This is a genomic window from Methyloversatilis sp., assembly GCF_051861465.1.
Lineage (GTDB): Bacteria > Pseudomonadota > Gammaproteobacteria > Burkholderiales > Rhodocyclaceae > Methyloversatilis.
In genome coordinates, this window is record NZ_JBHYCQ010000001.1 from 1 (window position 1) to 456,592 (window position 456,592).

The 456,592-nt window shown below is 65.3% G+C and carries 417 protein-coding genes, 2 tRNA genes and 1 pseudogene (1 of these 420 cut by a window edge); 263 read left to right on the forward strand and 157 right to left on the reverse strand.

Translation table 11 applies throughout. The features are described 5' to 3' along the window. The 30 genes and pseudogenes from ACTIFF_RS00005 to rplQ form a co-directional block, all read left to right on the forward strand. A pseudogene (locus tag ACTIFF_RS00005) lies at positions 1-143 on the forward strand (elongation factor Tu); the annotation flags it as partial. Positions 144-209: 66 nt separating this feature from the next. Further along, positions 210-521, forward strand: a complete 312-nt coding sequence (gene rpsJ, locus ACTIFF_RS00010) for a 30S ribosomal protein S10 (RefSeq protein WP_069039299.1) — start codon at positions 210-212, stop codon at positions 519-521. A gap of 112 nt (positions 522-633) precedes the next feature. After that, positions 634-1,275 (forward strand): 50S ribosomal protein L3, encoded by a 642-nt coding sequence (rplC, locus tag ACTIFF_RS00015; protein ID WP_305614793.1) that lies wholly within the window; start codon positions 634-636, stop codon positions 1,273-1,275. A 10-nt stretch (positions 1,276-1,285) separates the two neighbouring features. Further along, positions 1,286-1,909, forward strand: a complete 624-nt coding sequence (rplD, locus tag ACTIFF_RS00020; RefSeq protein ID WP_439534987.1) for a 50S ribosomal protein L4 — start codon at positions 1,286-1,288, stop codon at positions 1,907-1,909. After that, positions 1,906-2,232, forward strand: coding sequence for a 50S ribosomal protein L23 (rplW, locus tag ACTIFF_RS00025; protein WP_257098473.1), 327 nt, complete (start codon positions 1,906-1,908; stop codon positions 2,230-2,232). Before rplD ends, rplW begins: the two co-directional genes overlap by 4 nt. Continuing rightward, positions 2,232-3,059: a 50S ribosomal protein L2 gene (gene rplB / locus ACTIFF_RS00030; protein ID WP_439534988.1), complete on the forward strand. Its 828-nt coding sequence runs from the start codon at positions 2,232-2,234 to the stop codon at positions 3,057-3,059. The genes rplW and rplB overlap by 1 nt, the downstream gene beginning before the upstream one ends. A gap of 10 nt (positions 3,060-3,069) precedes the next feature. Beyond that, positions 3,070-3,345 carry a 30S ribosomal protein S19 gene (gene rpsS / locus ACTIFF_RS00035; RefSeq protein ID WP_069039304.1) on the forward strand — a complete coding sequence of 92 codons (276 nt, stop codon included), beginning with the start codon at positions 3,070-3,072 and terminating at the stop codon, positions 3,343-3,345. A 12-nt stretch (positions 3,346-3,357) separates the two neighbouring features. Continuing rightward, positions 3,358-3,687 (forward strand): 50S ribosomal protein L22, encoded by a 330-nt coding sequence (rplV, locus tag ACTIFF_RS00040; RefSeq protein WP_069039305.1) that lies wholly within the window; start codon positions 3,358-3,360, stop codon positions 3,685-3,687. A gap of 5 nt (positions 3,688-3,692) precedes the next feature. Continuing rightward, complete coding sequence (rpsC, locus tag ACTIFF_RS00045) at positions 3,693-4,550, forward strand: 30S ribosomal protein S3 (protein WP_305614790.1); 858 nt, start codon at positions 3,693-3,695, stop codon at positions 4,548-4,550. Then, the gene (gene rplP, locus ACTIFF_RS00050) at positions 4,519-4,932 is read left to right on the forward strand and encodes a 50S ribosomal protein L16 (protein WP_069039307.1); all 414 of its coding nucleotides are present in this window, start codon (positions 4,519-4,521) and stop codon (positions 4,930-4,932) included. Before rpsC ends, rplP begins: the two co-directional genes overlap by 32 nt. 3 nt (positions 4,933-4,935) lie before the next feature. Continuing rightward, a complete protein-coding gene (gene rpmC / locus ACTIFF_RS00055; protein ID WP_257082271.1) occupies positions 4,936-5,130 on the forward strand; it encodes a 50S ribosomal protein L29 in 195 nt (64 codons plus the stop codon). Next, the gene (gene rpsQ, locus ACTIFF_RS00060; protein WP_439534989.1) at positions 5,127-5,396 is read left to right on the forward strand and encodes a 30S ribosomal protein S17; all 270 of its coding nucleotides are present in this window, start codon (positions 5,127-5,129) and stop codon (positions 5,394-5,396) included. The genes rpmC and rpsQ overlap by 4 nt, the downstream gene beginning before the upstream one ends. A 149-nt stretch (positions 5,397-5,545) precedes the next feature. Next, on the forward strand, positions 5,546-5,914 hold the full coding sequence (gene rplN, locus ACTIFF_RS00065) for a 50S ribosomal protein L14 (RefSeq protein WP_069039310.1): 369 nt from the start codon (positions 5,546-5,548) through the stop codon (positions 5,912-5,914). Between the two features lie 19 nt (positions 5,915-5,933). Next, the gene (rplX, locus tag ACTIFF_RS00070) at positions 5,934-6,251 is read left to right on the forward strand and encodes a 50S ribosomal protein L24 (RefSeq protein WP_439534990.1); all 318 of its coding nucleotides are present in this window, start codon (positions 5,934-5,936) and stop codon (positions 6,249-6,251) included. 37 nt (positions 6,252-6,288) lie between these two features. After that, on the forward strand, positions 6,289-6,828 hold the full coding sequence (gene rplE, locus ACTIFF_RS00075) for a 50S ribosomal protein L5 (RefSeq protein ID WP_257082184.1): 540 nt from the start codon (positions 6,289-6,291) through the stop codon (positions 6,826-6,828). Between the two features lie 7 nt (positions 6,829-6,835). Continuing rightward, on the forward strand, positions 6,836-7,141 hold the full coding sequence (rpsN, locus tag ACTIFF_RS00080; protein WP_257082185.1) for a 30S ribosomal protein S14: 306 nt from the start codon (positions 6,836-6,838) through the stop codon (positions 7,139-7,141). A gap of 12 nt (positions 7,142-7,153) precedes the next feature. Then, positions 7,154-7,549: a 30S ribosomal protein S8 gene (gene rpsH, locus ACTIFF_RS00085; RefSeq protein WP_069039314.1), complete on the forward strand. Its 396-nt coding sequence runs from the start codon at positions 7,154-7,156 to the stop codon at positions 7,547-7,549. Between the two features lie 10 nt (positions 7,550-7,559). Further along, entirely contained in the window at positions 7,560-8,093 is a 534-nt protein-coding gene (gene rplF, locus ACTIFF_RS00090; RefSeq protein WP_439534991.1) for a 50S ribosomal protein L6, read from the forward strand. An 11-nt stretch (positions 8,094-8,104) separates the two neighbouring features. Further along, entirely contained in the window at positions 8,105-8,458 is a 354-nt protein-coding gene (gene rplR, locus ACTIFF_RS00095; protein ID WP_439534992.1) for a 50S ribosomal protein L18, read from the forward strand. Positions 8,459-8,478: 20 nt separating this feature from the next. Continuing rightward, on the forward strand, positions 8,479-9,003 hold the full coding sequence (rpsE, locus tag ACTIFF_RS00100) for a 30S ribosomal protein S5 (protein WP_257098478.1): 525 nt from the start codon (positions 8,479-8,481) through the stop codon (positions 9,001-9,003). A gap of 8 nt (positions 9,004-9,011) precedes the next feature. After that, complete coding sequence (gene rpmD, locus ACTIFF_RS00105; RefSeq protein WP_069039317.1) at positions 9,012-9,194, forward strand: 50S ribosomal protein L30; 183 nt, start codon at positions 9,012-9,014, stop codon at positions 9,192-9,194. Further along, on the forward strand, positions 9,195-9,629 hold the full coding sequence (gene rplO, locus ACTIFF_RS00110; protein WP_257098479.1) for a 50S ribosomal protein L15: 435 nt from the start codon (positions 9,195-9,197) through the stop codon (positions 9,627-9,629). Positions 9,630-9,632: 3 nt separating this feature from the next. Then, positions 9,633-10,958 (forward strand): preprotein translocase subunit SecY, encoded by a 1,326-nt coding sequence (gene secY / locus ACTIFF_RS00115; protein ID WP_306475569.1) that lies wholly within the window; start codon positions 9,633-9,635, stop codon positions 10,956-10,958. A gap of 6 nt (positions 10,959-10,964) precedes the next feature. Beyond that, on the forward strand, positions 10,965-11,183 hold the full coding sequence (gene infA / locus ACTIFF_RS00120; RefSeq protein ID WP_018413356.1) for a translation initiation factor IF-1: 219 nt from the start codon (positions 10,965-10,967) through the stop codon (positions 11,181-11,183). A gap of 30 nt (positions 11,184-11,213) precedes the next feature. Then, positions 11,214-11,327 carry a 50S ribosomal protein L36 gene (gene rpmJ / locus ACTIFF_RS00125; RefSeq protein WP_083224033.1) on the forward strand — a complete coding sequence of 38 codons (114 nt, stop codon included), beginning with the start codon at positions 11,214-11,216 and terminating at the stop codon, positions 11,325-11,327. A gap of 54 nt (positions 11,328-11,381) precedes the next feature. Next, on the forward strand, positions 11,382-11,747 hold the full coding sequence (rpsM, locus tag ACTIFF_RS00130; protein ID WP_069039320.1) for a 30S ribosomal protein S13: 366 nt from the start codon (positions 11,382-11,384) through the stop codon (positions 11,745-11,747). 23 nt (positions 11,748-11,770) lie between these two features. Continuing rightward, entirely contained in the window at positions 11,771-12,160 is a 390-nt protein-coding gene (rpsK, locus tag ACTIFF_RS00135; protein WP_008061749.1) for a 30S ribosomal protein S11, read from the forward strand. Between the two features lie 13 nt (positions 12,161-12,173). After that, the gene (gene rpsD / locus ACTIFF_RS00140) at positions 12,174-12,803 is read left to right on the forward strand and encodes a 30S ribosomal protein S4 (RefSeq protein ID WP_257082194.1); all 630 of its coding nucleotides are present in this window, start codon (positions 12,174-12,176) and stop codon (positions 12,801-12,803) included. A gap of 42 nt (positions 12,804-12,845) precedes the next feature. Then, entirely contained in the window at positions 12,846-13,823 is a 978-nt protein-coding gene (locus ACTIFF_RS00145) for a DNA-directed RNA polymerase subunit alpha (RefSeq protein ID WP_069039322.1), read from the forward strand. A gap of 82 nt (positions 13,824-13,905) precedes the next feature. Further along, the gene (rplQ, locus tag ACTIFF_RS00150; RefSeq protein ID WP_439534993.1) at positions 13,906-14,298 is read left to right on the forward strand and encodes a 50S ribosomal protein L17; all 393 of its coding nucleotides are present in this window, start codon (positions 13,906-13,908) and stop codon (positions 14,296-14,298) included. A gap of 79 nt (positions 14,299-14,377) precedes the next feature. Here the strand turns inward: rplQ and cobA are convergent, their stop codons facing one another. From cobA to ACTIFF_RS00175, 5 genes are read right to left on the reverse strand one after another with little or no spacing between them, the layout of a single operon-like run. Next, complete coding sequence (cobA, locus tag ACTIFF_RS00155; RefSeq protein WP_439534994.1) at positions 14,378-15,196, reverse strand: uroporphyrinogen-III C-methyltransferase; 819 nt, start codon at positions 15,194-15,196, stop codon at positions 14,378-14,380. Next, a complete protein-coding gene (locus ACTIFF_RS00160; protein WP_439534995.1) occupies positions 15,180-15,908 on the reverse strand; it encodes a phosphoadenylyl-sulfate reductase in 729 nt (242 codons plus the stop codon). Before ACTIFF_RS00160 ends, cobA begins: the two co-directional genes overlap by 17 nt. Then, complete coding sequence (locus ACTIFF_RS00165; RefSeq protein WP_439534996.1) at positions 15,905-16,519, reverse strand: DUF934 domain-containing protein; 615 nt, start codon at positions 16,517-16,519, stop codon at positions 15,905-15,907. The genes ACTIFF_RS00160 and ACTIFF_RS00165 overlap by 4 nt, the downstream gene beginning before the upstream one ends. After that, complete coding sequence (locus tag ACTIFF_RS00170) at positions 16,512-18,194, reverse strand: nitrite/sulfite reductase (RefSeq protein ID WP_439534997.1); 1,683 nt, start codon at positions 18,192-18,194, stop codon at positions 16,512-16,514. The genes ACTIFF_RS00165 and ACTIFF_RS00170 overlap by 8 nt, the downstream gene beginning before the upstream one ends. A gap of 58 nt (positions 18,195-18,252) precedes the next feature. Beyond that, positions 18,253-19,038: a sulfite exporter TauE/SafE family protein gene (locus tag ACTIFF_RS00175; RefSeq protein WP_439534998.1), complete on the reverse strand. Its 786-nt coding sequence runs from the start codon at positions 19,036-19,038 to the stop codon at positions 18,253-18,255. Between the two features lie 111 nt (positions 19,039-19,149). Between ACTIFF_RS00175 and ACTIFF_RS00180 the strand changes: the two genes are divergently transcribed. From ACTIFF_RS00180 to xdp1, 4 genes are all read left to right on the forward strand, one after another. Further along, entirely contained in the window at positions 19,150-20,073 is a 924-nt protein-coding gene (locus tag ACTIFF_RS00180; protein WP_439534999.1) for a CysB family HTH-type transcriptional regulator, read from the forward strand. A 66-nt stretch (positions 20,074-20,139) separates the two neighbouring features. Then, positions 20,140-20,727, forward strand: a complete 588-nt coding sequence (locus tag ACTIFF_RS00185) for an alkaline phosphatase PhoX (RefSeq protein ID WP_439535000.1) — start codon at positions 20,140-20,142, stop codon at positions 20,725-20,727. Positions 20,728-20,830: 103 nt separating this feature from the next. Then, positions 20,831-23,629, forward strand: coding sequence for an XrtA/PEP-CTERM system TPR-repeat protein PrsT (prsT, locus tag ACTIFF_RS00190; RefSeq protein WP_439535001.1), 2,799 nt, complete (start codon positions 20,831-20,833; stop codon positions 23,627-23,629). 137 nt (positions 23,630-23,766) lie between these two features. Beyond that, entirely contained in the window at positions 23,767-24,543 is a 777-nt protein-coding gene (gene xdp1 / locus ACTIFF_RS00195; protein WP_439535002.1) for an exosortase-dependent surface protein XDP1, read from the forward strand. A gap of 79 nt (positions 24,544-24,622) precedes the next feature. On the opposite strand, the gene ACTIFF_RS00200 is transcribed toward xdp1, so the two are convergent. The 5 genes from ACTIFF_RS00200 to ACTIFF_RS00220 all read right to left on the reverse strand — a co-directional run bounded on the left by ACTIFF_RS00200 (position 24,623) and on the right by ACTIFF_RS00220 (position 29,700). Next, positions 24,623-26,461 (reverse strand): ABCB family ABC transporter ATP-binding protein/permease, encoded by a 1,839-nt coding sequence (locus ACTIFF_RS00200; RefSeq protein WP_439535003.1) that lies wholly within the window; start codon positions 26,459-26,461, stop codon positions 24,623-24,625. Between the two features lie 65 nt (positions 26,462-26,526). After that, positions 26,527-27,720, reverse strand: a complete 1,194-nt coding sequence (locus ACTIFF_RS00205) for a serine/threonine-protein kinase (RefSeq protein WP_439535004.1) — start codon at positions 27,718-27,720, stop codon at positions 26,527-26,529. 10 nt (positions 27,721-27,730) lie between these two features. Next, a complete protein-coding gene (locus ACTIFF_RS00210) occupies positions 27,731-28,279 on the reverse strand; it encodes a TssQ family T6SS-associated lipoprotein (RefSeq protein WP_439535005.1) in 549 nt (182 codons plus the stop codon). Continuing rightward, entirely contained in the window at positions 28,263-29,282 is a 1,020-nt protein-coding gene (locus ACTIFF_RS00215) for a PEGA domain-containing protein (protein WP_439535006.1), read from the reverse strand. The genes ACTIFF_RS00210 and ACTIFF_RS00215 overlap by 17 nt, the downstream gene beginning before the upstream one ends. A 211-nt stretch (positions 29,283-29,493) precedes the next feature. Further along, complete coding sequence (locus tag ACTIFF_RS00220; RefSeq protein ID WP_439535007.1) at positions 29,494-29,700, reverse strand: heavy-metal-associated domain-containing protein; 207 nt, start codon at positions 29,698-29,700, stop codon at positions 29,494-29,496. 288 nt (positions 29,701-29,988) lie between these two features. Between ACTIFF_RS00220 and ACTIFF_RS00225 the strand changes: the two genes are divergently transcribed. Next, positions 29,989-30,720, forward strand: a complete 732-nt coding sequence (locus ACTIFF_RS00225; RefSeq protein WP_439535008.1) for a PEP-CTERM sorting domain-containing protein — start codon at positions 29,989-29,991, stop codon at positions 30,718-30,720. A 145-nt stretch (positions 30,721-30,865) separates the two neighbouring features. Here ACTIFF_RS00225 and ACTIFF_RS00230 read toward each other — a convergent pair whose 3' ends face one another. From ACTIFF_RS00230 to ACTIFF_RS00275, 10 genes are read right to left on the reverse strand one after another with little or no spacing between them, the layout of a single operon-like run. Further along, positions 30,866-32,257, reverse strand: a complete 1,392-nt coding sequence (locus ACTIFF_RS00230) for a PLP-dependent aminotransferase family protein (RefSeq protein WP_439535009.1) — start codon at positions 32,255-32,257, stop codon at positions 30,866-30,868. Beyond that, positions 32,257-33,117 (reverse strand): Pnap_2097 family protein, encoded by an 861-nt coding sequence (locus tag ACTIFF_RS00235; protein ID WP_439535010.1) that lies wholly within the window; start codon positions 33,115-33,117, stop codon positions 32,257-32,259. The genes ACTIFF_RS00230 and ACTIFF_RS00235 overlap by 1 nt, the downstream gene beginning before the upstream one ends. After that, positions 33,111-34,385, reverse strand: coding sequence for an MSMEG_0569 family flavin-dependent oxidoreductase (locus ACTIFF_RS00240; RefSeq protein ID WP_439535011.1), 1,275 nt, complete (start codon positions 34,383-34,385; stop codon positions 33,111-33,113). The genes ACTIFF_RS00235 and ACTIFF_RS00240 overlap by 7 nt, the downstream gene beginning before the upstream one ends. A gap of 17 nt (positions 34,386-34,402) precedes the next feature. Further along, complete coding sequence (locus ACTIFF_RS00245; protein ID WP_306475549.1) at positions 34,403-34,690, reverse strand: MSMEG_0570 family nitrogen starvation response protein; 288 nt, start codon at positions 34,688-34,690, stop codon at positions 34,403-34,405. A gap of 13 nt (positions 34,691-34,703) precedes the next feature. Next, positions 34,704-35,912: an MSMEG_0565 family glycosyltransferase gene (locus ACTIFF_RS00250; RefSeq protein WP_439535012.1), complete on the reverse strand. Its 1,209-nt coding sequence runs from the start codon at positions 35,910-35,912 to the stop codon at positions 34,704-34,706. Next, on the reverse strand, positions 35,905-36,918 hold the full coding sequence (locus tag ACTIFF_RS00255; RefSeq protein ID WP_439535013.1) for a sll0787 family AIR synthase-like protein: 1,014 nt from the start codon (positions 36,916-36,918) through the stop codon (positions 35,905-35,907). The genes ACTIFF_RS00250 and ACTIFF_RS00255 overlap by 8 nt, the downstream gene beginning before the upstream one ends. After that, entirely contained in the window at positions 36,915-37,505 is a 591-nt protein-coding gene (locus ACTIFF_RS00260; protein ID WP_439535014.1) for an MSMEG_0567/Sll0786 family nitrogen starvation N-acetyltransferase, read from the reverse strand. The genes ACTIFF_RS00255 and ACTIFF_RS00260 overlap by 4 nt, the downstream gene beginning before the upstream one ends. Continuing rightward, positions 37,492-38,586 (reverse strand): MSMEG_0568 family radical SAM protein, encoded by a 1,095-nt coding sequence (locus tag ACTIFF_RS00265; RefSeq protein ID WP_439535015.1) that lies wholly within the window; start codon positions 38,584-38,586, stop codon positions 37,492-37,494. Before ACTIFF_RS00265 ends, ACTIFF_RS00260 begins: the two co-directional genes overlap by 14 nt. Next, a complete protein-coding gene (locus ACTIFF_RS00270) occupies positions 38,549-39,628 on the reverse strand; it encodes a Nit6803 family nitrilase (protein ID WP_439535016.1) in 1,080 nt (359 codons plus the stop codon). The genes ACTIFF_RS00265 and ACTIFF_RS00270 overlap by 38 nt, the downstream gene beginning before the upstream one ends. Next, entirely contained in the window at positions 39,628-40,110 is a 483-nt protein-coding gene (locus ACTIFF_RS00275) for an MSMEG_0572/Sll0783 family nitrogen starvation response protein (RefSeq protein WP_069039341.1), read from the reverse strand. Before ACTIFF_RS00275 ends, ACTIFF_RS00270 begins: the two co-directional genes overlap by 1 nt. 301 nt (positions 40,111-40,411) lie before the next feature. Between ACTIFF_RS00275 and ACTIFF_RS00280 the strand changes: the two genes are divergently transcribed. The 9 genes from ACTIFF_RS00280 (at position 40,412) to ACTIFF_RS00320 (ending at position 53,763) form a co-directional block, all read left to right on the forward strand. Then, complete coding sequence (locus tag ACTIFF_RS00280) at positions 40,412-41,662, forward strand: MgtC/SapB family protein (RefSeq protein ID WP_439535017.1); 1,251 nt, start codon at positions 40,412-40,414, stop codon at positions 41,660-41,662. A 91-nt stretch (positions 41,663-41,753) separates the two neighbouring features. After that, on the forward strand, positions 41,754-42,437 hold the full coding sequence (locus ACTIFF_RS00285; RefSeq protein ID WP_439535018.1) for a TetR/AcrR family transcriptional regulator: 684 nt from the start codon (positions 41,754-41,756) through the stop codon (positions 42,435-42,437). A gap of 66 nt (positions 42,438-42,503) precedes the next feature. Beyond that, positions 42,504-44,984: an acyl-CoA dehydrogenase gene (locus ACTIFF_RS00290; protein ID WP_439535019.1), complete on the forward strand. Its 2,481-nt coding sequence runs from the start codon at positions 42,504-42,506 to the stop codon at positions 44,982-44,984. Continuing rightward, a complete protein-coding gene (locus tag ACTIFF_RS00295; RefSeq protein WP_439535020.1) occupies positions 44,984-46,267 on the forward strand; it encodes an acetyl-CoA C-acetyltransferase in 1,284 nt (427 codons plus the stop codon). The genes ACTIFF_RS00290 and ACTIFF_RS00295 overlap by 1 nt, the downstream gene beginning before the upstream one ends. Next, the gene (locus ACTIFF_RS00300) at positions 46,264-48,216 is read left to right on the forward strand and encodes a 3-hydroxyacyl-CoA dehydrogenase NAD-binding domain-containing protein (protein ID WP_439535021.1); all 1,953 of its coding nucleotides are present in this window, start codon (positions 46,264-46,266) and stop codon (positions 48,214-48,216) included. Before ACTIFF_RS00295 ends, ACTIFF_RS00300 begins: the two co-directional genes overlap by 4 nt. A gap of 31 nt (positions 48,217-48,247) precedes the next feature. Then, on the forward strand, positions 48,248-48,643 hold the full coding sequence (locus ACTIFF_RS00305) for an acyl-CoA thioesterase (protein ID WP_257095452.1): 396 nt from the start codon (positions 48,248-48,250) through the stop codon (positions 48,641-48,643). 85 nt (positions 48,644-48,728) lie between these two features. Next, positions 48,729-50,036: an OmpP1/FadL family transporter gene (locus tag ACTIFF_RS00310; RefSeq protein WP_439535022.1), complete on the forward strand. Its 1,308-nt coding sequence runs from the start codon at positions 48,729-48,731 to the stop codon at positions 50,034-50,036. A 117-nt stretch (positions 50,037-50,153) separates the two neighbouring features. Next, positions 50,154-52,553, forward strand: coding sequence for a 3-hydroxyacyl-CoA dehydrogenase/enoyl-CoA hydratase family protein (locus ACTIFF_RS00315; RefSeq protein WP_439535023.1), 2,400 nt, complete (start codon positions 50,154-50,156; stop codon positions 52,551-52,553). Between the two features lie 10 nt (positions 52,554-52,563). Continuing rightward, the gene (locus ACTIFF_RS00320) at positions 52,564-53,763 is read left to right on the forward strand and encodes an acetyl-CoA C-acyltransferase (protein ID WP_439535024.1); all 1,200 of its coding nucleotides are present in this window, start codon (positions 52,564-52,566) and stop codon (positions 53,761-53,763) included. Positions 53,764-53,827: 64 nt separating this feature from the next. Here ACTIFF_RS00320 and ACTIFF_RS00325 read toward each other — a convergent pair whose 3' ends face one another. Together ACTIFF_RS00325 and ACTIFF_RS00330 are read right to left on the reverse strand one after the other, a co-directional pair. Next, complete coding sequence (locus ACTIFF_RS00325; RefSeq protein WP_439535025.1) at positions 53,828-54,547, reverse strand: DsbC family protein; 720 nt, start codon at positions 54,545-54,547, stop codon at positions 53,828-53,830. A gap of 75 nt (positions 54,548-54,622) precedes the next feature. Beyond that, positions 54,623-55,789, reverse strand: a complete 1,167-nt coding sequence (locus ACTIFF_RS00330; protein WP_439535026.1) for a UbiH/UbiF family hydroxylase — start codon at positions 55,787-55,789, stop codon at positions 54,623-54,625. A gap of 101 nt (positions 55,790-55,890) precedes the next feature. Here ACTIFF_RS00330 and ACTIFF_RS00335 point away from each other — a divergent pair. Next, positions 55,891-55,967: transfer RNA gene (locus ACTIFF_RS00335), tRNA-Met, on the forward strand. Positions 55,968-56,081: 114 nt separating this feature from the next. Here ACTIFF_RS00335 and ACTIFF_RS00340 read toward each other — a convergent pair. After that, entirely contained in the window at positions 56,082-56,654 is a 573-nt protein-coding gene (locus tag ACTIFF_RS00340; RefSeq protein ID WP_439535027.1) for an SOUL family heme-binding protein, read from the reverse strand. 444 nt (positions 56,655-57,098) lie between these two features. Between ACTIFF_RS00340 and ACTIFF_RS00345 the strand changes: the two genes are divergently transcribed. The 9 genes from ACTIFF_RS00345 to ACTIFF_RS00385 all read left to right on the forward strand — a co-directional run bounded on the left by ACTIFF_RS00345 (position 57,099) and on the right by ACTIFF_RS00385 (position 67,967). After that, positions 57,099-58,325, forward strand: a complete 1,227-nt coding sequence (locus tag ACTIFF_RS00345; protein ID WP_439535028.1) for a PEP-CTERM sorting domain-containing protein — start codon at positions 57,099-57,101, stop codon at positions 58,323-58,325. A gap of 43 nt (positions 58,326-58,368) precedes the next feature. Further along, the gene (locus tag ACTIFF_RS00350; RefSeq protein WP_439535029.1) at positions 58,369-59,550 is read left to right on the forward strand and encodes a PEP-CTERM sorting domain-containing protein; all 1,182 of its coding nucleotides are present in this window, start codon (positions 58,369-58,371) and stop codon (positions 59,548-59,550) included. Positions 59,551-60,068: 518 nt separating this feature from the next. Next, a complete protein-coding gene (locus ACTIFF_RS00355; RefSeq protein ID WP_439535030.1) occupies positions 60,069-60,914 on the forward strand; it encodes a c-type cytochrome in 846 nt (281 codons plus the stop codon). Positions 60,915-60,940: 26 nt separating this feature from the next. Beyond that, entirely contained in the window at positions 60,941-62,326 is a 1,386-nt protein-coding gene (locus ACTIFF_RS00360; protein WP_439535031.1) for a cbb3-type cytochrome c oxidase subunit I, read from the forward strand. Then, positions 62,323-63,120 (forward strand): CbbQ/NirQ/NorQ/GpvN family protein, encoded by a 798-nt coding sequence (locus tag ACTIFF_RS00365; protein WP_439535032.1) that lies wholly within the window; start codon positions 62,323-62,325, stop codon positions 63,118-63,120. The genes ACTIFF_RS00360 and ACTIFF_RS00365 overlap by 4 nt, the downstream gene beginning before the upstream one ends. A gap of 10 nt (positions 63,121-63,130) precedes the next feature. After that, entirely contained in the window at positions 63,131-65,182 is a 2,052-nt protein-coding gene (locus ACTIFF_RS00370) for a nitric oxide reductase activation protein NorD (RefSeq protein WP_439535033.1), read from the forward strand. 126 nt (positions 65,183-65,308) lie between these two features. Further along, entirely contained in the window at positions 65,309-65,458 is a 150-nt protein-coding gene (locus ACTIFF_RS00375; protein ID WP_439535034.1) for a hypothetical protein, read from the forward strand. 99 nt (positions 65,459-65,557) lie between these two features. Next, positions 65,558-66,919: a DUF2254 domain-containing protein gene (locus tag ACTIFF_RS00380; RefSeq protein WP_439535035.1), complete on the forward strand. Its 1,362-nt coding sequence runs from the start codon at positions 65,558-65,560 to the stop codon at positions 66,917-66,919. A gap of 136 nt (positions 66,920-67,055) precedes the next feature. Continuing rightward, the gene (locus tag ACTIFF_RS00385; RefSeq protein ID WP_439535036.1) at positions 67,056-67,967 is read left to right on the forward strand and encodes an alpha/beta fold hydrolase; all 912 of its coding nucleotides are present in this window, start codon (positions 67,056-67,058) and stop codon (positions 67,965-67,967) included. Positions 67,968-68,163: 196 nt separating this feature from the next. Here the strand turns inward: ACTIFF_RS00385 and ACTIFF_RS00390 are convergent, their stop codons facing one another. The 3 genes from ACTIFF_RS00390 to ACTIFF_RS00400 form a co-directional block, all read right to left on the reverse strand. Beyond that, on the reverse strand, positions 68,164-69,666 hold the full coding sequence (locus tag ACTIFF_RS00390) for a phytoene desaturase (RefSeq protein ID WP_439535037.1): 1,503 nt from the start codon (positions 69,664-69,666) through the stop codon (positions 68,164-68,166). Positions 69,667-69,827: 161 nt separating this feature from the next. After that, the gene (crtD, locus tag ACTIFF_RS00395) at positions 69,828-71,336 is read right to left on the reverse strand and encodes a 1-hydroxycarotenoid 3,4-desaturase CrtD (RefSeq protein WP_439535038.1); all 1,509 of its coding nucleotides are present in this window, start codon (positions 71,334-71,336) and stop codon (positions 69,828-69,830) included. Positions 71,337-71,345: 9 nt separating this feature from the next. Continuing rightward, positions 71,346-72,095, reverse strand: a complete 750-nt coding sequence (locus ACTIFF_RS00400; protein ID WP_439535039.1) for a hypothetical protein — start codon at positions 72,093-72,095, stop codon at positions 71,346-71,348. 280 nt (positions 72,096-72,375) lie between these two features. Here ACTIFF_RS00400 and ACTIFF_RS00405 point away from each other — a divergent pair, with 280 nt between their 5' ends. The 5 genes from ACTIFF_RS00405 (at position 72,376) to ACTIFF_RS00425 (ending at position 79,299) form a co-directional block, all read left to right on the forward strand. Next, positions 72,376-73,788 (forward strand): cytochrome P450, encoded by a 1,413-nt coding sequence (locus ACTIFF_RS00405; RefSeq protein ID WP_439535040.1) that lies wholly within the window; start codon positions 72,376-72,378, stop codon positions 73,786-73,788. Continuing rightward, positions 73,785-75,053: an ATP-grasp domain-containing protein gene (locus ACTIFF_RS00410; protein ID WP_439535041.1), complete on the forward strand. Its 1,269-nt coding sequence runs from the start codon at positions 73,785-73,787 to the stop codon at positions 75,051-75,053. Before ACTIFF_RS00405 ends, ACTIFF_RS00410 begins: the two co-directional genes overlap by 4 nt. 107 nt (positions 75,054-75,160) lie before the next feature. After that, positions 75,161-76,180, forward strand: coding sequence for a magnesium chelatase ATPase subunit I (gene bchI, locus ACTIFF_RS00415; RefSeq protein WP_439535042.1), 1,020 nt, complete (start codon positions 75,161-75,163; stop codon positions 76,178-76,180). Further along, a complete protein-coding gene (locus tag ACTIFF_RS00420) occupies positions 76,170-77,993 on the forward strand; it encodes a magnesium chelatase subunit D (RefSeq protein WP_439535043.1) in 1,824 nt (607 codons plus the stop codon). The genes bchI and ACTIFF_RS00420 overlap by 11 nt, the downstream gene beginning before the upstream one ends. 250 nt (positions 77,994-78,243) lie before the next feature. Further along, positions 78,244-79,299, forward strand: a complete 1,056-nt coding sequence (locus tag ACTIFF_RS00425) for a phytoene/squalene synthase family protein (RefSeq protein ID WP_439535044.1) — start codon at positions 78,244-78,246, stop codon at positions 79,297-79,299. 111 nt (positions 79,300-79,410) lie between these two features. On the opposite strand, the gene bchO is transcribed toward ACTIFF_RS00425, so the two are convergent. Next, on the reverse strand, positions 79,411-80,298 hold the full coding sequence (gene bchO / locus ACTIFF_RS00430; RefSeq protein ID WP_439535045.1) for an alpha/beta fold hydrolase BchO: 888 nt from the start codon (positions 80,296-80,298) through the stop codon (positions 79,411-79,413). An 89-nt stretch (positions 80,299-80,387) separates the two neighbouring features. Here bchO and ACTIFF_RS00435 point away from each other — a divergent pair, with 89 nt between their 5' ends. Further along, on the forward strand, positions 80,388-80,543 hold the full coding sequence (locus ACTIFF_RS00435) for a hypothetical protein (RefSeq protein ID WP_439535046.1): 156 nt from the start codon (positions 80,388-80,390) through the stop codon (positions 80,541-80,543). A 2-nt stretch (positions 80,544-80,545) separates the two neighbouring features. Here the strand turns inward: ACTIFF_RS00435 and ACTIFF_RS00440 are convergent, their stop codons facing one another. Beyond that, the gene (locus tag ACTIFF_RS00440; RefSeq protein WP_439535047.1) at positions 80,546-81,544 is read right to left on the reverse strand and encodes a carotenoid 1,2-hydratase; all 999 of its coding nucleotides are present in this window, start codon (positions 81,542-81,544) and stop codon (positions 80,546-80,548) included. 162 nt (positions 81,545-81,706) lie between these two features. Here ACTIFF_RS00440 and ACTIFF_RS00445 point away from each other — a divergent pair, with 162 nt between their 5' ends. The 12 genes from ACTIFF_RS00445 (at position 81,707) to ACTIFF_RS00500 (ending at position 93,755) form a co-directional block, all read left to right on the forward strand. Continuing rightward, positions 81,707-82,600, forward strand: coding sequence for a polyprenyl synthetase family protein (locus ACTIFF_RS00445; RefSeq protein WP_069039362.1), 894 nt, complete (start codon positions 81,707-81,709; stop codon positions 82,598-82,600). Positions 82,601-82,638: 38 nt separating this feature from the next. Continuing rightward, on the forward strand, positions 82,639-83,814 hold the full coding sequence (locus ACTIFF_RS00450) for a methyltransferase (protein WP_306475518.1): 1,176 nt from the start codon (positions 82,639-82,641) through the stop codon (positions 83,812-83,814). 103 nt (positions 83,815-83,917) lie between these two features. Next, positions 83,918-84,853 (forward strand): chlorophyll synthesis pathway protein BchC, encoded by a 936-nt coding sequence (bchC, locus tag ACTIFF_RS00455; RefSeq protein WP_439535048.1) that lies wholly within the window; start codon positions 83,918-83,920, stop codon positions 84,851-84,853. After that, the gene (locus ACTIFF_RS00460) at positions 84,850-85,872 is read left to right on the forward strand and encodes a chlorophyllide a reductase iron protein subunit X (protein WP_190295015.1); all 1,023 of its coding nucleotides are present in this window, start codon (positions 84,850-84,852) and stop codon (positions 85,870-85,872) included. Before bchC ends, ACTIFF_RS00460 begins: the two co-directional genes overlap by 4 nt. 10 nt (positions 85,873-85,882) lie before the next feature. Then, the gene (gene bchY / locus ACTIFF_RS00465) at positions 85,883-87,409 is read left to right on the forward strand and encodes a chlorophyllide a reductase subunit Y (RefSeq protein WP_439535049.1); all 1,527 of its coding nucleotides are present in this window, start codon (positions 85,883-85,885) and stop codon (positions 87,407-87,409) included. A 73-nt stretch (positions 87,410-87,482) separates the two neighbouring features. Beyond that, entirely contained in the window at positions 87,483-88,931 is a 1,449-nt protein-coding gene (bchZ, locus tag ACTIFF_RS00470; protein ID WP_439535050.1) for a chlorophyllide a reductase subunit Z, read from the forward strand. Positions 88,932-89,088: 157 nt separating this feature from the next. Continuing rightward, positions 89,089-89,319, forward strand: coding sequence for a light-harvesting antenna LH1, beta subunit (gene pufB, locus ACTIFF_RS00475; RefSeq protein WP_083224038.1), 231 nt, complete (start codon positions 89,089-89,091; stop codon positions 89,317-89,319). 10 nt (positions 89,320-89,329) lie between these two features. Then, complete coding sequence (gene pufA, locus ACTIFF_RS00480) at positions 89,330-89,530, forward strand: light-harvesting antenna LH1, alpha subunit (protein ID WP_305632331.1); 201 nt, start codon at positions 89,330-89,332, stop codon at positions 89,528-89,530. Between the two features lie 105 nt (positions 89,531-89,635). Next, positions 89,636-90,460, forward strand: coding sequence for a photosynthetic reaction center subunit L (gene pufL, locus ACTIFF_RS00485; RefSeq protein ID WP_439535051.1), 825 nt, complete (start codon positions 89,636-89,638; stop codon positions 90,458-90,460). A gap of 23 nt (positions 90,461-90,483) precedes the next feature. Beyond that, positions 90,484-91,461 carry a photosynthetic reaction center subunit M gene (gene pufM / locus ACTIFF_RS00490; RefSeq protein ID WP_439535052.1) on the forward strand — a complete coding sequence of 326 codons (978 nt, stop codon included), beginning with the start codon at positions 90,484-90,486 and terminating at the stop codon, positions 91,459-91,461. Beyond that, complete coding sequence (gene pufC / locus ACTIFF_RS00495; protein ID WP_439535053.1) at positions 91,458-92,567, forward strand: photosynthetic reaction center cytochrome PufC; 1,110 nt, start codon at positions 91,458-91,460, stop codon at positions 92,565-92,567. The genes pufM and pufC overlap by 4 nt, the downstream gene beginning before the upstream one ends. 375 nt (positions 92,568-92,942) lie before the next feature. After that, positions 92,943-93,755, forward strand: coding sequence for a peptidylprolyl isomerase (locus tag ACTIFF_RS00500; protein ID WP_439535054.1), 813 nt, complete (start codon positions 92,943-92,945; stop codon positions 93,753-93,755). Positions 93,756-93,806: 51 nt separating this feature from the next. Here ACTIFF_RS00500 and puhE read toward each other — a convergent pair whose 3' ends face one another. The 12 genes from puhE to bchF all read right to left on the reverse strand — a co-directional run bounded on the left by puhE (position 93,807) and on the right by bchF (position 108,191). Beyond that, positions 93,807-94,658, reverse strand: coding sequence for a putative photosynthetic complex assembly protein PuhE (gene puhE, locus ACTIFF_RS00505; protein WP_439535055.1), 852 nt, complete (start codon positions 94,656-94,658; stop codon positions 93,807-93,809). A gap of 5 nt (positions 94,659-94,663) precedes the next feature. After that, positions 94,664-95,740 (reverse strand): magnesium-protoporphyrin IX monomethyl ester (oxidative) cyclase, encoded by a 1,077-nt coding sequence (gene acsF / locus ACTIFF_RS00510; protein WP_439535056.1) that lies wholly within the window; start codon positions 95,738-95,740, stop codon positions 94,664-94,666. After that, positions 95,737-96,216, reverse strand: a complete 480-nt coding sequence (gene puhC / locus ACTIFF_RS00515) for a photosynthetic complex assembly protein PuhC (RefSeq protein WP_439535057.1) — start codon at positions 96,214-96,216, stop codon at positions 95,737-95,739. The genes acsF and puhC overlap by 4 nt, the downstream gene beginning before the upstream one ends. Before the next feature lie 10 nt (positions 96,217-96,226). Next, positions 96,227-96,937, reverse strand: coding sequence for a photosynthetic complex putative assembly protein PuhB (gene puhB / locus ACTIFF_RS00520; protein ID WP_439535058.1), 711 nt, complete (start codon positions 96,935-96,937; stop codon positions 96,227-96,229). Next, positions 96,934-97,704 carry a photosynthetic reaction center subunit H gene (puhA, locus tag ACTIFF_RS00525; protein ID WP_439535059.1) on the reverse strand — a complete coding sequence of 257 codons (771 nt, stop codon included), beginning with the start codon at positions 97,702-97,704 and terminating at the stop codon, positions 96,934-96,936. The genes puhB and puhA overlap by 4 nt, the downstream gene beginning before the upstream one ends. Positions 97,705-97,729: 25 nt before the next feature. Further along, the gene (locus ACTIFF_RS00530) at positions 97,730-99,178 is read right to left on the reverse strand and encodes a BCD family MFS transporter (RefSeq protein WP_306475505.1); all 1,449 of its coding nucleotides are present in this window, start codon (positions 99,176-99,178) and stop codon (positions 97,730-97,732) included. Beyond that, entirely contained in the window at positions 99,175-99,873 is a 699-nt protein-coding gene (bchM, locus tag ACTIFF_RS00535) for a magnesium protoporphyrin IX methyltransferase (protein WP_439535060.1), read from the reverse strand. The genes ACTIFF_RS00530 and bchM overlap by 4 nt, the downstream gene beginning before the upstream one ends. A 25-nt stretch (positions 99,874-99,898) precedes the next feature. Beyond that, positions 99,899-100,828 carry a ferredoxin:protochlorophyllide reductase (ATP-dependent) iron-sulfur ATP-binding protein gene (gene bchL, locus ACTIFF_RS00540; RefSeq protein WP_305613305.1) on the reverse strand — a complete coding sequence of 310 codons (930 nt, stop codon included), beginning with the start codon at positions 100,826-100,828 and terminating at the stop codon, positions 99,899-99,901. 49 nt (positions 100,829-100,877) lie between these two features. Then, positions 100,878-104,669: a magnesium chelatase subunit H gene (locus ACTIFF_RS00545; RefSeq protein WP_439535061.1), complete on the reverse strand. Its 3,792-nt coding sequence runs from the start codon at positions 104,667-104,669 to the stop codon at positions 100,878-100,880. 78 nt (positions 104,670-104,747) lie between these two features. Next, the gene (bchB, locus tag ACTIFF_RS00550; protein WP_439535062.1) at positions 104,748-106,385 is read right to left on the reverse strand and encodes a ferredoxin:protochlorophyllide reductase (ATP-dependent) subunit B; all 1,638 of its coding nucleotides are present in this window, start codon (positions 106,383-106,385) and stop codon (positions 104,748-104,750) included. Positions 106,386-106,395: 10 nt separating this feature from the next. Beyond that, positions 106,396-107,679, reverse strand: coding sequence for a ferredoxin:protochlorophyllide reductase (ATP-dependent) subunit N (locus tag ACTIFF_RS00555; RefSeq protein WP_439535063.1), 1,284 nt, complete (start codon positions 107,677-107,679; stop codon positions 106,396-106,398). Then, complete coding sequence (gene bchF, locus ACTIFF_RS00560; RefSeq protein WP_439535064.1) at positions 107,676-108,191, reverse strand: 2-vinyl bacteriochlorophyllide hydratase; 516 nt, start codon at positions 108,189-108,191, stop codon at positions 107,676-107,678. Before bchF ends, ACTIFF_RS00555 begins: the two co-directional genes overlap by 4 nt. Before the next feature lie 367 nt (positions 108,192-108,558). On the opposite strand from bchF, the gene ACTIFF_RS00565 reads away from it, so the two are divergent. The 8 genes from ACTIFF_RS00565 to ACTIFF_RS00600 all read left to right on the forward strand — a co-directional run bounded on the left by ACTIFF_RS00565 (position 108,559) and on the right by ACTIFF_RS00600 (position 118,888). Further along, complete coding sequence (locus ACTIFF_RS00565; RefSeq protein WP_439535065.1) at positions 108,559-109,473, forward strand: cobalamin B12-binding domain-containing protein; 915 nt, start codon at positions 108,559-108,561, stop codon at positions 109,471-109,473. A gap of 85 nt (positions 109,474-109,558) precedes the next feature. Further along, entirely contained in the window at positions 109,559-110,983 is a 1,425-nt protein-coding gene (gene ppsR / locus ACTIFF_RS00570) for a transcriptional regulator PpsR (RefSeq protein WP_439535066.1), read from the forward strand. A gap of 240 nt (positions 110,984-111,223) precedes the next feature. After that, positions 111,224-112,105, forward strand: coding sequence for a chlorophyll synthase ChlG (gene chlG / locus ACTIFF_RS00575; protein ID WP_439535067.1), 882 nt, complete (start codon positions 111,224-111,226; stop codon positions 112,103-112,105). Position 112,106: 1 nt separating this feature from the next. Further along, on the forward strand, positions 112,107-113,477 hold the full coding sequence (locus tag ACTIFF_RS00580) for a BCD family MFS transporter (RefSeq protein WP_439535068.1): 1,371 nt from the start codon (positions 112,107-112,109) through the stop codon (positions 113,475-113,477). A gap of 2 nt (positions 113,478-113,479) precedes the next feature. Beyond that, positions 113,480-114,664, forward strand: a complete 1,185-nt coding sequence (locus ACTIFF_RS00585; protein ID WP_439535069.1) for a geranylgeranyl diphosphate reductase — start codon at positions 113,480-113,482, stop codon at positions 114,662-114,664. Beyond that, complete coding sequence (locus ACTIFF_RS00590; RefSeq protein ID WP_439535070.1) at positions 114,661-115,158, forward strand: TspO/MBR family protein; 498 nt, start codon at positions 114,661-114,663, stop codon at positions 115,156-115,158. The genes ACTIFF_RS00585 and ACTIFF_RS00590 overlap by 4 nt, the downstream gene beginning before the upstream one ends. A 315-nt stretch (positions 115,159-115,473) precedes the next feature. Next, the gene (gene ppsR, locus ACTIFF_RS00595) at positions 115,474-116,664 is read left to right on the forward strand and encodes a transcriptional regulator PpsR (RefSeq protein ID WP_439535071.1); all 1,191 of its coding nucleotides are present in this window, start codon (positions 115,474-115,476) and stop codon (positions 116,662-116,664) included. 34 nt (positions 116,665-116,698) lie between these two features. Then, positions 116,699-118,888: a GAF domain-containing protein gene (locus ACTIFF_RS00600; protein WP_439535072.1), complete on the forward strand. Its 2,190-nt coding sequence runs from the start codon at positions 116,699-116,701 to the stop codon at positions 118,886-118,888. 20 nt (positions 118,889-118,908) lie between these two features. On the opposite strand, the gene ACTIFF_RS00605 is transcribed toward ACTIFF_RS00600, so the two are convergent. Then, positions 118,909-119,676, reverse strand: coding sequence for a heme oxygenase (biliverdin-producing) (locus tag ACTIFF_RS00605; RefSeq protein WP_439535073.1), 768 nt, complete (start codon positions 119,674-119,676; stop codon positions 118,909-118,911). On the opposite strand from ACTIFF_RS00605, the gene ACTIFF_RS00610 reads away from it, so the two are divergent. Beyond that, entirely contained in the window at positions 119,604-119,879 is a 276-nt protein-coding gene (locus ACTIFF_RS00610) for a hypothetical protein (protein WP_439535074.1), read from the forward strand. The two genes, ACTIFF_RS00605 and ACTIFF_RS00610, sit on opposite strands and share 73 nt — an antisense overlap. A 58-nt stretch (positions 119,880-119,937) precedes the next feature. Here ACTIFF_RS00610 and ACTIFF_RS00615 read toward each other — a convergent pair whose 3' ends face one another. Continuing rightward, the gene (locus ACTIFF_RS00615) at positions 119,938-120,447 is read right to left on the reverse strand and encodes a PepSY domain-containing protein (RefSeq protein WP_439535075.1); all 510 of its coding nucleotides are present in this window, start codon (positions 120,445-120,447) and stop codon (positions 119,938-119,940) included. Between the two features lie 186 nt (positions 120,448-120,633). After that, a complete protein-coding gene (locus ACTIFF_RS00620) occupies positions 120,634-121,101 on the reverse strand; it encodes a hypothetical protein (RefSeq protein WP_439535076.1) in 468 nt (155 codons plus the stop codon). Positions 121,102-121,429: 328 nt separating this feature from the next. On the opposite strand from ACTIFF_RS00620, the gene ACTIFF_RS00625 reads away from it, so the two are divergent. After that, positions 121,430-122,140 (forward strand): PEP-CTERM sorting domain-containing protein, encoded by a 711-nt coding sequence (locus tag ACTIFF_RS00625; RefSeq protein ID WP_439535077.1) that lies wholly within the window; start codon positions 121,430-121,432, stop codon positions 122,138-122,140. Here ACTIFF_RS00625 and uvrA read toward each other — a convergent pair. After that, complete coding sequence (gene uvrA / locus ACTIFF_RS00630; RefSeq protein ID WP_439535078.1) at positions 122,124-127,697, reverse strand: excinuclease ABC subunit UvrA; 5,574 nt, start codon at positions 127,695-127,697, stop codon at positions 122,124-122,126. The genes ACTIFF_RS00625 and uvrA overlap by 17 nt on opposite strands. An 86-nt stretch (positions 127,698-127,783) precedes the next feature. Continuing rightward, positions 127,784-128,437 (reverse strand): S1 family peptidase, encoded by a 654-nt coding sequence (locus tag ACTIFF_RS00635; RefSeq protein ID WP_439535079.1) that lies wholly within the window; start codon positions 128,435-128,437, stop codon positions 127,784-127,786. Between the two features lie 122 nt (positions 128,438-128,559). On the opposite strand from ACTIFF_RS00635, the gene ACTIFF_RS00640 reads away from it, so the two are divergent. Both ACTIFF_RS00640 and ACTIFF_RS00645 read left to right on the forward strand, forming a co-directional pair. After that, the gene (locus ACTIFF_RS00640) at positions 128,560-129,840 is read left to right on the forward strand and encodes a dicarboxylate/amino acid:cation symporter (RefSeq protein WP_439535080.1); all 1,281 of its coding nucleotides are present in this window, start codon (positions 128,560-128,562) and stop codon (positions 129,838-129,840) included. 444 nt (positions 129,841-130,284) lie between these two features. After that, positions 130,285-130,644: a ZIP family metal transporter gene (locus tag ACTIFF_RS00645; protein ID WP_439535081.1), complete on the forward strand. Its 360-nt coding sequence runs from the start codon at positions 130,285-130,287 to the stop codon at positions 130,642-130,644. A 12-nt stretch (positions 130,645-130,656) separates the two neighbouring features. On the opposite strand, the gene ACTIFF_RS00650 is transcribed toward ACTIFF_RS00645, so the two are convergent. From ACTIFF_RS00650 to aceE, 11 genes are all read right to left on the reverse strand, one after another. Further along, complete coding sequence (locus ACTIFF_RS00650) at positions 130,657-131,439, reverse strand: FecR family protein (protein ID WP_439535082.1); 783 nt, start codon at positions 131,437-131,439, stop codon at positions 130,657-130,659. Between the two features lie 11 nt (positions 131,440-131,450). After that, positions 131,451-150,503, reverse strand: coding sequence for a filamentous hemagglutinin N-terminal domain-containing protein (locus tag ACTIFF_RS00655; RefSeq protein WP_439535083.1), 19,053 nt, complete (start codon positions 150,501-150,503; stop codon positions 131,451-131,453). A 164-nt stretch (positions 150,504-150,667) separates the two neighbouring features. Further along, positions 150,668-152,254, reverse strand: a complete 1,587-nt coding sequence (locus ACTIFF_RS00660; RefSeq protein WP_439535084.1) for a ShlB/FhaC/HecB family hemolysin secretion/activation protein — start codon at positions 152,252-152,254, stop codon at positions 150,668-150,670. Positions 152,255-152,438: 184 nt separating this feature from the next. Continuing rightward, positions 152,439-153,140 carry a phosphate signaling complex protein PhoU gene (gene phoU / locus ACTIFF_RS00665; RefSeq protein ID WP_306477037.1) on the reverse strand — a complete coding sequence of 234 codons (702 nt, stop codon included), beginning with the start codon at positions 153,138-153,140 and terminating at the stop codon, positions 152,439-152,441. Between the two features lie 54 nt (positions 153,141-153,194). Next, positions 153,195-153,866, reverse strand: coding sequence for a ribose-5-phosphate isomerase RpiA (gene rpiA / locus ACTIFF_RS00670; protein WP_439535085.1), 672 nt, complete (start codon positions 153,864-153,866; stop codon positions 153,195-153,197). A gap of 3 nt (positions 153,867-153,869) precedes the next feature. Beyond that, on the reverse strand, positions 153,870-154,985 hold the full coding sequence (locus ACTIFF_RS00675; protein ID WP_439535086.1) for a nucleotidyltransferase domain-containing protein: 1,116 nt from the start codon (positions 154,983-154,985) through the stop codon (positions 153,870-153,872). Continuing rightward, complete coding sequence (locus ACTIFF_RS00680; RefSeq protein WP_439535087.1) at positions 154,982-155,812, reverse strand: HprK-related kinase A; 831 nt, start codon at positions 155,810-155,812, stop codon at positions 154,982-154,984. The genes ACTIFF_RS00675 and ACTIFF_RS00680 overlap by 4 nt, the downstream gene beginning before the upstream one ends. A 244-nt stretch (positions 155,813-156,056) precedes the next feature. Then, the gene (locus ACTIFF_RS00685; RefSeq protein ID WP_439535088.1) at positions 156,057-156,833 is read right to left on the reverse strand and encodes a hypothetical protein; all 777 of its coding nucleotides are present in this window, start codon (positions 156,831-156,833) and stop codon (positions 156,057-156,059) included. Between the two features lie 231 nt (positions 156,834-157,064). Further along, on the reverse strand, positions 157,065-158,870 hold the full coding sequence (lpdA, locus tag ACTIFF_RS00690; protein ID WP_439535089.1) for a dihydrolipoyl dehydrogenase: 1,806 nt from the start codon (positions 158,868-158,870) through the stop codon (positions 157,065-157,067). A 10-nt stretch (positions 158,871-158,880) separates the two neighbouring features. Then, positions 158,881-160,209: a dihydrolipoyllysine-residue acetyltransferase gene (aceF, locus tag ACTIFF_RS00695; RefSeq protein WP_439535090.1), complete on the reverse strand. Its 1,329-nt coding sequence runs from the start codon at positions 160,207-160,209 to the stop codon at positions 158,881-158,883. 96 nt (positions 160,210-160,305) lie between these two features. Then, a complete protein-coding gene (gene aceE, locus ACTIFF_RS00700) occupies positions 160,306-162,981 on the reverse strand; it encodes a pyruvate dehydrogenase (acetyl-transferring), homodimeric type (protein WP_439535091.1) in 2,676 nt (891 codons plus the stop codon). Positions 162,982-163,378: 397 nt separating this feature from the next. Here aceE and ACTIFF_RS00705 point away from each other — a divergent pair, with 397 nt between their 5' ends. The 3 genes from ACTIFF_RS00705 (at position 163,379) to ribD (ending at position 165,918) form a co-directional block, all read left to right on the forward strand. Next, the gene (locus ACTIFF_RS00705) at positions 163,379-164,275 is read left to right on the forward strand and encodes a flagellar brake protein (RefSeq protein ID WP_439535092.1); all 897 of its coding nucleotides are present in this window, start codon (positions 163,379-163,381) and stop codon (positions 164,273-164,275) included. 68 nt (positions 164,276-164,343) lie between these two features. Then, entirely contained in the window at positions 164,344-164,823 is a 480-nt protein-coding gene (gene nrdR, locus ACTIFF_RS00710; protein ID WP_306477029.1) for a transcriptional regulator NrdR, read from the forward strand. Next, entirely contained in the window at positions 164,824-165,918 is a 1,095-nt protein-coding gene (ribD, locus tag ACTIFF_RS00715) for a bifunctional diaminohydroxyphosphoribosylaminopyrimidine deaminase/5-amino-6-(5-phosphoribosylamino)uracil reductase RibD (RefSeq protein WP_439535093.1), read from the forward strand. A 69-nt stretch (positions 165,919-165,987) separates the two neighbouring features. On the opposite strand, the gene ACTIFF_RS00720 is transcribed toward ribD, so the two are convergent. Next, positions 165,988-167,499 carry a DegQ family serine endoprotease gene (locus ACTIFF_RS00720; protein WP_439535094.1) on the reverse strand — a complete coding sequence of 504 codons (1,512 nt, stop codon included), beginning with the start codon at positions 167,497-167,499 and terminating at the stop codon, positions 165,988-165,990. Positions 167,500-167,797: 298 nt separating this feature from the next. Between ACTIFF_RS00720 and folE the strand changes: the two genes are divergently transcribed. After that, positions 167,798-168,403, forward strand: a complete 606-nt coding sequence (folE, locus tag ACTIFF_RS00725; RefSeq protein ID WP_257080557.1) for a GTP cyclohydrolase I FolE — start codon at positions 167,798-167,800, stop codon at positions 168,401-168,403. Positions 168,404-169,026: 623 nt separating this feature from the next. Then, entirely contained in the window at positions 169,027-170,160 is a 1,134-nt protein-coding gene (locus tag ACTIFF_RS00730) for a porin (RefSeq protein ID WP_439535095.1), read from the forward strand. Between the two features lie 234 nt (positions 170,161-170,394). Here ACTIFF_RS00730 and ACTIFF_RS00735 read toward each other — a convergent pair whose 3' ends face one another. From ACTIFF_RS00735 to ACTIFF_RS00790, 12 genes are all read right to left on the reverse strand, one after another. Then, a complete protein-coding gene (locus ACTIFF_RS00735) occupies positions 170,395-171,729 on the reverse strand; it encodes an adenylate/guanylate cyclase domain-containing protein (protein WP_439535096.1) in 1,335 nt (444 codons plus the stop codon). A 109-nt stretch (positions 171,730-171,838) separates the two neighbouring features. Beyond that, positions 171,839-172,564 (reverse strand): type II secretion system protein, encoded by a 726-nt coding sequence (locus tag ACTIFF_RS00740; RefSeq protein WP_439535097.1) that lies wholly within the window; start codon positions 172,562-172,564, stop codon positions 171,839-171,841. Further along, positions 172,561-173,478, reverse strand: coding sequence for a hypothetical protein (locus ACTIFF_RS00745; protein ID WP_439535098.1), 918 nt, complete (start codon positions 173,476-173,478; stop codon positions 172,561-172,563). Before ACTIFF_RS00745 ends, ACTIFF_RS00740 begins: the two co-directional genes overlap by 4 nt. Continuing rightward, on the reverse strand, positions 173,475-173,879 hold the full coding sequence (locus tag ACTIFF_RS00750; RefSeq protein WP_439535099.1) for a hypothetical protein: 405 nt from the start codon (positions 173,877-173,879) through the stop codon (positions 173,475-173,477). The genes ACTIFF_RS00745 and ACTIFF_RS00750 overlap by 4 nt, the downstream gene beginning before the upstream one ends. Continuing rightward, entirely contained in the window at positions 173,876-174,478 is a 603-nt protein-coding gene (locus tag ACTIFF_RS00755) for a hypothetical protein (protein WP_439535100.1), read from the reverse strand. The genes ACTIFF_RS00750 and ACTIFF_RS00755 overlap by 4 nt, the downstream gene beginning before the upstream one ends. After that, a complete protein-coding gene (locus ACTIFF_RS00760) occupies positions 174,475-175,998 on the reverse strand; it encodes a hypothetical protein (protein ID WP_439535101.1) in 1,524 nt (507 codons plus the stop codon). Before ACTIFF_RS00760 ends, ACTIFF_RS00755 begins: the two co-directional genes overlap by 4 nt. Beyond that, positions 175,998-177,200, reverse strand: coding sequence for a type II secretion system F family protein (locus ACTIFF_RS00765; RefSeq protein WP_439535102.1), 1,203 nt, complete (start codon positions 177,198-177,200; stop codon positions 175,998-176,000). Before ACTIFF_RS00765 ends, ACTIFF_RS00760 begins: the two co-directional genes overlap by 1 nt. 2 nt (positions 177,201-177,202) lie before the next feature. Continuing rightward, positions 177,203-178,942, reverse strand: coding sequence for a GspE/PulE family protein (locus ACTIFF_RS00770; protein WP_439535103.1), 1,740 nt, complete (start codon positions 178,940-178,942; stop codon positions 177,203-177,205). 4 nt (positions 178,943-178,946) lie between these two features. Beyond that, positions 178,947-180,197 carry a tetratricopeptide repeat protein gene (locus ACTIFF_RS00775; RefSeq protein WP_439535104.1) on the reverse strand — a complete coding sequence of 417 codons (1,251 nt, stop codon included), beginning with the start codon at positions 180,195-180,197 and terminating at the stop codon, positions 178,947-178,949. Then, entirely contained in the window at positions 180,194-181,858 is a 1,665-nt protein-coding gene (locus ACTIFF_RS00780) for a secretin N-terminal domain-containing protein (RefSeq protein WP_439535105.1), read from the reverse strand. The genes ACTIFF_RS00775 and ACTIFF_RS00780 overlap by 4 nt, the downstream gene beginning before the upstream one ends. Before the next feature lie 199 nt (positions 181,859-182,057). Next, positions 182,058-183,518, reverse strand: a complete 1,461-nt coding sequence (locus ACTIFF_RS00785) for an AAA family ATPase (protein WP_439535106.1) — start codon at positions 183,516-183,518, stop codon at positions 182,058-182,060. Between the two features lies 1 nt (position 183,519). Beyond that, positions 183,520-184,971, reverse strand: a complete 1,452-nt coding sequence (locus ACTIFF_RS00790) for a sigma-54-dependent transcriptional regulator (protein WP_439535107.1) — start codon at positions 184,969-184,971, stop codon at positions 183,520-183,522. A 104-nt stretch (positions 184,972-185,075) separates the two neighbouring features. Here ACTIFF_RS00790 and ACTIFF_RS00795 point away from each other — a divergent pair, with 104 nt between their 5' ends. The 13 genes from ACTIFF_RS00795 (at position 185,076) to ACTIFF_RS00855 (ending at position 195,195) form a co-directional block, all read left to right on the forward strand. Next, positions 185,076-185,897: an ABC transporter ATP-binding protein gene (locus ACTIFF_RS00795; RefSeq protein WP_306477012.1), complete on the forward strand. Its 822-nt coding sequence runs from the start codon at positions 185,076-185,078 to the stop codon at positions 185,895-185,897. After that, the gene (gene mlaE, locus ACTIFF_RS00800) at positions 185,894-186,682 is read left to right on the forward strand and encodes a lipid asymmetry maintenance ABC transporter permease subunit MlaE (protein ID WP_069039422.1); all 789 of its coding nucleotides are present in this window, start codon (positions 185,894-185,896) and stop codon (positions 186,680-186,682) included. Before ACTIFF_RS00795 ends, mlaE begins: the two co-directional genes overlap by 4 nt. Beyond that, positions 186,679-187,155, forward strand: a complete 477-nt coding sequence (gene mlaD / locus ACTIFF_RS00805; protein WP_439535108.1) for an outer membrane lipid asymmetry maintenance protein MlaD — start codon at positions 186,679-186,681, stop codon at positions 187,153-187,155. Before mlaE ends, mlaD begins: the two co-directional genes overlap by 4 nt. A 32-nt stretch (positions 187,156-187,187) precedes the next feature. After that, positions 187,188-188,051, forward strand: a complete 864-nt coding sequence (locus ACTIFF_RS00810) for an MlaA family lipoprotein (RefSeq protein ID WP_439535109.1) — start codon at positions 187,188-187,190, stop codon at positions 188,049-188,051. 89 nt (positions 188,052-188,140) lie between these two features. Then, a complete protein-coding gene (locus tag ACTIFF_RS00815) occupies positions 188,141-188,761 on the forward strand; it encodes an MlaC/ttg2D family ABC transporter substrate-binding protein (protein ID WP_439535110.1) in 621 nt (206 codons plus the stop codon). Further along, a complete protein-coding gene (locus ACTIFF_RS00820; protein ID WP_439535111.1) occupies positions 188,758-189,054 on the forward strand; it encodes an STAS domain-containing protein in 297 nt (98 codons plus the stop codon). The genes ACTIFF_RS00815 and ACTIFF_RS00820 overlap by 4 nt, the downstream gene beginning before the upstream one ends. Before the next feature lie 48 nt (positions 189,055-189,102). Next, positions 189,103-190,017 (forward strand): ABC transporter ATP-binding protein, encoded by a 915-nt coding sequence (locus tag ACTIFF_RS00825; RefSeq protein ID WP_439535112.1) that lies wholly within the window; start codon positions 189,103-189,105, stop codon positions 190,015-190,017. Next, a complete protein-coding gene (locus ACTIFF_RS00830) occupies positions 190,014-190,772 on the forward strand; it encodes an ABC transporter permease (RefSeq protein ID WP_439535113.1) in 759 nt (252 codons plus the stop codon). Before ACTIFF_RS00825 ends, ACTIFF_RS00830 begins: the two co-directional genes overlap by 4 nt. Before the next feature lies 1 nt (position 190,773). Then, the gene (locus ACTIFF_RS00835; protein WP_257080517.1) at positions 190,774-191,007 is read left to right on the forward strand and encodes a BolA family protein; all 234 of its coding nucleotides are present in this window, start codon (positions 190,774-190,776) and stop codon (positions 191,005-191,007) included. A 7-nt stretch (positions 191,008-191,014) separates the two neighbouring features. After that, positions 191,015-192,277 carry a UDP-N-acetylglucosamine 1-carboxyvinyltransferase gene (gene murA / locus ACTIFF_RS00840; RefSeq protein WP_439535114.1) on the forward strand — a complete coding sequence of 421 codons (1,263 nt, stop codon included), beginning with the start codon at positions 191,015-191,017 and terminating at the stop codon, positions 192,275-192,277. A gap of 64 nt (positions 192,278-192,341) precedes the next feature. Further along, positions 192,342-192,983: an ATP phosphoribosyltransferase gene (gene hisG / locus ACTIFF_RS00845; RefSeq protein WP_439535115.1), complete on the forward strand. Its 642-nt coding sequence runs from the start codon at positions 192,342-192,344 to the stop codon at positions 192,981-192,983. After that, a complete protein-coding gene (gene hisD / locus ACTIFF_RS00850; RefSeq protein WP_439535116.1) occupies positions 192,980-194,284 on the forward strand; it encodes a histidinol dehydrogenase in 1,305 nt (434 codons plus the stop codon). Before hisG ends, hisD begins: the two co-directional genes overlap by 4 nt. A gap of 101 nt (positions 194,285-194,385) precedes the next feature. Further along, positions 194,386-195,195 carry a DUF2189 domain-containing protein gene (locus ACTIFF_RS00855; RefSeq protein ID WP_439535117.1) on the forward strand — a complete coding sequence of 270 codons (810 nt, stop codon included), beginning with the start codon at positions 194,386-194,388 and terminating at the stop codon, positions 195,193-195,195. Positions 195,196-195,221: 26 nt separating this feature from the next. On the opposite strand, the gene ACTIFF_RS00860 is transcribed toward ACTIFF_RS00855, so the two are convergent. The 3 genes from ACTIFF_RS00860 to ACTIFF_RS00870 all read right to left on the reverse strand — a co-directional run bounded on the left by ACTIFF_RS00860 (position 195,222) and on the right by ACTIFF_RS00870 (position 197,893). After that, positions 195,222-195,950, reverse strand: a complete 729-nt coding sequence (locus ACTIFF_RS00860) for a hypothetical protein (RefSeq protein WP_439535118.1) — start codon at positions 195,948-195,950, stop codon at positions 195,222-195,224. A gap of 180 nt (positions 195,951-196,130) precedes the next feature. Beyond that, positions 196,131-196,748 (reverse strand): hypothetical protein, encoded by a 618-nt coding sequence (locus ACTIFF_RS00865; protein ID WP_439535119.1) that lies wholly within the window; start codon positions 196,746-196,748, stop codon positions 196,131-196,133. A gap of 68 nt (positions 196,749-196,816) precedes the next feature. After that, positions 196,817-197,893 carry a pyridoxal phosphate-dependent aminotransferase gene (locus tag ACTIFF_RS00870; protein ID WP_439535120.1) on the reverse strand — a complete coding sequence of 359 codons (1,077 nt, stop codon included), beginning with the start codon at positions 197,891-197,893 and terminating at the stop codon, positions 196,817-196,819. A gap of 151 nt (positions 197,894-198,044) precedes the next feature. Between ACTIFF_RS00870 and hisB the strand changes: the two genes are divergently transcribed. From hisB to tatC, 10 genes are all read left to right on the forward strand, one after another. Next, positions 198,045-198,632, forward strand: a complete 588-nt coding sequence (gene hisB, locus ACTIFF_RS00875) for an imidazoleglycerol-phosphate dehydratase HisB (protein ID WP_069039436.1) — start codon at positions 198,045-198,047, stop codon at positions 198,630-198,632. Between the two features lie 57 nt (positions 198,633-198,689). Then, entirely contained in the window at positions 198,690-199,325 is a 636-nt protein-coding gene (gene hisH, locus ACTIFF_RS00880) for an imidazole glycerol phosphate synthase subunit HisH (RefSeq protein ID WP_439535121.1), read from the forward strand. Positions 199,326-199,401: 76 nt separating this feature from the next. Beyond that, on the forward strand, positions 199,402-200,148 hold the full coding sequence (gene hisA / locus ACTIFF_RS00885) for a 1-(5-phosphoribosyl)-5-[(5-phosphoribosylamino)methylideneamino]imidazole-4-carboxamide isomerase (RefSeq protein WP_069039438.1): 747 nt from the start codon (positions 199,402-199,404) through the stop codon (positions 200,146-200,148). Positions 200,149-200,183: 35 nt separating this feature from the next. Further along, positions 200,184-200,954 (forward strand): imidazole glycerol phosphate synthase subunit HisF, encoded by a 771-nt coding sequence (hisF, locus tag ACTIFF_RS00890; protein ID WP_439535122.1) that lies wholly within the window; start codon positions 200,184-200,186, stop codon positions 200,952-200,954. Further along, positions 200,951-201,340, forward strand: a complete 390-nt coding sequence (gene hisI, locus ACTIFF_RS00895; RefSeq protein ID WP_439535123.1) for a phosphoribosyl-AMP cyclohydrolase — start codon at positions 200,951-200,953, stop codon at positions 201,338-201,340. The genes hisF and hisI overlap by 4 nt, the downstream gene beginning before the upstream one ends. Next, positions 201,337-201,660, forward strand: a complete 324-nt coding sequence (locus ACTIFF_RS00900; protein WP_439535124.1) for a phosphoribosyl-ATP diphosphatase — start codon at positions 201,337-201,339, stop codon at positions 201,658-201,660. The genes hisI and ACTIFF_RS00900 overlap by 4 nt, the downstream gene beginning before the upstream one ends. 72 nt (positions 201,661-201,732) lie before the next feature. Further along, entirely contained in the window at positions 201,733-202,092 is a 360-nt protein-coding gene (locus ACTIFF_RS00905) for a histidine triad nucleotide-binding protein (RefSeq protein WP_439535125.1), read from the forward strand. Positions 202,093-202,094: 2 nt separating this feature from the next. Beyond that, complete coding sequence (gene tatA, locus ACTIFF_RS00910) at positions 202,095-202,322, forward strand: Sec-independent protein translocase subunit TatA (protein ID WP_305634322.1); 228 nt, start codon at positions 202,095-202,097, stop codon at positions 202,320-202,322. 81 nt (positions 202,323-202,403) lie between these two features. Next, positions 202,404-202,859: a Sec-independent protein translocase protein TatB gene (tatB, locus tag ACTIFF_RS00915; RefSeq protein ID WP_439535126.1), complete on the forward strand. Its 456-nt coding sequence runs from the start codon at positions 202,404-202,406 to the stop codon at positions 202,857-202,859. 10 nt (positions 202,860-202,869) lie between these two features. Continuing rightward, on the forward strand, positions 202,870-203,616 hold the full coding sequence (gene tatC / locus ACTIFF_RS00920) for a twin-arginine translocase subunit TatC (RefSeq protein WP_439535127.1): 747 nt from the start codon (positions 202,870-202,872) through the stop codon (positions 203,614-203,616). Here the strand turns inward: tatC and ACTIFF_RS00925 are convergent, their stop codons facing one another. Then, the gene (locus ACTIFF_RS00925) at positions 203,617-204,819 is read right to left on the reverse strand and encodes a Do family serine endopeptidase (protein WP_439535128.1); all 1,203 of its coding nucleotides are present in this window, start codon (positions 204,817-204,819) and stop codon (positions 203,617-203,619) included. Positions 204,820-204,846: 27 nt separating this feature from the next. On the opposite strand from ACTIFF_RS00925, the gene ACTIFF_RS00930 reads away from it, so the two are divergent. Then, complete coding sequence (locus ACTIFF_RS00930; RefSeq protein WP_439535129.1) at positions 204,847-205,593, forward strand: Nif3-like dinuclear metal center hexameric protein; 747 nt, start codon at positions 204,847-204,849, stop codon at positions 205,591-205,593. 15 nt (positions 205,594-205,608) lie between these two features. On the opposite strand, the gene ACTIFF_RS00935 is transcribed toward ACTIFF_RS00930, so the two are convergent. Beyond that, the gene (locus ACTIFF_RS00935; RefSeq protein ID WP_439535130.1) at positions 205,609-207,780 is read right to left on the reverse strand and encodes a type IV pilus assembly protein FimV; all 2,172 of its coding nucleotides are present in this window, start codon (positions 207,778-207,780) and stop codon (positions 205,609-205,611) included. Positions 207,781-207,991: 211 nt separating this feature from the next. On the opposite strand from ACTIFF_RS00935, the gene ACTIFF_RS00940 reads away from it, so the two are divergent. The 14 genes from ACTIFF_RS00940 (at position 207,992) to ACTIFF_RS01005 (ending at position 226,738) form a co-directional block, all read left to right on the forward strand. After that, positions 207,992-208,690 (forward strand): fumarylacetoacetate hydrolase family protein, encoded by a 699-nt coding sequence (locus tag ACTIFF_RS00940; RefSeq protein ID WP_439535131.1) that lies wholly within the window; start codon positions 207,992-207,994, stop codon positions 208,688-208,690. 190 nt (positions 208,691-208,880) lie between these two features. Next, positions 208,881-210,047 carry an ADP-forming succinate--CoA ligase subunit beta gene (gene sucC, locus ACTIFF_RS00945; RefSeq protein ID WP_439535132.1) on the forward strand — a complete coding sequence of 389 codons (1,167 nt, stop codon included), beginning with the start codon at positions 208,881-208,883 and terminating at the stop codon, positions 210,045-210,047. 14 nt (positions 210,048-210,061) lie between these two features. Continuing rightward, positions 210,062-210,955 (forward strand): succinate--CoA ligase subunit alpha, encoded by an 894-nt coding sequence (gene sucD / locus ACTIFF_RS00950; RefSeq protein WP_069039450.1) that lies wholly within the window; start codon positions 210,062-210,064, stop codon positions 210,953-210,955. Between the two features lie 127 nt (positions 210,956-211,082). Beyond that, positions 211,083-211,826: a TerC family protein gene (locus ACTIFF_RS00955; RefSeq protein ID WP_439535133.1), complete on the forward strand. Its 744-nt coding sequence runs from the start codon at positions 211,083-211,085 to the stop codon at positions 211,824-211,826. A 6-nt stretch (positions 211,827-211,832) separates the two neighbouring features. Next, positions 211,833-212,786: an ornithine cyclodeaminase family protein gene (locus ACTIFF_RS00960; RefSeq protein WP_439535134.1), complete on the forward strand. Its 954-nt coding sequence runs from the start codon at positions 211,833-211,835 to the stop codon at positions 212,784-212,786. A gap of 221 nt (positions 212,787-213,007) precedes the next feature. Next, the gene (locus ACTIFF_RS00965) at positions 213,008-215,614 is read left to right on the forward strand and encodes a CHASE2 domain-containing serine/threonine-protein kinase (RefSeq protein ID WP_439535135.1); all 2,607 of its coding nucleotides are present in this window, start codon (positions 213,008-213,010) and stop codon (positions 215,612-215,614) included. 113 nt (positions 215,615-215,727) lie between these two features. After that, positions 215,728-216,501 carry a Stp1/IreP family PP2C-type Ser/Thr phosphatase gene (locus ACTIFF_RS00970; protein ID WP_439535360.1) on the forward strand — a complete coding sequence of 258 codons (774 nt, stop codon included), beginning with the start codon at positions 215,728-215,730 and terminating at the stop codon, positions 216,499-216,501. 12 nt (positions 216,502-216,513) lie between these two features. Beyond that, positions 216,514-217,305: an FHA domain-containing protein gene (locus ACTIFF_RS00975; RefSeq protein WP_439535136.1), complete on the forward strand. Its 792-nt coding sequence runs from the start codon at positions 216,514-216,516 to the stop codon at positions 217,303-217,305. 117 nt (positions 217,306-217,422) lie between these two features. After that, positions 217,423-219,660 (forward strand): CHASE2 domain-containing protein, encoded by a 2,238-nt coding sequence (locus ACTIFF_RS00980; RefSeq protein ID WP_439535137.1) that lies wholly within the window; start codon positions 217,423-217,425, stop codon positions 219,658-219,660. Between the two features lie 21 nt (positions 219,661-219,681). Next, positions 219,682-220,449 carry an MBL fold metallo-hydrolase gene (locus ACTIFF_RS00985; RefSeq protein WP_439535138.1) on the forward strand — a complete coding sequence of 256 codons (768 nt, stop codon included), beginning with the start codon at positions 219,682-219,684 and terminating at the stop codon, positions 220,447-220,449. Positions 220,450-220,518: 69 nt separating this feature from the next. Beyond that, positions 220,519-222,894, forward strand: coding sequence for an ATPase, T2SS/T4P/T4SS family (locus ACTIFF_RS00990; protein WP_439535139.1), 2,376 nt, complete (start codon positions 220,519-220,521; stop codon positions 222,892-222,894). A 28-nt stretch (positions 222,895-222,922) separates the two neighbouring features. After that, the gene (locus ACTIFF_RS00995) at positions 222,923-224,554 is read left to right on the forward strand and encodes an HD domain-containing phosphohydrolase (RefSeq protein ID WP_439535140.1); all 1,632 of its coding nucleotides are present in this window, start codon (positions 222,923-222,925) and stop codon (positions 224,552-224,554) included. A gap of 194 nt (positions 224,555-224,748) precedes the next feature. After that, positions 224,749-225,210: a pilin gene (locus tag ACTIFF_RS01000; RefSeq protein WP_439535141.1), complete on the forward strand. Its 462-nt coding sequence runs from the start codon at positions 224,749-224,751 to the stop codon at positions 225,208-225,210. Positions 225,211-225,289: 79 nt separating this feature from the next. Then, positions 225,290-226,738, forward strand: a complete 1,449-nt coding sequence (locus tag ACTIFF_RS01005) for an O-antigen ligase family protein (RefSeq protein WP_439535142.1) — start codon at positions 225,290-225,292, stop codon at positions 226,736-226,738. A 6-nt stretch (positions 226,739-226,744) separates the two neighbouring features. On the opposite strand, the gene ACTIFF_RS01010 is transcribed toward ACTIFF_RS01005, so the two are convergent. The 4 genes from ACTIFF_RS01010 to ACTIFF_RS01025 form a co-directional block, all read right to left on the reverse strand. Further along, a complete protein-coding gene (locus ACTIFF_RS01010) occupies positions 226,745-227,203 on the reverse strand; it encodes a SixA phosphatase family protein (protein WP_439535143.1) in 459 nt (152 codons plus the stop codon). 78 nt (positions 227,204-227,281) lie between these two features. After that, a complete protein-coding gene (locus ACTIFF_RS01015) occupies positions 227,282-228,769 on the reverse strand; it encodes a CYTH and CHAD domain-containing protein (RefSeq protein ID WP_439535144.1) in 1,488 nt (495 codons plus the stop codon). Between the two features lie 94 nt (positions 228,770-228,863). After that, on the reverse strand, positions 228,864-229,379 hold the full coding sequence (moaC, locus tag ACTIFF_RS01020) for a cyclic pyranopterin monophosphate synthase MoaC (protein WP_439535145.1): 516 nt from the start codon (positions 229,377-229,379) through the stop codon (positions 228,864-228,866). 11 nt (positions 229,380-229,390) lie between these two features. Beyond that, positions 229,391-229,861 carry a response regulator gene (locus ACTIFF_RS01025; protein WP_069039464.1) on the reverse strand — a complete coding sequence of 157 codons (471 nt, stop codon included), beginning with the start codon at positions 229,859-229,861 and terminating at the stop codon, positions 229,391-229,393. A 190-nt stretch (positions 229,862-230,051) separates the two neighbouring features. On the opposite strand from ACTIFF_RS01025, the gene ACTIFF_RS01030 reads away from it, so the two are divergent. Both ACTIFF_RS01030 and ACTIFF_RS01035 read left to right on the forward strand, forming a co-directional pair. Further along, a complete protein-coding gene (locus tag ACTIFF_RS01030; RefSeq protein WP_439535146.1) occupies positions 230,052-231,503 on the forward strand; it encodes a M48 family metalloprotease in 1,452 nt (483 codons plus the stop codon). A 69-nt stretch (positions 231,504-231,572) separates the two neighbouring features. After that, positions 231,573-231,800 carry a sulfurtransferase TusA family protein gene (locus ACTIFF_RS01035; RefSeq protein WP_069039466.1) on the forward strand — a complete coding sequence of 76 codons (228 nt, stop codon included), beginning with the start codon at positions 231,573-231,575 and terminating at the stop codon, positions 231,798-231,800. Between the two features lie 386 nt (positions 231,801-232,186). Here ACTIFF_RS01035 and ACTIFF_RS01040 read toward each other — a convergent pair whose 3' ends face one another. The 4 genes from ACTIFF_RS01040 to ACTIFF_RS01055 are packed head-to-tail and all read right to left on the reverse strand — an operon-like array spanning position 232,187 to position 237,828. Beyond that, positions 232,187-235,129 carry a valine--tRNA ligase gene (locus ACTIFF_RS01040; RefSeq protein WP_439535147.1) on the reverse strand — a complete coding sequence of 981 codons (2,943 nt, stop codon included), beginning with the start codon at positions 235,127-235,129 and terminating at the stop codon, positions 232,187-232,189. A 29-nt stretch (positions 235,130-235,158) separates the two neighbouring features. Beyond that, positions 235,159-235,905, reverse strand: coding sequence for a hypothetical protein (locus ACTIFF_RS01045; protein WP_439535148.1), 747 nt, complete (start codon positions 235,903-235,905; stop codon positions 235,159-235,161). Further along, positions 235,902-236,330: a DNA polymerase III subunit chi gene (locus tag ACTIFF_RS01050; RefSeq protein WP_439535149.1), complete on the reverse strand. Its 429-nt coding sequence runs from the start codon at positions 236,328-236,330 to the stop codon at positions 235,902-235,904. The genes ACTIFF_RS01045 and ACTIFF_RS01050 overlap by 4 nt, the downstream gene beginning before the upstream one ends. A gap of 4 nt (positions 236,331-236,334) precedes the next feature. After that, on the reverse strand, positions 236,335-237,828 hold the full coding sequence (locus tag ACTIFF_RS01055) for a leucyl aminopeptidase (protein ID WP_439535150.1): 1,494 nt from the start codon (positions 237,826-237,828) through the stop codon (positions 236,335-236,337). A gap of 127 nt (positions 237,829-237,955) precedes the next feature. Here ACTIFF_RS01055 and lptF point away from each other — a divergent pair, with 127 nt between their 5' ends. Both lptF and lptG read left to right on the forward strand, forming a co-directional pair. Continuing rightward, a complete protein-coding gene (lptF, locus tag ACTIFF_RS01060) occupies positions 237,956-239,038 on the forward strand; it encodes an LPS export ABC transporter permease LptF (protein ID WP_439535151.1) in 1,083 nt (360 codons plus the stop codon). Positions 239,039-239,040: 2 nt separating this feature from the next. After that, positions 239,041-240,114 (forward strand): LPS export ABC transporter permease LptG, encoded by a 1,074-nt coding sequence (gene lptG / locus ACTIFF_RS01065; RefSeq protein WP_305632554.1) that lies wholly within the window; start codon positions 239,041-239,043, stop codon positions 240,112-240,114. 30 nt (positions 240,115-240,144) lie between these two features. On the opposite strand, the gene ACTIFF_RS01070 is transcribed toward lptG, so the two are convergent. The 4 genes from ACTIFF_RS01070 to ACTIFF_RS01085 all read right to left on the reverse strand — a co-directional run bounded on the left by ACTIFF_RS01070 (position 240,145) and on the right by ACTIFF_RS01085 (position 242,100). After that, positions 240,145-240,576: an RDD family protein gene (locus tag ACTIFF_RS01070; RefSeq protein ID WP_439535152.1), complete on the reverse strand. Its 432-nt coding sequence runs from the start codon at positions 240,574-240,576 to the stop codon at positions 240,145-240,147. Between the two features lie 86 nt (positions 240,577-240,662). Beyond that, positions 240,663-241,115 (reverse strand): DUF3106 domain-containing protein, encoded by a 453-nt coding sequence (locus ACTIFF_RS01075; protein WP_439535153.1) that lies wholly within the window; start codon positions 241,113-241,115, stop codon positions 240,663-240,665. Beyond that, the gene (locus tag ACTIFF_RS01080; RefSeq protein WP_439535154.1) at positions 241,115-241,537 is read right to left on the reverse strand and encodes a DUF3619 family protein; all 423 of its coding nucleotides are present in this window, start codon (positions 241,535-241,537) and stop codon (positions 241,115-241,117) included. Before ACTIFF_RS01080 ends, ACTIFF_RS01075 begins: the two co-directional genes overlap by 1 nt. Further along, positions 241,534-242,100, reverse strand: coding sequence for an RNA polymerase sigma factor (locus ACTIFF_RS01085; RefSeq protein WP_439535361.1), 567 nt, complete (start codon positions 242,098-242,100; stop codon positions 241,534-241,536). Before ACTIFF_RS01085 ends, ACTIFF_RS01080 begins: the two co-directional genes overlap by 4 nt. Before the next feature lie 196 nt (positions 242,101-242,296). Between ACTIFF_RS01085 and ACTIFF_RS01090 the strand changes: the two genes are divergently transcribed. The 5 genes from ACTIFF_RS01090 (at position 242,297) to ACTIFF_RS01110 (ending at position 248,474) form a co-directional block, all read left to right on the forward strand. Further along, positions 242,297-244,006, forward strand: a complete 1,710-nt coding sequence (locus ACTIFF_RS01090; RefSeq protein WP_257095174.1) for an acetolactate synthase 3 catalytic subunit — start codon at positions 242,297-242,299, stop codon at positions 244,004-244,006. Positions 244,007-244,157: 151 nt separating this feature from the next. Continuing rightward, positions 244,158-244,649 (forward strand): acetolactate synthase small subunit, encoded by a 492-nt coding sequence (gene ilvN / locus ACTIFF_RS01095; RefSeq protein ID WP_257080453.1) that lies wholly within the window; start codon positions 244,158-244,160, stop codon positions 244,647-244,649. 71 nt (positions 244,650-244,720) lie between these two features. Next, positions 244,721-245,737 carry a ketol-acid reductoisomerase gene (gene ilvC, locus ACTIFF_RS01100; RefSeq protein ID WP_305626031.1) on the forward strand — a complete coding sequence of 339 codons (1,017 nt, stop codon included), beginning with the start codon at positions 244,721-244,723 and terminating at the stop codon, positions 245,735-245,737. A 187-nt stretch (positions 245,738-245,924) separates the two neighbouring features. Next, positions 245,925-246,692: a CDP-diacylglycerol--serine O-phosphatidyltransferase gene (gene pssA / locus ACTIFF_RS01105; RefSeq protein WP_439535155.1), complete on the forward strand. Its 768-nt coding sequence runs from the start codon at positions 245,925-245,927 to the stop codon at positions 246,690-246,692. A gap of 237 nt (positions 246,693-246,929) precedes the next feature. Beyond that, positions 246,930-248,474, forward strand: coding sequence for a 2-isopropylmalate synthase (locus ACTIFF_RS01110; protein ID WP_439535156.1), 1,545 nt, complete (start codon positions 246,930-246,932; stop codon positions 248,472-248,474). Positions 248,475-248,507: 33 nt separating this feature from the next. Here ACTIFF_RS01110 and ACTIFF_RS01115 read toward each other — a convergent pair whose 3' ends face one another. Further along, a complete protein-coding gene (locus ACTIFF_RS01115) occupies positions 248,508-248,867 on the reverse strand; it encodes a DUF2069 domain-containing protein (RefSeq protein ID WP_439535157.1) in 360 nt (119 codons plus the stop codon). A 1-nt stretch (position 248,868) separates the two neighbouring features. Then, entirely contained in the window at positions 248,869-249,462 is a 594-nt protein-coding gene (gene wrbA, locus ACTIFF_RS01120; protein WP_439535158.1) for an NAD(P)H:quinone oxidoreductase, read from the reverse strand. Positions 249,463-249,561: 99 nt separating this feature from the next. Here wrbA and ACTIFF_RS01125 point away from each other — a divergent pair, with 99 nt between their 5' ends. Continuing rightward, positions 249,562-250,392, forward strand: coding sequence for a YihY/virulence factor BrkB family protein (locus ACTIFF_RS01125; protein WP_439535159.1), 831 nt, complete (start codon positions 249,562-249,564; stop codon positions 250,390-250,392). On the opposite strand, the gene ACTIFF_RS01130 is transcribed toward ACTIFF_RS01125, so the two are convergent. Further along, positions 250,389-251,840, reverse strand: coding sequence for a hypothetical protein (locus ACTIFF_RS01130; RefSeq protein ID WP_439535160.1), 1,452 nt, complete (start codon positions 251,838-251,840; stop codon positions 250,389-250,391). The genes ACTIFF_RS01125 and ACTIFF_RS01130 overlap by 4 nt on opposite strands. A gap of 163 nt (positions 251,841-252,003) precedes the next feature. On the opposite strand from ACTIFF_RS01130, the gene pyrF reads away from it, so the two are divergent. From pyrF to rplS, 7 genes are all read left to right on the forward strand, one after another. Further along, entirely contained in the window at positions 252,004-252,744 is a 741-nt protein-coding gene (gene pyrF / locus ACTIFF_RS01135; RefSeq protein ID WP_439535161.1) for an orotidine-5'-phosphate decarboxylase, read from the forward strand. 142 nt (positions 252,745-252,886) lie between these two features. Next, positions 252,887-253,807, forward strand: a complete 921-nt coding sequence (locus ACTIFF_RS01140) for an ABC transporter substrate-binding protein (RefSeq protein WP_439535162.1) — start codon at positions 252,887-252,889, stop codon at positions 253,805-253,807. Further along, positions 253,804-255,729, forward strand: a complete 1,926-nt coding sequence (locus ACTIFF_RS01145; protein WP_439535163.1) for an ATP-binding protein — start codon at positions 253,804-253,806, stop codon at positions 255,727-255,729. The genes ACTIFF_RS01140 and ACTIFF_RS01145 overlap by 4 nt, the downstream gene beginning before the upstream one ends. A gap of 88 nt (positions 255,730-255,817) precedes the next feature. Continuing rightward, positions 255,818-256,054: a 30S ribosomal protein S16 gene (gene rpsP / locus ACTIFF_RS01150; protein WP_069039486.1), complete on the forward strand. Its 237-nt coding sequence runs from the start codon at positions 255,818-255,820 to the stop codon at positions 256,052-256,054. Positions 256,055-256,092: 38 nt separating this feature from the next. Next, positions 256,093-256,596: a ribosome maturation factor RimM gene (gene rimM, locus ACTIFF_RS01155; RefSeq protein ID WP_439535362.1), complete on the forward strand. Its 504-nt coding sequence runs from the start codon at positions 256,093-256,095 to the stop codon at positions 256,594-256,596. Further along, positions 256,578-257,309 carry a tRNA (guanosine(37)-N1)-methyltransferase TrmD gene (trmD, locus tag ACTIFF_RS01160; protein ID WP_439535164.1) on the forward strand — a complete coding sequence of 244 codons (732 nt, stop codon included), beginning with the start codon at positions 256,578-256,580 and terminating at the stop codon, positions 257,307-257,309. Before rimM ends, trmD begins: the two co-directional genes overlap by 19 nt. A 123-nt stretch (positions 257,310-257,432) precedes the next feature. Continuing rightward, complete coding sequence (gene rplS, locus ACTIFF_RS01165) at positions 257,433-257,816, forward strand: 50S ribosomal protein L19 (RefSeq protein WP_069039488.1); 384 nt, start codon at positions 257,433-257,435, stop codon at positions 257,814-257,816. Between the two features lie 95 nt (positions 257,817-257,911). On the opposite strand, the gene dxs is transcribed toward rplS, so the two are convergent. The 3 genes from dxs to ACTIFF_RS01180 are packed head-to-tail and all read right to left on the reverse strand — an operon-like array spanning position 257,912 to position 260,947. Next, positions 257,912-259,801 carry a 1-deoxy-D-xylulose-5-phosphate synthase gene (gene dxs, locus ACTIFF_RS01170; RefSeq protein WP_439535165.1) on the reverse strand — a complete coding sequence of 630 codons (1,890 nt, stop codon included), beginning with the start codon at positions 259,799-259,801 and terminating at the stop codon, positions 257,912-257,914. Positions 259,802-259,803: 2 nt separating this feature from the next. Further along, complete coding sequence (locus tag ACTIFF_RS01175) at positions 259,804-260,700, reverse strand: polyprenyl synthetase family protein (RefSeq protein ID WP_439535166.1); 897 nt, start codon at positions 260,698-260,700, stop codon at positions 259,804-259,806. Beyond that, entirely contained in the window at positions 260,693-260,947 is a 255-nt protein-coding gene (locus tag ACTIFF_RS01180) for an exodeoxyribonuclease VII small subunit (RefSeq protein ID WP_439535167.1), read from the reverse strand. Before ACTIFF_RS01180 ends, ACTIFF_RS01175 begins: the two co-directional genes overlap by 8 nt. 193 nt (positions 260,948-261,140) lie before the next feature. On the opposite strand from ACTIFF_RS01180, the gene ACTIFF_RS01185 reads away from it, so the two are divergent. The 5 genes from ACTIFF_RS01185 to ACTIFF_RS01205 all read left to right on the forward strand — a co-directional run bounded on the left by ACTIFF_RS01185 (position 261,141) and on the right by ACTIFF_RS01205 (position 264,666). Beyond that, positions 261,141-262,244 (forward strand): aromatic ring-hydroxylating oxygenase subunit alpha, encoded by a 1,104-nt coding sequence (locus ACTIFF_RS01185; protein ID WP_439535168.1) that lies wholly within the window; start codon positions 261,141-261,143, stop codon positions 262,242-262,244. Between the two features lie 89 nt (positions 262,245-262,333). Further along, entirely contained in the window at positions 262,334-263,182 is an 849-nt protein-coding gene (locus tag ACTIFF_RS01190) for a DMT family transporter (protein WP_439535169.1), read from the forward strand. A gap of 19 nt (positions 263,183-263,201) precedes the next feature. Further along, the gene (locus ACTIFF_RS01195) at positions 263,202-263,552 is read left to right on the forward strand and encodes an STAS/SEC14 domain-containing protein (RefSeq protein WP_069039493.1); all 351 of its coding nucleotides are present in this window, start codon (positions 263,202-263,204) and stop codon (positions 263,550-263,552) included. 5 nt (positions 263,553-263,557) lie between these two features. Then, a complete protein-coding gene (locus ACTIFF_RS01200; RefSeq protein WP_439535170.1) occupies positions 263,558-264,391 on the forward strand; it encodes a sulfurtransferase in 834 nt (277 codons plus the stop codon). Beyond that, the gene (locus ACTIFF_RS01205) at positions 264,355-264,666 is read left to right on the forward strand and encodes a DUF3253 domain-containing protein (RefSeq protein WP_439535171.1); all 312 of its coding nucleotides are present in this window, start codon (positions 264,355-264,357) and stop codon (positions 264,664-264,666) included. Before ACTIFF_RS01200 ends, ACTIFF_RS01205 begins: the two co-directional genes overlap by 37 nt. Here the strand turns inward: ACTIFF_RS01205 and ACTIFF_RS01210 are convergent. Further along, a complete protein-coding gene (locus tag ACTIFF_RS01210) occupies positions 264,633-265,559 on the reverse strand; it encodes a LysR family transcriptional regulator (protein WP_439535172.1) in 927 nt (308 codons plus the stop codon). The genes ACTIFF_RS01205 and ACTIFF_RS01210 overlap by 34 nt on opposite strands. A 103-nt stretch (positions 265,560-265,662) precedes the next feature. Here ACTIFF_RS01210 and ACTIFF_RS01215 point away from each other — a divergent pair, with 103 nt between their 5' ends. Next, positions 265,663-266,667, forward strand: coding sequence for a zinc-binding alcohol dehydrogenase family protein (locus ACTIFF_RS01215; RefSeq protein ID WP_439535173.1), 1,005 nt, complete (start codon positions 265,663-265,665; stop codon positions 266,665-266,667). Between the two features lie 104 nt (positions 266,668-266,771). Next, the gene (locus tag ACTIFF_RS01220; protein WP_439535174.1) at positions 266,772-267,866 is read left to right on the forward strand and encodes an alkene reductase; all 1,095 of its coding nucleotides are present in this window, start codon (positions 266,772-266,774) and stop codon (positions 267,864-267,866) included. Positions 267,867-267,870: 4 nt separating this feature from the next. On the opposite strand, the gene ACTIFF_RS01225 is transcribed toward ACTIFF_RS01220, so the two are convergent. The 3 genes from ACTIFF_RS01225 to norR form a co-directional block, all read right to left on the reverse strand. After that, positions 267,871-268,248, reverse strand: coding sequence for a YbaN family protein (locus ACTIFF_RS01225; protein ID WP_439535175.1), 378 nt, complete (start codon positions 268,246-268,248; stop codon positions 267,871-267,873). 325 nt (positions 268,249-268,573) lie between these two features. Further along, complete coding sequence (locus tag ACTIFF_RS01230; RefSeq protein ID WP_439535176.1) at positions 268,574-271,951, reverse strand: DUF2126 domain-containing protein; 3,378 nt, start codon at positions 271,949-271,951, stop codon at positions 268,574-268,576. Between the two features lie 176 nt (positions 271,952-272,127). Next, complete coding sequence (gene norR, locus ACTIFF_RS01235) at positions 272,128-273,654, reverse strand: nitric oxide reductase transcriptional regulator NorR (protein ID WP_439535363.1); 1,527 nt, start codon at positions 273,652-273,654, stop codon at positions 272,128-272,130. Between the two features lie 154 nt (positions 273,655-273,808). Here norR and ytfE point away from each other — a divergent pair, with 154 nt between their 5' ends. The 3 genes from ytfE (at position 273,809) to ACTIFF_RS01250 (ending at position 277,264) form a co-directional block, all read left to right on the forward strand. Next, positions 273,809-274,501: an iron-sulfur cluster repair protein YtfE gene (ytfE, locus tag ACTIFF_RS01240; protein WP_439535177.1), complete on the forward strand. Its 693-nt coding sequence runs from the start codon at positions 273,809-273,811 to the stop codon at positions 274,499-274,501. Continuing rightward, entirely contained in the window at positions 274,494-276,779 is a 2,286-nt protein-coding gene (locus ACTIFF_RS01245; RefSeq protein ID WP_439535178.1) for a nitric-oxide reductase large subunit, read from the forward strand. The genes ytfE and ACTIFF_RS01245 overlap by 8 nt, the downstream gene beginning before the upstream one ends. A gap of 152 nt (positions 276,780-276,931) precedes the next feature. Continuing rightward, positions 276,932-277,264: a YegP family protein gene (locus tag ACTIFF_RS01250; protein WP_439535179.1), complete on the forward strand. Its 333-nt coding sequence runs from the start codon at positions 276,932-276,934 to the stop codon at positions 277,262-277,264. Positions 277,265-277,381: 117 nt separating this feature from the next. Here ACTIFF_RS01250 and ACTIFF_RS01255 read toward each other — a convergent pair whose 3' ends face one another. Continuing rightward, on the reverse strand, positions 277,382-277,843 hold the full coding sequence (locus ACTIFF_RS01255) for a MarR family winged helix-turn-helix transcriptional regulator (protein ID WP_439535180.1): 462 nt from the start codon (positions 277,841-277,843) through the stop codon (positions 277,382-277,384). Positions 277,844-278,109: 266 nt separating this feature from the next. Here ACTIFF_RS01255 and ACTIFF_RS01260 point away from each other — a divergent pair, with 266 nt between their 5' ends. Beyond that, positions 278,110-278,517: a winged helix-turn-helix domain-containing protein gene (locus ACTIFF_RS01260; RefSeq protein ID WP_439535181.1), complete on the forward strand. Its 408-nt coding sequence runs from the start codon at positions 278,110-278,112 to the stop codon at positions 278,515-278,517. Here the strand turns inward: ACTIFF_RS01260 and modC are convergent. The 9 genes from modC to ACTIFF_RS01305 all read right to left on the reverse strand — a co-directional run bounded on the left by modC (position 278,483) and on the right by ACTIFF_RS01305 (position 287,818). Next, complete coding sequence (gene modC, locus ACTIFF_RS01265; protein ID WP_439535182.1) at positions 278,483-279,598, reverse strand: molybdenum ABC transporter ATP-binding protein; 1,116 nt, start codon at positions 279,596-279,598, stop codon at positions 278,483-278,485. The genes ACTIFF_RS01260 and modC overlap by 35 nt on opposite strands. Beyond that, positions 279,595-280,284: a molybdate ABC transporter permease subunit gene (gene modB, locus ACTIFF_RS01270; RefSeq protein ID WP_439535183.1), complete on the reverse strand. Its 690-nt coding sequence runs from the start codon at positions 280,282-280,284 to the stop codon at positions 279,595-279,597. The genes modC and modB overlap by 4 nt, the downstream gene beginning before the upstream one ends. Positions 280,285-280,292: 8 nt before the next feature. Beyond that, complete coding sequence (gene modA, locus ACTIFF_RS01275) at positions 280,293-281,048, reverse strand: molybdate ABC transporter substrate-binding protein (RefSeq protein WP_439535184.1); 756 nt, start codon at positions 281,046-281,048, stop codon at positions 280,293-280,295. Positions 281,049-281,169: 121 nt separating this feature from the next. After that, positions 281,170-281,769: a cysteine hydrolase family protein gene (locus tag ACTIFF_RS01280; protein ID WP_439535185.1), complete on the reverse strand. Its 600-nt coding sequence runs from the start codon at positions 281,767-281,769 to the stop codon at positions 281,170-281,172. Positions 281,770-281,784: 15 nt separating this feature from the next. Next, positions 281,785-282,018: a formate dehydrogenase subunit delta gene (locus tag ACTIFF_RS01285; RefSeq protein ID WP_439535186.1), complete on the reverse strand. Its 234-nt coding sequence runs from the start codon at positions 282,016-282,018 to the stop codon at positions 281,785-281,787. A 3-nt stretch (positions 282,019-282,021) separates the two neighbouring features. Next, positions 282,022-282,894 (reverse strand): formate dehydrogenase accessory sulfurtransferase FdhD, encoded by an 873-nt coding sequence (gene fdhD / locus ACTIFF_RS01290; protein ID WP_439535187.1) that lies wholly within the window; start codon positions 282,892-282,894, stop codon positions 282,022-282,024. A 3-nt stretch (positions 282,895-282,897) separates the two neighbouring features. Continuing rightward, the gene (gene fdhF / locus ACTIFF_RS01295; RefSeq protein WP_439535188.1) at positions 282,898-285,762 is read right to left on the reverse strand and encodes a formate dehydrogenase subunit alpha; all 2,865 of its coding nucleotides are present in this window, start codon (positions 285,760-285,762) and stop codon (positions 282,898-282,900) included. Positions 285,763-285,785: 23 nt separating this feature from the next. Next, on the reverse strand, positions 285,786-287,336 hold the full coding sequence (locus ACTIFF_RS01300) for a formate dehydrogenase beta subunit (RefSeq protein ID WP_439535189.1): 1,551 nt from the start codon (positions 287,334-287,336) through the stop codon (positions 285,786-285,788). Further along, the gene (locus ACTIFF_RS01305; RefSeq protein WP_439535190.1) at positions 287,333-287,818 is read right to left on the reverse strand and encodes a formate dehydrogenase subunit gamma; all 486 of its coding nucleotides are present in this window, start codon (positions 287,816-287,818) and stop codon (positions 287,333-287,335) included. Before ACTIFF_RS01305 ends, ACTIFF_RS01300 begins: the two co-directional genes overlap by 4 nt. A gap of 141 nt (positions 287,819-287,959) precedes the next feature. Here ACTIFF_RS01305 and ACTIFF_RS01310 point away from each other — a divergent pair, with 141 nt between their 5' ends. Then, positions 287,960-289,033, forward strand: coding sequence for a substrate-binding domain-containing protein (locus ACTIFF_RS01310; protein ID WP_439535191.1), 1,074 nt, complete (start codon positions 287,960-287,962; stop codon positions 289,031-289,033). Positions 289,034-289,489: 456 nt separating this feature from the next. Here the strand turns inward: ACTIFF_RS01310 and rho are convergent, their stop codons facing one another. Together rho and trxA (ACTIFF_RS01320) are read right to left on the reverse strand one after the other, a co-directional pair. Continuing rightward, positions 289,490-290,749 (reverse strand): transcription termination factor Rho, encoded by a 1,260-nt coding sequence (gene rho, locus ACTIFF_RS01315; protein WP_069039506.1) that lies wholly within the window; start codon positions 290,747-290,749, stop codon positions 289,490-289,492. Between the two features lie 100 nt (positions 290,750-290,849). Further along, the gene (trxA, locus tag ACTIFF_RS01320; protein ID WP_069039507.1) at positions 290,850-291,176 is read right to left on the reverse strand and encodes a thioredoxin TrxA; all 327 of its coding nucleotides are present in this window, start codon (positions 291,174-291,176) and stop codon (positions 290,850-290,852) included. A gap of 506 nt (positions 291,177-291,682) precedes the next feature. On the opposite strand from trxA (ACTIFF_RS01320), the gene fdxA reads away from it, so the two are divergent. The 5 genes from fdxA to ACTIFF_RS01345 all read left to right on the forward strand — a co-directional run bounded on the left by fdxA (position 291,683) and on the right by ACTIFF_RS01345 (position 300,322). Further along, complete coding sequence (fdxA, locus tag ACTIFF_RS01325; protein WP_069040667.1) at positions 291,683-292,006, forward strand: ferredoxin FdxA; 324 nt, start codon at positions 291,683-291,685, stop codon at positions 292,004-292,006. 43 nt (positions 292,007-292,049) lie between these two features. Continuing rightward, positions 292,050-294,743: a PD-(D/E)XK nuclease family protein gene (locus ACTIFF_RS01330; RefSeq protein WP_439535364.1), complete on the forward strand. Its 2,694-nt coding sequence runs from the start codon at positions 292,050-292,052 to the stop codon at positions 294,741-294,743. Continuing rightward, positions 294,740-298,021, forward strand: coding sequence for a UvrD-helicase domain-containing protein (locus tag ACTIFF_RS01335; RefSeq protein ID WP_439535192.1), 3,282 nt, complete (start codon positions 294,740-294,742; stop codon positions 298,019-298,021). The genes ACTIFF_RS01330 and ACTIFF_RS01335 overlap by 4 nt, the downstream gene beginning before the upstream one ends. A 101-nt stretch (positions 298,022-298,122) precedes the next feature. Next, positions 298,123-298,572: a CBS domain-containing protein gene (locus ACTIFF_RS01340; RefSeq protein WP_439535193.1), complete on the forward strand. Its 450-nt coding sequence runs from the start codon at positions 298,123-298,125 to the stop codon at positions 298,570-298,572. A 73-nt stretch (positions 298,573-298,645) separates the two neighbouring features. Continuing rightward, a complete protein-coding gene (locus ACTIFF_RS01345; protein ID WP_439535194.1) occupies positions 298,646-300,322 on the forward strand; it encodes a long-chain-fatty-acid--CoA ligase in 1,677 nt (558 codons plus the stop codon). Positions 300,323-300,398: 76 nt separating this feature from the next. On the opposite strand, the gene ACTIFF_RS01350 is transcribed toward ACTIFF_RS01345, so the two are convergent. Then, entirely contained in the window at positions 300,399-300,785 is a 387-nt protein-coding gene (locus ACTIFF_RS01350; RefSeq protein ID WP_439535195.1) for an H-NS histone family protein, read from the reverse strand. Positions 300,786-301,091: 306 nt separating this feature from the next. Here ACTIFF_RS01350 and ccoN point away from each other — a divergent pair, with 306 nt between their 5' ends. The 7 genes from ccoN to ACTIFF_RS01385 are packed head-to-tail and all read left to right on the forward strand — an operon-like array spanning position 301,092 to position 306,513. Further along, a complete protein-coding gene (ccoN, locus tag ACTIFF_RS01355; protein ID WP_439535365.1) occupies positions 301,092-302,519 on the forward strand; it encodes a cytochrome-c oxidase, cbb3-type subunit I in 1,428 nt (475 codons plus the stop codon). A gap of 16 nt (positions 302,520-302,535) precedes the next feature. After that, positions 302,536-303,150, forward strand: a complete 615-nt coding sequence (gene ccoO / locus ACTIFF_RS01360; protein WP_257080415.1) for a cytochrome-c oxidase, cbb3-type subunit II — start codon at positions 302,536-302,538, stop codon at positions 303,148-303,150. Between the two features lie 11 nt (positions 303,151-303,161). Beyond that, positions 303,162-303,338: a cbb3-type cytochrome oxidase subunit 3 gene (locus tag ACTIFF_RS01365; RefSeq protein ID WP_257095118.1), complete on the forward strand. Its 177-nt coding sequence runs from the start codon at positions 303,162-303,164 to the stop codon at positions 303,336-303,338. After that, positions 303,335-304,270, forward strand: coding sequence for a cytochrome-c oxidase, cbb3-type subunit III (gene ccoP, locus ACTIFF_RS01370; protein WP_439535196.1), 936 nt, complete (start codon positions 303,335-303,337; stop codon positions 304,268-304,270). Before ACTIFF_RS01365 ends, ccoP begins: the two co-directional genes overlap by 4 nt. Before the next feature lie 38 nt (positions 304,271-304,308). Beyond that, positions 304,309-305,718, forward strand: a complete 1,410-nt coding sequence (gene ccoG, locus ACTIFF_RS01375) for a cytochrome c oxidase accessory protein CcoG (RefSeq protein ID WP_439535366.1) — start codon at positions 304,309-304,311, stop codon at positions 305,716-305,718. Positions 305,719-305,720: 2 nt separating this feature from the next. After that, positions 305,721-306,236, forward strand: a complete 516-nt coding sequence (locus tag ACTIFF_RS01380; protein ID WP_439535197.1) for a FixH family protein — start codon at positions 305,721-305,723, stop codon at positions 306,234-306,236. Further along, positions 306,229-306,513: a hypothetical protein gene (locus tag ACTIFF_RS01385; protein WP_257095112.1), complete on the forward strand. Its 285-nt coding sequence runs from the start codon at positions 306,229-306,231 to the stop codon at positions 306,511-306,513. The genes ACTIFF_RS01380 and ACTIFF_RS01385 overlap by 8 nt, the downstream gene beginning before the upstream one ends. A 45-nt stretch (positions 306,514-306,558) precedes the next feature. Here the strand turns inward: ACTIFF_RS01385 and ACTIFF_RS01390 are convergent, their stop codons facing one another. The 8 genes from ACTIFF_RS01390 to ACTIFF_RS01425 all read right to left on the reverse strand — a co-directional run bounded on the left by ACTIFF_RS01390 (position 306,559) and on the right by ACTIFF_RS01425 (position 314,198). Then, the gene (locus tag ACTIFF_RS01390; RefSeq protein ID WP_257080411.1) at positions 306,559-307,011 is read right to left on the reverse strand and encodes a universal stress protein; all 453 of its coding nucleotides are present in this window, start codon (positions 307,009-307,011) and stop codon (positions 306,559-306,561) included. A gap of 187 nt (positions 307,012-307,198) precedes the next feature. Continuing rightward, positions 307,199-308,374 (reverse strand): DesA family fatty acid desaturase, encoded by a 1,176-nt coding sequence (locus tag ACTIFF_RS01395; protein WP_439535198.1) that lies wholly within the window; start codon positions 308,372-308,374, stop codon positions 307,199-307,201. A 76-nt stretch (positions 308,375-308,450) separates the two neighbouring features. Then, the gene (locus ACTIFF_RS01400) at positions 308,451-309,767 is read right to left on the reverse strand and encodes a mechanosensitive ion channel family protein (protein WP_439535199.1); all 1,317 of its coding nucleotides are present in this window, start codon (positions 309,765-309,767) and stop codon (positions 308,451-308,453) included. Positions 309,768-309,772: 5 nt separating this feature from the next. Continuing rightward, positions 309,773-310,378, reverse strand: a complete 606-nt coding sequence (locus tag ACTIFF_RS01405) for a phospholipase D family protein (protein ID WP_439535200.1) — start codon at positions 310,376-310,378, stop codon at positions 309,773-309,775. Next, entirely contained in the window at positions 310,368-311,669 is a 1,302-nt protein-coding gene (locus tag ACTIFF_RS01410) for an RsmB/NOP family class I SAM-dependent RNA methyltransferase (RefSeq protein WP_439535201.1), read from the reverse strand. The genes ACTIFF_RS01405 and ACTIFF_RS01410 overlap by 11 nt, the downstream gene beginning before the upstream one ends. Then, complete coding sequence (locus ACTIFF_RS01415) at positions 311,666-312,874, reverse strand: DUF3108 domain-containing protein (protein ID WP_439535202.1); 1,209 nt, start codon at positions 312,872-312,874, stop codon at positions 311,666-311,668. The genes ACTIFF_RS01410 and ACTIFF_RS01415 overlap by 4 nt, the downstream gene beginning before the upstream one ends. Further along, complete coding sequence (purN, locus tag ACTIFF_RS01420) at positions 312,867-313,508, reverse strand: phosphoribosylglycinamide formyltransferase (RefSeq protein WP_439535203.1); 642 nt, start codon at positions 313,506-313,508, stop codon at positions 312,867-312,869. Before purN ends, ACTIFF_RS01415 begins: the two co-directional genes overlap by 8 nt. A 60-nt stretch (positions 313,509-313,568) precedes the next feature. Beyond that, entirely contained in the window at positions 313,569-314,198 is a 630-nt protein-coding gene (locus ACTIFF_RS01425; protein WP_439535204.1) for a hypothetical protein, read from the reverse strand. Between the two features lie 199 nt (positions 314,199-314,397). Here ACTIFF_RS01425 and ACTIFF_RS01430 point away from each other — a divergent pair, with 199 nt between their 5' ends. Beyond that, on the forward strand, positions 314,398-314,925 hold the full coding sequence (locus tag ACTIFF_RS01430; protein WP_439535205.1) for a hypothetical protein: 528 nt from the start codon (positions 314,398-314,400) through the stop codon (positions 314,923-314,925). Here the strand turns inward: ACTIFF_RS01430 and ACTIFF_RS01435 are convergent. Continuing rightward, on the reverse strand, positions 314,846-315,502 hold the full coding sequence (locus ACTIFF_RS01435; protein WP_439535206.1) for a DedA family protein: 657 nt from the start codon (positions 315,500-315,502) through the stop codon (positions 314,846-314,848). The genes ACTIFF_RS01430 and ACTIFF_RS01435 overlap by 80 nt on opposite strands. Before the next feature lie 89 nt (positions 315,503-315,591). On the opposite strand from ACTIFF_RS01435, the gene mutL reads away from it, so the two are divergent. Both mutL and miaA read left to right on the forward strand, forming a co-directional pair. Further along, on the forward strand, positions 315,592-317,349 hold the full coding sequence (gene mutL, locus ACTIFF_RS01440; RefSeq protein ID WP_439535207.1) for a DNA mismatch repair endonuclease MutL: 1,758 nt from the start codon (positions 315,592-315,594) through the stop codon (positions 317,347-317,349). 2 nt (positions 317,350-317,351) lie between these two features. Beyond that, positions 317,352-318,293: a tRNA (adenosine(37)-N6)-dimethylallyltransferase MiaA gene (gene miaA / locus ACTIFF_RS01445; protein ID WP_439535208.1), complete on the forward strand. Its 942-nt coding sequence runs from the start codon at positions 317,352-317,354 to the stop codon at positions 318,291-318,293. A gap of 147 nt (positions 318,294-318,440) precedes the next feature. On the opposite strand, the gene fnr is transcribed toward miaA, so the two are convergent. Then, positions 318,441-319,175, reverse strand: coding sequence for a fumarate/nitrate reduction transcriptional regulator Fnr (fnr, locus tag ACTIFF_RS01450; protein WP_306478482.1), 735 nt, complete (start codon positions 319,173-319,175; stop codon positions 318,441-318,443). Positions 319,176-319,248: 73 nt separating this feature from the next. Here fnr and hemN point away from each other — a divergent pair, with 73 nt between their 5' ends. From hemN to ACTIFF_RS01470, 4 genes are all read left to right on the forward strand, one after another. Continuing rightward, positions 319,249-320,634: an oxygen-independent coproporphyrinogen III oxidase gene (hemN, locus tag ACTIFF_RS01455; protein ID WP_439535209.1), complete on the forward strand. Its 1,386-nt coding sequence runs from the start codon at positions 319,249-319,251 to the stop codon at positions 320,632-320,634. 162 nt (positions 320,635-320,796) lie between these two features. After that, positions 320,797-321,522 carry a sulfite exporter TauE/SafE family protein gene (locus ACTIFF_RS01460; RefSeq protein WP_439535210.1) on the forward strand — a complete coding sequence of 242 codons (726 nt, stop codon included), beginning with the start codon at positions 320,797-320,799 and terminating at the stop codon, positions 321,520-321,522. A gap of 28 nt (positions 321,523-321,550) precedes the next feature. Continuing rightward, a complete protein-coding gene (locus ACTIFF_RS01465) occupies positions 321,551-321,976 on the forward strand; it encodes a universal stress protein (protein ID WP_439535211.1) in 426 nt (141 codons plus the stop codon). Between the two features lie 121 nt (positions 321,977-322,097). After that, positions 322,098-323,546, forward strand: a complete 1,449-nt coding sequence (locus tag ACTIFF_RS01470) for an HDOD domain-containing protein (protein WP_439535212.1) — start codon at positions 322,098-322,100, stop codon at positions 323,544-323,546. A 48-nt stretch (positions 323,547-323,594) separates the two neighbouring features. On the opposite strand, the gene ACTIFF_RS01475 is transcribed toward ACTIFF_RS01470, so the two are convergent. The 5 genes from ACTIFF_RS01475 to ACTIFF_RS01495 form a co-directional block, all read right to left on the reverse strand. Then, the gene (locus ACTIFF_RS01475) at positions 323,595-324,989 is read right to left on the reverse strand and encodes an endonuclease/exonuclease/phosphatase family protein (protein ID WP_439535213.1); all 1,395 of its coding nucleotides are present in this window, start codon (positions 324,987-324,989) and stop codon (positions 323,595-323,597) included. Positions 324,990-325,016: 27 nt separating this feature from the next. Further along, positions 325,017-326,192 carry an esterase-like activity of phytase family protein gene (locus tag ACTIFF_RS01480; protein ID WP_439535214.1) on the reverse strand — a complete coding sequence of 392 codons (1,176 nt, stop codon included), beginning with the start codon at positions 326,190-326,192 and terminating at the stop codon, positions 325,017-325,019. 18 nt (positions 326,193-326,210) lie between these two features. Beyond that, positions 326,211-327,428, reverse strand: coding sequence for a glycerophosphodiester phosphodiesterase family protein (locus ACTIFF_RS01485; RefSeq protein WP_439535215.1), 1,218 nt, complete (start codon positions 327,426-327,428; stop codon positions 326,211-326,213). 67 nt (positions 327,429-327,495) lie between these two features. Further along, the gene (locus tag ACTIFF_RS01490) at positions 327,496-328,770 is read right to left on the reverse strand and encodes a glycerophosphodiester phosphodiesterase family protein (RefSeq protein WP_439535216.1); all 1,275 of its coding nucleotides are present in this window, start codon (positions 328,768-328,770) and stop codon (positions 327,496-327,498) included. 99 nt (positions 328,771-328,869) lie between these two features. Next, the gene (locus tag ACTIFF_RS01495) at positions 328,870-330,219 is read right to left on the reverse strand and encodes an esterase-like activity of phytase family protein (RefSeq protein ID WP_439535217.1); all 1,350 of its coding nucleotides are present in this window, start codon (positions 330,217-330,219) and stop codon (positions 328,870-328,872) included. Between the two features lie 336 nt (positions 330,220-330,555). On the opposite strand from ACTIFF_RS01495, the gene argJ reads away from it, so the two are divergent. From argJ to ACTIFF_RS01515, 4 genes are all read left to right on the forward strand, one after another. Further along, positions 330,556-331,797 carry a bifunctional glutamate N-acetyltransferase/amino-acid acetyltransferase ArgJ gene (argJ, locus tag ACTIFF_RS01500; RefSeq protein WP_439535218.1) on the forward strand — a complete coding sequence of 414 codons (1,242 nt, stop codon included), beginning with the start codon at positions 330,556-330,558 and terminating at the stop codon, positions 331,795-331,797. Between the two features lie 5 nt (positions 331,798-331,802). Continuing rightward, a complete protein-coding gene (locus tag ACTIFF_RS01505; protein ID WP_439535219.1) occupies positions 331,803-332,525 on the forward strand; it encodes a UPF0149 family protein in 723 nt (240 codons plus the stop codon). 135 nt (positions 332,526-332,660) lie between these two features. Next, positions 332,661-334,307, forward strand: coding sequence for a PhoX family protein (locus tag ACTIFF_RS01510; RefSeq protein WP_439535220.1), 1,647 nt, complete (start codon positions 332,661-332,663; stop codon positions 334,305-334,307). Between the two features lie 22 nt (positions 334,308-334,329). Continuing rightward, positions 334,330-334,899, forward strand: coding sequence for a PEPxxWA-CTERM sorting domain-containing protein (locus tag ACTIFF_RS01515; RefSeq protein ID WP_439535221.1), 570 nt, complete (start codon positions 334,330-334,332; stop codon positions 334,897-334,899). 80 nt (positions 334,900-334,979) lie between these two features. Here the strand turns inward: ACTIFF_RS01515 and ACTIFF_RS01520 are convergent, their stop codons facing one another. Further along, entirely contained in the window at positions 334,980-335,357 is a 378-nt protein-coding gene (locus ACTIFF_RS01520) for a UPF0175 family protein (RefSeq protein ID WP_439535222.1), read from the reverse strand. Between the two features lie 734 nt (positions 335,358-336,091). Between ACTIFF_RS01520 and ACTIFF_RS01525 the strand changes: the two genes are divergently transcribed. From ACTIFF_RS01525 to ACTIFF_RS01535, 3 genes are all read left to right on the forward strand, one after another. Further along, positions 336,092-336,874: a flavin-containing monooxygenase gene (locus ACTIFF_RS01525; RefSeq protein ID WP_439535223.1), complete on the forward strand. Its 783-nt coding sequence runs from the start codon at positions 336,092-336,094 to the stop codon at positions 336,872-336,874. A gap of 51 nt (positions 336,875-336,925) precedes the next feature. Further along, entirely contained in the window at positions 336,926-337,738 is an 813-nt protein-coding gene (locus ACTIFF_RS01530) for a flavin-containing monooxygenase (RefSeq protein ID WP_439535224.1), read from the forward strand. Positions 337,739-338,553: 815 nt separating this feature from the next. Then, on the forward strand, positions 338,554-339,693 hold the full coding sequence (locus tag ACTIFF_RS01535) for a methyltransferase (protein ID WP_439535225.1): 1,140 nt from the start codon (positions 338,554-338,556) through the stop codon (positions 339,691-339,693). Between the two features lie 289 nt (positions 339,694-339,982). On the opposite strand, the gene ACTIFF_RS01540 is transcribed toward ACTIFF_RS01535, so the two are convergent. Continuing rightward, positions 339,983-340,189 carry a DUF2970 domain-containing protein gene (locus ACTIFF_RS01540; RefSeq protein WP_257098274.1) on the reverse strand — a complete coding sequence of 69 codons (207 nt, stop codon included), beginning with the start codon at positions 340,187-340,189 and terminating at the stop codon, positions 339,983-339,985. Between the two features lie 74 nt (positions 340,190-340,263). Here ACTIFF_RS01540 and ACTIFF_RS01545 point away from each other — a divergent pair, with 74 nt between their 5' ends. From ACTIFF_RS01545 to ACTIFF_RS01565, 5 genes are all read left to right on the forward strand, one after another. After that, complete coding sequence (locus ACTIFF_RS01545; RefSeq protein ID WP_439535226.1) at positions 340,264-341,349, forward strand: DUF2157 domain-containing protein; 1,086 nt, start codon at positions 340,264-340,266, stop codon at positions 341,347-341,349. Further along, complete coding sequence (locus tag ACTIFF_RS01550; RefSeq protein ID WP_439535227.1) at positions 341,346-342,179, forward strand: DUF4824 family protein; 834 nt, start codon at positions 341,346-341,348, stop codon at positions 342,177-342,179. The genes ACTIFF_RS01545 and ACTIFF_RS01550 overlap by 4 nt, the downstream gene beginning before the upstream one ends. Beyond that, positions 342,176-342,406 (forward strand): DUF3565 domain-containing protein, encoded by a 231-nt coding sequence (locus tag ACTIFF_RS01555; RefSeq protein WP_439535228.1) that lies wholly within the window; start codon positions 342,176-342,178, stop codon positions 342,404-342,406. The genes ACTIFF_RS01550 and ACTIFF_RS01555 overlap by 4 nt, the downstream gene beginning before the upstream one ends. Positions 342,407-342,446: 40 nt before the next feature. Beyond that, positions 342,447-343,082, forward strand: coding sequence for a DUF1294 domain-containing protein (locus tag ACTIFF_RS01560; RefSeq protein WP_439535229.1), 636 nt, complete (start codon positions 342,447-342,449; stop codon positions 343,080-343,082). A 423-nt stretch (positions 343,083-343,505) separates the two neighbouring features. Further along, the gene (locus tag ACTIFF_RS01565; protein ID WP_439535230.1) at positions 343,506-344,084 is read left to right on the forward strand and encodes an NAD(P)H-dependent oxidoreductase; all 579 of its coding nucleotides are present in this window, start codon (positions 343,506-343,508) and stop codon (positions 344,082-344,084) included. Positions 344,085-344,293: 209 nt separating this feature from the next. Here ACTIFF_RS01565 and ACTIFF_RS01570 read toward each other — a convergent pair whose 3' ends face one another. Continuing rightward, positions 344,294-344,884 (reverse strand): class I SAM-dependent methyltransferase, encoded by a 591-nt coding sequence (locus ACTIFF_RS01570; protein WP_439535231.1) that lies wholly within the window; start codon positions 344,882-344,884, stop codon positions 344,294-344,296. 16 nt (positions 344,885-344,900) lie between these two features. Beyond that, positions 344,901-345,284 (reverse strand): Co2+/Mg2+ efflux protein ApaG, encoded by a 384-nt coding sequence (apaG, locus tag ACTIFF_RS01575; RefSeq protein ID WP_439535232.1) that lies wholly within the window; start codon positions 345,282-345,284, stop codon positions 344,901-344,903. 133 nt (positions 345,285-345,417) lie between these two features. On the opposite strand from apaG, the gene rpe reads away from it, so the two are divergent. The 6 genes from rpe (at position 345,418) to trpC (ending at position 351,076) form a co-directional block, all read left to right on the forward strand. Next, positions 345,418-346,149, forward strand: coding sequence for a ribulose-phosphate 3-epimerase (gene rpe, locus ACTIFF_RS01580; RefSeq protein WP_306478430.1), 732 nt, complete (start codon positions 345,418-345,420; stop codon positions 346,147-346,149). Beyond that, the gene (locus ACTIFF_RS01585; protein ID WP_439535233.1) at positions 346,146-346,826 is read left to right on the forward strand and encodes a phosphoglycolate phosphatase; all 681 of its coding nucleotides are present in this window, start codon (positions 346,146-346,148) and stop codon (positions 346,824-346,826) included. The genes rpe and ACTIFF_RS01585 overlap by 4 nt, the downstream gene beginning before the upstream one ends. Positions 346,827-347,009: 183 nt before the next feature. Next, positions 347,010-348,500 (forward strand): anthranilate synthase component I, encoded by a 1,491-nt coding sequence (trpE, locus tag ACTIFF_RS01590; RefSeq protein ID WP_439535234.1) that lies wholly within the window; start codon positions 347,010-347,012, stop codon positions 348,498-348,500. 1 nt (position 348,501) lies between these two features. Then, positions 348,502-349,080 carry an anthranilate synthase component II gene (locus ACTIFF_RS01595; RefSeq protein WP_257080375.1) on the forward strand — a complete coding sequence of 193 codons (579 nt, stop codon included), beginning with the start codon at positions 348,502-348,504 and terminating at the stop codon, positions 349,078-349,080. After that, positions 349,077-350,108, forward strand: coding sequence for an anthranilate phosphoribosyltransferase (gene trpD / locus ACTIFF_RS01600; protein ID WP_439535235.1), 1,032 nt, complete (start codon positions 349,077-349,079; stop codon positions 350,106-350,108). Before ACTIFF_RS01595 ends, trpD begins: the two co-directional genes overlap by 4 nt. 125 nt (positions 350,109-350,233) lie before the next feature. Beyond that, the gene (gene trpC, locus ACTIFF_RS01605) at positions 350,234-351,076 is read left to right on the forward strand and encodes an indole-3-glycerol phosphate synthase TrpC (protein WP_439535236.1); all 843 of its coding nucleotides are present in this window, start codon (positions 350,234-350,236) and stop codon (positions 351,074-351,076) included. A gap of 18 nt (positions 351,077-351,094) precedes the next feature. Here trpC and ACTIFF_RS01610 read toward each other — a convergent pair whose 3' ends face one another. Next, positions 351,095-351,706: a Spy/CpxP family protein refolding chaperone gene (locus tag ACTIFF_RS01610; RefSeq protein WP_439535237.1), complete on the reverse strand. Its 612-nt coding sequence runs from the start codon at positions 351,704-351,706 to the stop codon at positions 351,095-351,097. Between the two features lie 326 nt (positions 351,707-352,032). Here ACTIFF_RS01610 and ACTIFF_RS01615 point away from each other — a divergent pair, with 326 nt between their 5' ends. Next, positions 352,033-354,192 (forward strand): HDOD domain-containing protein, encoded by a 2,160-nt coding sequence (locus ACTIFF_RS01615; protein WP_439535238.1) that lies wholly within the window; start codon positions 352,033-352,035, stop codon positions 354,190-354,192. Between the two features lie 3 nt (positions 354,193-354,195). On the opposite strand, the gene ACTIFF_RS01620 is transcribed toward ACTIFF_RS01615, so the two are convergent. Next, the gene (locus ACTIFF_RS01620) at positions 354,196-354,843 is read right to left on the reverse strand and encodes an HNH endonuclease (protein WP_439535239.1); all 648 of its coding nucleotides are present in this window, start codon (positions 354,841-354,843) and stop codon (positions 354,196-354,198) included. A 582-nt stretch (positions 354,844-355,425) separates the two neighbouring features. On the opposite strand from ACTIFF_RS01620, the gene ACTIFF_RS01625 reads away from it, so the two are divergent. After that, entirely contained in the window at positions 355,426-355,896 is a 471-nt protein-coding gene (locus ACTIFF_RS01625; RefSeq protein WP_439535240.1) for a hypothetical protein, read from the forward strand. 16 nt (positions 355,897-355,912) lie between these two features. Here the strand turns inward: ACTIFF_RS01625 and ACTIFF_RS01630 are convergent, their stop codons facing one another. Continuing rightward, positions 355,913-356,611: a hypothetical protein gene (locus tag ACTIFF_RS01630; RefSeq protein WP_439535241.1), complete on the reverse strand. Its 699-nt coding sequence runs from the start codon at positions 356,609-356,611 to the stop codon at positions 355,913-355,915. Positions 356,612-356,697: 86 nt separating this feature from the next. On the opposite strand from ACTIFF_RS01630, the gene ACTIFF_RS01635 reads away from it, so the two are divergent. Then, the gene (locus ACTIFF_RS01635; RefSeq protein WP_439535242.1) at positions 356,698-359,196 is read left to right on the forward strand and encodes an MASE1 domain-containing protein; all 2,499 of its coding nucleotides are present in this window, start codon (positions 356,698-356,700) and stop codon (positions 359,194-359,196) included. Here the strand turns inward: ACTIFF_RS01635 and ACTIFF_RS01640 are convergent. Further along, positions 359,168-359,710, reverse strand: coding sequence for an NUDIX hydrolase (locus ACTIFF_RS01640; protein WP_439535243.1), 543 nt, complete (start codon positions 359,708-359,710; stop codon positions 359,168-359,170). The genes ACTIFF_RS01635 and ACTIFF_RS01640 overlap by 29 nt on opposite strands. Positions 359,711-359,876: 166 nt before the next feature. Here ACTIFF_RS01640 and ACTIFF_RS01645 point away from each other — a divergent pair, with 166 nt between their 5' ends. From ACTIFF_RS01645 to ACTIFF_RS01765, 25 genes are all read left to right on the forward strand, one after another. After that, positions 359,877-361,805, forward strand: coding sequence for a diguanylate cyclase (locus ACTIFF_RS01645; RefSeq protein ID WP_439535244.1), 1,929 nt, complete (start codon positions 359,877-359,879; stop codon positions 361,803-361,805). Positions 361,806-361,930: 125 nt separating this feature from the next. Continuing rightward, complete coding sequence (locus tag ACTIFF_RS01650; protein WP_439535245.1) at positions 361,931-363,676, forward strand: putative bifunctional diguanylate cyclase/phosphodiesterase; 1,746 nt, start codon at positions 361,931-361,933, stop codon at positions 363,674-363,676. Positions 363,677-363,880: 204 nt separating this feature from the next. Further along, the gene (flhD, locus tag ACTIFF_RS01655; RefSeq protein WP_257080626.1) at positions 363,881-364,198 is read left to right on the forward strand and encodes a flagellar transcriptional regulator FlhD; all 318 of its coding nucleotides are present in this window, start codon (positions 363,881-363,883) and stop codon (positions 364,196-364,198) included. An 18-nt stretch (positions 364,199-364,216) separates the two neighbouring features. Continuing rightward, positions 364,217-364,756 carry a flagellar transcriptional regulator FlhC gene (gene flhC / locus ACTIFF_RS01660; RefSeq protein ID WP_257080363.1) on the forward strand — a complete coding sequence of 180 codons (540 nt, stop codon included), beginning with the start codon at positions 364,217-364,219 and terminating at the stop codon, positions 364,754-364,756. A gap of 226 nt (positions 364,757-364,982) precedes the next feature. Further along, the gene (motA, locus tag ACTIFF_RS01665; RefSeq protein ID WP_439535246.1) at positions 364,983-365,840 is read left to right on the forward strand and encodes a flagellar motor stator protein MotA; all 858 of its coding nucleotides are present in this window, start codon (positions 364,983-364,985) and stop codon (positions 365,838-365,840) included. A gap of 80 nt (positions 365,841-365,920) precedes the next feature. After that, positions 365,921-366,862 carry a flagellar motor protein MotB gene (motB, locus tag ACTIFF_RS01670; protein ID WP_439535247.1) on the forward strand — a complete coding sequence of 314 codons (942 nt, stop codon included), beginning with the start codon at positions 365,921-365,923 and terminating at the stop codon, positions 366,860-366,862. Between the two features lie 96 nt (positions 366,863-366,958). Further along, entirely contained in the window at positions 366,959-368,137 is a 1,179-nt protein-coding gene (locus ACTIFF_RS01675) for a methyl-accepting chemotaxis protein (RefSeq protein WP_439535248.1), read from the forward strand. Positions 368,138-368,149: 12 nt separating this feature from the next. Further along, positions 368,150-368,515 (forward strand): response regulator, encoded by a 366-nt coding sequence (locus ACTIFF_RS01680; RefSeq protein ID WP_069039563.1) that lies wholly within the window; start codon positions 368,150-368,152, stop codon positions 368,513-368,515. Between the two features lie 43 nt (positions 368,516-368,558). Further along, positions 368,559-370,799 (forward strand): chemotaxis protein CheW, encoded by a 2,241-nt coding sequence (locus tag ACTIFF_RS01685; RefSeq protein ID WP_439535249.1) that lies wholly within the window; start codon positions 368,559-368,561, stop codon positions 370,797-370,799. A 223-nt stretch (positions 370,800-371,022) separates the two neighbouring features. Next, a complete protein-coding gene (locus tag ACTIFF_RS01690) occupies positions 371,023-371,532 on the forward strand; it encodes a chemotaxis protein CheW (protein WP_439535250.1) in 510 nt (169 codons plus the stop codon). A gap of 11 nt (positions 371,533-371,543) precedes the next feature. Next, on the forward strand, positions 371,544-373,952 hold the full coding sequence (locus ACTIFF_RS01695; protein WP_439535251.1) for a methyl-accepting chemotaxis protein: 2,409 nt from the start codon (positions 371,544-371,546) through the stop codon (positions 373,950-373,952). 67 nt (positions 373,953-374,019) lie between these two features. After that, positions 374,020-376,872 (forward strand): methyl-accepting chemotaxis protein, encoded by a 2,853-nt coding sequence (locus tag ACTIFF_RS01700; RefSeq protein WP_439535252.1) that lies wholly within the window; start codon positions 374,020-374,022, stop codon positions 376,870-376,872. A gap of 106 nt (positions 376,873-376,978) precedes the next feature. Then, positions 376,979-377,827 (forward strand): CheR family methyltransferase, encoded by an 849-nt coding sequence (locus tag ACTIFF_RS01705; RefSeq protein WP_439535367.1) that lies wholly within the window; start codon positions 376,979-376,981, stop codon positions 377,825-377,827. After that, positions 377,802-378,431 (forward strand): chemoreceptor glutamine deamidase CheD, encoded by a 630-nt coding sequence (cheD, locus tag ACTIFF_RS01710; protein ID WP_439535253.1) that lies wholly within the window; start codon positions 377,802-377,804, stop codon positions 378,429-378,431. Before ACTIFF_RS01705 ends, cheD begins: the two co-directional genes overlap by 26 nt. A gap of 13 nt (positions 378,432-378,444) precedes the next feature. Beyond that, positions 378,445-379,524: a protein-glutamate methylesterase/protein-glutamine glutaminase gene (locus ACTIFF_RS01715; RefSeq protein WP_439535254.1), complete on the forward strand. Its 1,080-nt coding sequence runs from the start codon at positions 378,445-378,447 to the stop codon at positions 379,522-379,524. Between the two features lie 47 nt (positions 379,525-379,571). Further along, positions 379,572-379,877 carry an STAS domain-containing protein gene (locus ACTIFF_RS01720; protein WP_439535255.1) on the forward strand — a complete coding sequence of 102 codons (306 nt, stop codon included), beginning with the start codon at positions 379,572-379,574 and terminating at the stop codon, positions 379,875-379,877. A gap of 111 nt (positions 379,878-379,988) precedes the next feature. Further along, the gene (locus ACTIFF_RS01725; RefSeq protein ID WP_439535256.1) at positions 379,989-381,695 is read left to right on the forward strand and encodes a methyl-accepting chemotaxis protein; all 1,707 of its coding nucleotides are present in this window, start codon (positions 379,989-379,991) and stop codon (positions 381,693-381,695) included. Between the two features lie 169 nt (positions 381,696-381,864). Further along, positions 381,865-383,886, forward strand: a complete 2,022-nt coding sequence (locus ACTIFF_RS01730) for a methyl-accepting chemotaxis protein (protein WP_439535257.1) — start codon at positions 381,865-381,867, stop codon at positions 383,884-383,886. Between the two features lie 147 nt (positions 383,887-384,033). Further along, positions 384,034-385,005, forward strand: a complete 972-nt coding sequence (locus ACTIFF_RS01735; RefSeq protein ID WP_439535258.1) for a chemotaxis protein — start codon at positions 384,034-384,036, stop codon at positions 385,003-385,005. 20 nt (positions 385,006-385,025) lie between these two features. Further along, the gene (locus ACTIFF_RS01740; RefSeq protein ID WP_439535259.1) at positions 385,026-385,970 is read left to right on the forward strand and encodes a chemotaxis protein; all 945 of its coding nucleotides are present in this window, start codon (positions 385,026-385,028) and stop codon (positions 385,968-385,970) included. Positions 385,971-385,982: 12 nt separating this feature from the next. Beyond that, positions 385,983-386,381 carry a chemotaxis response regulator CheY gene (cheY, locus tag ACTIFF_RS01745; RefSeq protein WP_257095971.1) on the forward strand — a complete coding sequence of 133 codons (399 nt, stop codon included), beginning with the start codon at positions 385,983-385,985 and terminating at the stop codon, positions 386,379-386,381. A 22-nt stretch (positions 386,382-386,403) separates the two neighbouring features. Continuing rightward, positions 386,404-387,234, forward strand: a complete 831-nt coding sequence (gene cheZ / locus ACTIFF_RS01750; protein WP_439535260.1) for a protein phosphatase CheZ — start codon at positions 386,404-386,406, stop codon at positions 387,232-387,234. A 171-nt stretch (positions 387,235-387,405) separates the two neighbouring features. Next, positions 387,406-389,268 carry a chemotaxis protein CheA gene (locus ACTIFF_RS01755; RefSeq protein ID WP_439535368.1) on the forward strand — a complete coding sequence of 621 codons (1,863 nt, stop codon included), beginning with the start codon at positions 387,406-387,408 and terminating at the stop codon, positions 389,266-389,268. Positions 389,269-389,457: 189 nt separating this feature from the next. After that, positions 389,458-389,808 (forward strand): hypothetical protein, encoded by a 351-nt coding sequence (locus ACTIFF_RS01760; RefSeq protein ID WP_069039577.1) that lies wholly within the window; start codon positions 389,458-389,460, stop codon positions 389,806-389,808. A gap of 82 nt (positions 389,809-389,890) precedes the next feature. After that, the gene (locus tag ACTIFF_RS01765) at positions 389,891-390,214 is read left to right on the forward strand and encodes a DUF3135 domain-containing protein (protein WP_439535261.1); all 324 of its coding nucleotides are present in this window, start codon (positions 389,891-389,893) and stop codon (positions 390,212-390,214) included. A gap of 142 nt (positions 390,215-390,356) precedes the next feature. On the opposite strand, the gene dacB is transcribed toward ACTIFF_RS01765, so the two are convergent. From dacB to ftsY, 4 genes are read right to left on the reverse strand one after another with little or no spacing between them, the layout of a single operon-like run. Further along, positions 390,357-391,787, reverse strand: a complete 1,431-nt coding sequence (gene dacB, locus ACTIFF_RS01770; RefSeq protein ID WP_439535262.1) for a D-alanyl-D-alanine carboxypeptidase/D-alanyl-D-alanine endopeptidase — start codon at positions 391,785-391,787, stop codon at positions 390,357-390,359. 10 nt (positions 391,788-391,797) lie between these two features. Beyond that, positions 391,798-392,697: a permease-like cell division protein FtsX gene (gene ftsX / locus ACTIFF_RS01775; protein WP_439535263.1), complete on the reverse strand. Its 900-nt coding sequence runs from the start codon at positions 392,695-392,697 to the stop codon at positions 391,798-391,800. A 10-nt stretch (positions 392,698-392,707) separates the two neighbouring features. Then, entirely contained in the window at positions 392,708-393,358 is a 651-nt protein-coding gene (locus ACTIFF_RS01780; RefSeq protein WP_439535264.1) for a cell division ATP-binding protein FtsE, read from the reverse strand. A 22-nt stretch (positions 393,359-393,380) separates the two neighbouring features. Continuing rightward, complete coding sequence (gene ftsY / locus ACTIFF_RS01785; protein WP_257096014.1) at positions 393,381-394,430, reverse strand: signal recognition particle-docking protein FtsY; 1,050 nt, start codon at positions 394,428-394,430, stop codon at positions 393,381-393,383. Between the two features lie 106 nt (positions 394,431-394,536). Between ftsY and ACTIFF_RS01790 the strand changes: the two genes are divergently transcribed. From ACTIFF_RS01790 to ACTIFF_RS01810, 5 genes are all read left to right on the forward strand, one after another. After that, positions 394,537-395,922 (forward strand): M16 family metallopeptidase, encoded by a 1,386-nt coding sequence (locus ACTIFF_RS01790; RefSeq protein ID WP_439535265.1) that lies wholly within the window; start codon positions 394,537-394,539, stop codon positions 395,920-395,922. A 32-nt stretch (positions 395,923-395,954) separates the two neighbouring features. Beyond that, positions 395,955-397,268: a M16 family metallopeptidase gene (locus ACTIFF_RS01795; RefSeq protein ID WP_439535266.1), complete on the forward strand. Its 1,314-nt coding sequence runs from the start codon at positions 395,955-395,957 to the stop codon at positions 397,266-397,268. A gap of 103 nt (positions 397,269-397,371) precedes the next feature. Then, on the forward strand, positions 397,372-397,905 hold the full coding sequence (rsmD, locus tag ACTIFF_RS01800) for a 16S rRNA (guanine(966)-N(2))-methyltransferase RsmD (protein ID WP_439535267.1): 534 nt from the start codon (positions 397,372-397,374) through the stop codon (positions 397,903-397,905). Beyond that, positions 397,902-398,402: a pantetheine-phosphate adenylyltransferase gene (gene coaD / locus ACTIFF_RS01805; protein ID WP_439535268.1), complete on the forward strand. Its 501-nt coding sequence runs from the start codon at positions 397,902-397,904 to the stop codon at positions 398,400-398,402. Before rsmD ends, coaD begins: the two co-directional genes overlap by 4 nt. A gap of 1 nt (position 398,403) precedes the next feature. After that, positions 398,404-398,658 (forward strand): YfhL family 4Fe-4S dicluster ferredoxin, encoded by a 255-nt coding sequence (locus tag ACTIFF_RS01810; protein ID WP_439535269.1) that lies wholly within the window; start codon positions 398,404-398,406, stop codon positions 398,656-398,658. Between the two features lie 37 nt (positions 398,659-398,695). Here the strand turns inward: ACTIFF_RS01810 and ACTIFF_RS01815 are convergent, their stop codons facing one another. Together ACTIFF_RS01815 and mutM are read right to left on the reverse strand one after the other, a co-directional pair. Continuing rightward, positions 398,696-400,648, reverse strand: coding sequence for a dynamin family protein (locus ACTIFF_RS01815; protein WP_439535270.1), 1,953 nt, complete (start codon positions 400,646-400,648; stop codon positions 398,696-398,698). A 47-nt stretch (positions 400,649-400,695) separates the two neighbouring features. Continuing rightward, positions 400,696-401,508, reverse strand: coding sequence for a bifunctional DNA-formamidopyrimidine glycosylase/DNA-(apurinic or apyrimidinic site) lyase (mutM, locus tag ACTIFF_RS01820; protein ID WP_439535271.1), 813 nt, complete (start codon positions 401,506-401,508; stop codon positions 400,696-400,698). A gap of 139 nt (positions 401,509-401,647) precedes the next feature. Here mutM and ACTIFF_RS01825 point away from each other — a divergent pair, with 139 nt between their 5' ends. From ACTIFF_RS01825 to ACTIFF_RS01865, 9 genes are all read left to right on the forward strand, one after another. Next, positions 401,648-403,378 (forward strand): tetratricopeptide repeat protein, encoded by a 1,731-nt coding sequence (locus tag ACTIFF_RS01825; protein WP_439535272.1) that lies wholly within the window; start codon positions 401,648-401,650, stop codon positions 403,376-403,378. After that, entirely contained in the window at positions 403,375-403,968 is a 594-nt protein-coding gene (gene lolB / locus ACTIFF_RS01830; RefSeq protein ID WP_439535273.1) for a lipoprotein insertase outer membrane protein LolB, read from the forward strand. The genes ACTIFF_RS01825 and lolB overlap by 4 nt, the downstream gene beginning before the upstream one ends. Positions 403,969-403,978: 10 nt before the next feature. Further along, positions 403,979-404,884: a 4-(cytidine 5'-diphospho)-2-C-methyl-D-erythritol kinase gene (ispE, locus tag ACTIFF_RS01835; protein WP_439535274.1), complete on the forward strand. Its 906-nt coding sequence runs from the start codon at positions 403,979-403,981 to the stop codon at positions 404,882-404,884. Between the two features lie 51 nt (positions 404,885-404,935). After that, positions 404,936-405,012 (forward strand) — tRNA-Gln (locus ACTIFF_RS01840). Between the two features lie 133 nt (positions 405,013-405,145). Beyond that, the gene (locus ACTIFF_RS01845; protein WP_306477536.1) at positions 405,146-406,096 is read left to right on the forward strand and encodes a ribose-phosphate pyrophosphokinase; all 951 of its coding nucleotides are present in this window, start codon (positions 405,146-405,148) and stop codon (positions 406,094-406,096) included. A 68-nt stretch (positions 406,097-406,164) separates the two neighbouring features. After that, positions 406,165-406,776, forward strand: a complete 612-nt coding sequence (locus ACTIFF_RS01850) for a 50S ribosomal protein L25/general stress protein Ctc (RefSeq protein WP_306477537.1) — start codon at positions 406,165-406,167, stop codon at positions 406,774-406,776. Between the two features lie 9 nt (positions 406,777-406,785). After that, positions 406,786-407,406 carry an aminoacyl-tRNA hydrolase gene (gene pth / locus ACTIFF_RS01855; RefSeq protein WP_439535275.1) on the forward strand — a complete coding sequence of 207 codons (621 nt, stop codon included), beginning with the start codon at positions 406,786-406,788 and terminating at the stop codon, positions 407,404-407,406. Then, the gene (ychF, locus tag ACTIFF_RS01860) at positions 407,403-408,494 is read left to right on the forward strand and encodes a redox-regulated ATPase YchF (protein WP_439535276.1); all 1,092 of its coding nucleotides are present in this window, start codon (positions 407,403-407,405) and stop codon (positions 408,492-408,494) included. Before pth ends, ychF begins: the two co-directional genes overlap by 4 nt. 181 nt (positions 408,495-408,675) lie before the next feature. Next, positions 408,676-409,611 carry a hypothetical protein gene (locus tag ACTIFF_RS01865; protein WP_439535277.1) on the forward strand — a complete coding sequence of 312 codons (936 nt, stop codon included), beginning with the start codon at positions 408,676-408,678 and terminating at the stop codon, positions 409,609-409,611. An 84-nt stretch (positions 409,612-409,695) separates the two neighbouring features. Here ACTIFF_RS01865 and trxA (ACTIFF_RS01870) read toward each other — a convergent pair whose 3' ends face one another. Further along, positions 409,696-410,073 (reverse strand): thioredoxin, encoded by a 378-nt coding sequence (trxA, locus tag ACTIFF_RS01870; RefSeq protein ID WP_439535278.1) that lies wholly within the window; start codon positions 410,071-410,073, stop codon positions 409,696-409,698. Between the two features lie 46 nt (positions 410,074-410,119). Between trxA (ACTIFF_RS01870) and gluQRS the strand changes: the two genes are divergently transcribed. Beyond that, the gene (gluQRS, locus tag ACTIFF_RS01875) at positions 410,120-411,052 is read left to right on the forward strand and encodes a tRNA glutamyl-Q(34) synthetase GluQRS (protein WP_439535279.1); all 933 of its coding nucleotides are present in this window, start codon (positions 410,120-410,122) and stop codon (positions 411,050-411,052) included. 266 nt (positions 411,053-411,318) lie between these two features. Here gluQRS and ACTIFF_RS01880 read toward each other — a convergent pair whose 3' ends face one another. Together ACTIFF_RS01880 and queG are read right to left on the reverse strand one after the other, a co-directional pair. Then, positions 411,319-411,552, reverse strand: coding sequence for a SlyX family protein (locus ACTIFF_RS01880; RefSeq protein ID WP_439535280.1), 234 nt, complete (start codon positions 411,550-411,552; stop codon positions 411,319-411,321). Then, on the reverse strand, positions 411,545-412,651 hold the full coding sequence (gene queG, locus ACTIFF_RS01885) for a tRNA epoxyqueuosine(34) reductase QueG (protein WP_439535281.1): 1,107 nt from the start codon (positions 412,649-412,651) through the stop codon (positions 411,545-411,547). The genes ACTIFF_RS01880 and queG overlap by 8 nt, the downstream gene beginning before the upstream one ends. Before the next feature lie 117 nt (positions 412,652-412,768). Here queG and tsaE point away from each other — a divergent pair, with 117 nt between their 5' ends. Continuing rightward, positions 412,769-413,263, forward strand: a complete 495-nt coding sequence (tsaE, locus tag ACTIFF_RS01890; RefSeq protein ID WP_439535282.1) for a tRNA (adenosine(37)-N6)-threonylcarbamoyltransferase complex ATPase subunit type 1 TsaE — start codon at positions 412,769-412,771, stop codon at positions 413,261-413,263. Further along, a complete protein-coding gene (locus tag ACTIFF_RS01895; RefSeq protein ID WP_439535283.1) occupies positions 413,227-414,588 on the forward strand; it encodes an N-acetylmuramoyl-L-alanine amidase in 1,362 nt (453 codons plus the stop codon). The genes tsaE and ACTIFF_RS01895 overlap by 37 nt, the downstream gene beginning before the upstream one ends. Before the next feature lie 51 nt (positions 414,589-414,639). On the opposite strand, the gene ACTIFF_RS01900 is transcribed toward ACTIFF_RS01895, so the two are convergent. The 3 genes from ACTIFF_RS01900 to ACTIFF_RS01910 all read right to left on the reverse strand — a co-directional run bounded on the left by ACTIFF_RS01900 (position 414,640) and on the right by ACTIFF_RS01910 (position 416,470). Beyond that, complete coding sequence (locus ACTIFF_RS01900; protein WP_439535284.1) at positions 414,640-415,128, reverse strand: hemerythrin domain-containing protein; 489 nt, start codon at positions 415,126-415,128, stop codon at positions 414,640-414,642. A 143-nt stretch (positions 415,129-415,271) separates the two neighbouring features. After that, on the reverse strand, positions 415,272-416,252 hold the full coding sequence (locus tag ACTIFF_RS01905; protein WP_439535285.1) for a hypothetical protein: 981 nt from the start codon (positions 416,250-416,252) through the stop codon (positions 415,272-415,274). Continuing rightward, positions 416,249-416,470: a hypothetical protein gene (locus tag ACTIFF_RS01910; RefSeq protein WP_439535286.1), complete on the reverse strand. Its 222-nt coding sequence runs from the start codon at positions 416,468-416,470 to the stop codon at positions 416,249-416,251. The genes ACTIFF_RS01905 and ACTIFF_RS01910 overlap by 4 nt, the downstream gene beginning before the upstream one ends. A 35-nt stretch (positions 416,471-416,505) precedes the next feature. On the opposite strand from ACTIFF_RS01910, the gene ACTIFF_RS01915 reads away from it, so the two are divergent. From ACTIFF_RS01915 to ubiA, 5 genes are all read left to right on the forward strand, one after another. Further along, the gene (locus tag ACTIFF_RS01915) at positions 416,506-418,983 is read left to right on the forward strand and encodes a heavy metal translocating P-type ATPase (RefSeq protein ID WP_439535287.1); all 2,478 of its coding nucleotides are present in this window, start codon (positions 416,506-416,508) and stop codon (positions 418,981-418,983) included. A gap of 13 nt (positions 418,984-418,996) precedes the next feature. Continuing rightward, positions 418,997-419,179 carry a cbb3-type cytochrome oxidase assembly protein CcoS gene (gene ccoS / locus ACTIFF_RS01920; RefSeq protein ID WP_439535288.1) on the forward strand — a complete coding sequence of 61 codons (183 nt, stop codon included), beginning with the start codon at positions 418,997-418,999 and terminating at the stop codon, positions 419,177-419,179. 97 nt (positions 419,180-419,276) lie between these two features. Beyond that, positions 419,277-419,624, forward strand: a complete 348-nt coding sequence (locus tag ACTIFF_RS01925) for a hypothetical protein (RefSeq protein WP_069039604.1) — start codon at positions 419,277-419,279, stop codon at positions 419,622-419,624. Between the two features lie 59 nt (positions 419,625-419,683). Further along, the gene (locus tag ACTIFF_RS01930) at positions 419,684-420,229 is read left to right on the forward strand and encodes a chorismate--pyruvate lyase family protein (RefSeq protein ID WP_439535289.1); all 546 of its coding nucleotides are present in this window, start codon (positions 419,684-419,686) and stop codon (positions 420,227-420,229) included. Beyond that, positions 420,226-421,089, forward strand: a complete 864-nt coding sequence (gene ubiA, locus ACTIFF_RS01935; protein WP_439535290.1) for a 4-hydroxybenzoate octaprenyltransferase — start codon at positions 420,226-420,228, stop codon at positions 421,087-421,089. Before ACTIFF_RS01930 ends, ubiA begins: the two co-directional genes overlap by 4 nt. A 122-nt stretch (positions 421,090-421,211) precedes the next feature. Here ubiA and ACTIFF_RS01940 read toward each other — a convergent pair whose 3' ends face one another. The 4 genes from ACTIFF_RS01940 to ACTIFF_RS01955 all read right to left on the reverse strand — a co-directional run bounded on the left by ACTIFF_RS01940 (position 421,212) and on the right by ACTIFF_RS01955 (position 425,737). Further along, complete coding sequence (locus ACTIFF_RS01940) at positions 421,212-421,940, reverse strand: DNRLRE domain-containing protein (RefSeq protein ID WP_439535291.1); 729 nt, start codon at positions 421,938-421,940, stop codon at positions 421,212-421,214. 91 nt (positions 421,941-422,031) lie between these two features. Next, complete coding sequence (locus tag ACTIFF_RS01945; protein WP_439535292.1) at positions 422,032-423,525, reverse strand: PhoX family protein; 1,494 nt, start codon at positions 423,523-423,525, stop codon at positions 422,032-422,034. A gap of 36 nt (positions 423,526-423,561) precedes the next feature. Beyond that, a complete protein-coding gene (locus ACTIFF_RS01950; RefSeq protein ID WP_439535293.1) occupies positions 423,562-424,149 on the reverse strand; it encodes a PEP-CTERM sorting domain-containing protein in 588 nt (195 codons plus the stop codon). 139 nt (positions 424,150-424,288) lie between these two features. Then, the gene (locus ACTIFF_RS01955) at positions 424,289-425,737 is read right to left on the reverse strand and encodes a PLP-dependent aminotransferase family protein (protein ID WP_439535294.1); all 1,449 of its coding nucleotides are present in this window, start codon (positions 425,735-425,737) and stop codon (positions 424,289-424,291) included. Positions 425,738-425,939: 202 nt separating this feature from the next. Between ACTIFF_RS01955 and ACTIFF_RS01960 the strand changes: the two genes are divergently transcribed. Both ACTIFF_RS01960 and ACTIFF_RS01965 read left to right on the forward strand, forming a co-directional pair. Beyond that, positions 425,940-426,335, forward strand: a complete 396-nt coding sequence (locus ACTIFF_RS01960; RefSeq protein WP_439535295.1) for a tautomerase family protein — start codon at positions 425,940-425,942, stop codon at positions 426,333-426,335. Further along, positions 426,310-426,507, forward strand: a complete 198-nt coding sequence (locus ACTIFF_RS01965; RefSeq protein ID WP_439535296.1) for a DUF1127 domain-containing protein — start codon at positions 426,310-426,312, stop codon at positions 426,505-426,507. Before ACTIFF_RS01960 ends, ACTIFF_RS01965 begins: the two co-directional genes overlap by 26 nt. Before the next feature lie 95 nt (positions 426,508-426,602). Here the strand turns inward: ACTIFF_RS01965 and ACTIFF_RS01970 are convergent, their stop codons facing one another. Both ACTIFF_RS01970 and ACTIFF_RS01975 read right to left on the reverse strand, forming a co-directional pair. Beyond that, the gene (locus ACTIFF_RS01970; protein WP_439535297.1) at positions 426,603-426,845 is read right to left on the reverse strand and encodes a hypothetical protein; all 243 of its coding nucleotides are present in this window, start codon (positions 426,843-426,845) and stop codon (positions 426,603-426,605) included. A 55-nt stretch (positions 426,846-426,900) separates the two neighbouring features. Continuing rightward, the gene (locus ACTIFF_RS01975) at positions 426,901-427,140 is read right to left on the reverse strand and encodes a hypothetical protein (RefSeq protein ID WP_439535298.1); all 240 of its coding nucleotides are present in this window, start codon (positions 427,138-427,140) and stop codon (positions 426,901-426,903) included. Positions 427,141-427,652: 512 nt separating this feature from the next. On the opposite strand from ACTIFF_RS01975, the gene ACTIFF_RS01980 reads away from it, so the two are divergent. The 3 genes from ACTIFF_RS01980 to ACTIFF_RS01990 all read left to right on the forward strand — a co-directional run bounded on the left by ACTIFF_RS01980 (position 427,653) and on the right by ACTIFF_RS01990 (position 430,849). Further along, a complete protein-coding gene (locus ACTIFF_RS01980) occupies positions 427,653-428,696 on the forward strand; it encodes a methyltransferase (protein ID WP_439535299.1) in 1,044 nt (347 codons plus the stop codon). A gap of 29 nt (positions 428,697-428,725) precedes the next feature. Further along, positions 428,726-429,583 (forward strand): iron-containing redox enzyme family protein, encoded by an 858-nt coding sequence (locus tag ACTIFF_RS01985; protein WP_439535300.1) that lies wholly within the window; start codon positions 428,726-428,728, stop codon positions 429,581-429,583. A gap of 126 nt (positions 429,584-429,709) precedes the next feature. Further along, positions 429,710-430,849 (forward strand): glutathione-independent formaldehyde dehydrogenase, encoded by a 1,140-nt coding sequence (locus ACTIFF_RS01990; RefSeq protein ID WP_439535301.1) that lies wholly within the window; start codon positions 429,710-429,712, stop codon positions 430,847-430,849. A 57-nt stretch (positions 430,850-430,906) separates the two neighbouring features. On the opposite strand, the gene ACTIFF_RS01995 is transcribed toward ACTIFF_RS01990, so the two are convergent. After that, positions 430,907-431,800, reverse strand: coding sequence for a histone deacetylase family protein (locus ACTIFF_RS01995; RefSeq protein WP_439535302.1), 894 nt, complete (start codon positions 431,798-431,800; stop codon positions 430,907-430,909). Positions 431,801-431,998: 198 nt separating this feature from the next. Here ACTIFF_RS01995 and ubiD point away from each other — a divergent pair, with 198 nt between their 5' ends. Together ubiD and ACTIFF_RS02005 are read left to right on the forward strand one after the other, a co-directional pair. Further along, positions 431,999-433,492, forward strand: a complete 1,494-nt coding sequence (ubiD, locus tag ACTIFF_RS02000; RefSeq protein ID WP_439535303.1) for a 4-hydroxy-3-polyprenylbenzoate decarboxylase — start codon at positions 431,999-432,001, stop codon at positions 433,490-433,492. Between the two features lie 37 nt (positions 433,493-433,529). After that, positions 433,530-434,285: a competence/damage-inducible protein A gene (locus ACTIFF_RS02005; RefSeq protein WP_439535304.1), complete on the forward strand. Its 756-nt coding sequence runs from the start codon at positions 433,530-433,532 to the stop codon at positions 434,283-434,285. A 461-nt stretch (positions 434,286-434,746) separates the two neighbouring features. On the opposite strand, the gene ACTIFF_RS02010 is transcribed toward ACTIFF_RS02005, so the two are convergent. The 5 genes from ACTIFF_RS02010 to argH all read right to left on the reverse strand — a co-directional run bounded on the left by ACTIFF_RS02010 (position 434,747) and on the right by argH (position 440,569). Next, positions 434,747-435,310 carry a phasin family protein gene (locus ACTIFF_RS02010; protein ID WP_439535305.1) on the reverse strand — a complete coding sequence of 188 codons (564 nt, stop codon included), beginning with the start codon at positions 435,308-435,310 and terminating at the stop codon, positions 434,747-434,749. Between the two features lie 291 nt (positions 435,311-435,601). Further along, complete coding sequence (locus ACTIFF_RS02015) at positions 435,602-436,480, reverse strand: fructosamine kinase family protein (protein ID WP_439535306.1); 879 nt, start codon at positions 436,478-436,480, stop codon at positions 435,602-435,604. Beyond that, the gene (locus tag ACTIFF_RS02020; RefSeq protein ID WP_439535307.1) at positions 436,477-437,799 is read right to left on the reverse strand and encodes a protein kinase domain-containing protein; all 1,323 of its coding nucleotides are present in this window, start codon (positions 437,797-437,799) and stop codon (positions 436,477-436,479) included. The genes ACTIFF_RS02015 and ACTIFF_RS02020 overlap by 4 nt, the downstream gene beginning before the upstream one ends. Positions 437,800-437,802: 3 nt before the next feature. After that, a complete protein-coding gene (locus tag ACTIFF_RS02025) occupies positions 437,803-439,113 on the reverse strand; it encodes a protein kinase domain-containing protein (protein ID WP_439535308.1) in 1,311 nt (436 codons plus the stop codon). 52 nt (positions 439,114-439,165) lie between these two features. Further along, complete coding sequence (gene argH, locus ACTIFF_RS02030) at positions 439,166-440,569, reverse strand: argininosuccinate lyase (protein WP_439535309.1); 1,404 nt, start codon at positions 440,567-440,569, stop codon at positions 439,166-439,168. Positions 440,570-440,662: 93 nt separating this feature from the next. Here argH and ACTIFF_RS02035 point away from each other — a divergent pair, with 93 nt between their 5' ends. The 10 genes from ACTIFF_RS02035 (at position 440,663) to kdpE (ending at position 451,053) form a co-directional block, all read left to right on the forward strand. Further along, a complete protein-coding gene (locus tag ACTIFF_RS02035; protein ID WP_439535310.1) occupies positions 440,663-441,412 on the forward strand; it encodes a sensor histidine kinase in 750 nt (249 codons plus the stop codon). A 3-nt stretch (positions 441,413-441,415) separates the two neighbouring features. Continuing rightward, on the forward strand, positions 441,416-441,664 hold the full coding sequence (locus ACTIFF_RS02040) for a sensor histidine kinase (RefSeq protein WP_439535311.1): 249 nt from the start codon (positions 441,416-441,418) through the stop codon (positions 441,662-441,664). Continuing rightward, positions 441,661-442,446, forward strand: coding sequence for a LytR/AlgR family response regulator transcription factor (locus ACTIFF_RS02045; protein ID WP_439535312.1), 786 nt, complete (start codon positions 441,661-441,663; stop codon positions 442,444-442,446). Before ACTIFF_RS02040 ends, ACTIFF_RS02045 begins: the two co-directional genes overlap by 4 nt. Positions 442,447-442,784: 338 nt before the next feature. Beyond that, on the forward strand, positions 442,785-442,874 hold the full coding sequence (kdpF, locus tag ACTIFF_RS02050; protein ID WP_306477567.1) for a K(+)-transporting ATPase subunit F: 90 nt from the start codon (positions 442,785-442,787) through the stop codon (positions 442,872-442,874). Next, positions 442,874-444,646, forward strand: coding sequence for a potassium-transporting ATPase subunit KdpA (gene kdpA, locus ACTIFF_RS02055; RefSeq protein ID WP_439535313.1), 1,773 nt, complete (start codon positions 442,874-442,876; stop codon positions 444,644-444,646). The genes kdpF and kdpA overlap by 1 nt, the downstream gene beginning before the upstream one ends. Beyond that, positions 444,643-446,727, forward strand: a complete 2,085-nt coding sequence (gene kdpB, locus ACTIFF_RS02060) for a potassium-transporting ATPase subunit KdpB (RefSeq protein WP_439535314.1) — start codon at positions 444,643-444,645, stop codon at positions 446,725-446,727. The genes kdpA and kdpB overlap by 4 nt, the downstream gene beginning before the upstream one ends. Positions 446,728-446,740: 13 nt before the next feature. Beyond that, on the forward strand, positions 446,741-447,349 hold the full coding sequence (gene kdpC, locus ACTIFF_RS02065) for a potassium-transporting ATPase subunit KdpC (protein ID WP_439535315.1): 609 nt from the start codon (positions 446,741-446,743) through the stop codon (positions 447,347-447,349). A 3-nt stretch (positions 447,350-447,352) separates the two neighbouring features. Further along, complete coding sequence (locus ACTIFF_RS02070; RefSeq protein ID WP_439535316.1) at positions 447,353-447,499, forward strand: hypothetical protein; 147 nt, start codon at positions 447,353-447,355, stop codon at positions 447,497-447,499. A 9-nt stretch (positions 447,500-447,508) separates the two neighbouring features. Further along, positions 447,509-450,325 carry a two-component system sensor histidine kinase KdpD gene (kdpD, locus tag ACTIFF_RS02075; RefSeq protein WP_439535317.1) on the forward strand — a complete coding sequence of 939 codons (2,817 nt, stop codon included), beginning with the start codon at positions 447,509-447,511 and terminating at the stop codon, positions 450,323-450,325. Then, complete coding sequence (gene kdpE / locus ACTIFF_RS02080; protein WP_439535318.1) at positions 450,322-451,053, forward strand: two-component system response regulator KdpE; 732 nt, start codon at positions 450,322-450,324, stop codon at positions 451,051-451,053. Before kdpD ends, kdpE begins: the two co-directional genes overlap by 4 nt. Before the next feature lie 78 nt (positions 451,054-451,131). Here the strand turns inward: kdpE and ppc are convergent, their stop codons facing one another. Beyond that, on the reverse strand, positions 451,132-453,915 hold the full coding sequence (gene ppc, locus ACTIFF_RS02085) for a phosphoenolpyruvate carboxylase (protein WP_439535369.1): 2,784 nt from the start codon (positions 453,913-453,915) through the stop codon (positions 451,132-451,134). Between the two features lie 182 nt (positions 453,916-454,097). Here ppc and hemC point away from each other — a divergent pair, with 182 nt between their 5' ends. The 3 genes in view from hemC to ACTIFF_RS02100 are tightly spaced (at most 29 nt apart) and all read left to right on the forward strand, a layout consistent with a single transcriptional unit that may run on beyond the window. Further along, on the forward strand, positions 454,098-455,105 hold the full coding sequence (hemC, locus tag ACTIFF_RS02090; RefSeq protein ID WP_439535370.1) for a hydroxymethylbilane synthase: 1,008 nt from the start codon (positions 454,098-454,100) through the stop codon (positions 455,103-455,105). After that, a complete protein-coding gene (locus ACTIFF_RS02095) occupies positions 455,102-455,905 on the forward strand; it encodes a uroporphyrinogen-III synthase (protein WP_439535319.1) in 804 nt (267 codons plus the stop codon). Before hemC ends, ACTIFF_RS02095 begins: the two co-directional genes overlap by 4 nt. Before the next feature lie 29 nt (positions 455,906-455,934). Next, a protein-coding gene (locus ACTIFF_RS02100; protein ID WP_439535320.1) for a uroporphyrinogen-III C-methyltransferase crosses the window boundary here: on the forward strand, positions 455,935-456,592 show its 5' portion. Its footprint extends 407 nt past the window's final position; only the first 658 of its 1,065 coding nucleotides appear in the window; the start codon lies at positions 455,935-455,937; its stop codon lies beyond the right edge, outside the window.

The following is a 456,592-nucleotide window of genomic DNA, read 5'->3' on the forward strand; positions in this document are numbered from 1 at the left end:
CGGAGATGGTGATGCCGGGCGACAACGTATCGATCACGGTGAAGCTGATTGCGCCGATCGCGATGGAAGAAGGCCTGCGCTTTGCGATTCGCGAAGGCGGTCGGACGGTGGGCGCGGGCGTGGTTGCCAAGATCATCGCTTAAGCAGGTTGATGTGCCCCGGGCTGCGCGAGCAGGCCGGGGCAGCTCTTTCGCTCTTTAGGAAATAAAATGGCAAGCCAGAAAATCCGCATTCGTCTCAAAGCGTTCGACTACCGTTTGATCGATCAGTCGGCTCTTGAAATCGTGGATACCGCAAAGCGTACCGGTGCAGTTGTTCGTGGCCCGGTTCCGTTGCCCACGCGCATTGAGCGTTTCAACATCCTGCGCTCGCCGCACGTCAACAAGACGTCGCGTGACCAGTTCGAAATTCGTACCCACGTCCGCCTGATGGACATCATCGATCCGACCGACAAGACTGTCGACGCATTGATGAAGCTTGATCTGCCGGCTGGCGTCGATGTGGAAATCAAGCTTCAGTAGAGATTAGAGCAGTCTTTTTCCGGCGTTTTTTTTGCCGGGCAAGGGTCACCGGAGGTTCCGGTGGCAGTTGAAACGAATCCCGGTCAATCGCAACCGGGATGAGGAGAAAAACATGACTTTAGGCCTTGTGGGTCGCAAGGTCGGCATGACGCGCATTTTCACCGATGACGGACAGACCGTTCCGGTGACAGTGGTCGATGTGTCGAACAATCGCGTCACCCAGATCAAGACAGCAGAAACCGACGGCTACTCGTCGGTGCAGGTCGCTTTCGGCAAGCGTCGCGCTACTCGCGTGAACAAGGCTGCGGCGGGACATTTCGCCAAGGCAGGCGTCGAGGCAGGGCAAGTGTTGCGCGAGTTCCGCGTCGATGCCGCTCAACTCGAACAGTTCAAGGCGGGTGACACCATCAGTCCGGCTTCAGTGTTCGCTGTTGGCCAGAAGGTGGACGTGACGGGTACGACGATTGGCAAGGGTTATGCCGGTGCCATCAAGCGTCACCACTTTTCGTCCAATCGCGCATCGCACGGCAATTCAGTCTCGCACAACTCTGCCGGCTCTATCGGCATGGCGCAAGATCCGGGTCGCGTGTTCCCAGGCAAACGCATGGCTGGCCATCTGGGTGACGTTAAACGCACCCAGCAGGGCCTGGAGGTCGTGCGTATCGACGAAGCCCGTCAGTTGCTGCTCATCAAGGGCGCAGTTCCGGGTTCCAAGGGCGGCGACGTGATCGTCCTGCCCGCGGTCAAGGGCTGAGGAGAGCGCGATGGCTGAATTGAAAGTTTTGAATGATGCAGGTCAGCAGTCGTCGACGGTGCATGCGCCGGATACGCTGTTTGCCCGCGAATACAACGAAGCGCTCGTGCATCAGGTGGTCGTGGCCTATCAGGCCAATGCACGCCAAGGTACGCGCGCCCAAAAAGACCGCACGCTGGTCAAGCACACGACCCGCAAGCCGTGGCGTCAGAAAGGCACCGGTCGGGCTCGCGCCGGTATGTCTTCGAGTCCGCTGTGGCGCGGTGGTGGCCGCATTTTCCCGAATTCGCCCGACGAGAATTTCTCGCAAAAGGTGAATCGCAAGATGTATCGCGCAGGTATCGCGGCGATCCTCTCCCAGTTGGCACGCGAAGATCGCGTAGCCGTGGTCGAGAGCTTCAGCATCGATGCGCCCAAGACCAAGCTGCTCTCGAGCAAGCTCAAGGACATGGGGCTTGATTCGGTTCTGGTGATCACGGACGAGCTGGATGAGAACCTGTTCCTGTCGTCGCGCAACCTGCACAACGTGCTCGTGCTTGAAGCGCATGAGGCAGACCCGGTGTCGCTCATCCGCTTCGGCAAGGTGCTGATCACGCGCAGCGCGATGAGCAAATTCGAGGAGATGTGGGCATGAGCAACTTTTCGCAGGAAAGGCTGATGCAGGTTCTGCTCGCGCCGCAGATTTCCGAGAAGGCAACTTTCATTGCCGACCGTAACAATCAGGTGGTGTTCAAGGTGGCATCCGATGCCACCAAGCCGGAAATCAAGGCGGCCGTTGAACTGCTGTTCAGCAAGGGCGACAACAAGATCGAAGTTTTGTCGGTCCAGGTCCTGAACGTCAAGGGCAAGGTAAAGCGATTCGGTCGCAGTTTCGGCCGTCGCAGTGACTGGAAGAAGGCATTCGTGTGCATCAAGCGCGGCCAGGACATCCAGTTTGCTGAAGGAGGGGCTGTCTGATGGCACTCGTCAAAGTCAAGCCGACGTCGGCCGGTCGCCGTGCCGTCGTCAAGGTCGTCAATTCGAGCCTGTACAAGGGCCGCCCGCTGGATTCGCTGACCGAAAGTCAGAGCAAGACGGCTGGTCGCAACAATCACGGACACATCACGACCCGTCACAAAGGTGGCGGTCATCGTCAGCAGTATCGCGTGATTGACTTCCGTCGCAACAAGGATGGCATTCCGGCCAAGGTCGAACGTATCGAATACGACCCGAACCGCTCTGCGCACATCGCGCTGCTCTGTTATGCCGATGGCGAACGCCGTTACATCATCGCGCCGAAGGGTCTCGTGGTTGGGCAACAGTTGCTCAGCGGCTCCGAGGCGCCGATCAAGTCGGGCAACACGTTGCCATTGCGTAACATCCCGGTTGGCTCCACGGTGCATTGCATCGAGTTGATGCCGGGGAAGGGGGCACAGATCGCACGTGCCGCGGGCACCTCGGTTCAGTTGCTTGCGCGGGAAGGCAGTTATGCCCAGTTGCGCCTGCGCTCCGGCGAAATCCGTCGCGTGCATGTGGAATGCCGCGCAACGGTTGGCGAGGTCGGAAACGAGGAAAACAACCTTCGCAAGCTCGGCAAGGCTGGTGCGACCCGCTGGCGCGGTGTGCGTCCGACGGTACGTGGTACTGCGATGAATCCGATCGACCACCCGCACGGTGGTGGTGAAGGCCGAACCGGCGAAGGCCGTGTGCCGGTCAGTCCGTGGGGGCAGCCGACCAAGGGCTACCGTACCCGCAGCAACAAGCGCACGAGCAACATGATCGTGCAGCGCCGTTACAAGCGATAAGAGGTAGGCAATGGCACGTTCAATCAAGAAGGGCCCGTTCGTCGATGCCCACCTGCTGGCCAAGGTGGATACGGCACGCTCCTCCAACGACAAGCGCCCGATCAAGACTTGGTCGCGTCGTTCGACGGTGTTGCCAGATTTCATCGGCCTGACCATCGCGGTACACAACGGTCGTCAGCACATCCCGGTCTATGTTTCGGAAAACATGGTGGGTCACAAGCTTGGCGAATTCGCGCTGACCCGGACGTTCAAGGGTCACACCGCCGGCAAGAAAGCCAAGAAGTAAGGAGCGATGACTATGGAAACCCGTGCAAATCTTCGCGGAGTGCGCCTGTCGGCGCAAAAAGGTCGGTTGGTTGCCGACCTCGTCCGCGGCAAACCGGTCGGTCAGGCTCTTAATATTCTGGCTTTCAGCCCGAAAAAGGGCGCCAAGATCATCAAGAAGGTCGTCGAGTCTGCAATTGCCAACGCCGAGCATAACGACGGCGCAGACATCGACAGCCTCAAGGTGAAGACCATCTACGTGGAAAAGGGCGCGGTGCTGAAGCGTTTCACCGCTCGTGCAAAGGGTCGCGGCAATCAGATCGTGAAGCAGACCTGCCACGTGTTCGTCACGGTTGGAGACTGAAGGTTATGGGACAGAAGATTCATCCGACCGGCTTCCGTTTGGCGGTCACGCACAACTGGACGTCACGCTGGTTCGCATCGAGCAAGGACTTCAGTCGCATGCTGAACCAGGACCTCGAAGTTCGCGCGTTCCTCAAGAAAAAGCTCGCGCACGCATCGGTGGGCCGCGTGATCATCGAGCGTCCGGCAAAGAACGCCCGCATCACCGTTTTTTCGGCTCGGCCTGGTGTCGTAATCGGAAAGAAGGGTGAAGAGATCGAGCTGATCAAGGCACAACTCGCAAAGATGATGGGTGTGCCGGTACATGTGAACATCGAGGAAATCCGCAAGCCGGAAATCGATGCGCAGCTGATCGCGGACTCAATCGCCCAACAGCTTGAAAAGCGGATCATGTTCCGTCGTGCAATGAAGCGCGCGATGCAGAATGCGATGCGTTTGGGAGCGCAAGGCATCAAGATCATGTCGTCGGGTCGTCTTAACGGCATCGAGATCGCACGCCGCGAGTGGTATCGCGAAGGCCGCGTACCTCTGCACACTCTGCGAGCGGACATTGATTACGGTACGTCCGAAGCGAAGACGACCTACGGTGTCATCGGTATCAAGGTCTGGGTATTCAAGGGTGAGATGCTTGCCCGCGGTGAAGCCCCGGCAGTTGCCGAAGAAAACGACAATGCACGCCGACCGCGTCGCGATGGTCGCCGTCCGGAAGGCGATAACCGCCCGCCGGCGGGCCGCCGCCCGGCCCGCGATGCCAAGCCCGAAGGTGCTGCAGCGCCGGCAGATGCCGACGTGAAGGGCACTTCGAAACGAGTCAGAAAGTCAGGAGCTAATAATGCTGCAGCCGGCGAGAAGGAAGTATCGTAAGGAGCAAAAGGGCCGCAACAAGGGCCTCGCCACCCGCGGCACCAAGGTTTCGTTTGGCGAGTATGGTCTCAAGGCAACTGCGCGTGGCCGCTTGACGGCCCGCCAGATCGAGGCGGCACGTCGCGCGATGACCCGCCATATCAAGCGGGGCGGTCGCATCTGGATCCGGATTTTCCCGGACAAGCCGATCTCGCAGAAGCCTGCCGAGGTTCGCATGGGTAACGGCAAGGGCAACCCGGAGTATTGGGTGGCCGAAATCCAGCCGGGCAAAGTGCTTTACGAGATGGATGGCGTCGACGAAGCACTGGCGCGCGAGGCGTTCCGCCTCGCTGCGGCCAAGCTTCCGCTTGAAACCACCTTTGTCATACGACAACTGGGGTAAGTGATGAAAGCTAAGGATCTGCGGGTCAAAGACACCGCCGAATTGAATACGGAGCTGATCGAGCTTCTGAAGGCGCAGTTTTCCATGCGCATGCAGAAGGCCACCCAGCAGTTGACCAATACCAACCAGCTGAAGAACGTTCGCCGCGATATCGCTCGCGTGCGTACGCTGCTGCAGGAAAAGGCGAACGCGAAATGAGCGAGACCAATCAAAAGGTCAATCGCACGCTGGTCGGGCGTGTGGTCAGTGACAAAATGGACAAGACCGTGACGGTCCTGGTCGAGCGCCGCGTCAAGCATCCGCTCTACGGCAAGGTCATCATGCGTTCGAAGAAGTATCACGCGCATGTTGAAGGCCTCGAGCCGCACGAAGGCGATCTGGTTCAGATCGTCGAGTGTCGTCCGATCAGCCGCACCAAGGCGTGGAAGGTGACGCAGGTTATGGAAGTGGCACGAATCATCTGATTGGGCACGGGAGGGGCTTGCTCGCCTTCTCCCGGCATGCTATTGTTGCGTGCTGTGCTTTAACGAGCCTTGAATCTGTTGGGCTCGTCCTAAACCCTGACGGGTCCAAGACTGACCGCTCTTAGAGCGGGATAAGTTGGAGAAATTAAATGATCCAGATGCAATCCATCCTGAACGTGGCCGACAACACGGGCGCGCGGTCGGTGATGTGTATCAAGGTGCTTGGTGGTTCGAAGCGCCGTTATGCGGGCATCGGCGACGTGATCAAGGTCACGATCAAGGACGCAGCGCCCCGTGGTCGCGTGAAAAAGGGCGAGGTTTACAACGCTGTTGTCGTGCGCACCGCCAAGGGTGTCCGTCGCCCGGACGGTTCGCTTGTCAAGTTCGACAACAATGCTGCTGTGTTGTTGAACAATAAGCTGGAGCCGATCGGCACGCGCATTTTTGGGCCCGTCACGCGTGAGTTGCGTGGCGAGCGGTTCATGAAGATCGTGTCGCTGGCGCCAGAAGTCCTCTGAAGCCCGCGGGAGAATATTGATGGAAAAGATTCGCAAGGGCGACGAAGTTGTTGTGCTGGCCGGCAAGGATCGCGGTCGTCGCGGAACTGTGTTGCGCCGCGTCGATGAGCGTGCGGTGCTGGTCGAAGGCATCAATCGCGTCAAGAAGCATCAGCGTCCGAACCCGATGAAGGGCCAGCAAGGTGGCATCGTCGAGAAGGAAATGCCCATCGACATTTCCAATGTGGCGCTGTTCAACCCGGCCACCAGCAAAGGTGATCGGGTTGGTATCAAAACTCTTGAAGACGGTACGAAAGTGCGCGTCTTCAAGTCGAACGGCGAGTTGGTGAAGGCTTGAAGGCCTCTCCTCCGGCAGTCTGGGATAAGGAATGACGATGGCGCGCTTGCAGCAGTATTACAAAGAAGCCGTGGTGAGCGAGTTGACGACCCGCTTTGGCTACAAGTCGGTGATGGAAGTGCCGCGCATCACCAAGATCACGCTCAATATGGGCGTCGGTGAGGCGATTGGTGACAAGAAGGTGCTTGAGCATGCAGTGGGCGATATGGTGAAGATCGCCGGGCAAAAGCCGGTCATCACCAAGGCCCGCAAGGCGATCGCCGGTTTCAAGATTCGCCAGGGCTACCCGATCGGTTGCATGGTGACGCTGCGCGGTCCGCGCATGTTTGAGTTCCTTGACCGGCTGATAACGGTGGCGATGCCGCGTGTTCGTGACTTCCGTGGTGTGTCCGGCAAGGGTTTTGATGGTCGCGGCAACTACAACGTGGGCGTCAAGGAACAGATAATTTTCCCTGAGATCGAGTACGACAAGATCGACGTGCTCCGTGGGATGAATATCAGCATTACGACCACCGCCAAGACCGACGAAGAAGCCAAGGCTCTTCTCGCCGCATTCAAATTCCCGTTCAAGAATTGAGGTTGCCATGGCCAAGTTGTCATTGATTAACCGCGAGAAAAAGCGTGAAAAGCTGGTAGCCAAGTTTGCCGCAAAGCGCGCTGCACTCGAAGCAACCATTGCCGACATGTCGGCGAGCGATTCGGACCACGCTTCCGCGCGCCTCAAGCTGCAGGCGCTTCCGCGCAATGCGAATCCGACCCGTCTGCGCAACCGTTGCGAACAGACCGGTCGTCCGCGCGGAGTGTTTCGCAAGTTTGGTCTGTGTCGCATGAAGTTGCGTGAAGCGGCCTTCCGGGGTGAAGTGCCCGGGATGGTCAAGGCTAGTTGGTAACAGGGGTACAAGATGAGCATGAGTGATCCGATTGCGGACATGCTGACCCGCATCCGCAATGCACAAATGGCGCAGAAAGGCTCTGTTGTCATGCCTTCCTCGAAGATCAAGGTTGCGATCGCAGGGGTGCTGCAGTCCGAAGGCTACATTGAAGGCTTTTCCGTCCGTGCAAACGGACAGAAGGCTGATCTTGAGTTGGTGCTCAAATATTACTCGGGGCGTCCGGTCATCGAACGCATCGAACGAATTAGCCGCCCGGGTCTTCGCGTCTATCGCGGCTCGGACGATCTCCCGCGTGTCATGAATGGACTCGGTGTCGCCATCGTATCGACGCCGCGCGGTGTCATGACGGATCGCAAGGCACGTGCCGAGAAAGTCGGCGGCGAAGTGCTCTGCATCGTGGCTTGAGGAATCAGACATGTCACGTATAGCTAAAAATCCGGTTGTCGTCCCCAAAGGCGTGACTGTAGCGCTGAGCAATGGCGAGCTTTCGGTCAAGGGGCCGCTAGGGGAGATCAGTCGAGTCATCAATCCGGCTGTCGCGGTTTCAGTTGATGCTTCTGAAGTCCGCTTTGCGCAGATTGAAGGCAAGGAAAACACGAAGGCGTTGTCGGGAACCATGCGCGCACTGGTTGCAAACATGGTCCAGGGCGTGACACAGGGCTTCGAGCGCAAGCTCATGCTGGTCGGTGTCGGCTACAAGGCACAGGCTCAAGGCGACAAACTCAATCTGTCTCTTGGCTTCTCGCATCCTGTTGTGCATGAGATGCCGGCCGGGATCAAGGTAGAGACGCCGGTGCAGACGGAAATACGCATCAAGGGTATCGACAAGCAACTCGTGGGTCAGGTTGCAGCCGAAATCAGGGCTTACCGCCAGCCTGAGCCTTACAAGGGCAAGGGTGTCCGTTATTCGGATGAGGTGGTAGTGATCAAAGAGACGAAGAAGAAGTAGGGGTGACGAACATGGACAAGAATCAATCCCGTTTGCGTCGTTCCCGTCAGACTCGCGCGCGGATAGCGCAACTGAAGGCAGTTCGGCTGTCGGTGCATCGCAGCAACAGTCATATTTACGCCCAGGTCTATTCGGGCTGCGGTACGCGAGTCATTGCAGCGGCATCGACTGTGGAAGTTTCGGTGCGCGGCGAGCTGAGCAATGGCGGGAACGTGCAGGCAGCTACGCTGGTGGGAAAGCTCATCGCCGAGCGCGCACGCGCTCAGGGCGTCGAGCAGGTCGCCTTCGACCGTGGTGGATTCAAGTACCACGGCCGTATCAAGGCGCTCGCTGAGGCGGCCCGCGAAGGCGGTCTCAAGTTCTAACTGTTCAGGCGACTTAAGCGATGGCTAAACCACAACGCAAGCAACACCAGGCCCAGGAAGAACGCGATGATGGCCTGCGTGAAAAAATGGTATCGATCAACCGTGTCACGAAGGTCGTGAAGGGTGGTCGTATTCTCGGTTTTGCCGCTCTGACCGTGGTTGGCGACGGTGACGGCGGCATCGGCATGGGCAAGGGCAAGGCGCGTGAAGTGCCGGTTGCTGTCCAGAAGGCAATGGAAGAGGCGCGTCGCAAGATGTCGCGCGTCAGTCTTCGCAACGGAAGCTTTCACCATCAGATCATCGGGCACCATGGTGCCTCGACCGTGCTGATCCAGCCTGCTGCGCCCGGTACCGGCATCATTGCAGGCGGCCCGATGCGCGCTGTGTTTGAAGTCATGGGCGTCACGGACGTCGTGGCCAAGTCGCTCGGTTCGTCCAATCCTTACAACCTTGTGCGTGCGACGCTGAACGGCCTTTCGCGCATGAGCACTCCGTCCGAAATTGCCGCCAAGCGCGGCAAGACCGTTGCGGAAATTCTCGGCTGAGGTCGCACATGGCTGAAAAAACACTGAAGGTCACGCTCATCAAGAGCCTGATCGGTCGCAAGCAGGATCACCGCGCAACCGTTCGTGGCTTGGGCCTGCGTCGTATCAACCACACCGTCGTCCTTGAAGATACGCCGGCTGTTCGCGGCATGATCAACAAGGTGGTTTACCTGTTGAAGCTCGAGGCGTAAATGGAACTCAACGATATCAAGCCCGCTGAGGGCTCCAAGCATGCCCGTCGCCGTGTCGGTCGCGGCATTGGCAGCGGGTTGGGCAAGACGTGCGGACGTGGTCACAAGGGCCAGAAGTCACGCTCGGGCGGCTGGAAGAGCGTCGGGTTCGAAGGTGGCCAGATGCCGCTGCAGCGCCGCCTCCCGAAACGCGGGTTCAAGTCTTTGACCCGGTCACGTAATGCCGAAGTGAATCTGTCTTCACTGTCACGCTTGCCGGTAGAAGAGATCGATCTGCTCGTGCTCAAGCAATTCAACCTCGTGCCGCGCGATGCGCTGGCGGCGAAGGTTGTGCTGTCCGGTGAGATCACTCGGAAAGTTGCACTGCGTGGAATTGGTGCAACGAAGGGCGCGCGGGCTGCTATCGAAGCGGCCGGCGGCCAGATCGGGGAGTAAGTTTTGGTCACTGCTGCCCAGCAGCCTGGTCGTAGCGCGAAGTTCGGAGATCTTTGGCGCCGTCTGTGGTTTCTCGCAGGCGCGCTGATTGTCTACAGACTGGGTGCACACATTCCCGTTCCAGGGATTGACCCTGCGCGTCTCGCGGAGCTGTTCCAGGGACAGCAGGGCGGCATTCTGGGCGTGTTCAATCTTTTTTCCGGCGGCGCGCTGTCGAGATTTACGATCTTTGCACTGGGGATCATGCCGTACATTTCGGCTTCGATCATCATGCAGCTGCTGACGGTTGCGGTTCCCTCGCTTGAAGCGCTCAAGAAGGAAGGCGAAGCTGGACGCAGAAAGATCACTCAGTACACCCGTTATGGGACGCTGGTGCTCGCGCTGTTTCAAGCAGTAGGAATATCGGTTGCGCTCGAATCTCAACCTGGGTTGGTGCTCGACCCGGGCATGATGTTCAGGTTTGTGACGATCTCGACGCTCGTTACCGGCACAATGTTTCTGATGTGGTTGGGTGAGCAGATTACCGAACGTGGCGTCGGAAACGGCATCTCGATCATCATTTTCGCGGGTATTGCCGCGGGGCTGCCGGGTGCGATCGGCGGTCTGCTTGAATTGGTGAACACCGGCGCGATGCATGAATTGACGGCACTGTTCATCGTGGCGCTCGTCATTGCGGTCACGGCTGTCGTGGTTTTTGTCGAACGTGGTCAGCGAAAGATTCTGGTCAATTACGCGAAGCGCCAGGTGGGCAACAAGGTGTATGGCGGTCAGAGTTCGCACCTGCCGCTGAAGCTCAATATGGCGGGGGTCATCCCTCCGATTTTTGCTTCTTCTATCATTCTGTTTCCTGCAACCCTGGCTGGCTGGTTCGCCACGACGGAAAGTACGCGCTGGCTGAAGGACATCGCGGCAACGTTGTCCCCGGGGCAACCGGTTTATGTCTTGTTGTATGCAGCTGCGATCGTTTTCTTCTGCTTCTTCTACACCGCGCTTGTGTTCAACGCGAAGGAAACTGCGGATAACCTGAAGAAGAGCGGAGCGTTTGTGCCGGGCATTCGGCCGGGCGAACAGACCGCGCGCTATATAGACAAGATACTGACGCGCCTGACGCTGGTGGGCGCCGTCTACATCACGCTGGTTTGTCTGCTGCCGGAGTTTCTGATTCTGAAATGGAATGTTCCGTTCTATTTCGGAGGTACATCGTTGCTGATCATCGTTGTAGTGACGATGGACTTCATGTCCCAGGTTCAGGCCTATGTCATGTCGCATCAGTACGAAAGTTTGTTGAAGAAAGCAAATTTCCGCGGGACTGGATTCCCGACGCGCTAGGTACTTATGTCCAAGGAAGATGTCATTGAAATGCAGGGGGAGGTTGTTGAAACCCTGCCTAATGCGACGTTTCGCGTGAAGCTCGAAAATGGACACGTGGTTCTCGGGCATATTTCCGGAAAGATGAGGATGCATTACATCCGGATTCTTCCCGGAGACAAGGTAACGGTGCAGCTCACGCCTTATGACCTCACAAAAGGTCGCATCGTGTTTCGCGCCAAGTAAGTCGGCGTTTGGTTCAGCTGGAGAGATAGGATGAAAGTCCAAGCTTCTGTAAAGCGCGTTTGCCGCAAGTGCAAGGTGATTCGTCGCCACGGGGTTGTGCGTGTCATTTGCGCGGATCCACGTCACAAGCAGCGTCAAGGTTGACGCTGGCTAGTGGTTTTTGATAAAATTTAAGGTTTCGCTTTTCGGGGTGACTGCATGGCCCGTATTGCCGGCGTAAACATTCCTAACCACCAACATACCGAGATCGCCCTTACAGCGATTTTCGGAGTCGGTCGGTCCCGCTCACAAAAGATCTGTGACGCTGCCGGGGTAACCCGCACTGCCAAGATCAAAGACCTCTCGGAGGCCGAAATGGATCGGCTGCGGGAAGAGGTCGGCAAGTTCACGATTGAAGGTGACTTGCGTCGCGAAGTGACGATGAACATCAAGCGCCTGATGGACCTCGGGTGCTATCGCGGTGTTCGTCATCGTCGCGGCCTGCCGCTTCGTGGTCAGCGTACCCGCACGAATGCACGTACCCGCAAGGGACCGCGCAAGTCGATCTCCGGCGGCAAGAAGTAAGCGCCCGCTAACAGGACACGATCATGGTCAAGAGTGCTGCAAAAGTAAGGAAGAAAGTCAAGAAGAACGTCGCGGAAGGCATCGCGCACATTCACGCTTCTTTCAATAACACGATCATCACGATCACCGACCGCCAGGGTAATGCCCTGTCGTGGGCGACTTCGGGTGGCGCTGGTTTCAAGGGCTCACGCAAGAGCACGCCTTTCGCTGCGCAGGTCGCTGCTGAAGCTGCCGGCAAGGTGGCGGTCGAGTGTGGCGTGAAGAACCTGGAAGTGCGCATCAAGGGCCCTGGTCCCGGCCGGGAGTCGGCTGTGCGTGCGCTCAATGCGCTCGGTATCAAGATTTCGTCGATCACCGATATCACGCCGATCCCGCACAACGGCTGCCGTCCGCCCAAGCGCCGGCGCATCTGAGAGGAAGTAGAGAATGGCTCGTAATCTCGACCCGAAATGTCGTCAGTGCCGTCGTGAAGGCGAAAAGCTCTTCCTGAAGGGCGAAAAGTGCTTCACCGACAAGTGCGCGATTGAACGTCGGTCCTATGCGCCTGGTCAGCATGGACAGAAATCCGGCCAGCGTCTGTCCGGTTTCGGTCAGCAACTGCGCGAAAAGCAAAAGATCCGCCGTATCTACGGTGTTCTTGAGCGCCAGTTCCGTCGCGTGTATGCAGAAGCCGTGCGTCGCAAGGGGCAGACTGGCGAAAACATGCTGCAGCTGTTGGAAAGCCGTCTGGACACCGTCGCTTATCGCATGGGTTTCGGTGCGTCGCGCGCCGAATCGCGTCAGGTGGTCCGTCACAACGGTGTTCTGGTCAACGGCAAGCGCGTGAATATTCCGTCTTACGAAGTGCGTCCTGGCGACGTGGTCGAGCTGACCGAACGTGCCAAGGCCCATCTGCGTTCGAAGGGTGCGCTCGAAGCGCAGGCCTCGCGTGGTTTCCCGGACTGGATCGACGTCGATTCCAAGGCGGCTCGCGGCGTATTCAAAGCTCTGCCGGCCCGCACCGACCTCCCGTCGACGATCAACGAAAGTTTGGTTGTCGAACTGTATTCCCGCTGATCGCGTGTGCGATCAGCTCGCTGACGTCACTGAGGACTGCAGATGCAAAGCAATGCTCTCTTGAAACCGCGCATCATTGACGTACAAAATCTTTCACCGGCTCACGCACGTGTTGTGATGGAGCCGTTCGAGCGCGGATTCGGGCACACGCTGGGCAACGCGCTCCGCCGCATTCTCCTGTCGTCCATGCCCGGCTTCGCGCCGACTGAAGTGCAGATCGAAGGCGTACTGCACGAGTACTCGACGCTCGATGGCGTTCGCGAGGATGTTGTCGACATCCTGTTGAACCTGAAGGGTGTCGTGCTCAAGCTGCACAATCGCTCCGAAGCGTACCTTCGCCTGTCGAAAACGGGTGAGGGTGTCGTGACGGCGGGCGATATCGAAGTTACGCATGACGTCGAGATCGTTAATCCGGAACATGTCATCGCCCACGTTGCACCGGGTGGCAAGCTTGAGCTCCAGTTCAAGATTGAACAGGGCCGGGGCTATGTTCCGGGCACGCTGCGTCAGCACACGTCGGAAAGCAAGGCGATTGGCCACATCCTGCTGGACGCAAGCTTCAGCCCGGTTCGCCGAGTGAGTTATTCGGTTGAATCGGCGCGTGTCGAACAGCGTACGGACCTTGATCGTCTGGTGATGGACGTCGAGACCAACGGTGCGGTGGAGCCTGAAGAAGCGGTTCGTTACGCGGCCCGCGTGCTGGTGGATCAGTTGTCGATCTTTGCCGAGCTTGAAGGTACGGCGCCCGCTGTCGAAGCGCGCCGCCCGGCACAGATCGATCCGATCCTGCTGCGTCCGGTAGATGATCTCGAATTGACGGTTCGCTCTGCCAACTGTCTGAAGGCCGAGAACATCTATTACATCGGCGATTTGATCCAGCGTACCGAGAATGAGTTGCTGAAAACCCCGAACTTGGGCCGCAAGTCGCTCAACGAAATCAAGGAAGTGCTCGCTTCGCGTGGCCTGACGCTGGGCATGAAGCTCGAGAACTGGCCGCCGGCTGGTCTCGATCGGGGTTGAGCCCCAGCCGGGTTCGCCCGGTCACAATATGAACCGGCCACTTGCCTGACCCGCGGTGGCCGCATAATTTTACGGAGTCATCATGCGTCATCGTAACGGTCTCAGAAAACTCAACCGCACCAGCTCGCATCGTGAAGCGATGTTTCGCAATATGGCGGTGTCGCTGCTTCGTCACGAAGCGATCAAGACTACCGTACCGAAAGCCAAGGAACTGCGTCGCGTCGTTGAGCCGCTGATCAATCTTGGCAAGACGCCCAATCTGTCGAACCGGCGCCTCGCTTTTTCGCGCCTGCGTGATCGTGAAGTCGTGTGCAAGATTTTTGACGTGTTCGGTCCGCGTTATGCAACCCGCAACGGTGGCTACCTCAGCATACTTAAGATGGGGTTCCGCCAGGGCGACAACGCGCCGATGGCGTTCGTGCAATTGATGGATCGCCCGGAGGTCAGCGACGAGGTGGTTGAAGTCGCCGAGTAAGTTGCTTCTGCTGCAATAAAAAAGCCTCGCTGTGCGAGGCTTTTTTATTTTGGTTGCGCACCCACCGTTGTAATGCGAATCAAGCGGAGACTGCGTTCGGGGCGTTCCGCGAAAGCGGTGCAGGCTGATCGATCCGTTGCTCCAGGGCTTCTCGGAACACTTCGCCCAGCATGACCAGTACCGCGCCGTCCGGGGCGCCGTTCGTCCCGAGTAGTTCCGACACCGGTCGCGCCGCAAGGCTGGACAAGGTGGTCAAGCATTCACGTGACGACTGAAGACTGGCGTTCTCGATGATGGCCACAGGCGTGTCTGAAGCTCGCCCACAAGACAGCAGTTCATGCGCAATGGCCATGGAGTCGTGCGATGCCATGTAGAGCGCCAGCGTCGGCACCTCGGCATTCGCCCGCACAGCCTGCGAGGGACTTTCGCCTGCGCCAGCGCGCGGAGTCAGCAAGGCGACGGCGCGTGACAGGCCTCGCCGCGTCATGGAAACCCGCAACTGGGCGCAGGCGGCACTCGCTGCAGTGATGCCGGGCACCACTTCGTAGTCGATGCCGGCTTCCGCGAGGGCATCCATCTCTTCCTGTGCGCGGCCGAACAGCATCGGATCGCCGCCCTTCAGGCGAACCACTACGGCATGCGTGCGAGCGGCATGTATCAGTTGCTGGTTGATGAATCGCTGTGCGGTCGAATGCCGTCCGCAGCGTTTTCCAACTGAAATACGTTTTGCCCGGCTTGCGAGCGCCAGCACATCCTCACCGATGAGCGCGTCGTGCAGAACGACATCCGCCTCGGCAAGCAGCGTTGCGGCACGCAGCGTCAGCAGATCCACCGCACCGGGGCCTGCACCGACCAGCCACACCTTGCCGGCCCGTCGTGAGTCAGTCGCCTTTGACATGCAGACCGCACTCCTTGCTTTCCGGGTTCTCCCACCACCAGCGACCCGCGCGGATGTCCTCGCCGGGCGAAATCGCACGCGTACAGGGTTGGCAGCCAATGCTGGGGAAGAACTGTTCGTGCAGCGCGTTGTACGGGACGCCCTCGGTCTGGATGTATACCCACACCTCGCGCTCGCTCCAGTCGGAAAGCGGATTGAATTTCTCGATACCGTGCGCCTCGTCAAATTCGCGCAGCGGAAGGTCGGTGCGCGTGGTCGACTGCTGCGCCCGCATGCCGGTAATCCACGCACGCTTGCCGGCCAACGCACGCTTCAGTGGCTCGACCTTGCGCATGCCGCAACAGGCTTTGCGCAGTTCGACCGAGTCGTAGAAGGCATTGATGCCGTGCTTGCGTACGTACTCCTCCACCGCGTCATGGCGTGGAAACCAGGTGACCGGGTGCGCGCCATAGTGCTTCTCGGCCCTCGCCATCAGGTCGTAGGTTTCGGCAGGCAGCCGGCCCGTATCGAGTGTAAAGATTTCAATGTTGATGTCGTGCCTCTGAATGAGGTCGGTCAGCAGCATGTCTTCGGCGCCCATGCTGCTCGCGAAGCCGATCGGCTGAAACTCGGCGGCGGCACGCCGCAGCCGGTCAATCGCTGCCGTTGTCTTTTCGGCCACCTTCACGCGCAGCGCATCGGTCACGTTCGGGTGGATCATCGGATTACTCATGCGCCAGCTCCCGGTGCTGCACGCCGTCGAAATACCGGTGGCTGGCCGTCGGTCGAGGTCTGGTACGGCGTCGTGAAGTCCTTCAGTGCGCCGATGCAGCGCTCCGCCTTCTGATCGGCGCGCAACAGGTAGGCGTCAAAGCCGCATCGATGGAAGAAAAACATCTGGTCGCGCAGCACGTCGCCGAGCGCCCGCAACTCGTTCCGGTAGCCAAATCGGGTGCGCAGGATGAAGGCGATCGAGTAACCGCGGCCGTCAATGAACTTCGGGAAGTTCACGCCAATCAACGGCAGTCTGTTCAAGTTCCCGCCCAGACTTTCTGCCAGCTCGGCAGGTTCTTCGTGGCTGTCCAGCCAGACGCCGATCTCGCCGTTGTCGGCGCGTGTGGCCAGTTCGTCGCGGCGGCGGAGCCACACCGACAGCGGCAGCAGTACCTCTCCCGCCGGAATATCGCAGGCGGAAATCACGTCGTCCGACGCCGCCGGCTCACCGGTGAGCTTGAACAGCACCACCTTGCCGGCCGACTTGCGCACGGGTTCATGCGATTCAGGCAGCCGCACCCAGGTCCAGTCGTCGGCCACCACTTCGGTGCCGCGGATCAGTTCAGCCATGAGTCACCTCGGTCTTCTTCGTGGATTCGCCATAGACGCGTGCCTTGAATGGCGCCATGCCTATTCGCCGTACGGTATCGATGAAGCGTTCTTCCGGGGTGCGGTGTTCGACGTAGGTGTCGACCAGCTTCGTGACGACGCCCGGCACTTCTTCGGCCGCGAACGACGGGCCGATGACGTCGCCGAGCGAGGTCTGGTTGCCTTGCGAGCCGCCGATCGAAACCTGATACCACTCGGACCCGGTCTTGTCGACGCCGAGTATGCCGATGTGACCGACATGGTGATGGCCGCAGGAATTCATGCAGCCGGAAATGTTCAATTCCAGATCGCCGACGTCGTACAGGTAGTCGAGATTCTCGAACGCCTCCTGGATCGCCTGCGCGATCGGGATCGACTTCGCGTTGGCCAGCGAGCAGAAGTCGCCGCCCGGGCAGCAGATGATGTCCGTCAGCAGCCCGATGTTCGGCGTCGCGAGTCCGTGCGCGCGGGCGCCCAGCCACAGTTCGTGCAGGTCAGCCAGCGCGACGTCGGCCAGCACCACATTCTGTTCGTGCGATACGCGCAGCTCGCCGAAGCTGTAGCGGTCCGCCAGATCGGCCAGTGCGTCCATCTGCTCACAGGAGATGTCACCCGGCGCGACACCGGTCGGTTTCAGCGACAGCGTCACCGCGCGGTAGCCCGGTCGCTTGTGGCCGCGTACGCAGCGGGACACCCAGCGGGCGAAAGCGGGATCGGACGCGCGCTTCGCATCGAAGCCTGCGTCGGTTGCCGGGCGAACCGGTGCGTCAGGATCGGTGAATGCGGCGCGCGCGCGGTCGAGTTCGGCCTGCGTTACGGTGGCGATGCCGTCACGTTCCAACTGCCACTCCTCCTCGACCTGTCGGGCGAATGTCTCGGCGCCGATGGCCTTCACCAGGATCTTGATGCGCGCCTTGTAGGCGTTGTCGCGACGACCATAGCGGTTGTACACGCGCAGCACGGCGTCGAGATAGGTCGGCAGGTGTTGCCAGGGCAGCGCGTCATGGATGACGCTGCCCAGTATCGGCGTGCGACCCATGCCACCACCTACGATGACGCGGGTCAGCACCTCGCCCTTTTCGTCGCGGTACAGCTGCAGACCAACGTCGTGCGCGTAAGTCACGGCTCGGTCTTCCAGTGTGCCGCTGACCGCGATCTTGAACTTGCGCGGCAGGAAGGCGAACTCCGGGTGGAAGGTCGACCACTGGCGCAGCACCTCGCAGTATGGACGCGGGTCGACGATCTCATCCTGCGCAACGCCTGCGAACGGGTCGGTCGTGATGTTGCGGATGCAGTTGCCCGAGGTCTGGATGGCGTGCATCTCCACCGTGGCGAGTTCTGCGAGGATGTCGCCGGTGTCTTCCAGCTTCGGCCAGTTGAACTGCATGTTCTGGCGGGTCGAGAAGTGGCCGTAGCCCCGGTCGTAGCGGCGACCGATGTCCGACAGTTTGCGCAACTGGGTACTCGACAGCATGCCGTACGGAATGGCGACGCGCAGCATCGGCGCGTGCCGCTGGATGTACAGGCCATTCTGCAGGCGAAGTGGCCGGAACTCGTCGTCCGACAGTTCGCCGGCGAGGTTGCGTTGCAACTGGTCCCGGTACTGCGCGACACGCTCGAGCACCAGCGTATGGTCGTATTCGTCGTAGCGATACATGGATGCGATCTTCCGTCCGTCGGCGCCCGCCGGCAGGCCGGGTCACCATGTCAATGATTCAGCCTAGAAGGTTCAGGCTCAGCTTGCCGCCAATGCCGAACAGCATGGTCGCCAGCAGCGGTCGAAGAAAACGCTCCGGCAGGCGCGCCGCGACCTGGCTGCCGATCGCGATGCCGGGTAGCGAACCGATGAGCAGCGCGCCCAGCAGCGCCCAATCGACGTTACCGAGCCACCAGTGGCCGAGACCGGCCACCAGCGTGAGCGGCACGGCGTGGGCGATATCGCTGCCGACAATGCGCACCGCCGACAGTCGCGGGTAGAGGAACACCAGCGCTGCCGTCCCCAATGCGCCGGCACCGACCGAAGAGATCGTGACGAGTACGCCGAGTATGGCCCCCGTCCCCACTGTCAGCGGGCGCAGATTGCGCTCACGCCATTCGCGGATGCCCGGCCGTTCGGCCACCGCCTGCAGCCGCTTGCGGAACAGCAACGCGCAGGCGGTCAACACCAGCGCAATCCCTAGCGTACCGCTGATGATCGACGCACTGCCATACGCTGACCGGGAATGCGTCGATAACCACCACAGTGTCAATGCCGCTGCCGGCACGCTGCCAGCACCCAGACCGGTCACGATGCGCCAGTCGAGGGTCTGGTTGCGTCCATGTACCAACGCACCTCCGGCCTTGGTCAGCGCCGCATACAGCAGGTCGGTACCGACGGCTACCGCAGGGTGGATGCCGAACAGCAACACCAGTAGCGGCGTCATCAGCGATCCGCCGCCCACACCGGTAAGTCCGACGACGGCGCCGACGAAGAAACCGGCGATGGGATAGCCGAACTCCATACTTATATATGGTTAGAAGCACGCGGAAAGCACGCAGCTTAGAGGGACGACAAGATAATCGGAAATGCTTTGAAGTAAGATTCAAATCACTTCCAGTGCTAAAGGCCTGCCATGAACCTGCAACAGCTGCGTTATGTCGCCGAAGTGGCCCAGCGCAACCTGAATGTGTCTGAGGCAGCGCGGGCGCTGCACACCTCGCAGTCCGGCGTGTCGCGGCAGATCAGCCTGCTGGAATCCGAACTGGGCGTCGATGTGTTCATCCGGCAGGGCAAGCGACTGGTTGCCATGACGCGCCCGGGCGAAGAAGTGGTGGCGATCGCGCGGCGCATGCTGCGCGACATGGGGGCGCTCAGGCAGGTGGGCGAAGAGTACGCAGTCGGCGAACGCGGCCGGCTGACCATCGCCATGACCCACACCCAGGCCCGCTACGTGCTGCCGCGCATCCTGCCCGAGTTCATGCGTGCCCATCCTGAGGTGAAGGTTGCGCTGCATCAGGGCAATCCGACGCAGTGCTGCGAATATGTGCTGTCCGGCGAGGCGGATCTGGCGATTGCAACCGAAGCGATCGACGAATACGACCAGCTGGTCAGCCTGCCCTGCTACCAATGGAACCGCTGCCTGATCACACCGCCAGGCCATCCGCTGCTCGATGAAACGCCGCTGACGCTGGCGGCCATCGCCGAGTGGCCACTGATCACCTACGACTTCGCCTTCACCGGTGGTTCGACGGTCAATCGCGCCTTCGCGGCGCAGTCGCTGTCGCCCAACATCACGCTGAGCGCCATCGATGCTGACATCATCAAGACCTATGTATCGCTCGGTCTGGGCGTCGGCATTGTTGCGCAGATGGCGTTCGACCCGGAGCAGGACCGCACCTTGCGTGCAATCGACTGTGCCCATCTGTTCGAGCCGAGCACCACGCGCATCGGCCTGCACCGCAATGCATGGCTGCGCGGCTACACCTACGACTTCATCGAGCAGTTTGCGTCCGCGCTGAGCCGTGAAGTGGTCGATCAGGCGCTCGGCCGCGGCTGAGCACCTTCACGAGGCGGTAACCTCGGGCGGCGACAGTGCAGGCAACGACTTTCCGGGCTTGCCGCCATGACCGAACTTCACGCAGATCCACTTCATCCGCTGGTGCTCGATGCCGACACCGGCGTTGCCGAACTTGCAGGGGTGCGTTATCTCGCCAGCCAGCCGGTACGGGCCAAGGACGGCCGCACCGTGCTCTACCTGACCGAAGCATCGCGGCCGATGCATTTGTTCAAGTTTGTCGGTCCGGCCGCCTCCAGCGGCGCGCTGCCCCACGGCACGCTGTATGTCGCCAGTCTGGGCGCCGACGGCGCATGCGAAGGTCACGGCAGATGGCTTCCTCTGGTGCTGGCGCGCCACGGTCTGTCGGTGCGCGACGGCTACGACAGCCTGCAGGCCATCCTGGCCGACCCGGCCGATGCGGCCTGCCGTGCCGGTGCGTCGAGTATCGAAGGACTGTTTGCACCCCAGGCGCGCAGCGAGGGTGGTGCGCTGCTGTTGTGTGACCGCGCGACACCGGCGCTCACTTGGCGCGAGGCGCTGGGCGATGCAGCAAGCCTGAGCTTCGGCTGGCACGGCACGGCGGCAGCGGAAAGTGTCGATACAAATCTTCACCTTCAACGCTTTGGCAGTGCCGCCGCGCGCTTGCGCGGTTAGGGCCGTTGCAGGCGGCGGCTCACCGCAGCCGCCGTGACATGGTCACGGTATCGCCAGCCGGACGACTTCTATAATCCGGAGTCGTTCCGCATTTTCGCATTCCATGACACGTCCCCTCTGGTCACTGATCGCACCCATCCTGCTTGCAGGCGTGCTGGCGTCTTCGATGGCCGTTGCGGCCGATGAAGCGAGCCGCTATTACGAAGACGCACTGGTGCGCTACGAGCGGAAGGATGACGCCGGCGCGATCATCCAGCTCAAGAATGCGCTGAAGGCGGACCCCGGCATGCTCGCAGCCCATCTGCTCATGGGGCGGGCGGGCTTGCGCAAGGGCGATTTCGCCGCCGCCGAGGTGGCGTTGCGCGAGGCGCAGCGCCGGGGCGCGTCGCGTGCCGAATACATCGTTCCGCTGGCCAATGTGTTGTTGGCGATCGGTCAGCAGAAGGAACTGCTGGAAACGCTGCAGCCGACCGACTTGCCCGTCGGCATCCGATATGAGCTGATGTTGCTGCGGGCCCGCGCCCATCAGGAGTCGAGCCAGTACGCCCAGGCGATTGTGGTCATCAATGAGGCGCGTGCGCTCAATCCGAACGCGCCGTCCGCGCTGGCACTCCATTCGCGCTTCGCGCTCGGTGCCGGACGCGCCGAAGAAGCGGCGACGCTGGCCGAGCAGGCGACCAGCCTCGGCCCCGCAGATACCGATGCCTGGACCGCGCGTGCGGCGGTTGCCTACGCGTCAGGCAAGCTGCCGGTGGCGCTTGAGAATTATGATCAGGCGCTGAAATTCGCCGCTGACAACGGCGAAGCCCTGCTCGGCAGAAGCTCGGTATTGATGGATCTCGGCCGCATGGCAGAGGCGAAGGTGTCCCTGCTGCAACTGGCGAAGGTGGACAAGACCGAACCGCGCACGGCCTACCTGCGTGCCGTGATTGCCGACCTCGAAGGTGATCGCGACGGTGCCAAGAAGCTGCTCGGCGAAGTCGTCAATCTGATCGATCCGCTGCCACGCGGTGCCCTGACCAGTCGCTCGCATCTCGCCCTGATTGCAGGTCTGGCGCACCTGAGCCTTGGCGGTCCCGCCAAGGCGAAAGAATATTTCGAACTGCACGTGCGGTTCTTCCCGTCGCAGCCAGCCGCACGAAAGCCCCTTGCCTCGCTGCAGATTGCGGGCGGCGATCCGGCGTCGGGCATCGTCACGCTCGAGCCGTTGATGCGCAGCGGCACCCGTGATCCCGAAGTGCTGTCGCTGATGGCCACCGCGTACGGCAAGCTCAAGCGGCATGAGCGCGCCAGCGAGTTGCTCGAGCACGCGGCCAAGTTGGGCAAATCGCCGGAGATACAGACTTCGCTCGGCCTCAGCCTGCTCGGGTCAAAGCAGACACAGGAGGGCCTGGCGCAGTTGCGCGAGGTGGTCAAGCAGGACCCCGGTCAGGGTCGGGCCAGCATGGCACTTGCACTCACCGCATTGCGCGAGCAGCAACCGCGTCGCGCAGCGGAACTGATGGAAGAGGTGATCAAGCGCGAACCGGACAATCTTCCAGCGCTCAATGTGCTGGGCGTCGCGCGTGCCGCAGCGGGCGATTTCGCGGCCGCACGCAAGGCCTACGACAAGGCGCTGTCGAAGGACAGGAATTTCGACAGCGTCAAGCTCAATCTGGTCAAGCTGGACCTCGCGGAAGGCAAGCCGTCCGAGGCGCGAAACCGGCTCCAAGCGCTGCTCAAGGACAAGCCGGATCAGCCCTCGGCGCTTTTCGAACTTGCGCAGCTCGATCTGCGCGAGAAGCGGATTGCCGAGGCGCTGCGCGGACTGGAAACCCTGCGCGACAAGCATCGCAGGCACGTCGACGGACAGATTGCGCTGATCGACCTTTACCTGCAGACCGGCGCGCTGGACAAGGCGCTTGAAGTGGCCAAGGACAGCAGTCCGAGTCAACCGGGTTACCTCGCCGTGCAGGCGGCGCTCGTCCGGGTTCAGCTCGCGCGCAGCGATGCAGCCGGCGCCCGCGCGACGCTGACGTCGATGACGCGTGCGGCCGATTTCGATGCCGTGGCGCAATACCGGATCGCACGGCTGCAAATGCAGGCAGGCAATCCTTCCGGCGCCGCCTACAGCCTTGAAAAGGCATTGCAGGGCGCGCCGGACTTCGTGCCGGCCAAGGTCATGCAAGGTGAACTTCTGCTTGGGGAAGGCGCAGTGGACAAGGCCGATGTGCTGGCACAACAGCTGCTCAGAAGCGCCGCGCCGCCTCCGGAAGCATTCAAGCTGGCGGGAGATGTCGCATTCGGACGCAGCAATTGGTCGGAAGCGATCGGCCACTACAGCGTCGCGCTGTCACGCGGCGCCGGGGTGGATGTCGCCGGGCGTCTTTACGAAACGCACAAGCGGGCGGGCAACGCGGCGCAGGCAAAGGCGTCAGTCGAAGCGCTGGTCAAATCGCGACCCCGCGACGTGGCGATGAAGCTTCTGCTGTCGCAGGCACAAACGGAAGCGGGTCAGTTGCGCGAAGCCAAGGCGACGCTCGAAGCCGTTCTGAAAGCCGGAGAGTCGGCGCCGGTGTTGAACAATCTCGCCAACCTGCAGTGGCAGCTCAAGGACCCGGCCGCGCAGCAGACCGCCGAGCGGGCCTTCAAGCTGGCGCCGGGCGACGCCTTGATCCTGGATACCCTCGGTTGGATCCTGGTGCAGAAGTCGCAACTCGATGCGGGATTGCGTCATCTACGCGAGGCGCGGCTGCGTGACCCGGCCAATCCGGAAATCCGCTACCACCTCGCCTGGGCCCTGGCCAAATCGGGACGAAAGGGTGAAGCGCTTCAGGAACTGGAGGCTGCGCTGCAATCGGGCAGATCGTTTCCGGGCATCGACAGCGCGCGTGCGCTCAGGGCCGAACTGGGCACCTCCTGAGCCTTGTCGGATATCTTTACAACACACATTTTTGCAGTTATCAAGTAATTGATTTTGTTTGATATTTAAAACTGGCCTTAATTTTGCTAAGAAGTTGCTGACAGTCAGTCTAGTCAATGACTTCCAAGGATCAAATGATGAAAAAGAAAAGCCTGAAAATCCTGAGTGCCGCTCTGCTGATCGGTTTGAGCGGTGCCGCATCGGCTGCGTCGACGAGCTGGTCATTCACTTCCAATGCAACGTCGTCGACCAGCGCAGCTGGCTTTGCTTCGCAGGTCGCCGAGTTTTCGTCGATGACCTACACCAACGGTGCGGGCAATTCGGTCACGATGAATGCGTTCGCGAACACCGCGACCAACGCGAAGATCGAAGCTGCTTACCTGAACTATCAAGGTTCGAGCGGTCTGGGTGTGACAAGTCGTGACAGCAGCACGAACGACGAGGTGGTGAACGGCTATCTGAACAACCCTCAGCACTCGTTCGACAATCAGGGTGCAGTTGAATCCATCCTGTTCTCCTTCTCGTCTGCGTTCACGATGGAACAGCTCGATTTCGGATGGACGACCAACGATTCCGATATTCAGCTCTACGCCTACACCAGTCAGAATGCATTCACCACCGGCACGATCCTGACGAAGGACTATTCGACGCTGACCGGCTGGACCAAGATCGGTGATTTCACCGGCCCGACCGATCCGCGCCTGACGACCAACAGCACCTACTCGCGCTACTGGCTCGTCACGCCGGGGCCGGCATCGGACAAGCTCGACTACGTGAAGCTTGCCGGCATCACTGGCTCGTACAAGCCGACGACTCCGCCGCCGTCGACCGGCGTGCCTGAGCCGGAATCGCTCGCGCTGGTGGGCGTGGCACTCGCCGGCATGCTCCTGACCCGTCGCCGCAAACAGACGTGATCGGTTGAGGCAACAAAAAAAACCGCGCAACGCGCGGTTTTTTTTCGTCCATCGCCGGCGCCAGCGGAGGGCGATGTTGTCAGGTTCCTTCTTCTTCCTGCGCCTGCAACGCCCACATTTGCGCATAGGCGCCGTCAAGTGCCAGCAGTTCCGCGTGCGAGCCGCGCTCCACGATTCGGCCGGCGTCCATCACCAGGATCTGGTCGGCATCCATGATCGTGGACAGCCGGTGCGCGATGATCAATGTGGTGTGACCCCGCGCGACCTGCTCGAGCTGTGACTGGATGGCCTGTTCGGTTTTCGAGTCGAGGGCCGACGTGGCTTCGTCGAAGATCAGTACCGGCGGATCTTTCAGCAGCGCGCGCGCGATGGCGACGCGTTGCTTCTCGCCACCGGACAACTTGAGGCCGCGCTCGCCCACCTTCGTGTCGTAGCCGTCGGGCAGACGGGTGACGAAGTCATGCAGTTGCGCGGCGCGGCTGGCGGATTCGACGTCTTCGGCCGAGGCGGTGACCCGGCCGTACTGGATGTTGTAGTGAATGCTGTCGTTGAACAGCACGGTGTCCTGCGGCACGATGCCGATCGCAGTGCGCAGGCTGTCCTGCGTGAGCTTGCGGATGTCGGTGCCATTGATCGTGATGCGCCCGCCGCCGCTGTCCACGTCATAGAAGCGGTACAGCAGCCGGGCCAGGGTCGATTTGCCGGAGCCTGACTGGCCGACCACCGCCACCCGGCCGCCGGCCGGTATCGTGAAGTCGACGTCGTGCAGGATCTGGCGCGCCGGTTCGTAGCTGAAATTCACCTGCTGGAAGCGCACTTCGCAGGGACCCGGCGGCAGGGCTTTCGCGTCCGGGTCGTCGGCGATTTCACGATGGGTGTCCATCAGGCCGAACATGCGTTCGATATCGGTCAGCGATTGCCGGATTTCGCGGTACAGCACGCCGAGGAAATTCAGCGGGATGTAGAGCTGGATCATGAAGGCATTCACCAGCACGATGTCGCCCAGCGTCATGCGCCCTTCGGCCACGCCGACCGTGGCGCGCCACATCATCAGCGTGACGCCGATGGCGATGATGAAGGCCTGGCCGATGTTCAGGTAGGACAGCGAAATCTGGCTGCGTTCCTGTGCGCGCTGCCAGCGCGCCATCTGTTCATCGTAGCGGCGCGCTTCGAAGCCTTCGTTGTTGAAATACTTCACCGTTTCATAGTTCAGCAGGCTGTCGATGGCACGTGTGTTGGCCGCCGAATCCAGTTCGTTCACTTCGCGCCGCAGCTTGGTGCGCCAATTGGTCACGACCACGGTGAACGTGATGTAGATCGCCAGCGTGATCGCGGTGATCAATGCGAACGCCGCTTCGTACTTCACCGCGAGGATGCTCAGCACGAGGCCCATCTCCACCAGCGTCGGCAGGATGGAATACAACGTGTAGCTGATCAGCGAGCCAATGGCGCGGGTGCCGCGCTCGATGTCGCGCGTCAGCCCGCCAGTCTGGCGTTCGAGGTGAAAGCGCAACGAAAGGGCATGCAGATGCTGGAATACCTGCATCGAAATGCGCCGCACCGCCTGTTGCGTCACGCGTGAAAACACGATTTCGCGCAGTTCGGTCAGCAGCGAAGTGGAAAAGCGCAGTGCGCCGTAGGCGGCCAGCAGACCGAGCGGCACCAGCAGCGGCGCGGCTTCGAGTGCGCTCTTCTGCATCGCGGCGGCCGGCGTCAGCGCGTCGATCAGCTGCTTGAATATCAGCGGCACCGTCACGTTCGCGCCTTTGGCGCCGATCAGGAAGGTGAGCGCGATCAGTACGCGCCACTTGTAGGCCCAGAGGTAGGGAAAAAGACTTTTCAGGGTATCCAGATCCCGGCGGCGGGTGCCGGGTGGGGCTTCGGGCGCGGGCAGGGGCGCGGCAGCGGAATGTCTCATCGCGCAATTGTAAGGTACGGAGCAGGCGCCATCCGGGCTGTCGGCACCGGATTCGCGGGCATGGCCTAAACGTAGAGCAGCAGCGCCGACATGCCGATTGCAACCAGTACCGCACTCCACAGGCGCCGCCGATCAACTGCCGACCACTTTGCAGCCGGTTCGTTTTCCGGTTCAGGCGCCAGACGCCGTGTGGCAGCCTTCAACGCCGCCTCCACCACCTCGCGCGACACGCCGACCGTGGCGGCGAGCCGATCCGGATCATCGATGGCAGCGGATCGTGCCGCCAGGCGGATGGTGGCTTCGGTGGAGTCGAAATCCCGTGCCAGTCCGCGCGAGACCGTCGCGGCTCCAGGCGCGGTCGAGGCACCGGTGACGGCACCGCTCGTACCGGGCACCGACCGGACCCGCGCCGGCAGATTGAAATCGTCGTTGGACGCAGATTGCAGGCGGCAGGCGCGCAGGTCGGCCGCCATTTCGGCGGCATTCTGGTAACGCGCATCCGGTGACTTGGCGAGTGCCCTCGCCACGATGAGATCGACCAGCGCAGGCAGCGCCGGATTCAGCAAGCCCGGTGGCGCCGGCGTGTGGTGAATGACCTGATACATCACGGACTGCACATCGCTGCCGCTGAAGGGGGAGCGACCGGTCATCATTTCGTACAGGATGACGCCGAGGGCGAACAGGTCGACCCGCGCATCTGCTGCGCGGCCCAGTACCTGTTCCGGCGACAGGTAGCGCGGCGACCCGAGCAGCAGGCCGGTCTGGGTGCGTGCATCGGTGCCGTGCAGACGCGCGATGCCGAAATCGGTGATCTTCACGCGCCCGTCAGCCATCACCATGATGTTGCCCGGCTTCACGTCGCGGTGAATGACGCCACGCTCATGCGCATAGGCAAGCCCGTCGGCGATCTGTGCCGTCAACTCGAGTGCGCGAGCGAAGCCCAGTTCGCCACGATTGATCAGATCCTTCAGTTCGCGGCCGTCGAGGTATTCCATGGCCATGTAGGCCAGCTCGCCGCAGCGACCGATGTCGTGAATGGTCACGATGTTGGAGTGATTCAGCCCGCCGGCCGCGCGCGCTTCGATCATGAAGCGCCGTTCGTAGAAGTCGATATCGTCCGGATCGAGCGCCATATTGATGGTCTTGATCGCCACCGTACGGTCGAGCAGGGGATCGAAGGCACGATAGACCACGCCCATCGCGCCACGCCCGATCTCGGCGAGCACGTCATAGCGTCCGATATTCACGGGAAGACTCATGGCAGCCGGATCAGCGCGCGTCGGCAACGCTGCGATAGACCGGACCCCACTGCGGATGTCCCGCTTCAGCCGGTGTCAATGCAAACGCCGGGTCGGCGGCAAAGGCGCGGCCGAATGACTGCCGGCAGGCGGCTTCACGCTCGCTGATGCAGTGGATGAAGGCCAGATACTTGTGTGCCCTCGCCTGACTGGTTCGGCTGCGCAGTCCCGCACCCAGACTGGACTTCAGCAGTTCGGTCGCTTCCGTGTAGCGCGCATCCTCATACTGCTTCACGCCGGCGGCCAGCAGTTCGTCTGCCGACGTTGCGCGCGCCGGAGCGGTGGCCGAAGCGGCGGCCGGGTGGGACGCTGGTTTCGGCGATGTTTTTGCCGCATCGCCCGACGGCGCCTTCGGCTGCGGTGGCTGACCGCCCGACTTCGCGACCGGCTTCGCCGCGTCCTGATCGAATACGGACACGATGCCGTCAACACCCTTCTGCACCGTGGAACAGGCGGTCAGCATCGACATCACGGCGACGAGCGCCCAGTACCGCGGCGCACGCTTACTGACGAAAATCATGTCTGATCCTGGTTTCCTTGCCGGCCCTGACTTCAACCTGCTGTTTGTGCGGCGCAAACGCCGGGTTGCGGATTTCGAGCACGTGCAGCCCGGGTGCGAGCATGATTTCACGCTCAGGCGGTGCCGCGCCGTGTTCGGCGCCGCCCAGGCTGACTTCTCCCCAGGGCAATACATTCACCCGCAGGGTGCCGCGCTGCACTGCATCTGCCGGCTCGTCGCCTTCGACATCCCGGCTGGGGCGCGGCGGTGCCGCCATCGGCGGTTGTACCACGCCTGCATGCCCGTCGTTCGCAGCCGTGTCGTCCTGCAAGGATGACGTTGCACGGATGACCACCGCGACCAGCAGGATCGCTGCCACCGTCAGCGCCGTCGCCAGTGGTGGGTGCGAAAGCCAGCCCGCCCGCGGTGGTATCGACGGCTCACCAGAGGCGAAGCCACCGTCCGGCGGGCTGTTCGGGCGGTCCGGCAGCGGCCCGTCGGGCAGGATGAACACCTCGTGTTCGCGCAGCTGCGCATCGGTGCGCACACCCGCCGGTTCGAACAACTGCCTGTACGCATTGTGCCGATTCGCCAGTGCATCGACGAAGGCACGCGATGCAAACACCCTGCCACCGCCGGCAAAGCCGGCGACGCGTTGTGCCACGCCGAGGCCGTCGCCGACCAGGTTGGGCGGCATCCCCGGTTCGCCGATCAGCATGACTGGTCCGCAATGGATACCGCTGCGCAGCGCCAGCACGGCAGTCCCCGCCGTCACGACCGCGTCGCGCACCCGGGCTGCACAGCGCAGCGCGTCGTCCGGGTCTTCGATGAACGTGAGGGCCGCGCCATCGGCGGTATCCAGCACGATGCGCGCCTCCTGACGCACACCCGCCAGCGCCGTGCCCAGAATATGGGTGAAGCGCGATCGCATCTGCGCCTGTTCGGCGACCGGCTTGTCCGGGTAGCCGATCATTTCGATCACGACGATGCTGCAGACCGCTGCGCTTGAGACTTCGTGATTCATGTCCGGAGAAACGGGGGAATATCAGGCTCTTGAAGGAAGCGCACAAAGGGTGTGCGGCCCGCCAGCGGCGGGCCGCACGTTCGCGTGCTGCGCGATGCAGGCGTCAGGCAGGGCCGGCGCAGGCACGACGGCATGTGATGGCGGGCATCCAACGGATGTTCCCCGACAGGCGCCTGAATTGCCGGATCGAAGCGGGCTCGTTGCGAGCTCTTCAACGCTGCACCGGAAAACCACCGTCTTCAAGCACGCGGCAGATGTCGTCTTCCGACACGAGCGGGCTGTGCTCGATGCTGACCGTACCGGTTTCCGGCGACACGTCGACGCTGTCTATCCCCGGGAGGTCATGGACGATGTTGACGATGTCCGCCGCACAGTCGGGACCTTCGACGCCGGATTCAATGATGACAGTGGTGTGCATGGTGAAGTCTCCAGCCAGTATCCGGTCTTGGTGAGCCCCCGGCATGCAGCGCGAACGCGCCGTGCGATCGGCGGTTCGTGGTGCAGGAGGCGCTCAGCGCGAAACAGAACTTCACGTACAAAGTTCAGGAAATTGTTCACGAAGTGTCGGTAAATCTTACACGGCACGGTGTGCGTGATTTGGGCTGAATCTCAACAGGCTGAAAAAAAAGGGTTTTTCGTTGAATAAATTGCTGGCACAGCAATTGCTGAGGTTGACTCACGAAAACCCACAGCGTCAGGAGCTTCCATGAAGTACGCCCTCAACTCAGTTGCTGCGCTCGTTGCATTGACCAGCACTGCAGCCTTCGCTGCGCCCATCACGCCGTCCTCCACAGCACTGCAAACCCTGTCGGGCGCCACATTCGGCGGTTCCGGCATCCCGAACACCGCCGTCCAGGTGCTTACGCTCGACCCGACGGTTTCGGACGTGACCCTTGGCCTGACCGCCCACCAGCGTTTCACCGGCCCGAATCTGGCCAACAACGGCACGAGTACTTTCGACGCCGCAACGGGTGTGTCCGCGAACCCGCCGTCGTCGCCCGCTGACCCCTATGCCCTGTGGAACTTCGCGTTCTATGTGGGGGGGGCCGACATCGGGAATTACCTGTTCCGCCTTTACTACGATTTCGATCCGGCCAGCGGCACGGACGAAGCGAATCACGGCGTGATCGAGTTTCTCGGGTCTGCTGTTCAAGGTGGGGTCGCTCAGGATTCGTTCAACCTGGGCATGAACTTCCTCGCCACCAGCATCCCCGGCTTCATTACTGCGCCGCTGGGTTCGTTCTCGCCGACGGTTGAAGGCGAATACACCTTCGCGCTGACTGCCACGCTGGAGCGCGTTGAAGTGGGTCGTGTGGCCATCCTGGTCGATGTCAATGCACCGCGCGATCCGGGCACGCCGATTCCGGAACCCGGCACGCTTGCGCTCGCCAGCCTTGCGCTGCTCGGCCTCGCTGGCCTGCGCCGCCGCTTCAGCTGACTGCCGTTTCTGCCCCGCTGTTCGGGGCAGACAAACAAAAAGCCCGACCCAGGTCGGGCTTTTTGTTTGTGCAGCATGCCTGTATCGCCGCGCGCCTTTTTCCATTCGCCGATGGTGCAAGATTCGTGCAGGACTGTCCGGCGCCCTACATCACGGTTGAATGCGGCTGCAGCGGATGTTCCAGCGTATCGGCGATCAGGCGCAGGGCGATGTCGCAGTCGTCGCGCGACATCGGGCCGCCCAGACACACGCGCACCGCGTCGGGTGGTGTGCCGTCGGTGCTGAAGGCCGCGCTGGCGACCACGCCGACGCCCTGTGCGCGCAGGTAGGACGCGAACTCCACCATCGACCAGTCGGACGACAGCGGCAGCCACAGGTGAAAGCCTTCCGCGTGCGCCCGCATCGCGTGGCGACCGAGATGGCGTGTGGCCAGCGACTGGCGGAACACGGATTCGCCGCGTATCGCGTCGAGCATCGCGTCGGCCGTGCCGTCGGTGATCCAGCGCGTGGCCAGCGCGTTGGTCACTGGCGAGCACATGACCGTGGTAGCACGCAGCGCGCCGGCCAGGCGTTCCGCCTGACGCGGGCCGGGCGCATGCACGAAGGCCGAGCGCAGGCCGGCGCCGAAGCACTTTGACAGGCCGGTGATGTAATAGGTGAGTGCCGGTGCCAGCGTGGCCAGCGGCGGCGGGGTGTCGCGCGGCAGCATGGCGTAGGCGTCGTCCTCGATGATCGGCACGGCGTAGCGCAGCGCAACGTCGGCCAGCGCCTCGCGCCGGGCACGCGTGATCGTCGCGGTGGTCGGGTTGAGCAAGGTCGGGTTGCAGTACAGCGCACGCGGCTTCAGCGTCCGGCACGCGTGTTCGAAGGCGTCCGCGCTGGGGCCGTCGTCGTCCAGCGGCAGCGCATGCAACTGCACGCCGAGCTGTGCAGCGATGGCCTTGATGCCCGGATAGGTCAGCGACTCGACGCAGATCAGCTCGCCCGGCCGCGCCAGCAGCGACACCAGCGCAGTCAGCGCGGCGTGGATGCCCGGGCACACCAGCACCCGTTCGACCGCGCACAGCGGCAGCCTGCGACGCAGCCACTGCACGCCGGCTGCGCGGTCGTCACGCGTGCCGCCGAAATCCTGATAGCGCAGCAGGTCGTACCAGTCGGACTGCACCATCACCTGCGCCGCACTGTCGCGCAGGCGGGCAATCAGCGCCGGGTCGTGCGGTTCGGGCGGCAGGTTCATCGTCATTTCGGCGCCGCTGCCGCCGCGCAGCGTCAGGCCGGGTGTGGCCCCGCGCACGAAGGTGCCCATGCCGGCGCGCGAATCGATCAGGCCGCGCTTGCGCGCCTCGGCATAGCCGCGCGCCACCGTCGTGTAATTCAGTTCGAGGTAGTCGGCCAGTTCGCGCAGCGTGGGCAGACGGTCGCGTGCGGCGAGCCGGCCGCTGCGCACGTCTTCCGCAATCAGGTCGGCGATCAGCAGATAGGCCGGCTTGTTGCTCGAGCGGATGCGCTTGAGCCAGATCTGCGCCGTCTTGTCCATCAGTCGGCTCGTCGGGTGAAGCGCTTGCGCGTGATCACGTCGGCGATGGAGAGGCCGTCGGCCCGGCGCACGATGCGGCAGCGATGATGAAAGCCGTCGGGCTCCGCTCCGGCATCCAGCAGTTCGACACGCACCGCTTCGCCCGGGTCGATGTTGCCGTGAAAGTACAGCGTCCGCTCGACGGTGACCGCCGGGCGCAGCCCATACCAGTCGAACTCGGCACGGTCGACCAGCGCCTGGAAGGTGGCGAAGTACAGGAAGCCGGCACCGTTGAAATCACTGTTCGGGCAGGGCGTGAAGTCGAAGCTGCGCAGGACTTCGCCCTCGTGCGCCGCAGTGCGGTGCGCCCGGCCGAGCGACTTCAGCTCGGCGGCTGCAGCCATCAGCGTGGTGGTGCCCGGCGTGAGGCCGTCGCCGTCCGGCAGCATCTGCGCCCTGGCGACGCTGCGGTTGCCGCCGCCCGGCGCGCGGCGAACCAGCGCCGACAGCAATTCGATGCGCGCCACGCGCGTGTTGCCCATGCGTACCGTCTGCGCGCTGTAATGCTGCGCGCGGCCATGCGGCACCAGCCGCGCCAGCAGCGCGAATGGCGCGTGTTCGGTCACTGCGTCGAAGTGTGCTTCAAGCAGCCGTACCGCGGTCAGCGCGGCATAGCTGCGGTGGCCGTCGATGTCGGCGAAGGCCGGTTCGTCGCGCCCCTGCGCGCGCGCGATGGCCATCCAGTGCAGGTGGGCGCATTCCTTCAGCAGCCAGTTTTCCGACAGGCCATACAGCGCCAGTTGCGGCATGCCGACCTGATAGTGCTGCAGCAGCGCCAGCGTGGCGCGCGGCTGCAAGTGGTTCGCGTCCTGCATCAGCATGTGACGGCCTCCTCCGGTTGAAGATGCCGGGACGCGAAGGCGGTCACCTTCTCGGTCAGCCAGGCGGCGTCGCGCGCTACGCCGGAAAAGCGGCCCGAGCCCCAGGTGTACAGCCAGGGCAGACCGAGGAAGTAGAGGCCCGGTTGCTGTGTCACGCCGCGCGCGTGCACCGGATCGCCGCGGCCATTGAATACCGGCGCGTCCACCCAGCGGAAATCCGGGCTGAAGCCGATGCACCAGATGACACTCGTGATGCCGCTCGACGACAGGTCGAGCGTCGTACGCTCGGTCGCGGGCGCCCACACCGGTTCGTAGACCGACGGCGGCGGTGCGTCGATGCCGGCGCCGGCGATGTATTTGTCGATCGCGGCATTGATGCCGTTGTAGATGCGGTCGGCGTGGTCGAGCGCGGCACCCAGGCCGGGCTGGAACGCAAGCGTCGTACCGTCGAGATCCTGCAGCAGGCCGTACAGTTCCATGCCTTCGAGCGCGAAGCGGCGCAGATCGATGTCGCGCCCGCCGTCGCGGCCGGTCACGTAGTGGTTGGTGTTGTCGCGCACGCCTTCGCGCAGCGGGTGCTCGGTCACCGGCATGTCGTAGTAATTCATGTCGGCCAGCCAGTCGACCACGTCGCGCCCGCGGTAGACGCGCGCGCAGCGCGGCGCATCGCCCACCGCGAGATGCACCTTGCGCCACGCCAGATGCAGGTCTTCGGCGATCTGCGCGCCGGACTGGCCGGATCCGACCACCAGCACCTCGCCTTCGGGCAGTGCGGCCGCACTGCGGTACTGCTCGGAATGCAGCTGCACGATGTCGGCCGGCAGGCGTTCCGCCAGCCGCGGCACGATGGGTTGGTGGTAGCCGCCGCTGGCGACGACCACCTGATCGGCGGTCCATTCGCCGTCCGATGTGATCACGTCGAAGCCGCCCTGCATGCGCGGGCTGACGCGGCGCACCGCCACGCCCTCGCGGATCGGCGGCGCCACCTTGCGCCGGAAGGCAGCGAGCCAGGCGTTGATTTCGTCCTTCTTCATGAAGCCGTGCGGGTCCGGACCGTCGTACACATGACCGGGCAGTGCGCACTGCCAGTTCGGCGTGACGAGGCAGAAGTTGTCCCAGCGCTGGGTGCGCCAGACATGCATCGCGCTGTGTTTTTCCAGCACCAGATGGTCGATGCCGGCCTGCTGCAGGCAGTGGCTCATCGACAGGCCGGCCTGGCCGCCGCCGACGATGATGACCGGCAGATGGGAAGCGGGGGATGGGGGCATGGCAGTGACTCCGTGGTTCACTCGTCGAAGGCGAGTACTTCGATCTGCGCATCGGGCTGCGTGGCCCAGCGCGCAGCGCGCTGTTCGATGTCGGCCAGCTGGTCCATCGCGGCCGAACAGGCGAATCCGTACTTCGCGCGCACCCGCTCGGATGCGATGTGCAGCGCCTCGCGCACCGACGCCATGAATTCCGCCAGCGGGTAGCAGGTGCCCGGCGCGAAGTAGTCCTTGATCACCAGCGAGGGCGAATAGCAGCGGGTTTCGGTCTGGTCGGGCCAGCGGACCCGGAAGTGCATGGCGGGCATGGCGCAGATCTCTCTATGTGGATGCAGGCGGAAGCAGCGACGCCCGGTACAGGTCGGCGTGACGTCGGGCGCTGGCCGGCCAGCTGAAGCGCCGGCACACCTCGGGCAGTTCGTAGCGCAACACCTCGGCGCGGCGCGGGTCGCAGGCGCGGCGCATGGCGCGGGCGATCGACAGGGCGTCCTGCGGGTCGGCCCAGCTGACGTCGGTGTCGCCCAGATATTCGGTGAAGGGCGCAATCGACGACACGACGACCGGCGTGCCGCTGGCCAGCGCTTCGAGCACCACCAGGCCGAAGCCCTCACAGGTCGATGCCATGACGAGCACGTCGGCGAGGCGGAACAGCGCCGGCATGTCGGCATCGGCCAGCGTGCCGGCGATGACCACGTCGCGCGCATAGCCCACGGTCAGGCCGCTGTCGCGCAGGTCGGCCTGGAAGGCGCGCGCATAGCCGTCGTGGTCGAGCAGGCTGGCGCCGCCGGCGATCACCAGTTGCGCGCCGGGCAGATCGGCCTTGAGCAGCGCGAAGGCTTCGAGCACGCGCCGCGTGTTCTTGCGCTCCTCGACGCCGCCGACGGCGAGGAACACCGGGCCGCGCCCGGCGGCTTCGGTGATGCCCAGCCGATGCGCGAGGATGAGGTCGCCATCGCCCGGCTGTGCCGAGTAGCGTTCGGCGTCGACCCCGTTGTTCACGCGCTGCGCGTCGATGCCGAAATCGTCGGCCAGCCGGTCGCGCCACAGATCGCTGACGCACAGCACGGTGCGTGCGCACTGCACGCCGCGCGCCTGCCAGGCAGCGAGCCGGCTGTCGTCGAACTCGTCGAGGTGGTGCACGGTGCGCACGAAGCCGTTGATCAGACCCTGGTCTTCCAGTGCGGCCAGCGCGTTGGCGCTGATGCTGTCCTGCGCATGCAGGATGTCGAACGGCCGGGTCGCCAGACGCGGCGCGAGGTGGGCGACATAGGCGCCGATGCGTTCGCTGACCATGTCGACCACGCTGCCCGGGGCGCCGGCCACCGGCACCGGTTCGAAGCTGCACGCTGGCGCGCGGAACAGGCGCTGCCCGGGTGCGGCCGGTGCGAACATTGTCACGTCATGGCCGTCGCGCTGCAGCGCCTGCGCCAGTTCCAGCGTGTGCACCACGCCGCCACGCGGATTGACCGAATGGGTCAGCAACCCGATTCTGAGTCCTGTCCTGAGCCCTGTTCGGAGCGCGTCAGCCATGCGCCACCTCCACATCCGCTCGTGCAGTCACCGAGGCGAGGATGAAGGCCTGTTCGGCGACATTCCACAGCAGCGCGCGTTCGTCCTGCAGGGTCAGCCACACCTCGGGCGTAGCGGTCACGCGGCCGATGCGTGCCGCGGCAATGTCGCGTTCGCCGAAGCGCTCGATGACGCGGTCGGCATGGGCCGGGCGCACCGACAGCAGGTAACCGAAGCTCGGGAAGGACAGCAGCCAGCGCAGCAGCGGCACGGCGTCGGGGCGCGGCACTGCGTCGAGATCGATGACGGCACCCACCCGGGAACATTCGAGCAGCATCAGCGCGGTACCGATCAGCCCGGCCATGCTGACGTCCTTGCCGGCGTCGCACAGGCCGGCTTCGGTCAGTTGCGGCAGCAGTTCGATGTCGCCGCGCAGGCGTTCGGCCGGTGCGCGGGTCGAGGCATTCCAGTACGGATAAGGTTCTTCGTAGGCGCCGCGCAGGTCGACCGCCAGGATCAGTTCGTCGCCCGGCTGCGCATCGAAACTGGTGATGAGCCTCTTCGCGCGACCGAGGATGGCGACCGCCAGCTGGCCGTGCGCGGCGCGGTGATTGCTGTGGCCGCCGACGATGGGCACGCCGTAACGCGCCGAGGCCGCGGCCATGCCTTCGAGCACCGGCGACGAGGCGTCGGCACCGTCGCTCCACAGCGCGTCGACCACCGCGATCGGCCGCCCGCCCATGGCGCAGATGTCACTCACATTCACCATGACGCCGCAGTAGCCGGCGAACCAGGGCATGCGCAAGACGAATTGTTCGACCAGCCCTTCGATGGCGAACAGCAGCCAGCCCTCACCCGACGGGTCGGCGATGGCCGCACAGTCGTCGCCGATGGCCACGGCCTGCGCCATGTCCTGCATGCCGCCGGGCAGTGCACGGCCGAGCGCGTCCATCACGTCGCCGATGTCGCGCTTGTGCGCGAAGCCGGGGCTGCCACGCAGCGCGTCGACGAAGGCGTGCAGATTCACGCGGCGACTCCGCTGCGCGCCGCCGTCGAGCGCGTGACGAAACCGCTGAACACGTCGAAACACGGCGGGTAGTGATCGAGTTCGGCCTGCATCAGCCAGTGCGCCCGGCCGTGCAGGGTTTCCGGCTGCAGCGGCTTCCAGTGCAGGCGGCGGAACAGCGGCAGGTTCTGTGCCTGCACGTGGGCGAGGAAGGTGTGGCAGCCGCGCGCATGCGCGCTGGTCACCGCGAGCCGGATCAGCGTGGCGCCCAGCTTGCCGTGGCTGCGGAATGCCGGCGCCACCGCGAGACGCGAGCCCCACCACAGTCCGGGATCGCCGCCGCGCCGGTCTTCGTGGATGCGCACCGTGCCGACCACCTGATCCGGCATGCCGCCGACCTGGGTGACCGCGACGATGAGCTGGGAATACGCATCGATGGCGTCGATGTCGTCGCCGTCGAACACGCCCTGTTCCTCGCAGAACACCGCGCGCCGCAGGCGATGCGCTTCGCTGCGCTCCCACGCGCTGTCCGCCCACTTGATGCGGAATTCGCAGGGCGCGAAATGCGCCGGCAGTTCGCAGTAGTCGAACGGTTCAGCGCACCGCATGGGCGGCCTCCGGCTTTTCGTACGACGACAGCGACGAGCAGGCGCCGCATTTGCCGCAGCCGGCCTTGATGTCGATCGAGCGCAGGCCGCCATCGGACAGCATGGCGCCCAGCGGTTCGAGGATGGACCGCATGAAGGCCGGGCTGGGCGCCGGGTGGTCTTCCAGCGGCGTGCCGCTGATCGGCACGAAAGGCACGACGAAGGGATACACGCCCAGGCCGATGAGTTTCGCGCTGAGGTCGAGGATGGCGTCCGTCGTGTCGCCCAGCCCGGCCAGGATGTAGGTGCTCACCTGGCCGCGGCCGAACACCGCGACGGCTGCCTCGAACGCCTCCATGTAGCGCTCCATGGACACGGCGGCCTTGCCCGGCATGATCTGTTCGCGCAGCGCCGGCGTGACCACTTCCAGGTGCATGCCCAGACTGTCGATGCCGGCCGCCTTCATGCGCGCGAACCAGCGGTCATCGTCCGGCGGCTCGCACTGTGCCTGGATGGGCAGATCGACCGCAGCGCGCACGGCAAAGGCGGAATCGCACAGCACCTGTGCGCCGCGATCCGGTGTGGCCGGCGTGCCGGTGGTCATCACCATGTGCTTCACGCCGTCGAGCACCACGGCGGCGCGGGCGACCTCGGCCAGCTGGTCCGGCGTCTTGTGCGCAATGGTGCGGCCGGCGGCGAGCGACTGGCCGATCGAGCAGAACTTGCACGACTTTCGCCGGCTTTCATACCGGATGCAGGTCTGCAGTACCGTGGTCGCGAGCACGTCGGCGCCGTGCAGCGTCGCGATGTGCGAGTAGGGCACGCCATCCAGTGTCTGCAGCGCATAGAAGCGCGGCTGTTTCGGAAAGCGGATCTGCGCGATCGGAATGCTGCCGCGCTTCAACTGCACGCGGCCGTCGGCGTCCGGCGCTTCGGCGATGAAGGGCGAGTTGAAGGCGGAGCCCGTATGCACCGGCACCATGATGGTCGTGCCGTCCACCGTCACCGCCTTGTGATCGGACGGCCCGGCACCGCCGCGCCGGCTCGGTGCGCCGGCGCCCGGATCAGCCAGCCGCAAGCCGAACGACTGCAGTTCCGTCATCAGCGCCGTCACCTGCTGACGGTCGGTCGATGTGCGGTGCGATTCGCGGTCCGCTTCGATAATCGGTGGGGTGCTCATCGGAGGTGCTCCGGACAGGGTCTGAAGGGGACGCCATCGACACGACCGGGCTGGCCGGGCGGTCGTTAATGGCGAGGCTGAGCAGTTCGGGTCGCGCGTAGTGGCCGACCGAATCCATCATGCGTTTGCGCTTGGTGACCAGCGCCATGTCGAGATCGGCGATCACCATGCCTTCGCCTTCGGTCAGCGGCGGCGCCAGATGCACGCCTTCGGGCGACACGATGGCGGTGCAGCACCCGCCGCGCAGCGCCCTCTGCAGGCCGGCGTCGGGCGTGATGGACTGGATCTGCGCGTCGCTCAGCCAGCCGGTTGAATTGATGACGAAGCAGCCCGCTTCGAGCGCGTGGTGGCGGATCGTCACTTCCATCTGGTCGGCGAAGATCTGGCCGACCATCGAACCGGGAAACTGTGCGCAGTGGATTTCCTCGTGCTGGGTCATCAGCGCGTAGCGGGCCAGCGGGTTGTAGTGCTCCCAGCAGGCCAGCGCGCCGACGCGACCGACGGCGGTGTCCACAACCTTGAGTCCGCTCGCGTCACCCTGACCCCACACCATGCGTTCGTGATAGGTCGGCGTGATCTTGCGGCGCTTCAGCGCCAGCGTGCCGTCGGCGTCGAACACCAGCTGCGTGTTGTACAGGCTGCCGTGGTCGCGCTCGTTCACGCCGAGCACCACCACGACGCCGCGCGAGCGTGCCCGCTCGGCGACCGCCTGCGTCACCGGCCCGGGCACCGCCACCGCCCGTTCATACAGCTTCAGATGCGCTGCGCCCATCAGCACCGGCGGCTGCACGAACGAGAAGTAAGGGTAGTAGGGCAGGAAGGTTTCGGGAAACACCGCCAGCCGCGCACCGCGATCCGCCGCCTCGTCGATCGCCGCCAGCACGCGCGCCAGCGTGCCGTCGGCCGATTCGAGGTCGGGCGCGATCTGGATCGCGGCGGCGCGGACGATGCCGGCGGAAGGCATCAGAGGGTCCAGGTGTCGAGGATGAAGGCGTTGTCCTTGCGGTGCAGCAGGATGATGTCGAGCACGTCGAGCGGGTTGATCGGCGTGATGCCTTCGATCAGCGACCCTTCGCCATGGCCGTACAGCGCCTGCAGCGCGAAGCGGCACGCATAGACCTTGCCGCCTTCGGCGATGAACTTGGTGATCTGGTTGTTGAAATTCTGGTGGCCGGGGAAGGCCTCATCGCCCAGCGTCGGGAAGCCGCGCTTGACCCCCAGCGTGACGCCCGGCCCATACAGCAGGATGGACGTGTCGAAGCCCTTGCGCTTCAGGCGGGTGGCCTGCAGCAGATTGACGAAGCCGATCGAGCCTTCGAAGGCGACGGTGTGGAAGGTGACCAGCGCCTTCTCGCCCGGTTCGGCTTTCACGTCCTCGAACACCTTCTCTTCGTAATCGACGAGGAATTCACCTTTCTGGTTGGCGGGCTTGGTCACTTTCGGCATGAGAACTCTCCTGTGGGGTGGTCGTCCGGGTCAGTGCGCTCTGGCGGCGCTCCCTGTCCTTTGCACGCTGCGTGCCATGCCGGCGTCACTGCCTGCGATCAATATGCGATCAATGAACACACGCGCCCGCCGTGGCCGTTAACAGATATTCACCATCGCTGAAATGTCCTTTCCGGATTGGGGTTTAGGGGTGGCTTCACGCACCGCGATGGAGCATCCGCCATGCAATCAATGCACCCGATCATTCATCCGGATCGCACCGGATGACCGTCGGTGCCGCCTACCCGCGTATCGTTGAGGCATGTCCGAATCCGTTGATCCCAGATTGATCGGCCTGGCTGCCGCGCTCGGCATCGGCCTGCTGATCGGCATGGAGCGCGAGCGGCGCAAGGGCGAAGGTCCGGCGCGCGCGGCAGCCGGTCTGCGCACCTTCACGCTGGCTGCATTGCTCGGCGCGCTGGCCATGCTGCTCGGCGGCGGCCTGACACTGGCGGTGCTGGCGGCAGCCGTGGGGCTGCTGACGGTGGTGTCGTACCGCAAGTCATCCGTCACCGACCCTGGCCTGACGACGGAAATCGCGCTGCTGCTGACCTTCATGCTCGGCGCGCTGGCGCAGGTCGATGCGCCGCTGGCGACCGGCATCGGCGTGCTGGTGGCCATCATGCTGGCCGCACGCAGCCATCTGCACCGTTTCGTCGTGCGTGTCATGTCGGAGCAGGAACTGCACGACGCCCTTCTGCTGGCGGCTGCGGCGCTGGTCATCCTGCCGCTGACGCCCGATCGCACGATCGATCCGTTCGACGCGATCAATCCGCGCACCTTGTGGACGCTTGCCGTGCTGATGATGGCGATCAACGCGTGCGGCCACATCGCACTGCGCGCCGCCGGGCCGGCGCTCGGCCTTTCGTTTGCCGGCTTCGCCTCGGGCTTCGTGTCGAGCACCGCCACCATCGCGGCGATGGGCGCACAGGCCGTGCGCACGCCTGCGTTGCGTGCCGGCGCGGTGTCGGGGGCCGTGCTGTCGTCGCTGGCGACCGTGCTGCAACTGGTGCTGCTGCTTGCCGTGACCAGTACCGCCGTGCTGCGCGAAATGGCGCTGCCACTGCTGGCGGCCGGCGTCGCTGCACTGGCGTACGGTCTGCTGGTCGCGTGGCGCAGCGTGCATGCGATGGAGGGCGAGACCGTGCCACCGGGCCGCGCCTTCAACCCGCGCATTGCCGTGCTGTTCGCCGTCACGATGGGCGGCATGCTGCTGTTGACTTCACTGCTGCGTGAATACTTCGGCAATGCCGGCCTGAATCTGGCCGTGGGTCTGGCCGGTTTCGCGGACGCCCATTCGTCTGCGGCAGCGGTCGCCGCCCTCCATGCCTCGGGCAAGATCGAGGCGACTCAGGCGGTGCTCCCCATCCTGATCGGCTTCACCACCAATGCGATCAGCAAGACCGTCGTCGCCGCCACAGCCGGCGACCGGGCGTTTGCGGCTCAGGTTGCACCGGGTGTGCTGCTTTCGGTCGGCGCAGCGTGGGCAGTCTGGCTGCTGCACGGCGGCTGAAGCCCGCGCGCGCATTGGTCGTCAACACGCTTGACAGCGACGCTTTACCGGCTAGAATTAAAACGAACGTTTGAATGAAGGTTGTGCAGGCATGGATGTCCGTCGCACCTCGCTGACCGCGCACGAAACCCGCAACCGCATTCTCGATGCGGCGCAGGCCTTGTTCGTGGCGCACGGTTTCGAGGCGACGTCGATGCGCATGATCACTGGCGACGCCGGCGTCAATCTCGCAGCGGTGAATTACCACTTCGGCTCGAAGGACGTGCTGGTGCGCGAGGTGCTGAAGCGCCACCTGCAGCCGTTGAACGCGCAACGCATGCAGGCACTCGATGCGGCCGAGGCCGCGGCCGGCGAGCAGCCGGTGAAGCCCCACCGCATCGTCGATGCGTTCTTCAGCAGTTCGCTCGATCTGGCGTCGGGCAGTGCTGCCGGGCGCGAATTCATGCAGCTGCTAGGCCGCACCTTCACCGAACCGTCACCGACGGTGCGCGAATATCTCGCCACGGAGTACGCGCCGGTGATCGGCCGTTACCGCGACGCATTCTGCCGCGCGTTGCCGACGGTGCCGGTCGAAGAAATCCTGTGGCGCCTGCATTTCATGCTGGGCGCCATGTCGTACGCGGTGTCGGGCATCGATTCGCTGCAGGTGCTGACCGGCGTGCGCATCGATGAGCCGGACGCCATGCAGCGCATGCGGCCGCGCCTGATGAGCTTCCTGCTCGGCGGTTTGCGGGCGCCACTTCCTGCCGGCGACGGCTCGGAGCAAACAACGTAGCGGAACAGGGTGCAACGGCCCACGATGGCCTGCCCACCGGAGCGAAGCACCGAGGAGGGAAACGTCATGATCTGGATACTGTTGCTGCTGGTGCCGCTGGGCATCGTTCTGCTGGGCTACCTGCGCGCGCCGCTGCTCGTGTGCACCGCGGCGGCGGCCGCATGGCTGGTGGCGGCCAGCCTGCATTTCGACTGGCCGACCGCAGTGAATGTCGCGATCGCACTGCTGGCCGGCGTGCCGGCGCTGCTGCTGAACGTGCCGGTGCTGCGTCGTGCGCTCATTTCTAAACCGTTGCTGAAGGTGTATCGCAACATCCTGCCGCCAATGTCCGACACCGAACGCATCGCGCTCGAAGCCGGCACGGTGTGGTGGGAAGGCGAACTGTTCCGCGGCCACCCGGACTGGAAGGTGCTGCACGCCTATCCGGAACCGACGCTGAGCGCGGAAGAGCAGGCCTTCCTCGACAACGAGGTTGAACAGCTGTGCCGCCTGTCCGACGACTGGACCATTTCGCACGAACTGAAGGATCTGCCGCCGGAAGCCTGGCAGTACATCAAGGACGCCGGCTTCCTCGGCCTCATCATTCCGAAGCACTACGGCGGCAAACAGTTCTCGGCCTGGGCGCATTCGCAGATCGTGACCAAGCTGTCGACCCGCTGCTCCGCCTCTGCCGTCACCGTGATGGTGCCCAACTCGCTCGGCCCGGCCGAACTGCTGCTGCATTACGGCACCGACGCGCAGAAGGATCACTACCTGCCGCGCCTGGCCAAGGGGCTGGAGATCCCGTGTTTCGCACTCACCAGCCCGCAGGCCGGGTCGGACGCGGCGTCGATTCCGGACTTCGGCATCATCTGCCGGGGCGAATATCAGGGCCGCGAAGTGCTGGGCATGCGCGTCACCTGGGACAAGCGCTACATCACGCTGGGCCCGGTGGCGACGCTGCTCGGCCTGGCCTTCCGGCTGTATGACCCGGACCACCTGCTGGGCGACACGGAAGATCTCGGCATCACCTGCGCGCTGATTCCGACCGATCACCCGGGCGTGGAAATCGGCCGCCGCCACTTCCCGCTGAACGCGGTGTTCCAGAACGGACCGAACTGGGGCAAGGACGTGTTCATGCCGCTGGACTGGATCATCGGCGGTCCGGCGATGGCCGGTCAGGGCTGGCGCATGCTGATGGAGTGTCTCGCCGCCGGTCGCTCGATTTCGCTGCCGGCGTCGAACACCGGCATGGCCAAGCTCACGGCGCGCACGGTCGGCGGCTATTCGCGCGTGCGCAGCCAGTTCAAGACCGCGATCGGACGCTTCGAAGGTATCCAGGAACCGCTGGCCCGCATCGGCGGCCACCTGTACATGATGGACGCGGCACGTCGCATGACCTCTGGCGCCATCGACCTGGGCGAAAAGCCGTCGGTCGTGTCGGCCATCGTGAAGTACCACATCACCGAGCGCGCGCGCGTCGTCGTCAATGACGGCATGGACATCCTCGGCGGCAAGGGCATCTGCCTGGGCCCGTCGAACTTCCTCGGCCGCGCCTACCAGCAGATCCCGATCGGCATCACGGTCGAGGGCGCGAACATCCTGACGCGCAGCCTGATCATCTTCGGCCAGGGCGCCATTCGCTGCCACCCCTACGTGCTGCGCGAAATGCGCGCTGCGCTGGCCGATGACACGCCGGCTGCGCTGGCCGAATTCGACGATGCGCTGTTTTCGCACATCGGCTATACCGCCAGCAATGCGGTGCGCGCGCTTGTGCTCGGCCTGACCGGCTCGCACTGGGTCGGCGTGCCGGTCGATGTGGCCCCGGAAACCCGCCGCTACTACCAGCAGCTCACGCGCTTCTCGACCGCCTTCGCCTTCATTTCGGATGCCGCGATGCTCACCATGGGCGGCGATCTGAAGCGCAAGGAAAAACTGTCGGCGCGGCTGGGCGACATTCTTTCGCAGATGTACCTGTGCTCGGCCACACTGAAGCGCTACGAAGCCGAAGGCCGGCAGTCGGCCGATGCGCCGCTGATGCACTGGGCCATGTGGGACGCCATGTTCCATGCCCAGACCGCGTTCGAAGGCGTGATGTCCAACTTCCCCAACCGCGCCATCGCCACCCTGCTGCGCCGTCTCATCTTTCCGCTCGGCCGACCGTATGTGGTGCCGTCGGACCGGCTCGGCGGCGAGGTGGCGAAGCTGCTGATCGAGCCGTCAGCGACGCGCGATCGGCTGACCGCCGGCATGTACATCCCTGACGACGAACACGATCCGGTCGGCGTCATCGAACACGCGCTGCACGCGACGATCGCCGCCGAAGCCATCGAGGCGCGCGTGCGCGCGGCGCAGAAGAAAGGTGTGCTGAAGGCGCACGGTGCCGGCCTGATGCAGGCGGCGTTCGACGCCGGCCTGATCGACGACGCCGAATTCGCGCTGATCCGTCGGCGCGACACCCTGCGTGACCGGGTCGTCCGGGTGGACGACTTTCCGCAGGATTTCGGTGTCGATGCAGCAAGCGCACCGCCGGCCGAATCGCACAACGTCACCGCAATCGCAGCCTGATGACCTCATCCGACGTTTTCGTGGTCGATGGCGCGCGCACGCCCTTCCTGAAGTCGCGCAACGCGCCCGGCCCGTTCGCCGCGGCCGACCTCGCGGTGGCCGCCGGCAACGCCCTGCTGTCGCGCCAGCGCGTCCGGCCGGATCAGCTCGACGAAGTCATCCTCGGCTGTGCCGCGCCATCGGCCGACGAAGCGAACATCGGTCGCATCGCCGCGCTGCGCATGGGCTGTGGTGACCGCGTGCCGGGCTGGACCGTGATGCGCAACTGCGCCAGCGGCATGCAGGCACTCGATTCGGGCATTGCCAACATCCGGCTCGGACGCGCCGACCTGGTGCTGGCGGGCGGCGTCGATGCGCTGTCGCGCGCCCACCTGCTGTTTTCCGATGCCATGGTGCGCTGGCTGTCGCAGTGGTATGCGGCCAGAAGCTTCGGCGCGCGGGCGCAGCTGCTGACGACATTCCGCCCCGGCATGCTGGTGCCGGTCATCGGGCTGCTGAAAGGCCTGACCGATCCGGTCATCGGCATCAATATGGGCCAGACCGCCGAAAATCTCGCCGCGCGCTTCGGCATCAGCCGCACGCAGATGGATTTCCATGCCATGCGCTCGCACCAGCGCACCGCCGCCGCGCTCGACGCCGGCCATTTCGGTGAAGTCGTGCCGATCGCCGACGCCGGTGGACGTATATATATCGAGGACGACGGCATGCGGCGCGATTCGTCGGTGCCACGGCTGGCCAAGCTGCGCCCGGTGTTCGATCGCGCGCACGGCCACATCACGGCCGGCAACAGTTCGCAGGTGACCGACGGTGCGGCCTGGTTGCTGCTGGCGTCGCGCAAGGCGGTGGAGGAACACGGACTGACGCCGCTCGGCCGCATCGTCGACACCGAGTGGGCCGGACTGGACCCGGCACAGATGGGACTCGGGCCGGTGCATGCCGCCGCACCCATCCTGCAGCGGCACGGTCTCGGGCTGAACGATCTCGATGCCTGGGAGATCAACGAGGCTTTCGCCGCCCAGGTCATCGGCTGCATCGAGGCATGGAAAAGCGACGACTACTGCCGCACCGAACTGGGTCTGCCCGGCGCGCTGGGTGCGCTCGACGAACGCCGGCTCAATGTCGACGGCGGTGCCATCGCGATCGGTCACCCGGTCGGCGCCAGCGGTGCGCGCATCGTGCTGCATCTGCTGCATGTGTTGCGCAGGCAGGGCGGCGGTCGCGGCATCGCGGCCATCTGCATCGGCGGCGGTCAGGGTGGCGCCATGCTGGTGGAAACGACGTGAGCGCCGAAATGACGCAAGGGCTCAGGCACTGGCGCCTCGAACGCGACGCCGAAGGCATCGCCTGGCTCACGTTCGACCGCGCCGGCGAAAGCGTGAATACGCTGTCCGGCGAAGTCATGCGCGAACTGGCCGGCGTGCTCGACACATTCGATGCCGCGCCGCCGCGTGGGCTGGTGATCCTGTCCGGCAAGGCAAGCGGCTTCATTGCCGGCGCCGACATCGCCGAATTCGGACAGGTGAGCGATCTGGCCGGCGCGCGTGCGCTGATCGAACGCGGCTGGAACCTGTTCAACCGGCTGGCAGGCGTGCGCTATCCGACCTGCGCGCTGGTGCGCGGCTTCTGCGTCGGCGGTGGCACCGAACTGGCGCTGGCCTGCGACCGCATCGTTGCCGTGGACGAACCCGGCACCCGCTTTTCGCTGCCCGAGGTGATGCTGGGCATCGTGCCCGGCTGGGGCGGCATGTTGCGCCTGCCGGCCCGCATCGGCGCGCCGGGAGCGCTCGACATGATGCTCACCGGCCGCGCGCTCGATGTGCGGCGCGCGAAGTCGCTCGGCCTGGTCGACGATATCGCCCCGGCGCGGCTGATGCGCGAGCATGCGGCTGCCGCCGTGCTGTCGGGCGCGCCGCGCAAGCCGCTGCCGCTGCTGCAGCGCCTGCTGTCCGGGCCGCTGCGCAGTGTGGTGGCGAAGAAGGCGATGGCCGGCGTGGCGAAGCGTGCCAGTCGCCGGCACTACCCGGCGCCGTACGCCATCATCGACATCTGGCGCGATTTCGGCGGCAATGCGCTGGCCGTGCCCGATGGTCATCCGTCGTCGATGGGCGCACTGGTCGCCCACCCGACCACGGCAAACCTGCAGCGTGTCTATCACCTGCGCGAGCGCTTGCGCGGCTTCGGCAAGCCGGAAGGCGTCGAACTCCCGGAGGTCCGGCACGTGCATGTGGTCGGCGCCGGTGTCATGGGGGGCGACATCGCCGCCTGGTGCGCGTTGCGCGGCTTTCGCGTGACGCTGCAGGACAGCAGTGCCGAACGCATCGCCCCGGCGCTGCAGCGCGCCGCGAAGGCCTGGGGCCGCAAGTTCCGGCGCGACCGGCGCGGTCTGCGCGCCGCGCTCGACCGGCTGGTGCCGGACGTGACCGGCGCGGGTATCGCGGGGGCCGACGTCATCATCGAAGCCATCTACGAAGACCTCGACGCGAAGCAGGCGCTGTTTCGTGACATCGAACGGCGCGCGAAGCCCGACGCGCTGATCGCCACCAACACCTCCAGCCTGCGCATCGAGGACATCGCCGCCTGCCTGCACGCGCCGTCCCGCCTGGTCGGCATCCACTTCTTCAATCCGGTGGCGCAGATGCCGCTGGTCGAGGTTGTACGCGGCGCGGCCAGCGATCCGCTGGCCGTGCAGCGCGCCGCAGCCTTCGTCGGTGCGCTCGACAAGTTGCCGCTGCCGGTGGCCAGCAGTCCGGGTTTCCTCGTCAATGCGGTGCTCGGCCCCTACATGCTGGAAGCGATGAAGTGCGTCGACGAAGGCATCGCACCCGACGTGGTGGACCGCGCCGCGCAGGATTTCGGCATGGCCATGGGGCCCGTCGAACTGATCGATACCGTCGGGCTCGACATCGCGCTGGCCGCCGGTGCGCGGCTGACCGGCAGCGCGCAGGCGCCGGCCTGCCTGCAGCGCCATGTCGATGCCGGCCGGCTCGGGCGCAAGACCGGCCAGGGGTTTTACGAGTGGACCGACGGCAGGCCGCAGCGCGGTGCGGTATCGTCCGTGCCCGACGGACTGACCGACAGGCTGCTTGCGCCGCTGGTCGCCGTCACGCGGCGCTGCGTCGAACAGCAGGTGGTCGCCGATGCCGATCTGGCCGACGCCGGCCTGATCTTCGGCGCCGGCTTCGCGCCCTGGACAGGTGGCCCGCTGCACCATGAGCGCCGGACCTCACATTGACCTCTCACTGACATTTTTCGAGCACAGAACCATGAATGATTCCGTACAGTCCCTGCCCGATGACCAACCTGCGTTGCGCCTGCTGCCGATGCCGCGCGACCTCAACGCCGCGGGCGACATATTCGGCGGGTGGGTCATGTCGCAGGTGGATGTGGCCGGTTCGATCGCGGCCATGCGCCGCACCCGCTCGCGCGTGGTGACTGTGGCGGTCAATTCCTTCGTGTTCCTGCAGCCGATCACCACCCAGTACCTGGTGTCCTTCTATGCGTCGGTGGCGCGGGTCGGCAATACCTCGATCACCGTCGATGTGACGGTCTATGCGGAAACGGGTTACGAAAACATACAGATAAAGAAGGTGGCGGAGGCGACGTTGACCTATGTTGCAGTGGGCGAAGAGGGGCAGAAGCTGAATATTCCGAAAGATTGACCGTTACAGCGCTGTACGGTCATTCCAGCCCCACTTCAGCGGTGAAGCGGGGGCAGGGCAACGCATCACCCGACGAGGAGCTGAAATGTCATCACACAATAAATGTGCACGTCCCGATCTGCCGTTCGCACGTCTGGCCGTGCTGATCGGACTGACGGTGTCCGGTCAGGCCACGGCGGCCGGCTTTGCGGTGCAGAACCAGAACGGCGCAGGTACCGCCACCGCCTTTGCCGGTGCGGCCGCCGTCGCGGACGACGCCAGCACGATCTACTTCAACCCGGCCGGCATGACCTATCTGCCGATGGGGCACAGCATTTCGGTCGCCGGCACGCTGCTGCACCGGTCGCTGAAATTCGACGATCGCGGCTCGAATGCGCTGATCCTGCCCGGACCGACCGTTTTTCCACTGGGCGATGAAGGCGGCGAGGGCGGCGGCCTGTCGCTGGTTCCGGCCGGCTACTACAGCTATGCAATCAATGACCGCCTGCGCATCGGTGTCGGCGTGTCGGCCACCTTCGGCAACAAGACCGACTACAACACCACCTTCCTCGGTCGCTTCCAGGGCAACTACGTCGACCTGAAGGCGCTGAACATCAATCCGTCGGTCGCCTGGCGCGTCAATGACCAGCTGTCGATCGGCGCCGGCATCAGCTTCGTTAAGCTCGAAGGCGACATCCAGCAGCAGGTGCCGGTGTCGCCGCTGCTGCCGAATGCACGCAACAGGCTGGAAGCGGATGACACGGCGATGGGTTTCAACGTCGGCCTGATGTATCAGGTGACGCCGGCCATGCGTGTCGGCCTGTCCTATCGTTCGAAGATCGACTTCCGGCTCAAGGGCGAGGCGACCGCGACCGAAGCCGGTCCAGCGACCGGCGTGACGCCCGCTTTCGCGAGGATCGAGCTGCCCGATACCTTCTCGGTTGCCGTGCATCACCAGATGACCGACCGCTGGGAAGTCATGGGTGACTACACCTGGACCGGCTGGTCGTCGTTCAAGTCGCTCGACGTGCGCAATGACAACACGGGTGCCCGCCTGACCAATCCGGAATACGACTTCCGCGACAGCTGGCGCATCGGTTACGGCGCTGCCTACAAGTACACCGAGGCACTGAAGCTGCGTTTCGGCGTTGCATTCGACAAGTCGCCGGTGCATGACGAAACGACGCGCACGCTGACGCTGCCGGACAGCGACCGTTACTGGGTGGCGATCGGGGCGCGCTACGCGCTGTCGCCGAAATCGACGATCGACGTCGGCTACGCGCACATCTTCTTCGACCGCGAAGGCATCGACCGACGCACCATCGTCGGCACCACGCCAACCGGCCAGATCATTCGCGGCAAGTTCGACACCAGCGCCGACCTGCTGTCGGTGCAGTACAACCAGACCTTCTGATGCTGCACCGGCCGGCGTCCGCAAGGCGCCGGTCGCCGTGCTGCTTCTGTCTTTTCGTTGACCTTTGGTTGACCCGGCCGCATTTGGCGGCCGGCGTTCCGCTTCCGGGAGACCGCCATGTCCCGTCCCATCCCCTTTCAGTTCCGGATCCGTCGTGTCGCTGTGCTCGGTGCCGGCGTCATGGGTGCGCAGATTGCCGCGCACTGCGCCAACGCGAATGTATCGGTCGTCCTGTTCGACCTCGCCGCGAAGGAGGGCGACCCGGACGGCATCGTCAGGCGCGCGCTCGACGGCCTGAAAAAGCTCGAACCGGCGCCGCTGGCCACTGCCGACCGGCTGGCACTGATCGAGGTGGCGAACTACGACCGTGACCTCGCGCGGCTGGGCGAGTGCGATCTGGTGATCGAAGCGATCGCCGAACGCATGGAGTGGAAGCACGGCCTGTACGCGAAAGTGGCGCCGCATCTGCGCGCCGACGCGATCTTCGCCAGCAACACGTCGGGCCTGTCGATCAACGCGCTGGCCGACGGTTGCCCGGACAGCCTGCGCAGCCGCTTCTGCGGCGTGCACTTCTTCAATCCGCCGCGCTACATGTCGCTGGTCGAGCTGATTCCCTCGCGCTCGACCGACGCGGCGCTGCTCGATGCGCTGGAAACCTTCCTGACGACGACGCTGGGCAAGAGCGTGGTGCGCGCGCTCGACACGCCGAACTTCGTCGCCAACCGGGTCGGCGTGTTTTCGATGCTGGCGGCGATGCACCACACCGAGCGCCTCGGCCTGGGCTTCGACGAGGTTGATGCGCTGACCGGCCCGGTGATCGGCCGGCCGAAGTCGGCCACCTACCGCACTGCCGACGTGGTCGGGCTCGACACCTTGCTGCACGTCGTGAAAACGATGACCGACAACCTGCCGGCCGACCCGTGGCACCGCTACTACACCGCGCCGGCCTGGCTCGCCGCGCTGGTCGGCCAGGGCGCGCTGGGCCAGAAGACGAAGGCCGGCGTCTATCGCAAGGACGGGCGGCAGATCAAGGTGCTGGATCTGAAGACGCAGGACTACCGCGATTCGGCCGGCGCCGTGGCCGAGGAGGTGCAGGTCATCCTGGCCGAGCGCGATCCGCAGATGAAGCTGGCGGCGCTGCGTGCGTCGGCACATCCGCAGGCGCAGTTCCTGTGGTCCGTCTTCCGTGACGTGTTCCATTACGTCGCCGTGCATCTGGGCGATATCGCCCACAGCGCGCGCGACGTCGATTTCGCGATGCGCTGGGGCTTCGGCTGGCAAGCCGGGCCGTTCGAAACCTGGCAGGCCGCCGGCTGGCAGCACGTCGCCGGCTGGTTGCGCGAGGACATCGCCGCCGGCCGCACCATGAGTGACGCGCCGCTGCCGGCCTGGGTATTCGAGCGGCACGGTGCGCACGACGCGGCCGGATCGTGGTCGGCGTCCGCTGCCGCGCTGCAGCCGCGCGCGGCACTGCCGGCGCACGCGCGCCAGCTGTTTCCGGAGCTGGTGCTCGGCGAGACGCCGCGCGCCACGCACACGATCTGGGAAGGTGACGAAGTGCGGCTGTGGACGCTGGATGACGCCGACGGCGCGCGCGCGCCGGTGCTGTCGTTCAAGAGTCGCATGTCGGCCATCGGCCCGAAGGTGCTCGAAGGCGTGCGCGAGGCGATCGCCCGCGCCGAGCGCGACTTCGACGCGCTGGTCATCTGGCAGCCGCAGGGGCCGTTTTCGGTCGGCGCCAACCTGAAGCAGATCCGGCCGGTGCTCGAAGCGGGTGATTTCAAGGCGCTGGACCGCGTCATCAACGACTTCCAGCAGGCGTCGCAGGCGATCAAGCACGCCCAGGTGCCAGTCATCACCGCGGTGCAGAACATGGCGCTGGGCGGCGGCTGCGAGTTCGTCATGCATTCGCCGCGCGCCGTGGTGGCGCTGGAAAGCTACATCGGGCTGGTCGAGGCAGGCGTCGGCCTGATTCCGGCCGGCGGTGGCTGCAAGGAATTCGCCCTGCGCGCAGCGCGCGCGGCCGAAGCGTCGGCGACGAAGGACCCGATGAATTTCCTGCAGTCGGTGTTCCAGACCATTGCCATGGCGAATGTGTCGAAAAGCGCGCGCCACGCGCAGGAACTGGGCTTGCTGAAACCGGACGACGTGGTGGTGATGCACGCCGGCGAACTGCTGCACGTGGCGCGCCGCAACGCGATCGCCATGGCGGACAGCGCCTGGCGGCCGGCGCTGCAGACGTCGAACATCATGGTGGCCGGACGCAGCGGCATCGCCACGCTGGAAATGATGCTGGTGAACATGCGCGAGGGCGGCCTGATTTCGGCGCACGACTATCGCGTCGCGCGCGCCGCAGCCGTGGCCCTGTGCGGCGGCGAGATCGAAACCGGCTCGCGGGTGAGCGAACAGTGGCTGCTCGAAGTCGAGCGCGCGCAATTCGTCGCGCTGCTGCGAACGCCGGAAACGCAGGCGCGCATCGCGCACATGATGGACACCGGCAAACCCTTGCGGAATTGAGGAGACAGTCATGACACGACAGATCCAGGATGCCTACATCGTCGCCGCGAAGCGCACAGCCGTCGCGCGCAAGGGCGGTGCCTTCCGCCATGTGCGGCCGGACGACATGCTGGCGCATGTGCTGCGCGGCACGGTCGACGCCGTGCCGCCTTTCGACCTGAACGACATCGGCGACGTGGTGGTCGGCTGCGCGATGCCGGAAGCAGAGCAGGGCATGAATGTGGCGCGCATCGGCGTGCTGCTGGCCGGCTTTCCGGTGTCGGTGCCGGGCATCACGGTGAACCGCTTCTGCGCCAGCGGCCTCAACGCCGTGGCCGATGCGGCGATGAAGATCATGACCGGCCAGTGCGACATTGCCATCGGCGCCGGCACCGAATCGATGACCGTCATGCCGACCATGATGGGCAACAAGGTCACCGTGAATCCGCGCGCCTTCGAGTCGGACGAACACGTCGCCATCGCCTACGGCATGGGTCTGACCGCGGAAAAGGTCGTGCAGCGGTACACGGTGTCGCGCGAGGACCAGGATGCCTTCGCGCTGGCGTCGCACCACAAGGCGCTCACCGCGATCGCCGCCGGCCGCTTCCGCGACGAGGTGCTGCCCTACACCGTGCGCAGCCACCTGCCCGATCTGGCGAGCAATACGGTGCGCCTGACCGAGCGGCTGTTCGACACCGACGAAGGGCCGCGCGCCGATTCCAGCGCGCAAGCGCTGGCGAAGCTGCGTCCGGCGTTTTCGGTGCGCGGTTCGGTGACCGCCGGCAACAGTTCGCAGATGTCGGATGGCGCGGCCGCCGTGCTGTTGATGTCGGAGGCGGCCGTGAAGCGCACCGGTGCGACGCCGATCGCGCGATTCCGCAGCTTCGCGGTGGCCGGCGTGCCGCCGGAAATCATGGGCATCGGCCCGGTCGAGGCGATTCCGAAGGCGCTGAAGCTGGCCGGCCTTGCGCAGGACGACATCGACTGGATCGAACTGAACGAAGCGTTCGCCGCGCAGGCGCTGGCGGTGATGCGCACGCTCGGGCTGGATCCTGCGAAGGTGAATCCGCTCGGCGGCGCCATCGCGCTCGGTCACCCGCTGGGTGCCACCGGCGCCATCCGCACCGCCACCGTCATCGCCGCGATGCAGCGCGGCGAGGCGCGCACCGGCATGGTGACGATGTGCATCGGCACCGGCATGGGCGCCGCAGGGATATTCGAGAAGGTGTGAGCGGGTGTGAGCGCGCGTCAGCACGGAAGGACGGGACCGGCGCCATGCCGGTCCCGGATCAGCCTTACTTGATGGCGGCCATGCGCTTTTCGAGTTGCGCCACCGGCACGTAACCCGGAATGCGCTCACCCGTGCTGAGGAATATCGTCGGCGTGCCGCGAACGCGGTACTTCTCGCCGAGTGCAGCGGCCTTCTGGAAGCCGGCCATGTCGCACGATGCAACAGCCGATGCCGGCGCAACGTTGCCGGTCATCCAGTCATTCCAGGCCTTCAGACGGTCGGGCGAGCACCAGATCGCTTCCGATTTCTTCACCGAATCCGGGCCGAGCACCGGTGTCAGGAAGGTGTAGACGGTCACGTTGTCCATCGTCACCAATTCCTTCGCAAGCTTCTTGCAGTAGCTGCAGTTCGGGTCTTCAAAGGTGGCGATGACCCGCTTGCCGGTGCCGCGCACCTGCTTGATCGCGAGCTCGAGCGGCAGTTCGGCAAAGTTGATGCCTGACAGCTGATTCACCCGCTGCTGCGTGATGTTCTGGCGCGACTTCGCGTCGAGGATTTCGCCCAGGATGAGGTAATTCGCCTTCTCGTCGGTGTACAGGATTTCGCCGCCGATGCGGACTTCATACAGGCCGAGGTAAGGCGTCTTCGTGACGCCTTCGACCTTTGAACCGTTGCCGATGGCGGTTTCGACGGCGGTCTTGATCGAATCTTCAACCGGACCCGCGAAGGAAACCGATGTGGCGGCGAGCGCGCACAGCAGTGCGGCGGTGTGCTTGATGGACATGAAAACTCCTGTTGGGGCGCTGTGTGGCGGCCCCGGTGGGCCAAGATTTATTTCGTGCGTTATTTCGTGCGCCAATTAACCGAGCGCGTAGCGTACCAGCGCATTGCGTAGGACAGGCAGGCCCTGTGTCAGGTTCAGCCCGGTATTCCTGAGCCAGGCCAGCGCCGGCCAGGCCGGGCGGAACAGCTCGTGCAGCGCGTGCGTCGTCAGTTGCAGCGCCTGCACCTCTTCGGCCCGCTTGCGCTCGTAGCGGCGCAGCACGCGCACATCGCCCAGCACGCTGCGATCGGTGTCGGCCAGCACGCCGGCCAGCACGCGCACGTCGGCAAAACCCAGATTCACGCCGTGACCCGACAGCGGATGGATGGCATGCGCAGCATCGCCGACCAGCGCCACGCCCGGTGCGATTACCTTGGGTACCTGCATCAGGCGCAGCGGAAAACCGGCTGCCGGCGTCACCAGCTCAAGTGCGCCGAGCACGTGATCGCCCGCGGCCGCAACTTCGATCGCCAGTGTGGCCGCGTCATGTTGCAGCAGTTCGCGACCCCTGGCTTCGGGCGCCGACCACACCATGGACATGTGCTGATCCGGCAGCGGCAGGAAAGCCAGCACGCCATCCGGCCGGAACCATTGCCAGGCGCACCCCAGATGCGGCTTTTCGCAGCGGAAGTTGGCGATCACGCCCAGTTCGTTGTAATCGGTGAAGCGCGCGTCCAGCCCGGCCTGCGTGCGCACCCATGAATTGACGCCATCGGCGCCGACCACCAGCGCGGCTTCCAGCGTGCGCCCGTCTTCCAGCGTCAGCCGCGAGCGGCCGCGTTCGTGCGCCAGCTTCGCCGGCCGCGCCGGGCACAGCAAGGTGGCATTGGCCTGCCGCTTCACGCCTTCCCACAACTCGCGCGCGATCAGGCTCGACTCGGCAATCCACGCCAGCTCACCCACGCCGACGTCGAACGCCGAAAAGTCGAGCTGCGCACCGCGGTCGCCGAACACCTCGATGCGGGCGAGCGGCTGCATCCGCGCATGATCAAGATGCGCCCAGGCGCCCACCGATTCCAGAAAGGCCGCGCTCGACGGGCTGACCGCATACACCCGCGCGTCCCAGCTCCCGACCGGCCACTCCGGCATCCGCCCCTCGACCAGCGCCACCGACAGCTGCGCCCGGCGCAGCGCCGCACACAGCGCCAGCCCGGGCAGGCCGGCGCCAACGATGACCACATCGAACTTGAAATCCTGCTGCATCGCGAAAGTGACCGCACGGATGAAAGACCCGCGATTGTCGGGCCGGGCCGCCATTCTTGACAAGACCCGGTCGCTCCACGACAATCCACGGCCTTTCAAAGGGTGATGTAGCTCAGCTGGTTAGAGCGACGGATTCATAATCCGTAGGTCGAGGGTTCAAGTCCCCCCATCACCACCAGCTTTCAAGCGGCTCCCAGCGATGGGGGCCGTTTTCGTTTGCGGGTTCCCCGTTCGCATGTGGCTTACATGCAGCCGGGTGGACTTCTCCGTTTCGAACACAGATACCTGAAGCTCACGGCTGCGACGGCAGGCGCAACCAGATTTCGTTGCGCCGCATGAACCAAGGCTTGAATGGCGCGTCGTAGCGCGAGAACACCGGCTCGCCGGTCCATGTCAGGTCGGCGGCCCGCAATGCCGATTGCAGCTTTCCGAGATGCTCGGCGTAGTTCGATTCCGACCAGAAACCCGAGTAGCGGATGACGGCCACCTCGTAGGCTGCCACGTCACGGAGCTGGATGCGCGCATCCAGCGGCTCCGGCGCGTCGGCCGCTGTCACGCCCTTGGGCAGCACGAACTGCACGAGGAAGCCGGCAGACGACGCGGTCTGGGTGACCGGGGCGGTCATCGGCAGCTTCACAGGCGCGGAGGCCTGGGTCACCGGTGCCGTCATCGCGAACTTCTTCTCGCCCTTGTTCTTGCCGAAGATGTATCCCGACAGGATCGGGAAGGCCTGGCTGCCCGCTTCGTCCGCGGGCCCGGGCACAACGACCTCGGCCACCGTGTAGGGGGCGTATTGCCGCACCTCGAAGTCAGCGAACGTGCGGACCACCCGGTATTCGGGTTCCTCCGTGGCGTGCAGGGGCATGGAAAGGCCGATCAGAAGGAGTGCCGGGACCAGCAGCTTGCGCCAGCCGTGGCCGGGCCGGGTGGATACGAAGGACGTAACGGACTGCATGGGAGCGGGCCCGGGTTGTTTGCATGACGCTCAGGCCGATTCGCTCAAGCGGTAGTTCAATGATCGAGCTTCAATCTGAAAACCCCGGTGGATCGACGCCTTGGGCAGGGTTGGCGGGTCAGCCGTCCGTGTCCGCTTCGCTTCGAAAAGCGTCGATCGATTTGACAGTATGCGTCACAGCGGTTTTTCAACCCGTTGTTCGAATGGACCTTCGCCCAATGGCTCGAATCTTGCGACGCCCTCGCGCGATCACCGGAGCGCACAGGCGCGCGACGGGAAAAGGCGCCGCACCGGATCGCTTCGATCGTCCGCTGCAGGCGTGACTTCGCAGAATCCAACCCACCGAAGCCGACAATGAAAACAAAGAGAGTGCGCGCCACACTGGCGCTGGCAGGCGCCCTGATGACCTTCAGTGGTGCATCCGGTGCGATCGATATTTCGGTCAATTTCACCGCTGTCACGGTGGTTCCCTACACCTTCAATCAGGGCAGGGAGTTGATGTCCATCCAGCTTACGGAAGACACGAATTTCGGGCGCTTCTTGAAGTCGATTGTCATGATTGATGGCGTTTTCCGTAAGACCGGCGGCAATATCGCCGCCCCCGAACCGACCGTCAACTACGTGCACAACCTTTACCTGCACATGAAGGTGTCGCCCGACTACGGTGGCGTCTACGGCGAGCCGCAGGTGTTTTCCGCCGGTAACCTGATCGCCGAGCAGCAAGGCGACGGCACTGTCAGGTACTACGATGGGCGCCCCTCGCAGCCTTACCGGATCTATCTCGGCTCCGTCGCGAAGATACCGGGGGAAATCGTGGTGACCGAGGCGCCGCAGGCCCGCATCGACACGGTTACCGTCGCCGACCCGTTGGCGATCCGCGGTGACGTCGAAGGAGCCGTGGTCCTGCGCACGAACTACAGCGTCGTGTACGCCGTCGATACCTTCTTCGACACATCCCTCGGCTGGCTCCAGAACGTATCGGACACCACTGCCTTGAACGCCGCGAGAACCCTTCGCGAATACGTCGAGGGCAACTCCCTGCACGTCGCCCCGAGTGAAAACAAGCTGTACATCAACGTAAGGGGGCCTCGGACTCCCGACAACATCCGGAACGACGGCACCTTCTCGGGTTTCACGGTGCATACCGCATCGCCGGGCATCCTGGCCTACAACGTCACGCTGCCGGACGCCGCCACCATCGACGTTCCGATCGCCTTCATCAAGAACAATATGGAGGCCACGCTGGATGTCGCGTTCGAAGGTGAGTCGCTGATGACCTTTTATGGCCGCGATTACCTGACCGACGAGATCCAGATGCTCAGCATCGGCATCGCCGGCCTCGAAGGCAGGCAGGGGCTGCTGACCTTCACGATCAACACCGACGGTCCGGAAAGCGCGGAAATCTTCGTGGCCGACAAGCTCAGCCTGCGGGGTTTCCAGGTCACCGCGCTGGCGGCGCCCGTGCCGGAACCCGGCTCGTGGGCGTTGATGACGGGCGGGTTGGCGCTGGTCGGTGTCATGGCGCGTCGCCGGTTTACGCAGCCGCGACGCAGCCCCGTGTCAGCACAAGGTACCGCCTGAAATCGCCTTGAACGTACGCAGAACCCAACTCCTACCAAAGCAAATGATGAATACAAAAAGAGTGCGTTCCACGTTGGCGCTGGCAAGCGCCCTGCTGACAGTCAGCGGTGCATCCGGTGCAGTCGATATTTCGGTCAATCACACCGTCACCATGACGGTTCCCTACACATTCGATTCCGGCAAGGAATTGCTGTCCATACATCTGCAGCCAGACACGAATTTCGGACGGGTCCTGTCCTCGACCGTTACGATGGACGGTGCGTTCCTGAAGGCCCCCGGCGACATCGTTGCCCCCTTGCTGGATGTGAATTATCGCCACGAGCTGATCATCGGGATGAACGTCTCGCCGGGTTATGGCAGCCAGACGTTTTCGGCGGGCAGCCTGTTTTCCGAGCAGATGACCGACGGCGTGTACAACATCGCGGTCAAGGGATCCGAACCCTACGTGATACACATCGACCCCGATTCAACGAGATACAATTCCATTGTGGTATCAGAGGCGCCGCAGGCGCGCATCGACGACTACATCGTCGCCAATCCGCTGGCGATCAAGGGTGATGCCAGAGGTGTTGTCAGGCTGACCGCGAACTACAGCGTTGCCTACCGGACCGACACCTTTTTCGACACGGCCCTCGGCTGGCTGCAGAATGTGTCGGAATTCAATGCGCAAGACTACGTGGTCAAAATGCTTCGCGAGTACGTGCAGGAAAAGTCCGAGCATGCCGAGCGCAGCCTGAACAGCCTGTACATCAGACCACCCCGTAACGGCGGCCCCGGGATCCGCGGCGATGCCACCTTCACCGGCTTCAAAGTGCACACCGCATCGCCGGGCATTCTGGCCTACGACGTCACGCTGCCAGATGCCGCGTTCATCGACGTTCCGATCGCCTTCACCAAGAACAATATGGAAGCCACGCTGGATGTCGCGTTCGAAGGTGAATCGCTGATGACCTTCCATGGCAGCGATTACCTGACCGACGAGATCCAGATGCTCAGCATCGACATCAGCGGCTTCGAAGGCAGGCAGGGTCTGCTGACCTTCACGATCAACACCGACGGTCCGGAAAGCGCGGAGATCTTCGTGGCCGACAATCTCAGCCTGCAGGGTTTCCAGGTCACCGCACTGGCGACCGCCGTGCCGGAACCCGGCAGCTACGCGTTGATGCTCGCCGGCCTTGCGCTGCTGGGTGCGAGTGCTTGCCAGCGCAGGCGCCACGAGGTCTGAGCTCAGGAATCGGGCGTACATGACGGGGGCTGCGGCCCCCGTTTCGTTTTCGCCGCCGGGGCGGCCACGCCTGCTTTCAAGGATGCACTTGCTGTCATGCGCCTGTCAGGGACGACGAACCTGGCGGATCGGGTCGGCTCGATCAGACTGGCCGGGTGTGCGCGGCACGCGCGCCCCGCGGCACCGCGCCTTGCGCAAGCCAGCCGATGTTGCAACGGAATGAGGGCCCGGTTCCCGAGGCAGCGCGCGCACCCGGGAGCACGAGTTCAATGTGTGGCGTGGGTACGTTACCGCACGGACGGTGGACGACAGGGTGCGCAGCATCACGTCATGTTCCACGCCAGCTCCGTGCACTTCCCTCCGACCCACACGGCAAGGACTCGTTCATGACTGCGTACCAGGGCATCAGGATCTTCAGCCATGTCGTACTTGGCCTCATGGCGACAGGCATCGCCTACGCCGCCTGGATCGCCGTCACCTACTGGACCGGCATCAGTGTCTGACGCCGCGGTCACGCCATGAACAAACGACAGGCAAGGCTGTTTGCGATCGGTTCGACGGTCATCGCCACGCTGGCTTTCGTGGGGCTGACCATCGACAGCCACCGGCAATTCCCCAAGCTGACGAATGCACAGAACATCACGCCGGCCGTCACGCACGGCAAGGATGTCTGGCACAAGTACAACTGCATCAACTGCCATACCCTGTTCGGTGAAGGGGCCTATTACGCTCCCGATCTGACGAAGATCGCGCAGCACCGCGGCGCCGAGTACCTGAAGGCCTACATGAAGGACCCGTCGAAGTTCTACGACGAGCAGCGCCACCGGCGGCTGATGCCCAAGCAGGACCTGACCGATGTCGAGATTGCCGATCTGGTGTCCTTTCTTGACTGGGTGAGCAAGGTGGATAACCAGGGCTGGCCGCCGCGGCCGATCCTGGTGACCGGCGCGGGCGTCGGCCCCATGGGTGTCCTGCAGGCGGCGGCCGGGTCTGCGCCGCCGCCCGGCGCGCCCCCGGCCGTCGCGGACAAGAGCCCGATCGCGCTCGGCGAGGTCGTGTTCCGTGAAGCGGTCCCGGCTTGCGCCGCCTGCCACTCGCTGGTGCCCGGCGCCCAGATGGCCGGGCCTTCACTGGCAGGCGTGGCCTCACGCGCACGCGAGACCGTCGGATCGGCCGACTACACGGGTCAGGCGGAAGATGCCGCCGCTTACCTGCATGAATCCATCGTGCAGCCGAGTGCGCACACCATCGCCGGCGCCATGTACTCGGCCAGCGGCGTGTCGTTCATGCCGGCCACCTATGGCAAGGACCTGACACCCGAACAGATCGACCAGCTGGTGGCCTACCTGATGACCTTCAAATAGTCCGGCTCCCGTCTCGAGGAATTCTCATGCGCTACAGATCTCAATCGGTTGCCTACTGGTACTTCGCGGTCGCGATGGTGCTGTTCGGGCTGCAGCTGGTGTTCGGTCTGTTGTCGGCCGCCAAGTACCTGGGGCCTGACCCGCTGCTCTACATCCTGCCCTTCGACGTCACGAAGGTCATCCACACCAATCTGCTGATCGTGTGGGTGCTGACCGGCTTCATGGGGGCAACGTACTGGATGGTGCCCGACGAGTCGCGCACCGAGTTGTACAGCGTCAAGCTCGCCTACCTGCAGCTGGTGCTCTGGACACTGATGGGCGTGACCGCCGTGGTGGGCTACCTGTTCCGCTACGGCACCGGCAACAAGCTGCTCGAACAGCCGTTGCCGCACAAGATCGTGATCGTCATCTGCATGTTGCTGTTTCTCTACAACATCGGCATGACGATCTGGAAGTCGAAACGCTTCACTACCACGGAAGGCGTACTGGTGCTCGGCCTGGGCCTGGCGGCGGTTCTGTACCTGCCGGCACTGCTGGAATACGAGAACTACACGGTGGCCATCTTCTATCGCTGGTGGACCATCCACCTGTGGGTCGAGGGCGTATGGGAAATGATCCAGGGCGGCTTCCTGGCCTACTTGCTCATCCGCTTGTCGGGCGCCGACCGGGAGGTGATGGAAAAGTGGCTGTACGTCATCGTCGGCCTGGTCTTCATCGCCGGCATTCTGGGTACCGCGCACCACTACTACTGGGTGGGCGTGCCGGCGTACTGGCTGCCCATCGGTGGCATTTTCAGCGCACTGGAGCCTGTGGCGCTGGTGGGCATGGCGATTTACGCCTACTCGGCGATGCGCCGCTCGGGCATGTCGCATCCGAACACGCTGGCGCTGCACTGGACACTGGGCAGTGCCGTGTTCACGCTGTTCGGCGCCGGGCTGCTGGGGCTGGCCCACACCTTCCCCGACGTCAACAAGTGGACCCACGGCACGCTGATCACCGCGATGCATGGTCACGCCGCGTTCTACGGAGCCTACGCGATGATCACGCTGGCCATGATCAGCTTTGCCATGCCGTCGATGACGCCCGGGCGGTCGGAGCAGGGCAGCAGCATCGGTTACTGGTCCTTCTGGTTGCAGCTCGGCGGCATGTTCGGCATGACGCTTTCGTTCGCGACGGCCGGCATCGGGCAGGTCTATCTGGAACGCATCCTCGGCATGGGTTATCTGGATGCTCAGTTGAAGATCCAGGTGCACTTCGTGATGCTGGTGGTCACCGGGTCGATCTTCGCCATCGGCGTGGGACTGTTCATCTACGATTTCTTCCGGTACGCGCCACGCTTCGAGGTAGACGATGGCCAGACTGCGGGGCCGCGCTCAGGAACAAAACCCGTCGCGACCGCGGCGCCCGCGTGAGCGCCGGCACTCTCCCGGATCTGGCGCCCTATTACCTGCCCGCTGGAGACGAACTCGCGATCTTCGAGCAATGCCATCGCCGCGGCCTCGCGGTGATGCTGAAGGGCCCCACCGGTTGCGGCAAGACACGCTTTGTCGAGCACATGGCCTGGCGGCTCAAACGTCCGCTGGTGACGATCTCGTGCCACGACGACCTGACGGCGAGCGATCTGATCGGCCGTTTTCTGCTGCGGCATGACGGCACCGTCTGGCAGGACGGTCCGCTCACGCGCGCCGTGCGTGAGGGTACCCTGTGCTATCTGGACGAGGTCGTCGAGGCACGCCAGGACACCATGGTCGTCTTGCACGCGCTCACCGACCACCGGCGCTTTCTGCCGATAGACAAGACCGGCGAAACGATCCAGGCCGCACCGGGTTTCCAGCTTGTCGTGTCCTACAACCCGGGCTACCAGCGCATGCTGAAGGATTTGAAGCCCAGCACGCGCCAGCGCTTCGTGGCGCTGGATTTCGACTTTCCACCGGCGCAGCAGGAAGCGGCAATCATCGAACGCGAAGCCGCCGCCGACCATGCGACCGCCATGGCGCTGGTGTCGCTGGGGCGTCGACTGCGCGGCCTGCGCGACCGGGGTCTGGCCGAAGTGCCGAGCACGCGGCTGCTGATCGCCGCCGCCGGCCTGGTGGTCAGCGGCATCGACGTGCGCCAGGCCTGCTACAGCGCCATCGTTTCGCCCTTGTCCGACGATGAATCGCTGGTCGGTGCCATGCGCGACCTGGTCGACGCCACCTTCGTCTGAAAGCGGGGACATGGCCGAAGCCGAAGACGTCATCACCGATGCGGCGCTTCATGCAACACGATTCGTGCAGGGCCTGTGGCGTCGGCACCGCGCGAACACCGCAGCAACGCCGGTATCGCCCACCCTCGCGCTGACCGACGTCGCGCCGCGTCTGGACCTGTTGATCGTGGCCGTGTTCGGGCGCGCCTGTCCGCTGCGCACGGCCCAGGCGCCGGCACGTGCCACCGCCCTCGCGCGAATCTTTCAGCGACAGGACCGCCCCCGCTCGCAGTCTGCCATCCCGGCGACGGACGGCCACTGCATCTGGCTGCCGGCCGTGAGCGGATTGACCGATGCGCCACTGGCACTGGAACGGTTCCGCACCGTGGCGCTGCAGCAGGCGATGCGTGCGGTCCGGGGCAGCGCGACCGGCGCGGGCAAGGACGCCACGCCGCTGGTGCGTGATCTCTACTTGCTGATCGAAGCGCATGCCGCCGACGCGGCACTGGCGCAACTGCTGCCGGGCATGCGCGCGCCGCTGATCGACTTGCGCGCCGCTGCGCTGGGTGCGCGGCCTGCGGTATCGAGTTTCCCGATCGCGCGCCAGCCGCTCGAAGCCTGGGCATGTCGGCTGATGGCCACACCGAGTCTTGCGTGGCGCAATGACGCTCTGTGCAGTCCGTCACCCGGGCGCTCGCGGCAGATGGCGCGCGAGCTGGCGAATGCGCTTTGCCCTGATGCATCGTGGGCGGGTCGGCTCGGGGCACAGCCCTTGTTCAGGGACTGGTGGACCGGCGAACTCCTCGCGCCGGGCAACCCGTCGGCGCTGGCGGTCGACAGTGAGAAGGACAGCGCCGCTGACGGCGAACCTGCGAGCCCGCCGCGCAGCGCGCGTCTGGCGCGCCAGCCCGAAGTGCGCACAGCAGTGGACGAAGAGGACGATGCGAAGCAGGGTGCCTGGATGATCCAGGCGTCGGCGCCGCATGAAGTTGCCGAGGATCCGTTCGGGCTTCAGCGGCCCACGGACCGCGACGACCAGACGGCAGCCGACGAGTTTGCCGAGTCACTCGCCGAACTCGAGCAGGCACGGCTGGTGTCGACGCCCGGTCGACCGAAGGAAGTACTGCTGTCCGACGATACGCCCGACGCACGGACCCGATACGGTGGCGGCACAAGCGCCGACGGATCGCAAAGCATCCGATACCCGGAGTGGGATTACAACGTGCAGGCCTACCGCGAACCGGGTGCCATCGTTCGTTTGCTGCCGGCTGCCGACGGCCCTCAGCAGTGGGTGGACAACACGCTGGCCGAGCACCGATCGATGCTGGACGCGATCCGGCGCCGCTTCGAAATGCTGCGCGCGCAACGTACGCCACTGCGCCGGCAGCTCGACGGCGACGAACTCGATCTGGAGGCCTGCATCGACGCGCAGGCCGACCTGCACGCCGGACATCCGATGACGCAGGCGCTGTACCGCTCGCAGAAGCGTACAAAGCGCGACATGGCCATCCTGCTGCTCATTGATGTAAGCGGGTCGACCGACGGATGGGTGTCCAGCGGCCGTCGCGTCATCGATGTCGAACGAGAGGCGCTGCTCCTGGTGTGCATTGCCCTGGGCGCGCTGGGTGAGCCGTACGCCGTGCAGGCGTTTTCCGGTCACGGTCCGCAATCGGTTACCGTGCGCACCCTCAAGCGCTTCGACGAACCGTACGGCAACCCGGTCGCCACGCGCATCGCAGCGCTCGAACCCGAACACTTCACCCGCGCAGGGGCTGCGATCCGCCATGCCAGCGCAACGCTGATGCGTGAGCCAGCGTCGCAACGTTTGCTGCTCCTGCTGTCCGACGGCAAGCCCAACGATGTCGATGTCTACCAGGGGCGATACGGCGTCGAAGACATGCGCCGTTCGATCGTCGAGGCCAAGCTGCAGGGCATCGCACCCTTCTGCCTGACCGTGGATCGACACGCCGCCGGTTACCTGCCCGGCGTCTTCGGTGCCCGCCAGTATGCGTTGCTGGCGAAGCCGTCGATGCTGCCGACCGTGTTGCTCGACTGGATGCATCGACTGGTCATGGCAGGCTAGTCCGCGCTTCGCGGGGTGGCCGCAACATGCCGCTGCGGGTTCGGTTGCGCGTGCTGCGGGGTCGAGCAGCTTGACGCCCAAATCTAAGCGCAGCGCGACGCCCGCATCGCCGGCCCGGAAGGCAGCGTGGCTCTGCTGATCTTCACGATCAACATCGACGGACGGGCAGGTACGGCGACCTTCGTCGCAGTCGATCGCCGCCGGTCGGCTTTCCGGGCCGCTGCCTTCTTCGACGCGGGCTATACTCCAACGCCCATCCGGGGCCTTGTGCGGTAACGAAAAGCGCGCTTCGGGTTGAATCCGCACACCGACGCCAGTCCTTCCGGCTCCGGCGTGGGCGCTTCGATTCCGGCTCGCCAGTCGAGGTGAAGCAACTTGAAGGCACTGCTGCTGAAGTACTGGGAACGACTTCGATCCAGTTTCTGGTTCGTGCCCGCAGCGATGGCCTGTCTTGCTGTGGCGCTGGCGTTCGGCGCCGTCGCGCTCGACCGCGCCGTCACCGATGAATGGCTGGAGCGCCTGGGCTGGCGCTATTCCGGTGGTGCAGAGGGCGCCAGCCTGATGCTGGGCACCGTGGCTGGGTCGATGATCGCCATCGCCGGCACCGTGTTCTCGATGACGCTGGTGGCGATGTCGCTGGCGTCGTCACAGCTGGGGCCCCGCCTGTTGCGCAACTTCATGCGCGACACCTCCAATCAGGTGGTGCTGGGCACCTTCGTCGCGACCTTCGTCTACTGCCTGCTCGTGCTGCGCACCATCCGGCGCGCCGACGAGGTGGCTTTCGTGCCTCAGCTGTCCGTCAGCATCGGTGTGCTGCTGGCCTTGGTCAGCATAGGGGTGCTGATCTACTTCATCCATCATGTGTCGGTGTCCATCCAGGCGGATGTGGTCGTGGCCCGGGTCAGCGACGAGCTGCACGACGGGATCGGCAGGATGTTTCCCGGACACCTCGGAAAGTCCCGATCGGACACGCCGAACCCGGCGGATGAAGCCGAACTGCCGGCCGCGTTCGCGCGCGAAGCACGTCCCGTGGGGGCGCTCGAAGACGGTTATCTCCAGTTGATCGATGCCGACGCCCTGATGGAACTTGCCCGTGAGCAGGATCTGCTGCTGCAGCTGGAATGCCGGCCCGGGCACTACCTCGTCCGCGGACAGACGATGGTCAGGGTCTGGCCGGGCGATCGCGTGACCGAAGAACGGGTGCACCAGCTGAACGCCGCCTTCGTGCTCGGCAACCAGCGCACCGCCACCGAGGACATCGAGTTCTCCTTCCTGCAATTGGTCGAGATCGCGGTGCGGGCGCTGTCGCCTGGCATCAACGACCCGTTTACGGCAATCGCCTGCGTGGACAGGCTGGGATCGGCGCTGTGCCGGCTGGCCGGGAGTGACATGCCATCGCCCTTCCGGTTCGACGATCTCGGGCAACTGCGGCTGGTGGCAACCGGGTACACCTTTGCAGGCATCACGGACACGGCCTTCAACCAGATCAGGCAGAACGCGCGGTCGAATCCGGCCGTGGCGATCCGCATGCTCGATGCCATCGCCCGGATCGCCGGCCACGTGCGCAGCGCGCCGGATGCGGCCTGCCTGCGCCGCCACGCCGACATGATCGTCCGAGGCGCGCGCGAGGCCGTGCCGGAAGCGGGCGACCGGCTCGACGTCGAGGCACGCTACCTGGCCGCGACGCAGGCGCTGCGCGAACTTCACGGCGCGGCCGGCGACGAGGCCGCCGGCTGACCCCTCACCGGGGTCACCACGCATCGAGTGCCGTTGCACGCTGCCGTGCCTTCCGCGTGCGACGCGTCTGCCGTTGTCCGCGCGAACTGCGCTACAGTCCGGCCCGGTCGTCATGCCTTGTCTACGGGAGTCGAACGTGAAATATCTATTGGCGGCGCTGGTGCTGCTGGCCGTGCTGACGTTCTGGCTATGGACGCCGGATCGCAAACTTGCCGAACTCGAAGCGCGCTACCTGGCGGCACCCGGCGACATGCTGGAAGTGGCCGGCACCCGGCTGCATGTGCGCGACAGCGGCCCGAAGGACGCGCCGGCGCTGATCATGCTGCACGGCTTCGGCGCCAGCCTGCACACCTGGGAGCCGTGGGCGCAGTCGCTGGCGGGCGACTACCGGGTGATCCGTTTCGACCTGCCGGGCAGCGGTCTGAGCCCGCCCGATACCACCGGCGACTACACCGACGCGCGCAGCATGCAGATCGTGGCGGCGCTGATGGACCGCCTCGGCGTGGCGCGCGCGACGCTGATCGGCAACTCGATGGGCGGGCGCATCGCCTGGACCTTCGCCGCGACGCAGCCGGCGCGCGTCGACAAGCTGGTGCTGCTGTCGCCCGACGGTTTCGCCAGCCCCGGGTTCGAATATGACAAGGCGCCGGAGGTGCCGGCGCTGATGTCGCTGATGCGCCACTGCCTGCCGCGCTTCATGCTGAAGATGAGTCTGGAGCCGGCGTATGCCGACAAGACGGTACTGACCGACGCGATGACCGATCGCTACCATGACCTGATGCGGGCGCCCGGCGGCCGCGACGCGATGATGCAGCGCATGGCGCAGGTGAAACTGGTCGATCCGGTGCCGTTGCTCCAGCGCATCACGGCGCCGACGCTGCTCGTGTGGGGCGAGCAGGACGCGATGATTCCGGTCGCCAATGCGGCTGACTACAAGGCGGCCATCGCCGATGCCACCGTGGTGACCTTGCCGGGCGTCGGCCACCTGCCGCATGAAGAAGCGCCGGCGCGCGCGCTCGAACCGGTGCGCGCCTTCCTGAAACGCTGAGCGCGCCGCTGCAATTCGCCCGGTTCTCCATGCGGGCGACGACGGTTTTGTGGGAGCGGCGTCCCCGCCGCGATCAGTGCAGCGATTGCCACATTGCAGCATGCGTATCGCGGCGGGGACGCCGCTCCCACAAAAACAGCTCCCACAAAGAGAGCGCGGAGACCGTCACTGTTCAGCGTGCCCGTCTGTCCCCGCTTCAACGGCGGCGCGGGTCCGGCACCACGCGGTCGAGCACCTTTGCCGATGCGATCACGCCGGGCACACCGGCACCCGGGTGGGTGCCGGCGCCGACCAGATACAGGTTGTCCACGTCTTCGCTCTGGTTGTGCGGCCGGAACCAGGCGCTCTGCGTGAGCACCGGTTCCAGGCTGAAGGCCGCGCCATTGACCGAATTCAGCCTGTCCTGGAAATCCTGCGGCGTGAGCATCATCGACGTGACGATTTCATCCGCCAGCCCGGGCAGGATCGAATCGCTCAGGTATTTCTCGATCGCCTTGCGATAGGGCTCGGCCTTTTCGCGCCAGTCGGTGCCGCTGCCCAGATGCGGCACCGGCGACAGCACGTAGAAGGCGTCGCAGCCGTCCGGCGCCAGCGAAGTGTCAGTTTTCGTCGGTCGGTGCAGATAGAGGCTGAAGTCATCGGCCACCACCTTGTTGCGGAAGATGTCGGTCAGCAGGCCTTCGTAGCGCGGGCCGAGCAGGATGGTGTGGTGCTGCACGTCCGGGTACTGGCGGCGCGTGCCGAAGTACCACACGAACAGGCTCATCGAATACTTCGACTTCTCGAGGCGCCGGTCGGTCCAGCGCCGGCGGTGTTCCGGCGCCACCAGTTTGCGGTAGGTCCAGGCCGCATCGGCATTCGACACCACGACGTCGGCCGCGAGGACTTCGCCCGATGCGAGCGTCACGCTACGTGCGCGACGGTGGGTCACGTCGATCGACGCGACTTCGGCATTCATGCGCACCGTGCCGCCCTGGCCTTCGATCAGCCCGACCATGCCCTTGACGATCTCGCCCGTCCCGCCCATCGCGAAATGCACGCCCCAGCGCCGCTCCAGATGCGAAATGAGGCACAGGATGGAGGTGGTCGTGAACGGGTTGCCGCCGATCAGCAGCGGGTGAAAGCTCAGCACCGTGCGGATGCGCTCGTTCTTCACGTAGCTGGCGACCAGCCCGTACACCGTGCGGTAGCTCTTCAGCCGGACCAGTTCAGGTGCGATCTTCAGCATCGTCGTCCAGTCGGCGAACGAAATGTCGACCAGCTGGGTGAAGCCCACATCGAAGATGGCTTCGGCCTGCTTCATGAAACGTTCGTAGCCGTCGACATCCTCGGGTGCGAAGCGGGCGATTTCGCGCCGCATCGTTTCCGGGTCGCCGGAATAGTCGAGGTGCTCGCCGTCGTCGAAGCGGATGCGGTAGAAGGGCGCGACCGGCCGCAGGTCGACGTCGTCGGAAAAGGTCTTGCCGCACAGCGCCCACAGCTCTTCGAGCAGGAAGGGGGCGGTGATGATGGTCGGGCCGCCGTCGAAGGTGAAGCCGTCCTGCCGGTATACGTAGGCGCGACCGCCGGGCGCATCGAGTTTTTCGAGCACGGTCACGCGGTAGCCGCGAGCGCCGAGGCGAATCGCCGCGGCGAGGCCGCCGAAACCGGCGCCGATGACGAGGGCGTGCGGTCGGTCGGAGTCAGGAGGGGAAGTCATGGAGGCGGTCATTCTGGCTGGTGTATATCTGGCAAGGTCACTGGAACGAAGTCGATTCAGGGTTGCAGCGGGTGAAATCATTGCATGGTGTCGCCCCGCAATTGACCGTCCGGGTCAACAAAAGCTCCGCCCGGGCAGCCGGCAGAGTGCGGGCGTTGCAATCAGCGCGCATGGCCGATGTCCGCGACCAGCCGCTCTGCGGCGCGACGCCCGGACAGCAGGGCCATCGGGATGCCCGGGCCGGGGTGCACCGAGCCGCCGGCCAGATACAGACCCGCAATGGCGCTGGCCGCGCCGGGCCGCTCGAAGCTGCCCATCGAACCGTGGTTGGCGCGGCCGTACAGCGCGCCGCCGGTGGCCGGAAACAGCTGGTTGAAACCGTGCGGTGTCGTGGCGACGGCGTCCATCGACGCGCGGTCGATGTCGAGCCCGCAGCGACGCATCAGGTCGAAGGCGTTGTCGGCCATCCGGGAGACCTCGGCGTCGCCGAAAGGCCGCGTGTCGCCGTCGGCCGGTGCGTTGATCAGCACCAGCAGGCGTTCGCGATCGAGTGCCGGCGCCTCCGCACCCTCAGCGGTGTCGGCGCGGTCCTGCGCGCACACATAGACGGTCGGCGCATCGACGATGCTGCGCCGCTGGAACACCGCGGCGAATTCGTCCGGGTAGTTTTCGGCGAAGAACACATTGTGGTGGTGCAGCGGAAAGCCCCGCGTGCGGCCATGAACGCACCAGGTGATCGCCGACAGCGAGCGCTCCGCCGGCTTGATGACGCGGGCGGCCCGCTGCACGGCCGACCCGAGCAGACCGGTCGCCAGCGCCGACACGTCGCCGTTGAACACCACGCGTTCGCAGTCGATGACTTCGCCGCCGGCCAGCCGCACCCCGGCGACCCGACCGCCGCGCACGACGATTTCCTCCACCTGGCAGTCGAAGCGGAAGCGCGCGCCGTGCCGCTCGGCCAGCGCCTGCAGCGCATCGGCCACGCGGCGCATGCCGCCCTCGACGATCCACACGCCGTCCTGCTCGACATGCGCGATCAGCATCAAGGTGGCGGGCGCGCGCAGCGGCGATGAACCGACGTAGGTGGCGTAGCGGCCGAACAACTGGCGCAGGCGCGGGTCGCGGAAGTACTGGCCGAGCGCGCTCCACAGCGTGCTCATCGGCTGGGTGCGCCACAGCGCGCCGAGGTTGGCGAAGCCGACGCGCTGTGTCAGTTCGATCGCGGACGGCCGCTGGCCATCGATGAAGGGGCCGCGCAGCGTCTGGTAGATCTCGCGGCTGCGCGCGCAGAAGGCGCGGTAGCCGGCGGCATCGTGTGCGCCGGCGAAGTCGCCGATCGCCTCGACGCTGCGTTCGATGTCGGCAAACAGGTCGAGCCGGCCGCCTTCCCGCCAGGCGTGGCGCGCCAGCACCGAGGTCGTGTGCAAGGTGAGTGCGTCGGTCAGCGAGGCGCCTGCGTCGGCGAACAATGACTCGAAGGCCCAGCGCATCGTGAACACGGTCGGGCCGCCGTCGATGGCAGCGCTGCCCACCTTCACCTCGCGCATCTTGCCGCCGGGTGCGGGGGCGCGTTCGAGCAGTTGCACGTCGAGCCCGCGACGCGCCAGATCGACCGCGGCCGACAGTCCGCCCATGCCGGCGCCGATGACCACCACCCGTTCAGACGCCACGCCCGCCTTTCATGCGCGTTGCCCGGCCGGCAGCGCGGCGCGCGGACGCGACAGCTTGCGCCACTGATACAGGATGATGGCCAGCCCGACCGTCAGCGGAATCGCCCACAGCACCGGATGCAGCGCCAGCGTCGGGAAGGTGCGCACCGCGCCGAAGGCGAAGAAGGCCGTGTAGACCGAAATGCCGGCGCCGACCAGTGCCTTGATGTGTTCGCGCAGCCAGTCGTTGGCCGCCGGTTGGCGCTTGTACAGGAACCACAGATTGGTGCCGACCGTCGCCCAGCCGATCAGCGACACGCCCAGCATCAAGGGCTGGCCGATCAGCAGGCCCTGCACGGCGCAGTTGGTGGCGGTGATGAAGGTCGCGGCCTGCAGGCCGAGATTCACCGATTCCCGGTTGGCCGCGTGGTCGCGCCGGTTGCGGATGCACTGCCAGCCGTACCAGGCCAGATTCAGCGTCAGTGTGGCCAGTGCCAGCATCATCCAGCCGAAGATCGCCCGCACCAGCGCCGGGTCGCGAAAATCGGCGTGCTCGGTCAGATGCGGGTGGGTCGATACCGGGTCGGCCAGCGTGCACAGACTGATGCCGATCGCCGCCGTGCCGGTCATTAGCATGGTCACCGTGAACACCTTCCCGACCGTGCGGTGCGCGGCGCCGCCCTTCTTCGCGAACACCGGCACCCAGAACGCGAGCAGGCCTGTCGCACCGGTCACGATGTGACTGGCGACGAAGAGGTGGAACAGCTCGGACACGGACATTGTTGCGCGCTCGACAGGCCTTGCCAGAGGTGAGGGGCGAGGGGCCCACACGTCGACCCAAGCGGTCGCTTGAGTCATTGACACTTCGCACTGTAACCTCGCGCGGACAGATTCGGTATCGTGCAGTGCGGCAAGCCGGATCCGGGCCCGGCACCTATACTCGGGCCGCAACGCGGTGCGCGCCGCCCGTCCGGCCGCCGTCTGCACGGCCAGACAGACCGACCGGCACAGCGACGCACCCGCAACACACACAGCACAACGCACACGGACAGCGGCCGACGTGACAGCTTTTCCTGCGGGCATCGATGCGAGCCCGACCTACATTCCGCCGCGCCCGCAGGCGCTGTCGCCCATCATTTCGCTGTTCCGGCTGATCGCGCAGGGCGATGGCGACCTGCTGAGCCTGCTGCCGGCCGACGCCTACCGCGTGCCGGTCGGCCACCTGGGCTATTCGCGGCGGCAGATACTGATCGTCAATGATCCGCAGCTCTATCGCAGCATCCTGACCGATCCGACCGACATCTATCCGAAGAATGACCTGATGGTGGGCGCGCTCGAACCGCTGGTCGGCAACTCGATCTTCGTGTCGTCCGGCGACACCTGGCGCAAGCAGCGCCGCATGATCGATCCGGCCTTTTCGCACATGCGGCTCGGCCAGGCCTTCCCGTCGATGGCGGCCGGCGTCGATGCGTATGAGGACAAGCTGCGCGAGCAGGCACTGACCGGTGAAGCCTTCTCGCTCGATCTGGCGATGAGCCACCTGACGGCCGACATCATCTGCCGCACGGTGTTTTCGACTTCGTTCGACACGAAGGCGTCGCGCGAGGTGTTCGACGCGTTCACGCTGTTCGAGCGCAGCGTGGCCCAGGTCGAGTGGAAGCGGCTCATTTTCGATCCGGCGTGGAAACGCGTCGATCAGCGCCCGGACGTCGCAGCCGCCTGCCACATCATCCGCGAGCGGCTGGGTGAGCTGGTCGATACCCATCTGACCGGGCCGATCACGCGCTGGAACGACATCGCCGCCGAAATGGTGAATGCCGAAGATCCTGAAACCGGCGACCGTTTCGACCGCAAGGAGCTGATCGACCAGCTGGGGGTCATGTTCCTCGCCGGCCACGAAACCACGGCCAGCGTGCTGACCTGGGTGTTCTTCATCCTGAGTTCGCAGCACGACACGGTGGCGCGCATGCGCGCCGAGGTGGATGCGGTGGTGGGCGAGGGCGACATCGGCTTCGAGCACATCCGCCGGCTCACCTTCACGCGCAACGTGTTCCGCGAAACCATGCGGCTGTACCCGCCGATCACCTTCATTCCGCGCGTGGCGGCCGAGGCGACGCAGATCGGCAAATACCGGGTGAAGCGGGGCGCGATGATCATGATTTCGCCGTGGACCATCCACCGCAACGAAAATTACTGGCGCAACGCCCACCACTTCGATCCCGACCGCTTCAGCACCGAACGCGAGCACGAACTGGTGCCCGGCGCCTATCTGCCATTCGGGCTCGGACCGCGCGTGTGCGTCGGCGCCGCCTTCGCGACCACCGAAGCGACGCTGATCCTGGCGCGCCTGGTACGCCATTTCGATTTCAGCGCGCTCGACGCCGATGCGGTGCGACCGGTGGCGCGCCTGACGACGCGGCCGAAGCACCAGATCATGTGCCGCGTGCGTCTGCGCGAGCGGGCCGGCGCATGAAACCGGTCGTGCTGATCACGCTCGGCCGCCTGCCCAAGGGGCTGGATCTGGCACGCAGCTTTCACCGGCTGGGCTGGCGCGTCATCGTGGCCGAACCGTTCAGATGGCATCTGAGCGCAATGTCGAATGCGGTGGCGCGGCGCTACACGGTCACCGCGCCGGCGCTCAGTCGCGAGTGCTATCTGGACGAGTTGCGCGACATCGTGCTCAAGGAAGGCGTCGACCTGGTGGTGCCGGTGTCGGAAGAAATCATGCACGCCAGCCATCTGGCCGGTCGGCTGCCGGTCGGTGTGCAGCTGTATGCCATGCCGCCCGAGGTGCTGATGCCGCTGCACGACAAGCTGCAGTTCATCGGCCGCTGCCGCGATTACGGGGTGGCCGCGCCGGCCACCTGCGCGCTGGGCACGCCGGGCGCTGTCGATCTGGCGCAGGCGGGCGACCACATCGTGAAGCCGGTCTATTCCTGCTCCGGTCGCGGCGTGCTGTTCCGCCGGCAGGGCGAGGCGCTGCCCGAGGTCACGCCGGGTCAGCCGGCCATCGTGCAGCGCTGGGTCAAGGGCACTGTGCTGAGCACCTTTTCGATCGCTGCCGCCGGCCATCCGCTGGTGACCGTGGTGTATCGCGGCGCGGTCATGTCGGGCACCGTGTCCGTGTGCTTCGAACGCGTCACCGAAGCCGACCCGCAGCACCGGCCGGTCATCGACTGGGTCAGCAGGTTCATCGCCGCAGCGGGCTTCACCGGCTTCATTTCCTTTGATCTGGTGGTGGATGCCGACGGCCAGGCGCACGGCATCGAGTGCAATCCGCGCGCCACCAGCGGCCTGCATTTCGTCGATCCGGACGATCTGGCGCGCGCCGTGGTGGCGCCGGACGGGGTGTTGGCAGGGACGCAGCCGGTTCGTTTCCGCCGGCAGGTGCTGATGCAGCAGTTCTACCCCTGCCTGACCGAAGTGCAGAAGTCGATGTTCAGCCCGAAGGCCTTCGGGCCGGACTTCAGGCGCAACCTGTCGCGCTTCCTGCGCGCGCGCGACGTGACCTGGCGCTGGCGCGATCCGCTGCCCTTCATCACGATGCCGCTGACCGCGTCGCAGATCATCTGGCTGTCGATCCGCAGCCGTGCGACCTTCGGCGAAGTCGCCACGCTCGACGTCGGGCTGTACGCGCCGGACGAGACGACGGCGACATCCGGAACCCTGCCGGACACGACCGCAGGGACCGCCCCGGGATCCTCATCCGGCCCCACTTCGCCTTCCGCAGTGTCCTGAGTGCGCTGGACAGCCCTCAGGTGTCACTCTAAAGTGACACGCCGCGACGCAGGCGCGTCAATCAATCCGGGTGCGCGCAGCGCGCGGCCCTGACCCGAGGTTTGTCGATGTCACAACCCTTCCCGTTCTCGGCCATAGTCGGCCAGGACGAAATGAAACTGGCCATCCTGGTCGCCACCGTCGATGCGTCCATCGGCGGCGTGCTGGTATTCGGCGACCGCGGTACCGGCAAGTCGACCGCGGTGCGCGCGCTGGCGGCACTGCTGCCGAAGATGCGCGCGGTCATCGGCTGCCCCTATCAGTGCGACCCGGCCGACGGTGCGCCGTGCTGTGCGCAGTGCGCGGCTGGCAAGGGCACGCTGAAGAGCCACCTCGTGCCGGTGCCGGTGGTCGACATGCCGCTCGGTGCGACCGAAGACCGGGTGGTCGGTGCGCTCGATCTCGAACGCGCGCTGACGCGCGGTGAAAAGGCTTTCGAGCCCGGCCTGCTGGCGCGTGCCAACCGCGGCTTCCTGTACATCGACGAGGTCAACCTGCTTGAAGACCACCTCGTCGACCTGCTGATCGACGTTGCCGCGTCAGGCGAAAACCTGGTCGAGCGCGAAGGTCTGAGCGTGCGTCATCCGGCGCGCTTCGTCATCGTCGGCAGCGGCAATCCGGAAGAGGGCGAATTGCGTCCGCAACTGCTCGACCGCTTCGGCCTGTCGGTCGAAGTGACGACGCCGACCGACCTGCCGACCCGGGTCGAGGTGGTGCGTCGGCGCGATGCGTACGAGCGTGACCGCGATGCGTTCGTCGCGCACTGGAAGAAGCACGACGACAAGCTGCGCAAGAAGATCGTCGCGGCGCGCGAACACCTGCCCAACGTGAAGGTGCCCGACGGTGTGGTCGAGCAGGCGGCCCGCCTGTGCATGGCACTCGGTACCGACGGCCTGCGCGGCGAACTGACGCTGATCCGTGCCGCCCGCGCGCTGGCCGCTTTCGAGGGTGACGACGCGGTGAACGACGCCCATCTGCGCCGCATCGCGCCACCCGCGCTGCGCCACCGCCTGCGCCGTGATCCGCTGGACGATGCCGGTTCCGGCGCGCGTGTCGATCGCGCGGTGGAAGATCTGTTTGGAAAATAGCGCCACCGCCGGCGCCGAGCAGGCAACGGTCGTCGATGACCCCTGGTTGCGCGCCGCGCTGGCCTGTGCGCTGTGCGCGGTCGATCCCGTCGGCACCGGCGGCGTGCGCCTGCACGCCCAGGCCGGACCGGTGCGCGACGCCTGGCTCGCGCAGTTGCGCGACATGCTGCCGCCCGGCACGCCGATGCGCCGCGTGCCGTTCAATGTCACCGACGGCCGCCTGCTCGGTGGGCTTGACCTGACCGCGACGTTGCGCGCCGGCCGCCCGGTGGCCGAGCGCGGCCTGCTGGTCGAGGCGCATGGCGGTTTCGTGCTGCTGGCGATGGCGGAACGCCTGCCGCCCGGCACGGCCGCCCGCGTCACCGCGGTGATGGACGCCGGCGAAGTGGCGCTGGCCCGTGATGGCATTGCGCTGACCAGCGCGGCGGCGTTTGCGGTGGTCGCGCTCGACGAAGGGCTGGAGGACGAGCCGCTGTCGACGGCGCTGTGCGACCGCCTGGCCTTCCACCTCGATCTGGACGGTTTGCGCGCGCAGACCTGCACCCCGTTGCCGGTGAGCGCCGCCGACATCGATCGGGCGCGTGCCCGTCTGCCGGTGATCGTCGTGCCGCCCGGCGCCATCGAGGCGCTGGCGGCGACGGCGCTTGCGCTCGGCGTTTCATCGATGCGCGCACTGCTGCAGTCGGTCCGGGTGGCGCGCGCCGCGGCGGCGCTCGACGCTCGCGATGCGGTGGCCGAAGACGACGTGACGCTGGCCGCCCAGCTCGTTCTGGCACCGCGTGCCACGCAGTTTCCGACCACCGAAACGCCGCCCGAGCAGGCCGATGCCCCGCCGCCGGAGCCGGAGGACACGCCGCCCGAAGACACGCCGCCGCCCGAACCCGAGGCCGGGCAGGACGCGTCGGACAGCGACGCGCAGCCACCGGACGACCGGCCGCTGGACGATGTGGTGCTGCAAGCCGCACAGGCGGCGATTCCCCCCGGCTTGCTGGCGCGTCTGCAGGCGGCGGCCGGGCGTCTGCCGCGTGCGCGCAGCGCCGGACGGGCCGGTGCGTTGCGCGCCGGCGGCCTGCGCGGCCGGCCGGCCGGCATCCGCCGCGGCACACCCGGCAACGGTGCGCGCTTGAACCTGATCGAAACGCTGCGCGCGGCTGCGCCCTGGCAGCCGCTGCGCCGCGCCGCCCGCGCGTCTGCGCCGTCGAACTGCCTGATCGATGTACGGCCGGATGACTTCCGCATCACCCGCTTCGCACAGCGCTCGGAAACCACGACGATCTTCCTGGTCGACGCTTCCGGTTCGTCGGCGCTGAACCGGCTGGCCGAAGCCAAGGGGGCGGTCGAACTGCTGCTGGCGGACTGCTATGTGCGGCGCGACCGCGTGGCGTTGATCGCCTTCCGGGGCACCGGCGCCGAGGTGCTGCTGCCGCCAACCCGTTCGCTGGTGCGTGCCAAGCGCAGTCTGGCCGGTCTGCCCGGCGGTGGCGGCACGCCGCTGGCCGCCGGCATCGATGCCGGCTGGCTGCTGGCCGACGCGGTGCAGCGTCGTGGCGACACGCCGACGCTGGTGCTGCTGACCGATGGTCGTGCCAATGTGGCGCGCGACGGCGCCGGCGGCCGCGCCCGCGCCGAGGAGGATGCGCGCTCGGCTGCGCGCCGGGTCCGCGCGAGCGCCTTTCGCGCGCTGTTCATCGACACGTCGCCGCGGCCGCAGCCTGCCGCGCGCGAACTGGCGGTCGACATGGCGGCGATGTACATGCCGCTGTCGGCGGCCGACGCGGTCAGCATTTCGAGGATCGTCCGCGCGATCGCCTGAGCGGGCAACCGGGCGCTACACCCGAACGCGCTCGCCCGTGCTGATCGGTGTCAATCTGGCGAGAAATTTATTGTCAATTTAAATTGACATACCTATACTCGACCCACAATGCTGCCCCTCACCGCCCTGTCAGGATGCGCCCCTTCGCACGACGTTCGCCATTGCCTGTGCCGCTGCATATCGCAGCCGTCGCAGCGTGCGATCTCCGCGACACCGGCGATGCCTTGCAGTGCGCCGCCGCGTGACCTGCATGGCTGAACCAACGCACGCAGAGGACATGCGGGCCTGTCGCGCATTGCTGCGCAACGGCTCGAAATCCTTTTTCGCGGCTTCGCTGCTGCTGCCGCGCGCCGTGCGCGAGCCGGCCTGCTCGCTGTATGCCTTCTGTCGCATCGCCGACGATCTGGTGGATGACAGCCAGGCCGACGAGAACGCGGTCGCGCACCTGCGCTGGAGGGTCGAACAGGCCTGCGCCGGACATCCGCATCCTGAACCGGCCGACCGCACGCTGGCGCGTGTCGTGGCCCGCTTCAACATTCCTGCATCGCTGCTGCTGGCGCTGATCGAAGGCTTCGAGTGGGACGCGCGCGGCCGTCAGTACATGACGCAGTCCGAACTGTTCGAGTACTGCGCCCGCGTCGCCGGCACGGTCGGCGCGATGATGGCGCTGCTGATGGGCGTGCGCGACCGTGAAATCGCGGCGCGCGCCTGCGATCTGGGTCTGGCGATGCAGCTCACCAACATCGCGCGTGATGTCGGCGAGGACGCCCGGCGCGGCCGGCTCTACCTGCCGCATGACTGGATGGTCGAAGCGGGGCTCGATCCGGCGGGCTGGCTGGCCGAACCGGTGTTCGACGACCGGCTCGCACAGGTCGTGCGCCGCCTGCTGCAGTGTGCCGACCTGCTGTATGCGCGTGCCGCGCCCGGCATCGAAAAGCTGCCGTCGGGCTGCCGACCGGGCATCCGTGCGGCGCGCAGCGTCTATGCCGAAATCGGCCGCGGTGTCGAACGCCGCGGCTACGACTCCGTGTCGACGCGCAGCATCGTGTCGTCGTGGCGCAAGAGCGTGCTGCTGGCCGAAGCGCTCAGCGGCGCGCCGACCCTGTCCGCCACGGCGCATTACCACGTGCTCGATGAGGTGTCCGCGCTGGCTGACGCGGTGGCCGCTGCGCCGACCGTCGACATGTCGGCACTGATCGGCATTCCGCAGCGCACGCCGCAGCAGCGCATCGAGTGGCTGATCGACCTGTTCGAGCGGCTCGAACGCGAAGAACGCGATCGCGGTACCCAGGGTACGCCCGGCTGAATTCCAGCTGAAAGATACAGCCGCCCGCTTGCCACGCTCGCGCGCTGCCGGACACCCTGTCGGCCCTGCCCTTCATGCTTCACCACGCGCCGACCCAGCGAGGGTCTCAGGTCATCGGCGGTGCGCAGCGTCGCCGCTTCCATCCGCTTCGAAGATGTGCCGCGCGGCGAGCGCGGGCGCTTCTTCGTGCGCCAGATGACCCAGACCGTCCAGTTCCACCAGACGCGAGCCCGGCACCATGCGGTGCACCCGGCGCGATTCTTCCGGCGACACGGTTTCGTCGCCCTTGCCGATCACCAGCGTCAGTGGTGCGCGCAGCGACGGCAGGTCGCGCACCAGTGGTGCCACATCCCAGTTCGCCATCATGGCCAGTGCGCCGGCGACATGGGCGGGTGTGCTGACCAGCTTGTGATACAGCGCCACGCCGGCCGGGTCGAGCGCCGAGCCGGTGCTGCGGATCAGGCGCTCGACCGCGTCGCGCTGCGTGGCACGCCAGGCGAATGCCTGCGGCGCGAAGGGCAGGGCGGACAGCAGACGTGCCGCCGGCGGGAACAGCAGCCCGGCCAGCCCGGGCAGCGGCAGCATCGCGCCATTGAGGCTGACCAGCGTGTGTGCCGGCAGCAGCCCGTCGATATTCATACGCAGCATGATGGCCGCGCCGGCCGAATGCCCGGCGACCACCTGTGGCTCCACTTTCAACGCCGCCAGCAGACCGCCGAGCGCGCGCGATATGCCCTGCAGCGTCAGGCGGTGCGACGCAGGCGTGCCGCTGAAACCGTGTCCGGGCAGATCGGGCGCGACCACGGTGTAGCGTGTCGCCAGTTCGGGCAGCAGCGCACGCCACGAATGCGTGGCCGCGCCGGTGCCGTGCAGCAGCAACAGGACCGGTCCGTCGCCGGCCACCTGCACATGCCAGCGCAGCCCGCCCGCCTCGACGAAGCGGCTGGCTGCGCGGTTCGGCCAGTTGCCGCCGTCGCGTGTCCAGTCGAGGGCCTTCATGACGTCGCGGCGGCAGAACCTGTGCCGTGGGGCGGGGTCAGCACCACCGGAAGAGGTACCGCAAGTGAGTGGCCGAAGGAGGGCAGGACATGAGTTCCACGATGCTGAAACTGATCGAAGCGTTGCTGGTGATCGGTGGCGTGCTCGGATTCGCCGTGTATCAACTGGTGTCGGTGCGACGCCAGATCAAGGCGGACCGCGCGCGGGCCGATGCGACCGACGAGGACAACGGCGCCGCGCACTGAGCTTACAGCGCCGCCCGCACCCGCGTGCCGCTGCGACGCGGCATGCGGAAGGGCAGCAGGGTCTGCACCCAGCGGCTGCGGAAGCGGTCGAGGTCCAGACTTTCATGCATGCTGCCGACCGATTCGCCGAGCAGCTGCGTGCGCACCATCGACCGGGCGTAGAACGGTGTGTCTTCCAGCGTTTGCGCCTGCGGCGACGCATGCTCGCTGCGCGTGGCCCGGTCGACGCGCCACATCGTGGTCGGCAGCGTCTGTTCGGGCGGCGGGTCGAAGGTGCTGAAGCCGCCGTCGGCATCGAAGCGCAGCGCGAGCGACGCGCTCGACGCATCGCGTCGTGTCACGTCATAGAGCACGGCCGTGTCGCCGCCGTGCAGACTGGCGCGCGACCAGTGCCAGCGTACGAAGGCTTCTTCGAGCGATGTTTCCCCGGCGTTGCTGTCGAGGTAGCCATCACCCTGCCAGTTCAGCGAGGGCTGATCGAGCTGCACGCTGACCCGTGCGCAGGGCGCGATCGGCGACCACAGATGCCGCCCTCCGGCATCGAGCGCAAAGGCGGTGCGCGACAGCACCGGTGACTGCACGCGAACCTGTCCGCGCAGGCGTTGCGGCAGCGGCGTGGTCACTTCATCGAGATCGATCACCAGCGCGTCACCGTCCCAGTGCAGGCGACTCGGGCCGATGGCCAGTTCATGGGCCGAACGGCGCAGCGCGCCGACGCCGCGTTCGGTCATCGCCCAGCGCCGGCAGTCGCCGTACAGCGCGACATTGACCGAACAGAAATCCTGCGGATCGGCCCGGCCCGGTGCGCGCCGCCGCGCCGCGGCGTAGTACGGCGAAAACACGCTGCCGATGAAGGCGATGATGGTCAGGCCGTAGCGGCCGTCGTCACTCATCGCATCGACATACCACCACTGATAGCCGCCCGGCGGCACGCGGGCCGAGAAGTCGCGCGCGTTCATCGCCGGGCTGTCGTGGCGCAGGCGCACGGGCCTGTTGCGCACCGGCAGCGCTCCGCATCCTGCCCGTTCCGAACCTTGTCATGCGCGCTCACGGAGGCTCCTGTAAATCGTGATTGACGTTGCGGTGTGTAATGTCTACATTACATGACACTACTACGCGACAAGCAAGCTTGACAGTCGCGACGACAACAACAGGAGACGGACATGGACGGCATGAAGCGTATCGAGCAGGCCCTGAGTGCTGCAGTCGAACAATCGCTGGAAGCCGCACTGTCGCATGCCGACGGTCCGACCTGCCCGCCGCTGCTGGCATCGGCGATCCGTTATGCCGTGTTTCCGGGGGGCGCGCGCATCCGCCCGCGTCTGTGTCTTGCCGCCGCCTGCGCCTGCGGCGAAGACGACACCTCGGTGGCAGACCACGCTGCTGCTGCCATCGAACTGCTGCACTGCGCTTCGCTGGTGCATGACGATCTGCCCTGCTTCGATGATGCACCGATGCGCCGCGGCAAACCTTCGGTGCACAGCGCCTACGGCGAACGCATCGCAGTGCTGGCCGGCGATGCGCTGATCGTGCTCGCCTTCCAGACCCTGGCGCGTGGAGGTGCGAATGCGCCCTACCGCCTGGTGCCGCTGCTGTCCATCATCGGCCGCGGGGTCGGCGTGCCGTCGGGCATCGTGGCCGGTCAGGCCTGGGAATGCGAGTCGGACGTCAATCTGCGCGAATACCAGCAGGCCAAGACCGGTTCGCTGTTTGCGTCGGCCACGATGGCCGGTGCCGCGGCTGCCGGCGCGGATCCTGGCCCCTGGCGTGCGCTCGGCGACTGCATGGGTGAGGCCTTCCAGGTCGCCGACGACATCCTCGACGCGGCGTCCGATGCGTCCAAGATCGGCAAGCCGGTCGGTCGCGACGTGGCGCTCGGTCGTCCGAGCGCGGTGCGCGAACTGGGCCTGCACGGTGCGATCCGTCGCCTCAACCTGCTGGTGGCCGAAGCCATCGATTCGGTACCGGTGTGTTCGGGTGCCGACGGTCTGCGCGCCGTCATCGCGATGGAAGCCTCGCGGCTGATCCCGCGCGAACTCGCCGACAGCGTTCTCTGAAGCCGGGTTTGCCCGCTTCCTGACCGCGCACAGACGAAATGAGTACCCCGTTCAGCATGGATTCGTCGGCCTTCGACGGCGATCGCAAGCCCGGTTTCGCCGATCGTCTGCGTGACGCCGCCGATCGCCTGCTGAGCAGCCCGCGTTTTCATCACTGGGCGTCCGCGTTCCCGCTGACCCGCTGGAAAGCGCGGCGCGAGGCGCGCGCGCTGTTCGATCTGTGTGGCGGCTTCGTCTATTCGCAGATCCTGCTGGCCTGCGTGCGGGTAGACCTGTTCCGGCTGCTGGCCGGCGGTCCATTGGCGGCACATCGGATTGCAACGCGCATCGGCATGTCGGACGAAGCGGCCACCCGTCTGCTCGACGCGGCGGTCGCGTTGCGCCTGGTGGCCCGTCGTTCCGGCGGCCGGTACGGTCTGGGCATGCTGGGCACGGCGATGGTCGCCAACCCGGGCATCGCGGCGATGGTGGAACATCACGGCCGCATCTATCGTGATTTCGAGGACCCGCTGGCGCTGCTGCGCGGCCTGTCGCAGCGCACCGCGCTGTCGCAATACTGGCCGTATGCCGGCAACGAACAGGCGTCTGCATTGGAAGGCGAACGCATCCGCGACTACACCGCGCTGATGGCGGCATCGCAGCCGATGGTGGCGTCCGAGGTGCTCGACGCCTATCCGGTCGGCATGCATCGCTGCCTGCTCGACATCGGCGGTGGCGACGGCAGCTTCCTCGCCGCGGCGGCGCAGCGCGCGCCCGACCTGAAACTTCAGCTGTTCGATCTGCCGGCGGTCGCTGAGCGCGCACGCATGCGTTTCGATGCGGCCGGTCTTGCCGCGCGTGCCACGGCCTTCGGCGGCTCTTTCCAGTCGGGCGAACTGCCGACCGGTGCCGACCTGGTGTCGCTGGTGCGCGTGCTGCACGACCACGACGACGAAGATGTCATGGCGCTGCTGCGCGCCGTCCATCGTGCGCTGCCGGACGACGGCGTTCTGCTGATTGCCGAACAGATGTCCGGAGTGCGCGGCGCCGAGCCGGTGGGCGATGCCTACTTCGGCTTCTACCTGATGGCGATGGGCCGCGGGCGTCCGCGCTCCGAAGCCCGCCTGACCGAAATGCTGCGTGCCGCCGGCTTCTGCCAGATCGGCCTGATTCCGACCCGTATTCCTTTGCAGACGTGCGTGCTGGTCGCGCGTCCGAAACATTTACAGACATAAATGTAATGATTAGTTGACACTAATCAGAGTAAGCCTAGAATGACACTCAAGGTGACAAGCCGTCGCGACACATGAACGACGGGGTCCTCAACGCGGAGGCGCGATGAACAGTATTGCCGTAGTACTGAAGCAGCCGGAGCAGTTGGAGCTGAGCCAGCTCGAACTGACGCCGGCAGGCGATGCCGACGTCGTGGTCGACGTCGAGTGGAGCGGCATCAGTACCGGCACCGAGCGCCTGCTGTGGTCCGGCCGCATGCCGCCGTTCCCCGGCATGGGTTATCCGCTGGTGCCGGGCTACGAATCGGTAGGGCGCGTCAGCGCCGCCGGTGCCACGTCCGGTCTGAATGTCGGTGATCACGTATTCGTGCCCGGCGCACGCTGCTTCGGCGAAGTGCGCGGCCTGTTCGGCGGTGCGGCATCCCGCCTGGTGGTGCCGGCTGCCCGCACCGTCACGCTGGACGACAGCTTCGGCGAACGCGGCATCCTGCTGGCGCTTGCAGCAACCGGGCAGCATGCGATCGCCGATGGCGATCACCTGCCCGACCTGATCATCGGCCACGGCGTGCTCGGTCGCATGATCGCCCGCCTGACCGTTGCCGCCGGGGGCGACCCGGTTGTGTGGGAACGCAATCCGGCGCGTGCCGACGGCGCAGAAGGCTATCGCGTCATCGACCCCGCCACCGACGAGCGCCGCAATTACCGCTGCATCTGTGATGTCAGCGGCGACGGCAGCCTGCTCGATGCACTCATTGCCCGGCTGGCCCCGCACGGAGAGATTGTGCTGGCCGGTTTTTACGAAGACGCGCTGTCCTTCAACTTCCCGCCGGCCTTCATGCGTGAAGCCCGCCTGCGCATCGCCGCGCAGTGGCAGGAAAGCGATCTGGTGACGGTGCGCGACATGGCTGCAGCCGGACGGCTGTCGCTTGAAGGACTGATTACCCACCGGAAGATTGCGACCGATGCGGATGCGGCTTACCGCACGGCGTTCTCCGATCCGGCCTGCCTGAAAATGATTCTCGACTGGAGATCCCTGTCATGAGCGACGCCTGCGGAACATCGTCCGGCACTTCGCCGATCAAGTTCGACTTGAACAAGGTGCTGCGCGCCGAAGCCGCCATCGATCCGGATCCGGTCCCGACCGGTGAAGCGACGAAGACGACGCAGATCATCGCGATCTACGGCAAGGGCGGCATCGGCAAGAGCTTCACGCTCGCCAACCTCAGCTACATGATGGCGCAGCAGGGCAAGAAGGTATTGCTGATCGGCTGCGACCCGAAGAGCGACACCACCAGCCTGCTGTTCGGTGGCAAGGCCTGCCCGACCATCATCGAAACGAGCAGCAAGAAGAAGCTCGCGGGTGAGGAAGTCAAGATCGGCGATGTCTGCTTCATCCGCGATGGCGTGTTCGCCATGGAACTGGGCGGACCGGAAGTCGGTCGCGGGTGCGGCGGTCGCGGCATCATCCACGGCTTCGAAACGCTCGAAAAGCTGGGCTTCCACGACTGGGGCTTCGACTACGTGCTGCTCGACTTCCTGGGCGACGTGGTGTGCGGCGGCTTCGGTCTGCCGATCGCCCGCGACATGTGCCAGAAGGTCATCGTTGTCGCCAGCAACGACCTGCAGAGCCTGTACGTCGCCAATAACGTGTGCAGTGCGGTTGAATACTTCCGCAAGCTCGGTGGCAACGTCGGTGTGGCCGGCGTGGTGATCAACCGCGACGACGGCACCGGCGAGGCGGCGCAGTTCGCCGAAGCGGCCGGCATTCCGGTGCTGGCGACGATTCCCGCCAACGACGACATCCGCCGCAAGAGCGCCAGCTACGAAATCATCGGTCGGCCTGGCTCGCAGTGGGCGCCACTGTTTGAGGAACTGGCGATGAATGTGGCGGAAGCGCCGCCGGTACGGCCGAAACCGATGACGCAGGATGGCCTGCTGGGCCTGTTTGCTGCCGATGTCACGGGGCGTGACTACGTCATGACGCCGGCCACCGTGGCCGACATGCTGGGCAAGGATGAAGTGATCAAGCCCACGCTCGAAGTGGTGTACGACACCGTTTGAGGTGGCCACCATGTCCAACATACCCGACATCAAGGTCATCAACGCCGACGCGCTGAAAAGCGACGGTCTGGGTTGTCATGCCGGCCGCGACCAGCTGGAGGGCGCCGCCCGCGCCGCCGGCAAGAGCGGTGTACTGGATCAGTACGCACTGGATTATCCGAAGGGTCCGCACGATCAGCCACAGTCGATGTGTCCGGCCTTCGGCTCGCTGCGTGTCGGCCTGCGCATGCGCCGCACCGCGACCGTGCTGTCGGGTTCGGCCTGCTGCGTCTATGGACTGACTTTCACTTCGCACTTCTACGGTGCGCGTCGCAGCGTGGGTTACGTGCCGTTCAACAGCGAATCGCTGGTGACCGGCAAGCTGTTCGAAGATATCCGCGAAGCGGTGTTCAAGCTCGCGGATCCGGCGCAGTACGACGCAGTGGTCATCATCAATCTGTGCGTGCCGACCGCCAGTGGTGTGCCGCTGCAGCTGCTGCCCAAGGACATCAACGGCGTGCGCATCATCGGCATCGACGTGCCGGGTTTCGGCGTGCCGACGCACGCCGAGGCAAAGGACGTACTGGCCGGCGCGATGCTGCGATACGCACGCACCGAAGCCGAGCAGGGCCCGGTGCAGGCGCCGCGCAACGGTATCAGCGACAAGCCTACGGTTGCCCTGGTGGGCGAAATGTTTCCGGTGGATCCGGTCGGCATCGGTGCGATGCTGGAACCCCTTGGCCTGGCGGCTGGTCCGGTGGTCCCGACGCGTGAGTGGCGCGAGCTGTACGCAGCCCTCGATTGCGCCGTGGTGGCGGGGATCCATCCTTTCTACACCGCGAGTTTCCGTGAATTCGAAACCGCAGGGCGCGCCATCGTCGGTTCGGCGCCGGTCGGACATGACGGCACCGATGCCTGGCTGCAGGCCATCGGCAACGCGTGCAATGTCGGACAGGCGCAGATCGATGCGGCCAGAAACCGCTTCCTGCCGGCCATCCGTGGCGCGCTGTCGGCCAATCCGATCAAGGGTCGCATCACGTTGAGCGGCTATGAAGGGTCCGAACTGCTGGTCGCCCGCCTGCTGGTCGAAAGCGGCGCCGATCTGCGCTACGTCGGCACGGCCTGCCCGCAGACGGTGCACAGCGCGGCCGACCTCGACTGGCTAAACGCGCACGGCGTCCATGTGCAGTACCGCGCGTCGCTCGAGCAGGATCTGGCCGCGATGCATGAATTCAAGCCCGACCTGGCGATCGGCACGACGCCCATCGTGCAGGCGGCGAAGGAAGCCCGCATTCCGGGGCTGTACTTCACGAACCTGATTTCCGCCCGCCCGCTGATGGGACCGGCCGGTGCCGGCTCGCTGGCGACGGTGGTCAACACCGCCATCGCCAACAAGGCGCGCTTCGACACCATGAGCGACTTCTTCGAAGGTGTCGGCACCGGGCACACCGCCGGTGTCTGGCAGGAATCGCCAAAGGACCATCCCGAGTTCCGCACCGCCTACAAGGCGAAAATGGCCAAGCTGGCCAAGGCGCGCAGCGTAGAGGAGGCCATATGAGCCCCCACGCCAAACATCGGCTGCCCCACGAGGGGGCGGTCGCCCTCCTTCGGACGGCCGGGCGGAGGACGACATGCTAGTCCTCGATCACGATCGCGCAGGCGGCTACTGGGGTGCGGTGTATGTGTTCACCGCCGTCAAGGGACTGCAGGTGGTCATTGATGGTCCGGTCGGTTGCGAAAACCTGCCGGTCACTTCGGTGCTGCACTACACCGACGGCCTGCCTCCGCATGAACTGCCCATCGTGGTGACCGGACTGGCCGAAGAACAGCTCGGGCGCGAAGGCACCGAAGGCGCGATGAAGCGCGCTCACGCAGTGCTCGATCCCGATATGCCGGCCGTGGTGGTCACCGGTTCCATCGCCGAAATGATCGGCGGCGGTGTGACGCCCGAAGGCACGAACATCCAGCGATTCCTGCCGCGCACCATCGACGAGGACCAGTGGCAGTGCGCGAATCGCGCCATCAACTGGCTCTGGACACAGTACGGCACGAAGAAGATTCCGGAGCGCAAGCCGCGCGCCGAAGGCGAAAAGCCGCGGGTGAACATCATCGGGCCGATCTACGGCACCTTCAACACGCCGAGTGATCTGGCCGAAATCCGCCGCCTGGTCGAAGGCATCGGCTGCGAAATCAATATGGTGTTCCCGCTCGGGAGTCACCTGGCCGACGTACCGAAGCTGGTCAATGCCGACGTCAATGTCTGCATGTACCGGGAGTTCGGTCGCCTGCTGTGCGAAACGCTGGAACGTCCCTACCTGCAGGCGCCGATCGGCCTGCACAGCACCACGCTTTTCCTGCGCAAGCTGGGCGAACTGACCGGTGTCGATCCGGAGCCGTTCATCGAGCGCGAAAAGCACACCACGATCAAGCCGATCTGGGACCTGTGGCGCTCGGTCACCCAGGATTTCTTCGGCACCGCCAGCTTCGCCGTGGTCGCCAACGAAACCTACGCGCGCGGCCTGCGCCACTTCCTCGAGGAAGACATGGGCCTGCCGTGCAACTTCTCGGTGTCGCGCTGCCCGGGGCAGAAGACCGACAACGCGGATGTGCGTCGTCTGGTGCGCGAGAAGACGCCGCTGGTGATGTTCGGCAGTTACAACGAACGCATGTACATGGCCGAATGCGGCGCCCGTGCGAGCTATATCCCGTCGTCCTTCCCGGGCGCCATCATCCGCCGCCACACGGGCACGCCCTTCATGGGCTACGCCGGTGCGACGTATGTGGTGCAGGAGGTGTGCAACGCGCTGTTCGACGCGCTGTTCCACATCCTGCCGCTGGCCACCGACATGGACCGGGTGGATCCGACACCGGCGCGCATCTCGCGTGCCGATACGCGTCCGTGGGACGACGAGGCGCAGCGCCTGCTCGACCAGTACGTGAATGAAAAGCCCTTCTTGGTCCGCATCTCGGCAGCCAAGCGCCTGCGCGACCGGGCGGAAGAAGATGCCCGCCGCGCAGATGAAGCGCGCATCACGGCGGAACGGGTAATGAATGCGCGCCTTGCGCTCGAGCCGACATGAGTCCGGCCGGCCGCGAAGGCGCAGTGACAGAACACGAAAATGCGTCCGGTCTGACCGGAACACGATCTTCCGGGGTGCGGCATGCCCCGAAAGTCCCAGCTGCGCGGGGTTTGCGCGGTGGTAATACGGCCGAAAGGCCCATCAGGAGGTAAATGTTATGGCTGATGCCAATAGCGGATCCCTGTCAGGACTGACAGCTTCCGAGGCGCGTGAATTCCACGCCATTTTCATGACGAGTTTCATCGTTTTTCTCGTCGTCGCAATCGTTGCGCACATTCTTGTCTGGAACTGGCGTCCGTGGCTGCCGGGTTCGGAAGGTTATGCGTCACTGATTGAAGGCGTCCGGGCAGCGACGTACTCAGTCATTCCTTACATCTATCAGGCATAGGAGCAAAAATATGTGGCGTATATGGATGTTGTTCGATCCGCGCAGATCACTGGTAGCTCTGTTTACCTTTCTGTTTGTGCTCGCGATCGTGATTCATTTCATTCTTCTCAGTACCGATCGCTTCAACTGGATCGAAGGACCGAGCAAGAAGCCGATGGCTGCGGCAAGTGTCGCAATGCCGGCACCGGTTGCACTGAATCAGGTGCAGTAAAGAGGAAGGCGCAAGTCTGGCGAGGACCGGGCCTGCCCGGCCTCGCTTGTTGCGAAGCCAAGTTTGAAAAGTGGAGGCCCGAAGGCTTCCCAAAAGGGGGTTGGCATGTCCATGCTCAGTTTTGAAAGAAAGTACCGCGTCCGCGGTGGCACGCTGATAGGCGGAGACCTGTTCGATTTCTGGGTAGGCCCCTTCTACGTAGGCTTCTTCGGCGTCACCACGATGTTCTTTGCCCTTGTGGGCACGCTGCTGATTATCTGGGGCGCCTCGCAGGGGACGACCTGGAATCTGTGGCAAATCAATATCGCTCCGCCTGATCTGAGTTACGGGCTGGGTATGGCGCCGCTGATGGAAGGCGGGCTATGGCAGTTGATTACGGTGTGCGCAGTCGGTTCCTTCGTATCGTGGGCGCTGCGTGAAGTTGAAATTTGTCGCAAGCTCGGTATCGGTTATCACGTGCCCGTTGCATTCGGTTTCGCGATTCTGGCTTACGTCACCCTGGTCGTGTTCCGGCCCATCCTGATGGGCGCCTGGGGCCACGGATTTCCGTACGGCATCATGAGTCACCTGGACTGGGTTTCGAATACCGGTTACCAGTATCTGCACTTCCATTACAACCCGGCGCACATGCTGGCGGTGAGCTTCTTCTTTGCCACCACCCTCGCACTGTCGCTGCACGGCGCGCTCATCCTGTCCTCGACCAATCCTGCGAAGGGTGAAGTGGTCAAGACGCCGGATCATGAAAACACCTTCTTCCGCGATGCGATCGGCTACTCGATCGGTACGCTCGGTGTGCACCGTCTCGGGCTGTTCCTTGCGCTGTCGGCAGTCTTCTGGAGCGCCGTGTGCATCATCATCAGCGGGCCGTTCTGGACACGCGGATGGCCCGAATGGTGGAGCTGGTGGCTCAACCTCCCCGTGTGGCGCTAACAGAAGAAAGAGAGGGTAGAGTCATGGCGGAATACCAGAATATTTTCACCCAGGTCCAGGTACATGGACCCGCCTTTCCGGGCGTCTCGATCGGTCGTGACGACCGTGAGCGGATGGGTAAACCCATCGATGTGCACCTGTTCGGCAGGTTGGGTGATGCGCAACTCGGCCCGATCTATCTGGGCTGGCTGGGCATCGCATCAATCGTCTGTTTCCTGGTCGCGTTCGAAATCATCGGCCTCAATATGCTGGCGTCGGTGAACTGGAGTCCGATCGAGTTCGTGCGGCAGCTGTTCTGGCTGGGGCTTGAGCCGCCGCCGCCGGAATATGGATTGAAGTTGCCGCCGCTCAATCAGGGTGGCTGGTGGCTGATGGCCGGCTTCTTCCTGACGCTGTCGATCATGCTGTGGTGGCTGCGCATGTACCGCCGCGCAAAGGCCCTCGGCATGGGGACGCACGTTGCCTGGGCCTTCGCCGCGGCGATCTGGCTTTACCTCGTGCTGGGCTTCATCCGTCCGCTGCTGATGGGTTCCTGGTCGGAGGCGGTTCCGTTCGGCATCTTCCCGCACCTGGACTGGACGGCCGCGTTCTCGATCCGCTACGGCAACCTGTTCTACAACCCGTTCCACATGCTGTCGATCGCCTTCCTCTACGGATCGGCGCTGCTGTTTGCCATGCACGGTGCAACCATCCTTGCGGTCAGCCGCTTCGGTGGCGAACGGGAAATCGAACAGATCGTCGATCGCGGCACGGCATCCGAGCGTGCAGCACTGTTCTGGCGCTGGACGATGGGCTTCAATGCGTCGATGGAATCCATCCACCGCTGGGCCTGGTGGTTCGCAGTGCTGTGCCCGCTGACCGGCGGCATCGGCATCCTGCTCACCGGCACCGTGGTCGACAACTGGTATCTGTGGGCGGTCAAGCACCACGTCGCACCGATGTACCCGGCGGTATTCGGCACGATTGTCGATCCCGCAACGCTGCAAGGAGCGCAACAATGATGAAGTCCTATACAGTCATCCGGGTCGCACTGTTGCTGGCGGCCGGCGTGCTGGCGTCGGCGTGCGAAAAGCCGCCGATCACCACCGAGCAGCATGGCTTCCGCGGCACGGCGATGGTCAAGGTCGCCAACCCGCGCATCGTCGCCGAGCAGGCAGGCATCCATGCCGTACCGACGGCGCTCCCTGCAGCACCGCAGGAGGGGCAGAAGGCCTCCGAGGTGTATCAGAACGTCAAGGTGCTGGGCGACGTCAGCGTGGCGGAATTCACCCGCATCATGGTTGCGATGACGCAGTGGGTTTCGCCGGAGCAGGGTTGCGGCTACTGCCACAACCTGCAGAATCTGGCCGATGACTCGCTCTACACCAAGGTCGTGGCGCGGCGCATGATCCAGATGACGCAGACCATCAACAGCGACTACAAGACCCACGTCGCCGATACCGGCGTCACCTGCTACACCTGCCACCGCGGCATGCCGGTGCCGGCGAATGTGTGGTTCGCACCGGAGCCGCAGAAGCACGCGACGCGCATGGTCGGCAGCAAGGGCGGGCAGAACACGCCGGCCGAGTCGGTGGCCTATGCATCGCTGCCCTACGATCCTTTCACTCCGTACCTGAGCAAGGCCAACACGATCGCCGTGAATGCGAAGACCGCGTTGCCGAACGTCAGGGTGGGATCGATCCAGGCGACCGAAGACACCTACGCGTTGATGATGCACATGTCGGATGGTCTCGGCGTGAATTGCACCTACTGCCACAACACGCGTGCCTTCTCGTCGTGGGAAACCAGCACGCCGCAGCGCGTGACGGCCTGGCACGGCATCCGGATGTCGCGTGAGCTGAACAATACCTATATGGATCCGCTGGCGCAGACCTTCCCGGTCCATCGTCTCGGCGCCCTGGGTGATGTGGCCAAGGTGAATTGCGCGACCTGCCATCAAGGTGCCTACAAGCCGCTGTACGGTGCTTCGATGCTGAAGGACTACATGGCGCTCAGCGCAGCAGGCGCGATGGCCGCGATTCCGGCGGCTGCTGCACCGGAAGCGCCTGCGTCCGAGGCGCCGGCCGAGCCGGCCGTCGAGATGCCGGCAGAGGCCGCGAAGCCGTAAGTTCGGCCGCCGGCTCCGTGCCGGCGGCAGGCAAAGATCGTCCGGCCGCTCCTGCATCACCCCCGCCGTGCCAGACGGCGTTTGCGGGGGCGGATCCGGACCCTCGCACGACCCTTCGGGCCCCTCGGGGCCCGAAGCCGTTCACGCGCAGGTGTCGCGATTTTGTCCGCGTGGGGTGTTGCGCTGCAGCGTCTGCCGCGGACCGGCGTGATCCGTGCGGGGGTTCGCGGCAGACCGCGAACCTGAGAGAATCCGTGGTCGTGGAGCATGGCCGGGATGCAACCTTTCCGCTCCGTGATCCCACTAAATCATGGCCTCGCCAGTGCCCGCAGCGCTGCGGCCAGAGCCCCTATCCGAAAACAGAAGGATCCATCGATGAACCATACTTTGAGCTGTCTGGCCGCCGCAATCGCGATCGGTACGGCACTCCCCGCTTCGGCGCAGGAAGCGGCCGCGACGACCCCTGCGTTCACCGACAAGGTTGCCAGGGTCAACGGCGTGCAGATTCCGTCGGAACTTGGCAATGTATTCATCAAGGAACAGGTGGCTCAGGGCGCGCTCGACAGCCCGGACCTGCGTTCGCGCGTGCGCGATCATCTGGTGCGTCGCGAGGTGCTGCTGCAGGCGGCTCGCGAGGGCAAGGTGGACAAGGATCCTGCGCTGCTGCAGCGCATCGAGTACGCGCGCGACGAGATGGTGATCAACGCCTACCTCGACGGCTGGTCGAAGGATCATCCAGTCACTGACGCACAGATCACGGCCGAATACGACCGCGCCGCGGCCAAGATGGGTACCGGTACAGAATACAAGGCGCGGCACATCCTGGTTGATCAGGAAGGCGCGGCAAAATCCATCATCGATAACCTGAACAGCGGCATCGACTTCGGTACGCTGGTCGTGTATTCGAAGGACACCGGCAGCCAGGAACGGGGCGGCGATCTCGGCTGGGCCGATCCGGCGACCTACGTCAAGGAATTCAGCGACGCGATGACCAAGCTGGAAAAGGGCAAGTACACGACCGAGCCGGTGAAGACGCAGTATGGCTATCACGTCATCCTGCTCGACGACGTGCGCAAGAAGGGCCCGCCGCCGCTCGAACAGGTGAAGGAGCGCATGGTCCAGCACCTGCAGCAGCAGGCCGTGCAGGAGCACGTCACCACCTTGCTGGGCAAGGCAAAGGTCGAGTAAGGAACCGGACGCACCGGTCGAGCCGTGCCCGACCGGTTGCCCGCAGGCGGATCAGGGTTTGGCGGCGTCTGCGGTGACGATGCGGTGCGCGTGTACCGCCTTAGAACAATCATGAACCCGCATCACGGCCGGAGCGGGTTTCATTTCGCGAGATTTCAGGCCCCATTTCCACAGTGCATTGAACGGCAGCGGCAGCACCATGAACCAGTGCTCGATCACCGCCAGTCCGGACATCGTGGCCAGCAGCGTGAAACAGACGGTTGTCGCCTCGCTGTTTCCGGCCGCGCCGATCTGCTGGACCAGCAGCACGGTCACGATGGTTCCGCCCGTGACCGAGAAGGGAAACAGCAGGTTCATGCGCCGGCGCCGGAAGAAGCTCTTCAGATAGGTCAGGTGCGGCGGCAGGAACTCCTCGCTGAAATTCCGCACGCCGAAGTGGAGGTTCAGCTTGGCGCTGAGCCGCATCCCCCACAGCAGCATGAAGGTCCAGGTGCCGGTCTGGTTCGGATCGCCCCAGGTGATCGCGGCGATGGCGATGGCGGCAACCAGTATCGACAGTTCGTGATGGATGATCGCTTCCGTTGCGTGCCAGAAATGTGCCGGTCCGCCGCAGCCTTCCGGGCATCCCTGCTTGCGCGGGCCGGTGATGAACCCCATCAGGAAGGTCATTTCCAGCCAGCCCCACACGATGAGCGCACTGGTGAAGCTGCAGTACGTCATCGCGACCGACGTGCCGGCCGCGCTGTGGTTCAGCGCGAACAGTGCGGCCACCATCAGCACGCTGGCCGCCAGCAGACTGTGGCGGAAGGTGCGTCGCGGCAGACCGTCCAGATAGAGGATGGCGCCGGTGGCAAACCACCACAGGCCGAGTGCGAACAGCGCCGGCGTCATCCAGTCGCTCATTGGCATCACCAGGCCGGTTGCATGCGCACGGACTGGGGAATGTCGTTGCGCTTGACCGGATGCAGGTAGAGCCGGGCAAAGGTGCCGAAAGCCGCCACCGCGCAGGCCCCGCGCTTGACCAGTCCGATGACGCCGCCCTGTGCCTTGGCGCGCTCGTTCGCCTGGGCCAGCGCGAACAGGCGCTCGAAACCGGCGCGGAACACCGCGCTGTCGGTATCCAGCGTCAGCGGATAGACCTGCTTGGAAATCTCCGACGTGATGCGGAAAACTTCGTAATCGTAGTTGTCGGCATCCAGACCCATGGCCTGATGCAGTTGCGGACGCATGTGATCGCGCACGTACATCGTGGCATACACGGCGAGCAGGAAGAACCTGACCCACAGCAGATTGCCGCCGCGCAGCAGGTGCGGATTGGCGCGCATGATCAGCGCAAACGATTCGCCATGGCGGAATTCGTCGTTGCACCAGCGCTCGAACCACCGGAAGATCGGGTGGAAGCGCAGCTCCGGGTGACGCTCCAGCTGGCGGTAGATCGTGATGTAGCGGGCATAGCCGATCTTCTCCGACAGGTAGGTCGCGTAGAAGATGTATTTCGGTTTGAAGTAGGTGTACTTCTTCGTGCGCTTCAGGCCGCCCAGATCGACGCCCAGCCCGTAATCCTTCAGCGACATGTTCAGGAAGTTGGCGTGCCGTGCTTCGTCGCGCGCCATGTACGACATCAATTCCTTGATGTCCGGATTGTCGACGTTCTTCTTGATCTCGTTGTACAGCACGCAGCCGGAAAACTCCGACGTGATCGAGCTGATCAGGAAGTCCATGAATTCCTGATGCAGTTCAGGCGGCAGCTGCTTGATCTGATCGCCGAAGTCTTCGGTACGCTGGAAATGGTCGTGATTGTTGTCGCCTTCGTACTCGGCCATCATCACATCCCATTCCGCACGCACGCCGCTGACGTCGATGCGGTTCATCGCATCGAAATCGGTGGTGTAGAAGCGCGGGCTGAGCATGGTGCTCACACGCGCCTTGGCGGTGGATTCCTCGGAAACGGCGGCCGGGGCGGCGGACGGGGTGGCGGTGGTCATTGCAGAGCTCCTGATGCGTGCATGTCTGGCGACCGGGCAACGTCGAGCAGCTTGACGAAGGCGCCGGCATTGGTCGGGCCGAAGGAATCGAGGTCGACGCGGCGGTTGGTGGCGGGGTCGATCAGGGTCAGTCGGCCATCGGCGCGCCCGACCAGCTGGAAGGCCACATCCGCACCGATGCCCTGACGCTTGCGCTCGCGGGCGAGCCCGCGCAGCGTGCCGCGGATGAAGCCCTGTTCGCCGACGATGGATTCGAGTTCGGCGCCGCTTCGGGCGTCGATGACGGCGATGCTGCCGTCGGCCCTGTCCTCGAAACGCAGATCGCGTGTTGCAACGGCGGCGGCATCGGGCACGCTGATGTTCACGCCTGACAGCCGTACCGTGGTGACTGCGAGCAGCACGACCAGCAGCATGGCGCCGATGGCAATGAGCGGGCCGCGTGACAGCGGGTGATGCGAGACAACTTGGGCTTCCATGATCCTGACCTCAGTCGATCGCGAGTTGCGGGGTGCCGTTCAGGCTGCGGGCGGGCTGCGCAGCTTCGCCGTTCGCGCCACGTACGGACGATGCGGCCGCTGCAGCTTCTTCGCCCGCGGCCGCCGTCCAGGCGGTCTGCAGGATCTGTGCCACATGGGCAGCATCGGGCACGCAGCACAGCATGGGTTCCGGCTTCGTCACGCGCCACGGGCGGGCATGCGGCCACAGGTGCAGCACCGCGATGCGTTCGCTGCCGCCCAGCGTCAGCGGAATGTTGCCGTGACCATCCTTGTGCAGCTTGAGCCCGGCCGATTCGATGCGCCGCAGCGGCAGGTTGAACGTGAGGCTCAGCACGATGCCCACGCGCATCACGACGCGCTTGTCGGTGATCGTATAGACCGTGGTGCGCGCCGACAGCCAGGCCAGCAGGGCCAGCGAGCCGAGGGCGAACACCACCAGCGGCAGCAGCATGACGACCGCCGTCAGCGCATCGCCGATACTGCCTTCACCGGACAGGATGAAACCGGCGCGCAGGATCAGGATGGCGGTGAAGTAGCCGGTGAGCGCCGGCAGATGGAAGCGCTCGCGTGCCATGCGCTTCCAGTCCGGCGCGCCCTGCCACAGCACGCGTTCATCCTGCGGCAGCCGTTCCGGCAGCCCGAGCTGCGGCTCGAACTCGTGTTCGTGCCCGGTGTTGGGCACGGCCTTGAGCGTGCTCACAGCCAGGGCTCCTTGCGGCTGGCTTCGGCGTACAGCGTGCCGCCGCCGTAGTAGGCCATGACCTTTTCTTCCTCAAGGAAGGTGATCTGATCGGCCGATGCAAGACTCGGTACGCTCGAGAACTGGTGACCCAGGATGGACGCCACCTTGACCTGGCGGGCGCCGATGCGGCTGAAGTTCATCGGCAGCATCACGCGGCGCGTGCCACCCCCGACCGGCACGTCAAGTTCGAGGTAGCGGAACATCGCTTCCGAACGGTCAACCCACAGGTCGCGCACCACGCCACCCACCTTGCCGTCGGCACCGACCACCGGGAGGCCGCGCGGATCGGTGTCCTGATGCGCGACGCCGTAGGCCGTGTCGGCACGCAGCGGCACGATGCGCAGGCGACCGTCGTAGGTCACGTCCGGAATGTCGGCCCGGTCTGCATACGCACCCGGTCCGACCCCATCGAGCATCGGATTGCCCGTCGGATTCAGCGGCGCACCCGGGAACTTGGCACTCGGCACCGCCTTCAGCGTCTGCGGTGACACGGCGAAGTTCGGGGCCGTCACGGTGCGGCCATCCTGCAGCTTGTAGGTCTTCGGATCCGGAATGGCCGGGAAGCCCTGGACCTTGATGTTGCCCGAACGATCGGACTCCAGCGGGTAGCCTTCCCGCTTGCTCTCCTGGTGCAGGTAATAGATCAGGCCCGCGAAAAAGGCCCAGAACACGTAGAGCGTGATCTGCGCGACGTCGATGTATGCAGTGATGGCACCAGTACCCATTTTGATCTCCCTCTTGGAATGACGATTAGCCGGGAAACTCGGCCAGTCCGAACTTCGTGCTGCTTGGTGTGGATGAATGATGCGCAGAGCGGACCAGAGGGCCGATCGCGATCAGGCTTGCGAACAACATGTAAATCTCGCAGTGGTAAACGAAGCTGTAGCCGGTCGCCGGACTGCTCAGCGCTGAACCGAGCGCGCCCGACGTGGCCAGTCCCGACACGACGTCGCGCAGTGCGCCGCCCAATGCAATCGCCAGACCGGTGCTGGTGGCATGTACCGCACCCCAGGCGCCGAGTGCGAGGCCATTCAGGCCGCCGCTTTCCAGTCCCATCGCGGCCGTCAGCGTACCGACCGAGAACAGCCCGCCGCCGAAGCCGATCAGCGCCACGCCGACGCGGAACAACGGAACCGAATGCAGCGGTTCGGCAAACACGACGGCCGAAAACGCGATGATGCCGGTCAGCGCGCCAAGCGCCGCCAGCCGGTAGGGATCGAAGCCGCGCGCCAGCACGCGTGCCGCCAGTGCAAAGGCGGCGATCGCGCCGAGCGCCATCATGGCGGTCAGCGACGTGGTGGCGCCGACGCCCATGCCGAGGATTTCGCCGCCGTAAGGTTCGAGAATGATGTCCTGCATGCTGAAGGCCGCGCTGCCCAGACCGACCGCACACAGGTAACGCGTGGCGCGGGCGTGCTGCGAGAAGCTGCGCCAGACTTCGCGGAACGGCAGCCGCGGGGCCTGCTGCGCCTGCGTGCGCATGCCGCGCGGTTCCTGCTTCCACAGCGCGATGACGTTCAGCACCATCGTGAGCATGGCCGAGCCCTGCACCACCTGGATCAGTTTCAGCTGCGTGAAGTCGGCCAGCAGCAGGCCGAACACGATGCCGCTGACCACCATGCCGACCAGCAGCATCAGGTACATCATCGCGACCACCCGCGGCCGGTTCGCCGGCGCAGCGAGGTCGGTGGCCAGAGCGAGGCCGGCGGTCTGCGCGGTCTGCATGCCGGCACCGACCATCAGGAAGGCCAGTGCGGCGCCGGCCTGCCCGATCCACGCCGGACCCTGGGTGTCGCCGGACAGCAGGATGAGCGAGAACGGCATGATGGCCAGACCGCCGAACTGGATCAGCGATCCCATCCAGATATAGGGCACGCGCTTCCAGCCGAGCACCGAACGGTGCGTGTCCGAGCGGTAGCCGATCAGCGCACGGAAGGGCGCGAACAGCAGCGGCAGCGCCACCATCAGCGCGACCAGCCAGGCGGCCATGCCCATCTCGACGATCATCACGCGGTTCAGCGTGCCGATCAGCAGCACCGTCGCCATACCGACCGACACCTGGAACAGCGACAGACGCAGCAGACGCCCGAGCGGCAACTCCGCCGTCGCGACATCGGCGAACGGCAGAAAGCGCGTGCCCACGCCCGTCCACAGCTTTGCAGCGCGGTCGTTGAGCGAGCGGGCGGACAGCGTTTTCATCTGCGGCACAGCTCCAGAGCCTTCGACTTGTAGAAGCCGCTCGACACATGCTGGGAACGGCCGATGGCCATGCAGTCGAGTGCCGGCTCTTCATCGATCAGCCGGTGCAGCAGGGTTTCGCGTACCGGTTCGATCGACGGCGCGCGATCTCCGCGCGGAAAGAACTTGCCGATGAAGCGCAGCGCTTCGAGTGCGTGCGTGCTCGGCGGGAAGGTGAACTGGATCGAATGTTCGGTGCGCGCAGCGAGCCCCGACAGCACGCGCACGGCGTCATGGGCCTCGTAGTGGATCAGCGAATCCATGGCGACCACGTGGTCGAACCAGCCCAGCGCGGGATCCAGCATGTCGCCCGAACGGAAGTCGATCTCGCCGCCGTTCAGGTCTTCCGGCATGCGTTCGCGCGCCAGCTGCACCAGCGTGGGCGACAGGTCGATGGCCACCACGTGCGCACCGCGCCGTGCCGCCTCGACCGCCAGCGCACCGGTTCCGCAGCCGGCGTCCAGCACCTTGCGGCCCCGCAGGTCCTGTGGCAGCCAGTCAAGCAGTGTTGCGCGCATGCGGTCCCGTCCGGCGCGTACCGTTGCCCGCACACGGCCCACCGGGGCGTCAGAGGTCAGGCGCTTCCACGCTTCGACCGCGGTGCGGTCGAAGTAGGTCTGGATCTGGCTTCGGCGGTCTGTGTATGAGGTGTTCATGGTGTCGTCGGTCTCGTTCGAAAACTCAGTCAAAACCGAGCAGGTCGAAAATGTCACGGTCCTTCATCGGCTCCGCGATCAGCGGATCGGTGCCGGCCCACAGGGAAGCAGCCAGCCGCATGTACTCCTGCTGCACTTCGAGCACTTCCGGGCTGTCGTCCATTTCGAACAACGTCGATTTCTTCAGGCGACTGCGGCGGATCACGTCCAGATCGCGGAACTGCGCCATGGTTTTCAGGCCGACCCGTTCGTTGAAGCGGTCGATCTGGTCGGTGGCCGCACTGCGGTTCGCGATCACGCCGCCGAGACGCACCTTGTAGTTCTTCGATTTGGCCTGGATGGCGGCCACGATTCGGTTCATCGCGAAGATGGAGTCGAAGTCGTTCGCGGTGACGATGAGTGCGCGATCGGCATGCTGCAGCGGGGCGGCGAAACCGCCGCACACCACGTCGCCCAGCACGTCGAAGATGACCACATCGGTGTCTTCGAGCAGGTGATGTTCCTTCAGCAGCTTGACCGTCTGGCCGACCACGTAACCGCCGCAGCCGGTGCCCGCCGGCGGGCCGCCTGCCTCGACGCACATCACGCCGTTGTAGCCGGGGAAAACGAAGTCCTCGGTGCGCAGTTCTTCCGAATGGAAGTCGACCGTTTCGAGAATGTCGATCACCGTCGGGACCAGGCACTTGGTCAATGTGAAGGTCGAGTCGTGCTTCGGGTCGCAGCCGATCTGCAGCACGCGCTTGCCCAGCTTGGAAAAGGCGACTGACAGATTGGAAGACGTCGTGCTCTTGCCGATGCCGCCCTTGCCATACACCGCGAAAACCTTTGCGGTACCGAGCTTCAGCGACGGGTCGAGGTGGACCTGCACGCTGCCCTCTCCGTCATTGCGCGACGAGCCCGAGTTGCGCGTTTTCAGCGCCGACAGCGGGACGTGGGTGGTGGTGACTGTGTTCACTCTGAGACCTCGGGTGTGTCCGCACGGGCGGACGGGGGTGTAGGGGATTTCATGCGCTGACGGGCTGGAATACGCCCTCCAGACGGTCTTCCAGTTCTTCGCCGGCAGCCCGCAGCTTGGCCAGCATGGCCGCATCCGGTTGCCAGTAGTTGCGGTCGTGCGCTTCGATCAGACGATTTGCGAGCTTGGCGGCAGCAGTCGGATTCAGGCTGGCGAGCCGGTTGCGCATGCCGTCGTCGAGTACGAAGGTCTGGGTGAGCTGCTGATAGACCCACGGGGCAACCTGACCCGTCGTGGCCGACCAGCCCATGGTGTTGGTGATGTGGGTTTCGATCTGGCGCACGCCTTCGTAGCCGTGCGCGAGCATGCCCTCGTACCACTTCGGATTGAGCATGCGGGTGCGTGTTTCCAGCGCCACCTGCTCCTGCAGCGAGCGCACGGCGCCGTCGCCCTTGGTCTGGTCGCCGATGTAGACCGGCGGCGTATGGCCGTTGCGCGCCACCTTGACCGCCTGCGTGATGCCGCCCAGCGTATCGAAGTAGTTGTCGACCGTGGTGACACCGAGTTCGACCGAGTCGAGGTTCTGGTAGGTCAGCTGAACATTGGCGAGTGCGCTCTGCAGCAATGCGGTCTGCTGCGACGCGCGACCAGTGCGGCCGTAGGCGAAGCCCTTGCGGCGCGTGTAGGTTTCGGCGATCTCGTCCTCGTCCGACCAGCGGCTGCTTTCCACCAGGTTGTTCACGTTCGAGCCGTAGGCGCCTTCGGCATTGCCATAGACGCGCAGCGCGGCGATCTCCAGCGTGCAGCCGTGTTCCTGCTGATAGGCCAGCGCGTGCCGGCGGATCCAGTTCATCTCCAGCGGCTCGTCGGCGGCGGCGGCAAGCCATGCCGCTTCGGCCAGCAGCTTGATCTGCAGCGGCATCAGGTCGCGGAAGATGCCGGACAGCGTGATCACCACATCGACGCGCGGGCGGCCCAGCTCTTCAAGCGGGATCAGCGTGGCACCGGCGATGCGGCCGTAGCTGTCGAAACGTGGCAACGCACCCATCAGGGCGAGCGCCTGGGCGATCGGCGCACCTTCGTTCTTCAGGTTGTCGCTGCCCCACATGACCATGGCGATCGATTCGGGCAGGGGGAAACCGTCTTCGGTGTAGCGGTCGAGCAGGCGCTGCGCCTGCGCAGCACCGTCCTTCACCGCAAACGCACTCGGAATGCGGAACGGGTCGAAGCCGTGAATGTTGCGGCCGGTCGGCAGCACCGCCGGCGTGCGCAGGATGTCGCCGCCTGGTGCCGGGCGGATGTAGCGACCGTCGAGCGCCTGCAGCATCGCGGCCACTTCGGTGTCTTCGGCCAGCTTGCCGTTGATGTCGACCAGTTCGTTGAACAGTTCGACCGTGCTGTCGTCGCGCGGCAGCCCGGACAGCTTGAGCACCCGGTCGATGCTCAGTCCGGCCACCAGTGCCTCGATCGCAGTGCGTTCCAGCTGCTGTCCGTGCGAGGCATCGGCCATCGACAGCAGCATGTCGACGCGTTCCGCTTCCGACGGTGCGCGCCCGGCCACATGAAGGCCGTGCGGGATGAGCGTGTATTCGAGCTCGAGCATCTGCTCGGCCAGCTTCATCACGCGGGCGTCGGTACCGCCGGTGGGCGAAATGTCCCACAGCGGCTCGGCGGCGGTGAGGTCAAGTGCGGCGGCCTGCGCCTGCAGCACGACCGCGAGGTCGGCGCGCTCCGGCGATGCCGGTTCCATCGTGCGCCAGCGCTCGATGGACGCCTTCAGTTCGTTCAGACCCTTGTACAGACCGGCCTGCGCGATCGGCGGCGTGAGGTAGCTGATCAGCGTGGCGCCGCAGCGGCGCTTGGCGATCGCGCCTTCCGACGGGTTGTTGGAGGCGTACAGGTAGACGTTCGGCATGTCGCCGATCAGGCGGTCCGGCCAGCAGTTGCCGCCCATGCCGCTCTGCTTGCCCGGCATGAATTCGAGTGCGCCGTGGGTGCCGAAGTGCAGCACGGCGTGCGCCTTGAAGTCTTCGCGCAGGTAGCGGTAGAAGGCGGAGAAGGCGTGCGTCGGCGACAGACCCTTTTCGAACAGCAGCCGCATCGGGTCGCCTTCGTAACCGAAAGCCGGCTGTACCGCGATCAGGATGTTGCCGAACTGCTTGCCGAGCACCAGGATGGAACTGCCGTTGCTCAGCTGCTTGCCGGGTGCAGGCCCCCACTGCGCCTCGATTTCCTTCAGCCACGGTTCGCGCCGCACGTGGTCTTCTGCGCTGATGAGCGTATGCACGTTGGCGTCTGCACCGTACTTCGATGCGTTGCCGAACAGCACGCCATCACGCAGCGCATCGATGCTCTCGGGCAGGTCGACCTGGTAGCCCTGCTGCTTCATCGCCGTCAGGGTGTGGAACATCGATTCGAACACCGACAGATAGGCGGCGGTGCCGACACTGCCCGCATTCGGCGGGAAGTTGAAGATGACGATGGCGACCTTGCGGTGGGCGCGTTCGCTGCGCTTGAGCGCCACCAGCTTGTCGACCCGCGCGCCCAGTGTCTGCGCGCGCTCGGGGCAGCTGTGCATGTCCTGCTTGTTGTCCGCCGCGGTGAAGGTGCAGGCGTGATGGCATCCGGTGCAGGTGACGCCAGGCGCGCCCGGGCGTCCGCCGAACACCATCGGGCTGGTCGCGCCGTCGAGTTCCGGGATGGCGACCATGATGGTGCTTTCGACCGGCAGCAGGCCGCGATCCGACTCGCCCCACTGATCGAGTGTCTGGAACTCGACCGGGTGCGCCGCGACGTATGGCACGTCAAGTTGCGCGAGGATTTCTTCGGCCGCCTTGGCATCGTTGTAGGCGGGACCGCCGACCAGCGAAAAGCCGGTCAGCGACACGACCGCATCGACGATGCTGTGACCGTCCTTCAGGAAGAATTGATCGATGGCCGGGCGCGAGTCGAGTCCGGCGGCGAAGGCCGGAACGACGCGCAGGCCGCGCGCCTCGAGCGCGGCGATCACACCGTCGTAGTGACCGGCGTTGCCCGACAGCAGGTAGGAGCGCAGCACGAGTACGCCGACCGTGCCGCGCAGTTCGCGACCGATGGGGTCGGGCAGCGCGGACGCTTCGTAGGCAAACCGACCCGGCATGCGCGGGTGGTACACACCGACTTCCGGGTATTCGATCGGCGGCTGCACCTTGATCTTGCCGCGCAGTTCCTTGCGCGGGCCATCGGCACCGCGGTCGACGACGTGGCGCAACAGGTTCAGCACGTTCTCGTCCGAGCCGCCGAGCCAGTACTGCAGCGTCACGAAGTAGGCGCGCACATCCTGGGCGGTGCCGGGAATGAAGCGCAGCATCTGCGGGATGCGGCGCAGCGTCTTCATCTGGGCCGCGCCGCCGGTGGCGGTCTTGCTCTTGTTGCCACGCAGGCGCTTGAGCAGCGCCATCGGGCCACTGGCCGGTTTGTCCATGTCGAACTGCCCGAGGCGGGTCAGCTTCACGACTTCGGTGGCCGAGGCCATGCAGATCATGGCGTCGCAGTGGTCGCGACGCGCACGCAGGTCGTCGAGGATGGGCAGGAAGTGGTCTTCCAGGAACAGCATGCCGCAGACGATGATGTCTGCGCTGGCGATGTCCGCCCTGACGCGGGCGATTGCCGATTCGTTGCCGGCGTACTCCGACGCGGCATGCAGGCTCACGGTCAGCCCCGGGAATTCACGCGACAGACGCGGCCGGGCACGTTCGACCGCGCTCGCAAGATGGGTGTCCATCGTGACGATCACGATGCTGATGGGCTGATGGGTGACCGCCGAAGTCGTGCTCGTATCGACGGCACGCTTTCTCAGCATCGAGGGAAGTCCGATGGAGGTCATGCTTCGATCACCCTTTCGTGACGTGCGGCGAGCACGGATTCGGCGGACACGGATTCAGCGTCCATAGTGAGCTTTGGCATCGTAGAGCGTCTCCACCGTGATCGTTGCCAGCCCGTGTTCGCGTGCAAAGGCTTCGGTATTGCGTTTGGCCTTGCCTCGCACGAAGAACGGAATCTTCTTCAGTTCGCGCTCGCCGTCTTCGCTCCAGGTCGGCTCGCCCGCGGCGGCAATGACGGGTTCGGGTGTCGCGACGGCGGTCGCAACCGGTTCGGCGGCGACGGCATCGGGTGCTGCAGCGGGCCGCGCATCGCGCGCGACGGCAGGCAGATGGGACGCCGCGGCGTCATCGTGGAATTCGAAGTCATCGCGGAACATCTGCAGCAGATGCTCTTCAAGGCCCATCACCAGCGGATGGACCCAGGTATCGAAAATGACGTTGGCGCCTTCGAAACCGTACACCGGGCTGTAGCGCGCCGGCACGTCCTGTACATGGATCGGGATCGAAATCACCGCACACGCCACGCCGAGGCGCTTTGCGATGTGGCGCTCCATCTGGGTGCCGAGCACCAACTCAGGCGCGGCCGCGCCGATGGCCTGTTCCACTTCCAGGTAGTCGTCGCTGATCAGCGCCTCGACATCGTAGAGCTTCGCGGCATCGCGCACGTCGCGCGCGAATTCGCGGCTGTAGGTGCCCAGGCCGACGACGGTGAAACCCATTTCTTCCTTGGCGATGCGTGCGGCGGCGATGGCGTGGGTCGCGTCACCGAAGATGAATACGCGCTTTCCGGTGAGGTAGGTCGAATCGACCGAGCGTGCATACCAGGGCATGCGCGACAGCGAAGACGAAAAGCCCGCAACGCCCGGCTGTTCGGATGCCAGCAGGGCCGATGCATCAACGCCTGCCAGTTGCGCGACTTCGGCGATGAAGTCGCGCGTGGCACCGACACCCATCGGAATGACGCGGGTGGCCGGCATGCCGAAATTGCGCTGCAGCCACGATGCGGTCGTACGCGAAACTTCGGGGTAAAGGTCGATGTTGAAGTCAGCCTCGGGCAGGCGACGGATATCGTCCGGCGACGCACCGAGCGGCGCGATCACATTGACGTCGATGCCCAGCAGGTCGAGCAGACGGCGGATTTCCTGCACGTCGTCGCGGCAGCGGAAGCCGAGCACGGTCGGGCCGAGCAGGTTGGCGCGCGGGCGGCGACCGTCGGCACGCGCCGGACGCGGCGTACCCGGCGCTGGCACCTGATCGGCGAGCAGCGCGCGGACCACGTGATAGAAGGTTTCGGCTGCGCCCCAGTTCTCCTTCTTCGAGTAGGACGGCAGTTCGAGCGGGATGACCGGGATCGGCAGGTTCATGCCGCAGGCCAGTGATCCGGACTGATCCTGGATCAGTTCGGCGGTGCAGGACTCGCCGACCAGCAGCGCCTTCGGCTTGAAGCGTTCATACGCTTCGGCCACGGCGGTCTTGACCAGATCGGCGGTACTGCCGCCCAGGTCTCGTGCCTGGAAGGTGGTGTAGGTCACCGGCGGGCGGCGGTCCTGGCGCTCGATCATCGTGAACAGCAGATCGGCGTAGGTGTCGCCCTGCGGGGCGTGCAGCACGTAATGCACGTCGCGCATCGAGGTGGCAATCCGCATGGCGCCCACATGAGGCGGTCCTTCATAGGTCCACAAGGTCAGTTGCATCAGTTGCTCCTCAGACCGCCAGCCGTTCGCGGCGAGCGAGCGGGCGTACAAACAGTTCGGCAAGATCGGCGGCCTGGTCGTAGCCGTGAATCGGCGAGAAAACGAGTTCGATCGACCATTTCGTGGCCAGACCTTCGGCTTCCAGCGGATTGGCAAGGCCGAGCCCGCACACCGTCAGGTCGGGGCGGGCGGCGCGCACGCGATCCAGCTGTCGTTCCAGATGCTGGCCTTCGCTGAGCACGACGTCCTGCGGCAGCAGGGCCAGTTCTTCGCTGACCATCTGGCGGTCGAGATAAGGCGTGCCGACTTCGACCAGTGCCATGCCCATTTCGCGATTCAGGAAGCGCGCGAGCGGAATTTCGAGTTGTGAATCCGGCAGCATGAACAGGCGCTTGCCGGCCAGCTGGGAGCGGTAACGCTCGAGCGCGGCCGTGGCGCGCTTGATCAGCGGTGCGGTGACGGCATCGAACTGTGCGTCGGGCGTCTGCCAGGCGCGGGCGGCTGCGCGCAGCCATGCCGTCGTGCCTTCGACGCCGAACGGGTAGGGTGCAGCCAGCACGGTGGCGCCGCGCGCAGTGAGCGCGCGCACCGTTTCGCCGTTGAACGGCTGGGCCAGCAGCAGCTGCGTGTTCGGACCGATCGACGGCACATCTTCGGCGCGTCGCCCCGGGAAGAAATTCACCGGACCGATGCCCAGTTGTTCGAACTGCCGGCGGAACTGGTCTTCCACCACGTCCGGCAGGCAACCGACGACCAGCAACTGGCGGGCATCGGTCTGCGGCATGATCGGTACGAAGGCCTTGAGCGCGTTGTCTTCGCCCTGCGTGAAGGTGGTTTCGATGCCGGAACCCGAGTAGCTGAGCACGCGCACCCGCGGCAGCAGCCGTTCGTTCAGGCGTTCCGCCGCGCGGGCAAGGTCAAGCTTGATGACTTCCGACGGGCAGGAGCCGACCAGGAAAAGCGCCTTGATTTCCGGCCGGCGTTCCAGCAGCGAAATGCACACCCGGTCGAGTTCGTCGTTGGCGTCGGCGATGCCAGCGAGGTCCCGGTCGGTCAGGATCGCCGTGCCGAAGCGGGGTTCGGCGAAAATCATCACGCCGGCGGCCGATTGCACCAGATGCGCACAGGTGCGCGAACCGACGACGAGGAAAAAGGCGTCCTGCAGCTTGCGGTGCAGCCACACGATGCCGGTCAGCCCGCAGAACACCTCGCGCTGACCGCGTTCGCGCAGCACCGGCAGGTCGCTGCCGGTCCGCTGACTGAGTACGACCGGAATGTCCTGGAGATTGCTCATTTGCAGGGCACCAGCTGGTCATCGCCGAAGGCCGTGGCGGCCGACTGCTGCAAACGGGCAGCGCGCAGTTTCAGGATGAACTGGCCGGCGTTGATGACGTAAGTGAAATAGGCGGCGAGGGCGAGCCACATCAGGCCGTTCGGGCCGAGGCTGTCGGTCGCCAGTGCGATCAGGTACCAGGTATGCAGTGCAAGGACGGCGAAGCTGAATACGTCTTCCCAGAAGAAGGGACGGGCGAACAGCCAGACGCCGAACACTTCTTTTTCCCAGATCGATCCGGTGACCATGATCGTGTAGAGCAGCACCGTCTTGATCACCACGGATACGGTGGCCGCCTGCAACCCCTCGCCGGTCATCAGGAAGCGCAGTACCAGCACCAGGCTGATCAGGAAGGCGATGAACTGAACGGGCGCCAGCACGCCCTGGAGCATGGTCCAGGGCGATGCATCGCGGCGGCGGCGTTCTTCTGCCGTGTAAAGCGGAGGCTGCGGTCTGGCCTGCTGCGGGTGCATCGGTGACGTCTCCTTGATCTTTCTTCTTTGACTGAAAATCTAGACGTCTGGAGACAGAGTGTCAATATAAATTGACGTACATCATGGTTGACATGCGGAGAGCCCTGCAGCTAAGTTGTCATAACGCGAGATGAATGGTCGCCGCAAAGCGTTGATGGCTCTCGATACTGACAAGTAAACTTGACAGTTGCCCTTGCCGCGAACTAGCTCTATAAGCTGGTTGCTCTTGTGATTGGTGCCTTTATGGGCTGCGCGCTGGGGTAAGCGCTGTATATAGTCATAAAAAGCACGGCCGTTCCTTGCTTCCCAGCAGTGCCGCGGGAAGCCTGAGTCGGAGCCGGCACACACAAACACCAAAGGACGAGAGATGGCCGGAAGAGCGCAGGAAGACGCCGGCAAGGCGCGCACGACAGGAGAGTATTGGTCCGACACGGATGCGCTTCAGCGAAGCCATCCTCAATCAGGCAATCACAACGGCGGAGAGCTGGTGTTTCCGGTGGACGACTGGATGGGCGATCTCGCCCGGACCATCGAAGCCGAAATCATTCCGCGCCTCATGCTCGCCCACGGCGGCACCGATCCGTCGGCACCACAGGTCGCCTGTGAAAGCCGGGCGCCGTCTTCACCGGAAGTGGTCGAGTTCGCGAATCTGGTTCTCGCGCAGGACGCGCGCGTCGCGCGCACGTGGGTGGAGGCGGTGCGCGCGCGAGGCGCGACGCCCGAAACGATTTTCCTTGAGTTGCTTGCGCCGGCCGCACGGCGACTCGGGGAATTGTGGGAGGCGGACCTGTGCGATTTCACGCAGGTCACGCTCGGTCTTTGGCGCATCCAGCAGGTGGTGCATGAGTTGGGGCCGAGCTTTCGCTCGGATGCCCCGTTCGCGCCGAATGGCCGCAGGGTGCTGCTGTCGGCGGCGCCGGGTGACCAGCACACGCTGGGCCTGTTGATGGTGGGCGAGTTTTTCCGCAACAGTGGCTGGGAAGTCTGTGCCGAAGCATCCGGCCGCAGCCTCGACCTGGTGCTGGCGGCGCAGAACGAGTGGTTCGATGTGCTGGGTTTTTCGGTCGGCAGCGAAGCGCGCATCGAACCTTTGAAGCGGCTGATAGAAGCCGTGCGTCTGGCGTCCCGCAATCGCGACCTGATCGTGATGGTGGGTGGCCCGATTTTTGTCGAACACCCGGACTGGGTGGCACTGGTGGGTGCAGACGCGACCGCGAGTGACGCAAAAGACGCTGTGCGGCGCGCTGACGCCATGGTGCCACTGCGATGTACGCAGGGCTGAACTGGTTTGACGAGGTGATCGATTGGGATCGGAGCAGGAGCGCAGTGAGTTTTCCAGAATCGACGCGAAGTGGGGGGCTGCCAACGTGAAGCCGTTTGAATCGCCCCTCCTATCGTTCGGAGGCGTCGATGCCAACTCCACAGCGAAACTCATCGCCGCTGCGTCGGATCTGGCGCTGGTGGTGGACAAGCAGGGCATCATTCGCGACGTAGCCTTCGGCAACGACGAACTGGTGCCCGATGGGTACGAGGGCTGGGTCGGCCGACGCTGGACCGACATCGTGACGGTCGAAAGTCGCGCCAAGGTCGAGGCGTTGCTGATTGATGCCTCGGCCGAGGCCGCCCAGAAATGGCGGCACGTGAATCATCCGGTGTCCGGCGGCATCGACATGCCGGTGCTCTATTCGGCCATCAAGGTCGGCCATGAAGGCAGGGTCATCGCGTTTGGCCGCGATCTGCGCTCGCTGTCGTCGCTGCAGCAACGGCTGGTTGATGCGCAGCAATCGATCGAACGTGACTACGCCAAGCTGCGCCAACTGGAAACCCGCTATCGCCTGCTGTTCCAGATGACATCGGAAGCGGTGCTCATCGTCGAAGCCGGCAGCCAACGCGTCATGGAAGCCAACCCGGCGGCGCTCCGCCTGCTCGGGCCGTCACCCAAGGGACTGGTCGGACGGACCTTCCCGGAAGGATTCGACGAAGCCGGTATGCAGTCGGCACAGGATCTTCTGGCCAGTGTCAGGGCAGCCGGTCGCGCAGACGACGTACGCGTTCGGCTGGCCGACGACGGACGCGAACTCCAGGTCGCGGCGTCTCTGGTCAGGCAGGACAACGCGGCACTTTTCCTCGTACGCCTCTCGCCGCGTGCTGTCGAGCACACGACGTCGGGCTTGAATCAGGCCCTGCTGGACGTGGTGGAGCATGTGCCGGACGGCTTTGTACTGACGGATGAATCGGGACGCATCCTGACGGCCAATCATGCCTTTCTCGATCTTTCGCAACTGGCTTCGGTCGAGCAGGCCCGTGGCGAGCCGCTCGAACGCTGGCTGGGTCGCCCCGGCGTGGATTTCAAGGTGTTGATGGTCAATCTGCGTCAGCACGGCGCGGTCAGGCTTTTTTCCACGCTGGTTCGCGGTGAGCACGGCTCGGATGTGGAAGTCGAAATTTCTGCGGTGTCGGTCCCGCACGGCGAAACGCCTTGTCTCGGCTTCACGGTGCGCGGCATCAGCCGGCGGATCGAGGCCGATCCGCGACTGGGTCGCGAACTGCCCAGGTCGGTCGAGCAGTTGACCGGACTGGTGGGTCGCGTATCGCTGAAAGAACTGGTGCGCGAATCCACCGACCTGATCGAGAAGCTGTGCATCGAGGCGGCGCTCGAATTGACGCATGACAACCGTGCCTCGGCGGCCGAAATGCTTGGCCTGAGCCGGCAAAGCCTGTACGTGAAACTGCGCCGTTACAGCATCGGCGATCTCAACGCCGAGCACGAAGACATCGAAACGGAAGATTAGGGCCCGTTCTCATTTGATTCGTGCGTCACGCTGCCTCGGGCTGCTTGCGAACAACGCGCACAACGCCCACAACGCGGAGGGACAGCCCGTCCTGACGTCGTCGCGCAGGGCTTACGTGTGACGTGCGCGCAGCAGATGGGGGGGCGCAATTCGATGTCGCCAGACCGTAAGTCAATCTGGGCTGACACTGTAGTGTAAGTTTGACTTGACGCATTGGGGCGTCGAGCCTACTGTTACTGCATGAGTCGCCCATCCCTTTCCGTAGTCGCCGAATTCCTCAAGCCCATCACCTGGTTTCCGCCGATGTGGGCTTTCGGGTGCGGTGTCGTTGCATCCGGATTGCCCGCTTCCGAGCGCTGGCAGGTCGTCGTGATCGGCATCCTGCTGGCCGGGCCGCTGGTCTGCGCCACCAGTCAAGCGGTCAACGACTGGTTCGACCGCCACGTCGACGCCATCAACGAACCCAACCGCCCGATACCGTCCGGTCGCATGCCCGGTTACTGGGGGCTCTACATCGCCATCGGCTGGACCGTGCTGTCATTGATGGTTGCCGCGACGCTGGGCGTCTGGGGCTTCGGTGCCGCCGTGGTCGGTCTGCTGCTGGCCTGGGCCTACAGCGCGCCGCCGTTCCGCCTGAAGCAGAACGGCTGGTGGGGCAATACCGCGTGCGCCATCTGTTACGAGGGGTTGGCCTGGGTCACCGGTGCCGCCGTGATGGCGGGCGGCGCCATGCCGGACATGCGCAGCCTGCTGCTGGCCGGTCTGTACAGCGCGGGTGCGCACGGCATCATGACGCTGAACGATTTCAAATCGGTCGAAGGTGATACCCGCATGGGCATCGGTTCGCTGCCGGTCAAGCTCGGTGTGGTGAACGCCGGCCGGGTTGCATGCCTGGTCATGGTGGTCCCGCAGCTGTTCGTCGTTGCCTTTCTTTCCCACTGGGGGGCCATGGGCCACGCGATGATGGTCGGGCTGCTGCTGGCAATACAGGTGATGCTGATGGTGCGCCTGCTCGACAGCCCGCGCGAACTCGCCCCCTGGTACAACGGCACCGGCATCACGCTGTACGTTGCCGGCATGCTGGTCAGCGCGTTCGCGCTGCGTGCGGTGGCGGAGGTCTGACATGACCCAACTCGGCTGGCTCGGCATCTTTCGTCTCGGTCTGGTCCAGACCGCGCTCGGCGCCATCGTGGTGCTGACCACATCGACGTTGAACCGCGTCATGGTGGTCGAACTGGCCCTGCCGGCGATGCTGCCGGGGGTGCTGGTCGCGCTGCACTACATGGTGCAGATGCTGCGTCCGCGCATGGGCCACGGATCCGACGTCGGCGGGCGGCGCACGCCGTGGATCATCGGCGGCATGGCAGTGCTCGCTGCCGGCGGCACGCTGGCGGCCGTCGCAACCGCCTGGATGGCGACCGAGCCGGTGGCCGGTGTGGTGCTGGCGGTCTTTGCCTTTCTGCTGATCGGTGCCGGCGTCGGCTCGGCCGGCACGTCGCTGCTGGTGCTGCTCGCCAAGCGGGTCGATCCTAGCCGCCGCGCCGCCGCGGCAACCGTGGTGTGGATGATGATGATCCTCGGTTTCGCACTGACGGCCGGCGTCACCGGAAAACTGCTCGACCCCTTCACCACGCTGCGATTGGTACAGGTCGTCGCAGCCACTTCGCTGATCGCTTTCGTCGTCGCGCTGCTCGCGGTGCGCGGTGTCGAAGGCGGCCTGACTGCGCCTCGCGCTGCCACCGATGTTGTGTCACCCAACCAGACCGCTATACCTTCCCGAACCCCATTTCGCGCTGCGCTCGCCCAGGTCTGGGGTGAGTCGCAAGCGCGTCTTTTTACAATATTCGTATTCGTATCGATGCTCGCCTACAGCGCGCAGGATCTGATACTCGAGCCGTTCGCCGGCACGGTGTTCGGCTACACGCCGGGCGAGTCCACCCAGTTGGCCGGGTTGCAGCACGGAGGCGTGTTCGCCGGCATGCTGCTGGTCGCCCTGATGGGCAGCGTGTTCGGCGGTCGGCAGATCGGCTCGCTGAAGGTATGGACGGTGGGCGGCTGCATCGCGTCGGCGCTTGCGCTGTTCGGTCTGGCTGCCGGCGGCTTCATGAGCGGCGACTGGCCGCTGCGCGAGACGGTTTTCGCGCTCGGTGTGGCCAATGGCGCCTTCGCCGTCGCCGCCATCGCTTCGATGATGAGTCTGGCCGGCGCCGGTGGTGCCGGTCGCGAGGGCGTGCGCATGGGTCTGTGGGGGGCTGCGCAGGCGATCGCATTCGGCCTCGGCGGCTTTGCCGGCACGGTGGCGATCGACATCACGCGCGCCTTCATCGAATCCCCGGGTTTTGCCTACGCACTGGTGTTTGCCTGCGAAGGCGTGCTGTTCGTCGTGTCTGCCGTCATGGCGCTGCGTATCGCCGGTGCGCCGGTGCCGCGTGCGGCGCGTGATCCGCTGGTGGCAGATCCGCCATTCATGTCCGGTATCGAAGGAAAGGCTTAGTCATGGCAAGCATGGAAAGTTTTGACGTGGTGGTGGTGGGCGGTGGACCCGCTGGTTCGACCGCAGCGACCGATCTGGCCCGTCTGGGTCATACCGTGCTGCTGCTCGATCGCGCCGGGCGCATCAAACCCTGTGGCGGGGCGATTCCTCCGCGACTGATCGAGGAATTCGCGATTCCCGACGAGCAGCTGGTTGCCAAGGCGCGATCGGCGCGGATGATTTCACCGTCCGGCCGCAAAGCCGACATGCCGATCGAGGGAGGCTTCGTCGGCATGGTCGATCGCGAGCAGTTCGACGAGTATCTTCGTTGCCGCGCCAGTCTGGCCGGTGCGCATCGTCGCACGGGGACCTTCGACCGGGTCGAGCGCGATGACGACGGCCGGGCCATCGTGCATTTCCGCAGCGATGAGGCCGAAGGCGGAACAGTGGGTGTGCGCGCCCGCGCCATCATCGGCGCAGACGGCGCTTTGTCGGCTGTGGGTCGCCAGTGCGTGCCCGGTGCCGACGAGGTGCCGTGCGTGTACGCGTATCACGAAATCGTCCGCTCACCGAAGCAGGACTTCGACGGCAGCCGCTGCGACGTGTACTACCAGGGCCAGCTGTCCCCCGATTTCTACGGCTGGGTCTTCCCGCACGGCGACACGACCAGCATCGGCACCGGTACGGCGACCAAGGGTTTTTCGATCCGCCAGGGCACCACCGCGTTGCGCGAGGCGGCCGGTCTGACCAGTGCCGAAACCATCCGCCGCGAGGGCGCTCCGATTCCGATGAAGCCGCTGCGCAAGTGGGACAACGGCCGCGATGTCGTGCTCGCGGGCGATGCCGCGGGTGTGGTCGCGCCCGCGTCCGGCGAGGGACTGTATTACGCGATGACCGGTGGCCGGCTGGCGGCTGAAGCGGTCGACAGCTTTCTCGAAACAGGTGATGCGCGTGCGCTGGCAACGGCTCGCAAGCGCTTCATGAAGGCGCACGGCCGAGTGTTCATGATTCTCGGCATCATGCAGCGCTTCTGGTACGCCAGCGACAAGCGGCGCGAACGTTTCGTGAGCATCTGTCGCGATCCGGACGTGCAGCACCTGACGTGGCAGGCCTACATGCACAAGAAGCTGGTCAAGGCGAAGCCGATGGCGCATGCGCGCATCTTCTTCAAGGATCTGGCTCACTTGTGCGGCATCGTATCGCCGTGAACACGATCGCCGCACCGCGCTGGCCGCCGGTCGTTGCGGCCGCTGTGGCGGCGTTGCTGGTGGCTGGTCTGGGCGCTGCGGCGACCGATCTGAGTCCATGGTACGAAGCCTTGCACAAGCCTGCCTGGCAACCGCCCGCGTGGCTGTTCGGCCCGGCCTGGACACTGATCTTCGGACTTGCTGCGATGGCCGGCGTACTCGGCTGGGTGCATGCGCCCGATGACAGTGCGCGGCGCCGGATGCTTTCCCTGTTTGCGCTCAATGGCGGGCTCAACGTGTTGTGGAGTGCGCTGTTCTTCCATTTCAAGCGGCCCGACTGGGCGCTGTATGAAGTCGGCCTGCTCTGGCTGTCGGTGGCCTGCCTGGCGCTGCATCTGCGCGCGTCATCGCGTACCGCGGCACGCCTTTTGTTGCCCTACCTTGCGTGGGTGGCCTTTGCGGCTGCGCTCAACTTTGCGGTGGTCGATCTGAATGCGCCATTCGTGGCACATTGACCGGATGGACATCGATGTTTTCGATCATTCATGTACTCGGACATGTATTTTTTAATGAGTTACCGTAGCATGCAAGGATGTGGTGTGAAGAAGTAAGGGGCACCGTCTTGTCGGACATGACATCAGGCCGCCGGCTCGGCTGCGCAATGGCGCGCGCCGCATGCGGAGAAAACTGATGCGGTTTGCGGGTGTTTCCGTGCAGGCTTCTGCGACCCGTCGATGTGACATGCCGTGCCCCCCGGTAGGCGCCGGGTTTTGCAATTCAAGCAGGTTCGCACGCTGTGCTTTGCGACTGCGTTCATCCGGTTCCGTACCATGAACAAGCTACCGAACGATCCGGGCGATCTGAGCGCATTCTCGGAGGTCGCTCCCGAACTGGCCGACATGCTGGTGTCGGTCACCAGTGACATTGCTCTCGTGCTCGACGACAAGGGCTTCATCCGCAGTGTGGCGCTGGGGGGTGCGGAGCCCGTCAGCGCGACCGCCAGCGAGTGGCTCGGCCGCCAACTGGTCGATACGGTGACGCGCGATACCCGTCGCAAGGTTGAAGAGCTGCTGCGTGAAGCCAATGTGGCAGGCGTGTCGCGCACACGTCACATCAATCATCCTTCCGCTGCCGGTGCCGACATTCCGGTTGCGTACACGGCGGTGCGTCTCGGGCAGTCCGGTCCGCTGCTGGTTGCCGGACGCGACCTGCGCGCGGTATCGGTCATGCAGCAACGCCTGGTCGACGCGCAGCAGTCGATGGAACGCGACTACTGGCGCATGCGCCAGGCTGAAACCCGCTATCGACTATTGTTCCAGATCGCCACCGACGCGGTCCTGATCATCGACGCCGACACCTTGCACGTGATCGACGCCAACCGCGCTGCGGCGCGCATGTTCGGATGTTCCGTGCAGGACATGCCGGGCCGTCAGGCCACCGACGGCGTCGCGCCTGCTTCGCTCGGCGCGCTGGAAGAACTGCTCGGCACGGTGCGCGTGTCGGGGCGCCCGGGCGAGGCCCATGTCACCCTGTCGGGACTTGGTGGCGCCATCCATGTATGGGTATCGCCGCTGCGCGGCGAAGGACAGAGCCTGCTGCTGCTGCGTGCCACACCTGATGGCAGTTCGCCGCTGACCGCACCCGATGACCCGTTGTTGCCCGAACTGATGCGCCTTACCCCGGACGCCATCGTGTTTACCAACGAACAGGGCATGTTGCTGAGCATGAACGCTGCGTTCGCCGAACTGGTGAAGATTTCGGCCGAGAAGGGCGTCCAGGGCCGTTCCCTCGGCGATTGGCTGGAACGCGACGGCGGTGGATTCACGAATCTTCTCGCCAGCGTGTGCCGCTCAGGCGTAAAACGCATGGGTGCGCGCCTGTGGGACGAGAAGGGCATGTCCACGGATAACGAACTGTCGGCCGTATTGATCCATAACGGAGATACGAACAGTATCGGTTTCATCATTCGCGTGGTGCAGCCGCGCGGTCCGGGTGCGCCGCACCCGGGCAGCGTGCACTGAACACCGCTCAGCCCGCGGTGGCGGGAGATCAGTGTTGAACGATCCGACATTCAGCCCGGCCTTCGGCCAGGCTGACCTTACCAACTGCGAACGCGAGCTCATCCATCTGGCCGGATCGATCCAGCCGCATGGTGTGCTGCTGGTCGTCCGCCGCACGGATGGCGTCATCGTCCAGGCGAGCGACAACGTCGCGCACTGGCTGGGCGTTGCCCATGACCAACTGCTCGGCCGTACGCTCGATGCGCTGGGCGGATCCCTCTCCCGGCGCGTTGCCGAACTGGCGGATGCGCTCGTTGCGGATGAACTGACCGCCTTTCACTGCGACGTCGGTGGAACGGGTGCCAGTGCCAGAGCGGTGTTCGAAGGCATGGCGCATCTCGGTCAGTCCGACACGGTGATCGTCGAACTGGAATCCGCCGAGTCCGATACCGAATCGATCGACGAGGAAGCGCAGGCGTTGCTCGCGTCGTCGGTACGGCGCTTCAGTGAGGCACTCAGCATCGCCGCGCTGTCGGATGCCGTGGTCCAGTCGGTCCGGGACCTGACCGGCTACGACCGCGTAATGGTGTACCGCTTCGACGACGAGGGCCACGGCGAAATCGTCGCCGAGGCACGCGATGCAAAGCTCGACCCCCTGCTCGGCCATCGCTATCCGGCGACCGACATCCCGCAGCGCGCGCGCGAGCTTTATGTGCGCAACCGGGTACGTGTGCTCGTCGATGCCAGCTACCAGCCGGCCGCCGTACTTCCGCGCCGCGTGCCGCACACCGGCGAAGAGCTCGACATGTCGAACTGCCATCTGCGCAGCATGTCGCCGTTGCACATCCAGTATCTGCAGAACATGGGCGTGACCGCCACCCTCGTGGTATCGCTCGTGCGCGAGGGCAAGCTGTGGGGGTTGATTGCCTGTCATCACTACTCGCCCAGGCACATCCGCTACGCACAGCGTGCGGCGGTCGATCTGCTGGCGGAAGTGGTATCGACGCGGATCGCCGCGATAGAGAACTACGTGCGCACCCAGGTCGACGTGCTGGTGCGCAGCCTTGAACTACGCCTGATCGAAGCCACCTCGACCGAAGGCGACTGGCGACTCGCCCTGGTGCGCAACCCGCGCACCTTGCTGCAACCGCTCGATGCGAGCGGCGCCGCACTGTTTCACGAAGGCGAGTTGCTGACCGTGGGCGAGGTGCCGTCGACCTCCGAACTGCGTGCGCTGTCGCGCTGGGTCGCGAGCGAAATGCAGCAGTCGCTGTTCAGCTGTGCGTCGGTCGCACGCGCGCATCCGCCGCTGGCCTCGCTGACACCGGTCGTGTGCGGCGTGCTGGCGATCGAACTGTCCTCTTCGGGGCAGGACTTCCTGATGTGGTTCCGGCGCGAACAATCCGCCACCATCATCTGGGCGGGCGATCCCGCCAAACCCGTGGTCGACAACGACCCGCTCACACTTTCGCCACGCCGCTCGTTTGCTGCCTGGTCGGAAATCGTGCGCGGCACGGGCGCGTCCTGGAGCCGTGCCGATCTCGCGCTCGCGCGCGCCATCGGTACCACTCTGCGCGACGTCATCCTGCAGACGCAGGCCGTGAGCCTGCTGATCGCGCAGCATCAGCTCGATCGCTTCCGCGGTGCCGTCGAAACATCGGACGAGCCGGTGCTGGTGGCCAATGCGCAGGGACGCGTGCTGTTCCAGAGCGTCGCGTTCGCAGCGCTGTTCAATACCTCGCCGCCCCGCGTACGCGCGCTCGACGACATGTGCGACCTGTTCGTCGTACCGGCGCAGGTGCGCGAAGTGATCGGCAATCTGATCCGCGAGCGCGATTCCTGGCGTGGCGAGTGGCAACTGCGGGCGGGCGCCGGACAGACCGTGGCGCTTGGGGTCAGGGCAGACACGATTCCAGGCGCCGGTGGATCGGTACTGGGTTACATCATCATCTTCACCGACCTGACCGATACCAAGCGCACGGAAGCTGCGCGGCGGCATCTCGAACAATCGCTCAGCGAAGCAGGACGTGCCGGCATCGGTCTGGATCCGGCGATGCCGCTGCGACGCGAACCGGACGAAGTGGTGGGCGCCATACTTGCCAACGCCAGTGTGGCTGCCATGGAGCTGACCGACACCGCCGCTTCGATTCCGGTGGCGACGCTCATCGAGGAACTGGAAGCCTCTGCGACGCGCGCTGCTGCGCTGTATGGCAAATTGCGCGCGTTCACGCGCGAGCTCGGGTAGTCGTCAGCAGACGGTGTGGATCAGCCGGGCAGCGCTGCAGCCAGTTCGTCGAACATCGTGATGTGCCGCCGGAAACCGGCTTGCGCTTCGGCCACCAGTGCATCGACCCGCGTCGCGTCCTGCGGCAGCGCGTCGAGTCCGTCGCGGTAGCGGCGGATCAGACTGCCCACTTCGCCGTCGAACGCGTAGAAGCGCGTACCGCGGCCATCCTGCAGCTGAAGTGCCGCGGACACCACACGCCCGAGCACCTGACCGCCGTGCAGATCACCCAGATGACGAACGTAGGAGTGCGCGGCAAGCAATGCCGGCTGATCGATCGACAGTGCCTTCAGGTGGTCGGCGTATTCGATCGCGGCCGCTGCGGGCGGGATGTCGTCTGACCAGCCTCTGCCGTGCAGCGCGCACAGGTCTTCGTGCAGCGCCGCCGTACGCGGCAGTTCCGGCAGGCAAAGCGGCGCAATGTCCGGCCGTCGGGCGTGCCGCGCCAGCCCGCTTTCGAGGGAGTCGTAGAGCAGGTGAAGGCTGCGCAGCAGACTGCAGTAGGCGCGTGTCTCGATGCGACCCTGCAGCAGCCGGGCCATCAGGCCGCTGCGTTCCGCATGCCGATGCAGCTGAGCGGTTTCAGTACGCAGGCGCGCTGCGAGACCGGCGGTGACAAAAACTCCATGCATCCGGAAATGATAACGTGCGCGGCCGGCACACCTGAGGAGGAAAAATGGCGGAATGGATGTCCGATGGACGATTGATCGATCTGATCGTGGTGCTCGTGCTGATTGAATGGCTGGCATTCGCCGCCTGGTATCGCCACACCGGGAAGGGCCTGTCGGGCGGCAGGCTGCTGCCCAATCTCGCGGCTGGGCTGTGCCTGATGCTGGCGCTGCGCTCGGCATTGACCGACGCATCGTGGATCTGGGTTGCGCTGTTCGTCGCACTGTCGGGCGTGGCGCATGTCGCCGACCTGTGGTGCCGCTGGCCGCGCCGGCCGGTCTGACCCGCGCGGAGCCTCTGTGGGTGCGACGGCCGGCGGGCGCCGGACCGTCGCCGTCGGCTTACTCCTTGCCGACCTGCCAGGCTTCGGCTGCCTGCGACACGATGGCGCCGCTCTCGGTATCGACTTCCAGCTTCACTTCCTTGCCGTCGGCGGTCCTGATGTCGAACTCGTAGGACGCCTTGCCGTCCGGTTCGATTTCGTACTCGACTTCGACGATCTCGCCCGGCGCCTTTTTCAGCGCGATTTCGCGTGCTTGTGCTTCGGTCACCTTGGCACCCGAAAACTTCGCGTGGTCCTTGGTCACTTCCTCTTCGATTTCAACCACCTTGCCGGTCTTGCCACTGCATTCGACGTCCCACGCCTTGCCATCGGCGGTTTCGATATCGAACTCGTAGACGTGGCCTTCACCTTCTTCCTTCTTCAATTCGACCTTGACGATAGTGCCGTCCTTGGCTTTCAGGGCCGCCTTCATGCAATTTTCAAAGCCGGCAGCAGTTTTCGGCGTGTCGGCCGCCTGGGTGGTGCCGGCAAAAGCCAGCAGGGCGACGGCGAGTGCAGTCAGTTTCATGAAATTCTCCTGAAGGATGGGTAAAGCCGGTCAGCATGTTGCGCTGCGACAATCGAAGTTTACCCAAGGTCGGGAGGAATTCCCGGAGTGGTGATGAAAAAGGGAATTCGTCCCGGATAAATCGGGAAAAATTCCCTGTATCAAATTGGCTGATGCAATGCATCAAACACTGTTGCGAAGCAGCAATCAGTCCCGGCCGCGACCGTTGCCCTGGCCCTTGCCGTGCGGCCCCTTGTCGGGCTTGCCGCCACGGCGATCGTCATCGTGGTCGTGATGATCGCCATGCCGGTCGTCGTGGCGCGACGGGCCACCGCGACTGCGTTCCCGTTCCTGGTAGCGCGGCACATAGACCGTGTTGTACCAGCTGTCCTGCACGAAATAGACCGGCCGGCCGCAGGCATCGTAGCGACCGCAGTGCTTGCGCCAGTTCTTTGCATGACCCGGCGGGACATGCAGGTAGACGGGCGGTGCAGCCACCGGTCCGCGCACGATGATCCGGGGTTCCGCATAGATCAGGCGCGGTCTCGGAAAATCGCCGATATCGATATGGCCGTAGAAGCCCGGCTGTCCGATCGTGACGGAAACGCCCACATCGGTCGCCAGGGCGGATGAGGCTGACGCGGCGAGCGCGGCAGCCAGCAATAGAGTCTTCATGATGTACGGGTCCTGTAGTGATCGTGCTTCGTTAACGATCGTGCAGGCGCAACGGCCGTCCGGCTTTTGTTGTTCACCTGCTTCAATTCGTAACCGGCGAGCGACATGCGGTTTTCGAACTGCGGCGCACAGTGTGTTCCAAGCGCCCGCTTCAGGCTGTAGGACAGGAAGAGGGGTCTGTGCGGCGCGCACTCACGCTGCAATCCGCAACACGTGGACACCTTTGCGCCAAAGTGTGTATCGGTGGCAAGTGTTGAATTTGTCGCTCATTGCTTCATGCGCGAAGTGCGTAGTCTCGGCCCATGCAGATTACGGATCAGAGGCCTTCATGAAACAACCGCTCATCAACACCCTACGTAGCTCGCTGGCTCTCGCGCTGATGGCTGCGCTGCCCGCACAGGCGGAACCGATTCTGGTCACCGGCTGGGCGTCGCCCGGGCCGGCAGCCATTGTCCGGATTTCGAATGCGGTGCCTGCCGTGGATTCACGAGTGTATGCCGGCGCATTCGCAACGCTCGAAAGCGGCAGCAACACCTTCGCGTCGTGGTGCATCGACATCTTCCAGCGCACACAGATCGGCGCCACGGTGACCAATTTTTCACAGGTCACCGGTGAAGCCTTCTTCGGCGCACAGACCACGCGCTTCGATCAACTCGGTCAGCTGGCCACGCTGGCCTACGCCGATGCGTTGAGCAGCATCACGCACGCCGCGGCCTTCCAGCTCGCAATCTGGGAAATCACCAACGAAACCAGCGGTACGCTCAATGTTGGCGGCGGCAGTTTCAAGGCCTCCAATGCCAACGACGCCATGGTGCTCGCACAAAGCTGGCTTGATGCATTGCCCGATGAGTCGCTGTACGGCTTCAACGTCTGGACAAGCAGCACACATCAGGATCTGGTCGTGTTCGACATGCTTCCGCCTCGCCTGCCGCAACCCGCGCAAGGCATCCCGGAACCGGGCAGTCTGGCGCTGGCCGCGCTGGGCTTTGGTGCGCTGTTCGCCGCGCGCCGTCGCAAGTCGTTCAGCGCTGCCGTCTGAGGCTGAACTGCGCCAGCGCGCGGGCGGTGTGCGAATGCTCCAGATGCGCCGCCTGCGCGACCAGCGCTTCCGGTGAGCCGGCGGTCACCACTTGACCGCCGCCGCCGCCGCCTTCCGGACCGAGGTCGATGATCCAGTCGGCTTCGGCCATCAGGTCCAGATCGTGTTCGATCACCACCACGCTGTGACCGGCATCGACCAGCCGGTGCAGTACCCCGATCAGCTTTGCGATGTCGGCCATGTGCAGGCCGGTCGTCGGTTCGTCCAGCACATAAAGCGTGTGCGGATTACCGCGCCCGCGACGTGCGTTTGCCGGGTCGGTGGCATCGGCCGGTGACTTGGCCAGCTCGGTGACCAGTTTCATGCGCTGCGCCTCGCCGCCGGACAGCGTCGGACTGTGCTGCCCCAGCGTCAGATAACCCAGCCCCACTTCCTGCATCAGCCTGAGCGTCGCCGACAGCGTGCGGTGCGCGGCAAAGAACTCCACCGCTTCGTCGACACTCATCGCCAGCACATCGGATATCGACTTGCCGCGCCAGATGACCGCGCGCGTTTCGCTGTTGAAGCGCGCGCCGCCGCAGGCTTCGCAGGGCACCCGCACGTCGGGCAGGAAGGACATTTCGATCTGTCTCAGCCCCTGGCCTTCGCACAGCGTGCACCGGCCGGGCCCGGTGTTGAATGAAAAGCGCGCGGCGGTGAAGCCGCGTTCGCGCGCATCCTGCGTTTCGGCGTAGATCTTGCGGATGCCGTCCCAGAAGCCGATGTAGGTGGCCGGGCAGGAGCGCGGCGTCTTGCCGATGGGCGTCTGGTCAACCTCGAGCACGCGGCCGAGTGCCCCCCAGCCTTCGATGTCCGCGCAGCCGATGCAGTCGTCGTCGTGGCCGGCCAGCTTCGCCGCGACGTTGTCGCGCAGCACATCGCGCGCCAGCGACGACTTGCCGGAACCTGATACGCCGGTCATCACGACCAGCCGGCCAAGCGGCACGCGCACGTCCATGCCCTTCAGGTTGTGCAGTCTCGCCGCGCGCACGAAGAGCGAAGGCGTGTCGTCCCCGACCGGACGCCGCGGCACGAAACTGTGCGGCAGCGGGCGCGCGAGGTACTGGCCGGTAATCGACTTCGGCTGCCGCGCCAGCACCGACGCGTGGCCCTGCGCGATCACTTCGCCGCCCAGCCGGCCGGCGCCGGGGCCGAGATCGATCACGTGGTCGGCACGCAGGATGGTGTCCTCGTCGTGCTCGACCACCAGCAGCGTATTGCCCTTGTCGCGCAGCTTCACCAGCGTGTCGAGCAGCACCTGGTTGTCGCGCGGATGCAGGCCGATGGTCGGCTCATCCAGCACGTAACACACGCCGCGCAGGTTCGAGCCCAACTGCGCGGCCAGCCGGATGCGCTGCGCCTCGCCGCCGGACAGCGTCGGTGCAGCGCGATCCAGCGACAGATAGCCGAGTCCGACTTCGCTCAGGAAATGCAGCCGGCTGTTCAGTTCGCTGACCACATCACGCGCAATGTCGGCGTCACGTCCCGCCAGCGTCCACGTGCCGATCGCCGCCGACAGCGTGCTGACGGGTTGCGCCGTGAGCTGCGCGATCGACTGGCCGAACAGCTTCACATGGCGCGCCACCGGGTTCAGCCGTTCGCCGTCGCAGGCCGGGCAGGCTTCCGGCTCGTCCTGCTGCCACTCGTTCCAGGTCGCCTCTTCACCCGTCTGTTCCGCGTCGAAACCGGTCAGTTTCAGACCGGTTCCCATGCACTTCGCACACCAGCCGTGTTTCGAATTGAACGAGAACAGCCGCGGGTCGAGTTCCGAGAAACCGGTGCCGCAGCTCGGACAGGCGCGCTGGGTCGAATACACCTCGACCGTCGGCGCCGGCGCGTCAGGCTGACCCAGCCGGTCCAGCGGCGCCAGCAGGTGCAGCACGCCCTTGCCATGTTCGAGCGACTGGCGCACCGCGTCGCGCAGCGTCTTTTCGTCGCGCTCGCTGACCACGAAATCGCGGATCGGCAGTTCTATCGTGTGTTCCTTGAAGCGATCCAGCCGCGGCCAGGGCGAGGTCGGCAGGAATTCGCCGTCCACCCGCAGATGCGTGTGGCCGTGCGACTTTGCCCAGCGCGCCAGTTCGGTGTAATAGCCCTTGCGGCTGATCACCAGCGGCGCCAGCAGGCCGATGTGCTGGCCGCGCCGCTCGCGCAGGATGCGCGCCACCATGGCGTCCTCGGTCTGCGGCGCGATCGCACAGCCGCAGTCCGGGCAGTGCTGCACGCCCAGCTTCACGTACATGAGGCGCAGGAAGTGGTAGATCTCGGTCTGCGTCGCCACCGTGCTCTTGCGGCCACCGCGGCTGGTGCGCTGCGCGATCGCCACGGCCGGCGGAATGCCGAACACGCCGTCGACGTCCGGCTTGCTTTCCGGCTGCACGAACTGGCGCGCGTAGGCATTCAGCGATTCGAGATAGCGGCGCTGGCCTTCGCCGAACACGATGTCGAACGCCAGCGTCGACTTGCCCGAGCCGGACACGCCGGTCACCACGGTGAAGCGGTCGCGCGGAATGTCGACCTCGATGTTCTTCAGGTTGTGCTCGCGCGCGCGGTGCACCACGATGCTGTGGGCGGCGCGGGCGCGCAGCGCGCTGTGCGCGGCATCGGTCGGCTCGGCAGCCGGCACCTCGCGCACGCCCGGGCCGAAGGTGTCGGTGATGCGGTATTCGGCGAGCGCCCGTCCGGTGTGCGAGGCGGCGCAGGCGACGATCTGCGCCGGCGTGCCTTCGAACACGAGCTGACCGCCGTCCTCGCCGGCTTCCGGGCCGAGGTCGATCAGCCAGTCGGCGGCGGCGATCACATCGAGATTGTGTTCGATCACCAGCACCGTGTGGCCGGCATCCAGCAGTTTCGAGAAGGCGCCGAGCAGTCGCGCGATGTCATCGAAATGCAGGCCGGTGGTCGGCTCGTCGAGCAGGAACAGCTTGCTGCCGGCGGCCCTGTTCTTCTTCGTCGTGGCGGCCTCGGCGAGGAAGCCGGCCAGCTTCAGCCGCTGCGCCTCACCGCCGGACAGCGTCGGCACCGGCTGGCCCAGCGTCACGTAGTCGAGGCCGACATCGACCAGCGCCTGCAGGCCGGCCATCGCGCTGTCTGCGTAGCGACGGAGTTTGGGTTCAAGGTCGGCGAGGTCGCGCAGCCAGTCCAGCGCATCGCGCACCGTCATCGCCAGCAGGTCGGAAATGCTGCGGCCGTCGAGCGTGATTTCGCGCACTTCGGCGCGGTAGCGCGTGCCGTTGCAGTCCGCGCAGCGCAGATACACGTCGGACAGGAACTGCATTTCGACGTGTTCGAACCCGGTGCCACCGCAGGTCGCGCAGCGCCCCTTGCCGGCGTTGAACGAAAAGGTGCCGGCGGTGTAGCCGCGTTGCTTTGCCTCGGCCTGCAGTGCGAACAGTTCGCGCATCGGGTCGAACGCACCGACGTGCGTGACCGGATTCGAACGCGCGCTCTTGCCGATGGCGGACTGGTCCACCATCACCACGTCGGCAATCTGCCCGACCCCTTCCAGCGCGTCGTGCTCGCCCGCGCTTTCGGTCGGTCGGCCGAAGTGCTTCAGCAGCGCCGGATACAGCACATCCTGGATCAGCGTGGATTTGCCCGAACCGGAAACGCCGGTCACGGCGACCAGATGGCCGAGCGGGATCGCGATGTCGATCCGCTTCAGGTTATGCGCCCGGGCGCCGACCAGCCTGAGCGCCGGACCGGTGGTCTTCACCGCCCGCCGGGTCGCGAGCGCGGCATCGACCGTGCGACGCCCGGCAAGGTAGTCGGCAGTCAGCGTGCTGGCCGTCGCGATGGCGGCCGGCGGGCCGTCAAACACCACTTCGCCGCCGCGCGAACCGGCGCCCGGGCCGATGTCCAGCAAGCGGTCGGCATGGCGCATGATCTGCGGATCATGCTCGACCACGACCAGCGTGTTGCCGGCGTCCTTGAGGCGCCGCATCACGCCGATCACGCGTTCCATGTCGCGCGGGTGCAGTCCGATCGATGGCTCGTCCAGCACGAACAGCGTATTCACCAGCGAAGTGCCGAGTGCCGTCGTGAGGTTGATGCGCTGCACCTCGCCACCGGACAGCGTGCGTGACTGGCGGTCGAGGTTCAGGTAGCCGAGGCCCACGGTGCACAGATAGCCCAGCCGGGTGCGGATTTCCGCCAGCAGCTCTTCGGTCGCGGTATCGAGCGGCGGCGGCAGCCTGAGCGCATCCATCATGGCGCGCAGCCGGGAGGCCGGCCACTGCATCACGTCGTGGATGCCGTGCCCTTCGATCTTCCACAGCGCGGCATCCGGCTTGAGCCGGCTGCCGCCGCAGGCGGTGCAGGGGGTGTAGGCGCGGTAGCGCGACAGCAACACCCGGATGTGCATCTTGTAGGCCTTGGTTTCCAGCCACTCGAAGAAGTGGCGTACGCCATACCAGATGCCGGGCCACGATTTCTGCCAGGTCTTCCACTTCACATCGCCTTCGAGTACCCAGCGGCGATGTTCGGCGCTCAGTTCGGCGAAAGGCACGTCCATCGGCACGCCGTGTTTCGCGGCCATCTTTTCCAGATCGGTCTGGCATTCGTTGTACGACTCGGTCTGCCACGGTTTGATCGCGCCACCGGCGAGTGTCTTGCGCTCGTCCGGAACGACCAGTCCGAAGTCGATGCCGATGACGCGCCCGAAACCGCGGCAGGTTTCGCAGGCGCCGAGTGGCGAGTTGAACGAGAAGTGCGCCGGCAGCGCCGGGCTGTAAGCAATGTCGCACTCGGCGCAGTGCAGGCGGTTGGAAAACGCCCAGCGCGCGGCGGTGGCGCCTTCGGCATCGAGCACCTGCACGTGCATGACGCCCTGACCGAGTCGCAGCGCGGCTTCGACTGCCTCGGCCACGCGCGCACCTTCGGCGCTGGCCGCGCGAAAGCGGTCCTGCACCACTTGCAGCGTGCTGCCGTCGCGCGCGTGGATGCGCGTGTAGCCCTGACGTTCCAGCCAGCCGTGGATTTCGGCGTCGCTGAAATTGTCCGGTACGGTGACCGGCGCCGTGACGACCAGGCGCGGGTCGCCCGCGTCGGCTGCGCGGGCATTGACCTGCCGCGCGATGTCGTCGGCCGACTGTTCATGCACCGGCTGGCCGCAGCCACGGCAGTGCAGCGTGGCGGTGCGCGCGAACAGCAGCTTCAGGTGATCGTTCAGTTCGGTCATCGTGCCGACCGTCGAGCGCGAGGTGCGCACCTGATTGCTCTGGTCGATCGCGATGGCCGGTGGCACGCCGGAGATCGAATCGACCTGCGGCGCATCCATGCGATCGAGGAATTGCCGCGCGTACGGAGAAAAGGTTTCGACATAGCGCCGCTGGCCTTCGGCGTACAGCGTGTCGAATACCAGCGAGGACTTGCCGGAACCGGACACACCGGTCACCACGGTCAGCAGGCCGAGCGGGAAATCGACATCGATGTTCTTCAGGTTGTTCTGCCGCACGCCACGCAGGCGGATGGCGTCGTTCGGCGCGAGGCCGACGGGTCGATAGCTTGGGTGCGTCACGGGCGGGCGGTCTGGCGGGAGAGGTTTTCAGGTTGAAGGGTATCAGCGCTCGGGGCGGGCCGCAGCAGCGTGTCTGCGTCAGGCGCTCACGGCCGCAGGAAAGCCGGCAGTTCCGCCGCGTCGCCCTTCCAGAATGGCGTGTTCCGGGCCGCTTCGATGTCGGCGTCCAGCCATTCGACTGGAATCGCGTAGCGCTTCTCGCCCGGCGTGCTCGAGATGAAGGCGAGCAGGCCGATCAGTTCGCCTTCGTTGTTGAACAGTCCGCCGCCGCTGTCGCCGATCACGAAGGGCACGCTGGTTTCGATCACCGCGCCGCCGTCCATCGGGTGCAGCGCGCTCACCTCACCGATCATCAGGCGGACGTCGTTGCCGTAGGCGCCGCTGAAGGCCAGCAGGCGATCACCGGTTTTCAGGTCCTTGCTGCGCGCGAGTTTCGCCGCCGGGGCCGCGAGGCCGGGTGCGGCCAGCACGCACAGATCGCGCGCGCGGTCCTGCCGGGCGAGGCTGGCCGGTGAGGCGACGTACTTGTAGCTCACCTTGATTTCGGTTGCGCCCTCGACAACGTGACAGGCGGTCGCCACGCGTTCGCCCGGCAGCACGACGCCGCTGCCGACCGACACGGACCCGTCGGGCTGAGTGGCCAGTATGCGCATCGTGGTCTGGATGGCCGTGGCGATGCCCTGGGCCAAAGCCCCCGTGCTGCACGTCAGGCAGGCGAGAAGGATGATCAGATTCTTCATGGCAACTCCGCTGGATTCGGTGTGTCTCGGACTTGAGGCGCTGCGCTTGGTTGCACCGGGGTGGCATTCTGTACCGTACAGAATGGTATGGTCGAAGCGGATTTCAGTTCGGGAGAGCAGGCATGCGGATGTCGATCAACGTCCAGATTCTGGTGGGTGCGGGGGCCGGCGTGGCGCTTGGCGTGCTGTTGGGCGCGCTGCCGGCGGATGCGGCGCTGCGCGTACAGGGGCTGTACGTCGCGTCGCTCGTCGGCGGGCTGTTCATTGCACTGCTCAAGATGGTGCTGGTGCCGCTGGTGTTCTCGTCCATCGTGGTCGGCATCGCCGGTCTGCGCAAACAGCAGAACATGCAGCGCGTATGGGTCACCACCTTGCTGTTCTACCTGCTCACGCTGGTCATTGCAGTCGTGCTGGGTCTGATGGCGGCCAATATCTTCCGGCCCGGCGCCGACATGCAGGTCGAAATGTTCGCTGATGCGATGGCGGCGTTCGAAGCCAAGCGCCTGCCGTTCCCGGAGTTCCTGACGCAATTCGTTACCGGCCTGTTCCAGAATCCTTTCGCCTCGCTGGCCCAGGGCGCGATCGTGCCGCTGGTGGTGTTTGCATTGATCCTCGGTGTGGCGCTGGTGCAGGGCGGCGAACGCTACGCGATGATCAACCGGCTGATGGAAGAACTGCTCGACCTGTCGCTGAAGCTCGTCGGCTGGGTCATGGTGCTGGCACCGTACGGGGTCGCTGCGCTGCTCGCGCGCCTCATTGCCACACAGGATGTCGCCCTGCTCGGCACCATGCTCACTTTCGTGCTGGTCGTGCTCGGCACCACGCTGTTCCACGGCGTGGTCGTGCTGCCCGGCCTGCTGTGGCTGATCGCCCGCGTCAGTCCGCTGGCGCTGTGGCGCGGCGGTCGCGAATCGCTGATCACCGCCTTCGCGACCAGCTCCAGCGCGGCGACCATGCCGATCACGCTGCGGGTGGTCGAGAAGAATTTCGGTGTGCGACCGGCCACGGCGGGGTTCGTGGTGCCGGTCGGCACCACGATGAACATGGATGGTACGGCGCTGTACGAAGCAGCGGCGGCGCTGTTCATTGCCAATCTGGTCGGCATCGAACTGAGTCTGGGCCAGCAGGTCGTCGTGTGTTTCATGTCGATGCTGGCCGCCGTCGGTGCGCCCGGCATTCCGAGCGCCGGCATGGTGACGATGGCCATGGTGCTGCAGTCGGTCGGTCTGCCGGTGGAGGCGATCGCCATCCTGCTGCCGATCGACCGCCTGCTCGATGCGGTGCGCACGACCGTGAATGTCGAAGGCGACATCGTCGGCAGCATTGTCGTCGAGGCCCTCAACCCGCCGACAGCCGATGCAACGGCCGTGGCGCAGCAGCAAACCCTGCCGACCCGGACCTGAGTGCATGTCGATGGATTCGCCCCCCGCCCCTGAAGCCCGGGTCGATGCCCCGGCATCGCGCCTGCGCATCGACCCGACGCTGCAGTTCATGCTGATGATCGGTGTCGCGGTGCTTACCGCTGCACTTGCCTACGCGCTGAGCAGTCCGCGCAATCCGCTCGCCTGGCAGTGGGGCGTGCTGGCCGGCCTCGCCGGCTTCGGCGCGACCGCGATCGGTGCGGCAGCTGCGCTGGGCCTTCGTTCGCTCGGTCAGCGGGGAGCGGACATCCGGCTCGGCTTTGGCGCCGGCATGATGCTGGCGGCTTCGTCGTTTTCGCTCATCCTGCCCGGGCTGGACGCGGGCGAGTCGTTGACCGGCTCGCCCGCCCTGGGTGCAGCAGTGGTCGTGACCGGCACGGGGATCGGCGTCTGGCTGATGATGGTGCTCGACGCGCTCACGCCGCAATGTGGCTGTTCGTCAATGCAATCGCATTGCACAACCTGCCGGAAGGCATGGCGATGGGCGTGTCCTTTGCTCAGGCCGACATGGCGGTCGGGCTGCCGCTGTCGACCGCGATTGCGATTCAGGATATTCCGGAGGGCCTGGCGGTTGCGGTGGCACTGCGGGGGGTAGGCATGTCGCCGCGGAAGGCGGTGGGCGTTGCCGCGCTGAGCGGTTCCATGGAGCCGCTCGGCGCGATGATCTTCGTCGTGTCACACGAGGTGATACCGGAAACCCATCGCAACGGCCATCAACGGGCCGCCACGCTGGGCCCGATGGCGGGCTTCATGGTCATGATGGTGCTCGACACGACGCTGGGCTGACCGACTGCCAGCTCACTGCACCGTGCACGAGGCGTCGGCGTCGCTGCCCAGTCCGGTGCTGCCACCCAGCCCGCCCGGCCCGGGTCGCGCCGCGGTGGACGACGGCAAGGCCTTGTCCAGCCCGGGGTTTTCGGACAGCGTTGCCGGCGCGCTGTCCTTGCTCGACACGACACCGGCCTGACCGACTTCGAACGTTTTCGATCCGGCATCGTTCTTCACTTCGATGCTGCCTTCCTCGACGTCGAACACCAGCGCCGGTTCGCCCGGCTTGCGGTCCTTGGCTTCTTCCAGCGCCTTGATGCAGGCCGGATCTTCCTTTTCCGCCTCATCGCACAGCAGCATGCCGAAGCGCGTGCCGCGGATGCCGATGGTGGCGGTGACCGTGCTGGCGCGGTAGCCCTCGCGGTTGCGCTTGCCGATCAATCCGGTCACGGCACGCAGGCCGCCCTTGAGCAGGCTGTACAGCAGGCTGTCCTTTTCCGGCTTGGCTTCGTCGAAGGCGAAACCATCGATCTTCACCTTGCTGCGCGGGCGCAGCGCCAGCGAGGAACCGTCACCGAATTCGATGCGCGCCACCGTGCTCTTTTCGGTCGTGATCACGTCGCCGTTGTAGATCGACGAATCGCGCCCGAGGATGCGCGTCTTGTTGTCGGGCGTCTGCACGTACATCGTGCCCGACACATAGCTGACGCGACCCGCAGTGGGCACCGGTGTGGCTTGCGGATCTTCGGCCTGGGCCAACGGCACCACGACGAGTGCTGCGGCAATGGCGCTGAAATGACGTGCGTGAGACATGACAGAACTCCTTATCTGCACTGCAGGCGGCTGGCGCTGAATTCGCGCAGCGGTTGCTCGAACGACGGACCCGAGGCGGTGACGATTTCGCTCAGCGCGTCGATGCCTGCGATGTTCACGATCGGCGCAGGCGTGAAGTTCGGGGTGGACGGCAGCGTGAGGCGCGGCGGCTGGAATACTTCCGGCAGCAACGTGGTGGTGATCACCTGCACTTCAGGTTGCGTCACGGCCGGTGCCGATGTCACCGCGAAGAGCACGTTGAACAGCGCCGTGCCACTGCCCAGACTGAGCGTGAAGCGCGCCGAGTCGTTGCCATTGAAGCCGGCGTTCGCCGTGTATTGCCACGCCGACTGCTGACCGTCCAGTACGCCATTGTTCGGACCGCTGGACAACACTACACCGCTGCGCAGGCTGAACAGCAGCGGCGTGCCCCCCGTGGTGGCAAAGAACTGGTTGATGACCGGCGCCGACGTGGGCGAGAAGCTCAGTGTGCCGTTGCCGCCGATGCGGTTGAATATGTCCGGTGGCAGGTCGCCGCCCAGCTCCATCGTCGCGTTGTCGCCGATGACGAACAGACCGCCACCGCCGATGCCGCCGGTCAGGCCGAGATTGCCCGCGCTGGCCTGTACGTTCCCGTCATTGACGAGGCGCACTGCGACGTTCGACGTGCCGCCGCCCAGCGTGCCTTCCAGCGTACCCCGGTTGACGAGGCTGCCGGTGCCGCCGACGCTGGTATTGCTGCCCAGTCCGAGCGAGGCCCCGTCGCTGACGATGAGTTGCGAGCCGCCGTTCAGCGCGAGTTGCGTACCGGTGTCGAGCAGGCCGGAACCGCCTACGTTCAGCACGGCCCCGTTCAGTGCCAGGTTGCTGCCATCAAGTACCGTATCGCCGCGCACCACGATGACGCGACCATTGCCGCCGATCGAACCGGCCGTCCAGGTCAGGTCGTCGGTCACGGTCAGCGTGCCGTTGCCGCCGATGTTGCCGGCGACTCGCAGGTCGCCGAAGGAGGCGTTGCTGTTGAAATTGACCAGTGTGTTGCCGCTGACGCGCGTCTCGCCGCTGACGTTGTAGCCGCCGTTGACGTTGAACACGCCGCCCGAGAAGGCGGTGAATTCGACGTCGCCCGGACCGGTGATCGACGAGCCGGTCCCGAAATCGCGGAAGGCGTCGCGGAAGCGCAGCGTGGCGCCTGAATCGACCGAATAGGCGCCGCTGTCGGCACCCGGTCCTGAAGCGTCGGTGTCGTGCGCCAACACCGACAGTGTGCCGCTCTCGACATCGACCGAGCCATTGTTGGCGAAGATCATGCCGCCGCCGCTGCCGAACTCGAATGTCGCACCGCTATCGACGATGACGCTGCCGTTATTGTTCAGGCGGGTGGTCGTCAGGTTGCCGGCACTGCCGGACAGCACGTTCAGCGTGCCGTTGTTGGTGAACACGTTGCCGTTCATCGTGCCGCCGGCGTAGTTGAGGGTGCCGTTGTTGAGCAGCGCGCTACCGAAGTTGAGGTTGCCGCCATCGAGGTTGAGCGTGCCGCCCGGCTGCACGGTGGTCGGCGCATTGAGTACGCCACCGGTCAGCGTCAGCGAGTTCGCGTTGCCAATGGTCAGACCGGCCACGGTGACGGTCGGAAGTGCGTTCAGTATGACGTCGGCGCCACCAGCGAGCGTGATGAACACGAGGTCATTCACGCCGGGCAGCACATCGCCGGTCCAGTTTGCAGCGTCGGTCCACAACTGGCTGCCGGCGCCGCCGTCCCAGCAGATGCCGGTGGTGCACGCGGTGTAGCCAAGGCTCAACGAGCTGCCGAGGGCGCGAGTCGTGAAGCCGGTCGGTGCTGCCAGCTGAAGTGCACCGGCGTCGAGCGTACCGCTTGCGGTCACGACAGGCAGCTGCATGCCTTCGACCGGCACCGCTGCACCGAGCGCCTGCACCTCGAGTACGCCATCCAGGAGCGTATCCCCGCGCACATCGAGCACATCGAACTGATTGGTCGAGGTGCCCGCAAATTCCGCTTCGATGCGGCCCGCGGCGCTCTGCGTGAAGTTGCCGAGCACCGTCAGACGGCCGATCTGGTCGCCGCCGCCCGGGCGCACGATGCCGCTGTTGGTGAGTATGCCGCCGCCGACATTCAGCGTGCCGCTGCCTTCGATGACGCCGGTGTTGGTCAGCGCCGAGGCCGTGGCGACGGTGGCGCCCGCAGCAATGTGCATGACGCCGCTCAGCGCGCCGAGCGACGCAAGCTGCAGCGTGCCGGTTTCGCCGCGGTAGCTGCCGCCCTGATCCACGAGGCGCGCCAGATTATCGAAGCCACTGCTGCCGGCGCCACCGGTCTTGGCGAGCGTTCCGGAGTTGTTGAAGGTGCCGCCGTTGCCGGAGTTCTCGGAGACGACGTTGTCGCCGGTGAAGTTGAAGCGACCGGCGTTGTTGAACACGGTGCCGTCGTTGAGCAGCAGTTCGCGGCTGTTGCCGCCGGCGACGGCGTAATTGACGATGCCGGCGTTGTTCAGAGTGACGCCGCTCAGTGTGTGGAACCCGCCGCCCATGCTGTCGTTGATGTTGAGCGTACTGGTGGCGAGCACGTTGAGTGCGCCGGTGCCGCCGGCATTGGTCACCATGGCGCCGCTGCTCCAGTTCAGGGTGCCGTCGATGGTCAGGTCGCCATCGGCACGGATGGTTGCGCCGTTGAAGTTCGAAGTGCCGCGCAGCACGGAGCCGTCGCCAAAGGTTTGCGTGCTGCCATTGAAGCGCACGTTGTTGCCGGCGAGGTTGAACACGCCGGCGTGATTGCCCGCGGTCTGGATCAGCAGCGTGCCGGTGCCCGAATCGACGGTACCGCCGTCGAGGTTGTTGAATCGTGCCTGATTGGCGAAGCCACTGCTGCCGGCGCCGCCGGTCTTGGCGAGCGTGCCGGAATTGTTGAAGGTGCCGCCATTGCCGGAGTTCTCGGTGACGACGTTGTCGCCGGCGAAGTTGAAGCGGCCGGTGTTGTTGAACACGGTGCCATCGTTGATCAGCAGTTCGCGGCTGTTGCCGCCGGCGACGGCGTAAGTGACGGTGCCGGCGTTGTTCAGAGTGACGCCGCTCAGTGTGTGGAATCCGCCGCCCGCGCTGTCGTTGATCATGACGTTCGCACCGTCAGCGACGTCCAGTGCACCCGGGCCGCTGATGATCGAGCCCGCAGTCCAGTCAAGTTCGCCACTGATCGTCAGCGTGCGTTGCGCCGCAACGTTGAGCGTACCGCTTGTGTGCGTCAGCGTGCCCTCGATGTCGAAGTCTCGGTTGAAGGTGTAACTGCCCGGTGCAAAGGTCACCGCGCTGCCCAGCACGGTGCGGCCACTACCGATGTGGCTGCCACCGGTGTGGCTGAAGGCAGCCGACACGAACAGGTCGCCCGGGCCAGTGAAGGTGCCGCCGGTCTGTGTGAAGCGTGTGGCGTCGAGCCGGCCATTGGTCACCAGTGTGCCGCTGCCGCTCAGCGTCAGGTCGCCGGCCAGTGCCGACATGCCAGTGAGTGTCAGCGAGCCGGCGCTGATCGAAAGCGCGTTCCCGGCTGTCGTCGTCAGGCTGGCGATGGAATGGCTGCCGCTGTTCAGCACGACGCTGCTGCCATTGTCGAGCGCGATGAACACGAGGTCGTTCAGGCCGGGCAGAGCGTCGCCGGACCAGTTGGCAGCGTCCGTCCAGAGGGCAGTGCCTGCACCACCGTCCCAGCAGACGCCGCCGCAGACGATGCTGCCGAAACTGATGCGGAAAGCGTTGCCATCTACCGCCGTGGTATAGCCGGCGACCGGTGTGTCGATCGTTGCAAATGTGCCGCTGATGCCGTTACCGGCGGTGATCAGGGCGAGCGACAACGGACCGCGGACGTAGGCGGGATCTTCGGTGACCACAAGCGTGCCGCCGAGCGTGACCGAACCGCTGACGGCGAGCTGGTCGTAGGTGCCTGCACTGGTACCGCCGATCCACAGGTCGAGGATGCCGGTATCGGTCTGCACGAAGTTGCCGGTCACGCTCAGCGTTCCGTACTCGAGGGTACCCAGGGCGCCGGCGTTGGTCAGCGTGCCGCTCGTGCCGACGTCGATCGTGCCGTTGCCGAAGATATCGGCGCCACTGTTGATCGTGAAGCCGCCGAGGCGGCGCAGTACGCCCCCGGCACCGAGATCGGCATCGCCGTTGTAGGTCAGTGCGCCACCGATTTCAAGGGTCGAGCCCGCGCCGATCTCGATGAAGTTGTTGTGGGTGAAGGTGCCACCGCCCGAGGCGCCGGAATAGCCGATGTTGAAACGCAGCCGGCCGCTATAGACGTTGATCCGGCCATTGTTGGTGAAGTTGGCGTAATTTGCCGTGCCGCCCGGAATGCCCAGCGTGCCGATCGCGAACTCGCCCGTACCGGCCGTTTTCGATATGACGCCGCTGTTGTGATTCACCATCGTGAACGTTCCGGTACCGGTGGAACGGTCGCCGAAACTGAAGTCGGCCGCCAGGTCGATCAGCCCGTGGTTGTCTACGCGCCCGGCGCCGATGACGTCGATGTGACCTTCCAGCCAGTTCAGCGTGCCGAAGTTGGTCAGCGAGCCGGCACCGAAGCGCTTGTAGCTGGTCGATTGCACGTCGTCGCTGCCGGTACCGCTCAAGGTCAGCGATGCGCCATCGGCGATGACGAGATTGCCGATCAGCGTGCCGCGCGTCCAGCTGCCCCCGCCGACGAGGTTGAATGTCGAGCTGCCGGCCAGCGTGCCACCATTCCAGTTGTAGAGGCTGGCGCCGGACGCCGCGTTCAAGGTCAGCGTGCCGCCGGTCTGTGTCACCGAGCCGGCCTGCAGGCCGGCCTGCGCGATGACCTGGCCGCTGTTGGCCAGTTCGAGGTTGGCGATGGCGCCCGGTGTGCTCAACGTGAAGCGGGCGGAATCCTGCACGCGCACGGTGAAGGTGTTGTCGGCGATGGGTGCCGAGGTGGTCGCACTGGTCACCTGAGCCGTGTTGATGAATTCGATGCGACCGCCGCCGTCGAACTGGCCGGTCGCGTCGAGCAGGTAGGTCGCGCTGCCGCCGTAGCGGCCTGTGGCACCGAAGGCCACATTGACCACACCGGCATTGCTGGCGCCGCCGGTCGTGGTGAGTGAGCCGCTGTCGAGCGAGAGCCGGCCGCCTTGTTCGATATCCAGCCGACGTGCGATCGTGCGCGTGCCGGCGGCGTAGTTGAAGGTCGATCCCGCAGCGAAAACGAGACGCCCGGTGCCGCTGACATCGCCGCCGGCCCACGTTGAACCCGACTGGGTGAAAGTGGTTGTTCCGCTGCCGCCGAAGATGCCCGATGACAACATCAGTCGTGCAAGTTGCGCTGCACCGTTGAAGTTTACCGTGCCCCCGCTGATGACCAGATCGCCGGCCAATGCCGCCACGTCCGTGACCGTGAGACTGCCGCCCGACAAAACCAGCGTATTGCCGGCAGCGGTATTCAGACTGCGTATCGTGTGATTGCCCTGGGTCAGCTCGACACTGATCGTGCCGAGATCGATGAACACGAGATCGTTCGTGCCGGGCAGCAGATCGCCGGTCCAGTTGGCTGCATCGGTCCACAGCAGCGAACCGGCGCCGCCGTCCCAGCACACGCCGCCGCAGATCGCGCCAGCGTAACTGAGTACCTGACGGTTGCCGACGACCTGCGTGCTGTAGCCGCTTGGTAGCGTGGCGGTCGAGAAGCCGCCACTGAGCGCGCTGGCGGTCACGACATCCGAGGTACCGCCGGTGGCGATGTAACCCGGCAACTCGCTGACCACGAGCGTGCCGCCCAGCGCGGCCGTGCTGCTGACGATCAACGCATCGGTGCCCGCATTTCCACGTTCGATCTGCAGCCTGCCTGTCGCGTCCTGGGCGTAACGGCCGGTGATGCTGAGCGTGCCGATCGCGCCCGCGCCGCCCGGGCGCACGACGCCACGGTTGGTGAACGTCTGTGTCCCCAGTGCCAGCGTGCCGAAGCCGCTGACGGTGCCGGTGTTGGTCGTGGCCGCGCTGGTGTTGCCGAAGGTCGTTGACGTCAGCAGTTCGATCACGCCGGCGTTGGTGAAGGCGCTGGCCACGCTCAGCGATCCCTGACCGATCGTGACGAGGCCCGACTGGGTGAAGCCGACGTTCGACGTGATCGATGTCGAACCACCGCCTACCTTGGTGAGGGTGCCTTCGTTGATCAGCGAACCACCGCCGCTCGAATTCAGGTTGAAGTTGCCGTTGCCGCTGTCGAACAGCAGGCGGGCGCCGCTGGCATTGCGCAGCACGCCACCATTGTTCAGGCTCACCGCACCGCTGGTCTTGAAGATCCGGCTGTTGCCGCTTGCGTTGGTATGGACGAGCGTACGGGCATTTAGAAACTGTGTGTTGCCGCCGGTGATCTGCAACGGTCCGCTGACCGTCAGTGTGCCGCTGCCATCGATGGTGCCGGCGGTCCAGTCATAGCGGCCGCTGATCGTGTTGGCGCCAGACCCCGACAGTGTGCCGCCGCTGTGGATCAGGGTCGACGCGATGGTTGCGCCGTCGGCCAGACTCAGCGTGCCGCCACTCAGCGAGAGATTGCCGGCTCCTGTCATGCTGCCCGCTGCGGCAAGCGTCGTCGCGGCGCCGCGGATGTCGAGCGTGGCGCCCGCAGCCAGCTGTTGCGCACCATAGAGCTGCGCCACGCCATTGAGACTCAGCACGCCCTGCTGGACGTTCAACACGCCGCGCTGGTCGAACTGCAGACCGCCGTTGTAACCGAGGTCGAGCGTGCCCGCGCCGGTCTTCGTCAAGGTGCCGAGATTGTCGAAGCGGCTGCCGGTACCGGTGCTCTGGTAGATGTAGAGCGTGTTGTTGTTGTTTCCGGTGTCCAGCGTCAGCAGTGAACCAGTGGCGTTCCGCAGCAGCGCGCCGTTGTTCAGCAGGATGCTGCGACCGTTGTTGTTGCCGATGCGGCTGTTGCCGGAAGCGTTCGTGTGGATCAACTGCGTGGCGTTCAGCGTGACCGTGTTGGCGCTGACCTGGGTCAGCACACCGTTGAGGGTCAGCGTGCCCGCGCCACCCAGCGTGCCGCCGGTCCATTGCAGGTCGCCATCGACGATGACCGAACCGGCGGTGGCCACATTCAGCGTGCCGCCGCTCAGCAGCACGTCGGCGGTGATCGACGCGCCATCGCTCAGCGTCGTGGTGCCGCCATTGTGCTGCACGCGGCCGTCGCCACTGAAACTCGATCCGGCGACCAGCGTGCTCGTGCTGCTGTTCAGCAACAGCAGCGCATCCGCTGCGATCTGCTGCGTGCCGGCAAAAGTGCTGACCGCGTTGTTCGATAGCGTGCCCTCGTTGATCAGCAGGGCGCCGGACTGCTGGACGACCAGGCTGCCGCTGTAGCCAAGATCGAGCGTGCCCACCCCGGATTTCACCAGCGAACCGAAGTTTTCGAAACGGCTGCCCGTACCGCCGCTCTGATAGATGTACAGCGTGTTGCCGCTGTCCGGTGTGTCCAGCGTCAACAACGAACCGGCGGCATTCCTGAATACCGCGCCATTGTTGATCAGCATGCTGCGGCCATTGTTGGTGCCGATCCGGCTGCCGCTACCGGTGTGGGTGTGCACCAGCGTCAAGTTGTCCAGCGTGACGCTGCTGGTGCCGACCAGCTGCAGTTCCCCTGACACGGTCAGCGTGCCGCCAGGCACGAGCACGTTGTTCGCCAGCGTGTTGCCGCCGCTGACGGTGCCGGCGCTCCAGTCGTAGCGGTTGCTGATCCGTGCATCGATGCCCGGCGCAATCAGCAGCGTGCCGGCCGACTGCGCGAATCGGGTGTTGATCGAGGTGTTGTCGCCCAGCGCGAGGGTGCCGCTGTTCAGGCGGAACTGGCCCGTGCCGTCGATGCGGCCGTCTGCCGCCAGCGTCGTCGTGCCACCGACGACCTGAAGCGTGGCGCCTTCCGCGATCTGCTGCGTGCCGGCCAGCAACACGGCATTGTTCAGCGAGGCGGTGCCCTCGCTCACCACGAAGTGTCCGAGCTGGTCGAAGCTCACATTGCCGAAGCTGCCGAAGTCGACATTGCCGGCGCCGCGCTTGGTCAGTGCGCCGGTGTTTTCGAAGCGGCTGGCTGCACCCGTGTCGTGATCGATGTAGAGGTTGCCGTTCGGCGCTTCGACGATCAGTGCGAGCGTGCCGGTATTGCGGAACAGTCCGCCGTTCTCGATGTTGAAACCGCTGGCCGACGTGTTGGCAATGCGGCTGCCGCCGCTGGTGTTGTGATGCTGCAGCGTCGTGCCATCGATACGGACGGTCGTGTTGCTGCTCTGGTCGAACACCCCGTTCACGTCGAGCACACCGCCGCCGGTGATCGTGCCGCCATTCCAGTTGAAACGGCCGTCGATGTCGGCACCTGTGCCGCTGGCGATGTTCAACGTACTGCCACCGCCGCTCAGGGTGTAGATCGAAGTGATGCGCGCACCGTCGCCCAGCAACAGCGCGCCGCCGCTGTGGGCCAGTGTTCCGGCGCCTGCGATCGAGCCGCCGGCCGACAGCGTGGTCGTACCGCCGAGCACCTGCAGGAACGCGCCAGCCGAAATGTTCTGCGTGCCGGCGAGGCTGACCGTGTTGCCCAGCGTCAGGCTGCCCGCTTCGACATTGAGCGTGCCGCCCTGCACGAAGGTCATCGCGCCGAAGTTGCCGATGTCGGCACGGCCAGCGCCGACCTTCGTCAGCGTGCCGGTGTTTTCGAAGCGGCCGCCGAGCGGACCGGTGTCCTGATCGATGTAAAGAATGCCGTTCGTTGCCTCGACCGACAGCGTCAGCGAACCGGTATTGCGCAGCAGCGCGCCGTTCTCGATATTGAATCCGCTGCCCGAGGTGTTGGCGATGCGGCTGTCGCCGCTGTTGTTCGAATGCACCAGCGTGGTCTGGCGCAGATAAACCGTCGTATTGCTGGTCTGATCCAGTACCCCCGCGAGAGAGAGCACGCCGCCGCCGGTAATCGTGCCGCCGTTCCAGGTCAGGTTGCCCGACATGGCGGTGTTTCCGGTCACGTTCAGCGTGCCACCCGACAGATCGATGTTTGCCGAGCTGGTCGTCACGTTCAGGTTGGCGGTCCCCGAGTCAACGTCCAGCGTCGCGAGGCCGAGGTCGGCATTGATGTTGGCAACGTAGCTTGCGACGCGCAGCGTTGACGAAGGCAGCGTGACGGCTGCGTTGAAATTCACCGTGCCGCCGCGGGGCGTCAGCACTGCGAAGGCCAGACCGCCCGCATTGAAGGTCGAGGTGCCATTGCTCTGATCGAAGTCGGCAATCGTGCCGCCGCCGTTGGCAATGAACTGGCTGGCCGCAGTGCTGACCGACACGCCGTTCAGGTCGAGCGCGCCACGCGCTTCGAAACGGCCGCCGTTGACTGTCAGCGTGCGGCCGACGCGCGTCGCGCCATTCACGGTCAGGCTGCCGCCGCTGATCGTCAGCGATTCTTCGGACGACAACGAGCCTATGGTCCATGTGCCTGTGCTGAGGGTGACGGTCGGCGTGACGCCCACGCGATCGATCAGCACCGTCTGCGTCGCGGAATTCGGTGCGGCGCCGAGTGACCAGTTGCTGCCGACCGACCAGTTGCCGTCGACATTGCTGACCCATTCGTTGATGCCGGTCAGCGCGCTGCCATTGCCCAGAACGTAATTGGCCGCGCCGTAGTAGCTGCCGTAGCCGAAGCCCGCCGGCACATCGAGTGCTGCGAATTCGCGACCGGCAATGCGCGCGTTGTAGCGCACCAGACGGAAGCCGGTGTTTGCGCCCGGCGTGTAGCCGCTTTCGTGCGTCGCGCGCAGCGTGCCGCCAAAGGTGACCGTGCCGGTGACGTCCAGTGCATCGTACTGCGTGCCGCGTTCGCTGCCGGCGATGCCGACTTCCAGCGTACTGGCGGCACCCAGCACCAGATTTCCGGTCACCGTCAGCAAGCCGTCCGGGCGCAGTACCCCATTGTTCGTGAGGGTGTTCGCACCCAGATTCAGGTTGCCGAAACCGCGGATGACGCCGGAACTGGTGAAACTGGTTGATGAGGTGATCGCGCCCCCTTCGAGGCGCAGGGTGCCGGCGTTGTTCCAGTTGGCGCCGCTGAAAGCGAAGGTCTTGCCGGCGGTGCCGGCGATGGCGGTACCGGAGAAGGTGCCGCCAGCGCCCATGTTGATGGCGCCGGACTGCGTGCCGGTCAGGCTGATGCCGGCGCCGACGTTCAGGGTGTTGTTGCTGTGCCAGGCAGTGAGGTCGTTGTTGGCGTTGTCGGCACCGGCGAAATCGATGCTGCCGTTGCCGGCGATGTTCAGCGTGGTCAGACCGGAGGCGGTGTTGCCGCGCAGATAGGTGCTGGAGCCGGTGCTGGCGAGCCGGACGGTGGCGCCGTCGAGCGTGAGCGTGCCGCGTGCTTCCATGCTCTGGCCGTTGCCGACGACATACAGGCCGGAACCGCCCACGCCATTGACGCCCGCCAGTGTGGTGTCGATCAGGTAGCCGACGCTGTTCATGACGAGCGTGCCGCCGGCCGGGTTGTTGGCCCGGATGGTGCCGCCGGTGATCGAGCCGCTGAGCAGCACGGCGCCGGTGGAATCGTCGAGCAGCAGGGTGGCGCCGGTGTTGTCCAGCGCACCGGAGAGGGCGAGGGTGCCGGCGGCGACACCGTCGCGATCGAGCGAATTGAACGAGGCGGTGTTGAAGGCGCCACCGAGGTTGAGCGTGCCGCTGTCCAGATCGAGGGTGCCGGACGAAGCCCAGGTGGTGTTGGTGTTGGAGGTGAGCGAGACGGTGCCACCGGCAGCGCGCAGGGTGCCGGCGTTGTTCCAGTTGCTGCCGCTGAAGGCGATCGTCTTGCCGGCGGTGCTGGCGGTGGCCGTACCGGAGAAAGTGCCGCCGGTGGCCATGAAGATGGCGCCGGACTGCGTGCCGGTCAGGCTGATGCCGGCGCCGACGTTCAGGGTATTGTTGCCGTGCCAGGCGGTGAGGTCGTTGTTGGCGTTGTCGGCACCGGCGAAGTCGATGGTGCCGTTGCCGGCGATGTTCAGCGTGGTCAGGCCGGCGGAGGTGTTGCCGCGCAGATAGGTCGAACTGCCGGTGCTGGCGAGCCGCACGGTGGCGCCGTCGAGCGTGAGCATGCCGCGCGCTTCTAGGAAGCCCCCGGTGACGACGGTGACCAGGGCGTTCGCTGCGAGGCCGGTACGTTTGCGCAGTGTGCCATTGGTCAGGTAGACGCCGCCGACCTGCAGACCGGTTTCGCCGATGACCAGCGTGCTGTTGTTCAGGGCGCCGCCGCCGGTCAGCGTGGACTGCGCACCGAGCAGATTCAGCACGCCACCCGAGATCGCGCCGCCACTGAGCGCGAGTCGGTTCAGGTCGAGCTGTGTACCGACATTGAGCGTGCCGCCCGACACCGACAGCGTGCCATTGATGGTCGAGTCGTCGGCGAGCGTCAGGGCGCCGCTGATGACGGAAATGTTCTCGTTCGAGAACAGGCTGTTGATCGTGATCGCGCCGCCCGTGCTGCGTACCGTGATCGTGAGATCACCCGCCTGATCGATCACCACGTCGGTGCTGGCGGTCGGCAGCAAGCCACCGGCCCAGTTCGATGCGATATCCCAGAAGCCCGACGCCTGCGAAATCCAGGTGCTGGCAAGCGTGCCAGTGGCGAAGCTCAGCGCATTCGAGAACGTGGTGGCCGTTGCCGTCAGACCGTTGGTGTCGATGCTGGCGAAGCTGCCTGACAGGCATGCGTCGGCCGGGCAGGACAGCACGGTGTAGCGGTCCTGCGCACCGAGCGTGACGCCATTTGCCGGCGTGATGACCAAATCGCCACCCAGGGCGATGGTGCCGCTGACCTGCAGCCTGTCCTGCTGCGCAACCGATGTGCCCAGCAGCTCGGCTTCCAGCGTACCCGCGGTCGTCTGCACCAGATTGCCCTGGATGTTCAGCAATCCCGCGCTGCCGCTGCCACCTGGCTGGAGCAAGCCGGCGTTGGTCAGCGTACCGGTACCGACGTTGATCGTGCCGATGCCGTCGATGCTGCCGTTGTTCAGCAGATTGGCATTGCCGGTGGCCAGGGTGGCGTTGTTCAGCAGCGTGACCCGACCTTCGTTGACCGGGAACGCGCTGGCCGTGAGTACACCTTCTTCGATGCGCAGCACACCAGTGTTGGTCAGCGGCATCTCGAGCGTGAGTCCGGTCGGCCCGCGCTTGACCAGTAGCCCGGCATTGTCGATTCGACCGGTGGTGGTGTGCGTGATGCGCGCACCGTTCTCGAGCGCAATGCTGCCGCCCGAGGCAATGGCAAGTCGTGCGCCGTTCAGGCGCAGACCGTTGCCAGTCTGGTCTGCAATGCTCAGATTGCCGGTGACGCGGATTTCGCGCGAAGTGTCCTTGCTCGCGCTGCCCGCGGCGATCGTAGACGTGCCTGCCAGCGTGACCACGCCACTGCCGGTCAGGGAGCCGGAATTCCAGATGAATCGATTGCCGACGGTAACGTCGGCGCTGCCGCCGAGTGACCCTCCGCTCAATTCGAGATTGGCGATGCTGGTCGCCGCGGTCGCGGCAAACGTGCCGCCGCTCAGGCGCAGCAGGCCGGCGCCGTTGATCTGCGTGGCGAGGTCGGCGGTGAGGGTACCCCCGGTCTGTTGCACGACGCCCGGCCCGGCGAACAGGAAGCTGCCGCCGATGGCGTTGTTCGACGATCCATCCGCCGAAATGAACAGGGTGTTGCCTTCGGTCACGACGATGCGTCCACCGGCCGCAGACGACAGCTGGGCCAGCCCGTTGCCCGCGCCGTTGAAGCCCTCGTTCATGTAGAGGTAGGCATTGCCGCTGGTGGCCAGCGTGCCGGTCGCTCCGATGTGCAGCGTGCCGCCGTCGCGGATGTACAGATCCGAACTGGCGGAATTCGACAGTGTCAGCGTGCCCGCCACTTCGAGGCGGCGTTGCAGGTACTTGATCGTGTTGAGCTGGGTCAGCGCGCCGTTGCCGGCCAGGACGGTTGTTCCGGTACCCGTCATCGTGCCGGAACGCCAGTCGAGCTGGTTCAGCGAGAACGTGCCGGCGCCGTCGAGCGTACCGCCGGTCAGTTCCAGATTGGCGATGCCGGTCGCCGCGCCTGCGAGCAGCGTGCCGCCCGTGAGCCGCAGCACACCGGCGCCGGTGAATGCGCTCGCCTGATCGACGGTGAGCAGGCCGGAGTTCATCTGCACGGCGCCCGGTCCGGCCAGCGTGAAATTGCCGCTGATCAGGTTGCTCGCCGCGCCGTCCGCCGTCAGGAACAGTGTCGTGCCGTCGGCGACGGCCATGCGCCCGCCGGCTGCCGATGTGAGCGCTGCAATGCCGTTGTTGCTGCCGTTGCTGCTCTCGTTGAAATAGATGTAGCCATTCGACGAGGTGGCCAGCGTGCCGGTGGAAGCGATGTGCAGCGTGCCGCCGTCGCGGATGTACAGATCGTAGTTCGTGCTGTTGCCGAACGTGAGCGTGCCGGCGACTTCAAGCCGGCGATGCAGGTACTTGTAGGCCGACGCGTTGTTGATCGTGCCATTGCCGGCAAGCACGGTGTTGCCGCTGCCGATCATCGTGCCGGATTGCCACAGCAGCTGTCCCAATGTGGCCGTGGCCGTGCCGTCGAGTGTGCCGCCGGTCATTTCGAAGTTGGCGATCTGCGTGGCGGCATGGGTCGCCAGCGTGCCGCCATTGAGCCTGAGCACGCCGCTGCCGGAAAACGCCGTGGCCTGATCGACGTTGAAAAGACCGCTGTTGAACTGCACCGCGCCGGGCCCGCTCAGCGTGAAGTTGCCGCGCAGGTGATTGCTGGCTGCGCCGTCTGCCGTCAGGAACAGCGTGGTGCCGTCGGCGACGGCAATGCGCCCGCCGGTGTCGGCGCTGATGACCACACTGCCATTGTTGGCGCCGTTGCTGCTTTCGTTCAGATAGATGAAACCATTGGCCGACGTGGCCAGCGTGCCGGTGCTCGCGATGTGCAGCGTGCCGCCGTCACGGATGTACAGATCGTAGTTCGTGCTGTTGCTGAAGGTGAGCGTGCCGGCGACGTCGAGCCGGCGATGCAGGAACTTGTAGGCGCTTGCGGAACCGATGGTCGCCATGGTGCCGGCCGCCAACACAGTGCGCCCGTCGCCCGACATCGTGCCGCCCGACCAGTCGAAGGCGTTGCCGATCGTGAAGTCCGCGGCACCGGCCTGCGTACCGCCCGACAGGGTGAAGCGGCTCGTGATGGCCGAATCGGCATTGACGAGCAGCGTGCCCCCCGACACGAGGAAAGTGCCTGCACCGGTGATCTGGGCGCCGTCGAGATGGATCGTGCCAGCCGACATCTGCAGCGTCGAGTCAGCTGCGATCTGCAGCGGCTGGCCGGCGATGTTGAAGGTGCTGGATTCCATCAGCACGCCGCCGCCATTCAGCGCCGACGCGACCATTCCACCGATCGACGCGCCCTGGCCATCGCTGTAACCGTGCAGACGCAACAGCCCGCCGCGGCTCTGGATGTTGCCGCTGATGTCCAGATACTGGAGGTAGGCGTTGCCGCTGCCTTCCCCCTTGGCCAGCGTACCCAGCGCGGTCAGTCTTCCACCGCCGGTCGTGGAACTGGAACCGCGCAGCACACCGTTGTCGTTCAGCAGCAGCGTGCGACCTTCGGCAATGACCAGTTCGCGATCGATGACGCGCGTCCCGCTCAACGTGATCGAAGTATCGAGCACGGTGCGGCCAGTGCCGCCCATGTTGCCGCTGAGCCAATTGAAGCTGTCGCGCAGCGTCAGGTTGCCGCTGCCCACCAGGTCGGTGTTCGACAGGTTGAATGTGCCGGTGCCGCCAATGACTGAATCGCCTTCGAGGGTGAAACGACCGCTGGTCAGCGCAAGTGCGCCGGCTCCCGTGACATTCAGGCGGGCCGAAAACTGGTTGCCCAGATTGTTGTCCGAAAACAGGCGCAACGTCAGGCCGTCGGCGACGTCGACGGCGGCCCCTGCATCGGCGCTGAACAGCGTTACGCCGCTGGCGCCTGCATCAAAGTAGACATGGCCGTCATGCGTCGTCGAACGCAGGGTGGCCGTCGAGGTCAGGTGCAGCGAACCACCGTTCTGGACATACAGCCAGTAGTTGTTGTCGGCCTCGAACGTGCCGGAAATTTCAAGCCGCCGCCGCAGGATCTTGTTTGCCGTGATCTGCGGCATCGACGCGTGGCCGCTGATGTGTGTTGTGCCGGTGCCTGACATGCCTCCGCCTGTCCAGACGAAGCGGCTGTCGATATCGAGATTGCCGCTGCCGCCGAGATCGACGCCTCTCAGCAGGAGCAGGCCGTCACCACCGATGGCCGAATCATCGGTCAGTGTCATGTTGCCGCTGGTCAGGGCAAACGTGCCGGTGCCGGTCAGATCGACATCGACCGACATTTCGTTGCCGAGGTTGTTGTCCGACGACAGGTTCAATGTGCGGCCGGCTGCGATATCGATCTCCGCACCGGCGTCTGCGCTGATGCGCGCGATGCCCGAGGCACCCGCCTGCAGGTAGAGGTTGCCGTCGTTCGTCGTGCTGCGCAGCCGGCCGGTCGATGTCAGGTGCAGCGTGCCGCCCGCCTGCACATACAGCGCGTTGTTGTTGTCCGCGTCGAGCGTGCCGCTGACTTCGAGCCGGCGCTGCAGGAACTTGTTGGCATTCGATTGCGGCAGCGAAGCGAGCCCGCCGATGCGCGTGATGCCACTGCCCCCCATTGAGCCGGACGTCCACACGAAGCGGCTGTCGATGTCCAGATTGCCGGTGCCGCCCACGTTGGCGCCATTCATCGCGAACAGGCCGGTGCCGCCGATAGAGGAATCGCCACTCAGCGTGATCAGGCCTCCGCTGAATGCGAAGGTGCCTGCTCCCGTCAGGTCAACATCTGCCGAGAAGGTGTTTCCGGCATTGCTGTCGGTGAACAGGTACAGATTGCGTGAGGCACCGACATCGATCCGGGCACCCTGGTCGGCGCTGAATGCAGCACTGCCGCTGCCGCCGGCCTGCAGGTAGATGTTGCCGTCGTGCGTCACCGAGCGCAGCGTGCCGGTCGAAGTGATGTGCAGCACGCCGCCGTTCTGCACGAACAACCACTGGTTGTTGTTGGCGTCGAGCGTGCCGGCCACCTCCAGCCTGCGCTGGAGGAACCGGTTACCGGTCGCCTGTGGCAGCTGGGCCTGACCGGTGATGCGCGTCACCCCATCGCCATACATGCCGCCGTTGAGCCAGCGGAAGTTGTTGCCCAGGGTCAGATTGCCGCTGCCGAACAGATCGGCACCCGCCATTGCGAGGTTGCCGCTGCCGGTGATCACCGAATTGCCGGTCAGGGTGAAGCGTCCGCCGGTCAGCGCGAGCGTTCCTGCGCCGCTGGTCGTGAAACTGGCCGAAATCTGGTTGCCGACATTGTTGTCGGAGTACAGGCTGAGCTGCCGGCCTGCCGCGACATTGACCTGTGCGCCGGCGTCTGCGCTGAACAGCGCCGTACCACTTGCGCCACTGTTGAAGTATATGTTGCCGTCATTCTCTGTCGACTGCAGCACGCCGGTCAACGTGAGGTGCAGCGTGCCGCCATTGCGGACGTAGAGCTGGAGATTGTTCTGGAGATCGAGCGTGCCGGCGATGTTCAGCCTGCGGTCGAGATAGCGGTAGTTGAAATTCGGCGGCAACTCGCCGGCACCCGTCAGCGTGACCGCACCGGTGCCTGTCATGACGCCGCTGTACCAGACCAGCCCGCCCAGCGTCAGCGGTGCACTGCCGTCGAGCGTGCCGGCGAGGTAGAGCGTGCCGGAGATCGCTGCGCTGGCGCCGTCGATGTCCAGCGTGCCGCTGTCCGCCGTGTAGTCGCCGTCGATGGCCACGCCGGTGCTGCCCTGCAGGCGTTGGCCGCCGACATGCATGTCGGCCGAGGTTTGCAGCGCGCCGTCGGTGGTGACGGTATTGCGGAACTGGATGGTCGAGCCGGTGCCCCGAACCGTACGCAGCAGGATGCTGCCGTCGCCGGTCGTGAGCACCGGCACGATGATGTCGGCGCGCTGATCGCCGACCGCGGTGCCGTTGCTGTAGCCGGTCTGCATCGTGATGCTGCCGGTGCCCTGCGTGATGATGCGCAGGTTGACGCCGTGTGAGCCGCCGGTCACCAGATCGATGCCGGCACTCGGCCCGCCTTCTTCGCCACCGAGATTGCGCGTTTCGATCAGCAGGTTGCTGCCGTCAGCCAGGGCCAGCGCGCCGCTGGTTTCACCGGCGAGATTTCCGCTCGCCGTATGGCTGAACGCACTGCCGCCGACCGTCACTGAACGTTGCGCGCGCAGAATGATGTCGGTCGTCTTGCTCTGTTCCTCGATCTCGCTTTCGAACAGCAGGGTCGGACCGAGCGCGTCGGCCGTGATGGTGCCCGGGGTGGCGCCACTCCTGAACAGTTGCGAGCCGTCGTTGCTGCCGTCACCACTCCCGCCCTGGATGATGATGGCCAGCGGGTCGAGCAGCAACTCGCCATTGCGTCCGCGTGCGGCGCGAGTGTCCGTGCGGCCGCGATAGAGCAGGGCCTCCTTGCCGGATACTTCGACCTGACCGCCGTCGCCGCCCTCGCGACCGCCGCGTGACCAGATGTTGCCGGCGAAGGCGGTGGCTTCGTCCGCCCATACGACGACCTTGCCGCCATCGCCGTTCAGCAGCGCATCGGACAGCAGGCTCACGCCATGTCCAACCCAGCTGATGCGAGCGTTGCGGATCTCCGAATTGGCGCCTTGCCAGTCGCCACCGACGAGGATGGAACCGCCGCCGGTGTCGCCCGATACATCGAGCACTGCATCACCATCGAGCACGACGGTCTCGGCGGTGACGACGATGTCGCCGCCCCGGCCGAGCGGTGCGCTGAGCGGTACCGCGGGAGCGGGGCCGGCCGCGGTGACCGGCAGGTCGAGGTCGCCGCCGACGGCCGGTGTCGGCGCACTCGTGGCAACGGGAGCGGGCGTACCTGCGGCAGGGCCCGACTCCACGTGGCCGACCGCACGCAGCGTGCCTTCGACCGTCGCGCGCTGTTCGGCGCTGACTTCAATCCGGCCGCCCGCAGTGCCGCTCGCATCCACCAGGGCTCCCGAATCCACCTTCACTTCGGGGGCGCTGATGTCGATCGAGCCGCCGGCGCGGTCGGCGGTTTGTGCAACCGTTTCCGACTGTGTGGTGAGCGTGACGGATTTCGAGCCGCGCAGCACGATGCGGCCGTCTTCGGTGCGGTGGGCTCCGGTGGCCGATATCTTGCCCGCCTGCGTGAGCGCTGCGCCGAACATGCCGACACTGCCGCCGCGTGCAATCAGCTGACCGAGATTGATCGCCTCGCCACCGGCTTCGACCCTGACGCGCAGCGACGGCTGATGCGGATCGGCGATTTCGACACTCTTGCCGGCCGCCAGTACGATGTCGCCGTTCTCGGCGGTGATCAGTCCGGTGTTTTCGACGTCGGTGGCGATCAGGATCAGCGGGCCGCCGGTCGTTTTGAGCGTGCCGTCGTTGCGCAGCTTGCCGGCATTGCCGTCGGCATCGAACTTCAGCCTGCCGGCGAGGAAGTCATCGTTCCGGATGTTGAGCGTCGACGCGACCAGCCCCGCGGTGTCCACTTTCGCGCCGGCACCGAACAGCACGCCATTCGGATTGATCAGGAAAACGCGGCCATTGGCAATCAGGTTGCCGAGGATTCTCGACGGATCCTGACCGACCACGCGGTTGAGCACGCTGGCGGTCGAACTCGGCTGGATGAAACGGGTGGTTTCGCCCGGCTGGATGGAAAACTGCTGCCAGTTGATGATGGCTTTGTCGCTGGCCGTGATGTTCAGCGTGCTGCCCTGGACCTGAACGCCGACGTTGCCGTGGACCACCTGATGACCGGTCGGGTTGGCGATCGCAAGGCCGGGCAATGCGGCCGCCATGGCAGCCACGACGCGCCGCAGCGCACGGGCGCCGCCGCCCTTGCCGCATGCCTTCGTTTCTTCCGGCACCGGGACGTAGCCGCCCTTCTCTTCGGAAAAAACCAGTCTGTAGCGACCCTTGTTCATTTCGGCCTCAAGTTCTTCTCCGCGAGGCCGTGAACCCGATTACCGCTGCTGCAGGTAATCCGGTTCAGGCCCGCGCGGGCCAACGCAAAAATTCCGACTGCATCCCCGCATGTCGTAATGTCTGGAGTGAGCGATACCGTTCCCGCCCCTTGTGATCCTGCCGCCTAGAAACTCAGGCTGAACGACGCGTGAACCCGGTGACTGCCGGACGCGTAACGGTCTGCGCCGTCGATCAGACGAGCGTAGTCGATCCGCCCCGAGAGCCATGTGGAATAGTTGACGCGCAGGCCCACGCCGGCCGAGAGCACGCCATCCCCTGCAGTTTCACCCGGTTGCGGATTGACTCTGTAAAGATGTGCAACGTCACCGAACAGCACGCCTCGCATGACCCAGATGTCTTCAGTCCAGGCCGGTGTATCGAGGTCGGCGCTGACCCGCCAGCCGCGGTCGTTGGCCAGTACGCGCTCGCGCAAACCGCGCACGGACTCGGCTCCGCCGATACCGAACTGCTCGCCGGACACCAACTCATCGCGTGTGTACTGACCCTGCGCCTGCAGTCGCACGCGCCAGTCACGCGGCAACAACTGGAACCACGAAGCGCTGGCGCGCATCACTGCGAAGCGCGCATTGGCACCCGCGCGCAGAGCGTTAAAGTCTGTGTCGCGGCCATGCTCGCCGCCCTGCAGGTTGCGCGCGACGCTGATCTGCACGCCGGCTTCCCGCGTATCGCCGCGCCAGTTGCCGCTCCACGACAGGGAAATCGGGTGCGTGATGACACGTGGCACGAGGTTGCCGGGTGTGTTGTCGAGCAGGAAGCTGCTGTCGAAATCGCGCCAGTCGGCGGCCAGGGTGATGCGCTGGGACAACTCGCCGATCCGTGGCATGTGCCAGTTGTAGCGCGCGGAAAAGATGCGGCCGCTGCCCGACACCGTGGCGGTCGAGTTCAGCACCTGCACCTGACCTGAACTGACGCTGGAAAAGCCTCCGACCAGATCGATGGAGTTGCCACTTTCGTACAGCGGAATGCGGTAGCCGAGGCCGACGATGGTCACGTCGGACGGCTGTTCGATAGAGGTCGTGTATTGCAGCGTTGCGACGTGGTCGCGGTTGAACAGGTTGTTGTGCTGCAGTCCGACGGAAATGCGGTGCGTGCCGGTCGACGGTGTGCCGCTGTTGTCGACGGTCACAAATCTGCGCAGTGGATTGCTGTCCGTCACCGATACGGTTGCAGCGATCTCGCCCGGCTTGCGCGCCGAGCGGAAAGTCACGTCTGTCATTTTCGACGCGTTCTCGTTGGCCAGCGCCAACTGGTGCGCGACAGCTTCTGTATTGGGCATGCTGCCTTCCGCCAGGGCGGGCAGGCTGCGCCGGATGTTCTCGTCGTCGTGGTGGCGTGCGCCCTGCAGCGTCAGCGCTTCGAGCTTGGGCTCGAGCACTTCAAGCGTGACGGTGCCGCTGCTCAGTTCCTGCTCGGGGATGGTGACCTGCGCCGCGCCGAAGCCGCGCTGGTGGTAAGCGGTTTGCAGCGCAGTGCGCGCCGCTTCGATCTCGGCAAACCCTACGGTCTTGCCGACGTAGGGTGTCAGCAGTGCATCGATTTCCGGCGTCCGGAATACAGAACCGCCGGCAACCGTGTAGTTTCTGACCTCGAATCGCGGACCATCAGCGGATTCTTCCGCGTGCAGGTTCGCCGATGCGAGAATGGCCCCGCTGGCGACCGCGAATGCAAGCCCCGCCCTGACAATCGACACTGACGACCCCCGTCCATCTTAAGTTCTTGTATCTGGCGGAGTTTAGAGGGTTTGCGGCGGATTTACACCCAGCCGAACAGCCTAGGTTGACCGGCAGAGTGTTTTGCCGTTGCATGGATGCAAAAGGGTGAGCCCGTCACACGGCAATCTGGGTGTGCGGGCAGTGAAAGCGAGCTGAAAAGCCTCAGTCTGCTGCGGCTGCGGCCTCCATGGCAGCCAGCCCGGCGTGTCGCACGTCGGTCCCCTTGACCATGAACACCACGTATTGCGCCATGTTCTTGGAGTGGTCGCCGATACGCTCGATCGCCTTGGCGATGAACAACATGTCCAGACCGCAGGAAATCGTCCGCGGATCTTCCATCATGAAGGTGATGAGCTGGCGCATGATGGATTTGAATTCGGCGTCAACTTCCTTGTCCTGGCGCACGACTTCGGTGGCGCTCGCCAGATCCTGGCGGGCCAGTGCGTCCAGCGTGCGGCGCAGCATGTCGACCGCCATCGACGCGGCGTGGCGCAGCTCGACACGCGGCACGAAGATGGCGTCGGACTCGAGAATGTGCCGGCCCATCTTGGCGATCTTTTTCGCTTCGTCGCCGACGCGCTCCAGATCGGTGATGGTCTTGACCATCGACATGATCACGCGCAGGTCGCTCGCAGCCGGCTGGCGCTTGGCAATCAGCTGATTGCACGCTTCATCCAGTTCGATCTCCATCGCATTCACCTTCTTTTCGGTGGCGATGACTTCTTCGAGAAGCGGCAGGTTGCGCTCGATCACGCCGCGCATCGCGTGTTCGATCTGCTGTTCGATCAGGCCGCCCATCTGCAGCAAGCCCGTACGCAGGCCTTCCAGTTCGTGGTCATAGCGCTTGGAAATGTGCTCGCTCATGTCAATGCGTTCCGGAAGGTGATGTGAAGTGAGACTGCGTCTGCACCAGAGTGTTCAGCCGCGCATTGTCTGCACGCCATTGGCCGAGGATATCAGCGCAATGTCGGCGCGGCGACGGGCGAACAGGCCATTGGTCACGGTGCCTGTCAGGTGGTCCAGCTCGGTTTCCAGCGCGACCGGATCGGTGATGGACAGGCCGGCGACGTCGATGATCCGATTGCCGTTGTCGGTCACGAAGCCTTCGCGCACCTTCGGCACACCGCCCAGCCGCAGCAGTTCCCGCGACACCAGCGCAACCGCCATCGGAATCACTTCAACGGGCAGCGGGAAGCGCCCCATCACGTCGACGCACTTCGACGCATCGGCGATGCACACGAAGCAGTCGGATGCCGCGGCCACGATCTTCTCGCGCGTCAGCGCGCCGCCCCCACCCTTGATCAGGTGCAGCCCGGGATCGATCTCGTCCGCACCGTCAATATAGACCGGGATGCGTCGCCCGGAAGTAATCACCTCGTCGAGCGTCAGCACGGTGATGCCGTGACCGCGCAGCCGCGAAGCGGAGGCCTCCGAACTGGCGACCGCGCCGGAGATCTTCAAGCCTTCCGACGCCAGCAGGTCGATGAAGTGATTGGCGGTCGAACCGGTGCCGACGCCGAGCAGCTCGCCCGGCACTACATGGGCCAGTGCCGACCGGGCCACGGCTTTCTTCAGGTCATCGCTGTTCATCGCTCATCTTGCGGTTTCGGATTCGCCCTCATTATCGGTCTTTTTTGTCAGTTTCATGACGGCTTTGCGGCTCAGATGGACGACCAGCAGATGGATCGGCATCCGCAGCCAGTGTCCGCGCAGATACAGCAGGAACAGGCTGACGGGTGTCAGGGCATCCATCGCGCTCTCGTGATGGGGCGACAGCGCACGGGTGAATAGCGTGTCCAGTACCTTCAGATGCAGCGGGTTCGGGGCCACGCGCTGCAGTTCGGAGGCCGTGTGGGTAGGAATGTCGAGCGCCAGGATCCGATCCAGGTATCGGAAGGCAAGAAAGATGGGGCGCGTCAGGCCGACGCCGGCTGCGCGCGCAAGGAGCTTCTGATCGAAGCAGGCGTCGCGGCTGCGGAACTCGGTGACCAGCGAGTAGAGGTCGAAAAGATCACGCAACCCGCTGTGAAACTCGCTTTCAAGAAACAGGTGTGTCGCGCTGTGCAGCACCATGTCCTGTGGTGAGAGCGTCATCAGCCGGTTGTCCGACGCAAGCGGTTCGGCTGCCGCGAGCATCGCCGACGAATCAGCACGAATGCGAGATGTCAGCGGCGTCAGCGCGTGATGGATATCGAGCGTGGTACCGCGACGGATGTGGGACATCGGCGGAATCTCATGCATCCATTGCCGGTAGTACCGCTGGTCGTAGGCGTCACGATGCTGGCTGACCCAACCATCCACCATGAGCCGCGCTTCGACTTCCCCCAGTCTTTCGCGGGGCACGAGGATATCGATGTCGGAAAAGGTCCGGCCATGACCGGCCGCGAGACCGCGCAGCACGTATGCGCCCCCCTTCAGCACCACGATCCGGCCGTCGACCGATTTCAGTGCGTCCAGTATCTGACGGATCTCATGACCCAGTGACAGATGCTGCTCCGCCACCAGTTGCGCGGCCGAGGCGAGGTGGTGCCACACCCGTTCCGGTACGTGATGCGCATGTCCGCTTCGGGAAACGACATGATGCAGAAGCCCGAGCAACTTGGACTTTCGAGCTTGCACGATGACGGTCTCCCAATCCCGCAAGGACATGTCGGCCGCCCGTGCAGGGGTCACCAGCACCATGCAGAGCGACAGCCTTTCCGGGGTCATCGCGTCGCGCGCATGTCGGCGAGCGCGTCAAAGCAGGCGATCGCTTCGTCGAGGATGCTGTACTCGAACTCGAAACATCCGCTTGCGGCTGCGGTGCTCGACAGCGTGCGGAAGGCCTGCTCGCCGAGACGATCGCTGTTGAACGAGTTGTCGGCGAGCGCAAGCACGGTGCGCGCACGGGTCATCGGTGACAGGCGCAAGGTGCTGCCCGCCCGGTACTTCGGAAACGCGATCCAGCCGGGACGCGCCCTGATGAGGGTGTCCGCGAGTGCAGAAGACGGTACCTTCATGTGTGCCACATCGCCCTTGTGGGTATCGGCAAAAACAGGCCCGATGACGTCGGCGCCCGCGTAGTCGCGCATGACGTCGATCGACCGGTTCTTCAGGCTGATCGGGCGCGGAAATGGAATCAGTTCCAGGGTGTCCGGAGTGATCATCGCGAGCTCATCGGACAGCAGCCGCCAGCCGCGCGCAGTCAGGCCGGCGCACAGCGTGCTTTTGCCGGAACCCGGCGGCGCGGGAAGGATGAGCGCGAAGCCGTTGCGTTCGACGACCGCGGCATGTATCAGAACGCAGCGATGCATGTGCATCGCGATGCACCAGTTGAGACCCCACTCGAAAAGCGGAAAGGCCTGGTGTTCCGGCAGCGGCTTGAATGGGCGCACGCCATCGAGATCGAACGTAATCTGCGGATGGACAGGTCTGCGGAGAAGCCCCGGCGTGACCAGCCTTACCGAAAAATCACAAAAGCCTTCGGCCGGCTCAGGAGGGTTGTCCGCATAAAAAAAGTCGAAAGCACGCCAGAACGCGGGCACATCACAGTGCACGCGTATCGAAAAGCTTCCGATTCTGATCTGGGATTGTTTCAGGGGGCAACCCGCGGCGCGGACAGGTGAACAGTGCGCGCAGCTTAGCGACTTGTAACGTCCGTTGCTTGCTGCTGAAGCACTTCCACGACAGCGAGTGTGCAATGCGCCGCGTCGTAGACCACGGCTTCCGTTTCATCGGCGAACCGTGCCACGAGAAGTCCTTCCGTCTCGATGAACTCAACCCGACAGGGCGGGTTGTCGCTTATCCCCACGTGGTGTTCAGATAGTCCTGGATTTCACCGAAATCAAGACCCGTTCCCATCAACTCGTACTCTCCCGCGGTGCTCGTGCCGCCACCCGTGATGGCATCCCAGATCGCGCGAAGCTGGAGGATCGTGATCGGGTAGGTCGCCGGGTAGGCCTTTGCGTTCAACACCGCGGCGGCAATGTGGCGGGCAAAATTTCCGATAGGTTGCGGAAACGCAGCCGCGTTATTGCCGTACGCAACCAGTTCCCACAGACTCACCTGACGGGTTGAACTGCCGCCGAGATTCGGTATTCCGGTCAGACCGACCGCGGTACCCAACACGGAAGAAAGGGTTGCGCCAAGCGTGCACGCGACGGACGAGCCGCTGACCGTGACGGTGCCGGATACCCGCCACTTCGTGGTGTCCTTGATCTCGGGGAAGGGAGGAGGGTTGGTAGCGGTGTACACCTTCCAGCTTCTGTCGACCTTTTGAACGATCTTCGGGGCCGTGACAGCCCAGTCGGTGGTGAAGCGACTGGGCTGTTGCCAGAATCCGGGTGACAGTCCGATCTTGCAGTTCGGTGTCGTTCCATCGTTCCGGCTTACATTGCCCGACATCTGGCCGGACAGCGTGCATTGGTAGGGCGTTTCGAACGTGGATTTCGCTTGTCGCGCCATCAGCACGCCGCCCACACCGAATCCGGCCTTGAGCAGGCTGCGGCGCAGTGCCGTCTCCTGCGGTGTCGGTAACGAAGCCTCGCGAGTGCGATCGATTTCCGAATTATTTTCCATTTGTCCGTTGCCCAATATGTTGTAACCGCCATGCGTGCCGGAGTCTATCGTCAAACACAGGGCTGATGCCTGTGCAGAGGATCACGTCACGCTACGGTATCGGGCAGATACCATGCAAGAAACAGGCCTTCAAATGGTGGTTTTCCAACGCTATGTTTTTAAGCGCTTAATTTAATCTCCGTTCCTTTTTCCCCGGTTTTTGTAAGAAAAGTCGACAAGCGTGCTCCGCGGTCATCGGGTCGATCTCGGCAAATCGGTGCAGCTTCCCTCCGCCACTTCAGCCGCCAGCCCGATGGATTCGCCAAGCGTCGGATGCGGATGGATCGTGTGGCCGATGTCCACCGCATCGGCGCCCATTTCGATCGCCAGCGCGATCTCTCCGATCATGTCGCCGGCCGATACGCCGACGATGCCGCCGCCCGCGATGCGACCGCTCTCCGCGTCGAAAATCAACTTGGTGAAGCCCTCGTCGCGACCGTTGGCGATGGCCCGTCCGCTGGCCGCCCACGGAAACTTGCCGACGGTCACCTTGCGGCCCTGCGCCTTGGCCTCGTCCTCGGTCAGACCGACCCAGGCGACTTCGGGGTCGGTGTAGGCGACCGACGGAATCACCGTGGCGTCGAAATGACGCTTGTGGCCGGTGATGACTTCCGCCGCGACGTGGCCTTCGTGCACCGCCTTGTGGGCCAGCATGGGCTGGCCGACGATGTCGCCGATGGCGTGGATGTGCGCCACGTTGCTGCGCATCTGGCTGTCGACCGGGATGAATCCGCGCTCGTCCACGCGCAGGCCGGCGGCTTCGGCGTTCAGTGTGCGTCCGTTCGGCGAGCGGCCGACCGCGACCAGCACACGATCGTAGGTCTGCGGCTCTGCCGGCGCCTTCGCGCCCTCGAAGCTCACCTTGATGCCCTCCGCCGTCGCTTCGGCGCCGGTCACCCGCGTGTTCAGCATGACGGCGTCGAAGCGTTGGGCGTTCTTCTTCTCCCACACCTTGGCCAGATCGCGGTCGGCACCCTGCATCAGGCCGCCGGTCATTTCGACTACGTCGATGCGGGCACCCAGCGTCGAATACACGGTAGCCATTTCCAGGCCGATGATGCCGCCGCCGATCACCAGCATGCGCTTCGGAATGTCAGCCAGCAGCAGCGCGCCGGTCGAATCGACCACGCGCTGATCGTCCGGCATGAAGGGCAGTTTCACCGCCTGGCTGCCGGCGGCGACGATGCAGTGGCCGAACTTCAGTACCTTCTTCTCGCCGGTTTCCGCCCTGCCGTCGCCGCGGGTCAGCGCCACCTCGACATGCTGCGGATCGACAAATCGGGCCGTGCCACGCACCACCTTCACCTTGCGCGCCTTGGCCATGCCGGACAAACCGCCGGTCAGTTTGCCGACCACCTTGTCTTTCCAGCCGCGCAGGGCGCCGAGGTCCACTTCGCGCGCGCCGAACTTGATGCCGTGTGCGGCCAGCGCTTCGGCCTCGTCGGCCACTGCTGCGACGTGCAGCAGCGCCTTGGACGGGATGCAGCCCACATTCAGGCAGACGCCGCCCAGCGTGGCGTAGCGCTCGACGATGATCACATCCAGTCCGAGGTCGGCGGCACGGAAGGCCGCCGAATAGCCGCCGGGGCCGCCGCCGATCACCAGAACGGCGCAGCTATCGTCGACCCTGGCCGGTGCGCTGCCCGTGGCCGGGGCAGGTTCGGCGACCGATCGGGGTGGGGACGCCGCTCCCACAGGGGCTGCTCCAGCGGGAGCCGCTGCCGCAGTGGCTGTACCCGCAGGCACGGTTTCAGCGGACACCGCCGCCTCCATCGTCAGCACGACGCTGCCCTCGGATACGCGGTCGCCCACCTTCACCTTCAATTCGACGATGCGGCCGGCCTGCGGCGAGGGGATGTCCATCGTGGCCTTGTCGGACTCGAGCGACATCAGCGGCGCGTCCGCCTCCACCGTGTCGCCGGGCTTCACCATGATTTCGATGATCGGCACATCCTTGAAGTCGCCGATGTCGGGGATTTTTACAGTCAGTGTGCTCATGTCGGTCTCCTTACATCAGCACGCGGCGCATGTCGGTCAGCAGCGCCGCGACATGGGCGTTGAAGCGGGTCGCTGCGGCGCCGTCGACGACGCGGTGATCGGCGGTCAGCGACAGCGGCAATATCAGGCGCGGCTGGAAGGCCGAGCCGTCCCAGACCGGTTTCATCGTGGTGCGGCTGACGCCGAGGATGGCGACTTCCGGGGCGTTGATGATGGGCGCGAATCCGGTGCCGCCCAGACCGCCGACGCTGGAAATGGTGAAGCAGGCGCCCTGCATCTCCGCGGCAGACAGCTTCCCGTCGCGCGCTTTGGCCGCCAGTTCACCGCATTCGGCGGCCAGCTGGGCCACGCCCTTTTTGTCGGCGTCACGGATGACCGGCACCATCAGCCCGCCCGGTGTGTCGGCGGCGAAGCCGATGTGGCAGTACTGTTTCAGGATCAGCGCCGGTTCTTCTGCCTGCAGGTCGATCGAACTGTTGAAGTCGGGAAATTTCTTCAGCGCCGAACACACCGCCTTGATGATGAAGGCGAGCATGGTCAGCTTGACGCCGCCCTTGGCCTGTTCCGCGTTGATCTGCTGCCGGAAGGCTTCGAGGTCGGTGACGTCGGCGTCTTCGTGATAGGTGACCGCCGGAATCATCACCCAGTTGCGCGACAGGTTGGCCGCGCTCAGTTTGCGGATGCGCGACAGTGGCTTGCGTTCGATGTCGCCGAACTTCGTGAAGTCGACTTTCGGCCAGGGCAGCAGGTCCAGTCCGCTGCCGCTTCCGCCAGCCGCTGCGGAGGCGGAAGCGGGCGCCTGAAGCGCACCCTTGACGAAGGTGTTGATGTCCTCGCGCATGATCCGGTTCTTCGGTCCGCTCGCCGCGACGCGGGTCAGATCGACCCCCAGTTCGCGCGCGTAGGCACGCATCGACGGACTGGCGTGGGCCTTGTTGCCGCCAACCCGTGGTGCGGCGGCGTCGGTGGCCGCCGGTGCGAAATCCGTGGGGGCTGATGGTGTCGGTGTGGCCGGCGCGGCGATTGCGGCCGCCATGACCGGGGGCGGCGCGACCACGGGCGCAGTCGGTGCAGCCACCGGCGCGGTCGTCGCCTCCGATGCGCCGGCTTCCATCGTGCCAATGGTCGCGCCCTGCGACACGCGGTCGCCGACCTTGACGGTGATCTGGCCGATCACGCCGGCGGCCGGCGCCGGAATGTCCATGGTGGCCTTGTCGGATTCCAGCGTCACCAGCGGTGCGTCGAGTGCGACGCGATCGCCCGGCTTGACCAGGACTTCGATGACCGGGACATCGGCGAAGTCGCCGATGTCAGGTACTTCTATATTGATGGTGCTCATTTCAGCCTCGCTTGTTCAGGTGCGGCCGCGCGCGACGCGGCCGGGAAGGCGCCCTGCCGCGTCGCGGCTCGGGTCGGCCTGCCGGTCAGTGCCGACTCAGACGTACAGCGGGTTGGGTTTGCTCACGTCCAGCCCGTAACGCGCGATGGCTTCGGCCACCCGTGCACGGTCCAGCGCGCCGTCGTCCGCCAGCGCCTTCAGCGCAGCGACCGTCACCCAGTGCTTGTCCACCTCGAAATGCGCGCGCAGCGCCTGACGCGTGTCCGAACGCCCGAAACCGTCGGTACCCAGCACCACATAGCGGCGCGGCACAAAGGCGCGGATCTGTTCGGCGAACAGGCGCACGTAGTCGGTCGCGGCGATCACCGGTCCGCGCGTATCGCGCAGGCAGTGCTCGACGTGCGACATGCGCGGGGCTGCCAGCGGATTGAGCAGGTTCCAGCGCGCGCAGTCGGCGCCGTTGCGCGCCAGCTCGGTGAAGCTGGGGCAGGACCACAGGTCGGCCTCGACGCCCCAATCGCTGCGCAGCAGTTCCGCCGCGGCGATCACCTCCCGGAAGATGGTGCCGCTGCCGGTCAGCTGCACGCGCGGACCGTTGGAGGCGGCACCGCGGCGGAACAGGTACATGCCCTTCAGGATGTCCGCTTCGGCGCCGTCCGGTATCGCCGGGTGCTCGTAGTTCTCGTTCATCACCGTGAGGTAGTAGAACACGTCTTCCTGCTCCGCCATCATGCGGCGCAGGCCGTCCTGCACGATGACCGCGACTTCGTACGAGAAGGTCGGGTCATAGCTGATGCAGTTGGGAATGGCGGCCGACCACAGATGCGAGTGGCCGTCTTCATGCTGCAGGCCTTCGCCGTTGAGCGTCGTGCGCCCGGCCGTGCCGCCGATCAGGAAGCCGCGCGAACGCTGGTCGCCGGCCGCCCAGATCAGGTCGCCGACGCGCTGGAAGCCGAACATCGAATAGAACAGATAGATCGGGATCGTGGCGACGCCGTGCACCGAGTAGCTGGTCGCGGCGGCGATCCAGTCGCTCATGCCTCCCGCTTCGTTGATGCCTTCCTGCAGGATCTGGCCGGTTTTCGATTCCTTGTAGAACATCAGCTGGTCGGCGTCCTGCGGCACGTACTTCTGGCCCTCCTGATTCCAGATGCCGATCTGCCGGAACATGCCTTCCATGCCGAAGGTGCGCGATTCGTCCGGCACGATGGGCACCACGCGCTTGCCGACGTGCGGATCTCGCAGCAGGATGTTCATGATGCGCACGAAAGCCATCGTGGTCGACAGTTCGCGCCCGTCGCCGGACGCCTTGAGCAGGGCGTCGAAGGCGGACAGCGGCGGCACCTCGAGCGGCTCGGCCTTCGTGCGACGGCTCGGCAGGTAGCCGCCGAGCGCCATGCGCCGTTCGCGCATGTACTGCAGTTCCTTCGAGCCTTCCTCGAACTTCAGGTAAGGCAGGTTCTCGATGTCCGCATCACTGATGGGCAGGTCGAAGCGGTCGCGGAAACCGCGCAGCGATTCCAGGTCGACCTTCTTCTGCTGGTGCGAAATGTTCTGCGCCTCGCCCGAGCCGCCCATGCCGTAGCCCTTGATGGTCTTGGCCAGGATGACCGTCGGCTGGCCGGTGTGCTTGACCGCCGCGTCATAGGCGGCATACACCTTGTGCGGATCATGGCCGCCGCGGTTCAGGCGGAAGATGTCCTCGTTGCTCCAGTTGGCGACCATCGCCGCCAGTTCCGGGTATTTTCCGAAGAACTGCTCGCGCACATAGGCGCCGTCGCGCGCCTTCATGGTCTGGTATTCGCCGTCGACCACTTCCATCATGCGCTGGGCCAGCAGGCCGTTCCTGTCCTGTGCCATCAGCGGGTCCCAGTAGCCACCCCACAGCAGCTTGACCACATTCCAGCCGGCGCCACGGAAATCGCCTTCCAGTTCCTGGATGATCTTGCCGTTGCCACGCACCGGGCCGTCGAGGCGCTGCAGGTTGCAATTGACGACGAACACCAGGTTGTCGAGTTTCTCGCGCGCCGCCATGGCGATCTCGCCCAGCGTTTCCGGTTCGTCGGTCTCGCCGTCGCCGATGAAGCACCACACCTTGCGGCCTTCAGTGTTGGCGATGCCGCGGTCCTGCAGATACTTCATGAAGCGGGCCTGATAGATGGCCTGCAGCGGCCCAAGCCCCATCGACACCGTCGGAAACTGCCAGAAATCGGGCATCAGCCACGGATGCGGATAGCTCGACAGGCCTTCGCCGCCGACTTCCTGGCGGTAGTTGTCGAGCTGCGACTCGCTGATGCGGTCGAGCAGGAAGGCGCGGGCATATACGCCAGGCGCCGAATGGCCCTGGAAGTAGATGAGGTCGCCCCCATGGGTCGGGCTTGGTGCGTGCCAGAACCAGTTGAAACCCACGTCATACAGTGTGGCGCTGGACGCGAAGCTGGCGATGTGCCCCCCCACATTGGTGTTCTTGTTGGCGCGCAGCACCATCGCCATCGCATTCCAGCGGATGTAGCTGCGGATGCGGTGCTCGATCTCGAAATCACCGGGGGCCTGCACCTGCTTGCCGGCCGGGATGGTGTTCACATAGGCGGTGGTGGCCGAGTACGGCAGGTTGATGCCGGCGCGCCGCGCCTGTTCGGTCAGCCGTTCGATCAGGTAATGAGCGCGGTGTTCGCCTGCGTGTTCGATCACGCCTTCGAGCGCGTCCAGCCATTCCTGGGTTTCGACGGCGTCCGGATCCGAGACCAGCAGGGGGTGGGGTAGTGCAGACACAGGACTTCTCCTCTTGTTTGATCGACCGTTCGATCACCAGCACTGCCGATGCACAACCCGACCGGGGCATGGAGCCCGTCCGGGGTGGTCAGCGTGCCGGGCGAAGAGAGGCTCGTCCGGGGCGCCTGTCCGTCTGCGCATGGGTGATGCAAGTGTCGACAGCTCTGGAGCGGCAGCGGGTGGCTGCCAGGGCAGCGCCGTACGCAGGGATCGCCCGCGTCAGCGTGACCACATTATGGGTCACGCCCGGGACCGGCGACCAGTCGTGGATAACCGAAACGCCACACCCGCGTTGCTGTGGCGCCGCACCCGGGCGGGACAGGCGGCGTCCGGTGCCATCAAGTTCTGCAGCGGGACGTCGATACCGGTGTTGACCAATCATTTCTCGGGAGCACACGTGATTCCTGTACGCAAATCCGACGTGGCGCTGGGCAAGCCTCTGCCCTATTCACTGTTCGATCAGCACAACACCCTGTTGCTGAAGGCCGGCGTCATCGTGCAGACGCAGAACCAGCTTGACGTGCTGAGCGAGCGTGGCCTGTACCGGGACCGCTCGGGCGGCGGCATGCCGTCGGTGACGGTGCACGCCAGTCATCCCTCAGACAGCAAGCCCGAGGTGGACAACGGCGCAGTCGAACTCGATCTGGACGACATCCGCCTGCGCATCGGCGATGTCGTTCAGCTGCAGGGTGCCGCCGATGATGCGCCGCGGCATACCGTCCGGCTGCTCGGCCACATGAAGGGCCGCAGCGTGATGGTCACCGCGCCGATGGTGGATGGCAGTTATGCGCTGGTCAAACAGGACGCCACCTTCGTCGTGCGCTTCTTTTCCGGCAAGAACGTGCATGCGTTCCCGGCCCGGGTGCTGAAGTCGGTCAATACGCCGTTTCCCTATCTGCACCTGAGCTATCCGAAGAAGGTCAGCGGCATGCGGATACGCCGGACACAGCGCGCTGCGGTGCGCGTCATCGCCGCGGTGACCGATCCGGCCGGCGCGTCGCATGCCGCGACACTGATCGACCTCAGCAAGGGGGGAGCGCTGCTGGCCGGCCGAACGGCGTTCGGCGACCTCGGGGAGCCGGTGGTGTGCAAGTTCCGGTTGCGCTTCGACGACATCGACCAGCTGGTGCAGCTCGCCGGCCTGATCCGCTCGGTCTCCGAGGGCCGTGATGACGACGGCGAAGCGGCCGTGTTCAATCACGGCATCCAGTTCGCCGAAATTCCCGCGCAGGACAATCTCGCGCTGACGGCTTACATCTATCACCAGCTCATTGCCGCCAGCGAAGGCCGCTGACCGCCTCCGGGGTGCTCGCGGGACCGGCTAGGCGTACCATCGCCGCGGATCATGCTCGGAGCACCCCGATGAAATGCCCCTTCTGCAGTTCGCCCGACACCCAGGTCGTCGAAACCCGTGAAAGCGAGGACGGCGACATCATCCGCCGCCGCCGTCGCTGTGCCGCGTGCGACAAGCGCTTCACGACCTACGAGCGGGTCGACCTGAAAATGCCGCAGGTGGTGAAGAAGGACGGCCGGCGCGCCGACTACGATCGCGAAAAGCTGCGCGCCAGCATGATGCTGGCACTGCGCAAGCGGCCGGTCACGACCGAATCGGTCGATCTGGCGATGGATCGCATCGAGGAGCGCCTGCTCACCATGGGGGTGCGCGAACTGGCCACGGACCGCCTTGGAGAGCTGGTCATGCGCGAGTTGAAGAAGCTCGACAAGATCGGCTACATCCGATTTGCCAGCGTGTATCGCAATTTCGAGGACGTCGACGAGTTTTCGGAAGTGGTGCGCGAAGTCACCAAGCCGGCGCGCGCGTCGCGCAAGGCAGCGACCTGAATGGGCGGTGACGCACACCACATGGCGCGTGCACTGCGGCTGGCGGCGCGCGGCCTGAACACGACGACGCCCAACCCGCGCGTCGGCTGCGTCATCGTGCGCGACGGACAGGTCGTCGGCGAGGGCTGGCATGTGAGGGCGGGCGAGCCGCACGCCGAAAGGCATGCGCTGCAATCGGCCGGCGATGCGGCGCGCGGCGCCACCGCGTACGTGACGCTCGAGCCGTGCAGTCACCACGGCCGCACCCCACCGTGCGCCGACGCGCTGGTCCGGGCCGGTGTGGCGCGCGTGGTGGCCGCCATGCAGGATCCGAACCCGCTGGTTGCCGGTCAGGGGCTGGCCAGGCTGGCCGCAGCCGGCATCGCGACCCGTTGTGGCGTGCTGGAGCAGGAGGCGCGCGAACTGAACATCGGCTTCGTGTCGCGCATGACGCGCGGCCGACCGTGGGTCAGGTTGAAAACCGCATCGACGCTGGACGGCGTGACGGCGCTCGACAACGGCGTCAGCCAGTGGATCACCGGCCCGGCGGCGCGGCGCGACGGTCACCGCTGGCGCGCGCGCGCCTGCGCCGTGCTGTCGGGCATCGGCACCGTGCAGGAGGACAACCCGTCGCTGACCGTACGCGAGGTGCCCGCGGAACGCCAGCCGCTGCGCATCATCGTCGATGCCCGATTGGCGCTGTCACCCGCTGCGAAGCTGTTCGCCGACATCGACCGCGCACCCGTGCTGGTGGTGTGCGCGTCGGACGACGTGCCGAATGCCCGCACGCTGCGCGATGCCGGTGCCGAGTTGCTGGTGCTGCCGAACGACGGCGGCAAGGTAGACCTGCCAGCCCTGCTGCAGGCGCTCGGCGCGCGCGGCATCAATGAGCTGCACGCCGAATCCGGTCACAAGCTCAATGGTTCGCTGTTGCGCGAAGGCTGCGTCGATGAATTGCTGATGTATGTCGCGCCGACCGTGCTCGGCCGCGGCATGGGCCTGTTCAACCTGGGGCCGTTCGACACGCTGGATCAACGGGTCGACGTCGATATCCGCGACATCCGGGCCGTCGGACGCGATTGGCGCATCCTGGCGCGGTTGAGATCGTCGACGTAGGAGCGGACCCTGTCCGCGATACGCGCGTCGATTCCTTGTGTCACGTCCGTGACGTGGCAGTCGACGCGATCAACCCGCTCGGATTGGCACGAACAACCGGTTGTCGCCGCGCTGTATCAACAGGGCGACGCGGCCCTTGGCGCGTTCGACCAGGCGCGCCAGTTCTTCGGCGCTGCCGACCGGCTGACCATTCACCGCGAGGATGGCGTCGCCCGGCTGGATGCCGGCCTGAGCGGACGGGCCCGCCGCGTCGGACACGACCAGGCCGCGATTCACGCCCAGTTGCTGCGCTTCGCCACCGGTGAGCGGACGCACGACCAGACCCAGACGGTCGCGTGCCGGCTGCGCGTCGCGCCCCGGATCGGCCTGGGCGACCGCTTCGGTGTCGCCCTGTTCGCCCAGCGTCGCCGTCACGGTGCGTTCCGCGCCCTGACGCCATACCTTGAGCTTCACCGCCTTGCCTGGCGGCAGATTGCCGATCACCTTGGGCAGGTCGAACGAATCCGCCACCTCGCGACCATCGACCGACAGCACCACGTCACCGGGCTGCAGGCCCGCCCGGTCCGCCGGACCGTCCTTTTCGACATTGGCAACCAGAGCGCCGCGCGCACGGTCCAGCCCGAAGCTGTCGGCCAGGTCGCGCGTGATCGGCTGGATGCTGATGCCCAGGCGGGCATGCTTGGCGCGGCCGAACTGCTTGATCTGGTCGGCCACGCGCATGGCCACGTCGATCGGAATGGCGAACGACAGCCCCATGAAGCCGCCGGTGCGCGAGTAGATCTGCGAATTGATGCCGATCACCTCGCCCTTAAGGTTGAACAGCGGACCGCCCGAATTGCCCGGGTTGATCGCCACGTCGGTCTGTATGAACGGCACCAGCGATTCGTCAGGCAGCGCGCGCGACTTGGCACTGACGATGCCGGCTGTCACGGTGTTCTCGAAACCGAAAGGTGCGCCGATCGCCGCCACCCATTCGCCGACACGCACCTGGTCCGCATTGCCCAGTTTGACGGCCGGAAGGTTCTTTGCCTCGACCTTGATCAGCGCAACGTCGGTGCGCTTGTCGCTGCCGATCACGCGCGCCTTCAGTTCGCGCTTGTCGGTGAACTTCACCGTCACCTCGGCGGCTTCCGACACCACGTGCGCGTTGGTCAGGATGTAGCCATCCTGGCTGATCACGAAGCCGGAACCGATGCCGCGCGGTGTCGGGCCCTGGCCATTGCCCGGCCCCTGGCCGCCGCGCGGGTCCTGCGGCACCGGAATGCCGAAGCGGCGGAAAAATTCGTACATCGGGTCGTTCGGGTTCATGGCCGGCGACCTGGCCGTCTTGCCGACGACGCTGATGTTCACGACCGATGCCGAGGTCTGGTCGACCAGCGTGGTGAAGTCGGGCAGACCGGTCACCAGATTGCCGGTGCCCGCGGCCGCAGCGGCCGGTGCAGCCTGCGTGAGCAGCAGCGGCTGGCCGTCGGCAGCGGCCTGCGCCTTGTGCATCCAGTCGATCGTGGTCGCCGTCGCACCAAGGCCGAAAGTCGTGGCGGCGATGGCTGCCAGAGCGGTACGTGACAGGGTGATCTTCATCGGATGTCCTCTCCTGACTGTTATTGCCCGCAGCAGCCAAGCGCTGCGGGGCTTGTGAGCGAACGATGGAGCCGCGCGGGTGACAGGCTGTTCCGGCGGTTTACATCCCGAAACAATGGGCGTCGTCGAGCAGGTTCGATGGGAATCTGGGGAGCTAAACTGACATATCAAGGGTCCGAGTCGATGAACCGCACTTGAAAACAGGTGGCCGCGCCGCCACCATGCTCAGTCCGGGTGTCACGCAGCGGCATCGCACCATGATCGCGCCGCTCTATATATAAGCAAAAACAGGATGACCATGAACCATTCAGACACCACACGCCCGAGCCGGGAAGAAGCCGAGGCGGCTGTCCGTACGCTGATTCAGTGGGCCGGCGACGATCCGACGCGCGAAGGCCTGCTCGATACGCCATCGCGCGTCGTCAAGTCGTACGAGGAATTCTTCGCCGGCTATTCGATCGACCCGCGCGAAGTGCTGTCGCGCACCTTCGAGGAGGTCGAAGGCTACGACGAGGTGATCGCGCTGACCGGTATCCGCTTCGAAAGCCATTGCGAGCATCACATGGTGCCCATCATCGGCAAGGCGCATATCGCCTACCTGCCGGATCGGCGCGTCGTCGGTATTTCGAAGCTGGCGCGCCTGGTCGAGGTGTTCGGCAAGCGCCTGCAGATCCAGGAAAAGATGACTGTGCAGATCGCCGATGCGCTGTACGAGGTGCTGCAGCCGCGCGGTGTTGCAGTGGTGATCGAGGCGGCGCACGAATGCATGACCACGCGCGGTGTGCACAAGCCGGGTGTCGCCATGGTGACCAGTCGCATGCTCGGCGCCTTCCGCGACGACGCCAGCACCCGGCGCGAGTTCTTCAATCTGATCGGCCGGACGGCGGGCGGCTGCGAAAGCTGAGTCAGCGCCTCAGGTCAGGCAGCGCGGCGAGGCGTCGCTCCAGTGCACCGGGTTCGGTCGCGCGGTGCGGGCCTCGCCGCGATGCGTTGTGATCGACGGCATCGCTGCATCCGCCCGGATTCCTGCCTTCCAGCCAGGGTTCTGCCGCACTCAGCATGTCCCGCCCGATTTCGGGTGGCGCCAGATCGCGCGTACACCCGGGGATGATCCTGGGGCCCGGTGCTTGGCATCGCCGGCCGCAATCGCCGGTTGGAGGCGTCGAGGCGTGATCCGCTCAGCCTCGGTCGCACGACGTTTCGGGCGCTGTCTATATATATGCAGCGGAGAGACCCGGGCCGAACCCGGAACGGCGATCAAGCAGGTCCGGTGTGGTGTTTCGCCAACGAAGGCTCGGATCTGGCAGCGGGCAAGCCAACCTCCCTTGCATGGCTGTTGCACGAAAACCACAACGCACCGGACGGGTGCATACGTAATTCTACGCATGGCTTGCAGGGAGCTTTCATGCTTCGGTACAGTGCGGTCCACCTTCTGAATGTCCGAAGGTGAGTAGCCCGGCAGTAGAGTCGCTCTGCGATCGAACACGATCCGGGCACCCACTATCATCGCAAGAGGAGAATTGCGTAATGTCCAAGAAATTGCTTGCAGCTGCGATCGCAGCCGCACTCGTACCGACCGCCGTGCTGGCCGAAGCATCGAACGTGACCATGTACGGTCGCATCGACTACGGTTTCATGTCGCGTGGTGGTGACAGCGGTGGTCTGTCGCAAGGTGGTCGTGAAGGTCGCCTGAACGACTTCGAAGATGGCATCCAGGGCACGAACCGCATCGGTTTCCGTGGCAGCGAAGCCCTTGGCAACGGCCTGAAGGCAATTTTCGAATTCGAATTCGGTTTCTCGGGTGACAGCGGTCAGTCGTTCGGTGCCACGTCGAACCGTCACAGCTGGATCGGTCTTGAAGGTGCCTTCGGTACCGTCCTCGGCGGTCGTGTTGATGGCGCACGTTACTCCTTCGTCGGCCAGTACGACCCGTTCAAGAACCAGACCGTCGCCAACGCCGGTTCGCTGTTCGGTGTGACGTCGGGCCTCGGTCAGGCTGACCGTGCCGACAACGCTGTTGTCTACATCACGCCTGAAGTCGCTCCCGGCCTGAAGTTCCTGGCTGCCTACACGACTTCGCTGCTGTCGGAAGCGGGTTCGGGTGCAATCGCCGGTCAGGACACCGAAACCGGTGACACCCCCCTGTACGCACTGGCTGCCCTGTACAACAACGGCCCGATCAGCGTCACGCTCGACTACGAAAACCTCAAGATCAAGCGCGCAAACGCGGGTCGCGACCTCGAGTTCGATCTGTGGGTTGCTGGCGCCAGCTACGACTTCGGCGTTGCCAAGCTGTCGGCCTACTACGAAAACACGAAGGGTGACGACAGCGCGTCGGAAGCCATTTCGGACGCTGATGGCTGGCTCGTCGGTCTGACGGTTCCCGTCACCACCAACTTCGCTATCAAGACCAGCTACGTCAAGGCGAATGACGATGCCCGCAACAACGCTGACTGCAAGAAGTGGGGCGTTGGTGGCGAGTACTCGTTCTCGAAGCGCACACAAGCCTACGCAACGTTCGCCAAGCTGAGCAGCGACAGCGCAGCGACCTGCGGCATCTCGAAGAACGCCGCCGGTGGTAACGGTACGGGTTCGAACGGTGCCAATGGTACTGGCTACGGCGACACCGGCTTCAACATCGGTCTCGCACACACGTTCTAATCGGTTTCCGATCAGAAAGCTGTGTTGAAACGGGCGCCTTCGGGCGCCCGTTTTTCGTTCACCGTCCCTGATGTGCTGTCGTTCGATCCGAGTTCTCGAACAGATGGCTGCTCTGCTCTGTGTCGTGTGGTCACACTGCAAGTGAGCGGAGAAGGGTACTCATGAAAGATTCAGCGCGCCGTCACTGAAAGCGATCGCATCCGCTCCCGGCCAACTGTCCCGGATTGCGCCCGTTCAGCGCTCCGGCGTCGCGTCGAGCAGGATGTCGACCTGTCCGGCGCTCATGCCATCCATGTCGTCCTTGCGTCCGATCAGCCGATACACCACAGTGTCGCCCTTGCCTTTCAGATAGAGCGTCTGCGGCGGGTGGAAGTCAAATCGGTTGCGCAGGCGAAGGTAGGTCGTGGTGTCGACCTGCACCATGCCGGGCACGCCTTCGGTGGTGATGCGACTGGCCAGATTGACGGTGTCGCCCCACAGGTCGTAGATGAATTTCTTCTTGCCCACCACGCCGGCGACGACCGGACCGGTGCCGATGCCGATGCGCAGATCGAGCAGCACGCCGGTGCCGGTGGTCTGGTTCCTGAGCCAGTCGCGCATTTCGAGTGCCAGATCGGCCAGCGCGGCGGTGTAGTCCGACGTGTTCTCGTTCAGTCCACCCGCCACCATGTAGGCGTCGCCGATGGTCTTGATCTTCTCCAGACCGCGCGCGCCAGCCTGTTCGTCGAAGCGTGAAAACACCCGGTTGAGCATCGAGAACACCTGGGCCGGCGTCATGCCGGCGGCCACCTGGGTGAAATTCACGATGTCGGCAAACATGACGCTGACGTCGGCAAATCCGTCGGCGATGTTCTTTTCGTTCTGCTTCAGGCGTTCGGCGACCGGACCGGGCAGGATGTTCAGCAGCAGGCGCTCCGAGCGCTCCTGTTCGCTTTCCAGCAGCGCGTGCGCTTCGGCAAGCTGACTGGCGGTGCGCTGCTTCTGTTCGATCGCAAAGCGCAGCAGCATGAATACGATGGTCGAAATGGCGAGGAAGTTGAGCGCGAAGAACACCACGCTGGTTTCCACCGACACGGTGGCGTCGCGGTAGGTGCTGGCGTCGGCGAGATAGAAGTCGAACACGCCGGTCAGCACGATCAGGAAGGCGTAGGCGAAGAACCAGGCCAGCGCCTCGCGCGCGCCGATGCACAGGATGGCGCCGACCGGCGCGAGCAAGCCCCACAGCAGGATGCCGCTGGCGGTGATGAAGTTGCCGATGGCCCACTGGGCGACGAAGGGCACGAACAGGAACAGTCCGAGCTGCGTGCTGCGGAACAGCTTGAAATTGCCGCTGCGGATGTACAGCAGCAGGTTGCCGGCCAGCAGAAGCTGGTAGGCGAAAGGCAAGGTGGCCGACAGTTGCGGGCCGATCGACCAATACACCGCCAGCCACAGCATCGACGCCACACAGACCAGGCCCGTCGCCAGCACCAGCAGCGACTTGTTCAGCCGTTCTTCGGCGCTGTCGCCGGGCAGGATGCCGCCACTGCGCAGGCGGGTGACGAAATTTGTGGAGGGGCCGGCGCTCATTTCAAGGTCCGGATCGCGGCGGGGGCTCCGCTCCCACAGGCAAGCAGATCCGCTCTGCAGTGGTGGGAATCGCGTCCCACGGCAGGCCCTGCAATGCAGGAAATGCCGCTCATGGCAACTGCCCCGCATTCATCATTCGGCCGAACAGCACGAAGCGCGATTCCCATGCCACGAGGTCATCGAACTCCCCGCCCGTTGCTGCCGTGTTGACGCTGCCGTCGCGCGCATACAGGACGCCGGAGGTTCCCGGCTGCGAACTGTTGACCTGTTCGTCGGCGTTGCTCGCCGAATCGTGGGCGATCAGGCTGCCGATCGCCGTCGTGGCACCGCGCCCGTTTTCGCCATGCGACCACAGTGCAAAGGCCACCGCGGTGGCGCTGTTCAGCAGCACCTCTGTGCCCGCTGCGTCGCGCGTGCGGATGACGATGTCGCCTTCGCCGGTGAGCGCGATACGCTGTCCGGGTGCAACGACCAGGCTGCGCGCCGCGGTGGTGTTCTGCGATACGACATAGCCGAGCCGGTTGCCCCAGCCGTCGAGGCCGCGCACGCCCAGCGTCTGCCAGGGCAGCAGGCCGCGCCGGTTTGCGCAGTTGCCGCCGGCGCGGTTTTGTTCGGTGCCGTCGACCTCCGACACCGCCGGGCAGGGCAGCGAACGGTTGACCACGGCGAACGCGACAACTGCCTCGCGGGCTTCGCGCAGCGCCGTCTGGGTATCGGCGATGCGGGTACGCAGCATGGCGAGCTGGAGCGCGGCGATCGCACCGACGCTGAGCAGCGCGACGATGGTCAGCACCACCGCGATTTCGATCAGGGTGAATCCGCGCTGGCGCGTCATGATCCGGTGCACACGCCGGCGCAGGCCGGCAGCAGCGACAGCGCCCGCGCCACGCGCGAACCATCTGCCAGCGCGACGACGCCCTGCGTCCCTGACGTGCAGATGTGGGCGCACCACTGATTGTTGATCCACCAGGCGTACGGCGGTGTGCCGTCGCTGGTGAGCGAAATATCGCCCAGCACGCGCGCCCCGGCGCTGGCGAACAGACGGCTGGTGGTGAGCGTAAGCACGCGGTCGTTGAAGTCGTCCTGCGCGCGCAGTGCGACGGCATGTTCACCGCCGGTGTGCGTATAGGCGTTGCCGGCCACCGTCGCCCCTTCGACAAATTGTTCGATGGCGCCTTCGCGGCAGCCGGACTCGCCGAAGCCGCCGCTGCGCGATTGCCCCGGCAGTGCGGAGCCGGGTGCGATAAGCACCGCCGCCACCGGCTGGCCGGCGCCTGCGGCACTGACTTCGACAATGCCGCCCGGCGTTGCCGGGTTCAGTGCCGGCTTGTCAGCGCTGCTGCCGCGCTCGCTGGTCTGAATATTGTTGCTGAAGCGGGCGCTGCGCGCGTACCACAGGCATTCGCCTGCGCCATCGAGCACCGGGCCCATGCCCAGCGTGCGCCAGGGCAGACGACCGATGTGGCCGCTGCAGTTGAAATCGGACACGCCGTCGTTGTCGAGATCCGGGCAGGGCAGGGCGCCTGGCGAGTTGTCGTGGTTGCCGGCGACATTGCCCAGCGCACCATAAGCCGCCAACGCATCGCGCGCCCTGGCCAGCGCGCGCTCGGTGGCCAGTTCGCTGTCGGTGCCGGCAGGCGACGACAACGCGCGGGCCAGGGTGGCGATCGCCAGCAGACCGAGCAGCGCGATGGCGATCAGCAGCGCGGCGCCGCCCTGCCGCTGTCGTGTCGACAGCCATGCGTTCATGGGCTGCGCCCCGGCTGTACGTCGATCACGCCCGACGCCGGCGCTGCCTGACCGGCTTCGTCGACGGCGGTCTGTTCGCCCGGGCGCAGCCTGACCGCCTGACCGGCATTGCCCGGCAGCTGCAGTGCGGTGCCCGCCGGCTGTGCCTGCAGCGATGGCAGTGCGCGTGCATCCAGCGCACCGCCATTGACGAACCAGGTCACCGGGCCGGAAGAGCGGACGACGATGCCATCGTGCCGCACCGTGCCGACGGCACGTTGCACGGTGGCCGCCTGCACCGGCTGGCCGCGCAGCTGCTCCAGCCGCGCGCGCTCCGCCGCGCTGTAGAAAAGCCGCCCGAGCGGCTGCGCCGCCGCCGCATGCGCGACGCCGCACAGAAGCAGGAGCAGCGCACGTTTCACGACGCTCCCCCCTCTTTCGGACGGAACGTGATCCAGTCGAGCAGGCAGTCGGCCTGCAGCGTTTCCGGGGTCGCGTCGGTCAACACACGCCGCACCATGCTGCATTCACGCACCCGTACCAGGGCCGGCGCGTGCTGGCTCAGTTCGTCGAGCAAGGTCAGCAGGTCGCCTTCATGCAGCAGCGGCAGGCGCAGGCGCAGCGTGCTGCTGCTGACTTCAAGCTGGCCGGCGTCAGAGGGCGCAATCGAGCGATCGAGCGGCCGTTGCGGCGAAAATTCGTAATCGAGCGCGCCCAGGCGATGCCGCGCCCGGGTGTCGCGGATCAGTTCGACCCAGGCCAGACGCTGTTCGGCGCCGATCGCACCGCGCGCGGCGAGCTGACGGTAACGGTCGATCTTCTGCGCGATTTCCAGCTCTTCGGCCTGTGCAGCGGCCAGCCCGCCCTGTGCGGTGGCACGCGCGGCGATCGCCCGGGTGTGGTCCTGCTTCGCTTCGTCAGCCAGCCGGGCGCTTGCCCACAGCGCGCCGGCACCCGCCAGTGCCATCAGCGCGGCCAGCGCCGCGGCACCGCGCAGCTTCTTCAGGTCGGCGGCATTCACGGCGCGAGCCCCCGGCTGATCAGCAGCGCGAACTGCGGCGCGCTGTCGGCGTCGCTGCGGTCGCTGCGTGCCCCGCCGCGCAGCACCTGACCCGATTCGAGATCGAACGGCGGACGCGTGACTTTCACCTGCAGGCCGTCCGCTGCGCGGCCCAGATCGAGGGCGAGGGCGTCCACCAGTTCCAGCGCGCGTCGCTGCTGGGCGCCGTATTCGGCGGGCAGCCGCGCCTGCACCACCAGTTGTGCCTCGACCGGCGCCAGTCCGTCGGCCGCCGGCACGCCGGCACTGCCCAGCTTCCAGTCGAGCCGGTCCAGTTCAACCTGCGGATAGCGCTCCAGAACGGTGCCGAGCGCCTGCATCAGTCCGGCCGGTACTGCGCTGCGCTGCTCCAGTTGCAGGCTGCGTTCATGCACGACGCGCAGCGTATCCAGCGGCACGGGTGTTGGCGGAAGGCGCGCAATGATGTCGCGCCGGGCGGCTTCCGCACGCCGCGCATCGTCCTGCAGCCGCGCGCTCTTTTCGCGCAGTTCGAGGCTGTCGAGCGCGCTGTGCGTGGCCATCAGCAGGCAGGCCGCCAGCGCGACGCTGCCGGCGGCGATCAGCGCGAAGCGCGCCTGCCAGACGCGGAAAGCGCGACGTTCGGCGGCCGGTGCGAACTGTTCGGCCGGCGGCTGGCGCATCAGCGCCTGCACGAACAATGTTTCGCAGTGCAGGTCGTCCGGCGCCGGGCGCAGGCCGAGCCGCTGTGCGGCCAGATGACTGTCGATCAGTTCGAACTGCAGCATGTCATTGCTGCGGCAGGCCTGCGAAAACTCGTCCATGCGCGCCGGTGGCACCAGCACGCGCACATTCAGCGGCGCGCTGCGGGTGACCAGGCGCTGGCTCAGCAGATAGGGGTGCAGCCGCCGTGCTTCTTCGGCGCAGGCGCGCGGCAGGTCGTTGCTCGACAACGCGCCGAGCGGCGTCAGGCGCGAGAAGCGCAGGCGGCCCTCTTCGAAGAAGCTCTGCCGCACGCCGGTGCGGGTGATGGCCAGCAGCAGCGTGCTGCCCTGCGCAATGCGCAGCCGTTCGAGCACCGGTTCGCTGGCCAGTGCCACGCTGTGGATGCCGCTCAATGCGACGTTGGCATCGCGCAGCGCCGCCAGCCAGGGTTCGAGCAGGGCCGGCCGGGTCAGCGCGCAGAACAGCATCTGTTCGTCGCGCCGTCCGGCGCGCGAGCGACCGAGCGAGCGCGCGCAGGTGAGCGGGGTGCCGAAGAAATGCTGGCCAAGCTTGCGCCGGATCAGTGCCGCGCGGTCACCGCCACGCACGAAAGGCACCATTTCGGCGATGAAGGCTTCGTCGGCCAGATCGCACAGCATCAGGTACAGGCCGTCACGCTGTGTGCGCAGGAAGTCGGCGAATGCCGTCACGCCGTCGCTCGTCGTCGCGAAGCGGGCGTGTTCGGTCACCTCGCCGGCGCGCCAACCATAGGCGACAAGCTGCGTCGCGTCGAGATAGAGGACGTGGCGGCGCGGCATCAGGTCTTCAACTTCGTCAGCATGTCGTACACCGGTCCGAGTACGGCGAACGCCACCGCCATCAGCAGCAGCCCGAGCACCAGCGTCAGCGTCGGTTCCATCGCGGCCTGCGCGCGTGCAATCGATTCACGCACGTCACGCGTGTAGAAGTAGGACACCTCGCGCAGCGCGCGGTCGAGCGCACCGGTGCTTTCGCCCACACGCAGCATGCGCACGACCAGCGGCGGAAACAGTCCGACGCTCTGGAACGCGGCCGTCACGTTCTGGCCCTGGCTGATCAGCGCGCCGGCACGCGCCAGCGCGTCGCGCACGGCCTCGTTGCCGACCACATCTTCCGATGTGCGCACCGCATCGATGATCGGGATGCCGGCGCCGTACATCATGGCGAACATGCTGGCGAAGCGCGACAGCACCACCTTGTGCAGGATCGGGCCGATCACCGGCACCGACAGTTTGAAGCCGTCGAAGCGCTGTCGGGCCACCGGGTTGTAGCGCAGCAGCGCAACGGCGCCGACGGCTGCCGCGACGATGAGCAACAGCACGGCCGGCCACCAGGCCAGCAGGAATTCCGACGTGCCCATCAGGATGCGTGTCTGCAGCGGCAGCTCCAGCCCGGTGTTGCGGAAGAAGCGCGCGAGGTCGGGCACCACCACCAGCATCAGCACCGCGATGACGAACAGCAGGAAGGTGCCGACGATGGCCGGATAGGTCAGCAGGCGTCTCGTTTGCGACACCAGTTCGTCTTCCCACTTGAAGGCGTCGATCTGTTCGCGCAGCACCTCGGCCAGATTGCCGGTCAGTTCGCCGGCACGGACCAGTGCGCAGAACACCTTGCTGAATGCGGCCGGATGTTCGGCCATGGCCTGCGACAGCGATCGGCCGCCCTCGATGCCTTCGACCAGCGAGGCGACGATTTCGCGCATGCGCGGGTGCTCGGTCGAATCGCGCAGGTCGGTCAGCGCCTCGATCAGCGGCACGCCGGAACGCACCAGCTGTTCGAGGTGAAAGCTGAAGTTGATCAGTTCGAGCCGCGGCAGGCTGTGACCGAACAGCGGCTGCGCGTGCTTCATCGGCTGGCCGTTGACGAAGTCGAGCTGCATGCGCTTCAGGCGCATCTCGAGATCGACCAGATTGGCGGCGTCCATGCGGCCGAACACCATGCGTCCCTGCGTGTTCATCGCCTTGTACGAAAACATCGCCATCGTCAGCGCGCGTACCAGTCCGGACCGCTCTGGGCCATGCGTTCGGTGAGATCGACCACGCGTGCCAGTTCGTCCAGCGAAGTCGAGCCGTCGATGACGCGCCGCAGACCGTCTTCGGCCAGCGAGCGGAAGCCCTTGGCGCGGGCGGCGTTGCGCAGCTCGCGCGCCGTGGCGCGCCGGGCCACCAGTTCGTCGAGGTCGGAATCCATGCGCAGCAGTTCCATCACTGCCAGCCGGCCGCGGTAGCCGGTGAATTCGCACGCCGGGCAGCCGACCGCATCGTGGATGTCCGGCGCTGCGCGGTCCTCGCGCAGACCGAGCAGATGGATTTCGTGCGCCTCGGCCGGTCGCGCCTTTCGGCAGTACAGGCACAGCTTGCGCAACAGGCGCTGCGCCATGATGCCGATGATGTTGCCGGCCATGATGTCGGGCAGGATGCCGATGTCGAGCAGGCGCGGGATCGCGCCGAGCGCCGAGTTGGTGTGCAGCGTGGAATACACCTGGTGGCCGGTCATCGCGGCGCGAAAGGCCATCTCGGCGGTTTCGGCATCGCGGATTTCGCCCACCAGGATGATGTCCGGATCCTGCCGCATCATCGAGCGCACGCCGTTCGCGAAATCGAGCTTGACCGCCTCGGCGACCGAAGTCTGGCGGATCAGCGCCATCGGGTATTCGACCGGATCTTCCAGGGTCATGATGTTCACGCCCTCGGAATTGATGTGGTTGAGCACCGAGTACAGCGTAGTGGTCTTGCCGCTGCCGGTCGGGCCCGTGGCGAGGATGATGCCTTCGGGCCGGGCGATCATCAGCTTCAGCTGGTCGAGCTGCGAATCGGCCAGCCCCAGTTCGTCGAGCGCGACGATGCCGCGCGCCCGGTCGAGGATGCGCAGCACGATGTTTTCGCCGTGCAGTGTCGGTTGCGACGACACGCGGAAATCGACCGGCCGGCCGCTGATGGTGAGCGAAATGCGACCGTCCTGCGGCGCGCGCATTTCGGCGATGTTCATGCCGGCCACCACCTTGATGCGCACCGCCATCGCCGGCCAGTACGAGCGGTGCAGCGCGCGGATCTGCCGCAGCAGGCCGTCGATGCGGTAGCGGATGCGCAGGAAGCCGGCTTCCGGTTCGAAGTGGATGTCGGAGGCGCCGCGCTTGACCGCATCGGTCAGCAGCGCGTCGATCAGGCGCACCACCGGCTGGCTGTATTCGTCGGCCGAGGAGGCCAGTGCGCGGTAATCGACCTCGCCGGTTTCCAGCTCGGTCAGGATGCCTTCGATCGACAGTTCATGGCCGTAGGACTGATCGATCGCGTGCGCGATTTCAGTCTCCCCGGCCAGCACGGTTTCCAGCTCGATGCCTTCCGGCAGCAGCGCACGCAACTGGTCAAGCGCGACGATGTCATTCACGTCGGATATGGCAACCGTCAGCTTGCGCTCGCTGACGAGGTAGTTCAGCGGCAGCAGCCGGTGCCGCTTGGCCAGCGCCTGCGGCACCAGTCGCAGGGCGTCGGCGTCGATCAGCGCATGCGACAGATCCACCGTGCGCTTGCCCAGCGTGACGCCGAGTGCCTCGCGCAAAGTGGCTTCGCTGACGAAGCCCAGCTGCACCAGCAGGCGACCCATCGGAATGTTCAGCTTCTGCTGTTCCTGCAGCGCGATGCGCAACTGGTCCTCGGTCACCAGACCCTGCGCCAGCAGTAACTGGCCGAGCGGGCGGCGCGGTGCGTTGGCCGGCGAGTTCATGTGCTCAGGGCCCTTCCGGCGCGGCCTGCAGCGCGGCAATGCGGGCGGCCACCGCGTCTGCGTCGAAGGCGGCCGAACGCTGGCTGCGCAACGTCATGGCTTCACGGTAGTACTGCAGCGCCAGACGTGGCTGACGCAGCTGGTCGAGGCTCACGGCAAGGTTGTACGCGTGGTCAGGCTGGTCGGGCGCCAGCGTCCAGGCGTTGAAATAGGCCTGCTGCGCTTCGCGCCAGCGGGCCTGTCCGGCATACAGATTGCAGAGCGCGAATGCAGCGGGTGCCGATTGCGGCTGCGCCGCGGCGATGTTCAGCAGCCGTGCCTCCTGTGCGACCGGGTCGACGTTTTCGCTCAGCGCCACCTGCACCGACGGATCGGCCGGATCGATTTCCGCGATGCGCCGCAACAGCATGCGCGCCTGCTGCGCATCGCCCCGGACGTCGGCCAGCGCCATCAGGCCGTGCAGCGCATCCGGATTGCGCGGATCGGCACGCAGCGCGCGTTCGTAGGCGACGCGCGCGCGGTCGTACTCGCCTGCGTTGAACGCCGCATAGCCTTCGTTGATGTCCTGCGGAATGACCGGGGCATTACGGGTGATGCGGATGGGTGGCGCAGCGGGCGCTGCAGCGGGCGGCGGCTTCGCTGCCGGCGCATCGGCGGCGAGCTGACCGGACAGGAAGCGGCTGGACGGCGCGGCCGCCAATGCGTCATCGGGCAGCGCTGCGGGGGCGGTCACTGACGCACCAGCGGCCAGTGACGACGGTGCAACCACGGCGACGGACGCAGCGGATTGCGCAGGCGAAGGCACGGGTGCGGGCGTGGGCATGGGCGTCGCGATGCGCGCCGCCGGCGGCGACAGGGAGGCGGCCGGTGCGACGGCCCGGCCGCTGTCCAGCAGACCGATCTGCCACATGACCCAGCCGACGATGCCGAGCAGCAGCAGGCCGGCCACACCGAGCAGCCAGGTGAGCGGCGACTTGCCGCGCGGCGCCGGTCGCTTGGCGTCGAACAGCACGCGCGCTGCTTCGGCGCCGGGCTGAGGTGAGGGGGGCGTGGCCGGTCGCGGCTCCGGTACGTCGAGCCCGGCGAAGCGCGCGGCCTGGGCGAATTCGTCGTCGATCAGTTCCAGTTCATGGGCCGGCGTGATGCGCGCCGGTGGCGCGACCGCTGCCGGCGCAGCTTCGCTTTCGGCTGCCGGGTCTTCCTCGCGCCGCTTGGCGGCCTCAGCCTTCTTCAGCGCTTCGAGCAGCAGGCTCACTGCGCAGGCTCCACTTTCCGGTTCGCGCCGGGCAGCGGGAAGGTCGGTTTCATGAAGCGCTCGTCCGGCAGCGACTCCACCAGCGATCGGTAGTCACCGTCGAGGCTGGCGTCTTCGATCACGACCGGACGGATCAGCACGACCAGTTCGGTCTTGCGCGAAGTTTCGTTGCGCGCCGACAGCAGAGCGCCGATGAAGGGCAGCGCGGATACGCCGGGAATGCTGTCGCGGCGGTAGTTCAGTTCGTCCTGCATCAGACCGCCGAGCACCGCGGTTTCGCCGCTGGCCACGCGCATGACCGATTCGAGTTCGCGCGTCTGGATGACCGGCACCAGATTGGGTGAGCTCAGGTCGGGCGTCGGATCCTGCGCGTCGCCCACCTTGCGCGAAATGGTCGGCCGCACGTTCAGCAGCACGAAGCCGTCGGCGCTGATCTGCGGCGTGACCGCCATCACCAGGCCGACCGAGACCGAGCGCGGTGTGGCGGTAAAACTGCGCACGGCCTGCGTGTTGGTATTGGCGACCACGTCGGACTTGATCTCGAAATAGACGATGTTGTTGACCACCTTGAGCAGCGCGGTCTGGTTGTTCAGCACCGACAGCTTGGGGCTCGACAGCACCTTCACGTCGCCGTAGGTTTCGAGCAGCTTGATGCTGTCGACCAGCTCGCGGTTGCGGCCCAGACCGATGGCGAACGGCGCATTGGTGGTCAGATCGGTCGAGGTGGTGTTCAGCGACACCGTGGCGCCGCCGCGTTTTCCGCCGCCGGCAAAGGCAGTCCAGTCGATGCCCTGCTGGTAGTTGTCGGTCAGCTGCACCTCGGCGATGGTCGCTTCGATCAGCACCTGGCGACGCGCGATGCGCGTCACCTGGCTGATGAATTCCTGCACCTTTTCGTGCTGGCGCGAGGTGGCGCGCACATTGATGACGCCGGTTTCGGCGTTCAGGATGACCGACGCCGCCTCGCGGAAGGTGGCCCGTCGCTCGACCGGTGGTGCGACAACCGCCGGGTCGGTGCCCGCAACCGGCGTGACTGCGGGTTCGCTCATCGTGTCCGGCATCAGCTTGTCGGTTTCGTGCAGCAGGTCGCGGATATTGCGTTCGAGCGATTCCCAGAAGCGGTTCTTTGCCACGTTCTCGATCCGGGTGCTGGAGCTGTTGCCGGCATTGCCGGTCTGCGTGGCGACATTCGCAGTGCCGCCGGTGCCGGTGACCGCAGCAGAACTGGTCGAGGCGATCTGCGTGTTGATCGACACCGCACCGGTCACGTCGCGCGACATGTTCACGTAGTCGACCCGGTAGCTGCGCAGGTACGGCGCGTCGGGCATCACGACCAGATTCGGTCCGTCGAGTTCGAAACGCATGTCGACCTGGGTGGCGATGCGGGTGAGCAACTGCGGCAGCGTCTGGTCGATCGCGTTCAGCGTGACCGCACCCTCGATGCCGGGGTGGATGTCCACATTCACCTTGGCGTCACGCGCCAGCGCGAACAGCAATTCGTTCACCGGCACCCGGTTGACCACCACGCTGTAGGTTTCCGACTTGTGCCGCGGCTGCGGCTGGGGCGGCGACAGCGGGCGGGCGACCGGCGGCGGGATGCCTTCGCGCGCCGCGCTGGCCGCACCGTCAGCCTTCTTCGCCACGACGTGGGCATCCGACATCGGCTGGGGGGTGTGCGCCGCACAACCGGCAAGCAGGGCCGCCATCACGGCGCAGGGCAGAACGGGGCGCAGCAATGCTGTCATGGGCACGGAGACGGACGGTGACTCGGAATGAAGCTGAATTCGGATGGTACGCGGAATCCGGGGTCGATCAACATGATGCGCAGCCAGCCCTGTTCCGTCAATGCCTTTGGCATTTTCAGGGCTGGCGCAGGCTGCGCACCGGCCGCGCAATCGGCCGCGCGGTGGCGATCCAGTCGGGCAGCGTGGCGAGCGCCTGCTGCGCAGAGCGCTGGTCCGGAAAGTCGCCGTAGATCACCGCCAGCTGGGTGCCGCCCGCAGTGTCTGCGCGATAGGCCCGCAACTGCTGTGCGTCGAGGGTACGCCGGGCGCGCCGTACGTAGCGCTCGACCTGTTCGCCCTGGGCGACCGGGGCCGACATCAGCTGGATGAACCAGCGGTCGTCGGGCGCCGAGGTCGTCCATGACTTGCTCGATGCCAGCAGCGACGTCAGGTCGTCATCAGGCACGGGGGGTTGCGCTGCCGGTTCCGCTAAAGCGTCGGGCGGGGCTGAAGCGATGGCGTCCGGCAGCCCCGGCGGGATGGAGGGTTCGCCCGCCGGGGCTGCCGGTGGGGTCTGTTCAGTCTCCGGAGCGGCAGCGGGCGGCAGATCCGGCGCACGGCCGGCCGGGGCGGCCGTACCGCCGGCGGCCGCTGCCGGGGGGGCTGCTTCGGAGGGCACCCGGTCCATACTGCGCCCGAGCAGAAAACCGGCGGCCAGCAGCACGACGGATGCCGCGACCGCGAGCGCCAGCCGCGTCGGCGTGGCGCCGCCCGGTGCCGGCACGCGCAGTTCGGTGTCGGCGAACGCACGCGTGGCGTCGGCTGCCGTGACGCCGTGTGCGCCGCGCGCAAACGCCGCCAGCAGCGCCTTGTCGGCCAGGATGTTGATGCGTCGAGTCAGGCCGCCCGAATCACGCGCGATGCGTGTCACCGAGGCGGCGTCGAACACGTTCGGTCCGCGATAGCCGGCGGCGCGCATGCGGAAATCGATGTAGGTGCCGACGTCGTCCGGCTGCAGCGGGTCGAGCCGGAAATGCTGGGTGATGCGGTCCTTCAGTTGCCGCATGTCGGTGCGCGCCAGCAGGTCGTCCAGCTCCGGCTGGCCGAACAGCGCGATCTTGATCAGCTTGTGGCGTTCGGATTCGAGGTTGGACAGCAAGCGGATCTGTTCCAGCGTTTCCGCCGGCATCGCATGCGCCTCGTCGATCAGCAGCACGATCTGGCGGCCGGCGGCGAATTCGGCCACCAGCGCCTCCTGCACCGCACGCAGCAGCCGGTGCGCGCTGCCATCGCTGCCGGTGGCGGGTGCGCAGCCGAGCTCGTCGGCCAGCACGGCGAGCAGTTCGCCGCGATTCATCAGCGGGTCGGCGAGATAGATGGCGCGCAGATGGGCGGGAAGATGATCGATCAGCACCCGCGCCAGCATGGTCTTGCCGGTGCCGACTTCGCCACTGACCTTGACCAGCCCCTCTTCGCGACCGAGCGCATAGACCAGCGCGTCGAGCAGTGCCCGGCGGTTCGCGCCACCGAAGAAGAAATCGGCATGCGGGGTGATGCGGAACGGCGATTCGCGCAGGCCGAAGTGTTCGAGATACATGTCAGTCGCCGCGTCCGACGTCGGTATCCGGCGCGTCCATGCGGTGGTAAAGCGTCGTGCGCGCGATGCCTAGCAGACGTGCCGCCGCGCTCACATTGCCGCGCGCCAGCCGCATGGCGGCATCTATATAGGCGCTTTCCCATTCGCGCAGCCGGGCGTCGAGCCGGAAGCCGCCGGCGCGCAGCTCGTCGAGTGCAACATCCGACAGCTCGCGCGCGGATGCGTCGTGCAGCGCCGGCGCGGCCGGTGTGTTGCCGGCCGGGTCGAATTCCGCCTGCAGTTCGGCCAGTCCCACTTCGCGGCCCGGATACTTGGTCGACAACCGGATGACGATGTTGCGCAGTTCGCGCACATTGCCGGGAAAGCCGTAGGCCAGCCAGGCCGCGCGTGCATCGGCCGCCAGCGAAAACGGCTGCCGTTCAAGCTGGGCGCAGAACTGCCCGCGGAAGTGCTCGAGCAGGTGAAGCCGGTCGCTGCCCATGTCGCGCAGGGCCGGCAGGGTGATCGTGAACACGCTGAGCCGGTGGTAGAGATCCGACCGGAAACGCCCGGCGCGGACTTCCTCGCTCAGATCGCGATTGGTGGCCGCGATGATGCGCGCGTTCGAACGGCGCAACTGCGTTTCGCCCACCCGCTGGTACTCACCGTTCTCGAGCACGCGCAGCAGCTTGGCCTGGAGGTCGAGCGGCAGTTCGCCAATTTCGTCGAGGAACAGGCTGCCCGACGCGGCCTCCTCGAAATAGCCGGCGCGTGCCGTCTGCGCGCCGGTGAACGCGCCGCGCGCATGGCCGAACAACGTCGGCTCGACCAGACTGGGCGAAATGGCGGCGCAGTTGAGCGCCAGAAAGGGCTGGCCGCCACGCGTCGTGCCGGCGTGCAGGCAGTTGGCGACAATGTCCTTGCCGGTGCCCGATTCGCCTTCCACCAGCACCGGATACGGCAGGTCTGCGTACTGCACGATCTGTGCGCGCAGCCGGATCACCGGTTCGCTGTCGCCGATCAGCGCCGGCAGGGCGGGAGGTGGCGGCCTGCAGGTTTCGGCCAGCTGGCGCAGCAGTGCATGCAGCGCTGCGGGCTGCGCCGGTTTGGACACGAATTCCGTGGCGCCCAGGGCCCGCGCATGGCGAGCGAGGCCTTCCTCCCCCTGGCCGGACAGCACCACGATGCGGGTGTCCGGCGCGTGGGCCAGCAGATCGGCGATCAGTGCGTAGCCTTCATCCGGGCGATGCGGGCAGGGCGGCAGGCCAAGATCGATCAGCGCCAGCTTCGGTGCCGCCTGCTGTTCGCGCAGCCATGCGATGGCCGCACCGCGAGAGGCGCGGCTGGTGACGAGGAAATCCGCCTCGAGCAGGAAGCTGAGTGAATCGGCAATCAGCGGATCGTCGTCGACGATCAGCAGTCCGGGCCGCGGCGCTTCGGTTTTCGTCGGGCGGGCAGCGTTCGCGAAAGTCATGACCGATGATAGCGCACGCCGATGGCGCATCCGGAAGCGTCGCTGCGGCCTGTGGGGCGCCTCTGCTACAATCGCGCTCCCTGCTACCTGCATACTCTGTTCTCGTGTCACTGTCCCCTCCGGCCAACGACATCCTGGTCGACTTGAAGAACGTCGACTTTGCCTACGACACGCGGCCCATTCTTTCCGGCATCAACCTGCGCATTCCGCGCGGCAAGCTGGTCGCCATCATGGGCGGCAGCGGCTGCGGGAAGACGACGCTGCTGCGCCTGATCGGCGGTCAGCTCAAGCCGACGGCGGGCCACCTGACGGTGGACGGGCAGGAGCTTGCGCGGCTGTCGCGTCGCGAAATGTATGCGGCCAGGCGGCGCATGGGCATGCTGTTCCAGTTCGGCGCGCTGTTTACCGACCTGAACGTGTTCGACAACGTGGCCTTTCCGTTGCGCGAACATACCGACCTGCCGCCCGACATGATCCGTGACCTGGTCATGACCAAGCTGCATGCCGTCGGGTTGCGCGGCGCATGGAAACTGATGCCGGCCGAACTGTCGGGCGGCATGGCGCGTCGCGTCGCACTGGCCCGAGCCGTGGCGCTCGACCCGATGCTCATCATGTACGACGAGCCGTTCGCCGGGCTTGATCCGATTTCCCTTGCCGTGGTCGGTCAGTTGATCCGCCGGCTCAATGACGCACTTGGCGCCAGTTCGATCATGGTGACGCACGACGTGCACGAATCGCTGGAAATCGTCGACTACCTGTATTTCCTTTCGGCCGGCAAGGTGGTGGCCGAAGGCACGCCGGACGAGATCCGTGCCTCGACCGATCCGTTCGTGCATCAATTCGTCAACGCGGAGATTGACGGGCCGCTGCCGTTCCATTTTCCGGGTGACGATTACAGGACAACCCTGATGGAGACGCACGCATGATCGCCCGGGTGCTTCGCTCGATGGGGGCGCGCACGCTCGACGGTCTGTGGCGGCTCGGCTTCGCCAGCCGCTTCTTCGTTGCCGTGCTGATGCGCTCGGGCACAGCGTTTTCGCGCTTCTCGCTGACTATTCGCGAGGTGTTTTCGACCGGCGTGCTGTCGCTGATCATCATCATGGTGTCCGGCTTCTTCGTTGGTCTGGTGCTCGGTCTGCAGGGGTACGAAACGCTGCAGCGCTACGGTTCGAGCGAAGCGCTGGGCATTCTGGTGGCGCTGTCGCTGGTGCGGGAACTGGGGCCGGTGGTTGCCGGGCTGCTGTTCGCCAGCCGCGCAGGTTCGGCGCTGACGGCCGAAATCGGGCTGATGAAGACGACCGAGCAGCTCAAGGCGATGGACATGATGGCGGTCGATCCGATCGCACGCGTCGTCGCGCCGCGCTTCTGGGGTGGCGTCATTTCAATGCCGCTGCTGGCCGCGCTGTTCTCGATGATGGGCGTGTTCGGCGCCTGGTTCATCGGTGTCGTGTTCATCGGCGTCGATGATGGTGCGTTCTGGTCGCAGATGCAGGCATCGGTCGATTTCCGCTACGACATCGTGAACGGCATCATCAAGAGCGTGGTGTTCGGTTTTGCGGTGTCGCTGATCGCGGTTTTCGAAGGTTACGATTCGGCCCCCACTGCCGAGGGCGTGTCGCGCGCGATCACGCGGACAGTTGTCAATTCAGCGCTTACCATTCTGGCGCTGGACTTTGTGCTTACATCCTTCATGTTCAGGGGTAACGGATGAACCGTACTGTGCTCGACCTCTGGGTCGGTGTGTTCGTGGCGATCGGCGTGGCCGCAGTGTTGTTTCTGGCACTAAAGGTCGGCAACCTTGCGTCCGCTAACATAGGCGAGACATACAGGCTGCAAGCCAACTTTGATAACATCGGTGGCCTCAAACCGCGTGCGCCCGTAAAAAGTTCGGGTGTTGTGGTCGGGCGGGTGACGGAAATCACCTTTGACCCCACTCTTTATGTCGCGGTGGTCAAGATGGATGTCGATAAGCGGTATGTTTTCCCGCGAGACACGTTTGCGACGATCCTGACGTCGGGCTTGCTTGGCGAACAGTACATCGGGTTTGAAGTCGGTGGCGATACGGAAGTGCTCGCCGCCGGCGCAACGATAACGAAGACGCAGTCTGCGGTAGTGCTTGAAAAGCTGATCAGTCAGTTCATGTTCAACAAGGCTGCCGAGAGCCCGCAGGCTCCCGAGCAGTGATGTGCGTAACGCATAGCCGGGAAGCTCGCCAGATGACCCATACAAAAAAGCAGACATCCAACATGCGTCCGGTGCTCGCTGCAGCCATTGCTGCAACGCTGATGACCGGATGTGCGACCTCGGGCAATCCGAAGGATCCGATCGAAGGATTCAACCGCGCGGTCTTTTCGTTCAACGAAACGGTAGACAAGGCGGTCATCAAACCCGTCGCGCAAGGCTATGACTACATCACGCCGACGCCTGTCCAGACCGGTGTGTCGAATTTCTTCGGCAACATTGCCGACCTGTGGATCGGTTTCAACAACCTGATCCAGGGCAAGCCGGGTGAAGCACTGTCCGACGTCGGGCGCGTGGTGATCAACACGACCATCGGCATCGTCGGCCTGTTCGACGTCGCCACCGGCATGGGTCTGGAAAAGCACGAGGAAGATTTCGGCCAGACGTTGGGTCGCTGGGGTGTGGGCGATGGCGCGTATGTCGTGCTGCCGATCATCGGGCCGCGCACCCTGCGTGATACCGGCGGTTTCCTGGTGGATGTCTGGATCGATCCGGTCGCCAATCATGATCCGGTCTCGGTCCGCAATTCCGCCCTTGCGCTGCGTGCCATCGATATGCGCGCCGATTTCCTGAAGGCCGAAAGCGCGATCGAAGCCGCCGCGCTCGACAAGTACGCTTACGTGCGCGATGCGTATCTGCAGCGTCGCCGCAGCCTGATCTATGACGGAAACGCACCGCGTGAAAGCCCGTTCGCACAGCTTTCGCCGAGCGAAAACCTGATGGCCATGTTACCGATTGAAGCAACTTGGCGCTTCATGCTTGTCGGCACACCTGCCACCATGGGCGTTGATGCCATGAGTTCGCAGGCTTCGACGGAGCTTGCCGTAGCGTCGAACTGACCGCTTCAGTGCCCCGGCCAGTCTGGCGGGGCGGTAGGGTCATAACGGCCTGTCGCATGGCGACAGGCCTTTTTCATCTGGGAGAACCCATGTTCAAACGCATATTTCAACTGTTTCTGCTGAGTTTCGCCCTGAGCGCCGGTGCCCAGGCGAACGTCGCGAAGACGCCCGACACGCTCGTGAAGGAAGTCACCGAAGAGGTGCTGAACACCCTGCGAACCGATGCAGCCATCAAGGCGGGCGACAAGAAGCGTGCGGCAGAACTGGTGGAAACCCAGGTGATCCCGCACTTCAATTTCTCGCGCATGACGCAGCTGGCCATGGGTCGCGAGTGGGCAAACGCGTCGGACGAGCAGAAGGGTCAGTTGATCACCGAGTTTCGTACGCTGCTGGTCCGCACCTATTCGAACGCGCTGACCAGCTACAAGAACGAGACGGTCGAATTCGATCCGTTCCGCATGACGCCCGAGCAGACCGACGTGACCGTCAAGACTAAGGTCGTTCGTGCAGGCGGTCGGCCGATCCCGATCGACTATGCGCTCGAAAAGAACGGTGAAGGCTGGAAGGTCTACGATGTGAGCGTCGCAGGCGTGAGCCTGGTGACCAATTATCGCGAAACCTTCGCCTCCGAAATTCGTGCCGGCGGCGTCGACGGTCTGGTCAAGTCCTTGCGTTCCAAGAATTCCCCGCCGGCAGCCGCTGCAAAATGATCGCTCTGGATGGCGATGTGCTGCGGGTGACCGGTGCGATGCGTCTGGCCGAGGCGGTCAGTCTGCGCGACGCCGGTCTCGCATTGATCGGATCCGCCCGGTCGATCGATCTGTCCGGTGTGAAGGAAGTGGATTCGGCTGCCATCGCCGTGCTGCTCGCCTGGGAACGTGCATCGTCCGGTTCGACTGGCCCGCTGCCGGTCGTCGGTGCGCCAGACGGACTGCTCAGCCTGTCCAACCTGTACGAAGTGTCGTCGTTCTGCGGACTTGACGCCGCGTCCTCCGCACGCTGATCGCTGTCTTTCCCGGCACCGCAGCGGTGCCCGTCCCGACGCATGTCCATGTCTGATCCGTCCGCCGCCTTGCTGATCGATGGCGTCTGCAAGCGATATGGCTCGCTTCAGGCACTCGATCACGTCTCGCTGACCGTGCGGCAGGGCGAATTCTTCGGCCTTCTTGGCCCGAACGGTGCCGGCAAGACCACGCTGATTTCCCTGCTTGCCGGACTCGGCCGCGCCGATTCCGGCGTGATACGGGTGATGGGGCACGACGTGGTGGCCGACTATCGCGACGCACGGCGCAATCTGGGGGTGGTGCCGCAGGAACTCGTGTTCGATCCCTTTTTCACGGTGCGCGAAACGCTGCGCATCCAGTCCGGCTACTTCGGCCTGCGCCGCAACGATGACTGGATAGACGAAATCCTGCATCACCTCGACCTCCACACGAAGGCTGACGTGAACATGCGTGCGCTGTCGGGTGGCATGAAGCGGCGGGTGCTGGTCGCGCAGGCGCTGGTGCACCGGCCGCCGGTCATCGTGCTGGACGAACCGACCGCCGGTGTCGATGTCGAGCTGCGCCAGGGCCTGTGGGCCTTTGTGCGCGACCTGAACCGGCAGGGCCACACCATCGTGCTGACCACCCACTATCTGGAAGAAGCGGAAAGCCTGTGCGGGCGCATCGCCATGCTGAAGCAGGGGCGGGTGATAGCACTCGACAATACGGCTGATCTGCTGGCGCGGCCGATCCAGCAGTCGCTGCGCCTTCGCTTGCGCGGCGACGTCGCGCTGCCAGCCGATCTGCGCGCCGCCGCGCGCGCGACTGCAGACGGGCGCGTTGCGCTTTCGCTCGACAACGCCGATGCAGTGAGCGCCTGTCTCGCCCGCCTGCACGCCGCTGGCGTCGGACTGGAAGAGATCGAACTGGTCCGTCCGGATCTGGAAGACGTGTTCATCTCCATCATGCAGGAGGCCGCGTGAGCATTGCGCTGCGTACCCTTCTATACAAGGAGGTGCTGCGCTTCTGGAAGGTCGGCTTCCAGACCGTCGGCGCACCGGTACTGACCGCGTTGCTCTACCTGTTGGTGTTTTCGCACGTGCTCGACCGTCAGGTCGAAGTGTATGGTGGCGTGAGCTACACGGCTTTCCTGGTACCCGGTCTGGTGATGATGAGCCTGCTGCAGAACGCGTTCTCCAACAGTTCCTCGTCGCTGATCCAGTCGAAGGTGACCGGCAACATCGTGTTCGTGCTGCTGCCGCCGATTTCGTATCGCGAGTTCTACGCCGCCTACGTGCTGGCGGCGGTCATCCGCGGGCTGGTGGTCGGCGCCGGCGTCTGGCTGGTGACGCTGTGGTTCGTCGACTTGCCGTATGCGCATCCGCTGTGGATACTTTTTTTTGCCACCCTGGGCGGCGCCATCCTGGCCAGCCTGGGTGTGATCGCCGGCATCTGGGCCGACAAGTTCGACCAGCTTGCAGCCTTCCAGAATTTCGTCGTGATGCCGCTCACCTTCCTGTCTGGTGTGTTCTACTCCATTCACTCGCTGCCGGCGTTCTGGCAGACGGTGTCGCACGTCAATCCGTTTTTCTACATGATCGATGGTTTCCGTTACGGCTTTTTCGGCCAGTCGGATGTTTCGCCATGGATCAGCGCCCTCGTCGCGGGCGGCAGTTTCGTGGCGTTGACCTATGCCACCCTGAACATGCTGGCCCGCGGCTACAAATTGAGAAGTTGATATGGTTACTCCGCAAAGCATTGAGTCCTCCATCACAGCCGGCATCGCCTGTGACCACTGTCAGGTGTCCGGTGACGGCCAGCACTTCGAGGCGGTCATCGTGTCCGCGGCCTTCGACGGTCTGACCCGCATCCGCCGTCACCAGCTCGTGTACGCCGCGCTGGGTGATCGCATGCGCGAGGAAATCCACGCGCTGTCGATGAAGACGCTGACGCCGGCCGAGTGGAAGGCCTGAACGCACGATGGACAAGCTGTTGATCGAAGGCGGTCATCGCCTGCAGGGCGAGGCCGAGATGTCGGGTGCGAAGAATGCGGCGCTGCCCATCCTGTGCGCCGCGCTGCTGACACGTGAGCCATTGACGCTGACCAATGTGCCGCAGCTCAACGACATCGGCACCATGCTCAAGTTGCTGGCGCAGATGGGTGTGGCCGTGCAGCGCGACGGCTCGGTCGTCACCCTGGACGCATCCGGGCTGGACAATCCGCTGGCGCCCTACGAAATGGTGAAAACCATGCGGGCGTCCATTCTGGTGCTCGGCCCGCTGGTGGCTCGCTGCGGCGAGGCGAAGGTGTCGCTGCCCGGCGGCTGCGCGATCGGCGCGCGACCGGTCGATCAGCACATCAAAGGTCTGACTGCGATGGGCGCCGACATTGCGGTGGAACACGGCTATGTCGTCGCGCGCACGTCGCGCCTGCGTGGCGCGCGCCTGTTCACCGACATGGTGACCGTGACCGGCACCGAAAACCTGATGATGGCGGCCGTGCTGGCCGATGGCGAAACGGTGATCGAGAATGCCGCCCGCGAGCCGGAAGTCGTCGATCTGGCGAACTGTCTGGTCGCCATGGGCGCGCGCATTTCAGGCGCCGGCAGCGACGTGATCCGCATTCAGGGCGTCGAGCGACTGCATGGCGCGACACATCGCATCATGCCGGACCGCATCGAAACCGGTACCTATCTGTGCGCGGCGGCCGCCACCGGCGGCGAAATCCGCCTGACCGGCACGTCGGCCGCTTACCTCGATGCCGTGGTCGACAAGCTGATGGATGCCGGCTGCGACATCCGCACCGAGAAGTCGCCGTCCTTTGAAGCCATCGTGCTGCGGGCGCCGCAACGGCTGAAGGCGGTTTCGATCCGTACGGCGCCCTATCCGGCCTTTCCGACCGACATGCAGGCGCAGTTCATGGCAATCAATGCGCTGGCCGAAGGCACGTCCATCATCCGCGAAACGATTTTCGAGAATCGCTTCATGCATGCGGTCGAACTGGCGAGGCTGGGCGCGGATATCCGCATCGACGGCAACACCGCGGTGGTGCAGGGTGTGGCGCAGCTCGATGGGGCGACCGTCATGGCGACCGATCTGCGCGCGTCGGCCGGACTGATCATCGCCGGCCTCGTGGCGCGCGGTGAAACCGTGATCGAACGCATCTATCATCTGGATCGCGGCTATGAGCGCATCGAACAGAAACTGACCGCGCTCGGCGCCACCGTCAGGCGCCTGTCCTGACCTGCCATCGACGTTCCCGCGGCCGACTCATCCGCCGCCGATCCAACCGCTAACGAGGCACACCGTGCAAGGCATCACCCTCGCCCTGTCCAAGGGTCGCATTTTCGAAGAAACGCTGCCGCTGCTTGCGGCGGCCGGCATCGAACCGACCGACGATCCCGAGACGTCGCGCAAGCTCATCATCGGAACCAACCGGCCGGATGTGCGCCTGGTCATCGTGCGCGCGTCCGACACGCCGACCTATGTGCAGTACGGTGCGGCGGACATCGGCATCGCCGGCAAGGATGTGCTGCTGGAACACGGCGGCGCCGGTCTTTACCAGCCGATCGACCTGAAGATTGCGTGCTGCCGCCTGAGTGTGGCGACGCAGGCCGGGTTCGACTACGAGCAGGCGGTGCGCCGCGGCGCGCGCCTCAAGGTGGCGACCAAGTATGTGCACACGGCGCGCGAACATTTCGCGGCCAAGGGCGTCCACGTCGACCTGATCAAGCTGTACGGATCGATGGAACTGGCGCCGCTGGTCGGACTGGCGGACGCCATCGTCGATCTGGTCAGCAGTGGCGGCACGCTGCGTGCGAACAATCTGGTCGAGGTCGAACACATCATGGACATCAGTTCCCGGCTCATCATCAATCAGGCTTCACTGAAGGTGAAGCACGATGCACTGTCGCCGATACTCGAGGCGATCGTAGGGGCGGTGCAATGAGTACCGCCATCCGACGCATGGATTCCGGCGCGCCGGATTTCATCGAACAGCTCGATGCGCTGCTCGCCTTCGACGCGTCGACCGACGACGCCATCGAAGCGGCAGTGGCCGGCATCCTGCGCGATGTGCGTGCGCGCGGCGACGAAGCCGTGCTTGACTGTACCCGCCGTTTCGACCGCCTCAACGCGGCGTCGATGGTCGAACTCGAACTGCCGCGCAGCGTGCTCGACGAGGCCTATGCCAGTCTGGGCGACGAGCAGCGCGCGGCATTGGTCGAGGCCGCCGACCGCGTGCGCCTGTATCACGAGCGCCAGAAGCAGGCGTCGTGGGAATACACCGAAGCGGACGGCACCACGCTGGGCCAGAAGGTGACGCCGCTTGATCGCGTCGGCCTGTATGTGCCGGGCGGCCGTGCGTCCTATCCGAGTTCGGTGCTGATGAATGCCGTGCCGGCGAAGGTCGCGGGCGTGTCGGAATTGATCATGGTCGTGCCCACCCCGGGTGGCGAGCGCAATGCACTGGTGCTTGCAGCCGCCGCCATCACCGGCGTCGACCGCGTGTTCACCATAGGTGGCGCCCAGGCGGTCGGCGCGCTTGCCTACGGCACGCAGAGCATTCCGCAGGTGGACAAGATCGTCGGCCCGGGCAATGCGTATGTGGCCAGCGCCAAGCGCCGGGTGTTCGGCACGGTCGGCATCGACATGGTGGCCGGGCCGTCCGAGGTGCTGATCATTTCCGATGGCCACGGCAATCCGGACTGGGTCGCGATGGACCTGTTCGCCCAGGCCGAGCACGACGAGCTTGCCCAGTCCATCCTGCTATGCACCGACGCCGCCTTCATCGACCGTGTGCATGCATCGATAGACCGTCTGCTGCCTGATATGCCGCGACGCGACACCATCGCCACGTCCCTCGCCAACCGGGGAGCGCTGATCAAGGTGCGCGACCTCGGGGAGGCGTGTGACATCGCCAACCGGATCGCGCCGGAGCACCTCGAAATCTGCACCGAAACGCCGCGCGACTGGGTGGACCGCATCCGGCATGCGGGTGCCATGTTCCTCGGTCACTACTCGGTCGAGGCGCTGGGCGACTACTGCGCAGGCCCGAATCACGTGCTGCCGACGATGCGCAGTGCGCGCTTCTCCAGTCCGCTTGGCGTGTATGACTTCCAGAAGCGCACGTCCATCCTCGAAATATCCGCTGAAGGCGCGCAGAAGCTCGGCCGCATTGCGTCGGTGCTTGCGCATGGCGAAGGTCTGCAAGCGCACGCACGTTCGGCCGAAATGCGTCTGAAGGACTGATTCCCCCGGCTGCGACGACTCGGCGTACAGTGGCGCCGGGTCACGTGCCGGCAGGGTGGCCGGCGCGCATCAATGCAATGATGCGGATGAGGGGAGTACGCATGCGGCCATCGGAACTGCCGACCGGAGAGAGTCCGGCCCCGGGTGATGCACAGGGGCTTCCGTTTCCGGTCGTCCGTGAAGTGACACTGTTCGCGCCATTCGACTGGCTTGCCAAGGGTGCTGCGGATCTTGCCGGCAATCCGGCCGCCAGCATTTTCTACGGCGGCTGTTTCGCCTTCATGGGCGTGCTGCTGTCGGTCGTGTTCAGCCACGCGTATCACCTCACCTCGGCGCTGGTCTGCGGCTTCCTGCTGCTGGGCCCTTTTCTTTCGCTCGGTCTGTACGACCTGTCGCGCCGGCGCGAAGCCGGTGAAACACCCATGCTGGCGCACTCGCTCACCGCCGGTCAGCACAATGCCGGGGCAATCGGCGTGTTCGCCGTCGTGCTGATCATCATCTTTCTCGTGTGGGCGCGCGCGTCGCTGGTCGTGTTCGCGCTGTTCTATACCTCTGAAATGCCGTCCGCCAGCCGATTTGTCGAACAGGTGGTCAGTCTGGAGAACGTCGAATTCCTGCTGGCCTACGCAGTGGTCGGCTTCATCTTTGCGTCACTCGTGTTCGGTGCCAGTGTGGTTGCCATTCCGCTGATGCTGGACCGGCGGCAGGACGCGGTCACGTCGATGCTGGCGAGCCTGATTGCGCTCGGTCGCAACCCCGGCCCGATGCTGGTGTGGGCCGTGCTGATCGTGTTGCTGACCGTGGCCGGCTTCACGACCTTGTTCCTAGGCCTGATCGTGCTGATGCCGCTGATCGGGCACGCAACATGGCATGCCTACAGGGCGCTGGTCGAACCCCTGCCAGCGCCCTGAGCTTTCCCCCGCCTGGTGCCGGCAGGTTATCGGCGCAGGCGCGCGGCCACCAGCGCCAGGCCTGCCAACATCATCCATCCCCCGGATACCTCCGGCACCGGCGACACCGCTTCCGAAAACGCCGCGAGGGCAGGTTGCGCGCTGGCGTGATCGCCATCCGTGAAGCCGGTCCAGTTCGATGCGGCGTTGACCAGCAGCCGATAAGCTGCGAAATCGGCTTCGCCGCTGCGTGGTCCGGTGTATTCCGCGAAGTCGGTGCTGGCCGGCAGAATGATGGCATCGACGCCGGCCTGCAGCCCGGCGGCAGAGAGCGCGTTCGTGGCGGCGACGTTTGCTTCGGATGACACCGCGGCGAGGAAGGTGGTCGGGCTGTTGGCGGCCGTGCCCAGGTAGGCATACACGGTTTCGGCGGTGCTGCTCAACGCACGGCTGCCCGACGAGGTCAGCGCGCCGATGGACACCGCGCGGCTCGCCTGATCGATCTGGCTGAAGCGGATCACGCTGCCCGCGGCGATCGATGCCGCGCCGGTGTTCCAGGTGTGAAAGCCTTCGGCGCTCGAAAATGCGTCGCCGCCCCAGTTGCTGTCGGTGAAGTAGATCGTGCTGTCAGCCGCCAGTTCGGCAAGGGTCACGATGGCCCAGCCATCTTCATCGGTGTTCAGTGCGGTGAACGCAATGTCACCGGTACTCAGTGCGAATGTGTGCGGCGCCGACAGGCACAGCGAGACAGCCAGAAGCTTGCGTGCTGACAACATGGGACTCTCCTTGGGAAATGTGATGAGCCGCCCCGGTGAAGGCGGATTTCTTCGGGTGTGTCCCTGGCAGCCGTTCAAATGCCGCTTGTTGAATTATCTATTGTGCATACACCCGGGCCAAGAGTATTCCATGTGGGTGAAATGATCAAACGCCACAGCTTGGGGTAACGCAGGGAATAGTCAGCGCAAGGTCATGCCGGTCCAGCCATCCTTGCGCAGGCAGTCGTACAGGCCGCGGGTGACGGTCTTGGCGACCGGATCGGGTTCGTGGCCGGCACCGAGTGTCGACAGGCAGGCTGCCTGTGAAGCCATCAGTGCCGAGCCGTCGGCACCGGCTTTGGCCCACATGGCAATGGTGATGCGCGACAGCGGGTCTTTCGGTACGGCAGGTTTGGCGGCCGCTGCGGCAGTCGGTCGGGCCGCGGTGGCCTTCTTTTCCGCCGGGGCAGAGCCGGAAGAGGGTGCGACGGCCGGCTTCCCGCCTGCAGTCGCGCCCGCCGCTGCGGCAGAAGTCACTGCAGCGGTCACCGGCGCGACAGCTTCTTCCTCGACTTCGGCGGCGTCGTCGTCCACCGGCGCGAATCCGAGTTGCGACAGTTCTTCCATCGACCGCGTCCACCATCCTTTTTCGTCCATGCACCGGGAGAAGGCGCTGCGCTCCGAAGTGGTGCTCTTGCATTCGGCTTCGGCGCGGCGGAAGTCTTCACCGCCAGCGCCTTGCTTGAACGAAATGCCGGTGCAGCCGGCGAGCACGGCGATCAGGGCGGACTGGAGCAGGGTACTGGCAAAGCGATGCATGACTGAACGACCTGGGGATGTGGACCCGACAGCTCTAGCAAGAAGCGCTCCGCAGTTGCGGAATCGGGTCAGGAAACCTGCAGGATGTCCCGCAGTGCGGCGACCAGCGATGCGCAGTGCGCATCGGTACCGATCGTGACGCGCAGAAACTGGTCGATGCGTGCTGCCTTGAAGTGACGCACCAGGATGCGCCGCTCGCGCAGTGCCAGCGCCAGCGCGGCGGCGTCGTGCGCCGGATGGCGGACGAACAGGAAGTTGGCGGCAGACGGCAGGACTTCAAAGCCCAGCGCAGCCAGATCGGTGCGCAGGGTTTCTCGGCTGGCCATGACGCGCCGGCGCGTCTGGTCGAACCATTCGACGTCCTTGATCGAGGCGGTGGCGCCAACGAGGGCCAGGCGGTCGAGCGGGTAGGAGTTGAAGCTGTCCTTTACCCGCGCCAGCGCTTCGATCAATGCCGGGTGTCCGACTGCGAAACCCACGCGCAGACCGGCCAGCGAACGCGACTTCGACAGCGTCTGCGTGACCAGCAGATTGGGGTGGCGATCAATCAGCGCCACCGCCGATTCGCCGCCGAAGTCGATGTAGGCCTCATCGATCACCACCGGGCAATCGGGCAATGCAGCGGCCAGCCGGTCGATGTCGTCCAGTGCCAGCAGGCAGCCGGTCGGGGCGTTCGGATTCGGAAAGATCACCGCGCCAGGCCGGCGCGCGATCAGATCATCGACGCGGATCGCGAACTGCGCGTCCAGCGGCACGCGCTCGAAGGCGATGCCGTACAGCCGGCAGTAGACCGGGTAGAAGCTGTAGGTGATGTCCGGGAAAACCAGCGGCCGGTCGTGTTTCAGCAGACCGATGAAGGTATGCGCCAGCACCTCGTCGGAACTGTTGCCGACGAAGACCTGATCCGTCCCGATGCCGAAACGTGCGGCGATCGCCTCGCGCAGCAGCAGGCCTGTCGGTTCCGGATACAGCTTCAGCCGGTCGCCGTCGCGGCCCAGTTCGGCCTGTATGGCCGCCACGGCGTGCGGGCTCGGTGGATAGGGGCACTCGTTCGTGTTGAGCTTGATCAGGCCTTCGATCTTCGGTTGTTCGCCCGGGGTGTAGGGCGACAGGGTGCTGACGACGGGGCTCCAGAACTGGCTCATGATGATCGCGGCGGTGACGTGTTGAAACAGGGGAACGGGCAGTCGGCGCGACGGGCGCTGCAAATGACCGCATCCGAGTCGATGTTATCATTCGGTACTTGCGATTCCGGCGCTGCGCCGGAGCGATTTTCCGACGGCGATCCGACCATTCATGCGGCAAGCAGACATCACGCGCAACACGCTCGAAACCCAGATCAGCGTGCGCATCAATCTCGATGGCAGCGGCCAGGGCAAGCTCGATACCGGCATCCCCTTCCTTGACCACATGCTCGACCAGATCGTTCGCCACGGCCTGATCGATCTCGAAGTCAGTGCGAAGGGTGATCTGGAAATCGATGCCCACCACACGGTGGAAGATGTCGGCATTTCGCTGGGTCAGGCTTACGCCAAGGCGGTCGGCGACAAGAAGGGGCTGCGCCGCTACGGCCACGCCTATGTGCCGCTCGACGAAGCGATGTCGCGCGTCGTTGTTGACCTGTCCGGCCGTCCGGGCCTTGTTTACAACGTCGACTACACGCGGGCGCGCATCGGAGATTTCGACGTCGACCTGGTGCGCGAATTCTTCCAGGGCTTCGTCAATCACGCGCTCGTCACACTGCACATCGACAATCTGCGCGGAATCAATGCCCACCATCAGTGCGAAACAGTGTTCAAGGCCTTTGCCAGAGCCTTGCGTGCGGCCAGCGAGCGCGATGATCGCGCATCCGGCCAGATGCCGTCGACTAAGGGCTCGCTCTGAGCGTTTGCCTGATTTCGAGCCCCACCATTCCGCGTTCCACTCCTTTCCGCGCCACTCATGACCCGCGTTGTCATCATCGATTACGGTATGGGCAACCTGCGTTCGGTCGCCAAGGCGATCGGACACATTGCGCCGGCTGCCGATGTCGTCGTCAGCAGCGACCCGCGCGATGTCGCAGCGGCCGACCGGATCGTGTTTCCGGGGCAGGGGGCCATGCCCGACTGCATGCGCGAACTCGATCTGCGCCAGTTGCGCAGCACGGTGATCGATGCCGCCGCGAACAAGCCCTTCCTCGGCATCTGCATCGGTCTGCAGATGTTGTTCGAACACAGCGAAGAGGGTGATCATCCCGGTCTCGGCGTGCTCGACGGCGAAGTCCGGCGTTTCGACGATCCGGTCGATCCGGTGAGCGGCGCCCGGCTGAAGGTCCCTCACATGGGCTGGAACGGCGTGCGGCAGATAGCGAAGCACCCGCTGTGGGCAGGCATTCCGGATGAAGAGCGCTTCTATTTCGTACACAGTTACTATGTGGTGCCGCGGAACGCTGACGTGACCGCAGGCGAAACCTGTTACGGCGCGCCCTTTACCAGCGCCATAGCGCGCGATAATATTTTTGCCGTTCAGTTCCATCCCGAAAAGAGTGCGCACGCCGGACTGCGCCTGCTGGCCAACTTCATCGACTGGACACCCTGATGGACGACGCCGGGCAGCGCTGCCCGACCTTGACTGTCTCCGATATCCCTTTTCTGACCCAACCCGACCTCGTGCCATGCTGCTGATTCCTGCCATCGACCTCAAGGACGGCCACTGCGTACGCCTGAAGCAAGGCGACATGGATGTGGTGACCGTATTTTCGGAAGACCCGGCTGCCATGGCCCGGCATTGGCTGGATGCCGGCGCGCGCCGCTTGCATCTGGTCGATCTGAACGGCGCCGTGGCCGGCAAGCCGAAGAACGAATCGGCCATCAAGGCCATCGTGCGCGAACTGGGTGACGAAATCCCGATCCAGCTCGGCGGTGGCATCCGCGACCTCGACACCATCGAACGCTACCTGGATGACGGCATCAGCTACGTCATCATCGGCACCGCCGCGGTGAAGAGCCCGGGGTTCGTGCATGACGCCTGCGGCGCGTTTCCCGGCCACATCATCGTCGGACTGGACGCGCGCGACGGCAAGGTTGCGGTGGATGGCTGGTCGAAAATGACCGGCCACGATGTCGTCGACCTGGCGAAGAAGTTCGAGGACCAGGGCGTCGAAGCCGTCGTCTACACCGACATCGGCCGCGACGGCATGCTTGGCGGTGTCAACATCGAAGCGACCGTCAAGCTCGCCCAGGCGCTGCGCATCCCGGTCATTGCCTCGGGCGGCGTGACCAATATGGACGACATCCGTGCGTTGTGCGCCGTCGAGGACGAGGGCGTCATGGGTGCCATCACCGGACGCGCCATCTATGAGGGCACGCTGGATTTCGCGGCGGCCCAGGCCGAAGTCGACCGTCTGAACGGCGACGCCTGATCCATCACTTTTGACGCGCGCCGCGCGGGAGTCCCATGCTGGCCAAGCGCATCATTCCCTGTCTGGACGTCAACGCCGGCCGCGTGGTCAAGGGCGTGAACTTCGTGGCCTTGAAGGACGCCGGCGATCCGGTTGAAATCGCTCGTCGCTACGACGAGCAGGGTGCTGACGAACTGACCTTCCTCGACATCACCGCCAGTTCGGATGCACGCGACATCATCCTGCACGTCGTCGAGCGGGTGGCCGATCAGGTGTTCATCCCGCTGACGGTGGGCGGTGGCGTGCGCGCGGTCGAAGACGTACGCCGCCTGCTCAACGCCGGCGCCGACAAGGTGAGCATGAATACGGCGGCGATCAACGATCCCGATCTGGTGGCACGGGCGTCCGGCAAGGTCGGCTCGCAATGCATCGTGGTCGCCATCGACGCAAAGCGCGTGGCCGACCGCGACGGTCAGCCACACTGGGAGGTGTTTACCCACGGCGGCCGCAACGCGACCGGCCTGGATGCGATCGCCTGGGCGCAGAAGGTCGAATCACTCGGCGCCGGCGAAATCCTGCTCACCAGCATGGACCGCGACGGCACGAAGAGCGGTTTCGATCTGGCGCTGACGCGCGCGGTGGCGGACGCGGTGCGTATCCCGGTGATCGCTTCGGGGGGTGTCGGCACGCTGGACCATCTGGTCGACGGTGTGCTGGATGGCGGCGCAGATGCCGTGCTGGCCGCCAGCATCTTCCACTTCGGCGAACATACGGTGCGCGAAGCCAAGGAACGCATGCGCAGCCGCGGCATCGAGGTCAGGCTGTGAGCGGGCCGGCCTGGGCGGACGACATCGAATGGGACGCGAACGGCCTGCTGCCGGTCATCGTGCAGGAAGCGGCCAGCGGCGACGTGCTGATGTTCGCGTGGATGAATCGTGAGGCGCTGACACGCACGGCTGAACTGCGCGAGGCCGTTTTCTGGTCGCGTTCGCGCGGCAGGCTGTGGCACAAGGGCGAGGAATCGGGTCACACGCAGAAGGTGCTGGACATCCGCCTCGACTGCGACCGCGACGTCCTGCTGCTGAAAGTTGAACAAACCGGCGGTATCGCCTGCCATACCGGACGTCACAGCTGCTTTTTCCATGCCTTGACGGATGAAGGCTGGGAAACGACCGAGCCCGTACTCAAGAATCCGGACGACATCTACAAATGATCGATATCGAAGTGCTGCATCGAGTGGCGCAGACCATCGCCGAACGCAAGGCGGCCGAGCCGGGCTCTTCATACGTGTCGTCGCTGCTGCACAAGGGTACCGATGCGATCTGCAAGAAGGTTGTCGAAGAAGCTGCCGAGACCATCATGGCGTCGAAGGACGGCAATGCCGGTCATCTGGTGAAGGAAGTGTGCGATCTCTGGTTCCACAGCATGGTGCTGCTGGCGCACCACGGGCTGACGGTCGATGACGTGCTGCACGAATTCCGCCGTCGCGAGGGTATTTCAGGTCTGGACGAAAAACGTTCGCGTACGACCTGAAGCACTGGTGTCGGCACACAATACGGTAATACGCGTATCCCAGAATGCGCCCCTCACGGACACACTGACGCCATGCAAGACAACGACTGCATTTTCTGCAAGATCATCGGCGGCAAGATTCCGTCGCGCAAACTGTATGAGGATGATCTGATCTACGCGTTTCACGACATCAATCCTGTCGCGCCGGTGCATTTCCTGATCATCCCGAAAGCCCACATTCCGACGCTGTCCGATGCCGCTCCGGCGCATGAGGCGGCGCTGGGCCGCATGCTTGCGAAAGTTGGCGAACTGGCGCGCGAAGCCGGCTGCACCGATGGCTATCGCACGCTGATCAACTGCGGAAGGGTGGGTCGGCAGGAGGTGTATCATCTTCACATGCATGTCGTGGGCGGGCCGGATCCCCTGCCGCCCATGATCGTTTTCGAGAGGTAATCATGGGTTCATTCAGCATCACGCACTGGTTGATCGTTCTGGTCATCGTGCTTCTGATCTTCGGCACGAAGAAGTTGCGTAATATCGGTTCCGACCTGGGTGGCGCGGTCAAGGGCTTCAAGGACGGCGTCAAGGGTGGTGAGAACGACGCCGCCGGTACACCTGAGCAGCCGACCCAGCACGTGGGCCGCACCATCGACGTCAAGGCCGAAGAGAAGGTCAAGTCCTGACCCTGACGGCCCGCCCCCGGTCGGGCCGCGTCCTCACACGGCCTCCGGGACGCAGTGCCCGGTGCCTCATCCGTCCAGTCCATGTTTGACATCGGTTTTTCCGAATTCCTGATCATCGGCATCGTTGCGCTGCTGGTGCTCGGCCCCGAGAGGCTGCCGCGCGCTGCGCGCACGGCCGGGCATCTGCTCGGCCGCCTGAAGCGCTACGTGAGCGATGTGAAATCGGACATTTCGCGCGAGATGCAACTGGACGAGTTGCGCAAGCTGCAAGCCCAGGTTGAACAGCAGGTGCGCGATGTCGAGCGCCAGGTCGATGAAACGGCGGCCGGCGTCAATAACGAAGCGGCCGGTCTGAGTGACCAGATGCGCGCAGCAATGGCCGAGCAGGACAAATACGCCGCTGTTGAAAACACCCTGATGGACCCGCCCCCGCCGGCCAACCCCGCCAAGCCGGCCGAAGACCCCGTATCCGGCCAGCTGTCGCTCGACATCCCGCCGCCCGGCACGATCGAGCCGGCGAATCGCGAAAAGGCATGAGACGCAGGGCATGAACGAACAGTCCGAAAGCTTCGTATCCCATCTGGTCGAATTGCGCGACCGGCTGCTGCGCGCCGTCATCGCAGTGGTCGTCGTGTTCGTCTGCCTGATGCCCTGGGCGGCGGACATTTACGACATCCTTGCCCATCCGCTGATGGTGGCGCTGCCGGAAGGGACGAAGATGATCGCCACCGGCGTCGTGACACCGTTCTTCGTGCCGGTGAAGGTGACGCTGATGCTGGCCTTCCTGATTTCGTTGCCGGTTGTGCTCTACCAAGTATGGGCCTTCATCGCCCCCGGTCTGTATGCACACGAAAAGCGCCTCGGCCTGCCGCTGATCATTGCCAGCACGCTGCTGTTCATCACCGGCATGGCGTTCTGCTACTTCCTCGTATTCGGCGTCGTGTTCAGTTTCATCGCGGAATTTGCGCCGAAAAGCATCACGCCGGCGCCGGACATCGAGCAATACCTGTCCTTCGTGCTGACCATGTTCACCGCCTTCGGCGTCACCTTCGAGGTACCGATCGTGGTCATCGTGCTGGTGCGCTTCGGGCTGGTGACGATCGCGCAACTCAAGGAAGCGCGGCCCTATGTGATCGTCGGAGCCTTCGTCGTGGCCGCGATCGTCACACCGCCGGATGTGGTGTCGCAATTGCTGCTCGCGATTCCGCTGTGCCTGCTGTACGAGCTCGGCATCCTGTTATCGCGCTTCATCAAGGCGTCCCCGGAGCGCAGCAAGACCACGCAGGACGCGTGATCACTCGTCGCGGCGCTGTGCCTGTGCGGTAACGGGGCGCTTGCCCACCGTGACGCCGAGGTCCTTTTCCGCGCCGCTGCGATAGATCTTCAGCGTGGCCTGCTGACCCGGCACCAGCGCTGCGATCAGCTGCAGCATGCCGGACGCGTCCTTCACCTTCCTGCCATCGACTTCAAGCAGCACGTCGCCGGGGCGGACGCCGCCGCGGTCAGCGGGACTGCCGCGCATCACACCGGCGATCAGCGCGCCGCCGGCGGCCGGGACCTTGAAGCTCTCCGCCAGTTCGGGCGTCAGTTCCTGTACCTCCACACCGACCCAGCCACGTGTGACCGAGCCGTTGGCGACGATCTGTTCCATCACGCTGCGCGCCGTACTGACGGGAATGGCGAAGCCGATGCCCAGCGAGCCGCCGCTGCGCGAGTAGATCGCCGTGTTGATGCCGACCAGATTGCCGTCGGCGTCGACCAGGGCGCCGCCCGAATTGCCCGGGTTGATCGCCGCGTCGGTCTGAATGAAATTCTCGAAGGTATTGATGCCCAGCTGCGAGCGGCCGAGCGCTGACACGATGCCCATCGTGACCGTCTGTCCGACGTCGAAAGGGTTGCCGATCGCCAGCACCACGTCGCCGATACGCAGGCCGTCGGTTGCACCGAAGCTGGCAGCCGGCAATTTGGTCGGGGCCTTGACCCGCAGCACAGCCAGATCGGATTCGGGGTCGCTGCCGATCAGCGTTGCCGGATACTTGCCGCCGTCGTTCAGCGATACCTCGATTTCGTCGGCGGCCTCGACCACGTGGTTATTGGTCAGCACGACCCCATCCTCGCTGACGATGACGCCCGAACCCAGCCCCATCTGGCGCTGTGGCTGGTTGCCGAGCCGGTCGCCGAAAAAGTGGCGGAACACCGGATCATTCATCAGCGGGTGCTGCGGTGCCTTCACCGCCTTGGTCGTGAAGACATGCACCACCGACGGCAACGCCTTCTGCGCCGCGTCGGCGTAGGTGACGACCCTGGCGGCCTCGATGCGTGCGGGCGCCGTCACCACATCAGGCAGCAGGGCTGCCTGCGCGGCCGATACCGCCGCACTGCTGCCTGTCTGGCCGTTGCGCGCGGGCAACCAGTCGGGGCGCAGCGTCGCGACGACGAAAAGCACGGCCAGCGCGGCCGTGACCGATTGAGCGAAGACGAGCCACAGACGCTGCATAATCAGGAGTTGGAAACCGGGGGGAAAATGAACAGGACTCAGCTGCAACGCCATCTCGACGAACTGCTGGATGCCGCGCGCTTCAAGGATTATTGCCCAAACGGACTGCAAGTGGAAGGCGCGTCCGAAGTGTCGAAAATCGTCTGCGGCGTCAGTGCCAGCCTGGCTCTGATCGATGCTGCGATCGAGCGCGGTGCGCAGGCGCTGCTGGTGCACCACGGCTGGTTCTGGCGCGGTGAGGATGGCCGGGTCACCGGCACCCGACGCGCCCGCATGGCGCGCGTGCTGGCGCATGACATCAATCTGCTGGCCTATCACCTGCCGCTGGATGCGCATCCCGAACTGGGCAACAACGCCCGACTCGGACGCCTGCTCGATTTCCGGCCGACCGCCACGACCGGAGAGCAGGGGCTGATCTGGCTGGGCGAACCTGAACATCCGGCCACGGCCGCCGAGTTGTGCATGCGTGTCGAGCGCGTCCTGGGCCGTACGCCCCTGCTGGTCGGCGATGCGCAGGTCGTCGTGCGTCGCGTCGCCTGGTGCACCGGTGCAGCGCAGGGATATTTCGAGCAGGCCATCGATGCCGGCGTCGATCTATTCATATCCGGAGAAATTTCCGAGCCGACCGCCCATCTCGCGCGCGAGTCCGGAGTGCCCTACATCGCTGCCGGTCATCATGCGACCGAGCGCTACGGCGTCATGGCGCTGGGCGCACATCTGGCCGAACGCTTCGGGCTGTCGGTCGAGTTCGTCGACATCGACAACCCGGCGTGATCCGGGCGCAGAGCCTTACAGCAGCGCCAGCCGCGACGTCTGGGTTTCGGTGATCGACGGGTTGGCGATCAGCCACTCGAGCATCGCCTTCAACAGCAGGATGTCGTCGATCACGCCGAGCGGGAAGCCGACGCGCGCGCCGGCGCGGTTGTCCCGCAGCAGCTCCGTCAGATAGTCCAGACAATCCTGATTCGGCCAACTGGCATTGATGCGCGCCATGATGTGTCCGAACTGCTCGACCGATTCCGACGTCGCAGGGCCGCTGAAGTGTTCCCAGTCAGGTACCTTGGCGTTGAATGCGCGATTCAGCTTGGGTGCCAGATCGTCGTATTCGCCGCGCCGGCCGCTCGAGTGGTAGAGATCGAGCAGCTTGAGCCAGGGGATGATCGATTCCTTCGGGTAGTCGCGAAGGAATTCGGACAAGGTCTGCGCCGCGCCCTCGGCACGACCGAAGGACATCATGATTTCGGCCAGTTCGAGCACATGTTCGTGTGAGGGAGGCGCTTCTTCATTCGCAGGTCGGGCACTCTGGTCGAAGCTCAGGACAGCGGGTGCGGTGGCGGTGATGCTGACCAGCCGCGGCCCGAGCGGTGCAGCACCGGTATCGGTTGCGCCAAGGCTGCTCGTCGAACCGGAGAAGCTTTCGAACTCGAGGTCGAGCCGCGCGGGCGTACCCGCCTCGTTTCCGTCGATCTGCCCCAGTTCGAAGTCAACCGTCGATGCATCGCCCGAAGCCGTTGCGTCTAAGCCAACGTCCGGCTGGGCGATGTGCAGGTCCTGGATGTTTTCGGCGGGTGCTTCGCCGGGAAAATGTTCGAACGACGTCGTTTCGGTTGCGCGTGCTGCGGGTCCGGCCGGATATTCGGGGGCCAATTGCCGCGGCAGCGACTGCGCCATCGTGTCCATGTCTTCCCGCGTGGCCGGCGTGTCCGCGGCCAGCGGCGGCAGGCTCTGGCTCATCATCATGCGGGTCACAGCCTCTTCGGCATGCCGGCTGCGCAAGGCCGCGGCGGCTGCGAGCTTGCGGGCGCGTCGGCGCCACATCCAGGCGCCGCCCAGTACTGATCCGGCCGCCAACGCGCCGAGCGCTGCGACCAGCCAGTTCACGCCGGTCGCCGCCGGGACATCCGGCACCGCATCGGGTGGCAGCTTGTTGATGACGCGTACCGGCTCGTTGGTCAGTCCGGGTGGCGGCGCGGCGACCACCTCCTGGCTTGACGAAGTGTCCACGGCGGTCGATTCGACCGCCGTGCTGTCGTCGGTGGGTGCCGCTTGCGTCAAGGCATCCGGTTCGAGCGGTGCGGCGGCAGGGGCTTCCGGCGTCACCTCAGGCCGGTCAGTGGCGGGCGTGGCGGCGGCCTGCACCGGCGGCAAGGCGGCGTCGATCGATGCTTCGGTCCGACCGAGCTGCTTCTGCAGTTCGGCCATGCGTGCCTCGAGTTGCTTGACCTTGTCCGCGATGGCGAGGTGGGTCGCGATCTGCTCGTCGAGCGCGGCGAGCAGCCGCTGCTCCGTGCGAAGCACCTCGCGCTGGGCTTCACTGGCCTCGGCGCGACGCGACAGGCCGCCCGACATTTTCAGTCCGTTTCCGGAATCGGCATTCGGTGCCACCCACAAGCGGTCGACAGTCGGCGCTTCCTTCTGGCGGCGCGGCTTGCGCTCGGCCTGCGGTTTCGGAGGTGCCGGCCGTTCATCGGCGACGGGTGAAGCCGGCGCATCGATCGGGGAGGTCGCCGGTCGGACCGGCGTTGCCGCGCGCCGCGGCGGAGCCACGGTGGGTGCCGCCGGCGCGACTGCCGCGGTCTCCTCGATCGGCGCGGCGCCGGACGGCTGCAGCAGCACCGCATACTCGCGTGCCAGTTCGAAGCCGCATCCGACACGTACCCCTACCATCAGGATGGGATCGTTGATGGCCTGGGTGCTGCTGATGAATACGGTGCGTCCCTGCGTGCGGATGCGGGCGCTCGACAGCCAGGGCAGATCGTCCGCCGCGGCCGTCGCCGGGGCGTCGATCGAAAAGCAGGTGCTGGCCGGAACGGCTTCGCCTTCGCCGAGTACGTTGATTTCGGCGCGGAACGGCTCGCCGATGACCGACTTGGTCCTGATGGCACCCAATCCGAGCGCGAGCGCATCCTGTGCGTGCAGACCCGCGGCGAGCAACGCGGCTGCCAGAAGTGTCGGACGCAAGTACTGAAGCGTGCGTGGATGTAGCGGACGTCGAGGGGTCACAAGGATCTCCGAACCTGCATTCGCCTGAGGATATTGATCGTTGTCAGTTCTTTCGGCCGCGAGAGGGGAAACTTTACTTTAATGGCGCACGCTGCCCGGAGCCGCGTCGTGCCAAGCGATGCCGTCACGGGCAAAATTGTGTGTCACGACAACCCTGCAGGAGCCGGCCATGCCGCTGATGCTGTTTCCGTTGCCTCAATCGACGCTTTCGGTGCTGGGTGAGCAGGCGCTTTTTCCGGTGCGACGCATCTATTGCGTCGGGCGCAATTACGCCGAGCACGCGCGGGAGATGGGGCATGACCCGGCGCTCGAGTCGCCGTTCTTCTTTTCCAAGCCGGCCGATGCAGTGGTGAACGGGCCCGCTGCGGTGGCCTATCCGCCGGCGACAACGGACCTGCAACATGAAGTGGAACTGGTGGTGGCGCTGCACGGGGTCGGCCGCAACCTGGACAGTGCGCAGGCGCGCGCCTGCATTTTCGGCTACGGCGTCGGGCTGGACCTGACCCGGCGCGATCTGCAGCGTGCCGCCCGCGACAAGGGGCAGCCGTGGGACATGGGCAAGGGCTTCGACCAGAGTGCGCCGGTGTCGCAGCTGGTACCGGCCACCGTATGCGGCCACCCGCGCGCGGGACAGATCGAATTGTCGGTCAACGGGCAGTTGCGTCAGCGGGGCGACCTGTCCGACATGATTCTGGATGTCGACACGCTGCTGGTCAGGCTTTCGCGGCTGGTCGAACTGCGCGCGGGCGATCTGCTGTTCACCGGCACGCCGGCAGGCGTTGCGGCACTGCAACCCGGCGACCGCATTGACGCACGCGTAGACGGTGTTGCCGAGCTCAGGGTGGATATTGCGCCGCCGCAAGATTGATCGGCGTTTTGCCGTTGCGAGGTTTCAGCGCAGCTTATGAGCTGTATAATTATGGATTATACGAGGCGGTGCGCACGCCGCCCCGTTGGATGGTGCGCCAACCGGCGCCCCGTGCCTGAAGGACCTGTCCGGTGGAACGCGCCGGGCAGGCATTCCAGCAACAGTGCGGACAACAAGGCGAGGAATACGCATGAAGATCCATGAGTATCAGGCGAAAGAGGTATTGCGCCGTTTCGGTGTAGTGACACCGCGGGGCGTGCCCTGCTTCGAAGCTGATCAGGCAGTGGCAGCGGCCGAGTCGCTGGGTGGCAAGGTATGGGTGGTCAAGGCGCAGATTCATGCCGGTGGCCGCGGCAAGGGCGGCGGCGTCAAGGTGGCCAAGTCGCTCGACGAAGTGCGTGATTTCGCGAAGCAGATCATGGGCATGCAACTGGTGACCCACCAGACCGGCCCGGAGTGGCAGAAAGTCCGCCGCCTTCTGATCGAGGAAGGCGCCGACATCAGGAAGGAATACTACGTCGCCGCGCTGACGGACCGCGCCACGCAGAAGGTGGCGCTGATGGCGTCCAGCGAAGGCGGCATGGACATCGAGGAAGTCGCCCACAATACGCCGGAGAAGATCATCAAGGTGTTCGTCGATCCGCTGGTCGGACTGACCGACGCGCAGGCGAAGGAACTGGCGGATGGCATCGGCGTCCCGGCGGCGTCGCAGGCCCAGGCCATGGATACCTTCAGGAAGCTGTACACGTGCTACATGGAAACCGACGCCTCGCTGGCCGAAATCAATCCGCTGATTCTCGAAGGCAACGGCAACATCAAGGCGCTGGACGCCAAGTTCAATTTCGATTCGAACGCCCTCTACCGTCACGAAGACATCGTGGCCTTCCGTGATCTGGACGAAGAAGATCCGGCGGAAATCGAGGCGTCGAAGTTCGATCTGTCCTACGTGTCGCTGGATGGCAACATCGGCTGCCTGGTCAATGGCGCCGGTCTGGCCATGGCCACGATGGACGTGATCAAGCTGTATGGCGCCGAGCCGGCCAACTTCCTCGACGTCGGCGGCGGCGCCACGACCGAGAAGGTGACCGAGGCGTTCAAGATCATGCTGCGCAACCCCAATGTGCGCGGCATCCTGGTCAATATCTTCGGCGGCATCATGCGCTGCGACACCATTGCGACCGGCGTGGTCGCCGCGGCGCGCGAAGTGCACCTGACCGTGCCGCTGGTCGTACGCATGAAAGGCACCAATGAAGATCTGGGCAAGCAGATCCTGAAGGATTCGGGTCTGCCCATCATTGCGGCCGACAGCATGGCGGATGCGGCACAGAAGATCGTGGCCGCCGTGGCCGGACACTGAGGGGAACACAACACATGTCGATTCTGATCAACAAGGACACCAAGGTCATCACCCAGGGCATCACCGGGAAGACCGGTCAGTTCCACACCCGCATGTGCCGCGACTACGCGAACGGCAAGAACTGCTTCGTCGCCGGCGTCAATCCCAAGAAGGCGGGCGAAGACTTCGAAGGCATTCCGATCCACGCCACCGTGGCGGAGGCCAAGGCAGCAACGGGCGCCACGGTGTCGGTGGTCTATGTGCCGCCTCCGGGCGCGGCGGCGGCGATCTGGGAAGCGGTCGAAGCCGACCTCGATCTGGTCATCTGCATCACCGAAGGGATTCCGGTGCGCGACATGCTGATGGTGCGCAACCGGATGAAGGCCAAGGAAGCCGCCGGCGGCAAGCGCACGCGACTGCTCGGGCCGAACTGCCCCGGCCTGATCACGCCGGACGAAATCAAGATCGGCATCATGCCGGGCCACATCCACAAGAAGGGCCGTATCGGCGTGGTCAGCCGCTCCGGCACGCTGACCTACGAAGCGGTCGGCCAGCTGAGCGAGATCGGCCTCGGCCAGTCGAGCGCAGTCGGCATCGGTGGTGACCCGATCAACGGCCTGAAGCACATCGAAGTGATGCAGCTCTTCAACGACGATCCGGATACCGACGCGGTCATCATGATCGGTGAAATCGGCGGTCCGGACGAAGCGGAAGCGGCCGAGTGGTGCAAGGCCAACATGAAGAAGCCCATCGTCGGTTTCATTGCCGGCGTCACGGCGCCGGCCGGCAAACGCATGGGCCACGCCGGCGCGCTGATTTCCGGCGGTGCCGACACGGCCGATGCCAAACTGGAAATCATGGAGGCGTGCGGCTTCACGGTGACGCGCAATCCGTCGGAGATGGGCAAGCTGCTCAAGGGGCTGCTCTGATTCCGGCGCACTGACCGCCCTACGTGACGAAGAAGGCCACCGCCCGGGCGGTGGCCTTTTCATTTGTGCTCGTCATGCGGCCGCACCGGTAGAATCCGCCCTTCCGCAATTCGAATGCAAGACCATCATGGATTTCAGTTCTCCCGAATTCTGGCTCGCTGTCGGTCAGATCATCATGATCGACATCCTGCTTGGCGGCGACAACGCGGTGGTGATCGCGCTCGCCTGCCGCAAGCTGCCGCCGGCGCAACGTCGACTGGGCATCATGTGGGGTACCGCAGGCGCCGTGGTGTTGCGCGTCGTGCTCATCATGTTTGCGCTGACGCTGCTCAAGCTGCCTTTCCTGAAGCTGATCGGCGCGCTGCTGCTGCTGTGGATCGGCATCAAGCTGCTGATGGCCGACGATGATGACGACCACGCGAACATCAAGCCCAGCGACAAGCTGTGGGCGGCAGTGAAGACCGTCATCGTGGCCGATTTCGTGATGAGCCTCGACAATGTGATCGCCATCGCCGGCGCGGCCGAAGGGGCCGGCGCAGAGCACCAGTTCGCACTGGTCGTATTCGGGCTGGTCGTTTCGATCCCGATCATCGTGTGGGGCAGCCAGATCGTGCTCGGACTGATGACCCGATACCCCATTATCATCACGCTCGGGGCGATGTTGCTGGGCTGGATCGCCGGCACCATGGCGGTGGGCGATCCGGCGATCACGCCTTATCTGCCGCTGATCGAGCCGTCCTCACCGACCGCGGCACCGGAAGCGATTGCCGCCGTGCGCTATGGCGCAGGCGTGGTCGGCGCGATCTTTGTGCTCGCGCTCGGCAAGATCCTCGGCGCGCGCAACAAGCCGGCCGACTACCCGATCCAGTAGTCAGCGATGGCGCTCTACCTCACCGAAAGCGACGTCCGTCAGGTGCTGACCCTGCAGGACGCGCTGTCGGCGGTGGAAGACGCGCACCGCTGGCACGCCACCGGCGAAGCCATCGACACGCCGCGCGCGCGCAGCCGCACCCCGACGTCGGCGCTGCACATGCTGCACGGCGCCGTGCTGCCGCTCGGCGTGATCGGCTACAAGAGCTACACGACCAGCCGCGAGGCGGCGCGCTTCTGGGTCCATCTGTTCGACGCCGCAACCGGCCGTGCGCTTGCGGTGCTGGAGGCCGACTACCTCGGCATGATGCGCACGGGCGCGACCGGCGGGCTGGCCGCCCGGCTGCTGTCGAATCCGGCGTCGAAAGTCGCTGGTGTGTTCGGCGCCGGCTGGCAGGCGCAAAGCCAGATCGCTGCGCTGTGCGCAGTGCGCGACATGGACGATATCCAGGTGTTCGCCCGCAAGCGCGACAAGCTCGACGCCTTCTGCACCGAACAGTCGGCACGGCTCGGCCGCAGGGTTCGTCCGGCCGCCAGTGCCGAGGAGATGGTGAAATCGGCGGACATCGTGGTGACCATCACCACCGCCAGCGAGCCGCTGTTCGACGGGCGCTGGCTCAAGCCCGGTGCGCACGTGACGGCCGCCGGTTCCAATGCGCTCATCCGTCGTGAAATCGACGAAACCGTCATCCGCCGCGCTGCCGTGGTCGTGGTCGACGCGCGCGCAACGGCGTTGCGCGAGTCCGGCGACCTGCTGCCGGCGCTCGAAAAAGGGCGCCTGGCCGAGTACGGGATGGTCGAACTGGGCGAGTTGCTGAACGGCATGCGGCCGGGGCGCCTGGCGGATGACCAGATCACGCTGTTCGAATCGCAGGGCATGGCGATCCAGGACCTCACGCTGGCAACGCGCCTGCTCGAAAAGGCCAGGGTGGCTGGCCTGGGCCGCGAGCTGCCGTACTGATGTCCCGTGCAATGTGATGATTTGAATGCGCGCAGCGTGATATTCCACCGCGCAGGGTGAAGCCCCGTTTGACGGAGTTGAGGCTGAACTGCAAGAATATGTGACAGATGACTGTTTTCTCGCGAGACTTGGGTTTGGCGAAAAAATCAGGTAGGTCACACAACAACGAGCAGGTCACCGGCCTCCAGCAGTCAGGAAGCCACAATTTTTCGGGGGTGAGCGTGGCCAAAGCCGCTGTATGGAAGACGGATTGGTTCCTGGGCGTCATCATCAGCCTGCTGTTCCTTTTCTCCACCCAGTCCGATCTGATCCAGAGCCTCGAACGCAAGGCCTACGACATCGGTGTCGCAGCGACCGACCGTACCCCCAGTCCTCGCATTGCCATCATCGCGATCGATCAGCAGAGCATCGACAACATCGGCCGCTGGCCGTGGCCGCGTGACGTGCATGCCCGCATGATCGACAAGCTGGCGCAGGCACAGGCCAAGGTGGTCGGTACGACGATCTTTTTCGCCGAGCCGCAGCTCGATCCGGGTCTCGTCTATGTAAACAGGTTGCTTGCACTGGAGCAGCAGGCGCGTGACCAGATCGAGATCGCGGTGGCTGCCGAACCCGTTGTCGAAGGTGAGGTGGCTGTTGATCCGCCCGTGCAGGCCGTCAATCCGCTGGACGCCTTCAGTGCCACCCTGCGCGAAGCCGAAGCGGCGCTGAACACCGACCGGCAACTCGCCGACAGCATGAAGAGGGCGGGCAATGTCGCGCTGCCGATGCTGTTCCTCGATGGCGAACCGCAGGGCCGCCCCGACAAGCCGCTGCCCGAATTCGTACGCGCCACCGCGCTGACCAACGTGACTGGTTCAGAGCCGCTGCCGCCGTTGACGCTGGATGTGTCGGCCGGCGTCATCGAACAGCTGGGTACGGTGGCTGCAGCGGTGGGCCACCTGAATCCGTCGATTGATCGCGACGGCGGCCTGCGCCTGCATCCGCTGGTGATGACCCATTTCGACCAGTTCTACCCGTCGCTGCCGCTGCTGATTGCGGCAAAAAGCCTGAATCTCGGCGTCGCGGACATCCAGGTCACGTTGGGCGAGTCGGTGTCGCTGGCCCGTCTCAACGTGGCCACCGACCCGAGTCTGGGCATGTACAGCTTTTACTACCGCGGCGAAGGTGGCAAGCCGGCGTTTCCGGTCGATTCCTTCTTCGACGTCATGAGCGGCAAGATTCCGCTCGACAAGTACCGCGACCGCATCGTGCTGATCGGCCAGACCGCGCCGGGCATCGGCAATTTCTACGCCACCCCGGTGTCGCCCGCGATGTCGTCTGTCGAGGTGATGGCGCACGGCCTGTCCAGCATCCTGCAGGAACACTTCTTCGTGTCGCCACCGTGGTCGGTGGCGGCCGAGTTCGGCGTGTTCCTGCTGGTGGCGCTCTACCTGATCGTGCTGCTGCCGCGCTTGAAGGCCGGTCTGGGTGCCGGTGTCACGGCTGCCATCTTCATTGCACTGCTGGCGACCCACTTCGTGCTGATGACCAGCCAGCTCGTCTGGCTGCAGCTCATGCTGCCGGCTGCGTTGCTGCTGGTCGGCCATTTGCTGCTGACCACCAAGCGCTTCCTGGTGACCGAGCGCGGCAAGGTGAAGTCCGATGAACAGTCGGCCGAGTCGAACCGCATGCTGGCACTGGCCTTCCAGGGCCAGGGACAGCTCGACATGGCATGGGACAAGTTCCGTCAGGTCCCGCTGTCCGACGCCGTGATGGAAAACCTCTACAACCTGGCGCTCGACTTCGAGCGCAAGCGCCAGTTCAACAAGGCCGAGAGCGTGTTCCGCCATATGGCCGAATTCAACCCGAAGTTCCGCGATCTGGAAACACGGGTGAAGCGCGCCAAGGCGATGTCTGAAACCGTCATGCTCGGCGGTGGCAGCGGTGGCCGTACGAATACCAGCATCCTCGAGGACGGCACGGTCGAGAAGCCCATGCTCGGGCGCTACCAGGTCGAGAAGGAACTGGGCAAGGGCGCCATGGGCGTCGTCTATCTCGGGCGCGATCCGAAGATCAACCGTGTCGTCGCCATCAAGACGATGGCACTTTCGCAGGAGTTCGACGAGGAAGAGCTGGCCGATGTGAAGGAACGCTTCTTCCGCGAAGCCGAAACCGCCGGGCGCCTGAACCACCCGAACATCGTCACCATCTTCGACGCCGGTGAAGAGCACGATCTCGCCTACATCGCGATGGAGTTCCTGAAGGGACGTGACCTGGTGCCGCAGACCAAGCCGGGTCAGCTGCTGCCGCTGCCGAAGGTGATGGACGTCGTGGCGCGCGTGGCCGAGGCGCTTGCCTACGCGCACGGCAACCAGGTCGTGCATCGCGACGTGAAGCCCGCCAACATCATGTACGAAGCCGAGTCCGATCAGGTCAAGGTGACCGACTTCGGCATCGCGCGCATCACCGATTCGTCACGCACCAAGACCGGCATGGTGCTCGGTACGCCGTCCTACATGTCGCCCGAGCAGCTGGCGGGCAAGAAGATCGATGGCCGCTCCGACCTGTTCTCGCTCGGTGTCATGCTGTTCCAGATGGTGTGCGGCAAGCTGCCTTTCGAAGGCGATTCCATGGCGCAGTTGATGTTTCGCATTGCGAACGAAGCACATCCGGACATCCGTGACATCCGTCCTGACGTTCCGGATTGCCTGTCCGCCATCATCGACCGTGCGCTCGCCAAGGACGTCGATGCGCGCTATCAGTCGGGTGGAGACATGGCGGCCGACCTGCGTACCTGCGCCGGCAACCTGACACAATCCATCACCCAAGTTGATTTCGATATCTGACATGACACAGTCCGCATGCCCACACCACCTGCTGTCCCCGGAGGGGATGTGTCCGTGTATCTGCTTGTGCGGGCGGTACTGACATGACCCGGGATCTCGGTCAGGCGCTGCAGATGGTCAGTCGCACCCATTCCGGCATGGTGCGCACCCACAATGAAGACGCGGTGTTCACGCAGCCCGGTGTCGGCCTCGCGATACTGGCCGACGGCATGGGCGGCTACAACGCCGGTGAGGTGGCAAGCGGCATGGCGACCGCAGTCATCGGTTCGGAGCTTGCGCAGGGCCTGCAGGAAGCGAAACACGGCGTGTCACACCTGCTGGAATCGGTCATCGGCCGCGCCAACAACGCGATCTATCAGGCGGCCGAGAGCCAGCCGCAGTATTCGGGCATGGGCACGACCCTGGTCATGGCCGTTTTCCGCGACAATCACATATCCGTCGCGCATATCGGCGATTCGCGCATGTACCGCCTGCGCGACGGCGCCTTCGAGTGCGTCACGCGTGATCACTCGCTGTTGCAGGAGCAAATCGACAGCGGCATGATTACGGAAGAAGACGCGCGTCGTTCCCAGAACAAGAACCTCGTGACGCGCGCGCTGGGCGTAGACCCGGAAGTCGAGCCCGAAATACACACCTACGACGTGGTTCCCGGAGACGTTTACCTGTTCTGTTCCGACGGACTGAACGACATGGTCGAGAACGACGATATCGCGCTGACGCTTCAGGCCTTGTCCGCCAACCTCGATCTGGCGGCCGAACAGCTGGTACAGATGGCGAACGACAATGGCGGACGCGACAATGTGTCGGTGATACTGGTCAGGGTGCTGCAGGCCTTTCCTGCCACCGAACGCGGCTGGCTTGCGCGCCTGCTTGCATGGTTGAAGTAAAGGGACTGGAAAATGGCAAAACTGATACTCAGCATGGATGGACTGGTCCTCAAGGAGTTGCCGCTCGCGAAGGAGCGCACCACCATTGGGCGCAAACCGCACAACGACATCCAGATCGACAATCTTGCGATCAGCGGAGAGCATGCGGTCATCGTCACCATCCTCAACGATTCCTTCCTTGAGGACATGAACAGCACGAACGGCACCTATGTGAACGGGCAGCCGATCAAGAAGCACTTCCTGCAGAACAACGACGTGGTCGAGCTCGGCAAGTACCGGCTCAAGTACATCAACGAAACGCCGACTGTCGCGCAGTCGCCGGATTTCGAGAAAACCATGGTGTTGCGTCCGGACATGATGCGCAAGGCGCCGGCCGATGCACCGCCTGCGCCCGCACCGGTGCGTGCCCAGACCGATACGCAGACCGGTTTCCGTCCGGGTCAGTCGATGCCGGCCGGTTCGTCGCTCGGCGGCTCCGGCCTGCCGCCGCCGCCGCCTCCGCTGGCACCTCCGCCGCCGCCGCCGGCCGCGAGCGTCAATCAGGTCGGTGCGATCCAGATTCTCAACGGCGCCAACGCCGGGCGCGAACTTGAATTGACGAAGACGCTGACCACGCTTGGCAAACCGGGACTGCAGGTTGCCGTCATCACACGCCGTCCGCAGGGGTATTTCATCACCCATGTCGAAGGCGCGAACATGCCGGTCGTCAATGGTCGCCAGCTCGATGCCCAGGCGCACCCGCTCGAGGATCACGACGTGATCGAAATTGCCGGTGTGAAGATGGAGTTCTTCATCAAGCGCTGACGACGCCCGATCCGAGCCTGTCATGCTGCCGCGTCCGGCGCCTGCCGTCCGCCGCCCCCCAGGGCTTGTGCCGGATGAGGCGCGGCCCGGGTCGGGGTGCGTTCCCGGACGTCTGCAATGAACCAGAACGCGCTGCGCTACGGCATCGGCCTGCTGTTCCTGCTGATCCTGCTCGGCCACGCCGCTCGCGTGTACCAGATTCCGGTGCTGGGCAACCTTGATCACATCGCCTACGACACCAAGCTGTCGCTGACGATGCCGGGCGGCATCGATGACCGGGTGGTCATTCTAGACATCGACGAGAAATCGCTGACCGAAGTCGGGCGCTGGCCATGGGGGCGGGAACGGCTGGCGGTGCTGATGGACTTGCTGTTCGACCGCTACGGCGTCAGCCTGCTCGGCGTCGACGTTGTTTTTGCCGAGCCGGACACCAGTTCGGGGCTGCCGGCGCTGGAAGGCCTGGCGCAAGGCGCGCTCGCCGACAACGCCGATTTCCGTGCATCGCTCGACACGCTGAGGCCGCAGCTCGACTACGACCAGCGGTTCGCGGCCTCTCTCAAGAACCGGCCTGTCCTGCTGGGCTACTACTTCGGCAACCGCGAAGACGGCCTGAACAGCGGTGCGCTGCCGGAGCCGGTCTTGCCGGCCGGCACCTTTCGTGGCCGAAACATCGCGTTTGCGACCTTCAACAGCTTCGGTGCCAATCTTCCGCGCTTCCAGCAGGAGGCGCTCGGTGCCGGCCATTTCAATCCGCTGCCCGATTTCGACGGTCTGAACCGGCGCGTGCCCATGCTGGTCGAGCACCAGGGCGCCTACTACGAATCGCTGTCGCTCGCCATTGTCCGCACGCTGCTCGGCAGTCCGAAGCTGGCACCGGGATACGCCGAAAGCGGCTTTTTCTCTTCGGCCAGCCGGGACTACGCCGGACTCGAATGGCTGGAAATGACGACCGGCAAGGGCACCTTGCGTGTGCCGGTCGACGAGAACGTTGCCGCGCTGATCCCCTATCGCGGCCCGCAAGGCAGTTTCGCGTACCACTCTCTGGCGGACGTACTCGCCGGCCGCACGCCGGTCGATGCATTGAAGGGGCGGATTGCCTTGCTGGGCACCACCGCACCCGGGCTGCTTGATCTGCGTGCCACGCCGGTCGGCAGTACCTATCCTGGTGTGGAAATTCACGCCAACCTGATCGCCGGCATGCTGGACGGCAGCATCAAGCATCGTCCGCAGTACGTCACCGGGTTCGACGTGGTTGTGCTGCTCGTGATCGGCGGCCTGCTGATCTGGTCGCTGCCGCGCCTGTCGCCTCAGTACGCGACGCTGCTTGCCGGTGGTGCGCTGCTCGCGCTGGTCGGCATGAATTTCGCCTTCTGGCAGTTTGCCGACTTCGTTCTGCCGCTGGCGGCATCGGTGCTGCTCGTCGTCGGGCTGTATGCGCTTAATATGTCGTACGGCTATTTCTTCGAGTCACGGTCGAAGCGTCAGTTCACCCGCATGTTCGGGCAGTACGTGCCGCCCGAACTGGTCGAGGAAATGAGCCGCAACCCCGAGCACTACAGCATGGAGGGGCGCAATGTCGAGCTGACCGTGCTTTTTTCGGACATCCGTGGCTTTACCAGCATTTCGGAAGGCCTCGAACCGAAACAATTGACGCAGCTCATGAACGATTACCTGGGCGCAATGACGGCGGTGATTCAGGATCAGCGTGGGACGCTCGACAAGTACATCGGCGACGCCATCATGGCGTTCTGGGGTGCGCCGGTGGATGACCCCGAACATGCCCGGCACGCTGTGGCGGCTGCGCTGCGCATGCACGCGGCGCTGGCTGATCTGAATCGTTCGCTGATGGCGCGCGGCTGGCCGGAACTGAAGATAGGTGTGGGTTTGAACACCGGCCCGATGACGGTCGGCGACATGGGGTCACCGGTACGCAAAGCCTATACTGTGATGGGCGATGCGGTGAATCTGGCGTCCCGTCTGGAGGGGCTGACCAAGCAGTACGGCGTTGGCGTACTGGTTGGCGAGGCGACGCGACGTGCGGTCAAGGATGTCGTCTTTCGCGAAATCGACCGGGTCCGGGTGAAGGGCAAGGACGAGCCGGTCTCGATTTTCGAACCGCTCGCCTTCGAAAGCGAGTTCGATCGCAGTCGGGTCGAGGAACTGAAGTTGTGGAATCTCGCATTGCGACAGTTCCGCGGTCAGGAGTGGGATCAGGCTGAACTGACGTTGTTCAACCTGCAGCGCATCGCGCCCGATTGCGGGCTGTACAGGCTGTACGCCGAACAGATCGCCGACTACCGCCGCCACCCGCCCGGCAAGGACTGGGACGGCGTGCGGACCTTTGAAACGAAGTAGTGTTTTCTGGATCAGGAACTGATGAGGATACGGGTGCTCGGTTGCAGTGGCGGTATCGGTGGTGCGAATCTGCGCACCACCTCGCTGCTCGTGGACAACGACATCCTGATCGACGCCGGTACCGGCGTGGGTGACCTTTCAATCGCCGAGCTTTCGCGCATTGATCATGTGTTCGTCACGCACAGCCATCTCGATCACATCGCCTGTCTGCCGCTGATGGTCGACACCGTAGGTGAGTTGCGCGACACACCGCTGACCGTATGGACAACCGGCCCGACGCTGGAAGTCCTGCGTCGCCACATCTTCAACTGGTCGATCTGGCCCGATTTCACTGAAATTCCGTCCGCCGAGAAGCCGTTCATGCGCTTTCGCGAACTGCGCGTCGGCGACGAGATCGAACTGGCGGGCCGCGCCATCCGCGTGCTGCCCGCGCAACACACGGTTCCGGCCGTCGGCTACGCCGTGCGTTCGGCCGGTGGCACGCTGGCGTTTTCCGGCGATACCACGGTATGCGACGAATTCTGGTCGGCGGTCAACGCACTGCCCGACCTGCGCTATCTCATCATCGAAACCGCCTTTCCGGACCGTGACCGCCAGCTGGCGGTGATGTCGCGCCATCTGTGCCCCGACATGCTGGCAAGCGAGCTCCAGAAACTCGAACATCCTGCCGAAATCTACATCACGCATCTGAAACCGAGCCAGATGATCATGACCATGCGAGAGATCGCCGAAACATTGGGCGCACTCCAACCCCGCATGTTGCGCAACAATCATGTTTTCGACTTCTGACCGGCTTTCAGCACATCTGCGCGGCGTCCCCGACCAGGGTGCGCCGGCCTGCGGAAACGAGGTGATCGAATGAGTGCAGTGATGCCGCCGGCGAGTGATCTGGGCGCCATGAGCGATGTATCGAGCCGGCTGGCCTTCTTCAAGAATCTTCAGGGCGTCACGACGAAGATTCACGCCACCACGAACATCGACGAAATCATGCTTGAGCTGTCGCAGGAGATTTCTGCGCTGTTCAACGCCGATCGTCTGACCATCTACGTGCTGGGCGACGACAAGTCCACCATCGTGTCCAAGGTCAAGACCGGCCTCAATTCGTTCAAGGACCTCCGGTTGCCGCTGACCGAACAGTCCGTCGCCGGTTTCGTCGGCATGAGCCGTCACCTGCTGAATCTGCGCGATGTGTACGACGAAGAGGAACTGAAGTCGCATTCGCCCAGCCTGCGTTTCCTCGATGGTGTCGACAAGAAGACCGGCTACCGTACCAAGCAGATGCTGGTCGCGCCCATTCTCGATCCGGAGAAGAAGGATCTGCTCGGGGTTGTCCAGCTGATCAACAACAAGTCCGGCCAGCCTTTCTCGGCGCTTGCGGAAGAGGGCTTGCTGAGCATGGCGCACACGCTGGCCGTCGCTTTCCAGCAGCGCAACCGCAGCACCCACGTCGTGAAGTCGAAGTACGACTACCTGGTGGTCGACGGCGTCATGTCGCCGCAGGAATTCGATCTGGCGTCGCGTGCGGCAAGACGCAAGGGCGTCGACGTCGAGGACGTGCTGGCGCGCGACTTCCAGGTCAAGCAACAGGCGATCGGCGCCTCGCTGTCCAAGTTCTTCGGCGTCGCTTACGAGCATTTCCGGCCGGAACGCATCAAGCCCTTCGACCTGATCAAGAACCTCAAGCGCGAGTATCTCGAGGAACAGCAGTGGGTGCCGGTGGAAGAAGGCAAGGACGGCATCGTCGTGATGGCGCTCGACCCGGAGAAGGTCAAGGGCGCGCGCGTCGTCAACAACATCTTCCCGAAGTCCAAGCTGCTGTTCCGCGTCACCACGACGAAGGAATTCGTGCAGACGCTCGACCAGTTCTACGGCTCGACGATGGACGAAACCAGCGTCGGCGATCTGCTGTCGGACATGCTGGGCGAGGATGAATCCGCGCAGGACGCCGGCAATGACGACGTCAGCGCAGCCGCCGACAATGAACTGGTGCGGCTGGTGAACAAGATCATCATCGATGCCTACCAGCAGGGCGCATCCGACATCCACATCGAACCGCGTCCGGGCAAGGACAAGACGCAGGTGCGCTTCCGCAAGGACGGCACGCTGCACCCGTACATCGAAGTGCCCGCCAGCTATCGGAGCGCGCTGGTCACCCGTCTCAAGATCATGTGCGACCTCGACATTTCCGAGCGTCGCAAGCCGCAGGACGGCAAGATCAAGTTCCGCAAGTTCGGTCCGCTCGACATCGAACTGCGGGTCGCGACCATCCCTTCGGCCGGCGGCGTCGAAGATGTCGTGATGCGTATCCTGGCAGCCGGCGAGCCGATTCCGATGGACAAGCTGGGCGTGCTGCCGGTCAACCTCGGCCGGCTGAAGGAGGCGGTCAGCAAACCCTACGGCCTGTTTTTCGTCTGCGGCCCGACCGGCTCCGGCAAGACCACCACGCTGCATTCCATCCTCGGCTACATCAACACGCCTGAAACCAAGATCTGGACCGCCGAGGATCCGGTCGAAATCACGCAGAAAGGCTTGCGTCAGGTACAGATCAACAAAAAGGCGGGGCTGGATTTTCCGGCCATCATGCGCGCCTTTCTGCGGGCCGACCCGGACGTGATCATGGTCGGTGAAATGCGCGACAAGGAAACGGTGGCGATCGGCATCGAAGCTTCGCTCACCGGCCACCTGGTCTTCTCGACGCTGCACACCAACAGCGCGCCGGAATCCATCGTGCGCCTGCTCGACATGGGCATGGACCCGTTCAACTTCGCCGACGCATTGCTCGGCGTGCTGGCCCAGCGTCTCGCCAAGCGGCTCTGTCCGGTGTGCAAGGAAGCCTGGCATCCGAGCGACGACGAAATGAAGCATTTCCTGCAGGAGTACTGCGAGGAGATGCGCAACACGCCCGATTTCGTGGTCGATGCCGAAGGTGCGAAGACGCGCATTTTCAATGAGTGGAAAAAGGCCTACGCCGACGACAAGGGCCGCTTCACGCTCTATCGTGCAAAGGGTTGCCCGGAGTGCGGTGAAACCGGCTACCGCGGGCGGCTCGGCCTGCACGAACTGATGATCGGCACCGACGCGATCAAGAAGAACATCCAGGAGCGTGAGCGCGTGGCCACCATGCTGGCGACTGCGCTGCAGGAAGGCATGCGCACATTGAAGATGGACGGCATGGAAAAGGTGCTGTCGGGCGCGACGGACATGAAGCAGGTTCGCGCGGTCTGCATCAAGTAGGCCGCGGGCGCTGACCGGAACGCACGCCATGGATACGCTCGACGATCTGCTGCGGCGCCTGGAACAGCTCAACGAGATCGGCAGCGCGCTGTCGAACGAGCGCAACATCGATGCGCTGCTCGAAAAGATCCTGCTGGCGGCCAAAACCATCACCCATGCCGACGGCGGTACGCTGTACCGCATCGACGAAGCGGGCGAGCACCTGCGCTTCGAAATCCTGCGCACCGACTCGCTGGGGATCGCGATGGGCGGCAGCACCGGCAAGCCGATCGCCTTTCCGCCGCTGCCGCTGCACCTCGACGACGGCTCGCCCAACCTGTCCATGGTGGCGGCCTACAGCGCGCTGAAAGGGCAGACGGTCAACATTGCCGATGCCTACCGCGCCGAAGGTTTCGACTTTTCCGGCACGCGCGCCTTCGACGCACGCACGGGCTACCGCTCGACCAGCTTCCTGACCGTGCCGATGATGAACCACGAGGGCGCGGTGATCGGCGTGCTGCAGCTGATCAACGCCGTGCATCCGGTCACCGGCGCCGTCGGCATCTTTTCCGGCTCGGATCGCCAGCTGGCCGAATCCCTCGCCTCGCAGGCCGCCATCGCGCTGACCAACCGCCAGCTGGTGAGCCAGCTCGAAGCGCTGTTCGAATCCTTCATCACGCTGATCAACAACGCGATCGACGAAAAGTCGCCGTACACCGGTGGACACTGCCAGCGCGTGCCGACGCTCACGATGATGCTGGCCGAAGCCGTGAATGACACGCAGGAGGGCCCGCTCGCCGGCTTCACGATGACCGAAGCCGACCGCTATGAGCTGAAGATCGCCGGTCTGCTGCACGACTGCGGCAAGGTCACGACGCCGGTGCACGTGGTCGACAAGGCCACCAAGCTGCAGACCATTTTCGACCGCATCGAACTGATCGACACCCGCTTCGAGCTGATCCGGCGCGACATCGAACTGGCCACCCTCAACAGCCGCTTCGCTGCCGGCCTCAATGCCTCACCCGCCGTGCTGGCCCAGATCGAGCGCCACGGTGCCGACCGGCTGCGCGACATCGACGAAGACCGCGCCTTCCTGCATCACGCCAACATCGGTTCCGAACGCATGAGCGACGCCGACGTCGAGCGGGTCCATGCGATCGCCCACCGCTGGCGCTGGACCGATTCACAGGGCACGGAACGGTCCTGCCTGAGCGAGGAAGAGGTCGACAACCTGACCATACGCGCCGGCACGCTGACCGGCGCCGAGCGGGAAATCATCAATTACCACATCGTATCGACGATACGCATGCTCGAAGCGCTGCCCTGGCCGCGCCACCTGACCAATGTGCCGGAGTACGCCGGCGGTCACCATGAGCGCATGGACGGCAAAGGCTATCCGCGCGGGTTGGCGCGCGACCAGATGAGCGTGCAGGCGCGCGTGATGGGCATCGCCGACATCTTCGAGGCGCTGACCGCGAAGGATAGGCCGTACAAGCGCCCGATGCGGCTGTCGGAAGCCCTGCACATCCTCGGCAAGTTCCGTCTGAACGGCCACATCGACCCCGACCTGTTCGACGTGTTCGTGCGCCGCAAGGTCTATCTCAAGTACGCCGAAACCTTCCTCGACCCGGAACAGATCGACGACGTCGACCTGTCTGCCATCCCCGGCTTCCAGCCCTGAACTGACAATTTCCGTCACATGCTGCCTGTGCGCGTCAGCACGCAGGCATCTGTTTCGGACTGTGTCAGCACAAGCGGAAATAAAAAATACTGTAAATCAATCGTTTGTAAAAAATCGCTAAAGCTGGCACCCGCCTTGCTCGATATCACCCTGAGCGCACAGGCGCCCGTCCCGTTCAAACTCAGGAGAGTGATATGAAGAATGTTCAACAAGGCTTTACGCTGATCGAACTGATGATCGTGGTGGCCATCATCGGTATTCTGGCCGCGATCGCGATTCCGCAGTATCAGGACTACACCGTTCGTGCGAAGGTTGCAGCAGCGCTGACGTCCATCAATTCGGTGAAGACGGCCGTAGGTGTATGCGCTCAGGAAGCCGGTGGCGTTCTCACAACGTGCGATGGCGGTACGAACAATATTCCGACAACGGTAGCAACCAAGGAAATTGCGAGCGCCACGACGACCGACGGTGTCATCGCCGTGACGTTTGCGACGGGTATCGGCACAGGTGTGGATGGCCTCACTTTCACCATCACGCCGTCGCTCGCCACAGGTTCGGCGAACATCACCTGGACGAGCGCCAATACGCTGACCAACACGGCAGCTCAGCAGGCCATCATCAAGGCCTACCCGGCAGCTGCCGCCGGCTCGCCATAATTGATCGTGTAGCGAAAGAAAGGGGCTCTGCGAGCCCCTTTTTTTGTTCACACGTCAAGTCACCTTTTCGGACACGAATGTGACAGCAGTCAGCTCTCCCCGCATTCTCTGCGCGAACGTTCGCCTCATCGTGCAGGTACTTGTGTGCCTGTTCGCCGGCTTTCATGTGTTCGTATTGACCAAGCCGGAGTATCCGCAGTCGTGGTACGACCATCAGCGCCTGATGCAACTTGCCTGCATCACCCTGTCGGTCGCCATCCTTCCTTTCCTGACATCATCTGTCGCACGCCAGTTGTTCCGTGCGCTGGTCTGCATCAGTGTCGTGCTGCTTGCAGTGCTGCTCGCACACGGCGTACATGGTCGTCCAGTGATCATCGAATCGCTGACGCTTGCATTGCTGATCATTACCGCAGTCTGGTGGTCAGGGCTGATCCGAACCCTTGAACTCGGCGATGCGCTGCTGCTCGCCGCGCAGCTATCGATCGCCTGGTATGCCGCGATATCGATCTTGTGGCTGGTGCTGTCGGTGAGCAATGGCCTGCTCCCGGATCCATTCGCGTTCTTCGACGGTTTCGTGAATCCGCGTCTGTTCGGTGCATGGGTGACCTTGTCGTGGCCGCTGCTGTTACTGCGCCCAAGGCTGCTCAAGAATGTTCCACCGACTTTGGCCAAGTTTCTGATCTTCCTTCTGTTTTCGCTTGCCGCAGTGTGGTGGTCGCTCGCCTTCTTCTCCGGTACGCGAGCGACCTGGCTTGCCGCAGCAGTGATGCTCGCGTTGACTGCACTTTGCAGTCCGGTATCGCGACGTATCGCGCTCCATGGCGTTCTAGTGATTGCGGCGGGATATCTGCTTCAACAATTGCTGTTTGTAAAGATGCCGCTCTGGATGACGGGTGTAGAGGTGTCAGACGCGCTGGATCGTCTGCGTGAAGGCGCGAGTCTTTCGAATCGCGATGTGCTGTGGCGGGCGGCCTGGCAGGGCATCGTCGAGCGCCCCTGGCTGGGCGCCGGGCCAATGATGTTCTCGGCGACGAACAATGGCGTTGCAAGTACGACGCACAACATCGTGTTGCAACTGGCCTATGAGTGGGGGGTGCCATTCACACTGCTCGTGATTGCTGCAACCGTCTGCACCCTTTGGAAGCAGTTTCAGCGATGTCGGATCGATGCGTCCCCTGCCAGTGTACAAACCCGGCTTGTTCTGTGGATGTGCATCGTCGGCGGATTGATCGAAGCACAGCTGGACGGACTGTTGTGTGCGCCGCACAGCCAGTTGCTGTTCGTCGTGCTGGTGGCCTGGCTGGTGTCGCTCGATGAGTCACCGCCCGTCAGACTCACCGCCATTCAGGAAAACCAGTGGAAAGTGCTTCGTTTCGCACCGCTGGTCATGATGCTCATCCTGTGGTGGGCCATCTGGCCCGAGTTATCCAATCTGGAACCGTGGGAGACGGAAACCCTCGACCTCACTGGCGTTGGGCACTTTCAGCCCCGGTTCTGGTTGCAGGGCGTGATATTCCCGCCGCCCTAGCGGGGGTCAGGGCTCTATCAGATCGCTGCCCAGGCAAGCCCGCAACACCGTCTGCGTTTCCCCGTCCCGCACCCGGTTGCTGAACCACCACACCGCGCCTTTCTTCACGGTCCAGTCCGCTTCCTGACCGGACAGCAGCAGGGCGGCGAGCTGGCCGAGCGTGGGTTGATGGCCGACGATGAGCGCCGCGCCGCCGCCGGTCGGCCACTCGGAGGCGGCGATCAGGTCGGCGACCGAGTTGTCGGTCGACAACAGGCGGGACGTTTCGAAGTCGACGCCGAGCGCCTGCACGGTCTGCTGGCAGCGGGTGGCCGGGCTGGCCAGAATGCGGGTCTGTTTCGGCAGCCGGGGCTTGAGCCATGCAGCCATCTGTGCGGCTTGGCGCTCGCCGCGGCCGGACAGGCGGCGCGTCGCGTCGGGCAGGGTGTCGACGGCCTCCGCGTGGCGCCACAGTATCAATTCCATGTCTGTCTCCTCCATCGTTTTCAGGGCGCGCGGCAGTGTGGGCGCCGGGCGTGACAGTGGAATGAATGCGCGGCGATGTCAGCGTGGCAAAGGCATGCGCGACAGGCGTTTAAGCAGTTTCGGGGCATCGCTGACAATCTTGCGGTAGCGCGGCAGGTGATGACGTGCGATCAACGCGACGGCCGCCACGAGGTCAGGGTCGTCGCCGGCGGCGGCGAGCAGGCGCGGGCCGGCCTGGCTCAGGTCGTTCAGGAAGCCGAGATCTTCCTGCGCCTGCATCAGTGCGCCGATCGCCCGTTTGGTCTTGCGCGGGCCGAGCAGCGGCGCGAAGAATTCGATGGCGTAGCGCAGCCGCTTGATGTCGATGCGCAGCGCATGCAGCGCCCCGATATCGCCATCGGCCGCGTGCCGGCAGCCATCGACCATGCGCGCATGGGCGCGGGCCATGCGCTTGTGCGCCAGCGTGCGCAGATTGCCTTCGTCATCCGGCGGCAGATCGTGCAGCGCACGCAGCAGCGCCATCATCAATCGGGCCTGCCGGCCGTCCTGCAGCGCCTTCTGCACGCGGTCGCGCACCTGCTGCCGGGTGGCATGCAGCGCCGAATCGAGCGCGTGCAGATTTTCTGCAGCGTCATGCGCAAGCACCGGTGCGAGCAGTTCGGACTGCAGCACGTCGCGATCGCGCAACTCGCCCAGATCACCGGCGAGCGCGCGCAGCGGCAAGGCGAGATCGGCCGCCATGCCTTCAGGCAGTGCCGGCGTGAACAGGCGCAGCGCACTGCGCAGCCGGCGCAGTGCCACCCGCATCTGGTGGACGAATTCCGGCGCGTCGGACTGCAGCGCACCGACTTCGTTGGCTTGGTAGTGCTGGATGCAGTCCAGCGCGACCGCGCGGAAGGCGTCCCGCGCGCCGCCATGCGGATCGACCGGCGAACGCGTGGCACGCACCGGTTGACACGGCTTGTCTTCGATCAGTGCGTATCCGCGCTGCGCCTTGCTGCGAGATTCGGCACGCAGAGGCAGGCTGCGCACCAGGGTGTCGGCAAGGTCGAGCAGCGTTTCGATCGGTGCGCCAGCCAGTTCAAGTTCCAGCTCCGAAATGCTGTCGCGCCGCCCGGCTGCTTCGATCATGCCGCGGTCGGCCATCAACAGCAGTTCGCCGTCACCCGCAGAGAATCGCCACTCGCGCCGCTCGAAATTCGTCTCGAACACCTGCGTCAGCAAGCCGCGGTCACGCAGCCCTTCAAGCAGGCGGCGCAGCGCAGCGTCATCGACCTGCGAAAAATCGAACAGGCCAGTAAAGGGTTGTTCCCACTCCGGCCGGGAAGACAGGCCGGCGCTGGCAGCACTGGCGCATTTCACCGTCTGCAGCCATCGCCTGCCGACGCGGCGCAACCGCAGCGCCGCGCGCTGCTCGCGCAGCCGGAAATCCGGTGTGTCGAAATAGAGGTTGCGCAAGGTGTGCGTCTGCGGCGCGGTGACCGCCTGACGAAGCAGGGGGTGTCGCGAGAAGGCACGCCATCCGTGTTCGGCGAGCGCCAGCTTGAGTTCCGTTTCCCGGCCCATGACTGTCCTGTCGCATCGGGCGTCACTGCCCGTAAGGCGCCGATGGTAGAACGAAACGGCCCCGCTTCGTCACCTTGCGGCGGCGCGGCCCGATTCAGTCCGCCTGCCAGTGCCCCGATTTGCCGCCGGCCTTCTCGAGCAGGCGGATGTCACCGATCTGCATACCGCGGTCCACCGCCTTGCACATGTCGTAGATGGTCAGCAGGGTCACGCTGACCGCGGTGAGCGCTTCCATCTCGACGCCGGTCTGGCCGGTGGTGCGCGCGGTGACTTCGCAATGCACCGTGCTGCCGGCTGCATCGAGCGTGAAATCCACGCTGACCTTGGTCAGTGCGATCGGATGGCACAGCGGAATCAGGTCGGACGTGCGCTTCGACGCCTGGATGCCGGCGATGCGCGCCACGCCCAGTACGTCGCCCTTTTTCGCGGTGCCATCGCGCACCCGTTCGAATGTGGCCGGCAGCATGGTGATCGACCCGGCGGCACGCGCCACACGCGCGGTGTGCGCCTTGTCGCCGACATCGACCATGTGGGCCTGGCCTTCGGCGTCGAAATGGGTCAACTGCGGGGTCAACTGCGGGGGCACCTGGGCGGGATCGTCGGCTCTCATCGTGTGCGCCCTCAGCGCGCCATCGCCGACGGATGCGGCGGCTGGATGTTCAATTCGAGCCAGTAGCGGGCCAGTAGGGTCAGCGTTTCGGAAAAGCTCACGAAGTCGAGCGACTTGCGGACGAAACTGTTGGCGCCAAGCTGGGCCGCGGTGCGGATGTCTCGCTGCTGCGAGGAGGCGGACACGACGACCACCGGCAACACATGCGTTTGCGGGTCGGCGCGCACCAGACGCAGCACTTCCATACCGTTGATGCGCGGCAGCGTCAGGTCGAGCATGATCAGCGCGGGTTGGTAACGGGTATCGCGTCCGGCGTAGTTGCCGCGACCGAACAGGTAGTCGAGCGCTTCCTCGCCCGACGGTACGACCTTGATCTGGTCGGCCGGCACGATGGTGCGCAGTGCCGTGGTGATGAGTTTCACATCCTCGGGCACGTCTTCAATCAGCAGCAGGGCGTGCGAACCAACCGGAATCGATGACATCGCGTGCGTAGGCGTGAATGGGTGAGGATGGCTGTCTGGCGACGCCTGCGTCACAGGGCAGGCGACGCCCTGCAGGTGCCTGACCCGCTGCCGGTTGTGCAGCGAGCCGTCCGGGCTGCGGAGCGACGGTACAGGCCGGGGTACCGGAACCGAACGATCGTTCACTTCGCTTCGTTATCATAGCATCGCCATGAGTCACTTCTTCACCCGCCGCAGCCTGCGCACCGCTGTCGTCGCTGTCCTTCTGCTGCCCTTGTCCGTACCCGCGCAACCGTTGCCCGATCTGGGCGATTCGGCCCAGGCTGACCTTTCGCCCGCGCTGGAGAACCGCATCGGACTTGCGTTGTGGCGCGACATGCGGGTGCGCGAGCGCGCGTACATCGATGACCCGGAAATCAACGGTTACCTCAATCACCTCGCCGACCGGCTCACCGAGAAGCTGCCCGGATCGACCCAGGACTTCGAACTGTTCGCGCTGCGCGATCCGAGCCTGAACGCCTTCGCCTGGCCGGGCGGCTTCATCGGCGTGCACAGCGGACTGATCGTCACCGCGCAGAGCGAATCCGAACTGGCGTCCGTCATCGCGCACGAAATCTCGCACGTGACGCAGCGTCACATCGCGCGCCAGTTCTCCAATCGCGGCCAGTCGACCATCATTGCGCTGGCGTCGCTCGTCATCGCCGTGCTGGCGGCGCGCGGCAATTCGCAGGTTGCACAGGGCGCCATGATCGCGGGCCAGGCGGCGACCGTCGCGTCGCAACTTGCCTTCACGCGCGATTTCGAGCGCGAAGCCGACCGCATCGGACTGCAGATGCTCGACAGCGCGGGGTTCGACACGCGCGCCATGGCGGCCTTCTTCGAGCGCATGCAGCGTTCGGCGCGCTTCTACGAGAGCAATTCGCCGGCCTACCTGCGCACCCACCCGCTGACGGTCGAACGCATCACCGACGCCAGCGCCCGCATCGAGGAAACGGCCTACAGGCAGGTGCCGGACAGCCTCGATTTTCTGCTGGTGCGCGCCAAGCTGCGCGCCTACGAAGGCGATGCAAGGGAGGCGCTGGCCGAATTCGACAACCGCTTGCGCGACGTGCAGGGCAGCATCCGGCTCGCCACGCGCTTCGGTCTGGCGCATGCCGCATTGCGCCAGCGCGATTTCGCCCGCGCACAGCAAGAGGTGGATGGGTTGCGTGCCGAGCGCTTCGAATCACCGATGCTCGACAATCTTGCCGGCCTGATCCTGCTCGAATCGGGTGATGCCAAGGGCGCCATCGAGCGCTTTCGCGACGGCTTGAAGCGTTCGCGTTCGCGCGCGCTCACCTATGGCCTGATCGAGGCGCTGCTTGCCGACCGGCGAGCCGCCGAGGCGCTCGCATTGATCAATGACGAGGTATCGGCCTATACGCAGGACCCGCGCCTGTATCGATATCAGGCACGCAGCCACGCATTGCTCGACCAGCGACTGGCGCAGCATCGCGCTCAGGCCGAAGCCTACGCGCTCAACGGCCAGTATCAGGCGGCGATCGAACAGCTTGAAATCGCTCAACGCGCCGCTGATGGCGACTTCTACCAACAGTCGGTGGTCGACGCGCGGTTGCGCGAACTGCGCGAAAAACTGGCCGAACTCAAGCGCGACGGGCTGTGAACACCGGCCCGGGTCGAGAGGTGTAAACTCGCGCTCCCTTTCATCGCGACCCGAGCGACCGGAGCAGACATGGAATTCGACAAGGAACTCGATGCGCGCGGCCTGAACTGTCCGCTGCCCATCCTGCGCACGAAGAAGGCGCTGTCCGAAATGAGCAGCGGCCAGGTATTGCGCGTGGTCGCGACCGACCCCGGTGCAGTGCGCGACTTCGAAGCCTTTGCACGCCAGACCGGCAACACGCTGCTCGAAAGCAGCGACGCAAACAAGGAATTCGCCTTCCTGCTGCGCCGCAAGTAAGGCACGCGGCATCGCAAGGCCGACGAACGGATCGCCAGCGAAGCCGGCTGGCCATGCAGGACCGACGGTGCAACGGCTCCTGCGAAAACCGCGACGGCCTTACAACTGGCGCCGTTTTTCGTGGGAGCGGACCCCGTCCGCGATGGGCGTGTTGATCAAGCAGTGCCGCCATTTCGGAGATGGGCATCGCCTGCGGGGCAGGCTCCTACGAAAATCTCGACGGCTTCATGACCGGTGACGTTTTTCGTAGGAGCGGACCCTGTCCGCGATGCGAATGAAAATCGCGTGACATCGCAGGCCCGCAGATCGGATCGCCTGCGGGCACGCGCCTACTGCTGCGAGGCGGCCAGGGCCACGGCATGCACCGTGCGCCCTGACGCCGCCTCTCAGGCCAGCCGGCCGAGCTGTTCCTTCAGCTTGCCCAGCAGATCGCCGAAGTCGGTCATGCGCTTGCGCTCCTGTTCGACCACATTGGCCGGCGCGCGGCCGACGAAGCTCTCGTTGCCCAGCTTGGCTTCGCACTTGGTGATCTCGCCGCTGACGCGCGCGATTTCCTTGCCGATGCGCTCGCGCTCGGCGGCCACGTCGATCTCGATCTTCAGCAGCAGGCGGAAATCGCCGACCACCTGTACCGGCGCCGGCGAGGCCGGCAGTTCATCGCCGACCGCCTGCACTTCGCTCAGCCTGGCCAGGGCCGCGAGATAAGGCGCGTAGCCGGTGATCGCGTCGACGTTGCCGGCCGCAAGAAGCGGGACTTTCTGCGCCGGTGACACCCCCATTTCGCCGCGCAGACTGCGGCAGGCGTCGACCATCGACTTCAGTTCCGTCACCCAGGCGTCGGCCGTCGCGTCGATCCGGCTCGGCACGGCCTGCGGATAGCGCACGATCTGAATCGAATCAGCGTCCTTGCGTGCCGCCAGCGGCGCGACCGTCTGCCACAGCTCTTCGGTGATGAACGGAATCAGCGGGTGGGCAAGGCGCAGCACGGTTTCGAGCACGCGCAGCAGGGTGCGGCGCGTGGCGCGCTGCTGCGCAGGCGTGCCGTTCTGGATCTGCACCTTGGCCAGTTCGAGATACCAGTCGCAGTACTCGTCCCACACGAAGCGGTAGATGGCCTGCGCCACCAGGTCGAAGCGGTAGTCGCCGAATTGCTTCTCGACTTCGGCTTCGACGCGCTGCAGCTCGCTGACGATCCACAGGTCGGGCGCCTGGAAGTGCAGCGGGCCTTCAGGTCCGCAGGCTTCGTTGCACGGTGCCAGGCCGCAGTCCTGCCCTTCGCAGTTCATCAGCACGAAGCGGGTGGCGTTCCACAGCTTGTTGCAGAAGTTGCGGTAGCCCTCGCAGCGCTGCATGTCGAACTTGATGTCGCGCCCCGGGCTGGCCAGCGAGGCGAAGGTGAAGCGCAGCGCGTCGGTGCCGAAGGCGGGAATGCCGTCAGGAAATTCCTTGCGCGTGCGCTTTTCGATCTGTTCCGCCTGCTTCGGATTCATCAGGCCGGTGGTGCGCTTCTTCACCAGGTCGTCGAGCGCGATGCCGTCGATCAGGTCGATCGGATCCAGCACATTGCCCTTGGACTTCGACATCTTCTGGCCTTCGGCGTCGCGGATCAGGCCGTGTACATAGACGTCGCGGAACGGAATCCTGCCGGTGATGTGCGTGGTCATCATGACCATGCGCGCCACCCAGAAGAAGATGATGTCGAAGCCGGTGACCAGCACCGACGAGGGCAGGTAGAGGTCGAGCGCCGGATTGCTCTTGTCCGGGTTGCCCGGCTCCCAGTCCGGTGTCCAGTCCAGCGTCGAGAACGGCCACAGCGCCGACGAGTACCAGGTGTCGAGCACGTCCTCGTCGCGCTTCAGCAGCGGCAGGTTTTCCTTGATCGCGTAGTTGCGGCCGACCTCGGGCAATGTGTCGCCGGACATTTCGCGCGCCATCGCGGTGGCGACGGCGAGGCGCTTCAGGTCCGGATTCGACTGCGCGAGATGTTCGAAATACTTCTGGTAGGCCTCGGCTTCCGAGTGCGCGACGAACACGTTTCCGCCGTCGTCGTACCAGGCCGGGATCTGGTGGCCCCACCACAGCTGACGCGAAATGCACCAGTCCTGGATGTTGTTCAGCCACTGGTTGTAGGTGTTCACCCAGTTTTCCGGGTGGAAGCGGATTTCGCCGCTGGCCACCACGTCGAGCGCCTTCTGCGTGATGCTCTTGCCGTCGGCGCCCGGCTTGCTCATCGCGACGAACCACTGGTCGGTCAGCATGGGCTCGATCACCGCGTTGGTGCGGTCACCGCGCGGCACCTTCAGCGTGTGCTTGTCGGTCTTGTCCAGCAGACCGACCGCTTCGAGATCGGCCACGATGGCCTTGCGCGCTGCGAAGCGGTCCATGCCCTGATACTTCGCGGGCGCGTGCTCGTTGATCTTCGCATCCAGCGTGAGGATGGAAATCATCGGCAGACCATGGCGCTGGCCGACCGCGTAGTCGTTGAAGTCGTGCGCCGGTGTCACCTTGACCACGCCGGTACCGAATTCGCGGTCGACGTAGTCGTCGGCGATGACCGGGATTTCCCGGTCGGTCAGCGGCAGCTTCACGGCCTTGCCGATCAGCGCGGCGTAGCGCTCGTCTTCCGGATGCACCATGACGGCAACGTCGCCCAGCATGGTTTCGGGGCGGGTCGTGGCGACGGTCAGATGGCCCGAACCATCGGCCAGCGGATAGCGGATGTGCCACAGCGAACCGGCTTCCTCTTCCTGCACCACTTCGAGGTCGGATACCGCCGTGCCCAGCACCGGGTCCCAGTTCACGAGGCGCTTGCCGCGGTAGATCAACCCTTCTGCATGCAGGCGCACGAAGGTTTCGGTGACGATCTTCGACAGACCTTCGTCCATCGTGAAGCGTTCGCGCGTCCAGTCGGGCGAGGTGCCCAGCCGGCGCATCTGGCGCGTGATGGTCGAGCCGGAATATTCCTTCCACTCCCACACCTTCTTCACGAATGCTTCGCGGCCGAGGTCGTGGCGCGAAATGCCCTGGGCGTCGAGCTGGCGCTCGACCACGATCTGGGTCGCGATGCCCGCGTGGTCGGTGCCCGGCTGCCACAGCGTGTTGTCGCCGCACATGCGATGGTAGCGCGTCAGCGCGTCCATCAGCGTCTGGTTGAAGCCGTGGCCCATGTGCAGCGTGCCGGTGACGTTGGGCGGCGGCAGCAGGATGCAGAAGTTGGGCTTGTTCGGGGTGTCTGTGTCCAGACCGGCAGCGAAGTAGCCGCGCGATTCCCACTCGGGGTACCAGCGGCGCTCGATGTCGGCCGGTTCGAAGCTCTTGGCCAGCGTCATGACGGGTTCGCGTAAAAGCAAACCGTCGATTATAAAGGCTGGTCCGGTGCTTCCGACGGGTCGCGGGAGAGCGCGGCGGTGACCACTGCCACGCTGCGCGCCTCGATTTCACCGGCGATGGTGTCGCGCAGGTCGAGCACCGCCTGATCGCGGATGCGCGCCGTGGCGTTGTCGACGGCAGCGCCCATCGAGGCTTCGAGCGCGGCGCGCAGTTCAAGCCCGACCAGCGCCGGCAAGGTGGTGCGGCTCCAGTCGTCGATCAGACTCTGGATCAGCGGCGCCAGATCGCCGAACTGCTGCGTCAGGGCATGCGACGTGTTCTGCTGCAGCGCGTCCCGGAGTTCCGCCCGGACCGCATGGCGGGCCTCGTCCAGCAGATCTAGCCGTGTCTGCGCGGCGACTTCCTGCGTGACGCGCTCGGTGACCTTGCGCGTGACCTGCTCGGTGACCTGCTGCGTCACGTCTGCCGTCACCGCAGCCGTGACCTCGGCAGAGACCCGTGCCGTCACCTCGGCGGTCACCCTCTCCGTCACTGCAGCGGTCACGTCGGCAGTCACGTCTGCGGTCACGCGCTCCGTCACCTCTGTCGTGACCTGTGCGGTGATTTCCGCCGTACGGTCTTCCGGTTCCGGGACAGCGATCAGCGCGTCGAGATCGATGGCTTCGGTCAGCAGCGGAATGCCGTCGTCGACCGGGGCTGGCGCGGCATGACCGGCCACGAAGCTGCGGCTGCGCCGCATCAGGCTGTCCGCCCGGCCAAGCAGGTCGTCACTCATGCGGTCTCCGCCGTGGCATGTCGGGTGTGCAGGTCACAGCCGTGCTGCCGGTAGACCACGAAGCGCGCGCGAGCGGCTTCGCGGTCTTCGGCGTCGCGACCGACGATTTCGACGATGTGCTCGCGCTGATCGAAGCCCTCCGGCACCTGGGACGACAGGTTCAGCAGCACCGCGTCGGCCGGCGCCAGCGCAGGATCGCGGCCGATGCGCACGGGGCTGGTGTCAGACAGTGGATGGCCGTCGCGCACATGCGGCACGAAGGCGAGGTGCTCGAAGGTCCACAACATCTGGTCGACGCGCGCCGCGAGCAGGTCATCGGCGCAATGGATCCACACCCGGCGCCCGGCAGCGTGCCAGCCGGCGACCAGTTCGCACGCGTGGCGCAGCTTGTCGGGCGCGTCGTGGTGGAAGTCGACCCGGGGCATGGGCTCAGAGCTTGCCGGCGCGTTCGAGCAGGAAATTCACCAGCAGCGGCACCGGCCGGCCGGTTGCGCCCTTGTCCTTGCCGCTCTTCCAGGCGGTGCCGGCGATGTCCAGATGCGCCCACTTGTACTTCTTCGTGAAGCGGGACAGGAAGCAGGCGGCGGTGATGGAGCCGGCCGGGCGACCGCCGATATTGCCCATGTCGGCGAAGTTGCTCTTCAACTGCTCCTGGTAGTCGTCCCAGATCGGCAGCCGCCAGGCGCGGTCGAGCGCGCTCTGGCCGGCGGCCAGCAACTCGTCGGCCAGCGCGTCGTCGTTCGCCATCAGGCCGCTGGTGACGTGCCCGAGCGCGATGATGCAGGCGCCGGTCAGCGTGGCGATGTCGACCACGCAGGCCGGCTCGAAGCGTTCGGCGTAGGTCAGCGCATCGCACAGGATGAGCCGACCTTCGGCGTCGGTGTTCAGGATTTCGATGGTCTGGCCCGACATCGACTTGACCACGTCGCCCGGACGGGTTGCCGCGCCGCCCGGCATGTTTTCGACCGTCGGAATCAGGCCGACCACATTGATCGGCAGTTTCATCGCCGCGACGGCCTGCAGCGTGCCGAGCACGCTGGCGGCGCCGCACATGTCGTACTTCATTTCGTCCATGCCTTCGCCGGGCTTCAGCGAAATGCCGCCGGAGTCGAAGGTGACGCCCTTGCCGACCAGCACCACCGGCGCATCGGCCTTCTTGCCGGCGCGATACTCCATGGCGATGAACTTCGGCGGCTGGCGGGTGCCCGCTGACACCGACAGCAATGAACCCATGCCCAGTTTCTGCATGTCGGCGCGTTCCAGCACGGTCACCGCGATGCCGCTCTTGCGGCCCAGTTCAAGCGCCTGCTCGGCCAGATAGGTCGGCGTGCACACATTGGGCGGCAGGTTGCCCAGGGTTTTCGTGAAGGCGAGGGCGTGGCCGATGGCCGCACCCTGCACCAGCGCTTCTTCCGCCGCACTGGCGCTGCACTTCTTCGGCAGCGTGAAGGCCATCTTTGCCAGCGCACGCGACTCGTCCTTTTTATGGCGCGCGTGCGTGTCGTAGCGGTACAACACGTCGAGCACGGTGCTCGCAGCCTGACGCAGCGCACGCGCGCCGCCGGACTTGCGCGGCGCCTCGTCGGCCAGCGCGCACACCGCGTCGGAAGCACCCGTGTCGCGCAGCGCGCGCACGGCTGCCGCCACGGCGTCTCGGTACTCGCGGGCGCCGAATTCCTTCTCCTTGCCCAGACCGACCAGCAGCACGCGCTCGGCGGCAACGCCCGGCAGCTTGTGCAGCAGCAGCGTGCTGCCCGCCTTGCCTTCCATGTCGCCGCTGCCGGTGATTTCGCCGATGCGGCCCTTGCTCGCCGCGTCCAGCGCAGCGGCCACGGCAGTGAGCTTGCGGGATTCGTAGATGCCGACGATCAGCGCACCGGTGCGCAGTTTCTCGGGGCTGCCGCTCTTTATGCTAAATTCCACCCGCTTCTCCTCAAGTCAATTCGCGCCGCTTCAAACCGCCTGATTATCGGCGTGAAGCCGCACACGAGTCAAAAAAGAACGCTGCGATGCGCCCCGGCGCAGAGCCGTTTCGCACGGAGCCCCAGGCTTGATCTTCCAGCGCGCCGCCCTGCGCGAATTCGCCAGCACAGCCTTGACGGTCTTCGTGGCCCTGTTTGCCATCGTGCTGTCCACGCAGCTTGTCCGCCTGCTCGGACAGGCGGCCGGCGGAAAGGTGGCATCCGAAGCGGTGATGGCGCTGCTCGGCTTCGGCGCGCTGCGCTACATGTCGGTCATCCTGTCGCTCACGCTGTTCATCGCCGTCCTGCTGTCGATGTCGCGCAGCTGGCGCGACTCGGAAATGGTCGTGTGGTTTTCGACCGGCGTGTCGCTGACCGCCTGGATACGCCCGGTGCTGGTGTTTGCCGTGCCGCTGACCGTTCTCGTGGCGGTGCTGTCGCTCTATCTTGCGCCCTGGGCGCTGAACAAGAGCGCCGAATTCCGCACCCGCATGAGCAATCGCGATGACGTGGCCCAGATGTCACCCGGCAGTTTCCGCGAGTCGTCCCAGGCAGACCGCGTGTTCTTCGTCGAGAGCGGCGAGGGCAAGGAGGGTGCGGTGAAGAACATCTTCGTCAGCACGACCGACAAGGGCAAGCTGGGGGTGATGGTGGCCGGCGACGGCTACACGCAGACGGTGGAAAACGGCGACCGATTTGTCGTGATGCTCGAAGGGCGCCGCTATGAGGGCGTGCCGGGCAGCCCTGAGTATCGCGTGATGGAATTCGAGCGCTACGCAGTGCGCATCGAAACGCGCGAGGCGCAGGGCGTGGAGTCGCGGCCCTATCTGCGTACGGTCGAGGAACTGCTGGCCGATCCGACGCCGCCGAACAACGGCGAACTGGCGTTCCGCATCGGACTGCCGATCGCTGCGCTCAATCTGGCGCTGCTGGCGATCCCGCTTTCCTTCGTCAATCCGCGCGCCGGCCGCGCCACCAATCTGCTGACCGCGCTGCTGATCTACCTGATGTATTCAAACCTGCTGAGCATCACGCAGGCGTGGGTCGCGCAGGGCAAGCTGTCGTTGTCCAGCGCACTGTGGTCGCTGCACGGCGGCATGTTCCTGCTGCTCGCACTCCTGTTTGCCTGGCGCACGTATTCACACGTGCCGCGGGCCTGGCTGAATCGCTGATCATGCTGATACACGAACGCTACCTGCGTCGCGAGGTCGTGCTGGCCACCCTGCTGGTGCTGGCATCCTTTCTCGGCCTGTTCGGCTTTTTCGACCTGATCAACGAACTGGACAACCTCGGGCGCGGCAATTACGGGCTGGAGCATGCGGTGATGTACACCGTGCTGACCATGCCCGGTCGCGTGTATGAAACGCTGCCGATTGCCGTGCTGATCGGCGGGCTGTATTCGCTGACCACGCTGTCGCGCCACTCCGAAATCACCGTGCTGCGGGCATCCGGCGTGTCCACGCCGCAACTGCTGCGTCTGCTGGCACGCATCGGGCTGCCCTTTGTGGTGTTGACCTTCGTGACCGGCGAGTTCGTTGCACCGCCCGCCGAGAAGGCGGCGCAGGAACTGAAGCTCGCCGCCCGCTCGCAGTTGCTGACCAGCGAATTCCGCAGCGGCTTCTGGATCAAGGACGAGAACGACTTCGTGAATGTGGGCAGCGTGACGCCCGATGGCAAATTGCAGCAGCTTCGCATTTTCGAGTTCAACGACAGCCGTGTGCTGCTGTCGGTGCTCGAAGCCGCCGGAGCCGCCTATCTGCCGCCCGAGGGCTGGACGCTGACCGACGTCACCCGCACCGAATTCACCGACAAGGGTGCGCGCGTGAGCCGATCGGACAGCCTGGTGTGGGAATCGGGTCTGAGCCCCGATGTGATGAGTGTGATGCTGGTCGTGCCCGAACGCATGTCCGCCTGGAAGCTCTGGCACTACATCCAGCACCTGGTCGACAACCGGCAGGAAACCGGTCGCTACGAAATTGCGCTGTGGAAGAAATTCACCTATCCGCTCGCCTGCATCGTGATGCTGGCGCTTGCGTTGCCGTTTGCCTACATGCACAACCGCAACGCCGCGGTCAGCATCAAGGTGTTTACCGGCGTGATGATCGGCGTGTTCTTCCACATGCTGAACGGGCTGTTTTCCAACCTGGGCGCCATCAATTCGTGGCCGCCCTATGCTGCGGCGCTGACGCCTGGACTGCTCTTCATGTTCGCTGCGGCCGCCATGCTGTGGTGGGAAGACCGGCGATGAGCGTCCCCTCCACCTGACGTTCCAGACAGGTTACTTGACGCGGATCACCCGCGTGCCGGCCAGCCGGTCGTGCAGAAACTGGCGCTCGCGATCGAACAGTGCCCAGATCAGTCCGGCGCCGCAGAACAGCACCGAAGGCCAGCTCAGCAGATAGCGCAGCGTGGCGCGGCGCCAGTGCGGCGGGTTGTCCTGCGTCGCATCGACCACCCGGATCCCCCAGGTCTGCATGGCCAGCGTCTGCCCGCCGGTGTGCCAGTAATGCACGAAATACAGGCCGAGCAGCGAGCCGGCGTGCAGCCAGGCAAACCAGCCCTGTGGTGCGACCTCGAAGAACAGGCCTATCACCAGATACGGCAGCATGAAGCCAGCGGCCAGCACGCCCAGCAGCAACAGGGATTCGTACAGCAGCGAGGCGAGCCGGCGGCGCAGGCCGGCGGCCGGAAAACGGATGAGGTCGGACATCGGGCAGTCAGGCAGCGTGGAATGGCGACCCAAGGCTTGCTGAAATGCGAAGCGCACTCCGGCGAACCCTGGAGAACGTGCACAGTTTACTTGCGTACCGGGGTCGCGGCGGCGGCGCCCGGCGCTTTCTCTGCCGGGCGTTGACTGTCATTGAAGCGTTTGCGTTCTTCGCGCGACAGGCTTTCGTAGGCTTCCCACTTGCGCGCAAGTGCTTCGCGCTGATCGGGCGGCATGGCCTGCAGGCGCTTGTAGCGCTCGCGTGCCTCGACCCGCTCCTCCGGTGTAAGGCTGGACCAGTAGCTCATGCGAGCGCGCATGCGCGCCTGTTCATCGGGCGTCATCGACGGAAATCGCTGCGCCAGATCGAGCCATTTTCGGCGCCGATCATCGTCAAGGTGATTCCAGTCGCCGCCCAGCGGGGCGAGCACATCGCGCTGCGCGGCGCTCAGTTGCTGCCAGTCTGGCTGGTCGCCGGCCTGTGCAGGCACTGCAGCGGCCATGCCCAGCACGACCGAAACCACGCACAGCAGGCCGCGCATCAGACGCCTCCCTGGTGCGCGACCCAGGCGGTGAAGCCACGGTCGAGGTAGGCATCGATCGGCAGGTCGTCCGTCAGCAGCGCGCTGTCGATTTCGATGACTTCGCTGTGATTGGCGTTCGCGGAGTACTGCCCGGCAACTGTGGCGATCACGGCCAGCATGACGATGCCGAGCGCCGGAGTGACGACGTCGCGCAGCCAGTGCTGGCCTGAGCCCGGAAAGCCGACCAGCTGGAACAGCGCGATCGGCGCCCGCCGCCTCGACGCATGCAACGCGAGCGCCTTTTCGCGCGACTGGCCGAGACGGAATACGATGTCAGGCGGCAGCGCGGCACTGGCGGCTTCCAGTGCGGCATGCGCCCGTTGACCGATCGCCGCCTGTTCAAGCGCACTCGGGCGGGTTGTGGTGACAGGATTGTTCATAGCTTGACGCCGCGCAGTTTCAGGGCGGCGGCCAGAGAGTGCGTGGCGCGCGAACAGTGCGTCTTCACACTGCCCTCGGAACAGCCCATGACCGCCGCAGTTTCGGATATATCCATTTCTTCCCAGTAACGCATCAGGAACGCCTCCCGTTGACGGCCCGGAAGCCGGGCAATCTCCCGCTCGATGAGCGCCATCACTTCCGCTTGCCCGACGTTCTGCTCCGGGCTGCGGCCGAGTGACGACGGATCGTCGATCACCATGGTGTCAAGCGGGTCGTAATCGTCATCGTCATCCGCGCCCGAAAAGGCCGACAGCAGTGTCGTCCAGGTCGAGCGTACCTTGCGCCGCCGGAATGCGTCGCGGATGACGTTCTGCAGGATGCGCTGGAACAGCATGGGAAACTCGCCCGCCGGCCGGTCACTGTACTTTTCGGCCAGCTTGAGCATTGCGTCCTGCACGGCGTCGAGCGCGGATTCGTCGTTGCGCAACGCGAAAACAGCCTGCTTGAAGGCGCGGCGTTCCACGGCGGCAAGAAAGCTCGACAGTTCTTCTCTGGAAGCCAGATTGATTCCTTCTAGGGGTGATCAGCGCCGAACGGTCAGTGTGTTCTGGATCGATCGGATGGGGGCCAGGTTCCCGGCGGGCGGGGCACCTTGATCAGCCCGGATCGTCGGGCCGGCGGCGGACAAATGCCTTGACCACGCAACAGGTGCAGGCTACCCTCTGGCGCTTTTCCGGAAATTTTATACAGGTGCTTCAATGCTATTGACCGGAGCGGAAATTGTAGTCAGGTGCCTTGCGGAAGAAAAGGTCGAATACGTGTTCGGGTATCCGGGCGGTGCCGTCCTGTATCTGTACGACGAGCTTTTCAAGCAGGATGCGGTACGCCATGTACTCGTCCGGCACGAACAGGCTGCGCTGCATGCGGCCGATGCCTACTCGCGCTCGACTGACCGTGTAGGGGTTGCGCTCGTCACGTCCGGTCCCGGTGTCACCAATGCCATCACCGGCATTGCCACGGCGTATATGGACTCCATCCCGATGGTGATCATTTCCGGTCAGGTGCCGACGGCTGCCATCGGCCAGGATGCCTTCCAGGAGTGCGACACGGTCGGCATCACACGCCCGTGCGTGAAGCACAACTTCCTGGTCAAGGACGCGAAGGACATCGCCAGCACGATCAAGAAGGCCTTCTACATCGCGAAAACCGGCCGCCCGGGCCCGGTGCTGGTCGATATTCCGAAGGACATCACGATCGCCAAGGCGGAGTACGAGTACCCGAAATCGGTGACGATGCGTTCGTACAATCCGATCATCAAGGGGCATCAGGGCCAGATCAAGAAGGCGGTACAGCTGTTGCTCGACGCCAAGCGCCCGATGATCTACGCCGGCGGCGGCGTCATCCTGTCGGACTGTTCGGAGCAGCTCACGAAGCTCGTGCGCACGCTCGGCGCGCCGTGCACCAACACGCTGATGGGCCTTGGCGCCTACCCGGCGACCGACAAGCAGTTCGTCGGCATGCTCGGCATGCACGGCAACTACGAAGCGAACATGGCGATGCAGTACTGCGACGTGCTGATTGCCGTCGGCGCCCGGTTCGACGACCGGGTGATCGGCAATCCGGCTGACTTCGCACGCATTGCCCGCAAGATCATCCACATCGACATCGATCCGTCGTCGATCTCCAAGCGGGTGAAGGTGGATGTGCCCATCGTCGGCAACCTGCCGGACGTGCTGGACGACATCCTTCGCCTGCTCGATGGCTCGGCCGACCGCCCCGATCAGGAAGCGCTCGGCGAGTGGTGGAAGCAGATCGAGGAATGGCGCCGTCGCGACTGCCTGAAGTACAAGCAGAGCGACGAAATCATCAAGCCGCAGTTCGTCATCGAAAAGCTCTGGGAAGTGACCAAGGGCGATGCCTTCGTGACGTCCGACGTCGGCCAGCACCAGATGTGGGCGGCCCAGTACTACAAGTTCGACAAGCCGCGTCGCTGGCTCAACTCCGGCGGCCTGGGCACGATGGGCGTCGGCATTCCCTACGGCATCGGCGTGCAGCTCGCCCACCCGGGGTCGCCGGTCGCGGTCGTGACGGGCGAAGGTTCGGTGCAGATGAACATTCAGGAACTGTCGACCTGCAAGCAGTACCGCATTCCTCTGAAGATATGCAGCCTCAACAACCGCTATCTGGGCATGGTTCGGCAGTGGCAGGAAATTATCCACGGCAACCGCTACTCCGAGTCGTACATGGATTCGCTGCCGGATTTCCCGAAGCTCGCAGAAGCCTATGGCCACATCGGCATGCGCATCGAAAAGCCGGGCGATGTCGAAGGCGCACTGCGCGAGGCGTTCAAACGTAAGAATGATCTGGTGTTCCTCGACTTCCAGGTCGACCAGACCGAAAACGTCTATCCGATGGTGATGGGCGGCAAGGGTCTGACTGACATGATCCTGTCTTCGGAAGACCTGTAACCGTAGTTCGAACGCTGCTGTACGCGGAACTGGCCGGCCCAGCCGACCAGTCCGCCTGCCGGGATTACCCGCCCGGCAGGCACCGGGCACCGGCCTCCGGCAGCCCGTCTCCGCGGCAGCGGTCTCTGCAATCCCTACCAAGGCGCTCGCAATGAGGCACGTCATATCCGTATTGATCGAAAACGAGGCAGGCGCACTGTCTCGCGTGTCCGGGCTGTTTTCCGCTCGCGGCTACAACATCGAATCGCTGACCGTGGCACCGACCGAAGACGTGTCGCTGTCGCGCATGACCATCATTTCCACCGGTTCGGATGACATCATCGAACAGATCACCAAGCAGCTGAACAAGCTGATCGAAGTGGTCAAGGTGGTCGACCTGTCCGAAGCCGCACACGTTGAGCGCGAGCTCATGCTGATCAAGGTGCGTGCGACCGGCAAGGACCGTGAAGAACTCAAGCGGGTCGCCGACATCTTCCGCGGCCGCATCATCGACGTGACCGACTCGACCTATGTCATCGAGCTGACCGGCAACACGTCCAAACTCGATTCCTTCGTCGGCGCCATCGATGCGTCGCTGATCCTGGAAACCGTGCGCACCGGCGTCTGCGGCATCGGCCGCGGCGATCGCATCCTGCGTCTGTAGGCAGCAACCGAATCCGTATCACCGTCACGTACCACACCACCGCTCAAACCCACACGTACAAGGGAAAACCCATGAAAGTCTTCTACGACAAGGACGCTGACCTGTCCCTCATCAAAGGCAAGAAAGTCACCATCGTCGGTTATGGTTCGCAAGGCCATGCCCACGCCCAGAACCTGTCCGATTCCGGCGTCAAGGTCACGGTCGGCCTGCGCAAGGGCGGTGCATCGTGGAAGAAGGCCGAAGGTGCCGGCCTGAAGGTGAAGGAAGTGGCAGAGGCGGTGAAGGGCGCGGATCTGGTCATGATCCTGCTGCCGGACGAGAACATTCCGCAGGTGTACTACGGCGATATCGAGCCGAACATCAAGAAGGGTGCGACGCTCGCATTCGCGCACGGCTTCAACATCCACTACAACCAGGTCGTGCCGCGCGCCGACCTCGATGTCGTGATGATTGCGCCGAAGGGCCCGGGCCACACGGTACGTTCCGAATACCTGCGCGGAGGCGGCGTTCCGTCGCTGATCGCCGTGTATCAGGACAAATCGGGCAAGGCGCGTGATCTCGCGCTGTCGTACTCGGCCGCCAATGGCGGCACCAAGGGCGGCGTGATCGAAACCTCGTTCCGCGAAGAGACCGAAACGGATCTGTTCGGCGAACAGACCGTGCTGTGCGGCGGTCTGGTCGAACTGATCAAGGCCGGCTACGAAACGCTGACCGATGCGGGCTACGCACCGGAAATGGCCTACTTCGAATGCCTGCACGAAGTGAAGCTGATCGTCGACCTGATCTTCGAAGGCGGCATCGCCAACATGAATTACTCGATCTCGAACAACGCGGAGTATGGTGAGTACGTGACCGGCCCGCGCATCATCGGTGCGGAAGCCCGTGCCGCGATGAAGGAGTGCCTGGACAACATCCAGAACGGCAACTACGCCAAGCGCTTCATTCTCGAAGGCCGCACCAACTACCCGGAAATGACGGCTCGTCGCCGTCTGACCGCCAATCACGAAATTGAGAAGGTCGGTGCCGAACTGCGTGCGATGATGCCGTGGATCGCGAAGAACAAGCTGGTCGACCAGTCGAAGAACTGATTCGGTTCCGGTTCAGCCCGATCCGTCTGCGCGCGTGCGCGGACCGATCGGGCTTTTCCATTCCGGGATTGGATGATTCCGTTTGCGCCATGCGAAAAGGATCGTCCATGAAGGCGAACCGGATCGCCCTGAACACAGTGTTCTGCCTTGCGTGCCGCCGTCGCGTGGGGTTTGCCGGAGTGAATGCATGTCAGAGTACGACCCGCAATATGTAAAACCCGCCGATCCGCTGAAACGCCGGCGCGGCATCTACATCCTGCCCAACCTGTTCACCACCGCATCGCTGTTTGCCGGTTTTTACGCGATCGTGCAGGCCATGAACGGGCGGTACGAATACGCTGCGGTCGCGATCTTCGTGGCCATGGTGCTGGACGGCCTGGACGGACGTGTGGCACGCCTCACCCGCACCCAGTCGGCGTTCGGCGCCGAATACGACTCGCTGTCGGACATGGTGTCCTTTGGCGCCGCGCCTGCGCTGATCGCCTACGAGTGGGCCATGCGTGGCCTCGGAAAATGGGGCTGGATTGCCGCCTTCATCTACTGCGCAGGCGCGGCGTTGCGACTGGCGCGCTTCAACACCAATCTCGGCACGGTAGACAAGCGCTATTTCCAGGGCTTGCCCAGTCCGGCTGCGGCCGCGCTGGTGGCCGGCCTCGTGTGGGTCACGACCGACAATGGCTACACCGGCTCCGATATGCGCTGGGCGGCGTTCGCAATCACCCTGTTTGCCGGCCTGACAATGGTCAGCAATGTGAAATTCTGGAGCGGCAAGGACATCAATCTGCGGCGCAGCGTACCGTTCATCGTCATTTTCGGGTTCGTACTGGCCTTCGTTGCCGTGTCGGTGAACCCGCCGATCGTGCTGTTCGGCCTGTTCGTCGCCTACGCACTGTCGGGTTACGTCATGCTGCTGGCGAAATTCTTCACCCGGAAATCGACCCCGCCTCCGGCCTGAATCAAAAAACGGACATTGCCGGGCCGCGGAATTGCATTTATATTCGGGTGCATGAACGCGATCCGCCTTCCGTCGTCCTCCCTCTCGCTGCGCCGCCTGCTGCTGGCCCGGCCGCTGCTGCGCTCGCGCGCACACTAATTCCTCCCCACAATTTGCTGAAGTCTGCCCGCCGTGCGCCAACGCCACCGCGGTGAGATCCCGTACGCCGAACATTCCAGTCTGATACCGGAGAAAGTCATGTCTGAACGATTGATCATTTTTGATACCACCTTGCGCGACGGCGAACAAAGCCCCGGCGCATCGATGACGCGCGACGAGAAGTTGCGCATTGCCCGCCAGCTCGAACGCATGCGTGTCGACGTCATCGAAGCCGGCTTCGCAGCCGCTTCGAACGGTGACTTCGAGTCCGTGCGCGCGGTGGCGGAAACCATCCGTGAATCCACCGTGTGCTCGCTCGCTCGTGCCAGCGAGAGCGATATCCGCCGGGCTGGCGAGGCGATCAAACCGGCGGCCAGCGGGCGCATCCACACCTTCATCGCGACCAGCCCGATCCACATGGAGAAGAAGCTGCGCATGACGCCCGATCAGGTCGTCGCGCAGGCGATCAAGTCGGTCGGCTGGGCGCTCGAGTACACGGATGACGTGGAGTTTTCCGCCGAAGACGCCGTGCGCAGCGACATCGATTTCCTCGTACGCGTCTTCACCGAGGTTATCAAGGCGGGTGCCCGGACCATCAACGTGCCCGATACTGTCGGCTATTCGGTGCCGGCGCAGTGGGCCGAGCGCATGAAGCAGCTCATCGAGCGGGTTCCGGGCGCCGACAAGGTCATCTGGTCGACGCACTGCCATAACGATCTCGGGATGGCGGTCGCCAATTCGCTTGCCGCGGTGATGGCTGGCGCACGTCAGGTCGAGTGCACGATCAACGGACTGGGCGAGCGGGCAGGCAACGCTTCACTCGAGGAAATCGTCATGGCGGTGCGCACCCGGCGTGATGTGTTCGGCCTGGAGACGCGCATCGATGCCACGCAGATCGTGCCGGCGTCACGCCTGGTGTCGACCATCACCGGCTATCCGGTACAGCCGAACAAGGCGGTGGTCGGTGCCAATGCCTTCGCGCACGAGTCCGGCATCCATCAGGACGGCGTGCTCAAGCACCGCGAAACCTACGAAATCATGCGCGCAGAGGATGTGGGCTGGAACACCAACAAGCTGGTGCTCGGCAAGCATTCGGGGCGAAACGCATTCCGCGCGCGCCTGAACGATCTGGGCATCGTGGTCGAGTCGGAAGAACAGTTGAACGTCGCGTTCGCCGCCTTCAAGGAACTTGCCGACAAGAAGCACGAAATCTTCGACGAGGATCTGCAGGCGCTGATGAGCGACGAGTCGGTCACGCCGGAAGAGGAGCTGTACAAGCTGGTCGCCATGAGCGTGCGTTCGGAAACCGGTGAAACGCCGCATGCCGCAGTGACGCTCATCGATGCAGGTCGGGAGGCGACCGTCGAATCGAAGGGCAGCGGCCCGGTCGACGCAGCGTTCCGGGCGATCGAAATGGTGGCGGCGAGCAACGCCGAACTGTTGCTCTATTCGGTCAACGCGATCACCACCGGTACCGATGCGCAGGGCGAAGTGACAGTCCGCCTGGCGAAGGGTGGGCGTATCGTGAATGGTCAGGGCGCCGACACCGACATCATCGTGGCTTCGGCCAAGGCCTACATCAACGCACTGAACAAGCTGCGCGGCAAGCAGAAGCTGAATCCCCAGGGTGAAAGCCCGATCTGACCTCGGGGCCGGCGCCCACGGCGCCGGCCTTTGTCACTCCGCGGCAGCCAGCCGGCTTGGCGCGGTCAGCTTCGAGTAGAACATGCAGCCAAAAAACAGCGTGGTGGTCAGCACTGTCGCGACGGTTGCCAAATGTGCCGACAGCCCGCTGTCCGATGTCGCGCGCACGATGCCTTCCGTGAAGTAGACCAGGCTGAGCAGTGACATCCATTGGTGCGTGTAGCGTTTGCCGCGCAGGATGCCGAACAGCGCGGCCAGCAGCGGCACGATCTTCAGCACCAGCCAGGATCCGCCTGGGCGCAACGGCGCCAGCCACAGCTCCCAAGCCAGGCCGAGCAGGATGAGGGCGACCAGGCTGATGCTGGCCATCAGGTTCCAGTGACGTGCGGTCATGTCATGCGGCCAGTTTGAGGGCAGTGAGCGCGAGCCTTCGGCCGAGTGCGAAGGCGAGGCGTGCCTCCGGCTCGGTCAGCCGGTTGTCGCCATCGGCGCCCGCCACATGGCTTGCGCCGTAGGGCGTACCGCCGTTGGGCGTCGTGGCGAGGTCGGGTTCGGAGTAGGGCAGGCCGATCATGAACATGCCGTGATGAAACAGCGGCAGCATCATCGTCAGCAGCGTGCTTTCCTGGCCACCGTGCTGCGAGCTGGTCGAGGTGAACACCGCAGCCGGCTTGCCTGACAGCGCACCCGACAGCCATTGCGGGCTGCTGCCGTCGAGAAAATACTTGAGCGGCGCGGCCATGTTGCCGAAGCGGGTCGGACTGCCCAGCGCCATGCCGACGCATTCTTCCAGATCGCGTGCTTCGGCATAAGGTGCGCCGCTGTCCGGGACTGTCGATGCCACCGCCTCGCACACCGTCGATACGGCGGGTACGGTGCGCAGTCGTGCGGCCGCACCGTCGACCGAATCGATGCCGCGCCCTATCTGGCGTGCCAGATTGAACACCGAGCCATTGCGGCTGTAGTACAGAACCAGAATTTCCTTCACCGGATTTCTTTCAACGCAGGTGATCCAGCACAATGAGGTGGCTGAGTGTACAGGCCCTGGCCTCGGTCATCGAATTTCCCGTTCCTCCTTGCGTACGACATGTCCTCCCGTTTCCCGGTTTCGCTCATCCGCATTTTTCGGACACTCGCGGCCGCAGCCCGTCGCCATCGGGACGCCCATGCGGCCCAATCCGCTGCTGCACTGGCACTCGCGCTGCTGTTCGCGCTGGTTCCGCTTCTGGTGCTCGCGCAGCAAATCGCCGATCTGTTGCCCGATGGGCTGCGCGTCGCGAAACCGCTGCGCGCCTATCTGACCGGTGCGCTGCTGCCGGATGAAACAGGCGCATCGGTGGTCCGCCACGCCATGCGCTTCGTCGCAAAGGCGCGGCGCCTGTCGTCGGCCGATCTGCTGGTGCTGCTGGTCAGCGCCTGGGTGTGGGTGCGCACCGCTGACCATGCGCTCAATGCAATGTGGTCACAGGCGCCGCGACGCAATCTGCGCCAGACGGTGCTCGTCTATCTCGGCCTGCCGCTTCTGGCACCGCTGGCCCTGGGCACCGGTGCCGCGCTGAGCCTGTATGCGGTCACCACATCGCTCGGCCTGATCGACGAGCCGACCTGGCTCAAGCTCACGCTGCTGCGCGCAGCTGCTGCGCTGGTGACGGCCGCGTTCCTGCTGCTGCTGTACTGCATGCTGCCGCGCGCCAGCGTATCGGTGCGCTACGCGGTGACCGGTGCGCTGGTCGCCACGGCGATGCTGTCGTTGATGCAGAAGGCACTCAGCGTGTACATCGATCACGTACCGGGCTACGAGCTGGTGTACGGCGCACTGGCCACCTTGCCGGTTTTTCTGCTGTGGCTCTATCTGTTCTGGAGCATCGTGCTGTTCGGCGCCAGCCTGACCGCGGAGCTGCACGCAGGCAGACCCTAGGGCGTCATCAGTTCTTCAAGCTCGAACAGTTCAAAGGCGTGGGTTTGCAGGGTGAGGTCCGACAACCGGGCGTCGCCCAGCCGCAGGCGCTCGCCAGCGGCATGCGCGATGAGGATGTCGCGCCCGACTGCGGCGCCCGTTTGCAGCATCAGGGCTGGCTGCGGGCGCCGCGTGGTCAGCGGCGGCAGCCGCAGTGCTGCGACCGACATGCGACCGGATGCGCGCTCGGTGCCGAATATCACCGTGGCGGCCTGTGCGCCATGACTGAGCAGCTCGACACCGACTTCCATCTGGTCAGCCTGTCCGCTGCGTGCCCAGCGCACCACGCAGATCATCCATTTCCGCGAATCGATGCCCTTGATCATCACCGGCGTGCCCGGACGTACAAGTCCGGTCTGTCCGCTCGCCAGGCTCAGCGCGAAGCCGCTCGCACTGTCGTTCTGGATGATCCAGTGCGAACTGCAGTTCTGCCAGTCCGGAGAGGCATCGCGCCGATCGAGCAGTGCCCAAATCGCGTCAAACCCGATCAGCATGCGCACGTCCTGGACGCGCTCACGGCGAGCCTGCTGGCGCCTGGGCATCGACATCCAGCGCGACTGGAGCATGCGCATCAGCCGGCGTGTCGGCAGTTGTTCGAGACAGGCAGGCAGATGCAGCTCACCGGCACTGCCACCTTCGTCGATCAGGTCGAGGTGCTGTCCGAGTACCTGCCCCAGCCGCTGACAGGAACAATAAAGAATGTGCCCGGTGCGTTCCATGTCGGCCGGTGTGCGCAAGAGCGCGGTGGGGCCGTGGTCGATCTCGTCGTCGAGCCAGAACCAGGAATCCAGGTCGCGATGCGGGGGTTGCACCTGCATCTGCACCGCACCCGAGTAGCTGCGCACGTACTCGGCCACCCGGAAGAAATCGGCGGGGGCGAGGTTGGGCGGCTGGGCCAGCGCCAGCGCGACCAGCTGCCGGTACAACTGCTCCGCGTCAACGGAACCGGGACGGCTGGCAACCGGCGCAGCCACGGTCCGCGCATGCATCAACAGCGCATTGGCGGTGCCCCACATGCCCGGCGGGTCATCGGCCGCGATGAGCACATTGAGTGCATAGGCGTCGAGTACGCACACCATGGCGTGTCCTGCGGTACGTTCGGGCCGATGGGCCGCGCCCTCTGCGAGTGCCTCGAGATAGGCGCGGGCGAGCCGCATATGCAGCAAACAGAGCGTTTCCGCGGTGGTGCGCATCCCATGTTCGACCGGAAGGGCACTCGCCGCAAGTTCGGGCTTCAGGGCCGCTGCGCAGGTTCGTGCACGGTCGTGGAAGATATCGAGAATGCGCACGCGGGCAGGCTGTGCCACGTTCGTATGGTCGAGCATGTCAAGGTGGGCGGACAGCGCGGCCGATTCAACCCCGACTTGGCTGTCGGCCGGCTGTGCGAGCCAGTTGAGCACCGTTCTCATGCCGTCTCCCGTCCGCGCGTCACGGATGAGCCCTTCGAGTACGGGCGATACGGAAGCGGGAAAAGACATCGTGAGTGATCGTTGCAGCGGAAGAAGGTAGGGACGATTCTAGTAAACTCGGGCTTTTCGTGCGCAGGCCATACGCCTCACTTCATTCTGGATCATGACCGACTTCCGACCCGCCAGCGCTGAACGCCCCATCATCGACCCGGCCGACCGGCTGATCGTTGCCCTGGATGTACCGAGTGCCGATCGGGCGCGCGCCATCGTCGACCAGCTGGGCGACGCGGTTCGCTTCTACAAGATCGGTCTGGAGCTGTTCATGACCGGCAACTACTTCGAGCTGCTCGACTGGCTCGTGAAGCGCGACAAGAAGGTGTTCGTCGACCTGAAGTTCTTCGACGTGCCCGAAACCGTGCGTTCAGCGGTCCGCGCGCTGTCTTCCAGCGGTGCGACCTTTGCAACGGTGCACGGCAATCAGGCCATCATGGAAGCCGCTGGCGCCGACAAGGGCGCGCTGAAGATTCTCGCGGTGACCGTGCTGACCAGCCTCGATCGCGGCGATCTGGACGATCTCGGCTTTGCCTGCGATGTCGACGCACTTGTGCTGTCGCGTGCGCGGCGCGCGCTGGCCGCCGGGTGCGACGGTGTCGTGTCGTCGGGTCTTGAAGCCCCGGCGATCCGCGCCGAACTCGGTTCGCGCGTGCTGGTCGTGACGCCGGGCATCAGGCCGGTCGAGAACCGGCCGTCTGATGACCAGAAGCGTACAGTCGATGTTGCGCAGGCGCTTGCCAACGGCGCCGATTACCTCGTGGTCGGGCGCCCGATCCGCAATGCGGCCGATCCGGCTGCAGCCGCGCGCCAGATGCAACAGCAGATCGCACAGGCGCTGGGTGTCTGCTGAAAGGGAGCCTGCGCACTTCATCAGCCCTTCGGATGATGATTTGCGCGTGAGCCTTGCAGCATACTCATTGTGTCTTCAGTCAGCGTCGGGGCAGTACCGCGTTCACGTGCTTGCGTCGGCACATACACCCGCCCGGTGGTCCATGCGCGCCCGGTTTTTCCGGGCCGCCGGCGCATTGCTGTGCGCGTTTCTCCTGCTTGGTACGCCGGCGGCGCTGGCAGCGTCCGTCCTGGTTCTGCTCAGTGATTCGGGAGGTGCCTATGCGGAGTTTGCCGATGCATTGAAGGCGGAGCGCGGAGCGCGTGGTGGCTATTCGATTGCCGTGCTGTCGCGGGCAGACTTTTCGCCCGAGGCGCTCGACTCGCATGATCTGGTGGTCGCGGTCGGCGCGAGTGCGCTGCGCACGCTCGTGCAGAGCGAGGTCAAGGTGCCGGTGCTGTCCACGCTGGTGCCGAAAGCGGCCTACGAAGCGATGGTGGCAGGTGATGCGCGCAGGTGGTCGGCCATCCATATCGATCAGCCCTTTTCGCGTCAGGTGGCGCTGATCCGTCTGGCATTGCCCGAAGTGCGGCGCATCGGTGTAATGGCCGATGCCGAAACACCACAAAGGCTGCAGCCGCTGCGCGAGGCGATGGCCAGTACGCCGCTCCAGCTGATATCCGCAACCTTCACCGGCGAAGCGTCGCTCTTCTCGTCGCTCTCGCAGGTTCTCGAGCAGTCGCAGGTTTTTCTCGCACTGCCGGATCCGCGTGTTCACAACGCCGGCACCGTGCGCAATCTGCTGCTCACATCCTTCCGTGCCCGCATACCTGTCGTCGGATTTTCCGCTGCCTACGTGCGTGCCGGCGCAGTCATGTCGCTTTACTCGACGCCCGAACAGATGGCGCGTCAGGCCACCGACGCGATGATCGGCTGGACACTTGAACGCAACTGGCCGCCTGCGCGCTTTCCCCGTCACTTCACGGTGTCGGTGAATACCCATGTTGCACGCTCGCTCGGCCTGCGGATCGCCGATGCCGAAGCCCTGCGCGATCAACTGGTGCAGCAGGAGAAATCGCCATGAAGCACTGGGGAATCCGATCCCGCGTTCTGCTGGTGGCACTTGCGCCTCTGCTGGTATCTGGTCTTGTCGGTGGCGTGTGGCTGGTGCTGGACCGCCTTGCCGCACTCGAAAGCGCCCTGGTCGAACGGGGTCACGCCACGGCGCGTCAGGTCGCGGCGTCCGCCGACTACGGCGTGTTTTCCGGCAATACCGATGCACTGGTGGCCCTGATCGAAGCCGCGCGGCGCGAACGCGACGTCACCGGCATCATGGTTTCGAACCGCGATGGTGACCTCGTGGTGTCGGGCGGTTTGCTCAGCCGCGAAGCCTATGTGCCGGGTGCCCGGCCGGCCGGACTGGCACTGGTTGAGCTTGAATCGTCGACGCTGTTCATCGAACCCATCGTGCGCAGTGCGGTGATCGGTGACGAGGATATGTTCGACGGTCTCACCGAAGGCACTGCCGACAATCGCCCCACCGGTTGGGTATTGGTCGAGGTGTCGCGCAAGCGGGTCGATGCGCTGAAGACCGATTTCGCCGTGACCAGCGCGATCGTCATCGCCTGCGTCCTGCTGGCGGCCAGCGCCTTTGCGATCCGCATCAGCCAGACGGTGACCCGACCGGTGCGCGAGGTTTCGCGCGTGGTCCGGCGCATTGGCGACGGTCATCTCGACGAGCGTGTGCCGGTGGCGGGAGGCGGGTCGCTGCGCATACTGGGCGAAGGCGTGAACAACATGGCCGAGCGGTTGACGCGGGCGCGCGACGAGCTTGAAGCGCGCATCGCTGACGCGACCCGCCAGTTGCGCAGTCGCACGGACGACGCCGAACGCGCCAATCACGCGAAGTCACGTTTTCTTGCAGCCGCCAGCCATGACCTTCGCCAGCCGATGCACGCGCTCGGACTGTTCGTTGCTGAACTGGCGGAGCGCTTGCGGGGCTCCGAACATCGTTCCCTGATCAGGCAGATCGAGGAATCGGTCGGCGCGATGGAAGATCTGCTTGATGCGCTGCTCGACATGTCGAAGCTGGACGCTGGCGGCGTGACGGCACGTCGTTCGGAATTTGCGTTGCAACCGCTGTTGTCCCGCATCGTTGATGACTTCGCGGCCGATGCACTGCAGCGCGGACTGCGCCTGAAGCTGCGCGCAACCGATGCATGGGCGGATACCGACCCGCTGCTGCTTGAACGCATCATGATCAATCTGGTGTCCAACGCCGTGCGCTACACGCAGCGAGGCGGCGTGCTGATCGCCGTACGGGGTCGCGGCGATCAGTTGCGCATCGAGGTGCGTGACTCGGGTCCGGGCATCCCGGACGAGGCGCTCGAGATGATTTTCGAGGAGTTCTACCAGTTGCAGAATCCGGCGCGCGCGCGCGGCCAGGGTCTCGGGCTCGGGCTGGCCATCGTGCGGCGCCTGGTCGGATTGCTTGGCCACGAGGTGACCGTGCGTTCACGGACCGGCGTGGGGTCGGTGTTCGCGATCGAAGTGCCCCGTGTCGAAAGTGGCAACCGCCCGACGCCCGAAGAGGTGCCGGAAGTGATGCCCGCCCGGCTTTCGCTGTTCGTTGTCGTCATCGATGACGATCCGGGGTCTCGCACGAGCATCGCCGGCCTGCTGGCCTCATGGGGTTGCGAAGTGCTGTGTGCCGGAACATTGTCCGAAGCGCGCGACGCCATCCGGCAGCGCGACAAGGCGCCGGCACTGATCCTGTGCGATTTTCGGCTTGCAGCCGTCGCGACCGGTATCGACGTGCTCGATACGCTGCTCGCCGAGCAGAAGGGTGAGATCGCCGCAGCGCTGGTAACCGGTGACACCGATCCGCAGGTGAGGCGCATGGCGACTGCGCGCGGCTACCCGGTATTGCACAAGCCCGTGCGACCGGCCCGGCTGCGCGCCTTGATACAGCAGGTTCTTGCGCAATCGCAGAACCCTGTCGCCTGAGGTTGTCCGCGGTTGCGCGGTGAATGTCTTGCTGCGTAGTGGGTTCTTCGCTAATATCGCGGGTTTTCCTCGTTTCGAAGGAAGTGTAATGGTCGTCATCCGTCTCGCGCGTGGGGGTGCCAAGAAGCGCCCGTTTTTCAATATCGTCGCGACCGATTCCCGCAATCGTCGCGATGGCCGGTTCATCGAACGCGTCGGTTACTACAATCCGATCGCGCCGGAAGGCACCGGCCTGTCGGTCAACGCTGAACGACTGGCTTACTGGACCGGTGTCGGCGCGCAACTGAGCCCGACGGTCGCCCGTCTGGTCAAGAAGGTCGCCTGATTTCCGGCTCGGCGAGCACCCTGGTCGTTCTCGGGCGACTGTCGGCGCCGTTCGGCGTGCAGGGCTGGTTGAGGCTGCACCCATTCGGTGACGATCCTCAGTCGTGGAAAGTGATCCGTGACTGGTGTGTTCATGCCGATGCGGACGCGCCGGCTGATCAGTGGGGCACGCTGAAGCTGTCTGCGTTGAAACTGCAGAACACCGGGCCGGTGGTGAAGTTCGAAGGCTGCGATGACCGCAATGGGTCGGAAAAGCTGGTCGGCCTGTATGTCGCAGTGCCGCGCCATGAGCTTCCGGATACCGCCGAAGATGAGTATTACTGGGGCGACCTGATAGGTCTGACGGTCATCAACACTGCGGGCGTGACACTTGGTCACATCGACCGGCTGCTGGAAACCGGCGCCGACGCTGTACTGGTTGTGGTCGACGCGTCAGCGGGCGACATGCCCGTCGAACGCCTGATCCCGTTTGTGTCGGCGGTGGTAACTGATGTTGATCGCGAAGCAGGTGTGGTTCGCGTCGAATGGGACGCGCAGTGGTAGGGGCTGACGGCGCTGAAGGCGGCGTCGGAAAGGCGGGCATTGCCTTCGAGGTGATCACGCTGTTCCCTGAAATGTTTGCGGCCATCGAGCGCAGCGGCATCACGCGACGCGCGATGGAGCGGTCGCTGTGGCGCGCGAATTATGTCAATCCGCGCGATTACGCGACCGATGCCCACCGTACCGTGGATGATCGTCCCTATGGCGGAGGACCTGGCATGGTGATGATGGCGGAACCACTGGCGCAGTCGATTGCGGCGTGCCGGGCACGCCACGCCGGCGCGGTGAAAGTGGTGCATTTTTCACCGGCGGGCGAGCGGTTGACGCATCGTCGCGTGATGGACCTGTCAGGCGCGCAGGCGCTTGTCTTGTTGTGCGGTCGATATGAAGGGGTGGATCAGCGCTTGATCGACCGCCATGTCGATCTGGAAATATCGCTGGGTGATTTCGTGTTGTCCGGCGGTGAATTGCCGGCGATGGTGCTGATGGATGCCATCATTCGCCAGCTTCCGGGCGCACTGAATGACGCAAATTCGGCGGTCGAGGATTCATTTGTCGCAGGCCTGCTCGACTGTCCGCACTACACGCGGCCGGAAACGTGGGAAGGCGAAACGGTGCCGGAAGTGCTGTTGTCGGGTGATCATGCCCGTATCCGGCGCTGGCGCGCCGAGCAGGCTTTGGCGCTGACACGCAAGCGTCGGCCGGACCTGCTGTAGAAGATGAAGTAACGGCGGTTGAAGTAGATAGGGTGGTCGCGGTATGGATCACTTCAATAAATGCGCGCATCACGGAACAGGTGCTCTGCGGCAAGGCAATGCCACTGACCAGGAGTTTTTGCAATGAATCTGATTGAGCAACTCGAACAGGAAGAAATCGCCCGTCTGGGCAAGAACATCCCCGACTTCGCGCCCGGCGATACGGTGATCGTGAACGTGAACGTGGTTGAAGGCGAGCGCAAGCGCGTCCAGGCTTACGAAGGCGTCGTGATCTCGAAGCGCAACCGTGGCCTGAACTCGAATTTCATCGTGCGCAAGATTTCCAGCGGCGAAGGCGTAGAGCGGACATTCCAGACCTATTCGCCGCTGATCGCGTCGGTCGAGGTGAAGCGCCGCGGCGACGTGCGCCGTGCCAAGCTGTACTACCTGCGCGAGCGTTCGGGCAAGTCGGCACGCATCAAGGAAAAGCTTGTGCGCCGCGCTGCACCGGCTGCCAAGCAGGACTGACCGGCATCCTGCGGGACGCTTCGGCGTCCCCCTGCAGCGATAATGAAAAAGGGACCTTGCGGTCCCTTTTTCACGTCTGGTCACGCGCGGTGATGTCAGACGGCATCAAGCGGCTGAAGTGCGGCCCGCACCCGAGCGCGCACGCCGGCTTCGTCCAGACCGACCTCCGCCATCAGTTGCGCCGGATCGCCGTGATCGACGAAGCGGTCAGGCAGGCCGATGCGCACCACGCGACAGGCGAGTCGGGCGTCGTTGATCACGCGCTCGACTTCGCTGCCGGCGCCGCCGATCAGCGCGTTCTCTTCCAGCGTCACCAGCACTGCGTGGCGCTGCGCCAGTTCGAGTATGAGCGCGGTGTCCAGCGGCTTGGCGAAGCGCATGTTTGCCACGCTGGCGTCGAACTCATCAGCCACTGCGAGCGCCGGTGTGAGCATGGCGCCGAAGGCAAGCAGGGCGACTTCGCTGTTGCCGGAACGGCGCAGCTCGCCCTTGCCGATCGGCAAGGCGCGCATGTCGCTCTGCAACGGTACGCCGGGGCCACTGCCGCGCGGATAGCGCACCGCGCTGGGGCCTTCGTGCAGGTAGGCGGTGTACAGCATCTGCCGGCACTCATTTTCGTCGCTCGGTGTCATCACGACGATGTTCGGCAGGCACATCAGGTAGGACAGGTCGAACGCACCGTGATGGGTCGCGCCGTCGGCACCCACCAGACCGGCGCGGTCGAGGGCCATCATGACCGGCAGGTTCTGCAGGCAGACGTCGTGGATCAACTGGTCGTAAGCGCGCTGCAGGAAGGTCGAGTAAATGGCGACCACCGGCTTCATGCCTTCGCATGCGATGCCGGCCGCGAACGTCAGTGCGTGCTGTTCGGCGATCCCCACATCAAAGTAGCGCGTCGGGTATTCCTGGGCGAAGCGCACCATGCCCGAGCCTTCGCGCATCGCCGGCGTGATCGCCATCAGCTTGTCGCTCAACGCCGCCATGTCGCACAGCCAGTCACCGAACACCTGGGTGTAAGTCAGCTTGCCGGCGCCCTTGGCCGTCTGGATGCCCGCATGGTGGTCGAACTTGCCGACACCGTGGTACAGGATGGGGTCGGCTTCCGCCAGCTTGTAACCGTAGCCCTTCTTCGTGATCACGTGCAGGAATTTCGGTCCGGGCAGTTCGCGCAGGTTTTCCAGCGTGGGAATCAGTGCGTCGAGATCATGTCCGTCGATCGGGCCGTAGTAATGGAAGCCGAATTCCTCGAACAGCGTACCGGGCGTGATCATGCCCTTCACGTGTTCTTCCGCACGCTTGGCGAACTCCTTCAGCGACGGTGCCAGTTCGAGCACCTTTGCACCGGCGCGCCGCGCAGCGTTGTAGGTCTGGCCGGACAGCAGGCGCGTCAGATACTTGTTCAGCGCGCCCACCGGCGGCGAGATCGACATGTCGTTGTCGTTCAGGATGACAAGGATGTCCGCGTCTTCGACGCCGGCGTTGTTCAGCGCCTCGAATGCCATGCCGGCGGTCATCGCGCCGTCGCCGATCACCGCGATGCTGTGCCGTTTCAGCCCCTGCGCGCGGGCTGCGACGGCCATGCCGAGCGCCGCGGAGATGGAAGTCGAAGAGTGCGCGGTGCCGAAGGTGTCGTACTCGCTTTCGCAGCGGCGCGGGAAGCCGCTCACGCCTTGATACTGGCGCAGTGTCGACATGCGTTCGCGCCGGCCGGTCAGGATCTTGTGCGCGTAGGTCTGATGGCCGACATCCCACACGATGCGGTCGTGCGGCGTGTTGTAGATGTGGTGCAGCGCGACCGTCAGTTCCACCGTGCCGAGGTTCGACGACAGGTGGCCACCGGTGCGCGACACCGATTCGAGTAGGAATCGGCGCAGTTCGGCCGCCAGCGGCGCGAGGTCGCGCGCATCGAGCGCCCGCACGTCGGCCGGAGAGCCGATCGTGTCGAGCAGCGGGTAGGCGCTTGTCGTTTGCAAGGATCTGTCCATGTTCAGTTCTGCCGTGTCAGCACGAAATCGGCGAGTTCGCGCAGGCGTTGTGCCTTGTTGCCGAAACCGGTGAGGCTGTCGAGCGCTTCGTCGTGCAATTCGCGGGCGCGTTCGCGCGCCCGGCCGATGCCCAGCGTGGTGACATAGGTCGGCTTGTTCGCCGCGGCGTCCTTGCCCGCAGTCTTGCCCAGCGCCGCCGTGCTCGCTTCACAGTCGAGCAGGTCATCCACCACCTGGAACAGCAGCCCGACCCGTGCAGCGTAATGGTCCAGCTTTGCCGTGCCGGCTGCGTCCAGTTCCCCGCAGGCGGCGCCCAGTTTCACCGCACAGCGTATCAGTGCACCGGTTTTGTGGATATGCATGAATTCAAGCGCTTCGACATCGAGTTCCAGACCGACCGATGCCAGATCGATGGCCTGACCACCGGCCATGCCGCGTGAGCCGGATGCGATCGCCAGTTGCGTGATCAGTTCGACCCGCGTGGCCGGTGCGACCGAACAGTGTTCCGCAAGGAGAAGGAAAGCAAGCGACTGCAGGCTGTCGCCGACCAGCAGCGCCGTGGCGTCGTCGTACTTCACATGCACCGTGGGCTTGCCGCGGCGCAGCACGTCGTCGTCCATGCAGGGCATGTCGTCATGCACGAGGGAATAGACATGGATCAGTTCGAGCGCACAGGCGGCGGCGTCGAGTGCTCCGGGCGCGGCGCCGGACAGGGCGCCTGCCGCGTGACAAAGCAGCGGACGCACCCGCTTGCCGCCGCCCAGCACGGCATAGCGCATGGCGTCGTGCAATCGTGCAGGGGCTATCGTGTCCGGCGGCAGAAAGCGGTCGAGTGCGCTTTCGGTACGCTGCTGTACCGCACTCACCCATTCGCCGAAACCCGGTCCGACGTCAGTCATTGTCACGCGCGCCTGCATCGGCCGGAAAATCGCGCAGCAAGCCGTCTTCGAGTATCTGTATCTTCTGTTCGGCAGCATTCAGCGCCGACTGGCAGTGGCGCACCAGATCAACGCCTCGCTGGTAACGCTCCAGCGCGCTGTCGAGCGGCAGCTTGCCGTCTTCCATCGCACGCACGATGGATTCGAGTTCTTCGATGGCGGTCTCGAAGCTGGCGGGTTCTGACGCCGCTTCCGATTTTCGGGTCATTCTGGGTACGGGCGCTGGCTGGACCGCGAAAAATAGCTGATCCACCCCGGGCGGTCAAACCTGCATCTGGTTATACTCACCGGCTTTGTCACGCGCACCCGGCCCTCGCACATCCGTGCACAGACTTTCTTGTGCCGTGTGTTCCGCGCAGGCCGGCGCGCGGTTTTCCAACTTTGACTTCGGGGGTTGGGGAATGTCCGATCTACAGTCCATTACCCGTCTGGAACCGGCGCAATCACAGTTTCCGGTGTCCTGGTACGTCGACGCATCGCTGTTCGAACTCGAAAAGCGCGTGCTGTTCGACAACGGGCCGGGCTATGTGGGGCATGAACTGATGGTGCCCGACCTCGGCGACTATCAGACCCTGGGCTGGGCCGACGATGCACTCATGCTGGTACGCAACGCGTCCGGCGTCGAACTGCTGTCCAACGTGTGCCGCCATCGTCAGGCGCTGATGATGAAGGGGCGCGGCAACGCGTCCAACATCGTCTGCCCGGTCCATCGCTGGACCTACGACACGCGGGGCGAACTGCTGGGCGCGCCGCATTTCCCGGATACACCCTGCCTGAATCTGAAGCGCCAGCCGCTGCAGAACTGGAAGGGATTGCTGTTTTCGGGCCAGCGCGACATCGCGGCCGATCTGGCCAGCATGCAGGTGGCGCCGGATTTCGACTTTTCCGGCTACCGGCTCGATCACGTCGAAATGCACCAGTGCAACTACAACTGGAAGACCTTCATCGAGGTCTATCTGGAGGATTATCACGTCGAGCCCTTCCACCCCGGGCTGGGCAAGTTCGTCACCTGCGATGACCTGAGCTGGGAATTCGCACGCGACTACTCGGTTCAGCGGGTCGGCGTGAACAACCGCCTCGCGCGGCCCGGTACGCCGACCTACGAACGCTGGCACCGCGCGGTGCTCGACTACTACCAAGGCGAGCTTCCGCCGCACGGCGCGATCTGGCTGACCTATTACCCGAACATCATGGTGGAGTGGTATCCGCACGTGCTGGTGGTCAGCACGCTGTACCCGCAGGGTCCGGACAGCACGCTCAATGTGGTCGAGTTCTACTACCCGGAGGACATCGTGCTGTTCGAGCGCGAGTTCATCGAAGCCGAGCGCGCCGCCTACATGGAAACGGCACGCGAAGACGACGAGATCGCGGAGCGCATGGACGCCGGCCGGCGGGCGCTGATGAAGCAGGGCCGCTCGGAAACCGGGCCGTATCAGTCGCCGATGGAGGATGGCATGCAGCACTTCCACGAGTGGTACCGCCGCGAAATGGCCGACTATCTGTGACGGCCGGATGCCCGTGAGCCCTCGTCGGCGCCTCGGGCAGGACGGGGCACTCCGGTGCCTTGCTTCCTTGTGCAGATGAGGGACTGACGATGCAGTCGCTGTGGATGGTGCTAGCCAGCCTGCTGTTCGCGTCGATGGGCGTGTGCGTGAAGCTGGCGAGTGATGCGTTGCCGGCGTCGGAAATCGCTTTCTACCGTGGATTCATCGCGCTGCTGCTGGTGGCCGTGGTGATGCGCCTGCGCGGGGCCGACTTCGCCACGCCGCACGCCGGCGTGCACCTGAAGCGCGGCGTGTCGGGCGCGGTGTCGCTCATCTTGTACTTCGAAGCCATATCGCTGCTGCCATTGCCGACTGCGGTCACGCTGAACTACACCTCGCCGCTGTTCATGGCCGCCTGGCTCGGCTTCACCGCTTCGGGCGAATTGTCACGCCCGCTGATGCTGGCGCTGGCCATCGGTTTCGCCGGTGTCGTACTGGTGCTGCAGCCAACGCTGGGCAGCGACCAGTGGGTCGGCGGGCTGTTCGGACTGGGGTCCGGGTTGATCGCCACCATCGCCTATCTGAGCGTGCGCGATCTGGGGCGCCTCGGCGAACCCGAGTGGCGCATCGTGCTCTACTTCTCTGCCTGTTCGGCCGTGCTGGGCGCGCTGTGGGCACTGGCCGACGGCGGCTTCCACTTCCATTCGGCACGCACCTGGGCATTGCTCGGCGGCGTCGGGGTGTTCGGCACGGCGGCTCAGCTGTGCATGACCGCCGCCTACAAGGGGGTGCGTACGCTGGTGTCAGCCAGTCTGGCCTACACGACGGTCGCCTTTTCGACGCTTTACGGCATCCTGCTGTGGCAGGAGGTGCCGTCTGCAGTAGTCTGGCTGGGCATGCTGCTCATCGTTGCCAGCGGCCTGCTTGCGCTGCTCAGGCCGCCGCCGGTGAAGTCATAGTTCTACAAGGAGATTTCAAATGATCGCAACCGAGTCCGAAGGCAATCTGGTGACGGTGTCCGCCTTCGGCGAATTCACGCTGGCGGATTACCGCGAGTTCGAAGACCTGGTGAATTACCGCATCAAGTTCGAAGGCGTGGTCAATCTGCTGATCGACCTGCGCCAGATGACCGATTTCACGCTCGACATGGCGCTCGAGGAACTGCGCTTCGCCCGCGCGCACAGCCACGATTTCGGCCGTATCGCGGTGATCGCAGGCAGTCCGTGGATGGTCTGGACGGCCTGGCTGTCGCAGGTTTTCGTCGATGCCGACGTGACCGTGTTCGACGACGAGGCCAGCGCGCGCGCCTGGCTCGCCGAAACGGTGTGAGCGCCATGGGCCCGCTGATCAGCGCCGATGCACTCGCCGGTCGCCTCGGCGACGACGCCCTGGTCGTGATCGACTGCCGGCATGACCTGGCACGACCTGAGGCCGGCGAGGCCGCCTGGGCCGGGAGCCATATTCCCGGGGCGCTGTTCATGCACCTCGACCGCGACCTGTCATCGGTGAAAACCGGCAGCAACGGCCGTCACCCGCTGCCGTCGCCGGCCGCCTTCACCGCGCTGCTCGGCCGCTGCGGCATCACGCCCCGGCACTCGGTGGTCGCCTACGACGACGCGGGCGGGATGTTCGCCGCCCGTCTGTGGTGGATGCTGCGCTGGGTCGGCCATGCCGACGCCGCGGTGCTCGACGGCGGCCTTGCCGCCTGGAGGGCTGCGGGCGGGGCACTCGATCAGACCGTGCGCAGCCGTCCGGCCACGCTCTATCCGGAGGGCGCGGTCGACACCACGGTGGATGCCGATGCGCTGCTGGCCAATCTCGACGGCGGCGCGCTGCTGGTGGTCGATGCGCGTGCGCCGGACCGTTTCCGGGGCGAGAACGAAACGCTGGATCCGGTCGGCGGCCACATTCCGGGCGCGGTCAATCGTTTCTTCAAGCTCAATCTGACCGACGATGGCCGCTTCAAGCCGGCGGATGTGCTGCGCGCCGAGTGGTGCGCGATCGCGAAAGCACGCGATCCGGCGACGCTCGTCATGCAGTGCGGCAGTGGCGTCACGGCCTGCCACAACCTGCTGGCGCTCGAACTGGCCGGCCTGTCCGGTGCGCGCCTGTACCCGGGTTCGTGGAGCGAATGGTGCAGCGATCCGTCGCGGCCGGTGGCGCGCTGAACAGCGTCACAGACGATGCGGAGATCGTGCGCGAACTGCTCGCGCAGGTTGCCCTGCGGGGCGCCGGGCGTTCGATCTGTCCGTCAGAAGTCGCGCGGGCGCTGGCCGCTGACTGGCGGGCGCTGATGCCACGCGTGCGCGAGGTGGCACGCCGGTTGGCGCGCGAGGGCCGGGTCGTCATCACGCAAGGCGGTGAAAAGCGCGATGCCGACGGCGACTGGCGCGGCCCGATCCGTATCGCTCAGGCGCCCGGGCCTTGCTCCGGCTCCACCTGAGCGAACTGCTCACCGAGGAAATCCAGCAGCCGGCGCACCCGCAGCGGCATGTGGCGGCCGGCCGGCAGCATTGCATGCAGCGGAAAATCTTCGCCGCGCCAGTCGGTCAGCAGTTCGACCAGCCGGCCGCTCGTTAGATCGTCGATGACGTCCAGCCGCGCCTTGGTTGCGATGCCCAGCCCTTTGATCACCCACTGCCGCACCAGGGCGCCATCGTATGCCAGCCGGTTGCCCCGCACCGTGATCGTCGTTTCGACGCCCGCGCGTTCGAAGCGCCATGCCAGATGTGGACGGCCGCTGCGGTAGAGGGCAAGGCAATTGTGCTGCACCAGTTCCGACGGATGAGCAGGGGCGCCGTGCCGCGCGATGTAGTCCGGCGAGGCCACGACGACCCGTCGCGTGACATGCAGCCGGCGCGCCACCATGGATGAGTCCGGCAGCTCGCCGTAGCGCACCGCCAGATCGACCCGCTCCCGCACCAGGTCCTGCACGGTGTCGGACACGTACAGCGTCAGCCGCACATCCGGATGCTGCGCAATGAAGCGGTCCAGCATGGCGGACAGCGCACCGCGACCGAGATCGGACGGCGCCGCGAGGTGGATGTCGCCGGTCAAGGTCTCGCGCCCGGCACCGAGCAGCGCGCGCGCGTCGTCGAGATCGCCGAGTGCGCGCCGTGCATGGTCGCGCAGCAGCTCGCCCTCGGCCGCCAGCCGCATCGAACGCGTCGACCGCTCGATCAGGCGCACGCCGAAGACCGCTTCCAGCCGCTTCAGCGCGGCGCTGGCGGCAGCCGGCGTCAGATCGAACTGGCGCGCGGCGGTGCTCAGCGAACCGGCGTCGGCGATGCGGACGAACAGCTCCAGTTGGGAAAGGGTCAGGTCGCGCAGTTTCATTTTCAAAAATCGTTTGAAGATGAATTGGGTATTTACCGGATTATCAATCGATTCTGCAGGCGTTAGCATGGCGACCACTTCACCAGTTGTCAGAGTCAATGCCATGAAAGCCGTTGCCTTCCGCGAAAACCTGCCGGTGGATCGCCCGGATTGTCTGGTCGATATCGAACTGACGCCGCCCGAGGCGCACGGGCATGATGTGCTCGTGCGGGTCGAAGCGGTGTCGGTCAATCCGGTCGATACCAAGGTGCGCCGCAACAGCCCGCCGTTGGATGGACAGTGGCGCGTACCCGGCTGGGACGCTGCCGGCGTGGTCGAAGCCGTCGGCGCCGTGGTCACCCGCTTCAGACCGGGCGACCGCGTGTGGTACGCCGGCGACCTGACGCGGCAGGGCAGCAATGCCCAATTTCAGGCCGTGGATGCGCGTCTGGTCGGACGCATGCCGGTCTCGCTCGGATTCGCCCAGGCGGCAGCGCTGCCGCTGACCGCCATCACGGCCTGGGAGCTGCTGTTCGACCGGCTGCAGGTGCGCGACGCCGAAGGCCGGCTGCTGGTGGTGGGTGCGGCCGGCGGCGTTGGCTCCATCCTGCTGCAGCTGGCGCGCGAATTGACGCGGCTGACGCTGATCGCCACCGCGTCGCGACCGGAAACCGAAGCCTGGGTGCGCGAACTGGGTGCGCATCATGTGGTCGATCACCGGCAGCCGCTGGCGCAGGCGCTGCGCGCGGCGGGCGTCGAATCGGTGACGCACGTCGCCAGTCTGACCCAGACCGATCTGCACTACGCGCAGCTGGTCGAGGCTCTGGCGCCGCAGGGCCGGCTGGCGCTGATCGACGATCCGGTCGGTCCGCTCGATGTGCTCGCCTTGAAGCGCAAGAGCCTGTCGCTGCACTGGGAACTGATGTTCACGCGCTCGCTCTACCAGACCGCCGACATGGCCGAGCAGGGTACGCTGCTCGACGCCGTCGCCGACCTGGTCGACGCCGGACGCCTGCGCAGCACGCTGGGCGAGCACTTCGGCGCCATCAATGCAGCCAATCTGCGCCGTGCGCACGCGCTGCTGGAAAGCGGCCGGGCGCGCGGCAAGATCGTGCTGGAAGGATTCTGATTCCATACCGCGGATGAAGGCTGCAAGACCCGATCACGGCGGATCGCTTCGGGTCGGACCGGTGTGCATCCGCGGCGAGGCCATTTCAATTAGGGGAGTACTGCATGACCACACTTTTCGACCCGCTCAAGCTGGGCGACATCGCACTGAACAACCGCATCGTCATGGCGCCGCTGACGCGCAACCGCGCGCTGCCCGGTCAGGTGCCGGGACCGCTGACCGTCGAGTACTACACGCAGCGCGCCAGCGCCGGCCTGATCATCGCCGAGGCGACGCAGGTCAATCCGATGGGGCAGGGCTATCTCGACACGCCGGGCATTCACTCCGCCGGACAGGTCGCCGGCTGGCGCAAGGTGACCGATGCGGTGCATGCCGCCGGCGGTCGCATCATCCTGCAGCTGTGGCACGTCGGCCGCATTTCGCACACCTCGCTGCTGCCCGGCGGCGCCTCTCCGGTGTCGTCCACGTCGCGACGTCCGGATGCGCAGTGCTTCACGCGTGATGGTTTCGTCGATGTGTCCGCACCGCGAGCGCTGCGCGACGACGAACTGCCCGGTCTGATCGACGACTACCGACGCGCCGCGCGCAACGCGATCGACGCCGGCTTCGACGGCGTGGAAGTGCATTCGGCCAACAGCTATCTGCTGGAGCAGTTCCTGCGCGACAGCGTGAATGACCGCAGCGGCCCGTATGGCGGCCCGATCGAGAACCGCGCCCGGCTGCTGCTGGAGATCATGCAGGCAGTGGTTGACGAAGTCGGCGCCGGTCGCACCGGCGTGCGCCTTTCGCCCGCCACGACCTTCTGCGATACGCCGCTTGACAGCAACCCGCAGGCGCTGCACAGCCATGTGCTCGACCGGCTGTCGACGCTGGGCATCGCCTTCGTGCACATGATCGAGGGTGAAACCGGCGGCGAACGCGCACCGGCCAACGTCAAGCCGCCGATCGACTACGCGGCGCTGCGCGCACGGTTCAACGGTGGCTGGATCGCGAACAATGGCTACGACCGTCAGATGGCGATGGATGCCGTCGCATCGGGTGGCATCGACGCGGTGGCTTTCGGCCGGCCCTTCATTTCGAATCCGGATCTGGTGCGCCGCCTGCGCGACAACGCGCCGCACAACGACTTGCGCGCCGAACTGATGTACGGCGGGGGTGCAGCGGGCTATACCGACTACCCGGCGCTGGACGCGGCCTGATCGCTCAGGGAAGGTCTTGCGGCAGGGGGCGCACCGCCGGTTCGGGGCGCATCCACATCCAGCCGGCGACCACCATCAACATCACGTATACGCTGCCGCGCACCCACCCCGGCACCGGGCTGAACCACAGCGTGGTGGCGCTGAACAGCATCATCGCGCTGGCCAGCCACTTGGCGCGCCGCGGAATGGCGCCCTGTTCGCGCCAGTTCGTGATGTAGGGGCCATAGGTCGGGTGCGCCAGCAGCCTGGCCTCCAGTTCCGGCCAGCCCCGGCTGGCCGCCCAGGCCGCCAGCAGCAGGAAGGGCACGGTCGGCAGCACCGGCAGCACCGCACCGATCACGCCCAGCACTACAGAAACCGCGGCCAGCAGCCGCCACAGCAATTGTCGGGTCCAGTGGATCAAAAGGGGCCGGGCAGGATCTCAAAGCAGCATTGTGCCGCAGCCCGGCGCGTGTCGGCCGGTACGTGTGAGAGCAGCCCCTGTGAGCGGACTCCTGTGGATTCGGCCCCCTTTGCGAGCGGCCCCTGTGGGAGCGGCGTCCCCGCCGCGATACGCACTTCGCACAGCGAGCAACACGGCGCTGATCGCGGCGGGGACGCCGCTCCCACAGCCGCTCCCACAGCCCCAACAGGTGCTGCGCCGACCGCTGTTGGGCCCACTGCCGAACCTGCAAGAAACAGCTGGGCGCGGTCGCAGGATGCTGGGCTTACCGTCGCAGGTCGAGCGTGAACGGGAAGTTCGGGTTGCGGTCTTCCGGCGGGGCGGATACGTGGCCCGGCGTGTGGCCCATGGCGAAGAAGCGCGCCAGACGGCGGCCTTCGGCCTCGTACGAATTGACCGGGAAGCTTTCGTGGTTGCGTCCGCCGGCGTGCGCGACGTGGTACTGGCAGCCGCCCATCGAACGCTTCATCCAGTCGTCCACCAGATCGAACACCAGCGGGGCGTGCGGCGGGATGGTCGGGTGCAGGCAGGTGGCCGGTTGCCAGGCGCGGTAGCGTACGCCGGCGACGTATTCACCCACGCGACCGGTCGGCGACAGCGGCACGCGCCGGCCATTGACCGCCAGCACATGCCGGTCGTCGACCAGGCCCTGCACCTTGACCTGCAGGCGCTCGACCGATGAATCGACGTAGCGCACCGTGCCGCCGGCCCCGCCTTCCTCACCCAGCACATGCCACGGTTCGAGTGCGCTGCGCAATTCCACCAACACGTTGCGGGCAGAGAACTGGCCCATGCGCGGAAAGCGGAATTCGAAGTGCGGCGCGAACCACTCCAGTTCCATCGGGTAGCCGAAGGCACGCAGGTCATCGACCACGTCGCCCATGTCCTCCCACACGAAGTGCGGCAGCATGAAGCGGTCGTGCAGTTCGGTACCCCAGCGCTTGAGCTTGGGCGGCGCATACGGTTGCTGCCAGAAGCGGGCGATCAGCGCGCGCAGCAGCAGTTGCTGCGTCAGGCTCATGCGCGCATGCGGCGGCATTTCGAAGCCGCGCATTTCCAGCAGGCCCAGCCGGCCGGTCGCGCCATCGGGCGAATACAGCTTGTCGATGCAGAACTCTGCGCGGTGCGTGTTGCCGGTGGCATCGACCAGCAGATTGCGCAGGATGCGGTCGATCAGCCACGGCGGCGTGTAGCCCGTGTCGCGCGAACGGCGCTCGATTTCGGCGAACGCGATTTCCATCTCGTACACCGAATCGTTGCGTGCCTCGTCCATGCGCGGCGCCTGGCTGGTCGGGCCGATGAATAGGCCGGAAAACAGATACGACAACGCCGGATGGTTGTGCCAGTAACTGATCATGCTGCGCAGCAGATCGGGCCGTCGCAGGAAGGGCGAATCGGCCACCGTGGCACCGCCCAGCACGAAGTGGTTGCCGCCGCCGGTACCGCTGTGGCGGCCATCGATCATGAACTTCTCGGTACCGAGGCGGGTTTCATGCGCGGCCTCGTACAGGAAGGTGGTGCCGGCGACCATGTCGTCCCACGAGTGGTAGGGCTGGATGTTCACTTCCAGCACGCCCGGGTCGGGCGTGATGCGCAGCACTTCGACGCGCGCATCGCGCGGCGGCTCGTAGCCTTCGAGCACCACCGGGTGGCCGCACGCGGCCGCGGTCAGTTCGACCGCCGTGACCAGTTCGAGATAATCGTCCAGCGTCGGCAGCGGCGGCATGAACAGGTACATCACGCCGTGGCGCACCTGCGCGCACAGCGCGGTGCGGGTGATCCAGCCGGCGGATTCGAGGGCTTCCGGCTTGCGGTCGGGGGCCGGCACGCGGGCCGCCGCCGGAGCTGCGGGGGCGAAGTCGATTCCGGCGGTGTCGTCGTCCTCCGGCTGCTGCAGGCGCACGGCGATGTCGCGCTGCGGCCGCAGCGGCACCTGCCGCTGCACCGGGTCGGGCGCATGCACCCACGGAAATTCGGCGGCCGACACCCAGGGCTGGGAATCGAGCGGCAGCCGGTAGCCCATCGGCGAATCACCCGGAATCAGGAAGCAGCGCTCGTCGCGCAGGAACCACGGACCGCTCTGCCAGGCGTTGCCGGCCGGCGTGCGCGCCAGCGGCAGGATGTGGCCGACCTCGCTGTCCAGCCCGTCATGGAACAGCCGGCGCATGCGCTCGCGCTCCAGCGGATCTTCGAGCCGTGAATCGAACGGATCGACGTTCGCCGGCAGCTTGCGTTCGCGCCACAGGTAGTACCAGACGTCCTCGAAGGCCGGAAACACGTATTTGGCGTCCACTTCAAGGCGCCTCGACAGCGCCTTCAGGAAGGTCGCGCAATGTTCCGCGGTGAGCGCGTAATCGATGGCTTCGTCGGCGATCAGGCCGGGATCGGTCCACATCGGCTCGCCGTCGCGCCGCCAGAAGCAGGACAGCGACCAGCGCGGCAGCTGTTCGCCCGGATACCACTTGCCCTGGCCGTAATGCAGCAGGCCACCCGGTGCATAGCGTGCCTTCAGCTTCGCCAGCAATTCCGCGCCGAGCAGGCGCTTGACCGGCTTGTCCGGCGGCGAATCGGCGGTGGTGTTCCACTCCGGGCCATCGCGGTCATCCACCGACACGAAGGTCGGCTCGCCGCCCATGGTCAGCCGCACATCGTGCTGCACCAGATCGGTGTCGATGCGATGACCCAGCGTTTCGATGCGCGACCAGGCATCGTCGGTGTAGGGCTTGGTCACGCGCGGCGCTTCCCACACGCGCTCGACCTTCATGTGGTGCTCGAATTCGGTTTCGCACTTTTCGGTCAGTCCGCTGATCGGCGCCGCCGACGACGGGTCGGGCGAGCAGGCGAGCGGAATGTGGCCCTCGCCGGCGAACAGGCCGGACGTCGCATCGAGCCCGACCCAGCCGGCGCCCGGCAGATACACCTCGCACCAGGCGTGCAGGTCGGTGAAATCCTTCTCCGGACCGCTCGGGCCATCGAGCGACTTCACGTCGGCGGTGAGCTGTATCAGATAGCCGGACACGAAACGCGCCGCCAGCCCCAGATGGCGCAGCACCTGCACCAGCAGCCAGGTCGTGTCGCGGCAGGAGCCGCTGCCCTTCTGCAAGGTTTCCTCCGGCGTCTGCACGCCCGGCTCCATGCGGATCAGGTAGCGGATGTCGCCCTGCATCTGCTGGATCAGCGCGACCAGATAGTCGACGCTGGCCTTGCCGTTGCTGCCGAACAGGGTGCGTGCGTCATCGACCCAGCGGGTGAATTTCGGCGCGTTGTCGCGGGTCAGCGGCAAGGTGACCAGATACGGAAACAGTTCGCGCGTCTGCTCTTCGTTGTAGCCGAAGGGAATCTTCTCGGCCGCCGGTTCGAGGAAGAAATCGAACGGATTGATGACCGACATTTCGGCGATCAGATCGACCTCGATGCGCAGCTCGCGCGTACGCTCCGGGAACACCAGACGCGCCAGATAGTTGGACTGCGGGTCCTGCTGCCAATTGACGAAGTGTTCGGCCGGGGTGACGCGCAGCGAATACGAGAGGATGGGCGTACGGGTGTGCGGCGCCGGGCGCAGTCGCACCACCTGCGGGCTCAGCAGCACAGGACGGTCATAGCGGTAGTGGGTGACGTGATTCAGTGCGACGTGGATGGACACGGAATACTCCGGTTGCGGGCAGTGAAGGGGGATGATGCACTCAAGCAATTAGCGTGCGCGAGACAAGTCCATGATTTTCAGTGTTATTTGTTTCAGCCTGTCGGCGGCCGTTGCACGCTGCGGGGCGTACGCACCGCAGCGGTGCATGGCGTGTTCCAAGCCGCCGGCGTCGCCTGTCATTTGAGTCCGAGGCGGCGCGCCAGCTTGTGCAGATTGCTTGGGTCGACATCCAGCCGTCGTGCCGCGTCCGCCCAGTTGCCGGCACAGGCATCGAGCGCGGCGCGGACCAGTCGGCGCTGTGTGGCATCGATCGCTTCGCGCATGGACGGCAGTATGGCGCCGGACGCCGTGTCGTAGGTCTCCGGCGTTGCAGCCGGGGTGGTCACGCCATCCAGATCGAGCAGGTCGGCCGGCAGCGACACGATGTCGGTGCGCGCGGCGCCACGGCTCACTGCCTTCAGCGCGGCACGGCTGATCACGTGCTCGAGTTCGCGCACATTGCCCGGCCAGGGGTAGCGGCACAGGGCATCTTCCGCTTCCGGCGACAGGCGCAGGCTGCGCAGGCCCAGACGGGCACGGTTCAGTTCGAGAAAGCGGCCGGCCAGCAGCAGCACGTCGCTGCCGCGCTCGCGCAGTGGCGGTATCGGCACCGGATAGACCGACAGCCGGTGATACAGGTCGGCCCGGAAGGCGCCGTCGCGCACGCTGTCGCGCAGCGTGCGGTTGGTGGCGGCGATCACGCGTACATCGACGCGTCGCGGCTGGTCGGCGCCGAGGCGCTGGATTTCGCCGTTCTGCAGCGCGCGCAGCAGCTTGGCCTGCACGGTCAGCGGCAGCTCGCCGACCTCGTCGAGAAACAGTGTGCCGCCATCCGCTGCTTCGAAGCGGCCGGGGCGGTCCGTAGTGGCGCCGGAAAACGCGCCTTTCACATGGCCGAACAGCTCGCTTTCGGCCAGCGATTCGGGCAGCGCCGCGCAATTGACATGCACGAGCGGCTGCGCAGCGCGGCGCGAATGACGGTGCAGGTGGCGGGCAAACAACTCCTTGCCTACGCCGGTTTCGCCGAGCAGCAGCACCGACAGTTCCGAATCGGCCACCACCTGCATTTCGTGCAGCAGGCGCTGGATCACCTCGCTGTGGCCGACGATTTCGGCTTCGTCCGCGCTGGCGCCCTGTGCGTCGGTCCGCTCGCCGCCACGCGACAGGCGCAGTGCGTGCAGGTCCTGTTCGAGCCGGGTCACGCGCACCGCGGCCTCGACCAGCAGGGTGAGGCGGCGCAGGTCGTCGCGCGCCGCCTCGGTGAAGGTGCCGGTCTGCAGCGCGTCGAACGTCAGCACGCCCCAGGTCTGGCCCTCGACGTGCAGGCTGGTTCCCATGCAATCGTGCACCGGCAGCGGTTCGCCGACCCGGGTGTCGAGCAGGCCGTCATAGGGGTCGGGCAGCGTGCTGTCGTGGTCGAAAGCAGTGATGTCGCGTCGCGACAGGATGGTTGCCAGCCGCGGATGCTGGCCGACGACGAAGCGCCGCCCCAGCGCTTCGCGCACCAGGCCGTCGACCGCCAGCGGGCGCAGGCTGTCCTCTTCCAGCTTCAGCAGCGCGACCGCGCCGCAGCCGAAGTGGGTGCGCAGACTGGAGACCAGGCGCTGCAGGCGCACGGCGGGTGGCAGATCCGACACCAGGTCGGCAAGCAACAGCGATTCCATCATGGTTAAAATAACCCGGTTATGGTTCCAGGAACCATTTTTTTTCAGGGTGAAAAATACCTCAGTTTCCATAGATCATTGATTTTATTTGATCCGGATGCATGGCCCGGACCTTGCGAAGTGAAGGCGTCTTCTTCACAACGAGGTCTTCGCCATGAACCTGATCGACCAATCCCTCGGCGCGCTGGCGCGCAGCATTCCCGGCGCCACCCGGGTGTTCCACGAACACAAGCTGGATTTCTGCTGCGGCGGCAAGCACAGCCTGCAGGAGGCCGCGGCCGCGCGGGGCATCGACGCACAGCCCATCGTCGAACGACTGGGTGCGCTGCTGTCGCAGGCCACGCGCGAGGCGCGAGACTGGCGCACGGTGCCGGCGGCGGTGCTGATCGAACACATCCTGTTCCGCTTCCATGACCGCCATCGCGAACAGCTGCCGGAACTGGTCCGCCTGGCGCGCAGGGTCGAACAGGTGCATGGCGACCGTCCGGATTGCCCGACCGGTCTGGCCGATCACCTGACGGTGATGCAGCACGAGCTGGAAAGCCATATGCAGAAGGAAGAGCAGGTGCTCTTCCCGATGCTCGCCCGCGGTCATGCGGGCGCGCTGCACGGGCCGGTCACGGTGCTGCGCAACGAGCACGACCAGCACGGCGAAGCACTGCAGCGGCTGGAAGCGCTGACCGACGACATCACACTGCCGCGTGCGGCCTGCAACACCTGGCGCGCGCTCTACACCGGTCTGGCCGCGCTGCGCGAAGACCTGATGGAACACATCCATCTGGAGAACAACATCCTGTTCGAAGGGCTGAACGCGGCACCGGCCGGGGCGGAGGCTGCTCATGGGTAATTACCGCAAGCTGTGGTTCACGCTGATCGGCGTGCTCATCGTCACCTTTTCGCTGCTCGGTTACTACGGCGTCGAGGTGTATCGCAACGCGCCGCCGATACCGCAGCAGATCGTCAGCGAAGATGGCCGCGTGCTGTACACGCATGACGCCATCCTCGACGGCCAGACCGCCTGGCAGTCGGTCGGCGGCATGCAGCTGGGCTCGATCTGGGGGCACGGCGCTTACCAGGCCCCGGACTGGACGGCCGACTGGTTGCACCGCGAACTGCTGGCCTGGCTCGACCTCGCCGCGCGGGACGCGCATGGCAAGCCGTACGCGGAATTGGATGCCGATGCGCAGGCGCAACTGGCAGCACGCCTGAAGCGCGAGTACCGCCGCAACACCTTCGACGAGGCGACCGGCGCGGCCACCGTATCCACCTTGCGCGCCCGGGCGATCGAGCGCACCGCCGACTACTACGTCCAGCTGTTCGGCGACGCGCCGGCGCTGCAGGGCTCGCGCGAAAGCTATGCGATGAAGGACAACACGCTGCCCGACCCGCAGCGGCGCGCGCAGCTTGCCGGCTTCTTCTTCTGGACCGCCTGGGTGGCCGCGACCGAGCGGCCGGGCACCAGTGCCACCTACACCAACAACTGGCCGCACGAACCGCTGATCGGCAATGCGCCGACGGCGGAGAATGTGGTGTGGTCCATCGTCAGCGTGGTGGTGATGATGGCCGGCGTCGGCTTCCTGATCTGGGGCTGGTCCTTCCTGCGCCGGCAGGACGAGAGCGAATCGGCCGCGCCGGCGCAGGACCCGCTGTCGCGCGTCGCGCCGACGCCATCGCAGCGTGCGCTCGGCAAGTATCTCGTCCTGGTGGTGGCGCTGTTCGTGTTCCAGGTCATGATGGGTGGCTTCACCGCGCACTACACGGTCGAAGGCCAGACCTTCTACGGGATCGATGTGTCGCAGTGGTTCCCGTATTCGCTGGTGCGCACCTGGCACATCCAGAGCGCGCTGTTCTGGATCGCCACCGGCTTCCTGGCCGCCGGCCTCTTCCTTGCGCCACTGATCCACGGCGGACGCGATCCGAAATTCCAGAAGCTGGGCGTGGACGTGCTGTTCTGGGCGCTGGTCGTGGTGGTGGTCGGCTCCTTCGTCGGCAACTACCTGGCGATCGCGCAGATCATGCCGCCGGAGCTGAATTTCTGGCTCGGTCACCAGGGCTACGAATACGTCGACCTCGGCCGCCTGTGGCAGATCGGCAAGTTCGTCGGGGTCGCGCTGTGGCTGGTGCTGATGCTGCGCGGCATCGTGCCGGCGCTGCGCACGCCCGGCGGCGACAAGAACCTGCTCGCGCTGCTCACTGCATCCGTGGTGGCGATCGGCCTGTTCTACGGCGCCGGCTTCTTCTATGGCGAGCGCACCCACCTGTCGGTGATGGAGTACTGGCGCTGGTGGGTCGTGCATCTGTGGGTCGAAGGCTTCTTCGAAGTGTTCGCGACCACCGCGCTGGCCTTCATCTTCTCCACGCTGGGGCTGGTGTCCGCGCGCATGGCGACGGCAGCCAGTCTGGCCTCGGCTTCGCTGTTCATGCTGGGCGGCGTGCCCGGCACCTTCCACCACCTGTACTTTGCCGGCACGACGACGCCGGTGATGGCGGTCGGCGCGTCGTTCAGCGCGCTCGAAGTGGTGCCGCTGGTCGTGCTCGGCCATGAAGCGTGGGAGCACTGGCGCCTCAAGGATCGCGCTGCGTGGATGGCCAGGCTGAAGTGGCCGCTCATGTGCTTCGTCGCGGTGGCCTTCTGGAACATGCTTGGCGCTGGCGTGTTCGGCTTCATGATCAACCCGCCGATCTCGCTGTACTACGTGCAGGGTCTGAACACGACACCGGTGCATGCCCATGCCGCACTGTTCGGGGTGTACGGCTTCCTCGCGCTGGGCTTCACGCTGCTGGTGCTGCGTTATCTGCGCCCGCAGCTCGCGTTCGGTGAGCGCCTGATGCACACCGGTTTCTGGGGGCTCAACGCGGGTCTGGTGCTGATGATCGCCACCAGCCTGCTGCCGATCGGCCTGATCCAGTTCCACGCCAGCGTCAGCCAGGGCCTGTGGTACGCACGCAGTGAGGCATTCATGCAGCAGCCGCTGCTCGAAACGCTGCGCTGGGTGCGCACCTTCGGCGACGTGGTGTTCATCGTCGGCGCGCTGGCGGTGGCTTGGCAGGTGGTGTCGGGCGTGTTCGGCCGCGCCGGCCGCACGCCGGAACCGGTCGGCACGCTGGCAGGGGCCCGTCGATGAACTGAGCGCAACCGTCCGCCTTCCTTGCCGCAAGCTTCGGCAAGCCTGGGGCGCCGTGCCGTGAGGCCGGCGCCCCTCTTTTCTTCGTCGCTATACTGTCGCCGCGCACCCGCGCGTTCCCACACACGACTCAACCAACAGGAGAGCGGAGCATGGCGAAGTTTCAGTTGAAGAAGGCTGCAAACGGCGAATTCCACTTCACGCTGCTGGGCTCGGATGACCAGTCCCTGCTGCAGAGCGAAATGTACAAGACGCGCGCGTCCGCCGAGAACGGCATCGAATCGGTGAAGAAGAACGCAGCCGACGACGGCCGCTACGACCGCAAGAAAGCCACGAACGGCAAGGATTACTACGTGCTGAAGGCGGGCAACGGCCAGGTGATCGGCCAGAGCAAAATGTTCGACAACGCCGGCGCGATGGATGCGGCGATCGCCGCAGTGAAGAGCGGCGCCGCCAGCGCCGCAGTGGATGATCAGGCCGGATGAGGTGATGCCGACGGCGCGTCCTGTGAGCGCGCGGGACGCGCCGTCATCGTGCCGCCGACATCCGTGTCGCTGCCGCCGATGCAAGGTGCAGCGGTTGCGGAACCTACGCCCTTGCGGTCAAGCCGCAATGCGCTTCACCTTCGGGTCGTCGGCCATGCGCTGCGTCAGTTCGTGCAGCGTCGAACACAGCGCCATGAACGCCTCTTCGGGCAGGCCGGCCTGACAGGCGACTTCGCCCTGGATGCGCGCGACCGCGTGCTCCAGTTCGCGTCCGGCCGGTGTCAGGAAGGACTGCACCACGCGTTCTTCGGTCGGCGCACGCTGCCGTGCGAGAAAGCCGGCGACCTCGAGGCGCTTGAGCAGCGGGGTGATGGCGGCCGAGTCGAGGTGCAGGCGCTGCGCCAGCTGGCTGACCGAACGGCCGTCTTCTTCCCACAGCGCGAGCATCACGAGGTATTGCGGGTAGGTCAGTCCGACTTCCTTCAATCGCACCCGGTACGAGCGGGTGATGCCGTGGGTGGCGGCGTAGAGCGCAAAGCAGAGCTGCCGGTCGAGCCTGAGGTTCTGGTATCGGGTCATGGTCGGGTTTCTGTGGGCCGCTCAGGAGGGTTCGGGTCGGTATGCGTGCCCGTGTATCCGCGAACGGCATCGGGTGCATCGAAGATATCGAGCAACGGAATGGCGCGCAATCCGGCCAGGCCGGGACTTCGTCACCGTCACTTCCGGTAGCGGGAGGCGACCTGCCGCCGCAAACCAGAGCGACGACTCCGGCGCATGACACGCGATAAGATCGTGCGAGCCGCACCGACCCGTCACCCGTCGCCCTTTCATCACCGGAACCACGCATGAAGAAGCCCGTTTCGCCGTCCGCGACATCGCAGGCGTCGCTGCGCCTGCATTTTCGCAACGGCCAGCGACTGGGGCCGGGCAAGATCGAATTGCTGGAATGCATCGCCCGCGCCCGATCGATCTCGGGTGCGGCGCGCGCCATGGGCATGTCGTATCGCCAGGCCTGGCTGCTCGTGGATGACATGAACCGCCTGTTCGCCGAACCGGTGGTGAAAACCTGCCCCGGCCGGTCGCAGGGCGCCGGCGGATCCGAACTCACGGCGTTCGGCGAGCGCTTGATCGCACTGTTCCGCGCCGCCGAACGGCGCACTGCCGAGGCGGTGGCGCTGCAGTTGCGCGAACTCGATGCGGCGCTGGCGCCGATTGCGGCTAGTCAGACCGATCGGGACGCGGACGCCGGTTGAAGCCGACGCTGCGGCTGTCCAGCGCGACCGACTTCACCATCGCCCAGACGGCGGTGCCGATCTGCAGACCGAGCCGGTCGCACGATTCGCGCGTCACCAGCGCGCGCAGCGAGGTACTGCCCAGATTCACCGCGACATCGGCATACGGGCCTTCGCGCGGCGTGATGCCGGCGATCCGCCCGGGCAGCTTGTTGCTGATCGACACATCCATCGGCCGCGACAGTGCCAGCGCCACGTCGCGCGCACGGATGCGCACGCGCACCGCGACACCCGGGTCGAGGTCGATGCGCGGCACGCGCAGCTGGCCGTCGGCAAAGCGCAGCGTGGTCAGTGCGTACTCGTCGTTGTGCTGCAGCACCGTGCAGTCGAGCACCGAACCGGCTTCGTAGCGGCCGATCAGCGGCGCGTGCTCGGGGCGCGACATGATGTCGGACAGCTCGCCGCTGGCCACGGTGCGGCCGTCACTGACGATGACCAGATGATCGGCCAGTCGCGTCACCTCCTCGATCGAGTGGCTGACATACAGCACGGGCAGCGCGAATTCCTGCGCCAGACGTTCGATGTACGGCATTACTTCGGCCTTGCGCGGGGCGTCGAGCGACGCCAGCGGCTCGTCCATCAGCAACAGCGCCGGCTGGCGCAGCAGCGCCCGGCCCAGTGCGACGCGCTGGCGTTCGCCACCGGACAACTGGTGCGGCCGCCGCGCGAGCAGTTCGGCGAGACCGAGTACATCAACAGCGCTGTCCCACTCGACCGGACGCGCACCGCGCGCGCGGTTCAGGCCGTAGCGCAGGTTGCCGGCCACCGACAGGTGCGGAAACAGCCGTGCGTCCTGGAATACGTAGCCGATGCCGCGCGCCTCGATAGGCAGGTTGATGCCGGCGGCGTGATCGAAGAACACACGGTCGCCGACCCGGATGTGGCCCTGCTGCGGCGTCAGCACACCCGCCACCGCATTGATCAGACTGGTCTTGCCGGCCCCGCTGCGGCCGAAGATCGCGCTGATGCCGCGCGGCGGCAGCGCGACGTCGACATCCAGCGACAGCTCGCCGAGCCGCAGCGCGAAACGCAGATCGATCATGCGCGGCCCAGCCAGCGCAGTGCGCGCCGGTTAAGCCATTCCGACAATGTGATCGCCGACACCGCGAGCAGCATCGACAGGCCGACCAGCCGCAGCGCAATCGCGTCGCCATCCGGTGTCTGCGTGGCGGTGTAGATGGCCAGCGGCAGGGTGCGCGTTTCGCCTTCGATGTTGGAGGCAAAAGTAATCGTGGCGCCGAATTCGCCCAGGCTGGCGGCAAACGCCATCATCGCGCCGGACAGGATGCCCGGCAGCATCATCGGCAGCGTGATGGTGCACAGCACATCGAGCCGGCTGGCGCCCAGGGTGCGCGCGGCCAGCTCGATGCCGCGGTCGACGCCGTCCAGCGACAGCCGTATCGCGCGCACCATCAGCGGAAACGCCATCACCGCCGCCGCGACGACCACGCCCTGCATCGTGAAGATGAGCTGGATGCCGAAAGTGTCTTTCAGCCAGGCGCCCAGCGGTGCCCGGGTGCCGAGCGAAATCAGCAGCAGATAGCCGATGACCACCGGCGGCAGCACCAGCGGCGCATGCGCGATGCCGTCCAGCAGCGCGCGGCCGGGAAAGCGGGTACGCGAAAGCAGCCAGGCGACGAGCAGCGCGAACGGCAGGCACAGCAAGGTGCTGGCCAGTCCGACCTTCAGGCTCAGCTGCAGGGCATCCCATTCGACAGCAGTGAGCATCAGGCTTTCTATCTCACGGTGAAACCGTAGCGGTTGAAGATGCTGCGCGCGTCGTCGCCGCGCAGCCAAGCATTGAAGTCGCGGGCGGCGGCAGTGTCCTGTCCGGCGACGACGGCCGAAGGATAGGTGATCGCCGGATGGCTGTCAGCGGGGAAGGTGCCCGCGACGCGCACCTTCGGTGTCACCGCCGCGTCGGTCGCGTACACGATGCCCAGCGGTACCTCGCCGCGCTCCACCAGCACGAGGGCGGCGCGCACCGAGTCGGCGTTGACCAGTCGCGGTTCGGCGATCTGCCACACGCCGAGCGAAGTCAGCGCTGCCCTGGCGTACTTGCCGACCGGCACGTGTGCCGGGTCGCCGGTGGCCAGCCTCCCGCTGCCGAGCAGCCCGGCCAGATCGAAGCCGCGCTTGATGTCGACGGTCGCCTTGCCGTCTGCCGGCGTGACCAGAACGAGGCTGTTGCCCAGCAGCGTGTGGCGGCTGCCGGCCACGATCAGCCTGCGCTCGGCCAGATAGTCCATCCACTGCTCGTCGGCCGATACGAATACACCGGCCGGAGCGCCGGATTCGATCTGCTTTGCCAGGGCGGAAGACGCAGCGAACGAGAACTTGATCGTGTGCCCCGACTTCGCCTCGAATGCCTTGCCGATGTCCTGCAGCGCGTTGGTCAGACTGGCGGCGGCGAATACGGTCAGCGTGTCCGCCCGGGCCACGCCGCCTATCAGGGTCAGCACGAACGCAAGAATGAAAATGGCCGATTTCATGGCTCATCCTATGTTTATTTGGATACAGTATTGTCGCACGAGCGTCCGCAGGCCGGCGGTGGCCGGCGCGAAAAAAAGCCGGCGTCTGCCGGCTTTTTCCCTGCCTTGATCGATCGGGCGCTCAGCGCTGCAGTGACTGCGCGTCCGGCGCAATGGCTGCGAACAGATCGCGCAGTGTGGCCAGGCTGGCGGCTTGCAGCGCCTCGGCCGGCACCTGCCCGCCGCCGGGCAGGGGCAGGTCCCGCGTGGCGGTGGCGGACGCCACCACGGTGGGCGAGTAGCCGAGGTTGAACGCGCCACGCGCGGTCGAATTGATGCACATGTGCGTCATGAAGCCGGCCAGCACCAGTTGCTTCACGCCGAGCTTCTTGAGTTCGTCGTCGAGCGAGGTCTGCACGAAACTGTTCGGGTAATTTTTCGTGATGACGATCTCGCCGTCCAGCGGCGCAACGATGTCGGCGATGCGGCCGATCGGGGCATTCACGTCGTACGGCGTGCCGGGACCGGCATCATGCTGGATGTGGATGACCGGCCGGCCCAGTGCGCGCGCCTGGTCAAGCACGCGGCGCGCTTCGATCAGTGCGGCTTCGACACCGGTGAGCTGCATGACGCCTTCGCGGTACGTGTTCTGGCAATCGATCATCACCAGTGCGGCGTCGGCAAGCGAGCCCGGCTCGTGGCCCAGGCCCATCAGGTCGCGCAGCGTCGTCAATGAACTCATCGGTGGAGTGTCCTTTCAGGTGGTGGAGGGTTCCTGCGCCTGCATGTGCTGCAGCGCTTCGGTGACCAGCGGCAGCAGACCGGTGTCGCCGCCCTGGTTCACGTGCTCGATGATCGCACGGCGCATGCGGGGTTCCCAGAAACGCCGGATGTGCGCAGCCACTTCGGCGACCGCTTCGTCGTGATCCGGGTAGCTGTGGAAGAACTGGCCGATCTGGTTGGCCATCTTGACAAGATTGTGGACGTCCATTTTCTAATCCGTTCGCGTTGGGTTTGATGCCCGGGATTCGGTGTAGATCGCCATGCGACCATCGCGCACGAAGCCGCACAGCGTGACGCCGGTGCGCGCCGCCAGGTCGATTGCCAGGCCGGTCGGTGCGGAGATTGCGGCCAGCAGGCCGCCGCCGACGCTGGCCAGCTTGAGCACCATTTCATAGCTGGCCCGGCTGGTGACGACGGCAAAGCCCTGCGCCGGATCGATCCCGGCACGCACGATGGCGCCGATCAGCTTGTCCAGCGCGTTGTGCCGGCCGACGTCTTCGCGTACCGCAAGCAGCGTGCCGTCGGACGTCGCCCAACCCGCGGCATGCACCGATCCGGTCAGCGCGTGCAGCGCCTGGCCTTCGCTCAGTGCAGCGAAGGCGCGATGGATGGCCAGGTCGTCCACCACTGGCCGCGCGTTCACCCGCGCCACTTCGCGCGCGACCTGACCGAGGCTGTCCACACCGCACAGCCCGCAGCCGGTGCGGCCGGCGAGCGAGCGGCGTCGTGCCTTCAGCGCTTCGAAGGCGCGATTCGAGACCTGCATGCGCACTTCCATGCCGTTCGCGTGGCTGACGGTGTCGATGTCGTGGATCTCCGCAGCGCGTGCGACGATGCCTTCGGCCAGGCTGAAGCCGGTGCCGAAGTCTTCGAGATCGGCCGGCGTGGCCAGCATCACGGCATGTGAAATACCGTTGTAGACCAGTGCCACCGGTACTTCTTCGGCCACGCACTCGACGCTCGCACTGCGCCCGCCCGCGCTGAGCCGGATCGCGCTGCGCAGCCGCTGTGCCGGGTAATCGCCGGAACACCTGGCCGCGTCAGCCAACGCTTCATCCAGTTCCAGTACGTGTGCGGCGCCCATGACTCAGACCTTTTCGCGCTTCTTCGGCAGCAGCCCGACCTGCTTCTGCGAGAAATCGCGGTAGCGCCGTTGCCATTCGGAGGGCTGGGTCACCTTGGTCACCTCTACGGCGGTCACCTTGTATTCGGGGCAGTTGGTCGCCCAGTCCGAATTGTCCGTGGTGATGACGTTGGCGCCCGACTCGGGAAAGTGGAAGGTCGTGTACACCACCCCCGGCTGCATGCGTTCGGATACGCGGGCACGCAGCACGGTTTCGCCGGCCCGCGAAGTGATGCCCACCCAGTCGCCTTCGTTGATGCCGCGCGTCTCGGCGTCCGCCGGATGGATGTCCAGCCGGTCCTCGTCGTGCCACATCGAATTGGCGGTGCGCCGCGTCTGTGCGCCGACGTTGTATTGCGACAGGATGCGACCGGTGGTCAGTATCAGCGGGAAGCGCTTCGACGCACGCTCTTCGGTCGGCACGTACTCGGTGAGCATGAAGCGACCCTTGCCGCGCACGAATGCGTCGATGTGCATGATGGGCGTGCCGTCCGGCGCCGCTTCGTTGCAGGGCCACTGGATGCTGCCCAGTTCGTCCAGCCGCGCGTAGCTCACGCCATGGAAGGTGGGCGTCAGGCGCGCGATCTCGTCCATGATTTCTGACGGGTGGCTGTAGTCCATCGGATAGCCGAGCGCATTCGACAGCATGCAGGTGATTTCCCAGTCTTCCTTGCCGGCCAGCGGCGGCATCACCTTGCGCACCGGCGAAATGCGCCGTTCGGCGTTGGTGAAGGTGCCGTTCTTTTCGAGGAAGCTGGAGCCGGGCAGGAACACGTGGGCGAACTTGGCGGTTTCGTTCAGGAACAGGTCCTGCACGACCACGCATTCCATCGCGCGCAGCGCGGCTTCGACGTGCTGCGTGTTCGGGTCGGACTGCACGATGTCCTCGCCTTCGCAGTACAGGCCGAGGAAGGTGCCGTCCATCGCCGCCTCGAACATGTTCGGGATGCGCAGACCCGGTTCGGGCTGCGGCTCGACGCCCCAGGCATCCTTGAACAGCGCGCGCGTGGCCGCGTCGGACACATGGCGGTAACCCGGCAGTTCGTGCGGGAAGCTGCCCATGTCGCACGAGCCCTGCACGTTGTTCTGGCCGCGCAGCGGGTTCACGCCCACGCCTTCGCGACCGATGTTGCCGGTGGCCATGGCGAGGTTGGCGATGCCGATCACCGTGGTCGAGCCCTGGCTGTGCTCGGTCACGCCCAGGCCGTAGTAGATGGCGGCGTTGCCGCCGGTGGCGAACAGGCGCGCGGCCGCACGTACGCTGGCCGCCGGCACGCCGGTGTGCGCCTCCATCGCTTCCGGCGAGTTTTCAGGCAGCGCGACGAAATCGCGCCATTGCTCGTAGGAGTGCCATTCGCAGCGCTCGCGCACGAAGTCTTCCTTGACCAGTCCTTCGGTCACGACCACGTGCGCCATGGCGGTGATGAGCGCGACATTGCTGCCCGGCTTGAGCTTCAGATGGTGTTCCGCAGCGACGTGCGGCGAGCGCACGAGATCGATGCTGCGCGGATCGACGACGATGAGCCTGGCACCCTCGCGCAGGCGGCGCTTCATCTGCGAACCGAACACCGGGTGGCCGTCGGTCGGGTTGGCGCCCATCACCATGATGACGTCGGCCTTCATGACGGAATCGAAGGTCTGGGTGCCGGCCGATTCGCCCAGCGTCTGCTTCAGGCCGTAGCCGGTGGGCGAGTGGCACACGCGGGCGCAGGTGTCGACGTTGTTGTTGCCGAAGGCGGCGCGCACGAGCTTCTGCACGAGATAGGTTTCTTCGTTGGTGCAGCGGCTGGACGTGATGCCGCCGACCGAATCGCGACCGTGCGTGGCCTGGATGCGCTTGAATTCCGACGCGGCGTAGGCGATCGCCTCGTCCCAGCTGACCGGCTGCCAGGCGTCTGCGATGTTCTTGCGGATCATCGGCGTCGTAATGCGGTCCGGATGCGTGGCATAGCCGAAGGCGAAGCGGCCCTTGACGCACGAATGGCCGTGGTTGGCGCCGCCGTCCTTGTTCGGCACCATGCGCACGACAGTCGTGCCCTTGACCTCGGCGTCGAACGCGCAGCCGACGCCGCAGTAGGCGCAGGTCGTGGTGACTTTCTTTTCGGCCTGACCGTGCTCGATCACGCCCTTTTCCATCAGCGTCGCGGTCGGGCAGGCCTGTACGCAGGCGCCGCAGGACACGCATTCCGATTCCATGAAGGGCTGGCTTTCGCCCGGGCTCACGCGTGATTCGAACCCGCGGCCGGAAATGGTCAGCGCGAAGGTGCCCTGGGTTTCTTCACAGGCGCGTACGCAGCGGTTGCAGACGATGCATTTCGACGGGTCGTAGCTGAAGTAGGGGTTGGATTCGTCCTTTTCCTTGGTCAGCGCCGACAGCAGGTCGAAGTGGTTCTTTCCTTTCATGCCGTAGCGCACTTCGCGCAGGCCGACCACGCCGGTCATGTCCTGCAGTTCGCAGTTGCCGTTGGCCGAGCAGGTGAGGCAGTCCAGCGGGTGGTCGGAAATGTAGAGCTCCATCACGCCGCGGCGGATGTCGGCCAGCTTGGGTGTCTGCGTGCGCACCTGCATGCCGGCATCGGCAATCGTCGTGCAGGAGGCCGGGTAGCCGCGGCGACCTTCGATCTCCACCAGACACAGGCGGCAGGAACCGAAGGGTTCCAGGCTGTCGGTGGCGCACAGCTTCGGAATGCTGCTGCCGCATTCCTGCGCGGCGCGCATGACGGAAGTGCCGGCGGGCACAGTGACGTCGATGCCGTCGATGGACAGCGTGATTTCCTTTTCGGAGTCGCGGGCGGGCGTGCCGTAATCGGTATTGCGGGGCAGGGACATGGCGGTTCTCCTCTGTTCTGTGCTCAGGCCGCTTCGGTCTTGTCGACGCCGAAGTCTTCCGGGAAATGGTTCAGTGCGGACAGCACCGGGTAGGGCGCCATGCCGCCGAGCGCGCACAGCGAGCCGTTGAGCATGGTGTCGCACAGCGACTGCAGCAGCGCGATGTTCCTGCCCCGGTTGTCGTTGGCGACGATGCGGTCGATCACCTCGACGCCGCGCGTCGAGCCGATGCGACAGGGGGTGCATTTGCCGCAGGATTCGATGGCGCAGAACTCCATCGCGTAGCGCGCCATCTGGGCCATGTCGACCGTGTCGTCGAACACCACGATGCCGCCGTGGCCGATCATCGCCTGGCGCTTCGCGTATTCCTCATAGTCGAGCGGAACGTCGAATTCCGATGCCGGAATGTAGGCGCCGAGCGGGCCGCCGACCTGCACCGCGCGCACCGGGCGGCCACTGAGCGTGCCGCCGCCGAAGTCGTACAGCAGCTCGTTCATGGTGACACCGAAGGCCTTTTCGACCAGGCCGCCGCATTTGATGTTGCCGGCCAGCTGGAAGGGCAGGGTGCCGCGCGAGCGGCCCATGCCGTAATCGCGGTAGTACGCCCCGCCCTTGGCCAGGATGATGGGCACGGAGGCGAGCGAAATGACGTTGTTGATGACGGTCGGCTTGCCGAACAGGCCTTCGAGCGCCGGCAGTGGCGGCTTGAAGCGAACGATGCCGCGCTTGCCCTCCAAGCTTTCCAGCAGCGACGTTTCTTCGCCACAGATGTAGGCGCCGGCGCCCAGCCGCACCTCCAGTTCGAAGGCCTTGCCGGAGTCGCGCACGTTGTCACCCAGCCAGCCGGCGGCGCGTGCACGGCGGATCGCCTCCTTCAGCGTGGCGAAGGCGTGCGGGTATTCGGAGCGCAGATAGATGTAGCCCTGCGTGGCGCCGACCGCAACGCCGGCGATCGTCATGCCCTCGATCAGGCAGTACGGGTCGCCTTCCATGATCATGCGATCGGAGAAGGTGCCGGAGTCGCCTTCGTCGGCATTGCACACGATGTACTTCCGGTCGGCAGTGGCACCGAGCACCGTATTCCACTTGATGCCGGTCGGGAAGGCCGCGCCGCCGCGGCCGCGCAGGCCGGAGTCGGTCACGTCCTTGACGATGTCGGCGCCGCTCATCGCCAGCGCGTTGTCGAGGCCGACAAAGCCGCCGTGGTCGATATAGTCGTCCAGGCTCAGCGGGTCGGTGAGGCCGATGCGGGCGCTGGTCAGCCGCTCCTGGTTCTTCAGGTACGGAATGTCGTCGGTCAGACCGAGCGACAAAGCGTGCGCGCCGCCAGTCGTGAAGCCGGCATCGAACAGCGCAGCCACGTCGGTGGTGTGCACCGGGCCGTAGGCCATGCGGCCGGCCGGCGTCTGCACCTCCACCATGGGTTCGAGCCAGAAGGCGCCGCGCGAGCCATTGCGTACCAGATCGATGCCGATGCCGCGCTTCGCCGCCTCGGCGGCGATGGACTTCGCCACCTTTTCGGCGCCCAGCGACAGCGCGGTGGAATCGATGGGGACGTAGATGCGGGTCGTCATGCTGTCGCCTCCGAGCGCAGTTCAGCGATGACTTCGTCGAAGCGCGCCGGCGTGACGCGGCCGACGATGTCGTCATCCACGCGCAGTGACGGGCCGACCGCACAGTTGCCGAGGCAGTACACCGCCTCCAGCGTCACCGCGCCGTCGGCGGTGGTGTCGTGAAAGTCGATGCCGAGACACTTCTTCGCGTGCGCCTCCAGCGCCACGGCGCCCACCGCCTGACAGGCTTCCGCGCGGCAGATCTGCACCACATGGCGGCCGGGCGGGTGTTGCCGGAAGTGGTGATAGAAGGTGATTACGCCATGCACTTCGGCGCGTGACAGATTCAGTCCCTGCGCGATGACCGGGACGGCGCTGTCGGGCACATGACCGAACTCGTCCTGAATGGCATGCAGCATCGGCAGCAGCGCGCCGGGCAGGTCACGATGTTGTTCGACCAGCGATTCGAGCCGCGTGTCGGCCGCCTGAGTGGGGCTTGGCATGGTGGTGTCTCCTGCTGTATCCCGAGTCCCTTTTTAAATTGGAACTCGTGTTCATAATTGCCAATCAGCCACCATCGAGGTCAAATAATGGCTACCGGCAAAGGTTAGCAGCCGGTATTTCTTTTAACGATATGAAAATAAATGCCTAACATGCGTATCCAGATCGAACCGGCGTGGCGCTTCCGCAATGCAGAAGGACGTGAAATCGATCCCTTGCTGTTCCGCGTGCTGGCCGCCGTGCAACGCAGCGGCAAGCTCACCGAGGCAGCGCGCGATGTCGGGTTTTCCTACCGTCATTGCTGGAACCTGATCCGGACCTGGTCGGCGTTCTTCGGCACACCGCTGGTCGAACTGTCGCAAGGCAAGGGCGCGGAGCTGACGCCGCTGGGCGAGAAGCTCACCTGGGCGGCGCAGCGCATCCAGGCGCGTCTGACGCCGCAGCTGGAAAACCTGTCGGTCGAGATCGACCGCGAAATCAACGCCGCACTGATGGATACGCATCCGGTGCTGCGCCTGCACGCCAGCCACGGCTATGCGATTGCGCTGATGCCCGAGCTGATCCAGCGCGTTGCCGGCGTGCGGCTGGAATTGCAGTATCTGGGGTCGGTTGACGCGCTGGCGTCAATGTCGCGCGGCAGCTGCGACCTGTGTGGTTTTCACCTGCCGAGCGGCCGGGTCACACCGGAACTGGCGGCGCGACTCGGGCGATATCTGAAGCCGCGCGTACATCGTGTGATCCGGCTGGTCACGCGCACGCAGGGGCTGTTCGTCGTCGCCGGCAACCCGCTGAACATCAGGTCGCTGCAGGACCTGGTCCGGCTTGACGTGCGCTTCATCAACCGCCAGGCGAGTGCCGGCACGCGCCTGCTTTTCGACCTGCTGCTGGCCGAGCAGTCGCTGGACACGGACCGGATCAGCGGTTACGAAACGGTGGAATTCACGCATGCCGCGGTGGCCGCCCACGTCGCAAGCGGCATGGCGGATACGGGTTTCGGCGTCGAAGCGGCCGCCACCCAGTTCAGGCTTGATTTCGTGCCTCTGGCGCAGGAACAGTACTTCCTCGCCTGCCGCGTCGAAACCCTCGAGCTGCCGTCGATGCAGCGCATGCTCGACGCGCTGCGTTCGCCCGACTTCGCTGCTGCAGTCGCCGGTCTTCCCGGCTATGCCCTCAATTCGCCGGGCGACGTGATGTCAGTGGCCGAAGCGTTGCACTGACGCGCCGCGAAAAAATCGAGTGGGGGCGCCGGTTGCAGGGGCGGGCTTTCCCGGTCAGGTTGCGGAGGACAGGCGCCCGCGGAAACCGCAGTGATCGAATGGATCGGCGGAGACGGGACGATCGCGAGCGGAATGGCGGGCGATCACGAGCGAGCAGGGCGTGCCGCGGTTTGTCCAGGGTGGTGTTGGGCATCGCTGCGCTCACCCCAACCTACGGTGTGGATGGGTGGCGGCGGCACGACGATGAACCGGACGGCGGATGTCAGCCGGGTTGTGCGGGGCGCTGCGGACTGATGGGGTGGCGTTGGGCGTCGCCGTTGGCTCACCCCAACCTACGGCGAGTGTCGTCGGTTGGGGTGAGCGCAGCGATGCCCAACGCAAACGACGGTACTGCGGCCATCTTCATGGCGCGGTACCGTCGCGGGTCGGAAGCTTTGGCGGTGTTCCGCCGCCCGGTCAGCCTCGGCGCATGGCGTCGAAGAACTCGCCGTTGCTCTTCGTGGCCTTGATCTTGTCGAGCAGGAATTCGATCGCTTCCAGATCGTCCATGTTGTACAGCAGTTTGCGCAGGATCCAGATCTTCTGCAGGATTTCCGGCTTCAGCAGCAACTCTTCGCGGCGCGTGCCCGAGCGGTTCACGTTGATTGCCGGATAGACGCGCTTTTCCGCCATGCGCCGGTCAAGATGGATTTCCATGTTGCCGGTGCCCTTGAATTCCTCGTAGATCACGTCGTCCATGCGGCTGCCGGTTTCGATCAGCGCGGTGGCGATGATGGTCAGGCTTCCGCCTTCCTCGACATTGCGCGCGGCGCCGAAAAAACGCTTCGGCTTCTGCAGCGCATTGGCGTCCACACCGCCGGTCAGCACCTTGCCCGACGCCGGCTGCACGGTGTTGTAGGCGCGGGCGAGGCGGGTGATGGAATCGAGCAGGATGATCACGTCTTTCTTGTGCTCGACCAGGCGCTTGGCCTTCTCGATCACCATTTCGGCCACCTGCACGTGGCGGGTGGCCGGTTCGTCGAAGGTCGAAGCCACCACTTCGCCCTTTACCGAACGCTGCATTTCGGTCACTTCTTCCGGCCGCTCGTCGATCAGCAGCACGATGAGCATGGCTTCCGGATGGTTCGCGGTGATGGCGTGCGCGATGTGCTGCATCATCACCGTCTTGCCGGTCTTCGGCGGCGCGACGAGCAGGCCGCGCTGGCCCTTGCCGATCGGCGCGATCATGTCGATCACGCGCGAGGTCGTGTTTTCCTCGCCGCGCATGTCGCGCTCGAGCACCAGCGTTTCGGTCGGGTGCAGCGGCGTCAGGTTTTCGAACAGGATCTTGTGCTTGGTCGCTTCCGGCGGCTCGCTGTTGACGCGATCGACCTTGACCAGCGCGAAGTAGCGTTCCCCGTCCTTCGGCGTCCTGATTTCGCCTTCGATGGTGTCGCCGGTGTGCAGGTTGAAGCGACGGATCTGGCTGGGCGATACATAAATATCGTCGGTGCCGGCCAGGTAGCTTGCTTCAGGCGAGCGCAGGAAGCCGAAACCGTCCGGCAGCACTTCAAGCGCGCCATCACCGAAAATGCTTTCGCCCTTTTTCGCGCGGTTGCGCAGGATGGCGAAGACCAGTTCCTGTTTTCGCAGCCGGTTCGCGCCTTCGATCTCGAAGGACTGGGCCATTTCGAGCAACTGGCTGACGTGAAGTGCTTTCAGTTCGGAAAGATGCATGGTGACGGGGTCTGTGCGGCGTGCGGGGGTGGGGAGGCGGAGCCAGGAACCGGCTCCGGCGGGCGGGGTGCGCGAAGCACCCGTCGCCGTGGAAAAATGATCAGAGGTGGCTGTCGAGGAATGCGGTCAGTTGCGACTTCGACAGGGCGCCGACTTTCGTGGCTTCGACATTGCCGTCCTTGAACAGCATCAGCGTCGGAATGCCGCGAATCCCGAAGCGCGCCGGGGTGTCCTGGTTCTCGTCGATATTCACCTTGGCCACGCGCAGCTTGCCGGCGTAGTCACGCGCCACCTCGTCGAGGATGGGGGCGATCATCTTGCACGGACCGCACCATTCGGCCCAGTAGTCGACCAGCACGGGCAGATCGGCTTTGACCACTTCGGCTTCGAAGCTGGCATCGGTGACGTGGTGGATGTGTTCGCTCATCGTTTCCTCGTGGGGCTTGACTTGGGAGAGACCTGGAATGCCGGATCGTTTCTTGGATCGGGGTATATCGGTCGGATATACCGTCGAAAACCGGATGTGGGCTGGGCGCTGTTGTTTGCCGGGCTGGATGCCTGACGCGTACTGCGCAGGCCGGGAGTTCTTGAGCAGGTGTGTGCGGGGATTGCGGGCCACCGCGGCAGGCACGGGGCAAATCACTCTGGCAGCGCGCTGACCGCACACCTGCGCGATCGCGTTTGTTACGCTGTTTTCGCGCTGTTTCCATGATGCTAATACAAAAAACACCGAGTTGCGCAGAGTGATGGAGGTACGTCCGACAAAAATTCATGTCGGCATGCCTCCGCTGCACGACGCACGGAACGGCTTTGCCACGGGCCGCGGTGATAAAATCCACGCCGTTTTCCGGACTGTCATCGTCCCGAGATTCCGATCAAACCACCCCGTGGTTCGCCTGCTGTCGGGCAATGCGACCACCGCACGGAGAAATCATGACTTACGTCGTCACCGAATCCTGTATCAAGTGCAAGTACACCGACTGCGTCGATGTGTGCCCGGTCGATTGCTTTCGCGAAGGCCCGAATTTCCTGGTGATCGACCCCGATGAGTGCATCGACTGCACCCTGTGCGTGGCCGAATGTCCGGCCGAAGCCATTTTCGCCGAGGACGACGTGCCGTCCGACCAGATCCATTTCATCAAGCTGAACGCCGAACTGTCCGCTGAATGGCCTGCCATCATCGAACGCAAGGAAGCGCCGGCCGATGCCGACGAATGGGTCAAGGTGAAGGACAAGCTCGGCATGCTGGAACGCTGAGCACGCCGCCGCCCGCCGGCCGCCGCAGTTCGCGTCCTTGCGCATGAACGCGGCGGGCTTCGAAACCCTGCGCTTGCCGGCCGATGGCGCGCTGTTCGCCCGGCTCGCGCGCCGTCTGATCGATCGCCATGGCGATGCGCTCGCCGACTGCGACCTGCTGATTCCCGTCATGGCGCATGCGCCGGCGCTGCGCGGTGCGCTGGTGGCCGAAGCCGGACACGCGCTGTTCATGCCGCGCATGCTCACGCCGTCGTTGCTGGCGGCGCGCTGGATGGGCGATGCAGCGGTCGATCCCCACCCCCGCCGTCTGCTGCGTCTGGTGGCGCAACTGCGCCAGCAGGCCTGGCTGGGCGAGGCCGATCCGTGGTCGGCGGCGCAGGAACTGCTCGAACTGGCCGATGCGCTGGCCGCATTGCCGGCGCTGCCGGATGAAGACGCCCTGCAACAGGGCTTCGAACGCGCCCACGGCTTGACCGACAGCGCCGCGCTGTCGCTGGAAGCGCGTCTGGTGCACGCGGTATGGCACAGCGACTGCACCGGAACGCCCGGGCACGCGCGTGCCGTCACCCAGGCGTTGATGCGCGCCGCCGGTGCGGCACGCCGTCCGCTCATCCATCTTTCTGCAGTGGAAGAGCCACCGCCCGCATGGCTTGAAGTGCATGCCGCGCGCGTGCCGGTGCTCCATGTGCAGGCAACGCGCGCGCTGGCCGATACATCGGTGGCCCGCGTGCTGCACGCCGCCTGGCCTGCCGGCTTGCTGCCCGGTTCGGCACCCTTTTCGGTACCCTTTTCGGTACCCTTTTCGACGCCCGCCCCATCGCGGGATGACGCGCTCGAACTGGCCGGGCGCGTGCGCCTCGTCGGCGCGCAGTCGCTCGAGCAGGAGGCGCAATGTGCCGCGTCCTGCATTGCCGGATGGCTGGCGGAGGGGCGGCGCGCCATCGCGCTGGTTGCGCTCGATCGCGAGGCGGCGCGGCGCGCCCGCGCGCTGCTCGAACGCCGGCAGGTTCTGCTGGCCGATGAAACCGGCTGGAAGCTGTCGACCACGCGCGCGGCGGCCACGGTAGACGCCCTGCTGCAATGCTTTGCGTCCGACGGCTATCACCGCGACCTGCTCGATCTGCTGCGTTCGCCGCATGTAGCCGGTACGCTCGATCGCGATGCGCACGCGCAGGCCATTGCCGTCATCGACGACTGGGTGGTCAGGCGCAACCATGTCGATGGCCTGCACGCGTTGCTCACCGATGCCGGCCGCGAATTTGCAGGCCGCCCGGCCGGCCGCCTGATCGACGCGCTGTCGCAGGCCTTTGCGCTGATGCCCACCCACAACGCACCGGCCAGTTTCCGGGTCGAACGCCTGCTGGCAGCGCTCGATGCATTGGGCGCACGCGCTGCGCTGGCGCTGGACGCGGCGGGTGCGCAGGTGGTCAATCTGCTGGAGCAGTTGCGTGCCGACAGCAGCGGCGTGGCACTCGACCTGCCCTTCGCCGACTGGCGCAAGTGGCTCAACAGCGAGTTCGAGCAGGCGCTGTTCCGCGACAGCGCCATCGACAGCCCGGTGGTGCTGACGCCACTGACGGCGACCCGCCTGCGCCGTTTCGACGCCGTGTATGTGATCGGCGCCGACAGCCGGCACCTCGCGCCGGCGCGCCTGCGCGGCGCGCTCGGCCACGAAGGGCTGCGACGCGAACTCGGGCTGCCGGATTCGCAGGTCGCCGCCCGGCAGTTGCGCGACGATCTGGCCGGCCTGATCGCCTGCAGCGACGAAACCGTGTTCAGCTGGCAGACGCAGCGCAACGGTGAAGCGAACCTGCCCGGCGTGGATCTGCAGCGCCTCGATCTGGTGCTGCAGCGCGCGGGTCTGCCGTCGGCCGTACGTGCCGCGCCAGCGCTCGCCGATCTGCCGGCGCTGCCTGCCCTGGCGGTGTCCAGCACGCCGGTGCTCGACCCGGGACGCGTGCCGTCGCGGCTCACGGCGAGCGCTCTGGCCGACCTGATCGCCTGTCCCTATCGTTACTACGCCCGTCACGTACTTGGCCTGGGTGTCGGCGACGAGGTCGAGGATGCCATGGGCAAGGGCAGCGTCGGTGAGCTGGTGCATCGCGTGCTGCACGATTTTCATGTCGCTCACCCGCGACTGGGGGATGCCGCGCCGCCCGCACTGGCCGATGCCCTGCGCGCGCAGATTGCCGCCGCCTTCGATGGCGCCATTGCGCGCAACTTCCAGGAGCATGCGTGGGCCGATCGCCTGCACGATCGCGCCGATGCCTACGTCGCCTGGGCCGTGCGGCGTGAAGCCGACGGCTGGCTGTTCGACAGCGGCGAAGCCCGGCGTGCGCGCCTGCTCGACCTGCCGGATGGCGCTGCGCTGTCGCTCGAAGGGCGCATCGACCGTATCGACCGCAATGCAGAGGGCGACGTTGCGCTGCTCGACTACAAGCTGCGCAGCGCCGAGCGCGTACGCAAGACGCTTCAGGCCGATGACGTGCAACTGGCGTTCTACACGCTGCTTGAAGGCGGCGCCGTCAGCGAGGCGGCCTATCTGGCGCTGGAAGAGGAGGCGCCGGTCGCGTTGCTTCAGGACGATCCGCCGGCTGCCGCGCGGGCGCTGCAGGCGCTGGTGACCGAACTGTTTCCGGCGCTGCGCGACGGCGCCGGCCTGCCGGCACACGGCGACGAGGCGGCCTGCCGGCATTGCGACATGCGCGGCCTGTGCCGCAAGGACTGGCTGTCATGAGTCGCGACGACGATCTGCGCGCACTCGACCCGGCACGCAGCGTCGTGGTCGAGGCGTGCGCCGGCAGCGGCAAGACCTGGACGCTGGTATCGCGACTGATCCGCCTGCTGCTGGCCGGTGCGCAGCCGGGCGACATTCTCGCCATCACCTACACACGCAAGGCGGCGCGCGAGATCGAGGAGCGTCTGCAGCACTGGCTGGCGGAACTGGCCGTGGCCGACGATGAGCGGGTGGGCGCCTTTCTCGCCGAGCGCGGGCTGGACGCGCAGCGCGACCTGACGCTGATCGCGCGGGCGCGGGCGCTGTTCGAGCAGGTTGCCGACGCGCGGCCCGGGCTGACGGTGAACACCTTCCACGGCTGGTTTTCGTCACTGCTCGGCGCCGCGCCGCTGAACAGCGGTCTGCGCGGCCTGCAGCTGTCGGAGCGCACGGGGCAGTTGCGCGATCAGGCTTGGGCCGCGCTGATGCGCCGCGCCGGGCGCGCGCCGCAGGGCGAACTGGCGCTCGCGCTGCGCAGCCTGCTGGGCCCGTGCGGGGTGGCGGGTACGAAGACGCTCGCCGGCGCGCTGGTCGATCGCCGCGCCGAGTGGGAAGCCTGGCTCGCGGCGCATGGCGGGCTGGCCGGCGTCTTTGCGCATCTCGAATCCTTCTTCGGTGCCGATCGACCAGCGCCTGACGTCGTGCTGTCCGCAGATGCGGTGTTCCGCCGCGATGCGTCTGAACTGGCGCGAATCCTTGGTCAAGGCGGAAAGAAGCTGCAGCAGATGGCGACTGCACTTGAACAGGCGCTCTCGTGTGATGAGCCGCCGGCGTTCTTTGCGCGCGCGCGGGCGGCCCTGCTGACCGGCAAGGACGAACCTCGCGCCTGCACCGTGGACAAGACCCTGGCCGCAACGGGCCAGGGGGAACGGGCGCTGGTACTGTTCGACTGCTGTTCCGCCGCCGTGCTGCGAGTGCTCGGCGCCCTGAGCGATCGCGCCGCGTGGGACCTTAACCGGCACGCGCTGACCGTCGCCTCTGCGATGCTCGACGCCTACGATCGCATCAAGCAGAACGCCGGCGTGCTCGACTTCGGTGATCTCGAATGGCATGCCGCGCGGTTGCTGTCGGACGCGCAGACCGGCCCCTTCGTGCAGGCGCGTCTGGACGCGCGCTACCGTCACCTGCTGCTGGACGAATTCCAGGACACCAATCCGCTGCAGTGGCAGGTGCTGATGCACTGGCTCGACGCCTACGCGCCGGCTCAGGTGCAGCCGGTGGTGTTCGTGGTCGGCGATCCGAAACAGTCGATCTACCGCTTCCGGCGCGCCGATCCGCGCATCTTCACCCATGCGGCCACGGTGTTCGAACAGCGCTTCGGCGCCCTCCGCCTGCAGCGCAACGAAACCCGGCGCAGCAGCCCGGCCGTGATGAGCGTGGTCAACGCCGTGTTCGGCGACATGGACGTGTTCGAGGGCTTTGCGCCGCACAGCACGACCCGGACCGATCTGCCCGGCCGGGTCGAAGTGCTGCCGGCGTTCGGGCACGAGGCGGCCGCCGAGCCCGCAGCCGCCGACAGTCAGACCGTCGCAGGCGGTCTGCGCAATCCGCTGCGCCAGCCGAGGCTGGCGATCGAGGACAGCCGCCGCAAGCGCGAGGCCGATGCGCTGTGCACGAGGCTGAAGGACATGGTCGGGCGGTTCGCGGTGCGCGATGCGCACACCGGTGCCACCCGTGCGGCGCGTTATGGCGACATGATGATCCTGCTGCGCCGGCGTACCGGGCTGGCGGTGTACGAGGCAGCCCTGCGCGCCCACGGCATTCCCTACTTCGGTGCCAGCCGCGGCCGCCTGCTCGATACGCTCGAAGCGTCCGATCTGCTTGCGCTGCTGCGCTTTCTCGCCGCACCGGCCGATGCGCTGTCGCTCGCCCACGTGTTGCGCAGCCCGCTGTTCGCGTTCGACGACGCGCAGTTGCTCGATCTGACCGGCGACGGCGCCGCAAGTCTGTGGCCGACGCTGCGCGCGCGACGCGCCGACAGCGATCCGGCGTATGTACGCGCGGCCGCGCTGCTGGAGGGCTGGCTCGACGCGGCGACCCGCCTGCCGGTGCATGATCTGCTGGATCGCGTATTCGACCAGGGCGCGCTGATGCCGCGTTACGCCGCCAGCGTCGACGCGATGGCCTGGCCGGGCGTGCGCGCCAATCTCGAAGCCTTCATCGAACTGGCGCTCAAGGTCGACAGCGGCCGCTATCCCAGCCTGCCGCGCTTCATCGACGAGCTGACACGCCTGCGCAACGAAGACGACGAAGCGCCGGACGAAGGCCTCATCCTCGGTGAAGACCCTTCGCGCGGCAGGGTGCGCGTACTCACCATCCACGCGGCCAAGGGGCTGGAGGCGCCTATTGTCTGGCTGGCGGACGCGGTGGCGCGGCCGCGCACCGACAGCGGCGCGCGCGTGCTGCTGGCCTGGCCTCCCGGTGAAGCGGCGCCCGGCCATCTTTCCTTGCTGCAGAAGAAGGACAATCAGGGCCATGCCCGCGCCGCCTTCATCGAGGCCGAAGCACGCGCTGCGGCACGCGAGGACGCGAACCTGCTGTACGTCGCGCTGACCCGCGCACGACAAGTGCTGTATGTCAGTGGTGTCAGTCCTGCCAAGGGCAGCAGCGCCGGCAGCTGGCTCGACCGGGTCACCGCTGCGCTGGGCGGCTGCGTCGATGCAGTCCCGACCGACGGCGGCGGCATGCGGCTCGAACATGGTGTACTTGGCGACTGCGTGGACGACGCACCCGATGACCCGGTGGTCCCGGTTGTGATGGCCGATGCGTCCATACTGCCCGCCATCGGCGAACGACGTCCGCTGGTCGCGCTCGACGCCGTTCAGCTGTGGGGCGTGGGACTGCACAGCTGGCTGGAGGCGCTGGCGGGCGGCGAGCCATCGCCCGCGCGGCCGGCCGGTCTCGATGCCGGGCAGTGGCGCGATCTGGAAGGGATCGCGCGCCGCCTCGTGGCCAGTGACGCGCTGCAGCGCTTCTTCGATCCGGCGCAGCATCGCTGGTCGGCGAACGAACTTGAATTCGTGCTGCCCGACGGCAAACCGGGCCGGATCGACCGTCTGGTTGAGTTTGAAGACGACATCTGGATACTGGATTACAAGAGCGGGCAGGGCGATCGTTTTGCCGAGTCCTACACGGCGCAGCTGGCCGGCTATGCCGAGGCGGTGGCGGCGATCCGGCCCGGCAAGGCGGTGCATGCGGCACTGATCCGGCCGGACGGTGCGCTCGACGTGCGCTTCTGAGCGCCACCAAAACTTTGCGCTGCTGGCTGTTTTGACTACCATCTGCGATATTCAACCGCGGTGTGCGTTTCACGCATGCGCAGCAAGAAGAGGTGCCCGTCATGCAAGTACACGAAATCCTGCGCATCAAGGGAACGGTGCTGTACACCGTCGTTCCGTCGCAGTCGCTGGGTAACGCGGTTGCCACGATGGCCGATCTGGATGTCGGTTCGCTGGTGGTCATGGAACACGGCCTGATGGCCGGCTTGCTGAGCTTCCGCGAAGTGCTGCGCGCCGTGCGAACGTCAGGTGCTGGCTGGCAGACACTGACGGTCGCCGACGTGATGCAGCGCGACCCGGCCACCGCACACCCCGACATGGAAGTCGACGAATTGCGTCGTCTGATGCTGGAGCGGCACTGCCGCTATCTGCCGATCATGGAAGGCGATACGCTGATGGGCGTGTTGTCCTTTCACGACGTGGCGCGCGCCATGCTTGAAGAGCAGAGCTTCGAAAACCGCATGCTGAAGAGCTATATCCGCGACTGGCCGATGGACGACGCGTCGGGCTAGGCCACACGACGGACGACCGGCCGCCGAACGCGCGCAGACGCAGGGTGCTGCAGGCCGAACACGGGGGAGGGCTATGGACAAGCTATGGCTGAAAAGCTATCCGGCAGGCGTGCCGGCCGAAATCGATCCATCGGAGTTCGCGTCGATCGGTGATCTGTTCGAGCGCAGCTGCCGCGAGTTCGCCGATCGTGACGCCTATGTCTGCATGGGCAAGGCGATCAGTTTCACCGAGACCGACAGATTGAGTGCGGCGTTTGCCGCCTATCTCCAGTCGGTGCTCGGCCTGGCGCCCGGTTCGCGGGTGGCGCTGATGATGCCCAATGTGCTTCAGTACCCGGTGGCGATGTTCGGCGCGCTGCGCGCCGGCTACACGGTGGTGAACTGCAATCCACTCTACACGCCGCGCGAGCTGGAGCACCAGCTGGTCGACAGCGGCGCCGAAATCATCGTCGTGCTGGAGAATTTCGCCTCCACCCTGCAGCAGGTGCTGGCCCGCACGCCGGTGCGCCATGTCGTGGTGACCGCGCTGGGCGACATGCTGCCGGCGCCCAAGGGCTGGCTGGTGAATATTGTCGTGCGCCACGTAAAGAAAATGGTGCCGGCATTCAACCTCCCGGGCGCCGTGCGCTTCAACGACGCGCTCAAACTGGGCCGTGGCCATGCACTCAATCCGGTCAATGTGGTGCATGAAGACATCGCGTTCCTGCAATACACCGGTGGCACGACGGGTGTCGCCAAGGGCGCCATGCTCACGCACCGCAATATCGTTGCGAACATGCTGCAGGCCGATGCATGGATCAAGCCCTTTCTGACCGGGCCGCAGATCGTCATCACTGCGCTGCCGCTGTATCACATCTTTGCACTCACTGCGAATTGCCTCGTTTTCCTGAAGCTGGGTGCCAGGAATGTGCTGATCACCAATCCGCGCGACATTCCGGGTTTCGTCAAGGAACTGTCGAAACACCGTTTCACGGCGATCACGGGCGTCAATACACTGTTCAATGCGCTCCTCAATAATGCTGATTTCGCCCGGATCGATTTTTCAGCGCTGAAAGTGTCGCTGGGGGGGGGTATGGCCGTCCAGCGGGCGGTTGCCGAACGCTGGAAGAAGGTGACCGGACGGCCGCTGATCGAAGCCTACGGATTGACGGAAACATCACCTGCGGTATGCATCAATCCGCCCGATCAGGCGGAATTCAGCGGCGCCATCGGGCTGCCTGTTCCGTCGACCGAAGTTTCGATCAGGAATGACGACGGCGTCGAATTGCCGGTCGGCGAGGCGGGCGAATTGTGTGTGCGGGGTCCGCAGGTGATGAAGGGCTATTACCGGCGGCCGGAAGAAACCGAGAAAGTGATGACGCCGGATGGGTATCTGCGGACCGGCGACGTGGCGATGGTCGATGAAAACGGCTTCGTGAAAATTGTCGATCGCAAGAAGGACATGATTCTTGTATCCGGATTCAATGTTTATCCGAACGAGGTGGAAGAAGTCATCGTCGATTGCGAGGGCGTGCTTGAATGCTGCGTGATCGGTGTCGCGGACGAGCATTCGGGCGAGGTCGTCAAGGCGTACGTCGTGCGCAAGGACATGGCGCTCACCAAGGAACAGATCATTGCGCACTGCCGGATACAATTGACCGCGTACAAGATTCCCCGCCAGGTCGAGTTTCGCGACGAACTGCCGAAAACGAATGTCGGGAAGATATTGCGCCGCGCGCTCAAGGAAGAAACGCAGAAGACGCCGCCCTGAAAACGACGGGGCATCAAATGAAAAAGGCACTGCGAGGTGCCTTTTTCATTTGTCGTGCATGAAACCGTTCAACCGTTCAATTCACGCGTGCGGCGTTCAGCTGGTCGGCCGTCATGCTGGCAAGCCAGCCCGGCTTGCGTCCGGCAGCGCCGACTTCCTTGATTTCACCGTTTTCCGGATTGCGGTACTTGCCGGGAGCGATCTTCACCTTTGCACCGGCAGCCGGGCGCGCTGCACGTTTTGCCGAAGAACCGGATAAACCGACATCGGCGGCCGAAAGATTGTATTTCTTGATCTTGGCCTTGACATCGGCAATGACGGATTCGAGTTCCGCCCGACGCACCACTTCGGCCTGCTGTTGAAGATCCGAAATTTTCGCCATCAGTTCGTCGTAACTTTGACCGGACATCGATGCTTCTCCATTGATTAATGAAATTGAATGATAGACCGATTCGACATTCAAGGTAAATCAATTCGCTCGATTTCAATCGTGGTTCGGAATGGATTCTTGATGCGTGCGGCAGAGCTCGCGTCGCGCTTGACCGCCATGCCGGACGGTTCGTGCGCTCAGGGATGACCCGGATTGCGCCACGGCAGGCGATCTCCGCCGGTTTGCTGCACTGCCGTAAAATCGGTGGCGCTTGACGTGGGTCAAGATCGCCGCGAGCCCCTGCACATACCCTTCGTTCCGGATCATGCGGGCTCGTGCGGGGTGGCGGGCGCGAAGCGGAATTTCAATGTGGAGCAGTCAAAAATGAAAACAGCGGCAATGGGCGGGGTCGGTGAGACCTACGACTACCGGGTGGTGCGGCAATTCTCGCTGATGACCGTGGTCTGGGGCATCGTGGGCATGCTGGTCGGCGTGATCATCGCCGCCCAGCTGGTATGGCCCGAACTGAACTTCGGCGAGTGGTTTCACTTCGGGCGTCTGCGGCCCCTGCATACGAACGCGGTGATTTTCGCCTTCGGTGGTTGCGCGCTGATGGCGACTTCGCTGTTCGTCGTGCAGCGCACCTGTCACACCCGGCTGTTCGCACCCTGGCTGGCCGGTTTCGTGTTCTGGGGCTGGCAGGCGGTCATCGTGCTGGCCGCCATCACGTTGCCGCTTGGCTACACGCAGGGCAAGGAATACGCCGAGCTCGAGTGGCCGATCGACATCCTGATTTCGCTGGTGTGGGTGTCCTACGCGATCGTGTTCTTCGGCACCATCATGAAGCGCAAGACGCCGCACATCTACGTCGCCAACTGGTTCTACGGCGCCTTCATCCTTGCGGTGGCGATGCTGCACCTGGTCAACAGTGCAGCCACCCCGGCCGGTTTCTGGAAGTCCTACTCGGCCTATGCCGGCGTGCAGGACGCGATGATCCAGTGGTGGTACGGCCACAACGCGGTCGGCTTCTTCCTGACCGCCGGCTTCCTCGGCATGATGTATTACTTCGTGCCCAAACAGGCCGAGCGCCCGGTGTACTCCTACCGCCTGTCGGTGGTGCACTTCTGGGCGCTGATCTTCACCTACATGTGGGCGGGTCCGCACCACCTGCACTACACCGCGCTGCCCGACTGGACGCAATCGCTCGGCATGGTGTTCTCGCTGATCCTGCTGGCGCCGAGCTGGGGCGGCATGATCAACGGCATCATGACGCTGTCGGGTGCCTGGCACAAACTGCGCACCGATCCGATCCTGAAGTTCCTGATCACCTCGCTGTCCTTTTACGGCATGTCGACCTTCGAAGGTCCGATGATGTCGATCAAGACGGTCAATGCGCTGTCGCACTACACGGACTGGACCATCGGCCACGTACATTCGGGCGCACTGGGCTGGGTCGCGATGATTTCGATCGGTTCGATCTACTACCTGATCCCGCGCCTGTTCGGCCAGGAAAAGATGTACTCGGTGCCGGCCATCAGCATCCACTTCTGGATGTCGACCCTGGGCGTGGTCCTCTATATCGCCGCAATGTGGATCGCCGGTGTCATGCAGGGCCTGATGTGGCGTGCCATCAACGACGACGGCACGCTGACCTACACCTTCGTCGAAAGCGTCAAGGCGACCTATCCGTTCTGGTTCATCCGCTTCCTTGGCGGCGCGCTCTTCCTGGCAGGCATGTTCGTCATGGCCTGGAACGTGTGGAAAACCATCGCCGGCCAGAAGGCCTACAACGCCCCCGTCATAGCGCCTGCCGCCGCGCACGCCTGATTACCGGAGATTCATCATGGCTGCATCCAAACACGAACTGATTGAACGCAACGTTGGCCTGATGGCGATACTCACCGTGCTGGTGATCGCTGTCGGCGGTCTGGTCGAAATCGTGCCGCTGTTTTTCCAACACTCGACGACCGAACCGGTCGAGGGCGTGAAGCCCTACGAGCCGCTGCAACTGGCCGGCCGCGACATCTACGTGCGGGAAGGTTGCTACAACTGCCACTCGCAGATGATCCGCCCGTTCCGCGCCGAGACCGAACGCTATGGCCACTATTCGGTGGCCGGCGAATTCGTCTATGACCGCCCGTTCCAGTGGGGCTCCAAGCGTACCGGTCCGGATCTGGCCCGCGTCGGCGGCCGCTACTCGGACGAGTGGCACCGCGTGCATCTGATCAACCCGCGCGACGTGGTGCCCGAGTCGAACATGCCCGCCTTCGCCTTCCTGGAGCGCCCGGTCAAGGCATCGACCATCGAGCAGCACATGCGCGCGCTCACCCGCGTCGGTGTGCCTTACACCGAGGAACAGATGGCGGGCGCCGCCGAATCGCTGAAGGGCAAGACCGAAATGGAGGCGCTGATCGCCTACCTGCAGGGTCTGGGTACCGCGATCAAGCGCGTCAACTGAGGGATTCCATCATGGACTACGACATCAACACCCTGCGGGCGGCCGTGACGGTTGCCGGATTCGCCTGCTTCATCGTCATCGTCATCATGGCCTGGCGGCCGGGCGCACAGCGTGCCCATCAGGAGGCGGCGATGCTGCCCTTCGCCGACGACGATCGCGTGCACCTGGATAGCGGAGAAACAAAGTGAGCGACTTCATCAGCGATTTCTGGAACGTCTATGTGGTGGTGCTCGTCATCGCCAGTCTGGTGTTCTGTGCCTTCATCATCCTGTCCAATCGCGGTGCGCGACCGACCGGCACGGTCGAGCTGCACGGTCACCAGTGGGACGAAACACTGGCCGAGTGGAACAACCCGCTGCCGCGCTGGTGGGTGTGGCTGTTCTGGATCACCATCGTCTTCGCCATCGTCTATTTGATCGCCTATCCGGGCCTGGGCCGTTTCGGCGGCAAGCTGGGATGGACCTCGGTCAACGCCTACGAGCGTGAAGTCAGCGTGGCCGACGCAAAGGTGGCGCCGCTGTTCGAGCGCTATTCGAAGATGGACGCAATGCAGGTCGCGGCCGATCCGGAGGCGCGCGCCATGGGCGAGCGCCTGTATCTGAACAACTGTGCGCAGTGTCACGGCACCGACGCGCGTGGTTCGCGCGGCTTCCCGAATCTGGTCGACAGCGACTGGCTGTACGGCGGCGATCCGGACGCCATCAAGGCGACGCTGGTCAATGGCCGCAACGCGATGATGCCCGCCTTCTCCGCCGTGCTCGATTCGGAAGCGCAGCGTGACGTGGTGCATTACGTGCGCTCGCTGTCGGGGCTGACTGCCGACAACCTGCGCGTGCAGCGTGGCAAACCGGTGTTTGCCACCAACTGTGCAGCCTGCCATGGCGCCGAAGGGCGCGGCAATCACGCCATCGGTGCGCCCAACCTGACCGACGGCGTCTGGCTGTACGGCAGCACCGAAGCCATCGTCGCGCAAAGCGTCGCACGGGGCCGCAACGGTCACATGCCGGCGCACGGCGAATTGCTCGGCGAACACAAGATCCACCTGCTGACCGCCTATGTCTGGGGCTTGTCCAACAACACCACCAAGGCCGCGGCGGCCGACAGCAGCAGCACACAGTGATGGAACCGCGACCTGCCTCCGCGGGTCGGCCGGCACGGGTGATACCGATCACCGAAGTGCCGGCTGACGAATCCGATCTGTATGCGGCGCGCAAGAAGATTCAGCCGCGCAGCATCAAGGGGCGCTTCAATTCGCTGCGCTGGGCGATGGTGTGGATCACCCAGCTGGTGTTCTACGGCTTGCCCTGGCTGCCGTGGAACGGACGCCAGGCGGTGCTGTTCGATCTGGTGGAACGCAAGTTCTACATCTTCGGGCTGGTGCTGTGGCCACAGGACGTGGTGTACCTGACGCTGCTGCTGATCATCAGCGCGCTCGGGCTGTTCCTGGTCACCGCCGTGGCGGGTCGCGTGTGGTGCGGCTATGCCTGTCCGCAGTCGGTCTATACCGAAATCTTCATGTGGATAGAGCGTCGCGTGGAAGGCGATCGGTCGGCGCGGATGAAGCTGGATGCCGCGTCGATGAGCCTGTCGAAGTTCGGTCGTCGACTCGCCAAGCACGGCATCTGGGCCGCGCTGGCGCTGTGGACCGGCTTCACGTTCGTCGGTTTCTTCTCGCCGATCCAGGAACTGGCTGCCGAAGTCGGCAACTTCGGGCTGGGCCCGTGGGAAGGCTTCTGGATGCTGTTCTACGCCGCCTTCACCTATCTGTTCGCCGGCCACATGCGCGAGCAGGTCTGCAAGTACATGTGCCCGTACGCGCGATTCCAGGGCGTCATGTTCGACCCGGACACGCTGATCGTCAGTTATGACGCGAATCGCGGCGAGCCGCGCGGCAACAAGAAGAAGGCGAAGGAGGGCCAGCCGGTCGGCGACTGCGTCGATTGCGACTGGTGCGTGCAGGTCTGTCCGACCGGCATCGACATCCGCAATGGCCTGCAGTACGAGTGCATCGGCTGCGCGCTGTGCATCGACGCCTGCGATCAGGTGATGGACAAGGTCGGACGGCCGCGCGGGCTCATCGCCTACTCGACCGAGCGCGCCCAACTGGCCGGCAAACCGGCGCATGAAGGCTGGCGCGAAGTGCTTGCGCACATCCTTCGTCCGCGCGTCATCCTGTACACCAGCCTGCTGCTGTTCATCGTGTCCGGCTTCGCCTGGGCGCTGCTGACCCGCACACCGGTCAAGATGAACGTGATGCGCGACCGTGCGTCCCTGGCGCGCGAAGTCGAAGGCGGCAAGATCGAGAACGTGTACCAGTTGCGGGTGATGAACACGTCGGAATCGGCACGTCGTTTCGTGCTCGAGGTCGAAGGCCTGCCGGGCGCGACCGTGCCCGGGTTGCGAGAGATCGAAGTCGAGGCGGCCGGATCGCGCGATGTGGGTGTGCGCGTGCAGGTCGACGCCGAGTCGCTGGCGCCGGGCTCGCATACCGTGTATTTCAATCTGCAGGCGGTCGATGCACCGGATGTCCGGGTGCATGAAAAGTCGTCCTTCCTGCAACCGAGGTAACCATGTCCGACAATTCGACACTGCCGCTGCCCTGGTATCGCCATCGCTGGCCCTGGCTGCTGATGCTCGGGCCGGTCACCGTCATCGTGGCCGGCGTCATCACGACCTGGCTGGCAGCCACCGGCAATACCGCGCTGGTCGCCGACGATTATTACAAGCAGGGCCTGACGATCAACCGCACGCTGGAGCGCGAGCGGCGCGCGGACGAACTTGGTGTTCAGGTGACGATCGCCGCAACGCCAGAGGGTGACGGTCGTGCTGACGGAACGACGCGGCTCGACATCCAGCTGTCGATGACCGATCCGGCCAGGCTGCCCGGCCGCTTGCGCATCTTTCTCGCGCACCCCACGCGCAGCGAGCTCGATCGCGAACTGCTGCTCGACGGTGTAGGTGGCCTCTACTCGGGTGTGGTGCAGGATCTGGCGCCGACTCACTGGAAGCTGGTGATCGAAGACGATGTGCGCGACTGGCGGCGTCAGGATTCGCTGCTGCTCGACGCGGGGAAGAACCGTGGCTGAAGCGTTCAACGATGAAGATCCGCACGATACCCACCGCACGCCGGGCGGCGCAGCGCGATTGTTCGCACTGGTGTCCTGGCCCTCGTTTCTGGTCGCGGCGGTTGCCGAACTGGTGTTCTTCAGCGTCATCAACCCGCAGGAACTTTACCTGCTCGGCGAGCCGGTCGGGTTTTCGCCGGTTGCGACCTATTCGATCGGATTCTTCGGATTCTGGGCGGTCGCCGGCGCATCCAGCCTGCTGACGGCCTGGCTGGCGGAAAAGCTGCCGGCGCGCTGACCGCGTGCTGCATGAGGCGGGCGCCGCCGCCCGCCTCCGCCGTGCTCAGCGGTAGACCAGCACCGGTATCTTCGAATTCGACAGCACCTTCTGCGTGACGCTGCCCAGCAGCAGGCTGGCCAGCCCGCGCCGGCTGTGCGACCCCATGAAGATCACGTCGGCCTTGCGCGACAGACCGACCTCGATGATCGCCTTGTGCGGTTCGTCCTGCGTCACGGCAATGCTGTCGACGGAAACACCGGCCGCTTCCGCCTCGGCGCGCGCCGATTGCAGGATGCGGTCGGCGTGCGTGCGCATCGCGTCGGTGAAGTCGTTCGGCGCGATCGGATCGATGCTTTCCTCGTCCGCCTCGCTGTGCAGCAGCGATACCGGGTAATCCTTCATCACGTAAAGGAAGGTGACATGGCCCGATACATCTCTGGCAAAGCAGATGGCATGCGTCACCGTTGCCTTGGAAAGGTCTGAACCGTCGACCGGCACGAGTATGTGGCGAAACATCCTGGATGACTCCTCTGTGTATTGTTTGGCCGGGTACCGCCACGGCATCCGGCCGGTTTGAATGCACGGCCTCTGCGGGCCGTTGCATTCCTTCGCACGCGCTGCTCGGATACCGGAACCCGGTACCACAAAGAAAAAGCCGGACGTGCAGTCAAGCACCTCCGGCTTTCACCACGCGGCAAGTGCGTCAGACCGCGTAGGTCTTCAGGCGCCTCGAAAAGTCCTGCAGCTGCTTGATGCCGCTGGACTCTGCGCGCGCGCACCAATCCTGCAACTGCTTCAGCAGCTGTTCGCTCGACGCGGTGGAACGCGCCCACAACGCAATCAGCTCCTGGCGCATCGTGTGCACCGTTTCCAGTCGGCTGCTGTGTGCCAGAACCGATGCCATTTCGGCATCGTCGCTTGCCGGCTGTGCGTTCTCGCTGCGGCTGAGCCAGCGCTTGAAGCGCTGATAGCGGTCGCCATCGGCCAGCGCCACATGCGACGTACGCAGCTTTTCAACTTCTTCGGCGTAGATCGAACGCAGCGACTTCATGTAGCGGGTCATCACGTCGTAGCGATGCGTGATGATCGCTTCGAGCGTCTGGGTATCGACCACGTCGCGGGCCTGGAAGCGCGGTTGCGGAATGGTTTTCTTGGCCTTGGCCAGCCCCATGATTTCGAGGATGCGGATGTACATCCAGCCGATATCGAACTCGTACCACTTCGACGACAGCTTGGCCGACGTGGCGAAGGCGTGGTGGTTGTTGTGCAGTTCTTCACCGCCGATCAGGATCCCCCACGGCGAAATGTTGGTCGCCGCGTCGGTGCAGTCGTAATTGCGGTAGCCCCAGTAGTGGCCGAGACCATTCACGACGCCAGCCGCCCAGATCGGGATCCACGCCATCTGCACGGCCCAGATCGTCAGGCCGAGCGGGCCGAACAGGATCACGTTGGTGATCAGCATCAGGCGGATGCCCAGCCCGGAGTGCTTGCTGTACAGGTTGCGCTCGATCCAGTCATCCGGCGTGCCCTGACCGTAGCGCGCCATGGTTTCCTTGTTCTTCGCCTCGAGGCGGTACAGCTCTGCGCCTTCGGTCAGCACCTTCTTGATGCCCAGAACCACCGGGCTGTGCGGATCTTCGGGGGTTTCGCACTTGGCGTGGTGCTTGCGGTGGATGGCCGCCCACTCCTTCGTCACCATGCCGGTCGTCATCCACAGCCAGAAACGGAAGATGTGGCTGGGCAGCGGGTGCATTTCGAGCGCGCGGTGCGCCTGGTGGCGGTGCAGGTAGATCGTGACGCCCGCGATCGTGAGGTGGGTAAACGCCAGCGCCACAACGATGTAACCCCACCAGGGCAGATCAATCAAGCCATTTAACATTCAGGTCTTTCTCGGTAAAGCAAAGGTCAAGCCTTGGATTCTACGCGAGCCGGGCCCGCGGTCAATTTGCGCCGCGTCAAGTGTTCGTGACATCACCCGGCGGGGCCGAAGGGTTCCGGTCGCGCATGATCCTCAGTTCGCGTTGCGGGAACGGTATTTCAATACCCGCGGCACGGAAACGTTCGAGTATTTCGAGCTGGATGGCCGAGCGCAGTCCGAGCGCCCCCCCTTCCGGGTCGGCGATCCAGATGCCCAGCTCGAGGTTGATGCCCGAGTCGCCGAAGGAGTGGAGAAAGGCCGCCGGAGCGGGTGTTTTCAACACCCGCTCCTGGGTCAATGCGGCGTCCTGCAGGATGGCCAGTGCAGCCGGTACGTCGTCGCTGTAGCTGACCTGCACCGCGATGCCGATGCGCACCTGTCGGTCCGACAGGCCTTCGTTCTGCACCACCGAACTGATCAGCAGCTCGTTCGGGATGATGGATTCGACCCCCGACAGGCTGCGCACAACCGTGTAGCGCGTGGTGATCTGGGTGACCTGGCCCCGGTCGGCGCCGACCGAAATCAGGTCGCCGATGCGGATCGAGCGGTCGAGCAGCAGGATGAAGCCCGACACATAGTTGGCCATGATCTTCTGCAGACCGAAGCCCAGACCCACGCCCAGCGCACCGCCGAACACCGACAGCGCGGTCAGGTCGATGCCGACCAGCGGCAGCGTGATGATCAGCCCGAGCAGCACCAGCGCGACCTTCGCCACCCGCGCCAGCACGATGCGCAGATTGCTGTCGATCGGCGCCCGCATCAGCTTGCGCTCGACCGATCCGGACAGCCAGACCGACGCGATCAGCGTCATCAACACCCAGGCGCCCCCCTGGAGCAGCGTCCACATCGTCAGCTTCTGCTTGCCCAGCGTGATCTTCTGGCTGTCCAGCCAGTCGATGACTTCGGGCAGGATCTCCAGCGCGTGCATCACCCAGGCCGACCAGATCGCCAGCACGATCAGGACTTCGAAGGTGCTCAGCCAGCCGGCCGGCGCAAAAACCTGGCGCAGCGCATACACGATGAGCCGGATGACGCCCATCGCCACCAGCATGGCGATCACCAGATGCATCAGCACCGGCGGCTGGTGCAGCAGGGCGAACGCGCCACGCGCCAGCGCAAGCAGCAGGATGCCGGCCAGCGGGAACATCAGCCGCTGCAGGCCGGCCCGGCCCAGCCGCGCCGCATTGCTCAATACCTCGTTGCCGTTGGCCAGCATGTCGGCACGCTGGCGCCCGATCATGTGGTGCGCAAACAGGCCGGCCAGTACAAGGCAGGCGGCGATGACGCCCAGCTCCAGTCGCGTGCTGTCGAGCGCCAGCACCGCCATCAAGGCGTCGAAAGACAGGTTGTTCATTCGGATCAGGGGGTTACGGCTTCACCGCGCAGGGTTTCCTGCACCGCATCGGCAAAACTGACCGACTGGGCGCGATGGCGCTTCCAGTTCTGCATATATAAAGCGGCGAGCGCGCGCTGGCCGCTCAGCACCAGCACGTTCTCGGCATTCTTCGACTTGCCCGCCACGCTGAAGTTGTAGGAGCCGGTCACCACCACCGGATCCTTGCCGTCCGGGTCGATGATCATCACCTTGCTGTGTGCCGCGCTGTAGGCACCATCCAGCCACAGCGGCACGCCGTGACCGGCGACCCGGGGCAGCGCGCTGTATTCGTCCTTCAGCACCTTTTCGCGGTCGGCGATCACTTCAACCTTGAGGCCGCGCTCGTGCGCCGCGATCAGCGTCTTGGCGATCTGCCGGCTGGTCAGCATGTAGGCCTGCACGTACACCGCCTGTTTCGCACCGTCGATCTGATCCATGACCAGCCGCTCGACGTCGTCCCACGGCGCGAAACCGACTTCGACCTTGCCTTCGGCCGGCAGCGCCGGGCCTGCCTGCACGGTGCCGCCGGCCAGGAGGCCGAGGGCCAGCAGCCCGAAAGCCAGAATGGAGGCGCGCAGTTCACGCATCATCGTCCGTCTCCGGGGTGGTGGCTGCACTGTTCGGGGCGCGCCGTTCCATCACCGCGGCGTAGAAGCCGTCGGTGCCATGGACGTCGGGGCGCAGTTCGAGATCGATGCCGGTATCCAGATCGATCCGGCCGGCGGCGAGGATTTCGTTTGCCGGCAGGCGCACGAAATCCGGGTGGCTGGCCAGGAAGGTGTCGATCACGCCGCGGTTTTCCGCGTCGAGCAGGCTGCAGGTCGCGTAGACCAGACGGCCGCCGGGTTTCACCAGCCGCGCCGCGCCGGCCAGAATGGCGCCCTGCTTGACCACCAGTTCCTCGACCGCGGTCGGCGTCTGGCGCCACTTCAGATCCGGATTGCGGCGCAGCGTGCCCAGACCGGAGCAGGGCGCATCGACCAGCACGCGGTCGATCTTGCCGGCGAGCCGCTTCACCTTGATGTCGTTCTCGCTGTCGATCAGCACGGGATGGATGTTCGACAGGCCGGAGCGCGCGACCCGCGGGCGCATCTTGATCAGCCGCTTTTCGGATACGTCGAACGCGTACAGCCGTCCGGTCGACCGCATCATCGCGCCCAGGGCCAGCGTCTTGCCACCGGCGCCGGCGCAGAAATCGACCACCATTTCGCCGCGCTTGGGCGCGAGCAGCAGCGCCAGCAGCTGACTGCCTTCGTCCTGCACCTCGATGATGCCCTTCTCGTACAGCGGATTCTTGGTCAGCGACGGACGCTCGCCGAGACGCAGCGCCCACGGCGAAAAGCGACCGGGCGTCACGGTCAGGCCATTGTTGGTGAGCGTTGCGGTGACCGCATCGATATCGCTTTTCATCAGGTTCACGCGCAGGTCGAGCGGTGCCTGCGTGTTCAGCGCGCGCGCCAGCGACAGCAGCGATGCTTCGTCCATCTGCGTCAGCAGGCGCTCGATCACCCAGTCCGGCAGGTCGGTCCGTTCGCCCAGCGACAGTTCGGTGTCGGCGGTCGGTGCCAGCGTTTCCAGCCATTGCGCCTCGTTGCGCGAAATCAGCGGTGCGAGAAACTTGTGTCCGAGACCTTCGATGCGCGCCAGCGCGGTGATCAGCAGCTTGCGCGCCCCGGCGTTTTCGCCCGCCACGGCGCGCAGCCAGCGCAGACGGCGCAGCACCAGGTAGGCGTGTTCCGCGACGAAGGCGCGCTCGCGCGACTGCAACGCGCGCTGATCGCGGAAGTGGGCCGACAGCACGCTGTCGGCCGTGTGTTCGAAACGCAGCATCCGGCTCAGGACGTCGGCGGTGCTATCTATCAGTTTTTCGGTCGGTTTCATCGCAGGTAGGGGTTGGCGGGTTCGTCCGCCGGCTCGTATCGGGGTGGCGGATCGACCGGGTCGCCGAAGGGCGCCGTCGTTCCGGCGGAGGCACCGGCAGTGCCGGCGCGCAGGCTCAGGTTTTCATACTCGATCAGGCGTACGCGCTGGTCGTACACATCGCCCTTGCGATCGGTGAAGCGGATCAGCACCGGCAGCCAGCGAAGATTCGGCGCCAGCCAGACCTCGATCTGGTTGTCTCCCGGCTGCGCGCGCGCCTGCAGGCGCCTGACCAGCTGGCGTCCGACGGCGGTGTCCAGGCTGCCGAGTGCCGGATCGGGCACAAACCAGCGCGGCGTGTAGCGCTTGCCGGTGGCCAGCGTGAAATCGAAGTCGCCGCCGACCTGTGCGCGCCAGATGATTTCCAGCCACAGGCTCAACATGTCCTGCGCGCCGGCCGTCAGTGCGTGGTCCGACTGCTTGGTGCCGGCGCGCAGCATAACCCGATTGCCGTCCCAGTCGAACACCACCTCCTCCTCGGTCGCCTTGCCCTGTGTCGCCCGCGACACATAGCGCAGCGGCTTCAGACCGTCGGTCGTCACTTCGCCGGTGCTCCGCTGTTCGACGCGCAGCGGCTTGAGCAGGCCGGCCAGACCGGTCGTTTCGGTGACCTGATCCATCTGGTAGTCGCTGCCATCGTGCACCCAGTGATAACGGGTTTCCCCGATGGCCAGCTCACCGCGGAACACGTCGAACTCCAGCTTCGCTTCGCTGACCAGGGCGCGCTGCGGCGTCAGCGTGGCGGTTTCGTCGCGATCGGGCAGTGCACCTTTGGCAATCGCCCGGTCCAGCAGTTCGCGATCGCCCATGGCATCGCCGTGTTCGCCATCGGTCGTCGCCGGTTCGTCGCCCGGCGCGGGCTGCGATGGCACTTCGGGCTCGGGCTCGGGCAGCGCCACGGGTTCAGGTTTCGGGCTGCGCGGCCTCGGCGGGCGCTTCGGCGCCTGCACCGGGGCGGGCGCCGCCTCGGCGACCGGTGAAGGCACCGGCACCGCCTTCGGCGGCGGCGGGGCGGGTGGCGCAAGCAGCGCCGCGCGTATCGTCGTGCGCTCGTCCGGCAGGCGCTCGTGATCGAAGCTGCGCAGCCCGCCCGCCAGCAGAAGGTGCAGCAGCACCGAAACGGCCAGTGCGAAAAGCAGCCGGGATCGGTTCAGCGGTTCAGACATCCGCACTCGGAACGCACAGCGCGGCGCTGTCCGGCGCGGCATCGCCGCGCAGCACGGCACGGCCGTCACGCAGTGCGAGCCGGCCATCGACGAACCAGCGCACCACCTGCGGGTACAGCAGATGCTCCTGTACCAGCACGCGTGCGGCCAGCGTGGTTTCGGTATCGCCGGCCAGCACCGGCACCGCTGCCTGCGCGATGATCGGGCCGCCGTCGAGTTCGCCGGTCACGAAATGCACCGTGACGCCGGCCACCCGGCAACCCGCCTCGATGGCGCGTCGATGCGTGTGCAGCCCGGTGAAGGCCGGCAGCAGCGATGGGTGGATGTTGATCATGCGGCCGCGATAGTGCTCGACGAAGCCGGGCGTCAGGATGCGCATGAAGCCGGCGAGCACGACCAGGTCCGGGGCATGGCGATCGATGCAGGCGGCGAGCGCGGCGTCGAAGGCGGCGCGGTCGGGATAGGCGGTGTGATCGACCACTTCGGTCGCGATGCCGCGATCGCGTGCGTAGGCGAGGCCGGCAGCGTCCGGCCGGTTGCTGATCACGGCGCGGATGTCCGCCGGCAGGCCGGCGTCGACAATGGATCGCATATTGCTGCCGCGTCCGGAAATGAGGATGACGACGGATGTCATTCGGGGCTGTCGGAAGGAGGGGGTCAGAGGCGGATTATCGCCGCCCGGCCGGCTGCCTGCCTATCTGACCGGCAGGAACACCGCCGTAGCGAGCGATTGCAGGATGCGGGTCACCACGCGCCGGTTCTTGTCGGCCACGATCTGCGAACTCATGTCGAGCCAGCCGATCATCTTGCCCATTTCGCGCTCGAAGCTGAGGTTGCGCACGCCGTCGGTGCCGATCTCGTTCGACAGCAGCAGCAATTCGCCGGTGGCATCGCGCGACTGCGCCAGCTTCCACGCCGAGATCTCGACATTGCGCGCGCAATTCGACAGCGCCTGCGGATCGAGTTCATCCATGATGAACAGTTCGGTCCGGTCGGCCCAAGCAGTCTGGATCATGCCGCCCATGCCGACGATCAGCGCCGCCACCCGATCGCCCGCGAAATCGGCCGAAAAGGCCAGCCGCATCACCTCGATGTCGCGCTTGCCGTCGAATTCCGCCAGCTGCCAGCCGCGGTCGGCGTTGAACAGGCGGGCCAGCGCTTCTTCACGACTGTTCAACCAGGCGCGCCGCCATTCGCGCGGATTGCGCCGGTACAGCTTGTCGGCCAGCCGTTCCAGACTGGCGAATATCTCCCGGTGATGCGCTTCGAGTACCCGGTCGATATCACTTTTAACAATCTGTTTCGGATGCATGGAATCAGCCACTGGCGCGGGTTTCTGGCCAGTGCCGCCGCAGCCCGTGATCCAGTTGGCTATCGCGGCGCAACACAGCACGCGCACAATCGACTTGCAGGCTGTCATAGCGTTCATGACCGACAGCGTACGACAACCCGGGCCCGGTTTGGGCGCGCGACGCACCCGCGGCGCGCGCACCAGCAAGTCCCAGAACCTCCGCAAATCCGCCATGAAGATGGAACAACTCGAGCGCGTGCGCGCTCCGGGCGTCAAGGCAGGCAGCCGTCGCTTCGGCCAGCTGCTGCGCACGCTGATGCGGGCCGACCACGGCGGCGTGCTGCTGTGCGGTGGGCGCGACGTCCAGTGCGATGCGCTGGCGATGGCGCTCGCCCGGCTGCGCGACCAGCCGCTGATGCGCGTCGAACTCGAGGCCGCCAACGACGAGCCGATCAGCGCCGAACAGTGGCGGCCGTCGCTGCAGCAGGCGCGTCGGCAGGCTGCGCTGCTCTATCTTCATCTGGGGGATGGCGCCGAGGGCGCCTTCGGCCGGGTCGGCGGCGGGGTGACCAGCCTGCGCGCCGAGCGCCTGCTGGCCGATGTGCAGCGCGCCGGTGTGGTCGTCATCGTGGCGGGCGCCGAACGCTACAGTTTCGCGCTTGAAGCCTGCTGGCCGCGCATCAGACTGGATTTCCCGAAGTCGGCCCGAACTTTGCGCGCACCCATGCGACTACCAGGGGTGCGAGCGATATCGCGATGATCGCCAGAATCACCAGCGTCAGGTTTTCCTTCACCCACGGCAGGTTGCCGAACCAGTAGCCGGCCAGCGCCAGCGATACCACCCAGATGATGGCGCCCGTGATGTTGAACATCGCAAAGCGCGGGTAGCTCATCTGTGCCACCCCGGCCACGAAGGGTGCGAAGGTGCGGATCAGCGGCATGAAGCGCGCGATGATGATCGTCTTGCCGCCGTGCTTCTCGTAGAACGCATGCGTGCGGTCGAACGCCGTGCGGTTGAAGAAGCGCGAATTTTCCCATTTGAACACCCGCGGGCCGCACCACGCGCCCACCGCGTAATTCACCGCGTCGCCCAGCACGGCTGCGATGATCAGCAGCACGATCAGCAGCCCGATGTGCATGCCGCCCGCTGCTGCGATCGCGCCGGCGACGAACAGCAGCGAATCGCCGGGCAGGAAGGGCGTCACCACCAGACCGGTTTCGCAGAACACGATCAGGAAGAGGATGGCGTAGACCCAGGCGCCATACTGTGTGACCAGCATGGCCAGATGCTTGTCCAGGTGCAGCATGATGTCGATGAAGGTGGTGAGCAGTTCCATGGTGCGTCGCGCTGAAATCGAGCCCGGATGATAGCGGATGCCTGTGACGGCCCGTAAAATCGACGCCCGCCCCCGTTTTCTGCCTGCGCATGCCTTCCATCCAGCTGTTGCCCGACCTGCTGATCAGCCAGATTGCCGCCGGCGAGGTGGTCGAGCGCCCCGCATCGGTGTTGAAGGAATTGCTGGAAAACAGCCTCGACGCCGGCAGCCGCGACATCCGCGTGCAGCTCGAAGCCGGTGGCGTGAAGCGCCTGCGGGTGGCCGACGACGGTTGCGGCATGCCGCCGGAAGACCTGCCGCTGGCGCTCGCCCGCCACGCCACGTCGAAGATTGCCTCGCTCGATGACCTCGAAGCGGTGGCCACGATGGGTTTCCGCGGCGAGGCGCTGGCGTCGATCGCCAGCGTGGCCCGGGTGGTCATCACCAGCCGGCAGACCGGTTCGCCGCACGCCTGGCGGATCGATGCCGGCAGCGATCCGGAACCGGCCGCACTCGATGCCGGCACCGTGGTCGACGTCGCCGATCTTTATTACAACACCCCGGCACGGCGCAAGTTCCTGCGCACCGAACAGACCGAGTACGGCCACTGCGACGACGTGTTCCGGCGCATCGCGCTGTCGGTGCCGCAGGTCGCCTTCCAGTTGCAGCACAACGGCCGCGTCACGCAGCGCCTGCCGGCGGCCGACATGGCAAGCCGCGTGCGTGCGCTGCTCGGCGACGAATTCATGCAGCACGCGCGCCCGGTCGAGGCCGACGCCGGCCCGCTCCGGATATCGGGCTTCGTCGCCCAGCCGGCGTTTTCGCGTGCCGGGCGCGACGCCCAGTACTGCTTCGTCAATGGCCGTTTCGTGCGCGACCGCCTGCTCGCGCACGCGCTGCGCGAGGCCTACGCCGACGTGCTGCACGGTGCGCGCCATCCGGCGTACGTCGTGTTCATCGAACTCGATCCGCGCGCGGTCGACGTGAACGTGCATCCGGCCAAGACCGAAGTGCGCTTTCGCGAGGCGCGCGGCATTCACCAGTTCGTGTTCCACGCGGTCGAGCGCGCCCTCGCGCTGTCGACGCAGACGGCCGAGCCGGTCGCGTCGCAGACGGCGGATCCGGATGCCGTCCGGCCGCCGCCCTCGCAAACCGGCTGGCCGATGCAGCAGGGCCGGGGCGTCGAGCAGCCGCTGGCGCGCTATTTCGACTTCGTCCGTCATGACGCACTGCCTGCGGTCGCCCGCGCGGATGCTGCGGGCCTGCCGGACGCACCGTCCGAGTCCGGTCCGCCGCTCGGCTTCGCCCTCGCCCAGCTGCAGGGCGTGTATGTGCTTGCGCAGAACAGCGCCGGCCTGGTGCTGGTGGACATGCACGCGGCGCACGAACGCATCCTTTACGAACAGTTGAAGAAGGTGTTCGAAGGCGCGCCGGCGGTGCAGCGGTTGCTGATTCCGGCCGTGTTGTCGATGAGCGCGCGCGAGGTGGCGACCGCCTTCGAGTACGCCGACGTGCTGGACAGGCTCGGCTTCGACATCGGCCAGGCCGGGCCGAACGAGTTGATGGTGCGTGCCGTGCCGGCGCTTCTGGCGCGCGCCGACACCGCCGCGCTGTTGCGTGCGCTGCTGGAAGAGCTGCGCGAGGCGCCGGCCAGCCAGGTGGTCGAGCGCCGGCGCAACGAACTGCTCGCAACGATGGCCTGCCATGGCGCGGTGCGCGCCAACCGCCTGCTGGCGCTGCCGGAAATGAATGCGCTGCTGCGCGACATGGAAGCCTGCGAGCGCGCCGACCAGTGCAATCACGGCCGCCCGACCTGGGTGCAGCTCACCATGGGCGAACTGGACCGCCTGTTCATGCGCGGCCGCTGATCGTGCCGCCCGTGTCTGCCTCACCGGTGCTGGTGTTGCTCGGTCCGACCGCCAGCGGCAAGACGGCTGCGGTTGCCCGCATCGCCCGCGCGTTGCCGGTCGAACTGGTCAGCGTCGATTCGGCGCTGGTGTTCCGCGACATGGATATCGGCACCGCCAAGCCGACCGCGGAAGAGCGGGCACTGTGCCCGCACCACCTGATCGACATCGTGTCGCCGCAGGAGGCGTATTCGGCCGCGCGCTTTGCCGCCGACGCACGTGCGCTGATCACCGCCATCCAGGGCCGCGGCAACATTCCGCTGCTGGCTGGCGGCACCATGCTGTACATCAAGGCGCTGCGCGACGGCCTGTCCGACCTGCCGGAAGCCGACGCCGATCTGCGCGCCGACATCGACCGCCGTGCCACCGCACAGGGCTGGCCGGCGCTGCACGCCGAACTCGCTGCACGTGACCCGGACGCCGCCTTGCGTCTCAAGCCCAACGACGCGCAACGCATCCAGCGCGCGCTGGAAATCGTCACGCTGACCGGCCGACCGCTGGCCGAAAGCTATGCGCGGCGTGAGATCGATGCGCCGCTGCCGCCGATGACCGTGCTGTCGCTCGAACCGTCGGATCGCGCCTGGCTGCACCGGCGCATCGAACAGCGCTTCGACGACATGCTGACGCAGGGCCTGGTGGACGAAGTGCGCGGTTTGCGCGGAAAGTACGTGCTCGACGCCGGCATGCCGTCGATGCGCTGCGTCGGTTACCGGCAGGTGTGGAACCACCTCGAAGGCGACATCGACGCCGCCGCAATGCGCGACACCGGCATTTACGCCACGCGCCAGCTCGCCAAGCGCCAGATCACCTGGCTGCGCTCGATGCCGATCGATCAGCGCATCGATTGTTGCCGCGCAGACGCCGCGGACTCGGTGCTGGAGACCTTCACCCGCGGGCGCGGGTGAAGGTCTCCAGCACCGAGACGCAAGATGCAAGATTCAAGATGCAAGGAAAACCGGACGAGCGCCGCAGTCCGCACCTCGCACCTGAAACCGTCCGAAACGAAAAGGGCGCCTTGCAGCGCCCTTGCCTTTCATCTTGAATCTTGAATCTCAACACCGCGGGCTCATCGCCTTCTTCAGGTCGTCCAGCTTGTGGATGCGGATGTTCTTGTTGCTGACCGACAGCAGCCCTTCGTCCTGCAAGCGCGACAGGCCACGGCTGACGGTTTCGAGCTTGAGGCCGAGGTAGGAGCCGATCTCCTCGCGCGTCATGCGCAGGTTGAATTCGGTCGCCGAATAGCCGCGCGACACGAAACGCTGCGACAGATTCACCAGGAAGGCGGCCAGACGTTCTTCGGCGCGCATCGTGCCGAGCAGCATCATCACGCTCTGGTCGCGCACGATTTCTCGGCTCATCACCTTGTGGAAGTGGTGCTGCAAGGTGTCGATCTCGCGCGACAGTTCCGACAGGCGGTTGAACGGGATGACGCACACCTCGCTGTCTTCCAGCGCGCGGGCGTCGCAGTTGTGCTGACCGGTGCCGATGCCATCGAGCCCCATCAGTTCGCCCGCCATCTGGAAGCCGGTCACCTGTTCGCGGCCGTCTTCCGACACGACTTCGGTCTTGAAGAAACCGGTGCGGATGGCGAACAGCGACTGGAAGGGTTCGCCTGCCAGGTAGAGCGGCATGCCGCGCGCCACCTTGCGGCGCGCGCCGACCAGTTCGTCGACCCGTTCTATTTCCTGATCCGACAGGCCGACCGGCATGCACAGCTCGCGCAGATTGCAGGCCGAACAGGCCACCTGAAGACCGTGTGACGTGATGGGTATCGGGACGCTGCTCATTATTGACGTTGATCAATGCGCGGTGGGGGGCGCGCTTGCATGATGGACGCACCACAAAGTGTGCCAACAAATCATGAATGTCGCAAAAGAACTCGTGTTCGACCCGCAGCTGATGCGGCGTTTTGATGTGCCCGGCCCGCGCTACACCTCGTATCCGACGGCCGATCGCTTCAACTTTTCGCACGACGCCCGGGCACACGGGGCGCGACTCGAGGCGCGCAATGCAGCGGCCGGGCCGCTGTCGATCTACATCCACATCCCGTTCTGCGACACGATCTGCTACTACTGCGCCTGTAACAAGATCATCACCAAAGACCACGCGCGCGCCGACAGTTACGTCGATACGCTGCTGCGCGAACTGGCGATGAAGGCCGCGCTGGTCAAGGGTAGCCGCGAAGTGGCCCAGCTTCATCTGGGTGGTGGCACGCCGACCTTCCTGAACGACGCGCAGATGACCCGGCTGTTCGAAGGCCTGCGCAGCCACTTCCGCATCGCCGACTCGGCACAGTGCTCGATCGAGATGGATCCGCGCGGCGTCAGTGCCGCCCGTGTGGCGCATCTCGGTTCGCTCGGCTTCAACCGCATCAGCATCGGTGTGCAGGACTTCGACCCGGTGGTGCAGCGCGCGGTGAATCGCGTGCAGAGCGTGGAAGAGACCGAAGTCGTGCTGCGTGCGGCGCGCGCCAATGGCTTCGTGTCATCCGGCGTCGACCTGATCTACGGTCTGCCGGGGCAGACGCTCGAAAGCTTCGACGCCACATTGGCCACCTTGATCCGGCTGGCACCGGATCGCGTGGCCATCTATCACTATGCGCATCTGCCGAAACAGTTCATGCCGCAGCGGCGCATCGATGAAAGCATGCTGCCCGACGTCAGCGTGCGCCCGCAGCTTCTGAAGTTGGCGATCGACCGCCTGCACGAAGCCGGTTTCGTGCATGTCGGCATGGACCACTTTGCCCGTCCCGACGACGAACTGGCCCAGGCGCAGCGCCATGGCCGGCTGCAGCGCAACTTCCAGGGCTATTCGACGCACGCCGGCTGTGACCTGATCGGGCTTGGCGTGTCGGCCATTTCCCGCGTCGGCGCCAGTTTTGCGCAGAACCACCGCACGCTCGAAAGCTGGGCGAAAGCGATCGACGACGGCGAACTGCCGGTCATGCGCGGTCTGGACATGACGGCCGACGACAGCGTGCGCAGCGCCGTGATCGGCGCATTGATGTGCCACTTCGAACTGTCGATCGAAGCGATAGAAAGCAGTTACGCCATCGATTTCAAGCAGTATTTCGCCCCGGAGCTGGCCGAACTGCAGGAACTGGCCGATGCCGGTCTGCTGACCATCGAGCCGGACTGGATCGGCATCACGCCGCGCGGCCGCCTGCTCGTGCGCGCCGTGTGCATGGTGTTCGACCGCTATCTGCGCCTCGATTCGGAAACGGTGCGGTACTCGAAGGTGGTTTAGGGGCTGTTGCGCACAAACGACACACGAGTCGCGCATCACGTCTGCCCCGCACACCCGTGAGCGGCGTGACGTCGGCAGGTCGCCGGGCCGCGTCGCCTTGCATGCGCACGAGGCTCGGCGCACGATCGCGCCACCTACCCGTTCAAGAATGATTGATTTCCCATGAGTCTCGGACTTGCCGCAGTGTTTCTGGTCGGCCTGCTCGGCGGCGTGCACTGCGCCGGCATGTGCGGCGGCATCGTGTCGGCGATTTCCGCCGGCGTGCCGCAGGTCCGCCAGCCCGGCTGGCGCGCGCAGTTGCCGGCCTTCTCGCTGCACCTTGCCTACAGCACCGGCCGCATCACGAGCTATGCCTTTGCCGGCGCGGTCGCCGGTAGCATCGGCGGCGTCGGCCTGCTGGCTGGCAGTGCGCTGCCGCTGCAGACGGTGCTTTACGTGCTGGCCAACGTGATGATGATCGCGCTCGGCCTGTACCTCACGGGCTACACACGGGTGCTCGCACCCATCGAGGCGCTCGGCCGCCCGCTGTGGGCACGCATCCAGCCGATCGCCGGCCGCTTTCTGCCGGCACGCACGCCGGCGCAGGCGCTGGGCGTCGGCCTGCTGTGGGGATTTCTGCCCTGCGGCATGGTCTACAGCATGCTCGGGCTGGCCCTGCTGTCCGGCTCGCCGGCCAGCGGTGCGCTGATCATGCTGGCTTTCGGACTGGGTACGCTGCCCAACCTGTTGCTGGCCGGCATGCTGCTGACCCGGCTGCGCGCACTCACCCGCAATCCGGCGCTGCGCCGGGTGGCCGGCCTGATGGTGCTGGGTTTCGGCCTGGTCGGGCTGGCGCGCGCGTCCACCCTCGGCGACGGGCTGTGGAACGGGCTCATCTGCCATACTTGAGTGTCCCTGCAACCAGACTGATTTCACCATGCGTATCCTGCTTGCCGTCGATGGTTCCGAACACGGCGTGCGCGCCGCCACCGAAGTGCTGCGCCTGTCCGCCCATTTCACCAGCGTGCCCGAGATTCACTTGCTGTTCGTTCATGCGCCGGTGCCCAGCGGCCTGTTGCAACAACACGTGAGCCGCGAGGCGCTGAACGACTACTACCGCGAAGAAGGCGAGGACGCGACCCGCATCGCGCTGGACACACTGCGCAATGCCAAGGTCGAACCCATCCTGCACCTGCACGTCGGTCCGCCGGCTGAAACCATCGCCCGCTACGCCGAACAGCACGACTGCGAAATGATCGTCATGGGTCGGCGCGGTCACGGCGCACTGGCCAGTTTCGCGCTGGGCTCGATCGCCAGCGGTGTGCTGCATCATTCGAAGCGGCCGGTACTGCTGGTCCTGTAACTGTTGTCTGCCCGGCTGCAATCCGCGCCGGGCCCAGTTCTGGGCCGTGTTCTCGCTCAAGAGTCGCAGCTGCGCGCCGTTAGCCGGAAGAGTTCCTTATTTTTCCGCAATGGATACGCACATGAGCGCCACACCCGTTGCCACCGATCCACTCGAGGTCTGGGTGGACAAGCTGCGCAATCAGGACATGCCCATCTTCAGCGCGACGCTGGCCGCCATCGGCGAGGTCGCGGAGAACGACGCCAGTCCGACGTCGGCGCTCGGGCGCATCATCCTGCGCGATGCCGGCATGACTGCGCGCGTGCTCCGCATGGCCAACTCCGTGTTTTTCCACGGAGAAGGCAGCCGCATCAACACCATTTCGCGCGCGATCGTGCTGCTCGGCTTCGACACCGTGCGCAACATCGCCATATCGGTCGCGCTGATCGACGCCTTCCTGGCCGGTGGCGTACGCGACCGGGTCAGCGCCGAAATGGCGCGCTGCTTTCACGCGGCCGTCCATGCAAAGCATGCCGCCACGGTGCGCGGCGACGCTTCGCCGGAAGAAGTGTTCATCGCGACCCTGCTGTCGCGCATCGGCGAGCTGGCCTTCTGGTGTTTTTCAGGTGAAGCGGGTCAGCAGCTGGATCGCGCGCTGCGCAAGCCCGATGCCGTGCCGGAAAAGGTTGAAAGCGAGGTGCTCGGCTTCCGGCTGCGTTCGCTGACCCAGTTGCTGGCGCGCGAATGGACGCTGCCCGGACTGGTGGCGAACGCCTGTGTGGACACCGCGCGGTCTGACAGCCGCGAAGCGCTGGTGATCGCCAGCTACCGGCTGGCCAGCGCCGCCGAAGCCGGCTGGCAAAGCGAAAAGGCGCGTGAATCGGTGCGCGACTACGCCAAGCTGTTGCGGCAGGACGTGGCAGCCGTTGCGCCGGTGGTCGCTGCGCACGCGCGCGAAGCGGCCTGCCTTGCAGGATTCTATGGTTGCGAAGAGGCCGCGGCGCGCATCCCGGTGCCGGCGCGTCCGGACGAAGAGGATGAAACCGGCGCGCCGGCCATTCTGGCCGACCCCGATCCGGCGCTGCAGTTCGACATTTCGCGTCGCATGGTGGCCCTGATTGCGGCGCACTCGGCTTCCGGCGCGGTGCTCGACCTGGCGCTCGAAGGCGCCGGTCGCTCGCTGGGCGCCGACCGCGCCGTGCTCGCGCTGGTCACCGCCAACCGCTCGCAGCTCACGGCCCGGGCCACGCATGGCCGCGGCGCGCAGCAACTCATGCGTCACTTCAATTTCCTGCTGGCCGGCGCTGCGCGCGATGCGCTGACCGAACTGGTCGATCACGGACGCGTCATCGACGTCGAGGCGTCGCACGTGCCCGCCCCGGGATTGCCGTCCATCACGCGCCTGCGTTCGGCACTGGGCCAGCTACACCAGGTGCTGGTGCCGATCAACGCGCACGGCCACGTCGTGGGCGTGCTGTACATCGATCGAGCAGCAACGCGCCCGCCGATGCGGCCCGGCACGCCGGAATCATTGATGACCTTCGCCCAACTGGCCGGCATCGCGCTGGAAGCCGCTTCGCGCAAGTCTTGAGTCAGAACACCCCGGCGAACAGACCGGGCATCGCCCGGCCCCGGGGCATCACATCCGGCGGCGCGACGCCGCAGCAATGAGTCCTAGCCCCGCGAGCAGCAGCGCATAGGTTTCGGGCTCGGGTACGACCGTCACATCGACCCACACCGCCTTGTGGTCGGAACTGGCCAGATTGGCGTACAGGTTGGGGTCGCGGAAGGTGCCGACCAGATCGAACAGGTCGCCGGTGTTATTGGCCACGGCCGTGTCCGGGTCGACCGGCCAGAAGATGCCGGCATCGGTCATTTCGAGATTGGCGGACGGCAGCACGTAATCGACGCGCAGATTGCCCGGTGCCGAATCGCTGAAGTCGGCGGTGTCGAACTGCGGGTCGCCGGTGTGCGACTGGTTGGCCGTGCCATTGTTGCTCGGGTAGGTCGCCGCGGCCGTGCCGCCGGCCGACGCCGGGGTCAGCGAGGTATTCACCCGCGGGTCGCCCAGCAGCTGGTTGATCGCACCCTGATAGCTGTCGCCATCGAACGGGTCGGCGTTGTAGTCGCCGGCGATGACGAACTTCGCGCCCGCAGCCAGACCGCCTGTGCCGCCCTGATCGTCGTAGATGTAGCCGGCGCCATTGACGTAGTCGGACCAGAAGCGGATTTCGTCGTGGTTGCGCTTGCCGTTGCGGTCTTCCGCGCCGTCAAAGGTCGGCGGCGTCGGATGGGCGGTCAGGAAATGCACGTCCTGACCGTTGATGCGCACCGTCACGTCGACATGGTTCTTCGACGACAGCCGCAGCGCGTTGATTTCCGCCGGCGAATAGAAATCGGCGAGATTGTTGGCGGTCGGGTCATTGGTCAGCAGATTGCCCGGCATGTCCTTCCACAGGAAGGTCTGGAAGCTGCGAACGCCGACGATTTCGTACTTCGAGTAGATCGTGAAGCCGTACTGACCGCCGTAGTTGCCGAAGCCGAAGGCATCGTCGCCGCCAGCGATCACACCGTTGTTGTTCAGGTCGAAGCCGGACGCCAGGCCGGTATTGGTGTTGGGCGTGTAGCGGTAGGCGTAATCGATGCCGCTGGTTACCCCGCGCACCGCATTGCCTTGACCGACCGACAGGAAGTTCTGCTGGAACAGCTGCGCGCCCTGGCTGGAATAGCCCAGCCCGGTCGGCACGCTGCTGGCGGTCGGCGTGCCATCGAGGTCGAAGTCGAATTCATTCACCAGCAGCACGTCGGCGTTCACGCGCTGGGCGATTTCGGCCACGTTGCGCGCCTGCTGGATGCGGTTGGCGACGCTGGCGGTGACGCCGATCGCGCCCGGGTTGGCGAGATCGGACAGCAGCTGGCCGGCGGCGTCGCGGTTCAGCGACGCGTTGAAGGTGGCGAAGCGGACGGTTTCCGCCTGCGCGGCGCCGGCCGTGGCCAGCAGCGCAAGGGCGATCGGGGTGAGGGCAAGTTTCATGTCGGTGTGTCCTTTCAGAGGGGCGTATCAGCGGCGGCGCAGGCGCAGCGTCAGCGTCATCAGGCCGAGGCCGGCGAGGAACTGCACGAAGCGGGTGGGTTCGGGCACGGCCGACACTTCGAGCGCGATGAACTGGGTGACCTGCGTGCCGCTGAAGTTGTTGTCGGCCGCCAGCACCAGCGTGCGGTTGCCGTTGGCCAGCGTGTGGCCCCAGCTGATCGCCTCGATGTTGTCCAGCGTGATGCCGTCGAAGGTGATCGGCAGTTCAAGCAGCAGCTCGCGGCGCATCGGCGTGTAGGTCGCACCGACCAGACTGTCGAAGCTGCTGACATCGGTCGTGTCCGGCATGATTTCGGCCAATGTGAGGCGGATGGTGTTGCCCACGCCGAAGGCGAACGCGCGTTCCACCGCGATGAACCGCGTGTCGGAAATCGCCAGCAGTTCCGGCAGGCCGTTGTCCGGGCCGAATGGCGCGCCGGGCACGGCATCGACCGGAATCGGCGGCAGTGCGTATACATATTGCGCACCGGCCGCGCCGCTGACCGGATCGAGCGCGGTCACGCGTACCACGCTGCCGTTGCTGACTGACGTGAGCGGGCCGTCCTGCACCAGCGCGTCTTCGTTCGCGGTCCAGATCGTGCCGTCGGGCGACACCGTCAGCGCCTCGAACAGCTTGTTGCTGCGCCCGCCGGTGGTGGCGTTGTCGACGTAGTTGAACATCGCCGGCGTGGCGAATTCGCGCACGAAGGCGCCCGAGGTCGTCATTTCGCGCACGAAGGGCTGGTAGCGGCTGGCCGCGTTGCCGCTCCAATTGCCTTCCGACGACCAGTACAGATTGCCGTTCGGTGCCATCCGGATGCCTTCCGGATCGACGGTGCGCGCGTTCGACGGGAAGGTCGAGCCGTCCGGCCGCTGCATGAAGGTCTGGCTGTTCACGGTGACGCCGTTGAAACCGGTGGCGTCGTAATCGAGCGACAGGTTGTAGAAGCGCGGCGTGCCGCGCTCGCCGCCGCGGTCATCCGAAATCGCCCAGTAACGGCCGTCGGCGGCGCGGTCGAGCCCGGAAATCCCGCCGAACTCGACGCCTTCGAACAGCGTGCCGGTCGCGATGCGCTGCTCGCCGATGACGCGCAGCGAGAAGTCGGCCGCCAGCGCGTGGCCGGCACAGGTGGCGAGCAGGGCCACCAGCAAGGTCTTTTTCATTTCGTTGTCCCCAGGTGATCAGGCGCGACGGCGGGCGGCTGCGCCGATCAGGCCGAGACCGGCCAGCAGCATCGCCCAGGTTTCGGGTTCGGGCACGGCGGCCAGTGCAGCGAGCGCGGTGTCCGGGTGATCCGAAAACACGCCATCCACGCCCAGGGCGTAGAACGCGGCGTATTCCTCTTCCGGCGTGCCATAGCCGAGCTGGTAGCCGATCGAGTCGTCGCGGAAAGTCCAGGTGTGCACCAGCAGACCGCGCGCGTGGGCGGCTTCGACGATGCCGGTGCTGCCTTCGACCAGCCGGTCGCGCGCGTCGATCACGCCGTCGCCGGTGCGCTCGACGCCATCGGCCACCGTCTTCAGCAGATAGGGCTTCCACGGACCGATGCCGTCGGCGTAGGTGGCGATGAAGTCGAGGCCGGCTGCGGTCAGCAGATCGCCGAAGGTGCGCGGGTCACCCGCTTCGGCGAAATCGAACGGACGGTCATACGGCGGCACCGTCAGGTCCATGCTGCCGTCGGTATTCACGTCCCAGGCGTCCATCAACTGCACCAGACGGATGTCGGTCTTGCCATTCAGATACTGCAGGTTCGACACCTCGAAGGACTGGATGAACACCGGCGCGGCAGCCGAGTTGCCGTAGGCGGCATGCAGCGTGCTGACCAGCTTGTCCTCGAAGTAATTCGCAGCAAAGCCGTTGTTCGCGGCCTGCGCATTCATGTAGACCGAGTGCTTCAGTTCCGGGTAGATGCCCACGCCCTTCGACTGCGCGAGCGTGATCACTTCGTCCAGCGTCGGGATTTCGTACAGGCCGTTGAAGCTCTGGTCACGGTCGGCGCGCGGCTGTATGGCGCGCAACGTCTTGATTTCGGCCAGCGTGAAGGTGTCGGCGAAGTAGGCGGTGGTGGACACACCGTCGAGCAACCGCGTGGACTTGCGGCTGGCATCGAACACGCTGGACACATTGGTCGTGCCATCGAGAATCGGCTCGTGGCGGGCGATCAGGTGCCCATCCTTCGTCAACACCAGATCGGGTTCGATGAAGTGCGCACCCTGCTCGATGGCGAGCGCGTACGACGCCAGCGTGTGCTCCGGCAGGTAACCGGATGCGCCGCGGTGGCCGATGACGATGGGGGCCGCGCCGTCCAGCGTGTTCCAGGCGAAGGCCGCCGGTGCATTGAAGGCGGACAGCAGTGCGACGCACAGCAGGGCGGGGCGAAGCGTGACCAGTTGTTTCATGACTTTGATCTCCGGGCGATGCAGGGGAATTCGTCCGGGGCGCGCCGGGCGCAGCGCGCCCCGGGGCTCAGCCGGCCTTGCGGCGGCGTGCCATGAAACCGGTCAGCGCGAGGCCGGCCAGCAGCATGGCGTAGGTTTCCGGTTCGGGAATCGACGCCACGGCGGCGACGCCGATGTCCGGGTGATCGGTGAAGAAACCGTCCAGCCCGAGCGCGGTGAAGGCGAGGATCTGGCCCTTCATGTCGCCGAAGGCGGCCGGGTCGCTGCTCGAATCGAACTCGCTCGGCAGGAACACGTTTTCCGCACGGAAGGTCCAGGCGTGCACTTCGAGGCCGAGGCTGTGGGCGTCGGCGATCAGGCTGGTCGGCGTGCCGAGCACGCCACCCACCAGCGGAATCAGCAGATTGGTGTTGGCGCCGACGCCGTCGGCGTAGCCCTCGATGAACAGCAGGCCTTCTGCGTCAAGCTCGGCCAGTTGGGCATAGGTGCGCAGATCGCCCGCCACGATGAAGTCATACGGACGGCCGCTGCCGTTGAGCAGCTGCGCGATGCGGATGTCGGTCTGCGTATTGACGTACTGCAGGTTCGACACTTCGAACGACTGGATATACACCGGCGCGCTGGCGGTGTTGCCGTAGTTGGCGTGCAGCGTGGCGACCAGCGAGTCTTCCATGCGTTGCAGGCCGTTGGCGTCGGCGTAGTTCTTGAAGTAGGTCGGGTGCTTGGTTTCCGGGTAAATGCCGATGGTGCGGCCGGTTTCGACGCTCTTCGCCTTGGCCAGATCAATCACTTCCTGCAGCGTCGGAATGACGAACTGGTTGTTGTAGGCGTTGTTGCCGGTGCGCAGGTCGCGCAGGCGTTCCTGGGTGCGGATGTCAGTGCGGATCTCGGCCGCGGTGAAATCTTCCGCCCACCAGCCGCCCACCTTGGTGCCGTCGAGCGTCTTGACGGTCAGGCGATCGCTGTACCTCTCCAGTTCCCACACATTGGTGCTCGTATCGGTGCGGTTGAGCACGGGCTTGCCATCGGCGCCGAACACGATGTTGCCACTGGCATCCAGATTGACGCGCGCGAGCATCGGCTCGTGGCGGGCGATCAACACGCCGTCCTTCGTCATGACGAGGTCGGGCTCGATGTAATTGGCGCCCTGTTCGATGGCCAGCGTGTAGGCCTCGAGGGTGTGCTCCGGGCGGTAACCGGATGCACCGCGGTGGCCGATTACCAGCGGCGCATTGCCGCTGAGCGTGTTGTAGGGCGACGCAGCCAGCGCATGGGACGGCGCAAGCAGCGGGGCGGCGCCAAGCGTGGCGGCGAGTGCGGCAAACAGTGCGGTGTGTTTCATGTTGCAGACCTCGGTGTCGGGAGCGTTGTCGGGTGATTCGCAGGGCGGTTCCGTCGGGCGCCGGTCCGCAGGCACGATTGCCTGCGGACCGCGTGGCGCTCAGCGCGAGCGACGGCGCACGGCTGCGCCGATCAGGCCGAGACCGGCCAGCAGCATTGCGTAGGTTTCCGGCTCCGGCACAGGGTTGGCGAGGCTGATCTTCAGGAACTCGGTGTGGTCGGAGCCGAGGTCGCGACCGCCGGTGCCGGGGTAGTTGTTGTCGTTGATCACCAGCAGCGTGTTGGCGTCGAGGATGAGCACGTCCTCGATGGTCACGTAGGGGAAGGTGAAGGTGGTGAGGCCGTCGCCATTCAGGTCGTCCGGGTCGGCGATGTTCATCAGGTCGACCAGTTCGGTCTTGGTGACGAAGCCGCCGTCGGCGACACCGGTGGTGTCGGCGATGAAGATCTTCTTGAACGGTGTGCCGTTGGTGGCGGTGCCGCCGTTGCGCTCGATCACCAGGAAGCGGTGGTCATCGATGGCGGTCATGTCGCCGATGGCCGTGCCCTGCGCTTCGAGTTGATACAGGTAGTCGAGGCCGGTATAGCTTTCGCTGTCGATGCTGAATTCATTGATGCGCAGGCTTCTGGCGGGATCGCCGGCAACCGTGCGCTCGAGCAGCGTGTAGAGCCGGTCGCCGCTGGCGTTGATGGCCATGCCCTCGAAGCCGCCGGAGCCGCCGAGGTTGCTCGCCACCGAACCATTCAGCACGGCCTCGTGCTGCGGCGCGAACACGCCGGGCAGCGCGATTTCGCGACGCTGCACCACGCCGCTGGCATCGGTCTTGACCAGGTAGGGGCCGAATTCGTCACCGAACCACAGGTTGCCGTTCTTGTCCTGACGCACCGATTCGATGTCCAGGTCGGCGCCGGTGAGCAGGCGGCCGGACTTGATCGACGCATCCACGAGCGGGTTGGCGGCGTGGTTGTAGTAGTGCGTGTAGTCGGCCTGGATCTTGATGCTCAGCAGGTTCTTCGGGTCGCTCAGCGTGATGCGGCTGGCTGCGTTGAAGGCCGGCAGCGACGCGCCGGAGTTCCAGTCGGCGGCGGACACGCTGCCACTGCCGCCCTGTGCGGTGCGGAAGTCGACATTCACCGCGTAGCTGCGCAGCAAGGTGTCGCCCGAATTGCCCTGCGCGCCGAAGCCGTTGTCGGAGATGACGCGGAAACTGCCGTTGGCACCGGCCAGCACGCCGGAGAAGCCCTGCACCGGCTGCAGGTCGATCAGCGGCAGCGGGTTGCCACCGGCGCCGGCACCGGCAAACTGGCCCGAGGTCGGGCCGTCGGAGAAGGTATTGGCCGGCATCACGGCCCAGCCGGCCAGCGTGTTCTGTGCGGCATGCGCGGTCGGTGCGGCAAAGGCGGCGGTCAGCGCGAGCGCGAGGCTCAGACGTGCGAAATCAGCGTTCATGGTTCATCTCCCCTGTGTGGTCGGTCCGGCCGATGCCGGCAACACGCGGAAGGCTGGGGAGGGCGCTTTGCAGTGCCGTGAAGGTGAACTGGTCCGTTCGGATCATGGCGCGTCGCCGGCCGCACGCAGCATGGCTTTGCACGCAGGCGGCGGGTCCACCGAAAGCGGGCACAAGGTCGTTTCCGGACACTCTGTGCAGGGGCAGGATTGCGCGCCGGTTACAGAGAAGGTGAATTCATGTGACGGGCGTGCAGTGCGGCGGTGTGCCACACGAATCGACGGCCGGCACGAGCCTGCATGTAAACTCGCGGCTTTACCCCCCTGCGAGACCCCGCCATGCCCGTGAATTACCAGACGCCGTCTGCCGAATCCATCCTGCCGGTCGCCGGCGTGCGATTGGGCATCGCCCAGGCCGGCATCCGCAAGGCCAACCGGCGCGACCTGTGCCTGATTTCGCTGGTGCCGGGCGCCCGCGTGGCCGGTGTCTTCACGGTGAATCGCTTCTGCGCCGCGCCGGTGCAGGTGTGCCGCGACCACCTGTCGCGCAGCGACATCCGCGCGCTGGTCATCAACACCGGCATCGCCAACGCCGGCACCGGCGAACCCGGCCTGGTCGCCGCGCACGCCAGCTGCATTGCCGTGGCGCGCGTGCTCGGCGTGGCACCGGAGCAGGTGCTGCCGTTTTCCACCGGCGTCATCATGGAGCCGCTGCCGGTCGACCGCATCGAACGCGGTCTGCCCGCCTGCATGGCCGATCTCGACGAAGGCAACTGGCACGCCGCAGCGCACGCCATCATGACCACGGATACCGTCGCCAAGGTGGCGTCGCGCACCGTCCAGATCGACGGCCGCACCGTCACGCTCAGCGGCATCAGCAAGGGCGCAGGCATGATCAAACCCAATATGGCCACCATGCTGGGCTTCATGGCGACCGACGCCGCCGTGTCGCAGGCCGCGCTCGAAACCATGGTGAAGCACGCCGCGGACCGCTCGTTCAACTGCATCACGGTCGACGGCGACACCTCGACCAATGATTCATTCATGCTGATTGCGTCCGGCACTGCCGGCAACGCCGAAATCACCACGCTCGACAGCGAAGCCGGCGCCGCGCTGGCCGAGGCCGTGACCTCGCTCGCCGTAGAACTGGCGCAGGCCATCGTGCGCGACGGCGAAGGCGCAACCAAGTTCATCACCATCGAGATCGAGGGCGGTCGCGACGTCGCAGAGTGCAAGGCAGTCGGCTATGCCATCGCGCACTCGCCGCTGGTGAAAACCGCCTTCTTCGCGTCCGACCCCAACCTCGGCCGCATCCTCGCCGCCGTCGGCAACGCCGCGCAGAACCATCCGCCGCTGGAAGACCTCGATACCTCGAAGGTGAGCCTGTGGATCGGCGACTTCCTGGTCGCGAAAGACGGCGGCCGCAACCCCGCCTACCGCGAAGAGCAGGGCGCCTCGGCGATGGCCCCGGCCGAAATCACCCTCCGCGTGGCACTGGGCCGCGGCAGCGCCCGCGCCACCTGCTGGACCTGCGACTTCAGCTACGACTACGTGAAGATCAACGCGGACTACCGCAGCTAAGCTGGATGGACGTGCTGAGTCAGCCGCTGTCGAAACCGGAACTCGATACGCTTGAAGATTTTCTCGCGTCGCCGCAGTTCGAATACCGGGCGATGGAATTGCCGATGCTGGAAGGCTTCCTGACCGCCCTCGTCATCGGACCGCGCATGGTCATGCCGGGCGAATGGCTGCCCCGGGTGTGGGACCGCTACGACGCAGCTGTGGCACCCGCCTTCGCCGACGCCGGACAGGCCGAGCGCATCACCACGCTGTTGATGCGCTTCATGAATGGCATCGCAGACACCTTCCTGAACGATCCGGGCGCCTTCCAGCCCATCTTCTGGCAGCCCGAGCGGCGAGGGGCCCCGGAATGGTGTGAAGGCTTCCTGGCCGGCACCGCGTTCTGCGACGCCGAATGGGCCGCGCTCTGGGACGAGGAGCCCGCTCTGTTCTCACCCCTGATGCGCCTGGGGACCGACGAAGGTCGCGCGATGATCCGCGAGGACGGCGAAACCGAGGTGTGGATGAAGCTGGTCCAGCCGATGCTGGTCGCCATTCATGAAATCTGGCTGCAGGCGCGCACCCTGCCGCTCGACGGCGGCCATGAAAGCGCTTTCGAGGATGACGACGCACCCGCCGAACCCTTTGCGCGCCCTGAGCCGAAGGTCGGCCGCAACGACGCCTGCCCGTGCGGCAGCGGCAAGAAGTTCGAGAAGTGCTGCGGTGGCGGGGACCGGTCGGTGCATTGATCTACACCGTCGCGCGCACGCGGTGCCCGTGTGTCTGATAGCCCGTTCGGACCACGCCGCAGCGCACTTGCCGTCACGTCGTCGACATCCGCCGGACCGATGATTGAAGTATCGTCATCGCTCTCGGAGTTCTGAATGTCCTCGTCCTGTCCCTCTCCCGGTCGCCGTCGTCTGCTGCAAAGCTCGGGCGCGCTGGCGGCCACCCGCTTCACCGGCCTGATGGGCGCGCTGTACGCGCAGAACGCGCTGGCCGCCACCGGCAAGCAGACCGTGTCCGCCCTGTCGCCCTACGGCGCGCTGGCGCCGGTGAAGGACGCGACCACCGGCCTGCCGCTGCTGCAGCTGCCGCCGGGCTTCAGCTACCGCAGCTTCGGCTGGACCGGCGACAGCATGAGCGATGGCAACCCGACGCCGGGCAATCACGACGGCATGGCCGTAGTCACGTCGCGCCGTGTCGGCCGCAGCACCGAACTCGTGCTGGTGCGCAACCACGAGCGCGGTCTGGTCGCCACCCAGGCGGAAGCCATCCAGGCGCCGCGCAGCTACGCCACGCAGCCGGTGAACGGCATCATCACCGTGTATTACGGCAACCTGCCCATCCGCATCGGGGCGGGCGGCATCGTGACCGACCCGTCGGCCGCCGCGCCGGCGCCCTTCGTCGGCTATCCGGCCGGCGGCACCACCAACCTGCTGTTCCGCGACGCCAGTTGGGCCGGCGCCACCGGCTCGATCGGCGGCACGCTGGGCAACTGCGCCGGCGGCCCGACGCCTTGGGGCACCTGGCTCACCTGCGAAGAAACCATCTACGACTTCTCCAGCATCGGCGGCAAGAAGCACGGCTACGTGTTCGAAGTCGACGCCGACGCCGGTGACTCGATCGCCGATCCCATCATCGGCATGGGCCGCTTCGTGCACGAGGCCGTGGCGGTCGATCCGACCACCGGCTACGTCTATGAAACGGAAGACAACCGCAACGTATCGGCCTTCTTCCGCTACCGGCCCGCCGATACCTCGGGCGAACCGGGCAGCCTGCACAACGGTGGCACGCTGCAGGCGGCGCGCATCAAGGCCATCGTGCGCAAGGCCGTACCGGCCACGCTGGCCCAGGCCAACGACCAGGGTCTGCTGAACCCGGACATCGGTGACGAATACGAACTGGAGTGGGTGGACGTCGCCAACCCGGATGCCGACCCGGTGGTTGTCGCCGGCCAGCCCGGCGGTGTCAGCCTCGCCTTCATGTCCGGCCCCACCTACCAGGCCATCAGCCAGGGCGGCGCGCGCATGAGCCGCGGCGAAGGCATCTGGTATTCGGCCGGCAAGATGTTCATCGTCGATACCGCCGCCGGCACCGACAGCCGCTCGCGCGTCGGCCAGGGCGAAGGTGCGGTGTGGGAACTGACGCTGGCCACCATGCGCCTGCGCGCCATCTTCGTCAGTGGCAACCAGACCGCCGGCAATAATCCGGACAACGTCACCGTCAGCCCGCGCGGCGGCGTGCTGCTGTGCGAGGACGGCGGCGGCTCGACCGACGTCTACGGCACCGGCTCGCGTCTGCTCGGCCTGAACCCGGCGGGCGAGGCCTACATCTTCTGCAAGAACAACGTAACGCTGTCGGCCGACCAGATCGCGAGCGCAGGCAAGTTCGCCGCCGCCGCTGACTATCGCGGCTTCGAATTCTGCGGCGCCTGCTTCGATCCGACCGGCCGCGTGCTGTTCGCGAATATCCAGACACCGGGCATCACCGTGGCCATCACCGGCCCGTGGGCCAAGGGCAATCTTTAAGCACCGATCCGGGAGCCATCACATGAACATCCGCCACACCCTCGCCGCCGCGCTGTGCGCCCTCGCACTCGCCCCGGCCGCCCACGCCTACACGCTCGACGTCATCGCCGCCAACGGCAACACCGTGGACACCAGCTTCAGCACGCCGGACATGCTGTCCATCGACTTCGGCCTGATCAACACGCTGCCCGTCACATTCACGCTGACCCGCGACGAGAGCGACCTGCCGATGCTCGACTTCAATGCCATCGTCCGCAATTACATCGGTCTGGGCTTCGAAAGCCTGACGCTGACGATATCCGGTGGCCTGTTCAACACCCTGGGCAGCGCCGGCGGCACCTTCGGCTCGGTCGCTACCGTCACCGGCAGCGTCGACACCGCACGCGTCAGCTTCAGCGGCCCGGAATACGTCGAAGCCACGCTCGGCGACTGGTTCCTCGACGGCAGCCAGACCGACTTCGTGCTCGACATCGCCAACGCCACCGGCCCGGTCACCCTGACCCTCACCGCCGTGGTGCCCGAACCCGAAAGCTGGGCCATGATGCTGGCCGGCCTGGGTCTGCTCGGCGCAGCGGTGAGTCGCCGTCGCTGAAGGGCGGGCAGGGCAAAGCAAATGAAGTATCCGGTGCCGTGCGCACCGGATGCTCGGCCTCGCGCCGACGCCCGCGCCACTCAACCGGGCTTCGTTACGCCGAAGTCGAGCAGCGAACGCTGCAGTTCGTCCGTGCCGGTCCGGATCACGGCGATGCCGTGACGTCCGAGCACTTCCATCATCTCCCCGACAGAAAGCCCCGCCATCCGGGCCGCCATGCCCAGGGACACGCGTTCCTCATCAAACAGGCGCATCGCCAGCGCAGTGACCACCTCTTCCGGCAGCACGCCGGCATGCATCGGCACAGCGACGAACACCGGTTCGCCTTTGCTCGTCACGACCGACAAGCGACCTTCTTCGGCGCGCCGGATCATTTTGCCGGCGTGTTTTCGCAGGGCGCGGGATACGAAGGTTTTCATGACGTGATTTTGGATGGTTTCGAGCTTCATGCGCCGCATGGCGTCGCGTTCCGGGGAGATTTAACATCTCGATTGCGATGTCACGTGACGGCGTCGACGCGAAGCGACCGCTGATGTGTGGTGACGGAACCGATCGGTCAGCTGACCCTGCTTAAACGGACTCATACGGCTGCCAGCCAAGGGCCGTCCTGCCCGAAAACGCTGTTGCGATGAATAGTCGAGCGCGCCCGATAACCCATGCGCAGGATCATCTCAAGGTTGTCTTGATTCATACGCCGTTTCACGCTCAGTGAAGCTTCAAGGGCAACTATTCGGAATTTCCGAACAGTTCGGTCGGCGGCAGTCGCGCGACACGCGCTGAGGGGGTATGACTGCGAGCGTTTTAAGCGGTCACTGATTCACACCCGCCCACGGTAGGTGCAATGGGGCGACGCGTTGAAACCCGTGCAGCCGGTTTTGCCGTCATCTCAATCGATGGCGCTGCGGTGTCGTATGGGGGCCGCAACGCCAGGCGCAGCGCTGGTGCGGGTACCCCGCATATCGGGCGTGCACTCGGGCGCGTAACGGATTGATCCAGCCATGGGCCAGGCGTCGGCGCTGATTGGTGGATGTCTGCCCGGCGCCCGGTTCGTTCAAAAGATCGCCCTGTTCGTTCAAGCCTCCGTTTCCCCGCTTCCCTAGAGTCTGCCCGTGTGTTGCCGTCGGCCGCAGGTGTGCGTTCGCGAGACGGGGACGGGGGTGGAATCATTCAAGTCAGACAACGGAGGAAGCAAATGAGCGAAGCATCTGTGGCCACGAAAGTGGCTGGGGAGACCGGAAGCGCGAAGACGTACGACGCAGTCGTGATCGGGGCGGGCGTGGCGGGGCTTTATCAGGTTTATCGCCTGCGCGAGATGGGCATGTCGGTCCTTGGCATCGAGGCCGGCTCCGGCGTGGGCGGTACCTGGTACTGGAACCGCTACCCCGGTGCGCGCTTCGATTCGGAAGCGGAGATCTACCAGTACTGGTTCGACGAGGCCATGTTCAAGAACTGGCAGCCGACGGAACGCTTTCCGGCCCAGCCGGAAACCGAGCGCTGGCTGAATTACGTGGCTGACCGCACCGATCTGCGCAAGCACTACAGTTTCGGCACGCGCGTGACCGCTGCGCACTATGACGAAGCCGGACAGCAGTGGCGGGTTGAAACCGATCGCGGCGACACGGTCACCGCGCGCTTCCTGATCTGCTGCACTGGCATGCTGTCGGCGCCGCTCAGCAACATTTTCGAAGGCCAGGAGAGTTTCAAGGGCCAGATCTTCCACACGGCACGCTGGCCGAAGGAACGGGTCGAGTTCGTCGGCAAGCGCGTGGGCGTCGTGGGCACGGGCGCGACCGGTATCCAGGTCATCCAGACCATCGCGCCGCAGGTCGGGCACATGAAGGTGTTCCTTCGTACGCCGCAGTACATCATCCCGATGCGCAACCCGAAGTACACCCCGGCGGACTGGGCACAGCAGGGCAAGCGATTCAGCGAAATCCGTGACCGCGTGCAGGGCACCTTCTCCGGCTTCGAATAAGACTTCGACAACGGCGCATGGGCCGACCTCACGCCGGCGCAGCGCACCGAAGTGCTGGAACGCCTGTGGGCGGACGGTTCGCTGGCGCTGTGGCTCTCTTCCTTCGCCGAAATGTTCTTCGACGAAAAGGTGAATGACGTGGTGTCCGAATTCGTGCGCGAAAAAATGCGCGCGCGCATCAAGGACCCGGAGCTGTGCGCGAAGCTCATTCCGACCAGCTACGGCTTCGGCACGCATCGCGTGCCGCTGGAGAGCAACTATCTGGAGGTGTTCCACCAGCCCAACGTCGAGATCGTCGACGTCAAGGCGTCTCCCATCGTGCGCATCGTGCCCGAAGGCGTGATGACCGCCGACGGCACGGTGCACGAACTCGACATTCTGGTGCTCGCCACCGGCTTCGACGCCGGCACCGGCGCGCTGACCCGAATCGATATCCGGGGCCGTGACGGCCGCTCGCTGAAGGAAGAGTGGGGCCAGGAAGTCCGCACCGCGATGGGTCTGCAGGTGCATGGCTACCCGAATCTCTTCACCACCGGTGCTCCGCTGGCGCCGTCAGCTGCGCTGTGCAACATGACCACCTGCCTGCAGCAGCAGGTCGGCTGGATATCGGACTGCATCCGCGACATGCGGGAAAAGGGTTTGAAGGTGATCGAAGCGTCAAAGGAGATTCAGGATCAGTGGGTGGCCCATCACGACGAGATCGCCAACAAGACGCTCGTGGTGAAGACCGACTCCTGGTACATGGGCTCCAACGTGAGCGGCAAGCCGCGTCGCCTGCTGTCCTACATCGGCGGTGTCGGCACCTACCGCCAGAAGTGTGCAGACGTCGCGGCCAGCGGCTACAGCGGCTTCAGGTTCGCCTGAACGACGAATGGCCTGACCGCAGGCCATCGCGCCCGGCTCCACCACCCCGGTGGGGCCGGGCCGAGCGGTAGCCCGCACAGGCGTCGGATCGCAATTCCGGATCCTGCGTCGGCAACATCCTTCATCTCCAGGCATGCGTGCAGTGCTGCGGCAGTTGCCCGTGGGCAGTCACATGCCTGATTTCGTCCGGCCCCGACCTCGTGCCTTTTCTGAGGACACATGTGGCCCTGATCGCCAGCGTGCCTGGCCAGGTGCGAGCCAACGTCTGAAAGGGATGTCTGTCCCGATGCGGCATGCCTGAGCCGGGCGACGGCCCGTGCAGCGTGCAGCCATCGCTCATCGTTCGGCGCTCGCGTTGCGCGAACGTCGGCGCGGATGGGGCATGCGCATGCAACCCGATGCGCCCGGCGCACGAGCCCAGGAAGACCATGGCTTGACGCGCGAGCACCCGCGACAGACTGCGGACGCACAGCAGGTCTGCGCGCAACGTCATAGTATTCGGTCCTGATGGATGCTGAGCGGTGCTGCAGTGGGGTTGCGCTGCGCCGGCGAGGACTGCGACGTCGCCTTACACGGTTGCGGAGTGAGTTGTCGGGCGTGTTCCGGTGCGGGCGTTCATCAAGGTGCTGCCCGGCACGCCGCGTGTCGCCCGCTGCCTTTCCGGTGACCGGTCAAGAAGCAGACTTTCGGTGGTCGAGAACCCGGCTGGCCGATCAACCCAGCGATGCGCCGCCCTCCGCAGCGGCGCGTCCGGACCGACTTGCCATCGCTTTTACCTATATATATGCATCACAGACTGACCCGGTACCCGAACCTTGACTGATTCACGACTTGTATTCACCGAAGGCGACGCCGAGAAGAGCCTCCGCTGGCAATCCGAAGCCGGCTTGCCGCCGCCGAAGCGTGTGGTGGTCGCCGACGACACCTTGAGCGCCGACAGCGCCTTCCGACTCGCCAGCGAGGGCACGGCGCTGTTGTGGCGCAGCGATTTCCAGAACGCGCGGCAACTGCTGCAGGCGCTGGTGCGGCGGGTGGACCGCAAGCCGCGCAAGCCCGCCGCCACGATGCGCGATGCGTTCAATCAGCACCGGCTGGCACAGTCGCAGCGCGCCCGCACGCTGGGCATGCTGCTGATTCCGTTCGACGCCGGGCACGTCATTCCGCTGCGCCGCGCACCCGATGTGGTCGAGGCCTGCACGCAGGCGCACGGCGAGGCGCGCGAAGGCTATGTGTGTTCGCTGCGCGAGTTGCTGGGCGTGATCAGCGCCTACGAGTGGCGGCGCAACGGCGTCGAGGTGCCGGCGCTCGAAGCGCGCATCCATCCGCATTACGGCGTGTTCTCACCGGTGCGCGGCGAATATGTCGATCTGGTGGCGAAGGCGCCGCTGCCGGCGGTGCTGAAAAAGGCGTCGCGCGCTTTCGACATCGGCACCGGTACCGGCGTGCTGGCCGCTCTGCTGGCCAAGCGCGGCGTGGCGAAGGTGGTTGCGACCGATCAGGACGAGCGCGCGCTGGCCTGCGCGCGCGACAACGTCGCCCGCCTCGGGCTCGAATCGCAGATCGACGTGCGCGCCGCCGACCTGTTCCCGGATGGCCGCGCGCCGCTCATCGTGTGCAACCCGCCCTGGCTGCCGGCGCGCCCGGCCTCGCCACTGGAACACGCGGTGTACGACCCGGACAGCCGCATGCTGCGCGGCTTCCTGTCGGGGCTGGCGGAACACCTGGGGCCGGACGGCGAAGGCTGGCTCATCCTGTCGGACTTTGCCGAACACCTCGGGCTGCGCACCGCCGACGAACTGCAGGGCTGGATCGACGGCGCGGGTCTGAAGGTGCTCGGCCACCTCGACGCCCGCCCGCGCCATCCCAAGGCGAGCGACGAGTCCGACCCGCTGCATGCGGCACGCTCGCAGGAAGTGACCCGCCTTTGGCGGCTGGGCGCGAAAGAGGGCATCTGACGCCAGCGCCGCCGACAGGGTTTTCTTGCGAGCGGGTCCTGCCTGCGATGCGAGCGTTGATCACGCGCCATCGCCAATTCGCAGTGGGGAATCGCGGGCAGGGCCCGCTCCTACGAAAGACGTCGCAGGACGCTGAATTCGGCGCGAATCTCGTAGGAGCCTGCCCTGCAGGCGATGCGGTCTCCGAACATGCGACTATGCATGTACAACGTTCGCATCGCGGGCAAAGCCCGCTCCTGTGAAAGACGTCGCCGCTGGTTGAGCAATCGCGAGTTTGAATTCGTACCGGTCAGCTCGTTGCCCACATCACCAGCGCGATCAGCACGACATTCACCGCGATGGCGGCGAACAGGCCGCCGAGCAGGAAGTGCTGCGGGCCGAGCCCTTCGGTGGTGCGGTTGATCATGCGCGTGCGACCGATGCCGGTGAAGGTCAGCAGGATGATCTTGAGGGCGCGCAGACTGCCGCGCAGCAGCGGGACGGGAGCTTGATCCATCGCCCGATTGTGCCTGACCGGCCTGCGCTGTGCTGGTCGTCGGCAGCCCTGTGCGGCCGTGGCATGATGCGGCGATGACATCCGGAAACGAAGCGATGGACGACAGCCTGTCACGCGCCGACGCGCAGCAACGCGCCGACGACATCCGCGCCTTCCGCCGCGAACAGGCGCGACTCGCGGCCGACGGGCTGGCCGCGGCCGATGCGTCGGAGATCCGGGCGCATCACGACGGGCTGCTGACGCGCCTCGCCGCGCGGCCTGACGTCGACACCACGCAGCGCGCCCGCCAGCTCACGCTCGGCCTGCGCATCGCCTCCTTCCTCGGCGCGCTGGCGCTGGCGGCCAGCGTGTTCTTCCTGTTCCGCCAGTACTGGCCGCTGTTTCCCGAAGCGGTGCAGGTCATGGTGCTGGCTGGTGCCGCGCTCGGCACGCTGGGGCTGACCGCGTGGCTGCACGGGCGCGATGCCTCCGGCTACTTCACCAAGCTGGCGGCGCTGGTGGCCTTCGCCTGCTTCGTGCTGAACCTGAGTCTGCTCGGTTCGAGCTTCAACATCACCCCGTCGGACAAGGCGCTGCTGCCGTGGGCGGCCTTCGCGCTGCTGCTCGCCTACACCTGCGAACTGCGCCTGCTGCTGGTGGCTGGCCTGATCTGCATCACCGGCTTCATCGCCGCCCGCGTCGGCACCTGGACCGGCATGTACTGGCTCAGCGTGGGCGAGCGGCCGGAACATTTCTTCCCGGCGGCGCTGCTCATGTTCTGCGTTCCGTTCTTCGTCGATCACCGGCGGCATCCGGGTTTCGACGCGACCTGGCGGCTGGTCGCGCTGCTCGCGCTGTTCCTGCCCATGCTGGTGCTGTCGAACTGGGGCCGCGCGAGCTATCTGCCCTTCGATGCCGAGGTGGTCGAAGGCCTCTATCAGCTGGGCGGCTTCGTCGCCGGCGGCCTGCTGACCTGGCTCGGCGCGCGCCGCGGCTGGCCGGAGGTGATGAATACCGCGGTCGTGTTCTTCGTCATCTTCCTGTACACCAAGCTGTTCGACTGGTGGTGGGCGGTGATGCCGAAATTCCTGTTCTTCCTCGTGCTCGGCCTGGTGGCACTGCTGGTCATCCTGGTGCTGAAGCGGCTGCGCGCCGTCGTGGCGGTGGAGGGCGGGCAATGAGGCGTGCGCAGAAGATCCTGCTGGTGGGGGGCGTGGCCCTGATCGTCGCGGTGAATGCCTTCGTGCTGGCGGGCGTGACATGGAACCGTTCGGGCGCGCCCGCCAGCGCGCTCACGCTCGCGCAGCGCGAACTGAGCCTGCCCTATGCCTTCGGGCTGGATGGCGAGCGCGGCGGCATCGACGTGGCACTGCTCTGGCGCGCGCCGATGCGCGACGACAACGCGGAGGCCGCCTACGACATGCACTACGGCCGTGGCCCTGATTGGCTGGATGCCGACAAGCTGCGCGAACTGGGCTTCGACCTGAAGGACGGGCGCGACGCCTACCGCGCCAAGCGCGAGGTGTATGTCGTGCTCGAACTGGCCGGCGCGTCCTGGCAGGCGGCCTTGGCGCAGGCGCAGCGCCGGCTGGACCGCGCGCTCGCCCGCGGCAGCGCGGACAAGCAGGACGCCGACGCGCTGACGTCGGCGCAGGAGGCCCTGAAGTACGAACAGGACAAGGCGTCGCGCCTGTTCGCTGTCGACGCCGGGCTGGACGCGGCGGCGCTGCGCCAGCGCTATCCCGACCGGCGCACGCATGCCATCGTTGCCGCAACGGTGACGCCGTCGGTCACGGTAATCGAAGGAAAAACCCTCTTCAGCGGCCACATCGGCGAGCTGTCGGTTGCCCGCATCAGCGTGCCGCACGCGCTGCGCGGCGCGATGGAGGGCATCGACCGCACGGCGCTCGACAGCGGCCGCGCCGCCTTCGACATGGACGTTTCGTGGGGCCGCCGCTTCGAGCCGTGGATCACCGCGGTGCGCCCGCGCCGCCCGGCGCCGGCCGGATGAAGCAGCCGATCACCGGTTACCTGATCGACGACGAAGGCGACTGGGTCGCCCGGCTGGCGTGCGGGCATCGTCAGCACGTGCGCCACCACCCGCCCTTCATCAACCGCTCCTGGGTGGCGACGGAAGAAGGGCGTGCGGCCCATCTCGGCACACTGCTCGACTGCCCGCGCTGCGATGCCTTCGAGTGGCCCGACCACATCGTCGAACAGGCCGGGCGCGACGGCTGAAGCGGTGCTATCTTCCGCCCCCGTATTTCAGGGAGACGACATGCGCAGCGCAGGCCGCATCAGGACATGGAAGGATGACAAGGGTTTCGGCTTCATCGTGCCGGACGACGGCGGCGATGAGCTGTTCGCCCACATCAGCGAAGTGAACGCCGAAGGTCGCCGGCCGTCGGCGGGCGACCGCGTCAGCTTTGCCGTCGGAACCGACCGCGCGGGGCGGCGCTGTGCCAGGCAGGTGCTGCTCGACGGCGTGCCGCTGAAGACCGCCCGCGCCCGCGGTCAGGTTCGCGACGATCATCCGGTGCAGTGGGGCGGCGCCACGCTGTTCGTCATTCCGGCCTTTCTCGTGGTCATGCTGGTCGCGGCCTGGCTGTGGCAAGTGCCGGCCGGCTGGTTCCTGCTCTATCTCGGGTTGAGCGTCGTCACCTTCGGGCTGTATGCGGTCGACAAGGCGCAGGCCGCGAACAACGGCATGCGCGTGCCCGAAGCGCGGCTGCATCTGCTGGCGCTGGTGGGCGGCTGGCCCGGCGGCCTGCTGGCACAGCAGTTCCTGCGCCACAAGTCAGTCAAGGCCTCGTTCCGGCGCGGCTTCTGGGTCACCGTGGCGCTGAATGTGCTTATCTTCCTGTTCGTCACCAGCCCGCTCGGCCGGCCGCTCGTCGCGCACTGGCTGGGGTAGGGACTGCGGGTAGCGAGCTGTGCGAGTGGCCCGCCGCCGTGATCAGTGCCTCGATGGCCGCAGTGCAGCGTGCGTATCGAGGCGAGGGCGGAGCGGGGGTTTCGGCGAGCACTGCTCGCCGCCCGCAGAGCCGGCCGGCCATGCAGGGCCGGCAGTGGATCGCCGCTCCCACAGCCAAAGCCACGGCGCCCGCGCAGCCGCGGTATCGCACGGCGCCGCCGTGACGGGGGTCGCGGTGCGCTCGGTTGCACCGGCGATCACGCCCCCGAAATGCACGGGCGGATGATCCCGCTCAAGGTGCGTGCCCCAGGCTTTGATCAGGATGGACACACCGGCATTTCAGTAGGTTGGGGTGAGCGCAGCGATGCCCAACATCCGCTGCCTTTGATCAGGGTGGCGTATCGATATCGAGGGAGGTCGCACATGGGCCGCATCGTCGTCATACAGGGGCATCCCGAAACGCGCCCGGGTCTGCTGCGCGCACTCGCCGACAGTTATGTCGACGGTGCCCGCGAGGCCGGGCACGAAGTCGACGTGATCGACGTGACGCGGCTCGAATTTCCGCTGCTGCGCGACAAGGCGGCCTGGTCTGCAGCCGCGGGCGGCGACGTCGCGCACGCGCAGGCAGCGGTGGCCGCGGCACAGCATGTCGCGGTGTTCTTTCCGCTGTGGCTGGGTACGCTGCCGGCGCTGCTCAAGGCCTTTTTCGAGCAGATCCTCCGGCCGGGTTTCGCGATTGGCGAAGGTACCGGGCTGAGCCCCTTCGAGCCGCTGCTGAAGGGCCGTTCGGCGCGGCTGGTCGTGACCATGGGCATGCCGGCCTTGATGTTCCGCTTGATCTACCTTGCGCATGGCGTGAAGAGCTTCGAACGCAATGCACTGAATTTCGTCGGCATCCGGCCGGTGCGCACGACGCTGATCGGCAGCGTGGACAGCATGGATGATGCCGCTCGTGCCCGCTGGCATGCGCAGATGCGCGGCCTGGGTCGCGCCGCCCGCTGACGGGGCTGCGCTGTAGGAGCGGCGGCCTCGCCGCGATCGGCGCGTTGATCAACGATCATCGCGGCATCAATCGCGGCGAGGCCGCCGCTCCCACAGGGGCACTCCCACAGCCGCTGATTCAGCGAGACGCTCTTCGAGCCCGTCACTGCCCGACACTGAAAGCGTGCTTGGGGGCTTCGCCGGAAGTCCCGGCTGGCAGGTGGACTGCGCTACACCCGCAGCAGGCGCACGCGCCTGAACCAGCCGCCGAAAGCGGCGGGTTCGTTGCTGACCACGCCGAACGGCAGGTCCTTCAGCGCGTCTTCGAGGACCAGGTCGAGCCGGGTGGCGATGCGGCCGGCGATGGGCGACAGCAGGCGGCGCAATGGCGCCGGTCGGCCGGCCGGCAGGAATTTGTCGAGCAGCAGGGCCGCGCCGCCCGGTTTCAGCACGCGGGCGGCTTCGCGCAGGCAGGCGGCACCATCGGGCACGACGGCGACGATCAGGTGCAGCACGACGCAGTCGAAGCTCGCGTCGCGGAACGGCAGACGCATCGCGTCGCCGCGCACCGCGGTGTAATCGAGTCCCTCGGCGCGCGGCAGGCTGCGCGCGAGCATGGCGCTGTTGAAGTCGAGGCCGGTGTAGCGGTGGTCGGGCGGCAGGCAGGGCAGGTCGAGGCCGGTGCCGATGCCGCATAGCAGGATGTCGGAGGGCGAGCGCGGAAGGGCGTCGAGGCTGGCGCGTCGCGCGCCGCGCGACGCGAGATCGACGACCGCGTCGTACAGCGGCGCGAGACGGGTATAGGAGGCGTCGAGAGACACCGCGCCGACCCGGACCTCAGTGCAGCACGCGCGGCATGGCGAGCGTGAATTCCGGAATGACGGCTTCGAACTGCGTGCCGTCGTCGGCCACCATCTGGTAGGTGCCGCCCATGGTGCCGACCGGTGTGGTCAGCGCGCAGCCGCTGGTGTACTCGAACTTTTCGTCCGGCTTGAGCAGCGGTTGCTGGCCGACGACGCCCAGGCCGCGCACTTCCTGTTCGGAATCGGCCGCGTCGCGGATGACCCAGTGACGGCTGATCAGCTGAGCCGGCACAGAGCCCGTATTGGTGATCGTCACCGTGTAGGCGAAGACGAAGCGCGACTCGTCAGGGTCGGACTGCTCTTCGACGTAGCGTGTCTGCACCGACACCGTGATTTCATGTTTTTTAGCTTCGGCCATGGCAGCTTTTTAACCGAAGTAAACCGGAGCGGCAAGCAGCAGCCGCCGAGACACACAGGCAAAGCGCGGGCCAATGAGCAGGGCAGGGCACGGGAGCCGATACAATTGCACTCCCGCCATCCGGAGCACGCCCGTGAGCCACTCGTCCGCACGTCCTTCATCCGCCGCCGATTTCCTGATCGCGCCCAGCCTGCTGTCGGCCGATTTCGCCACGCTCGGGCAGGAGGTGCGCAATGTCATCGATTCCGGCGCCGACTGGATCCACTTCGACGTGATGGACAACCACTACGTGCCCAACCTGACCATCGGTCCGCTGGTGTGCCAGGCACTGCGCCCGCATACCGACGCGGTGATCGACGTGCACCTGATGGTGAAGCCGGTCGACCGCATCATCCCGGATTTCGCGAAGGCCGGCGCCAACGTGATCACCTTCCATCCGGAGGCGTCCGAGCACATCGACCGCTCGCTGGCGCTGATCCGCGATCACGGTTGCCGGGCCGGTCTGGTGTTCAACCCGGCCACGCCGCTGCATCACCTCGACCACGTGATGGACCGGCTCGACCTCGTGCTGCTGATGTCCGTGAACCCGGGCTTCGGCGGCCAGAGCTTCATTCCGGAAACGCTGAACAAGCTGCGCGCCGCGCGCGCGAAGCTCGACGAGTATGAAGCACGTACCGGCCGGCGCATCCGGCTGGAAATCGACGGCGGGGTGAAGGTGGACAACATCGCCGACATCGCGCGCGCCGGCGCCGACACCTTCGTCGCCGGCTCGGCCGTGTTCGGCGCCGGGCTCGACACCGACCCGAACCGCTACGACAGCGTGATCGGCGCGCTGCGTGCCCAACTCGCTACCGTCGCGGCATGAGCGCACGGCGCGCGGTCGCCGCCATCAGCTTCGACCTGGACGGCACGCTGCTCGACACCGTGCCCGACCTCGCCGCGGCGGCGCGCGACATGGCGCTCGAACTGGGCCTGCCGCCAAGGCGTGAAGACGAGGTGCGCGTGTTCGTCGGCCGCGGCATTCCGAATCTGGTCGAGCGCTGCCTGGGCGAGCGCGCGCAGGACGCCGCGCTGCTGGCGCGGGCGATCGAGGTGTTCAAGCGCGGCTACCGCGCACGCAACGGCGAGCGTTCGACCGCCTACCCGGGCGCGCACGCCACGCTGGCGGCACTGCAGACGGCCGGTTTCCGGCTCGCCTGCGTCACCAACAAGGCGGCCGACTTCACCGAACCGCTGCTCGAACGGATGAAGATGAGCCCGTACTTCGACTGCGTGGTCAGCGGCGACACGCTGCCGCAGAAGAAACCCGATCCGGCGCCGCTGTTGCATGCGGCCGCGCAACTGGACTGCGCACCCGGCGCGCTGTTGCATGTCGGCGACTCGTACAACGACATCGACTGCGCCCGCGCGGCCGGTGTACCGGTGTTCGGCGTGCCCTGGGGCTACAGCGAAGGGCGCGTGCTGGACGCAAAAGATTGCGATGGGCTACTATCGTCGCTCCCCGACCTGCTCGACCGCGTCATGCTTTCGACCGGTCACTGAGCCGATCGAACCACAATGAACCGACACCCAATGGACAGCCTGACTTCCAAGGAGATACCCGCCCGCAGCTGCGCGCCCGCGCCCCTGCACGGGTACCTGTGGCGAGCCGCCTGACTCCGCTTCCGGTCCGGCGCAGGCGGTGACACCGCGGCGCCCGTTCAACTCCCGCTTTCCGGTCTGTCCATGAATCACGATCAATTCGAGGCGCTCGTACGCGCCGGCTACAACCGCATTCCGGTCGCGCGCCAGGCGCTGGCCGACCTCGACACGCCACTGTCCGCCTATCTCAAGCTGGCCGACGCGCCGTACTCCTATCTGCTCGAATCGGTGCAGGGCGGCGAGCGCTGGGGCCGCTACTCCATCCTCGGCCTGCCGGCGCAGACGCGCATCGTCGTGCGTCGCAACGACATCCGCGTGCTGCGTGACGAGGTCGAGATCGAGCACTGCGAGTCGGCCGACCCGCTCGGCTTCGTGCAGGACTTCATCTACCGCTACCGGGTGCCCGATCTGCCGGGCCTGCCGCGCTTTTCCGGCGGGCTGGTCGGCTATTTCGGCTACGACGTGGTGCGCTATGTCGAGCACCGGCTCGAAGCCGGCTGGAACAAGGCAGATCCGCTCGGCGTGCCCGACATCCATCTGCTGCTGTCCGATGAACTGGCGGTATTCGACAACCTGTCGGGCCGGCTCACCTTCATCGTCTATGCCGACCCGGCGCAGCCGGATGCGCTGATGAACGCGCATCTGCGGCTCGAAGCGCTGTCGGCGCGGCTGAAGTCGCCGCTGCGCGAACCGGACACGCCGCGCGGCGTGTCGGTGGCGGCGGTGTCCGGCTTCGGCCACGACGCCTACTGCGCGGCAGTCGACACCGCCAAGCGCTACATCTTCGACGGCGACATCATGCAGGTCGTGCCGTCGCAGCGCATGAGCAAGCCGCTGGCGACGACGCCGATGGCGGTCTATCGCGCGCTGCGCGCGCTGAATCCGTCGCCCTACATGTATTTCTTCAACCTGGGCGACACCCACATCGTCGGCGCCAGCCCGGAAATCCTCGCCCGCCTGGAAGGCGAGAAGGTGACGGTGCGGCCGATCGCCGGCACCCGCAAGCGCGGCGCCACGCCGGACGAAGACCGTGCGCTGGCCGAGGACCTGCTGTCGGACGAGAAGGAACGCGCCGAACACATCATGCTGGTCGATCTGGGCCGCAACGACCTCGGCCGCGTCGCGGCCATCGGTTCGGTCGAAGTGACCGACCGCATGGTGGTGGAGAAGTATTCGCACGTGATGCACATCGTCAGCAATGTCGAAGGCGTGCTCAAGCCCGGGCTGACCGCGATGGACGTGCTGCGCGCCACCTTCCCGGCCGGCACGGTCAGCGGCGCGCCCAAGGTGAGGGCGATGGAAATCATCGACGAGCTGGAGCCGGTCAAGCGCGGCATCTATTCCGGCGCCGTGGGCTACCTCGGCTTCAACGGCGGCATGGACGTGGCCATCGCGCTGCGCACCGCGGTCATCAAGGACGGCCAGCTGCACGCCCAGGCCGGTGGCGGCGTGGTGATGGATTCGACGCCGGAAGGCGAATGGCAGGAAACGCTGAACAAGGCGCGCGCCGTGCTGCGCGCGGCCGAACTGGCGGAAGCGGGGCTGGTACCGGGCCCGGACGGGCAGGGGAACTGACATGTTATTGATGATCGACAATTACGACTCCTTCACCTACAACCTCGTGCAGTACTTCGGCGAGTTGGGTGAGGACGTGCGGGTGTTCCGCAACGACGAAATCACGCTCGACCAGATCGATGCGCTCAAGCCGGACCACATCGTGGTGTCGCCCGGGCCGTGTTCGCCGAAGGAAGCCGGTGTGTCGGTGCCGCTGATCAATGCCTTCGCCGGCAGGTACCCGATACTGGGCGTGTGTCTCGGCCACCAGAGCATCGGTGCGGCGTTCGGCGGCGACGTGGTGCACGCCAAGGTGGTGATGCACGGCAAGACCGCCGCCATCCATCATGCCGACAAGGGCATGTTCCGCGGCCTGCCGAATCCCTTCACCGCGATCCGCTACCACTCGCTGGCGGTGGCGCGCGACACGCTGCCCGAGTGCCTGGAAGTGACGGCCTGGACCGACGACGGCGAAATCATGGGCATGCGGCACAAGACGCTGGCGGTCGAGGGCGTGCAGTTTCATCCCGAATCCATCCTGACGGAGCACGGTCACCGGATGCTGAAGAACTTCCTCGACGAGTGGAGGGCTGGCGCATGAGCTTCACGCCGAAACAGGCGCTCGAGCGCGTGATCGAGCACCGCGAAATCTTCCGCGACGAAATGACCGCACTGATGCGCCAGATCATGACCGGCGAAGTGTCGCCGACCTTGATCGCCGCCATCCTGATCGGTTTGCGCGTGAAGAAGGAAACCGTGGGCGAGATTGCCGCGGCCGCACGGGTGATGCGCGAACTGTCGATGAAGGTGCCGGTGGATGACACGCAGACCCTGGTCGATACCTGCGGTACCGGTGGCGATGGCGCGCACACCTTCAATATTTCCACCGCGGCGATGTTCGTTGCCGCTGCCGCCGGTGCGCGCGTGGCCAAGCATGGTGGACGGGCCAGTTCGTCGCAGAGCGGGTCGGCCGACGTGCTGGAAGCGCTCGGCATGACGCTGAACCTCACGCCGGCGCAGGTGGCGACATGCATCGAACAGGCTGGCGTGGGCTTCATGTTCGCCCCCAACCACCACAGTGCGATGAAGCACGCCGCACCGGTGCGCCGGGAACTGGGCGTGCGCACGATGTTCAATATCCTCGGCCCGCTGACCAATCCGGCCGGTGCGGCCAATCAGGTGATGGGTGTGTTCCACGCTGACCTGGTCGGCATCCTGGCGCGGGTGCTCAAGGAACTGGGCTCGCGCAACGTGCTGGTGGTGCATGGCCGCGACGGGCTGGACGAACTGTCGATCAGCGGCGACACCTATGTCGGCGAGCTGCGCGACGGCGAGGTGCGCGAGTACACGGTGCATCCGTCGGACGTCGGTCTGCCGGTGCATGCACTCGACACGCTGCGCGTGGCCGATGTGCAGGCTTCGCGCGACATGCTGCTGGCCGCGCTGGAGGGCCGCTTCGCCCCGGCGCGCGACATCGTGCTGCTCAACGCCGGTGCCAGCCTCTATCTGGCGGGCGTGGCGGACAACCTGCGCGACGGCGTGGATCGTGCCCGTGAGGCGGTCGAATCCGGCGCCGCGCGGGCACGTGTCGATGCGCTGGTCGAGCTGACGCGCTCATTCGCCACGTGATGTTCTCGTGGACGCCTGCCCCGCAGGCGATCGAGCGGTCGATCACCGCGACAGCGTCATGCGGCCCCCGATCGCCTGCAGGGCAGGCGCCTACGGGGCCGAAACATTGAATGGGGTCAGAAGAAATGTCCGACATCCTGCAGAAAATCCTCGCCACCAAGCGGGAGGAAATAGCCGCCGGCCGCGTCTTGCAGACGCTGGACGCACTGTGTACCCGGGCCGAAGCCCAGCCGCCGGTGCGCAACTTCGTCGCTGCGCTGAGCGATCGCGTGGCGCGACGGCAGCCCGCGGTGATTGCCGAGGTGAAGAAGGCCAGCCCGTCGAAGGGCGTGCTGCGCGCCGACTTCCGGCCGGCCGAGATCGCGCGCTCGTACGAAGCGGGCGGTGCCGCCTGCCTGTCCGTGCTGACTGACCGGCAGTATTTTCAGGGGGCGCCCGAATATCTGGTCGAAGCGCGTGCCGCCTGTCGGCTGCCGGTGCTGCGCAAGGATTTCATCATCGATCCGTGGCAGGTGGTCGAGGCGCGTGCGATGGGCGCCGACTGCATCCTGCTGATCGTGGCCGCTTTCCTGCCGCCGTCCGGCGAGGCGGATGGTGCGCAGCAGGCGAAAGCGGTGGCCGACATGCGTGCACTCGAAACCCTGGCCGGAGAGCTGGGCATGGCGGTGCTGGTCGAAAGTCACGACGCGGGCGAACTTGATCTGGCGCTGCAGCTCGATACGTCGCTGATGGGCATCAACAACCGCAGCCTGCGCACCTTTGCGGTATCGCTCGATTTCACGCTGTCCCAGCTCGATCGCATTCCGGCCGGGCGCATCGTGATCACCGAAAGCGGCATCCTGACGGCAGAACACGTCGCGACCATGCGGGCCCGCGACGTGCATGCCTTTCTGGTCGGCGAAGCCTTCATGCGCGCCGCCGACCCCGGGGCCGAACTGGCCCGCCTGTTCGGAACTGCCGTGGTCTGAACCACAGCAGTCCGGTCATCAGCTGCGCACTGCGTCGTCGGCGGCACGCGCGCCGTCGCCATGGCCATGATGCCTGCCGTGGTGCTTGCCATGGTGCGGGTGACCGCCACCCAGACGGGCCAGTGATTTCGCCGCGTCCTTGCGCTGTTCGGGCGTCAGCACTTCGGCCAGATCGGCCAGCGTGCGCGTCATCAGCTTCGAACGTTCGTCCATCTGCGCGTGGCGTGCGGCACGCAGCTGTTCGATCCGGTCGCGATCAATCGACTCGGCCGACAACAGCGCCAGCATTTCCTTCGGACCGCTGCCATCGGCAGGGCGCAGAGCCTTCATCTGTTCGGACGAGGCCTGGACAATTTCGCGGGCACGTGCCTTCTGCTCATCGGTCGCGCCGACCTTGCTGAAGACGCGTTCGACGCGTTCCGCCATGCGCTTTTCCATCTGACCGTGGCCGTGATGCGCTGCGGTCTTCATGGCGTGCGGTGCGCGCTGTTCGCCCGCGTCGGCGGACGCCTGCGGAACAGCGGCAACCATTGCGGCCAGTGCGCCGGCCGCGGTGAGGGTGGCCAGCCAGCGGCCGCGGGATGTTGCAGCCTGCAGGGTGCGGGCCGTGACAGCGTTCGGGTGTTTCATGATGTGATTCCTCTGATTTGCCGGAATGCTCCGGCAGCGAAGCCAGTGTCGGCGGCTGCTGTAAACCCGCTGCGCGACCGCAGTAACGATTTGTAAGATTCGCGGTTTTTTGGCATTTTCAAGGCCGGGATTCAGGTTGCGGTCGAAACGGGTGACATCGACCTGCAATGAACGGTCGGGATGTGATGATTCCCAGTGTTGGCGCGGGTTTTACGCCAAAGCGCTGCGGTATTATCCGGCAAGGTTCCGTCCATCAGAACGGCCGATAAACAATCAAAAAGGTCAGCGCCGGGGGTCACCTCGACGTACTCCGCTTCCTGCACAGCATGTCAGCCACCGCTGCAAGCGCGATCGAATGTGCCGTGCTGTCTGGCGCGCCCTCCGTTCCGGTGATTGCCGGCACGGCGCTCGGCCTGCGCGCGCCGCAGGGCGAGGCGCAGCCGCTGTCTTCGCTGCTGCGCGCCGATCCGGTGCTGGTGCTGCGTGTGCTGCGCGCGTCGGAAGCGCTCGAGCACACGAATGGCCTGAGTGCAGCCCGTCGCATCGATGCGGTGATCGACGCGGGCGGACAGGCGCTGATCCGCGCGGCCATGCTCGACACCCACCACTGGTCGTCCCGCGTCGGTGGCGTGCCGGACGGATTCCGCCGCTACTGGTCACATTCGCTGCTGACCGCCGAAACTGCGCGCGAGCTTTCGCTGCGCTGCGGCCAAAGCGATCCCGACGACGCCTATATCGCCGGGCTGCTGCTCGACGTGGCGCTGCCGTTGCTTTCGTCCAACCCGTCGTACCTGAACCTGCTGGCGCAAGGCCATCACGAATCGGTGCTGGCGGGCCTCGAATCGACCGAGCTGGGCGTGTCGCATGCCGAACTGGCCGCCGATCTGCTGCCAGCCGGCTGGACCGGCGAACTGGCCGACGCCTTGCGCTTCCATCACGCCGACGCGGCACTGTTCCACGACGCGCCGGAACTGCTGCGCGTCGCGCGCGCGGCCGAAGAGCTGTCGGGCGGCGGTAGCGGCGATGCGATGCAGCACGCCGCGCTTGCGCATGCATTGACCGGGCTGCCGATGGACCAGCTCAACGACGCTTGGCAGACCGCCTGCCGACGCACGCAGTCCCGGCTGGACGCGCTTCAATTGCTCGACCCGATGGCGCCGATGATCGCCGGCGAACCCTATCGGCCGTTTTTCGAAGTTTCGCTCATCCCGTCGTTCGATTCTTCGTCCGACCCGGCGAACGGCAACGATCCACAGCAGTCGGTGCTGCTTGATCTTGCCCGCAGCGGACTCCTCGCGCAGGTGCTCGAACCCACGGCGGACAATGACGTGCTGCGCGCCTACCGGCTGGCCGGCGCCCTGCTGCTCGATCTGCCGATGCCGCAGATGCTGCTGCCGGCGCACGGCGAAACCCGTTTTGCGGTGCTCGACGAAGCCGGCGAACCGGGCGGCGTCCAGCTCGATCTGGCGCATTCCGGGCTGGGGGACATCGGACAACAATTGCTGCGCGGCCAGCCCTGGTATTGCGAGGATGCGCAGCAGGCGGCGCGTCTGCCGATCAGCATCCAGCGGCTGCTGCGCCCGGCGCGCGGTGAAGCCTGCCTGGTGCTGCCGCTGCTCGGCGACGGTCGGGTGGAGGCCCTTGCACTGCATCGCATGCCGGTGTCGGCGCTGTCAGGCCTGCGCAGACGCGCCGCCGGACTCGACGCATTGACTGGCGCGACGGCGCGGGCGCTGCGCATGCAGCGTGTCCAGGCGCGCAATCTGGGCGAACTTCGCAGCAGCATGGTCGAGCAGTACGCGGCGCATTCGCGCCAGTTGCGTGCCGACCTGAACACGCCGCTCGGCCTGCTGAAGCATCAGGTGAAGTCGATGCGGCTGAAGATGGGGGCCGATTCGATGCTGGAATCGGAGCTGTCGGTGTTCAACGATCAGGTGATCCGCATCGATACCGTCCTGCACCAGTTCGAAAGCCGCCCGCCGGACATCACGGCGGCCGCTCAATGGACCGACATCAACCAGTTGATCGAACAGATCATGGCCGAGACCGACGAGCGGACGTTCCGCGCCCGTTCGATCACGACCGAACTTCATCTCGATTCGGCGCTGCCGCCGCTGCACCTGCCTTTGTCGGCGATGCGCGATATCGTGGCCGCGCTGCTCACGGTCAGTGCCGAGCAGATCGGCGGCGGTGGCGGGCGCATCGCCGTCAGCAGTGCCGATGGCGTGAACTGGAATGGCGTGCTGCACGCAGAAATCCGCATCCGCGATTTCGGCCGCGGCATGGACGCTGCGCGGGTGGCGGCGCTGTTTGCGTCGACGGCCGGCGAAGGTCAGGCGCGTCCTACGCTGGCACACGCGCTGGCGCAGATTCGCGCGCTCGGCGGCTCGCTGTCGTGCAAGAGCGCGATCGGTCAGGGCACGGTATTCCAGCTGCTGCTGCCGCGTCAGACACGGCGACGTGCGCCGGCGGCCTCGCCGGCGTAACGGTCAAGCCGCCTTCCAGCGGCTGTTGGCATTCACGTGCTGGGACAGGAAATCCATCTGGTCAACCAGGATGTTGCGGTTGCTCAGGATGAGGTACTCGGCCTTGTTCGGCACATAGGGCGCGTACAGCAACTGCATGTGCGCCTGTTCGGGCGTACGGCCACTCTTGCGCTGGTTGCACGGACGGCAGCACGTGACCACATTCATCCACAGGTCCCGGCCGCCCTGCGACACCGGCAGGATGTGGTCGCGCGTGAGTTTCTGGGCGGAAAAATCACCGCCGCAGTAGGCACAGATCGAGCGATCGCGATGGAACAGCTCGCGATTGTTCAGCGGCGGCACGGCCATCTGCAGCTTGTGCGCGTGGCTGCGGCCCTTGATCGCGATGATGCTGTTGGTGCGGATGAAGGATTGCTCACCGGTCACCCGGTTGATGCCGCCGCGGATTTCGAATTCGTGACTGCCGGCAACCCAGGCCACCAGATCCTTCGAGTGATAGAACACGGCGTGCTGCCAGCTCACCCAGCGATGCGGCACGCCGTTGGCATCCAGCGTGAGTATCCACGGATGTGCAGGCCGGCGGCGTTCCCGCGCCAAGCTCAGCGGTGGGTGCTCTTCCATCGACGGAAACACGGCCTTGGCAACCTCCATAGTGTCCAGCTTTAAAGGCAGGAAACGCGGAAACGCAGACTTGCGCGCGGGCAATCGTTTGCCGATCGAGTGTAACGGCCTTCCGCCTGCAACGCGCACGTACTCTAGCAAAGGAAGATGAATTTGCAACCGCGTCGCCGGCGTGATTCATCATTCCGGATGTTTCGGTTGATCGGCGTCGTGGGCAGGGTGTACGGCAAGGCGCGAGGACGCGGCAGGCAGGCCCGGCATGCGCCCCCGGACGGGGCGTTAGCCTGCCCGCCGCCAGTGGGGGGCAGGATGACCCGGGGCGAGCCGGCGGTTTCCTGCGCGGACGAGCAACGAAATCGGATGCCCTGCCGGCCGTGCGCGGGGCGTTGAAGCGGTCTCACTCAAGGAAGGGTTCTTCGGAGAATGACAACCGTGGCGACGCCCAAGGCATTCAATGACCTGGCAACGGGTCAACCAAGGTTTGCAGGATCATCGAAGCTGCTGGCCGCAGCGGGGTTGTCGCTGGCAGTGCACGGGCTGTTGATCTGGCCGCTTGCTGTGCCACGCTCGGCGCCCGATGCACCGGCCCGGCAGGTCGGCGCGCTGCGGCTCGTGCCGGCGGCGCCGGCAGCGGCCTCGGTCACCGTTGCGGAGGACCCGCCAGCCGTTCCGAAAACCCGCCTGTCGGTCGATCGACCGCCGCCGGCCGCTGGTGTCGCCGGCCCCGCGCTGCCCGTGCCGGACCGCGGCGCGCTGCCGCCCGCGGTCGCTGAGTCCTCGCTACGTGCATTTCGCTACGCGATCGCGCGTTCTGTTGTGCGCGACGGCGCATTGCTGCAGGCAGCGGGTGTGCGCATGGTGATCGCGCTGCGGCTGCATGCGCGCCGCGTCGTTGCGGTCTCTCTGGTGCGCAGCAGCGGACATGACGAAACGGATGCGCGGGTGATGGCGGCATTCAGGGAAGCGGCGAGTAGCGCCGTCATGTCGGTTGAATTGCCGGCGCATGGCTTCGTTTTGGAACTGGAACTGGATGGCGAACCGACCGACGCCGAGCAGGATGGACATGCCACCGCGCCGGGCTGATGCGCTGAATGGCTGTTCAGCAGCGCACCTGCTGACGGCAGAACTCCGCCATCGGAATCACGCGCGTACGGTCGCCGACCGGCTGCATGGCGCGGTCGCCGCCATGCTCCAGCGCAAGCCGGAAGCCGAAACTGCTGAAGAAGCGATCGAACACGTCGGCGCCCAGGGTGGCGACCGCAGCCAGTTCGTCGCGCTCGGCGGAGTACTCCAATACAATCGCGGCCAACGGTTGCGGGGCAGGGCCTTCGAGCACCTGCGCGCCGGCGGCAGGATCGAACTGGCTGTGCTCGGAACAGCAGTGGATGACTCGGGCGCGCGCATTGTGTGGCGTCGCGTCAGCGCGATAGGCGATGAAACTGATGTCGCGTGTGGGATGGGTGAGCTTGTGCGAGCATATGGCCGAGTAGGCAACGACAGATTGGCGCCGGCCGACGCCGCCCGGCCAGTCATAGAGGCGGCCATCCGCAGTGCGGATGTCTTTCTTGCCCACCACCTTTCGACCGAGATCGAGCAGGAAGCACGGCGTGGCCGGGTAGGGCCACTGGAAAACATAATTGACGCCCGGCTCAAGCGAGCCCGCCCGCAGCGGTTGTCCGTCACCGTCGGTCAGTACGCTGCGCGGGTAGCTTCGCACGACGCGCGCTTGCGTCGGCATGTTCAACCCGAGCATGCCGCACGCAGCGCTGCAGGTCGCGATGAAGTGGCGTCGTTCCATTTTCATGCTCCACAGGGACGGTTTGTGCTGCGGTCGTTGAAACCTAGAAACAGTTGTTGCGATAGTCAAGCGGGTGCGTGCCTCACATGAACCGGCCGGTTGATGAAGTGCACGAACAGGACCCGAAGACCCGTGCGCCGGCGGTCGAAGCCGTGCCGCCGGGTGCGCTGCATCCGCTGCTCCGCCCGTTCCCGCTGAATGCCCTGATCGCGATCGGCTACTGCGTGCTCGTGGCGGCCAATCTGCAACTGCGCGACGCTTTGGGCATCACGCCGATGTGGGCGCCGATCGGCCTCGCGCTGTTCGTGCTGCTGCGCTTCGGCAACCGTGCACTGCCGGGCGTGCTGACCGGTGTCGTCGCCGGTTGCGTGCTGGCGCAGCTGCCGATCCCGATGGCCCTGCTGCACGCGGCCGGACAGCTGCTCGCGCCCTGGCTGGGCGCGCGCTTGCTGCGGCATCTGGTCAGCGAACCCGCGCATCTGCTGGAACGGACCGACGGCGCCTTCAAGCTGCTTGCGGTGGCCTATGCGGTGGCCATCATCAGCGCGATGGCCACCACCGCCGGCATGGCACTGGCCCATGATCTGCCCGCAGCCCGGTGGCTCGATACCGGTGCGTCGGTCTGGCTCGGCGACGCACTGGGCGTCATCGTGTCCATGCTGCCTCTGCTGGCCTGGACGTCCGATCGTTCGCCGATGCAGCCGCCGCGTCGGCTCATCGAACAAGCGCTGGTCATCCTGACGCTGCTCGGCATGCTGGCGGCGACCTTCTTCGGCGTCACCCTCCTGGCCGAACCCATCCTGCAGCTGTACGCCTCGTTGCCGCTGGTGATCTGGATTGCCTTGCGCTTTCCGCCGCGGGTCGGCTGGACGGTGTTCCTGATCGCATCGCTGACCGCACTGGCCGGCACCGCACAGGGCACCTCGCTGCTGAACGAGCACGCGATGGGCGTGCAGATTCTCGTGCTGCACGGGCTGATCACGCTGACCGCCGCAACCGCGCTGTTCATCGGTGCCGCGATGTTCGAGAAGCAGGCGGCACGGCGCGCGCTGCGCGAACGCGAATCGCATTTTCGTGCGCTGACGCTGCTGTCGGCCGACTGGCACTGGGAACTCGACGCCGATCTGCGCTACCACCGCCTGCCGGATCAACTGACTGGCGTGCATTTCGGCGACACCGAGCTGGACGGTTGCGCACCCTGGGAGATCGCCGGTGAAGAGGCGCTCACCCTGCCGTGGGGCCTGTTGCGCCAGACGCTGGAACGCCACGACGCCTTCCGTGATTTCCTGTCGCGTCGGCGCGACGGTTCGCGCTGGCGCTATCTGGCCTCATCCGGCGAGCCGGTGTTCGACGCGCATGGCGCGTTTTCGGGCTATCGCGGTGTCAGTCGGGACATCACGGCGGAAATGCAGGCGCGCGAAGCATTGCGCGAGGAAGAATTCAGACTGCGCGCGCTGGTCGATGCGCTGCCGGAGCTGATCGTGCTGCAGGACAAGCATCTGCGCTGGCGGCTGGCCAACCGCTCGCTGCTCGATACGCGCTGGCTTAAGAAAATGGCCTGGCTGGGCGCCACCAGCGAAGAACTGGCGGCGCACCTGCCATCGATGGCCGATGTACTGAAGCAGGACCACAAGATTGCCGAAGCGGTGGCGCTGTCCTGCAAGCCGCATCGGGAGGAGCAGCGCCTCGTCATGCCGGACGGCGAGGAACGGGTGTTCGAAGTCAGCGTCATTCCCCTGACCGACGATGACGGCCAGTTCAACGGAATCGTATCGGTGCGGCGCGACATGACCGCACAGCGGGACGCCGAGCGGATCCAGGCCGAACAGGTTCAGGGTGTCCAGTCACTCAACGACGAACTGGAGCGGCGCGTGGGTGCGCGCACTGCGGCGCTTGAATCGGCGATTCGCGAGCTCGAGGCGTTCAGCTATTCGGTGTCGCACGATCTGAGGGCGCCACTGCGCGCGCTGGATGGCTTCTCGCGCCTGTTGGTGGAGGATTACGGCGACCTGCTCGACGAACAGGGACGCGAGTATCTGTCGCGGATCCGTCGTAATAGCCAGCGCATGGGCGAACTGATCGATGACCTGCTGGAACTGTCGCGCGTGTCGCGCGCCGAGGTGCACCGCTCGCTCACCAATCTGTCGGACATTGCGCGTGATGTGGTGCGCGAATTGACGGCCGAAGCACCCGATCGCTACATCCACTGGATCATTCCGGAAGGTTTGTGGGCGGACACCGATTCCGGACTCGCGCGCGTGGTGTTCGAAAACCTGTTGCGCAACGCATGGAAATTCACCCGGCTGCAGGCGCAGCCGCGCATCGAGATCGGGCAATCGGAGCTGCAGGGCCAGGCGGCCTACTATGTGCGCGACAACGGTGTCGGCTTCGACATGGCCTATGTCGGTCGCCTGTTCGCGCCTTTCCAGCGCCTGCACAACAATCGCGAATTCGATGGCAGCGGAATCGGCCTGGCGATCGTGCAGCGGGTAATCCGCCTGCACGGCGGTCAGGTGTCGGCCGAGGGCGTGGTCGGCCAGGGCGCAACCTTCACATTCAGCTTCGGCGCGGTACGTCCAGACTGAAGTGGTGCACGCCGAAGCCGCCTTTGCGACGTTCGTCGAAAAAGGTGCGCAGGGTCAGTGACACGCTGCGAAAGGCCAGTTCGTCCCATGGAATGTCCGCCTCGTCGAACAGCCGGACGTCGAGTGATTCGCTGCCGGGCGAAAAATCGGTGTCGATCAGTTCCGCCCGGAACAGGATGTGCATCTGGTCGATCTGCGGCACGCTGACCATTGTGTAGGGTGCAATCAATGCGACCCGCGCACAGGCCTCTTCAAGTGTTTCGCGCAATGCACCGTCGGCTGCGCTTTCGCCGTTTTCGAGAAATCCGGCCGGCAGCGTCCAGTAACCCAGGCGCGGCTCGATGGCGCGCCTGCACAGCAGCACCTGCCCCTCCCAGACGGGCAGTGTGCCCACCACCATGCGCGGGTTCTGATAATGGATGGTGCCGCACGCCGGACAGACATGGCGCAGCCGGTTGTCGCCCACCGGCACGCGCTGTTCAACCTTGCTGCCGCAGTCAGCGCAGAATTTCATGGGTACACCGGCTGTTCGGAATGAGGAGTCCGGAGTGTAGCGCCCTGCCTGTCTCCTGCGCACCTGCCCTCAAGAACCGTGTCTCCCGCGCCGTAAGCTGATGCCATGAGGCATATTCTGCAACGGACGCACGGCGCGCCGTTCAGGCCTGGACGATGGCAAAAAGATGAATGACCTGATTGATACAAGCCGGTTCGAAGAGATAAAGGCGGCCGGCGAACTGCCTTCGCCGCGTGGCATCGCGCTGGCGATCGCGCGCGTCACGCAGCGCGGCGACGCCTCGCTGGCCGAACTGGCCCGCCTCGTGCAGGGTGATCCGGCGCTGGTCGGGCGCCTTGTATGTGCGGCCAACGGTACCCTGGCGCCCGGCATGCGCCCCATCGTGGCGCTGCGCGACGCGCTGTCCGTGCTCGGTATGGCGGCGGTACGCAATCTGGCCCTGGGTTTTTCGCTGATTTCCAGCAACGGCAAGGGCTTGTGCCGAAGTTTTCCGTATTCGCGCTTCTGGACCGGATCGGTCATCCGCGCCATTGCGACACAGAAGATCATGACCGTGATGCGCTCGGCCGGCCTGGAAGAAAGCTTCAGCGTCGGCCTGCTGTCCGGTATCGGCGCGCTCGGGCTGGCCAGCGTGTTTCCGGCACAGTATTCGCGCGTGCTCGACGAGGTGCGTGGGGGCGAGTCGGAAATGCTGCTTGACGTCGAACGGCAGGCGTTCGCGATGACCCATGTCGAATTGAGCGCCGCCATGCTTGCCGACTGGGGCATGCCGCGCTTTTTCGTCGCCGCGGTGCTCGGCCATGAATCGGCGCTGTCGGCTCAGGGCGAGCCCGAGTCGCGCGAATACAGCCTGACGCTCGCACTCGGCCTGGCACGTGCGGTCGAGGCCGCCTGCCTGTGCGACGAGGCGGAGCGGGCGCTTCACATGGGCATCGCCCGTGCGCTGGCAGCGCGCATGGCGTGGCTGCCCGATCAGGTCAGCGCGCTGTGCGACGACGTCGCACGCGAATGGAAGGACTGGTCGCAGATCCTGCCGGTCGATGCCTATGCATTGCCCAACCTGAACGATGTCGCACTGCCCGAGCCGGCCATTCCGGCGCCCGCGTCGATCGAGGTGGAAGCCGCGAACGACGCCCCGGACCCGGGCGCACTGCGCGCGCTGGTGGTCGATGACGACGCCGCCACGCGCATGACGCTGCAGGCATTGCTGCTGCGCAGCGGCTATCAGGTGACATGTGCCGAGAACGGCGTGATGGGCATGGAACGCGCGCTCGAATTCCAGCCCCAGATCATGGTGGTCGACTGGGTGATGCCGGAGATGAACGGGCTGGAGCTGACGCGCACGCTGCGTCAGACCCGCATGGGACGCAATATCTACATCATCGTGCTGACCAGTCACGAGGACGAGGAACGCCTGGTCGAGGCCTTCGAAGCGGGTGTCGACGACTATATGGTGAAGCCGCTCAAGCCGCGCGTACTCGAAGCCCGGCTGCGTGCGGGTCAGCGGCTGATCCGGCTGCAGAAGGATCTGGAGGCCGAACGCGAGGAAATCCGCCGGTACGCGGCCGAGCTGGGTGTCAGCAACCGGCGCCTGCAGGAAGTCGCGCTGACCGACGCGCTGACCGGATTCCCGAACCGGCGCTACGCCATGGCGCGCATCGGCCAGGAATGGGCGATCGCGCTGCGCAGCGAACGGCCGCTGTCGTGCATGCTGATCGACGTCGACTACTTCCGGCAGATCAACGAAACCTACGGGCACGACGTGGCCGATCAGGTGCTGGAGCAGACGGCGCGGGCCATCCGCGAATGCATGCGCGCGCAGGACGTGGTGTGCCGCACCGGGGGCGATGAGTTCCTGATCATCTGCCCCGACACCACGCTGGAACAGGCAATGGCCTGCGCCCAGCGTGTCTGCGCCGGGGTGGCAGCCGTGCCGCTGCAGGCCGGCCAGCTGCGCCTGAAAAGCTCGATCAGCATCGGCGTGGCCGAGCGGCTTTCGCCGATGCCCGACGCCGATGCGCTGCTCGCCCTGGCCGATCAGGCCCTCATGGGTGCCAAAAGTACCGGCCGCGGACGGGTGCGCGCCGCCAGCTGAGGCGATTCCGACCTTCGGGTAAAAGCGGCATTTTTACCGCCCGCGCGTTTCGCGGTGCTCAAGTTCCCACCATTCCTGCCGTCGTTAAGGTTCGTTGATCGTGCACACGACCTGGAATGAAGTCGATGGATCGCCACTCGGACAGGATGGGAGGGTTCAGAACCATCAAGGTGTTGATGGTCGAGGACAATGAAGACGACGTCTTCCTGCTGAATGCGCAACTGAGCGCACGCGGCCTCGAAACCTATTCCGAGCGCGTGGACAGCGCGCAGGAACTTGCACGCGCCCTCGAGGAGCGCGAGTGGGACCTGGTGATTTCCGACCATGCGATGCCCGGCTTCGATTCCGCGTCTGCGCTGGAAGTCCTGCGGCGCAGCGGTCGCGACATCCCGTTCATCATCTACTCCGGCAAGATTTCCGACCACATGGCGTTCTCGGCCATGCGCAACGGCGTCGCCGACTACGTTCAAAAGGGCAATATCGCGCGTCTGGTGCCGGTCATCGAACGTGAGCTGCGCGGCGTTGAAACGCGCCGGGCGGTGCAGACGGCCGATGCACGCATTCATGCGCTGGCCTTCTTCGACACGCTTTCGGCGTTGCCGAACCAGACCTTGCTGCGCGCCCAGATCGACGACTGGCTCGATACCGCGCGTCGCAGTACTGAAGCGCGTCATGCGACGCTGATGGTGGTCGACATCGACCGCTTCCTTCGCATCAATACCAGCTTCGGCTACGACGCCGGCAATGTCGTGCTGCGCGAAGTCGTGTCGCGATTGATCGAACGTGCTGGCCAGGGCGCGATGATTGCGCGTCTGAGCGGTGACCGCTTCTGCGTTTTCGCGCCGTCCTGCACCACCCGCGACGACGCCCGCCTGTTCGCGCACCGGCTGCTGGAAGCGTTCGCTTCACCGGTCATCAAGGACGGACTGGAATTGTTCCTGACCGCATCGCTTGGCGTGGCGATGACACCGGAGGACGGCAGCGAGGCGCAGTCGCTGATCATGAATGCCGAGGCGGCGATGTCGAGCGCCAAGCGCGCCGGCGGCAATGGCCTCAGCTTCTACGCCCACGAAATGAGCGCCAGTTCGGCCGAGAAGCTGGTGCTCGAGACGCATCTGCGCCATTCGGTGCAACGCGGCGAACTGTTCCTGAATTACCAGCCGATACTCAATGGCGTAACCGGCCGTACGTCCGGCGTCGAGGCGCTGCTGCGCTGGCGTCACCCGCAGCGCGGCATCATTCCGCCGGACCGCTTCATTCCGCTGGCCGATGAATCGGGCCTGATCGTCGAAATCGGCGCCTGGGTCATGCGCGAAGCCTGCCTGCAGGGCAGGAAGTGGCACGAGCAGGGCATGCAGGACCTGTCGATGTCGGTCAATGTTTCGGCCGTGCAGTTCGCCCAGCCGCGCCTGCTCGAAACGGTGCGCACGACGCTGGAAGACACCGGATTCCCGGCCGAGAAACTGGTGCTCGAAATCACCGAATCGGTGCTGATGAAGGATGCGGAAACCACCATCGGCATGCTCAAGGCGCTGAAGAACATGGGCGTGCGCATTTCGATGGACGACTTCGGCACCGGCTATTCGTCGCTGTCCTATCTGAAGCGCTTTCCGATCGACATCGTCAAGATCGACAAATCCTTCGTGCGCGACATCAACGATGACGAAGATGATGCTGCCATCATCCGCGTCATCATTTCACTGGCGCGCAGCCTGCGTCTCACGACGGTGGCGGAGGGCGTTGAAACACCGGAACAACTGGGTTTCCTGCGGCGCGAACAGTGCGACCGGTTTCAGGGCTACTTCTTCTCGCGGCCGGTGGAAGCCGACCTGCTCAGCAAGCGGATCATGGATGGAACCCTCTTGATCTAGCCGGATTTCCCGCTCCGCGCGCCCGTCGGCTGGCGCGACAACCCGACCCCGGTCCTTTCATGTAGGAAAACTTCCTACAGGAATCCGCTCGTCTTCACGTACATAAACTTACGTCTTGTCCTGATTGGGCAATGGCCCCCTGCTGGGCAGAATGCATCCCATGCACTGAAACACACGGTGCCTGCCGACTGAAGGGATTGCATGATGAAGACGACCGGTTTGCTCAACGAGATCAGGGAACTGAATCTTGCCTACCTCATGCTCGCTCAACAGATGATCCGCGAAGACCGCGACGCGGCCATGTTCCGCCTGGGTGTCAGCGAAGAAGTGGCCGACATGATCGAGTCGCTGTCGCCGGCCCAGGTCCTGAAGATGGCCAGCGCGAACATGATGCTGTGCCGCCTGCGCTTCGACGATCGCGTGCTGCTCGGCCTGCTGTCGAGCCATGGTCGCGATGCGGCGACCTCCCATCTGCATGCCACGATTCTGGCCTGCGCCCAGCCGGTCGAAGCAGTTTCCTGATTCAAGGGGTTCAAGGTCATGAAAAACAAGAGCATCGTTTCGGAAGGTCGTGAAATCGCCCTGGCGGCAGACCTGATCAAGCTGGGCGCACGCCTGCAGTTGCTGGAGGCCGAAACCCACCTGTCGCGCGAGCGTCTGCTCAAGCTGTACAAGGAAGTGAAGGGCGTTTCGCCGCCCAAGGGCATGTTGCCCTTTTCGACCGACTGGTTCATGACCTGGCAGCCGAACATTCACGCTTCGCTGTTCATGTCCTTCTTCTCCTTCTTCAAGCAGAACACCGAGCGATCCCAGCTCGACTGCATCGTGAAGGCCTTCCGTCTTTATCAGGAACACGTTCAGACGCACGACATGGAAGAGGTGCTGAGCCTGACCCGCGCCTGGACCCTGGTGCGCTTCTTCGACGCCAAGCTGCTGCAGCGCACGCCCTGCACCTGCTGCGGCGGTCACTTCGTGGCGCATGCGTACGACCCGAAATCCAGCTACGTCTGCGGCCTGTGCCATATCCCTGCACGCGCCGGCAAGACGCGGCGCGCGCGCGAGGCCCTGATCGCCGCCTGACAACCCGTTCTACTCTCCTGTCTGACCTCCTCCTTGCGAAAGCAAGGGGCTCGCCGCCGCGGGGCAACCCGTGGCGGCTTTTTTTTATGCCGTCGCCACAGGTGCGGGTTTCCGGTGCCTGCCGGTGGTCGGGGAATCATGATCAAGTTTCGCAATGCGGTGCCGTTAGACCAACAGGCACTGAGTGCTTGATGCCCCGAACATCCGTCATACACAGGGAAAGTCCATGTTTCTGATCATTGGCTACGTCATCATCCTTGCCGCCTCGGTGGGCACGTACGCCCTTCATGGCAGTCTGGCTGCACTGTGGGTGCCGGCCGAATACGTGGCCATTTTCGGCCTGATGATCGGCGGTTTCGTGGCCGGCAACGGCATGCCGGCGATCAAGGCCACGGTGGCGGCCTTGCCATCGGTGTTCAAGGGGTCGTCGTACAACAAGGCCTTCTATGTTGACGTACTGGCGATGCTGTACGAAATCCTTGCCAAGGTACGCAAGGAAGGCCTGATGTCCATCGAAGCCGACGTCGAGAACCCCGAAGCCAGTCCGATCTTCTCGAAGTACCCCAAATTCCTCGCCGACCACCATGCGGTCGATTTCCTGACCGACTACCTGCGCATGATGGTGGGCGGCAATCTGAATGCATTCGAGATCGAAAGCCTGATGGATGCCGAGATCGACACCCACCACGCCGAGCAGCACGTGGCCGTGCACTGCGTCTCCAAGGTGGCTGACGGCGTACCGGCATTCGGTATCGTCGTCGCGGTGATGGGCGTGGTGAATGTGATGGGTTCCGTTGGCCAGCCGCCGGCGGTGCTCGGCAAGATGATCGGCGGCGCGCTGGTCGGTACCTTCCTCGGCATCCTGCTGTCGTACGGCTTCGTCGCGCCGATCGCCTCGCAGCTCGAACAGAAGATGGAGGAGGGCGGCAAGATCTACCAGTGCATGAAGGTGGTGCTGCTGGCCAGCATGAACGGCTACGCGCCGCAGGTGGCGATCGAGTTCGGCCGCAAGGTGCTGTATTCGCCGGACCGCCCGAGCTTCAAGGAGCTGGAAGACGAAGTGAAGAACCGCAAGGGCAAGTAGGTCCGCCCTCCGTTCCGACGCCGACTCCGATATCGCTCCCGCGTAACGCACACCCGAAACCCGTTCCGAAGCACTGAACCATGTCCGACGATACCCAGCAGCCCATCATCGTCAAGAAGATCAAGAAGGGCGGCGGCGGCGCGCATGGTGGCGCGTGGAAGATCGCCTACGCCGACTTCGTGACCGCGATGATGGCCTTCTTCCTTCTCATGTGGCTGCTCGGCTCGACCGCCCAGGGCGATCTCGAAGGCATCGCCGAATACTTCGAAAATCCGTTGAAGGTTGCCCAGCAGGGCGGATCGGGCTCGGGTGACAGTTCCAGCATCATCCAGGGCGGTGGCCGTGACCTCACGCGGCAGACCGGTCAGGTCAAATACGGTACGGTCGAGGCCAAGAAGCGGTCGTTCAATCTCACCGCCAGCAAGGATGCGGATGACGATGCCAAGCAAAAGGCCGAAGGCGTCGAGCGCGCCAAACTGATCGAACTGAAGAACCAGATCGAGGCGCGCGTCGAGGCCAATCCCGACTTGCGGCCGTTCCGCAACCAGCTTGTGCTCGACGTGACCTCGGAAGGCTTGCGCATCCAGATCGTCGATGAACAGAACCGGCCGATGTTCGCCTCGGCCAGTGAGCGGCTGCAGCCTTACACCTCGGTCATCCTGCGCGAGATCGGGCTGATCCTGAACCAGGTGGAAAACCGCATCTTCCTGTCCGGCCACACCGACGCGACGCCGTTCGCGGGCGGAATCGGCGGCTTTTCGAACTGGGAACTGTCGGCCAACCGCGCCAACGCATCGCGGCGCGAACTGATCGCGGGCGGCATGGATCCGGACAAGGTGCTGCGCGTGGTCGGCATGGGGTCCATCGTGTCCTTCGACAAGGAGGATCCGTACAACCCGATCAATCGACGCATCAGCATCATCGTGCTCAACCGGCAGACCGAAGAGCTGTTCCTCGCCGATGGAAAGTCGGTCGACGTTGAAAATCTCGTCGGCGGCGAGGCGGAACCGGCGGTGCCCTGATCCAGATCCATTTGTGCCGCGCGGACGGGTCAAGTTTTCATCGCGTGCGCCGTTACACCGTCCAACTTCCTACCCTGATACCGAATGCACCAAGCCATGAATCGCATTTCGATACCACTTGTCGCCGCATGGAGCATCACGGTTCTCGGTGTGGTGCTGGCTGTCGCACTTCGACCCGACGCGCTTGCGCCGGTGCTTTCACTGGGGCTGTTCATGGCGCTCGTCTGGACGCTGACGGTGATCGTTCTGCAGCGAGGTGGGGCGACCCCTTCGTCGACCAAGACGCATCAGGTCGAGCGCACGCAGGACTCCGGTGCGGACCACGCCGTGCTGTCCGGGAGCGCGCTTCAGGTCAGGTCGCAGTGCGACCAGATGACCGAGGAACTGTCCCGGGTACAGACCCTGCTGCACGAGGCGATCAACGGCCTGACTGCGAGTTTTCACAGCATGCAGGCCGAAACCACCGATCAGCGCACCACGGCACTCGCGCTCACCAGTGGCGACGGCAACGGACAGTTTGACTTCGAAAGCTTTGTCGAGGAAACGTCGGGCACCATGCAGCGCGTCGTCGACAGTGTCGTGCAGAACAGCAAGCTGGGCATGGAACTGGTCGAACTGACCGAAGGCATCGCACGCGAGACCGAAAGCGTGCGATCGCTGCTCGGCGAGATCGGTGGCATTTCCAAGCAGACCAATCTGCTTGCACTGAATGCCGCCATCGAAGCGGCGCGGGCCGGCGAGGCCGGGCGAGGTTTTGCGGTGGTCGCCGACGAGGTGCGCACGCTGTCGTCGCGGACCAGCGAATTCAGCCAGCAGATCGTCACGCTGGTCGATCGCGTACAGGCCAACGTCAAATTGACGGAGCACGCACTGGCCAATCTGGCCGGTCAGGACATGACCTTTGCGCTCGAGTCGAAGCAGCGCGTCGAAAGTGTGGTGCGGGGTCTTGAAACGTTGCATCAGCGGCGTCAGCGATCGATCGAGACGCTTGGCGAATCGGTTGAGCGCGTCGATCACGCGGTGGCGACTGCGGTGACGTCCCTGCAGTTCCAGGACATGACTTCGCAGCTGATCGGACACGTGCAACGTCGCATCGACAATGTTGACGAAGTCATGAAGGCGGCACGCGCGTTGAGCGAAGCCGCGGTTCAGGGCCATGCGACAGATGTGCATGCCCGACGGGTTGATGAGGTGCTGGAACAGCTTCGAGCTGCCGACAGCAAGAACCCGGTGGCGCAGCACGCCTTCCGGGAAGGCGAAATTGAACTGTTCTGAAGGAGAAACGTGATGGCAAAGACTGTGCTCGCAATTGACGATTCGGCGTCGATCCGCCAGATGGTGGCATTCACCCTGAAAAGTTCCGGTTACGACGTGATCGAGGCGGTGGACGGACAGGATGGCCTGGACAAGGCGAAGTCGAAATCGGTCAACCTCGTGCTGACCGACCAGAACATGCCGCGCATGGACGGACTGACGCTGATCCGCAATCTGCGCAGCCTTGCGCAGTACAAGGCGACGCCGATCCTGATGCTGACGACCGAATCGTCGGATGCGATGAAGGCACAGGGCCGTGCTGCCGGTGCGACCGGCTGGCTGGTGAAGCCCTTCGATCCGCAGAAGCTGGTCGAGGTCGTGAAGAAGGTGATCGGCTGAGCGCACGCAACGTGCGTCGATATCCGCAATCGGGAGACCGTTCATGACCATGGACCTGAGCCAGTTCTACCAGGTGTTCTTCGAAGAGGCCGCGGAGCATCTGTCGAACATGGAACAGATGCTGCTCGACATCGATCTCGACAGCATCGATGACGAAGAGATGAATGCGATCTTCCGCGCCGCCCACTCGATCAAGGGCAGCGCCGGCACCTTCGGTTTCAACGATCTCGCGCAGGTCACCCATGAACTCGAAACCTTGCTCGATCGCGTGCGCAAGCACGAGGTCGTCATGACGACTGTCATGGTCAACGCCTCGCTTGAAGCAGGTGATCTGCTGCGCGACCTGGTGGCGGCGCATCGTGGCGTCGGCGAAGCCGATCTGCAGCGCGTGGCGCACGTGTGTGCTGCGCTCAAGGCCTTGTATTCCGAGGCGGTCGAGCCGGCAGGCGCGCCCGATGCCGCAACGTCGTTGCCGTTGCCCGAAGAGTGCATTTTGCGCTTCAGCTTTCTGCTCTCGTCCGACCAGGCCGATGTGGCCGGTGTGATCGAGAACCTCGCGCGCGAGGCGGGCGCGCTCGGCGGCCGCCTGCTTGACCTTTCCATCGGCGCGGACGGCCGCTGGCACGGCGTCATCGAAGGCAGCGTCGACCTCCAGGCATTGCACGATCTGGTCGATTTCGTCGCGGTCACCGATAGCTTCGAGTTGACCGCACCGGACACCGGTGCAGACGATGCGTATGGCCTGTTCGACGTTGAAACTGAAACGCCGGCCGACGGCGATGGCGCGTGGGGACTGTTCGACGATGCGTCGCCGGTGGCGGCGAGCGCGGTCGACGACAGTTACGGCCTGTTCGACGCCGAACCCGTTGCGCAGGCAGCAGACAACAGCCCGGCGGGCGATCCGTCGTACGGCTTCTTCGAGCCACTTGCCGCGCAGGCCATGGGTGACGGGCCGACCACGTCCGGTGGATTGTCGATCGTGTCACCGGCCGTTGCCACACGGGTGGAATCTGCCGTCAGCGCATCTGTCGATGCACAGGTCGAACCGTCGATCGAATCGCCGAAGTCGGCCGCGCCGCGCAGCGCGAAGCCCGCCGCGGTGGCCGATACGTCGATACGCGTGGGTGTGGACAAGGTCGACCAGATCATCAATCTGGTTGGCGAACTGGTGATCACCCAGGCCATGCTGATGTCGGCTGCGTCGAAGCTCGATCCGGTCGAGTTCGAGCGCCTGATGAGTGGTGTGCAGCAACTCGAACGCAACACACGCGACCTGCAGGAATCGGTGATGTCGATCCGCATGCTCCCGATGTCCACCGTGTTCTCGCGCTTTCCGCGCGTGGTGCGCGACCTGTCGCAGAAACTGGGCAAGAAGGTCAGGCTTGTACTGGCCGGGGAATCGACCGAACTCGACAAGGGCCTGATCGAACGCATCGCCGATCCGCTGACCCATCTGGTGCGCAACAGTCTCGACCACGGCGTCGAGACGCCCGATGTGCGGGCTGCGCGCGGCAAGCCGGAAGAAGGCACGATCACGTTGAAGGCCTCCCATCAGGGCGGCAACATCGTCATCGAAGTGGGTGACGACGGTGCCGGCCTCAGTCGTGACCGCATCCTGTCCAAGGCACGTGAGCGCGGGCTGGCCGTGAGTGATTCGATGACCGATCAGGAGGTCTGGGCGCTGATCTTCGAACCGGGCTTCTCGACCGCCGATCAGGTGACCGAGGTGTCGGGGCGTGGCGTCGGCATGGATGTGGTCAAGCGCAACATCACGGCCATGGGCGGACGTGTCGACATTGGTTCGATGACCGGTGTCGGGACGCGCATGACGGTGCGACTGCCGCTGACGCTTGCCATCCTGGACGGCATGTCGGTCGCGGTCGGTGACGAAACCTACATCATTCCGCTGAACTACGTGGTCGAGTCGCTGCAACCCTCCGCCGACATGATCAAGAGCATCGGTGGCGTGCCGCGGCTGGTGCAGGTGCGCAACGAATTCCTGAACATCCTGACGCTGCGCGATGCCTTCGGCCTGTCCGGCGGCATGACCGATCTGGAGCGCGGCATTCTCGTGGTGCTCGAATCCGATGGCGACAAGATCGCGTTGTTCGTCGACGCCCTGGTCGGACAGCACCAGGTGGTCATCAAGAGCCTGGAGGCCAATTACCGCAAGGTGGTGGGCATCTCCGGTGCAACCATCATGGGCGATGGTCACGTCGGCCTGATCCTTGACGTGCAGGCGCTGGTCGATACGGCCCGCGCAGGCATGGCGGTGGCGGCATAGGGTCTTTTGTCATTGAATTGCGGGCCGCGCTTGCAGCGGCTTCGTTCGCAGCATCCATCCATCCCTGCCGTGCAGCGCCGCCGGTGCGCGGCGCCTCCATCGACTTGCCGCCTGACGCAGGTCATCACATTGCAAACAAGCTTGCCTACAGGCGCTGAGCGTCCTCAAGGCACGCCGGGTTCCGGCCGATATAGCAAAAGTGATAGACGCTGCGGAGCAAACAATGACCCAACTGGCGCGATCTGCGCACCCGAAGCAAACCGGTACCGTCGATGGCGGATACGCGCAGGAGTTCCTGACCTTCACGCTCGGCGGTGAAGAGTACGCCATCGACATTCTCAAGGTGCAGGAGATCCGTGGCTACGACGCAGTCACCGGCATTGCCCACGCACCGCCCTTCATCAAGGGGGTCATCAATCTGCGAGGCATCATTGTTCCGATTGTTGATCTGCGGATCAAGTTCGGTGTCGGCGTCGTCGATTACACCCCCTTTACCGTCACGATCATCCTGAATGTCGGGGGTCGTGTGGTCGGCATCGTGGTCGATGCCGTATCCGACGTGCTGTCTCTGGATCCGGCACAACTGTGCGAACCGCCCGAGTTCGCCTCCAGCCTGGATACCCGCTACATCCAGTCTCTCGGCTCGATCGATGACCGGATGCTCATCGTTGTCGATATCGAAAGGCTGATGCTTTCGGCCGACATGGCACTCGTCGAAAATCCCCTGCACTGAAAAGAAAAAACATGTCGAAGACATCGAATGTAAAGCCTGGCTCGGCCAACCTGACCGTGCAGCGTCGTCTGATGATGATGGTTGCCGTCACCCTGACGGCTTTCGTCGCGCTGGCCGCAATTCTGCTTTTCGCAATGCGCGAGAACATGCTGGAAGACCGCAAGAGCGCTGCGCGTTTTGCGGTCGAGTCCGCCTGGGGCGTGCTCGAAGCTTTCGAAAAGCGCGCCGCGTCCGGCGAACTTTCGCAGGAAGAGGCGCGTCGGCAGGCCATCGCGACGTTGCGCACGCTGCGCTACAACGGCGAGGACTATTTCTGGATCAACGACTTCGGTCCGCGCATGGTGATGCACCCGACCAAGCCTGAACTGGAAGGCAAGGATCTGGGCGGCTCGAAGGACCCGAGCGGCAAGGCTCTGTTTCTTGAAATGGTGGCTGTCGCGAAAGCCGATGGGGCCGGCTTTGTCGATTACATGTGGCCGCGGCCCGGTGCGACAGACCCGGTGGCCAAGGTTTCATATGTCCGTTCCTTTGCACCGTGGGGCTGGATCGTCGGCTCCGGCATCTATGTGGATGAGGTCGATGCACTGATTCTCGACCAGGCCTTGTGGGTGGTCCTCGGCGTGATGGTCGTTGCGCTTGCGATCGGCGTGCCAAGCATACGGCTCGGGCGCAGCATCGCGTCCCGGTTGCGTGACGCCGGACGCCATGCCGACGCGATTTCGACCGGCATGCTGGATCGATCGATCGACGCCGGTGCGCTGGACGAGATCGGCCATCTGCTGCAGGCGCTCGACAAGATGCGTGCCGACCTCAAGCAGCGCATGGAGCGTGATCATGCGGTTTCCGCGGAAAACCTGCGGGTCCGCACTGCACTGGATTTTGTGAGTCGCAATGTGCGCATTGCCGATGCGGATGGCAACGTGATCTACGCCAACCGCACCATGATGAAGACGCTGGGCGAGATCGAGAATGACGTCAGGGTGAGCGTGCCGTCGTTCTCGGTCGATCGCATCATCGGCAGCAATGTCGCATCGCTGTGCAACAACCCCGCATTTGTCCGCAAGTCGGAACAGATCGGCACTACGCAGTACAGCGAACTGGTCATCGGTTCGCGCACCTTCGATGTCGTCACCACGCCCATCCTGAACGATGCCGGACAGCGCATCGGGATGGTCGCCGAGTGGACCGAGCGAACGCAGGAACTTGTCGTCGAGCGCGAGGTGGAAGACATGATCGCGGCAGCCGTCGGCGGCGACTTCACCCATCGCATCGACGTGCAGGGCAAGCAGGGCTTCTTCAGGGCGCTGGCCGTCAGCATGAATGAACTCGTCGCAGTTGTGGCCGCCGGCCTCGAAGATACGGCGCGCGTGCTGAATGCCATTTCGCGCGGTGTGTTGACCGAGAAGATCGCTCGTGATTACACGGGGACGTTCGGGCGGTTGAAGGAAGACACGAACACGACGGTGGACAAACTGCGCGAGGTGATAGGGCGGATCAAGGATTCGAGCGAGTCGATCAACACGGCGGCGCGGGAGATCGCGGCGGGCAATTCGGACCTGAGTTCGCGTACGGAAGAGCAGGCGAGCTCGCTGGAAGAGACGGCCAGTTCGATGGAAGAGCTGAACGCGACGGTGAAGCAGAACGCGGAGAGCGCGCTGAAGGCGAACGAGCTGGGTCGTCAGAGCAACGAGGCGGTGATGCGCGGAGCGGAGACGGTCAAGCGAGTGGTGAGCACGATGAGCGACATCCAGGATTCGAGTCGCAAGATCGCGGACATCATCGGCGTGATCGACTCGATCGCGTTCCAGACGAACATTCTGGCGCTGAACGCGGCGGTTGAAGCGGCGCGAGCAGGCGAGCAGGGCCGGGGCTTTGCGGTGGTGGCGAGCGAGGTGAGGAATCTTGCGCAGCGCAGCGCGCAGGCGGCGAAGGAGATCAAGGGCCTGATCGCGGACTCGGTGGAGCGGGTGGATGGTGGCGCGAAGCTGGTGGCCGAGGCGGGGGCGACGATGGAGCAGGTTGTTGACAGCTTCCGTCAGGTGACGGGGCTGGTGACGGACATTGCGTCGGCGAGCCAGGAGCAGGCGAGCGGGATATCGCAGGTGACGCAGGCGGTGAGCCAGATGGACGGCGTGACGCAGCAGAACGCGGCGCTGGTGGAAGAGGCGGCGGCGGCGGCGGAAAGTCTGGAAGAGCAGGCGAGGTCGTTGATGCGCGCGGTGGGTCAGTTCAGGCTGGACGATCAGGACGGGCGCAGCAGTGGCACCGGGATGCAGTTTGATGGTGCGTCGCTGAGGCAGCGGGAGGCGGCGAACACGGAGCCGGTGCTGCCGCGTTCGCGCGGCGGGGCGCTGGGCAAGGTGAAGCGGGTTCAGTCTGCGGCGGTGATCGCCGACGAGGAAGAGTGGGAAGAGTTCTGAACCGCCCGCCCGCAGAAGAACAGCACAGTCAGCAGCACAGTCAGCAGCACAGCTTCTGGAGAGACGAATGAGGATGAACTCGCCGGTGACGCAGCGTGAGATCGAAGTGACCGAGCGCCACAACATCGTGTCGCGTACCGACCGCAAAGGTCAGATCGTCTATGTGAACCACGACTTCCTGGAGATCAGCGGCTTCGAGGAATCCGAACTGATCGGCCAGCCGCACAACATCGTGCGTCATCCCGACATGCCGAAGGAAGCTTTCGAAGACATGTGGCGCTGCCTGAAGGCGATGCGCCCATGGACCGGGATGGTGAAGAATCGCTGCAAGAACGGCGACCACTACTGGGTGGTCGCGAATGCCACGCCGCTGTTCGAGAACGGGGCGGTATCGGGTTACATGTCGGTTCGCACGCGTGCGACGCGCGACCAGATCCAGGCGGCCGAGCAGGTCTATCGCGACTTCCGCGAAGGCAACGCAGCCGGCCTTGCGATGCGTGACGGCGTGGTCGTCAGGAAAGGCTTTTCGCCGAAGCGCTTCATTGCTGAAACGAGCATCCGCGCCCGCATGTTTGCCATCATCTGTTTCGTCGGTCTGATGATGTCGGCCATTGCCGCAACCGGCATGTACGAAATGAAGGTGACCGAAGCGATTCTGCAGGTGGTTTATCACGACCGCGTGCTGTCGAGCCAGCAGCTCAAGTCGGTGGCCGACATGTATGCGGTGAACATCGTCGACACGGCACACAAGGTACGCAACGGCAACATCGATTTCGCCGATGGCTCAAGCAGCCTGGCACAGGCGAACGACACGATAGAGAAGAGCTGGAACGCCTATCTCGCAAGCAAAATGACCGGCGAAGAAATCGCACTGGTCGCGCAGGCGAAGCCTCTGATGGCCACGGCTGATGCATCGATCGAACGCCTGGCCGCGATCATGCGCAGCAAGGACATGGCCGCGCTGACGGCCTACACCGCCAGTGAACTGTACCCGGTCATCGATCCCATCTCCGGCAAGATCAGCGAACTGATTGACCTCCAGATCCGGGTGGCCGGCGGCGAGATCCAGCATCTCCGCGATGAATCGTCGCGCGCTTTCATCATCATTTCCGCGCTGCTGGTCTGTGGCCTGCTGCTGGCCGCGCTGGTTGCCTGGCTGCTGATGCGAGCCATCGTCAGGCCGATCAACGACGTGACCGCCATGTTGCATCGTATGGCTGACGGGCAACTCGATGTGGCGATCGACACCACGCGCCGCGATGAAATGATCGTCATCTTCGACGCCGCCAAGTCGATGAAGATCAAGCTGGGTTCGGACATGGCTGAAGCAAAGCGTGTCGCCACCGAAAACCTGCGCATTCGCGAGGCACTCGACAGCGTCACGACGAATGTCCGCATCGCCGACAACAACGGTCGGGTCATTTACGCCAACAAGACCCTGCTCGACACATTGCGCCGCACCGAAGCGGAAATCCGCAAAAAGGTACCTGCATTCTCGGCCGAGCATTTCATCGGCAGCGACATCACGGTGTTCTACGACGATCCGGAGGCTGCACGCCGTCGTCTGGCGGGGCTGTCCGCTACGGTGCAGAGCGAAATCGTCATCGGCGGGCGCCTCTACCGGCTGACCACCAGTCCGATCGTCAACGAATCTGGGCAGCGTCTCGGGTCGGTCGGCGAGTGGCTCGATCGCACCGACGAGGACGCGATCGAAAAGGAAGTGACCGATCTCGTGCAGTCAGCCGGTCGGGGTGACTTCAGCAAGCGGCTTTCGGCAGACGGCAAGCAGGGCTTCTTCAAGGCGCTGTCCGACGGACTCAACGGGCTGGTGGCGCAGGTGTCCGACAGCTTGACCGATCTTGCATCGGTGCTGAACGCAATGGCGCAAGGCGACCTGAGCCGAAAGATCGCTCGTGATTACACGGGGACGTTCGGGCGGTTGAAGGAAGACACGAACACGACGGTGGACAAACTGCGCGAGGTGATAGGGCGGATCAAGGATTCGAGCGAGTCGATCAACACGGCGGCGCGGGAGATCGCGGCGGGCAATTCGGACCTGAGTTCGCGTACGGAAGAGCAGGCGAGCTCGCTGGAAGAGACGGCCAGTTCGATGGAAGAGCTGAACGCGACGGTGAAGCAGAACGCGGAGAGCGCGCTGAAGGCGAACGAGCTGGGTCGTCAGAGCAACGAGGCGGTGATGCGCGGAGCGGAGACGGTCAAGCGAGTGGTGAGCACGATGAGCGACATCCAGGATTCGAGTCGCAAGATCGCGGACATCATCGGCGTGATCGACTCGATCGCGTTCCAGACGAACATTCTGGCGCTGAACGCGGCGGTTGAAGCGGCGCGAGCAGGCGAGCAGGGCCGGGGCTTTGCGGTGGTGGCGAGCGAGGTGAGGAATCTTGCGCAGCGCAGCGCGCAGGCGGCGAAGGAGATCAAGGGCCTGATCGCGGACTCGGTGGAGCGGGTGGATGGTGGCGCGAAGCTGGTGGCCGAGGCGGGGGCGACGATGGAGCAGGTTGTTGACAGCTTCCGTCAGGTGACGGGGCTGGTGACGGACATTGCGTCGGCGAGCCAGGAGCAGGCGAGCGGGATATCGCAGGTGACGCAGGCGGTGAGCCAGATGGACGGCGTGACGCAGCAGAACGCGGCGCTGGTGGAAGAGGCGGCGGCGGCGGCGGAAAGTCTGGAAGAGCAGGCGAGGTCGTTGATGCGCGCGGTGGGTCAGTTCAGGCTGGACGATCAGGACGGGCGCAGCAGTGGCACCGGGATGCAGTTTGATGGTGCGTCGCTGAGGCAGCGGGAGGCGGCGAACACGGAGCCGGTGCTGCCGCGTTCGCGCGGCGGGGCGCTGGGCAAGGTGAAGCGGGTTCAGTCTGCGGCGGTGATCGCCGACGAGGAAGAGTGGGAAGAGTTCTAGGCTGAAGGTTCAGGCGCAACGGCGCTTGCAGGGCATCAACTGAGAGGTCGGCATCGTGATTCAGGCAGGCAGGAATACAGCAAGTGCAGTCGAAGTGACCCGGCAACTGGCGGACTCAACCGCCCTGTCCGGCGGTACCCGCGAGTTTTCCTTCACGCGCGACGATTTTGACCGCATCGCCAAACTGATTCACCAGCACGCCGGGATATCGTTGTCGCCAATCAAGTTCGACATGGTTTATAGCCGGCTGGCGCGGCGGCTGCGTGCGACCGGTGATGTGACCTTCGCGGATTACCTCAAGCGCCTGGAGCGCAATGATCACGCCGAGTGGGAAACCTTCGTCAATTCACTGACCACCAACCTCACGTCCTTCTTCCGCGAAGCCCATCACTTCGATCTGCTGAAGGAACACCTGACCCGCCTCGGCAAGCCGACGGCGCGCATCTGGTGCAGCGCCGCCTCGACCGGAGAGGAGCCTTACTCGCTCGCCATCACCTGCTGCGAACTGTATGGCTCGATGAACCCGCCGGTGGAAATCATCGCGACAGACATCGATACCCAGGTGCTGGCGCAGGGCCAGGCCGGTGTCTATACCGAGGACCGCATCGAGAAGCTGTCGCCGGAACTGGTGCGCAAATACTTCCTGCGTGGCACCGGCGGCCGCGCTGGCGAAGTGCGCGTGCGGCCCGAGTTGCAGAAGCTGATCCGCTTCACGCGGGTCAACCTGCTCGAACCGAACTGGCCGATCCGCGGGCCGCTTGAGGCGATCTTCTGTCGTAACGTGATGATCTACTTCGACAAGCCGACGCAGTACGCCATCCTGAAGCGCTTCGTCCCGCTGTTGCGTCCCGAAGGCCTCATGTTCGCCGGTCATTCGGAAAGTTTTTCGCACGCAGTCGATCTGTTCCGCAATCTCGGAAGGACGGTTTATGGTCGTGCTGACGGCGGTCGGTAGTCACGGTCCTTCCCTGATCGAACACCAGTCGACACAGCGCTATTTCGACAGCAAATTTTCGCGCGAGGCGGTGAAGATACTGCCCGGCGAATTCTTCGTGACGACACGTGACATGTTGCTGGTGACCGTTCTGGGCTCGTGCGTCGCTGCCTGCATCCGCGATCCGGAACGCGGTATCGGTGGCATGAATCATTTCATGCTGCCCGACGGCGGCACCGAAGCAACCAGTCGTTCTGCGCGCTACGGAGGGTATGCGATGGAGCTGCTGGTGAATGAGCTGATCAAGTCGGGCGCCCGGCGTTCGGCGCTCGAAGCCAAGGTGTTTGGCGGCGGACGCGTGATGGCGTCGCTGTCGAGCGCAAATGTCGGTGAACGCAATTCGTCCTTCGTGCTCGATTACCTGAAGCAGGAAGGCATTCCGGTCATCGCTCAGGATCTGCAGGAAAAGCATGCGCGCAAGATCTACTTCTTTCCGCGTGTCGGACGGGTGCTGGTGAAGAAGCTCGCGCGCGTCAACAACGACACGCTGGCGCGGCGTGAGCGCGAGTATCAGGAGCGGCTTGCACGCACGGATGCGTCGGGCGATATCGAGCTGTTCTCGTGACCGGGCAACGCTGATGAACAAGCCAAAGATCAGGGTGCTGGTGGTGGACGACTCGGCGGTCATGCGGGCCATGCTGACCGCCATCATCAACCAAGCGCCCGACATGGAAGTGGTCGGGACGGCACCTGACCCGCTGGTGGCACGGCAGAAGGTGAAGGATCTGTTGCCGGACGTGCTGACGCTGGATGTCGAAATGCCGCAGATGAATGGTCTGGAGTTTCTCGACAAGGTCATGCGCTTGCGTCCGATGCCGGTGATCATGATTTCCAGCCAGACTGCGCAGGGCTCAGAAGCGACGCTGCAGGCGCTCGAACTGGGCGCGGTGGACTACATCGCCAAGCCGCGCTCCACCCTGGTCGGGCTGCCGGCCGGCTATGCACAGGAAGTGCAGGACAAGATCCGTGCGGCGTTCAGTGCACACGTGAAGGTGAGGCGCGATGCGCCTGCCCGCCCCGCCGTCAGTGCTGTGACGCCGCCGCCGGTGATGAGCAGCAACTGGGGTGACCGCATCGTGTGTATCGGTGCGTCGACCGGGGGCACCGAAGCGATCAAGGAAGTACTGACCCGCCTGCCGGAAAACATGCCCGGCATCGTGATGGTTCAGCACATGCCAGAAATGTTCACCGCGAGCTTCGCCCGACGGCTTGACTCGCTGTCACGTCTGCGCGTGAAGGAGGCCGAACAGGGCGAACGCATCCTGCCGGGCCACGCCTACCTCGCACCTGGACATTCGCACCTCGAAATCCGCAGATCCGGCGGTGGCTACGTGTGCGAACTGCTGCAGACGCCGCCCTACAACCGGCATCGCCCGGCCGTCGACGTACTGTTCGATTCCGCAGCGGCACAAGCGCGTGGCAGTGCGGTTGCCGCGCTGCTGACCGGCATGGGCAAGGACGGCGCGCAGGGCATGCTGACCATGCGCAAGGCGGGTGCGTGGACGATAGGTCAGGACCAGGAAAGCTGCGTCGTGTACGGAATGCCGCGTGAGGCGGCCCAGATCGGCGCGTGTTGCGAGGTCAGTCCGCTCACTCACGTGGCCGATCGCATCATGGCCGCGCTGCAGGGCGGTCGCCGCATGGCAGCCCACGGCTGACGGCGGATTGCTGCCTCATTCATTGATTACAGAAGGGAATACGCAGCATGGACATCAAGGTCAGCATCGCCGACAAGGTTGCGCGCATGAGCCTGGGCGGACGATTCGATTTTTCGGCGCACAAGGAATTCCGGGACACCACCGAGCAACTTCTGTTGCGCGAGGAAGTGAATGAACTCGACGTCGACCTCGCCGCGGTCAATTACGTGGACAGTTCTGCGCTCGGCATGCTGTTGATGCTGCGCGACAAGGCGCGCAACGCGCGGCGCGAAATCAGACTGTCGCGTTGCAGCCCGCCGGTGCGCCAGGTGCTCGACATCGCGAACTTTGGCAAGTTGTTCCGCATTGACTGACGGCTGTTTTGTCCGGCGTGACGTCTGTCACGCTAAAGGCGCTCCCCTTTCGGTCGTAACCCTCCTTACCTGCCCGGGTTCAATTGCCCGGCGATCAAGGAACGGAACGACATGACAAGCAAGCCTGGCGCGCTGTTGCGCGCAAATCTGGCCTGGCTGGGCCTGTATTCCCTGTTGCTGCTTACCCATGCCGGGCTTTTCGCATGGGTTGCACCGGTGTTCGATCCGGCCGGTGTACTGATCTGTGCCGCGGTCGCTTTCGGCGTGCTGATCGTCGTGCGCCTTGCGTGCCGGATACGGTACGAGAAGCCACTCGAGAGCGTCGTGACCGGCATCGAGAATGCCCGCCTGTCCGGCGACCTCTCGTTCAAGCTGGCATTGCAGGGCAATGCGTTGCAGCAGCGGCTGGCCGTCAGCTACAACCGCCTGATCGAGGAATTCGGCGCTGCCATGGCGAAGATGCTGTTCACCTCGGAACGCCTTCAGCACGCCTGCGCAAGCCTGGAGGATGGCGCACGCAGGGTGGTGGCGTCGACCGAAACGCAGTGCGACGCGTCGGGCGCTGCGAGCGCCGACGTCGGCAACATGAAGGGCAGCATGCAGGCAGCGACCGATGTCGCGGCGCGCACCGTCGAAGACGCGACGCGATCACGTGAATTGTCGCAGCAGGGCGCACAGGTGGTCAGTCGCGTTGCCGAAGGCATGGTCCGGGTGTCCGGTAGCGTCGAACAGTGTGCGCGCCAGATCGATCAGCTGGGCAGCCGGTCGGAACAGATCGGCAGTGTGGTGCAGGTGATCCGCGAGATTGCCGACCAGACCAACCTGCTCGCGCTCAACGCCGCCATCGAGGCGGCGCGCGCCGGCGAGCAGGGGCGCGGCTTTGCCGTGGTGGCCGACGAAGTGCGCAAGCTGGCTGAGCGCACGGCCGCATCGACCGGACAGATTCACGAAATGATTTCCGCCGTGCAGCGCGAGACAGCCGAAGCCGCTGCCGTGGTGCGCGCCAGCGCAGCCGAGGCGCGCAATGGTTCCGAATTGTCGGGCGAAGCCGTGGCGACGCTGGAACTGATCCGCGCGTGCGCAACGGCGACGCGGGAGCGCGTCGATGGCACGGTCGAGGCCATGCGCGAAAACCATGCGCTCGGCGACCGGGTCGAGCAACATGTGCAGCACATCCTGACCATGGCGGAATCGAATCGTGACGTGTCGCGCGCCGCGGCGACCGACGCGGCCCAGCTTGGCGTGCTGTCGAGCAATCTGGCCGAACTGGCCCTGGTCTTCCGACTGGGTACCGGAGCCGAACAGGCGGTTGCCATGCATGGCCGCATGCCGGCCATCGTCGCCGAAGCGGCCAGTCAGGTCGGTGCCTGTCTCGAAGCTGCGGTGAAGCGCGGCGACATCAAGCTGGAAGACCTGTTCGACGAAAACTATCAGCCGATCGCCGGCACCCGGCCGGCCAAGTTCACGACCCGCTTCGACAGCCTGACCGACCGGCTGCTACCGGCCATCCAGGAGCCGCTGATCGATCGCCACCCCGGCGTCATCTATGCCGGCGCGGTCGATCGCAAGGGCTATTTTCCGACCCACAACAAGAAGTTTTCGCAGCCGCTGACCGGCGACGAGAAGGTCGACATCGTGCGCAACCGTACCAAGCGCATTTTTGAAGACGCGGTCGGCAAGCGCTGCGGTGCGCATGCCCAGCCTTTCCTGATCCAGACCTATCGTCGCGACACCGGGGAAGTGGTGCACGACATTTCGGCACCGATCCACGTCGGCGGTCGCCAGTGGGGCGGCTTCCGCATCGGCTACGTCGCCTGATTACGTACTGCGGCTGATCTGGATCAAGCGCAACGTGACGGCAAGCTCAAAGCGTCGGCGTCGCCGCCGTTAAGTTCGGTAAGTCCGCCACCCATCCCGCGCAGCGTGAGCGCGCCGCCGAATCCGGCCCCCGATTTGCCCAGAAATGTCCATCAAGGAGATCCACACAATGAACGCCCTGCTGTCGCCCGCCCGGGCATTGATGTCACGTCTCCGGTTCGCGCCAAAGATGATGCTGGTCATGGGCATCCTGCTGTCGATGCTGTTCGGCGTTGGCGCGCTGCAGACGCTGGACCGCATGGGTGCGGTGCATGCGATGGACAATGAGCGCATCGGTACCGAATATGTCCGCACCTTGCTGGGCGTGCTCGCCACGGTGCAGCAGCATCGCGGCATGTCCTCATCGATGCTCAACGGCGACGCCAGCCTGGCGCCCAAGGTGGAAGCCAAGGCAGCCGAAGTGGCGGCCGGCATCGCAAAGCTTGCGGCGCAGAATGACGCCAATCTCGCGCTGCTGGATCAGGGTGCGCAGATCAATCGACTGAATGACGAGTGGGTGGCCGTGCGTCAGTTGATGAGCGGCGCGACCGGCAGCGAGAACTTCCGCCGGCACTCGGAACTGATCGTCAATCTGCTGAACGATTTCCGCATGGTGGCTGATGCGTCCGGCCTGACCTTCGATCCTTTCCCGGACAGCTACACACTGATGGACGCGACGATCGGCATCGTGCCGCAGACGGTCGAATATCTCGCCCGGCTGCGCGGGCTGGCGGCGTCGATCAGCGCAACCCGCTCGATGTCGCCCGAGAAGGCGGTCGAACTGGGATCCCTGCTGCAGCTGTCGAAGGCGCAGGTCGATGCATCGGAACGCATGCTCGAACGGGTACTTAAGAATGCGCCGGCCCATGCAGGGGCAATCACCACGGATGTGGCGGAACTGCGCGACGCCTTTGGCGCCACCGCGCAGATGATCGAAAATTCCGTGGTCAGCCAGACTTTCGATTTGCCAGCGGCTGAGGTGTTTGCCCGGGCAAGCGCGCCGGTCGACGCCGCGCTGGGTACCGCCCGCACGCTGTTGTCGAGTCTTGAAGCCAGTCTGGCCGAGCATCGAACCGAAATCGTGCGCAAGGAACTGCTGATCGCTGCCGCGCTGGCCGCGGGCATGCTGCTGTCACTGTATCTTGCGCTCGGCCTCTACTTCTCCCTTCAGGACGACATCCGCCGCACCATCGAAGGGGGGCAGCGCCTCGCCGATGGCGATCTGACGGCGCGCATCGACGTTTCGAGTCGTGACGAGTTCGGGGATATCGCAGCCAGCTTCAACCGCATGGCCGATGGCTTGTCGACGCTGATCGCACGGGTGAAAGCGTCGGCCTCGGCCGTGTCTGAGGTGACCCATGTCGTCGCCAGCGCGACGCAGCAGATCAGTCATGCATCCACCCATCAGAGCCAGTCCGCGTCGGCCATGGCAGCCACCATCGAAGAACTGTCCGTGTCGATCAACAGCGTGTCGGACAGTGCGTCCGACATGCGTCACCACGCCAACTCCAGCCGCGACGAAGCAGATCAGGGGCGGCGCGCAATCGACGCGGTGAGCGGTGAGCTGGACGACGTCGGTCAGGTGGTCGGAGAAATTTCCGATGCGGCCAGCGCCTTCGTGGACAGCACGCGTGCCATCGGTGGCATGACCCGCCAGGTCAAGGACATCGCCGAACAGACCAATCTGCTGGCGCTCAATGCGGCCATCGAGGCGGCCCGCGCCGGTGAGCAGGGACGCGGCTTCGCGGTGGTCGCCGACGAGGTGCGCAAGCTGGCCGAGAAGTCGGCTGCATCGGCGCTCGAGATCGAGGCCGTCACGCGCACGCTGGACGCACACGCGGCAGGCGTCGATGCCGTGGTGCGGCGAGGGTCCGAAGCGATCAATGCCTCGCGCCAGCAACTGACCCGGGTGGTCGAAGCGCTTGGCCGTGCGGCCGAGGCGGCTGCCTCGACATCGAGCGGCATCAGCGGCATTGCCGAATCGGTCAGCGAACAGACGACGGCCAGTCATGAAGTGGCACGCAAGATCGAGCAGATTGCCCAGATGACCGAAGAAAACACGTCTGCAATCAATTCGATGGCAGAACAGGCACAGCTCCTGTCCTCGCTCGCCCGCGAACTCGAAGAGGCCGGCGCGCGCTTTCGCGTGTGACGTGCTGGAACATCTGTCGAGGCCGGAAATGCGGCCCATTCGAAGCGCTTTTGTCGGTCTGCAGCCATTCAAGACTTTCCATGCGCTGCCGTAAATCCATCAGCACCCGGTTGTTTTCGTGCCACTGAACAGACAGACGAGGCCGACATGTCAGAGTTACTCAAGAATATCGATGCCCGCACCAAGCTTGCGGGTACCAACAAGCTCGAAATACTGATGTTTTCGCTCGGCGTGGACACGCGCACCGGGCGACGCGAGACATTCGGCATCAATGTGTTCAAGGTGCGGGAGGTGATGCGCACCCCCAACATCACGGCAGCGCCGGAAATGCCCAATGCCGTCGAAGGCATGGTCAGCCTGCGCGGTGCCTTGGTACCGGTGGTCGATCTGGCCAAGTTTGCCCAGTTCCCGAGCGATACGCCGCGCGACGTGATGATCGTGACCGAATACAACGGTCATACGCAGGGCTTCCTGGTGGAGTCCGTCGATACCATCCTGCGACTGGACTGGTCGCAGATGCGTGTGCCGCCGGCCATGCTGACGGCCAATCTCGGCGGTCTGGTCACCGCAGTGACAGAGCTCGCGGACAACCGCCTGGTGATGATGCTCGACGTCGAGAAAATCCTCTCCGAAACGGCGGATATCGACAACGATCTGGCCTTCAAGGACATCAAGCCGCTCGACATCGAAGACGCAACGGTTTTCTTCTGCGATGACTCCCCGGTTGCCCGCACCCAGATCACCCGCACGCTGGACCTGATGGGGGTGCGATACGTGAGCGCGATCAACGGCGGCCAGATGTGGGCCGAGTTGCAGAAAGTCGCCAGCTACGCCGATTCCAGCGGCCGCAAGGTGAACGAACTGATCAGCATGATTCTCACCGACGTCGAGATGCCCGAGATGGATGGTTACATCCTGACCAAGCACATCAAGGCCGATCCGCGCTTTGCCGGCATTCCGGTGGTCATGCACTCGTCGTTGTCGTCCGGCTCCAACCAGCAGCTCGGCCGATCGGTCGGCGTCGATGAGTATGTGTCCAAGTTCGAGGCACAGCGCCTCGCCGAAACCATCACCCGCCTGATCCGCCGCAGCAAGGGCATCGATCGCGTGGCTGCCTGAACAAGACCGGAGACAACACGATGGACAGACCCGACCACAACCTGCTCGAGCAGGTGGACGCCCGCACCAAGCTGGCAGGCTCGAACAAGATGGAAATCCTGCTGTTCTCGCTCGGCACGCACGAGCTGTTCGGCATCAATGTATTCAAGGTGCGCGAGGTCAGCAGCACGCCCATCGTCACGCCGACACCGAATATGCCGGCTGGCGTCGAGGGCCTGATTTCGCTGCGTGGAAACGTCATTCCGGTGCTGTCGCTGGCACGCATCATGAACCTGACCGACGCGCCCGAAGGCATGGGAGGCGCGATGATGGTGACCGAGTACAGCAAGCGCACGCTGGGCTTTCTGGTGCATGAAGTGGATCGCATCATCCGCGTCGACTGGGACCGCGTACGCGCGCCCGAGTCGGTCGTCACCAGCGAACAGCTCTATATCACCGCGATCACCGAACTCGACGATGGCCGGCTGGTGTCCATCCTCGATGTGGAAAGCATTCTGGCCGGTACCTTCGGCGACGCCGTCGTCGGCGAAATTCCGCCGCTGGGCGGCAATTACGATCCAAACGTGTTTTTCGTCGATGACTCGGCGGTCGCCCGCAAGAAGATCGCCGAGGTGCTCGACAAACTGAACATCCGCCACAAGCACGCCACCAACGGCGCCGAAGCGTGGGCACGCCTGCAGGGCATGGCCGCCCACACCTCCCAGACCGGCCAGCCGCTGACGGACGAGATCGACCTGATTCTGGTCGATGCGGAAATGCCCGAGATGGATGGCTATGTGCTGACTCGACACATCAAGAACGATCCCCGATTCGTCGATATACCGGTGGTGATGCACTCGTCGCTGTCGTCGGAAGCAAACCGTGCAATGGGCAAGAGCGTCGGTGTCGATGCCTATGTGGCGAAGTTCGACGCCGAAGTGCTGGCCGATACGCTGCGTCCGTTGCTGCAAGCCCATAAAGCCTGAGAGAGGTAGGCCATGTCAGATCCCAAGATGAAGTTTCTCGTTGTCGACGACTTTTCGACCATGCGCCGCATCGTGCGCAATCTGTTGAAGGAACTCGGATTTACCAATGTCGATGAAGCCGAGGACGGCGTCATCGCGCTGCAGAAGCTGAAGTCGTCCGACTTCGACTTCGTCGTCACCGACTGGAACATGCCGAACATGACCGGCATCGAGCTGCTGCGTGCCATTCGTGCGGACGCTGCCCTGAAGGGACTGCCGGTCCTGATGATCACGGCCGAAGCCAAGAAGGAAAACATCATCGAAGCCGCCCAGGCAGGCGCTTCGGGCTACATCGTGAAGCCTTTCACCGCCGGCACCCTGGGTGAGAAGCTGACCAAGATCTTCGAAAAGATGAACCAGAAGGCCGCCTGAGCGAGCATCGGGAGATGACATTGTGAAGAAGATGAAGCTAGACGAAACCGGCGATTCCGACGACCTGCAGGCGCTGTTCGACAGCATCGCATCCGAGACGCCGCAGAAGGTGCGGCTTGAAGTCGTGCCGGAAGCCGCAAACAGCAGCGGCGACAGCGCCGATCTCGAAGCCCTGTTCGATTCGGTATCGGACGACTACTCGGCACCGGCCGGCACAGCCCTTGCACCCGGCAATGATGAAGAGCACAGCTGCGACAACGTATTCAACAAGGTGGGCCACCTCGCGCGCCAGCTGCACGACACGCTGCGCGAGCTGGGGTATGACCATGCGCTGGAAGACGTGGCGCAGCAGATGCCTGATGCGCGCAGCCGCCTGACCTACATCGCACAGATGACCGAGAGCGCGGCGAGCCGCGTGCTCAACGCGACGGATATCGCGATACCGCTGCAGGACGATGTCGAAAAGCGTTCCAGCACGTTGCACGATCGCTGGGAGAAGCTGTACCGGAACGAACTGTCGGTTGACGAATTCAAGGCGCTGGCGGCAGAAACCCGCGGTTTTCTTGGCGATGTGCCGGCCTTTGCCCGCGACACCCGGGCGCAGCTGAATGAAATCATGATGGCCCAGGATTTTCAGGATCTGACCGGGCAGGTGATCAAGAAAATCGTCGAAATGTCGCAAAAGCTGGAGAGCGGATTGCTGCAGGTGCTGATCGAAGCCATGCCGGCCGAAAAGCGGGCCAGCACGCCGGAAGGCCTGCTGAACGGCCCGGTCGTGTCGGCCGAGGGACGCGAGGATGTGGTGACCAGCCAGGAGCAGGTGGACGATCTGCTCGAAAGTCTCGGCTTCTGATCACAGGCAGCAGCAGGACAGTCGTGACACAGCGTTCGGTCAGCGAGGACGAACGGGTCGGTCGAACGGATGACATTCATCCGCGGAGCCGGAACAACAGGAGCAGTAGGGCGAGCAGCGCGTTGAAGGCTCTGCCCGCCACAGGAGCGAACAATGAGTGACTTTCAGGGCATGGAAGATCTGCTGCAGGACTTTCTGGTCGAGGCGACCGACCTGCTGTCCGGTGTGGACAACAAGCTGGTCGATCTCGAAAAGACGCCTGGTGACCGCAGTCTGCTGAACGAGATTTTTCGCGGCTTCCACACCATCAAGGGCGGCGCCGGCTTCCTGAATGCGTCTGAACTGGTCGCGCTCTGCCACCTGACCGAAAACCTGTTCGACAAGCTTCGCAACGGCGAAATGGCCATCTCGCCGCAGCTGATGGATGTCATTCTCGACGCGACCGGCATCGTGCGCGACATGTTCGGCGCCCTGGAGCGCGGCATGCTGCCGACTGCCGCCGACGCCGGGGTGATGATGCGCCTGCGTGCTGCACTGGCGGGCGAGCTCGACGTGGTTGCCGCGGCGGGCGCAAGCGTTGAAGCATCTCCCGCCCAAGCCGCTCCGCGGGGCGTCGAGCCGGACTGGAGCACCCTGCACCAGGCAGTGACGGGTGTCGTACCGGTGGCGCCGCAAGCGGTGCCCGAACCGGCTGCAGCGCGTTCGGCCAATGATGGCGATGTTGCTGCGGTGGTCAATGCCGCGTTCGGCCGCCGGGCCGCCGATCGTCCGGGCACGCCGGCACCGACCGGCCGCCGCGACGCTGAAAAGGGTCGCGAGAACTCGATCCGGGTCGATACCTCGCGCCTCGACCAGGTGCTCAATCTGTCGGGCGAAATCGGCCTGACCAAGAATCGCCTGACCTCGCTGCGCGCGGATATCCTCGCCGGCAAGAACGACAGCGAAACGCTGCACGCGCTTGATGCGGCCGTGAGCCAGCTCGACCTGCTGGTGTCCGATCTGCAGAACGCGGTAATGAAGACCCGCATGCAGCCGATCGGCCGCCTGTTCCAGAAATACCCGCGCATCGCCCGCGATCTCGCCCGCAATCTGGGCAAGGACGTCGAACTTGCGCTGGTCGGCGAAGAGACCGAAATCGACAAGACGATGATCGAGGATCTGTCCGACCCGATCATCCACCTGATCCGCAATGCCGTGGATCATGGCGTGGAAACGCCGGAAGACCGCATCGCCCAGGGCAAGCCGGGCAAGTCGGTGGTGCGTCTCGAGGCGCGTCAGGAAGGTGACCACATCGTGATCATGGTGGCCGATGACGGCCGCGGCATGAACGCCGAGCGGCTGCGCGCCAAGGCGCTCGAAAAGGGCCTGATCACCGATGAGGAAGCCAACACGCTGGACGAGCGTGCAAGCCTGAATCTGGTGTTCCTGCCTGGCTTCTCGACCGCCGCGACAGTGTCCGATGTATCCGGCCGCGGTGTCGGCATGGACGTCGTGAAGACGAACATCCAGAAGCTCAACGGTTCGATCGAAATCCGCTCCATCCAGGGCAAGGGCACGACTTTCGTGATCTCGCTGCCGCTGACGCTGGCCATCCTGCCGGTATTGCTGGTGCGTCTGGCCGAACAGCACTTTGCGGTGCCGCTGTCGATGGTGCGCGAAATCCTGCCGATCCAGCCGCAGGACATCCAGGAAGTCGGTGGCCGCGCGACCATGGTGGTGCGCGGCGAGGTGATGCCGGTGCTGCCGCTGGCCCGCCTCCTCGGCTGGCCGCAGAAGAACCTGCCGCAGTACGGCGTACTGATGCAGACCGCCGAATCGTCCTTCATTCTCGCGATCGACAACTTCGCGGGTCGCGAGGACGCGGTGATCAAGAGTCTCGACGACTTCCGTCCGAAGGGTGTGGCGGGCGTCACGACGCTGTCGAACGGCCAGATCGTGCTGATCCTCGACATGAAGGAACTGCTCGGTTCGCTCGGCGACTCGCGCGGTGTGTCCCGCTCGAGTCTGATCAGCCCGGTTTCACTGGCGGCCTGATAGAAATAAATCGGCAAATATCGCCTGAAAGCCCGCCCCATCGCAGGATGGGGCGGGCTTTTTCTTTTTGCTTCAATAGCTTGGAGGGGATTTGCCGGCAGGAGTCTCTGACCCTAAAGAGTGGGTCGTTGCGGTCGATAAACAGATACCAACGGTAATCCGTCCATCGAACGACGAAGGAGCCTCATCATGGCCGAAGCAACTCTCATCCAGCCGATTTCGTCCCCGTTTCCCGCTGCAGCCTTGCTGCCGGCAGCGAGCGTGCAAGCGCATCACGCAGAAATCATGCGCCTGATGGCATCGATCGAAATGCTCGGCAACGAAGCCATGGTGACAGCCCTGAGTCTGGCTGATGAAGCCGCCGAAGCCGACGCGCGCGGCCTGTTCATGCGTGCACAGGAAGTGCGCGCCTGGGTGCAGACCACGCTCGACATGGTGCATACCGATGCACTGTGCCCCGATCTGTCGGGTCAGCTCGCCTACCAGGGCGTCGAACAGGCGGCCCGCCTGGTCGCCGCCCGTGAAACCCTCCCGCGTTAAGTCCGCGACCCTTGTGTTCCAATCGCCTTCAGGGATCGAGTCAGTGATCGACTCGGCAATCGGATTCGGCGGAGGACATTGAGTGTCGGAAGAAGCAGAGGACTTCGATTTTGACGTCTGGAAGGATCTTGCGCAGTCCGATCCACAGACCTACTTCGCGGAGCGACGGCGCGTGATCGAAAAATTCATCAATACCTGCCCGCCTGAAAAACAGGCGGTGCTGCGCGACCTGCAGGGCCAGATCGACGCCAGCCGTGCCATGGCCGGGTCGCCCAACCAGTCGGTGCGCGAGCTGTCGCGCATGATGGAAGACTACCTTCTTGCGCTGTCGGAACGTCTGATGGCGCTGCACCGCGAAACGTCCGCGTTGCAGACTTCATTGCGTCAGGGCCTTCGCGGCTCCTGAACGTCGCCGGAACGCAGACCGGGTTGCCATGGCAGATCGGGTCGGCAGTCGATGCGCAGGCTCAGGCCCGCGGAGCGACTGGACGGCCACCGTGGCGATCCGGACTGCGACCACCTTCTGCCAATCCGGCGGGCGGTGCGCCTCATTCCGTGACCGGGAAGGACTGCCGGTTGCCTGCCCACACCCATTCCAGCAAGGCTTCCAGAACCGGCTGTGCGCGACCCGCATTCGGGTGGTTGAGCCAGGCCACCATCAGCACGCGCTGGCCGTTGCGATCCAGAACATAGCCGGCGATCGATCGCGTATCGGACAGCGATCCGGTCTTCAGATGCGCCTGCCCGCTGGCCGGCGAATTGCGCAGCCGACGTCGCAGTGTGCCGTCGACCGACAGCACGGGCATCGATGACACGAATTCAGGCATGACACTGCTCGCCCAGGCGTGGCGCAACAGCGCAGCCATGTCGGCGGCCGACAGTCGTTCGTTGCGTGACAGACCGGAGCCGTTGTCCAGCACCAGGCTGGGCAGTGCCAGACCGCGCCGCGTCGCCCACGCACGCACGGCGGCGTCGGCCGCCGCGGTATCAGCGGGCGCCCCGGCGCCACTGCCCAGCGTCAGGAACAACTGCCGCGCCATCACGTTGTTGCTGTACTTGTTGATGTCGCGTATGACCTGCGCCAGCGGCGGCGAATCAATGCCTGCCAGAGGCAGCGCGTTCGGCGGCGTTGCGCCGTCGCGCACCCGCCCGGTGATCCGTCCGCCCAGCTCGGCCCACATTGCGCGCAGGGCGCGGGCGAAAAACTCGTCGGCCGGCAGCGGTGCGATGTTCCATATGCGTTCGCCGCACGGTCGAGCGAAGCGCCCCGTGATCTGCAGTGTGAGCGTGCTGCGGTCTGCAGCCGGCAGGACTTTCGCAGTCAGACTGTCCTTCCAGTCGCCGCATTCGCCCTCGACCTGTTGCACGCGGTTGTCGATCTGCACGCCATCGAGCGGAGGTTCGGCCCACAGCGCGGGAGCGCCACCGGCCTGAGGCAGCAGGCGCACACGCAGCGCGTTGTGTGCCAGCAGCAGTGCGTCCGGACCGACGTTGTAGGCGGCCAGCGGCTCGTTGTCGAAGGCGCCCGGGTCGTGTCGCACCGGCGCGAAGGCCGAGCGGTCGGTGATCACGTCGCCGCGGATGTCGCGCACGCCGCGCGCCCGCAGGTCGCGCAGCAGCAACCAGAACTGTTCGATGCTGAGCGACGGATCGCCGCCGCCGCGCAGCACGAGGTCGCCATCGAGCACGCCGTCGGCCAACCGGCCGGTCATCAGCGCGTCGGTGCGCCAGCTGTAGGCGGGACCGAGACTGTCGAGGGCCGCGTAAGTGGTGACCAGCTTCATCACCGACGCCGGATTCATCGGTACCTTCGCGCGATGGCTGATGCGCGCGGGCCCGCCATCCACCGACTGGACCATGACCGAAATGGATGTTGCGGGAATGTCGGCAGCGCGCAGCGCCTGCAATACCGGCGCTGGGAGTACCGCGCAGGCCGGTGCAACGATCAGACCGAGCAGAACGGCGAGCGCGAGACGCACGACAGCCCGCTCAGGCAATGCGCGACAGATGGCGGCGTACCGAGGCGCTGGCACCGAGCCAGCCGAGTGCCGCACACAGGGCAAGCAGCGCAGCCCAGTGCGCCGGCGCGAGGGGCCGCAGCACGAATTCCAGGCTGTACAGACCGGCAATTTCGGCCACCGGCCCGGCCAATGCGCGCGTCGCAAGCAGGGCGAGCACGCCGGCGAGTGCGCCGCCGAGCAGGCCCTGCAGCGCACCGAACCAGTGGAAGGGGCGACGTATCCAGGCGTCGGTGGCGCCGAGCAGGCGACTGACCTCGATCTCGTCGCGCTGCGTCAGCAGCTGCAGCCGGATCGTATTGAAGGTGACGGCAACCAGACCGAGGCCGAGCACGACGCCCAGCATCGTCACCGCCTGCTGGCCCAGCGCAATCAGCGCGTCGAGCCGCTTCGCCCATGCAGAGTCGAGTTGTACGTGGTCGACCTCCGGCAGTCTGGCGAATTCGGCGCGCAGCGTTTCGAGCCGGGCGGCGTCCGCCGAATCGAGCCGGACCACGAATGCATCGGCAAAAGGGTTGTCGGGCAGTGCGTCGAGGATTTCGGCCAATGCGTCGTTGTCGCGGAATCGCTTCAGTGCCGCGTCGCGCGACACCAGTTCGACCTTCGCTTCCTTCGCCAGGCCGCGGATACGCTGGTCGGCGGTCCGGACCGCGTCGGCGTTCGCGCTTGGCTGCATGAACACGGAAATCTCCGGGGCGGCGCTGACATTGCCGGCCAGTCGCTGCAGATTGCCCAGCAGCATGTAGCCGGTGGCCGGCAACGCCGCGGCGATGCCCACAACCAGCGCGGCCAGCAAGGTGTTGAAAGGCTGACGGGCCATCTGGCGCGCCGCCCGCAGCCCGGCACGCAACTGCAGGCGCAGCCACCTCATTTCAGACACCTCACTGCAGCCGCCCCTGGGCAAGCACCAGCTTGCGCGGTGCGTAGCGTGCGAACAGCGCGTCGTCATGCGTGGTCAGCAGCACGGTGACGCCGGCTTCGTTGAATGAGCGGAAAAGCTCTGCGATGTCGCGCGCGTAGGCGTCGTCGAGGTGGGCGGTCGGTTCGTCGGCGAGCAGGATCTGCGGCCGGTTCACGATGGCGCGGGCAATGGTCAGGCGCTGCTGTTCACCGCCCGACAGCTCGACCGGCATCGATTTTTCGCGTCCAGACAGTCCGACGCGTTCCAGTGCGGCACGCACCCGGTTGGCCGCTTCGCGCGGCGGGTGGCTGCTGATCGAAAGCGGCAGCATGACATTGTCGAATGCGCTGCGGTCGAACAGCAGGCGCTGGTCCTGCATCACGAGGCCGATCGACCGGCGCCAGTAGGGCAGGGCGGCGCGCTTGAGTGCCGACACATCCTCGCCACCGACCAGCACCTTGCCTTCGGTCGGTCGTTCGAGCACGGCGAGCAGGCGCAGCAGCGTGCTCTTGCCGGCGCCGGAGTGGCCGCTGACCACGACCATTTCGCCGCGTGCGATGTCGCAGTCCAGCTGGTCGAGCGCGGTGTGACCGCCCGGATAGCGTTTGGTGACCTGAGCGAAACGGATCATGCGGCGTGGGCTCGGGCTGCTTTCAGAGGGATCTCGGCGGTTCGAACAGGGCATCGACGAATTCCGCCGCATTGAACGGCTGCAGATCGTCCAGGCCTTCACCGACGCCGATGTAGCGCAGCGCGATCGGACGCGACGGCGCGTGCTGTTTCGCGATGGCCGCGATAACGCCGCCGCGCGCCGTGCCATCGAGCTTGGTCATGATCAGTCCGGTCACGCCGATTGCGGCGTCGAAGGCCTTCACCTGCGCCAGTGCGTTCTGGCCGATGTTGCCGTCGAGCACCAGCAGCACCTCGTGCGGCCCGGTCGGATCCGCCTTGGCGATGACCCGCTTCACCTTGGCGATCTCCTCCATCAGGTGCAGCTGGGTGGGCAGGCGGCCGGCGGTATCCGCCAGCACGATGTCGATGCCGCGCGCGCGGGCGGCATTGACCGCGTCGAACACCACGGCAGCCGGGTCGCCCGAATCCTGAGCGATCACCGCCACGTTGTTGCGAGCGCCCCAGGTTTCGAGCTGTTCTCTCGCTGCGGCGCGGAAGGTGTCGCCGGCAGCCAGCAGTACGCTCTTTCCCTGCGACTGGAAATGCTTGGCCAGTTTGCCGATCGACGTGGTCTTGCCGGCGCCGTTCACGCCGGCAATCATGATGATGAACGGCTTGTGCGCGTCCACGTCGAGCGGCTTCTCGAGCGGCGCGATCAGGCGGGTCAGTTCCTCGCGCAGCACGTCACGCAACTTCGCCGGTTCTTCGATGCGTTCGCGTTTCACGCGGTCGCGCAGCCGGTCGAGCAGATGGGTGGTGGCATCCATGCCCACGTCGGACGTGATCAGCAGGGTTTCCAGCTCTTCCAGCAGCTCGTCATCGACCTTGGTACGCAGGAACAGCGCATTGAGCTGGCCACCGATCTGGGCACGCGTGCGCGACAGCCCGGCGCGCAGCCGCTGCGCCCACGACAATTTCGGCGCGTCGGCGGCAGGCGCGCTATCCTGCGCCGCGACCACGTCAGGCGCGGCCGGTACGGCATCGCTGGCGTCGGGCGCGGCGGCTTTGTCTTTCTTGAAGAAACCAAACATGTGGGAGACGGTCACTGGAACACCTTGCGGCTTGCGCAAGGCTTTGGAACAGAGGCGTGAAGGCGGATTTCGCCGCGCTCACATTTACTGCCGGAGAGTGTATCAGATGGATTTGCGCCGTTTTTCCCGTGGTATCGCGCTGTGCAGCGCTCTGGCGGCATGCGCGCTGGCGGCGCGTCCGGTGCTTGCCAACCCGTACGAGACCACCCTTGCGAACGGCCTGCGCGTCATCGTCAAGGAAGACCGGCGGGCACCGGTGGCGGTGCATATGGTGTGGTATCGCGTGGGGGCGATGGACGAACACGACGGCACCACCGGCGTGGCGCATGTGCTCGAGCACATGATGTTCAAGGGCACGAAGAAGCTGAAGGCGGGCGAATTCAACGAAATCGTCGCCCGTGCCGGTGGCAGCGACAATGCCTTCACCAGCCAGGACTACACCGCCTATTTCCAGCGCGTCCCGGCGGCCGCGCTGCCGCGCATGATCGAACTCGAAGCCGACCGCATGCGCAACGTGGTCATCACCGACGAGGAATTCGGCCGCGAACTGAAGGTGGTCATGGAAGAGCGCAGGCTGCGCACCGACGACAAGCCACAGTCGCAGCTGTACGAACAGTTGATGGCCAGCGCCTTCACTGCGCATCCATACCGCCGGCCCATCATCGGCTGGATGAACGACCTCGAGAACATGCGCGCCGATGACGCACGCGAGTGGTACCGGCGCTGGTACGCCCCGAACAACGCCTACGTCGTGGTGGTGGGTGATGTCGACCACAAGAAGGTGTTCGAACAGGTCAGGAAACAGTACGGCAAGATGAAAAGTCAGCCCTTGCCGGTGCGCAAGGCGACCGCCGAACCGGTGCAGACCGGTCAGCGGCGCGTCGTCGTCAAGGCACCGGCCGAGGTGCCGCAGCTGCTGATGGCGTGGAAGGCGCCGCGGCTGGCCGATGTAGAGAACGATCGCGAGCCCTATGCGCTCGACGTGCTGGCCGGCATTCTCGACGGCCACGCCGCCTCGCGCCTGTCGCGCAACCTGGTGCGCGGCAGCCAGATCGCGACCGAAATCGGCGCCTACTACGACTCGACGTCGCGTGGCGAAGCCACCTTCGTGCTCGGCGGCGCCCCGGCCAAAGGCAAGACCGTGCAGGAGCTCGAAGCGGCGCTGCGGGCGGAAATCAAGCGCATCGCGGATGAAGGCGTGTCGGATGCAGAACTCGAACGCATCAAGACCCAGACCATTGCGTCGCAGGTCTACAAGCGCGATTCCACCTATGTGCAGGCGATGGAGATCGGCCGTCTCGAGGCGGCTGGCTACCACTGGCGCGATGGCGACCGCATGCTCGACAAGCTGCGTACCGTCACTGCAGCCGAAGTGCAGGCGGTGGCGCAGAAATATTTCGGCGACGACACGCTGACCATCGCGGTGCTCGACCCGCAGCCGCTCGACCCGAACGCCAAGCCGCGCGCCAAGCCCGCCGGCCTGCGTCACTGAGCGTGCCCACCGATTTCAAGCAGGGGAAACGGATGAACCCATCTTTCCGCAACGCGCTGACGCGCCTTGCCTTCATGTTCGTCGCGGCTGCCGCCGCACTGCCGGCCGCCGCAAACGTCGATATCCAGCATTGGGTGGCGCCCAACGGCGCCCGGGTGTACTTCGTGGAAAGTCACGTGCTGCCGATTCTGGACGTCCAGGTCGATTTCGACGCCGGCGCAGCGCGCGATCCGGCAGGCAAGAGCGGCGTCGCGTCGATGACGCAAAGCCTGCTCGACACCGGAGCGGGCGGTCTGGACGAAGACACGCTGGCCGAGCGATTCACCGATCTGGGCGCCCAATTGGGCGGCGTGGCAGACAACGATCGTGCCGGCCTGTCGCTGCGCACGCTGTCCAGTGCCCGCGAACGCGAAGGGTCGCTCGCACTGCTGCACACCCTGCTGACGCGGCCCGAGTTTCCGGCTGCCGTGCTGGAGCGCGAAAAGGCGCGCGCCATATCCGGTCTGCGCGAGGCGGACACAAAGCCCGATGCAATCGGCAGCAAGCGCTTCGCCCGTGCGCTGTATGGCGACCATCCCTATGGCCGCACACCGACCATCGAATCGGTCACCGCGATCAGTCGCGACGATCTGCTCGAGCACTACCGTACGCACTACGTCGCACCGCGCGCCGTCGTGTCGATCGTCGGCGACGTGACGCGCGAGCAGGCAGAAGCGATTGCCGTGCAGCTGACCGGCGATCTGCCGCAGGGTGAGCCGCTTGCGCCACTTCCCGCGGTGACGCTGCCGCAGGCGAAAACCGAAAACATCGCCCACCCGGCCAACCAGAGTCACATCTTCATCGGTCAGCCCGCATTGCAGCGCGGCGACCTTGATTTCTTTCCGCTGCAGGTCGGCAACTACATCCTGGGTGGCGGCGGTTTCGTGTCGCGGCTGACCAAGGAAGTGCGCGAAAAGCGCGGCTATGCCTACAGCGTCTACAGCTATTTCAACCCGCAGCGCCAGCTCGGACCCTTCCAGATCGGCCTGCAGACCGAGCGCAGCCAGGCTGCCGCCGCTCTGAAGGTGGTCGATGACACGCTGGCTGCCTTCATCGCCAAGGGGCCGACCGAGGACGAGTTGCGGGCCGCCAAGCGCAATCTGGTCGATGGCTTCTCGCTGCGCCTCGACAGCAATCGCAAGCTGCTCGACAGTCTGGCCGTCATCGGCTTCTATGGCCTGCCGCTCGACTGGCTGAAGAAGTTTCCCGAGCGCGCCGAAGCGGTGACTGCTGCCCAGGTGAAGGATGCCTTCCAGCGCCGCTTGTCGGCTGACCATATCGTGCGCGTGATCGTCGCGGGTGATTGACGGGCGTTCCTGACGAACCCGCCGCGGACGCGCGCGGGGCCGTGCCGGCACTTCTCGCGTGGTTCGGCTTTGCGGCGGCGGCGCCGCGGTTAGAATCGCGGTCATGTCACGCATTCGCATCATCGGCGGCCGATGGCGCAGTCGTCTGCTGCCCGTGGCAGGCGTACCCGGCCTCAGACCCACGCCTGACGCGGTCCGTGAGCGACTGTTCAACTGGCTCGGGCAGAACCTGAGCGGTCAGCACTGCCTTGACCTGTTCGCCGGTACCGGCGTACTCGGTTTCGAAGCGGCATCGCGCGGCGCAGAATCCGTCACGCTGGTCGAACGCGACGTGCGTGCGTTTGCCCGCCTGCGCGAGGCGGTCGAACAACTGCCGGCGCCCCAGGTCGAACTGGTGCGGGGCGATGCGCTAACATTCGTGCTCGATCCACCCCGACAGTTCGATGTGCTGTTCCTCGATCCGCCTTATGGGCACGGCTTGCTCGACCGGCTGGCCCCGCATCTCGATGCACTGGCTGCGGAAGGTGCGGTGATCTACTGCGAGGCGGAACATCCAGTGCCGATCCTCGGAAACTTCCGCTTGACGCGCGAAGGGCAGGCCGGGCAAGTCCATTACCAGTTGCTGGAACGAACATGAACGGCACCATTGCGGTTTATCCCGGAACATTCGACCCGATCACCCGCGGCCATGAGGACCTGGTGCGGCGCGCGGCGGCAATGTTCGATCGGGTCATTGTCGGCGTTGCCGAAAGCCGCTCCAAGCGGCCGTTCTTCGAAACCGATGAGCGTGTCGACATGGCACGCGAGATTCTTGCGCCTTATGCGAATGTGGAAGTGCGCGGATTTTCCTGCCTGCTGATGGACTTCCTCGCGACCTGCGATGCGCGCATCATCGTGCGCGGACTGCGTGCGGTGTCGGACTTCGAATACGAATTCCAGATGGCAGGAATGAACCGCTCGCTGCGAGCCGACGTCGAAACGGTGTTCCTGACACCGGCCGACCAGTACATGTTCATCTCGGCCACGATGGTGCGCGAAATCGCCTCACTGGGCGGCGATGTCAGCAAGTTTGTGCAGCCTTCGGTGCTGGCGCGCATCAGCGCCAAGCTGGCTGAAATGAGTGGAGGCAACTGAAGTGGCTTTGATCATTACCGACGAATGCATCAATTGCGATGTATGCGAACCGGAATGCCCGAACGGGGCAATTTCGCAGGGCGAGGAAATCTACGTGATCGATCCGGGCAAATGCACCGAGTGCGTCGGCCATTTCGACGAACCGCAGTGTCAGCAGGTGTGTCCGGTCGACTGCATTCCGCTCGACCCGAACCGCAAGGAAACGCACGATCAGCTGATGGCGAAGTACCACATACTCACGGCCGCCAAGGTCTGAGCGCCCACAGGCTCGAAGTGCGACGACCGCAAACGCATCAGGCGGCGGCGTCCATCTCGCGAATCACCGCGGCCTTCAGCGCGGCATCCAGCGAGGCACGCAGCCGCGCCAGTTCCTCGATCTGCTGATTGATCGCCACACCGCTCTGGCGCAGCTCCTCGATCCGGTCTTCGAGCGTGTCGGTGGCTTCATGGATGCGTTTCACGCTTTCCAGGCGGCGCTTCAACTGCTTCTGATGTTCGCGCACCTGGTTTTCAAGCGGGGCCATGATGGCGCGCAACCAATGCTCGACATCGCGGTTCACCACCTCCATGTGCTTGCGCACCTGCACCGCCACCGTTTCGAAAAAGCGCTGCGTGAGCTGTCGCTTTTCCGTCGTGAGCATGTTCAGCCAGGTGTTGAACTGCTGGTGGAAGGCCTTTTCAAGCCGGGTGATGTCCTTTTCGTAGCGCTGGACCGAAAACGGCACCGGTACGCCCAGCCGCAGGTCATGTTCGGTGGAAAAGCGCTGATACATCGCTTCCATCATCCTGAAGATTTCATCGACGCTGACCGCCGACTTCTGCAGGCTGCCCCGCACATCGCCGAAGAAGGCATTCATCGCATCGCGCAACTGCAGTGAAAAGTTGGCCTTTTCCATCTGCTCGCGGGTCTGTGCCGTGCGGGTGCGCAGCGCGTCCATGCCCAGATGGGCAAAAAGTGTATTGGTCTGCGACGAAAACACGTTGCGCGTTGCGTAAAAGCGCTCCAGGCCGCGCTCGAACTCTTCCTTTTCGGCGCGCACACGCTTCAGCATGTACTGGATGACACCGCGGTTCTTGCCACGCAGGTCGGAAAATTCCGCCAGCTGATCATCCAGCGCCTTTTTCTGGCCGATCAGTATGTCGTGCGTGCGGGCCAGCAGGCCGCCTGCATCATGTTCCACCGCAGCGCCCACGATGTCGCGCTTGGCCGGCAGCAGGTCCTCGACCAGCGCCCGTTCCAGCTGCGGCAGGCGGCTGCGGGCCAGCAGCGTGCCGTCGCGCTGGATGCGCGCCAGCAGCCCCTTCTGGGCGGACACCGGGAAAACGCGGTTTTCCGGCAGGTCGAGTGTCGCCGCGCAGGACGCGATCTGGCGCCCGATTTCCGCGTCGATCTGGGCTTCGGAACGCAGTCCGTCCCACAGGCTGTCCATCTTGTTGAGCACGGCCAGCCGACCCTGGCGTGAGCCGCCCGCCGCGGTGACATGTGTCTTCCAGACCGACAGATCACTTTGCGTGACGCCGGTGTCCATGCCCAGCACGAACAGTACCGCGTGCGCCGACGGCAGCAGCGACAGCGTCAGCTCCGGTTCGGCACCGATGGCATTCAGCCCGGGCGTGTCGAGGATGACCAGGCCCTGGCGCAGCAATGGGTGCGGCATGTTGATGACCGCGTGTCGCCAGGCGGGTACGTCCACCATGCCGTTCGCGTCCGGCTGCAGGCCGTTTTCCCCGCTCAGGTCGATGTGGAATCCCAGCTGCTCGGCTTCGCCGATCGTGACCTTTCGCTGTTCGCTGACCCGGCCGAGCACCTGCTGCATCGATGCCGCCGACGTTGTATCGAGCGGCAGGCGGCGCCATGCGCCGGGCTGGGTTTTCAGATCGGACACCGTGGTCGTGCCGCGACGGGTTTCGATCGGCAACAGCTCGATGCAGGCCGGCCGCACTGCGTCGTACATCAGCTCGGTCGGGCACATGGTGGTGCGCCCGGAGCTGGACGGCAGCACGCGAGCGCCCTGGTCACCGAAGAAGATGGCATTGATCAATTCGGACTTGCCGCGTGAAAACTCGGCAACGAAGGCCACGACCAGCCGGTCGTCGCGCAGCTTGAGCAGCAACTGTTCGATGCACTGGTCGTTGTGGGCGTCGCTCAGATTGCTTTCGAAGAGCCAGCCGCGGATACGGACGATGGTCTGCTCGACGCGCGTGCGCCAGCTGCCATAGACCGATAATTCTTCCTGCATGCTCATTGCGCTCTCCACCCAGTCACTTGGCAATCTAGCACACGTGGCGCGCGCTATCTCTGGCAGGCTGTGCAGAAGAAGGTCGATCGGTTGCCCAGACGACGGCTGCGGATGGCGGTTCCGCACACCCGGCAGTCCTCGCCATCCCGGCCATAGACGAAATAGCTTTGCTGGAAGTATCCCGGCTGGCCATCGGTGTGCAGAAAGTCGCGCAGCGTGCTGCCGCCGGCGGCCAGCGCGTCGCGCAGCGTCTGGCGGATTTCGTCGGCCAGCCGGGCGACCTGCGGGCCGGTCAGTCGGTGCGCCGCCTTGCCGGGCCGGATGCGCGCCCGGAACAGGCTTTCCGACGCATAGATGTTGCCGACGCCGACCACGACGGCGCTGTCCATGATGGCCAGTTTGATTGCACAGCGTCGATGCGCCAGAGCACCCGCCAGCGCTCCGGCGCTGAAATCGGCGCCCAGCGGTTCGGGGCCGAGGTGGGCCAGCAGCGGATGCAGCGCGTCCGGCCCGTCGTGCCACAGCATGGCGCCAAAACGTCGTGGGTCGCGCAGGCGCAAGGTCGCTTCGCCGAACACGATATCGATATGGTCATGCTTTTCGGCGGGCGTGCCGCTCGGCAGCACACGCAGACTGCCGGACATGCCGAGATGAATGATCAATGTGCCGCGGTCGAGCCGCAGCAGCAGGTATTTGGCGCGCCGGTCGATGTCGCGCAGCGTCTGTCCGGGCAAGGATTCGGCGAGATGCGCAGGCACCGGCCAGCGCAGTGCGCCGTTGCGAATGGTGCAGGCATCGATCCGGCGGCCGGTCAGCGGGCCGGCGATGCCACGGCGGGTGATTTCGACTTCGGGAAGTTCAGGCATGAAACGACAGACAGGTGCGCGACGGCCAATCGGGATTTGGAATACCATCACGCGCCGGGGGCTGCAACGATTTCCGGTCGGCGTACTCCAAGGCCTTAATCGCGCAAGCGTACTCTGAACCCACCAGGCGATTCTGCCCATGACAAACCGCCCCCTGCTGCTTGCACTTGTTCTTCTGCTCGGCGGCTGCGCCCAGACCGGCAGCAAGCCGCCAGCCACGGCCGTCAGCGCCGAACAGCCCGAACCGGTGATCGTCGCGCCGCGCGTGCCGCCGCTGCCCGACGTCGAACTGACGCGCCAGATCACCTATCAGCTGCTGCTCGGCGAAGTTGCAGCCCAGCGCGGCGAACTGGGTCTTTCGGCGTCTGCCTACATGGATCTGGCGCAATCGACGCGCGACCCGCGCATCGCCAAGCGCGCGGCCGAGATCGCCGCCTTCAGCCGGCAGAGCGAAGTTGCGCTGCAGGCGGCCCAGCTCTGGCTGGAACTTGATCCTGAGTCGGTGCAGGCCAGGCAGATGCTGTCCGGCCTGCTGGTCAATGCCAACCGGCCGCAGGAGCTCGAACCGCAGCTGGTCGCGCTACTCGCGCAGGAAGGTTCGCAGATCGGCGAGAGCCTGCTCCGGCTCAACCGGGTGCTCGGCCGCCTCAGCGACAAGGCTGAGGCCATGCGCATGGTCGAGCGGCTGACCGAGCCCTATCTCACGCTGCCCGAAGCGCACTTCGCCCGCGCGCAGGCGGCCATGGTCGCGCGCGAGCCCAAGCGTGCGCTCGAATCGGCCATCCGCGCCAATGAACTGCGACCGGAATGGGAAGCCGGACTGCTGCTGCGCGCCCAGGCCACAGCCGAATCAGACCAGCTCGCTGCGCGCAAGCTGATGGAGCAGCACCTCAAACGCTATCCGGATGCGCGCGAAGTCCGCATGCAGTTCGCCCGCCTGCTGGTGGCAGAACGCAACTATGTGGACGCACGCAAGCAGTTTGAAATCCTGCTCGGCGGTGCGCCGGACAATGCAGATGTGGTGTTTGCCGTCGGTGTGCTGGCGATGCAGACGCAGGATTACAAGGGCGCCCAGGGTTACTTCACCAAGCTGCTGGGCATGCGCTACCAGGACCCGAATCTGGTCAGGCTCTACCTCGCGCAGCTGGCCGAAGAGCTGAAGGAGAACGAAGACGCGCTGAACTGGTACCAGCAGGTCGGCCAGGGCGACCACTACCTGGGCGCGCAAGGGCGTTATGTGCTTCTGCTGAGCCGCATGGGCCGCATCGAGGATGCGCGCGCTCATCTGCGCCAGCTGGCCGACCGGCCGGGCGGCAGCAAGTCGCGTTCGGCCATGCTCGAATTCCAGCTGTTGCGCGATGCCAACCGCGGCGAAGAAGCCGAGGCGGTGCTCGAGGCGGCGCTGGCAGCGGAGCCGGATCAGCCCGAGCTGCTCTACGAAACCGCCATGCTCGCCGAACGCGACAACCGTATCGAGGTTGCCGAACAGCGGTTGCGTCGCCTGATCGAAGTCAAGCCCGATCATGCGCATGCCTACAACGCGCTCGGTTACTCGCTCGCCGAGCGCAACATCCGCCTGGAAGAGGCGCAGACGCTGATTGCCAAGGGGCTGGAACTCGCGCCCGACGATCCTTTCATTCTCGACAGCATGGGTTGGGTCATGTTCCGGCGAGGTGACCTGAATGGTGCGCTGACCTATCTCGAGCGCGCGTTCTCGATCCGACCGGACCCTGAAATCGCCGCCCATCTGGGCGAAGTGAAATGGCTGCTGGGCCAGAAGGAAGATGCGGTGAAACTGTGGCGCGCCGTGGCCGCCCAGCACCCTGACAATGCAGCGCTCGAATCGACGATCAAGCGCTTCGTTCCGTGAGATCTGCAGTCCGCATGGCGCTCGTTGCCGCGTGCGCAGCGACTCTGTCGGCGTGCGCAACCCGGCCGCCTGTCAGTCTCGATGAGCATGGGCTGATCCGCAGCATGGCGCGTGACGAACGCGCCGCTGCGTTTTCGCTCAGCGGGCGCTTCGTCGTGAAGGGGCCGGACCAGTCCGCATCCGCCAGCCTCGACTGGCAGCACGCGCCGGAGCGCGACGAGCTTCAGATCAATGGTCCGCTCGGCAAGGTGCTGGCCCAGCTGACGCGCGACGCCAGCGGCGTCCGTCTGGTCGATGACGGTCAGCGCGTCACCCGCGCAGCCACGCTGGACGAACTGGCGCGCGCTGCGTTCGGGGCCGACATTCCGCTGACGGGTGCCGCCTACTGGGTCACTGGGCGGCCGGGCGGTGCATCGGTCACGTCGCGTGACGGGGCCGGTCGCATTGCCGCCCTGACGGAACGCGGCTGGCGCGTTGAGTTCGTCCGATACGAAGACGACAGTGCGGACGCGCTGCCGCGTCTGATCGAAGCGAGCGACGGCGAACATTCATTCCGGCTGCTGATCGACGAGTGGAGTCCGGTGAAATGAGCGCCACCCGATGAGTGTTGCCGAGACCCACGCCGTCGATTGGGGCGTCTGGCTCGATGCACCAGCCAAGATCAACCTGTTTCTGCATGTGATCGGTCGCCGGCCCGATGGTTACCACCTGCTGCAGACCGCCTTCCGCTTTCTCGATTTCGGCGACCGCCTGCGCTTTGCGCCACGCACCGACGGCAACATCCGCCGCGTCAGCCCGCTGGAGGGTGTCGCTGCGGAAGATGATCTGTGCGTGCGCGCAGCGCGACTTCTGCAGTCGGCAACAGGCTGCACTGAAGGGGCGGACATCGAACTGGACAAGCGCCTGCCGATGGGCGGCGGGTTGGGCGGTGGCAGCTCGGATGCCGCCACTGTGCTGATCGCGCTGAATCACCTGTGGCGACTTGATCTTCGACGGGAGCGTCTGCAGGCGCTCGGGCTGCAGTTGGGCGCGGATGTGCCGGTGTTCGTGTTCGGTCGGTCCGCCTTTGCCGAAGGCGTCGGTGAGAGACTTCAGCCGGTCATGCTTCCGCCGGCCGCTTACATCGTGGTGGCACCCGGCGTGTCGGTGCCGACCCCGCTTATTTTCGCCGCGCCGGAATTGACACGAAATACCGAACCTTGCAAAATAGCGGACTTTGCTGCAGCGGCTGTTGAGCGCAGGCTCTTCGGGCGCAACGATCTGCAGCCGGTTGCCGAGATGCACTATGCGGCAGTGGCCGAGGCGGTCAGTCTGGTCGGTGACGCCGTTGGCGATCGGCAGGTGCGGATGTCCGGCTCCGGTGCCTGCGTTTTTGCGCAATGCGCGACGTTCGACGACGCCGAGAGGGTGCAGGCAACGATGTCCGCCCGCTGGCCTGAAAACTGGCAGGTGTTCGTTGCACGCGGCATCGATGTGCATCCGCTGTACAGCGCAACGGCAGAGTGATTACGCAGTTCAGCTTTGAAGGGCGATGCCGTAAAGGCATTGCAGCAGTTTTGGGGAGTCGCCAAGTTGGTTAAGGCACCGGATTTTGATTCCGGCATGCGAAGGTTCGAATCCTTCCTCCTCAGCCAGATCGTATCGGGCAGACTCGCAGTGAGTGCGGGTCTGCCCGAGTTGTTTTAAGGGCGTCGGCGGATTGCCGATGCGGGCAGTGCCGGCCGGTCCGGTCTAAAGTTGAGCTTTCACCACGTATCGCGAGGCAGCATGGCTTACGACAGCCTGATGATCTTTACCGGCAACGCCAACCCCAAACTGGCGGCGGATGTGGCCAAGCGGCTGAACATGTCGCTGGGACGCGCCCAGGTCGGTCGCTTCTCCGACGGCGAAGTGAATGTCGAAATCCTCGAAAACGTCCGCGGCAAGGACGTGTTCGTATTGCAGCCGACCGGCGCGCCGACGAACGACAACCTGATGGAACTGGTGATTCTGGTCGATGCCCTGAAGCGTGCTTCGGCCGGTCGCATCACGGCTGCGATGCCCTATTTCGGCTACGCCCGGCAAGACCGTCGGCCGCGCAGTGCGCGTGTGCCGATCACCGCCAAGGTGGTTGCCAACATGCTTCAGGCCGTGGGGGTGCAACGGCTGTTGACGGTCGACCTGCACGCTGACCAGATCCAGGGCTTCTTCGATATTCCGGTGGACAACATCTACGCCACGCCGATCCTGCTGGGCGACATCTGGAAGAAGGAATACCCGAACATGATGGCGGTGTCGCCCGACGTCGGCGGTGTGGTGCGGGCGCGCGCCTTTGCCAAGCGTCTCGAATGCGATCTCGCCATCATCGACAAGCGTCGTCCGAAGGCGAACGTGTCGGAAGTGATGAACATCATCGGCGACGTGTCCGGACGTACCTGCGTCATCATGGATGACATGGTCGATACCGCCGGCACGCTGTGCAAGGCGGCGCAGGCACTGAAGGAAAATGGCGCAGCTGGTGTGCTGGCCTACTGTACCCATGCGGTGCTGTCCGGTGAGGCGGTGAGCCGCATCGAACAGTCCGATCTCGACCAGCTGGTCGTCACCGACACCATCCCGCTGTCGCCGGCCGCGCAGGCCTGCGGCAAGATCCGTGTGGTGTCGATTGCCGAACTGTTGGCCGAAACCCTGTTGCGCATCAGCAACGAAGAATCCGTTTCGTCCCTTTTCATGGAATGAACATCGTTCTCTGAAACGGGACACCCCAGCCGCCTGGTCGCGGGCGGCTTCATCTACCTGGAGTCATCATGTCTATCGAACTCAACGCGAATACGCGCGAAGCACAGGGCACCGGAGCGAGCCGCCGCCTGCGTCGCGCATCGCAGGTGCCGGCCATCATCTACGGTGGCACCGAACCGGCGCTGCCGATCACCCTCGACCACAACGAGATCTTCCACGCCCTGCGCAAGGAAGCGTTCCACGCGTCGGTGCTGACCATCAATGTCGGCGGCAAGAAGGAATCGGTGCTGCTGCGTGACACGCAGATGCACGCCTATCGCCAGCAGGTCATGCACGTGGATTTCCAGCGTGTCGACCTGACGCACGAACTGCACACCAAGGTGCCGCTGCACTTCGTCAACGCCGAGAACGCACCGGGCGTGAAGATGCAGGGCGGTGTCGTATCGCACGTGATGAACGAAATCGACATCAAGTGCCTGCCCAGCGCGCTGCCGGAATACCTCGAAATCGATCTGTCCGGCCTGTCGGTCGGTCAGTCGGTCCACGTGTCGCAGATTCCGCTGCCGGCTGGCGTCGAAATCATCGTTCACGGCACTGACCCGGTCGTTGCGACGCTGACGCTGCCGCGCGGCGCCAAGTCCGACGAAGCCGCCGCCACCGACGGCGAAGCCGAGAAGTAATCGCACGCGATGTCCGGGAACGGTGCCAAAGCCGTGCCCCGGCTGGTCGTCGGACTGGGCAACCCCGGTCCGGAGTATTCCGAAACCCGGCACAACGCCGGGTTTTGGTTTTGTGAGCAGCTGGCACGCAAGCTCGGCATCACGTTGAGTCGCGAACCGCGCTTCAACGGCCTGGTCGGCAGTTCGCGTGCCGACGGCATCACGCTGTTGTTGCCGCAGACCTTCATGAACCGGTCCGGACAGTCGGTCGGCGCGCTCGCGCGCTTCTACCGCATCGATCCGGCCGAGATTCTGGTCGTACAGGATGAACTTGACGTATTGCCGGGTGAGCTGCGCCTGAAATTCGGCGGCGGTCTCGGCGGGCACAACGGCTTGAAGGACATCAGCGCCCATCTGGCCACCCACGATTACTGGCGCCTGCGCATCGGCATCGGTCACCCGCGTCAGCTGGCGCCGGGTGCGGAAGTCGCCGACTATGTGCTGCACCGGCCGCGCGCCGACGAACAGCGCGACATCGATGCCGCCATCGGGCGCGCACTCGACGCCTGGCCGCTGATCGCGGCCGGTGACTGGACGCGCGTGTTCACCCTGCTCAATGCAAAGCCGCCCAAACAAGGAAACCCCTCATGAGCCTCAAATGCGGCATCGTCGGTCTGCCCAATGTCGGCAAATCCACCCTGTTCAATGCGCTGACCAAGGCTGGCATTGCAGCGGAGAACTACCCGTTCTGCACGATCGAGCCCAATGTCGGCATCGTCGAGGTGCCGGATCCGCGGCTCGCGGCGTTGTCGGAAATCGTCAAACCGCAGAAGATCCAGCCGGCCATCGTCGAGTTCGTGGACATTGCAGGTCTGGTCGCCGGCGCGAGCAAGGGTGAAGGCCTGGGCAACCAGTTCCTCGCCAACATCCGTGAAACCGATGCCATCGTGAATGTCGTGCGCTGCTTCGACGATGAAAACGTCGTGCACGTGAATGGTCGCGTCGATCCGATTGCCGACATCGAAACCATCGTGACCGAACTTGGCTTGTCCGACCTCGCCGTGGTCGAGCGCACGCTCAACCGCGACACGAAGAAGGCGCGCGCCGGGGACAAGGACGCGCAGAAGCTGTGCGCCGTGCTGGAAAAGATGCTGCCGCACCTGAACGAAGGCAAGCCCGCGCGCACGCTGGCGCTGAGCGACGACGAGAGGCTGCTGCTCAAGCCGCTGTGCCTGATGACGCTCAAGCCGGCGATGTACGTCGGCAACGTCGACGAAGGTGGCTTCCAGAACAACCCCTACCTCGATCGCCTGCGAGAGCACGCCGCGAAGGAGGGTGCGCCGGTCGTCGCGCTGTGCGCCAAGATCGAAGCCGAACTGGCCGATCTGGACGACGCCGACAAGATGGCCTTCCTCAGCGATCTCGGCCTGGACGAGCCGGGCCTGAACCGGCTGATCCGCGCCGGCTACGATCTGCTCGGCCTGCAGACCTACTTCACCGCCGGCGTCAAGGAAGTGCGCGCCTGGACCATCCACAAGGGCGACACCGCACCGCAGGCCGCGGGTGTCATTCACACCGACTTCGAACGCGGCTTCATCCGCGCCCAGACGATTGCCTTTGACGACTTCATCGCCTTCAAGGGCGAACACGGTGCAAAGGAAGCCGGCAAGATGCGCGCCGAAGGCAAGGAATACGTGGTGAAGGACGGTGACGTACTCAATTTCCTGTTCAACGTCTGACGGTCCCGCCACCGCGACGCAGTACCCGACGCGCGAACCCCTGTATTCCTGCGGATACAGGGGTTTTTTGTCGCATGACCTTGCGTCGCGCTCACCTGACCCGAAATGGGCTGCGGTGGACTATCGTGCCGGTGAAGCTTCGGCACGCGCGTCCAAGTGACACCTGAAAGGCTGCGAGATCATGACTGCACACAATGCGCCCGCATTTCTGCCGCTGACCGGCATTCACGAGCCGTCCGCCATCCAGCAGCTGGCTGACGGACGCTTCCTGGTGCTCGAGGATGAAAGGCAGCGCCCGTTCAGTCTGGTAAGCATCGATCCCGACGGATGTGTCGACAGCACGCCGCTGCGACGCGGGTGGCTCGAAGGATGGCTGGACTCCAGTGACGATTTCTGGAAGCTGGATGATCTTGAAGGCATCGCGCTCGACATCGCGGGAAACATCCACGCGGTCACGTCGCACTCGCGCGACGGCGATGGGGATGAAAAGAAGTCGCGCGACAAGCTGGTCCGCTTCCGGATCGAAGCGGGTCGGGTGGTCGCACCCAAGGTCGTCGATGGATTGAAGCCGGCGCTGCTGGCGGCCCATCCGGTGCTCGCAGCGGCTGCCGCAAAACTCGATGTCAAGCGCGAAGGCGGCCTGAACATCGAGGCACTGGAATTCGGCCTGGATGGTCAGACCCTGCTGATCGGTTTCCGTAGCCCGCTGCTGGACGGGCGGGCATTGATCGCAAGCCTGGAAAACACTGCAGCGATGTTCGACGCCGGGGCGCCTCCGCGCATCGTCGCGTCGCTGATCACCCTCGATCTCGACGGCGACGGCCTGCGCAGCCTGTCGCGCATTCCGTCACTGGGCGGTTACCTGCTCAGCAGTGGACCGGTGGCAGGCGGAACAGCGCATTTTCGTCTCTGGTTCTGGAGCGGCATTTCCGGCGAGCCCGCACACCGGGTCGACGTCGCAGGCTTGCCAGGCTTCGAACGTGCCGAGGGCATCTGCCCTGCCATCATCGACAGCCAACCGAAAATCATCATCGTCAGCGACGATGGCGACCACGCTGCCGGCCAGTGTGCCCGCTTCCTGATGCTTGATCCCGGGCAGCTGAACATCACCCGATGACGCCCGGTCTGCTGCGTCGACAATATGAACGCGAATCTGCCGGCTTGTGGCCGCGAAAGACTGCCCACGCGGACGGACCGGATTTCAGCCCTTCGCTTCCTTCGCCGCCGTCTCCGCCATTTCGGCGCGGACCGCGTCCATGTTGAGCGCACGCGCCTGTTCTATCAGCTGTTCGAGCTGCATCGCGGGCAGGGCGCCGGCTTCCGAGTACAGGATGATCTGGTCGCGGAACAGCAGCAGTGTGGGAATCGAGCGGATGCCGAATTCAGCGGCGATGCCCTGTTCCTCTTCGGTGTTGATCTTGGCGAACACGATGTCCGGGTGCTTTTCCGACGCGGCTTCGAACACCGGGGCAAAATTGCGGCAGGGGCTGCACCACGAGGCCCAGAAATCGATGAGGACGAATGGATTGTTTTCTATCGTCGTGTTGAAGGTGTCGGCGGTGAGGTCGAGGGTGGCCATGGTTATCCTTGGGCTGTCGTGGTGGGGCGTTTGCGGGTGACGGCGCATGGTAGCCGATAGTCGCGCCCCGGATGCTCCACATGTGGGGCGGGCGCTGCCGTACGTCGGCCGCTTCGCACCCAGTCCGACCGGGCCCTTGCACAAGGGTTCGCTGGTTGCGGCGCTCGCCAGCTGGCTGGACGCCCGCGCGCACGGCGGCCAGTGGCTGCTGCGCATCGAGGATGTCGATGAACCCCGCTGCAGCAAGGTTGCTGCCGATACCATCCTGCATCAACTCGACGCGCTCGGCCTGCACTGGGATGGCGGGTTGTCGTGGCAAAGCCTGCGCACACGCCTTTACCGCGCAGCGCTCGATCGCCTGATCGCAGATGACCTGGCGTTCGCCTGCGCCTGCACCCGGCGCGATCTGGAACACCAGCCACTGTCGCCTGACGGCACGCGCCGCTACCCGGGCACCTGTCGCGACCGGATCGGCACCCCGCCGCGCGCCTGGCGCTTCCGTGTGCCGCCCGGTGTGGTCACATTCGACGATGCCATCTGCGGTGTGCAGTCCATCGACGTCGCGGCGGATGTCGGCGATTTCGTGTTGTGGCGCGCCGACGGTTTCTGCGCCTATCAACTGGCGGTGGTCGTGGATGACGCCGAGCAGGGCGTGACCGATGTGGTGCGCGGTGCCGACCTGCTGGGTTCCACGCCGCGCCAGATCCTGCTGCAGCAGGCGCTCCGGCTGATGCGGCCTCGCTATGCGCATGTGCCGCTGGTGCTGGATGCGAACGGTGAAAAGCTGTCGAAGCAGACGCTGGCCCGACCGCTCGAAGCCGCCAACGCCGTTCCGGATCTGGCGCAAGCACTGTGCTTCCTCAATCACGCGCCGCCTGCGGAAGTCATCGCGGCCGGTCGTGATGCCCTGCTCGCGTGGGCGATCGGACACTGGCGGCTGGCGTCGTGCGTTGGCGCACTCGAAGCGCAGGATCGCTGACTTCCGCGCTGCGGCAGCCGTCGTGGGATCGGCGGGTGGGAGCGGCGAGGGTTTTGTGGGAGCGGCGGCCTGTGGGAGCGGCGGCCTCGCCGCGATCGTGCCGCGACCATCGCCGTGCAAAGTGCGTATCGCGGCGAGGCCGCCGCTCCCACAGGACGCTCCCACAGCACCCGCTCCCACTTGCAACTCCCGCACTACGCCCCTTCCAACGGAGTCTTCCTGTACCGCGCAGCGGTCCGGCAAGGGCTTGCTCCCGTCGCCCGCTGTCACCAGTGCGGCGGGATGTCCTGTCTCAGGTCGGGTGCGTCGGCGCTGCGGTCGGCGTCGGCCTGTTGCGACGACTGCATCTGCTGGTAAAGATGGCGCAGCTGCTGCTGCAGCGATTCGATCTGGCGCTGCTGGTCGAACACGGTGCGGTTCAGCGTGTCGAGCAGGTCGTCCATCATCGCAATGCGCGCCTCGAGCTCATCGAATCGTTCGGTTTTGAGGGGCTCAGTCATGCTGGGAATCCGGTTGATGTTGTCGGGCGAGTGCCCAGGCGACGTGTTCGCGCACCATGGCCGAAGGGTGGTCGGCGCGCGCAGCGAGGGCGGCGATGTTCGATGCGGCGGCTGGCGCGTTGCCGAGCGCGACGGCGATATTGCGCAGCCAGCGCGCATGGCCGATGCGACGGATCGCGCTGCCGGCAAGTTTCGTGTCGAATTCGTCTTCGCGCCAGGCGAACAGCTCGGTCAGCGACGCACGATCGAGCCCGTTGCGCACCGCGAAATCGGGTTCCACGGCGAGCTGGGCGTGGCGGTTCCACGGGCAGACGAGCTGGCAGTCGTCGCAGCCATAGATGCGATTGCCGATCGCTGGTCGCAGCGGCTCGGGAATCGAGCCGTCGAGTTCGATCGTCAGATAGGACACACACAGTCGTGCGTCCAGTTGATAGGGCGCGACGATGGCGCCGGTCGGGCACACGTCGATGCAACGCGTGCAGGTGCCGCAGTGGTCGGGCTGCGCCGTGTCTGCCGGCAGCGGCAGATTGGTGTACAGCTCGCCCAGGAAGAACAGCGACCCGGCGTCGCGATGGATCAGCAACGTGTGCTTGCCCCGCCACCCCAGCGCGGCGCGGCGCGCGATTTCGACTTCCATGACCGGTGCCGAATCCGTGAAGGCCCGGTAGCCGAACGGGCCGACCCGAGCTTCGATGCGATCGGCCAGCGCCTGCAGCCGGGCGCGCAGTACCTTGTGGTAATCGCGGCCGAGCGCGTAGCGCGACACGTAGGCGGCGTCGGGGTCGTCGAGTACAGACTGTGCGTCGGTGGCCTGCTGCGGGTCAGGCCAGTACGGCAGGCGCACGCTGATGACCGACAGCGTGCCCGGCACCAGCTCGGCCGGCCGTGCGCGTGCCGTTCCGTGCCGTTCCATGTAGTGCATGTCGCCGTGGCGACCGGCGGCCAGCCAGTCCATCAACCGGGTTTCCGCGTCGCCCAGATCGACACCGGCAAAGCCGACGGACGCAAAGCCCAGTTCATGCGCCCAGCCGCGGATCTGCGCGGCCAGCGCTTCGGGCGAACCGGGCAGGAAGATGGGGGCGGTCGGGCGTGCGGGCATGGATCGAGTTTGAAACGGTGCTGACGCCGCATCGTGCTTCAGTGGCGATGGATTCCGGGCAAGGCGGCCGGCGGCTGATAATGGCGAAACTTCGATTTTGCGTGCATCAACCCGTCCATGACCGACTTTTTCAGCATCGATCTCGCCGATACCGAAGCGACCGAGGCGCTCGGCGGCTGTCTGGCAGCGACCCTGCGTCCCGGCCTGACGTTTTTTCTCGAAGGTGACCTGGGCGCCGGCAAGACCACGCTGGTGCGCGGCATGCTGCGCGCGCTGGGCCATACCGGCAAGGTGAAAAGCCCAACCTTCACATTGCTTGAATCTTATGCTATTTCTAGCTTAAACTTCCCGTTGTATCACTTTGATTTTTATCGTTTCGCGGACCCTGATGAATTCATTGAAGCAGGTCTGGACGAATATTTCGGGCAAACCGGCCCGGCCGGCGGCGTCTGTCTGGTCGAGTGGCCGGACAAGGCCGGCGGCCATCTGCCGTCCCCCGATCTGCGCATCGCGCTCGCCGTGGTCGGCGATGCGCGTCGTGCGCATCTGTCCGCCTGCAGCGAAGCAGGACGCGCATGTCTAGAACACCTCGTTCAACACGACCGAAGCTAACGGACGGTCTCAGCCGACGCAATTTCCTCGGCTTTTCCGGCGCGGCACTGCTGCTGTCGGTCAGCCCCGCCGGACAGGCCGCGCTGTCTTCCCTGGTGGCGGTGCGGGTCTGGCCAGCCCTCGAATACACCCGCATCACGCTGGAATCCCGCGCCGAGCTGAAGTTCTCGCACTTTCTCGTCAAGGACCCGGAACGCCTGGTCATCGATCTCGAAGGGCTCGAGCTGAACAACGTACTGGGTACGCTGCCGGGCAAGATTTCCGACGCCGATCCCTACATCAAGGTGATCCGCGCCGGTCGCAACAAGCCGGGCGTGATCCGGCTGGTGATCGAACTGAAGACCGACGTTCAGCCACAGGTGTTTACGCTGGCCCCGGTGGGCCAGTACGGCCACCGGCTGGTGATGGATGTCTATCCACAGCATCCGGTCGACCCGCTGATGCAGCTCGCGCGTCGCGGTGACATCGTGTACGAGGGCGATGCAACGCCGGACCAGCCGGACGCGCCTGCGCAGTCGGCACCCGCGAAGGACCCGCCGTCACAGGCGGCGAAAGCGGACATCAAGGCCGACCCGAAGACGTCACCTGCCGAAGACGCGGGTGATGTGAGCCGCCTGATCACCATCGTGCTCGACCCCGGCCACGGTGGCGAGGACCCGGGTGCGATCGGACGGCGCGGCAGCTATGAAAAGAACGTGACGCTCGAAGTGGCGCAGCGGTTACGCGCCAAGATCGATGCCGATCCCACGATGCGCGCCGTATTGACGCGCGACGGCGACTACTTCGTTCCGCTGGGAACGCGGGTGGCCAAGGCACGGCGCGTGCGTGCCGATCTGTTCGTGTCCATCCACGCCGATGCCTTCGTGCGGCCGGATGCACGCGGCAGTTCGGTGTTCGTGCTGTCCGGCAGCGGTGCGACCAGTTCGGCGGCGCGCTGGCTGGCGCAACGCGAGAACTCCGCTGACCTGATCGGCGGCGTCAATCTCGACGTGAAGGACAAGTATCTCGCGCGCACCCTGCTTGATCTGTCGCAGACCGCGACGATGAACGACTCGATGAAGCTCGGCCGCGCCGTGCTGGGCGAACTGGGCGGCGTCAATACGCTGCACAAGCCGCACGTCGAACAGGCCGGCTTTGCTGTGCTGAAGGCGCCCGACGTGCCGTCCATCCTGATCGAGACCGCCTTCATTTCCAATCCGGAAGAAGAAAAGCGGCTGACCGACGACGTCTACCAGGACAAGCTGGCAGAAGCCATCCTGCGCGGCATCAAGCGCTACCTCGCAAAGAATCCGCCGCTGTCCAAGTCGCGCATGGTCATGCTGTAACCACTGCGCCTGCTGGGGCGCGCGTGAAGCGGCGCCGCAGCAGCCAATGCTTCAGTGCATGGCGGCCAGCAGGTCCGCCTTGCGGCTGGCCATGCGGGCGCCCAGTTCGACCAGGTCCATGGACGACGACTTGACCTTGGGGAACATTTCGGTCTGCTCTTCCTTGACGTGATGCTTCACGTATTCGGACAGCACCTTCACCTTCGCGTCATACATTTCGCCATCCGGTGTGACACCGTCCAGCTGGGCGATCAGATCCTTGACGCCGGCATGTTCGACCGTCGCTTCGGGCACCAGCAGCTTGTCCTTCAAGGCTGCCTTGACGTCGGGGTAGAAGATTTCTTCCTCGATCTGCGCATGCACGCTGAGCGCCGTGCAGATCTCCTTCACCAGCGCCATCTTGGTGGCAGGCGTTCGCTTCTTCTCGTATTCGGCAAACATGCCGCTCACTTCCTCGTGATCGGCCTTGAGCAGGGCGATCGCATCCTTCGGCGGCGCACTCGATTTCGTGCCCGAACTGGTTTTCGTGATGGTGGTCATGGGGAGCCTTTCAGGGTTCGCACAGCGATGAAAACGTCACAGGAAAATCGCGATCAGGATGATGATCGGGATGGGAATGCCGAGCAGCAGCAGAAGGATCGAACGCATGGCAGCCTCGCTAAGTCGTGTGTTGAATGCAGGGGTCAGTCGTCGCGCAGACGACCACCAAAGGTGGCGGCCAGGCTGGCCGCGAACGCGCCGAGCAGCAGTGAAACAAAAAGCCACAGCGCGCCGTAGGCCGTCGCCTTGCGCGTCGTGTCGGCGGCGGCTCTGGCAGTTGCTTCCGCCTCACGCACCGTGGTCTGCGCGCGGGCGTACATGTCGGTCACCCGCTTCTCGGCGTCTTGCTGCGACAGGCCGGTGCGTTGCGCCACGATCTGGCCGACATAACGGACGTCGTCCGGCGGAAGCGCGTCGGTTCTGGTCGCATTCATGAAGATGCGACCGACTTCGGACGCCTCTTCGGCGCTCAGGCGGGCCGGCTCGGGCAGCGGGTCTGTCATGCCGTCGACTTCGGTTGCCACGCTGTTCGGGGTCGCGTCACGACGCAACATGGAATCGACGAAATAGCGTATCGACGACCCACCGGCGTCGTCCGGAGCCATTCCTGCGGCCGCCCCGGCCGATGCAGCCACGGTGGTGGCGACACCTGCTGCGACCGTGCTGCCGGCCTGAAGGCCACTGCCGACGACGGAACCGACCGCCGAGGTCAACAAGGTGGCGGTCACCAGTGTTGCGACGGCCCAGGCAAGGAAGCCGTGCGCGGTGTCGCGGAAGTACACTTCGTCGGAATGAACGTCAGCCCAGCGCGTCCGGAGCCGGCCGGCAAGGTAGCCGCCGGTCGCCGCAGCGACCAGTTGGGTCAGGGTCAGCCACACGATGGTCGATACACCGAAGCTGGTGGCACTGATGCCCTGCTGCGACCATGGCGAAACGGAAGACAAGCCCAGCCCGGTGCCGAGGATGAGCAGGATCAGCGACAGGGAGGCCGCTGCCGCCGCACCGGCAAAGATTGCACCCCAGGCCACGGCGCTTGCGACGGGACGCGACGCGCCGACATGACCGCCTGCAAATACGCGGCGATCGATCGGTGCTTCTGGATTTGCTGCAGTGAATTGAGTCATTGAATGTCCATGTATTGAATCTTCGCCGGAATCGCAGACAGATCGGTGCCCGCCCGCACATTGATGCCTTGCACGGTAAGGGCCTCTTTCCGCGCGGTCTGTTCGCTGACACACCACGGAGCAAACACGATGACCGGCTGAGGAGTGGCGTACTGTGGGAGCGGCGATCCGCTGCCGGCCCTGCAGAGCCGGCCGGAAAGCTGCTTGATGCACGTCATGCCCCGTCCGGAGCCGGTCTTCTAGAATGACGCACATGAACGCCCCCGAATCCGTCGCCCAGTTGCTGTCTGCCGAACCTGCAGCGCTGCCCTGCTATCACTGCGGGCTGCCGGTCGATGGCGCACCGCGCTACCGCGTGCGCATCGACGGCCAGGAGCGCCCGATGTGCTGTGCCGGCTGCGCCGCCGTCGCGGAAGCGATCAGCAGCGGCGGGCTGGAACAGTTCTACCGCCATCGCGATGCGCTGCCCGAAGCCGCGCCCGAGGCAGGCGGCGGGCGTGACCTGTCGGTCTATGACCTGCCGGAAGTGCAGGCGGATTTCGTACGCAGCGTGGCGCACGCGCAGTGTGCCGACGCACGCGAGGCGCTCCTGATCATCGAAGGCATCCGCTGTGCCGCCTGTGTGTGGCTCAACGAGCAGCACGTCGGGCGGCTCTCGGGCGTGCTGACGCTGGACATCAATTACGCCACGCGCCGCGCCCGCGTCGTGTGGGATCCGGCGATCACGGGTCTGTCCGCCATCCTGCAGGCGGTCGCCGACATCGGCTACCAGGCCTGGCCGAACGACCGGGCGCACGCCGAATCGGTCGCGCGCAACGAGCGGCGCGACGCGCTGTGGCGACTCGCAGTCGCCGGTCTCGGCATGATGCAGGTCATGATGTATGCGTGGCCCGCCTACGTCGCCGGCGAACTGGAACTGTCGGACAGCATCGCCGCGCTGATGCGCTGGGCCAGCCTCGTGCTGACCGCGCCGGTGGTGTTCTACTCGGCCGCGCCTTTCTTTTCGCGCGCCTGGCGCGACCTGATGGCGCGCCGGGTCGGCATGGACCTGCCGGTCGCGCTCGGCGTCGGCTGCGCGTTCGCCGCCAGCCTGTGGGCGACGGTCACGCGCTCCGGCGAGGTGTATTTCGACTCGGTCACGATGTTCGTCTTCCTGCTGCTGGCGGGCCGCTATCTGGAACTGGTGGCGCGCCAGCATGCGGTGCGCGGCGTCGAGAATCTGGCGCAGGTCATGCCGGCACTGGCGCAGCGCTTCACCGCCTGGCCCGCCACGGCGACCGAGGCGGTACCGGTGGTTCGACTGGTGGTCGGCGACCACGTCGTCGTCGCGGCCGGCGAAGTCATTCCGGCCGATGGCCGGCTGGTCGACGGGCGCAGCGAGGTCGACGAAAGCCTGCTGACGGGTGAATCGAAACCGCAGGCGCGCGGCGTGGGTGACCGCGTGGTCGGCGGCAGCCTGAACATCGCGTCGCCGGTGGTGCTCGAGGTCGAACAGGTGGGGGAGGCGACGCGGCTGGCGGCCATCCGCCGGTTGATCGGTCGCGCCTCGGCGAGCCGGCCCGACGTGGTGCAGTTCGCCGACCGCATCGCGCTGCATTTCGTGTCGGCGCTGATCGTGCTGGCCTGCATCACGGCGGCGGTCTGGCTGTGGATCGAGCCGGCGCGGGCGCTGTGGGTGTTCGTGTCGGTACTCGTCGTGAGCTGCCCGTGCGCGCTGTCGCTGGCCACCCCAGCGGCGCTCACCGTGGCCACGGGCGTGCTGTCGAAGAGCGGCCTGCTGGTCACGCGTGCGCACGCCATCGAAACGCTGGCGCGCGTCACGCATGTGGTGTTCGACAAGACCGGTACGCTGACCACCGGAGACATGCATGTGCAGGCGGTCGTGCCGTTCGGCGAGCTTGGCGCAGCCGAAGCGCACGCGCTGGCCGCTGCGCTGGAACAGCATTCCACCCACCCGATCGCGCGCGCGCTCCGGCAGGCCGCGGGCGATGCACCGCTGCCGTCGGTAAGTACGCTCGAAGCCGTGACCGGGCAGGGCGTGCAGGCCCTGCATCAGGGCCGCACGCTGCGCCTGGGTCGCGCCGATTTTGTCTGCGCGGCGTCGGGCTGCGCGCTGCCCGAAGTGCCGGATGGCACGGCGACACCCGTCTGGCTGGGCGACAACGACGGCCTGATCGCCCGCTTCGATCTGATCGACACCGTGCGCAGCGGCGCGCCCGAACTGCTGGCAGCGCTGCGGGAACGCGCCATCGCGGTCACGCTGCTGTCGGGGGACGCGCCGGCGCCGGTGGCCGCCCTGGCAAGCGAACTGGGCATCGCCGATGCGCACGCGCGCATGAGTCCGGAAGCGAAGCGCGCCTTCATCGAGAGGCTGCAGGCCAACGGCGCCGTGGTCGCCATGCTGGGCGATGGCGTGAACGATGCGCCGGTGCTGGCGCAGGCCCAGGTGTCGGTCGCCATGGGCAGCGGCACCGAACTGGCGCGCGCCCAGGGCGACATGGTGCTGCTGTCGGCCGGCTTCGCGGCGCTGACCCGCGGCTTCGATACTGCGCAGGCCACGCTGGCCGTGGTGCGGCAGAATCTGCGCTGGGCCTTTGCCTACAACATGCTGGCCATTCCGCCGGCGATGTTCGGCTGGATCACGCCCTGGATGGCGGGCGTCGGCATGTCGCTCAGTTCGCTCGCCGTGGTGCTCAACGCATTGCGTCTGCAGCGCCGGGGTAACAGATGAAGGGCGCCGGCTGATGGACATCCTGTGGCTGCTGGTACCGTTGTCGGTGCTGATCGCGCTCGGCATCGGCATCGTTTTCGTCTGGTCGGCACGCAGCGGGCAGTTCGACGATCTCGAAGGGCCGGCTCACCGCATGATGATGGACGACGACCGCGCGCCGCTGAAGGCGCCCGAGCGCGACAGCACGGATCGTTGATATCGAGTCGCCGGTGGCTTTCGTGATCCGCATCGCTGGAACGAATTCGCATCCCGGATAGACTCAAGGTCGTGATGTCTGCCAGAGGAGAATCTCGATGACGAGTTGTACCGAACACGCGCACCACGATCACCAGCACGGCCCGAACTGCGGTCATCGTGCGGTCAGCCACGACGGCCACGTTGACTACCTGCACGACGGTCACCTGCACCACGTGCATGGCGACCACGTCGACGAACACGTCGTGGCCGTCAGTGCGACCAACCCGGCGGCCTGCACACCGCAGCATCAGTGCGCCGCCCACGCGGCCGACCACGTGCATGGACCGGGCTGCGGGCACGACGCCGTGCCGCACGGCGATCATGTCGACTATCTGGTCGATGGCCATCTGCATCATCCGCACGGTACGCATTGCGACGACCACGGGCCGCTCAAGGCGGCCTGATGCGCAGTCTGACCTGCGCGCGGCTATCATGCGCGCAGGTCAAGTTCTGCGTCCGTTCCATGTCCCTTCATCCAGCTGGCGCCGCATGGCACGCGCCGGCGTTGTTCATGCCGTCCGCCCTGCGCGGCTGGCTCACCGATCCGCACTCGCTCACGTCGCGCATCCGCGCGCGCTGCCGCGCCTTTTCGGTGCGCCCGCTGCGCCAGTGCGCCGCGCGTGGCGAACGCGACGAAGCGCCGCTGCTCGGCGTGGCACCGGCATGCCGGGTGCGCGTGCGTGACGTGCTGCTTTACGCCGACGGCGTTCCGGTGGTGTTCGCGCACAGCGTGGTGCGCCTGCCTGACGTGACCGGTGCCTGGCACATGTTCGCCGGTGTCGGCGTGCGGCCCCTGGGAGAACTGCTGTTCGCCGACGCGCGCATCGCGCGTTCGCCGCTGTCGGTGCGCCGGCTCGACGATCGCCATCCGCTGTACCGGCGGGTACGCGCGGCCGGCATCGTGACCGATGCACCGCTGTGGGCGCGCCGTTCGCTGTTCCTGCGGGCCGGCCGGCCGCTGCTGGTGACCGAGGTGTTCCTGCCGGCGATCGCGAGGCTGGCCCCATGAATCTGCTGGCACGGCTCAATGCCTGGGAACGCCTGATGCGGCTCGACAAGCCGATCGGCATCCTGCTGCTCGCCTGGCCCACACTGTGGGCGCTGTGGGTCAGCGGCGGCGGCAAGCCGTCGCCCTTCATCGTCTGGATATTCATGCTGGGCACGGTGCTGATGCGCAGTGCCGGCTGCGTCATCAATGACTTTGCCGACCGCAACTTCGACGGCCACGTCGAGCGCACGCGCAAGCGGCCACTGGTGACCGGCGAGGTCGGCACGCGCGAGGCGCTGCTGCTGGCGGCCGGGCTTGCGCTGTGTGCCTTCATCCTCATCCTGCCGCTGCATCGGCTGGTCATCCTGCTGTCGTTTGCCGCGCTGTTTCTCGCTGCGAGCTATCCCTTCACCAAGCGTTTTTTCGCCATTCCGCAAGCTTGGCTGGGCGTGGCGTTCGGCTTCGGCATCCCGATGGCCTATGCGGCGCAGCTGTACACCGTGCCGAACGAAGCCTGGCTGCTGCTTGCTGCCAATGTGTTCTGGGCCATCGCCTACGACACCGAGTACGCCATGGTCGACCGCGAGGACGACCTGAAGATCGGTATCCGCACTTCGGCCATCACCTTCGGCCGCTTCGACGTTGCTGCCGTGATGATCTGCTACGGCATCACGCTGTCGCTGCTGGCGATCTACGGTCAGCTGGAAAATCTCGGTCTGCCGTTTTACCTTGGTCTGCTGGTCGCGGCCGGCATTGCCACCTACCACTACACGCTGATCCGCGAGCGCGACCGCGCACGCTGCTTTCGCGCCTTCCTGCACAACAACTGGCTGGGTGCAGCCGTGTTCGCCGGCATCGTGGCCGATTACGCGCTGCGCTGAGGGGCAGCGTCCGCGGTTTGATGCACCGGCGTTCGGGATCGCGATGCGTTCTCCTTCGCCCGCTGGATGGAAAAAGGGGCCACCGGCTGTGCGCCGGCGGCCCCTTCAAGCGACTGAATCGCTCAGCCGCGACGGCGGGCGGCGAAGCCGATCAGACCGAGGCCTGCGAGCAACATCGCGTAGGTTTCGGGCTCCGGAACCGGCGCGATTTCGACCGACAGAAGCGGGCGGAGGCTGGTCACGCTGTACTCCGACGTATCGAAATCGATGCCGTTGGTGCCGTTCGTGAAGGGCAGCAGTGCCCAGCCATAACCCGGCAGACCGCCTGCAGCCATGCCCTGCAGCGTTGCAGTGACATCGATCACCAACGTGCCGTTGGCGACGTTCTCGGCGCCGTTGCTGGCACCGATGCTGAACAGAGACGCGACGGAAGCTTCCACGCCGTCGGCCTGAACGCCACTGCCGAAACTGTTCCAGGTTGCGCTGCCCTGCGCCCAGTCAGTCAGCATGTCATGGACCGTGAAGCCGCTGCCCGGGTTGAAAACGTTGAGCGTCAGCGTCGCCGACACCACGGTGAAACCACTGCTGATCTGGCCGGTGCCATTTCCGAACAAACCGTCGAAACGGATCAGACCCTGGTTGGGCTGCAGGCCGGGGCTGCCATCGTCACCATCGACGCTGATGTCCGATTCGCTGCCGTAGTTGGCGCCGGGCGCTGCGCTGCGGATGACTGTGTCCTGTGTCCCGGCATAGCCGTTGAGACCGTTCTGGAATGTCAGGGTGTTGGCGGCGGCAGTGGCCGGCAGGGCGGCCAGCAGCGCGCTGGCGATGAACAATTGACGCATGGTCATGGTTTTTTCTCCTGAATGTAACAAGTGCTGACCGAAAAAAACCGGCGCGGTGTTCTGCGCCGGTTGAATGCCGAGATGGGTGCGCGTCGCCTTACAGCGCGCCGTTGTCCCACGGACCGGTGATGGCGTAGGTGATGCCCGGGCTCTGGATGCCAACGAACAGCCACTCGTTGTGGAAGGTGGCGCCGACGAATTCCGAACCGGTGCTGTTGGACGAGAAGCGAACGCCCGACGGACGGGTATAGGCACCGAAACCGGTAGCCGAGAAATTGGCGTTGTTCTGCGCGAACTTGAAGTGCGTGCCATCCAGCGTCAGGCCGTACAGTTCCTTCGGGTTGCCGCCGCCGTCCTCGCACAGGATCAGGCTGCCGCGCGGGCTCCAGGCGATGTTGTCCGGACCGTCGACGTCATCCACACCACCCGCCGATTCGTAGACCAGCGCGAAGGTTTCGCGACGCGGGTCGTAGGCGAAGATCTGGCCCCTGCGCGCTGCACCGCCGCTGGTCGAGCAGACGTAGATCACGCCGTTGCCATACCAGATGCCTTCACCACGTGCGATGCTCGACGCGCCCTGGATCAGACCCTGGGCGCGAACGCCGCCATAGCTGGTGCCCGTCACGAAAGGCTTGTTCGGTTCGTCGATGTCTACCCACTCCACGTCGAAGGTGGCTCCTGGAGTCTGACCGACCGCAGTGTTGTAGTAAGGGTAGCGCGTGCTGTTGATTTCGATTGTGGCGTTGGTGGCCGTCTTGAGCTTCATCATCTGCAGCTTGCCACCCCTCTCGAGGCGACCCGGCTCAGTCGGGATGAAGCGATAAAGGCCGCTCGGCGTGGAATCTTCAGTTTCGTAGATATAGCCGGTGACCGGATCAACGGCGACAGCTTCGTGGCTGAAGCAGCCCATGTCGACCAGAGGCACCGGGCGTGCAGCGCCCGAGGCCGGCACATCGAAGCAGTAGCCATGCTGCTTGGCCGAGCCGTTGTGCGGTCCGTCGCTGCTTTCTTCACAGGTGATCCAGGAGTTCCACGGCGTCGGGCCGCCAGCGCAATTGCGGATCGTGCCGCCGAGGGTCGCCCACGAACCGACCCACTGGCCGGTGCGCGGCGAAAACATCATGTTGGTCGTGCCGCCGCCGCTGGTCGGGTCATAGGTGATCTTGGCCGGTGCGTAGCTGACGCTGCGACCACGCTCGTGGTTGCGGCCGATGATGACCTTGGAGGCGTCGGACGCGATCACGGCCATGCCGTCGTGGTTGCTCGGCGTCGGGATGCCGTCGTTCATGATGTCGCCGGTCCAGCCGAACGACGAGTAGGTGAAGCCTTCCGGCAATTGCAGCAGCGGCAAGCCGGTGGTCTGGTCGGCGACCGGGGCGAGCGGGCCGTAGTCCGGGCTGTACGGCAGCTTGGCGGCATGGGCGCGGCCGGAACCCAGCAGGCCGAAAGGCATGGCCACGGTGGCCGCAGCGGCCACGCTGCTCTTCATGAAGCCGCGGCGGCCATAGGTCCAGTGCGGGTCCATTTCCTTGGCGGCGTCGGTCTTCGCGAAATCGCGCAGGGTGTCGATCAGATCGTCACGTGTCGTCATGTGTTTTCTCCGTTTGAGTGCGGTGGTTCGGATGGATCAGCGTGCGCGGTTGCGGCGCACGCGGGCGAGGCCGCCGAGCAGGCCGAGACCGAGCGCGAGCTGGGCCCAGGCTTCGGGTTCGGGGACCGAGGCGGTGATGCTGTAGTTGAAGCTGTCGATGCCAACGCCGGCGCCGTCCTGCCAGTCGGCGATGGCCAGCACGAACGTGCCCGTGCCGTAAAGGTTGCTGAAGCGCACGCTGGCCGCTTCGCCCGGACCGCCGAGGCTGAACGGCGAACTGCCGTCGGCGCCGGCGACGAACACGGTGTTCAGCGATGAATCGGTGATGTTGCCGAAGTAGTTCAGGGTGTCGGTTTCGACGCCGTACCACACGCCGATGATCGGATCGAACATGCTGTCGGACGGCGTGACGGTGATTTCAACGTCGGCCATGAAGTCGGCGTTGAACGTCCAGAAGGACCAGTTCTCGGCATTGGTGAGACTGAAGTCGTAGCTCTCTGCCTTGACGGATCCGGTGAAGGTGCCGCTGCCGAAGTTGCCGCTGATGACCGGTGCGGCCGCTTGCGCGCCGGTCGATAGCAGCATGGCCGAAACGGCCATTGCGAGGATTGAAGGGGTTTTCATTGAACTCTCCGTGTCTGGGTTGCAACACGAAGAAGTCTGGCGGCCGAAAAATTAACAGCCGTTAACAAACCATGAAGGTTTCGATCCCTGAGGCGTAGGCCGATCGGATTGTTTTCTCGGGTGAGGTAGTCCGAATGGATTAGATCGTGTGCGAACTGGATCGCAGGGTGCTGCGCCCTTTCGTCGATCCGCTGGCCAGCGCGCCGAGTGTCGCCAGTGCTGCATCGACGCGCGCGTCCCAGCGCACCGCGCACATGAGGCGCACGCAGTTGCGGTACTTGCTCTGCGGCGAGAACATCGGTCCGGGCGAAATGCTGATGCCGGCGGCCAGCGCCTGCGACTGCAGCTGCAGCGCATCGACGTGTTCCGGCAGTTCCAGCCACAGGATGAAGCCGCCGGCCGGCCGCGTGCAGCGGGTGCCCGCCGGGAAGTGGCGAGCGATGGCGGTCTGCATGCGCGCCATCTGCTCCGCGTACTGGCGTCGCACGCGGGCCAGGTGGCGCTCCCAGCGGCCGGTCGCGAGATAGTCGGCCAGTGCACGCTGCGGCAGCAGGGCGGTGGCCATCGTGCTGCCGTACTTCAGCTGTTCGACCTCGCGCCGCCAGCGCCCGGCGACGATCCAGCCGATGCGCAGGCCGGGCGCGATGGTTTTCGAGAAGGAGGAACACAACAAGACGTGGCCGCTGCGGTCCCACGCCTTCGCCACGCGTGGGCGCTCGCCGTCGTGTGCCAGTTCGCCGTAGATGTCGTCTTCGATCAACGCGATGTCGCGTGCCGACAGCATCTGCACCAGGCGCCGCTTGTGCGCATCCGGCATCGACGCGCCGCTCGGATTGCTGAAGCTGGTACACGCCAGGCAGGCCTTGACCGGCCAGCGCTCCAGCGCCAATTCGAGCGCGTCCGGGCTGATGCCGGTCTGGGGATCGGTCGGGATCTCGAGCGCCTTCAGCCCGAGCGACTCGATCAGCTGCAGCGTGCCGAAGAAGGCCGGCGATTCGATGGCCACGATGTCGCCCGGCCGTGTGGTCGCACGCAGCGCGAGCGTCAGTGCTTCCTGACAGCCGGTGGTGATGACGATGTCGTCCGGGTGGATCTGGCAGCCTGACTCCACTGCACGGCGCGCGATCTGCACGCGCAACGCTTCTTCGCCGACGAATTCGCCATAGCGCGCGCTGCCCGCGTCGTCATGACGCAAGGCGCGCGCGAGACTGGCGCGCACGTCCTTCACCGGCAGGAAGTCGGCGTGCGGAATCGCGGTGCTGAACACCAGCAGGTCGTCCCGGTGCGAAGCGCGCATGACTTGCGCGACGCGCTCCGACATCGTCACTTCGCCCGGCGATTCATGGTCGCAGGTCTGGTGGGCGCGCGGCGGCAGCGCCTCGGGCGTGCGGGCAAAGAAGCCGGACTGTGGCCGCGCCTCCAGCCAGCCCTGTGCTTCCAGCTTGCGATACGCCGAGATGCAGGTCGCGATGCTCAACTGCTGCTGCTGAGCGATGCGCCGCACCGACGGCAGGCGCTGCCCGGGCGGATAGACGCCGGCACGGATGTCGGCGCGCAGCCGGTCGGCGAGTGCTTCGTAGCGATTCATGCGCGGCTCCCGTAAAACCTGCCCCACTGTACTGCCCGTCACTCGGTACTGATCGATACAGTTACCGGGGCGCTGCATGGGTACAGCTTCGGTTGATGCAAAACTGTACCGGTTCAAACGGACCTTGGTGTATCTGTATCGATAGGCGGTGAACAGGGATGATGGCGTCGGGAAATACGACACATGCCTCTGGAGAACCGTCATGCCGATGATTACGCTGCAGCTGTCCCGCCCGCTCGATGCCGACACGCGCCTTGCGGTGACCCGCGCGGTGACCGACCTGACGGCAGAAATCCTGGGCAAGAAGCGCGAGCTGACGGCACTGGCGTTGTCGCATGTCGAACACTGGTCGGTCGGCGCGGAAGGCGTCGGCGGGTCACTGACGGCCTTCCACCTGGACGTGCGGGTGACCGCCGGCACCAACACCCGGACGGAAAAGTCCGCCTATATATATGCAGTCTGGCAGTCGCTCGACGAGCTGCTCGGTCCGCTGCATCCGGCGAGCTACATCATCGTGACCGACATCGCCGCCGACAGCTGGGGGTATTCGGGCGAAACCCAGGAGTTGCGCCATGTCCGCGCGCGGCTGGCTCAGTGACTGGGCGCGCCATCTGAAGGAAGCCGGCCGGCGACGCCGCGCCCGTGCCGAACTGCGCGCCATGAACGACCTCGAACTGCGCGACATCGGCCTGGGCCGCTCGGACATTCCTTCGGTGCTGTCGGGGCGCTTCGCCCGCGTCGATCGCCTGGATGCGCCACCTGGCCATTGATGCGGTGCGCCCGACAGGCCTCATCCGCGCCGGCCGCTCTTCCGGAAAGTCCTGCTCACCTGATGCGGCAGCGTGGTGGGCACGCGGACCCCGGATCAGGTCTTGATCGCACCCCGGATGTTCATCGCCGCCAGGCCAAGCTGCAGCGCGACAAGCGCCGGTGCGGCCGCGTGCACGCCCCAGGCGATCCACAAGACGTTGCTGAGCATGAACAGCCAGAAACCGGAGTTGCGCCGGCTGGCCTGATTCGACGCCACCAGCCAGGCTGCCGCGATGGTCGCGACCATGGCCGGCCATTGCAGCAGATCAAGCAGCACGGCAGACGGCAGGCTCGACATCAGCGCACCGGCTCAAGACGTCCGGAGTGATGGACACCGACGCAGGTTGCACGCGTCATGCGGTGTGAGCGATCAGACGCACCACACCGCGGGCGCGGACACTACCCAGCTGCGCCATGTCCACCTTGTGCCTGACGTAGTCGGCCCACATGATCATCCGGACATCGAAGTCGTCACCGTCGGGTTCGATATCGTGCACACCGGAAAAGATTGCAATCAGCGCGGCCTGCTTCGGCGTCATGGCGTGCACATGCGTTTGGAGGCCCGGAATGTTCGAGTCAGCCCAGCGTGCCATCGGGAAATGCTCCATTCATGGTTGGGGTGGGTTGCGCCCTGATGCGGGTGGTGTGCGGCTTCGATCCAGTCAATGAGGTCATGGCCATGGGTCAGTCGGCAATGCATCGGCGCGCCGGACTTCAGACCGGTCCGTCGGCGGATGCTCACCGCGCAACGGTGATCGAACGTCGTTCTGCAGTCGGTGCGTTGTCGAACGCTGGCGACGCGCGATGACCGCGCCGCACCGGGAACGTCCCGCGTCTTTGTGTGATCACGCACAGACTTCCAGCGCCCCGGGCGACATTGTTCCTGCACGAATCCGCGTGGGAAGCCTCGATTTTCTGGCGTTCATCGAACCGAGTGATCGACGACAGCGAATGCGATCCCGTCTGCCGTGCAACACAACCATGAGTCATGAAAAAACAAAAATCCACGCTACACATCGCGCCTGGAACCGGCGCCCCATCGGGGTGCGCAACGCCCGTGCGCCCTTCTTCCGGCAGGAATGAACCGTTTCGGAACATGGAGCAGATGACACGCCAGACCGGTGCACATGCGTCGTTGATGCAGGTCGCACCCGACGCATCCGCACTGCCTCAGGCACCTGTTGCATGGCACGCCACAGAACTCGACGCCCGTGCAACCCGCGAACTGGGTCGCTGGCTGCTGGGTGAGGGCTACCATCACACCACCGTGACGCCGGATACCCATGGTCGGGTCCTGGCGCACCGCGCGCTGCAGGCCAGAAGCCTGCGTGACGTGTTCGGCTGGAGTCAGCCGTTCATGCAGGATCTTCTGCCCGTCGAAGCGTTCGATCTGCTCGCCCGCGCCGGCGCACTTGAAACGGTTGCCGGCGGCCTTTTGCGCAGCCGCATCCGCTTTTCCTCGCTGGACGACCTGTTGCTGGTGCATTCGGCCTATCCGACGACCGCTGCTGACGCGGTGTTCTTCGGCCCGGACACCTACCGCTTTGCCCGGCTCATCGAACGTACGCTGTCGCAGTCCCGGACACCGATCTGGCAGATCATCGACGTGGGGTGCGGAACCGGCGCCGGGGGTCTGTTCGCTGCGCGCCGGTTGGGCGCACTGGCGCAGCTGACGCTGCTCGATCTGAGCGATGCAGCGCTGCACTGTGCGCGCATCAACGCAGCCGTTTTCGGCATTCGCGCCGACTGCCGGCGCAGTGATCTGCTGAACAACATGCAGGGCAGTGCCGATCTGATCCTGTGCAATCCGCCCTACCTGGTCGACCCTGCACACCGCCTTTATCGGGACGGTGGCGGCACCTACGGAGATGACATGTCCATGCGCGTCGTCGTTGAATCCTTGCCACGCCTGAGGCCGGGCGGGCGTCTGGTCCTGTATACCGGCAGTGCGATCGTCGATGGCGTCGACTCGTTCCGCAGCGCGGTCGAGCCGGTGCTGCTGCGCGCCGGAGCGCGCTTCGAATACAGCGAGCTCGATCCTGACGTCTTCGGCGACGAACTGGACCAGCCCGCCTATGCGGGCGTCGAGCGGATCGCCGCGATCGGACTGGTCGTGCATGCGCCCGCTGCGGCGCCGCTCCGGATATGAACGAGGATCTTCACAGGCGGCTGGCCCGATTGAACCGCCAGCGACTTCAGCCCGGCATGGCCGACGCCCAGTGGCGTGCCGGCCTGCGCGAGCAATCGGCCCTGCGCGAACTCGAGGGTGTGTTTGTCGAAGCGGAGCGGGCGGCGCTGACGGAGCAGCTCGATGCCCTGCCAAGCGGTGCCGACGCTTTCATGAACTGGTTCGAAGGCCTGGCCGAGACCGGCCCGGGGCAGGACGACCCGCTGTTCCGCTGGCTCGCCGACTCTGCCAGCCTGTCGCAGATGCGCTGGTTCATCACCCAGGAGATTGCCGGCGAGGCCGGCTTCGACGATCTGGTTGCGCTGACTCAACTCGGTTTGCCGCGGCAGGCGAAGCTGGAACTGGCGCGCAATTACTGGGACGAGATGGGGCGGGGCAACGAGGACGGCATGCACGGCCCGATGCTGGAAGAGACGGCGCGCGAGCTGAATCTGAAGCCCGAAACGGCGAACACCGTGTGGGCCGCACTTGCGCTGGCCAATCTGATGCTCGCGCTGGCGAGCAACCGGCGCTACGCCTGGCAGTCGATCGGCGCACTGGGCGCGGTCGAAATGACCGCCCCCGGCCGTGTCGGTCTGGTCAATGACGGCCTCAAACGACTGGGTGTGCCGACACAGGCCCGTCGCTATTTCCAGTTGCACGCAGGGCTCGATGTACAGCACTCGCTGTGCTGGAACCGCGAGGTGATCCGGCCGCTGGTCGCCGCTGACCCTTCACGGGCACGACCCATTGCGGAAGGAGCCTTGCTGCGCCTGCGCTTCGGCGCCCGCTGCTTCGCGCAGTACCGCGACGAACTGTGGATGGATCCCGCCGCATCGCCCGCAGTGAAGGCGCGCAACGCGGCGTGAGCTGATCCGACCTGCGTGTGCTGTCGAACGGACCGCACGGGTGGAACGCTTGAAGCTGCGTCGACGAAAAGCCGACCCTGCACATTCCACGGCAGGTTGCAGACCACACGATCCGGAGGATTTACAGTGAAAGCACTCGTCTACAACGGTCCGAATGAAGTCAGCGTCGTCGATGTTCCGGACGCCAAGATCGAGCAGCCGACCGACGTGCTCGTCCGCGTCACCACGACGAATATCTGTGGCTCCGACCTGCACATGTACGAGGGCAGGACCGACATGGAACCCGGCCGGATCCTCGGCCACGAAAACATGGGCGAAGTGATCGAAGTCGGCAAGGCCGTCACGCAGGTCAAGGTGGGCGACCGCGTGTGCCTGCCCTTCAACATCGCCTGCGGTTTCTGCAAGAACTGCGAGCGCGGCCTGACCGGCTTCTGCCTCACGGTGAATCCGGGAACGGCGGGCGGCGCCTACGGATTCGCCGGCATGGGGCCGTACAGCGGTGGTCAGGCGGATTACCTCAGGGTGCCGTTCGGCGATGTGAATTGCCTCGTGCTTCCGCCGGATCTCGAGGGCAAGGAAAACGATTACGTCATGCTGTCCGACATCTTCCCGACCGGCTACCACGCAACCGAACTGGCGGGCGTCGAAGCCGGTGACAGCGTCGTCATCTTCGGCGCCGGGCCGGTCGGTCTGATGGCTGCCTGCTCTGCCAAGCTGAAGGGTGCCAGCAAGATCATGGTGGTGGATGTGCTGAAGGATCGTCTTGCATTGGCCGAACAGATCGGTGCCATCGCGATCGACAACTCCGACGGCACCGCGGTGGATCAGATACTGGACCTGACCGATGGCCAGGGTGCGGACCGCGGCTGCGAATGCGTGGGCTATCAGTGCTGCGATCACCACAATCACGAGGTGCCGAATCTCACGATGAACAGTCTGGTGAGCGCGGTCGCGGCCACGGGTTCGATCGGTGTGGTGGGCGTATTCATCGGCGCCGATCCGGGCGCCGCCGACGAACTGGCCAGAAAGGGGCAGATCGCCTTCGATTTCGGCAAGTTCTGGATGAAGGGCCAGCGCATGGCGACCGGGCAGGCGAATGTGAAGGCGTACAACCGCAAGCTCTGCGCGCTGATCGCAGCCGGAAAGGCGACGCCTTCCTTCATCGTTTCGCACGAACTGCCGCTGAGTGATGCGCCCCGGGCGTACAGGCACTTCGGCGCGCGCGACGAAGGCTGGACCAAGGTGGTGCTGAAGCCAGGTTCGTAACGTCCGCCCGTCGGCATCCCGGGGCGCAGCCGCCTGATCCGGCGCGTCAGGCCTGCCTCACGGCCTGATCCGCAGGGCCGCGGCGACGGTCGCGAAATGGATGTCCACGATGTCGTCGATGTTTTCCGCGTAGCCGCCCGCCATCGCAATGGCCAGCGGCAGACCGCGCGTGCGGCACCAGTCGAACACCCGGGTGTCGCGCGCGGCAAGACCAGCCTTGCTGAGCTTGAGCCGGCCGAGCCGGTCGCCCTCGAACGGATCGGCGCCGGCCAGGTAGATGACGAACTGCGGCGCAAAACGGCGTTCGAGCGTGGCCAGTGCGTCGTCGAGCGCGGCAAGATAGGCCTCGTCGCCGGTGCCGTCGGGCAGTGAAACGTCGAGATGGCTGCATTCCTTGCGGAACGGGAAATTGCGGTCACCGTGCAGCGACAGCGTGAACACATCTTCGGCCCGGCCGAGAATTTCCGCCGTGCCGTCGCCCTGATGCACGTCGAGGTCGACGATGGCCACGCGTTCGATGCCGTGTTCCGCCTGCAGCAGCCGGGCGGCGACCGCAGCATCGTTGAACACGCAGTAGCCGGCGCCGCTAGCGTGTTTGGCATGGTGCGTGCCGCCGGCCAGATTGACCGACACACCGTCGCGCAGCGCGCTTCTGCAGGCGGCGATGGTGGCGCCGGCGGAGCGGCGCGAACGTTCGATCATCTGCGGCGACCACGGAAAACCGATCATGCGCACTTCCTGTGTCGTCAGGTCGCCGCGGCTGACGCGCGCCACATAGGTGGCGTCGTGCGCACGCAACAGTTCGGCGTCGGTCGCGGCCGGCGGTTCGCACAGCACGATGTCCGGAAGTTCGGCGGCTACGCGTTCGCGCAGCCGGCGGTACTTGTCCATCGGGAAGCGATGGGTGTCGGGCAGCGGCAGGACGAAGTGATCGGCGTACCAGGCGAGCATGTCGGGTGTGGGAGCAGGGCGGTCGCGCATTCTGACAGCGGGCCGCGCACGACGGTTGCGACAGCGGTACCGGAACATAGGCGGCGCGTCGCTGTCTGTCGCCGCACCCGGGGTACGGCGCCGTCACTTATCGCTTACCATCGGTCGCGCCCTGTGCGGGATGCAACAGGGCGCGAAGCACTGGAGCCGCACCACGACATGAAATACACGGATTTGCGCGACTTCATCGCGCAGCTCGAAAAGATGGGCGAACTGAAGCGCGTCGCGCGCCCGGTGTCGCCCAATCTGGAAATGACCGAAATCTGCGACCGCGTGCTGCGCGCGCAGGGCCCGGCCATCCTGTTCGAGAACGCCACCGGCTTCGACATGCCCGTACTGGGCAACCTGTTCGGCACGCCGGGCCGGGTGGCGCTCGGCATGGGCGTCAGCGGCGAGCAGTGGGCCGAGGCGCTGCGCGACATCGGTCGCACGCTGTCGATGCTCAAGGAACCCGAACCGCCCAAGGGCCTGCGTGACGCGTGGGACAAGCTGCCGATGATCCGGCAGGTGTTTTCCATGGCGCCGAAGAAGGTGTCGTCGGCCGCGTGTCAGGAAGTCGTGTGGGAAGGGAAGGATGTCGACCTCCGCCGCCTGCCGGTGCAGACCTGCTGGCCGGATGACGCCGGGCCGCTGATCACCTGGGGCTTGGTCGTGACGCGCGGGCCGGACAAGAAGCGGCAGAACCTCGGTATCTATCGCCAGCAGGTGATCGCGCCGGACAAGGTGATCATGCGCTGGCTGGCCCACCGCGGCGGTGCGCTCGACTTCCGCGACCATGCGCGCAAATTCCCTGGCACGCCGTTTCCGCTGTCGGTCGTGCTCGGATGCGATCCGGCGACGATACTGGGCGCGGTGACGCCGGTCCCCGATACGCTGTCCGAATACCAGTTCGCCGGCCTGCTGCGCGGCAGCCGGACCGAACTGGTGAAATGCATCGGCAACGATCTCGATGTGCCGGCCAGCGCCGAAATCGTGCTCGAAGGTGAGTTGCGCCCGGACGCGCACCACCCGTCCGGTTACGAACACGCGCCGGAAGGGCCGTTCGGCGACCACACCGGCTACTACAACGAAGTGGCGGAGTTTCCGGTGTTTACGATCTCGCGCATCACGATGCGCCGGAACCCCATCTACCACTCGACCTACACCGGCAAGCCGCCGGATGAACCGGCCATGCTGGGCGTGGCGCTGAACGAGGTGTTCGTGCCGCTGCTGCAGAAGCAGTTTCCGGAAATCACCGATTTCTATCTGCCGCCGGAAGGGTGCTCGTACCGGCTGGCCGTGGTGTCCATGCGCAAGCAGTACCCCGGTCACGCCAAGCGCGTCATGTTCGGCGTGTGGAGTTTCCTGCGCCAGTTCATGTACACCAAGACCATCATCGTGGTGGACGAGGACGTGGACATCCGCAGCTGGCAGGAGGTGATCTGGGCGATGACCACGCGCATGGACGCACGGCGCGACACAGTCATCGTCGACAACACGCCGATCGACTATCTCGATTTCGCCAGTCCGGTCGCCGGTCTGGGGTCCAAGATGGGGCTGGATGCGACCAACAAGTGGCCGGGCGAAACCACGCGCGAATGGGGGCGAACGATCGCGATGGACGCTGACGTGAAACGCCGGGTGGACGCGATGTGGTCCGAGCTGGGGCTTTGAGTTTTCCGCCGCGGTCAAACAACAAGAGGAATGCACCATGGCCATCGGCCTTTACATCATTGGCGACGAAATCCTGTCCGGGCGCCGTCAGGACGGTCACTTCGCCAAGGTCCGTGCGCTGTTGGCCGAACGCGGCCTGCAGCTGTCCTGGGTGAGCTATCTGGGCGATGAGCGCGAGCGGTTGATCGAATCCTTCCGCCGCACCCTGTCGACCGACGACATCGTGTTTTCCTGCGGCGGCATCGGCGTCACGCCGGACGATCACACGCGACAGGCCGCAGCCGCGGCGCTGGGTGTCGAGTGCGTGCTGCATGCGGAAGCCGAGGCGGAAATCCGCGCCCGCTTCGGCGCTGAAACGACGGAAAACCGCTTGCGGCTAGGCGAGTTTCCAGCCGGCAGCCGCATCATTCCGAATCCGTTCAACCGCATACCGGGATTCAGCTTCGGTCATCACCACTTCGTGCCCGGCTTTCCGGAAATGGCCTGGCCGATGATCGAATGGCTGCTCGACAACCCTTACCGCGATCTGCACCACACGAGCGCCTGGCGCGAATCTTCGGTCTATGTGCCGAACGCGCATGAAAGCCGGCTGCTCGACATGATGGAAGCGATCGAGCGCGAGCACGGCGTGACGGTATTCAGCCTGCCCAGCTTCGGCAATGCTGAACGCGCCTATCCGCACATCGAACTGGGTGCCAAGGGTGAACCCGCAAAGGTCGCCGCAGCGATGGCGGCCATGCGCCACGAACTGATGCTGCGCGGCCTGACCGTGCAGGACGCAGCCGACCGCTGACCGGCAGTGGCGGCGCGGTCTGCAGCTGGCCGTGCAGAGCCAGATGGTTCCACGGGCGGCGAGCAGCGAAGTTTTTGTGGGAGCGGCGATCCACTGTTGGCCCTGCATGGCCAACCGGCTCCGCGGGCGGCGAGCAGTGCTCGCCGAAACCCCCGCTCCGCCCTCGCCGCGATCAGTGCCGCGACCGTCGTTGTGCAGAGCGCGTATCTTGGTGAGGCCGTCGCTCCCACTCGGGCGGCTCCTGCAGAATCTTCGACGTTCGGTCCTTGCCTGCAACCGCTGCACGGCGCCTGTCCTGAAGCGATGCAAGACAGGGCACGATGGGCACGGGATGGGTCTGCGCCGCATCGATGCCTACAGTGTTCGCGGTTGAAGTTCCGTTGATCAGGGCAAAGGCATCCGGATCGACAGACGAAAAAAAGCCCCGCACTCGGCGGGGCTTTTTCATTCAGCTTGAAGATTTAGGCAGCGGCCTTCTTCTTCGCGGCAGTGCTGGCCGAACCCACGGCGCGCACGGTAGCCGACGTTGCAGCATTCACATTGGCTTCAGCCATTTCCACCGCTTGCTTGGCAGCCTTGCTCATGCTGTCGTAGGCGCTGTTGGCGGCGGCGATGGCCGACTTGACGGCGGCGACGGCGACGTCCGAACCGGCCGTAGCTTGCTTGGCGGCCTGGTCGAGCGTGGTGCTGACGGCCTTGTTCACTTCACCGACCTGGGCTTCGACGACCTTGGTCAGCTCTTCCTGGGTCTGCGAAAAGATTTCATAGACGCTGCGCGAGTAGGCAACGGCCTTTTCGATCGACGGCTGCACCAGACCGCTTTGCAGCGACACGATGTCCTGCACGTCCTTGGCACCCATCATGGTCTTCACGTTGGCGACGCTGTCTTCCAGCATCGAACGGGCGGTATTCAGATTCAGTGCGGCGAGGCGCTCGGTGCTCGCGAAGGCGGTATTGGCCAGCGTCAGCAGGGCTTCGATGGTGTTCTTGTTTGCAGCGGCGAAATGTTCAGTCGTGAAAGCCATGGTGTAAGTCTCCATACATTTGATTGAAAGAGCGACCACGAAGCGAACAGATCGTTAAACGCTGACGGGCCACCAAAATGCGTGCAGTACATACAGAACCAGCAGCGTCTGTATTGCACCGCACCATGAGGACGATTATAGGGGTGAGCGAAACGATGTCAAGCTGTTTTTGTTGCACTGCACACAAAAGCTTCGAAGCGACTTCGGTAACGGAATCAATGTGATGTGAACGGTCGTTCAGATCTGGATCCGCGTATCTGCTGCGCACTCAACATACACGGGTGTATGTTTTCAGGTCAGTTCCGACAGCAATCTTGCTGCGGTGCGCTCGGTCTCGCGCAGATACGACATGCCATGAAGGTTGTAGTGGTTGAGCAGGTGGTACAGCCGGTACAGCCCGCGCCTCGACGGAGCATTCGGATGCAGCGGCGAACGCTGCAGGTAGGCCGCGTACATCGCGGTCGGAAACCCGCCGAACATTTCGGCCAGCGCGAAATCCGTCTCGCGGTCACCGTAATGCACCGCCGGGTCGAACACCGTCGGGCGGCCATCGCCATCGACGCCGGCATTGCCATGCCAGAGGTCGCCGTGCAGCAGCGATGCCGCCGGGCGGTAGTCGAGGAACAGCGCGCCGATCCGTTCGACGATGCCCTGGACGTTGTTGACGAGTGACCCGCGCAGTCCGTCTTCGACGGCCGTCGCGAGCTGCGGCAGCAGGCGCTTGCGGGCGAAGAACAGCGGCCACGATTCGGAGCTGCCGTTTTCCTGCAGGCTGTCACCCAGCCAGTTGTCGCGGTTCAGGCCGTAATGCGGCCCGTGCACAGCGTGCAGCGCGGCCAGTGCTTCGCCGAAGCGCCGACCGTCGTCGGCATCGCGCACCGGCTGCAGTTCCAGCCATTCGAGTGCGAGCCAGGCGTATGCGTCGTTGCTGCCTTGCGAACGGATGGACGGAATCCGGAAGGTGCCGGTCTGCGCCAGTAGTGTCAGGCCGTCGGCTTCTGCCGCCAACACGGCGGCCCGGTCAGCCGGCAGCAGCTTGACGAAGAGCGACCCGTGTCCGGTATCGATCCGCAGCGCACGACGGGTGCGCCCGGCCGGCAGTTCGGTGACTGCATCGAACCGGCTGCCCAGCGTCGCGGCGATGTGCCGAGCCAGCGCCTCCAGCGTCACGCGCCCTGACCCCAGCTGTCGGCGAGGCGCGCATTGGCCGACGACAGCCGGCTCGCCAGTACCTGCAGGAACACCTCGTAGAAGCGCATGCGGCAGGTTTCGGACGCGCGGCGGATGCGCTCGCCGTCGATCACGAACAGCAGGCTGTCGGTATTGCTGTGCACATCGTTGGCGCGCAGCTTCTGGTCGCGCGCGACGATCGACATTTCTCCGCAGCACTCGCCGGCGGTCAGTATGGTCAGCGTGCGGCCGAACTTCGAGACCGATACGTCGCCCTCGGCAATCACATACAGGTGGTCGCCCTGTTCGCCGTCCTTCATTAGCAATGTGCCGGCGGCCACCCGTTCGAGCCGCGCAAAACGCGCGACTTCCCACAGTTCGACATCGCTGAAGTCGGTGAAGAAGGACAGGGTGCGCAAAAGCCTGAAGTGCTCGGCGGCATCCGAATCTTCGTCGCGCGGCCTGAGCCGGCGGTTGCGGAAGGCCTGGGCGAGGTCATGCGTGAAGTCGGTCCAGTTCGCGTAGCGCAGCGCGATGTCCTTGTGCATGGCGCGCGCGACCACGGCGTCGAGCGCCGGCGGCAGGCCGGGCCGGTGCACCGACGGCGGCGGCGGCTCGACGTGGATGATCTGATATACGAGGCTGTAGTTGTTGCTGGCCTGGAATGGAAGCTCGCCGGCCAGCAGCTGGTACAGCACGACGCCCAGCGAATAGATGTCGGTCTGGTGGTTCAGCGGCATTTCGCGCACCTGCTGCGGGCTCATGTACGCCGGCGAGCCGACGCCTTCGACCTGGGTGCGCTGATTGGCGGTGAACATCGCCGCGCCGAAATCGCTCAGCTTGATGTCGCCGTCGCGCGTCAGCAGGATGTTGGCCGGCTTGATGTCGCGGTGCGTGATGCCGAGCTGGCATGCGTAGTCGAGCGCGCGCGTACACTTGAACATCAGTTCGACGATGCGCTCGACCGGCAGCAGGAAAGGCCGCTGGGTATGCGCGTCGAGCGTGCCGCCGGCGACATATTCCATGACGATCCATGCTTCGTCGTCGCCGACCACCGCGTCGTGGATCGGCACGATGTGCGGATGCTGCAGCTTGTCGGCCAGCGACGCTTCGTTGATCAGCAGGTTGCGGTGCATCTTGCCGCGCGTGCGGTCATTCAGCACATCGGGGTCGATGCACTTGATCGCGACCTCGCGCTGCGCGTCCGGATCCCACGCGAGCCACACGGTGCTGGTGCTGCCGCGACCGATGATGCGCCGCAGCTGGTAGCGGCCGAGTGTGCTGCCGGGCGGGTAGTCCTTCGGGCGCACGCTGTCCATCGTTCAGACGTTGGTGAGCCGCTGGTTGGCCAGCGCCAGCCGCTCGACCAGGATGCGCAGGAAGGCCCGGTCGAAACGGTGCCGGCAGGGTTCCGATGCGCGCTCCAGCGCGGCATTCGCCAGATGGATCACCACCGACTCACACAATGTCGACACATCGGCGCCGCGTGTGCCGTGCTCCGGCGTGAGCCAGGCCATCTCGCCGACGCACTCGCCGGCCGACAGCACGTTGAGCAGCTTGCGCGCCTTGGTGACCTTCACCTCGCCCTCGGCGAGAATGAAGAAGCCGTCGGCCGCATCACCCTCGCGCAGCAGCATCTGACCGCCGGCCATGCGGTGCCATTCGCCCAGCCGCACCACTTCCCACAGTTCGACGTCGGTGAAGTCGCGGAAGAAGGCGAGCCGGCGCAGCGAGTTGAATTTTTCGCTGTCGGCGATCCGGTTGTCCTGTTCGCGCAGCGATTCGCCGCGGAAGGCTTCGGCCAGATCGAAGGAAAAGGCGTCCCAGGTCGGGTAGCGGTCGTCGAGCGACTTCTGCAATGCGCGCATCACGATGGCGTCCAGCGCCGGCGGCAGCTCGGGCCGGAGCGCCGATGGCGGCACCGGCTCGGCGTGCGTGATCTGGTACATCATGCTGTAGTTGTTGCTGCCCTGGAACGGCAGCTGGCCGGTCAGCAACTGGTACATCACCACGCCGAGCGAAAAGATGTCGGTCTGGTGGTTCAGCGGGTGTTCCTTGATCTGCTGCGGACTCATGTAGGCAGGAGAGCCGACGCCCGACACCTGGGTTTCGCTGGCCGAGATCGACATCGCAGCGCCGAAGTCCGACACCTTCACATTGGTGCCCGGCTGGTGGTGACCATCGTTGCGCGGCTCTTCCACGCGCATGATGTTGGCCGGCTTCAGATCGCGGTGGATGACGCCGAGCCGCCACGCAAAGTCGAGCGCGCGCGTGCATTTGAAGATCATTTCGAGCACGTCGCCGATCGGCAGCAGCCGGTCCGGCCGGGTGTGCGGCTCCAGCGTGCCGCCACGCACGTATTCCATCACAAGATACGCCGGATCGGCGTCGGCCACCGCGTCGTAGATCTGCACGATGTGCGGGTGGGTGAGCTTGCCCGCCAGCGAGGCCTCGGCGATGAAGAACTTCTTCTGGAAACGCTCGGACTTGCCCCCTTCGCCTTCCGCCGCACCGCGCGCGACGATCTTGATCGCCACGTCGCGGTTGCCGAACGGGTCGTGTGCGAGGAATACCTTTGAGGTTGCGCCTTCGCCAAGCAGGCGCTGGATGCGGTACTTGCCGAGTAGATCCATGTCAGCAGCCCGCCCGGCAACGGGCAGACAGGATCCCGTGTTCAGCCATGATTCAGCCAGCCGCCAGCCGGCCACGCGCACGCACGATGGCGGCGCGTACCTGTTCCGGCGCCGTGCCGCCGATGTGATTGCGCGCCGACAGCGATCCTTCGACCGTCAGCACCGCATACACCGACGCGTCGACCAGCGGCGAGAACGATTTCAGCTCGTCGAGCGACAGGTCGGACACGTCGCACCCTTTCTGTTCGGCCAGACGCACTGCACGGGCCACCGCCTCGTGCGCGTCGCGGAACGGCAGGCCGCGCTTGACCAGCCAGTCGGCCAGGTCGGTTGCGGTGGCGAAACCCTGACGCAGTGCGGCGCGCATCGCATCAGGCTTGACCCGGATGCCGGTCATCATGTCGGCGAAGATGGTGAGCGTGTCGCGCAGCGTGTCGGCGGTGTCGAACAGCGGTTCCTTGTCTTCCTGATTGTCCTTGTTGTAGGCCAGCGGCTGGCCCTTCATCAGCGTGAGCAGCCCGACCAGATGGCCGTTGACGCGGCCGGTCTTGCCACGCACCAGTTCGGGCACATCCGGGTTCTTCTTCTGCGGCATGATCGACGAGCCGGTGCAGAAGCGGTCGGCCAGATCGATGAAACCGACGCGCGGGCTCATCCACAGGATCAGCTCTTCCGACATGCGCGACAGGTGGGTCATCACCAGCGCCGCCGCCGCGCAGAATTCGATCGCGAAATCGCGATCGCTGACTGCGTCGAGTGAATTTTCGGTCACCGCCTCGAAACCCAGCTGTTCGGCGACGAAGTGCCGGTCGATCGGAAAGCTGGTGCCGGCCAGCGCGGCCGAACCCAGCGGCAGCCGGTTGGTGCGGCGGCGGCAGTCGATCAGGCGTTCGCGGTCGCGCTGCGCCATTTCGAAGTAGGCCAGCAGGTGGTGGCCGAAGGTGACCGGCTGGGCCACCTGCAGGTGGGTGAAGCCGGGCATCGCGGTGTCGGTGTGCTGGGTGGCCAGATCGAGCAGCGCGGACTGGAAATCGGTCAGCCGTGCGAGGATGACGTCGATCTCGTCGCGCAGCCACAGCCGGATGTCGGTCGCCACCTGGTCATTGCGGCTGCGACCGGTGTGCAGGCGCTTGCCGGCGTCGCCGACCAGAACGGTCAGGCGCTTCTCTATATTCAGGTGCACATCCTCATCGTCGAGATTCCAGTTGAACTGCCCGTTCTCGATTTCCGCTTCGATCTGCGTCATGCCGCGCCGGATGTCGTCCAGATCGGCCTGCGCGATGATGCCCTGTCGCGCCAGCATGGCGGCGTGGGCCAGCGAGCCGCGGATGTCCTGCCGCCACATGCGGCGGTCAAAAAATACCGAAGCGGTGTAACGTTTCACCAGTTCGGACACCGGCTCAGAAAAACGGCCCGACCAGGCCTTGGTCGGCTCGGGCTGCGAAGGATGGCTCATGATGGCAACAGGTAGAAGAAACGCGATGGGAAGCGTCGGGAAAAGGACTGCAAGTATAGGCCACCGGGCAGTCTGCCCGTGGCGGAGCGCCGCTTGAGGCCGTCGCGCGCGCCCGACTGGCGCAACCTCGGCGTGGTGTTGCGCAGCGTGCTGCTGGTCAACGCTCTGGCGGCATTGGCGCTGTTGGCGCGCAACCGCAGCTGGGATGCGCTGCTGCTCGACGCCATGGAAATGGCGGCGCGGGTCGAACCGGCGCTGCTGATGTCGTTGCTGCTGCTGTATCTTGCGGCGCCGCTGTTCGCCCGCCTGCCGGTGCGCGCCGGCTGGGCGCTGGTGGCGCTGTGCGCGCTCGTCTGTACCCTTCTCGCCGAAGCCATGACCGGCTGGGCGATCGAGGACATGAAGGCCTGGCCCGTGCGCGAGGCTCTGTGGGCGCTGCTCGCGTCGGCCGCGGCGATGGTCTATTTCACCGTGCAGGAGCGCGCGCTCGGCCCGGCCATTGCGCAGGCGCGTCTGATGGCGCTGTCGGCGCGCATCCGGCCGCACTTCCTGTTCAACAGTCTGAATGCGGTGCTGGGCATCATGCGCGAGGACCCACGCCGGGCGGAGCGCGCGCTCGAAGAGTTGTCCGACCTGTTCCGCGTGCTGATGCGCGAAAACCGCGAACTGGTCACGCTGGGCGAGGAACTGGCGCTGTGCCACCAGTACATGGCGCTGGAAAAACTGCGACTGGGCGACCGGCTCGGCGTGCTGTGGCAGACCGACGGTTGCCCGCCGGACGCCCGCGTGCCGCCGCTCATGCTTCAGCCGCTGCTCGAGAACGCGGTCTATCACGGCGTCTAGCCGATGGCCGGCAATGGCGAAGTCAGGGTCAGCGTGACGCGCAGCGGCAACGAAGTGGTGGTCGAGATCGACAATCCCGCGCCGCCGCGTGACGGCAGCATCTCGGCGCACGGCGGCGGCAACCGCATGGCGCTGGACAATATCCGCGAGCGGCTGATGCTGTTCTTCGACCTCGAAGCGCAACTGGATGCCGGCGAGCAGGACGGTCTGTACCGGGTGCGCATCCGCTTTCCGTATCGGGCGGCGGCATGACCGACCGGCCAGCCGAACTGCGCGTGTTCATCGCCGACGACGAGGCGCCGGCCCGCCTGCGGCTGCGCGCCCTGTTGTCCGATATCGCACCCGAACTGCCCAATCGCGTGGTCGGCGAAGCCGCCAACGGACACGAGGCGCTGGACGCGCTGCAGGCGCTGCCGCCGCACGATGCCGCCGATCTGGCGCTGGTCGACATCCGCATGCCCGGCATGGATGGCATCGAACTGGCCGCGCACCTTGGCCGGCTGCCGGCGCCACCGACGCTGGTGTTCTGCACCGCTTACGACCAGTACGCGGTGCGCGCCTTCGAACTGAATGCGGTCGATTACCTGCTCAAGCCGGTGCGCGCCGCCCGCCTGCTCGATGCGCTGCGCCGCGTGCCGGGCCGGACGGTGCCGGCCGACGTCGTGCACAGCCTGTTGCCCGGCGGACGCCTGCACCTGTCGTGCAGCGAGCGCGGCCGCATCCTGCTGGTGCCGGTGCGCGACGTGCTGTATCTGCGCGCCGAACTCAAGTACGTCACCGCGCGTACCGCCGAACGCGAATACCTGCTGGAGGAACCGCTGGCTGCGCTGGAGCAGGAATTCGCCAGCCGATTCGTGCGCATCCACCGCAGCTGCCTGGTCGCGCGCGATGCCGTGGTCGGTTTCGAGCAGGTGCGCGACGGCACCGACGGCCACTGGGCAGTCGTGCTGAAAGGTCTGGAAGAGCGCCTCCCGGTCAGCCGCCGGCAGTGGGCGCAGGTCAAGGCGGAATTCGCGGAGACCGGGCGCGGGTAGCCGTTTCCGCGGGCGGCGAGCAGTAGGATTTTTGTGGGAGCGGTGATCCACTGCCGGCCCTGCATGACCGGCCGGCTCTGCGGGCAGCGAGCAGTGCTCGCCGAAACCCCCGCTCCGCCCTCGCCGCGATACGCACTTCGCACGATGACCATCGCGGCACGGATCGCGGCGAGGCCGCCGCTCCCACAGGGCCGGCTCCCACAGCACGCCCCGCAGCCTGCACTGGCCGATGCCCGAATACACCGCGTTTACACCCCGTCCCCGGATTTATAGACCGTCTTTTCACCGATGCGCCGACGATGCATCGCTGTTGGGTCATCGACGGAAAGGTGGACAGGATGGACGGGATGCTTGCCCTCTGCGCCGCACTCGCGGCCGGGTTGTTCGTGTATCTGCTGGTCGCGCTGTGGCGCGCGGAAGACTTCTGATGGCCGCGCCCATCACCCTGCAGATGGTGCTGCTGCTCGGCGGCTACCTTGCGCTCGTATGGGGTCTCGCTCAGCCCATGGGGCGCTGGCTCGCTGCGGTGGCAGACGGTGCGCCGACACGGCTGCGGCGGGTCGAGGCCGGCCTGTTCCGCCTGTGCGGGATCGATGCGACACGGGAACAGGGCTGGCGCGGCTATGCGCTGTCGCTGCTGCTGTTCAACGCGCTCGGGGTGGCGGCGGTGTATGCGCTGCAGCGACTGCAGGCCGTGCTGCCGCTGAACCCGCAGGCGCTGCCGGCAGTGGCGCCGGATTCGGCGCTCAACACCGCGATCAGTTTCGTCACCAATACCAACTGGCAGGGCTACGCCGGCGAAAGCACGATGAGCCACCTGACGCAGATGCTCGGGCTGGGGGTGCAGAATTTCCTGTCGGCGGCCACCGGCATCGCGGTGGCGTTCGCACTGATGCGCGCCTTTGCGCGCCAGGGAACGGGCACGCTGGGCAGCTTTCCGGTCGATGTCGTGCGCATCACCCTCTATGTATTGCTGCCGCTGTCGTTCGTGCTCGCGCTGGTGTTCGCCGGTCAGGGTGTGATCCAGAACTTTTCGCCCGACATCAGCGCGCGACTGATCGAGCCCTGGCTGCAGGCCGACGGCGGCACGCTGACGACGCAGACCCTGCCGATGGGCCCGGTCGCCTCGCAGGAGGCGATCAAGATGCTGGGCACCAATGGCGGCGGCTTCATGAATGCCAATTCGTCGCACCCGTTCGAAAACCCCACGCCATGGAGCAATCTGCTGCAGATGGTCGTGATCTTCCTGATCCCGGCCGGGCTGTGCGTGACATTCGGGCGGATGGTGGGTGACCGCCGTCAGGGCCACGCGCTGCTGGCGGCGATGACGCTGCTGTTCGTCATCGCGGTGCTCGGCATCATGGCATTCGAACAGTCGGGCAATCCGAAACTTGCCGCGCTGGGCGCCGATACCGCCGCGAGCGCGTTGCAGCCAGGCGGCAACATGGAAGGCAAGGAAGCGCGTTTCGGCATTGCCGCCAGCGCGCTGTTCGCCGCCATCACCACTGCCGCCTCGTGCGGCGCCGTCAATGCGATGCATGCGTCGCTGACACCGCTGGCCGGCGGCATCGCGATGCTGTTGATGCAGCTTGGCGAGGTGGTGTTCGGTGGCGTCGGTTCGGGGCTGTACGGCATGCTGCTGTTCGCCGTGCTGGCGGTGTTCATCGCCGCGCTGATGACCGGGCGTTCGCCGGAATATCTGGGCAAGAAGATCGAGCCGGCGGAAATGAAGCGGGTGTCGATTGCGTTGCTGGTCACGCCGCTGCTGGTGCTGATCGGTACGGCCCTCGCGGTGAGCACCGATGCCGGCCGCGCCGGCCTGCTCAACCCCGGCGGCGCCGGCTTCTCGGAAGCGCTGTACGCCTTCTCGTCGGCCGCCAACAACAATGGCAGCGCCTTCGCCGGCCTGTCGGCCAACACGCCTTTCTACAACACGGCGCTGGGCATCGCGATGGCGTTGGGGCGCTTCGCCGTCATCGTGCCGGTGCTCGCACTGGCGGGCGCGCTGGCCAACCGCAATCGCACGCCGCGCGACGCCGTCGATGGCAACGCCGCTGCGCTGCCGACGCACGGCCCGCTGTTCATCGTGCTGCTGGCGCTGACCGTGCTGCTGGTCGGCGCACTGACCTACCTGCCAGCGCTCGCGCTCGGCCCGGTGGTCGAACACCTCAACATGCTTCACTCGGGAAGAACGTTATGACGCCTGCGCTCCATCCTTCGCGCCCGGCCGCAAGCCTGCTCGATCCCGCGCTGCTGCGCGGCGCATTGCGCGACGCCTTCATCAAGCTCAACCCGGCGGCGCAGTGGCGCAACCCGGTCATGTTCCTGGTCTATGTCTGCGCCGCGTTGATCACTGCGCTGTGGCTGCAGGCGCTGTTCGGGCACGGCGAGGCGGCAACCTGGTTCATCGGCGCCAATGCGCTGTGGTTGTGGTTCACCGTGCTGTTCGCCAATTTCGCCGAGGCGATGGCCGAAGGCCGCAGCAAGGCGCAAGCCGCCAGCCTGCGCAGCCTGCAGAAGCGGGGCACGGCGAAGAAGCTGCGTGCGCCGCACCACGGCGAGCGCTGGGACGCCATCGATACGAGTGCGCTGCGCATCGGCGATGTGCTGCTGGTCGAGGCCGGCGACACCATGCCGTGCGACGGCGAGGTGATCGAAGGCGTCGCGTCGGTGGACGAAAGCGCCATCACCGGCGAATCGGCGCCGGTCATCCGCGAAGCCGGCGGCGACTTCTCCTCGGTCACCGGCGGCACGCGCGTGCTGTCGGACTGGATCGTCGTGCGCTGCACGGTCAATCCGGGCGAAAGCTTTCTCGACCGCATGATCGCCATGGTCGAAGGTGCGCAGCGACGCAAGACGCCGAACGAAGTCGCGCTGACCATCCTGCTGGTGACGCTGACGCTGGTGTTCCTGATGGCCACGGTCACCCTGCTGCCATTTTCGATGCACGCGGTCGAAGCGGCCGGGACGGGCGAGCCGGTCGGCATCACGGTGCTGGTCGCCCTGCTCGTGTGCCTGATCCCGACCACCATCGGTGGCCTGCTGTCGGCCATCGGCGTGGCCGGCATGAGCCGCATGCTCGGCGCCAACGTGATCGCGACCTCCGGCCGCGCGGTCGAGGCGGCCGGCGACGTCGACGTATTGCTGCTCGACAAGACCGGCACCATCACCCTGGGCAACCGCCAGGCGGCCGCCTTCCTGCCGGCACCGGGCGTGACCGAACAGGCGCTGGCCGACGCCGCGCAACTCGCCTCGCTGGCCGATGAAACGCCCGAAGGCCGCAGCATCGTCGTGCTTGCCAAGCAGACATTCGCGCTGCGCGAACGTCAGCTGCTGTCGCACGACGCGATCTTCGTGCCCTTTACTGCGCAGACCCGCATGAGCGGTGTGAACTGGGAAGGCCGGCAGATCCGCAAGGGTGCGGCCGAAGCGGTTCGCGTGCATGTCGAAGCGCAGGGCGGGCGCTTCGCGCCAGAACTGATGCGCATCGTCGAAGACGCCGCGCGCCGCGGCAGCACGCCGCTGGTGGTCAGCGACGGCGCGCACGCGCTGGGCGTGGTCGAGCTGAAGGACATCGTCAAGGGCGGCATCAAGGAGCGCTTCGCCGAGCTGCGGCGCATGGGCATCAAGACCGTGATGATCACCGGCGACAACCGGCTCACCGCCGCGGCCATCGGCGCCGAAGCGGGGGTCGATGACGTGCTGGCCGAGGCGACGCCGGAAGCCAAGCTCGCGCTGATCCGCCGCTACCAGGCCGAGGGGCGCATGGTGGCGATGACCGGCGACGGCACCAACGATGCGCCTGCGCTGGCCCAGGCCGACGTTGCCGTGGCGATGAACAGCGGCACGCAGGCGGCGAAGGAGGCCGGCAACATGGTCGACCTCGACAGCAATCCGACCAAGCTGATCGAGGTGGTGGAGATCGGCAAGCAGATGCTGATGACGCGCGGCGCGCTGACCACCTTCAGCATTTCGAACGATGTCGCCAAGTACTTCGCCATCCTGCCCGCCGCCTTCGCCGGCACCTACCCGCAGCTGGGTGCGCTCAACGTGATGGCGCTGGGCACCGGCAGCTCGGCCATCCTGTCGGCGGTCATCTTCAATGCACTGATCATCGTGGTGCTGATTCCGCTCGCGCTGCGCGGCGTCGCCTATCGTGCGCTCGGCGCGGGCGCGCTGCTGCGCCGCAACGCGCTGATCTACGGCCTGGGCGGACTCGTCGTGCCGTTCGCCGGCATCAAGCTGATCGATCTCGCGCTGAACGCGCTGCACCTTGCCTGAACGGAGCCCGACCATGCATGCCTTGCTCGCGCACTGCCGCACCGCGCTGTCCGTCTTCCTGCTGCTGAGCGTCATCACCGGACTGGTCTATCCGCTGGCTGTGACGCTGGCTGCGCAGTCGATGTTTGCATCGCAGACCCGCGGGTCGCTGATCCACGAACGTGTCGACGATGAGGGTAAAGTCAGCAGGGAAACCATCGTCGGCTCGTCGCTGATCGGCCAGCCTTTCGCGTCGCCCGGCCATTTCTGGTCGCGCCCGTCGGCCACCGCCTCCATGCCCTACAACGGCAGTGCTTCCGGCGGCAGCAATCTGGGCGCGAACAACCCGCAATTGCTGGATGCGGCACGCGCGCGCATCGCAGCGCTGCGCGCCGCCGATCCGGACAACCGGGCACCGGTGCCGGTGGATCTGGTGACCGCGTCGGCCAGCGGGCTGGACCCGGACATCAGTCTGGCGGCCGCCTTTTACCAGTCGGCCCGCGTGGCGCGCGCACGCGGCATCGAGATCACCGCCGTGCAGACGCTGATCGAGCAGCTGGCGCAGCGCCCCTGGCTGGGCATCGTCGGCGAGCCGCGGGTGAATGTGGTGGCGCTCAACCGCGCACTCGATGCGGAGCGCTGAATCATGGACGAGGACATCGCGTCCCTGGTGCTGCTCGTGCTTGCGCTGGTGTGCCCGCTGCTGCTGGCCTGGTGGCTGCTGGACGTCGACGCGCGGCCTCGCCGGCAGCACACCGCCGCCCCGTCCGATGAGCGTCCGCCGGCGCAGTAAAGTGCACGCATGACCGAAGAACCGGCACGCCCCGACCCCGACGCGCTGCTCGCCGCGACACAGGCCGCCGATGCCCGCGCGGCGCGCGGCCGGCTGAAGATTTTCTTCGGCGCCTCGGCCGGCGTCGGCAAGACCTGGGCCATGCTCAATGCGGCGCAGCGCCTGCGCGAACAGCAGGTCGATGTGGTGGTGGGCGTGATCGAAACCCATGGCCGCAGCGAAACCGCGCTGCAACTGCAGGGGTTGGAACAGCTGCCGCGGCGCCACGTGCCGCCGCAAGGCCGTTCATTGAGCGAAACGCGTCCGGGGGAGTTCGACCTCGACGCCGCGCTGGCACGCCGCCCTGCGGTGCTGCTGGTGGATGAACTGGCGCACAGCAACGCCGCCAGTTCGCGCCACCCCAAGCGCTGGCAGGACATCGACGAACTGCTCGATGCCGGCATCGACGTGTGGACCACGGTGAATGTGCAGCACATCGAAAGCCTGAACGACGTGGTCGGTGGCATCGCCGGCATCCGGGTGCGCGAGACGGTGCCCGATCACGTGTTCGACGAGGCCGCTGAAGTGGTGCTGGTCGACCTGCCGACCGAAGACCTGCTGCGCCGGTTGCGCGAGGGCAAGGTGTATCTGCCTGAACAGGCCGAGCGCGCGGTGCAGAATTTCTTCCGCCGAGGCAATCTGATGGCGCTGCGCGAGCTGGCCTTGCGTCGCACTGCCGAGCGGGTCGATGACGAGGTCCGCAGCTACCGGCGCGAGCATGTCAGCGCCGACCGGCGCACCGTGTGGCAGGTCAGCGATGCTCTGCTGGTGTGCGTCGGCCCCGACCCGGGAAGCGAACGGCTGGTACGCGCGGCCGCGCGCCGTGCCGCGCTCGGCGATGCGCCCTGGCACGCGATCCATGTCGAAACGCCGGCGCTGCAGCGTCTGCCCGAGGCGCGTCGACGCGCCATTCTGGGCGCACTGAAGTTGGCTGAATCGCTCGGCGCAACGACGGCCACGCTCAGTGCGCAGGACGCCGCAGCCGCAGCGGTGAGCTATGCGCGCGAGCACAATCTGGGCACGCTGGTGACCGGCCACACGCTGCGCGGCGGCGCCACCACGCTGTGGCGTCGCCTCACCGCACGGCGCCACTTCGGCGAGCGGGTGGCCCGGCGCGCGCCCGAGATCGAGTTCATGGTGATTGCGCTCGACCCTTCGTCGCAGGAGACTGTGCCGCCGCCGCCCGCCGGTGACGTACACGACGTACAGGCGCGCGCGCTCAGGCGGCGCGGCCATGCATGGGCCTTGGCGTCGAGTGCCGCCGTGTCCCTGCTCGCCACGCCGCTGCTGCCCTTCTTCGACCTCGCCAACATCGTCATGCTGTTCCTGCTGACGGTGGTCATCATCGCCGCGAAGTTCGGCCGCCGCGCTGCGCTCTCCGCGGCGTTGATCAACGTGCTGGCGTTCGATTTCTTTTTCGTGCCGCCGCGTTTCACCTTCTCTGTCAGTGACGCCCAGTACCTGATCACCTTCGCGGTCATGATGATCGTCGGCCTGATCATCGGTCAGCTCACGGCTTCGCTGCAGTATCAGGCGCGGGTGGCGCGCTATCGCGAAGAACGCGCGCGCAGCCTGTTCGAAATGGCGCGCGAGCTGGGCAAGGCACTCACGCTTGAACAGGTGACCGACATCGGGCGGCGCTACGTCGAGCACGCATTCCGCGGCCATGCGGCATTGCTGCTGCCGGATGCGGACAACCGCCTGGTGCTGGCTCAGGGCGATGACGAGGCGGGCTCAGCCGCGTCGCCGGGACACCCGCCCGACATCGGGCTGGCGCAGTGGGCGCACGATCACGGGGAGCCGGCCGGTCACGGCACGGACACGCTGCCCGGCAGCTCTACCCTCTATCTGCCGCTGCAGGCGCCGATGCGCACGCGCGGCGTGATTGCGGTCGAACCGGCCAACGCGCGGCTGCTGATGATTCCGGAACAGCGACAGCTGCTCGACACCTATGCCGCGCTGGTCGCCATCGCCATCGAACGGGTGCATTTCGTGACGGTTGCGCAGGACACGCTGGTATCGATGGAATCCGAACGCCTGCGCAATTCGCTGCTGGCTGCGCTGTCGCACGACCTGCGCACACCGCTGACCACGTTGATCGGGCAGGCGGAAAACCTGTCGGGCGCGCTGGCGCGCGACGGCTCACCACACGGTGCCAGTGCGCAGGCCATCGTCGAGCAGTCACGGCGCACGGCGCAGCTGGTGAGCAATCTGCTGGACATGGCCCGGCTGCAAGCCGGCACCGTAGCCCTGCGCCATGACTGGCAGTCGCTGGAAGAACTGGCCGGCAGTGCGATGCGCTCCATCGAGCGCGTGCTGGTGCAGCATCCGGTCAGCATCCGCCTGCCGGACGATCTGCCACTGCTCTATGGCGACGCGGTACTGCTCGAACGCGTGCTGGTCAATCTGCTGGAGAACGCGGCCAAATACACGCCGCCCGGCACTTCGATACAGCTGACGGCGTACGGCGCGCGCAATGCCGACGGTGACACGATGGTCATCGAAGTGGCGGACGACGGCCCGGGTCTGCCGCCCGGCGACCCCGACCGCCTGTTCCGGTCCTTCACGCGCGGCGATGCCGAATCGAGCACGCCGGGCGTCGGCCTCGGGCTGGCGATCTGCCGCGCCATCATGCGCGCGCACGGTGGCGATATCGAAGCGACCAACCGTCCGCCGCCGGCGCACGGTGCGGTGTTTCGCTGCACCCTTCCGCAGCGCGCCGCACCGGCGCAGCCCGACCCACCGGACTCCACCGCGGTATCGGATGCGGCACACTCCGGCCGATGAACGTCGTGCACACGCCGCCTGCCCGCATCCTGATCGTCGAGGACGACCCCGGCATCCGCCGCTTCGTGCGTCAGGCGCTGGAAGAAGAAGGCCACCAGGTGTTCGACACCGACCGCCTGCAGCGGGGTCTGATCGAGGCAGGCACGCGCAAGCCCGATCTGGTCGTGCTTGATCTCGGGCTGCCGGATGGCGATGGCATCGACCTGATCCGGGATCTGCGTGGCTGGAGTCGCATGCCGGTCATCGTGCTGTCGGCACGCGTCGGCGATACCGACAAGATCGCAGCGCTCGATGCCGGCGCCGACGACTATCTGGTCAAGCCGTTCTCGGTCGGCGAACTGATGGCGCGCGTGCGCGTGGCGCTGCGCCGCATGGCCCGCAGCGCGGAGGCGGCGGCACCGCTGCGTTTCGGCGATTTCCAGCTCGATCTGGCGCGTCGCCTGGTCACGCGCAGCGGCGAGCCGGTGCATCTCACACCGGTCGAGTACCGCCTGCTCGCCCAGCTCGCCGCTCACGAAGGACAGGTGCTGACGCATCGCCAGCTGCTGTGCGAGGTGTGGGGGCCGAACAGCGTCGAGCACGGGCACTACCTGCGCATCTACATGGGCCATCTGCGCCGCAAACTCGAGACCGATCCGGCACGACCGCAGCATCTGTTGACCGAAACCGGCGTGGGCTACCGCTTCATCGTCGATCCGCCGCAGGCCGGCGCACCTTCGTCGGGCTGATCACCGCTTCTGCGGAACGCGACTTCCGTGCAGGCGGAACAGCGCATGTGCTGTGGTCCGCCGGCCACCCGCATCGATCTACCCGCTGTTCCGGAGTGCCGCCGCCACGCCATTGATGGTCAGGTGGATCGACCGGCGCGTGCGTTCGTGGCGGTTGCCGCTGCGGAAACGGCGCAGCAGTTCCACCTGCAGGTGGTTCAGCGGCTCCATGTAGGGGAAGCGGTTGCGGATCGAGCGGGCGAGCAGCGGATTGGTGGACAGCAGTTCCGGCGCGCCGGTGATCTGGCTCACCGCCTCCAGCGTGGACTGCCATTCCGCGCGGATGCGCGAAAAGATCGCGGTGCGCAGCGCTTCGTCCTCGACCAGCTCGGCGTAACGGCTGGCGATCGCGATGTCGGTCTTCGACAGCACCATGTCGATATTGGAAATCAGTGTCGCGAAGAAGGGCCACTCGTGCACGATGGCCTGCAGCCGCGCCAGACCGTCGGCGTGCTTGGCGCGATATTCGTTCACTGCGGTGCCGAAGCCGTACCAGCCCGGCAGCATGAGGCGGCACTGTGACCACGAAAACACCCATGGAATCGCGCGCAGGTCCTCGATCTTCTGGCCTTTCTTGCGCGAGGCCGGGCGCGAGCCGATGTTCAGCTCGGCGATTTCCGAAATGACCGTCGACTCCCAGAAGTACTTCTCGAAGCCTTCGGTTTCATAGACGAGATTGCGGTAGGCCTTGAAGGCATAGCCGGACAGCTCTTCCATCGCGTCGGTGAATTCCGGTGGCGCATCGCCTTCGCGCTTGCCCAGCAGCGTCGCCTCGAAGGTGGCGGCGGCCAGCACTTCCAGGTTACGACGGCCAACATCGGGATTCGAATACTTCGACGCGATCACCTCGCCCTGTTCGGTGACGCGGATCTGGCCCTGCACCGCGCCGGCCGGCTGCGCGAGGATGGCCTGGAAGCTCGGGCCGCCACCCCGACCGACCGAACCGCCGCGGCCGTGGAACAGACGCAGCCGCACGCCGTGCCGCTTGAACACCTGCACCAACCGGGTTTCCGCCTTGTACAACTCCCAGCCCGAAGTCAGGAAGCCGCCGTCCTTGTTCGAATCTGAATAGCCCAGCATCACTTCCTGCGTCGTCGAGCGGGCATCGAGCAGCACGCGCCAGATCGGGATGGTGAAGATGCGGTCCATGACGCGCGGCGCATTGCGCAGGTCGCCGATGGTTTCGAACAGCGGAATGATGTTCATCGCGGCGCGCCGCTCATGCACGTTCAGCAGCCCGACTTCCTTCAGGATCAGCGCCACTTCCAGCATGTCCGACACGCCGTCGGCCTTGGAAATGATGTAGTTGGGCAGTGCTTCGGGACCGTACAGCGCGTGCATCTGCGCCGCCGTGCGGGCGATCGCCAGCTCACCTTCGGTTTCTTCCGAGAACTGCATGAAGCTCGAGGTCAGCGGCCGTGGCGTGCCCAGCTCGTTGATCAGGACTTCGATGCGCTGCTCTTCGCGCAGATCGAGGTAGTTGTTGCACACGTGCGCGTTGGCGAGCAATTCGGCGATCACGCGTTCATGCACATCCGAGTTCTGCCGCAGGTCGAGCGCGGCCAGATGAAAGCCGAACACGCGTGCCGCATGGCGCAGGCGGCGCAGCCGGCCGCGCGCGATCAGGCGCGACTTGTGGCCGATCAGCGAATCGTGGATCACGTCGAGATCGCGCACGAATTCTGCGGCGTTGCGATAGGGGTCGGCGTCGCCGACCGCCTTCCACAGCGCCTCATGCTGGTCGAGCGTGCGCGCGGTGGCGGCCAGCCGGGCGTAGATGCCGGCCAGCGCGCGCCGGTACAGCTCGTCCTCGCGGTGCGGCGACTTGTCCGGTGCGGTGGCGGCCAGCACGCGCAATTCGTCGCTGACATTGTTCAGCATCATCGTCGAACACAGGTCGGTATCGAGGATGTGCACCTGCGTCAGGTAATAGTCGAGCGCGCGGGCCGACTGCACGCGCAGCGTCGAGCGCAGCACGTCGGCGGTGACGAACGGATTGCCGTCGCGGTCGCCGCCGATCCACGAGCCCATGCGCAGGAAGCTGCCGATGACGCGCTTGTGCTCCGGAAAGGCCGCTTCGAGCTGGTCCTCGACCGCGTTGTAGACGCGCGGCAGTTCGCGCAGGAAGGTGTAGTCGTAGAAGGACAGACCGTTGATCACCTCGTCGGCGACCGACAGGCGCGTACGCCGCAACATGCGGGTCTGCCACAGCGAAGTGATGGTGCGGCGCACCGCTTCGTCGTGGTCGGCCAGTTCTTCAGGGGTCAGGCGGGTGCGGTCGCGCTCGTCGATCAGCCGGGCGATCTTCATTTCCTGGCTGAGGATGCTCTTGCGCTGCACCTCGGTCGGATGCGCGGTCAGCACCGGCACCACCAGCGCATCGCGGAAGAAGCCGAGAATTTCTTCCGCCGGCACCTTGGCGTCGAGCGCCTTGCCCAGCGCGTTGGCGAGCGTGCCGGGCCGCGGTGCGTCGCCGGCGATGGCGTGCGCCCGGGCGCGCCGGATGTGGTGCTGGTCCTCGGCGATATTGGCCAGATGCAGGAAGTAGCTGAAGGCGCGCACCACGATGATGGTGTCGTCGTCGCTCAATCCGTTCAGCAGCTTGGCCAGTTCTGCGCGCGCTTCGAGGTCGTCATCCCGGCGGAAGCGCACGCACAGCTGGCGCACGTTCTCGATGATTTCGAACATCCGGCTGCCTTCCTGTTCGCGTACCACGTCGCCCAGCATGCGGCCGAGCAGGCGGATGTCGTCGAACAGCGGCTGGTCCTTGTCGTGTGCGGCGCGTTCGTGCGTCGCAACGGGCGTCTGGGCCTGTTGATTCACGTGCAATCCTTCCAGAAGATCGGTCAGGTCGGGAACGACGCCGCCGGCCTGCATTGGCAGGGCAGTGCGTTCCATTCAGGGCTGCTAGAATCCGAGGCCGTTTCGCGCGCTGTCTGCAGGAGCCGGTGGGGCTCCTGATTACGCTGGCGCGCGGTGTGTTCACCTCACGCCCCTTATCCCTCATGGACTACCCGGCCGGCCTGGAGAACGTGATTTCGGATCTGTCGAATCCCGTCCCGCAGCATGAAACCCAAGCTTACCCGAAGCCCGCGCGCATCGTGATCGCGTCACGCGAATCGCGGCTCGCGATGTGGCAGGCGGAACACGTGCGTGACAGATTGTCCGCCCTGTACCCCGGCACCCAGGTCGACATACTCGGCATGACCACCCGCGGCGACCAGATTCTCGACCGTCCGCTGGCCAAGGTCGGCGGCAAGGGACTGTTCGTCAAGGAGCTCGAAGCCGCGCTGCTCGAAGGTCGCGCCGACCTGGCGGTGCATTCGATGAAGGACGTGCCGATGACGCTGGCCGACGAATTCGCGCTGGTGGCCACGCTGGAGCGCGAAACGCCTCAGGACGCCTTCGTGTCGTCGCGCTATGCCAATCTCGACGAATTGCCGCCGGGCGCGGTGGTCGGTACCTCCAGCCTGCGCCGCGAAGCGCAGCTGCGTGCCCACTTTCCTTACCTCGCGGTGACCAGCCTGCGCGGCAATCTCGATACCCGGCTGCGCAAGCTCGACGAAGGCCAGTACGACGCGATCATCCTGGCGGCCGCCGGGCTGAAGCGGCTCGGCCTCGGTGATCGCATCCGCGCAACCATTCCGGTCGAACTGTCGCTGCCGGCCGCCGGGCAGGGCGCGCTCGGCATCGAAGCGCTGTCCTCGCGACCAGAGGTGGCCGCCTGGCTGGCACCGCTGGTGTGCGGGCCGTCGCAGGCCTGTGTGCGCGCCGAACGGTCGGTGTCGCGCGCACTGGCCGGTTCCTGCGAAGTGCCGCTGGCCGCCTATTGTGTGGTCGATGGTGGTGCGCTGTGGCTGCGCGCCCGGGTCGCCTTGCCGGATGGCACGCGCATCGCGGCCGCCGAAGTGCGCGGCAACATCGCCCAGCCGGACGAACTGGCGGCCGAATGCGTGGCACTGCTGCGTGCCGACGGTGCGCAGGACATCCTCGACGCCCTGGACACTCGATGACCGGGGCAGGCCGCGCGCTGGCCGGACGCGGTGTGCTGGTCACCCGCCCACGCGCCCAGGCGGCTGCGCTGGGCGAGTCGATCCGCGCAGCCGGCGGTGAGCCGCTGCTGCTGCCGCTGATCGACATCGAGTCGCTGGACGACAAGCAGGCGGTGGCCGACGCTGCCGGCCGGCTCGACACGCTCGCGCTGGCCATCTTCGTCAGCGCGAACGCCGTGGCGCATGCGCTGGATGTCATGCTGCCACTGCGCCCGTGGCCGCCGGATCTCGCGGCAGCCACCGTTGGCGAGCAGTCGGCGCAGGCGCTGCGAGCGCGCGGCATACCGCGGGTCATCGTGCCGCATGGCCGCTCCGACTCCGAAGCGCTGCTGGCGTTGCCGGAGCTGTCGGCCGCCGCACTGTCGGGCCGCCAGGTACTGATCTTCCGCGGCGACGGCGGTCGCGAGCTGCTCGGCGACACGCTGCGTGAACGCGGTGCATCGGTTGACCACGTCACCTGTTACCGTCGACGTGCGCCGACCGAAGGCGCCGCCATGCTGCACGAGGCGGTGATGGCCGGCCGGCTGCATGCGCTGACCCTCACCTCGTCCGAATCGGTGCGCAATCTGCGTGCGCTCGCGACGCCGGATTGTTTCGCGCGGCTGAGTGGCTTGCCGCTGTTCGTGCCGCATGCGCGCATCGCCGAACAGGCCGCGGAACAGGGTTTCACGCGGGTGATCGAAACGGCCGCCAGCGACGCCGGCCTGATGGCCGGTCTGACCGACTATTTTTCGCAGTACGCCTCCACCGAATCGACATGACCGACCCGTCCCCGAATTCCGCAGTACCGATGCCCCCCGCAGCGAGCCCGGGCCGGACCGACGTCCCGCCCGCGGCCGCGCCCGAAACCCGTCTGCCAGGCTGGCTGCTGCCGGTGGTCGTGTTCGTGCTGATCGTGTTCGGGCTGCTCAGTTTCTTCATGGTGCAGCGCATGCGCGTGCTCGAAGCGGAATTGAACAAGCGGGTGGCGGCAGTCGGCGCCCAGGCGGTTGAAGCGAGCCGAGCGAACGAGCAGGGCGCCGAGGGGATGGTCAGCCACAGCGAGCGACTGAGCAGTCAGGAAGTGCAGTTGTCCGAACTGCGCGCGCGCATCGACGCCTACGAGTTTCTGGCAGACGACCTCGTACGTACCTATGACGAGCGCGCGCTGGCCGAGGTCGAGCATGCGCTGGTGCTTGGTCAGCAGCAGCTGCAGCTGGCCGGCGACGCCAAACTGGCGCTCAAGGCACTGTCCAGCGCCGAAGCCCAGCTGGCGCGAACCGATACTGGCCGCTATCTGCCGCTGCGGCGCGCCATGGCCAATGACATGGAACGCCTGCGCCGCGCACCGATGGCCGATCTGGCCGGGCAGGCGCTGCGCATCGACACCTTGCTGGCGGCCATCGACACGCTGCCGCTGGCGTTCGAGCGTTCGCCGTCGGAAACGCCTGCGATTTCTGCCACGCCGG

Excerpts from the sequence above, each read along its gene's own strand:
- ACTIFF_RS01915 (WP_439535287.1), top strand. The coding sequence starts at position 416,506 with ATGAACGCCCCCGAATCCGTCGCCCAGTTGCTGTCTGCCGAACCTGCA.
- rplW (WP_257098473.1), top strand. The coding sequence starts at position 1,906 with ATGAGCAACTTTTCGCAGGAAAGGCTGATGCAGGTTCTGCTCGCGCCG.
- ACTIFF_RS01940 (WP_439535291.1), bottom strand. The coding sequence starts at position 421,940 with ATGACCATGCGTCAATTGTTCATCGCCAGCGCGCTGCTGGCCGCCCTG.
- ACTIFF_RS01130 (WP_439535160.1), bottom strand. The coding sequence starts at position 251,840 with ATGAGAACGGTGCTCAACTGGCTCGCACAGCCGGCCGACAGCCAAGTC.
- ACTIFF_RS00220 (WP_439535007.1), bottom strand. The coding sequence starts at position 29,700 with ATGCACACCACTGTCATCATTGAATCCGGCGTCGAAGGTCCCGACTGT.
- ACTIFF_RS01760 (WP_069039577.1), top strand. The coding sequence starts at position 389,458 with ATGGCCGAAGCAACTCTCATCCAGCCGATTTCGTCCCCGTTTCCCGCT.
- ACTIFF_RS00245 (WP_306475549.1), bottom strand. The coding sequence starts at position 34,690 with ATGCCCGCCATGCACTTCCGGGTCCGCTGGCCCGACCAGACCGAAACC.
- ACTIFF_RS01965 (WP_439535296.1), top strand. The coding sequence starts at position 426,310 with ATGTCCGCGCGCGGCTGGCTCAGTGACTGGGCGCGCCATCTGAAGGAA.
- ACTIFF_RS01630 (WP_439535241.1), bottom strand. The coding sequence starts at position 356,611 with ATGGAACGACGCCACTTCATCGCGACCTGCAGCGCTGCGTGCGGCATG.
- ACTIFF_RS00610 (WP_439535074.1), top strand. The coding sequence starts at position 119,604 with ATGGCGGAATGGATGTCCGATGGACGATTGATCGATCTGATCGTGGTG.
- hisH (WP_439535121.1), top strand. The coding sequence starts at position 198,690 with ATGACCCGCGTTGTCATCATCGATTACGGTATGGGCAACCTGCGTTCG.
- fdhF (WP_439535188.1), bottom strand. The coding sequence starts at position 285,762 with ATGTCCCTGCCCCGCAATACCGATTACGGCACGCCCGCCCGCGACTCC.
- rplO (WP_257098479.1), top strand. The coding sequence starts at position 9,195 with ATGGAACTCAACGATATCAAGCCCGCTGAGGGCTCCAAGCATGCCCGT.
- ACTIFF_RS01845 (WP_306477536.1), top strand. The coding sequence starts at position 405,146 with ATGGCTTACGACAGCCTGATGATCTTTACCGGCAACGCCAACCCCAAA.
- ACTIFF_RS01010 (WP_439535143.1), bottom strand. The coding sequence starts at position 227,203 with ATGGAATTGATACTGTGGCGCCACGCGGAGGCCGTCGACACCCTGCCC.
- ACTIFF_RS00545 (WP_439535061.1), bottom strand. The coding sequence starts at position 104,669 with ATGCTGAGAAAGCGTGCCGTCGATACGAGCACGACTTCGGCGGTCACC.
- flhD (WP_257080626.1), top strand. The coding sequence starts at position 363,881 with ATGAAGACGACCGGTTTGCTCAACGAGATCAGGGAACTGAATCTTGCC.
- ACTIFF_RS01250 (WP_439535179.1), top strand. The coding sequence starts at position 276,932 with ATGGCGAAGTTTCAGTTGAAGAAGGCTGCAAACGGCGAATTCCACTTC.
- ACTIFF_RS01950 (WP_439535293.1), bottom strand. The coding sequence starts at position 424,149 with ATGAAAACCCCTTCAATCCTCGCAATGGCCGTTTCGGCCATGCTGCTA.
- ACTIFF_RS01560 (WP_439535229.1), top strand. The coding sequence starts at position 342,447 with ATGCGCAGCGCAGGCCGCATCAGGACATGGAAGGATGACAAGGGTTTC.
- ACTIFF_RS01040 (WP_439535147.1), bottom strand. The coding sequence starts at position 235,129 with ATGACGCTGGCCAAGAGCTTCGAACCGGCCGACATCGAGCGCCGCTGG.
- ACTIFF_RS01540 (WP_257098274.1), bottom strand. The coding sequence starts at position 340,189 with ATGGATCAAGCTCCCGTCCCGCTGCTGCGCGGCAGTCTGCGCGCCCTC.
- ACTIFF_RS02070 (WP_439535316.1), top strand. The coding sequence starts at position 447,353 with ATGGACGAGGACATCGCGTCCCTGGTGCTGCTCGTGCTTGCGCTGGTG.
- ACTIFF_RS01090 (WP_257095174.1), top strand. The coding sequence starts at position 242,297 with ATGCTATTGACCGGAGCGGAAATTGTAGTCAGGTGCCTTGCGGAAGAA.
- rplC (WP_305614793.1), top strand. The coding sequence starts at position 634 with ATGACTTTAGGCCTTGTGGGTCGCAAGGTCGGCATGACGCGCATTTTC.
- trpC (WP_439535236.1), top strand. The coding sequence starts at position 350,234 with ATGTCCGACATCCTGCAGAAAATCCTCGCCACCAAGCGGGAGGAAATA.
- ACTIFF_RS01305 (WP_439535190.1), bottom strand. The coding sequence starts at position 287,818 with ATGCCAAGCCCCACTCAGGCGGCCGACACGCGGCTCGAATCGCTGGTC.
- ACTIFF_RS00435 (WP_439535046.1), top strand. The coding sequence starts at position 80,388 with ATGAGTTCCACGATGCTGAAACTGATCGAAGCGTTGCTGGTGATCGGT.
- ACTIFF_RS01050 (WP_439535149.1), bottom strand. The coding sequence starts at position 236,330 with ATGCCCCGGGTCGACTTCCACCACGACGCGCCCGACAAGCTGCGCCAC.
- ACTIFF_RS00295 (WP_439535020.1), top strand. The coding sequence starts at position 44,984 with ATGACCTCATCCGACGTTTTCGTGGTCGATGGCGCGCGCACGCCCTTC.
- ACTIFF_RS01110 (WP_439535156.1), top strand. The coding sequence starts at position 246,930 with ATGTCTGAACGATTGATCATTTTTGATACCACCTTGCGCGACGGCGAA.
- ppsR (WP_439535071.1), top strand. The coding sequence starts at position 115,474 with ATGAACAAGCTACCGAACGATCCGGGCGATCTGAGCGCATTCTCGGAG.
- ACTIFF_RS00305 (WP_257095452.1), top strand. The coding sequence starts at position 48,248 with ATGAATGATTCCGTACAGTCCCTGCCCGATGACCAACCTGCGTTGCGC.
- rpsN (WP_257082185.1), top strand. The coding sequence starts at position 6,836 with ATGGCCAAGTTGTCATTGATTAACCGCGAGAAAAAGCGTGAAAAGCTG.
- kdpC (WP_439535315.1), top strand. The coding sequence starts at position 446,741 with ATGCATGCCTTGCTCGCGCACTGCCGCACCGCGCTGTCCGTCTTCCTG.
- ACTIFF_RS00760 (WP_439535101.1), bottom strand. The coding sequence starts at position 175,998 with ATGCCGCGCCGCCACGTCCTCTATCTCGACGCGACGCAGCTTGTCGCC.
- ACTIFF_RS00980 (WP_439535137.1), top strand. The coding sequence starts at position 217,423 with ATGAACCAGAACGCGCTGCGCTACGGCATCGGCCTGCTGTTCCTGCTG.
- fnr (WP_306478482.1), bottom strand. The coding sequence starts at position 319,175 with ATGAGCAGCGTCCCGATACCCATCACGTCACACGGTCTTCAGGTGGCC.
- ACTIFF_RS00355 (WP_439535030.1), top strand. The coding sequence starts at position 60,069 with ATGAACAAACGACAGGCAAGGCTGTTTGCGATCGGTTCGACGGTCATC.
- ACTIFF_RS01680 (WP_069039563.1), top strand. The coding sequence starts at position 368,150 with ATGGCAAAGACTGTGCTCGCAATTGACGATTCGGCGTCGATCCGCCAG.
- ACTIFF_RS00230 (WP_439535009.1), bottom strand. The coding sequence starts at position 32,257 with ATGGACAAGACGGCGCAGATCTGGCTCAAGCGCATCCGCTCGAGCAAC.
- ACTIFF_RS00410 (WP_439535041.1), top strand. The coding sequence starts at position 73,785 with ATGAAACCGGTCGTGCTGATCACGCTCGGCCGCCTGCCCAAGGGGCTG.
- ACTIFF_RS00530 (WP_306475505.1), bottom strand. The coding sequence starts at position 99,178 with ATGAAAACGCTGTCCGCCCGCTCGCTCAACGACCGCGCTGCAAAGCTG.
- ACTIFF_RS01365 (WP_257095118.1), top strand. The coding sequence starts at position 303,162 with ATGGACTACGACATCAACACCCTGCGGGCGGCCGTGACGGTTGCCGGA.
- ACTIFF_RS00265 (WP_439535015.1), bottom strand. The coding sequence starts at position 38,586 with ATGACGGAACTGCAGTCGTTCGGCTTGCGGCTGGCTGATCCGGGCGCC.
- ACTIFF_RS00640 (WP_439535080.1), top strand. The coding sequence starts at position 128,560 with ATGCGGATGTCGATCAACGTCCAGATTCTGGTGGGTGCGGGGGCCGGC.
- pufB (WP_083224038.1), top strand. The coding sequence starts at position 89,089 with ATGGCTGATGCCAATAGCGGATCCCTGTCAGGACTGACAGCTTCCGAG.
- ACTIFF_RS00390 (WP_439535037.1), bottom strand. The coding sequence starts at position 69,666 with ATGACTTCCCCTCCTGACTCCGACCGACCGCACGCCCTCGTCATCGGC.
- kdpE (WP_439535318.1), top strand. The coding sequence starts at position 450,322 with ATGAACGTCGTGCACACGCCGCCTGCCCGCATCCTGATCGTCGAGGAC.
- ACTIFF_RS01070 (WP_439535152.1), bottom strand. The coding sequence starts at position 240,576 with ATGTCCGACCTCATCCGTTTTCCGGCCGCCGGCCTGCGCCGCCGGCTC.
- ACTIFF_RS01650 (WP_439535245.1), top strand. The coding sequence starts at position 361,931 with ATGGATCGCCACTCGGACAGGATGGGAGGGTTCAGAACCATCAAGGTG.
- ACTIFF_RS00870 (WP_439535120.1), bottom strand. The coding sequence starts at position 197,893 with ATGAGCCAGTTCTGGAGCCCCGTCGTCAGCACCCTGTCGCCCTACACC.
- cheY (WP_257095971.1), top strand. The coding sequence starts at position 385,983 with ATGTCAGATCCCAAGATGAAGTTTCTCGTTGTCGACGACTTTTCGACC.
- bchO (WP_439535045.1), bottom strand. The coding sequence starts at position 80,298 with ATGAAGGCCCTCGACTGGACACGCGACGGCGGCAACTGGCCGAACCGC.
- ACTIFF_RS01795 (WP_439535266.1), top strand. The coding sequence starts at position 395,955 with ATGAACCCATCTTTCCGCAACGCGCTGACGCGCCTTGCCTTCATGTTC.
- rplF (WP_439534991.1), top strand. The coding sequence starts at position 7,560 with ATGTCACGTATAGCTAAAAATCCGGTTGTCGTCCCCAAAGGCGTGACT.
- ACTIFF_RS01695 (WP_439535251.1), top strand. The coding sequence starts at position 371,544 with ATGTCGAAGACATCGAATGTAAAGCCTGGCTCGGCCAACCTGACCGTG.
- lptG (WP_305632554.1), top strand. The coding sequence starts at position 239,041 with ATGCTGATACACGAACGCTACCTGCGTCGCGAGGTCGTGCTGGCCACC.
- ACTIFF_RS00370 (WP_439535033.1), top strand. The coding sequence starts at position 63,131 with ATGGCCGAAGCCGAAGACGTCATCACCGATGCGGCGCTTCATGCAACA.
- ACTIFF_RS01995 (WP_439535302.1), bottom strand. The coding sequence starts at position 431,800 with ATGCTCGCCTGGTACGCCGATCACTTCGTCCTGCCGCTGCCCGACACC.
- ACTIFF_RS02010 (WP_439535305.1), bottom strand. The coding sequence starts at position 435,310 with ATGGCTTTCACGACTGAACATTTCGCCGCTGCAAACAAGAACACCATC.
- ACTIFF_RS00325 (WP_439535025.1), bottom strand. The coding sequence starts at position 54,547 with ATGTCCATCAAGCACACCGCCGCACTGCTGTGCGCGCTCGCCGCCACA.
- lpdA (WP_439535089.1), bottom strand. The coding sequence starts at position 158,870 with ATGAGCACACTGACTGTAAAAATCCCCGACATCGGCGACTTCAAGGAT.
- ACTIFF_RS01405 (WP_439535200.1), bottom strand. The coding sequence starts at position 310,378 with ATGATGCGTGAACTGCGCGCCTCCATTCTGGCTTTCGGGCTGCTGGCC.
- ACTIFF_RS01000 (WP_439535141.1), top strand. The coding sequence starts at position 224,749 with ATGAAGAATGTTCAACAAGGCTTTACGCTGATCGAACTGATGATCGTG.
- ACTIFF_RS00450 (WP_306475518.1), top strand. The coding sequence starts at position 82,639 with ATGAGTACCCCGTTCAGCATGGATTCGTCGGCCTTCGACGGCGATCGC.
- puhC (WP_439535057.1), bottom strand. The coding sequence starts at position 96,216 with ATGGAAGCCCAAGTTGTCTCGCATCACCCGCTGTCACGCGGCCCGCTC.
- pufL (WP_439535051.1), top strand. The coding sequence starts at position 89,636 with ATGTCCATGCTCAGTTTTGAAAGAAAGTACCGCGTCCGCGGTGGCACG.
- kdpD (WP_439535317.1), top strand. The coding sequence starts at position 447,509 with ATGACCGAAGAACCGGCACGCCCCGACCCCGACGCGCTGCTCGCCGCG.
- rpsH (WP_069039314.1), top strand. The coding sequence starts at position 7,154 with ATGAGCATGAGTGATCCGATTGCGGACATGCTGACCCGCATCCGCAAT.
- ACTIFF_RS00655 (WP_439535083.1), bottom strand. The coding sequence starts at position 150,503 with ATGAACAAGGGTCGCTACAGACTGGTTTTTTCCGAAGAGAAGGGCGGC.
- ACTIFF_RS00820 (WP_439535111.1), top strand. The coding sequence starts at position 188,758 with ATGATCGCTCTGGATGGCGATGTGCTGCGGGTGACCGGTGCGATGCGT.
- argH (WP_439535309.1), bottom strand. The coding sequence starts at position 440,569 with ATGAGCCATCCTTCGCAGCCCGAGCCGACCAAGGCCTGGTCGGGCCGT.
- ACTIFF_RS01525 (WP_439535223.1), top strand. The coding sequence starts at position 336,092 with ATGAGCGAAGCATCTGTGGCCACGAAAGTGGCTGGGGAGACCGGAAGC.
- ACTIFF_RS00620 (WP_439535076.1), bottom strand. The coding sequence starts at position 121,101 with ATGAAGACTCTATTGCTGGCTGCCGCGCTCGCCGCGTCAGCCTCATCC.
- rpsE (WP_257098478.1), top strand. The coding sequence starts at position 8,479 with ATGGCTAAACCACAACGCAAGCAACACCAGGCCCAGGAAGAACGCGAT.
- bchI (WP_439535042.1), top strand. The coding sequence starts at position 75,161 with ATGTCACAACCCTTCCCGTTCTCGGCCATAGTCGGCCAGGACGAAATG.
- rplV (WP_069039305.1), top strand. The coding sequence starts at position 3,358 with ATGGAAACCCGTGCAAATCTTCGCGGAGTGCGCCTGTCGGCGCAAAAA.
- murA (WP_439535114.1), top strand. The coding sequence starts at position 191,015 with ATGGACAAGCTGTTGATCGAAGGCGGTCATCGCCTGCAGGGCGAGGCC.
- acsF (WP_439535056.1), bottom strand. The coding sequence starts at position 95,740 with ATGACCACCGCCACCCCGTCCGCCGCCCCGGCCGCCGTTTCCGAGGAA.
- ACTIFF_RS01345 (WP_439535194.1), top strand. The coding sequence starts at position 298,646 with ATGGACAAGCTATGGCTGAAAAGCTATCCGGCAGGCGTGCCGGCCGAA.
- ACTIFF_RS01515 (WP_439535221.1), top strand. The coding sequence starts at position 334,330 with ATGAACATCCGCCACACCCTCGCCGCCGCGCTGTGCGCCCTCGCACTC.
- ACTIFF_RS01825 (WP_439535272.1), top strand. The coding sequence starts at position 401,648 with ATGACAAACCGCCCCCTGCTGCTTGCACTTGTTCTTCTGCTCGGCGGC.
- ACTIFF_RS00930 (WP_439535129.1), top strand. The coding sequence starts at position 204,847 with ATGAACAGGACTCAGCTGCAACGCCATCTCGACGAACTGCTGGATGCC.
- ACTIFF_RS01470 (WP_439535212.1), top strand. The coding sequence starts at position 322,098 with ATGAGCGCCACACCCGTTGCCACCGATCCACTCGAGGTCTGGGTGGAC.
- ACTIFF_RS01960 (WP_439535295.1), top strand. The coding sequence starts at position 425,940 with ATGCCGATGATTACGCTGCAGCTGTCCCGCCCGCTCGATGCCGACACG.
- ACTIFF_RS01880 (WP_439535280.1), bottom strand. The coding sequence starts at position 411,552 with ATGACTGAGCCCCTCAAAACCGAACGATTCGATGAGCTCGAGGCGCGC.
- tatC (WP_439535127.1), top strand. The coding sequence starts at position 202,870 with ATGAACGAACAGTCCGAAAGCTTCGTATCCCATCTGGTCGAATTGCGC.
- xdp1 (WP_439535002.1), top strand. The coding sequence starts at position 23,767 with ATGAAAAAGAAAAGCCTGAAAATCCTGAGTGCCGCTCTGCTGATCGGT.
- bchY (WP_439535049.1), top strand. The coding sequence starts at position 85,883 with ATGTCCAACATACCCGACATCAAGGTCATCAACGCCGACGCGCTGAAA.
- tsaE (WP_439535282.1), top strand. The coding sequence starts at position 412,769 with ATGACCGACTTTTTCAGCATCGATCTCGCCGATACCGAAGCGACCGAG.
- ACTIFF_RS01190 (WP_439535169.1), top strand. The coding sequence starts at position 262,334 with ATGCAGTCGCTGTGGATGGTGCTAGCCAGCCTGCTGTTCGCGTCGATG.
- ACTIFF_RS01185 (WP_439535168.1), top strand. The coding sequence starts at position 261,141 with ATGTCCGATCTACAGTCCATTACCCGTCTGGAACCGGCGCAATCACAG.
- rplE (WP_257082184.1), top strand. The coding sequence starts at position 6,289 with ATGGCGCGCTTGCAGCAGTATTACAAAGAAGCCGTGGTGAGCGAGTTG.
- kdpB (WP_439535314.1), top strand. The coding sequence starts at position 444,643 with ATGACGCCTGCGCTCCATCCTTCGCGCCCGGCCGCAAGCCTGCTCGAT.
- dxs (WP_439535165.1), bottom strand. The coding sequence starts at position 259,801 with ATGGACAGATCCTTGCAAACGACAAGCGCCTACCCGCTGCTCGACACG.
- ACTIFF_RS01925 (WP_069039604.1), top strand. The coding sequence starts at position 419,277 with ATGACGAGTTGTACCGAACACGCGCACCACGATCACCAGCACGGCCCG.
- ACTIFF_RS01725 (WP_439535256.1), top strand. The coding sequence starts at position 379,989 with ATGACAAGCAAGCCTGGCGCGCTGTTGCGCGCAAATCTGGCCTGGCTG.
- ACTIFF_RS00170 (WP_439534997.1), bottom strand. The coding sequence starts at position 18,194 with ATGTATCGCTACGACGAATACGACCATACGCTGGTGCTCGAGCGTGTC.
- ACTIFF_RS00200 (WP_439535003.1), bottom strand. The coding sequence starts at position 26,461 with ATGAGACATTCCGCTGCCGCGCCCCTGCCCGCGCCCGAAGCCCCACCC.
- mlaD (WP_439535108.1), top strand. The coding sequence starts at position 186,679 with ATGAACCGTACTGTGCTCGACCTCTGGGTCGGTGTGTTCGTGGCGATC.
- ACTIFF_RS01480 (WP_439535214.1), bottom strand. The coding sequence starts at position 326,192 with ATGAAAAAGACCTTGCTGGTGGCCCTGCTCGCCACCTGTGCCGGCCAC.
- ACTIFF_RS01740 (WP_439535259.1), top strand. The coding sequence starts at position 385,026 with ATGGACAGACCCGACCACAACCTGCTCGAGCAGGTGGACGCCCGCACC.
- ACTIFF_RS01905 (WP_439535285.1), bottom strand. The coding sequence starts at position 416,252 with ATGACTCAATTCACTGCAGCAAATCCAGAAGCACCGATCGATCGCCGC.
- ACTIFF_RS01255 (WP_439535180.1), bottom strand. The coding sequence starts at position 277,843 with ATGACCCGATACCAGAACCTCAGGCTCGACCGGCAGCTCTGCTTTGCG.
- ACTIFF_RS00310 (WP_439535022.1), top strand. The coding sequence starts at position 48,729 with ATGTCATCACACAATAAATGTGCACGTCCCGATCTGCCGTTCGCACGT.
- ACTIFF_RS01685 (WP_439535249.1), top strand. The coding sequence starts at position 368,559 with ATGACCATGGACCTGAGCCAGTTCTACCAGGTGTTCTTCGAAGAGGCC.
- ACTIFF_RS00975 (WP_439535136.1), top strand. The coding sequence starts at position 216,514 with ATGGCAAAACTGATACTCAGCATGGATGGACTGGTCCTCAAGGAGTTG.
- ACTIFF_RS01970 (WP_439535297.1), bottom strand. The coding sequence starts at position 426,845 with ATGTCGAGCCTGCCGTCTGCCGTGCTGCTTGATCTGCTGCAATGGCCG.
- ACTIFF_RS00635 (WP_439535079.1), bottom strand. The coding sequence starts at position 128,437 with ATGAAGAATCTGATCATCCTTCTCGCCTGCCTGACGTGCAGCACGGGG.
- ACTIFF_RS00740 (WP_439535097.1), bottom strand. The coding sequence starts at position 172,564 with ATGACGCGCCAGCGCGGATTCACCCTGATCGAAATCGCGGTGGTGCTG.
- rplQ (WP_439534993.1), top strand. The coding sequence starts at position 13,906 with ATGCGTCATCGTAACGGTCTCAGAAAACTCAACCGCACCAGCTCGCAT.
- ACTIFF_RS00675 (WP_439535086.1), bottom strand. The coding sequence starts at position 154,985 with ATGACCCCGGAAAGGCTGTCGCTCTGCATGGTGCTGGTGACCCCTGCA.
- sucC (WP_439535132.1), top strand. The coding sequence starts at position 208,881 with ATGAAGATCCATGAGTATCAGGCGAAAGAGGTATTGCGCCGTTTCGGT.
- ACTIFF_RS01555 (WP_439535228.1), top strand. The coding sequence starts at position 342,176 with ATGAAGCAGCCGATCACCGGTTACCTGATCGACGACGAAGGCGACTGG.
- ACTIFF_RS01025 (WP_069039464.1), bottom strand. The coding sequence starts at position 229,861 with ATGTCATCGATTCCGGTTGGTTCGCACGCCCTGCTGCTGATTGAAGAC.
- ACTIFF_RS01260 (WP_439535181.1), top strand. The coding sequence starts at position 278,110 with ATGAAGAAGCCCGTTTCGCCGTCCGCGACATCGCAGGCGTCGCTGCGC.
- ytfE (WP_439535177.1), top strand. The coding sequence starts at position 273,809 with ATGAACCTGATCGACCAATCCCTCGGCGCGCTGGCGCGCAGCATTCCC.
- prsT (WP_439535001.1), top strand. The coding sequence starts at position 20,831 with ATGACACGTCCCCTCTGGTCACTGATCGCACCCATCCTGCTTGCAGGC.
- rpsJ (WP_069039299.1), top strand. The coding sequence starts at position 210 with ATGGCAAGCCAGAAAATCCGCATTCGTCTCAAAGCGTTCGACTACCGT.
- ACTIFF_RS00235 (WP_439535010.1), bottom strand. The coding sequence starts at position 33,117 with ATGCTGATGCAGGACGCGAACCACTTGCAGCCGCGCGCCACGCTGGCG.
- ACTIFF_RS00500 (WP_439535054.1), top strand. The coding sequence starts at position 92,943 with ATGAACCATACTTTGAGCTGTCTGGCCGCCGCAATCGCGATCGGTACG.
- argJ (WP_439535218.1), top strand. The coding sequence starts at position 330,556 with ATGCCCGTGAATTACCAGACGCCGTCTGCCGAATCCATCCTGCCGGTC.
- ACTIFF_RS00645 (WP_439535081.1), top strand. The coding sequence starts at position 130,285 with ATGTGGCTGTTCGTCAATGCAATCGCATTGCACAACCTGCCGGAAGGC.
- ACTIFF_RS01195 (WP_069039493.1), top strand. The coding sequence starts at position 263,202 with ATGATCGCAACCGAGTCCGAAGGCAATCTGGTGACGGTGTCCGCCTTC.
- ccoN (WP_439535365.1), top strand. The coding sequence starts at position 301,092 with ATGGGCGGGGTCGGTGAGACCTACGACTACCGGGTGGTGCGGCAATTC.
- ACTIFF_RS00815 (WP_439535110.1), top strand. The coding sequence starts at position 188,141 with ATGTTCAAACGCATATTTCAACTGTTTCTGCTGAGTTTCGCCCTGAGC.
- ACTIFF_RS00445 (WP_069039362.1), top strand. The coding sequence starts at position 81,707 with ATGGACGGCATGAAGCGTATCGAGCAGGCCCTGAGTGCTGCAGTCGAA.
- ACTIFF_RS00350 (WP_439535029.1), top strand. The coding sequence starts at position 58,369 with ATGATGAATACAAAAAGAGTGCGTTCCACGTTGGCGCTGGCAAGCGCC.
- ACTIFF_RS01615 (WP_439535238.1), top strand. The coding sequence starts at position 352,033 with ATGTCAGCCACCGCTGCAAGCGCGATCGAATGTGCCGTGCTGTCTGGC.
- ACTIFF_RS01550 (WP_439535227.1), top strand. The coding sequence starts at position 341,346 with ATGAGGCGTGCGCAGAAGATCCTGCTGGTGGGGGGCGTGGCCCTGATC.
- ACTIFF_RS00165 (WP_439534996.1), bottom strand. The coding sequence starts at position 16,519 with ATGGCTGAACTGATCCGCGGCACCGAAGTGGTGGCCGACGACTGGACC.
- ACTIFF_RS00270 (WP_439535016.1), bottom strand. The coding sequence starts at position 39,628 with ATGCCTTCCGCCGGCATCGTCCGCGCCGCCGCGATCCAGATCGCGCCC.
- ccoS (WP_439535288.1), top strand. The coding sequence starts at position 418,997 with ATGGACATCCTGTGGCTGCTGGTACCGTTGTCGGTGCTGATCGCGCTC.
- ACTIFF_RS00990 (WP_439535139.1), top strand. The coding sequence starts at position 220,519 with ATGAGTGCAGTGATGCCGCCGGCGAGTGATCTGGGCGCCATGAGCGAT.
- ACTIFF_RS00285 (WP_439535018.1), top strand. The coding sequence starts at position 41,754 with ATGGATGTCCGTCGCACCTCGCTGACCGCGCACGAAACCCGCAACCGC.
- kdpA (WP_439535313.1), top strand. The coding sequence starts at position 442,874 with ATGGCCGCGCCCATCACCCTGCAGATGGTGCTGCTGCTCGGCGGCTAC.
- ACTIFF_RS00925 (WP_439535128.1), bottom strand. The coding sequence starts at position 204,819 with ATGCAGCGTCTGTGGCTCGTCTTCGCTCAATCGGTCACGGCCGCGCTG.
- ACTIFF_RS01465 (WP_439535211.1), top strand. The coding sequence starts at position 321,551 with ATGCGTATCCTGCTTGCCGTCGATGGTTCCGAACACGGCGTGCGCGCC.
- ACTIFF_RS01945 (WP_439535292.1), bottom strand. The coding sequence starts at position 423,525 with ATGACGACACGTGACGATCTGATCGACACCCTGCGCGATTTCGCGAAG.
- rpsP (WP_069039486.1), top strand. The coding sequence starts at position 255,818 with ATGGTCGTCATCCGTCTCGCGCGTGGGGGTGCCAAGAAGCGCCCGTTT.
- modC (WP_439535182.1), bottom strand. The coding sequence starts at position 279,598 with ATGATCGATCTGCGTTTCGCGCTGCGGCTCGGCGAGCTGTCGCTGGAT.
- ACTIFF_RS00460 (WP_190295015.1), top strand. The coding sequence starts at position 84,850 with ATGAGCGACGCCTGCGGAACATCGTCCGGCACTTCGCCGATCAAGTTC.
- ACTIFF_RS00275 (WP_069039341.1), bottom strand. The coding sequence starts at position 40,110 with ATGCCGAAAGTGACCAAGCCCGCCAACCAGAAAGGTGAATTCCTCGTC.
- rplR (WP_439534992.1), top strand. The coding sequence starts at position 8,105 with ATGGACAAGAATCAATCCCGTTTGCGTCGTTCCCGTCAGACTCGCGCG.
- ACTIFF_RS00205 (WP_439535004.1), bottom strand. The coding sequence starts at position 27,720 with ATGAGTCTTCCCGTGAATATCGGACGCTATGACGTGCTCGCCGAGATC.
- ACTIFF_RS02095 (WP_439535319.1), top strand. The coding sequence starts at position 455,102 with ATGACCGGGGCAGGCCGCGCGCTGGCCGGACGCGGTGTGCTGGTCACC.
- trpD (WP_439535235.1), top strand. The coding sequence starts at position 349,077 with ATGAGCTTCACGCCGAAACAGGCGCTCGAGCGCGTGATCGAGCACCGC.
- ACTIFF_RS00180 (WP_439534999.1), top strand. The coding sequence starts at position 19,150 with ATGAACCTGCAACAGCTGCGTTATGTCGCCGAAGTGGCCCAGCGCAAC.
- ACTIFF_RS01340 (WP_439535193.1), top strand. The coding sequence starts at position 298,123 with ATGCAAGTACACGAAATCCTGCGCATCAAGGGAACGGTGCTGTACACC.
- ACTIFF_RS01245 (WP_439535178.1), top strand. The coding sequence starts at position 274,494 with ATGGGTAATTACCGCAAGCTGTGGTTCACGCTGATCGGCGTGCTCATC.
- queG (WP_439535281.1), bottom strand. The coding sequence starts at position 412,651 with ATGCCCGCACGCCCGACCGCCCCCATCTTCCTGCCCGGTTCGCCCGAA.
- ACTIFF_RS01400 (WP_439535199.1), bottom strand. The coding sequence starts at position 309,767 with ATGAACAACCTGTCTTTCGACGCCTTGATGGCGGTGCTGGCGCTCGAC.
- puhE (WP_439535055.1), bottom strand. The coding sequence starts at position 94,658 with ATGAGCGACTGGATGACGCCGGCGCTGTTCGCACTCGGCCTGTGGTGG.
- trpE (WP_439535234.1), top strand. The coding sequence starts at position 347,010 with ATGAATCACGATCAATTCGAGGCGCTCGTACGCGCCGGCTACAACCGC.
- ACTIFF_RS02020 (WP_439535307.1), bottom strand. The coding sequence starts at position 437,799 with ATGGACAGCGTGCGCCCGAAGGACTACCCGCCCGGCAGCACACTCGGC.
- rho (WP_069039506.1), bottom strand. The coding sequence starts at position 290,749 with ATGCATCTTTCCGAACTGAAAGCACTTCACGTCAGCCAGTTGCTCGAA.
- ACTIFF_RS00780 (WP_439535105.1), bottom strand. The coding sequence starts at position 181,858 with ATGTCGGATGCCCACGTCGTGGCGAAGAAGGCTGACGGTGCGGCCAGC.
- rpsS (WP_069039304.1), top strand. The coding sequence starts at position 3,070 with ATGGCACGTTCAATCAAGAAGGGCCCGTTCGTCGATGCCCACCTGCTG.
- ACTIFF_RS01495 (WP_439535217.1), bottom strand. The coding sequence starts at position 330,219 with ATGAACGCTGATTTCGCACGTCTGAGCCTCGCGCTCGCGCTGACCGCC.
- motA (WP_439535246.1), top strand. The coding sequence starts at position 364,983 with ATGTTTCTGATCATTGGCTACGTCATCATCCTTGCCGCCTCGGTGGGC.
- ACTIFF_RS01730 (WP_439535257.1), top strand. The coding sequence starts at position 381,865 with ATGAACGCCCTGCTGTCGCCCGCCCGGGCATTGATGTCACGTCTCCGG.
- purN (WP_439535203.1), bottom strand. The coding sequence starts at position 313,508 with ATGACATCCGTCGTCATCCTCATTTCCGGACGCGGCAGCAATATGCGA.
- ACTIFF_RS00855 (WP_439535117.1), top strand. The coding sequence starts at position 194,386 with ATGCGGCCATCGGAACTGCCGACCGGAGAGAGTCCGGCCCCGGGTGAT.
- ACTIFF_RS01415 (WP_439535202.1), bottom strand. The coding sequence starts at position 312,874 with ATGTCTGAACCGCTGAACCGATCCCGGCTGCTTTTCGCACTGGCCGTT.
- ACTIFF_RS00330 (WP_439535026.1), bottom strand. The coding sequence starts at position 55,789 with ATGCAGCAGGATTTCAAGTTCGATGTGGTCATCGTTGGCGCCGGCCTG.
- ACTIFF_RS01955 (WP_439535294.1), bottom strand. The coding sequence starts at position 425,737 with ATGAATCGCTACGAAGCACTCGCCGACCGGCTGCGCGCCGACATCCGT.
- coaD (WP_439535268.1), top strand. The coding sequence starts at position 397,902 with ATGAACGGCACCATTGCGGTTTATCCCGGAACATTCGACCCGATCACC.
- fdhD (WP_439535187.1), bottom strand. The coding sequence starts at position 282,894 with ATGGGCGCCGCACACGTACTGGAACTGGATGAAGCGTTGGCTGACGCG.
- ACTIFF_RS01475 (WP_439535213.1), bottom strand. The coding sequence starts at position 324,989 with ATGAAACTTGCCCTCACCCCGATCGCCCTTGCGCTGCTGGCCACGGCC.
- ACTIFF_RS01310 (WP_439535191.1), top strand. The coding sequence starts at position 287,960 with ATGCCTAACATGCGTATCCAGATCGAACCGGCGTGGCGCTTCCGCAAT.
- ACTIFF_RS01610 (WP_439535237.1), bottom strand. The coding sequence starts at position 351,706 with ATGAAACACCCGAACGCTGTCACGGCCCGCACCCTGCAGGCTGCAACA.
- ACTIFF_RS01045 (WP_439535148.1), bottom strand. The coding sequence starts at position 235,905 with ATGAGTGACGACCTGCTTGGCCGGGCGGACAGCCTGATGCGGCGCAGC.
- ACTIFF_RS01335 (WP_439535192.1), top strand. The coding sequence starts at position 294,740 with ATGAGTCGCGACGACGATCTGCGCGCACTCGACCCGGCACGCAGCGTC.
- ubiD (WP_439535303.1), top strand. The coding sequence starts at position 431,999 with ATGAAATACACGGATTTGCGCGACTTCATCGCGCAGCTCGAAAAGATG.
- ACTIFF_RS01115 (WP_439535157.1), bottom strand. The coding sequence starts at position 248,867 with ATGACCGCACGTCACTGGAACCTGATGGCCAGCATCAGCCTGGTCGCC.
- phoU (WP_306477037.1), bottom strand. The coding sequence starts at position 153,140 with ATGAGCGAGCACATTTCCAAGCGCTATGACCACGAACTGGAAGGCCTG.
- ACTIFF_RS01565 (WP_439535230.1), top strand. The coding sequence starts at position 343,506 with ATGGGCCGCATCGTCGTCATACAGGGGCATCCCGAAACGCGCCCGGGT.
- ACTIFF_RS00580 (WP_439535068.1), top strand. The coding sequence starts at position 112,107 with ATGACCCAACTCGGCTGGCTCGGCATCTTTCGTCTCGGTCTGGTCCAG.
- ACTIFF_RS00315 (WP_439535023.1), top strand. The coding sequence starts at position 50,154 with ATGTCCCGTCCCATCCCCTTTCAGTTCCGGATCCGTCGTGTCGCTGTG.
- trxA (WP_069039507.1), bottom strand. The coding sequence starts at position 291,176 with ATGAGCGAACACATCCACCACGTCACCGATGCCAGCTTCGAAGCCGAA.
- rpmD (WP_069039317.1), top strand. The coding sequence starts at position 9,012 with ATGGCTGAAAAAACACTGAAGGTCACGCTCATCAAGAGCCTGATCGGT.
- ACTIFF_RS01200 (WP_439535170.1), top strand. The coding sequence starts at position 263,558 with ATGGGCCCGCTGATCAGCGCCGATGCACTCGCCGGTCGCCTCGGCGAC.
- ACTIFF_RS01280 (WP_439535185.1), bottom strand. The coding sequence starts at position 281,769 with ATGAGTTCATTGACGACGCTGCGCGACCTGATGGGCCTGGGCCACGAG.
- ACTIFF_RS01780 (WP_439535264.1), bottom strand. The coding sequence starts at position 393,358 with ATGATCCGTTTCGCTCAGGTCACCAAACGCTATCCGGGCGGTCACACC.
- ACTIFF_RS00905 (WP_439535125.1), top strand. The coding sequence starts at position 201,733 with ATGCAAGACAACGACTGCATTTTCTGCAAGATCATCGGCGGCAAGATT.
- rpsD (WP_257082194.1), top strand. The coding sequence starts at position 12,174 with ATGGCTCGTAATCTCGACCCGAAATGTCGTCAGTGCCGTCGTGAAGGC.
- motB (WP_439535247.1), top strand. The coding sequence starts at position 365,921 with ATGTCCGACGATACCCAGCAGCCCATCATCGTCAAGAAGATCAAGAAG.
- ACTIFF_RS02025 (WP_439535308.1), bottom strand. The coding sequence starts at position 439,113 with ATGGATCTACTCGGCAAGTACCGCATCCAGCGCCTGCTTGGCGAAGGC.
- ACTIFF_RS00565 (WP_439535065.1), top strand. The coding sequence starts at position 108,559 with ATGGCCGGAAGAGCGCAGGAAGACGCCGGCAAGGCGCGCACGACAGGA.
- ACTIFF_RS01505 (WP_439535219.1), top strand. The coding sequence starts at position 331,803 with ATGGACGTGCTGAGTCAGCCGCTGTCGAAACCGGAACTCGATACGCTT.
- ACTIFF_RS01395 (WP_439535198.1), bottom strand. The coding sequence starts at position 308,374 with ATGTTAAATGGCTTGATTGATCTGCCCTGGTGGGGTTACATCGTTGTG.
- hisB (WP_069039436.1), top strand. The coding sequence starts at position 198,045 with ATGCGGCAAGCAGACATCACGCGCAACACGCTCGAAACCCAGATCAGC.
- trxA (WP_439535278.1), bottom strand. The coding sequence starts at position 410,073 with ATGGCCACCCTCGACCTCACCGCCGACACCTTCAACACGACGATAGAA.
- ACTIFF_RS01035 (WP_069039466.1), top strand. The coding sequence starts at position 231,573 with ATGGAATTCGACAAGGAACTCGATGCGCGCGGCCTGAACTGTCCGCTG.
- ftsX (WP_439535263.1), bottom strand. The coding sequence starts at position 392,697 with ATGAGGTGGCTGCGCCTGCAGTTGCGTGCCGGGCTGCGGGCGGCGCGC.
- rpiA (WP_439535085.1), bottom strand. The coding sequence starts at position 153,866 with ATGAACAGCGATGACCTGAAGAAAGCCGTGGCCCGGTCGGCACTGGCC.
- tatA (WP_305634322.1), top strand. The coding sequence starts at position 202,095 with ATGGGTTCATTCAGCATCACGCACTGGTTGATCGTTCTGGTCATCGTG.
- rsmD (WP_439535267.1), top strand. The coding sequence starts at position 397,372 with ATGTCACGCATTCGCATCATCGGCGGCCGATGGCGCAGTCGTCTGCTG.
- ACTIFF_RS01175 (WP_439535166.1), bottom strand. The coding sequence starts at position 260,700 with ATGACTGACGTCGGACCGGGTTTCGGCGAATGGGTGAGTGCGGTACAG.
- bchB (WP_439535062.1), bottom strand. The coding sequence starts at position 106,385 with ATGCAACTGACCTTGTGGACCTATGAAGGACCGCCTCATGTGGGCGCC.
- ACTIFF_RS00685 (WP_439535088.1), bottom strand. The coding sequence starts at position 156,833 with ATGGAAAATAATTCGGAAATCGATCGCACTCGCGAGGCTTCGTTACCG.
- ACTIFF_RS01300 (WP_439535189.1), bottom strand. The coding sequence starts at position 287,336 with ATGACGACCCGCATCTACGTCCCCATCGATTCCACCGCGCTGTCGCTG.
- ACTIFF_RS00185 (WP_439535000.1), top strand. The coding sequence starts at position 20,140 with ATGACCGAACTTCACGCAGATCCACTTCATCCGCTGGTGCTCGATGCC.
- ACTIFF_RS00615 (WP_439535075.1), bottom strand. The coding sequence starts at position 120,447 with ATGAAACTGACTGCACTCGCCGTCGCCCTGCTGGCTTTTGCCGGCACC.
- ispE (WP_439535274.1), top strand. The coding sequence starts at position 403,979 with ATGAGTGTTGCCGAGACCCACGCCGTCGATTGGGGCGTCTGGCTCGAT.
- chlG (WP_439535067.1), top strand. The coding sequence starts at position 111,224 with ATGAGTCGCCCATCCCTTTCCGTAGTCGCCGAATTCCTCAAGCCCATC.
- ccoO (WP_257080415.1), top strand. The coding sequence starts at position 302,536 with ATGGCTGCATCCAAACACGAACTGATTGAACGCAACGTTGGCCTGATG.
- ACTIFF_RS01390 (WP_257080411.1), bottom strand. The coding sequence starts at position 307,011 with ATGTTTCGCCACATACTCGTGCCGGTCGACGGTTCAGACCTTTCCAAG.
- ACTIFF_RS01980 (WP_439535299.1), top strand. The coding sequence starts at position 427,653 with ATGACACGCCAGACCGGTGCACATGCGTCGTTGATGCAGGTCGCACCC.
- tatB (WP_439535126.1), top strand. The coding sequence starts at position 202,404 with ATGTTTGACATCGGTTTTTCCGAATTCCTGATCATCGGCATCGTTGCG.
- ACTIFF_RS00995 (WP_439535140.1), top strand. The coding sequence starts at position 222,923 with ATGGATACGCTCGACGATCTGCTGCGGCGCCTGGAACAGCTCAACGAG.
- hemN (WP_439535209.1), top strand. The coding sequence starts at position 319,249 with ATGAATGTCGCAAAAGAACTCGTGTTCGACCCGCAGCTGATGCGGCGT.
- bchF (WP_439535064.1), bottom strand. The coding sequence starts at position 108,191 with ATGCACCCGCAGCAGGCCAGACCGCAGCCTCCGCTTTACACGGCAGAA.
- ACTIFF_RS01700 (WP_439535252.1), top strand. The coding sequence starts at position 374,020 with ATGAGGATGAACTCGCCGGTGACGCAGCGTGAGATCGAAGTGACCGAG.
- fdxA (WP_069040667.1), top strand. The coding sequence starts at position 291,683 with ATGACTTACGTCGTCACCGAATCCTGTATCAAGTGCAAGTACACCGAC.
- hemC (WP_439535370.1), top strand. The coding sequence starts at position 454,098 with ATGGACTACCCGGCCGGCCTGGAGAACGTGATTTCGGATCTGTCGAAT.
- ACTIFF_RS01895 (WP_439535283.1), top strand. The coding sequence starts at position 413,227 with ATGTCTAGAACACCTCGTTCAACACGACCGAAGCTAACGGACGGTCTC.
- ACTIFF_RS01330 (WP_439535364.1), top strand. The coding sequence starts at position 292,050 with ATGAACGCGGCGGGCTTCGAAACCCTGCGCTTGCCGGCCGATGGCGCG.
- ACTIFF_RS00970 (WP_439535360.1), top strand. The coding sequence starts at position 215,728 with ATGGTCAGTCGCACCCATTCCGGCATGGTGCGCACCCACAATGAAGAC.
- ubiA (WP_439535290.1), top strand. The coding sequence starts at position 420,226 with ATGAATCTGCTGGCACGGCTCAATGCCTGGGAACGCCTGATGCGGCTC.
- ACTIFF_RS00765 (WP_439535102.1), bottom strand. The coding sequence starts at position 177,200 with ATGGCGATGTTTTCGTACAAGGCGATGAACACGCAGGGACGCATGGTG.
- ACTIFF_RS01030 (WP_439535146.1), top strand. The coding sequence starts at position 230,052 with ATGAGTCACTTCTTCACCCGCCGCAGCCTGCGCACCGCTGTCGTCGCT.
- ACTIFF_RS00770 (WP_439535103.1), bottom strand. The coding sequence starts at position 178,942 with ATGAACTCGCCGGCCAACGCACCGCGCCGCCCGCTCGGCCAGTTACTG.
- ACTIFF_RS00835 (WP_257080517.1), top strand. The coding sequence starts at position 190,774 with ATGGTTACTCCGCAAAGCATTGAGTCCTCCATCACAGCCGGCATCGCC.
- mutL (WP_439535207.1), top strand. The coding sequence starts at position 315,592 with ATGCCTTCCATCCAGCTGTTGCCCGACCTGCTGATCAGCCAGATTGCC.
- hisA (WP_069039438.1), top strand. The coding sequence starts at position 199,402 with ATGCTGCTGATTCCTGCCATCGACCTCAAGGACGGCCACTGCGTACGC.
- moaC (WP_439535145.1), bottom strand. The coding sequence starts at position 229,379 with ATGAGAGCCGACGATCCCGCCCAGGTGCCCCCGCAGTTGACCCCGCAG.
- ACTIFF_RS00360 (WP_439535031.1), top strand. The coding sequence starts at position 60,941 with ATGCGCTACAGATCTCAATCGGTTGCCTACTGGTACTTCGCGGTCGCG.
- ACTIFF_RS01430 (WP_439535205.1), top strand. The coding sequence starts at position 314,398 with ATGAAGATGGAACAACTCGAGCGCGTGCGCGCTCCGGGCGTCAAGGCA.
- bchZ (WP_439535050.1), top strand. The coding sequence starts at position 87,483 with ATGCTAGTCCTCGATCACGATCGCGCAGGCGGCTACTGGGGTGCGGTG.
- ACTIFF_RS00425 (WP_439535044.1), top strand. The coding sequence starts at position 78,244 with ATGGCTGAACCAACGCACGCAGAGGACATGCGGGCCTGTCGCGCATTG.
- pyrF (WP_439535161.1), top strand. The coding sequence starts at position 252,004 with ATGACCGACTTCCGACCCGCCAGCGCTGAACGCCCCATCATCGACCCG.
- sucD (WP_069039450.1), top strand. The coding sequence starts at position 210,062 with ATGTCGATTCTGATCAACAAGGACACCAAGGTCATCACCCAGGGCATC.
- ACTIFF_RS01510 (WP_439535220.1), top strand. The coding sequence starts at position 332,661 with ATGTCCTCGTCCTGTCCCTCTCCCGGTCGCCGTCGTCTGCTGCAAAGC.
- ACTIFF_RS00605 (WP_439535073.1), bottom strand. The coding sequence starts at position 119,676 with ATGCCAGCCATTCAATCAGCACGAGCACCACGATCAGATCGATCAATC.
- rplD (WP_439534987.1), top strand. The coding sequence starts at position 1,286 with ATGGCTGAATTGAAAGTTTTGAATGATGCAGGTCAGCAGTCGTCGACG.
- ftsY (WP_257096014.1), bottom strand. The coding sequence starts at position 394,430 with ATGTTTGGTTTCTTCAAGAAAGACAAAGCCGCCGCGCCCGACGCCAGC.
- ACTIFF_RS01790 (WP_439535265.1), top strand. The coding sequence starts at position 394,537 with ATGGATTTGCGCCGTTTTTCCCGTGGTATCGCGCTGTGCAGCGCTCTG.
- rpmJ (WP_083224033.1), top strand. The coding sequence starts at position 11,214 with ATGAAAGTCCAAGCTTCTGTAAAGCGCGTTTGCCGCAAGTGCAAGGTG.
- ACTIFF_RS00985 (WP_439535138.1), top strand. The coding sequence starts at position 219,682 with ATGAGGATACGGGTGCTCGGTTGCAGTGGCGGTATCGGTGGTGCGAAT.
- rpsK (WP_008061749.1), top strand. The coding sequence starts at position 11,771 with ATGGTCAAGAGTGCTGCAAAAGTAAGGAAGAAAGTCAAGAAGAACGTC.
- ACTIFF_RS00290 (WP_439535019.1), top strand. The coding sequence starts at position 42,504 with ATGATCTGGATACTGTTGCTGCTGGTGCCGCTGGGCATCGTTCTGCTG.
- ribD (WP_439535093.1), top strand. The coding sequence starts at position 164,824 with ATGGGCGGTGACGCACACCACATGGCGCGTGCACTGCGGCTGGCGGCG.
- rplN (WP_069039310.1), top strand. The coding sequence starts at position 5,546 with ATGATCCAGATGCAATCCATCCTGAACGTGGCCGACAACACGGGCGCG.
- ACTIFF_RS00650 (WP_439535082.1), bottom strand. The coding sequence starts at position 131,439 with ATGTCTCACGCACGTCATTTCAGCGCCATTGCCGCAGCACTCGTCGTG.
- modB (WP_439535183.1), bottom strand. The coding sequence starts at position 280,284 with ATGCTCACTGCTGTCGAATGGGATGCCCTGCAGCTGAGCCTGAAGGTC.
- ACTIFF_RS00625 (WP_439535077.1), top strand. The coding sequence starts at position 121,430 with ATGAAACAACCGCTCATCAACACCCTACGTAGCTCGCTGGCTCTCGCG.
- ACTIFF_RS01460 (WP_439535210.1), top strand. The coding sequence starts at position 320,797 with ATGAGTCTCGGACTTGCCGCAGTGTTTCTGGTCGGCCTGCTCGGCGGC.
- rpsQ (WP_439534989.1), top strand. The coding sequence starts at position 5,127 with ATGAGCGAGACCAATCAAAAGGTCAATCGCACGCTGGTCGGGCGTGTG.
- ACTIFF_RS01595 (WP_257080375.1), top strand. The coding sequence starts at position 348,502 with ATGTTATTGATGATCGACAATTACGACTCCTTCACCTACAACCTCGTG.
- ACTIFF_RS00955 (WP_439535133.1), top strand. The coding sequence starts at position 211,083 with ATGGATTTCAGTTCTCCCGAATTCTGGCTCGCTGTCGGTCAGATCATC.
- pufA (WP_305632331.1), top strand. The coding sequence starts at position 89,330 with ATGTGGCGTATATGGATGTTGTTCGATCCGCGCAGATCACTGGTAGCT.
- puhA (WP_439535059.1), bottom strand. The coding sequence starts at position 97,704 with ATGGGTACTGGTGCCATCACTGCATACATCGACGTCGCGCAGATCACG.
- bchC (WP_439535048.1), top strand. The coding sequence starts at position 83,918 with ATGAACAGTATTGCCGTAGTACTGAAGCAGCCGGAGCAGTTGGAGCTG.
- ACTIFF_RS01125 (WP_439535159.1), top strand. The coding sequence starts at position 249,562 with ATGTCCTCCCGTTTCCCGGTTTCGCTCATCCGCATTTTTCGGACACTC.
- ACTIFF_RS01075 (WP_439535153.1), bottom strand. The coding sequence starts at position 241,115 with ATGCGCGGCCTGCTGTGCGTGGTTTCGGTCGTGCTGGGCATGGCCGCT.
- hisF (WP_439535122.1), top strand. The coding sequence starts at position 200,184 with ATGCTGGCCAAGCGCATCATTCCCTGTCTGGACGTCAACGCCGGCCGC.
- pth (WP_439535275.1), top strand. The coding sequence starts at position 406,786 with ATGTCCGGGAACGGTGCCAAAGCCGTGCCCCGGCTGGTCGTCGGACTG.
- ACTIFF_RS01850 (WP_306477537.1), top strand. The coding sequence starts at position 406,165 with ATGTCTATCGAACTCAACGCGAATACGCGCGAAGCACAGGGCACCGGA.
- ACTIFF_RS00730 (WP_439535095.1), top strand. The coding sequence starts at position 169,027 with ATGTCCAAGAAATTGCTTGCAGCTGCGATCGCAGCCGCACTCGTACCG.
- ACTIFF_RS00745 (WP_439535098.1), bottom strand. The coding sequence starts at position 173,478 with ATGAACGCATGGCTGTCGACACGACAGCGGCAGGGCGGCGCCGCGCTG.
- ACTIFF_RS00555 (WP_439535063.1), bottom strand. The coding sequence starts at position 107,679 with ATGAGCAATCTCCAGGACATTCCGGTCGTACTCAGTCAGCGGACCGGC.
- norR (WP_439535363.1), bottom strand. The coding sequence starts at position 273,654 with ATGGAATCGCTGTTGCTTGCCGACCTGGTGTCGGATCTGCCACCCGCC.
- ACTIFF_RS01180 (WP_439535167.1), bottom strand. The coding sequence starts at position 260,947 with ATGACCCGAAAATCGGAAGCGGCGTCAGAACCCGCCAGCTTCGAGACC.
- ACTIFF_RS00735 (WP_439535096.1), bottom strand. The coding sequence starts at position 171,729 with ATGAGCGCCGGCCCCTCCACAAATTTCGTCACCCGCCTGCGCAGTGGC.
- ACTIFF_RS01015 (WP_439535144.1), bottom strand. The coding sequence starts at position 228,769 with ATGGGCCGGGAAACGGAACTCAAGCTGGCGCTCGCCGAACACGGATGG.
- ACTIFF_RS00865 (WP_439535119.1), bottom strand. The coding sequence starts at position 196,748 with ATGCATCGCTTTGCCAGTACCCTGCTCCAGTCCGCCCTGATCGCCGTG.
- rplS (WP_069039488.1), top strand. The coding sequence starts at position 257,433 with ATGAATCTGATTGAGCAACTCGAACAGGAAGAAATCGCCCGTCTGGGC.
- ACTIFF_RS01690 (WP_439535250.1), top strand. The coding sequence starts at position 371,023 with ATGACCCAACTGGCGCGATCTGCGCACCCGAAGCAAACCGGTACCGTC.
- ACTIFF_RS01930 (WP_439535289.1), top strand. The coding sequence starts at position 419,684 with ATGTCCCTTCATCCAGCTGGCGCCGCATGGCACGCGCCGGCGTTGTTC.
- pufC (WP_439535053.1), top strand. The coding sequence starts at position 91,458 with ATGATGAAGTCCTATACAGTCATCCGGGTCGCACTGTTGCTGGCGGCC.
- ACTIFF_RS00160 (WP_439534995.1), bottom strand. The coding sequence starts at position 15,908 with ATGAGTAATCCGATGATCCACCCGAACGTGACCGATGCGCTGCGCGTG.
- ACTIFF_RS01210 (WP_439535172.1), bottom strand. The coding sequence starts at position 265,559 with ATGAAACTGCGCGACCTGACCCTTTCCCAACTGGAGCTGTTCGTCCGC.
- ACTIFF_RS00960 (WP_439535134.1), top strand. The coding sequence starts at position 211,833 with ATGGCGCTCTACCTCACCGAAAGCGACGTCCGTCAGGTGCTGACCCTG.
- ACTIFF_RS01635 (WP_439535242.1), top strand. The coding sequence starts at position 356,698 with ATGAACCGGCCGGTTGATGAAGTGCACGAACAGGACCCGAAGACCCGT.
- ACTIFF_RS00240 (WP_439535011.1), bottom strand. The coding sequence starts at position 34,385 with ATGCCCCCATCCCCCGCTTCCCATCTGCCGGTCATCATCGTCGGCGGC.
- ACTIFF_RS01435 (WP_439535206.1), bottom strand. The coding sequence starts at position 315,502 with ATGGAACTGCTCACCACCTTCATCGACATCATGCTGCACCTGGACAAG.
- ACTIFF_RS01755 (WP_439535368.1), top strand. The coding sequence starts at position 387,406 with ATGGAAGATCTGCTGCAGGACTTTCTGGTCGAGGCGACCGACCTGCTG.
- ACTIFF_RS00320 (WP_439535024.1), top strand. The coding sequence starts at position 52,564 with ATGACACGACAGATCCAGGATGCCTACATCGTCGCCGCGAAGCGCACA.
- ACTIFF_RS01140 (WP_439535162.1), top strand. The coding sequence starts at position 252,887 with ATGCGCGCCCGGTTTTTCCGGGCCGCCGGCGCATTGCTGTGCGCGTTT.
- trmD (WP_439535164.1), top strand. The coding sequence starts at position 256,578 with ATGGGACGCGCAGTGGTAGGGGCTGACGGCGCTGAAGGCGGCGTCGGA.
- ACTIFF_RS01865 (WP_439535277.1), top strand. The coding sequence starts at position 408,676 with ATGACTGCACACAATGCGCCCGCATTTCTGCCGCTGACCGGCATTCAC.
- ACTIFF_RS01645 (WP_439535244.1), top strand. The coding sequence starts at position 359,877 with ATGAATGACCTGATTGATACAAGCCGGTTCGAAGAGATAAAGGCGGCC.
- ACTIFF_RS00145 (WP_069039322.1), top strand. The coding sequence starts at position 12,846 with ATGCAAAGCAATGCTCTCTTGAAACCGCGCATCATTGACGTACAAAAT.
- rplP (WP_069039307.1), top strand. The coding sequence starts at position 4,519 with ATGCTGCAGCCGGCGAGAAGGAAGTATCGTAAGGAGCAAAAGGGCCGC.
- ACTIFF_RS02040 (WP_439535311.1), top strand. The coding sequence starts at position 441,416 with ATGGCCGGCAATGGCGAAGTCAGGGTCAGCGTGACGCGCAGCGGCAAC.
- ACTIFF_RS00400 (WP_439535039.1), bottom strand. The coding sequence starts at position 72,095 with ATGTCCGTGTCCGAGCTGTTCCACCTCTTCGTCGCCAGTCACATCGTG.
- ACTIFF_RS01380 (WP_439535197.1), top strand. The coding sequence starts at position 305,721 with ATGTCCGACAATTCGACACTGCCGCTGCCCTGGTATCGCCATCGCTGG.
- ACTIFF_RS01900 (WP_439535284.1), bottom strand. The coding sequence starts at position 415,128 with ATGACCACCATCACGAAAACCAGTTCGGGCACGAAATCGAGTGCGCCG.
- ACTIFF_RS00175 (WP_439534998.1), bottom strand. The coding sequence starts at position 19,038 with ATGGAGTTCGGCTATCCCATCGCCGGTTTCTTCGTCGGCGCCGTCGTC.
- ACTIFF_RS00250 (WP_439535012.1), bottom strand. The coding sequence starts at position 35,912 with ATGGCTGACGCGCTCCGAACAGGGCTCAGGACAGGACTCAGAATCGGG.
- cobA (WP_439534994.1), bottom strand. The coding sequence starts at position 15,196 with ATGTCAAAGGCGACTGACTCACGACGGGCCGGCAAGGTGTGGCTGGTC.
- ACTIFF_RS00340 (WP_439535027.1), bottom strand. The coding sequence starts at position 56,654 with ATGCCCCTGCACGCCACGGAGGAACCCGAATACCGGGTGGTCCGCACG.
- ACTIFF_RS00225 (WP_439535008.1), top strand. The coding sequence starts at position 29,989 with ATGAAGTACGCCCTCAACTCAGTTGCTGCGCTCGTTGCATTGACCAGC.
- ACTIFF_RS01215 (WP_439535173.1), top strand. The coding sequence starts at position 265,663 with ATGAAAGCCGTTGCCTTCCGCGAAAACCTGCCGGTGGATCGCCCGGAT.
- ACTIFF_RS01620 (WP_439535239.1), bottom strand. The coding sequence starts at position 354,843 with ATGGAGGTTGCCAAGGCCGTGTTTCCGTCGATGGAAGAGCACCCACCG.
- rplB (WP_439534988.1), top strand. The coding sequence starts at position 2,232 with ATGGCACTCGTCAAAGTCAAGCCGACGTCGGCCGGTCGCCGTGCCGTC.
- ACTIFF_RS02005 (WP_439535304.1), top strand. The coding sequence starts at position 433,530 with ATGGCCATCGGCCTTTACATCATTGGCGACGAAATCCTGTCCGGGCGC.
- ACTIFF_RS01910 (WP_439535286.1), bottom strand. The coding sequence starts at position 416,470 with ATGACGTGCATCAAGCAGCTTTCCGGCCGGCTCTGCAGGGCCGGCAGC.
- nrdR (WP_306477029.1), top strand. The coding sequence starts at position 164,344 with ATGAAATGCCCCTTCTGCAGTTCGCCCGACACCCAGGTCGTCGAAACC.
- ACTIFF_RS01545 (WP_439535226.1), top strand. The coding sequence starts at position 340,264 with ATGACATCCGGAAACGAAGCGATGGACGACAGCCTGTCACGCGCCGAC.
- ACTIFF_RS01145 (WP_439535163.1), top strand. The coding sequence starts at position 253,804 with ATGAAGCACTGGGGAATCCGATCCCGCGTTCTGCTGGTGGCACTTGCG.
- ACTIFF_RS01815 (WP_439535270.1), bottom strand. The coding sequence starts at position 400,648 with ATGAGCATGCAGGAAGAATTATCGGTCTATGGCAGCTGGCGCACGCGC.
- ACTIFF_RS00585 (WP_439535069.1), top strand. The coding sequence starts at position 113,480 with ATGGCAAGCATGGAAAGTTTTGACGTGGTGGTGGTGGGCGGTGGACCC.
- ychF (WP_439535276.1), top strand. The coding sequence starts at position 407,403 with ATGAGCCTCAAATGCGGCATCGTCGGTCTGCCCAATGTCGGCAAATCC.
- apaG (WP_439535232.1), bottom strand. The coding sequence starts at position 345,284 with ATGGCCGAAGCTAAAAAACATGAAATCACGGTGTCGGTGCAGACACGC.
- ACTIFF_RS01520 (WP_439535222.1), bottom strand. The coding sequence starts at position 335,357 with ATGCGGCGCATGAAGCTCGAAACCATCCAAAATCACGTCATGAAAACC.
- ACTIFF_RS01490 (WP_439535216.1), bottom strand. The coding sequence starts at position 328,770 with ATGAAACACACCGCACTGTTTGCCGCACTCGCCGCCACGCTTGGCGCC.
- ACTIFF_RS01715 (WP_439535254.1), top strand. The coding sequence starts at position 378,445 with ATGAACAAGCCAAAGATCAGGGTGCTGGTGGTGGACGACTCGGCGGTC.
- ACTIFF_RS01640 (WP_439535243.1), bottom strand. The coding sequence starts at position 359,710 with ATGAAATTCTGCGCTGACTGCGGCAGCAAGGTTGAACAGCGCGTGCCG.
- pssA (WP_439535155.1), top strand. The coding sequence starts at position 245,925 with ATGTCAGAGTACGACCCGCAATATGTAAAACCCGCCGATCCGCTGAAA.
- ACTIFF_RS01080 (WP_439535154.1), bottom strand. The coding sequence starts at position 241,537 with ATGAACAATCCTGTCACCACAACCCGCCCGAGTGCGCTTGAACAGGCG.
- ACTIFF_RS00940 (WP_439535131.1), top strand. The coding sequence starts at position 207,992 with ATGCCGCTGATGCTGTTTCCGTTGCCTCAATCGACGCTTTCGGTGCTG.
- ACTIFF_RS01220 (WP_439535174.1), top strand. The coding sequence starts at position 266,772 with ATGACCACACTTTTCGACCCGCTCAAGCTGGGCGACATCGCACTGAAC.
- ACTIFF_RS00260 (WP_439535014.1), bottom strand. The coding sequence starts at position 37,505 with ATGCGGTGCGCTGAACCGTTCGACTACTGCGAACTGCCGGCGCATTTC.
- ACTIFF_RS00210 (WP_439535005.1), bottom strand. The coding sequence starts at position 28,279 with ATGATTTTCGTCAGTAAGCGTGCGCCGCGGTACTGGGCGCTCGTCGCC.
- ACTIFF_RS01485 (WP_439535215.1), bottom strand. The coding sequence starts at position 327,428 with ATGAAACAACTGGTCACGCTTCGCCCCGCCCTGCTGTGCGTCGCACTG.
- ACTIFF_RS00825 (WP_439535112.1), top strand. The coding sequence starts at position 189,103 with ATGTCTGATCCGTCCGCCGCCTTGCTGATCGATGGCGTCTGCAAGCGA.
- cheD (WP_439535253.1), top strand. The coding sequence starts at position 377,802 with ATGGTCGTGCTGACGGCGGTCGGTAGTCACGGTCCTTCCCTGATCGAA.
- ACTIFF_RS01205 (WP_439535171.1), top strand. The coding sequence starts at position 264,355 with ATGGTGCAGCGATCCGTCGCGGCCGGTGGCGCGCTGAACAGCGTCACA.
- kdpF (WP_306477567.1), top strand. The coding sequence starts at position 442,785 with ATGGACGGGATGCTTGCCCTCTGCGCCGCACTCGCGGCCGGGTTGTTC.
- ACTIFF_RS02045 (WP_439535312.1), top strand. The coding sequence starts at position 441,661 with ATGACCGACCGGCCAGCCGAACTGCGCGTGTTCATCGCCGACGACGAG.
- ACTIFF_RS01735 (WP_439535258.1), top strand. The coding sequence starts at position 384,034 with ATGTCAGAGTTACTCAAGAATATCGATGCCCGCACCAAGCTTGCGGGT.
- rpsC (WP_305614790.1), top strand. The coding sequence starts at position 3,693 with ATGGGACAGAAGATTCATCCGACCGGCTTCCGTTTGGCGGTCACGCAC.
- mlaE (WP_069039422.1), top strand. The coding sequence starts at position 185,894 with ATGATCGCCCGGGTGCTTCGCTCGATGGGGGCGCGCACGCTCGACGGT.
- ACTIFF_RS00215 (WP_439535006.1), bottom strand. The coding sequence starts at position 29,282 with ATGAATCACGAAGTCTCAAGCGCAGCGGTCTGCAGCATCGTCGTGATC.
- ACTIFF_RS01720 (WP_439535255.1), top strand. The coding sequence starts at position 379,572 with ATGGACATCAAGGTCAGCATCGCCGACAAGGTTGCGCGCATGAGCCTG.
- ACTIFF_RS00790 (WP_439535107.1), bottom strand. The coding sequence starts at position 184,971 with ATGACTTTCGCGAACGCTGCCCGCCCGACGAAAACCGAAGCGCCGCGG.
- rpmC (WP_257082271.1), top strand. The coding sequence starts at position 4,936 with ATGAAAGCTAAGGATCTGCGGGTCAAAGACACCGCCGAATTGAATACG.
- ACTIFF_RS01410 (WP_439535201.1), bottom strand. The coding sequence starts at position 311,669 with ATGAAACCGACCGAAAAACTGATAGATAGCACCGCCGACGTCCTGAGC.
- gluQRS (WP_439535279.1), top strand. The coding sequence starts at position 410,120 with ATGGTAGCCGATAGTCGCGCCCCGGATGCTCCACATGTGGGGCGGGCG.
- flhC (WP_257080363.1), top strand. The coding sequence starts at position 364,217 with ATGAAAAACAAGAGCATCGTTTCGGAAGGTCGTGAAATCGCCCTGGCG.
- ACTIFF_RS00720 (WP_439535094.1), bottom strand. The coding sequence starts at position 167,499 with ATGAAGATCACCCTGTCACGTACCGCTCTGGCAGCCATCGCCGCCACG.
- rpsM (WP_069039320.1), top strand. The coding sequence starts at position 11,382 with ATGGCCCGTATTGCCGGCGTAAACATTCCTAACCACCAACATACCGAG.
- bchM (WP_439535060.1), bottom strand. The coding sequence starts at position 99,873 with ATGAACACCTCATACACAGACCGCCGAAGCCAGATCCAGACCTACTTC.
- ACTIFF_RS00280 (WP_439535017.1), top strand. The coding sequence starts at position 40,412 with ATGTCCGAATCCGTTGATCCCAGATTGATCGGCCTGGCTGCCGCGCTC.
- folE (WP_257080557.1), top strand. The coding sequence starts at position 167,798 with ATGAACCATTCAGACACCACACGCCCGAGCCGGGAAGAAGCCGAGGCG.
- pufM (WP_439535052.1), top strand. The coding sequence starts at position 90,484 with ATGGCGGAATACCAGAATATTTTCACCCAGGTCCAGGTACATGGACCC.
- ACTIFF_RS00785 (WP_439535106.1), bottom strand. The coding sequence starts at position 183,518 with ATGTATCTCGAACACTTCGGCCTGCGCGAATCGCCGTTCCGCATCACC.
- hisD (WP_439535116.1), top strand. The coding sequence starts at position 192,980 with ATGAGTACCGCCATCCGACGCATGGATTCCGGCGCGCCGGATTTCATC.
- ACTIFF_RS01285 (WP_439535186.1), bottom strand. The coding sequence starts at position 282,018 with ATGGACGTCCACAATCTTGTCAAGATGGCCAACCAGATCGGCCAGTTC.
- ACTIFF_RS00900 (WP_439535124.1), top strand. The coding sequence starts at position 201,337 with ATGATCGATATCGAAGTGCTGCATCGAGTGGCGCAGACCATCGCCGAA.
- ilvN (WP_257080453.1), top strand. The coding sequence starts at position 244,158 with ATGAGGCACGTCATATCCGTATTGATCGAAAACGAGGCAGGCGCACTG.
- ACTIFF_RS01675 (WP_439535248.1), top strand. The coding sequence starts at position 366,959 with ATGAATCGCATTTCGATACCACTTGTCGCCGCATGGAGCATCACGGTT.
- ACTIFF_RS00345 (WP_439535028.1), top strand. The coding sequence starts at position 57,099 with ATGAAAACAAAGAGAGTGCGCGCCACACTGGCGCTGGCAGGCGCCCTG.
- ACTIFF_RS01975 (WP_439535298.1), bottom strand. The coding sequence starts at position 427,140 with ATGGCACGCTGGGCTGACTCGAACATTCCGGGCCTCCAAACGCATGTG.
- ilvC (WP_305626031.1), top strand. The coding sequence starts at position 244,721 with ATGAAAGTCTTCTACGACAAGGACGCTGACCTGTCCCTCATCAAAGGC.
- rplX (WP_439534990.1), top strand. The coding sequence starts at position 5,934 with ATGGAAAAGATTCGCAAGGGCGACGAAGTTGTTGTGCTGGCCGGCAAG.
- ACTIFF_RS00810 (WP_439535109.1), top strand. The coding sequence starts at position 187,188 with ATGACCCATACAAAAAAGCAGACATCCAACATGCGTCCGGTGCTCGCT.
- mutM (WP_439535271.1), bottom strand. The coding sequence starts at position 401,508 with ATGCCTGAACTTCCCGAAGTCGAAATCACCCGCCGTGGCATCGCCGGC.
- aceF (WP_439535090.1), bottom strand. The coding sequence starts at position 160,209 with ATGAGCACCATCAATATAGAAGTACCTGACATCGGCGACTTCGCCGAT.
- ACTIFF_RS00860 (WP_439535118.1), bottom strand. The coding sequence starts at position 195,950 with ATGTTGTCAGCACGCAAGCTTCTGGCTGTCTCGCTGTGCCTGTCGGCG.
- infA (WP_018413356.1), top strand. The coding sequence starts at position 10,965 with ATGTCCAAGGAAGATGTCATTGAAATGCAGGGGGAGGTTGTTGAAACC.
- ACTIFF_RS01585 (WP_439535233.1), top strand. The coding sequence starts at position 346,146 with ATGAGCGCACGGCGCGCGGTCGCCGCCATCAGCTTCGACCTGGACGGC.
- modA (WP_439535184.1), bottom strand. The coding sequence starts at position 281,048 with ATGAAATCGGCCATTTTCATTCTTGCGTTCGTGCTGACCCTGATAGGC.